Source organism: Nocardia sp. SYP-A9097 (assembly GCF_009649815.1).
GTDB lineage: Bacteria > Actinomycetota > Actinomycetes > Mycobacteriales > Mycobacteriaceae > Nocardia.
This window is the reverse complement of the sequence record NZ_WJIC01000004.1, coordinates 115,343-509,459: the sequence shown is the minus strand read 5'-3', so window position 1 is coordinate 509,459 and position 394,117 is coordinate 115,343. Positions and strand designations below refer to the sequence as shown.

Below are 394,117 nucleotides of genomic sequence, written 5' to 3'. Positions count from 1 at the left end.
CGACGACGTCTCGGGTTTCGTTGTCCTGCCCCGCCGTTGGGTGGTCGAACGCACATTCTCCTGGATCAGTCGACGCCGACGCTGCGTCCGTGACTACGAACGCCTGCCCGACCACCACGAAGCCATGGTCACCTGGTCGATGATCATGCTGATGTCCCGCCGCCTCGCCCGCCAACGGAAATGATCAGTTGGCGGACAGGCACTGAGTTCTCCGGCATGCGGCGTCGGCCCGCCCGATAGGCTGGTCCGATGATCAAGGCAGTGGTGTTCGATGTGGGCGAGACGCTGATCGATGAGACCCGGATCTGGAGCCGATGGGCGGACCGGCTGGGCATTCCGCGCTTCGCGCTACTCGGGGCGATCGGCGGAATGGCAGCGACCGGGAGGCCGTTGACCGACGCTTTCGAACTGCTGCTGCCCGGGGTCGACCTGGACAAGGAGCAGGTCAGCTGGGCCATGGACGAGCCGGAAAGCCTGCGCAACAATTTCGACGCCAACGATCTGTATCCCGATGTGCGGCGCGCGCTCGGCCTGCTGCGTGAGCGCGGGCTGACCGTGATCATCGCGGGTAATCAACCGCCACAGGCCAAATCGGCGCTGGAGAAGATGAATCTGCCCGTGGACGGGATCTACACCTCCGCGGAATGGGATCTGGAGAAGCCGGATCCGAAGTTCTTCCACAAGTGCGCCGAGGTGGCGGGCGTCGAGGTTCGCGAGGTCTGCTACGTGGGCGATCGCGTCGACAATGATGTGCTGCCCGCGAACGGGGTGGGCATGATTCCGGTGCTGATTCGCCGCGGGCCGTGGGGATACCTGCATTCGGAGCTGCCGCAGACCTCGTACAGCGTGGTAATCAACAGCCTCGACGAGCTCGCGGAACTGCTTGCGCCCGCCTGAGTTTCGGCGCTGACGAGGGTTGCCCGCCGGGTCTCGCAATCCGGCCCGGGCAGCGCTCCAGCCATTTACATGACATATCAACTCAAAGGCCGATTCCCGCCAGCCAGGGACCGTTGATTCTCGTTTACTAGACATGTCAACGAAAAAGGTTCAACCGCAAGGGGAATGGTCATGATGGGTACACGCTTCGCTTCCAAGGTCGTTCTGATCACCGGCGCCACCTCGGGAGTCGGCGCCGCGGTAGCCCGCCGAATCGCCGCGGAGGGTGGCGCGGTGGTGCTCGGCGCACGCGGCAAGGAAGCTGGCGACCGCATCGCCGAGGAGATCCGCACCGCCGGTGGCCGTGCCCTGTTCGTACCCACCGACGTCACCGTCGAGGCGGACGTGGCGCGCCTGACCGATGCGGCCGTCAGCGAATTCGGCCGCCTGGACGGCGCTTTCAACAATGCGGGCGCGATCAATGCCTTCGGCCCCGTACAGGACATCGACGACGCGGGCTGGCGCGCCGACCTGGAACTCAACCTCACCGCCGTCTATTACGGCCTGCGCCACCAGGTTCCGGCGCTGGCGGCCTCCGGCGGCGGCGCGATCCTGAACAACGCCTCCCAACTCGGCGTGGTCGGCATGGCCTCGGTCGCCCCGTACGTGGCCGCCAAGCACGGCGTCATCGGCCTCACCCGGGCCGTGGCGCTGGAGAACGCCGACCAAGGCATCCGAGTCAACGCCCTGGTCTCCGGCGCGGTGGACACCCCCGCCTACCGCAACTCCATGGGTGCCACCCCCGAAGGCGAAGCCATGGTCGCCGCCCTGCACCCCATCGGCCGCATCGCCCGCCCCGAGGAGATCGCAGCCTTCTGCGCCCACCTCCTCAGCGACGAAGCCAGCTTCATCACCGGCGCCGCCCTCACCGCCGACGGCGGCTTCACCGCCCGCTGACCCACCCGAAACCCGTTGCACCTCCACCCATGTGGATCCCGGCCAAACCCATGCCGGGATGACGAACGGGCATCCCGAAAATGACGGGTGGGGGCTTCTCGGGGAATGCCGCCGTCGGGTCCCGTTGATCTTGGTGAGAGGCGACCTAGCCCACCACCGCGCCTGGGCACTTGCAGCGCGGGGGGTGGGCCGGTCGCGTGCGACGTCGAAGTGGAGTGTTCGAGGGGGATCACTCCGGTCGCGTCGCCGTCTTTTGTTGGGGGACTTGGCCACTGGGGATGGTGACCGCTATCGATCAGGTCGCCGCGGATGCCACCGTGCTCGGCAGAATCGTTGCGCTCGACTGTGGTTAGTGATGGCCACCGCCACCACCTCCGCCGCCTCCGGCACCACCGCCGCTGTGGCCGCCGCCACCACCCGCACCGCCACCACCGGCAGCTCCTCCGCCACCAGCACCTCCCCCACTACTGGCACCTGCGCCACCACCGGCTGCGCCACCGCCACCCGCGCCTGCACCGCCAGCGGCTCCTCCGCCGCCGCGGGTTGAGCCACCGGGTGAGCCGCCGCCTTGGCTGCCGCCGCCTGCCATGGCGCCGCCGGAAGTTGTTCCGCCGCCGGAGGTTCCACCGGCTCCACTGCCACCCGCTCCGGTGGTGCCGCCACCGCCTGCGCCGCCACCTCCGGCAGTGGTTCCACCGCCGCCGGCACCTGCCCCACCGGTTCCGCCGCCACCAGCCGTGCCACCACCTCCGATGTCGGCGCCTGCGCTACCACCGGAAGTCGTTCCGCCACCGGAAGTTCCACCGCCGCCGGGAGCGTCACCGCCGGGGCTTCCACTCGTGGTTGTTCCGCCACCGCCCGTGGTGCCACCGCCGGAAGTTGTTCCGCCACCGCCTGTTTCGCCGCTTGTAGTGGAGCTGCCAGGGGAGGTTTCACCGCCGGAGGCGGTGGTCGAACCACCCGGAGTGGTCGAGCCGGGGGCAGAACCACCCGCGCTCTCGCTGGGGGCGGTTCCACCGGCAGTCGTGGCGCCACCCGCCGTCGTTCCACCGGTGGTCGTTCCACCCGAAGTTGTTCCGCCCGTTGTGGTTCCGCCAGTAGTCGTGCCAGAAGTACTCGCGGGGTCACCGGTCGTCGAGCCCGGGATCGCAGGGGATCCGGGGGTAGCCGAGGAACCTGGGATGGCCGGGGAACCTGGGATGGCTGGCGATCCGGGAGTGGTTGCGCCGGGGGCGGTTCCGGGAGAGGTGGCGGGTACTCCAGGGAGGGTGCCGGGCAGGCTGATGGTGGGGACCTGGCCGAGGTATTGGGGGGAGGTCAGGGATCGAGCGGCGAGGAAGGGGAGGGGGTTGGTGAATTGGGCGGGGTTTGCGTAGGTGGGACGGGTTGCGGTGCCGCGGGTTTCGCAGTGGGTGCCGGGGCGGGTGTCGACCGGGCGGCCGCCGACCCAGGAGGGGGTGACCGTGGTCGCGGCGGGGCCGTAGCTGTCGATGGCGGCGGCGGTGGTCACCAGGTGGAGGCGGGCGTTGCTGCCGGGGGCGGCGGTGGCGTCCTCCAGGAGCAGGACGTCGGCTCCGAGCGTTCCGGAGTCGGTGGGGGCGGGCGCGGCCTGTAGACCGGCGGTGCCCGCGACGGGGCCGCCGAGCATGGTCGCGGCGGACATGGCGAGAGCGGAAGCCACTGCGGCGCCGGAGAATACGGCCGCGCGCGGGGCGTAGCGGCCGATGGCGGAGCCGGTGTCGGCAGAGCGGAAGGCCGCCAGGGCCGCGCCGACCGCCACGGTGTGCGCCGGATCGGTCGACATGATGACGGGCCGGCCGAGATCGCCGAGCACCCGCGCCACTTCGATGGGTCGTGCCGCGCCGCCGATCAGCAGGACACGGTCGATGTCGTCCATGGTGAGCCCGGTGTTGTTCACACACGAGCGCACCACCCGTAGTGAATTGCGAATATGCCAGCTGCGCAAGCGATTCGTGTCCGCGGCGGGCACCACGGCCGAGACCGGCTGGTGTTCCCCGGGCGCGATACTGCGCGCGTACCGGGCGAGCAGTGCGCCGAGTGGCCGCCCGCCGTATTCGATGGAGCGTTCGGCCACCCCGAGAATGCCGCGCTCCTCGCGGTCGGCCTCGGTGCGCACCACTGCCACATCGAGGCAGTTGCCGCCCAGGTCGTAGACGAGAGTTATTCCGGCACTGGAGATTCCGTACTCCGCGTCCAGCCATTCCACGGCCGCGACGGGCTCCGGCATGAGCGCCACATCGGCGGCCCCGGACCAGTCCAGCGCGCGCCGCAGCCGGGTCACATGCTTCTCGGTGTAGTTGGCCGGATACGTGGCGACGGCGGGCGCTTCGGGCGCGTTGGCTTCGATGAGCCCGTTCACCACGGCGGCCACCAGATCGGCCGGCGACCAGATGCGCCCGTTGATGACCACCGGGTCGGGATCGGTGGTCAGATCCGCGAAATCGCTGACCACCGGAGCGAATTGGGGTATGCCGCCGATGCGCGGTCCGCCCGCGCTGTCGAAGGTTACGGCCGTCCGGCGAACCCGCACGGCGGGCCGGGTCCGTTCACCGGCCGCGGTCGCCCATACGGAGTTCACTGTGCCGATGCTCATGCCAAAGCCAACAGTCATTTGCTATCCCGTCAACGCACCGTGACCACGGCCTCACAGGCGTATCAACCATGTGGACGCGGTCGTTTTCCAAACAGCGGGTTCAGGTTAGCTGGCGCATGCCGAATGTGAATATCGAATCCGGAGAAAAGATTTCGCGTCCAGTAGCGAAGTTGGCGAACCTACTGGTCAGGCACGTATGTCTTCAAGATCGAATCGAACTGGAAGAGAAGAGAGTTGGGGGATGACCACTTTGTGGCAACAGCTCAGCGAACGTCTTATTCATACCAACCGGTAGGCAACTAGTGTCCGGAAAAGAAAACCGCAGCGTCAGTTTGTGCGCGCGGATTGCCGATCACTGGTCGGTTGCTGTCCCCGAGTTCCCCACTCGCGCAGGCTTACCGACCGCGATTCGAAGCGAATACTTCTCTACTACCCACCATGTCGTCCTGGGCAAACACAGCATTACAACTCACACAACACAATCCGTACACAAACGGACCGCCGCACACGACACGGTCATATGAGGCGGTCCGAAGTACGGCGAACTAACGACTGTGTACCAGCAGCGGCAGCCGGCGCCGCATCGGCCGGTCCACCGCGCCACCACGAATGGCATGCGGCTGACGCACACCGACCAGTTGGTCCAATTCCCCTGCGCCCCGCCCCGGTTCGACCAGTCGCCCGGCATTGAAATCATCCACCAACTGCCGCACCGTCTCCTGCGCACAGGACTTGTTGGTACCGATGAACCCGGTCGGCCCGCGCTTGATCCAGCCGGTCACATACGCCCCGGGCACAACCGCCCCGCCGGCACTCTCCAGCACGCGCCCGTGGAGATTCGGGATCACTCCCCCGCGCTCGTCGAAAGGCATACCGGCCAACGGAACTCCGCGATAGCCCACCGAAGTGAGTACCAGCCCCGTCGCCAAAACCGCTGTGTCCGTGGTGGACTCGGCCCGCACCACCCCATCGGCCCCCGAGACGAGCTCATTGCGCACCACCTCGACACCGGTGACCCGGTCCACACCCTCGAAAGCCGTTGGCGCAGACAAATATCGGAAGATGATTCGCTTGCGCCCGCCCACCGGCCGATCGGCCAGCCCGCGCAGCAGCTTCAACTTCTGTTCCACCTGCTGCGACATGCTCGCATCGGTCTCGGGAATCTCACCCTCGACCACAATGTCCACATCGGCCCCGAGCAGTCCCACGAATTCCGGCACGGTGAAGGCGGATTCGGCGGGCCCGCGCCGCCCGAGCACGACCACCTCTTCGATCTTGCTGCGGCGCAAGGCCGCCAGCGCCCGCGGTGCCACATCGGTACCGGCCAGCAGTTCCGGATCGGTGGTCAGAATGCGTGCCACATCCAGGGCCACATTGCCATTGCCGACAATGACGGCCCGCTGCTGCGAGAGATCGAAGTATCGACCGGCATGGTCGGGATGTCCGTTGTACCAGGCCACGAACTCGGTCGCGGAGACACTGCCCGGCAGCCCCTCCCCCGCGATACCGAGTTTGCGATCACTGGACGCGCCCACCGCGTAGATCACCGCATGATGATGCGCCAGCAGCTCGTCATGCGAAATGTGTTCCCCCACATTTACATTCAGGTACGACCCGAACCCGTGCTGCGCGGAGATCACATCGAACAGCCGACCGACCTGACGCGTCTTGGTGTGATCCGGCGCGACACCGAACCGCGCCAGCCCATACGGCGTGGCCAGCCGATCGAACACCGTCACCGCGACCCCGGGCTGGGTGAGCAGCTCATCGGCCGCGTACATGGCCGAGGGACCGGAGCCGACAATCGCCACCCGCAACGGCTCGCGCCCGGGCTTGACCTCCGCAGCCGGAATCGGCTTGGCCAGCAACGGCCGCGGCCGTTCCTGCCGGTAGAAGTCCGCATTGATCTCGATGAAGGGCAACTGCTCGGCGGTCAGCTTCTTCGTCGAGACAATGGCGTCCACGGGGCAGGCGGTCGCGCACGCACCGCAGTCCACGCACGCCTGTGGGTCGACGTACAGCATCTCCGCCGTCCGGAAATCCGGTTCGTCAGGCGTGGGATGAATACAGTTGACCGGGCAGGCGTAGACGCAAGACGCGTCGCTGCAACAGGATTGGGTGACTACGTACGGCACTGTACGTCCCTTGTCTCAGGCGGCTTTGCCGGAGCGGATCGGCTCCGAGCGGTAACGGGAGGCCGCGCCGGCGATGCCGAACATCTTCCAGACGCGCTTGGCGATGGGGTTCATCAGCCCGATCTCCTGCGCCAGCGCTCGCACGTCGACGAAGTAGTCGCTGAACGCCTGTTTGGAATCCTCGGCGCCATAGAACAGCTCCTTGCGTACCTTGGCCGGCACCTGGAACTCGTCGAAGAACGCCTTGGGCGGAGTCACGATGGAGCGGCCCAGAATGAACATGACGATCGGCATGGCGATGGACAGCACCAGCTTGCTCACCTGATTCTGTTCCGGTACATGGCGCTTGAGGAATTCGTGCGCGAACGAGATGTGCCGCGCCTCCTCGGCGACGTGAATCGCCATGACGCCACGCATGATCGGGTGCACTTCCTCGCCGGAGCGCAGCACCTGCTTCTGGATATGGTCGATCGGCTCCTCGCCGGCGAGCACGGCCATGAAGAACAGATTCGGGAACAACACCGCGATCGGCACCGCCACCTGACGGAACTGCCGCACGAACGGGCCCATACCGGGCACGTCGACGCCGATGCGATTCACCATCTCCTGGAACATCTGAGTGTGGTTCAGCTCTTCGGACATCTCATGCGTGCAGTACCGGAACTCCGGGTCACCATTGGCGAGACCGAAGGTGTGGTTCACCATGCCGCTGATCAGAATCGACTCGAACTGCAGGCCGACCTTGGCGACATTGGCCTGACGGTACTTGCCGACGGCGATCTTCTGCTCATCGCTGAGCGCGAGATACCAGGGGTGACGGCCGATCGGGTCCGCGGAGGCGGGCAGAATCCAGCGCTCGGGCTTGGTGTTCGCGTCGAAGTCCGGGTTCTCCCAGTCGATGTCCTCGAACGGATCGAAGCTGCGGTTGACCGAGCCCTCGGAGAGCAGCAGCAGTTTGTGCGCGTACTCGACAGCTTCGGCAACAACCGGGTCGTCGATGGGGGTCGTGGTCGGGGACATCATCGTCACCTCTCCAGTCGGTGATGTATGTGTATCCCATGGTTACACCAAACTGGAGCATCGTCAACAAGTGTTAGCAGGATGCTTGCACGAGTCGACCCCACCCGACCCATGATCGGGAGCAAACCCGCCGGTAACCGGCGTATCTACAGGGCAGCCACCCGGGTAACACGCCGGAACAGATCGGCTAGCACGTGATGGCGATGGCCGCCGGAATCCTGTGCCAGCACCGACTCCCTGGCCGCGATGGCGGCCCCGTCGGCGATCGTGCGCTCCGGATCCGGCGCGACCGTCACCGGCCGGGCCAGCTGTTTCGCCAGTACCTCGGCGACCTCGGGCGGGCGGGCCGCACCACCGACCACCAGCACGCGATCCACATCGGCCATGGTCACATCGGCAATGCGCAGGCAGCGGTAGACCAGCTTCAGTGACGCCCGAATATTTTCGGTGCGCAATTCACCGGTGTCGGTATCGGAGAACACCCGGGAGATGACCGGCGCGTCCGGAGTGCGCCGCAACCGCCCCGCGACCAAACCACCGAAGGCCCGACCACCGAAATCCGTTGAGTGCAACGGCAATCCGACAATCGGATTGGTCGGCGCGCCCGCACCCACCCGCACCAACGTCACATCCAGGCCGGAGCCGCCGAGGTCGTAGATCAATGCCAGCCCCGGCATGAGCGGACCGCGCTGCGCAGCCAGCCAGGCCGCCGCGGCCACCGGTTCGGGCAATAGGTCGACCTCGGCCAGCCCGATGCCATCCAATGCGGTGCGCAGGTCGGCCACCAGACTCGCGGAGTACCCGGCCGGGTGGGTCACCGTAATCCCGGTGTCCCCCTTGGCGTTCTGCCCGGCCGGAGCCTTCCCCAGCACCTCCTCGAGCACGCTGTCGGCCACGGTGGCAACCAGATCCGCGGCGGAGAGCGCTCGGTGACCGACCCGTGCGACCGGGGCCCCACGCTGGGTCAGATCGGCGAATTCGGTGATCACCCGGCCGTGCCGCGGAATGCGGCCGACCCGGGCGGTACCGGAACTGTCGAAGGTGAGGGTGGTGCGCCAGGTGGTCGGCGGCGACCCCTTACGCGCCGCGAAGGGCGAGCTGCCCCGGCGAGCCGAATGATCGGCAGCCGTCACGCACACCGTATTGACCGTGCCGATACTCAAGCCCACACCGAACGCCATCACATCACCCTCGATCGACGAGTCGTTTTCAGCCGTTCTGACCCGACCCGGAATTCATGCAACTCCTGCGCCGAATGCTTGCCAACCACCGGACACGAGGTTGTCCGCAACTGCACCTGTCCGGCGGTGGAACCGCGCCTGCCAGGGGAGCCGTGTGAGACACGCCCGAAATAGCTCGAGTTCGCGAAAAGTTTGCCCGACTTCAGCACTTCACGACATTCGGGGCAGAGCACACCGGTCGGGACGGAAGCGCACCACAGCGACGAAAAGCGCCCCTACTCCGGACAATTCGGAGTAAGGGCGCTCTCGGTGAAATGCTACTTCGCCGGTGCGGTCAAGAGATTCGCGCTGAGCACCGACACCAAGCTGTACGCCAGGTTGACCAGATCCGAGGCCACCCCGTTCTGACCCATGAGCATCTTGGCCAGCGGACCCATCACCTTGACGGCCGACTGCACCAGCGAGCTCATCGATTCGATATCCAGGAGCTCACCGTTCTTGGACTTGTCGCTGGTCAAGGGCGACTGGGCACCCGGATTCGTTTGCGCCCCAGGGTTGGTCCGCGTACCCGGTTTGGATTGCGTTCTTGCACCGGGGATCTGCGGCGCGGCCACCGGCGGCGGCTTCGGCGCGAGTGGAGCCGCGATATTCCGCACCCCACCGGGTAGCTCGCTCGCACCCGGAATCGTCGCGGGCAGCACCCGGCTGTCCGAGGCGGGCTGCGGCACCTCGGGGACGGCCGCGCCCGGCTGGGACTGACCCGGCTGCGTCACCTGCGGCCGCAGCAGGTCACTCAATTGCGGAATCAGCAACTCCGGCTTGAACTCCGGGCCCGGCTGTTCGGATTGGGCCGGAGCGGGCTGCGTCTTCGGATCGGTCGGCACACCACCCTGCGGCGGCGTCTTGGGATCCACAGTCGTCCCACCGTTCTGCGGCAGCGTCTGTGATTCCGGCGCGCCGCCCTGCGGCAGCGTGCCCGGCTGGGTACCGCCCGGCACCGCCTGTTGCGGTACGGGTGCTGCACCCTGCGGACCGGCGGCGGGTGCACCGCCCTGCGGTTCGGGAACACCGCCCGGCATCGCGCCCGGGGACTGCGCGCCACCCTGCGGTGCGGTCAAACTCGGACCGCCCTGCGGAACCGCTTGCGGGTCAGTGGTAGTCGAGGGCAGGGTCTGCGGTTCGTTCGCCGACGGTACCTGCAGCTGCGCGGGCTGCGCCGGGGGCGCGGCCGCGGGTCCGCCCGCCTGCTCGGCATTACTCGGCGGGACGGCGAGCCCGAGCAGGTACGACACCACACCGGTGGTGATGGTGACCGCGTGCCGCAGCTGGCCCTCCTGCGTCTCCAGCAGTGCGGCATCCTCGGTATTGGCGCCATTGCCCATTTCGAGGAAGACGTCCGGGACCTGTGTCAGGGCCGGTCCGGCGATATCCGCGCGCGGCTGTAGACCCTCGACCGCGCCGTTGTAGGCGGCGGCCGGGAATCCGGCCTGAATGTAGGCGTCGCGCATGGCTTTACTGGCGGCCAGACCGGCGACGGACTGCACCTCATTGGCCTTGGCGTCCGGAATCGGCAGCTGCGGCACGATGAGGTGGAACCCGCGAGCATCGGCGGGCGCACTGTCAGCGTGAATGCTGACGGCGATGTCAGCACCGGATTGGTTTGCGGCGCGGGCGCGTTCGTCGACGCAGCCGCCCCACCCGGTGTCGTCGGGGCGGCTCATGACCACGCGCGCGCCGAGACCCTCGAGGGAGGTGCGCACCAATTGCGCCACATCCCAGTTGATGGTGTGTTCGGGAATGCCGTGCAGGCTGGTCATGCCGGTGGTCTGGCATGCCTTGGTACCGCCGCGGCCGTCGTCGACCTGCTTGGCGACGTCCTGGCTGTGGTTGGGCCCCTGATGGCCCGGGTCCAGGAAGATGGTCTTCCCGGCGAGCCTTTGTGGCAGTTGGGGCAATTCGGGCGAAGCTAGGGCGGTAGCCGGGATGAGCCCGGCCACTGTCGAGAATGCCGCGGCCGTGACGGCGGTGAAGATACCGGCCTTGACCATGTTCGGCTTCATACGCGGCGGCGCACTCGGGACCGAGGCGCCCCTCCCTTCCCAGTAGTAACACCAAACCCAGCTGTTTACTTTTGCAACAGTAGTTACTGTCTGGCAAGCTTCTTAATCGAACCGTTACCAGTGGTCAGGGCAGTTGGACGCTTGAACTCGCTGCATATATGGCTATTCGGGCAAATATTTAGCCCGACACGACGGAATCGCCCTCGACATGCACCGCACGGGCATCCAGCGGACGCGGCGCGGGACCACCCGCGACAGACCCGTCGAGATTGAAATTACTGCCGTGACATGGGCATTTGATGAGGCCGCCGCTGACCTCACCCACCTTGCAGCCCAGATGCGTGCAGGTGGAGGAGAACCCGGCGAAGGATCCCGCGGTGGCCTGGGTAATGACGGTGTCGCCCTTGATGACACCACCGCCGACCGGCACCTCCGAGGTCTTGGCGAGCTCGGTCCCGCCGTCCTGCTTCTTGTCTTTCACACCATTCGTCGAGGCCGAAGCCTTCTCGGTATTGCCGTAGCTACTACAGGCGACGGCGGTCAGGGCGGTCGCGGCCACACCGGTGGCGGCGAGCGCGGTGCGCCGGTCCATCCGGAACGTACCGGGGGCCGGAATCTGTTCGGTCATGGTCACTCCTAGATCTGGGTGGGCGCGGGCTGTCGGCCACACCCTGTTGACGTTGCGGACGGGGTCGCGGGTTCACTCGGCGCGCTTGCGGATATCACGGGGCAAACCCCTGGGTTCGGAAGTACCAGACCGCCGAGGTGAACCAGAGCGCGACGAATCCGGTGAACAGCACACCACCCATGACAGGAATCAGCCAGCGGGGCAAGCCTTTTCGAGTGAGCAGCAGCATTTTCGCGACGAAGACGCCGTAGACCGCGCAGCCGAGCAGCGAATGCAGCAGCACCCGGCGGTCGGTGGCCTGGAAACCGAAGGCGTACAGGCAGTGCACGGCCACCGGAATGCTCACCAGCACCGCGAGCCGTCCCGACCACACATGCCAGCGCGCGGCCCAGCGCCCGGGACTGACCTTGGGCAGCACGCCGTACATGGCTAGCGCGCTCAGATCCTGGCCTACCGCGAGCAGCACCACGACGGTCGCCAGCCAGGCTTTGACCGCGCCCGGGCTGGAGAATCCGGCCAGGCTCACCGCGTAGCCGCGCGCGGGATGGGTGGAGCCGTAGACGCCGAGCAGCACCGAGACCGCCGCGCCCGCGAGCACGATCAGCGCGATGGTCAGCGTGGTGCGCCGGGGCGATACGTGAGGTGGGATCGCACCGCGGATCACGGTCTGGACGGAGTCCTGCGGGTCCGGGACATTACGGGGATCAGAAGTCGTTGTCATCGCCGTGCACCTTTCGAGCGTCGGGTGCGAGATTCGGTGCGGGAACGGTGGTTCCGTTCGGTTGCCGGCGGACGCCGGTGACCGATCCGTCGGGGCGGACGATCCAGCTGTCGCGGCCGCCGGCGGATTGGGCCAGGTAGATCCCGGCCGGGGCCCGCACCAGCGGCGCGGTGAAGTCCAGGACGTGTTCGCCGAGCGACAGTGTGCCGGTGAGCGAGTCACCCTTCAGGGTGGCCTGCAGTTCGGAGTCCTTGCCGGTCAAGGACATTCGGCCGGCGTCGGCGGCACCGCGCAACCAGGTTTCGACCGATGCGCCGTCGCAGGCGTAGGCGACGGCCTGTTTTCCGGTGACGGTGATGGAGAGGGTGATGGGGCGGGGCTGGGCGAGTATCACCGCGACGTAATCGGCCTGGGCGGGGAAGGTGACCGCCGCACCTGAGGAAGTGGGAGCGGTGGAGCCGGGGGCGACGGTGCTCGACGGTTGTGCCGCAATGGAACTGCTCGCAGCGGCGGGTTCGTCGGTGGGGTCGGTGGCGATATCGGTGATCAGCAGGCCGAGGCCGAGTGCGGCGGCGGCAGCGAGGGTGAGGAGGGGGCCCGCCCTTTTCATGACTGTTCTCCGGTCTCAGGCGCTGACGGGCAGTCGCCGCAGCGACCGCAGGGCGTAGTGCACGCGGGTTTTCACGGTGCCGACCGGAATGCCCAGGTCGGCGGCGACATCCTGATAGGCGCGATCGCGCAGGATGACCTGGACGACGGCATCGCGCTGCGGTCCGGGCAGGCGGGCCAGCAGTTCGGCGACCAGTAGGCCGTCGGCCAGTCCGTCGGCGAAATCCGGTCCGGCGCAACGACCTTCGGCGAGATCGCCGATCTCGTCCCAGTGTGCGTCTCCCGGGCGGGCGGCGCGGACCCGGGCGATATCGGTGAGGATATTGCGCTCGATGGTGAGCAGCCAGGTGCGTACGCTCCCCCGGCTCGGGTCATAGCTGGCGCAGGCTTTCCAGGCGCGCAGCAGTGTCTCCTGTACGGCGTGTTCGGCGAGGCCGGTATCTCCGAGTCGGCGCATGGCGCGCCAGTGCAGCAGGGCCTTGTCGGTGGTGAGGATGGCGGAGAGCCCGGTGTCGGTACAGAGTCGGGCGCATTGGGCGGCACAGGTGGGCGGACCGGGCGAGTCTTCGTCCGGGAGGGGGTGAAGTCGTCTCATGCCCTGAATATCGCGGGCAACGCCGAGAACAGAATCGGTGATTACTGCCTATTTCGGTGTTAACGGTTTTCGCCTGTGAGTTTCGAATCGAAACCGGTTTGTACGCAATCAATTACACGGAACGCCCAAATTGGACACTTGATCTCTGATAAATCTGCTGCGGGAGATTCGGGGATCTCCCAAACCGACCGGTTGCGAGGCCGTGCGGTTCATGAACTTTCAAGGGAGGAACACTGTGCGTGCAGGCGCGCTCATGATCGCGGGAGCCTTCGCTTCCGCACTGCTCACCGCCACCGCGGCCACCGCCGCCGCCGACCCGGCGACCGAAATCCCCGGCGACGGCCTATACCTGGTCAACGTGGATATAAAACCCGGCGCATACGTCTCCGACGGCACCCCCGACGACGCCACCGGCTGCTTCTGGCGCCGCCTCTGGCACGTCCAAACCGCCACCGACTACAACGACCCCAACTACTACATAATCGCCAGCGACTTCACCCGCCTGCACCCGGTCCGAATAGTCATCAAACCCACCGACGTAGCCTTCCGCGCCGACAGCTGCGGGGCTTGGCGCCTGGTCCCCGACACCCCCACCGGCTCCTTCGGCGGGTGAGGAGTCCCGCAAACCCGGCCGAACTCAGTACTCGCGGCGGTGCGGTACGAACTCCAGACTGAGCAGCGCCACCGCCGCGATGAGCACCTCGCGCCAGCGGATCAGTACGAAGCGCTTATCGGAGAACGAGTTGAACTTGCGCAGGAATCGGTAGAGCGATTCCAGGCGGATCAGCGGATCACCCGCTCGCACCGCCACATACGCCAGCTGACCGAGCCGGCTGCGCTGGTGATCGCCGAAGAGTTCCGGAAAAGCCGCGAAGGCCAACGAGATTCGGGTGACGCTGTGTGCCCGCGCGTACTCGACGAGGTCGACGATCATGCGTTCGTCGAGACCGTTGGGTGCGTCGTGCCGCCGCCATGGCACATCCAGGCTGAGCTCGCGGCCGTTGCCGGAGACGCCGTAGCGCTGGAATCCGGCGACCTGGCCGTTCTCGTCGCGGGCCAGCACCACCAGCATGCCCGGGTGCCGGCCGTCCAGGAGGTGGTCCAGGATCATGGAGAAACCGCGGGTCTGCCGCCCTTGTCCCCATTCGTCGACAATGCCGAGTAGGTCCTCGCGCTGCGGTTCGGTGAGCGCGACCTCGGGTAGCACCTCGGTGGTGACACCGAAATTGCGAGTGCGGCTGACCGCCTGCCGCAGATTCCGGAAGCGCCGGCCGACCAGGTCGAAGTCGTTCACCTCGACCACCACATCGCGCCCGATCGGCACCGGATGCAGGCCGCGATGCTCGAAGGCGCGCAACTGCCACAGCTGGGTGAGCTCCGGACTCGCGCCCAGTACCGCGATGCGCCAGCCGTGCGCACTGGTGAATTCGGAGAATTCCGAGACCAATTCGCCGAAGCGCTGCTTCTCGCCGATGGGATCGCCCGCGACCACGGCGACACCCAGCCGGGCCCGGTAGGCGATGGCGGCCGAGGAATCGGCATTGAAGAAGTAGCTCTTGGACGAGTGCAGCGCGAATGGCGCGACCGGATCCAATTGCGTGCGGCGCACCAACTCGGCCACCCGGGCCAGCTGTTCGGGCTGCGGTTTGCTGCCCAGCGGGGCCGTCAACACCAGTCCGCTGACCGAGAGGAACAGGAATCCCACGGTGGTGTGATCGGCGCGGTAGCTGAAGTTCGCCACCACCAGCACGATGGTGGCGCTGGTCAGATGCGGAAGCGTGATGGGGCGGCGCAGGTGCAGGCCGCGAGCCACGAAGAGCCCGGCGATGGAGACCGCGATGAACCAGCCGTGGTCCGTGCTGCCCTCGCGCGATGATCGTTCGGCCGCCCAGACCAGCACCAGACTGCCGAGTACCAACGCTCCCATGAGCGGCACCCGGGTGCCCGGTCCGGCCGTGAAAACGGTCTCGCGATACGCCGTCAGTCCGGTGGTCCGCACCGCCATATTCTCGTCACGCATGCTGCTCCTTCTGCTGCAGATGCGACTCGCTCACCAAGCGTATTCCCATGGTGATCCTCCCTCTGTCCCTACAAACACACTATGCGGGACATACGACAGGAGGCACTCGGTTATTCCGGCCAGCCTTTCCAGGCGGTCCCCAGGACGGGGTCCGTGATGCCTCCGGGGCAGGCCAGGGCGGGTGCGTCCCACCCAGCGAGACGCGAGCCCGCGGCGTAGGCGGAGTGCAGGAAATCCAGTGCCGCGCCGACCGGGTCGCCGCTGTGCCGGGCGGCGTCGTAGGAGTAGTAGGCGGCGTGCGCGGAACCCGAAGGCACCCAGCGGGCTTCGGGCGGCAGCAGTGGAAGTTCGGTCAGCCCTTCGGGTTCCGGGGCGGTGTAGGAGTAGAAGGTGGGTTCGGGCACCTTGTCGTCGCCGAACCAGAAGCCGGCGCTGATCTCCTCGCGCGAATACGATTCGCGGGTCACGGCATTGACGCTGGTGTCCATATCGACCTTGCGGTCGGAGAAGCGCTGCACGGCCAGATCGAAGGTGTGCCAGAAGAGCTGAACCGGGCTGATCTTGCCGGAGTAGCTGGCGCTGAACTCCTCGAGCACGCGGCCCACCTGACTGGTGACGTGGAAGGCGCGCAGGCCGTCGGCCGGGTCGTAGTGGTGGTGCTCCTCGTCGTGGGCGAAGGGCCGCCCGCTGTCGGGCAGGTCGTACGGGGTGGGGAACGGCAGCGTCACCTCGACGCCCAGGTCACGCAGGCCGCGCATGGTCTCGGCGTAGAAGCCGGCCACCGATTGATTGCCGAGCGGGATCTCCTCCTGGATGCCGCGATCGGTGGAGATGCGCAGGACGTGGTCGAAGAAGTCGAAGGCGCAGGTGAAGACGGGGCCGTCGGTGGCGGTGCCGAGCGGTACGGTGGTCCAGCCGCGCGCGGTGAGCCGATACGTCATATGCCACCAGTGGTTTCGGCGGATGCCCTTGGCGAGGGCGACCTTGCCGACGATCTGGATGTAGCGGTGCAGGGTTTCCTTGGTGGGCCGCCAGGCATCCAGTGGCAGGGCCGGAAGCACCTCGCCGAAATCGGCCGAAACGGTGCCGGTAACCGAGGAATCGCCCATGCCCCTGCCCACTTTCGTTCAAGACGGTCGCGTTTCAGATCGGCGCTGCGCCGCCAATCCTACACACCCGCAACCCACCTGCGAGTACAGCGAAACACGCAGTAGTGCAAGATCTTTCAAAGTATCCTGAACATTCCCCGCGCAACACCAGAGATAGTGCCGCAACCATGAACAGGGGTGAATCCGCATGAGCGACATCAGTACGGGCTACGCCGTCGTCGTCACCGCGGTCAGTGACCCGACACAGGTGGAGGGTCTGGAGTGGGAGCGGGCGGTGGAGTATCTGCCCAGCCTCGCATCGCATGCCATGCGGACCTGGGTCCGCGCGCAGGAATCCGCCACCGAGCCCAAGGGGGCCGCCATCAGGCACGGGGTGGTGATTCCGGGACCGCAGCGGCGGGTCGGCCCACGCCAGCCCTATCGGGAGGTGTGTGTACCGCCCGGGGAGTACCTGCTCTTCAGTGCGGCGGTACGACAAAGTCCACCGCAGGGTGTGGCCGCGCCGGGGACTCGGCCGGTGGGGACCGGACCGGCGGCCGGTGCGATGTCGGGTCGGCATTCGGTCAACTAGACGGTCCCTGATTTGCCTTGCCGGCCAAGCTGTTTCGGACAGCGAGCGGGGCCCTGCCGGACGTCGGACAGCGAGCGGGGCCCTGTCGGACGGTCGACGGCAGGGCCCCGCATCTCGTATCCGGAGCGCCAACGAGGGGTGACCAAGCGCTCCGAATTACGTTATGTGGACACCGATTACGGCGTCACGATATTGAAGGCCGGGTCCGGCTCGTCGAAGAGCGCGACCAGCTTGGCGAAGCTCTGCACATCACCCTCGAAGGTGATCGCACCGGACTTCATAGCGGCCTGCAGATCCTGGCCGGCGAGCAGCACACCGATCAGGGTCGCCCGGGTGAGATGGAAGGTGACATCGGCATCCGGGATGTTCTTGCTGTCGGGCCGTTCATAATGCACCAGTACGCCATTGCGCAGTTCCAGACGCCGGACGCGCTTCTCATCGGTGAAATGCCAATCGCTGATGGCGGTTTCGTGCCAGGCCTTGGGCCCGTCCAGGCGCAGTGAGATGGCGTCGAAGACCTGTTCCACGGTGAGCGCCGCCAGCATGGTGGGCGAGGTGGCCGAGGTCGGGGTGCCGACATTGCCATTGCGCAGCTCATACGCGCCCATCAGGAAGAAGTTGCGCCACGGCGCGTTCTCCGCACCGTAGCCCAGCTGCTCGAAGGTGCTGGCCTGCAACGCCTTCGCGGCCTCATTGGTCGGATCGGCGAAGACGACGTAGTTGACGACCTGGGCAACCCAGCGGTAGTCACCGGCGTCGTAGGCGACCTGGGCCTTCTTCAGGATCTCGGCCGCGCCGCCCATGAATTCCACATGGCGGGTGGCGTTCTCGACCGGCGGGTGCTCCCACAGGTGCGCCGGATTACCGTCGAACCAGCCCATGTAGCGCTGATAGATGGCCTTCACATTGTGGCTGACCGAACCGTAGTACCCGTGCGTGTGCCAGGCGGCGGCGATGTTCGGCGGCATTTCGATCGATTCGGCGATCTCGCTGCCGACATAACCCTGGTTGATCCGCCGCAGCGTCTGATCGTGCAGGTAGGCGTAGAGATCGCGCTGCAGCGACATGAATTCCACCGCCCGCTCGGTGCCCCAGGTCGGCCAGTGGTGCGAGGCGAACACCACATCGGATTCGCGGGCGAACAGGTTGATCGATTCGGTGATGTACTGCGACCACACATGCGGGTCGCGCACCAGCGCACCGCGCAGGGTGAGCAGGTTGTGCAGTGTGTGAGTCGTGTTCTCCGCCATGCAGAGTGCGCGATGGTCGGGGAAGTAGAAGTTCATCTCCGAGGGCGCCTCGGTGCCGGGGGTGATCTGGAAGATGATCCGCACCCCGTCGACGGTCTCTTCCTGACCGGTGTGGGTGATGTCCAGGGTCGGCGCGATCAGCGTGATGGTGCCGAGCGAATTGGTCTGTCCCAGACCGGATCCCACGGTGCCCTTGGGGCCGCGCGGCAGCACCGCACCGTACATGTAGGCGGCGCGACGCGACATGGCGGTGCCCGCGTACACGTTCTCCGCGACCGCGTGCTCCAGGAATCCGGCCGGGGCGATGACCGGCAGCTTCCCCGCGTCGACGTCCTCATTGGTGGTGACGCCGAGCGCGCCACCGAAGTGATCGACATGCGAGTGCGTGTAGATCAATCCGGTGACGGGCTTGTCACCGCGGTGGTCGCGGTACAGCTTCAGGCCCGCGGCCGCCGTCTCGGCCGAGACCAGCGGATCGATCACGATCACACCGGTCTTGCCCTCGACGATCGTCATCTGCGAAAGATCAAGGCCGCGAATCTGATAGATGCCCGCGGTGACCTCGTACAGACCCTGGCGCACATTCAACCCCGACTGCCGCCACAGACTCGGGTGCACCGAGGAGGGGCAGGAGCCTTGCAGGAATCCCCACGAGTCGGCGTCGAAGGCCACCTTCCCGTCGGCGGTCTTCACCACTCCGGGCTCGAGCGCGGCGATGAAGCCGCGATCGCAGTCCTCTTGATCGGTGGTGTCGCCGAACGGCATCTCCGTCAGCACCCTCTGGTTCTGCTTGACGATGATTTCGCTGGGTTCTGTCTGTGCGCTCACTGCCTGCCTCCTGATCCAGCCGGTAAACCGGCGCGGGGTGGAACTTGCTTGTTACGCAAAGGGTCTGGCGGGTATTACGGGGTGACGATGTTGAATCCCGGGTCGGGCTTGTCGATCACACCCTTGATCTGGACGAGGACGGCCGGGTTGCCGTCGATCTTGATGTCGCCCTTGGCGATGGCGTCCTTCATATCGCCGCCGCCCATCATGTTCTGGATGAACCCGCCGCGAGTGAGGGTGATGGTCGCGTCGGGAGCCGGGAGGCCGTCGTTCGGCCAGCGGTCGTAGTGCACGAGAACGCCATTGCGCAGTTCGGCGCGGTGCACCTTGTCCTGCTGATCGCTGAACTTCCAGTCGGTGACCACGTGGGTGTCCCACGCCTTGGGGCCGTTGACGTACAGCGAGATGGCGTCGAAGGCCTGGTCCACGGTGAGCGCGGCCAGCAGCCCCTTGGAGTTGGCGGCGCTGGGTGTACCGAAGGAGCCATTGCGCAGTTCGTACGCGCCCGAGAGGTAGAAGTTGCGCCAGGTGGCGTTCTCCGCGCCGTAGCCGAGCTGCTCGAAAGCGCTGGCCTCCAGGTCTTTCGCCTTCTTGTTGTTCGGGTCGGCGAAGATCACGTAGTTGGTGAGCTGCACGGCCCAGCGGTAGTCGGCGTCGTCGTACGCCTTCTTGGCCGTCTTGAGCACCGAGTTCGCGCCACCCATGGCATCGACGTGCCGCTTGGCGCTCTCGACCGGCGGATGCTCCCACAGGTGTGCCGGATTACCGTCGAACCAGCCCATGTAGCGCTGGTAGATGGCCTTCACATTGTGGCTCACCGAACCGTAGTAACCGTGTGTGTACCAGGCCTTTTCGATGGCCGGGGGCACCTGCATCTGCTCGGCGATCTCACTGCCGACGAAGCCCTGGTTCAGCATGCGCAGGGTCTGGTCGTTCAGGTAGCCGTACAGATCCCGTTGCGTGGAAAGGTATTCCACGATCTTGTCGGTGCCCCAGATCGGCCAGTGGTGCGAGGAGAAGACGATATCCGACTGGCGCGCATAGATATTGATGGACTCGGTGAGGTACTTGGACCACACATGCGGGTCGCGCACCAGCGCACCGCGCAGGGTGAGGATGTTGTGCAGGGTGTGCGTGGCGTTCTCGGCCATGCACAGAATGCGGCGGTCGGGGAAGTAGAAGTTCATCTCCGACGGGGCCTCGGTGCCCGGGGTCATCTGGAAGACCATGCGAACGCCGTCGATCACATGCTCCTCACCCGTCTTCATCACATTGATGGTCGGGTCGATGAGGCTGACGGTGCCGAGCGAATTGGTCTGGCCCAGGCCCGCGCCGATCTGCCCCTTCTCACCGCGCGGCAGTGCGGCGCCGTACATATAGGAGGCGCGCCGCGCCATGGCGGTGCCCGCGTAGATGTTCTCCGCGACCGCGTGCTCGAGGAAACCGGACGGTGCGACCACCGGGCACTTGCCGGCGGCGACGTCCTCGCGGGTGGTGACACCCAGCGAACCACCGAAGTGGTCGACGTGCGCGTGCGAGTAGATCAGGCCGGTGACGGGCTTGTTGCCGCGATGCGCGCGGTACAGCGCCAGGCCGGCGGCGGCGGTCTCATTGGAGATGAGCGGATCGATGACGATGACGCCGGTATCGCCCTCGATGAGCGTCATATTCGACAGGTCGAGGCCGCGGATCTGATAGAAGCCGGGCGCGATCTCGTACAGGCCCTGTTTGACGGTGAGCTGCGACTGCCGCCACAGGCTGGGGTTGGCCGAGGACGGGCAGGTGCCCTGTAGGAAACCGTAGGAATCGGTGTCCCACACCACCTTTCCCTTGTCGTCCTTGATGACACCCGGCTTCAAAGCCTCGATGAAACCGCGGTCGGCATCGGCGAAGTCGGTGGTGTCGGAGAACGGCATGGTCTCGGTGACCTTTTTGTTCGCCTTGGTGATGGCATCGCTCGGATCGGTCTGACTGGTGGGGACGTTGACGTCATCGGAGGTGCCGCAGGCGCTCAGCGCACCGCCGACGCCGACCGCGGCCAATGCCGCCGCACCGACGCCGAGCATGCCGCGCCGGGAAACCCGTGGTCCACCGTTCTCCTGATTGTCCGCGCCGTTTTTCGGGTTGCCATCGACCACGTCATCTCCTACTTTTTCCGATCGAGCGCACTGCAAGCCAGCCAAGAAGCTATTAGCTACACGTTCGCCAATTTCTTCATAACGATTCGTTCACGGCCCTGAGAACGCTTTCTTCAGTTGCTCGAACATTTGCCGTTTGGCTTCACTCTAACCACTATTGCAGTTATACTGCAATAGTGAGGGGCGGAATTCTCACCGACCCCACAACAACCGCCGGGAGACGCTGTGATCGGATGCAGAGATGAGTGACGGCACCGCGGCACCCCCCGAGCGCCCGAACGGAGAGCGCCGTCGTCGGCGCAATCCGGAGCAGACCCGCAAGGCGATCGTGGATGCCTTACTGGCGGCCATCAAAGAGGGCAGCTTCGTCCCGACGGCCAAGGACATCGCCGAGCGCGCGGGTATCTCCGAACGCAGTATCTTCGTGCACTTTCCCGGACGGGAGGATCTGCGGGTGGCCGCGGTCGACGCACAGTCCGAATTGGTGGAGTCCTTGGTCGCGACGACCGATCCGGGCCTGCCGCTGGAGCAGCGGATCGCCGCGGTGGTGAAGCAGAGCGAGACGGTCTTCGCCCACCAGCGCAATCCGCGCCTGCTGGGCCTGCTCGAATCGCAGTCCATCGCCGCGATCGATACGCGAATGCGGTTGACCGACAGCAAGATTCGCGCCGGATTGGCACGCATCTTCACCACCGAGCTGAACCGCTCGGGTGCCGAGGATCGTGAACTGCTGGACCTGATCGAGACAACCGTGGGCTGGGCGTACCGGCACCAACTGATGGACCGGCGCGGACTGTCCCAGCGCGCGGCCTCCCATGCTGTTACCCGGGCACTCCGAACACTGTTGTCCGGCAACACTTCCCGCAATACAGATGCCAAGGCCGCCGATCCCGCGGGGATCGGCGGATAGCGGACTCCGATTACATGGTGTGGCAGAACCGAGATTGATGATCGGGAAATTCATTGCCAGGAGATACCGCGAAATAGCAATGTTTCAGCGAACTACTTCCGGTCGAAGATGATGACCTGTCGCACGGCGCGGCCATCGGCGAGCAGGTCCATGGCCTCATTGATGTCGGCGAGTTCGATGCGGGCCGAGATGAGTTTCTCCACCGGGAGACGCCCCTCGCGCCACATCCGCTCGTAGCGCGGAATGTCCCGGGCGGGTACGGCCGAGCCCAGGTAGCTGCCGAGGGTGCGCGCCTCGGCGGTGAGGCTGAGCGGCGGCAGCGTCATGGTCGCGGCGGGTGCGGGCAGGCCGACGGTAATGGTTATACCACCCGGTTCCGTTGCAGCATAGGCACTTTCGAGTGCCGAGGGGTGGCCGGCGGATTCGATGACATATCGTGCTCGAACCCCGTTGTCGCGCAACTCATCCGGCGTATAGGTCGCGGTGGCACCCAGCTCGCGCGCCGCCGCGAGTTTCTCCGGCATCCGGTCCACGCCGATAACGTGTTCCACGCCAACGGCTTTGGCGGTCAGCAGCGTGGCCATACCGACGCCGCCGAGACCGACCACCATGACCGTGTCCAGCGGTCCGGGCCGGGCCACATTGAGCACAGCTCCCCCGCCGGTGAGCACCGCGCAGCCGAACAGCGCGGCGATCTCCGGTGGCACATCCGAGCCCACGGGTACCACCGAGGCCCGATCCACAATGGCGTGCGAGGCGAAGCCGGAGACGCCCAGGTGGTGCCGGACCCGGCTACCGCCGCGCGACAGATGTCCCGAATGATGCAGCAGCTCACCGGCGTTATTGGTGGCCGATCCCGCCGAGCAGGGCAGTTGCCCGTCGCGCGCGCAGGCGTCGCACTCCTCGCAGCGAGGCAGGAAGGACATGACGACCCGCTGTCCCGGGACCAGGTCCGCGACCCGCTCACCGGTCGAGACGACCGTGCCCGCCGCCTCGTGTCCCAGCAGCATGGGCAGCGGCCGGGGCCGATTACCGTCCACCACACTGAGATCCGAGTGGCAGACGCCCGCGGCCTCGATGGCGACCAGTACCTCGGTTGGCCCGGGATCGCCCAGTTCCAGCTCGCAGACGGTGATCGGTCGCGACCGCGCGTACGGTCGCGCGCGGCCGGTCTCCTCGAGCACAGCGCCGGTGATGCGCATCAGATTTCGACCATCTGGTACTCGCCGACGTACTCGCCCAGGCGGCGCAGGTGATCGCTGGAGTCGCCGAGCGTGTGCTCGATGGTGGTCAGGCGCGCGGTGTAGTGCCCGACCGGGTACTCCGCGGTCATGCCGATACCGCCGTGCAGCTGAATGGCTTCCTGCCCGATATGCCTGGCGGAGCGGCCGATTCGCAGTTTGGCGCGGGAGGCGACCACCGGATCGGTAATGCCGTCCGCCAGGGACATGGAGGCGTACATGCTCATACCGCGCGCCAGTTCGAGGGCGACGTACATATCGGCGGCGCGCTGGGTGAGGGCCTGGAAGGCGCGCAGCGGAACGCCGAACTGCTTGCGGGTCTCGAGGTATTCGGCGGTGAGTCGCAGCGACTCCTCCATGGCACCGACCGCCTCGGCGCAGAGCGCGGCCTGCGCTCCCGCGAGGGCGGCCTCGATCGCATTGCTCGCATCGACTACATTGCCGAGCGGTTCGGCGGTGGCTCCGTCGAATTCGATTGTCGCGCCGCGCAATCCGTCATGGGTGCGGTAGCTCGTGCGGCGCACGCCCGGATCGGCGGGATCGACCAGGAACAGGCCCTGCCCACCCTCGGCCAGGGCCACGCTGACGATCAGCAGATCGGCGCAATCACCGTGCGGCACCGGATATTTGACGCCGGTGAGTTGCCAGCCGTCACCGTGCGGCACGGCCTGGGTGGCGAGTTCGGTGGACGGCCAGCGCAGGCTGGGCTCGGCGTGTGCGAAGGCGAGCCGCAGCTCACCCTCGGCGACCTTGGGCAGCAAGCCTTTTCGCTGCGCGTCCGCGCCTACGGCGGCGATCAGCCCGCCCGGCAGCAGGGCGCAGTCCAGCAGCGGCTCCGGAGCGAGGCGGCGGCCGATCTCGGTGAGCACCAGCATGGCTTCCAGCGGCCCCGCGCCCATGCCGCCGTCTTCCTCGGCGAAGGTGAGGCCGAGCAGGCCGACCTCGGCGAAGGTCTGCCAGAGTTGCGGATCCCAGCCGAGTTCGGTGCCGATGACCTCGGTGCGGCGCTCGGGGGTGTAACGGCGGGCCAGGATATCGCGCACGGTATCGCGCAGCATGTCCTGTTCAGCGGTCAGATCGAAATCCATTTTGCTGCCTCACAATCCGAGGATCGTCGAGGCGATGATATTGCGCTGCACCTCGTTTGATCCTCCATAGATCGATGTCTTGCGGTAGTTCAGGTAGGTGGCGGTGCTGCGATGCGCCCAGTCGGGCGTATCACCCTCGCGCACAACCGAACCCGGTCCGGCGATATCGACCATGAGTTCGGTGACGGCCTGCTGCAGTTCGGTGCCGCGCAGTTTGAGAATCGAGGAGACCGGGTTCGGTTTACCGTCCGACGGACCCGAGGCGACCCGCAGCTGCACCAATTCCAGTGCCAGCAGCTCGTTTTCGAGTTCGGCCAGGCGGGTGGCGAAGAGCGGATCCTCCAGCATGGTGCGCTCGCCCAGCCGGGTGGCGCGGGCCTGCTCCTTGGCCAGCCACAGCCGCACCTTGGTCTGCCCGACCGAGGCGATGCCATTGCGTTCGTTGCCGAGCAGGAACTTGGCGTAGGTCCAGCCCTGATTCTCTTCGCCGACAAGGTTTTCCACGGGCACCCGGACGTTCTCCAGGAAGATCTCATTGACCTCGTGGCCGCCGTCGATGAGTTCGATGGGCCGCACCGTGACACCGGGGGTGTCCAGCGGGAACAGCAGCATGGAGATGCCGGCCTGCTTCTTGGGCGCGTCCGGATCGGTGCGCACCAGGCAGAAGATCCAGTCCGCGCACCGAGCCAGGGTGGTCCAGGTCTTCTGGCCGTTCACGATGTAGTGGTCGCCGTCGCGCACCGCGGTGGTGCGCAGCGAGGCCAGGTCGGAACCGGCTTCGGGCTCGGAAAAGCCCTGGCACCACCAGATTTCGAGACTCGCGGTGGGCGGCAGGAAGCGTTCCTTCAGCTGCTGCGAACTGAATTGGGCGATGACCGGCCCGATCATGTTCGCGTTGAAGGTGAGCGGCTCCGGCACCGATGCGAGCTGCATCTCGTCATGCCAGATATGCCGCTGGATCGGCGTCCAGTCCCGGCCGCCCCACTCGACCGGCCAGTTCGGCACCGCCAGCCCGTGATTGTTCAGGATGCGCTGGCTGGTGACGATGTCGTCCCTGCTCAACTCCTGTCCGTGCCGGGCCCGGTTCCGGATATCGGCCGGGATCTCGCTCCGGTAGAACGCGCGCAGTTCGTCACGAAAGGCGAGCTCGTCCTCGGTCAGCGCCAATTTCATGCGTTGGCCCTCCATTGTCTCGGTTAGCGTCGAATATGATACACAGACTATCTAATGTCTCAAATAAGCCCCGTAGACTCGGTGGCCACGAAAGGGGACCCATGCCCGAGCAGGATCACGCCCTCGGCGTCGGCGAACTCATCGCCCGCCGGCACCGCGAGGAAAGCGCACCCGGCGCACGCACCGACGGGCACCGGCTCGCGCTGGTCATCGAAGGTGGCTCCTCGCGCGGCGCCTTCTCGCACGGCATGGCCATGGCCATCGAGGAGCTCGGCGTGCTGCCCTGCTTCGATGCCGTATACGGGGCCTCGGCGGGCGCTTTGAACGGTGCGTGGCTGCTCTGCGGGCGGGCCGTGCACTCCGAACGTGCCTGGCATCCCGAGGTGATCAATCGGGTCATCTCACCGATGCGGGCGCTGCGCGGCGGACGCGTGGTGGATACCGAATACCTGGTGCACACCGTGTACGAGCGCATTGTGCCGATGGATTTTCCGGCGATTCTGGCCAATCCGGTCACCTTCCATCCGATCGCGACCGATGCCGATACCGGCGAAGCGGTCGATCTGCACTCCGGCCTGAGCGACAGCGCCTCCGTACAGGCCGCGCTGCGCGCCTCCACCTGTCTGCCGATCCTGGCCGGGCGGCCGGTGCGGATCGGCGGGCGCCGCTATGTCGATGCCGGACTCTCCGAATCGGTGCCGATTCGAACGGCCTTGGCGCAGGGCGCGACCCGGGTACTGGTGTTGCGTACCCGCCGGGAGGACGAAATCGTGCGCCCACCATCGACTTTGGAGAGCCGGGTGGTCTCGCGCTTCCTGGCCCGGCACGCGCCCGGCACCGTCGGTCCGTGGCGCACCCGGGTGCAACAGCATCACCGCGACGAGGCGGATTTCGCCACCGATCCGGCGATTCTGCAGATTCGCCCGCCGCACAGCGCGCCCGATATCGGCCGGGTGGATCGCGATCCCGCGGTGCTGCGCGAGGCGCTCGGCCTCGGCCGGGCGGTCACCGCGCGCACGCTCGCGGCGTATCTGACCCCTATGCTTTCCGCGTGACGCGCGCGGAGGGGACCAGGGCACCGGGCAGACCGGCGTCGGCCAGTCGGGACGATGTGCTCCGGGCCGCCATCGATATGTTCCTGGCGGGTAAGCGGCTGGATGTGCACGCCATTGCCGCACAGCTCGGGGTGGGCCGGGCCAGTATCTATCGCTGGTTCGGATCCCGGGACGGGCTGCTCGGCGCGGCCATTGCCCGGCAGTTGGAGCGCATGATCGGCTATGCCGATAAGCGCAGCCGGGCCAAGGGCGGTCAGCGGCTGAGCGAGATTCTGGATCGGACCGTACAGAGTCTGGTCGAGAATGATTCGCTGCGTACCTATTTCGACAATGAGTCGACCGCCGCCCTGCGGTTGATCACCCGCAGTGACGGAATCGTGCATCCGGCGGCGGTGGCAATTGTCGAGCGACTCATCGAGAGGGCGCAGACCCAGGGGTACGAACCGCCGATCGATCCGAACACCCTGGCGTACGCGCTGGTTCGGCTCTGGGAGGCGTTCCTCTACAACGATGCCGTGGCCGGATTCCGCGGCGATGTGGAACGCCTGCGCCAGGTGCAGACGGCGCTGCTACGCGCCTGAGACCCGCTCAGGAATCCGACGGCCGGAGCGGCGCCGTCCACGAGATGCGCCGGGCGGCAGGCAATGCGTTCATGACCGGATCAACTCGATCGAGACTCCGTGACCCAGGCCACTGCGGCGGACAACAGCGCGATCCGGCAATAATTCAGCGAATCGATAGCCGAACTCAGAACGGCAGTCGCAAGCGCTTGAGCGACAAGGCATTCAGCGCCACGATCACGCTGGACCCCGACATCGAGAGGGCGGCGATCTCCGGGCGCAGGGTGAAGCCGAAGGCGGGTTCGAAGACGCCCGCCGCGATCGGCAGCGCGATGGTGTTGTAACCGACTGCCCAGGTCAGGTTTTGGTGCATTTTGCGAAGGGTGCCGCGGCCGATGCGCAGGGCGGTGGGGACGTCCAGGGGGTCGGAACGCATGAGGACCAGGTCGGCGGTTTCGATGGCCACGTCGGTGCCCGCGCCGATGGCGATACCCAGGTCGGCCCGGGCCAGGGCGGGTGCGTCGTTGACGCCGTCGCCGACCATGGCGACTTTCTTTCCGGTGGACTGCAATTCGGCGATCTTGTCGGCCTTGTCGCCGGGCAGGACCTCGGCGATGACGGTGTCGATCCCCAATTCGGCGGCGATGCGCTGAGCCGTGGCCGCGTTGTCGCCGGTGAGCATGACTACTTCGATGCCCATATCGTGCAGGTCTTGTACTGCGCGAGCGGAGGTTTCGCGGGCCGCGTCGGCAATGCCGATGACCGCCGTCGCCTTACCGTCGACCGCGGCCAGGACCGCGGTCTGGCCTGCGCCGGCCACGCGGTCGCGGGCGGCGGCCAGGTCGCCGAGGTCGATGCCCTCGCGTTCGAGCAGGCGGCGATTGCCGACCACCACGCGGCGGCCGTTCACGGTGGCAATGGCACCGTGACCCGGGACGTTCTCGAAGTCTTGTGCCCGTTCACCATTCGCGCCGTGGCCAGCGGCGTAGTTCACGACCGCCTCCGCCAGGGGATGCTCGGATTCGCGTTCGACGGCGGCCAGCAGCGGGATGAGTTCGGCGGCGGTGATCACCCCGTCGGTGACGATTTCGGTGACCTCGGGCTCACCCTTCGTGAGGGTGCCGGTCTTATCCATGACGACGGTCTGAATACGCGCCGCGCTCTCCAATGCCATCGCATTCTTGAACAGCACACCGCGTTTCGCGCCGAGCCCGGTGCCGACCATGATGGCGGTGGGGGTGGCCAGGCCGAGGGCGTCGGGGCAGGTGATGACCACGACGGTAATCGCGAAGAGCATGGCCTTGGCGAAGGTGGCTCCGGCGAGCAGCCAGACCACCAAAGTCAGTGCGCCACCCATCAATGCGACCAGCACCAGCCAGAAGGCCGCGCGGTCGGCCAATTTCTGGCCGGGGGCCTTCGAATTCTGGGCTTCCTGAACGAGATTCACGATTTGTGCGAGAGCGGTATCCGCGCCGACCTTGGTGGCCTCGACGCGCAGCACGCCGTTCTTGTTCAGGGTCGCGCCGATGACGGCCGCACCGGGTTCCTTGTGCACCGGCAGGCTTTCGCCGGTGACCATGGATTCGTCGACTTCGCTCTCACCCTCGACAACCTGACCGTCGACGGCGATCTTCGCGCCCGGCCGCACCAGCAGCACATCGCCGACAATCACTTCGGCCGTGGGGATTTCGACCTCCCGACCGTCCCGGATGACCACGGCCCGCGGTGGTGCGAGGTCCAGCAGGGCGCGAATGGCGTCATTGGCCCCGCCGCGCGCCCGCATCTCGAACCAGTGCCCGAGCAGGACGAAGGTGGCGAGCATGGTCGACGCCTCGTAGAACACCTCGCCGCCGCCGCTGAGGGTGATGATCAGGGAGTACAGCCAGCCCGCGCCGATGCCGACGGCGACCAGCACCATCATGTCGAGGGTGCGGGCCCTGAGCGCGGCGACCGCGCCGGTGAAGAAGATGGTCGAGGAGTAGAAGATCACCGGCAGGCTCAGGATCAGCGCCCAGATGTCCTGGCGCAGACCGAGCGGGGTCGGCAGATCCAGGCCGAACATATCCTTCGCCATGGGCGACCAGAACATGACCAGGAGCGAGAAGACCAGCGCCACCAGAAAGCGATTGCGCATGTCACGGGCCATATCGTCCATGGACATGCCCGAGTGCCCGGCATGGCCGCCGTGGCCCATTGCCGCGTGATCCATGCCCGCGTGGTCCATGCTCCCGTGGTCGGCGTGATCCATTGCGGCATGTCCGGCGTTCATGGCCTCGTGCTCGGCATGATCCATCTCGCCGTGGGAGGCATGTCCCTGATCCATGGCCCGACCATATACCCTCAGGGGGTATCTCGCCAGCCCGGTGTGACCGGCGAGTCATCCCGCGGGCGGCCTATCGGATGCCGGGAGTCGCCGGATCGGTTCCGAAGCAGCCGACTATGTAGCAGCCCGGCGGCCAATCCGACACCGGCGGCGCGAGGGGTTTGTCGAGACAGGTCAGCAGCCCGCATCCCGGATAGGCCATCGGCCCCAGACCCAGCGCGGCGAGGGTGGCCGTCGGATTGGAGATCATCGGATCCGCCAGGCTGATATCCGGATGCTCCTCGTACGGACCCGGATCGGCCAGGACCGGATCACGGAACGCGAAGGTCAAGGCGCGCAACACATCATGCGGGAAGCTGACCGAACCACCGGGCACGGTCACACCGGTCCAGCTGACCAGCAGTCCCAGACTCGGCACAATCGTATTGTCCTGCCGCATCATTCCCGACATTTGTATGGCGTCGGCGGGCATGCCGGGGAAGATGGAACCGCAGTCGGGGCCGTTCACCACGAACAGGAAGCCGTAGCAGTCGTTGGCGGCGGTCGCGGTGGTGGCCCGGGTCAGATAATCGGCCGAGATCACCTGTGTGCCATGCCAATCCCCGTGATTCGCGATCAACAGGCCGAGTTTGGCGAAGTCGTCCGGCGGCAGCACCAGGTGCGCGTACCCGTAGGTGTTCTGACTGCGATCGCGCGCCCAATGATAGTCGGTGCGCTCGATTCCCAAGGGCGTGAACAGTTTCCGCTGCGCGAAGGCTTGGAAGTCCTCCATCACCGCCTGCTGCACCACATACACCAGCAGGTCCACCGCGCGCTGACTGTACTGCCACTGGGTGCCTTGCGGATGCACGATGGGCATGGCCAGGGCCTGCGCCACCACATTCGGGTCGAGTTGCACCAGCCCGGTGACACCCTCCGAGGCGACGGCCACCTGCATTCCGGAGGTCTCGGTGAGCAGGCTGCGCACGGTGATCGCCCGATGCGCCGAATCACCCAGTCCCGCGGGCAGATAGGCGTCAATCGCGCTGTCCAGGCGCAGCAGTCCCGCATCGACGGCCGCACCGGCCACCAGCGACACCACGCTCTTGGTGCTGCTCCACAGGTTCCACGCCATACCGCCCGCGCGCTTGTTATTGGGCCCGCCCGCGACCAGGCAGTTGTTCCGGAAGATCTGCACGGTGAACCGCGACGGGTCGGCCGCGAAGTCGACGGCGCGCTGTAGCGCCGCCGAATCCAGGCCCACCTCTTCCGGATTCGCGCTCTGCGGGGTGCGCCCGCTACTCACCTCACACTGCTGCTGTGCGGGGTCAGCCCGCACGGCGGGTTGCCCGACCAGCAGTAAACCCGCCGTAATCGCGGCAACCACACCGACTGTCACAATCCGAAACACACCATCCACCTCTCCCGAAGTCCCATCCCGCACATCGGCAGGACGGCTGGCCCGTTATCGATTCGTAACCCCCGACTTACTGGGGCGCTGATTCTCGGGGCGGGCGTGGTGTCCGCATTCGTCCCTCCTGTTGCGGACCCCGCACGCCATGCGATATGAACCTGACGACACGTGGCCCGGGGGCTCCGGTCGCATACGTTCGAACTTCGCTGAGCTGCAAAGGAATTACTCCCGCCATGACCGCACCGGTCGTCTTCACCAGCTCCTACTCCGACAATTCCAACGACAATGGTTTCCAGTGGGAGTTCCATTGCGATCGCTGTAATACCGCGTACCGGTCGCCGTTCGAGCAGAACTATCTCTCACGCGGGCGCGGTGTACTGCGGGTATTGCGAGATCTGTTCGGCGACTACTCCAAGACGATCCACAAGGTATCCAACGCGGCCGACGATTTCTCCAATACCTGGAGTGGCGGTGCGGCTTCGGCCACCAAGGACAAGGCGTTCACCAAGGCCGTCGACCTGGTGAAGGACGATTTCCGGCTCTGCGCGGGGTGCGGCTCCTGGGTTTGCGCCCGGATCTGCTGGAACGATCATGTCGGCCAGTGCACCCGCTGCTCCCCCATGGCCGCGCATCAACTGGCGCAGGCGCAGGCCGAGGCACGCGGCTCGCAGTTCCGCGATGCGGCCAACCAGCAGGACTGGACGCAAAACCAGGACATGTCGGTGCCGAGCCGCGTCACCTGCCCCACCTGCGCGGCGAATACCACCGGCGGCCGATTCTGCGGCTCCTGCGGCACCGCGCTGGACCTGCGTACCAACTGCACCGGCTGCGGCCATCAGATCCAGGCGGGCACCGCCTTCTGCTCCAATTGCGGTCGCGCGCAATAGGAGTCATACAGCAAAACGGAGCCCCTCTCGATTCTTCGAGAGGGGCTCCGCCGGTTATGGGCGCTGGGCCGGTTATGAGAGCGGGGATGTCAGCAGCCGAAGGAGCCGGTGCAGAACGGCATCGGCGGCAGCGGGGGCAAGTTGTTCCAGCGATCCGGGCGGTCGTGGCGATCCCAGTCGCCGCGATGGTCCCAGTCCCCATGGTGATCCCAGTCGCCATGATCCCAGTCATCGTGATGACCGGGGCGGCTGATATCGCTGGGAGCGGACACATTCGCGTCCGCGCCGGCCGGAATGGCCAGCGCGGCAAGGGGTACGGCGGCGAAAATACCGACCGCGGCGATTCGGGCTACTACTGCAGTGCGAGTCATCCACCTATCGAACGACTCATTCCTCACAGGTCCATCGGAGTCACCTGGCAAGCGGCTGGGAGTCCGGGCGGCGACGGCCTAGGCGCGGGCGTCGACGGTGGCGAAGGCGGACCAGACCAGGGGCGAGTGTTCGATATTGCCGGATTCGCGCCAGGCGGCGAGGCGGGCGCGTTGCCAATTGTTGAGGGCGGCAACAGGGTCGGGGTGTTCGTGGGCGGCGTCGATGGCGCAGACGGCGTCTTGGAGAGGGTGGCTGGTCGGGGGTGCGCCGCCCAGGCGTTGGAAGGCCAGGTCTGTGGGCAGGATCCAGCGGCCGGCGGTGACCAGTTCGGCTCCGCCGGTGAGCATTGCGGCTACCAGGCCGAGGGCCTCGCCGAAGCGGAGGTCGCCGCCGCTCTCGCAGGCGATGAGGGCTACTCGGCTGGGGATGGGCCAGAGTTGCGGGCCGGTGCGGGGGTTGTCGGAGAGGGTATAGGTGCCCAGGAGCAAGTCACGGGCGGAGAGGGGGCGATGATCGCGTTGGGCGGGGGCGAAGCCGAGGGTCTCGGCGGTGCAGGCCAAATGCATTGTGGCCGCCTCGCTCTGGCCGGAGTCGGGGGCCGCCGCAGTCACGTGTCCGATGTAGAGGAGCCGGGAGGCGCCCGCGCGTAGGGCTTCGCCCAGCCAGGCTCGGTCGACATCTGTGCGGCGGAAGGCGGTGAGCGGATCACTCACCTTGGGCACCAGCCGATCTCGCGTCACATACGCGGCGACCAGGGTGGCCAATGGTGCGGTCTCGTCCATTCGGCCGAGTACCGAACCGAGCGCCGAGTCCGCCCGGAACCCGGGAACGCGTGGGTCCAGCACGGCGACCACCGGCAAATCCCTTGTGTCCGTCCAGGATCGGCCGATGCGCGCGGGGGCGTGCACGATGCCCGGCGGGGCGAGCAGGCTCACCTCGGCGATATCCACCAGCCGCACATCGGTATCGGGGGCGATCAATTCCCAGGGAATCTGCGCCACCCGCGGCGAGGGCTGAATCCGAATGCGCGGCCGCACACCCTGTACGTGTAGCTCGTACAGCCGCACCGCAAGCTGATACGGCAGGAAGGTCGCCGACAGGTACTGCGCCAGTTTCTCTTCCGATTCGAGCGCTGCCAATTCGCCTGTGGTGAGCGCAGATTCGAGCCTGCCGACCGCACCGGCGGCGGGCAGCGCGGCCGCGAACCTGTGCACCGCCGCGGTTACCTGCGCCTCGGGGATTGCCCAAATTCCCGCTGCCCCACCGTCGTTCTCCCACCGCCAGGAGACGAACAGATCGCCGGCGTCTGCCATCCGCACGTAGACCGTGGGCTGCGCACCGGTCACCATGGCACCCCTCGGTGCTCGTAGTGGGTGAAATAACCGGTCATGCCCGCACCACGCGGCTATCGCGCAGGGCCCGGCCGTAGCGTTGTTCGGCGGCGGTTATCCAGACATCCAGGGCGATACGGCCATCCGGGGCGACGGCTACCCGCGGCGGGAGGGCGACGGGTAGTCCGGCGCGCGCGGCTACCGCTGCCAGGGCATTGCCGAGTTGCAACGCGTCGTTGAGCGGGCCCGGATTCGACGGCAGTGGTTCCAGCGGGTCCAAGGTGTCCAGAGGTAGGCGCGTGGGCTGCCCTGCCAGCCGGTCGATGTCGAGAGTTGTTCCAGCGCACGCTGTTTCGATCAGGTCGGCCAAGAGATCCACATCACCGGCGAGGTACGAGTAGCGAAATGCCAGGCGCATGGCCGGATCGGCCATGCGGCGGTTCCAGGTTTCGCGCTGTGCGCCATCGGGCAGTTCATAGCGGACCGCATCCAGGGCCAAGGCCGCCGGGACGGCCAGATCGACGGCCTGTGGGAGCAAGGCGGGGTTGGCCTCCAGCAGCGGCTCCACCAAACCGGCGTGCCAGTAGTCGACCTGGGCGCAAAGCAGACCGAGCCCGTGCTCTGCGTAAATCGTTCGAGCGGTGGCCAATTCGGCCTCACCCTCGGCGTAGCGCCCGGCATTGAATGCCACGGTGGCCAGGCGGGTGCGCACGTCGGCGGCGTCCACGATCACCCCGGATTCCTCGAAGCGTTCCAGGGCGCGCCGGTAATGCACCTCCGCCGCATAAGGCTGATCCCGGCGTTCGGCGATCAAACCCATGACCTTCCAGCCGATTCCGGCACGGTGAGAATGGCCGGAGGTCTCGAAGTAGTCCTGGGCGGTCGCCAGCAGTGGCTCCGCCTCATCGAATCGTCCTGCGCGAGTGAACATTACGGCAATATTCTGGCGGGTCTCGGCAATGCCGTCGCCATCGCCCGCGGCGGCGAAGGCGGCCAGGGCCTGTCCCGCGAAGTCCTCCGCCAGCTCCCAGCGCCCGGTCTCGAAGTGCGCGGCGGCCAGGTTCATGAGCGAGTGACCGACCTGTTCGGGTGCGAAACCGGTTGCGGCATCCAAGGATTCACTGGCGATCTCGATACTCCGCGCCCACTGCTGCCGATGCAGCGCCACCGCCGTCAACGAAACCAGGCAGGCGTACCGCAACTCCACCGGCGCACCATCGCCGGACAGCAATTCCCGCGCCTGCTCCAGCGCGTCCTGTGCCCCATCCAGATCCCCGAGCAGCTGCAGCGCCTGCGACAGATTGATGAGCGCCGCCGGTCGCATTCGCGGCGCATCGGTCCCCATCTGCGCCAATGCCTCCCGGTACCGCTCGGCCGCCAGCGCGTGATCCCCCAATTGGTCTGTCACCGCGGCGGCATTCACCATGGCGCACACCCGAATATCGCCGGCCTCGGTAAGCGCCGCGTCCTCGAAGATCCGCAGCGCCTCCCCCAACTCCCCGCGGGCCATGGCCTCGGCCCCGGCCCGCAGTACCGCCGATTCTCCCGGCGTCCCACCCCCGGTGGTGGCGACCACCTCAGAAGTCCGAATCGTCGGTGGCGGAGGCGATTTCGGCGAGCAGCGGGCTGTCCGCTCCCTCATCACCCAGCGGGGAAACGGCGCGGCGCAGGCGGGAAAGGGCGAATTCTCTAATCAGACGGCGCGATTCGGCCTCATCGCCGGTCGAGGTGATACCGAAGTCCGGCACGTAGATGTCCACCCGCGCGGTCGATCCGGTTGTCGTGAACGATGTTTCACCGACCCAAGCACCGTCGGCCGAGCGCAGTTCGGTCTCCCGCACCGCACCGCCGGTGGCTATGCGCGCCCAGGGCCGCAGGTGCGCGGGCAACCGGGCGGGCAGGCCCGGTGCCGCGACAGCGGCGACCGCGATGGTGGACACCCCGCCATCACGAACAACCTGCCAGGACACCGCTTTTTCGGAGGCGTCGACCAGCCCGGGCGGGCAGCGCCGCCAATCCCAGCCGACAACGCCACGACCCAGTATCAACCCGCCGACTGCCTCATCGCCTGCGGCGAGCGCGTAATCCGAAGCACGAGGACGACTTTCGAGTATCGCACCGACCGGAGGACCGATCGCGTCCGCGCCGTCGAGGAGCGCTTCGCACTGCTCGGTCAGCACCGCGATATCGCGGTTCAGCAACTGCTGATCGAGCGCGGCGATACCGTCGAGAGTCGAGCTAGGCCACCACCGAGAAGCCCAGTGCGCGTACGCGAGTCGCCACGCACTCGACGCGAGCGCGGGCAGCGCCGGTGCCGCGCCATGCCACTCCCCATCGACATCGGCGGCCTGCCGCGCGGAGCCGGGCAGGGTTGCCGACGTACCGGACGGCCCTTCGCCGAGGGCAAGGGCGATCCGTTCGCCGTAGATCGCCCACACCCACTCCTGCGCGAGCTCGACATCGTCGACAACCGCGGCCGGAATCGACGGTCCGGCAAGCACATTCCAGGTGAGGTGCCCGCCCGCGACCTCGAGGACCATGACATCCAAGCGCGGTGCGGCGTCCAGTACGGTTGCCGCCCCGGCGGGCGTGATTCCGCGCAACCCGTCGCCGAGCCGCCGAATGAGCACTCCGGTCTCCGTCATCCCGCCCTCGATTCCATCTCATCGAGTTCAGCCGCTACCGCGGTCGCCGCCAATACCTTCTTGACCCGCATCCGGTGATCCAGCATGACCGAACGCGCCACACCGTCGAGCAGGTCCCACAGCTCGTCCGCCGCGTACACCGGCAGCTCCCGCACATCGCGCCCGTGCACCCGTGGCCACAATCGCCGCAGGTACGGCCGCCACGGCACCCGCAGGTCGGCCGCGATAACCCCGAGCGGACCGCCGGCTTCGAGTGTTGTGGCCGGTTCGCTCGGCGCGAGAGCCCCTGCCATGTCGAGCGGTACGGTCGATTCGGCCCGCACCATCATCCGGCGTGCCTGTAGCACATACGCTTCGCGCTGCCAGCGATTGTTGATCACGCGCGCGGCGGCGGATACGGCATCCGCCTCGGGTGTGCGTGACCCGTGACCGTTGCCCGGGTGACCTGCCACCGCATCACCAATACCATTGTGCGCGTGGACTATCGGCCGCAACTGGATGGCGAGTAGCGCACCCGCCGCGGCGGCCACCCGCAATGATTCGTCCAGTAGCGCCCAGGGAGCGCAGGACCGGGCGATCTCGGCATCCACCAGCTCGGGAATCGGCGGCAGGTCGGCGCGTTCACTGGCGGCCTGCAGCACGGTGAAGACCCGTTCGTGAATTGTCCGGTCGAACGGCAATCCCAGGCCGGCCTTGGAGGCCGACTCGCCCACCCGCGGCGGCTGCGGCACAGTCCGCGCCGTCAATCCGAGCTGCTGCGCGGTAGGGAATTCGGGCATTCCGGTGGGCGGCGTTCCGGCATCATCGGCCGCGGCGAGCCAGAGTCGAATCCCGTGGTGCGTGCCGATCGACGCGGCCGTCAGATCGTCTATATCGATCTCGGGGCCGGATTCGCCGAGTCGGCCGGCGGCGCAGGCGTCGAGCAGGTCTCCGAGCGTGGCGGTGTGGTCGGCCGTGCTGGTGAGAGGCCGTCGCCGCCAGGCGGTTCCGATGAGTTCGGCCAGTTCGGCGGCGCGGTCCGGATCGGCCAGATACTCCTTCAGGGCCTGCGTGGTGCGGCCCGCGGTCAGATTGTGGATTTCCAGGAGTGCGTCCTCGGCCGCACCGCGATCACTGACAGCATCGGGCATTCCGGACATGGTCGCGAGTTCGAAACAGCGCTGGAAGTAGAGGTCCTGCGCGTTCCCGTCGGTGATGCGCAGTGCCCGCCGCACCTGTTTGAGCAGCGTGAACCAGGCGGCGGTGGCGCGCAGGACATCGGCGGCGGCATTGACGCGAGCGGTGAGCAGGACCGCGCCGTCGGCGGACAGGATCGAGCCGGCACAGAGCGGATGCTGCACCGGCCGGATGACCAGTGGGTCCAGGATCAGCTTCACGGTCCGGCGCAGTGGCCCGCCGTGTGGCCCGCTGAGGGCGTCGACCTCATCGAGGCGCCGCCAGACCTCATCCAGCACCATGGCCCGCGGTCGTCGCATTCGCCCAGGTTATCGGAGTTTGTCCGAAATTCGCGCGGCAAAAGTTGGGATCGGTAGGGCGCGGTGCGCTTTCTACGGTTCTCTCATCGGCCCCGAACGCGAGCCGAACCGAGAAGAACTGGGAAACACCATGAACAGCAAGTCGATTCGCCTGACCGCCGCCTTCGCCGCCACCGCGGCCGCCGCCCTGCTCGTCACCGGCTGCAGCGATAATTCCAGCTCCCCCGCCGCCAACTCCACCACCTCGGCGGCCGGTGCCCCGACCTCCGCCGCTACCCCGGCGGGCGGCAAGTCCGCGGCCTCGGTCGACGGTAAGGCCCTGGACGCCAAGTTCGAGACCACCTGTGTGAAGCAGGGCGGCACCCTGGCACTGGCCCTCACCGATACCGGCAATTCCACCTACGGCCAGCTCAGCGTGAGCGCGACGGTGACCGGCGACAATACCGTGCAGGCGGTCGGCATTGCCGGGTCCAAGGGTGGCGGCAATGGCATGCCCTACGCGGTCGGCTACGGCAACGGCGTCCCCGGCGGTTCCGCCAAGGTCGTCAAGAACGGCAATACCTACACCGTCACCGGTGAGGGCGTCGGCGCACCGGATCTGTCCAATCCGACTGCCGGAGTCAAGAACTCGAAGTTCGAGATCGTCTTCGCCTGCGCGAACATCGTCGGCTCCTAGTAGTTCTTCGCACGCGGCGCCCGGTCCCTCTCCCCGCTCATGCCGCGCCGGGCATGAGCGGGACCAATCCCCTTCGCTACAAACCTAATTCCGATTACGAGGACATCATGAAGAACCAGATCCGGACCGCCGCAGTCGCTTTCTCGATCCTGGCGATCGGCTACTACCTGTGGCACGGCCTCACCTCCGACGATATGTTCGCCTGGGTGGGCTGGGAGATGAGCCTGCCGATCATCGCCCTGACCGTTGTCCCGATCGCCTTCGCCTTCAGCGGCGACGGCATCATGTCGGCCCTGACCGGCAATAACAGCTCCGAATACCGCAATGCCCTGATGGGTCTGGGCACCGTGGAATCGGTGCGCAATACCGGTGTCTCGCTCAATGATCAGCCGCAGGTGCGGATCGACTTCCGGGTCGAGGGCGTGGATGGCAAGGTCTTCCCGTCCTACGCCAAGATGATCGTGCCACTGACCGAATTGGCGCTGTTGCGCACCGGTGTGGTGCTGCCGGTCCGCTACCTGCCCGGGCAGACCGACCGCGTCGAGGTGGATCTGTCCGGCGACTCCTCGGCCGCACAGAATGCCATGAACCAGGCCCTGATTCGCAAGGGCATCACCACCCAGGCCAAGCTGGATATCGCCCGCGATGGTATTTCGGCGCAGGCCGTGGTGAGCGCGCTGGCGGTGCCTGGCGAGATCCGCGACGGTTACCCACGGCTGGATCTGACGCTCATTGTCACCCGCCCCGACGGCAGCACCTTCGAGGCGCGGACGGAGAAGTTCCTCCCTCCTACCCAGGTCTCCCAGGTGCAGATCGGCCGCGTGGTCCGGGTGCACTATCTGCCGGGGCGCGAACAGGAATTGGTCATCGCGCTGGCGGTCAATACCGGACCCTGACTCTCGACCGAAACACCTGGCGCCGCAGGCTGACAAGCCCGCGGCGCTTTTGCTGTGCCGGCAATCTAGTGCACCTCGACGGGGACGACCTCGGTGCGCCCCGCCGCCCGTTCCGCGCGCCGGACCACCGTGAGCGCGGTGACCACGGCGACGAGGGCGAACCCGGCGGCGACCAGCGAGCCCCGGCGGAATCCGGCGGTGAGCGCCTCCGGATCCGGTATGGCGGCAACCGTGCCCGAGACCGCCAGTGCCACCGAGGCGACAATCGCGGTGCCGAGCGCTCCGCCCATTTCCCGTGCGGTCTCGACCATGCCGCCCGCCAGTCCGCTGACCGACTCCGGAATGCCGATGAACGCCGCCACCTGGACCGCCACCAGCGACAGTCCCACGCCGACGCCGAGGCCGAGGAAGCCGGGGAACAGGTCCTGCCAGTACTGGGCGTGCACCGGGACCCGGGCGAGCCACACCAATCCCGCTGCGGCACAAGCCTCTCCGAGCGCGAGCGTCCATCCCGCACCGACCTTGGCAAGGATCACCGGGGCCACGCCACCCGCCATCACCAGCGCCGTTCCGGCGATCGCGAGGTATGCCACGCCGGTGCGCAGCGGCGAGTACCCGAGCCCCTGTTGCATGAGCAGGGACGCCTCGAAAATGGTTGCGAAGAAGCTCGCGAAAACCATTGCGGCGGTGAGGTTCGCGGCATTGAGGGTGGGCCGCCGGAACATGCTCAGCGGCATCAGCGGTTCCGCCGCGCGATGTTCGATCAGTGCGAAAACGGCCAGCGCGCAAGCTCCGCCGATCAGGAATCCGAGGGTCGACGGTGCGGTCCAGCCGCGTTCCACGCTCTTGTTGATGCCGTAGACGATGGCCATGAGCCCGCCGGTCACGGTGACCGCACCGGCGATATCGGCCCGGCCGCGCTGGATGACCCCGTCCGCGGGAACGTATTTCGTGACCAGCGCCAGCAGCACGGCCACAATCGGCACATTGATGAAGAAGATCCATGCCCAGCCCGGCCCGGCGGTGAGCGCACCGCTGACCACGACCCCGACCGCCGCCGCACTGCCACCGGCCGCGCCGAACAGGCCCAGCGCCTTGGTGCGCGCCGCGCCCTCGGGGAAGGTCCACACCAGAATGGCCAGGGCGGCGGGCGCGGTGAAGGCCGCGCCGACCCCCTGCACGGCGCGTGAAAGCACCAGCTGCGCAAAGGAATCGGAGAGCCCGGCGGTGAGTGAGGCCAGTGCGAACAGGCCCAGGCCGAGCAGCAGCATGCGCCGTCGACCGAGCAGATCCGCGGCCCGGCCGCCGAGCAGTAGCAGCCCGCCGAGCATGAGCCCGTAGGTGATGACGACCCATTGCAGATCGCTCGGCGCGAGTCCGAGATCGGTTCGGATGGAGGGTAATGCGACATTCACGATCGCGATATCGAGGGTGACGATGAACTGGGCGCCGCACATGAGGGCGAGAATCGCGGCGGGCACCAGTCGCCGCGGCACCCGATCCGCTCTCGACGGTGCGATTGTTTGATTGACCATGCTCCGAACAACCGGTGCGGCCGCGAAAACTCGTCGCTAGCCGATCATTTCGAGCGGCAACCCGAAGTGCGGGAACAGTTCGGCCTGCAAGAACGTATGTATTTCCGCGATCCGCCCGTCGTGTACCTCGAGCACCTGGATGGCCGTGGCCAGATACCGGCCGCCGCGCTCCTGGTAGATGGCCACCGCCGGGCAGCCGTTCGCCTCGGTGCGCACCATGCGCTTGCGCAGGCAGCCCACATCGGAGACCCGCATCCAGGTCGCGAACCGTTCGCGGCCGCGCAGCCAGAAGGCGTGCGGCGGCATGGCGATCACCACATCGTGGTGCAGCAGCGCGACTATGCCGTCGATATCGAAGCGCTGGAAGGCCGAGACATAGTCCTGCAGTAGCGCGGTGTCGATCGGCTCGGCGGCCGGTGTCTCGGCGTGTGCCCGGGCCAGCACGGCCCGGGCCCGCCGCAGCGAGCTGTTGACCGCGTCGACACTGGTGTCCAGCAGTTCGGCCACCTCGGCGGCCTTCCAGCACAGCACATCTCGCAGAATCAATACCGCGCGCTGGCGGGGCTGCAGGTATTGCAGCGCGGCGATGAAGGCCAGCCGCACCGATTCGCTCGATACCGCCTCCTCGGACGGATCCGCCGCGACTCCGCTCGGAAATGGTTGCACCCAGGTCGATTCCGGTAGTGCGGGCCCGATATCCCCGTGTGGATCGCTCGCCGCCGTCAGATCCATCGGCAGGGCGCGCCGCTTGCGATCATTGAGGGCGTCGATGCACACATTGGTGGCAATGCGATACATCCACGGCCGCAACCCGTCCCGATCGCGTACCCGCCCCGAGGACCGCCAGGCCCGCACCATCGCCTCCTGCACCGCATCCTCGGCCTCGGTGAGCGAGCCGAGCATGCGGTAGCAGTAGGCGAGCAGCGGCCTGCGCAGCAGTTCCAGCTCCTGCTCCACCGTGACTGTGGCTGTGGCTGTGGCTGTCGAACCCATGCGGCACTCCTAGGACCGTCGAGTGGGTGCTCGCACAGAACACCCTCGACAACTAGGACTCCCCGGCCGCGCGAAAGTCGTCGCGGCTCGGGAATAGAATTCGGTTCAGCAGCCGAGTTGGCCCTGCGATCCGCAGTATGCCCTGGTCAGGGCAGCGTCGATGCCGAAGTCGATATGCGGCTTGGAGAGCCCGGAGTGGCCGATGAGCATCTGCGGTTCGCCGATATACAGCGTCGGGTGCCGAAGTAGCCGACGATCAGCTCAGTTCCCGGCCCGGCGATCGAATACCTGTGGCCGGGCAATCCGCAGGGCGGTGGCGATAGCGCCGAGCAGTACCGCGTCATCACCCAATTCGCTGGAGGCGACCTGCGGGCGCAGCGGGGTGGAGCGTTGCAGGGCGGCGCGCACCTCATCGAGGTAGAGGTCGGCGCTGTGGCCGAGTCCACCGCCCAGGGCGATCACGTCCGGATCCAGTACCGCGGTGACGGCGGCGACCACCAAAGCGACCCTTTCCCCTTCCTGCCGAACGACATTCGCGGCGATCGGATGCCCCGCCCGCGCCTGCTCGAAGACAAGTTTGGCGGTGAGCCTTCCGGTCATGCCTTGTGCGCGTGCGGCTTTGACTACCGCCTCGGCCGAGACCGCCTCCTCCAGCGCACCCCGGCGCGGCGCCTCCGTCTCGGGCGCGCCGAAAGTCGTCGGCAGGAAGCCGACCTCACCGGCCGCACCGTGCGCACCGGTGAAAAGCTCACCCTGCGAGACGATTCCGACGCCGAGCCCGGTACCGATCAGCACGTAGACGAAGAGGCGGCTGCCGCGCCCGGCACCGAAGACGTACTCCCCCAGGGCCGCCAGATTGGCATCATTGTGCACCGACAGTTCCGGTCCGCCCAGGCGTTCGCGAATGGTGTCGAGCAGTCCGGCCCGCCCCCAGCCGGGCAGGTTCACCGCGAAGTGCATGCGCCCGTCCTGCGGGTCGAAGACACCGGGACTGCCCAGCGCCGCGTGGATCACCTGATCGGCGGTGACCCCCGCGGTCTCGCACACCTGCTCGGCGGCCGACACGGCGATATCTGCGACGGCAATGGCGGTCCGCGCCTTATTGGCTATATCGGTGCGGGCCAGCACCTTTCCGGAGAGATCGGCGACTGCCGCGCGCAGGTTGGCGCGGCCGATATCGATGCCGAGCACGTATCCGGCGGTGGGGTCCGGCTCGTAGAGCACGGCGGTGCGCCCGCGCTCGGGCACCATCGTGCCCATCTCCCGGACCAGGCCGTTGCGCTGTAGCGCGGCAAGGGCACTGGACACGGTCGGCTTGGAAAGCCCGGTGTCCCTGGCGAGTTGGGCACGGCTCGCCGGGCCCGCATTGCGTAGCTGTTCGAGCAGTAACCACTCGTTATTGCTGCGCAGGCGTTGCCGATTCCAGGGGACTTCTTCCATCGCCTTCCGTTTCTCGCTCGTGTCGTCCGATCAACTCTAGGCAAACGAATCCTGACGACCTCTTGACGGCAATAGTAAAGGAACTTAACTTTACTAAACCACTCGCCCGCTCCGCTCCCACCGGAGGAAGCCCCATGTCCGGTCCCCGTCAACTCCCCCGAAGAATCGGCCTGTTCCAGGCCACCGCCATCAACATGAGTCAGATGGTCGGCATCGGCCCCTTCGTCACGATTCCGCTCATGGTCGCCGCGTTCGGCGGCCCGCACGCCGTCATCGGCTTCATCGCGGGCGCGGTCCTCGCCCTCGTCGACGGCCTCATCTGGGCCGAACTCGGTGCCGCCATGCCCGGCGCGGGCGGCACCTACGTCTATCTGAAGCAGGCTTTCCAGTACCGCAGCGGACGGCTCATGCCATTCCTGTTCGTCTGGACCGCAATGCTTTTCATCCCGCTCATCATGTCCACCGGGGTGCAGGGGCTGGTGCAGTACCTGACCTATCTGTGGCCGTCCATGAGCAATACCCAGGGCGATATCGTCGGCGTCGCGGTGGTGGCGCTGGTGATCGCGCTGCTGTGGCGGCGGGTGGACAGCATCGGCAAGATCACCGTCGTCATGTGGGCGGTCATGATCATCTCGGTGGCCGCGGTCATCCTGGCTTCCTTCACGCACTTCCACGCGAGCATGGCCTTCGACTGGCCCGATAACGCAATCGACTTGGGCAGCAACACCTTCTGGCTGGGCTTCGCCTCCGGTCTGACCATCGGCATCTACGACTATCTCGGATACAACACCTCCGCGTACCTCGGTGCCGAACTGAAGAATCCGGGCCGGGTGCTGCCGCGCTCGATCATCTTCGCCATCCTCGGCGTCATGTGCATCTATCTGCTCATGCAGATCGGCGTACTGGGCGTGACCAATTGGAAGGACATGCTCGATCCGGACAATGTGGCATCCCGCTCGGTGGCCTCCGCCGTATTGGAGACGACCATGGGTAAGGGTGCGGCGCAGGTCGTCACCGGGCTCATCCTGATCACCGCGTTCGCCTCGGTCTTCACCGGACTGCTCGGCGGCTCCCGGGTACCGTTCGACGCCGCGCACGACCGGGTGTTCTTCAAGTCGTTCGGCCGGCTGCATCCCAAGCATCAGTTCCCGGTGCTGGGACTGATCGCCATGGGCGTGGTCACCGCGGGCGGATTCCTGCTCGCCCGGCATATCGGCACCTCGGCCACGCATCCGCCACTGACAGTGCTGATTTCGCTACTCACCACCGTCATGGTGATCGTGCAGGCCCTCGCGCAGATCGCCGCCGTGATCGTATTGCGCAGGCGGCAACCGGATCTCGTGCGCCCGTACAGGATGTTCCTGTATCCGCTACCCGCGGTGGTGGCCGCGGTCGGCTGGCTGGCCATCTACGGCTATGCCGATAAATCGAATCCGGGTGTGCATCCCATCGAATGGTCGCTCGCATGGGTCGGGCTGGGCGTCATCGCCTTCCTGATCTGGGCGCGCGCCGAGGGCGTATGGCCGTTCGGTCCCAAGGAGATTCAGGAGGAGTACCTGCATCCCGAACCCGCCGACACCGTCGCCGACTGACTCGCCCCGCCGGGCCGCCACCTGCGCGGCGGCCCGGCCCGAACGCACCGAGGATTCCGAATGCCGCACGCAGCCAGCGAATTCGCCGTCATGGGCGTCGATTTCGGCGGTACCAAAACCGATATCGCGCTCGCTGATTCGCACGGCACGATATTGCTGCGCGAACGCCTGGACACCCGGACGGACCTCGGACCCGACCACATCCTGGGCCGCACCGCCGAAACCGTCCGACGACTCGAACAGGCCGCGCGTGAGGGGCATGGTCTGCCCGTCACCGGATGGGCGGCGGTATGTCCCGGGATTATCCGGGCCGACGGCATCCAGTTGACTCCCAATCTGCCCGGTTGGGAGACACTGGCGCTGTCGGCCCGGCTCGCAAGCGAATTCGGCGTACCCGAGGTGCGGGTCGGCAATGACGTGCGGGCCGCGGCACTGGCCGAACTGCGGTTCGGCGCGCTGCGCGGTATCGATACCGGGATATATGTCAGCCTCGGAACCGGGATCGCCGCCGCGCTGATTGTCGGCGGGCAGGTGATTGCGGGAGCGCATCAGGCCGCCGGGGAGATCGGGTATATGAATCCCGGCGGCGCTCCGGTCGGCGCGGTCGCCGCCGGGCACGCCCCGCTGGAGGAGTTGGTGGCCGGGCGCGGGCTCGGACAGCGCGCCTCGGCCCTGCTCGGCGAGCCCGTGACCAGTGCCGAACTCTTCCGCCGCAATGATCCGCGGGCACAAGAGTTCGTGCGGCACAGCCTGGAAACCCTCGCCATGGCGCTGGCCAATCTCGCGGTATTCGTCGACCCCGCGCGCATTGTGATCGGCGGCGGAATGATGGCCGCCGCCGATGTCATCCTCCCGGCGCTCACCGAAATGGTCACCTCGGCCACCGCCTTCCCACCCGAATTCCGTGCCGCGCATTTTCTCGAGGACGCCTCCCTGCACGGCGCGGTAGCCCTGGCACTGAACACCGAAACCACCACTCCCCCAAACTGATTGACCACCTCTGGAGGACCCCGATGAACCCCACCCGGCTCGGCCGCCTGATGGAAGCCGAGATGCGCGATCAGCCGCGAGTGCTCGCCGCGCTCGCGGATCGCTTCAACTCGATCGGCAATGCCGTTGCCGCGCTTTTCGATTCGGGTGCGCCGGTCGGTGTCGCCTTCCTGGCGCGCGGCTCCTCCGATAATGCCGCGCTGCTGGGTCGATACGCGGTCGAGTTGCAGACCGGGCTGCCCACCTGCCTGGTCGCGCCGAGTGTGGCCACGGTCTACGGCCGTGAGCCCGCCGGATTCGGGGGCTGGCTGCTGATCGCGCTGTCCCAGTCCGGGCGCACGCCGGAGATCGTCGATCTGACCCGGCGCTATGTCGCGGCGGGAGCGAAAGTCGTAGCGGTGACCAATGATCCGGACTCCGCCCTCGCACGGACCGCGCACTACACCGTTGCGCTGGAGGCCGGACCCGAGCGCGCGGTGCCCGCCACCAAGACGGTCACCGGTCAGATGCTGGCGGTCCTCGCCATCGCCTCGGGCCTGGGCCCCGGCGGTGTGACCCAGCGTGCGGCCGCCGAATTGCCCGCGGCCGCAGCCGATCTGCTCGCCGATACCGAAGCCGTGGACCGCGCCGCCGCACTCTTGGCCACCGTCGACCGGCTGGCCGTGGTCGGCCGTAGCGCCTGCTATCCGGCCGCGCTGGAGACCGCGCTCAAACTGCAGGAGACCACCGGCGTCATGGCGCACGGCTTCTCCAGCGCAGATTTCCGGCACGGGCCGATCGCGGTCACCGGTCCCGGCACACCCGCGGTTTTGCTGGCGGGTTCGGGTCCCGCCGATACCGACACCCTCGAACTGCGCGCACCACTCACCGCCCGCTACGCGCCGATTGTGCTGGCGGGCACCGCGATCGAAGCCTCGATCGGCTGGCCCGCGCTGGGTCATCTGGGCGAGTGCGTGCTGGCCACCATTCGGGGCCAGCAACTCGCACTCGCCGTCTCACGAGAATTGGGAATAGACGCCGATCACCCCTCGGGATTGGCGAAAGTCACCCTGACTCATTGAGGGCTACGCGAGGTCGATATTTCCCGAGCAGTTCACCGGCGGGACCGGGATCAAACCGGTGTTGACCACCGAAAGATCAATGCGCACATTGCCCGAACCCGTCGGCAGGTTCATGAAGTAGACGGTGCTGCCGCTGCCGAACATCGAGGACATCGGCGAGAAACCGGTCACCGAGCCGCTCGCTCCCGTCGCGGTATTGGTCCAGGTGAGCGTCGGGGTGGTGCCGTAACCGCCCCAGATGCTCGCGCCGGTGTGCACGGTGAAGGAGGCGACGCCGGGCGGCAGACCGTACTGCGACATGATCACCTGGGCGCTGTACGGCACATCGACGACGTTAGGGCTGAGCCCGATACAGCTCATATTGACCAGCGCAGAATCCGCTGCCGAGGCGGTCCCCGCGCCCAGCGACACCATTCCCGCCAATGCGGCGACACCCACCGAGACCACCGACTTCCTGGAAACCGACATACCTACCCCTTCTCGCTTGCTGCCCCGACCGCCGCACCCCAGCCTAGAAGTCGAACAACCTCAGCACTATTCGACACATGCCCCTATTTTCATGGCCCATCAGCACACTGTCAGTGGACTGTCAGCGCGCCCGGCCACCGTGGGAACCACGCCGAACAAGGCACCGAATCCCACAAAGGAGCACTCCGATGAGCACCATCACCCTCAGCAAGGCAGACACCCGCACCCTGCAGACCGCCGCCTACGGTGTGGTCACTCTGCTGGCCGCCGCCGATCCGGGCATGATCTCCTCCACCCGGATCAGCACCTCCGCCGCCAATGCGCTGCGCACCGCCACCGGTTTGGTCGGCCACGCTCTCAATGACAAGCCCAAGCCGAATCTGAAGGCCGCCACACTGGCAGGGGTTGCCGATCTGGTCTTCCCCGCGCTCACCGAATCCATCCGGTTGCTCACCGAGAAGTCGCCGACCGAGGCCGAGAATTTCCGCCGCACCATTGCCACCGCCATTGCCACAGCGGCGCAGACCCGGGGTGGCCGGCCCCATCCGACCACCGCCGAACTCATCCGCAAGATCAACTCCGCGCTGGCGAGCTGAACCCGGAAGCACTGGTTGCCCGGAGGTAACAGACCGATCTGTACCCATGATTTCGCGGGTAGTCGGGCGGGCTGATACCGACGGGCAGGCAGGGCGATGACGTTCATCGATGGGGTTTCGAACGCGGTGTATCAGTATCTGATCGGCGCGTCGGGAAATGTGGTTGTCGGGTGGTTGCTGTCCGCGATCGGGAGGTAGGCCCGGCGGGAGCAACCGACATCACAGGTGGGCAATGGCCGGGATGTTCGTGCGCTGGGCTATGGTTGTAGCCGTTGAGTAGCGCGATCTTGCATACTCTTCTCCGTCGTGGATGTCTTTTCTTCGCGTCGGCCACGCAGCGAGGTCAGCAAGTGCGGACAAACAAACAGTCCGGCACGCCCCTGCGATTCACCCCGATGCTCGAAAGGCACCAGGAACCTTTATGACTTCTTCTTCAACGAGCCCCACCGCGTCTTTCGCCGACTTCGGCGTGCGCGCCGCACTGGTCGACGCCCTCGCGGCGGAGGGCATTCTCGCGCCCATGCCCATTCAGGCCGCCACGCTGACCGATGTGATCGCCGGACGCGATGTGCTCGCTCGCGGGCGGACCGGTAGCGGTAAGACGCTCGCCTTCTCCGTTCCCATGGTCGAGCGGCTGGCCGCCGGCGGCGGCACCCGTAAGCCGGGGCAGCCGATCGGTTTGATTCTCGCGCCGACCCGTGAGCTCGCCACCCAGATCGCGGTTGCGCTGGAGCCCATGGTGAAAGCGTGCGGATTGCGCGTGACCACCGTTTTCGGTGGCGTGCCGCAGAATCGGCAGGCCAAGGCGCTCAAGGCCGGTGTCGATATTGTCGTCGCGTGCCCCGGGCGGCTCGAGGATTTGATGAAACAGCGTCTGGTGGCGCTGGATTCGGTGCGGATCACCGTGCTGGACGAAGCCGACCATATGGCGGATCTGGGCTTCCTGCCCGGCGTGACGCGCATTCTCGCGGCCACCCCCGCCGATGGGCAGCGGCTGCTGTTCTCCGCGACCCTGGACAACGGCGTGGACAAACTGGTGAAGCGGTTCATGCGGAATCCGTTGTCGCACAGCGTGGACGAGGCGCATTCGCCGGTTCCGGATATGACCCACCATGTGTTCGAGGTCAATGGCGCGGACGCCAAGCGCGATCTCGTCAACACCCTGGCCTCGGGCGAGGGTCGCCGAATCCTCTTCATGCGCACCAAGCATCACGCGCGCCGCCTCGCCAAGCAGCTGACGGCCGCGGGCATTCCCGCCACCGATCTGCACGGCAACCTCTCGCAGGCGGCCCGCGACCGCAACCTGGCCGCCTTCGCCGAGGGCACCGCCCGCGTCCTGGTCGCCACCGATGTGGCCGCACGCGGCGTGCACGTGGACGATGTCGAACTCGTCGTCCATGTCGACCCGCCCGCCGAACACAAGGCGTACCTGCACCGTTCGGGCCGTACCGCCCGCGCCGGCAGCTCCGGCGACGTGGTCACGGTCGTGCTCCCCGAGCAGCGCAAGGATGTCGCCTTCCTGCTCCGCAAGGCCGGCATCGACACCAAACCACAACAGGTGACGGCCAATTCGGCTCCGGTCACCACCCTGGTCGGCCCCATCGCGCCACTGGTGACCCCGCGCGCCGACGCCCCCCGCATCGACGACCGCGACGATCAGCCCGCCCGCCGTGGCGGCGCCCGTCGCGGCAGCCAGTCCCGCATGGCCAAGGCCCGCGCCGGCGGCAATGACCGTGGCGCAGGAGAATACGGCTCACGCGGCAACGGCGGCACCCGCGACTCCGCCCGCGGCGACGGCAGCTCACGCCGAAATGGCAGCCCCCGCAACGGTTCCGCCGAAAGCCGCTCCGACTCCACCCGTGGCACGGGCGCTCCCCGCACCCGCGGCACCGGCGCCCCCACCACCCGTGGCACCGGTGCCCATGGTGCCGACCGCCGCGCCACCGCCGGCCCGGCCCCCCGCACCGGCAGCACCGCCCGCCGTACGGCAACTCCCGACCGCGCCCCCGCAACCGGCAACGGCCGCCCCGCCCGCACCGAGGATCGCGCGACAGCCGCGAATGGAGCCCCGGCCCGCCGCCGCGCCTCCCGCCCCCAGGCATCCGCCACCCGCGACCAGTCCGGCCGCCACTGACCCTCAGCAAAACAATCCAATACGAGCCCGGCCCGCCTCACTTTCAGAGGCGGGCCGGGCTCGTTCCACACACATGCCGACCCGAAAGCGCTGCGCGGCCGCTCAATCGAGCGGTGTGTCCTCGTTCCCGGGGACTGGGAGTAGGTGTCGAAGCCGATGGCGTAGGAGCTGTCGGCGGGGTTCGACCATCACGTTGAAGGCATGGCCGACGATCATGCCCAAATGATTCTCCAGGCTGCATTCCGCAGGTGAACGCATCCGGCGACCTGCGTGTCCGCCGAACGCACCATAATGCCGATGACCGGACCCCGGACCGGCCGATCCGGTCAACCCAGCTCTTGCTGCGAAAAGTCGGCAAAGTCGTCGACCCACCCTCGCAACTCGTCCTCCAGTTTCGATGGCGAGTACAGGACTCCTATGCCTACTCCGCTCATCGACTCCTCGGCAACGAGCATGGAAGTGCTGCCGGTCAGTGGAATGATCGTGTTCCGGTGGATTGCGGTGAACCACAGGAATTTTCCCCTCCATGACACCTCCTGCCCCGGAGTGACTACCGCCAAGGTAGACCTCAAGGCCGCGCCAGACGATGTCCATCGGAACGGCGTTCCTGCCGAGATCGGCCCATCGACCGACATCTTGGTGATCGATTTACGCACGTCCGGCCAGCGAGGCAAGTCCGCCAGTACTCGAAAAACAGTCGCCGAGTCCGCGTTCACGGCCGTCTCGACGCGTACACGCACTCAGGTATCGGGATCTACTCGACCCTGCAACAAATATCCCTGTGCATCAGCAGATGTGAGCATTACTCTCCTTTGTGAGCACTGGTCTCACTTCGGAGAATATCCGCAGGTCTATTGAACCGCAAGATCGGCAGGAGAGAGCACAGACCGCGCTACCCCCGACGCGGGCATGCAACGAAATCCACTGGGCTGCTGCCTATCACGACTTCGACAGAGCGTGATGGCGTATCAGCTCGGCGATGAGGGCACCCGCCACTGCGGTCCAACCTTTGGCGCCGCCGAACGCACGCTATTGCCGCATAGCGCGCTGCGCAGTTCGGACAGCGCCGCACGGCGAAAGATCAACCGGCCGTTCGGTTCTGAGCACATACGCAGGCCACCCGGTCGGCCGGGCGACGTGTTACGCCGAGTCCGCGCCGACGCGGTCCCGTAGATGCTCAGGGGACATGAACTGCCATCCCACCGACATCCCGTGCCTAACCGGCACTCACCGCACCTAACCGGCTAACAACACTCTGACGTCAGCAGATGGCACGACTGCATGATGCTCCACCCATCACCTGATGAATGGACACCCGTGAACACACCCACCCGCGTCGAGCCGTTCCCCACCCCACAGCCCAGTTACCTGTCGGCCGCAGACGCGCCGAAGAAGCAGAAGAAATGGGTGTGGCTGGTCGGCGCCCCCGTACTGGCTCTCGCCCTGGCGGCACCCGGAGGGAACGGCGCTGCGGCCGCGGCCGAAGTCGCTCAGCCGGATATCGCGGCGCCCGTATCGACACTCGTGGTCGAATTCTCCCCGGCCAAGCAGGACATCACCTCCAGCCAGCGCAACGCCATCCGGTCTGCCCAGCAGTACCTCGACTACTCTGCCTTCTCCCGCAGCGGTCTGATTCACCAGCTCGAGTACGAAGACTTCTCCACCGCAGACGCTACGTTCGCAGTGGACAGCCTGAATGTGGACTGGAACGAGCAGGCGGCAAAGAGCGCCAAGCAGTACCTCGAGTACACCTCGTTCTCTCGGTCCGGACTGATCGATCAGCTGGTGTACGACGGCTTTACGCGCGCCCAGGCCGAGTACGGGGCCAATGCCTCCTACTGACAATCTCTTTCGGCAGTAGACCCTGTTGGCGAGAAGCGAGCACTGCGGCGCGCGGCCGGTCGTAGTGCTCGCGTGGGCGCGGCGCGTGGGGTTTTCATCACCACCAAAGCGTTCACGTCGGGTGCCCGGGCTAAACCGGTCTGGCTTCAGTCAGCGGGAGTGAGCGATAATGCCGCTTACGGGGCGGCTCGGATCGGCCGAGCCGCAGGCCAGCCGAACGCACCCGCATGCCGAATACAGTGCATACGAGGACATCTACTCGATGTGCCAGCCGCTTCTTATGGGTGTATTCGGGGGGATGTCGGGTGTGCGAAGGCAGAGAAACTCGCCAACGGCGACTGGGCGAGAACTCCGTTGCCTGCCAGGCTGTCCCGGTAGAGGTCACGCGATGGTGGTAGATCGCCAACAGCGTTCGCGTTCGACCGGTGATCCCTGGAACCCACCATCGTGTTCCGAACACCGACCGCCGGGTAGGTCCTTGCTTGCAGGGCTGTGACCTTCGGATTCCTCTCGAGCCTGTCCGAAGACCGCTCTGCGAGGGGAGAATTCGTAGGGAGGACCCGAGCGGCCGGATGTAGGGGGGAGCCATGCGGTTCAGATATCACACCGGATCGTCGCCGGCAGGGCGTGAGTGAGGTGACCGCGTTCCTGCAGCAGTTACCTGCGCTGGTCGGGGTGCTGCTCGGTGCCGCTGCGACCTATCTGTCGACCTCGGCAGCCGAGCGGGCGCGGTGGCGCCGAGCCCAAGCGATCCGCTGGGACGAGAAGAGGCTGACTGCCTACACCGAGTACGCCTACGCCGTGAAAAAGGTAATCGGTATCTCGGTCCGCATTGCCGCACACCAGGGAATACACCCCGATAGCAACAAACTCCCACTCGACGAGGGTGTCGACGCCCTCGCCGCCGCGGAGCACGAGAGAACGATGAGATGGGAATCCGTCCTGATGCTCGCGAGCGAGGATGCGATCACCGCCGCGCGGGCATGGCATGAAAGCGCCTACAGTCTGCAGTTGATCGCGGTCGGCCGAATCACCGGCGCGGCGTGGCCAGAAGCCGTCGAGGCGACCAGCCAAGCCCGCCGCAAGTACTACGAGGTAGTACGCAAAGACATCGGCCTCGCCATCCGGGGTTCTTCGCAAAGCTATGAATGGCAACTGGCCAGGTTCATCCAGATCGCCCGTGAGCCAGATACGCCTGTCCCACCGCCTGCGCCAAACCCCGAACTGCCGCCCCCCGCACCCGCGCCAGCGCCGTCGTAAGGGGATAGTTGCCGGTGGACATCTTCTGGGATCTGTCCATCCCCGACGCCCTCGACCACCTCATCGATGGTCGGGCTGACGCTGCGGGCGAATGGGCGGGCTGTGCGTACAACACGGCCCTCCAGATCATCATCGCCTGCAACAGTTCCGAACCCGAAGAGGTCGGGTGCTTCCGCAATCCCATTGCCTACTTCAGCGAGTTGGACGACGAGCTGGGACGTTGCGGTGTGCCCCCCGAACTACGGCCCTTCCAGTACCTCTTCGCTGGGCCACCCGCCGAGATTCCGGATTCGGTACGACAATGTGGTGGTCGACAACGGGCCGATTCCGCCGTGGCCCTTCGGCGGCACGGGCTCATCGTTCTGAACGCGGAATAGCGGGTTCAGTTGGGGGTGAAGGTATCTGCAAGGCCGGTCAGGACCGGGCGGTCGCGTCCTCGAACACGGCGGCGCCGGAGAAGATCGCGCGCTCGAACCGGACGGCACCAGAGAATCGGGCAGCGCTGAAGTCGATGTCTTCGAGGTGTGTCTCCGGCAACGCCGGGATACAGCGCCAGATGCTGCCACTCGAGCACGTCTTCTCCCGCCGCGCCGACTTCCTCACGTCCGGCACCTTGGGACACCTGCAGAGCACCAACAACTGGTACCGGATCGGCCAGGAATGGTTCTTCCATCGCCCAGCGTGCACAGAGATCGGCCGCGAGATCGCCCGCTGGCGGGCCGGGCGCTGAAACCTACCTCGCCACAACGCCTTCGGCGGCCATTGCCTCTGCGGCGGCACGTTCCCCCGACCGCACCGCACCGTCGATCCAGCCGCACATGATCGCCGAGCTCTCACTCCCGGCCCAGTGGATCCGCCCGCACGGGGTGCGTAGCGCGTGACCGAACTCGGTGAGCACACCCGGTGGCGCATGACTGATCATTCCACCGCCGGAGTAGCGCTCGACCGTCCAGTTCTGCTCGTGGTAGCTGACCGGGGACGAGGCCTTCGCCCCGAACCGGTCGACCAGTTCGTTGATCACCACAGCTTTACGTTCCGCCGGATCGAGTAGCCCAAGCTTGCGAGCCGCGGGACCTTCGGTGATCACGCACATGATGCCAGGAGTGCCGGTGTCCGTGCAGGCGTCGATGGTCAGAGTGGCCGGGCTGCCGGGCGCGGCCGACTGTCCACACAGGCCGTCAGCGCGCCAGAACGCGGTGTCGTAGACGACCGAGATCTTGTAGACGGCACCACTGGGCATGCGCCGGTGCAGGAAGGCGCGGTCGACGGGAAGCATTGGCTCGTAGGCGATTTGCGTGGCGACGGCCAACGGCACGGCGACGATCGCGTGCCGAGCGCGGACGGTGAGCCGCTCGGAGTGGACGCTGACGCCGTCCTCGTCCTGCGCAATGAGGTCCACCGGTCTCGAAAGATGCAGCGCGTCACCGAGTTCGGCGGCCATCGGCCCATAGATCGCACCCATACCGCCGTGCACCCTGGCGTCCTGGGCGCCGTCCTTGTTGGAGATGACGAACACCGGCCCGCCGCCCGAGCCCATCTGGTGCAGCGCCCACAACAACGACACCTCCGAGGCGGCCGAGGTGTAAATGCCGGCGAACGCCATGTCGAGCATCTCGCGCGCCTGATGGGAGTGAATATTTCGACTCAGCCACTCCCCCAGGGAGATTCGATCCCACTCGCTGGCCTTCTTGGCCTCCCACGGAGCGTCGAACGGGATCGACTTGCACATCTGCCCGACCTCGAACAGGCCAGCTCCGAGGTTGGCGATCGCCCACGGGCTCATCGCCCAGGGAATGGTGCCGGAGTAACGGTGCTTCTTGCCGTCGACGATCATCATCGCGTCGCCGTCGACATACTCCTTGTATTCGGTCACGCTGAATTCAGCCATCAGGGCCTTGATACGGTCCTGCCCGGGGCCGACCCACGCGCCGCCGCGATCGATCCAGGTCCCGTCGGGCAGGAACTCGGTGAAGGTGCGACCTCCGACCCGGTCACGCGCCTCCAGCAGAGCGACCGAGCGGCCGGCCTGCTTCAGCCGCAGCGCGGCGGTCAATCCCGCGAAACCCGCGCCCACGATACAAAAATCGACATCGGCTGCCATGAGTCGCCCCTTCGTCCGGAAGTTCCGCACTCGCACCACGTGTCGCCGCCATTACGTGAGGTGACTGGGCCAGCTCGTCACCGCAGGGTCTGGCATAGCCAAAGTACGCCGCGCGCCAGTCTCAGTATCGGGATTCGCAGGAAATCTACGCATGTGAGGACGTGCCCCGCGTGTTCGAAGCCGGTCGCGCCGGGTGACCCGACCTTGCAGGAGGAAACACGATGAGACATCGAGGTGTGCGGCGTGACGGGGTGGGCGAGCACGTCGTTCACGCATCGACGTGGAAGGAAGCCGATGCCCTCCTCGGCCAGGCAATGGGAACGGGAACCGCGGCATTCATCTATCAGCTCTCCGAACTGGTGGACATGGTCGAGCACGTTCACGTCGGTGAAGCTTCAAGTGGCCGGTTGGGTGGGAGTAGGGGTCTCGATTGCCGAACGCTGGGATGTGCGTTTGGGACCGGCAGAGTCGAGACACCTACCCATCATCTCCGGGCGAACCCCCAGCACTCGGCGACGACGACCACTGTAGACGGGGAAAGACGGCGCAACAGTGACCTTTTGTGCCAGAAACCCGGGTTTTGGCAACCTCTCAGTGAATCTCTACCCGGGCTGGCTCGCGCCGGATGTCGGTCGGCGAACAAGCCCAGGCAGGTGAACTCCCGTGCCGGTCTTGCACCGGTGATGGGGTGGCGGGGCCGGGTGGATCGGGAGTCTGGGCGATCCACCCGGCGGGGTGAGGCGAAACGGTCGCGGCGGAGTAACCGAACCTGAGCGCCGCCGTGTGTCCCCGATCAGCTCACCCTTCGCCGGACCGTACTGGCCGCCGAGGTCCGAGCAGGTCGATTCCTCGCCTGCTGACACGAATCGAGAGTGCTGTCGGCACAGAAAGTCATAGATAGCTGTGAAGAAGCTGCCCCGTGGGCGAGGGCAGGGTGCAGAATGCCGGGCAACGCCAGTCCAGACCCGCGGCAGCACTTCCGAGAGGGGACAGAAGTGAGCGGCACGATCGAAGCGACAGCTGGTCACCGGCTGCTCGAAGAGGTTCTCACTCGCTACGACAGCATCGACGCCTTCTGCACCCGCCTGCACGTTGCGCTGGATGCACCCACCGATGTACTTCCCGCCCTACCGAACTCGACGGTCGGGCGGAATCGGCTTCGATAGCCAGGACCGAACAGGCGTGCTTGGTAGACGTTCGGAAAACGATGGCTGACGACGTCCTCGGGCGTCGTGGTCCTCGATGGTGCAGATGTCGAAGCAGCTGTTGTGGTGCGGGTCAGATCCGTCGGTGCTCTCGCAGGGTTCGGATGGCGGCCAGGGTGGTCAGGCCGCGCCATTCCACGGTCTGGCCGGCAAAGTAGTGCAGGAAGTCGAAGTCCCAGCCGCCGTCGTCGAGTTGTTCGTGTTCGAGTCGCTGCAGTTCGGCGGTAATCGTGGAGTCGTCGAACAGGGCCCGGCTCGGGCGAGCTGCTGACATTTCGGAAGGCCTGTACCAGGTTGCCCAGGTCCTCGGAGCGGACAACCTGGCCGCACCACATGCGGATACATCAACTTCACGAGCAGGCGAACGCCCACTTCTGCCACCGACCGGAACCGGCCAGCGCGATACTCCGAAAGATCAATGGGCTGAGCACCGCTCGGCCACCGGCAAGTGCACGATAATGGCGCCCCTTCAGTCAAGACGACGATGTGCGTGCGGAGTTAGGCTGTTTGGTGGGTCCGGGATGTGGCTTGTCCGAAGGATCGGTGTTCGGGTTGAATCCGGTCGCGCTGGAGTGTGTAGTCGTTCCCGATTGCCCTCCCGGGCCTGCCAATTCATGTCTGTCCTGATCAGCGAGCATGCATGTGAAGACGGCATTCGATAGCCGCCGCTTCAAGGCCCGCAACGCTTCCTTCGAGGTCTTGCCCGCGAGTCGTTTGCGGTCGTAGTAGGCGCGACCGGTGGTGCGGCGACGCAACTGGACCACGGCCATGATGTGCAGCACCCGATTGATCTTGCGGTTGCCCGAGCGGGAAAGGCGGTGCCGCTGCTGGTCACCGGAAGAGGCATCCAATGGTGCGGTGCCGTTCCAGGACGCGAACCGGTCCCGGGTCGCGAAGCGATGAATATTACCAATATCAGCCAAAAGCCTTGCCGCGCTGGAGGGCCCGATCCCGTTGAGATCCATCAACGTCGAGCCGCGGTCGGCGATCAGCCCCCGCAATTCCTTGTCGGAGGCCTTGATCTTTCCGTCGATGACCTCGAGCTCGTCGACCTGCTCACTCACCAGACGTTTCTGGACTCGTTCGACTGGCCCGTCGGCGGTGATCGAAGTCAGCAGGGTGCGGGCTTGGGTGGCGGAGTGAGGTACTCCCCTGTCCACCATTCGGGGGGAACCTCAGACACCATTCGAGGGTTCGCCGCCTGGTGTGGAATAACTACCAGCCTGTAACCCGCGCCAAAGGTCAGTACGGATCGTCGTCGAGAACGACCGGCGGCCCGACCGGTCGGCCCTCTTTAATGTCCTCGACCAGGTCCATTACGCCACCGACTACTTGCTCGACTGGCTGGCCGCACTGGTACTGCACTGCCTCGGAGTCGAGGACGGCCAAAATAAGAGCCACCTCGTCGAGGGTTGGTGGTGGGTCGAGGGTGGAGCTCACCGCCCCGTAGACATCCGCGACGCCGAGCTCGACCGAACCCCCCGCCGCCGCTCGGGAGTTGGCGGTGCTGCACCAGGCTCGACGAGAGCCCGTAAAAGCGGAGCGCTTCAGCGAAATCGACTGTATGCGAGCCTGTCTCGTGCATGACATCGACTGCTGGGTCGCGTCGCGGTTGCCGATCGCCCATGGCGGGGCGCGGCGGCATACAGAGTCGGTCGGTGTCGTGATCGATCGCCTCGCCCGCTTCTGGGTACTGGCACACGCCACCCTGAAACCAGGCACAGACCCGAGTGCGAAATGCACCACGCCTGGAAGCGATTGGCCGAACTGGCGGAAGGCTATGACGACCTGGCCCTCGAGGTATCCATCGGCGCCCGCCGACTACCGGATATGGGCTCCCCCAACGATTCCGAGGAATGACCGAGTCCGAAAGCGAAGGTGTTGAAGATGATCGGTGAAGGAATGTTCTTCCTGCTCGGCATCGCCACCGGCGGCACCGGCCTGTGGCTGGCGACGGTGGCGGCAACCGTCAGAAGCACGCGTCCCGAGACATATGGCAACGGCTGGACCGTGGAGTCGATCCGGTCTCGGATCGAGCAGGAGCGGACTGGCGACAGCAAGGTTCTGTCCAATTCTCCTCTCGTACCGCGTCATTCGGGAGGCTCGCGCCATACTGAGTAGGCACGCGTGCACGCACGAAGGGGGATGGCGTGATCAGCGTTCTCGTTGCCGCCGTCGGAGTTCTCGGTACCGCACTCGGTTCCGCGCTGACCGCGTTCATCGCCGCTAGAGCGGATGCACGTCGGCACGCTGCGTTGGAACGGCAGCAGATCCGTCAGGAAATCGCGCAGGGGAATGATCAAGTCCGCGAAGTGCGGCTCGAGCATCTTCGGTGGCGCCGGGAACGCCGCCAGCACGCTTATCTCGAACTGCTCGAGGCTTTGAGCGCCGCGGACCGGGCGAATCAGCACTACTTTCGCGGGCTACAGGGTGCCACCGGGCCGACACAGGTTGACGAAGCTCGCCTGGCCGAGATTCGACAGCTGTTCAAGAACGCCGAACAGGTCTTCTACAAGGTGGTGCTTGAAGGACCACCTGATGTTGCGGAGGCGGCGCAGAGGCTGATTGATCACTGCGGTTCCTTGATCGGCGAGGTCCGAGAATTCGCGGGGGCGCAAGCGGAGATGGTCGTCGACTTGGTCGATCGTAGTGACGCGGTCGAGATGGCGGGCCGGTCCTTCATGGCCACGCAACGCGAGTTCCTCAGCACCGCCAGTAGCGCACTCGATGAGATTGCCGACGTGTCCTGAACATCAGAAGTCCGTAGGCGCCGACCCTTTGCACCGCTAGCGGCGGAGGGGTCCGGTGGGGAGGGTGGCGTCGAGGCCCAAGTAGGGGATTAGGGCGTGGGCGAGGGTGGGGAGGGGCATGCTTTGGAGGGTTATTTCGCCTGGGCCGGTTAGGGCTATGAGGAAGAAGCCGTCGGCGCCGAAGAGTTTGTTGCGGATGCCGGGGACCGTGGTGATCTTGAATTTCACGGATTGGTCGAACATGCCTACGTGGTCGGGGTGGACGAGCATGGTTTCGCCGGGGGCGAGGGTGTAGCGGGTGAGTTCGCCGGAGAGTTCGATCCAGGCTCGGCCTTCGCCTTCGAGGCATTGCAGGCGGAAGCCCTCGCCGCCGAACAGGCCGCTGCGGACCGATTGTTGTAGCGCCACACTGACTGTCACGCCGGGGATGCTGGCGAGCCAGCCGTGCCGGTGCACGTAGACGCGGCGTTTGGGGCCGATATCGACGGGGATGATGTGGCCGGGGACCTTGGTGGCGAAGGCGACCAGGCCGGTTCCGGTGGTGGCCTGGTAGCGGGTCATGAACAGGCTCGCGCCGCCCGCGACCCGTTTGAGTGCGTTCATGATGCCGCCGCCGACCGCGCTGGTGGTCTGGGACATGGCGATATTCGTTGTCATCCAGGACAATTCGCCGTGCGGAGTGATTACCGACTCCCCCGGGTCGAGTTGTATCTCGAGCACCGGCATGACGCTGCCCCTGATATCTGCCCGCATACCCGCTCCCGGTTCCGACGCATCCGCCAGCTTACGGCGGTGCGGTTCGCCGCGCCGCTGCTCGCGCGATCGCCGGGCGCGGGCGGATTCGGCGTCGTACAGTGGCGATGGTCGTCTACGGAAGGCGGGAATCGTGCAACCGAATCCACCGTTGGAACCGACCGCGAGTGAACGGCTCTCGCATGCGGGGCGCATCTTCACCTCGGACCTGTCCGTCAATGAGTTCGCGCTATTACATGGCGCGGGGTTCGAGCCCATCGATCTGGTGATGGGGGTGTCGGTCTATCACGTCGGGTTCCAGTTCACCGGAATTCGCCAGCAGATGGAGCTCACGGTTTTGACCGAGGCAACCTATCGGGCCAGGTGGAATGCCATGACCCGAATGCAGGCCGAGGCGGACGCACTGCATGCCGATGGGGTGGTCGGGGTGCGGCTGGAGTGGCGGCATCTGGGGGCCGAGGCCAGCCATCTGGAGTTCATCGCCGTGGGTACCGCGGTGCGATATACCCAGGAGCCGGGGAGGTTTCGCAGGCCGAACGGGCAGGCGTTCACCAGTCATCTGTCCGGACAGGACATGGTGACGCTGATGCGTTCGGGGTTCGCGCCGGTGGCGTTCGTCATGGGAAATTGCGTATTCCATGTGGCCGTACAGGGTTTCATGCAGTCGCTGCGCCAGCTCGGCAACAACGTCGAGATGCCGCAGTGGACGCAGGGCAATTATCAGGCCCGCGAATTGGCCATGTCGCGGATGCAGGCCGAGGCCGAGCGCGATGGCGGTATCGGGGTGACCGGGGTGGAGTTCCAGATCCAGAACTATGCCTGGGGTCATCACACGGTCGAGTTCTATGCGGCGGGAACGGCCTTGCGCCGCACCGGAACCGGCGAGACCATCACCCCGCAGTTCGTGCTGCCGATGGGCGACTGACCGATGACCTTCGATTCGGACCGTGCGGCCCAGGTGATCGCCGCCGCGCTGCACGGTCCCGGCGGGGTCGGGCTGGTGTTCAATGTGTTCGGCTCGGTACCGGGTGCGGTGCGCACCCCGGCCAAGAGCGGCCTGTTCCGCTCCGAACCCGAACGGCTGCAACTGGGTTCGTGGCGCTACGAGGTGACCGGTGATCAGCGTATCCGGGCCGCGCACGTGGTGAACGGCATCGTGCTGGCCGAGGAGGTGCTGACCGCCGCCGCGGTGGGTCCGCATGTGGCGCGAGCGCTCTCGGATCTGGTGGAGGGTTTCGGCACACCTGCGCTCCCACAGATCGCCGCCGCGCTGGAGGTCTTGGAAACTGTGGGCTGAGCGGCTCCGAACTGGGAGTATTAGGGGGTGAAGCGCGACGTCTCCACCCATCTCGACGTCCAGATCCATGCCGATACCGAACTCGAATTCCAGATTGCCGTGGCCCGGCAGCCGGGCATCGAACTGAGCGAATCATTGACCTTCGAGCTGAACGGCTGGAACCAGATCGCCCGGGAGGTCCCGGGGCCACACGGCGCGCGCATTCACGTATTACGCTGTGGCGCGGGCAATTTGCAGGCGCATTACAGTGCCACCGTGATCGGCGCGGCGCTCGCCGATCCGCCGTCGGAGTACGATCTCTCGCTCTACTCCCGCCCGAGCCGCTTCGCCGAATCCGATCGGCTACTCGCCTTCGCGGCCACCGAATTCGGTTGCGGCATAGACAATCCAGACGCTCCCGCACGAATAGCCGACTGGGTGGGCCGCCGCATCCGCTACACCCCCGGCAGCAGCACCCCCAGCGACGGCGCGGTGGAGACGCTACTGTCCGGTGCCGGCGTCTGCCGCGACTTCGCGCACCTCACCGTGGCCCTACTGCGCGCGATAGGCGTCCCCGCCCGCGTCGCCTCGGCCTACGCACCGGGCATTGTCCCGATGGACTTCCATTCCGTCCCAGAGGCTTACGTGCGGGGAGCCTGGCAGGTATTCGACCCCACCCGCCTGGCCCCCCGCTCCGCCCTGGCCCGAATAGCCACCGGCCGCGACGCCTCCGATATCGCCTTCCTCGGTAATCACGGCGGCGATATCAGCATCAACGGCTTATGGGTCAATGCCTTCATCGATGGCCCCCTCCCCTTCGACGACTTCGATCACCCACTCACCTTGGCGTGAACGCCCGCACCCCGGGTGATGCCGAGGGCGACGATCACCGCACTCACCGCGAGCAGTACGCATTCAACAATGTCCCGGCGCTGGAATCGCTCGACCCGCAGCAGCGCCGGGACCTCTACGCCCTACTGCGACAGGCGATCGCGGGCCGTTAGGTCACGCACTGCCGGGGTGCCCGGGGTACTCCGCGCCGGCCGCCCGCTCGCGAGTGGGACCGCCGCACCAGATCCTGCCCCCTTCGCAGGATCTGGTGCGCTATTCGAGGATGACTCAGGGCGGGGTGGAGATCACCTCAAAGAGGAACGGAGCGGGTGGAAAATGACTGGTGGGTGGGGTGTTTCGCGGTCTGAAAGGAGTTTCCGGACCGGAAAGATTCGGGGGGTCGACGGCCGGTGAGTGGAGGCGGGGGCACGCGGTAATCTTTCGCGCATGGTGGCGGGTTCGGTGGCTGACGGGAGCGACGGGGGTTCGACGCGAACGGTGTTCGCGGCACGATTGGCCGATTTGTGGACGGCGGCCGGTGATCCGACGCTGCGGCGGGTGGCCACGGCCGCGGAGGCCCGGATGCGGGCGGCCACCGGACAGGGGAATGGCGCGCGAATCTCGGTGCAGCGCATCAGCGATTGGCGGGCGGGGCGCAATCTGCCCGCGCGGTTCGAGACATTTCAGCCGGTGCTGCTGACACTGCTGGCGCTGGCAGGCAATCCGGTCCCGGCGGAGTTGGCGGATCGCCGGGCCTGGCGGCGAGTGTGGAAGGCGGCCAAGGAGACCGCACCGGATATGCCGACCGCCAAAGGCGCTCGCGGCGGAAGTCGAACGGACAGCACCGATTCCGGCCCGCGACCGCGCATTACCAATGCCCTGCGCCGCGATATCGACACCTTCATCGGCCGCGAGGGCGAATTGCGGCGCATCCTGGACTCCGCCGAACCGGGCCGGGTGCTCACCGTGCACACGGTGGACGGTATGCCGGGCGTCGGCAAGACCACGCTGGTCACCCGTGCGGCACACCTGCTGGCCGAGAAGTTCCCGGACGGCCGGTATTTCGTCGAATTGAACACCCATACCGCGGGCCAGTCCCCCGCCGAGCCCGCCGATGTGCTGGCCCGGCTGCTCACCGATCTGGGCATCGATGCCCGCCATCTACCGGAGAATCTCACCGGTCGGCGTGATCTGTGGCGGGATCGGCTGGCGGACAAGCGGATTCTGCTGATCCTCGACGATGCCGGGACGCATGAACAGATCGAACCGCTATTGCCCGGTGTGCCAGGCTGTTTGACGCTCATCACCAGCCGCCGCCGGCTCATCGCGCTGGACGGCGCGGTGCCGCTGTCATTGGATGTCCTGGAGCCGGCCGCGGCCGCCGACCTGTTCCGCCGTCTCGCGTATCGCACCACGATCACCGAAACCGATTGCGCCGCAATAGCGGAGATCGTGCGACTGTGCGGCTTTCTGCCGCTGGCGATCGTGCTGCTGGCGGGTCGCCTGGCACACCACCCCACCTGGTCGATCACCGATCTGGCCCGCGAGTTCGGCACCGCCCACGACCGGCTCGACGAACTGGATACCGGGCAGCACGCGGTCCGCGCCGCCTTCACCACCTCGTACTCCGCACTGCCACAGGACCGGCAGCGACTCTTCCGTCGCCTGGGCCTGCACCCCGGCCCCGATTTCGATGTATACGCGGCAGCCGCGCTCGCCGATATTCCGTTGCCCGCCGCCCGGCGCGGCCTGGACGCGCTGTACACCGATCACCTGATCGACGAAATCGCGCCGGGCCGCTACAGATTTCACGATCTCATACGTGAATATGCCTGCGGGGTAGTCGAAGACGAGACCGCGCAGGATCGCACCCGGGCCCTGGACCGGCTGCTCGACTACTACCAGCGAACCGCGAATGCCGCGGCCTTCCCCGGCCCGAGCACGCCGCCGGAGGCGAACGACCCTGTCGCGCAGTCCTTTCCGGACTACGCGGCCGCCCTGGCCTGGACCCGCCGCGAACGCGCGAATCTGCTCGCCGGTCTGGACCATGCCGGTGCGAACAACCACCTCGCCCGGGTGGTGGCCATGACCGATGCCCTCACCTGCGAGATGCGGCTGATCGGCGCGGCGGCTCCGGCGGTGGCCATTGTGCAGCGCGCGGCCATCGCACCGGACACCATCGATGATCGGCACGCCGGCGCCTTCGCATTCAAGGACCTCGGCGCGACCTGGTATTTCCACGAGGACTACGTCCACGCGGCGGCGATCGTGCAGCGTGTACTGGAGTTCACCGCCGAGACCGCCGCGGCCGAAACCCGTGCTGCCGCTTGGCGAACCCTGGGCCGGGTCCGATATCTGGCCGGGGAGTACGCGCTGTCGAGCGCGGCCCTGGAACAGGCGCGACAGCTCTACAGCGCCGCCGGACGGGTGCGCGAGGAGGCCAGCGTGCTCGGCACCCTGGGCTGGGTCGCACATCTCACCGGCGACTACGCGGGGGCGCTCGCGCTGCTGCGGGAGTGTCTGGCGCGCTACGACAATCTCGGTTCGCATTTCGGCCGGGCCGCCACCCTCGTCAAACTCGGCTGGGTCAACTATCTGCTCGACGACGAGGCCACCGCCACCGAGCAATTGCTCATGGCGCAGCACATCTTCCGGACCGGCAACGCGCACGCCGGTACCGCCGCCGCGCTGGAGCCGCTGGCGTGGATCCGCGTCATCTCCGGCGATACCCGGGGTTCGATGGATCTCCTCGAACAGGCCCTGCACTGCCACCGGCAGATCGGCAGCCTCTCCGGTGCGGCATTCGTTCTCAATAACCTCGGCTTCGGTATGAACGACCTCGGCGAGCACGACGCCGCCATCGGCTATCTGCGGGAGTCGCTCGAGCTCTACCGGACCATCGGCAATCGAGCGGGGGAAGCCTCGGTCTTCAATAATCTCGGTCTGACCCGGCATGCCATGGGCGAGTTGGCGGCGGCGAACGAGGCGCTGCGGCAAGCGCTCACGATCAACACTGAGATCGGCAATCTGCGCGGCGCGGCCGAAGCCCGGGAGCGATTGCGGGCGCTGGGCCTGGATACGCGCGCCGTGGCCTCCACCTGATACCGACCGATCCGCATTCCGCTACGGAAGCGGGTTATGCCGGTAATGACCGATCCAATGAGTAAATCGCGGCCGGTGGCGCCCGATACGGGCCCTTTCTCGTCAGTCCCCGCACCGAATCCTTCGAACCATGGGACATTTTCGTCGTAGAGGACGAGACGAGCGCCAGACTGCTGTGGGGTCCGGCCGGTCGCCGCGAACACGCGCTGCGGCCGGGCGAATTCGCGGCCGTACTGGGCGAGTTCCCGCAGGCAGTGGCATGGGAGGACCGGTAATGACTGGATCGAAGCCCATATCAACCTCGCGGCTGGCCCGCGGCTCCAAACTCGGCGCGGTGGTGGCCGTGCAGGCGGTACGCAAACGCCGCACCAAACTCTCCATGATCGGCAGATCCGCCGAGGTGCGCGCCGCGATGGCCGATGCGTCGGTGTTGCGGCTGGCCGAGCAGTTGGTGCTGGTACTGGGCGAAATGAAAGGCCTGGCAATGAAACTCGGGCAGCTGCTGTCGCTGCTCGATCTGGAGTTGGTGCCGCCGCGATATCGCGAGACCTTCCAGCGCCGCCTGGCCGTACTCTTCGATCACGCGCCGACGGTCGAGTTCGCGGCCATGCGCGGGGTGATCGAGGAGGATTTCGGCAAACCCCTGCGGGAGCTGTTCGCCGAATTCGAGCCGGAGCCGATCGCCGCCGCCTCCATCGGACAGGTCTATCGCGCAAGGCTTTTCGACGGTACCGAGGTCGCGGTGAAGGTGCAGTACCCGGGCATCGATCTGGCGGTGCGCGCGGATCTGCGGAATCTGGGCATGCTGCGGATCATGATGCAGCAGGTGGCGCTGCCCGGTTTCACCGTCGGTGTACTGGATGAACTGCGTGCCAATTTCGAGAAGGAGCTCGACTACGACGTCGAGGCGCGCACCCAGCGGCATGTGGCGAATATGTACGCCGATCACCCGTTCATCACTGTGCCGCAGGCGTTTCCGGAGCACAGCAGCCGCCGGGTACTGGTGACCGAGTACTCGCCCGGAATCGATTTCGAGGCCATGCGCGCACTGCCCGAGGCCGAGCGCGATCGTATCGGCGAGATCGTCTACCGGTTCTATGTGGGCTCACTGTTCGAGCTGGCCGAGTTCTGCGGTGATCCGCATCCGGGCAATCTGCTGCTGCGCCCGGATGGCCGGGTGGTGTTCCTGGACTTCGGGCTCTACAAGCGAATGCAGCACGAGCAGATAGCTTTCGAGGCCGTCTGCCTGCGCGCGACCGCCGAGGATCGCGATGACGAGCTGTACCGGCTGATGGTCGAGCGCGGTGTCATCGACGAGCACTCCAGCGTCACCCCGCAGGAGTGCTACAACTATGTGCTCTCCGCCGCGGAGTGGTCACTGGTGGACGAGGAGCTGCCGCTCACCCCGGAGCTCGCCTCGGCCGCCTTCCTGCACGCGGTCGACCCGCGTATCGCCGAATTCGACGGTATGCGCAGGCAGAATCTGCCGCCGGAGCATCTGTTCTCGCGCCGCGTCGACTTCTGGACCTGCGCCACCCTGGGTCATTTGCGCGCCACCGCGAATTGGCATCGCATTGCCCGCGAATGGCTGTACGACGAGGAACCGACGACGGATCTCGGTCGGCTGCACCAGGATTGGCGGCGGCGCCACGGTCTCGACAATGCGGCGCGGAAAGTACAGTCCAGCTGTGACGACGATCACTCCGTTAACAATGCGGGCGTCGTAGAGGATTTCACTGCGAATCATTCGCCCGGAGTTCCGGGCGTCGCGCACTGAGATGGCAAATCTTCTGGGAGGCAGAGCGTGCGATCGATAACTCAAACTTCGGGTAAAGCGGTTCAAAAAAGTCGCATATTCACGACCGTGGGGGCGGTAGTGCTCATAAGCACGTCGGCATTGCTCATGACGGCATGCAATGACAAGGAGACCAAGGCCGGGCCGACCAGCTCGCAGCTCGCCCAGCCCATGGGTACCGGACAGCCCGGCAGCACGCCCGGCGGCAGCACCACCAATGGGCAGGCCACCGTGCGTACCGTCGGAAAGACCGGCTGGTACGAGGGATTCGACATCACCGTGGACAAGGCGACCGTCATTCCGGACGAATTCGGCGGCGCGAAGGTACGCGTGGACATCACCTACAAGAACACCACCACCGATAACAAGACCCTCAGCACCGTGCCGACACTGCTGGTGAGCGGGCAGATCGACGACGGGGCGGGCTTCGACAATCCGGCCGTACCCGGAAAGGGCTCGGCCACCGGCAATGTCACCACCACCGTGCAGAAGCTCTCCGATGCCCAGCATCTGCTGGACACCCTGACGGTGGTCTACGGTACGGCCGCGGAGAACCAGACCGTCATTCCGCTGCGGGCCGATGCCAAGGTGGAGAGCACCGCACCCAAGGCGCTGACCATCTCGGGCACCCTGGTGCAGGATCAGACCACCATTCAAATCACCGGTGGCACACTGACTCCCAGTTACACCACGGGTGAACACGGCAAAATGGATCTCGCCCTGCATATCAAGATCATTGGCGGATCCGGTATATCCGACGGCGGATCCAATATCTTCTACGAATACTTCAGTGTGAAAACACCGGACGGCCAGAACCTGCCCGCCGATAATCGCGGACCCATCAACGAGTTGCTGGAGCGCAATCAAACCATCGACAATGCCAAGACTTTCGCCATTTTCGTGGTGCCGTCACCGGGCACCGGCACCTATGTGGTTACCTACGACGCCAAGAAGGGCGAGGGGGACGCACCGACGTTCTCCTTCACTGTGAACTGACGCCGGACCGAAAACAGCGCCGCTCGAATATTCACGGGTGGCGCTGTTTTCGGTACTCTGTGCGCAGATTCTGGGGAGGAACGATGAGGATCGTCTCGATCTGCGCGGGCGCCATGGTCACTGGTGCACTGCTGGGGCTGACCGGCGGGCCCGCGAATGCCGATCAGGGAGAGGATCATCCGGGCTCGTGCTTGGTGGTGCAGAACCGGACGGGTGCGGCGCTCACCGTCAGCCTCAACTATCCGGAGGTGTCGGGGACGTGGAATTACGAGCCGGACGAGACGCCGACGGTGCTGGCCGATGAGGCGAACGCGGTCATCACCTCGCCGAGCGGGGTGTGGGATGCGCACCTGGACCACGGCGTAGGAACCGATTGGGTGTACGACGGGGAACAGAATACGAGCCAGGGCTGCAATGGATCCTGGGTACTCACCGTGAACCCCTGACTCGGCAGGCGGCGAGCCACGGGCAATCGGTAGCCTCGTGTCGGAAAAGTGTTCGGCGCGGGCCCAGGTCCGCGTCGAGAGTGTGGATCAGCAGGGACGCCGGCGGCTGTGAGCCGGTGGATGGGGGACGATTCCGATTACGGCACAGGGCATTTCGCGATGGCGGGCGTTCGCGCACCCGGACAGCGCTCGACTCGGGCGCATCCGGCTGATCGCGCTGATCGCCGGGGTGCTGGGCATTCTGCTGGCGGTGCTGACACCGCTGCTACCGGTGCGTCAGGACAGAGCGAGCCTGGATTGGCCGCAGCCACAGTCGATTCAGCTGACCGCGCCGCTGGTGGATTACGCTCCGCTCGGCCTCGACGTGAGCATCCCGTGCACCGCGCTGCGCGACCTGGCGACCGGCACCGTCCTCGCCACGGTCCCGGTGAAATCCCAGGGCGCGACCACCAAGGGCCTGATCGCGCGCATCGAGGACAAGAACGGTTCCGGCCGCACCCTCTCGGTCCTGCTCCGCGATATCCCCCTCCTCACCGTCCCCATGAGCGAGATCTCGGCGGCCGCACCCACATTCGCCCCCAACTCGGCAACCAGCGCGGGTAGCGGCATGCCGCCGGGCACCGGACCTCCAGGTGGCCCGCAACCCGGAGGCACCAACCCGCCACCCGGCAGCACTCCACCGCCGGGGAGCACGCCTCCCCCGGGCGCGACGCCACCTCCCGGCAGCACGCCACCGCCTGGCGCGACTCCCCCGCCTGGCAGCACACCTCCCCCCGGCGCAACTCCCCCGCCGGGCAGCACGCCACCGCCCGGCGCAACCCCTCCGCCCGGCAGTACGCCACCGCCCGGCGCGACACCACCGCCGGGCAGTACGCCACCGCCGGGCGCGATTCCGCCACCCGGTAGCACTCCGCCTGCCGGTGCCACTCCTCCGGCGGGCACCACACCCGCGGCAGGGGCGAATCCCTCAGCGGGCAGCGCTGTTCCAGGCGGAGCCGCCGCTCCCGGCGGTACCACCGGGCCGGGTGGGGCCACTCCTCCGGCGGGCGGCAATCCTCCTCCCGGTGGCACGACCACGCCGCCGAGTACGAGCGGTGATCCCGGGGCCGATTCCGCGCTCGGGAATGGGGCCGGGCCGGCGGCTGATCCGGGTCCGGCAACTGCACCGAATTGTGCTGCGCTGGTGGTGCATTCGACTTCCGGGGCGACGACGGCCGAGTTGACCGGGTTGAGTCGGAAGGATGGGACGCCGTACAAGACCTCGGTCGAGAAGGATGTGCGACCGCAGATTGTCGGCGTTTACACCGATTTGGATCGGGCGCGGGTGACCGATGCTCGGTTGCACGCGGATATCGATTCGCGGTTCTCGTCCAGTCCCAGTGCGCTGAAGCTCGCGGCGATTGTCGGGGCCGTACTGGCCACGGTCATCGCGCTGATCTGCCTGCATCTGATCGATACCGTCGACGGGCGTAGGGCGCGCCGATTCCTGCCCGCGCATTGGTGGCGGTTCGGCCGCGCCGATGGTGTCGTACTCGGCACGCTGGCGCTGTGGCATGTGATCGGGGCCAACACCTCCGACGACGGCTACATCCTCACCATGGCCCGGGTGTCCAAGCATGCCGGGTACACGGCCAACTACTACCGCTGGTTCCAGGTGGCCGAGGCACCGTTCGGCTGGCCGTACGAGATCCTCGCGCAAATGACGCGGGTCAGCGAGGCCGGCCTCTGGATGCGACTGCCGTCGCTACTGGCAGGCATCCTGTGCTGGCTGGTGATCAGCCGGGAAGTACTGCCGCGCCTGGGTTCTCGCGTGCGCGCGAACTCCGCTGCCCGCTGGACCGCCGGACTGGTCTTCCTGGCCATCTGGCTCCCCTTCAACAATGGCCTGCGCCCCGAACCCCTCATCGCCCTCGGCGCACTCCTGACCTGGTGCTCCATCGAGCGCGCCATTGCCACCCGCCGACTCCTGCCCGCCGCGGTGGCCGCCCTCATCGCCGCCTTCTCCCTGGCGGCCGGCCCGAGCGGCCTGATCTGCCTGGCAGCCTTGATCGCCGGCTCCCGATCGGTGATTCGCACCGTAATCAGCCGAGCCCGAACCGATTCCGGTCGTGACCTGAGCATCGGAACCGGTTCGGGCACGCCCGGCCGCCCGGGTTCCGGCCTGCCCACCCCTGGCACCAATTCAGGCAGCGACCCTCGTGCCGAATCGGCCCGCAGCCCAATCACCCTCCCCCACAATGCTTCCGGTAGCCGCCTGCTGCGATATGGCGCGCTGCTGGCTCCGATTGTGGCGGCGGGCGTGCTGGTGCTGGTCGTCGTATTCGCCGATCAGACAGTGGCTTCGGTTTTGGAGGCCACTCGGGTGCGGACCCTGGTGGGACCGAATCTGACCTGGGTGGATGAGCCGACGCGGTGGGAATCGCTGTTGTCGCTGACGCCGGATGGTTCGCTGGCTCGGCGCTTCGGCGTACTGGGAATGCTGTTGTGCCTGGGCGTGTGCGTGCTGGTGGCGCGCGGGCGCGGCGGACGGATTCCGGAGACGGCGCGCGGGCCGGTAGCTCGGGTGCTGGGCATTGTGGTCATGGCTCTGCTGCTGATGATGTTCACGCCGACCAAGTGGACGCATCACTTCGGCGTGTATGCGGGGCTGGCGGCCGCGCTGGCCGCGATCACCACGGTCGCGTTGAGCGGCAATAGGATTCGAGCGCCCTACCAGCGGTCACTGTTCGGCGCGGCCGTGCTGTTCCTGCTGGCTGTCACATTCACCGGGTCGAATGGCTGGTGGTACGTCTCCGGATACGGGGTTTCGTGGCCGGACCGGGCGCCGGTACTCGGCGGGCTGAACATTGCCACCATCTTCCTGGCGCTGACTGCGCTGTGTCTGGCGATGGCTGGCCTCCAGTACTTCCGCGAGCCGACCGGCAGTCCTTCTCCCGCAGGACGTTTCGATCGAATCAGGCCGCTGACCATCGCGGCCGCCGCACTGGTGCTGTTCGAGGTGGCCACCATGGCGCAGGCGGCGTACGCCCAGTACCCGGCGTATTCGGTGGCGCTGTCGAACCTGCGCACGCTCGCGGGCAAGGACTGCGCCATGGCGGATGACGTTCTGGTGGAGACGGATACACCGGGTTCGCTGCTGCAGCCGTACACCGGCAAGACCGCCGATGGGCTGGCCGCCGACAATACCGGTTTCACCGCCAATGGTGTCGGCGATCTTATGCCCGATGCCGGACCGGGCGGTAAATCCGGTCCGCCGTCGGGCAGCGGTCCACCCTCGGGCAGCGGTCCGTCCGGTGGACCCGGCGGCGGCCCCGGTGGTCCGGGTGGCCCGCCCGGCGCCCCCGGCGGTACGAGCACCGAGACCGGAATCAATGGCAGCACAGTCGCTTTGCCCTTCGGTCTGGATACCGCCCGCACGCCGGTCCTCGGTAGCTACTCCCGCGGTGATAAGCAGCCTGCCCACCTGACCACGCAGTGGTATCGCATGGATCTGACTGCCGTACAGCAGGATTCCGCATACCGGGTGCTGGTGCTGACGGTCGCCGGCCGCATTGCCGCCACCGACGACAAGGGCAACGGCGTCGAAGACGCGCAGCTGCGAGTGGAGTTCGCGCATCGCGCCGATGACGGCACCGTACAGCCCCTGGGTGATCTGGTGCCGCCGAGTGTCGGTGGCGCACCCATGTGGCGGAATCTGCCGATCGCACTGGATCGAATTCCGTTGCAGACCAATGCGATTCGCCTGGTCGCCAAGGTCGACGCGCTCACCGACAAGCAGTGGCTGGCGGTCACTCCGCCGCGACTGCCCCGCCTGGCCGCGCTGGATTCGGTGGTCGGTCATTCGGAGCCCGTGCTGACGGATTTCCATGTGGGACTTGCCTTCCCCTGCCAGCATCCGCTCGATCACAAGGACGGTGTGGCGGAGCTGCCGGGTTGGCGCATTCTGCCGGACAAACTCAATTCGCAGGTCTCCAGCTCGTGGGAGGACGATACCGGCGGTGGCCCGCTGGGCTGGATCAACCTGCTGCTGCAGCCCCGCACCGTCCCGGCGTATCTCGACCATGATTGGACCCGGGACTGGGGCGAGCTTCAGCGCTTCCAGTTCGCCGCCAATGCCCGTGCGCCACAGGCGGATATCGGAGTGCGGGTCGAAAACCGCTGGGGCTGGGTGAACGACGACCCGATCAAGGTCGAGTAGCGACAACAAAAAGATCCGCCGTGGTCCGAATCCCGGACCGCGGCGGATCTTTTCGTATGTTATCGCCTACTTCTGCGGCGGCTGCCCGCCTCCGGGCGGACCATCACCCGGCGGCTGCTGGCCACCGGGAGGCTGCTGCCCCGCGGGCAGCGGCTTACCGATGTGCTGCGCGATATCGGGCAGTATGCGGTTGGCCACCTGTTCCCAGTTGCCCCAGTTGTGCACCCCGATACTCGGGAAGTCATAGGTGACATTGTCATAACCCAGTGCCTGCAGGCGGGACTGGAACGCCTTGGAATTGGCCAGCGCGATCCCTTCCAGCGGCATGCCCTGGATGATGGCGTCCACAGAGGACAGATCCTGTTGTGCCGGAATGGCACTGCCCGCCGCGATGTACAGGCGCGTGTTGTTGGCGATCAGCGTCGGCGCGAAGTTGTAGGCGTCGAGCCGCTCCCACTCCGGGCTGCCCGCCGCCGCCAGGGAATCGATATTGTAGCCACCGGCGGCGATCATGGCCAGCCGCAAGGCTTCTCGCATACCCGGTGCGGATGAGTGCAGGTATCCCGACAGCGATCCGGCGTACACGAACTGGTCCGGATGGTAGGCCGCCAGCACCACCGCGGCGCTACCGCCACTGGAGAGCCCGAACACGCCATTGCGACTGTCGCTGAACCCCAAGCGATCTCGCAGTGCGTTGCGCAGGTTCTGCGTGATGAAGGTTTCCCATTTGTAGGTATTGGATTTACCCGAGGTCTCGTCCCAGCCGGCGACGGCCGAACCGGAATCGCGCCCCGGCAGCATGGAGGCGTCGGGATTGACGCCGAAGAAGCTGCTCGGCTCGTTCCAATCCGCGTAGAAACTGGATTCGCCACCGACCGGCGTCACCACATTGATGTTGAACTTGGCGAGCGCGGCCGGAATGCCGGTGTGCAGCTCCCACCCGTTCATATCGTTCTGCGCCCGTTCACCGTCGAGCAGATAGACCACCCGATCGGTATTCCCGTCCGCCGCCCGGAAGATCCGCGACTTGATCGCTCCCATGGGCGAATCGACCATGAAGTCGAATCCGGACGAGTCGTAATCCGCCACAGCGGGTCCAGCCGCAACCACCGACGCCCCGAACGGAACAAGTACGACCGCGACAGCTCCGACCACAGTCCGCCTGGCCCACCCACCCCGGGATCTGTGTCGGCGCTCCTGCGCCCGTCGCACAGCCACGCCACGCATATCCTGTTATGCCCTTCCGTTGTGCGGCCCGACAAGGCCGCTCCCCACACCGACCCGCCTCGCACCACACGGGCGCGGCCGATCTCGCCGAGCAGCATAACGCGCCATCCACCCCCCGTCCCCTCCGAATTCCAACTCGGACAGGCGATCACAGGGACCTAGCGGCGGCATCTGCCCGAGAAGCGAACTACCTCAGGTCCCGGTGATCATCGGTCCAATGGTGAATGGGGCGCTGCGGCCCCGGGCGTCGAGGCGGCCGTCACCCCAGCTGGCGCTGCCGTAGCCGTCGACCTCGATGGCGTACTCCCCCGCCGAGAGCGTTTCGGGTAGTCGCACCGAAGCCCGAGGATGGCCGTCGACCAGCTCGACATAGCTCCGATCCGCCCCGGAACCCAACGCCACCAGGAAGATTCGCGCATATTCGAGGTTCATATGCGCCGCCGACGCACTCGCGGGCGCCCAGCTGATGCCGAGTTCACCTGTCGTCTCCCCGAATTCGACGGTGACCCGCAGCCTCGCCTCCCCTTCGAGCCCCGCGCGGTAACTCACGACATCCTCCTCGACCACCCCGGCCGTGCGCGCCCCAACCGGCGCAACCTCGACCAGGCATTCCTTTCACCCCAGGCTGGCACGAAGACCTCGGCTGGGCAATGCGGGTTCCGGTCGGTTCGGTGGGACGGTATGTGTCATAGGGTCCCGTTAGTCTCGGGCGTATGGGGCTGGCAGTGGCGACACATGTATTCGCCGACGCGTTGAATGATGATGGCGAGTACGCCGATGAGCTGCGGGAGCACTTGCGGGCGATCAATGAGTTGCTTGCCGCGGAGGGGCTGCCGCCGCATGATGAGGCGACCGCGCGTGGTCCGGTGACGGCGCGGAATCAGCTGGGTGGGGTGCCGTACAGCTTTGTGCACTATCTGCGGCGGGCGTACGCCCATGCTCGCGAGCAGCCGGGCCAGGCGCTGACACCCGTTGCGGCGGGCGAGGATCCGACCGATGACCCGGTGGTGGATCGGCTCACCTACATGTTCGAATCGCATCTGCTCTGCCATTCGGACTGCGAAGGCTATTACGTACCAATAGATTTCGACGAGGTCCTGTATCCGGACGAGGCGCTCGGCATTCCGGGCGGCATGGTCGGATCGAGCGCCGTGCTGTTGCGCGAACTCGTCTATGTCGCACCGTATCTCGGCATCACCCTCACCGAGGGCGAGCTATCCGATGCCGAGATCGCCGCGATCCATGCGGGCGATGACGAGCATCCGCTCTATCGTGAGCGTGAGACCTGGCTGGTGCTTTTCGAGGAGGCTCGCGTCTCGATGGCGAACAAAACGCTCATCACCTTCTGCTGAGCCCCTGTTAGGCTGCGGGCATGTCCATCAGTGTCCGTCTCGCTCCCGGTTGCCGCCCGCGCGGCTGCCGTGCGCCGGCGCGACGGGTGCTGGGGCGACGGGTTCGGTATGTGATCGGATCCGAACCCGGGCAGGTCAATGGGATGCGATGGCTTTGCGCGTCGCGCGCCGGGCGGGGTGTCTGAAGGAGCGGCTGCTCCCCGGCCCTGCCGTCTCCGCATCGAGGGTGTTCTCGGCTCGGCTGTGAGTCGTGGGCCTCGGCGCGCGGTTACGCGTACTCGTGACCCAATCCCATGACCGGGCATGCCCCAGGAGCAGATCATGATCAGTAAGTTCTTCATACCCGACCCCAAGGGTCGAATCCCCAGCGCCGCAGGGTATTTCGGCGATTTCGGCGGCAAATTCGTTCCGGAGGCGCTGGTCGCCGCCGTCGACGAGGTGGCCGCGGAGTACGAGAAGGCCAAGGTGGACCCCGATTTCATCGCGGAGTTCGATGGTCTGCTGGCCGACTACGCCGGTCGCCCGACCGCGCTCACCGAGGTGCCGCGATTCGCCGCGCACGCCGGTGGTGCGCGGGTATTCCTCAAGCGTGAGGATTTGAACCACACCGGCTCGCACAAGATCAATAATGTGCTGGGGCAGGCGCTGCTCACCAGGCGGATGGGCAAGCGCCGGGTGATCGCCGAGACCGGTGCGGGTTCGCACGGGGTGGCGACCGCGACCGCCTGCGCACTGTTCGGGCTCGAATGCACCGTCTATATGGGCGAGGTCGATACCAGGCGGCAGGCGCTCAATGTGGCTCGCATGGAAATGCTTGGGGCGGAGGTCATTCCGGTGCGGTCCGGATCGCGCACGCTCAAGGACGCCATCAATGAGACGTTCCGGGACTGGGTCGCCAATGCCGAGACCACGCACTACATTTTCGGCACGGTAGCCGGACCGCATCCGTTCCCCGCCATGATCCGCGATTTCCAGCGGGTCATCGGTGCCGAGGCCAGACGCCAAATACTCAGGCGCGCAGGGCGTTTACCCGATGCGGCGGTGGCCTGTGTCGGCGGCGGCTCGAATGCGATCGGGCTGTTCCATCCGTTCCTGGACGATGCGGCGGTGCGCCTGATCGGTTGTGAGGCAGCCGGACACGGTGTCGAAACCGGTGCGCACGCGGCATCGCTGACGGCGGGTGCGCCCGGCATCCTGCACGGTTCGCGCTCATTCGTACTGCAGGACGATGAGGGTCAGATCACCGAACCCTGTTCCATCTCAGCTGGTCTGGACTATCCGGGTGTCGGACCGGAGCACGCCCACCTACACGATATCGGCCGCGGCGAATACCGTCCGATCACCGATGACGCTGCCATGCAAGCATTTCGGCTGTTGTCCGCCACCGAGGGCATTATTCCGGCCATCGAGAGCGCACACGCATTGGCCGGGGCCCTCGAGGTCGGTCACGAGCTCGGCCCGGACGGACTGATCCTGGTCAGTCTCTCCGGTCGCGGCGACAAGGATATGGACACCGCCACCGGATACTTCGCCCAGCGGGAGGGTTCGAAGTGAACGCGCAACTGCTGACCGACACCCTCGCCAAGGCCGCCAGCGAGAACCGGGCCGCGCTCCTGGGGTATATGCCCGCCGGTTTTCCGACCGTCGACGGCGGTATCGCCGCGATGAACACGATCCTGGACGCCGGGGCCGATGTGATCGAAATCGGTCTGCCGCACAGTGATCCGGTGCTGGACGGCCCCGTCATCCAAACCGCCGACGATATCGCCCTGCGCGGCGGCATCCGGATCAAGGATGTCCTGCGCACGGTGCGCGAGGTGTACCGGGCCAGCGGGAAACCGGTGCTGGTGATGAGCTACTGGAATCCGATCCAGCGCTACGGTATCGAGCGATTCACCACCAAATTGGCCGAGGCGGGCGGTGCGGGCTGCATCTTGCCCGATCTGCCGGTGCAGGAATCGGCGGTATGGCGTGCGCATGCCGATAAGCGCGTTCTGGCAACGGTTTTCGTGGTCGCACCCAGTAGTACCAATCAGCGACTTGCCGAAATCACCACCGCAGCATCGGGATTCGTCTACGCCTCCGCCGTGATGGGCGTCACCGGCACCGGGCAATCCGCCGGCGCCGCGGCCGATACCCTGGTGCACCGCGTCAAGGCCACCACCGATCTCCCGGTCTGTGTCGGCATAGGCATCTCCACCCCCGCCCAGGCCGCCACGGTCGCGGCCTTCGCGGACGGTGTGATTGTCGGCTCGGCCCTGGTCAAGGCCATCCTCGATGCACCCGACCGGGACGCCGGGCTCGCGGCCGTCCGCGAACTGACCGCCGCACTCGCGGAGGCCGTTCGCGGGCGCTGACACTCACGTCGTCGCGGGCCGGGCAGGCCATTCCCGGCCCGCGACGCACCCGAGCCGGTGTTCGCCGTCAGCGAATGCAGGTGGTGCCCGCGGACAGCGTCCCCAGTACGCATTCGGGATGCTGCACCGACCCGAGCCCGTCACCGACGTACGGGTAGATCGCGGTCAGAAACCCGTAAACGGTATCCACGACCAGTCCCACTCCCAAGCCAGTCCATACCGACAAGATATTGGGGTCCATGTCGGCCCAGCGTAGTCCCGGCTTCGAGGGGCGCGGCGCGGCGAGTTCTGGTTGTATCCCGGCTATGGCATTGCATATGAGCGCGGACGGGGATTGGCACATCGGTGACGACCCCCTCGATCTGGATCCGTTCCTGCGTGAGATCGGCGCGGAGGGTTACTCGATCCACGAGGTCAGACACTCCGTCTGCGACCACTGCGAAGCCACCGTCTTCGGCGTCTCCGGCGACCCCGGCGCCGGCACCATCCGCCGCGAATGCCGCTCCTGCGCCACCACCCACTTCATCGCCGGCTGCGGCGCCGACTGGTCCGATTCCCACGCCGAACCCATGGTCTGCGACTGCGGCACCACAGACTTCAACATCGCCGTCGGCTACTCCATGTACTCCGAAGGCACCGGCATCCGCGCCCTCTCAACAGCCGAACGCTGCCTCTCCTGCGGCCGCATCGAATCCTTCACCGGCTGGATGGTCCGAGGCGGCGAACTCCACCTCCTCGACCAAGCGTGACGGCTGAGCCGCATAGACGGCTCCGATCATGAGGACCTCCGGAATACCACCGGACAGTCCTCATGGTCCATTCAGAATTGGGGTGGACGGGGCGGTGGGTGGGTTGGTAGCGTGCTGTTCGCCGTGATTCGACGTGAGGAGGTGGGACCCTTGAATGCTGTATCCATGTGGGTGCTCCCGCTCTGTTCACGGTTGAGCGATTGACGTAGGTGTCGCTGGGAGTGCCTGGAACGCAGGGCAATTCCGAGAGGCATCATCATGAAGTTTATTTCCGAGGCATCTGAGAATGGTGTCGTCGAACGCGGTTTCACCATGGGTGAGATCACCGGCGCGCTTTGGTCGCCGGAGGCGAATTCGGTTGGGGCACCGCTGATTTTGAGTGGGCATACCGGCGGATTGCATAAGAAGGCGCCGGGGCTGGTGGCCAATGCTCAGTATCTGGTATCCAATTGCGGGTATACCGTTGCCGCCATTGACGCACCGGGACATGGGGATCGGCCGCGCGATGCGGTGGATGAGGCGGCGCGGGCGGCTTTTCAGCGGGCGCATGCGATGCAGGAGCCGATGGGACCGCTCATTACCGAGTACAACTCCGCGCTGGCCGAGCGGGCGGTGCCGGAATGGCAGGCCACCATCGACGCACTACAGGAGCTGCCCGAAATCGGGGCCGACGCACCGATCGGATTCGCCGGGGTGACACTCGGATCCGCGATCGGATTGATGCTGACTGCGGTCGAGCCCCGCATCACCGCAGCGTCTTTCGGCCCGGTATTCGCCTACGACGCGCTGTTGGAGGCGGCGGGAAAGATAACCATCCCGGCCGAATTCATTATCGCCTGGGATGACGACGGGATCGACCGGCAGCCCGAACTGGCATTGTTCGACGCCTGCGCGTCCCTGGACAAGTCGATGCACGCCTTCCCGGGCAGGCACAACCGAATGCGCGGCTTCGAACCGAGCGACCGCGCCCGGTTCTTCGCCCGCCATCTCGGCTCGGCCGCGGTGACACCAGCCTGATGTGAGCGCTGAGCGGGTGCCGGTCCACCACCGGCACCCGCTCACCCGATTGTCTTGTCCGCCAACGCCCGCCCTACGCTGCGACAGACCGTTTCCAACCGAGCAAAGGATTCGCATGGTGATCGTCGCAGGCCACATCATGGTGGACCCGCAGCAGCGGGATTCCTACCTCGCGGATTGCGTGGAAGTGGTGGAACACGCGCGCGATGCGTCTTGTCTGGACTTCTCGCTCGCCGCGGATCTGGTCGATCCCGCTCGCATCAATATCTTCGAGCGGTGGAAGTCGCGGGCCGCGGTCGAGGCATTCCGGGGCAGCGGCCCCTCCGAGGCGCAGAATGCGCAGATCCGCGCGGCATCGGTTGCCGAGTACGACATCTCGGATGTGCGGTCGCTCAGCTGAACCCGAAGCCGCGACATCGGTGATCCGAGCCCTCACTTTGAGGGGATTGCAAGCGAAAGTGTCGCTGAGATAACGGAATAGGTATGTTATGGGCTACGGTCGGCGTGTTTCGCGAGTGCGCTCGACCCCGGTGTAGCCGACAGGATTGACGAAACCCCATATGGCCGTGATGTTTCTCTGGATAACTGTTTCTCTACTAGTGGTCGCCGTGGCGGCGGCCGGCTATGCGGCAGTGCGCGTCCGCGCGGAGCGGGCGCGCGCCGATCAACTGGCCGCGCAGGTGCGCGGCTGGGAGCAATTGCTCGAACAGCTTGTGCGCAAGACGCTTCCGTCGGTCACCGAATCGATTCGGCGACCGGGCATGCCGATCACCGGCACCGAAAGCCCTCCGGGACTGGAGCAGTCGAATATCGCTCCGCTGGTCTGGCAGACCGTCGAATACTTCGCCGAGGATTTGCGCCTGCTCTGGGCCGAAGCCTCGGAGCAGGGCAAACGCGAGGTCGAGGCGCAGGCCCGGCAGGCAATCGCCAAGGCGGAGCAGGCCGTTCGCGATGAGGCGCAGGCCGCGCGCGATCACGCGCAGGGCGCGTCCCGCGATGTGACCGGCGCGGCCGTGCGCTCGTTCGGCACCTCGGTGGTCAGCCTCGGCGCGGACGTCGGCAAGGTGGTCAGCTCCGCACTGCGCGAGCATCGCGATGACGCGGTCTACGAGACGCTGATCCGCATCGATCACAGTGTGCAGCAGATGATCCGGCAGGCGCAATCGTATGTGATCGTCAGCGGTGGTCTGCCCGGCCGGCGCTGGCCACAGCAGTCGGTGACCGATGTGGTCGGCGGCGCGGTCGGCCGCGTCCGCGACTATCTGCGGGTCCGCACCACCCAGGCCGACCGCGTGGTGGTCAGCCGTGTGGTGGAGCCGCTGGTGCATACCGTCGCGACCCTGCTGGACAACGCGTTGCGGTACTCGCCCCCGACTTCGTTCGTGGACATCAGCTTTCAGGAAGGCCACCACGGCGTGACCATCCTGATCGACGATGCCGGGGTGCGCATGAACCCCGAGCAGCTGGAGGATGCCCGCCAGGTGCTCGCCGGTGAACGCGCGGTCGACATTCTCGAACTCGGTCCCGCGCCGAAGATCGGTTTTCCGTCCATCGCGGCGCTGGTGCGCCGCTACGGATTCAGCGTGTACGTGGACGGCCCGAACGCCTACGGCGGCGTGCGTGCCATGGTCTTCATCCCCGAATCCCTTCTGGTCGCACCGCAGGACGTGCCGGAGCTGCCCGCCGTGGCAGCGACCGTCGTCACCCCGGTGCGGGAGCACACCGTGGAAGAAGAAGAAATCATCGCCGCAGCCTTGACCGCGAGCGGACTCACCAAACGGCGGCGGCGCACCGTGGTGCAACCCAGTGGCCCGACCTCCGCACCCATGCCCGCACTGCAGGCGGCACCCAGCCCGCCGCAGGCGCTCGAACCGGCGCCCGCGCCGACGCTCCAACTCGCTCGACCCGATATCGCGGTGGCGTGGTACAGCGGTTCGGTCGCCGGCCGTACCGCCGCAGCCGAAGCCGACCAGACCGAAGGGAAGATCTCGTGAACACACCGATTGCGGCTGACCCGCACGCCGCTCCCGCCGATAGCACCAACCGACTAGGTTGGATGCTCGCCGATCTAGATATCCCGGGGGTCCGGTTCGCGGTGCTGCTCTCCGAAGACGGCCTGCGAATCGCGCACTCGGGCAATATCTCCAAGGACAATTCCGAACGTTTTGCCGCCGCGGCCTCCGGCCTGCGCTCGCTCGGCAAGGCGCTCGGTGAATTCTGTGGTGGCCCGCAGGATCGCGTGCGCCAGAACGTCACCGAATACGACGGCGGGATGATCTTCATTACCGCCGCCGGCGAGGGCGCTGTCATCGGCGTGTCCACCACCCCGGAGGTCGATGTGGCGCTGGTCGCGCATCGGCTCAACGAGCTGGCCGCGCGGGTCGGGCACGAGCTCGGCGCCATACCGCGCGGTGGCGCCCGGCCGTGACCGGACCGCGGCGGGATCCCGATCTGGTCCGGGCCTACGTGCGCACGGGTGGGCGTTCGCGTCCCACCCGGCAACTGGACCTGGTCACCGTGATCGTCGCCGCCGAACTCGCACTGCAAGGCGGCTCGCCGGATGCGCGCAGAATCTGCGCGCTCTGCCGAGACGCCTTGTCGCTGGCCGAGATCGCCGCACACCTCGACCTACCACCCTCGGTGGTGAAGATCGTCGTCGCCGACCTACTCGACAGCGGTCACCTGATAACCCGGACGCCCGTACACACCCTGCCGGACGTCAGTTTGCTGGAAGAGGTTCTGAATGGGCTCCGTGCCCTTGCGGTCTGAGTCGACGCCCCCCGGCGTCGACTATCTGGCCCCCACCGTCGTCAAGTCGGTAAAGCTTTTGGTGGCAGGCAATTTCGGCGTCGGTAAGACCACGTTCGTCGGCAGCGTCTCGGAGATCAAACCGCTACGCACCGAGGAGACGATCACCGAAGCCAGTATCGGCGTGGACGATATGGCCGGACTCGGCAGTAAGACGACCACCACGGTCGCCATGGATTTCGGCCGTATCACCTTGAATCCCCAACTGGCGCTTTATCTTTTCGGTACACCCGGACAGCAGCGGTTCGTCCCGCTGTGGGAGGAACTGGCCCTGGGCGCACTCGGCGCGCTGGTACTGGTGGACACCCGGCGCATCGAACAATCCGATGAGGTGCTGGCCGTGCTCGAACAGCGCGGCGTGCCATATTCGGTGGCGGTCAACGAATTCGAGGGTGCCAAGCGCTATCCGCTCGACGAGATCCGCGATGCGCTGGACCTCGCCGAAGGCACCCCGCTGACCGCACTGGACGCACGCGATCGGCGTACGTGCGTGCAGTCGCTCATCACGCTCGTCGAATACCTGTTCCAATCTCGCCAGGAGTCACGGATTTGACCACATCGACCGGTCCCTATGTCCTAGTCGACGGAGCGCAATTCCCGTTGTACACACAGGAATTCGCCTCCGACCCGCACGGGCACTACCGCGAGATGCGCCGCCGCTACGGTTCGCTGGTGCCGGTGCAGATGGCCCCGGGCATACCCGCCACCCTGGTGATCGGCTATCACGACGCCGTGCGGATTCTCAATGATCCCGAGCATTTCCCGGCCGATCCGCGCATCTGGCAGCAGAATGTTCCGGCCGACTGCCCGGTGAAGCCGATGATGGAGTGGTATCCGAATGTGCTGCGCAATGCCGGTGATGCGCATCGGCGGTACCGGCAGGCCAATGTGCACGCGGTCGACGGCGTGGATCTACATGGGCTGCACGCGATTGTCGAGCGCGAAGCGACGCCGCTGATCAATACGTTCTGCGAGAGCGGATCCGCGGAGCTGATCAGTCAGTACGCGTTCCCGCTGGTTTTCGCCGGACTCAATGACATGCTCGGCTGCCCGCCGGAGATCGGCCAGCGGGTCGCGGCGGGTATGGCGGCACTATTCGACTCCGTGGACGAAAACGCCGAACTGGGCATGCAATTGCTCAGTGGCGCACTGCTGGAGCTGATCGAGCTCAAGAAGCGCGAGCCCGGCGACGATATGGTGACCCGGCTGCTGCAGCACGGTGCCGGACTCGACGACACCGAGATGCTGGCGAACATCATCAGCCTCTACGGCGCGGGTCTGGAACCACAGCAGAATCTGATCATCAATACCCTGCGGCTGATTCTCACCGACGATCGCTTCGCCGGTGATGTGCTCGGCGGAAGTCTCTCCACCCGTGACGCTTTGGACGAGGTGCTCTTCAACGACCCGCCCATGGCGAACTTCGCCATCTCCTATCCGCGCCAGCCCATGCTCATCGGCGAGACCTGGCTGCCCGCGCATCAACCGGTCGTGATCTCGCTGGCGGGCTGCAATAACGATCCCGCGATCGGCGGCGGCGAGCGCATCGGCAATCGCTCGCATCTGGCCTGGAGTCTGGGACCGCATGCGTGCCCGGCGAAGTCGGTGGCGACGCTGGTGGCGCAGGAGGCGATCGACCAGCTACTGGACGCGCTGCCCGAGCTACGTCTCGCGGTGCCGGTGGATGAATTATCTTGGCGGGCAGGACCGTTCCACCGCGCGCTGGCGGCGCTGCCGGTGGTCTTCCCCGCGAGTCCGCCGTTGAATGTGAAGTAGGAGAGCTGTTTTGACGATCGAACCCCTGGCGCTGGACCTCACCGGTGTCGACATTCAAGGCGAGAACGCCCGCATCCGTGCCCGTGGACCGGTGACCCTGGTCGAGTTGATGGGCGTACCCGCCTGGTCGGTCACCGATGCCGATGTGTTGAAGCGACTGCTGGCCGATCCACGCGTGTCGAAGGATCCGGTACAGCACTGGTCTGCCTTCGGAAATGGTGAGATCACCCCCGAGTGGCCGCTGTTCCCGTGGGTCGCGGTGGCCAATATGTTCACCGCCTACGGGGCCGATCACCGCCGCCTGCGCAAGCTGGTCTCGCCCGCGTTCACGCATCGCCGCACCATGGCGTTGCGGCCGCGGATCGAGGAGATCGTGGCGAACCTGCTCGACGGGCTGGCCGCCGCGCCCGCGGGTGAAATCGTCGATCTGCGTGAGAGTTTCGCGTATCCCGTGCCGATCCAGGTGCTCACCGAACTCATGGGTGTGCCCGAGGATCGCGAACCCGCGCTGCGTATTTGCGTGGCCCGGTTCTTCGATACCGAGATCACGCCCGAGGCCGCCGGGGCCAACTACGTCGAAATGTTCGGTCTCGTCGAGGAACTCGTCGCGTTCAAGCGCGACAACCCGGGTGACGACATGACAAGTGTGCTCATCTCGACCCGCGACGAGGACGGCGAGCGGCTCACCGAGAAGGAAATGGTCGACACGTTGATGCTCGTCATCAACGCCGGGCACGAGACGACCGTAAACCTTTTGGACCAGGCCATTTTCGCGCTTCTCACCCATCCCGAACAGCTGGCCGCCGTCCGCGCGGGCGAGGTCACCTGGGAAGATGTCATCGAGGAGACGCTGCGCTTCGAGGCCCCCGTGGCCCATCTACCGCTGCGCTACGCGGTGGAGGACATCGAGATCGACGGCATCCGAATCCCCAAGGGCGACGCCATTCTCGCCTCCTACGCCGCCGCCGGTCGCGACCCGAAGGTGCACGGCGACACCGCCGAATCCTTCGACATCACCCGGGTGAACAAGGATCACGTCGCATTCGGCCACGGCGTGCACCACTGCATCGGCGCACCCCTGGCCCGCCTGGAAGCGAGCATCGCCCTCCCGGCGCTGTTCAACCGCTTCCCGGACCTGCGTTTCGCCACCGACCCGGCCGATATCGCCCCGGTGATCGGCTTCATCTCCAACGGCCACCGCGAACTCCCGGTCCGCCTCACCGCCGAGTAGCCCGCGCGTCGGCACAGCTGATTCACGCGATCCCGATCAGCGGGATCATCTTCATCAGCTGTGCCGGTCGCCGACGCCTCGCCGCCTACCGGGCTAAGTTGTAGCGAACAAGGGTGACCGTGATCGACTCCGACACCGGGGAGTGGCATGCGAGCGCGAATTGTTTTCCCGATATTGGCGGCCGTGGTCGTCGCGGCATGCGGAACATCCACCGATACGGCCGAGGTGAAGCCGGCCGGGACGCTGGTCTCACAACGGCCGCTGGGTGCGCTCGAGCCCGCCTTGTCGGCGGCCGCGTCGTCGGCGACCTATATCCGATATCAGTCGACCTCACCGGCGGGTAAGCCGATCGAGGTGTCGGGTGCGGTATTCGTGCCCAAGGGTGTGGCTCCGGCCGGGGGCTGGCCGGTGGTTGCCTTCGCACACGGCACCTCCGGTGTTGTAAGTGCCTGTGCGCCAACCAATTCACCGACGTTGTTCGGATCGGCTCCGGCGGTGGAGCAGCTGCTGGCGGGCCAGCGCGCGGTGGTGATGACCAATTATCAGGGGCTCGACGGTCCGGGCGCGGCTCCGTATGCGGACTCGCAGTCGTCGGGGTATGACGTGCTGAACTCGGTGCGGGCCGCGCACGCCACCGGGCTGGCGCTGGGTGCGGAAACGGTGCTCGTCGGCGCGTCCCAGGGTGGGCGGGCGGCGGAGTCCGCCTCTGAAACCGCGAAATCCTATGCGCCGGAACTGAATATCCGCGGCGTACTACTACTGTCCCCGGCGCTGAAGATCGAATTCACCGAACCCGTTCGCACCGGCGGCCTCAATGTTCCCGAGCAGTATCTGATCCTGCCGTATCTCGTCGAGGCCGTCCGCTACCACGATCCCGGATACAGCTACGACCGCGTCCTGCACGGTGATCTGCTCACCGCCGCACCACATTTGGAGTCGAAGTGCAGCGGCGAGCTGACCGCCGACGACATCTCGCTCGGCTTGGCGGCCACCCCCGCCGAGGTCCGGTTCGTCGATGATGCTGCCGCCCAACCCTTCTCCGATCTCCAGTCCCGGACCAATCTGCCGAAGTCCGCTACTGCCCTGCCCACCTACATAGTTCGTGGCGATGCCGACAAACTGGTGAGTACCGCCTGGTCCACCGCGGCGATCACCGAAATGTGCGCACTCGGTACCCCGGTTCACGATCTCGTGGTTCCCGGTGGCCACGGTGCCCCGGCCGAGGTGGCCGGGCAATGGCTGAACTGGGTCGGCGATATATTCGCCGGCGCATCCTTCGAATCAACCTGTCCGCGGTGACGATGCCGCCTCAGTGGCCGACGACAACCAGTACGAATTGCTGGGTCGTATTGTTCTGCGCCGGACGACTCACCACGCCGTAATCCTTCTCGACAATCTCATGCGCGTCGACATACCGATTACTGGAAACCTGTTGCATGGCGTACTTCCCGCCACCGATGGATTGAATGCGCCACTGCTGCGTCGGGTTGTTCTGAACGGGCCGAGTCACCAGGTGGTAGTCCAGCGATTCGATCTCATGCGCGTCCAAGTAGCGATGGCTGCTGACCTGCTCCACCGTCCCCGTCCCGGTCCCGCTGTCATCCCAGTGAATCCGCCACTGCTGACTGACATCTCCCTGCTTCGGCCGGGTGACAACGTTGTAATCGTGCGTCCCGTCATTCCACGCATCGAGATACCGGCCACTGGAAACCTGCTGAATCGTGACGACATCATCCGGCTGCGCGGCATTCGCGGTCGCGGGCGAAATCACGACGCCGACAGCCGTCAGCGTCCCGAAAAGAATGCCTGCTTTCGCGCGGCTGATGAAGTGTGTCAATTCAGAGTCTCTCTGTTCGAAGTGGTCGTATCCCTGTCCGAACCAATGTTCGAGCAAAAGCGACCGCCTCGGAACGCACCCTGAGGAGTCCAATCCACCTCGGGGGGTGTGGAAATCGCCCCCGAGAGTGGCCGGAATCAGGCGAGTCGCCAGCGGGTGGCACCGTGCGGTTCGGTGAGCGCCACCCCGACCGCCGCGTGAATCGTGAATCGGTACAGATACCAGGGCCCAGGTCCCGCACTCTGCGCGCTGTACGGAGCATTGACTACATCCCCGGAACGCTCTGCGGGCCAACCGCCTTCGCGATAGACAGCGGTCACGCACCGGTGGCGTCAGGTGCTGACTACCGCCTGAGCCATGATGGCCGATCCCATCCAGCGCCGGAGGTAGGCGCGGAGTTCGTCGGGGGTGCGGGGCGGGTTGCCCGGGGAGACGAAGAAGGATTGCATTGTGCGAAGCATGTATTCGACGACGTCGTGCAGGGCGGCGTCGTCGTAGCCGTAGCTGGCCCAGTCGACGTCGAAACGCTTGATCATGGTCATGCCGAAAGCTTGGGCCTCGGCGGAGGTGATGCCATTGGGGTCGGCGGCGGAGTAGGTGGCGGTGAGCAGGATCCCGAGGTGGGGGGTGCTGTCGATGCCGGTGAGGGTGAAGACCACCGCTTCGGTCGTGGCTTCGACCGGATCCCGCAGTCCGCGAACCACTTCGGTGAGTCGATCCAGGAAGCCGTCCACCGAGGCGATCGCGGAGGCGCGCATGAGGGCGTCGGCGCTGGGGAAGTAGCGGTACACGGTCTGGCGGATGACGCCGAGTGACTCCGCCACGTCGGCGATGCTGATTTCCGAGCCGGTACGGCCGATGAGTTCGACCGCCGCGGCGACGATTCGCCGAGACGCCTCTTCATCGCTGTCCGGTGGACTGCCGCCCCACCCGCGCCTTCTCGCCACAAAACCCGACGTTAGCACGGTGTCGCGCGCCCGTTGCCAGGATTCTTACGCAAACATACACACGAACACTCCGATGTATGTTTGTATGGTTGCTATGACGGATCTGATTGTGCGGAAGATGAATTTCGCCTTCGAGGACTACGACGTGCCCTTCCTCTGGAACGAGGAGAATCCGGCCTTCTCGAGCATGGCTAATGCCGTGTCGTTCCTGGCCATCGGTTTCGAAAAGATGATCGTGAAGATGATCCTGCAGACGAAATCGCTGATCACCGATGCCGCCGTCGCCGAGGAGGCGGACGCGTTCATGCGGCAGGAGGGGCAGCATTCGACCGCGCACCGGCAGCATGTGCGCGGGCTCATCCGGAGCTATCCGGGGCTGCAGCAGACTCTCGACGAGGTGATCGGCGAGTTCGACCGGCTCACCGCCGAGACGCCGCTGAACTACCGGCTCGCGTACACCGCGGACCTGGAGGCGACCTTCACCTCGGTGTTCAAGCTGATGCTCGACAACGAGGCCACGCTGTTCCAGCCCGGCGACGATCGCGTTGCCTCACTGTTCATTTGGCACTTCGTCGAGGAGGTCGAGCATCGCAGCTCGGCGCTGATCATCTTCGATTCCGTTGTGGGCAGCGATCTTTACCGCATGCGGATGGCGCCGTCCATCTTCCGGCATGTGCTCAAGGTGGTCAGGATCGCCTGCGCGGGCTTCAATGAGCATGTGCCACTGGAGGATCGGAAGGTCGACGCGCTCGCCATGTTCGGCAGCTACCGCAATAAGCAGCATCTGCGACGGTTGCTGCCGCGGCTACAGCCGCAGAACAGCGGGCCGATGCTGCGCGCCTTCGACGATCTGCCGCTCGGCGAACAGCTGATCGCGTTGAAGGGGATCATTCGCAGTCAGCTGCCCAAGCACAATCCCGCGACCGAGACCTTGCCCGCGCTGGCCGATGTCTGGTTCCGCCGCTATGAGGCCGGGTACGACGTATCGCACTGGTACACAGCCGATTCCGTCGGATCGGAAGCCAAGCAATGACCGAACACTGCTCCCCCACCTTCGATCAGCTCGCGCATTCCCTCGGTTTCTCCTGCGAGGAGGCGGGCGGGCCGGTCGAGTTCCGCAACCCGTTCGGCCTGGAGAACTGGACCCTGCCGATCCTGGAAACCACCATCATCCTCGGGTCGATCTTGGCATTGGTGCTGGCGGTAATCCGCTTGCGCCGCAATGGCGATCCCACCAACCTGGTGCTCTGGTTCGGCGCGACCGCCTACCTGTTCATTATCGAACCGCCGCTGTACTTCCCCGCGGCCTTCGGCATCCAAGACCATGTCGACACCATGTTCGCCCACAACGTCTTCACCGTCGACTTCCTGTGGGGCCGCCTTCCCCTCTACATCGTCGCCATCTACCCCTTCATGGCTACGGTCGCCTACGAAATCGTCCGCATGCTGGGCGTTTTCCGCCGTCACGGCGCCTTCCTGGGCGCGGTCTGCGTGGGCTTCGTGCACCACGCCTTCTACGAGATCTTCGACCACCTGGGCCCCCAGCTCCGCTGGTGGGAGTGGTCCACCACCAACTCCCTCAACCTGCCCATGTTCGACTCGGTCCCGCTCCCCAGCGTGGTCGTCTTCGCCGCCCTCTGGCCCATGTCGCTGGCCTTCTGCGTCTACTGGTTCGTGGGCCGCAAGGTCGACGCCGGTGAGCACTTCACCGGTCTCCGATTGCTGTGGCGCACAGTGGTAATCGGGCTCCTGGCGTCCCTGGGCACCTTCATCCTCCCGCTGCCGGCAACCGTCTTCGGCGCGGGCAGCGATACGGTCCGGGGCATCCTCTACGCCGCCGAACTAATCCTCCTGACGGTAGTAGCCATTCCCGTCCTCTACCGCCAATGGCAACACCTACGCCACTCCCCCGAATCCCCGCACTACACAAACACTTTCATCCGCTGGTACAGCACCCTCTACCTGGCCGTCTTCGCCCTGCTCTGGGCCACCGCCCTCCCCGACTTCCGCAACGCCACCAACGGCCTGACACCGAACGGCGACCCGATAGGCAATCCCTGGTACACCGTCGCCTGCTTCGCAATCGCAATCCTCTGTGTAGCAGCAACATTCACCACATCCCCGCACAAATCACCCGCCGGTGCCGACAACCAGGTCGAGCCAAGCCAACAATCAGCCTGACCCGGCGCTCAGAGATGGAAGGTGGTGGTCGTGATGGCGTGTAGCGACCACCACAGCAGGGGAACAGGAATCGCGACGGTGAGCAGGGCGACCAGGACTATCGCGCGCGCGTAATACCGGGCGACCAGATGGTACAGCATCGCCTCCAGGAACAGCACGAACACGCTGATCGCGACGACTCCGGTGGCGGCCCACACCGCGGCCGGTTGATAGGTGAACCGGGCCACGGTCCAGCCGAATAGCAATAGCACCGGCAGCGCGAGAATCAGCCAGAAGAAGGCGCTCACCAGCAAGTTCACCGCTTGCAGGGCGGGATCGAACTCGCCCGACCCATCCACCAGTTCCGCCGCCAGCGTCCGGATTCGAGACAGTTGCACGATCGCATGACCGGCACCGGCCAGCGCGGCGGCGAACAACAACGTGCGGTATCCGGTCGTGACATCACCGGATGAATCGAGCGACGAACACCAGAACCACACCGCGGGAAACCACCCGGCAGCGACCGTCAACGCCAGCCCGAGCATGACTTCCGGTCTGGCGCCGAGCCTTTCGCGCATATACCCGGCGGGCAGCGCACGGCGCGTGTGACGGAACAACCGGCTGAGCGAGAACAGCACCGCGATACCGATCAACGGTGTCAGCGCCAGCCAGTGCGCGGGCTCCAGGAATGTCGAGACGAACGCGAGCAGCACACTCGACGACCACACGACGAAGGGCGGGCGAGTGGCGGCCGACCACATGCCGTCGGCCTGCGCGATCCGCGGATCCACCTGCGCGGCACTCGATGCCCGAACCGCTGCTCCGGCATAGTCTTCCGGATCCCAATCCGGTTCCCACTCCCCCTCCGGCTCGGTCCACTCGCCGGCATACGCGGAGCCCGGACACAGCACCGGACTGTCGTCGGCGTGGTAGTCGTACTCGGGATCCAGCATGCCGTAGTCCCGCATACCCGACATTCGCGCCGTGATCGCGAGCCCATGCCAGTGCTCATAGCAGAACGGGTTCGGGCATTCCGGATATGTCGGATCGTCGAAGTCGTATCCGGTCATGGGTTCGCCGTCGCGCATACTCTCCTCGACGAGCGTGTCGATCTCATCGAGTACGCGCAGTACCGGATCGGGGCGCGGCGCACCGGCATCCTCGGCGCGCCGCCCGATCGGGCGCGACCACAGATCATCCCCCTGAGCATTCACGTGCCGATAGTAGGTCGCGACACCGACGCCCGAAACCCGATAGTGCCGTGAATCAACGACCCGGGTCATCGTCTCGCTGAGGCGAACCCGCCGATCGGAGACGGTTCCTCAGTCGGAGTCCGTATGAGGTCACCTCTGTTCGATGATCAAATAGCTCGATCGGCCTCGAGATTGGCGATCGCCTGCCGAACCGCGCTGCTCAGCGCGTCCCGGCGGGTGTCCGAAAAGCCTTCGGTGGCAATATCATTCACCTCGCGCGCGGCCGATTGCAGCGCATCGCGCAACTCCCGGGCACGGTCGGTGAGATGAATCAGCGCCCGCCGTCCGTCCGCCGGATCGGGGGTGCGCTCGATCAGCCCGTCCCGCTCCATGCGCTTGAGCGTGTGCGCCATGGTCGATTGGTCGATGCGGACCCGCTCGCAGAGTTCGTTCTGCGTGAGCCCCTCCTGCTCGTACAGCGCGAGCAGCTGCGCGAATTGCCCCGGCACCACTCCGTGCTCGGCGATTCGGTCACGCAGCGCCTGTTCCATGAGCCGGGCGAGATGGTTGATCCCGTATCCCAGTGAGGAACTCCGGTTCAAGGTCGCGCGCGGTTTCATCACGCCAGATTACATTGCAAGCCATGTACCTACCAGTTCACTCCGAAAGCCGGGGCGGGAATTCGCTTTGCGGGCCGGATGACCGGGTGTTAGCGTTCCCCCCGGTCGGACCGACTGGTTCGATTGGAACGGTCTCGGGGGGTTCCCATGTTCAATTGGTATGTCGGTCTGCTCGCGCTCAGTGGCGTCATCATGCTCGCCCTGGCGGTGGTGAAGAACGGGCAGAGCAGCCCATCACGTCTACTCAATGCCCTCTTCGGTGCGGCATTCCTCGGCTACGCCGGGTATCTGGCATTCCTGTTCGACGGCGGCTCATACCTGGTCTTCTTTCAGGCGTTCATCGTCCCGGTCATAATGGTGGTCAACTTCTTCCGCAATCGCACGCCCGCGCCGAAGCTGACCGATACCCAGAAGGCCTGGCGCGAATACCAGCAGTCGCAACAGCAGCCCTAGCCGGTCTCCGCTGTCGACTGCATGGGGAAACCGTGGCGGCGGGCGGCGACTATCACCAGCAGGGTGGGGGCCAGCAGGATCACCGCGAGTACCGGCATCACCGTGAAGGTCACCTGCCATCCGACCGCGTCACCCAGTAGCGTCCCGAGCGGAATACCCGGCGAGAGCGCCAGCGGTATACCCGCCATGACGAAGGCAATCGCCTTGCCCTGCAATGACTCTGATGCCGGACGCCGAGCGTACCCGGCCAGTAGCGCCCAGACCACGCCCGCCGCGATGCCCGGTGCCGAGGGCGTAGGCGGTCACCAGTTGGCCGGTCGCGGATTCTCCGACATGAAGATCGGCGCTCATTCCGGGCAATACGCCGACCGGCAGCGCCTCGGTGAGGACCGTAATGAAGGCCGCCGTGGTCAGGGCCGCCAACGACGGAATCGGTAGTCGCGGCGCGTCTTTCGACGTGATCTCGGGGCGGTTGAGCTCGATTCGATTCGCCATGACCGCATCGTCGAACCTTGACATCAGGGCGAAGGTCAAGTCTCGGGGATTTAGAGCCTTGACGGTGCAGGGTGATCCCATTCACACTACCAATCGGTAACCGGACGCTTCTGTCCGGTATCCGGGCATCGGCACACTGAATCGTGCCGCCCTGGGGAGGGGAAATATGAGACAGCGGTCCGGCAAGCGAAATCATTCGAAACGAGTACGCGCGATCACGCCCATGGTGTCGGCGGTCGCGGTGCTGTCATTGGCATTCACCGCGGCCCCCGCACCGAAGGCGCAGGCGGCGTGGGATTCGTTCTACGACTACCACGGCAGCACGTCGCTCTCCGATATCGAACCCGGAACCGTCCTTGCCACCAGGACTCTGGCGTATCACCTGGCCGGTTTCAGCATGCCGATCACGGCGGTGCAACTGCTGTTCCGGACCACCGACGCCCTATACCGACCCGCCGCCGGAGTCACCTCGATCCTGCTCCCCCCCGGCGGTGGCGACACCACCAAAGCTGTTGCCTACCAATCGTTCTACGATTCGCTCAGCCCGGAGCACAGCCCGTCGCGGTCGATCGCCGGTGATACCAGCCTCGGCAGCATGGTGCTCACCTCGGAGACCACGGAGATCGCGCAGATCATCGCGCGCGGCTACGCGGTCATCATCGCCGATACCGAAGGCCAGCAGGCGGATTTCGCGGCCGGACCCGAATACGGCATGACCACCCTCGACTCGATCCGGGCGGCAACCCACTCCGCCGAGACGGACCTGAACCCCGACACTCGAATCGGACTTATCGGATACTCCGGCGGCGCGATCGCCACCAACTGGGCCGCCGCGCTCGCACCCGAGTACGCGCCCGAGGTCAATGCGAATATCGTGGGCGCGACCGAGGGCGGTGTACTGGTCGATCCGGGCCACAACCTGCGCTACATCAGCGGCAGCGTCGGCTGGTCGGGCGTGGCGGTTATGGCGATCATCGGTATAGCCCGGTCGTACGAGATCGATTTCACGCCGTATCTGAGCGATTACGGAATTCAGCTCCGCGACACGCTGGCGCATCAGTCGATCGCCAGTGTGCTGTACATGTATCCGGGCCTGACCTGGCAGCAGCTGGTCAAGCCGGAGTACGCCGACCCCAATAGCGTTGCGCCGTTTGTCGCTACGGTCGACAAGATCAATCTCGGGTCCGCACCCACCCCGACCATCCCCATGTATATCGCGCAGGGCGCCAACGGCACTCTCGAAGGCACCGACGGCGGCAATCCGACCGTCGGCCCCGGCGATGGCGTCATGCTGGCCGGCGATGTCCGCTCCCTCGCCCGCCAATACTGCGAAACCGGTAACCCCGCAGTCGAATACCACCAGTACGACACGCTCAGCCATGTCCCGACCCTCGCCATGTGGACTATGGGAGCGGCGGCCTGGCTGGATGCCCGCTTCGCCGGAATCCCCGCCGGTTCGAGTTGCGGCGCGATCGCACCCGGAAACTCGCTCGCCCCGGATCTCTGATCCGATCAGGCAGCTACTTCGCGCGGGCGAAGCGGCGCATGATCGGCACATCCACCCAGTGGTACAGCGCAGCGGCGACGGCGGTCGCGACAACCAGGCTGAGCAGTGCGAACCCGGCCCAGCCGACAATCCCGAATTCCCTGCCGCCGATGAGGTTTCGGGTGATCAACACCATCACCGGGAATTGGATCAGGTAGAAGGCGAAGGAGATATTGCCCAGCCACACCATGCGCGGATGCGCGTTGAGGCCGCGAATCCCGCGCAGATCCCGTGCCGCCATGGTGGCCACCACCGCCGTCATCGGTGCGAGCAGCAGCACCGACATCTTGTAGTTCACCGGCACCACCCACGTCGCCGCGTACGCGACGGCCAGCGTCAGCAAGGGAAACGTGAGACTCGTAGTGCGCCAACGCCCTTCGAGTACCATGCGGGCCGCCAGCACGCCGAGGAAGAACTCCGGCAGCCGCGAGGCCGGGAAGGTGTAGCTGAGCCAATACGAGGGCGACACCGGGATATCGGGCTGCGCGAACCACGCCGGTGAGGCGTGCAGCTCGAAATACGGTGAGGTATCGCCCGGAACCAGCCGCGGCGCAAAGGCATTCGCAACGCCCTTCGGGCCGTCCACCCACAGGAAGTACGCCGTGTGCAGCGCGACGATCCCGAGCATCAGCAGCCCCATCGACAACAGCAACCGTTCCGTCGGTATCCGCCGGATCAGAGGCAACACCAGCGGAAAGCTCAGGTAGAACAGAACTTCCGCCGCCAACGACCACGCCGGTACATTCAACCCGCCCACGGTGGTCCACTTCGGCACCCAGGTGTGCACCAGCAATAGATTCGGCACCCACACCACCATCCGCGACAGCGGCACGCTCGCCACCACGATGAACGCGGCGGCCGCCAGCAGATGCGTCGGATAGATCTTCAGTACCCGCCGGCGATAGAACGCACGCACCGACATCCCCGGCCGGAACGACCAGTAGATGATGAAGCCGGACAGCACGAAGAAGAACGTGACGCCCGCGGCCCCCAACTGCATCGGCACCCATTCGTGGATATGCCGGAACAGCTCCGACTTCTGAAACGGGTACACCGGCAGAAACACCAACGCGTGCAATACGAATACCGCGAACGCCGCCCACCACCGTGCCCCGGTCAGCGACGGCAGTGCGGGCCGCTCTCGCAGCGCCCGCTCCACGGAGTACGCCCGCGTGTCCGGCGCGACGGCGCCGGGCTCATCGCGCGGCGCGGAGAGGACCTCGGGCGGGCGGGTCATCGTGCGTACTGTTCGTGCAGCGCATTCGCGACCACGGCGTCACCCTCGGGAGACGGGTGGAACGGCAGGCCACCGAAATTGATGATCGGATCGAACGCGCCGTTCACCCACGGTTGCGGCGAGCACTGCCCATGCCCGGCGGTCAGCGCGCGGGCGTCGAGGAAGTCCAGCTTCAACTGCGCGGCGGCTTCGCGCTCCGCCTGGTCGATCCTGTTGAAGTATTCGACGACGGTGCGGCCCTGCGGCTGCGTGAACGGCACGAGGCCGAAGAAGTCGAGGCACACGGCGTCCTGGTCCGCTCCGAACAGCTCCGGGTACCCGACCAGCACGATGCGCGCATTGGGTGCGTAGTACCGGATGTAGGCCACCACATTGCGAATGCGGCCGGCATACGCGGCGCCGGACACCGTGCGAGGATCGGGCATGCGACCCTGGTCCACGGCGTCGGACCCACAGCCGGCGGCGAGATCGAAAACGCACTGTTGCACTGCGTTCCAAAGGGATTGGTCGGAGCCGCCCCAGTAGTCGTTCAGCCCGAACTGCAGCGTCACGAGTTCGGTGCGCGGCCCGAACGCGCCGGCCTTGTCGGCGTCACGCGCTTCGATGCCCAGCGTGTACCCCGCGCCGCTGTCGATCGACGCTCCCACACAGGACTGGTCCGCCACCTGATCGGACCCTTGCAGGCCCATCAGCTTGCTCAATTGCGCGGGCCACGCCGTCAGGCCCCGCAAGCACTTCTGTTCCTTGGACAGCGGGTCGAAACCGTTCGCGGTAAACGAATCGCCCAGGACCACCAGCCTTTTGCCCTCGGGAGCGGCTTCCGCGCTCACCCCCGCAGCCTTTGTCATGACGGCCGCGACCGCGACCACCGCGGCGAACAACCACCGTCCACTGTTTCCCGACACGTGAATTCTCCGGCTTTCTCAGTAGCCCGCGCGAGGTTCGAAGCCGGGCGCGTCCAATGTCGGCGGCGCCGGCTTCTGCTGCTGGGTTTGCGGCGCGGGCTTGGGCGCGACCGGCTGTGCCGCAGGAGCTTCCGAGGTGGCCTCGGATTGCGGCGCGGGCAGTGCCGGAGCGCTCGGCGCGGGCGCGTCCGTGCTGGTCGCCGGGGCCGCCGCGCTGCTCGCCGGGGCTGCGGTGGTGCTCGGCGGGGCCACGACCGCACTGGTCGGTGACCCGCCGTCCGCCTTATCGCTCCCGCACGCCGCCACCCCGCCGATCAATACGACTGCTCCGGCTACGGTTGCGGCGAAGCGCACGGCGAATACACCTGGGGAACGAAACTTCATTGAATCCTCGAATCGCGAACTGAAGTGTGAAAATTTCACTTCAGCGGGAGTGTACAAGAGACCCCCCTCGCACCGACCCCGGATTCGGCAAGACGGAAATTCCGTGGGCAACCGGGGAGGCGATCAGCCGAAGGATCCGGTGCTGGGCTTGGGAGTTGGGCTCGGCTCGGTCGGCTGATCGGCGACGGTCACCACCTTGGTGGTCGACGAGCCGGCGACGCCGCTGCGGCCGGAGAAGGTCGCGCCGATGGTGTACGAGCCCGCCGCACCCGGGGTCCACACGATCGTGGCCTTGCCGTTCGCGGCGACGGGGATATCACCGAGAACGTTGTCGCCCGCCTTGAATTGGATGGTGCCGCCCGCTGCCGCCGGTGCCACGGTCGCCTCCAAGGTGACGGCCTTGCCGGTCTGCGCACCGGCCACATCGGTGAGCACGGTGGTCGACAAGGCATCGCTGGACACCGTAATGGCCGGGCCCTTGTCCTGGTAGGTGCCGTCGCCGAGCGAGCCACCGTAGTGCATGGAGGTCGGCAGCGGAGTGTCGCGGGCACAGTTGACGCCCACCTTGTACTGCACCTCGAAGGTCTGCGACTTCGGCGAAATATTCGGGTACACAGGGTATTTGGTGATGCCGAACGAAGCGCGCACCCAATCCGAGGACGAGGTGTCGAGCTCAACCTGGTCACCACCCATCTTCGCCGACCCAGCGACCGGGGTCAGACAAGCCGGATGCAGATCCTTGACCGAGTAGATGTACTCCACCGGAATGCCGGTCCGCTCGAATGTCGTTGTGACAGTGACAGTGTCACCAACAATCGGATTGACGTTCGAAACCGTCCGAGTGAACTTACTGTTCCCATCACTCCACGTGATCGACCCCGGCGCCGCCGAAGCCGTACCCGGCATCGCCGCAACCGCAAACCCCGCCGCCACCGCGAACGCGGCCACCGACCCGGCCACCCGCTGCATACTTCTGTCCACCATCGTCGCTCCCACATACATCGGGCGTCCCTCGACATCGTCATCGAGGCGCTCGCACCCAAGTTGCAGAGCAGTAGACCACGCCCGAACCCCTAGCGGGCCAGATTCAGAAATGAACCCAAGTCAGATTGCGAACTCGACGGTTTACACGCTCGCCATAGTCACACTATGGCAGCTATAGTCTTGCTATGGCAGATCCGGTTCACAAGACAACCATCCAAACCAGCGCCACGACCCGCGACAAACTCAAAGCCCGCACCCCCGACGGGCTCACCATCGAAGACACCATCGTCAAGCTGATGAACGCCGACGATGCCCGCCGCGCTCGCCGGCAAATCCTGCTCGATCAGCGCTTCCGCGACGCGGCCACGAACACCGCTTCGGTCGCCCGCGCCAACCGCATGGCCGACACCCTCGCCGAGCTCGCCGCCGGAGACGAGGCCGCCCACCAGTGACCATCTACGTCCTCGACGACACGGTGTTGCGGGCATTCGGGGAAGGAAGCGACGATGCCGCCAACCTGATAGCCAGTCTCGATGCCCGCAGCATCCGCATGGCCATCCCCCAGATTGTGTTGATCAGGGCGGAAGCCGGGCTCTCCGACGAACAGTGCGAATACATCAACGCCGTCGTCGAACGTGTCGATCACATACTCCTCGACGACCTCACAGAGCTCGATCACCTGTCCGCCATCGCACACGTCGCCGCGTGGATCGGGCAGCCCGAGGACTCCGCCGCCGCGCATGCCCTCGCCCTGGCCCGCCGCCTCGACTGCCCGATACTCACCATGAACGCCACGCGCTGGGAACACGCCCGAGCCGCAATCCCCTGGCAGGTGCGCATCGTCGAATTCCGGCAGGACTAACCTTCGCGACATGTGAACCCATTTGCTGCACAACATGTTTCAAATGCTCGGCCGCACCGCCATCCGAACAACACAGACCTCAAAGGGTTTGCCGGGGTGACCGAGGGGCACACTTGCCGCGCCACCGAGACGACCTATGCCGCCTCGGGTTCGAAGGTGACCGGCCCGCGTTCGTCGTCGTAGTGCAGCAGCTGGCCCTGGAAGTCCAACGGGTCCGGCAATCTTCACGGAAGGGTGATCCCCGGCCGAGCGGTCGGTGACGTGCCGCCAGCGCAATTGCGTTGGTAGGAAGGGGAATACGGCCGGGCGAAGGCACCGCGAGGTGGGGTCGTGGCGGGGCGGTCGTTGCCGGGTGGGGTGGGGCGGGTGGGGAAGTTTGCTTTACCTGGGGGTTTGGGGGTGGGGCGGTGGTTGTCGGTGGGGTCGCATACCTTGGGCGCATCGTGATCGATCGGGAGGGAGAACGATGGGCTCGGAATCGGGTGCCACGCTGGAGGAACCGGCTTGGGAGAGTGGGGCTGTGGTGCGGGTTTTGCCTGCTGTCGCGGCGCGGAAGTTGAATAAGGTGCCGTTCGTGGAGATGGCTGAAGGGCGGCTGCAGGGGGTGGTGTCCAGTGGTTCCGATATCTCGCGGGTTTATGTCGCGTCGGTGACTGCGGGGACTCATGGGTTGAGCTGTAGTACCAATAACAATCGGCCTTGCGGGGGGTTGAATCAGGGGTGGGGGACCTGCAAGCATCTGGATTCGCTTATCGAGGAAGCTGTGTTGCAGTACGGGCAGGATCGGGTGGCTCGGTTTCTGCGGGTCGAGGTGCCTGAGGGGTCGCGAATTGTGCACTGCCTCACGGGGACTCGGGATCCGGCTCCTGCGGCTGCGGTGTTCAGCCGGTTTCTGCGGCATTTGACCTACCTTGAGCTGCCGGGTAGCGCGATGCCGATTCCGGAGCTGCACTGGTTTCCGGCGGGGGTGGATCACTGATGCGGGCTGTACAACTGGCCGCGCTGGCGGATGCGCCGACCGGCATCACGGCGGCACTGGATGCGGTGCAAGGCTTCGATAACGCGCTGGTCAATGGGTTTGCCCGGGTTTCCGAACCGCAGAGCGCGGCATTGGCGGGGCTGGCCGGAGCGGTGGCGGGATCGCCACTGGCCGAGGCGGTATCGGCCGCGGTGTCGAAGGTGAGCACGGGAGCCATCGGTACGGAGGAACTGTCGGCGCTGGCCGCCGCGCGTGCCGCACTACTGGGGTCGGTGCATGACGCACTGGTCGAACAGGCCGATACGGCGTTGGGCCGCAATCGATTCGAGTGGACTGCCACGCCGGATACGACCGCTTCGAGCCCGCTCGCGGCGGGGCCGCGCGCCTGGCTGGGCGAACTCGCCATCGCCGGATGGCGCGGCGTGGACCACGATCTGGTGGCGGCTGCCGATAAGACAGTCGAGGCGCTGCTGGCCGAACCCGCGCTACGGCGGCTGGCGATGCTGCTGGACGGCTTCACCGCCGAACTGAGCGCTTGCGCGCCGATCGCGAGCATGGACCGGGTGCCCGCACGCCGGTGGGCCGACCTGTGGACGCGTGCTCTGCTGCTGTCCTGGCGCGGCACGGAATCAGCTGCGCGCGAATCGGTTTCGGGTCGGCTGCTCCCGCTGGGCGTGGACGTGCACGAGCACGGCACCGCGGTGCAGGTGCAGGTGTACGGCGTGCTGGAGATCGCCGGCGCACCGGCCCGTCAGGTGCGGGTGTCGGTGGTGGCGGCCAAGGTGGATACCGTTGTGGGACCGGCGATTTGGCAGCTGCTGGGTGCGCATCGACAGTTGCTCACCGCGCTGGCCGAGCATCGCGCGCTGGAGCTCACCGATATGCCGCTGACCGCGACCGGTGATCTGCTGTGGGATGACGATCGGGCGAAGGCCGGGGAGGCCGCCGATCCGTTCGTCACCGCCAATGTGCAACTACCGCAGGCACATCCCCCGGCCGTCGCACCGCTGGATCGCGATCCAGTGCATATCGCCGTACCGGTTCTGTTCGAGGGGTACCGGTTCCGCGACGGTGCACTGGAATTGGGCGAAGCCCGGATCCGGGTGGAAATGGACGCGCTGCCGTCCGCCGGTCCGCTCACTCCGGTCGGGGTGCGGGGTTCCAGCACCATGATCGGATTGCTGCGCTGGGATGCGAGCGGCTGGTCGGTGCGACCGCTGGCCGTGCAGCGCAAGGTCAAGACCGCGCTCACCGCCTTCCACAACGGTGATTGGGCGCTCGGCCCGACCGATCCGAAAGTCGCCAAGGCACAAGCCAAGTCGGGCGATGCCGTGGCGGTATTGCGCGAACGCGCGGGAAAGCTGCTGCGCAAATGACGAATCACGAGACACGACGACAGATCCTGTACTGGCGGCTGCTGGCCGGTGTCTTCACCGGGGATCAGCAGCCGACGCTGGAGCAGGCGAGCGCGGGCATTGTCGACGATCTGGGGTTGCCCCTGGCGGTGCTCGATCCGGGCATCTCCATAGACAATGTGGTGCAACGGTATCCGGCCATGCAGGCGGAGTTCGACAGCCTCGACTTCTCCGAGACCGAGCACGCCACGGCTGGAGACGCCCAGGCCGAGGGCACTGCGGCCAACAACACCGAGGACTCGGTAGCCGAGACCGCGGAGATCGAGGCCGCGGCCGAGGCACCCCAGACCATCGGCGCGGCCGATGTGCGCACCGCCGCACTGGTTTCCAAGCTGCTGCTGAACGTCTTCGCCACCGGCTCCGGCCAAGTCAGCGCCACTCAACTGGCAGGCTGGCAGTCCGATGCCAATTGGCTGCGCCGCTGCCTCGGCGAAGAGGCCGGTGCCGTGCAGGGCGTACTCACCGGTCTCGAAGGCGAACTGGTGTCCCGTATGCGCCTGCGCGAAGTCCTCGCAGATCCGCATCTGGCCGCTCAGCTCACCCCGAGCATGTCGCTCATCGAACAACTGTTGCGCGATAAGCACAATCTCTCCGGCGTGGCCCTGGCCAATGCCAAACGCCTCATCCGCCGCTACATCGACGAGGTCGCCGAGGTGCTGCGCACCCAGGTGCAGCAGACCAGCGTCGGCACCGTCGACCGCTCGGTCCCACCCAAACGCATTCTGCGCAATCTGGATGTGGACCGGACCATTTGGAAGAACCTGCCCAACTGGAATCCCCAGGACGAGCGACTGTATGTCGACCGGCTCTACTACCGCCAGACCGCCAAGCGCACCGTTCCGGCCCGCATGATCGTGGTGGTTGACCAGTCCGGTTCCATGGTCGACTCCATGGTGAACTGCACCATTCTGGCGTCGATCTTCGCGGGCCTGCCCAAGGTGGATGTGCATCTTATCGCCTACGACACCCGCGCCCTGGATCTCACCCCGTGGGTGCACGACCCGTTCGAGGTGCTGCTGCGCACCAATCTCGGTGGCGGTAATGACGGCCCGATCGCCATGGCCATGGCGCAACCCAAGATCACCGACCCGAAAAACACGGTGCTGGTGTGGATTTCGGACTTCTACGAGTTCGACCGCTCGCAACCGCTGTTCGAGGCCATGGAAGCCGTACACCGCTCCGGGGTGAAGCTCATCCCGGTCGGCTCGGTGAACAGCTCCGGCCATCAGAGCGTCAACCCGTGGTTCCGTGAGCGGTTCAAAGCCCTTGGCACCCCGGTGATTTCCGGGAAGATCCAGAAACTCGTGCACGAACTCAAGAACTTTCTCGATTAGGAGACCTGCCATGACCGAAGTTTTGCGCGCCCCCGCCGAGGTCAAGTACGCCGAGGAACTCGATTGGCTGGAGTCCATCGACGACGGCCCCAAGCCGTACACGTGGCGGCTGAGCCCGAAGATGGTGCGGCTGTTCATCTTCGGCTCCGAACGCGCCGACGGACTGGACCGCGAAGTAGCCCAGAAGTGGTTCGGTGACCGCAGTTTCGTCGAGCGCAGCATTGTCACGCTGGCCTCGGACCGGGGTCTGCTGCTCATCGGCGATCCGGGTACCGGCAAGAGCTGGCTGGCCGAACTGCTGGCCGCGGCCATCAGCCGCAATTCCACGCTGGTGGTGCAGGGCACCGCCGGCACGACCGAGGACCACATCAAGTACTCGTGGAATATCTCCATGGTCATCGCCAAGGGCCAGTCGCGCGAGTCGATGATCCCGTCGCCGATCATGACCGCCATGGAGCAGGGCGTTATCGGCCGCTTCGAGGAGCTCACCCGCTCCACCAGCGATGTGCAGGACGCGCTGATCTCCATTCTCTCGGAGAAGTACGTCTCGATTCCGGAACTCGATGACGACAATGTGGTGTTCGCGCAGCCCGGCTTCTCCATTATCGCCACCGCCAACAGCCGCGACCGGGGTGTGAACGACCTGTCCTCGGCGCTCAAGCGGCGCTTCAACTTCGTGCGAATCCCGGTGGTGTCCAACAAGAAGAGCGAGGCGGAGATCGTGCGCTTCCGCACCGCGGAACTGCTGCGGCGGCACTCCCTCGAACTGGAACTGCCGCCCACGCTGCTGGACATCCTGCTGGAGAGCTTCGCGGACCTGCGCGCCGCCGCGGCCGCCGCCACCAGCGATGACGACAAACTGGAGTCGGCGCTGTCCACCGCCGAGCAGATCGGCGTACTCGAGGACGCCATCCTGCACAGTCAGTTCTTCGGTGAGAAGGAACTGCGCGCGGAGACCCTCGCGAGTTCGCTGGTCGGATCCCTGGCCCGGCGCACGCCCGAGGATCTGGCCATTCTCAACAAGTACCTGCACGGTGTGGTCGAGCCGCGCACCAAGGACAAGAAGGGCGCAGCCCCGTGGGGCGAGTTCCTGGAGGGCGGCCGGGCCGCGATCGCGAGGCTTTCGTGACCGTCTCCGAAACCCGGCCCGCGCCGAATACCTTTGCCGCACTGCGAGATCAGCTGTCGGACGCGGCCGTCGCGTTCGCCGGCGCGCCCGGCGCGGCGGGCGACATCCTGGCGGGCATTGTCGACGATGTCGACCGGGCGCTCTCGGAGCGGCTGGAGATCTTCCCGGTCTGCCACCACTCCCCCGCGTCCGGCCTGGCGATGGTGCGGCGGCTGCGCGAAAAGCAGCCCGGCGTCATCTATATGGAACTGTGCGAAGATATGCGGCCGCTGCTCGACGAGCTGCGCAACTGCCGGTTACCGGTGGCACTACAGGCTTTCGCCACCGATACCGAGGGTTTCCCGGCCGAATGGGCACCGCTGTCGGTGGTCGCGCCGATCACCGAATCCTCGGCCGAGTATCAGGCCATCGCCTACGCGCTCGATACGCCGGGCGTCGAACTGGTGCTGGTGGATCGCTCCACCGATCATGTCTTCCAATGGGCTCCCGAGGCCGAGGAAGCACCGTCGGAGACACCGTCCGACGGCGAGCAGCCCGAGGACGACGGGCTGCACGGCGGGGCGATAGGTCTCGAAATCGGTGATCTGCGACCACGTTTCGCCGAATTGGAAGAACACCTGCTGCACCACGGCAAGGTCCGGCATTGGTCGGAGTGGTGGGATCAGTACGTAGAACAGCCCCTCGCGGACGCCGACTACGACACCTACCGACAGGTCATGGTGATGATCGGCAGCCTGTTCCGGCGACTGCGCCGCGGCAGCACCGCCGAGGACGAGAATCGCGAACGCTACATGTGGACCCGTATGCGGGAACACCTGTCCGCCAACGATATCGACCCCGCGCGAGCGCTGTACGTGTGTGGCGCGGCCCATGCGGCCAGCCCGGTCGAACAGTTCGGATTGGCATCGGACGCACCGTTCGAGATCTCGCCGCGCTCGGCGACCACGTGGCACTACGGGCTGATTCCGTCCAGCCACACCGCGATCGAGGCGCAGTTCGGACTGGCCGGTGGCGCGGTATCGATCGCGGCGGCCACCTGGGCCAAGGGCTTGCGGCGCAGCAAATTACAGCCGTTCGAGCTGGAAGGCCAGCCGGGGGCGAAGAAGCGCACCAAGAAGCTGGCACTGCTCCCGGCGGAGCCGGAAGCCGAAGTGGCGGACCAGCTTTCGGGCTTCCTGTCCCGGCCGCCGGTACTGGACCCACTCGATGAGGCCGAGCTCCTGGAATGGTCGGTGGATATCGTCCGGCTGGCCCGGCGCAACGGCTACCTGGCCAGCACCGCCGATGCCATCGCCATCTTCGAGACCTCGATCCTGTTGGCGGGCTTGCGAAATCGTGCCCGGCCGACACCGTACGACTTCCAGGATGCGGCCGTCACCTGTATCGAGAAGGACCGGGTGCCGGGGCGTCGCGATGTGCGGCGGCTCTGCGAAATCCTGCTCGGTGGCGACCGTATCGGCCAGGTCGGCTATGCGGCGCTGCCGCCCTTGGCCCGCGATGTGCTCGACCGGTTGGAACCGCTGGGACTGGATCTGTCCAAGCGGACCCTGCAGCGCGCGCTACTGGACCTGAAGTCGAATCCGGACCTGCGGCCGTGCTCGGATCTGTTGTGGCTGCTGCGCAGGCTGCTGCCGCAGGATGCGTTGCGCCCCATCATGGGCTCACGCGGACTGGGCGAGACCTCGATCCAGGAGAGCTGGGATATCGGGCTCGGCAAGCATCAGCGGTCGCTGGTCGAACTCGGCTACGAGGGCGTATCGGTGGAGCAGGTGCTGGAACAGCGCCTGCGACGCGCGGTCACCGCACCCGACGCGACAGCGGCCGTGGCGCTGGGCGCGGTCGAGGACGCGCTGGTGTATCTCGGATCGATCCGGCTCGCAAGCGAACTCGGCAATCGCGCGGTCGAACTCCTCGCCACCGAACGCACGGTCGACGACGCGCCCGTCGTGCTGCGCCAGATCCGGTTGCTGCTCAACTACTTCCGCTCCACCGAAGACGGTCTACCCGCCTGGTGCGAACGATTCGTGACAGCCGGCTACGCGCACTACTGCACCCTGCTACCCACCGCCTTCACCGCCGAAGAAACCGGACCGGCGCAGGTGGCGGCCATGCTCGGCTTCCTGTTCGGAATGGAGAACCTGGCACTCTCGCTGGGCTGCGATCACACCCAGCTGGAATTGGCTGTGCTGCAATCACATCCGGAGTCCCCCGCCAAGGTGGCCCTCCTCTGGGCGGCACGTTTCCAGCTCGGCATGCTGACCATGGCCGAGCTCCGCGACCGGTGCGACGCCATGCTCGCCAATCCGCTTGTGCTGCCCACAGTTCCACAGTACGTGAGCGGTTTCGTACAGGCCATCGACCCGGCCCCCGCCTTGAAACCCTTTGTGGTGGAATTGCTGTCGAAAGCCTTCGGCACTCTCCCGGACGCGGTCCTACTCCCCTGGCTCCCGAAACTGATCACCACCCTCAAGGATCAGGCAGGCGACCTCATCCCCGGACTGGTCCGGGAAGCCGGCCGCACCTTCCCCGGCGCCCTACCCGCCGTAGACGCCTTCATACCCCCCTGGTCAATCGAATTCACCACGCCCGCAACACCGGTGGCAGCCGCACCCCGCGGACCGGCCACCGAACTACTGGCAGCCCACGCCGCCACCTGCGACGCACTGGCCGGACTCCTCGGTATCGAAGGCGGCTGGCAAGAGGCCGGACCAACCGGAAACCGCGAGGTAACCGATTTGCTCGACCGGTTCCCCGCCACCGCCGCCGCACTGGCAGCACAGTTCGGGATGTCAGCGGCGCGCAGCTGACCCCGCGGTCGTTCAGCGCAAACGTCAACCGCGACTTCAGGTCAGGACCGGCAATCCGCCGGGCCCGGCCTGAAGGCGGCTCGCCGGGATCGGCAGTCCAGCGGCAGTGCGGCGGGAATGTGTGGATGGCTCCGACGTGGCAGGTCCAGTGCCAGGCGGCCACGCTCCTGAAGTATTGCCAGCACCTTCGCCAGGTGGTCGACGCCGTTCAGTTGCGAAGCCGCCCAGAGCGCGAGATCGAGAAACGCGTCGGTGCTCTCCATCGAGTAGCGGCGCGAGTACGTCCTCGGCATATTTCGCGCATACCACCATCGCCGGCATGCCTCCCTCGTACTTCGGACGAGGACGGTCTGCAGTAGGCGCTCGGAATCCAGGACCGGGCCCCACCATTGTTCATATGCGTTCATGCCGTCGTCGCTCGGCGACAGTGGGCCCAGCCCGCTCATCTCGAAGAACAGGATGTGCGCGACATCGTCCCAGGGCGTGACGAAGCGGCCGGCCGATTCGAAATCGATATCCACCACGCACCGCGCGATTTCCGCACGAATCTCATCGGTGTCCAGCCGGATGAGACGACACCCCAGTTCGGCGGCCGACTCGTCGGTGACCCATATTCGATTCTTCAGATGCGCGTCCCGGAATGCCACCGTGCAACTCGATTCCAGCAGCTCACCCAACCGCCGGAAGTCGGCGACCGCATCGGCGAGCGAGGCGGCGGGGATCCCACCGTCCGCGAGGCACCGCAGGGCCATATCGCCCTGTTCCCCATAGGGATAGCTGACCTTCGGGAAATCCACGCGGACGGAGTCGGCGACGGATCGAAACTCCGACAGGCTCTGAATCGAGTCGTAAACGATTTCACCGAGAATCCCGCACGCCGCTACCGTCGAGCCATCGTGCTGTCCGATCCGATTCAGCGTGCAGGCCAGTTCGAACAGTGAGATGCCATGAACAGCCTCCATCGACACCGGGGCGGCGTGGGATACGAGCATCGAAAGGTCCGAGCCCACCGCGTCGGTCCAGCCGACCGGGCGGAAATGCCGCGTATGTTTCCGGATGCCATGTGCGGCAACGACCCACGCCATCTCCGATGCGTTCTCCCGCGCACCCGAGCACCACTTCTCGAAGGTCCGGTGCACCCCTCCCGCGGCTGGCTTACTACCGTGCACCTCGTCGATGACCTCCAGGACGGCGTTGCCCTTATAGAGGCTCGGCCATTGTGGCAGGCTGTCCGGTTCAACCGGAGAGGTCAGCCACGAGGTGTTCCCGTCCGCCTCTATCAGTCGCCAGAGTCCGGCGAACATACCCAGCACCGGGCCATGGTCATCCGGTGTCAAAAGTACCGATTTCGAGAAGTCGTTCGCGATCGCCATGGGCTCGGCGGCGGCGTCCAGTACCAGCACGGCATCGGCGCCGATCAGCACGAACTCCGCGAGCATCTCGAACCGATGCAGGCCCACCGACAGCCGATTCGCGGCCTGCGGGAAATGCTCTCGAACTTGCGCGACCGAGCGCAGAATTGATCGCCGCAGAATCCACGCATGCCACGATTCACCGCCGGTCGTATCGATCCACCGCAGGAAGGAGGGCCCGTCCGGGTCCGGGTAAACCACGCTCACCGCCGGGATCCTCGAATCCGACAGGCATTCGCGCACCAGATCCGAGGCCGCCGGAACCATCGTGCCGACACAAACAATCCTGACCGGAGACCTTCGCCTCGACGCCAACAGCCGAATCTCGTCGAAACGATGGTGCGAATCCCCGTTGTCAAACATATTGATCCGAACTCGAGTTCGGCACCGCCGAACGATTCTATACCGACTGGTTGCCTGGAACAGCTGACGTTCTCTCCGCCCCCAGAGTTCCCTGCCTCGCGATCATCGAAAGATGGCTCAGCATACCGGCTTTGGAGTGAGCAGAACTATCGTAACTCAGTTCATTCCACGGAGCAGCCGGTTACGAGGTACCAATCCAAACGAAAGTTGCTGCTGCCCAAGGTCATCCGCTATCCGCGACGAAGCTCGACGATAGCGCGAACGAATGCCTCAGTGCTGTCCAGACTTTCGATGGCATAGTCGGCACCCGCGTCCAGAAGTGTCTGGACACTACTGGTCCCACTCGCGACGGCAATGGTCTTGGCACCACCGAGTAGCCCCGCTTCGACATCTTTCGGCGTATCCCCGACGATTATCGTGGAATCCGCGTCGAACGCCCTGCGGTACTTGCCACCGGCCCGCTGCCGCGCCAAATCCACCAGCTCCCACCGCGCTTTCCCGTCGGAACCATAGGCGCCCACCGACAGATCCAGCCAGCCGTCGAGTCCGAATGTGGCGAGCTTGATCGCCGCGTTCCGCCGCACGTTACCGGTCAGCACCGATTGGAAGATCGAGGGAATCTCGGCCAGGGTGCGCAGTGCGCTCTCGGCGCCGGGGAGCGCGCTGCCGCGGCGTGCGAGCTCGATCTGCATTTGCGTCAGCGAGTCCACCAAGACTTGTTCGATATCGGTGGGCAGCCACGAACGGTCCGCACCGATAGCGTTCCCACGAAATAGCTCGTTCATGATCTCGAACTCGGTTCGGCCGGCGGTATCGGCCACGACGGTGGAGGCAATTCCCGTCAAAGACTCGAAGGCCAGCGAATACATCTCCCGGCTCACTCCGGCGGTGGTGAGAAGCGTCCTATCGATATCCCAGAGCAGAAGCGTATCGGGAATGCCTGCCAGCTGCCTGATTTGCGGCGCTTGAACCTGTTTCACAACCCTCACTCCTTCGCGTCGATTGTACCGCTGTCCGAAAGATGAAGCAGGCGAAGAGATCTGAATTCAGCGTACTGTGCGGACCCACATCTGCAAAAATCACCGCGAGGGATCATTCAGGGGCTGCACATCCCGCCACAGCCGATCCGCGCGCTCGAAGAAGAAATCCAGCCATTCCTTGCCGGTCCCCTCCTCCAGCGCGATGGACGGACGATCACTCGGGTCGGTCTTGTACGGGTAGAAGTAGACGATCGCCGACCGTTCGCTCCCCCGCTTCACAAACATCCCCGCCATTGTCGGAATTACGCGGTATGCACGAATTTCCAGGCGCTGGTTCTCGCGAGCCGACAATAGCCCTCGAACGGACCGCATGGTGGACATGAATACATTGAAGTCGGCCACGAGGCGTTCGGCGGTATGCGTTGTCGATGCCGCGGTGGACTGAGCCAGTTCGGCCACCCGCAGGTCCATGACCGCAATTCGAACGCGGCAGCCGGATCGGACAAGATTCGCCAATCGCTCAGGACCCTCTGTCAGGGAACCCGCTTTGGTCAAACCCACGATATAGACGTCGGAAGCATTTCGAGCGAAGGAATCGAATGACCAAACATCCGAAAACTTTCGCAATACCGCCGGCCGGGTCAACTGCTCGCTGATTTCGTGAAGCTCACGGCGTATGTCCGCGAAAACCAGCAGCCGGTCCGAAACATAGCCGAGCAGCAGTACCGCGAGCATACCGAGTACGGCGCTCAACTGATCCTTCTCCGACAGCGAACCGACGGCGGACAGAACTGTGAGAGCGATGCCGCCCAAAATCGCCGACAGAGCAAGTAGAAGGATAATTACCGATGAAGTCTTGCGCAAAACCCTACACCTTGATCATTCGATATAGTGGGCCACAGCGAAGCGACCCGAGAACCGCCAGTCCGGGACGGAGGATTCCAACTCGGAGACCGTTTCGGGTGGTAGACCAGCACAAATATCGGACTTCATGGTCCGCAGGATCAAAAGGCTGGTGTGCAGATCGGGCAACAACGCCGCCAGCGGGTAGGTCGCCGGCGCGATCCGGTCGGCCAGCAGGCGGCGGTAGTTCAAATCACCTTTCACGATGGTGATTTCGTGACCGCCGATATGCTCGGCGAGATCCTCGGGCAGCTGACAATAATGCAGCGGCGATTGGAAGAACCAATGCGTGACAACCCGCAATCGGCCGTCCCGGACGAAGGTCCGCAGTACCGATAACCTTTCGTCGACACTGATCATGGCGGACAATGTCGTCTCGAAGTCGTTGGCGGTCGCATCGGAAATGAAGTACGGTCGCTGCTTCAAATACACGGTAACGGTCGACGTATCCCCCGCACGGAGTATGGCCGCGGCGAGGATCAGATCTGCCAGTAGCTCCGCTCCGGCATTATCCGCCACAATTCCGACCGATGCGGACTCTGCCAGTTTGACACAAGCCATATCCAGATCATCCACCAGCAATGAGCCGGAATTCAATTCGGCATCACCTGCCTCGCGATAATTCGCGTGCGCCGCGTCGGCCAAGTTTCCCCACAGCGAGGCCAGTAGGTTACCCCGCATGGAGAGATGTTGCGAAGCGCCGAAGTCGGTTCTCCCGATGACCGCAAACAGCTCGCGGGCCTTCCAGGACAGAAATGGGTCACGGTCGTAATTGCACGACAAATAGTCGAAGTAGCCGAACGCATCGAGCAGCAGATAGTAGAACAGTGACTCACCGACATAGCTCGGCAGATTGAACCAGGAATTTCCCACCGAACTCAGCGCATCCCGCCACGCATAGGCCGGGACCATGGCCTGTGTCGAGGAGGGCTTCGGAATCGGGCTATCCAAGAGGAAACTATCCCGCAGGTTAGCCAAACTGTCGCTTGCTTGATCGTTACGATCCAGCAACTCGAGGATGCTGTCGACCACCTGAGGAAACACACGCCGCATCATGCCGTTGGCAAAGACATGGCTGGGAGCAGTCGACAACGTCTCGAATTCAGCTGCGTCCATCACCCACCGCCAGAAGATCAGAAACTAGACAACTGGCCACTTGTTATTCCCCCTGAAGTTGTCCTCGCCCAACCCGAACACCACTGGAGTTCTGATGGTACAGCCGCCATCCACATACGGGATACAGCCGAACGTCCAGTTCCGCGTAAAGTTGACCAACATGTAAAGAAACCAAGAAGCATGTTTTCAATACATTCAAGGGGCCGCCGGGCCCGGCTGTCCGCCGGGCCCGATCGATTGTCAGCGAGTGGGGCGGGTGGTGGCTCGGGGGTCGTGCCACTGGCCGAGGTCGAAGTACAGGGTGGTCATGTGGTCCCACATGATCGACCAAGGTTGTTTCGGGCCTTTGCATTTCCAGACGGCGACCATGCGGTCGATGCCGGGGATGCCCATGGGATCGTCGAGGGTTGTTACGCGTTCCACCTCGGTGAAGCGGGATCGGAGGTCGGGCTCGGCGGTGTCCAGGCCGACGTAGATCGCCGTGGTCGCGGAATCCGGTGGGGGACCGAAGAATCCGAAGCCGCGGCTGGGGCTGTAGGTGGCCGGTAGGTTGTAGCGGCCGCCGAACTCCTCGACGGCGCCTGCCTGCCAATAGCCTTGGGCGAGGATGACCGTGTGCGTCTTCTGCTCGGGCGTCAGCGTTTCGTAACCGGTGTCGACGGCCGCGACCATATCGGTCCAATTGGTGGTTCCGAAGAACGCCGTCCGGCGGCCGAGGTCGATGGCGTTGTGGGTGGGGGTGCGCCAGCTCGGGGGCAGCGGCACGACGGTGAGCGAACCGATGAACGTCACCATCGTGGCCACGACGAGCGGGATCATCGCCAGGTTCATCCACCGTTTCCGGTCGTACGCCATCACGCCGATGGCACCGAAGGCGAACATGGCGGGGAAGAAACCCGTTGGGTAGTAAGGCCTTCCGTGCGTGAAGATGACGAAGGCGGTCATGATCACCATTGCGACCGCGATGAAGCGATACGGGCGCAACGACTCCAGTTTGAACACACCCCAGAATCCGAAGCCGATCAGCACCGAGCCCAGGAATCCGGCCAAACCGAGCCACTGCGGCAGGAAGCCGATCGGGCCGTAGCCGGTGGCGTCCTGCTCCGCGCCGATGATCTGGCCCATGGCCAACTGTGGCCAATTGTTTTGCGACTGCCAGTAGAGAATCGGGATCAGCGACGAGGCCAGGATGCCGGTCGAGACCCACAGTGCGGGGCGGCGCAGTATCTCCCGGGGGCCGCACACGATGACCGCCAGGCCCAGGCACGCCCAGACCAGCGGGACCATCCACTTCACCTGCATGTCAAGGGCCGCAACCAATCCCGCGATGACGAGCAGCCAGTCCTGCCGGGTACGAACCCAGCGGATGAACAGCCAGGTGATCACGGCCGTGAGGGTGGCGTCGAAAGAGAACGTGCTCAACGCGACCTGGGTCACGATCAGATAGGACGTCGCGTAGGTGCCCGCGGCGATTAGCTGGATGCGGCGGCCGGCCCCTAGTTCGTAGGCGATCAGCGCCGCCACCACGATCGCGCCCACGCACATCAGGACGGCCGGAAACCGTAGTGCCGTAACCGATCCCGGTGCGAGCAGGTCCGCGATGCGGGCGAACAGCGGCACCACCACGCCCTGATCGGCGTAGGTGTAGTCGAGTCGCCTTCCGGCGGAAAGGAAATAGAGTTCGTCGCCGAAGAATTCGTAGCGGCCCGCCGTGACCGTCAGCACGAAGGCGACGATCGAACTGATCAGTGCGACCCCGCGAAAAGCGAACGGCGGGTGAATATTCGGAATATCTTCCAGCTCGGTACGAGCCGAAATTACCGCTGTCATGAACTGCCCCTGGTACTTTCAGACAGACGCAACAACGCCACTCTCCCGTTGTGGCGTCACATCTGCTCGCTGTTAAAACGATTCCTCCCCGGCAGCGAACTTTGATGAGCGCGCGGGCACTCGCGGTCCTGCTCGGTTTATTCAATTTTCAGAAACGTTAGTACTTATCACTAGGGTCCGCAAACGCGGCATAGCGATAGCCGTTCGCTTTGAATCGGTCACGTATGCCTCGGATGCAGTCGGGGCCGGCACCACAGACGCGGTACCGGCCCCGACTGGAATCTTTTGTGAAGTACCGACTTCGGTGGAGCTAAGGGGATTCGAACCCCTGACCCCCTCACTGCCAGTGAGGTGCGCTACCAGCTGCGCCATAGCCCCGTTGCCCCGGTTGCCCTGGGCGACGGACCGAAGTTACCCAGTGTGAGGGGTGAACTGCAAATCGGCTGGGAGGTGCGCAGCGCGCGTAGACTCGGCGGGGATTCGAGGTTGTCCTAGGTGAGCCGAGGGAGTGCGGTTCACCGGGCTTGGAGGGATCGCACGCGGTTGAGGCTGATCAATGGCCGTTATGAGCTACGGGAACTCGTCGGCAGAGGGGGCATGGCCGAGGTCTGGGACGCATGGGATCGCAGGCTGCGTCGCAGGGTTGCGGTCAAGGTGCTCGACTCGGGGAGCCTGTTGCCACTGGAGCAGGACGAGCGGATGCAACAGCAGCGGTTCGAGCGCGAGGCACACATCGCCGCGCAGATGAACTGCGTGAATATTGTGATGGTTCACGATTCGGGGGTTTTCGTCGAAAACCAGCGCAGATATCCGTTTTTGGTAATGGAGTTCATTGCGGGTGAGAATCTGCGACAGCATCTGCGGTACCGGGAGAATTGGGGGCTTGCGAGTCTGCTGCGAATACTGATCAATACGCTCGACGGACTCGTGTACGCGCATTCCAAGCGAGTGGTGCACCGGGATATCAAGCCCGAGAACATCATGATCTGCCGGGACGGCACCGCGAAGCTCGCCGACTTCGGTATCGCCATCGAGTTACGCGAGAACATCCAGCGACTCACCCATGAGCAACGTGCCCTCGGCACCCAGCAGTATTCGGCCCCGGAGTACCTGCATCACGGGCAGATCACGCATTTGAGCGATGTGTACTCGTTCGCGGTGGTCTGCGCCGAGGTGCTCGGCCACGCCTACGGGCCCGCCGGGATTCCGGATGACATCAAAGTCGTACTGGAGCAGTCACTTTCACCGGACCCCACGCAGCGACATCGATCCGCGGCCGAGTTCCAGCAATACTTCCGCGAAGCGGTCGAACGATCCCTGCGAACCAGCCCCAGTCCGATGCCCGCCGCACCCGACCACCCCGGGCCCACCCGGACCTCGGTGCTCACCCCCGGCGCGCTGCGCGAACCGGAGCCCGAACCCCCTGACCCACTGGCCTATTCATCCACCTGGAGCTTCCTGTCGGCCCCGATCGTGGCCTCCCGGCAGCGACTCCTGGCCGGATTGGCCACGAACGACTACCGTTTCGTCGCCGCCCTGCTGGCCGCCACCGCGACCGCCGGAATCCTGCTGGGCGGCTTGGCCTTCACGCTACTTACCTGGGTGGTCGTCGAGATCGGAAAGCTGTTCTGAAGGTGATGCGGTGAGATATCGGCAAACAGGCATGGCATGGCAGCGCTACCTCTATCCGGGATCGCGTGCCTCACACTGGCTTCGGCTCGGCGTCCGGGTGGGCGTGGCATTCTTCGTGCTGACCATCGCGATCCTCACCTTCGCGGTGCTGTCATGAGGTGCCCCACGTGAGAACCGTCTGCCTCAACTGCCTCACCGAGTTCCGCTACGACCGCGAACGCAATCGCTGGTACACGGTGATCCGGCAGCGCAACGGCGGCTTCGCCAAACAGATCGAGACCTACTTCGACAAGCTGAACCTGCGCTGCCCCAAGGGATGTGAACTCGACCCGGTCACGCTCGACCATCCCACCAAGGTGATCGGATTCGTCGGGGAATCGGCCTCGTCCAAGAGCCACCTGATCGTGTCGATGATCCATTCGATGATGAACGATCCGCGATTGGCGAGTCAGTTCTCCTTCATCGTCTCCCCCAAATCCGCGAGTCTCTGGACGGCGCTGGAGGCCCGGCTGCTCGATCGCCGCGCCCTGGACGCCACCGGCCCGCGCCGCATGGCCATGGACCAGACCCAGCGCACCGACGGACTTGCCATGAACGCCCAGCGGCAGTCCCAGGGCCATACCTGGGCCGGGCTGGAACAGCGCAGACCCATTCTGGTGACGGCATATTCGGTACAGACCGCGAGCGCGGTCAACCTGGCGTTCATCGATGTGGCGGGTGAGGATATCGCCGACGGCGCGGTGGCGGCGCGGGTGAGCCCGCATCTCGCGGTGGCCGACTTCCTCTGGTTCGTGGTGCCGTCCACGCTGAACAAGCAGTACCTGGCGCTCATGCGCGAACAGGCCGATCCGGACGATCAGGAGAGCCTGAACAATATCGTCGAACACTCGCAGACCGTCGGGCGCACCACGCTCATGATCGATCAGATCGCGAAACTGTGGCGCGCGGCCAACAGCTATCCGATCCAGCTGCCGATCGAACCACCGCGACTGCATGTGTCGACCATTGTCGCCAAGACCGACCTGCTCTCGCTCATCGATCTGCCCGAGGCGAATATCGTTGCCCCGCCCGCGAATTGGGCAGACAGCCCGGTGAGCGGCAATGGATCCGGCAATGCCTACGATCCACCGCGCATCCTGGAACGCTGCGAGATCACCAGAAATCTGGTGCGGCAGCTGTTCCCGGCGGTGGACTCGGCGCTGTCCATCCACTTTCCGTGGAACATGTATTTTCCGGTGTCGGCGGTAGGCTGCGGCAAGCGCGGCAATGGCACGTATCCGGTGTTCAAGCCATACGGCGCGGCCGACCCGGTGGTGTACATGCTGGAGATGATCGAGGAGCTACGGGCCTACCGATGACAGGATTTCCGCAGCTGGTGTGTGGCTGGGCGCTGGTGAATCTCGAATCCTCCGGCGCCGGAGTGGGTGTGGTGGCGCGGTCCGGGAATTGGCCCGCGACACTGGGATTCACGGTGCGCGAACTCGGTTCGCTGGTGAGTCTGCCCGAGGGCGTGGAGCCGGTCGGCTTCGCGCTGGAGTTCACCGTGACCCGCGGGCTGGCCGTGGCCGGCTTGAAGACGCCCTCGCAGGTGCGGCCGGGCACCTGTGTCACGCATTTGATCGCGGGCGATCGCGCGCGGCTGGATGGGTCGACGGCCCTGCGGCTCTTCGGATCCGGCGGATTTCTCACCACCTTGAACGGGTCGGTCTCGCCCACCGACAGCTGGTCCGCCGCCGAACCCGGCTCCGGGGGATGCGAATTCGGTGCGGCGGCGCAGGCGGCCCTGAGACAGCCGTGGCTGCCGGTGCTCATCGGTGCGGCGCTCGCGCATCTCGCCGGGCAGGGGCCGACGATCGCGCTCCAGGTTTCCGAGGCCCACGAGGCGGTGGACATGCTGACCGCGCTGTACGGCATGATCCCGCGAAATGTGCTGCGCGAGTTGACATTCTCCACCACGACTTCGCCGCTGGCCGAGATGCCGTCGATCACCACGGCGATCGGGCACGCCGCTCCCCCGGACCGGCTCGTCATCACCCACGACAGTGTCATCGACAATCTCTCCGATACCTACCAGCGCCTGGGCCGGGAGATCGTCGAACACCGCCGGGCCGGAATCGCGCCGCCCGCAATACTGCTGTCCGTCAGCGATATTCGGCAGTGGTGCTATCAACAGCAGCTGCGCATGCTGGAGCCCGCGCTCCTGGATGACGCGCAAATGGCGCAGGTGCTGACCGACCCCACCCTGCCGCCGGATTGGTTCACCGATGCCGCGGTGGCCCGCCGCGCCATTCACCTCGCGCTCGAAAGCCCCGAAGTCACAGCGGCTTTGGCGAATCTCCAGGTGCACGACGAGGTCCGCGCGGTCTTCGAACGGACACTCATCGAATGCGTCATGTCCGACCGTGATCGCACTCGCGCCACCCGGGTCGCCCAGCAGCTTGGTGTCGATCTCAGCGAAGCCGTGGTCGCCTCCGCCTTCCGGCGGCTGGACAACGGCAGTCTCACCGCGAGCGATGCGAAAACCGTTTGGCCGCAACTACAGCGGGACTGGACCACCGGCGATACCGGGCAGCGCGATCTCGTCATCGAACAACTGCAACGGCATCGGGCACTGCGCGAGTTCACCATCGGCTCATCGGACCGCTACCTGGTGTACGAGACGGTGCGCGCCGAGATCGGCGATCCGGCGGTACACACCGGCAGCAGCGAGCTGTTGCGCACCGCCATGTACGACCAGTTGCCGATCGTCGCACAGCTCATGGTGAATATCTCCTGCACCAGTCGCGACCGGTACGTCCTGGAGCAGATCATGGCCTGCGCGCCACCGGACCGGCTGCCCACACTGGTCGCCGAATGCACGCGCTATCCGGCCGTGGACGCCTTCGAACTCATGAAGGCGGTCACCATAGTTCGCGCCGAACCGGCGGAGCTGGTGCAGGCGCTGCGACCCGGGTGGACCGTGCTGCGCCGGGCCGTCGGACTGCCGCAGTCCATCGAGAATCTCATGGTGCTCGATGCCGAGGCGGTCCATCCGCCAGCGCAATCGGGCCGATCCCGCCTGCGCCAGAACATGTTCGGGCGCAATCGCAATCGCGGCGACTGGGCCAGGGCGGAGGTCGCCGCGCTACTGCGCGCGGCCGCCGACGACCCGACGGTCATCCAGGAACACTACGAAATGCTGCGCGCGGCAATAGATTCCGATATCGAGTTCGTCGCCGGCCGGATGGCCGAACGCTCCACCGATACCGGCGGTGCGGCGGTCCTGAAACAGATCATGCTGTGTGCCGCCCACGAGCGCGTCCCCGCCCTGCTGACCGCCTGCGCCCAGCAGCAGGATATCGACCCCTATGTCCTGCTGCGCGCCGTCGGCGATCTGGATCTGGACTCCGCCGCGCTGGCGGACCTCCTCGAGGGTGGCTGGCCGCATCTGCGTACCCGCCTGGACCTGCCCCGGCGGATCGCCACCCTGCTCACCCTCGATGCGGCGGCGGCGCTGCCCGCCCGACTCAAACCGCTGACGCCACCAAAAAAGCAGCGCCGCAACAGCTTCTGGCGCTGACCCGCCCTCGACGCGGGTCAGCAGCCCAGGCAGCCCGGCGGAACGATCTCGCACCACCAGGGTTTCGGCGGCGGAATGGGGTCATTCGGGCTGCCCGCGCCCGAAACCACCCAATCCCCTTGCACACTCACCTCGCGGCCATCCAGCGAGCGAGTGGCCGGACCGGCCGCGACGGAACCGTCGAGACTGAACTTGCTGCCGTGACAGGGACAGTTGATGGTGCCACCGGAGATATCGTTCACCGCGCAACCGAGATGGGTGCAGACCACCGAGAGACCGACGAAGCTACCCGAACTCGGCTGTGTCACAACGGTATTACCGATTATCACGCCTGATCCGACCGGAATGTCCGAGGTTCGGGCGAGCGCATTGTCCGGGGCGCCGGCCTCCGTGATCGGCGGAGCCTGCTCGGGAATAGGCGCCTGCTCCTCGGAGGCCGGGGCGACCGGAACGGCCGGAGCCGGACCGGCCACCAGCATCCCGTCCTGCACACTCACCGCACGGCCGGCCAAGGGCCTGGTCGCCGGACCCGCGACCACCGAACCGTCCAGCGCGAAACGACTGCCGTGGCACGGGCAGTTGATGGTCCCGCCGGAGAGCGAGTTCACCGCACAACCCAGATGCGTGCAGACCGAGGAGAATGCCAGGAAGCTCCCCGCGCTGGGCTGGGTGACAACGGTATCGCCGAGAATCACGCCCGACCCGATGGGAATCTCCGAGACCCGGGCGAGCACGGTGCCATTGATCGGCGCGGGACCGGGTTCCGGCGGCGGCGGTTCGGTGGTGGATGGCGGCGCGGTGGTCGACGGCACGGCAGCGGTCGAAGTCGGCGGGGACAGCATCGAAGTGGTCGCGGGGCTCGAACTTCGCTGCCCGCTGGTACAGGCGGTGGCGACCAGCACCACGCTCGCCCCCACCACGATTTCACGACGTCTGATCGGATCTGCGGCCATGGCGACCTCGGTTCACTCGGCACGCGCTCTCGAGTCTTCACGACCCAGCACCCGAATCGGTTCAGCCCCGTCGTCATCCCAATACGGCAGGACCCGTCACTCCGGGCGTGTGCGGCCTCGGCGGGGGCGGCGGCGCGGGGCGTCTGCCAGCAGCGGTGCGATCGGGCCGGTGTACCCGGTGGCGATCAATTCGACTGTGGCCAGGAACTTTTCGGCGAAGCGCTCGGCGGTTTCGGGGTCGAAGAGTGCGGTCGGATAGAGGAATGGGCCGTCGATTCCGGTGGGTGCGCCGGTGTGGTCGTAATGCTCGGTGAGGCCGAATTCCAGATCGTGTTTGGCGCGCACGATACCGGTCGGCACCTCGCTCACCTCGAGCCCGCCGGCGCCGGGCGCTCCGGGTGGCGCGGCGTCATCGCGTTGCAGGATGAGGGTGGCCTGGAAGAGCGGATGGTTCGGATCCTGCGGCAGCGCGCGCAGTAGCCGCGGATTGGAGGTGTCCGGATTCGCGAAGGCGGCCAAGGCCGCCCGGCGCACCTGGTCGAGCAGTTCGGGCATATCGGCGGCGCGGTCCAGGCGAATCCGCATGAGCACATCATCGGCGAGATTGCCGACAATATCGGCGAGCAGCGGATCCTCACGACCGGAGACCGCGGTCGCGACGGTCACATCGGCGGATTTGGCGAAGGCCGATACCGCGACCGCGAAGGCGGTCTGCAGCAGCATGAACACACTCGATCCGCCCTGCCGGGCGCGGATCAGCAGCGTGCGATGGATATCGGCGTCCAGATGCACCCGCACCATGGCGCCGGCGGCATCGCGATGTCCGGAACATGTTCTTTCATAAGGCAGTTCGAGCGGGATAGGCCGTCCGACCAGGTTGTTCGCCCAGTACCGCAGCTGGGTGCTGGCCCGGCTGCCCGGGTCCTCGTACGCACCCAGATACTCGTGCTTCCACAGCGTGTAGTCGATGTAGTCGACCGGCAGCGGCTGCCAGGCCGGGGCCTGCCGGGCCACCCGCGCCAGATAGGCGGTGACCAGATCGCGCATGAGCGGGCCGAGCGACTGACCGTCGAGGGAAATGTGGTGAACGACCAAGGCCAGCACCACATCCCGCGCACCCAGCCGATACACCCGGGCGCGAATCGGCACCTCGGTACCGAGATCGAAAGCGCGACTACCGAATTCGGCGATCCGTTCGGTGAGCTCGCCGGCGAAGCTGTCCACCACCCGCACATCGATCCGCGCCACATCGGCGTCCATGACCACCTGGACCGGACCGGTCGCGGTCGCCGGATAGCAGGTGCGCAGCGGTGCGTGCCGCCGCATGACATCGTCGATGGCCATCACCAAAGCGGTGATATTTACCGCCTTGCCACGAATACGAAACGCGCGAGCAACATTCCAGTCAGCGGAGTATCCGGCCGCCGCGGCATGCCACATGCGCTCCTGCGCGGGTGCCAACGGAATTTTCGGTGCGCGTGGCATCCGCCGCAAAGGCGTCGGGTCTGTCACAATTCGCAGGAGTTCGGTGACGTCAGCGGGTTTTCGACGCTCCACCGGGCTCGTCCAGGCAGCAACCGGCAGAGACATAGTCGCCGTCCTCTCAGCTGCCGCTGATGCCACATCACCGCCGCCCAAAAATCCGGCAGCGCTGCGGGACGACAGTCCGGCTACGGTAGCAAAGGCACGGCAATTCAGGAGGGTCGTAAAAGAGACACCGACCACTACTTGACGTTTACGCAAGCCCCGGAAGATCCGGGGCCCGCGTAAGAGCTGTCAGCGCTTGGTCACCGTCGTCGGCAGGCTGGCGAAGCCGCGGTTGTTGGAGGAGTGGATACGGCGCAGGCCGACCGGATCGATCTCGTAATCGGAGATGGCGGCGGCGATCTCGGACAGAGCCGTACGGAGTTCCAGCAGACCGAGATTGGAGCCGAGGCAGTGGTGGCGGCCGCTGCCGAAGACCAGCGATGCGCTGGTGTCCCGGTCGAGATAGAACGAATCCGGGTCGGAGAAGACCTCCGGATCACGATTGGCCGCACCGGTGAGCAGCAGCACGCGCGCACCCGCCGGAATGGTGACACCGTGCAACTCGACGGCCTCGGTGGTGGTGCGCAGATTGGTCTGGGTGGACGGATCCCAGCGCATGGACTCGTCGATCCAGTCCTCGATACGGCCGTCCAGCGCGAGACGCCGCTGGTCCGGATGCAGCCAGCCCGCATGCCAGATATTGCCGAAGCTCAGCATGGCGGTTTCGATACCCGCGCCGACCAGCAGAATCAGAACGCCGACAATCTCTTCCGGGGTGAGCCGGTCGTCTCCGTCGGCGGCGTCGAGCAGGCCGGAGAGCAGATCGTCCCGCCGCTCCTTACCGCGCTCGATGGTGAGTTCGGTGTAGTACCCGACGAGTGCGCCGATGGCCTGCATGGCCGCGGGCCGCAGATCGGTGGACTCCTCCTCGGTGTACATGATCTCCATGCCGAGTTTTCGGATCATCTCCCGATCCGCCTCGGGCACACCGACCAGTTCGGAGATCACATCGGTCGGGAACGGCCCCGCGAAATCGGTCATGAGATCGAAGCTGCCGCGTTCCAGCAGCGGCTCGAGTACTCCGCGCGCGATCTCACGTAGTCGTGGCGCGAGCGCCTGCACCCGATGCGCGGTGAACGCCTTGGTCACCAATCCGCGCAGCCGGGTGTGCTTGGGCGGATCCATGGCCACGAAGGAGAAGAACCGTTCGGCCTGCGGACCCCAGAAGGCGGGCTCCATGCGGATGCCGTTCACGCTCGAGAAACGTTCCGAGCCCCGGAGTGCGGCCAGCACATCGGCGTGCCTGGACAGCGCCCAGAAGTCGTCGGTCTCATTGCGATAGACGGGAGCCTCGGCACGCAGCCTGGCATAGTGGGGATACGGATCGGAATGAACTTCGAAGTCGTATGGGCTGTAGCGCGACATGATCAAACACTAATCGAATTGGATTGGGAGCGTTGTGAACTCGGAATCGGCAGCGGAACGGATCGACACCTCCAAACCGCATCCGGCTCGGCGCTACGACTACTGGCTGGGCGGTAAGGACAACTTCCAGGCCGACCGGGAATCGGCGGACGCGGTGGCCGAGGCGTTTCCCACGGTTCGCCTGGCCGCGGTGGAGAACCGGAACTTTCTGCGCCGGGTGACGCGATATCTGGCCGCGGAGGCCGGTATCCGCCAGTTCCTCGATATCGGCGCGGGCCTGCCGACCGCGGGCAATGTGCACGAGATCGCACAGGGCATCGCGCCGCAGTCACGGATCGTCTATGTCGACAATGATCCGATCGTGCTGGTGCACGCGCGCACGCTGTTGAACTCCGCGCCCGAGGGCACGACCGCGTATATCGATGCGGATCTGCGCGATCCGGAGCGCATCCTCGCGCATCCGGATCTGCGCGCCACCCTGAATATGAACCAACCGGTCGCGCTCATGCTGGTCGCCATCATGCACTTCTTCACCGATGACACCCGGCCGTACGAACTGGTCCGTACGCTCTGCGACGCACTGCCACCGGGCAGTCACCTGGTCATGTCCCACGCCACCAATGACTATCTGGAGGACGAGGACCTGGCCAGGACGACCGAGGCCAATCGGCGCAGCGGAGTGCCCTTCCAACTCCGCTCCAGCGCCGAGTTCGCGAAATTCTTCAACGGATTCGACATGGTGGCACCGGGCATCACCTCGGTAACCGACTGGCGGCCCGACGTGTACCGGCCGCAACCCCGCGCCGAGGCCATCTCCATGCTCGGCGGGGTCGCCTACATCTCGTGAGACAACTCGCGAATCAGAGCCTGCCGGTGTCCTTCAAAACCCGGCGGGCCTGTGCGAAGAGCATGCCGACATTCACGGTTTTGCGGCAGACCACCACGATCACCACATCGTCGCGACTCTCGGTGCGAATGAAAAGGTGTGTCAGGTTATCGCTATTGACCAGAATCTCCTGGAAATAGTGGCGCTCCAAGCGAATTCCGCGCCGCTCCTTCCAAATATCCTCGATCATCACCACATTGCGGCCCTGGAACAGATCCAGGGTGGCGGCGGCGAGCAGATCCAGGACCTCCTGCGGATGATTGTCGACGGTCTCCACCGCGAGCAGCATTCCGGTGGTCATATCGATCGCGCCGGCGGCCAGGCACTCCGGGACTTCGGCGCGCAGCACTTTGACCAGAATTCCGATTCGGTCCGACAGGCTGTTGGGTCCGGCCGGGTTAGTCGCAGTATTCATTGCGTCCTTTCTGATGTCCGCACGGCGGCGGTTCGTTGTAATGCACGGGTGGCCGGTTGCGGTGGGCGCGGCGGCAGCGTGTCATTGATGCCGCTGGCACCCCGGCGACGGCGCGGCAGTAGCGATCTGGTGCCGCCACGCGCGGGTTCGGTCATGGGCAGTTGCACACGCTCCAGCGGGGCGATACCGAGCAGATCGCCGTCGAGCATGCGCACCACCTCGACGGTCACCGCGTACAGACTGCGGCTGAGCAGCATGGCGATATCGCGGCAACTGTGCCTGCCGTTCACCCACAGCAGGATCTCCTGCCATTGCGCGCCGTTATGCCGAGCGTCCTCGGGACTACCGAGCAGTGCGCGGCCGGTTTCGGTGAGCACCAGGTGATTTCGATGCGGTGAGACCCGGCCGTGCGCGAGCGCGTTCAGCCGGCGTTCGGTCTCCTCCAGCAACCAGAGGGTGTCGATGCCGGGCAGCGATTGCCTACCGTCCGGGTCCGTGGGCGGGGCCTGCCAGGCGCAGCTCCCGACCCAACCGGCGGTAATGGCGAAGACGCCGTCTAGCGCGGCCATCTGGGCGACCAGACGCAGATCCGCGGTGCCGGTGGAGACGCGCCCTGGTCGCGAAAGCAGTTGCCGCACACCGGGTGCGCCCGGGGAATCCACGGTAATGATCCGCCCGTCACGGAAATGCAGATCGCCGCCGGGCTCACCGGTGATACGCAGTATTCCGCTATGGGCGCGGGCGGCCGCATTCGCCGATTCGTGCACCAATTCCCGGGCGGACTCCCGGCCGAGCACCGGTAGACGACCGGACTCGGCGAGAGGACCCGTGGTCATGCTCGAACTCCTGGAAATGGTTATGCACGAATAGCGAAAAACGCACGCCTGGTTTGTATTTCGGCGCTTCTGGAGTCGAGCGAGTGCGCCGCGTGCTGGATATCCTGACAGCCCAGCAGTTTTGGAGCAACGGAATTCGGTGAATCAGGGACCAAAGTCCCATGGTTACGCGTCAAGCGGGCTGTGCACGCATGTTACAAATGTCCGGAATTTGCCGAAATGGCATGCACAGCAACAAATACCGGACGGTCGAATTCGACCGTCCGGTATTTGTTTTCTCGATTAGAACTCAGTGATCGCGCTCGACCACACAGTCCGCCAACTCCAATAGATCCCGCGCGCCCCGATACCCCGAGATACACGATTTCGCGGCCCGCACCCGGCGGATGGATTCGGCCTGCGCCCACCGCCTGCCGCCCGCCCGCGCGATAAGCTCCGCCGCCCGCTGCGCCGCCGGAGCATCCAGGGGCTCCTCCGAGCGGTACAGATCGGCGAACTCCCGGCCCGCCGCGGTACCCGACTCCAGCGCCACCACCACCGGCAGACTTCGCTTGTGCCGCATGAGGTCATTGCCGACCGGCTTACCGGTGCGTGCCGGATCACCCCAGATACCCATCAGATCGTCCACCAATTGGAAGGCGATACCCAGTTCGCGGCCGAAGCCGTCCATGGCCTCCACCACCTCCGGGCGGGCACCGGCGCACAGCGCGCCCATGGCACATGCGCAGCCGATCAGCGCACCGGTCTTGTGCTGTAGCGTCGCGAGGCATTCGTCCAGTGTCACTTCGGTTTTCGACTCGGCGGCGCAATCGCGCTGCTGACCGAGGCAGAGTTCGATGACCGCCTCCTCCAGCCGGGCGATCCCGGATAGGCCCGCGATCGGGGCGGCGGCGAGGGTCCAGATGGCGAGGCCGTGCATGGCGTCACCGGCGAGCACCGCATCGTCGATGCCGAAGACCCGCCAGACGGTCGGGCGGCCGCGGCGCAGTTCGTCACCGTCCATCACATCGTCGTGCAGCAGGGTGAAGTTGTGCACCAATTCCACTGCGGCAGCGGCATGTACGGCCAACTCCGGCGATCGGTCGGAGTCACCGCGCCGGGCCGCGGCGCGGGCGGCGGCGAGGACCAGGGCGGGTCGCAGGCCCTTGCCCGAGGATTCGCCGACGGTCGGGGTGCCGGCGGCATCCCACCAACCGAGGTGGTAGCCGACCACCAGCCGTAATTCGGCGGGGAGGGTGTCGACCGCGGCGCGCAGCAGCGGTCCGGTCAATTGCTGAGCGCGCGAAAGGATTCCGTTCGCATCGCCGCCTTCCACCCATGGCAGTGCGGTGCCGTATGCGGGATCTGCCGCTGCCGACGAACTCATGGCCACCTCCATTGACGCTGGGACTCGCAGTCGCCGAGTCGATCTCGTGGATACCGAGCCGGATTACCGGCTCGCAGTCGGCGTAGTAGAAGCGCGGGCGCGGCGCGGCGCACGGCAGGACAGCGTCCAGGGCTGCATCGACGGGCCCCTCTCGCTGGGCGAAGTACGAATTCGCTGACAGAATGGGAAATGACCTTGCGTCAGAACCTTTACCGCGACAACGTGATCCGATTCACAGCCAATGATAAAGGCCCATTGGCCTTTAGCCAACACCTCGCAATCACCGCCGACCGACCGGTATGGGTAGGGACTCCCACGCGGGAGCGCACCGGGATAGCCTGGGCCGGGCGCGGCGCGTACCGCGAACCCGCCACGGCGAAGTCGCAGCGCTCGCCCGACCCCAACCGACAGGAGCCCCGTTCATGCCCGATTCCGCACTCGACCGCGCCGAGATTCTGCGGCGCGTGGCCGCTCGGGGAGCGATTCGCGTGATCGTGGCCGGGGGTGGAACGGGTGGGCACACCTACCCGGCCGTCTCGGCCGTGCGAGCACTGCGCGACCTCGTAGCCGAGGCCGGGGCCACCGCGGAGGTGCTGTGGGTTGGCGTACCGAACAGCTTGGAACAACGCGTATCCGGTGAAAACGACATTTCGTTCACGGGGATCAAAGCGGGAAAGCTTCGCCGCGATCGCAATCCGCTGAAGATGCTCAATGCGGCCAATGCCAAGGACGCGGCGCGCATACCGCTGAGCGTGCTCTCCGCACAGGGCGTCGTGCGGCGCTTCCGGCCGGACGCGGTGCTGTGCACCGGCGGGTACGTCTGCGCCCCCATCGGAATGGCGGCCGCGCTGCGGCGGCGACCACTGGTGATCCACGAACAGACCACTGGTATCGGCAAGGCGAACCAGCTGCTGGCCCGCGCCGCCGACCGGATCGCATTGAGCTCGGCCGCCTCGGTGGAACTGCTGCCCGCCAAGGTGCGCGCCCGAGCGGTGGTGACCGGCAACCCGATTCGCCCCGCACTCACCACCGGTGACGCGAAAGCCGCTGCGCCCGCACTGAATTGGACCGGCTACTCCCCCGAACTGCCGACCGTTTACATCACCGGCGGCGCCCAGGGCGCGGTCCAGATCAACGATCTCATCGCCGAACTACTCCCCGAACTCCTCACCGTCGCCAATGTGATCCACCAGTGCGGCAAACTCTCCTACGATCAGGTGCGCGAACGCGCGGCGACCCTCCCCGCCGATCTGCGCGACCGCTACCTGGTCCGCGACTTCCTCGGCCCCGAACTCCCCGATGTCCTCGCCCTCGCCGATGTGGTCGTATCCCGTTCCGGCGCAGGCACTCTCGCCGAGCTGACCACCCTCGGTAAGCCCTCCGTCCTCATCCCCTACCCCCACTCGGTGGGCGGCGAACAAATCCGCAACGCCCGCATGCTCGCCGATGCCAACGCCGCCCGAGCCCTCGTCGGCGCGGACGCCACGGCCCCCAACCTCCGCACCGCCCTGTTCTCCCTACTCAGCGACCCCGCCTCGCGCACAACGGTTTCCGACGCCGCCCGCGCCATGGGCCACCCCGACGCCGCCGAACAACTGGCATTGAACGTCCTGGACCTCGCCACCCGCTGAGGCTCGGTCAGCCGCCGATTACCGGGCAGGTGCCGGTGACGGTGGCGAGGCGGGTGCCGTCGGCGTCGCGATTGCCGGCTTCGGCGATGGCGACCGCCGGCGCACCATGCGCGGTTCCGATCCCGCGGCCGCGCACGCTGGTCGACTCCGGCGTCCTGGATATGCGCGACTATCGCGGCGCGCACACCCACCGGGAGTACCGGCTCACCGCCGCGAGCCGCGAACCAGCAGCCGGTACCGACAGCACTCATGCGGTGGGGCGACAAACACCTCGCCGATCCCGCCGGGCCACGCCTGGCAGTCGTGCACGCCGACCGCGGGCTCATCGCCACTCCGACCGGTCGTCAAGCGGAGTAGCGAAGTCGCGTTTCGCGCAAATGCGGCGGCGCACAATACCTTCCGGCACTGTTACGCCCGAGTGACGTTCACAACCGACCGATCGCCCCGAAAAACAGGTACTGTCGAAGAGGTCAGCAAGTTCTCGGCTATTCCAAGAGTTTGGAGATGCCATGCACGTCCAGGTCTTCGCCGACAAGCACATAGGCGGCAGCGCGGCACTCATCGAGCAGGCGCAGGACACCATCGAATCCATCCTCGACCGCTACGCGGACAATCTGACCCGCGTCGAAGCCCACATCACCGATGTGAACGGCCATAAAGGCGGCTTGGGAGACAAACAATGTAACCTCGAGGCCCGCCCCAAGGGCCAACCTCCGGTAGCAGTGCGCCATCGCGCCACCACCGTCGAAGAGGCTTACATCGGCGCCGCCGAAAGCATGGCCCACCTCCTGGACAGCCGCTTCGGCCGCCTGCACCACACCAAGGGCAGCGAAACCATCCGCCATATGGCAGCTCACTGAAATCCACTGTGTAACCGGGTGATTCGCATTGCGGATCACCCGGCGCCGCATTCAGGGCAGCAGGCCCAAGCGGCGGGCCCGGACCACGGCTTCGTGGCGGGTGTGGGCTCCCAGTTTGGTCATCGCGCTGCGCAGGTAGCTTTTCACCGTTTCGGCGCGGAGTGACAAGCGTTGCGCGGCTTCGGAATTCGTGCAGCCCAGGGCGATTTGGGAGAGTACGTCGAGTTCGCGAGGCGCGAGAGTGATCGGCTGGTCGGGGTCGACTACACCGGAGACCAGGCGGGCCAGACGGTCGGTGACGGAGCGTAATCTATTGCGGGCCAAGGTATCCGACACCGTCGGCGTGATGCCGCGCAGTTCCGCGTGCAGCTCTCGAAGTTCTTCGGTGATGATCGAGTCGGCGCTGGAGATCGCGGGCGTCGTATCGCGGGCCAGGGCCAGGCGTACGCGCTGGTCCACCTCATCGCGAATGGTGAGCTCCACACTCAGCCGCCGCCCGGCCTGCACCATGGCATCGGCGACCCGATCCCCGATCGGCCCGGACTCGCGATTGGCCACATACAGCACCGCGCGCGGCTGCCCGTCCACCACGACCGGCACCGCCACCACCGCACGCAATCCCTCGCCGAGCACCGGCCCGTCGTAATGATGGGTAATGGTCGAGGCCGATCGATAATCCGCCACCGAGCGCGGCTTACCGGTCGAGACCGCGCTACCACCCAATCCGGAACTGGGCGCGACCGCCAGCCCGCGCATACCGTTGGTCCTGGTACCGACGAACTCGGTCAGCACCAGGGTGCCCGCGTGCACCGTTCCGCCGAACACCACCGGCGCCTTGGACAGCGCCGCGATCCGCCGTAGCTCGGACCGCAGCGCATCGCCGTCGTCGGGGCGCAGCAGCCGGTCGGTGGGCGGAGTCATCTGTTACCCCCATTCGGGGCTAGTCGGGGCGGTGGTGTGACGTGGATCCTACCGAAGTGAGCATGAGCATGGACCGGCTCCGTCCGGTGAGCTATACCCAGGGCGCCTGGAGCACGCCGCTCCTGGGGGACACCATCGGCGCCAATCTGGATCGCACCGCGGCCAGGTTCGCCGATCGCGAGGCATTGATCGACTACACCACCGGCATCCGCTGGACCTACCGCGAGTTCCTGGCGGAGGTGGACGCGCTGGCCCTGGGTCTGCTCGCGGCCGGACTCGGCAAGGGTGACCGGGTGGGCATCTGGGCACCCAACTGCCCGCAGTGGACGCTGACCCAGTACGCCACCGCCAAGATCGGCGCGATCCTGGTGAACATCAATCCGGCCTATCGCACGCATGAGCTGCGATATGTGCTGGGGCAGGCCGGAATTCACACACTCATCGCCGCGCCGTCGTTCAAGACCTCGGATTACGCGGCCATGATCGCGCAGGCCCGACCGGAGTGCCCGGAGCTGGAACAGGTGGTGCTGCTGGACAGTCCGGAGTGGGAACGGCTCTTCGAGACCGGGCGCGCCGGCGATCCGGAGCAGCTCGCGCTGGCGCAGGCCGGACTGGCGGCGGACGATCCGATCAATATCCAATACACTTCGGGCACAACGGGTTTCCCCAAGGGAGCCACGCTCAGCCATCACAATATCCTGAACAACGGCTACTTCGTGGGCGAGCTCTGCGGGTACACCGAACAGGATCGCATTTGCATCCCCGTCCCGTTCTACCACTGCTTCGGCATGGTCATGGGGAATCTGGCCGCCACCAGTCACGGCGCGGCCATGATCATTCCCGGACCCGCGTTCGAACCCCGCACCACCCTGGAAGCCGTTGCGGCGGAACGCTGCACCTCGCTCTATGGGGTACCGACCATGTTCATCGCCGAGCTCGCCGATCCGGAGTTCGACACCTTCGACCTGTCCAGCCTGCGCACCGGCATCATGGCCGGATCGCCCTGTCCGGTCGAGGTGATGAAGCAGGTCATCGGCCGGATGGGCATGCGCGAGGTGAGCATCTGCTACGGCATGACCGAGACGTCCCCGGTCTCCACCCAGACCCGCGCGAACGACAGCCTGGCACAGCGCACCGCCACAGTCGGGCAGGCGGGCCCGCATATCGAGATCAAGATCGTCGACCCGGTGACGGGGCTGACCATGCCGCGCGGACTGCCCGGCGAGCTGTGCACGCGCGGCTACTCGGTCATGCTCGGCTACTGGAACGATCCCGAAAAGACCGCCGCCGCCATCGATTCCGCGCGCTGGATGCACACCGGCGACCTGGCCGTCATGGATGAGGACGGCTATGTCGCCATTACCGGCCGCATCAAGGACATGGTGATCCGGGGCGGCGAGAACATCTACCCGCGCGAGATCGAGGAGTTCCTCTACAGCCATCCCGACATCCTCGACGCCCAGGTGATCGGCGTCCCCGACACCAAGTACGGCGAGGAGTTGATGGCGTGGATTCGTATGCGCGAGAACACGACTCCGCTCACCGCGGAGGCCCTGCGCGAGTACTGCACCGGCCAGCTCGCGCACTACAAGATCCCCCGCTACGTGCACATCGTGGACGAGTTCCCGATGACCGTCACCGGCAAGATCCGCAAGATCGAGATGCGTGAGATGGCCGTGCGGCTACTCACCGGTTCCGAAGAGGAGAACGCATGACCACCGCCGCCCAGAGCGCCAATACCAAGGCGTACCGCGCGGCGCGGGACCTGTTGGTCACGCACGCCACCGATTACGACGCCGCGGTCGCGAACTTCGAATGGCCGCGCCTGACAGGCACATTCAACTGGGCCATCGACTGGTTCGATGTCATCGCGCGCGGTAACGACCGCCCGGCGCTGTGGATCGTCGAGGAAGGCGGCGCGGAGCAGCGCATCACCTTCGACGAGATGGCCACGCGCTCGGATCAGGTGGCGACCTGGCTGGCAAGTCTCGGTGTCGGCAAGGGCGATCGGGTCATGCTCATGCTCGGCAATCAGGCCGAGCTGTGGGAGGCCATGCTGGCCGTGGCCAAGCTCGGCGCGGTGATCATGCCGACCACCGCGGCACTGGGACCGGAGGACCTCACCGACCGGATCGTCAGGGGCGGTGCGGGTTTCGTCATCGCCAATGCCGGCGAGACCGGCAAGTTCGACGAGGTGCCCGGCGACTACATCCGAATCACGGTGGGCGACAAGGTCACCCCGGGCTGGCGCTCCTACGCCGAGGCCGCCATGACCATGTCGGCGGGCCCGTTCACCGCCGTCACCACGGTCGAGGATCCGCTGCTGGTGTACTTCACCTCCGGCACCACCAGTAAGCCGAAAATGGTGCAGCACTCCCAGATCAGTTATCCGGTAGGGCATCTCTCCACCATGTACTGGATCGGGGTACGCCCGGGCGATGTACATCTGGCCATCAGCGCGCCCGGCTGGGCCAAGCACGCGTGGAGCTGTTTCTTCACGCCGTGGCTGGCCGAGGCGACCGTATTCGTCTACAACTACACACGTTTCGACGCTGCGGCCCTGCTCGCCCAATTGCGGCGCGCGGACGTCAACACCTTCTGTGCCCCACCGACGGTGTGGCGCATGCTGATTCAGGCCGACCTCGGTGAGCGGCCGGCCGGTCTGCGCGAAATCCTCGGTGCCGGTGAGCCTCTCAACCCCGATGTGATCGCACAGGTGGAGAAGGCGTGGGGGCTGACGATTCGTGACGGCTTCGGACAGACCGAGACCACCCTGCAGGTGGGCAATACACCAGGCCAGCCGGTCAAGCCCGGATCCATGGGCCGACCGGCTCCGGGAGTGCCTGTCATACTCGTCGATCCCATCACCGGAGAACTCGCTGATGAGGGCGAACTCTGCCTTGACCTGGGATACACTCCCGTCAACCTGATGACCGGATACCTGGGCGATCCGGAACGCAATGCCGCTGTCATGGCGGGGGGCTTCTACCACTCCGGTGATGTCGCCTCACGCGACGACGACGGATACATCACCTATATCGGCCGCACCGACGACGTCTTCAAGTCCTCCGACTACAAGGTGTCGCCGTTCGAGCTGGAGAGCGTCCTCATCGAGCACCCAGCCGTGGTCGAGGCGGCGGTCGTCCCGCAACCGGATGACACCCGTCTCTCGGTCCCCAAGGCGTACGTTTCGCTGGCCGCCGGCTGGGAACCCGATCTCGAAACCGCCCGTGCCATCCTGGAATACGCCCGCGACCACCTCGCGCCCTATCTGCGAGTGCGCCGCGTGGAGTTCGCCGAACTACCGAAGACCATCTCCGGCAAGATCCGCCGCGTCGACCTGCGCCGCCGAGAAGAGCAGGCGCACGCCGCGGGCGAACAGATCCCCACCGAGTACCGATACGAGGAAGTTTTCACCGAACGGCAGCCGTAGTCCCTTACACCGCAGCTCATTCCGACGACCGATTGGAGCCTTGCGTGCCCCACAGTGTGGAGACCGCCACCGCGTACGTCATCGCCGCCCTGGAGGACAAGGGCACCGCGACGCGCGACGACTTCGACGTATCCGGCATCGTCAGTGCGACGCACCGCCTCGCCGAGACGTGGGATTTCCGTTCGGTGGATCGCGGGAGGTTCTGGAGTATCGTGGCGACCTTCCTGAAGTCATGAGCTGAAAGACATTTCGATCCGGGATCGCCCGGCGTACTCGTCGAGTGGGTCGGGCGATCCCGTTTCCCGGTTCGGGATCGAGCTGTTTTCGTATCGTCACGAACGATTCGGAGGGCAGCGCAATGATCAATTCGCATGCGCCGGAGGGGCGAAGCGGGAGGTTCGCGCGGGCGTACACTGGGATTCTGCCCTCCCGTGCGGCGCTGCTCTCGCCGAGCAACGCTGCCGCTCGGCAACCGTGGCAGCCACTCAATGGAGAGGGCGCGTGATGACGACGGTTCTCGGGCAGTTCGCTCACCTCACGCCCCTGCCGCCCGCGCTCCGGGCGTGCCCGACCACCGGCTGAAAACCCCAGTCGGGCAAGCGCATGCCGCCGTTCCAGGACCGCAATGACGCGGGCCGGCAGTTGGCCGGGCTGCTCGCGGCATTTCGCGGTCACGATGTGGTGGTGCTCGCCCCGCCGGGCGGCGGAGTGCGGGTCGCCGCCGAACTCGCCACCACCCTGCATATCGCGCTGGACGTAATCCTGGTGCGCCCCTTGACCGTTGCCCGCCGCCCGGACCTGGTGTACGGATTACTCGGCGAGGACGAGACGCTGCTCATCGATACCACCGCGGTGGCCGACGGCGCGCTCTGCGAATCCGAGCGTGCCGAGACCGAGCAGCGGCAATCGGAAATCCTGCGGCGCAGTGCGTTCAGCTATCGCGGCGATCGCAAACGGGTGGACCTGCGCGATCGTACGGTGGTCATCACCGATGACTGCCTGACCGATGCCACCGTGCTGCGGCACAGTTGCCGAATGGCGCGGGTGCACGGCGCGATTCGCATTGCCGTCGCGGTTCCGGTCGCGGCCCGGTCCGCGCTCGGCAACCTCTCCCCCTATGCCGACAAGATCGTCTGCCCGCACCCCACCGCGCAACCCCCGGATGCCGACCGCTGGTATCCACCCGGCGGACCGACCGCGAGCGCCGATATCGCCGCCCTGCTGGGCGGCAATCACTCCTGCGATTGGTCCAATGGCTTCGCCGGCCCGGACAGGCGCACCACCCCGGCATCGAGATCGAGTTCCATGCGCGGCCGGTGCTCCTGACCGTCGCTGTCCTCGCTGCCCTCGTCGGCCAGCTTCTTACCCGGGAACAATTCGCCGATGACACCCACGGCCTCCACGATAGCCCGCACCGTGATGCGGGCTCCGGATCAGTCTTCGCGGTGTAGCGCCCGCATGAGCTGATCCTCGGTGATCGGCGGCACCGGCAGTGGATGGGCCGCGGTGGCGCGCAGGCCGTCGAAGACGAAAGCGAGATGCCTGCGCCAGGCATCGGGGGCCAAAGTGCCGGTGGCTTCGACGATTCGGGTGTGCGCCCAGGTGATGAAGGCGATGTCCTCCAGCACCCAGTCCGAGCGCAGCGCTCCGGCTTGCTGTGCGCGCGTGATGATTTCGCGCATCTTGGCGTGACCGTCGTCGCGGGCGCGGGCGATCGCGGCGCTGGGGGCGGCGCGGACGGCGAGTTCATTGAGCAGGCGATCGGCCGCCTGGAGTTCGCAGACCTGCTCCACCAGATAGGTGAACGCCTGCCACGGATCCTCGATCAGCAAGGCGCGCTCGGCAATTCGGCCGCCGGCTTCGATGCGGTCCTCCACCGCGGCGGCAATGAGGTCGTCGCGAGTGGGGAAACGGTTGTAGAGGGTGCCGATGGCGACGCCCGCGCGGGCGGCGACCTCCTTGAGCGGTGCGTCCAGGCCGCGTTCGGCGAAGACCTCACGGGCCGCGGTCACCAGCGCATCGCGATTGCGGCGTGCGTCGAGGCGGAGCGGCTTGTTCGAGGACATGCGCCGATCCTACAAATCCGGGACCCGAAATATGTTGAGCGTGGGTTCAACTTACGCTAACGTCGTCCGAGTAACTTGAACCTATACTCAACTTAGCGAGGATGAACATGAGCAAAACCATCGCGATCTTCGGATTCGGACCCGGACTCGGTATGGGAACCGCGCGGCGATTCGGGCGGGAGGGGTTCCGGGTGGCGGTCGTCGGCCGCAAACCGGAGAAGGCGGAGCAGCACGTGGCGGATCTGAAAGCGGACGGCGTCGAGGCCGTCGCGTTTCCGGCCGATGTCACCGACGCGGGCCAGTTGGATGCTTGCGTCGCCGCGATCCGCGAGACGCTCGGCGAGATCGATGTGGCCATGCACGGTGCGGCCGGGGAGATGACCGATCGCATTCCGAGCACCCTCGACATGGATGTGCCGGGACTGCGCGTGCCCATGGCGCTCAAACTGCACTCGCCCATCCTCATGACCCGCGCGCTGGTCCCCGCCATGATCGCGCGTGGCGACGGCGCGTTGCTGTTCTCCTCCGGCTCCTCACCGCACGTGACCCACCCGTACCTGTCGAATTTCGGAGTGGCACTTGCGGCTCAGCGCGGATACATCCATCAGATAGCGGCCGAACTACAGGGCACCGGGGTCTACGCGGGCGTACTGAATATCGGCGTCCTCATCGGCAACAGCCGGGCCGAGGAGATCGTGAACACCCGGCCGGAGTTGGTGCCGGCCGGTATCGAAATCGCCCGCATGACCAATGACGAACTCGGCGAACACTATTGGCGCATGTACACCGAACGCGACAGCATCGAGGTCGAAGTCGGGTTCTGAGCCGTCGCGAGCGGCATTCGGCCCGCGTTGCCGACTGGATGAAGACCATCTCAGTCACACAGACGAATTCGGGCCCGGCGAATTACGCCGGGTCCGAACCGTTTTCCGATGCCGAGGGTCAGACTGCGACCGCGACCCGCTCCACCGATGCGGAATCCGTTGCGGCACTTGGCCGCCGCAAGACGGTGCAGCTGATGAGCAACGCGACGGCCAGCACTCCGGTCGCGACCGTGAAGGCGAGACGGTAACCATCGGTCAGAGCCGCGGCCTCCGTGGCCCCGGCGGTGAGCCGGTCACCGGTACGGGAAGCGGCCAGAGTGGAGAGCACCGCGATACCGAACGCCATACCCACCTGCTGGGTGGTGTTGAACAAACCGGAGGCGAGACCGGCGTCGTCGGCGCGGGCGGCGGACATACCCAGATTGGTCAGCGCGGGCAGCACCAGGCCACCACCGGCGATCAGCACCATCATGGGGAGCAGATCGGGGATGTAGGCGGCGTGCACCGGAAGCCTTGTCAGCCAGGCCATTCCGGCCAGCAGCAGCATCAGACCGGTGATCAGTACGGCGCGCTCACCGAAGCGGGTGATCAGCCGGGCCGAGACGAACAGGGACACTCCGCCGATGGCGACGGCGGCGGGCAGCATGGCCAGGCCGGTCTGCAATGCGCTGTAGCCGAGCACCTTCTGCATGTACAGGGCGACGATGATCTGGAAGGCGAACATGGCCGAGAGAGTCAGCATCTGCACGACATTCGCGCCGGAGACATTGCGGGAGCGGAAGATTCGCAGCGGCAGCAGTGGAGTCGCGGCGGTCGCCTGGCGAATTACGAAGGCGGCCAGCAGGATCAGCGAGAGGGCGCCCAGGCCGAGGGTGTGCGCCGACAGCCAGCTGTACTCCTCGATCTTCACCACGGTGTAGATGCCCAGCATGAGGCCCGCGGTCACCAAAAGCGCCCCGAGCGCATCGGCCCCGGCGGCCAGGCCCAGACCGCGATCCGAAGGCAACGCCTTGACGGCCAGGGCGACCGTCACCACGCCGATCGGCACATTGATGAGGAAGATCCAGTGCCAGTTCAGCGCATCGGTGAGCACCCCACCCAGCACCTGGCCGATGGATGCCCCCGCCGCACCGGTGAAGCTGAAAATGCCGATGGCCCTTGCCCGTTCGGCCTTCTCGGTGAACATGGTGACCAGGATGCCGAGCACCACCGCCGAGGCGATCGCACTGCCCACACCCTGCAGGAAGCGAGCGGCGACCAGTACGGCCGGGGTGGTCGCGGCGCCGGCCAGCAGGGAGGCGGCGGTGAAGACGATATTGCCGGTCAGGAACATCTTCTTGCGGCCGATCAGGTCGCCGAACCGCCCGGCCAGCAACAGCAGGCCGCCGAAGGCGATCAGATAAGCGTTGACGGTCCAGCTCAATCCGGCGGGCGTGAAGCCGAGGTCCCGCTGAATCGCGGGCATGGCGACCGTCACGATGCTGCCATCGAGGATGGTCATCAGCGTCGCGGCGGAAAGCACCGCGAGGGCAAGATTTTTGGACGCTGTCATGATCTTCTCCTGTTCGAACCGACAAGAGAGACCGTACTAGATAGTTCCGTTGCAGACAATCTCTAACGGACTAATCCTTCGAGAGCCGCCGATCACTGCCGGGCACGGCGCGCCGAAGAAGCCTCCGCCGTCGCCGAAAGATGGCCTTCCACCAGGTGATTCAGCGCCTTCAGCAGCGCGTCGCGCTCGCCCTTGGGCAATGACTCCAGGGCATCGCGATGCACGCCGTCCACGATCTTCTGACTGCGGGCAGCCAGCTTGGCACCCGCCGGAGTGACCGCGATAATGCGCGCACGCCGATCGGTACTCGACGGCCGGCGCTCCGCCAGCCCCGCCTTCTCCAGGGCGTCGACGGTCACCACCATCGTGGTCTTGTCCATATCCCCGAGCTCGGCGAGCTGCACCTGGGTGCGCTCCTGCTCCAGCGCATGCACGAGCACGCAGTGCATACGAGCCGTCAGCCCGATCTCCGCGAGCGCCGCGGACATCTGCGTCCGCAGCACATGGCTGGTGCGATCCAGCAGGAACGACAGGTCACGTTCGGTACGCACGGGCGCGAGAGCGGTCATACCGCACATCATAGTTTTGTTGCGGATAATCTGCATCCATCCGCATTCGGCGGGCTACGGCAGGGTCGCGGCCAGCTCCGGGGCATCGGCCCGGCGCAGGCGACGACTGATCAGCCAGCCGAACGCCGCGGCGAACGGGGACATGAACACCGCGTACAAGGCCGCCGGAACAGCGATTTCGGTGCTGTCCAGAATGCTGATCGCAATGGTGATGGCAATCGCACTGTTATGGATACCGATCTCCATCGAACAGGCCACGGCCTGCCGATCGGCGACACCGAGGACACGGGGAACCCAATAGCCGACCGTCAGACTGATGGCGCACAGCAGCGCGGCCGCCGCGGCGATACCCGGCAGATCACCGCTCAGGCCCGACCGATCCGAGGCCACCGCACCCAGCACCACGAACACCAGAATCAGCGCGGACGCGATCCGCACCGGCTTATCCATCCGGTCGGCGAACGCGGGCCGCAGCGCGCGCACCGTCATACCGATCGCCACCGGAATCAATACCATCGCGAATACCTGCACGGCCTTACCGAACTGCACCCCCAGCGAACCCGGCCCGTCATCGGGGCCGAAGTGTGCGATCGCCGCATTGGTGATCACCGGAACCGTCACCACCGAAATGATCGAATTGACCGCCGTCAGTGACACATTGAGCGCGACGTCGCCACCGAAGAGATGACTGAACAGATTGGCCGTCGCCCCACCCGGCGCGGCCGCCAACAGCATCAGCCCGATCGCGGCGAGCGGAGCCAGCTGGAACAAATTCACCAATCCGAATGCCACCAGCGGCAAAACCAGCATCTGACACGCCAGTGCGATGAGCACCACCTTCGGCTGCCGCGCCACCCGGGTGAAGTCCGCCGGAGTAAGCGCAAGCCCCAACCCGAACATGATCACACCGAGCGCGATCGGCAGAGCCACCGCGACGAACCCAGAATTCATGCGCCCCTACATCTTTCACCGCGCCGATCATCGGGTCCGAACGGCTACCGCCTCCGACCCTAGCGCCGCGACGAGAGTATTTCGGCCACAACGCCACCGCCTGCCGGTCCCCGATCTTCTTACGCGGTAACGGATCGGGGATGCTCGGCGGCACGCTTTCGTGCATCCACCCTGGCGATCATGCGGTGGCCGAGGTTGTGGCACGGCTTCTCGATCAGGCGATAGGTCACCGCCGCGGTCACCACCGCACCGATCACCCATGAGAAAAAGGTAAGCCAGAGTGCGGGAATGCCTGCGACAGAGGTGGTCCAACGGGGCAAGCCGTCGAGCACGAGGGCATGAACCACGTAGAGCGAGTAGCTGATTCGACCCAGGAACAGCAGCGGGCGCGGGAAGGAACGGCGGCGCAGCAACAACGCCCCCGCGAACACCAGGTAGGCGGGAATGATGGTGCTGGGCTGCTTCACCCAGGTGACCCAGACTCCCGACGTCGCGTCCAGGACGGGTTCGACGAAGGTACAGATCCCGAAGATCACACATATGGCGAACCCGAACACCGCCCAGCCGCGCCACGCGGCGACCTCGCCCGACGTGATCCGATAGAGCACCGTGCCGACGAACATGGTCGCGAAATAACCGAAGGTCAATACCGACGGCCCGGGCTGGTTGAGAACCAATGGGACGGTAATGAATGCGATCAGGATCGCGGCGAGGGCCAAGCGCCGGTCCGCTGCCAAGTACACGAACACCGCCGCGACCACGACCGTCACGACCGCGACAATCGAACGCGTGCCGACGTTTGCCGCGCCGCCGGTGATCAGCGCGGCCGGCAGTAACGCCCCCGGAGCGATCAGACCGACCGCGAGAACCGCCAGCGGTACCGATCGACGGTTCAGCCCGGCGATCAACAGCAGCGACAGCAACAGATAGAACGTCAGCTCGTAGGAGAGCGACCAGGAGGCACCGATTATCTGAATGTCCCAGCTGCCGATGAAGAACTGCATCATGGTGAGGTTCGCCATGAAGCTGCGCACGGGGTCGGCCAGAAAACCGCCCGGCAACATGTACCGGTGTATCGAGTGCAGAATCACCGCCCCGACCAGGCAGGCCCAGAACAACGGGAACAGCCGGAAGAACCGGCCCACCCAGAACGCGCCCAGCGACCGCCCGCGCTCCAGCGATGCGGGGATGATGAAACCACTGACGAGGAAAAAGACGAAGACCCCGAACTCTCCGAGCCCGAAGTGCGCCTGCGAGAACCGGAAATACGCCGGCCAGAGCCGCTCCGACGAATGTTGAACCACGACCGCCAAGGCCGCCAAGCCTCGAAGCGCATCGAGAAATTCGAACCGGCCGCCCCGCCCGCCTACCACTCGTTCAACCGGCGTAACCGGAGCCGCCACAGGATCTTCTACGGTCATGACAGAACGCCGCTGGGAAACTCGAACATATTCATCAAACAAACCTCGAACGACGCGCAACTGAGACCAAGAGCATGCAGTCAAGCACACGGACCCCGGTCGTCGCAGTTCGAGGTGCGACCGAACAGCGCGAAGTTCCTCCGGTGCAGCGCTTTTGGAATTTCATCACCGGCGGTGGGTGATCGATTGTGGGCCCCGCGGCGATGCGCCGGGTCACCGCAATGCTGTGGAGCGTGTCGTCCATCGAGGACGCGGAAGGATATGAAACGCAAAAGGCCGGATCCGAAATTGCTTCGGATCCGGCCCTTTGTCGAAGTGGAGCTAAGGGGATTCGAACCCCTGACCCCCTCACTGCCAGTGAGGTGCGCTACCAGCTGCGCCATAGCCCCGTATTCAGTTTTGCTCACGGGGCGTGCCCCGCTTGCCTGAACGAAGTTACACGACGCGTATCGGACAAACCAAATCGCCTGCGTAAAGAGTGGCGGAGGCGATCTTCCGGGGGTAGTATCGAACACATGTTCGATAGCGGAGAGGCGGAGGCGATGGGCGATGCGGAGCTGATCGATGCACTGCGACGAGCACATGGGGCAGCGGCATTCGCGCAGGCGGCGGAGATCACGGCCATTCGGGAGGTGTATCGCCGGCATCGCGCCGGGAATGCCGAACCCGGGCCGGGTGGGGTTCGCGCGGGCGAGTTCGCCGCGGCAGAGGTCGCGGTCGCGGTGCACACCTCCGAGACGGTGGCCGCGGCCCTCATCGATATCGGGCTCGCACTCGACTCACTACCGCAGACCAGAAAGGCATTCGCGGCGGGGCGGATAGACCTCTCCCGGGTGCAGGTGATCGCCGAGGCCATGCGCGGACTCTCACGTGAGATACGAGAAGCCTTGGAGCCCAAGCTCATCGACGCCGCCACCCGCACCGATCCGGGCCGGCTGCGGCAGACCGCGCGACGCTGGATCATTCGCCTCGACACCGACGGGGAACAACGCCGCCGCGAGGAACGCGAGACCGACCGCGATGTGCGCATCCGCGCCGTGGCCGACGGCATGGCCGTCTTCGACGGCCTACTCCCCGCCGCCGGCGCGCAAACCCTGGCGATGCGGCTACGCGAAATGAGCCTGCAGGTCTGCGAAGACGACCCGCGCACCATGCCGCAACGCCGCGCCGACGCCCTGGTCGCCCTGGCCGACGGCACCGGCCGCCTCCGCTGCGGCTGCACCCGGGGCAAATACTGCCCCCAGGCAGGAGCCCCCGCCGCGCCCCGCCGCCCCCTCATCCAGGTGGGCATGTCCGCCGAAACCCTCCTCGGCCTCCGCGACGACCCGGCCTTCCTGTCCGGCTACGGCCCCGTCGACGCCGCCCTGGCCCGCACCCTCGCCGAACACGCCCGCTTCCAGGTCATCCCCGAATACTTCGCCCCCGCCGAGGAACCCGCCCCCACGGACCCGGCCACACCTACCCGATCCGCGGCGGAGGAACGATCCCGAGCTGCCCATCCCGCAGGCTCGAAACGCGATCCCGCACCGAAACCCATTGCTCCCCAGCCATTCCCGGAAGAACCCGACCGGCCCGCCCCGCCGACCGCCCGCCGCGGGCCGATCGCTCCCCGGGCACCCTGGGAACGCGTCCCGGGCGTCCCCGGAGGCCAGGCCCACCCGTCGGAACCCGAGCCGCTCCACATAGTCGGGCAGCAGCCGAGCCCCGCCGAACCCGAGGTATTGCGACCTGCCGTGTCGAAGGCGGATCAGGCAATGCCGGCGGAGTCGGAAACGATTGCACAGCAGAAGGATTCGACTGTGCCGGCAGCACTTCGAGCGGCCGCGCACCTGGCGGAGGCAACAACCCCCGACGCCCTGCGAGCCGCGGCACGGCGGGCGGAGGCGACAACTCCCGAAGTATCGCGGATGCAGGCACGGCGGGCGGCGGGCACCGGAGCACCGGGGGCGCATCCGGCGGGCTCCAAGCTTTCCCCCGCATCCGCCAAACCCGATGTGCCACACCTGTTCTCATCGGCACCACCACGCGAAATTCGAGCCTTCGACGCACTATGCCGCTTCCCCGGCTGCACCATGCCCGCCGCCGAAACCTTGGTGGCACAATTCGATCCGCTGCGATCGCGGCGCGCCCCGCAGAACAGTGCGGCCCCCCGAGCAGTCCTGTGCTCACGCCATCACCGTCTCAAAACCCTCGCCGACAGCGGCAAACAACCCTGGCGCGTCTACCTCGCCGACACCGACCGCATGCGCTGGATCGACCCCACCGGTGAATCACACGAAACCATCCGAGAAGGCGCGCGCTACCTCTTCCCCGATACCGACATAGACGCCCCCACCCGCGCAACACCGCACCTACTCCGAGCCCCCGAAGAGCCACTGAATCCCCCACTCCCCCCGCGCCCCTTCACCGCGGACATCGCCTACCCGGTGGACACCCACGTCCTACTCCACCCCCAACTAGCCCGCACCACCCCCGAAAACGACATCCCCACCATCCCTTCCCGCCCCGCACCCCGGTGAACCCCTCGCGTCCCAGCCCTGCCCGCCCCTGACCACGGAACCGTACTGCCAGTTCGGTTCCCTGCCCGGGGCGCGGCTCTCCTGGTGGCTCGATGGGCCGCGCCCCACCAATTCCCCCCACCCCCACAACCAAGGAGCCGCGGCTGGCGCGCGACTCCCGCCCGGGGTGCGGCCGACCCGGTGTCCCCCGACAGGCCGCACCCCACCTAAACCTGTTGGGCAGCAACCGAAATGGTGCCGAATGCCAGAAGGACAAGAGATACAAGAACAAAAGACTCAAAGACAAAAGACGCCAGGACAAGAAGAGCAAAGAACAAGACCAAAAGAAACAAGACGAGAAAAAACAGGACAAAAACCCCACCACGACCTGGACGTGCGATCACCGGGAACCCACCGTGGCCACCCACGGCGTGTCGCCCCGGTCAGTTCCCGGTGATCAATCGTCCAACCCCGCGAGGGTCTGGTTTGGCGTCTTTAGTCTTTGGTCTTTTGGCTCGAGAAAGTAACCACGGCCAATCTTCCCGTCGAGAACGGGACGATCCGGGCGTAGTCCGGTAGCTCGAGTCGGGTACGGCAGGCGACGTGCCCAGCGATGCCTGCTTTGCCACGGAAATCGCATGCGCAAAATGCAACCGTCGCCGCATTGGGCGGCCCCGAACCGCGATCCGTTCCCAGGGCATACCCGTGATGCCCCAACCGATGTGCCGAGTGTGCACTCTGGGTGGTGTTTTGTCTTTTTCCCCGCCACAGCTGCACACTCGCTCGCCATACCTGCACACTCGGCGAGCACCCTGCCGACCGGTAGGTGAATCCCGGCGCGCCACTGCCGGTTTCGTCCGCTTCCGAGGCAGTGGGGGTTACTTGGCGGCGGACAGGACCCAGTCTTCTTTGTTGACGTCGATTTTGTGGCCGTCGAGGAAGACGGAGGGGGTGGCTACTCGGTCTCCGGACGCGGAGGTGAGCGCCTTCATGGCGGATTCGGCGTGATTGCGGGCCGAGTCGAGGCGGTCGCCGGTGGTGATGCATTTCAGGGCGTCGGCGGAGGCGCCGGACTCCTTGGCGATGGCGGCCAAGTCCTGGTTGTTGTGGTCGGAGCCGCCTTCGGAGGGCTGCTTGGTGGTGAAGAGCAGGGTGTGGAATTTGGCGTAGGCGGGGCCGTCACCGGCCTGGGCTACGCATTCGTTGGCTGCTACCGCGCGGGTGGAGTAGTCCTTGGAGCCGGACTTGGAGTCCAGGAAATTGACGAGGCGGTAGCGGACCGAGAGTTTGCCCTCGTCGACCTGCTGGGGGATCTCCTGGCCGTAGAGCTTCTCCAGCTGGCCGCAGGCCGGGCAGAGCGGATCTTCGTAGATGTCAATGGTTTTGGTGACATCGGGCTTGCCCAGGACGATTGCGCCGTCGGAATCCATGGCGACCGAGACCGCCGGATTGTGGGCGGAGCCGTAGCCGTCATTGCGGATCGAATCGCTGCCGCCCGTATTCCATTGGGAGAAGGCAAAGATGATCAACGCGACCACCACCACGGCCACCGCGCCGAGGGCGTAGGTGGTTTTGCTCGATACCGGCCGCGGCGTGTGTTTCGAAGACGGTGCGCTCACCCGGAACACTCTGCACCACACCCTGCACGGGCGGCCAGGCGACCCTGCCCGGGAGTCTCAAATGGGCCGAGAAGATACCGGCCCCGACCCGGGCGGCGCCGGTTATGCCCCCGTCGGCACCGCAGTCTCCGTGCGGCGCAAGGTTTCCGGAACCACCAGCCACACCGCCGACGCGGACGCCAGGATCACGCCGGTCACACCCAGCGCCACTCCGTAGGAGACCTGATCGGCGAGCATGCCGATCAGGTACGGCCCCAGGAAGGTGCCGAGGTCCGCGGACATCTGATAGCCCGCGAGCACCGGCCCGCCCCGTACCCCCGGTCCGACGATATCGGCGACCGCGGCCTGCAGGGCGGGCGAGAACATTCCGGAGCCGATGCCCGCGATACACGACGCGACCAACAGCCACGGGAAGGTCGAGGCCAGTCCCAGCCCGGTGGTGCCGACCGCGCAGATCAGGGTTCCGGCGATCAGGAACGGCTTGCGCCCCAGGCGATCCGACCAGCGTCCGGAGAGGAACAGCACCGCCGCATTACCGGCCGCGAAGACCGTCAGCGCGACACCGGCCAGACCGGCGTCCTTCTTCAACACCTCGACCACGATCAATGGCACCAGCGCCATGCGTACCCCGAAAACGGCGGCACCATTACCGAAGTTCGCCCACAGCGCCGCGCGATACGCGGGCCGCGCCAGTCCCTCCCGAAATGTCATGACCGCCGTGCCATTTGCGGCCTCCGGCACCGCGAGGGGTGAATCCCGCAGCGCCACATACACGATCGAACTCGCGATGAGCAGTGCGATGCAGTAGATGATGAACGGCGCGCGCAACCCCAGGAACGACAGCGCCCCACCGACGAGCGGCCCGCTGATCGATCCGATCAGGAAGCTGGTCGAGTACACTCCGGACACCCGCCCGCGCTCCAGCGGCGGCGAAATCCGAATCACCAGCGCCAGCGACGACACCGTGAACATGGTCGATCCGATACCGCCGAGCGACCGCAGAACCAGCAGCTGCCAATAACTCTGGGCGAACGCGCACGCACCCGTGGAGATGGCGACGATGATCAGCCCGGTCAGATAGACCGGCCGCTCCCCCAGCTTCTGCACCAGCCGCCCGCCGAGCGGCGCGAAGACCAGGCGCATCAGCGCGAACGCACTGACGATGAACGAGGCCGCCGCCACGCCCACCCCGAAACTCCGGGCGAACTGTGGCAAAGCGGGTGCGACCAAACCGAATCCGATGGCAATGGTGAACGCGGCCCCCACCAGCACCCAGATCTCCACTGGCAGAGCCTTGAGCCGCGGGGAGGAGGAGGCGTTATTCACCGGATAGAGCCTGCCCCACCATCTCTTCCGCGGCCGCCTGCACCAGTGCCAGGTGCTCGGGGCCTTGGAACGATTCCGCGTAGATCTTGTACTTGTCCTCGGTGCCGGACGGCCGGGCGGCGAACCAGGCGTTCTCGGTGGTGACCTTCACCCCACCCAGCGCCGCGCCATTACCCCGGGCACGAGTCTGGATACCCGTGATCGGTTCCCCGGCGATCTCTTTCGCGGTGATCATGTCCGGCGTCAACGCCGCCAGCTTGGCTTTCTGTTCCACGGTGGCATTGGCGTCGACCCGGTTGTAAGCCGGACTGCCGTAGCGCTTCTCGAGTTCGGTGTATCGGGTGGACGGACTCTGCCCGGTGACGGCGGTGATCTCCGCGGCCAGCAGAGCGAGCAGGATGCCGTCCTTGTCGGTGGTCCAGACGGTGCCGTCCATGCGCAGGAAGGACGCGCCCGCGCTCTCCTCGCCGCCGAAAGCCAGACTGCCGCTGAACAATCCGGGCACGAACCATTTGAACCCGACCGGAACCTCGTACACATCGCGGCCCAGTACACCGACCACGCGGTCGATCATGGACGATGTCACGACCGTCTTGCCGATCTTGGTGAGTGCGTCCCAGCCCATCCGATTCGCGATCAGATATTCGATCGACACCGCCAGGAAATGATTCGGATTCATCAGGCCCGCATCGGGAGTCACAATGCCGTGCCGGTCGGCATCGGCGTCATTACCCGTGGAAATGTCGTAATCGTCGCGAATCGCGACCAGCGAGGCCATGGCGTAGCGCGAGGACGGATCCATCCGGATCTTGCCGTCGCTGTCGAGTGTCATGAAGCGCCAGGTCGGATCGACGAACGGATTCACCACCTCGAGTTCGAGGTCGTACCGCTGCCCGATCTCCTCCCAGTAGTCGACACTCGCACCGCCCATCGGGTCCGCGCCCAGCCGAATCCCCGCGCCCCGAATGGCATCCAGGTTCAGCGCATTGGGTAGGTCGCCGATATACCGGTCGAGATAGTCATAGCGTTCGACCTTGGTGGCAATCGCATGCGAGAGCGAGGTGCGCCGGACATCGGCGAGCCCACCGCGCAGCAGCTCATTGGCGCGCGCGGCAATCGCATCGGTGGCAACGGTATCGGCCGGACCGCCGTGTGGCGGATTGTATTTGAACCCGCCGTCCCGCGGCGGATTATGCGAGGGCGTCACCACAATGCCATCGGCCTGATGCCGGGTACCCCCGCGATTGTGCCGCAGCACCGCATGGCTCAAAGCCGGTGTGGGCGTATATCTGTCACGCGAATCGATAATGGCGGTGACGTCATTGGCGGCGAGCACCTCGAGCGCGGTGGTCCAGGCGGGCTCGGACAGCGCGTGCGTATCGCGGGCCAGATACACCGGTCCGGTGATGCCGCGGGTGGCCCGATACTCCACGATGGCCTGGGTGATGGCGAGGATGTGCGACTCGTTGAACGCGTTGTCCAGACTCGACCCGCGATGCCCGGAGGTACCGAAGGACACCAGCTGCGCCGGATCCGCCGGATCAGGAATCCGGCTGTAGTAGGCCGTCACCAAGTGCGCGATGTCCTCGAGGTCCGTGGCGCGCGCCGGTCGCCCGGCACGGTCGTGCGCCATGCTCGCACCTCCCTTCCGTATCGCCTGTGCCCGGCTGGTCATCAGGATCACGGGGACACCGTCACGACGTTCGCCATCGCATAGCTGTCAGCGCCCTCCTCAGTCCATCGAACCGCTGTCCGGCCGAACCTACTGAATGTGGCCGGCACGAATGTGCCCAGTGGAACGACACTAGCGAATCGATGTACCGCCGCGCGATCCAACGGTTGCCGGCCCGATCGCACCTCACTCATCGCTGCCCCCAAATCGTCGCCTTGCCGCCACTTCGCTCCCCCGAGTTCGCAGGGCGCGGAAGATGTCCGGCCCGATTCGAGCAAGTCTACGAACTTTCGCCGCTCGGCGGTGCGAGCCACCACCCTCCTCTCCAGTTTGCTAAACCATTGCCCTCCGGCGTGTTGCTGATCCTTAACTTGACCCGGGAACTGCGAGGATAGTGCGGCTTGCCCGGCGTTGTCCCATCGGCCTCGAGGAGAGCCAAGTTGGCGGTGCGGCAGTTGATCAGAAGCATGCTGGTCCGGAGCTGCGGCATCGCCGCGGTGGCGATCGCCGTAATGGCGAGCGCACCGGCGGCCCATGCCGGGGCGGTGTACCCGATTCCCGAAGGTGACGGGTTCTACTACGCCCCAGGAAATCTCGGCGACTCCGCACCCGGAGACGTGCTGCGCTCTCGTCTGGTCCCCTCCCCGTGGCCCGGTGCGACGGTGTGGCAGTTGCTGTTCCACTCCACGAATTCGCAGGGTGGTCTCATTGCCGCCATGACGACGCTGATCCTGCCCGGCGGCCCAGGTCCGCGGCCGCTGGTCTCCTATCAGCCTTTCGTGAATTCCCTTGGTATGCAATGTGCTCCGTCGCACGCACTGTTCGACGGCGGACTCGAGGAGTCCGCGGCGCTGAACCTGCTGCTGGCCCGCGGCTGGGCGATCGCGGTCCCCGACCATCTGGGCCCGACCAGTGCGTATGGTGCGGCCCGGCTGGGCGGCCAGATCACCCTCGACGGCGTCCGCGCGGTGGAACGCTTCGCCCCTGCGGGACTGGGGAATTCGCCGGTCGGACTGGTCGGATACTTCGGCGGCGCGATGGCCACCGGATTCGCCGGAGCGCTGGCCGCCGAGTACGCGCCCGAGCTGAATATCGTCGGCGTCGCAGAGGGCGGCGTCCCGGTGAATCCGGGCAAGATCGCCATCCAGGTCGGCAATGTGCCGCATCCACTGTTCGGGCTCGGCTTCGCGGTCGCCATCGGCATGGAACGCGAATACCCCGGCGAACTCCCGCTCGACAACGCCTTGACCCCCGCGGGCTTCGCGCTGCGCGACCGGATGGCGAATTCCTGTGTGGACGACATCATTTCGGCCGGATCCGGCCATACCATCGGCGAGGTTTTCCACCCGGGCATGGAGAACGATCCGGCGCTCATCAATACCTTCCACGCCAACGCCCTGGAGATCTTCCCCGGCGTCCCCCATGCCCCGATGTACGAGTGGCACGGCGCCAATGATCAGGTGCCCCTGGATCTCGCACTCGCAACAGCGGGTCGCTACTGCGCCGCCAGCACCCCGGTCCTGTTCGACATCATTCCCGGCACGGATCACGCCACGGCAATCCTGCCCGGCGCCATCAACGCCTACGGCTATCTCGCCGACCGTTTCGCCGGTCTCCCCGCACCGTCCAACTGCCGCTAGGGATTTCGTCCTCGACACATCGAAAAGCAGCCCCGCTCACAACGTTGTGAGCGGGGCTGCTTTTCGATTCGCGACTGCGAATCTCAGTGCGCCAGAACGGGTTCACCCTCCGACGGCACCGGGACATTGTTCGGCATGATGATGCCGGTGACCACCGCGCCGACCACGAAGATCGCGGCGGCCCACCAGAAGGTGGTGGTGTAGCTCTGCACCGCGGCCTCAGCCAGCACCGCCGGTGACGGCGCGGCACCCGAAACATGGTCGGTGACATAGTCTCCGAACGCGGTGGCGGCGAGCGTGCTCAGCAGCGCGGTGCCGATCGAGCCACCGACCTGCTGGCTCGTGTTCACCATGGCCGAGGCCACGCCGGCATCATCGTGGTGCACGCCGGAGGTCGCGCCGATGAAGGCGGTCGACATGGCGGTACCGAGGCCGAGACCCATCAGGATGAGGCTGGGCAGGATGTGGCTGGCGTACGCGGTGTCCACACCGATCCGGGTCAGCAGCGCCATACCCAGTGCGGCGACCAGGAATCCGCTCACGACCGTCACCTTCGGACCGACCTTGGGTACCAGCAGCGCCGGCACCGTGGTCGAGGAGGCGACCATGCCCGCCACCATCGGCAGGAAGGCCACACCGGTGATGATCGGCGAGTACCCCAGCGACTGCTGCATGTAGTAGGTCAGGAACAGGAACATGGCGAACATGCCGATACCGATGGCGAAGACCGTCATATAGGACGCGCCACGAGTGCGATCCAGGATGACGCGCAGCGGCAGCAGCGGATGCTCGACCCGCTGTTCCAGCGCCACGAACACACCCAGCAGCAGCACGCCGCCAATGAGGAAGCCCAGGGTCGCCGAGTTGGTCCAGCCGTCGGATTCGGCCTTGGAGAAGCCGTAGACGATGGCGAAGAGCGCGGCCGTCACGGTCAGCGTGCCGGGCAGGTCCAGCTTGGGCCGCACAGTCGCGGTGTGCTTGGCCAGCAACATGATCGCGCCGACCAAGGCGATGGCAGCGAAGACCAGGTTCACGTACATGACCCAGCGCCACGAGGCCCATTCGGTGAGCGCGCCACCGAGCAGCAGGCCGAGCGCGCCGCCCGCGCCGGCGATGGCACCGAAGATGCCGAACGCCTTGGCACGTTCCTTGGGTTCGGTGAAGGTCACGGTGAGCAGTGACAGTGCGGCGGGTGCCAGTAGTGCGCCGAAGACGCCCTGGGCCACGCGAGCGCCGACCAGTACCTCGAAGCTGGGCGCGGCACCGCCGGCGGCCGAGGCGGCCGCGAAGCCGATCAGGCCGATGATGAAAGTGGTGCGGCGGCCGAACAGGTCGGAGAGTCGTCCGCCGAGCAGCAGTAGGCTGCCGAAGGCGAGGGCGTATCCGGTGACCACCCATTGCCGGTCACCATTGGAGAAGCCGAGGTCGAGCTGGGCTTCGGGCAGTGCGATATTCACGACGGTCGCATCGAGTACGACCATCAGCTGGGCCACGCCGAGTACGGCGAGCACCCACCAGCGCATGGCATGTGAGCCGCGGCGACCGTCTGCGGTCGTCGGCGCGGCTACTGCCTTCTCTTTCTCGAGAGCTGTCGTCATGGTGGTTTTCCTCGTCCCCTAGGATTACCGGAGAAGCCATCTCCGTTTACTGAGTCAAGCTACCATCTAAACGGAGCTATCCCCTCCGGATAATCCCGGACCCTGTTAGGATTGGGCTGTGAATCACGTCACCACCGCGCCCCCACCGCGTCGCCTCCGGGCAGATGCGGCGCGTAATCAGCAGCGCATTATTGCCGCCGCGCGCGAACTCTTCGCCGATCGTGGCCTCGAGGTCACCCTCGACGATGTGGCCGAACGCGCCGGCGTCGGCGTCGGAACCGTCTATCGCCGGTTCGCGAACAAGCAGGAGCTCATTCTCGAGGTCTTCGACGCCATGGTCACCGAACTGGCCGCGGCGGTCGAGCTCGCGCTGCACCATCCGGATCCCTGGCAGGGCCTGGTGGAGTTGTTCGATTACTCCTGCCGGCACATGGCGCTCAACCGTGGTTTCGGTGAGGTCGTACTGGAGATGCACGACAGTATGGACCGTTTCACCTGTATGAAGGAGCGGGTGCGCCCGGGTATGCAGGCCGTCATTCGCCGCGCCAAGGAATCCGGTGCGCTGCAGCCCGATATCGAGGCGGGCGACTTCTTCGCCATGGTGAATATGGTCGACGCGGTCGCGGGCTTCGCGCGGCCGGTGAATACCGAAGTGTGGCAACGGTATATGACGCTTTTGCTCAATGGCGTGCGCGGTGACGGCGTTCCGCGGATGATCTCGGCCCTGCCTCCGCTCACCGATGACGAGGTGGAACGGGCCAAGGAAGCCATGTGCATGGGACGCAAACGGTAGCGCGTCTCACACTCTCGGTTTAAAGTTGGTCGCATGACCAACTCTTGGGCGAACTGGGCCGGGGATCAGAGCTGCACTCCGGCGGTTATCGCCGACCCGAACACGCCCGAGGAACTCGCCGCAGTGCTGGCCCGCGCCGAGATCGCCGGGCAGACGGTGCGCGTCGCCGGATCGGGACACTCCTTCACTGAGACCGTGCTCACCGACGGCGCACTGGTGCGCCTGAACAAGCTCGACAAGATCCTCTCGGTGGATCGCGCGCAGGGCCTGGTGCGCGCAGAGGCGGGCATTACCCTCAATGCCGCCAGCACTGCGCTGCACCCGCTCGGTTTGGCCTTCCCGAACCTCGGCGATATCGACGTGCAGTCCATCGCGGGCGCGACCGCCACCGGCACCCACGGCACCGGGGCCAAACTGCAGAACCTCTCGGCCGCACTGCAATCGGTGGAGCTCATGCTCGCCGACGGCAGCCGGGTCGAGCTCAATGAACAGACCGATCCGGATGGCTGGCGCGCCGCGCGGGTGAATGTGGGCGCGCTCGGCGTGGTCACCGCGGTCACCCTGCAGATGGTGCCGTCATTCGTGCTCGAAGGCGTCGAGCGGCCCGTGCCGGTCGAGGACGTGCTCGCCGATCTGGATACCTATGTCGACGGCAACGAGCACTTCGAGTTCTACATGTTCGCGCACTCGCCGCTGGCCATGACCAAGGCCAATAACACCGTCGACCTGCCCGAGCAGCCGCGCGGTAGGGCCATGGACTGGTTCTCCGACATCCTGGTCACCAACTACACCTTCGACGCGCTGTGCAAACTCACCCGCGCGTGGCCCAGCCTGATTCCGTATGTGCAGCGCGCCGCCGCCTACGCGGGCAGCTACCGGCGACAGGTGGAGCGCTCGTACAGGGTGTTCGCCAGCCCGCGCCTGTTCCGCTTCACCGAGATGGAGTACGCGATTCCGCGCGCGCACTCCATCGACGCGATTCGCGAAATCAAGGATGTGGCAAAGCATTTCAATACGTCCATGCCGATCGAGGTGCGCTGGGTCGCGCCCGATGACGCGTTCCTGTCCCCCGCCGGTGGCCGCGAGACCTGCTATATCGCCGTGCACCAGTACACGGGCATGGATTACGAGCCGTACTTCCGCGCCTGTGAACGGGTGTTCGATCGCTACAACGGCCGCCCGCACTGGGGTAAGCGGCATTTCCAGACCGCCGAGACGCTGAGCGAGCGCTACCCGGACTGGGATAAGTTCGCCGAGGTGCGTAAGCGCCTGGACCCGCAGGGGCGATTCACCAATGCCTATATCGAGCGGGTGCTGGGTCCGATCGGCTGAAATAGCACTATGATCGGTTGCTGAAAGATCGCTGCTTTTTGCAGAGCTGCTCGTCGGACTGTCCTGGATGCGCGCCCGGCCCCGGGCGCGACCATACGCGAGGAGGTTTCGATGTCTTCTTTCGACGACAACGTCAATGACGCGACCGACAAGGCCAAGGACGCCGCACAGGATGCCACAGGTAAGGCCGAGGACGCCGCCAAGGACGCGGCCGACAAGGCCGAGGGCATGGCGGAACATCTGGAAGACCGCCTCAAGCACGCGACCGAGGACGTCAAGGAGAAGGTCGGCGGATTCGTCGACAAAATGAAGGAACGACTCGGCGGCGGCGCGAAGTAGGGCAGCCGAATATGCCGACGAATGACGATATCGGCGACAACGCCGAGAAACTGGCCGACGATAAAGGCGGCAGCGCCGGGGAACTCGCCGACAAGGCCCAGGCGGCCGCCGGACAACTCGCCGAACGCGCGAGCGGCGCGGCCGCCGAGCTCGCGGACCGAGCCAGTAGTGCCGCCGCCGACCTCGCCGATATGGCGAAGGCATTCGCCGACAAGCTCAATACCGATGATATGCAGGGCACCCTCGAACAGGTGCGTGCCAATCTAGAACATGCCGCCCAGGATGTGATGGCCGCGGTCAACGAGATCGTCGAGGCCGTGAAGAACAAGGTCGGAAAGTAGTACCCGCAACCCCGATACCGAGCCGTCCCGCTCGGTATCGGGGTTGCGTCGCAATGGAGTTCAGCCAACTCGACAGAGGACATCCGCTGTGAGCGCACCGAGCGAAGCCTCCTCCGATCCCGCACCGGTTCATCATCGAGTGGCGGTCGCGCCCAGGGTGTTCTGGCCATCGGCCATTGTGGTGACGGCATTCACCGTGTACGCCATCGTCTTTCGCGATCTCGCCGCCCGGCAGGCGAAAGCATTGCAGGACAATGTGATCGGCAGTTTCGGCTGGTATTACATCGTCATTGTGACACTGTTCGTGGTGTTCGCCATCTGGCTCGGACTGGGCCGCTTCGGCGATATCCACCTCGGCGAGGACGGCGAGAAGGCCGAATACTCCATGGGCGCTTGGCTTTCCATGCTGTTCGCGGCGGGCATGGGTATCGGCCTGGTTTTCTGGGGTGTGGCCGAACCGCTGTTCCACTACGACGATCCGCGGCCGGGTGTAGGGTCCACCAACGCGCAGCGCGCCGATGCCGCCATGGTTCAGACATTTCTACATTGGGGAATTCACCCATGGGCAATCTATGTGGTGGTGGGACTGGCCATCGCGTACTCGATTCATCGCAAGGGACGCCCGGTATCGATTCGCTGGTCGCTGGAATCGCTTATGGGCGACCGTATTCGGGGCTGGCGCGGTGATGTCATCGATGTGGTCGCGGTGATCGGCACCGTCTTCGGTGTGGCAACCTCGCTGGGGCTGGGCATTCTGCAGATCTCGGCCGGATTGAATTTCCAAGGCTGGCTGCATGAACCGGGTAAGGGCCTGCAGGTGGTGCTGATCATCGGGGTCACCGCACTGGCCACCATTTCGGTGATGACCGGGGTGGACAAGGGCATCAAACTGCTGTCGCAGGCGAATATGGGCGCGGCCGGAATGCTGCTGCTGTATGTGCTGATCGCCGGGCCGACGCTGTTCATTGTCAATGATCTGATTCAGAATATCGGCTCGTATATCCAGCAGTTGCCGAAGATCAGCCTGTATACCGGTGCGACGGAAGGTCCGACGGGCACCGCGTGGACGATGCAGTGGACCGTCTTCTATTGGGGCTGGTGGATCTCCTGGGCCCCGTTCGTCGGCGTCTTCATCGCCAGGATTTCGCGCGGCCGCACCGTACGAGAGTTCGTCGCCGGGGTACTGCTGGTGCCGACCCTGCTGACCTTCGTCTGGTTCGCGGTCTTCGGCGGTGCGGGCCTGCATCGCGAAATGTTCGGTGGCGGTGGACTTATCGGCCCGGACGGACCCGATCGTGACAGTGCGCTGTTCGCCGTGCTGAACACCCTGCCGGGCGGCAGCCTCACCGCGGGCCTGGCGATTCTGGTGATCGTGCTGTTCTTCGTCACCTCGGCGGACTCCGGTGCGCTGGTGGTGAACATGCTCTCCTCGGGCGGAAACCCGGAGCCGCCCAAATGGAGTCGCGCCTTCTGGACCTGCATGCAGGGTGCGGTCGCGATCGCGCTGCTGGTGGCCAGCGGTACCGGCACCGCAGCCCTCACCACCCTGCAGACCGTCGCGATTCTGATCGCCCTGCCGTTCAGCGTCGTCATGCTGGCCATGTGCTGGGCGCTGGTCCGCACCTTCAAGGCCGAACGCGGCTGATCGGATCACAATCCGGCCGTGAGTGTGACGGGTGTCGATGGGGGTATGCCGTGTTCAAAACATGGCGCACCCTGCCCTTAGACTTCGACGCAGAAGATTACGAATTCATCTCGGATTGGATATTCCTGCGTCATGCTCAAGGGTTTCAAAGACTTCCTGATGAGGGGCAATGTCATCGACCTCGCGGTCGCGGTGGTCATGGGTACCGCCTTCACCGCGATCGTCACCTCGATCACCAAGGGGCTGATCGAGCCGCTACTGGCGACCCTCGGCGGCAATAGCGAATTCGGTCTGGGATTCCAGATTCTGGGTAGCAAGCCGTCGACGTTCGTGGCCCTGGGCCCGATCATCAGCGCCTGCATCAACTTCGTGACGGTGGCCGCCGTCCTGTACTTCGTGCTGATTCTGCCGATGAATCACCTCAAGGCCCGGCTGTCCAAGCCGACCGCGGTCAAGGCCGATCCGACCGAGTTGGAGCTGCTGACCGAGATCCGTGACCTGCTCGCCAAGCAGCGCGCCGATCAGGGCGACTCACTGAACAAGTAGGTCGTCGCCCGCTTCGACAGGCTTGTGCGACACGCCGAGTCGGTACAGTCCGCGCAGGTCGTAGGTGTGAGTGGCGATCGCGCCCAGCAGAATTCCGAGGGTGAGTCCGAGGACGGTCATCCACAGCCCGGTGCCCAGCCCGGCCGCGAGATGCCCGTCGAAGAACAGCAGGGACCGCACCGCCAGGTAGATCTGATGCATGGGTTCGAAATTCGCCAGGAAGCCGATGTAGCGCGGCGTCGCCTCGATGGGAATGCTGCCCGAGGAGGACGGCAGGCCGAGCACCACGAACACGATCATATTGATGAGCAGACCCGCGGTGCCGAAGGCGGCGAGCACCGAAAGACCGGTCACCGCAACGGCGGTAATGGCGAGCGCACCGTAGAGGAACAGCGGCAGCGGGTGCTCGATCGGCATATCCAAGATCTTGGCGATAGCAAGGAACACGCCCGAGGCGATGGGCGCGGTCACCGCCGCCATGGCCCACTTCACCAGCAGCGTGCGCCAGCGCGAGATGGCGACCGGCGCGATATGCCGGTACCAGGGCCCGTATTCGGCGGGCACATAGCCGAGCACATTGTCGACCATGGCGTGAATGATCATGGCCCCGCTGAAGCCCACGAACAGCAGGATGAGCGTGTAGAAGAAGGCCGACAGTCCCTGGCCGGTGCCCTCGGGCAGCGGGCGGAACGGGCTCACCACCACATCGATGGGCTTGGCCAGTTGCAATCGCGCGGCACCGCTCAGCTCGGTCGGCGCGGCCCCCGGCGCGGGGGCGAGCTTGGTTTTGACCTGCGCGGTGAGCTGGGTGCCGACGGTCGTATTGACCTGTGCCATGGCCCGATCCGAGATGCGCTGCACGATCGAGGCGGCGTAGGTGCTGGCGCGCGGATTGGTGTGCACGGTGATCACCGGCCGCTCCACATCGCCGGGCACCACCGAGGCGGCGGCCAGAATGCTGAGCCGCTTGGTGAAGTCGCTGGGAATGACGATCTCGCCGTAGACCTTGCCGTCGGCGAGCTCGCGCTGTGCCTCGCTGATGCCGATCACGTGCAGGTCGATCTTGTCGGCGGGGATCTGCTCGGTCAGCGCATCGGTGATCTGGTCGCCGATATTGACGGGCTTGCCGTCGAGGATGTCGCCATCGTCCTGATTGACCAGGGCAATGGGGAAATCGTGCAGGTTCTTCTCCGGATCGGAGGTGTACCCGAGGTACATGGTGCCCAGCAGTGCGGCCAGGAGCGTGATCACGAAGATCGGCGCGATCCAGCCGCGCAGCGGAACGCCGGGCTTGCTCGCGCCCGAAACCTCCGAGGGCGCGGGATCTTTCGGCACTGGCTCACTCCATTCGATGCGGACACGATGAAAGTCTTCCGCAAATGTAGGCACCGACAACAAAGTAGTCAATGACAACATCCCGGAGTGTGTCCGATATCCTGCAGTCACCATGTCCGTCACCAGTTCGCGCTCCTATCACCACGGCGATCTCCGAGCCGAACTCCTGCGCCGCGCCGAGGCCCTGCTGCGCCGCACCGGAGTCGATGGGCTGTCATTGCGGCAGCTCGCCCGCGATACCGGCGTCAGTCACGCCGCGCCGAGCCGGCACTTCCGGGATAAGCAGGCACTACTGGACGCGCTCGCGGTGGCCGGCTTCGAGCGGCTGGGCGCCTCGTTCGAAAAGGCCGCGGCCACAGGCACATTGCTGGAGCGCATCACCGCGGTGGCACGGGCCTATCTGCAATTCGCCATCGACAATCACGCGCTGCTGGCGGTCATGTTCGCGCGCAAGCAGCAGCAGACCCCGGACATGGTGGCGGCCGTCGCACAGGCGCTGGCCATGCCGGTGGCCATGATCAGGGACGGGCAGCAGCGGGGTGAGGTGGTCGCGGGCGATCCGCGGCGAATCTGCCTGTCGGCCATGGCCGCATTGCAGGGACTGGCCACCTTCGTGGGTTCGGGTTTCATTGCCGCCGATGATGCGGACAGCCTGTTTGAAGAGACCGTGACCCACATGTTGGACGGTTTGCGTCCTCGCCGCTGAATTCCGGGCACCGCACCGTTACCTTTGGTGCGGACAATCGCATGGCGACAACCGAGGGCTGGCAGTGACAATCGAGGACGGGCTGTGACCATCGCGGGCAGGCAGTACGGCGGGCGCGCCGTCACCGAGCGCAAGGCGGAGCGGCGACAGCGGTTTCTCGACGCCGCCATCCACATCTTCGGCGAGCGTGGCTACGCCAACTGTTCCCTCGCCGATGTCTGTGCCGCCGCCGCACTCTCCAAGCGGCAGTTCTACGAGGAGTTCGCCACCCGCGAGGATGTACTGGTCGCCGCCTACGACCAGATCCAGGACGAGGCCGCCGCGGCGCTGGCGAGCGCGCTCGCCGGGCTCGGCCCCGATCCCGATCCGATCGAAACCGTCACCCTGGTGCTGTCCGCCTTTCTGAGCTCGGTCGGTTCGGACCCGCATCGGGCCAAGGTCGCCTTCGTGGAGGTGGTCGGTGTCAGCCAGGCCATGGAGGAACACCGCCGCGCCCGCCGGCACACCTGGATCGATGTCATTCGCAAGGCCCTGGAACCACTCGCCGGACCGGGTGCGCGCATTCGCGGCAACCCGGAGATGGCGGGCAGCGCACTGATCGGCGCGATCAACGGCCTGACCCACGAGTGGCTGCTGTCGAACCCGCACCCACCCGTCAGCGACCTGGTGAACATGCTTGTGCCAGTAGCGGTTTCGCTCATCATCCGAGACTGAACAAACCCTGCCGCCCGAGCCGCCATGCCCACCCCTCACATCAGCTGGCGCATGAAGTAGGTGTATTCGAGGGCGTTGGTGTGGGCCTTCTCGTCGTTATTGGCTCCGGCACCGTGCCCACCCTGGGTGGCCTCGTAGAAGAAGTACGGGTCACCCCGCGCCGATAGTCGGGCGGCGAATTTGCGCGCGTGCTGTGGGCCGACCCGGTCGTCCTTGGAGGTGGTCCAGACGAATGGCTCCGGATACTTCACGCCCGACTTCAAATGCGCGTAGGGCGAGATGGATTCGAGGAAGGCCCGTTCGTCCGGCACCGCCATGGACCCGTACTCGCCCACCCAGGACGCGCCCGCCGCGATCTGCTCGTACCGCTCCATATCCAGCAGCGGCACCTGAATATCCACCGCGCTCCACAGCTCCGGATGCTGGGTGAACTCCACACCCATGAGCAGTCCACCATTGGAGCCGCCCTGTATCCCGAGATGCCGTGGTGTGGTGATGCCGCGTGCGATGAGATCATCCGCCACGGCGGTGAAGTCGTCGAAAGCCTTCTGCCGCTTGGTCTTCAATGCCGCGTCATGCCAGGCCGGCCCGTACTCGCCACCGCCGCGAATATTGGCGATGACATAGGCCCCGCCCTTCTCCAGCCAGGATTTACCCAGCAGCCCGTTGTAACCGGGTGTGGAGGAGGACCCGAATCCGCCGTACGCGTACACGATGGTCGGCGTAGTGCCGTCGTACTTCATATCGGCCGCGTGCACGATGAAGTACGGCACCTTGGTGCCGTCCGCTGACGCGGTCTTCAACTGCTCCACCACGAAGCGCGACGAATCGAACCGCGCCGGTGCGGATTTCACCGGAACCAGACGGCCATCGGCGGCATTCAGACTCCACAGCGTGGACGGCGTGAGCGGTGAGGTGACCGAGAGATACGCGTTCTCACCACGCGAATCCGCGTCCACCGCATAGACGGTCGCATTGTCCGGCAGTGGCACCGGCGCGCCCGTCCAGGTGCCGTCGGGCTGTGGGGTGTAGACGGTGGCGCGGCCCTTCACGTCATAAAGCGAGGTCACCACTGCATGACCTCGGGTGGTCATGACCGATTGGAACGCCTCCTGCGGACCGGGGACGTACACCACCGTGGCGTGCGGATTATCCGGATGTTTCGCCAGGTCATCGGCGTCGAGTGAGATGAGCGAACCGGATTGGAAGGTGGCGCCGCCCACGGTCCAGTCGTCGCGCAGCGCGACCAGCACCCGATTGCCGATCATGCCTTCCAGCTCGGATTTCGGTGGCAGCGCCAACCGCACCGGCTTACCGTCGACGATCAGATTGAACTGGGCTTCGAAGAAGGAGGGGCGGCGCACCACCATGCTCACCCGGTGACCATTGTCGCTGTCCAGCACCATCGGTGCGGTGCCGAGCCCATCGGCCGGATCGCCGCGCAGCACCTCGGTGGCCTCTTGCAGGGGTTGCCCGCGATGCCAGGTCTTGACGATGTACGGATAACCCGAGGCGGTCTTTTCCCCCGGCAGCCATTCCCGCGATACCAGCAGCGTGTCGTCGTCCGCCCAGGAGACGTACTGCTTACCGCGTTCGAGGTCGAACCCGCCGGGCACGAATTGCCCGGTGCCACGGTCGAATTCGCGCACGGTGACCGCGTCCTCACCACCCTCGGAGAGGTTCACCAGACAGCGGGTACCGCGGTCGGGGGCACAGTTCATGCCCTCCCACACCCAGTTCCGGCCCTCGGCGGCGGCCAGTGCGTCGAGGTCGAGCACGGTCTTCCACTGTGGTTGCGGTGCTTCGTAATCGGCGATGCCGGTCTCGCGCCAGATGCCGCGCTTATGCTCGCCGTCCTGCCAGAAATTGCCGATCGCGCCATCGCGGAACTCCGGCACGGGCAGCCGGTCCGGCGCGTTGGCGAGCGTGGTGGCCTGCGCGAGATTGTCCGCGTAGTGCGGATCCTTCTCCAGAACTCCCAGGGTTTTGGCATTCTCGTCCGCGACCCAGGACTGCACGCGCGGACTGTCCAACTCCTCCAGCCATCGGAATTGATCACCCGATGCGCCGGACCCGCCACACCCCACCACGACTATGGCGACTGCCGCGATTATCGCAACGCGCCAACCGAATCCGATTCCCACACGAGCCATGAATCCCCCGTTTCATGATCATGCCTTCGCCCCGGGCGAAGCGCCGACCTGCAGATTACCCTGCCGGACCGACACATTCACGGGTGAGATCGGCGCAGCGGGATCGGTCCCGAATCTGTCGGTGTGATGCGGCATGATCGCCGGGTATGACGATGACCGGCGATCAACTGCGACGGCTCGAGGCCGCCATGGTGGATGGCAGGCGCTGGCGGGCGTCCGCGCATCGCGCCGTGATCATCGATCATCCGGAGCTGGGAAAGTTGGCGCGACGACTGGTGTGGGCGAGCTTCGCCGCCGACGGCACGGTGATCGAATCATTCCGGCTCGATCAGGATGGTGTGCCGGTCGATGCGCGGGACGAGGCATTGGAGCTACCCGACGACGCGCTCATCGGCGTGGCGCATCCGGTGCAGCTGGGCCAGGCCCTCGATCGCTGGCACGCAGTGTTCGCCAATTCCGAACTGTCGCAACCGTTCGAGCAGTTGGAGCGCGCGGTATACCGATTCACTCCGGCGGAGGCGGCCTCGAATGAATTGCCGCGCTTCGTGGATCGCGAGGTGCCCACGCGCAGGCTGTACGGGCTGCGACAGCACGGCTGGGAGCTGGGCTATGACGCGCTGTATCGCAGCTTCGGGCTGAAGCAGCGGGTCGTTGTCGAGCTCGATCCCGGTATTCATGGCGGCTACAGCTATGAGGCCGAGCAGCAGGTGATTGTCGCGGTGCGCTGCGAAGGCGGCGATTTCGGCGGGCTCGACGCCCTCGCCGCCTCCGAACTACTACGTCAGCTGGAGCGATTGGCGGCGTGAGCTCCGGCGCGGCGGCCGAAGAACGAGCCCGCGCCGAGTTGGGTGCCGCTGGCATAACCCTTGCCGTCCTGCGCCAGGGTCGATGCGGTGGCACCGGCCGCGTACAGACCGGGAATGGGTGATCCGTTGTCGCGCAGCACTTCTCCGTCCACGGAGGTGCACAGGCCGCCGAGGGTGAAGCCCGCGTAGAACGCCTTGCCCAGGGTCAGGTCGAACGCACCCCAGGGACCTTTGTCCTGCGGGGCCAGCCAGTCGGGGTACTTGTGGAAGTCGGGATCCTCGCCGCGCGCGGCATGCTCGTTGTACCGGTCGAGGGTGGATCGCAGTGCCTGGTAAGGAATTCCGAGCGCCTCGGCCATCTCCTCGACGGTCTCCCAGCCGTCGATGAAGGGGGCGAGCGGGAACATCGGCCGATCCATATGTTCGGAGTCGACGATCAAATACGCTGCCGCGCCAGGCTGTTCGAGCACGAAGGCGGAGGTACGCGCATGGTAGGAGTCCTCGGCGACGAAGCGCTCACCCTGCTGGTTCACAATGATTCCGGTGAGCAGGGTCGCCGGCGGGTATACGGGCGCGGTAACGAACGCCTGGTTCATATTCCGGGTCGCGCCACCGGCCGCCGTGCCGAGCCGCAGACCGGTGCCGTCGTCATAGGTGGTCCCCAGGACGAACGGTTTCTCGGCCAGCCAAGGCACGTGCTCGGCGACCATTTCGGTATTCATGACGAAGCCACCGGTGGCGAGCACGACCGAATTCGCTTTCACCGCACCGGTCTCGCCGGGCCTGCGCCAGCGCACGCCTACGATGCCGCCGTCGGGATCGGCGACCAGATCGGTCACCCCGGTCTCGTACCAGACCTCGACGCCCAGCGCCACGGCCCGCTTGACCAGCAGTTCGATCACGAGCGCCGCGCCCTGGGTGTCCCCCGGGACCGGCACCTTGTGCCCGCGCGGTGCGGGCACGGCCTGGTCACGGTACGGCCAGACCTTCTCGTTACCGGTGTACATCAGCCCTTCGGTACCGGGCTGGATGACCGCCTTCTCGGGGTAGTAGCTGCGCTCGAATTGGAAGCCGAGCCCTTCGAGCCAGTCGAAGTGCGCGATGCTGCCGTCGCAGTAGGCGCGAATCTTGTCCGGCTCCGGATCGCGTGCGACGGAGAGCAGGTACTTGTACATTTCCTCGGCCGAATCCTGTTGCCCCGTGGCCTTTTGCACCGCCGTGCCGCCACCGAGGTAGAAGTGCCCGCCTGCCAGCGCGGTGGTGCCACCGGCCACGGCGGCGCGCTCCAGGATCAGTACGCGCGCGCCCCGGGCGGCCGCCTCGACCGCAGTGCAGCCGCCCGCGATGCCGAATCCGGCGACCACCACATCGAATTCGCCGGTCCACTCGGTAACCGACTCCACCGCAACGACTTCCGGTGCTTTCGTGCTCACAGCGCACCCTTCTTGATCTGTTCGAAGAACTTCCGCATATTCGGGCCGACCTCGGCGAGTTCGATGTATGGCACGCCGGCCGCGGCCCCGTCGAGGTAGGCGAAGCGCATCTGCCCGCCCATATTTCCCTGCTGTACGACGTCGACGCCCTGTACGGCAGCGTCTTTCAGGGTGGCGTCGAAGTCGTCGGGCTCCAGGCAGAGGTGATGCAGGCCGGGGCCGCCGCGCGCCAGAAATTCGGTGTAGATGGAGTCGCCGCGTACCGGCTGGATCAGCTCCAATTGCATATCACCGTTGTAGGAGAGCGAGATGTGCGCGGTGAAGTCCGCGGGCTCACCCCGGTAGGTGCAGGTGTCCGGTCCGAAGTGGATGTCCGGCATGCGGGTCCACCGCTGCGCGCCCAGCGTGGCGCCCAGGAACTGTTCACTCTGCGCCACATCGGTGACGACCCACGCGATCTGGGTTATCGATCCTGTCGACAGCATTGTCGTATTCACTCCTCCGTGCCGCTTCTCGCGAGCGTAACCCGTATCGGCGATGGTGACCCGGGCAAAACGGAAGGCCCGGTCGGTAGGACCGGGCCTTCCGAGCAGCGCCGAATTATGTGGCGGCAGCAGGTTGTGCGGCGGCGGATTGTGCCATGACCTGCCGCATCCGCTTGACGGTGCGGGCAGTGATCACCATGAGCGAGCCGATGGTGGCGACCATGAGCACGCTGGACAGCCACGCCATGGTGCTGATCGGCAACTGGTAGGCGAGCACCACGCGCACCGCGGCTTCACCGAAAAGCCCCGCGCCCCACAGGATCGCCATACTCCGGTGGGTGCGCCGCACGGAAGCATCGGTCCGATAGGACTTCTCGACCTCGGCGAGCCGCTCCGGAGCCCCGGCCAGCGCCTTGCGAATCGCGGCGTAGGTGAGCGGTTTGCGCAGTACCGCGCTGATCAGGAAGGCGAGCCCGATACCGGCGGTGCCGACCGAGTCCCGCACGATCATGATGCGCGGATCCCCGCTGATCACCGCGCCGATCAGGCCGATGACGAAGCCGACGAGCACGATCGCGGCAATGGGATCGAGTCTGCGCGCCCGGATGGCCGGGATCAGCACGGTCACCGCCGAGGCCACCGCACCGGCCAGCAATGCGACGAAATCGGAGTACCCCAGCCAATGCAGGCCGAAGTAGGCGGCCATCGGAATCGCGATATCGCGGGCGACGGACAGGAGCATGCGCCGCATTCCCGGACGCCGGCCCGGCTCCGGAGCGATGGTCCCGGTGGTTTCGATGGCGGTCATAGCGGCTGCTCCCCTGGTTCGATTCGACTGTGCGCTACCGGAAATGACGCTACGGAGCCAACGGTCCGATCGAATCTGCCAACCATCACGACCCGGGCATGACTACTGTCATGCCCCGGCCGGACGCGGACGCTACGCGTGCGCGGATTCGGCCTCGTGAATATGGCCGATGAGGCTGGTCAGGGCCTTGGGCAGGCGTGGGCTGCCGGTGGCAAGCAGGTCCAGGCCGCTCTCGTGGATGGCATGTGTCATAGCCTGGTAGCTGTTCAGGCCACGGCGGGTGGGGAATACCAGCACGCGGCGGCGGTCGGTGTCGTCGACCCGGCGGTGGACCAGATTGTCGGAGATCATCGCGTCGATCAGCCGGGTCAGGCTGGCCCCCGTCAGCAGGGTGGCCTCGGCGAGCTGTGACATGGAGCGACCTTCACCGGCGGCGACCGCGTTCAGCACATGCCAGCGGCCCACGGAGTTCTCGCCGATACAGGCCGCTATCGCGCGATCCAATTCCTGGGCTGCCAGGCGCACCAGTCGAGCCAACTCCGCCAGCGCGGCCGGGGCAGTGCTATTGTCCACCACAGCACTATATACAACGCCGTATGGTAAAGATTCAAATGGAAATATACGGTGGAGATTTCCATGGGCCACTTCAATTCTCGCGATAGCCGTGCGACGGTGGATATCGCGCTGGTCATTCCACTGAGCGGTCCCGCGGGTATGTTCGGGCCGTCCTCGGAGGCATGCGCCACCCTCGCGGTCGAGGACATCAATGCCATGGGCGGCATTCTGGATCGCCCGGTTCGCCTGCACCCCATCGATTCCGGTGCGCCGCTGGCGCAATTGGCCTCGCAGATCGGGCGATTGGTCGATCGCGGTGAGATCGACGGTGTGGTCGGCTGGCATCTCTCCAATGCGCGCAAGGTCATCACCCCGCGCACCGCGGGCCGAGTTCCCTACGTGTACACCACTTTCTACGAGGGTGGTGAGGATTCCGACGGCGTCTACATGGTCGGTGAGACACCCGATCAGCAGCTGTTCCCCGCACTGCGCTGGATGCGCGCGGAGTTCGGTATCCGACGCTGGTGCGTGATCGGCAACGACTACGTGTGGCCGCGTGAAACGTCCCGCGCCACAAGGGAGTTCACCGCCGGAACCGATATCGAGATTGTCGGCGAGAGCTATGTTCCGCTGGGCAGCCGTCGTTTCACTCGCGCGCTGGAGCTCATCCGGCACTCCCCCGCGCAGGGTGTGCTGCTGTTCATGGTCGGCTCGGATTGCGCGGCCTTCAATCGCGCCTTCGCCCGCGCCGGTCTCGACGACGGTCGGCTACGCCTGTCCATGATGATCGGCGAGGACGTGTTGTATGCGGGCGGCCCGGACAGTACGCGCGGATTGCATACCGCCTCAGGCTATTTCGAGAGTGTGATCAGTCCGGAGGGGATGGACTTCGGCAGCCGGTACGTGCGGCGCTTCGGCAGCTACGCTCCGGCGCTGAACAATATCGGCGAATCCTGTTATGAGGGCATGCTTTTGTTCGCCTCGCTGGCGGAGGCGGCTCGTAGCCTGGACCCGCATCTCATCGAAAGGCATGCGGCGCAGGTCAGTTATGACGGGCCCAGGGGTGAGGTGCGGGTGCGTGGCGCGCATACAACGCAGCCCGTCTTCCTTGCCGATGCCGATGTCCTGGAATTCAGTGTGCTGGCGGAGCTCGACGGTTGACGAGTGTGCACTCATGGCGGCGAACCCGGCAAATCGCCGCCATGAGTGCACGTTCGCCGGTCAGCTCACGGGCTGAACCAGCCCGAGCCGCGCGGCGTCCGTGGTGTCCGCGTAGGTTGCGGACTGGCACTGCTCATGGCAGTTCCTGGTGAGAGTGCAGGTGAGCGATGAGATAGGCCCACCGTGGAAGGGGCAGTCGTGCACCATATCCGGGAGTTCGTAGCGCTTGCCGTCGACCACATCCAGTAGCGTCTGGCCCGCCCAGAGCGGTTCCTTCTCGATCTCCTCGCGCAGCGGATTCGGCCGCGCCAGATAGTATTTGCCACCCGTGGCCAGGGCGATCACCGGTGTCAGCACCAGCGAGATGGCCAGCGCGAGGTATGGCGACCACGCCTCGAGGAAGTCACCGAAGGCCCCGAAGTAGGCAACGATCGAGACCGCCGAACCGGCCAGCATGGAGCCGAAGCCGACCGGATTGATCGGGTACAGGTACGCCCGCTTGAACTCGATATACGGCGGGCTGATCTTCAGAATCCCCTTGTTGATCACCAGATCTGCCACGATCGCACCCACCCAGGCGATGGCCACATTGGAGTAGAACCCGAGGATGGTGTTCAGCACCGAGAACATGTTCGAGAGCATGAGGGTGAGCGCGATGGCGATGTGCAGCACCAGCCAAACCACTCGGCCGGGATGGACGTGCAGGACCCGGCTGAAGAAGTTGGACCAGGACAGCGAGCCCGAATACGCGTTGGTCACATTGATTTTGATCTGCGACAGCAGCACCATGACGGTCGCGATGGTGAGTGCGGCGGCGTGATTGTGGATCATGGAACCGTAACTGCCCAGGAACATTTCGATGGGTTCGGTGGCGCGGGCGAAGCCGACCTGTCCGGCCACGTAGAACGCCAGGAACGCGCCGCACAGCTGTTTGGCCGCACCGAGAATCACCCAGCCGGGTCCGGCCGCGAGGACGGCGGCCCACCAGCGCAGGGGTGGCGTCTCGGACTTCTCCGGCATGAAGCGCAGGTAGTCGACCTGTTCGCCGATCTGCGCGATGAGCGAAAGTGCCACACCCGCACCGGCTCCCACCGCTATCGCGCTGATGCGTTCGCTACCGCCATTGCCGGACCAGGACAGGAAACCGGTGAAGCCGTCCGGATCGCTGACGGCGATCATGACCAGGGGCGCGGCGAACAGGATGAGCCAGAGCGGCTGCGTCCACACCTGGAATTTCGCCAGCGCCGACATGCCGTACAGCACAAGGGGAATGATGATCAGTGAGCCGATCAGATAGCCCAGGGGCAGTGGTAGATGGAAGGTGAGCTTCATGGCCTGCGCCATGATGGCGCCCTCCAGGGCGAAGAAGATGAAGCAGAAGCTGGCGTAGATGAGGCTGGTCAGGGTGGAGCCGAAGTAGCCGAAACCCGCTCCGCGCGTGAGCAAGTCCATATCCAGGTTGTATTTGGCGGCGTAGTAGGCGATGGGGATGCCGGTCAGGAAGATGGTCACGGCGGCGACCAGGATGGCGACCACCGCGCTGGCCGCACCGTGTGTCACCGCGATGGACGCGCCGATCGAGTAGTCGGCCAGATACGCGATACCGCCGAGGGCGGCGATGGAGCAGGCCATCGGGCTCCAGCGGCGAAAGGACTTGGGCGCGTAGCGCAGTGAGTAGTCCTCGATATTGTCCTTGGCCGCCCAGTTCTGGAAGCGGGCCCATCGGGTCTGCGGTGGGGAATCGGCCTGTCCGGCCGGAGCGGTGGTGCTCATCGGGTCTCCTAGCTGAATCGCCGCGGCTGGGGCTGGCGGGTCGCGGCGAAACAAGACGCTAGGTGCATTATTTTCAGATGGCGATAACCCAAATGAAAATTAACCGGCGCGATACGCGCAGCTTTCGTCGTAATACGAAGTTCACCCTGCGGTTTCGCTGCGGAGACACGAACGGCTTTGTATCGTCTCCGTACGGAATAGGTTCGTTTGAAACTAAATGAGGTAAGTGAGCGTGCCCCTCTATCAGTTCCACTGTCGCGACTGCGGCAGCTTCGATCGCAGCTTCACCATGGCGGCGGTGCCCGATACAACCGGCTGCCCGGAGTGTGCGGGCAGTAGTCGGCGCCAGGTGGGCGGTGGCGCGTTCGTGCGCCCCGGATCGGCCACCACCCGGCTCATCGATGCCACCCGGCGCACCGCGAGCGAGCCCGCCGTGGTGGGTGCGCCGGCCGGTCGGTCGAACGCACCGGTCACCCGGAATCCCTTGCACCGCAAGCTTCCCCGTCCCTGATACCGAAGGAGGGCTGTCATGCCCGAGTTGTTGTTCCCCCTGGATTCCCGCAAGAAGTTCACCGAGCAGCAGTTCGTGGGACACAACCGGTGGCATCCGGATATTCCCGCGCCGGTGACGGTCAAGCCCGGCGACGAGTTCCGGGTGCATGTGCGTGAGTGGTTCGACGGCGCGATCCACAATGACGACTCCGCCGAGGACGTGCTGAACGCACCGCTGAGCACCGTGCATTGTCTTTCCGGACCGTTCGCGGTCGAGGGCGCTCAACCCGGTGACCTGCTGATTGTCGACATTCTCGATATCGGCCCCATCCCACAGGAGGATTCGGGTCCGCTCGCCGGTCAGGGCTGGGGCTATACCGGCATCTTCGCGACCGACAATGGCGGCGGTTTCCTCACCGAGCATTTCCCGGACGCGTACAAGGCGATCTGGGATTTCAGCGGCCACACCGCATCGTCCCGGCATGTGCCCGGGGTGAAGTTCACCGGCATCATGCATCCCGGGCTGATGGGCACCGCGCCGTCGGCGGCGCTGCTGTCCAAGTGGAATGCCCGCGAAGGCGCGCTGATCGCCACCGATCCGCTGCGCGTCCCGCCGCTGGCGCTGCCGCCGGAGCCGCGAGACGCCATTCTCGGCTCGCTGTCCGGTAGCGAATTCGACCGTGCCGCAGCCGAAGCCGCGCGTACCGCGCCCCCGCGTGAGAACGGCGGCAACCAGGACATCAAGAACCTGACCCGCGGCAGCCGCGTCTTCTACCCCGTCTTCGTGGACGGCGCGAAGCTCTCGGTCGGCGATCTGCACTTCTCCCAGGGCGACGGCGAGATCACCTTCTGCGGCGCGATCGAAATGGGCGGCTTCATCGACCTGCGCGTAGACCTGATCAAGAACGGCATGGAGCTCTACGGCGTCAGCGAGAACGCCATCTTCATGCCCGGCAACGAAGGCCCCAATTACACCGAATACCTGGCCTTCTCAGGCACCTCGGTCACCCTGTCCGGCGAACAGCGCTACCTCGACTCCCAACTCTCCTTCGAACGAGCCTGCCTGCACGCCATCGACTACCTCACCAAATTCGGCTACAGCCCCGAACAGGCATACCTCCTGCTCGGCGCAGCCCCCATCGAGGGCCGCTTCTCCGGCGTAGTCGATATCCCGAATTCCTGTGCCACCGTCTACATCCCCACCGCCATCTTCGATTTCCCCATAGCCCCCACCGCCTCCGGCCCCGCCCGCATCGATCCAGGCATGGGAGCCCCCCGCGCCACCCGATGAAGTCTCCTGGAAGACAGCGGATCCCGCGCGTCTACCGGCTGCCACGTCGCTTCTGGTAGACGCTCTTCAGACCCGCTCCCGCACGCTTTCCCGCGGACGCGACCACCCGCTGCGCCTGCTGCCCCGAATCCGAGGCGATCGCTTCGCGAGCAGCACGCGCGGTGCGGTGACCGACATTCCGGCCGATCTCACGCGCCTGCACAATCCGTTCGGAGTCTCGAATCTGTTGCAGCTGAACGGTATCCATGATGACCGGGAGTTGCATCTGCTCCTTGGCCGCGTCCCAGGTCTTGCGATAAAGCTCGGTACCCACGACCGCCGTGCCGGCGAAACGGTCGACCAGGGAACGGTGGCTCGCGCCGAGTAGCGCAAAGGCGTTCGCCGCCAACAGCACGAGCGCGGTCAGCCAGAGCAAGAAGGACAGGAAGAAACTACCGGCCAGCAACGCGATACACGCGAAGGAGTAGATTCCGACATCGGTCATCGTGCCGGCGAATGCTCGCCGCGCCGCCTGCCACCGGCCGAGGTGGTCCCGCTCACCACGCACCGACCGCACCCGCAGATCCAGCAGCATCTTGCCGAAAGTTCGTCCCTTCCAAGCCAATCCGACGAATTGATAGGCGAAGGTCGCCACGATCAGCGCGCCGAATGCCTCGATGATCAGGACCAGTACGCCGTGAACGACGTCCAATCCGAAGGTCTTTCCCGCGCCGCCCCAATCCCCGTTCGATTGGAGCACATCCCACACGCCGGTCCCGGTCAGTTCGGCCCAGCCGGACAGGTAGTCGGTGATCCGATAATGGGTCACCACCCCCAATAGCACCGCGAAGGTGGTGATCAGCGCGAAGTCGACTGCCCACGCAGCCACTCTCCGCCCCGTCGGAACCGTCTCGCCGGACGCCAGGTTCCCGGCCATGCGCACTCACCTCAACCGAATCGACGCGCCCCGACTGCCGGATGTGCACCGGCAATTCCCGCGCCCTGCAATTGTTCTGCTGACATTCCGTGCGGCGCAGTCGACCGATCAAATGACAGTTGGTGCCCCGGTTGTCACCGAATCCCGGATACTTGGCCGGCTACAGCGGTCGATTCGAGTGAGACACCCTTCGAGGGAGGTGACTACGTCTACCAAACCGTGATCGCCGCCCGACCGCACCGATTCTCGCCAGCGCGCCGACATTCGGGTACCGTCCGAATGACCTATACAACGAGTTGCATACGAGGTGGCGATGAACTCCTTCCGTAATGCCGTCGAAGCCCGCGACAGCCAGGCCCTCGAGGACCTGCTCGCCGACGATGTCGTCTTCATCAGCCCGGTCGCGTACAAGCCGTATCCGGGCAAGGCGATCACCGCGGCCATCCTGCGCGGCGTGATGCGGGTCTTCGAGGAATTCCGATACGTCCGCGAGATCGCCGACGGGCCCGAACACGCACTGCTGTTCGAGGCCACGGTGGATGGAAAACAGCTCAGCGGCTGCGATTTCCTGAAGTTCGACACGGACGGCAAGATCACCGAACTCATGGTGATGGTCCGCCCGCTGTCGGGGGCCAATGCGCTCGCCGCGGCCATGGGTGCGCAGTTCGAGCAGATTCAGCGCGAGGCGACCGAGCAGATCGCGCGCGAGGCGATCGGCTGAGCATGCACGAAAAGTAGTGCGCGCGTTGGGATCACCCCCAAATCAGGCCCGGCGCTCGGGGATCTGCTCGAGCGCCCAGCGCGCCCACTCCTGATTCATGGCGGCGAAGCGTTCGCCCCACTCCATCGCCATGCGGCCGTACACGGACAGGTCGCTGTCATCCCAGTCGACGGCCTCGCCGAGGGTCCGCAGATGCTGCGCGACCTTCGTGTACTCCTCGTCGACCGCGCCCAGGTAAGCGCGCGCCTGCACCCGGCTGGCCAGGCCGAGGAAGAAGACCCGCAACAGCATTTCATTGCGCGGCACGCGTTTCGGCATGGTCTCGGTGAGCCAGTGTTGCAGCTGCGCCAGGCCGTCGTCGGTAATGCTGTACTCCTTGCGCCCGCGCGCGCCCTCATCGGAGACCTTGATGAGTTCGGCATCGGCGAGCTTGGTGAGTTCGGTGTAGATCTGACTCTGCGTGGCGGGCCAGACCTGGCCGAGCGAGATCTTGAACCGTCCCAGCAGGTCATAGCCACTGGACGGCTCTTGGGCCACCAGGCCCAGAAGTGCGTACCGAAGACTCATGAGCATCATCGTACATTCCACTATTGACAGGTCGAACCCAGAGGTTCTAACTTCGACATGTCACAATTGGAATGTCAGACCGAGGAGCTTTCGAAGATGTCCTACTTGCGCACCTTCGCCCCCTGGATCGTCTACGCGGTGATCCCCTCCGAATACTGGAAGTGGGCCGCGCTCATCGCCTTCGGTATCTCGGCCGCCACCGTCGTACGGCAGACCCGCGCGGGGCAGGCCCTCGACGCCCAGATCATCGATATCGGCTCCGGAGTGTTCTTCGCGGCGCTGACCATCCTGGCCTTCGTGGACCCGGATACCGCGCTGCGCCCCTACTCGCCCGCGCTCTCCTCGGGAGTGCTGGCGTTGATCGCGGGAGTCTCACTGGCACTGCGCAATCCGTTCACCCTGCCGATCGCCAAGCAGAGCACTCCGCGCGAACTCTGGGACCATCCCGGCTTCATTCGCACCAGCTATGTCATCACCTCGGTGTGGACCGCGAGCTTCGCCATCGGCTGTGTGGCGCTCACCCTGCTGGCGCACATGTCCGGACCGCGCACCATCGCACAGATCGCCGCCTTCGTGATTCCGGTGGTCTTCACCATCCGCTATGTGGCCTATGTCCAGGCCAAGGCACAGAAGGCTGATCTGGCATGAACATGACGCCGCCGCACCTGACCGGTAACTACGCTCCCGTCACCGAAGAGCTGACCGCACAGGAACTTTCGGTCACCGGACAGGTTCCGCCCGAACTCTCCGGCTGGTATCTGCGCAATGGGCCCAATCCGCATGACGCGGCGTCCGGGCACTGGTTTCTCGGTGACGGAATGGTGCACGGTGTCCGGCTGGAGCACGGGCGCGCCGTCGCCTACCGCAATCGGTGGGTGCGCACCCGCACCTTCACCGACGGCGCGCGCGGATACAGCGAGGACGGGACCCGGGATTTGACCGCGGGCGTTGCCAATACGCATGTGATCCGGCATGCCGGGCGGACCCTGGCACTGGTCGAGGCGTCGTACCCGTACGAATTGACTCCCGAACTCGATACCGTCGGACCCTACGATTTCGACGGCGCGCTACACACCGCCATGACCGCGCATCCCAAAACCTGCCCGCGCACAGGCGAATTGCACTTCTTCGGCTATGCGGTGGTGAGCGAGCCGTACCTCACCTATCACCGGGCCGATGCCAGCGGGAAGCTGTTGCTGAGCCGGCCGATCGAGGTACCCGCCGCGACCATGCACCACGACTTCGCCTTGACCGGCGAGCATGTCATATTCATGGATCTGCCTGTGGTTTTCGATCTGGAGACCGCCACGGCCGGTGGCAGTATGCCGTTCCGGTGGCGCGACGACTATCAGGCCCGCCTCGGTGTACTGCGTCGCGACGACCCGTACGGCGCCATCGCCTGGTTCCCGATCGACCCCTGCTATGTCTTCCACACCCTCAACGCCTTCGACGAACCCGGGCGGGTGGTGCTGTACGCCATGCGCTACCCCGAACTGTGGCGCGCCGGCTCGGGCTCCTTCACCGATGCGACGCTGTGGCGCTGGACCCTCGACCTCAGCACCGGGGCGGTCCGTGAGGACCAAATCGATGACCGCCCAGCCGAATTCCCGCGCGTCGACGACCGGCTCATCGGCCTCGACGCGCGCTTCGGGCACGCCACGGTCTCGGCTCGATCCCGGCTGACCGGTGACGGCGGGGCGCTGGTGCGCTACGACCTGCACACCGGTGCTCGCACCGCGCACGAATTCGGGACCGGCCGGGTTCCCGCCGAGGCCGTCTTCGCGCCCGCCGACGAAAACCCCAGCGGCAGGGGGTATCTCATGACCTATGTCTACGACCATGCCACCGATCGCAGCGATCTGGTGATCCTCGACGCCGAGGATCTCTCAGCCGAGCCGATCGCGAATATCCATCTGCCGCAGCGTGTTCCGTACGGCTTCCACGGCAGCTGGCTCCCCGACCTCTGAGGGTGCGGGTTACGCGCTGCCGCTGAAGATCCCGCCCTTACAGGTAAGACCCGATTCCCCGCTCAAACTGATGGCCGAACCGGAGGTCACGCACTTTTGCGGACCACCGTCGACGGACCCCGTCGCAATACCCGTCGGAGACAACGCGGAACCGGTCTCCAAACCATCGGCCACCAGTTCCGTGCGGGTCGCTCCGCCGCCCGCCGCCGCGAAAAACACGCTCACCACCGCAACACCCTCGGCGAGCAATAGTCCGGCACGGGACACCGACATGAAGTTCTCCTGTTCACGCACGCCGACTGATCATCCGCGTGCGCGAACTGTACCCGAGCCCGCCGCTTCACCGTCCGGCTCCGAGCTGTGAATTCCCTTCGAACACCGGGTCGCCGCGATGATTCGATCCACCCGTCCCGCGCCTGGGTCGCGAACTCTGGAATATCTCTCAGCCCGCTGCACCGGCCTGCCCTCCACCGACCGAGTCGGCATCGATACCACGAATCTGCCTGCGGCCGTCGATTATTCACCGATGCCAAGCCTGATTCCCAGACCCGGCGTGCGGTCAGGAATCGCGGCGGGCTCGGGCTCGGCGTTTGCCCTCGTGCATGGCTTGGACGCGGGCGACGGGGATGGTGTGGCCCTCCGCGATGAGGTCTGTGGGGAGGGTTTGTACGGCGGGCATGTGCTCGGCCCACGGGTCGCGGTCGGCGAGTTCCTTTGTGGCGGTGCGGATTGTGAAGTCGCGGGGGTGGATCTGAGGTAGGTCGGCCCAAGCGATCGGGAAGGACACCGTGGTTCCGAGCCGGATGCGCGGGCTGTAGGCGGCGACCACCGTGGCACCGCCCGCACGGGTGGAGTCGAGAAATACTTTGCCGCCCCGGTCTTCTCGAATGAAGGCGGTGGTGGCCAGGGCCGGGTCGAGGCGTTCGGCGCGGGCGGCGATGGCTCGTGTCGCGGCGGCGGCATCCTCGATATCCACGCCCTGCACGGGGACGAAGATGTGAACGCCCTTGGCACCACTGGTTTTCACCGCGCCCGCGAGTCCATCATCGGCCAGGGCTCGCCGAACCAATTCGGCCGCACCCACCACCTGCGAGAAGGGCTGCTCCGGAGCGGGGTCGATATCGAGCACGAGATGTGTTGGCCCACCGGAATAATCGGCCAGATTCGCCGCGAGCAAAAGCGTCACATGGTATTCGACCGCCCGCTGGTTCCCGAACCACAACAGTGTCCGCACATCATCGCAAATCGCATACGACACTTCACGTTTCGAGCTCCCCGCCCACATGGTCGCCCGCTGCACCCACTCCGGCGTGTACTTCGGCAAATTCTTCTGCATGAACGGCTCCTGCCCCGGCCGCACCCGCATCACCGACAACGGCCGCCCCCGCAACCCCCGAACGAGCCGCTCCCCCACCGCCTCGAGGTAATCGATCAACTCCCCTTTGGTCGCGTCCGCCCCGTCGAACAGCGCACTGTCCAAACTGCTGAACTTCAACCCATCCCGAACCCCATCGCCCATCAGCCCACCCTGCGCCCACCGCCACCCCGCGTCAAGCACCTCGACCGCGAGGGTGCACCCATGGCGGCGAAAGCCGGGGAATGCCGCCGTGGGTGCACACTCGCGAGGATTACATGGGTGGGAGAGCCTCGCCCTGCACCAACTCGATGTCGAGTTCGACTTGGATGGTGGCGCCTACCGCGGCGATCCCGGCGCGGATCACCGCGTTGTAGTCGATGGCGAAATCCTCTCGGTGCAGGAGGGTTTCGGCGTGGAAGGCCATGCGGTTGCCGCCCCAGGAGTCGGGGCCGTGGCCGCCGTAGGTGACGGCCAGGTCCACGGGGCGGGCGTGGCCGTGCAGGGCCAGTTCGCCCGGCATCACCCAGGTGTCGCCGCCGGTGCGGCGGAAACCGTTGCCGGCGAAGGTGATCAGGGGGAAGTGTTCTACGTCCAGGAAGTCGGCGGAGCGAAGGTGGTCGTCGCGCATGGTCACACCGGTGTCGACGGCGGCGGCCTTGATTTCGGCGTATCCCGTTGACTTCTCGAAGGTTCCGGCGATCTCCAGGCGACCGCCGACCTCGGCGAATCGCGCTCTGATACCCGCTATGCCGAGATGGCGGGCGGTGACCAGGACAGTCGAATGGGCTGGATCGATCGTCCACGGCCCCGGCGGCGGCATGGTCACCGCTCCCGCCTCGGCTTGCAGGCGGATCTCGCCGAGCTGGCCACCGCCCGTCGCCGAGATGCGGGCGAGCTGCGCCACCGGCTGATGGCCGGGTGCTGTGATGACCGCGGTGTGCGTGCCCGGCGGCAGCGGTTCGGTGGCCGCCATCCCGTTGAGATCGGTGGTCGCGCGGGCCAGCTGCCGTCCGGTCAGGTCGGTGACGGTCAGGATGGCACCCGGCACCGGCCAGCCCGCCGAACCGCGAATCCGGGCGGTGAGACCACTCATGACAGCTCCGTCGACCATTCGGCGGGGTCACCCGACTGCTCGGCGTCGTCGTAGCCGAGGTGCATATCGTGATCGCTCTCGCCACCGGAAAGCTGCACCTGGCTGGTGACCGGCGGATAGCCGCGGGCGATAACGGTGTAGCCGCCTTCATCGAGATCGGTGACCGTGTAACGACCGTTCTCATCGGTGCGAGCGGTGCCGATCGGAGTGCCGTGCTGGTCGAGCACCGTGATCGAGGCGTCCGGCACCGCGCGGCCGTCCGCCCACACCTTGCCGGTCAGCTTGGCCATCGGGGTGAGCTCGAGGTCGAAACTCAGCAGGCCACTGTCGGGCACCACCACCGCGGTCGCGGTCGGGCGCATCTGCGCCGCCGCCGCGACCAGCGTGTACGCCCCGGCCACCACACCGTGGCAGAGGTAGCCGCCGTCGGTCCCGGTGACGGCCGCCCCGACCACTTCACCGCGCGGATCGGTGAGCGTAATGCTCGCTCCCGCAAGCGGTTCGCCGCGACCGGTGATGCGGACCGTGCCGGACAGCTCGCCCGCGCCCTGCAGGATGAGGTCCCGCTGCTGCGGCTGACTGTCGACGGTGACATTCACCGCGGTCGGCAGATGCCCGGCCGCCGATACGATCAGCACATAGCTGCCACGCGCGGGCGGATCGATGCGGTATCCACCGTCGCCGTCACCGCTGGTACGCGAAACCTGGTGTCCGCTTTGATCGATCAGCGTCACCGCGGCATCGGGGATGGGACGTCCGTCCTCACGCTGCACCCGCCCACCGATGGAGCGCGCCGCACCGGCCGCGCTGACCACGGGCAGCGTGGTGGTCGTCGCCATCGCGCCGACCGATGCTGCGACCAGCCCATTGGTGTGTCCGTTGCTTTCAGCCGTATGCCGTTCCGCCAGTACGGGTTCCGGCTGGGAGATGACTGCGGCAGCGCCCTCCCACACCTGGTCTTCCGCCCACTCCGCCTCGGCCGCCGGCACCGGATCGCCGGTCTCGGACGGGGCGGGCGCGGCGGCCTCCTGCAGGGGAATCTCCTTCATGAACAGCAACACGATGCAGGCCAGCAGCGCCACCCCGGCCGCCACCCAGAACACGCCGTGCATGGCATTGGTGAAGCCGATCAGGATGGGATCGCGCACCTGCGCCGGAAGTGCCGCGATACCAGCGGTATTGGACTGCACACTGTCGAGTTTGGAGGTGTCGAAGCCGGGCGGCAGATGTCCGCCGAATGCGTCGACGATCTTGTTCGGCAGCAGGTTGAACAGAATGGTCAGGAAGACCGCCACCCCGAGCGTGCCGCCGACCTGCCGGAAGAACGTCGCCGACGCGGTCGACACACCCATATCCGAACGCGGACCGGCATTTTGGACCGCGATGATCAGCGTCTGCATACAGCCGCCGAGCCCGAGCCCGATAATGCCGCTGTACAGCAGCGGCTGCCACAGCGAACTGTCGAAGTGCACGGTCGCGTACAGCGCGGCACCGCAGGTGATGATGAACGTACCCATCACCGGCAGAATCTTGTATCGCCCGGTGCGTTTGGTGACCTGCCCGGAGATGAGCGATCCGGTCATGATGCCCGCCACCAGCGGCAGCATCATCAGTCCGGCCTTGGTCGGTGAGAACCCGCGCACCACTTGCAGATACAGCGGCACCATCGAAATCGCGCCGAACATGGCGATACCGACAATGAACCCGCCGATAATGCAGACGGTGAAGGTCGAATTCCTGAACAGCCGCAACGGAATCAGCGCCGCGTCCTGCATCAGGTACTCGACGCCCAGGAACAGCACCAGCCCGACCGCGCCGATCACGTAGCACAGGATCGCCCGGCCCGAATCCCAGCCCCAGCCGCGCCCCTGTTCGGCGACGATCAGCAGCGGCACCACGCAAATGGAAAGTGCCACAGCGCCACCCCAGTCGACGCGCAACTGCCGCCGTTCCTGCGGCAGATTCAGCACCTTCGCGACGACAACCAGTGCGATCACGCCGACCGGCACGTTCACCAGGAACACCCAGCGCCAGCCCTCGATCCCCCAGAGCTGATCGAAGCCGGAGAACCAGCCGCCCAGCACCGGCCCGAGCACGGTGGCCATACCGAAGACCATCATGAAATAGCCCTGGTACCTGGACCTTTCACGCGGCGGGACGATATCGCCGACAATGGTCATGGCCAGCGACATCAGCCCGCCCGCGCCCAAACCCTGGAAGGCGCGGAACCCGGCCAGCTGATACATCGAGGTGGCGAAAGTACATGCCGCCGAGCCGATGACGAATATCGCGATCGCGGTGAGGAAGAACTGCTTCCGCCCGTAGATATCGGCCAGCTTGCCGTACAGCGGAGTGCTGATGGTGGCCGTGATCAGGTAAGCCGTTGTGGCCCAAGCCTGTTGATCGAAGCCGTGCAGGCTGTTGGCGATCTTGACGATCGCCACGCTCACAATGTTCTGGTCGAGGGCGGCCAGGAATATGCCCAGCAGCAGACCGGAGAGAATGGTGAGGATCTGGCGATGTGACAGTTGCGGCGGTGCATCCGCCTGCACTTGCGGCGACGCCTCGATTGTCGCACTGGTCATAGTCCGGGACCTATTTCGATTCGGTTGGCGCGGTGGTTTTTTCGATGTCGTGTACGAGTCGCTCGAGCAGGCCGATCAGGGTAGAACGATCGTGCTCCGGCCAGTCGGCCAGCAGTCCGGCCAGGAACAGATTGCGCAGCCGGCGGTTTTCGGCGAAGACTCGTTCACCCTCCGCGGTGGCGGTCAGCACGCAGGCGCGGCCGTCGATGGGATCGGCGCCACGGGCGACCAGACCATGTGCCACCAGGGTTCTGGTCTGACGGCTGATGGTGGAGATCTCCGCGTGCAAGAGCTCGGCGAGCTTGCCGGTGCGCTGTGGCCCGTCGTGCACGAGGCAGAAGAGCACAGCGTAGGCGAGCTGTTCCAGCCCGTCCGGGCCGTTCTTGACCACCCGATGCTTCACCCGGCCGACCGCCCGCAGGAGGCGGACCAGCAGGGAACCGAGTCGGTCCGCGGGATCCGGTTCGGTTGTGGCACTGGGATCACGGGCAACGACGGCCATGATCGAGTCCTTTATGATGATGCCTATTTACTTAGCTACTACAACTACTTGCTGCGGCCAACTATACACACGACAGGCATCGGTTTGAAGGGCCTGACGCCGACTCGCCAAGGACGCGCGCACAACCCCCTTCGTCGTGCGCGCATCCTTGCCCGAGTCGGTGCGGGTGATCAGGGACGCAGGCGCACAGGCAGATTGGTGAGACCGCGAATGACGAAACTCTTGCGCCACTCGGTCTCGGCCCCCGGCGCGAGCTCGAAATCCGGATAGCGATCCAGCAACCGGGCCAGGCCGATCACGCCACCCATACGCGCCAGCGGCGCACCGACACAGCGGTGGATGCCATGGCCGAAGGCGAGGTGCTGATTATCGGTCCGGTCGATATCGATGGTGTCCGGTTCGGCGAATCGACCGGCATCCCGGCCGGTCGCAGCCACCGAGATGATGATGAGCTCACCTGCGGGAATATCGATGCCGCCCAACGTGACCGGGGCCGTCGTATAGCGGAAGGTCGTCTCGGTCGTCGGCGAGCGATACCGCAGTACCTCTTCGATGAAATCGCCGATACGGCTGGGGTCCTCGCGCAGCGCCGCACGAGAGTTGTTGTCGGCCAGCAGTGTTGCCACCGCGTTCCCGATCAGATGAGCCGTGGTCTCGAATCCGGCTACCAGCAGCATGAACACCATGCTGAGCAGCTCGCGCTGGGTGAGCCGGTCCTCGTCCGCACCGACGGCGATCAGCTCGGAGAGCATATCCGCCTCGGGCGCTTGGGTTTTCGCCTGAATCAGGCGGCCGAGATATCCGACGAACTCCTGCACCGCCGCCATCCGCACAGCATTGGGATGATCGCTCGAGATGAGCATGGTCGACCAGGTGCGGAAATTGTCGCGGTCCTGCTCGGGCACGCCGAGCAGTTCACAGATCGAGGTCATGGACAGCGGAATCGCATAGCTTTCCAGCAGATCCAGGTCCCCGGTCGCGGGCTCGGCCAGCAGTGCGTCGGCGATCTCGGTAATGCGCGGCTCCAGCGCCTTGATCGCCCGGGTCGCGAACGCCCGATTGACCACGGCCCGCAGCCGGGTGTGCTCCGGCGGGTCATAGAACACCAGCATGTCCGCGAACATGCTGTTGGCCAGGTGATTTCCGCCGCCATTCGACGCCAGCGCCGTGCGCGCGCCCGGCGACTTGAGCACCTTGCTGATGGTGGGATCCATGAAGGTCTCTTTGGCCGCGTCGTAATCGGTGACCAGCCAGCCGGTGCTGCCATCGGGGAATCGGACGCGATTCACCGGGCCGCGCGCACGCAACCGGTCGTACGAGGCATTCGGGTCCTGATAGAAGTCATCCGCCAGCACGAACGGCTCGGTTGCCAATTCGCCCGCGGCGGACGCCGTTTCCAAACCCATGGTCGAGAACAGTAGCGGGGAGTACCCACTCTCGCTCGGCCGCAAACCACCCCCGTCAGAGTATGCAATGCCAGTGCATACGATGGGGGCGGCGGCCGCGATCGGGCCGCGCGATCGAATCGGAACAGGACGTCTCGAACACGATGGGTGATCCCGAAAACTCAACGCTGGGGCAATACCTCACCTTCCTGCGCCAGCGCGAAGAGCAGCGGCGACACCGCACCGGGGCACTCCCCCGCACCAAGAAGCTGAGCCGCGAACGGGCCGCCGGTGACGCGCACATCACCGCCAGCTACCTGACCAAGGTCGAACGCGATGAGGTCGGCCAGGTCTCGGTCGAAATCCTGCGCCTGCTCACCGACACCTATCACGCCAGCGACGACGAATGGCGTTATCTCTGCGACCTGGCCGGGCACGCCGCGCCCTATCCCGCACTGCCCGGGCTGAACGAGACCCTCGATATGCCGCCCATGACGGAGTTCGAAAACGCGCTGTCCTCCTTCATGCGCACCGAAATGGACGAATCCACCAGCGATCTGGTGTCCTTCTACACCCCGCAACGCCGGTTGATCGCCGCCAATGCCGCCTACTTCGAGACGTTTCCGACACACCGGCCCGGCATGTACATGCTGGAGTGGTCATTCACCGACGAGGCCAAAACCGTCATGCTCAACTGGGACGACCAGGTCGATCAGGGCGTCGCCTGGCACCGCGGCATCATCGGCCGCTACGGCCACACCAACTGGGCCCAGGAATCACACCGCAGGCTCTGGCAATTCGACGACTTCCGAAAGAAATGGGAGGCGCACGAGGTGAGCTACGCCCGCCCCCTCGTCTCCCAAGCCCTGCTCGCGGTACGCGGCGGCCGCTACACCATGATCATGGAGAACTGGCTCCTGCAATACGGCCTCCCGATCATGCGCTCCCGCAGCCGCCTCCAGCCCATCCCGAACTGACTGCGACTCAGGCACTCTCGGGCCGCCTTTGCGGAACCCCGAAGAGCGCCAACGTGATCTGATACAGCAGGGGCGCGCACTCGGCGAGCGTCCCGGGATCTCGAGTATCGAGGCAGTCGCGAATACGATCGTCGATCGCCCCGATAAGGGCGTCGAAGACCTCGTCGGGAACCTCCACCGGAGTATCGCCGACCGCGCGCCCGAGCCGAAAGACCGCGCACATACGTTGCGCCAGAATCGATTTCGTCTCGGCTGCTGAGCGGCGGCCCGCACAGCCGGACACTCCAGGCGTAGCGCTCCGGCGCATTCACTGTTCTCAGCCCGACTCGACGTGCAGTCGTTCGAATTCGGCAACTCCCTGGACAGCCATCGACTTGCCATATGTCGTCAGCGACATATGCGATCGTCACGTGGGTGAACTGTTCTCCGTAGAGATCGAGGTCATCGAACTGGTGAACCGCTTCGACTTCGCTGGAACTGATCGACTGGGCGAGTAAACAACCCTGGTCCGACGGCAAAATCGGCAGGTCGGGCATCTCGTATTCGGGGATCAACCAGTTCAAGACGGCCGAACAGACGCCGCCCGCGCTGAAGGCGATCTTCCCCGTCGAGGGCAGCATCGACACCCTCACCGACGCGGCCTTCCCCGGCGGCGGGCTGGGCATGTTCGCGCCGTCCAGCTCGCGCTCGTTCTCCGAGCTTCCGCTGCCGCCGGAGCAGAAGAAACTCATCATGGGCAATGCGTATCACTTCAATCCCGGTTCGGGACTGGGCAATCCGGGGCAACCACGGCCGTCTCCGTCAATGATGTTGCCCCGGACGGCCAATCGACGGTCCTCGCCAGCGGCCAGCTCGCTGCCTCCCTGCACGCCGTCGACGACGACCGCAGCCAGCAGGACGCGAACGGCGACTACACCCACACCGTCTACAAACTCCTGCTCGCCGACCGCCAACCCCTGGTCCCCGGCCAACCCACCACACTGGATGTGGCCATCAACCCGGTGGACGCCGTCCTACAACCAGGCCATCGCCTGCGCGTGAACGTCTTCGCCGGCAACTTCTCCAAGGGCATCCTGGTCACACCCCTGCTCTTCGACGGCGGCATCCGCAATGCCGCTGCCCCACAACACCTACAACTGGACCCGAACGAGCCGAGCTTCATCAACCTGACCCTGAACCGACCCGTGGAATGACCGCCTAGCGCGGTGGTTCCACTCGGACCAATCCGGATTGGAAGGCTATTACGACGAGTTGGGCGCGGTTTTGGACGCCCAACTTGGACATGGCGCGTTGGACGTGGGTGCGGACGGTGAGGGGGCTGACGTACATTTTCTCGGCGATTTCCTCGTTGGAGAGGCCCTCGGCGACCATGGCTACCACTTCGCGTTCGCGGGCGGTGAGGACTTCCAGGGATTCGGCTGCGCTGATGCGGCTTTCGGGGCGGGAGAGGTAGCGGGCGATGAGGGTGCGGGTGGCGGTGGGTGAGAGGAGGGCGTCGCCCGCGGCTACCGCGCGGATGGAGCGCAGGAGTTCTTCCGGGCCTACGTCTTTGCCGAGGAAGCCGCTGGCTCCGGCGCGCAGGGCCTGTGCCACATACTCATCCAGTTCGAAGGTGGTGAGGATCAGGACTCGCGTGTCGCGCAGGGCGGGGTCGGCGCAGATCTCCTGGGTGGCGGTGAGGCCGTCGACACCGGGCATGCGGATATCCATGACGACCACATCGGGTTTGGTGGATTGCGCCAAATCGACTGCCTCGCGGCCATTTCCGGCGATACCGACCACCTCCATATCCTCGGCCGAATCGATCAGCAGGCGGAAGGTGCCGGCCAGTAGGGCTTGATCGTCGGCCAGCAGTACCCGGATGGTCATGGCATCTTGTCCTCTGGGTCAGGGGTTTTCGGCGGTTCGAGGGGGAGTTCGGTGGTGACTTCGAAGCCGCCGTCCGGTCTGCGCCCGGCGCGCAGGTGACCGCCGACGGAGACGGCGCGCTCGTTCATACCGATGAGACCGTAGCCCTGGCTCTCCGAATCCTGTTCGCCACGAAGATCTTCCAAGATTTCGCCGCCCTCATCGGCGACGCTGATCGTCAGCAGCAACCGCGAGTAGACCAGGCGCACCGTCGCCGCCGCGGTGCCCGCGTGTTTGGTGACATTGGTGAGCGCCTCCTGAATGATCCGGTATGCCGTCAGATCCGCACCCGGGGAGAGCGGGCGCGGCACCCCGGTGATCGACAGCGACAGGGTGAGCCCGGTGCGCTCGAAAGAGGTGAGCAGTTCCGATAATTGGGCCAGGCCCGGGGTCGGCTCCAGCGGGGCATCCGAATCATCCTCACGCAGCAGTCCCACGGTCGCCTTGAGCTCCCGCAGCGCGGCCGAGGTGGTGCCCGCCAACTGGTCGAGCATCTCCTGCGCCTGATCGGGTTGACTGCGCAAAAGATATGCGGCAGTGGAGGCTTGGGCGTGCGCCAGCGCCATATGGTGCGCGACGATATCGTGCAGTTCGCGCGCGATCCGCAGCCGCTCCTCACCGACGCGCTGGCGGGCCTCCTCCTCGCGAGTGCGTTCGGCCAATTCGGCGCGCGCGTGCAAGGCCGTCAGATAGTTACGCCTGCTGCGCCCAGCCTCGGCGAACGCGCCGGCCACCATCACCCCGGCGATCAAAGTGATACGGCCACCGGTCAATACCGGATTGAAATGCTGGATGAGCGAGGCGATCAACAGCGCCGCACCCGCCACCAGCGGTGCGACCTTGGCCGTGCGCAGATCCGCCGACCAGTAACCGAGCGAATACATCGCGACGAATGCCGCGCCCCCGGTGAACAGCGAGATCTCGAAACCCAGCGCGCCGATCACGATCGCACAGACCGTCGTCACCACCAGCACCCCGCGCGGCGACACCCGCCGGAACAGCAACGCCAGCGAAGCAGTCGCGGACAGCAGGAATACCGACAGCGACGCCGGCCGCACCACGACCGGCCCCTCACCATTGCCGTGATCGGTCAACCGGCTCGCATAGGTGGCCAGCGCGCACAACAGAATCGCCACGACCACATCGACGGCGCGACTGTGCCTACGTGGCCACTGCGACCATTCGGCGGTCATCTGCGCTCCTTCTCGTCATTGAGAACCCTAATCGGCCGGTCCCGAACCGACCGGTAGGCCGCCCACCCGGGACGGCCTACCGGTTCTTATTCATTCAGGCCCGAGCGGATTCGAGCTCGCGCTCGGGTTCCACCGTTTCGATGCGATTGAGGCTCTCACCCTCCACATCCACATTCGGCAGAATCTTCGCCAGCCACTGCGGCAGCCACCACGCCTTGTCGCCGAGCAGTGCGAGCACCGCCGGGACCAGCGTCATCCGCACGATGAAGGCGTCGAAGAACACCGCCGCGCCCAGGCCGAGACCCATCATCTTGATCATCGGCTCACCACCTCCGATGAAGCCGGAGAACACCGCGATCATGATGGCCGCCGCGGCCACCACCACCCGCCCGCTGTGCCGGAAGCCGGTGACAATCGCGTCTTCGGCACTCTCACCATGTGCGTACGCCTCACGCATGCGAGTGACGAGGAAGACCTCGTAATCCATGGCGAGCCCGAACACCACGCCGATCAGGAAGATCGGCATCATGCTCATGACCGGTCCGGTCTGATGCACGCCGATCAGCTCGGCCAGCCAACCCCATTGGAATACCACGACAATCACACCGAAGGCCGCACCCACCGAGAGCAGGAAGCCCAGCGCAGCCTTGATCGGCACCGCGATGGAACGGAATACCACCATCAGCAACAGGATCGCCAGTCCGACCACCACCGCGAGATACGGCAGCAGCGCGTCCGACATCTTCTGCGAGACATCGATATTCATCGCGGTCGCACCGGTGACCAGCATGGTCACACCGGTCGCCGACTTCAGATCGGCTGCCTCACCGCGCAATTCGTTTACAAGATCCTTGGTCTCGGTGGACGAGGGACCGGTGGCGGGCACCACGTTCAGCATGGCGGCATCACCGGCCTGATTGAACATGGCGGGCGAGACCGAGACGACACCCTTTGTCCCGGCGAGGATTCGGCTCGCCTCCTCCACCGCGGCCTTGGGATCGCCGACACCCTTGACATCCACCGCGACGGTGAGCGGACCATTGAATCCGGGACCGAATCCGGCGGCGAGAGCATCGTAGGCGCGACGCTGCGTGGTCGAGGTCGGCTGTGCCTCATCACCGGGCATACCGAGTTCGAGACTCGTCATGGGCAGGGCGAGCGCGCCCATACCGACCAGGCCGATCAACAGCACCGCCACCGGACGACGCACGACGAACTGCGCCCAGCGCGTACCCATACCGGGCTTCTCGTCCTTAATCGGGTTGGGCGCGAACGCGTTTCCATCCACCTGCGCCTTGCGGAACGCCTTCGGCATGACCGCGCGCTGGAAGAATCCGAGCAGGGCGGGCAGCAGTGTCAGCGCGATCGTGACAGCGACGGCGACGGTTCCCGCTGCGGCCAAACCCATCTTGGTGAGCGCCGGAATCCCGACCACGGCCAGTCCGGCCAATGCGATCACGACGGTGAGGCCCGCGAAAACCACTGCGGAACCGGCGGTTCCGACGGCCCGGCCCGCCGCCTCGTCGGCGCTGAAGCCCTCGGCGCGTTCGGTCCGGTACCGAGAGACAATGAACAGCGCGTAGTCGATACCCACCGCGAGCCCCAGCATCATGGCGAGAGTCGTTGTGGTGGTAGACATTCCGATCGCCACAATAGCGGCGATACCGACCCCGACGCCGATCAGCGCGGTGAGCAGCGGCAGCCCCGCCGCCGCGAACGCCCCGAAGGTGATCATCAATACGATTGCCGCGATGGCGATACCGATGGCCTCGGTCGCCCCGCCCATCTCCGGCTTGGCCATCAGCGCGGATCCGCCGACCTCCACCGTCACACCCGAGGCTTTACCCTGATCGATCGCATCGGTCAGCGCCGTCTTGGACGCATCGGTCAGATTATCGGGGGTCACGCCGTAACTCACGGTGGCGTAGGCGGTGGTCCCGCTCTTACTCACCGCGCCGGTCTGGAATGGATCGAGCACGCCCTTCACCTGCGTGCCGCCCGCAACCTCCGACACGATCTTCTCGACCGTCGCCTTGTTCGCCTCCGAGCCGATCTGCTGCCCATCGGGTGCTACGAAAACGATACGGGCCTGCGCCCCATCGGATTTCGCCCCCGGGAACCGCTCCGCCAGCAGATCGAACGCCTGCTGGGACTCGGTCCCCGGAATCGAGAAGGTATCCGGGGGCGCACTCGGCGCACTGGCCGCCCCGACCACCAGTGCGGCCATAACGCCCAGCCAGAGCAGAACGACGAGCCGCCGCTTCTCGAACGCGAACCGACCCACCCGGTACAGGAATTTCGCCATGCGCCAATGCTCGTTCCACGGCCCTGTAGTCGGCATCGTACAGGTGGAGGCCGTTCCGCCTACTGCATCCGCAGTACGCGGACGCCGCCAATACTCGATTCGCAGGCATCGGCGTGACCCCTGCCACGCGGACCGGCGCAAACACCTCGAATGGGGCTGCCGACGGCCGGAGATGGCAGGCTAGGTCCATGGCCGATGAACAGGAAGCCTCGAGTGAACAGCTCGAGGGCGAAGTGAACGAGTCGCCGACCGAGGCGACCAAGCGAAAGTTCCGGGAAGCGCTCGAACGCAAGAACGGCCACGCCTCCGCAGGCGGAGCCGCCCAGAACAACGCGAAGATCCACGGCACCCACGCCCAGGCGGGCGGTAAGCGCACCTTCCGCCGCAGGGCCGGAGGCTAGGCGAATCGAACGGCGACGGCCCCCGATCACCCCGGTGATCAGGGGCCGCGCATTCATGAGTGCGGTGAAGGTCTCCCTGACCAGGAACGGAACCGTGCTAGTTTCATCGGATGGGTTTCGGTGCCCGGTGGCACCGTTCATCAGCGAAATTCGCTTGGAAGCGTTCTCTCGCACCCCGTACGTTTCGTAACGAGGAGAGAGCTCTGTGCCTACCGTTTCCTGGATCGAGAACCACGCCGAGATCACCGCCCGCCGACATTCGGAGAACGGGGCGGCAGCACCCGCGCGCATCGTCGTGGCCGACGATCAGATGAAAGCCGATACCGCCTATCGGCACTGCTGCGAGGGAACCGCGCTGCTGTGGCGCGGCGACTACCACAATGCCCGGCAGTTACTGGCCGCCATCGAGCGCCGACTGGACCGAAAAACGCCTGCGCCGGTTGCCGACAAGGCCGGATTGTTCCGGCAACAGCGTGGGATTCGCGGGCACCGCGCCCGCATTCTGGGTCGCGTACTGGTGGTCCTCGAGGAGGACTACACGCTCGACCTGCGCCGGGCTCCCGATATCCGGCAGGCGTGCCAGGAGGCATACGGCCCGTCGACGGGAACCACGGTGGTTGCGCTGACCGAACTGCTCGGCGTCATCGGGGCCCGGCAGTGGCGGGAGCGGGGTGTGCCGATCTCCTACCTCGACGCTCGCATTCATCCGCACTACGGGGTGTTCTCGCCGGTCCGCGGCGAATACGTGGACCTGGTCGCGAAAGCTCCACTGCCCCAGCGCATTCGCACCGCCTTCGACCTGGGCACCGGGACCGGGGTACTGGCCGCGGTGCTGGCCCGGCGCGGTGTCGAGCGGATCGTGGCGACCGATGCCAGTCCCCGCGCCCTGGAATGCGCCCGCGCGACCGCTCGCGAGCTGAAGCTGTCCGATCGAATCCAGGTGATCGGGCCGGCGCTCTATCCGCCGGGCCGCGCCGACCTGATCGTCTGCAATCCGCCCTGGCTGCCCGCTCGCCCCACCTCCGACCTGGAACGTGGCGTCTACGATCCGGACAGCGCCATGTTGCGCGAGTTCCTCACCGCCCTGCCCGAACATCTCGAACCGGGCGGCGAAGGATGGCTGATCGTGTCCGATCTCGCCGAGCTGCTCGAATTGCGTACGCGTGCAGACCTTCTCGCGCTCATCGAGGCGGCCGGATTGCGCGTCGTCGACAGACTCGACACCGTGCCGCGGCATCGACGGGCCACCGCGACGAACGATCCCCTGCACGCCGCTCGCGCCGCGGAAGTCACCTCATTGTGGAGATTGACTGTCCGGCAGTGAATCTCACCCCGAATCGGGTGGGCGCACACCCGCGCGCAAGTTCGGACATATCGTACTAATCGGACGAAAGCTGTTGATTCACAGCATATTCGGAGGGTTCTCACGCCGATCCGATGCTCGAATCACACCCGCCCCATGCGAAACTCCTTCGCGATGCTCACCTACTTCGAAGCGGCAGTCATCGGCGCGGTGCAGGGGGTCACCGAACTCTTCCCCGTCTCCAGCCTCGGGCATTCGGTGCTGGTCGCCGCCTGGCTCGGCGGGCCCTGGCGGGAACTGCCTCTTGCAGGCGAATCATCCACCGGCACACCGTATCTGGCATTCATCGTGGCATTGCACGTGGCGACGGCGATCGCACTGCTCTGGCACTACCGACGCGACTGGTACGCCATCACAACGGGTTTCGCGGTCACACTGCGCACCCGGCGGGTCGACACCGTGCCGCAGCGGATGGCCTGGCTCATCGTGATCGGCAGCATCCCCGTCGGCATTCTCGGACCGATCCTGCAACACCCGCTGCACGAACTGTTCTCCGCTCCCCTGGCCGCGGCGGTATTTCTCACCTTGAACGGCGTGGTCCTGGTCATGGGTGAGGCGCTGCGCCGGCGCAATGAGCCGACCCTCGCCGAGTACGGCCGCCGCTTCGCCCGCCGGGAAACCCGCCGCGCCGCCTTCAGCACGGCCGAACTCCCACGCCTGCAAGCGGATCGGCCACTGGCCGCCCTCACCACCGCCGACGCGCTCGGTATCGGACTGGTCCAGGCCGGAGCCCTGCTGACCGGGTTCAGCCGCGACGGACTCGCCATGGTCGGCGGATTGTGGCGCGGCCTCGAACACGAGCACGCCGCCAAATTCGCGTTCCTGCTCGCCACCCCCGCCATCCTCGGCGCGGGGCTGCTGGATCTGCACGATCTCACCGGCTCCGACTCCGGCAGCACCGGACCCATTCTGCTCGGCGCGCTGGTCTCGGGCCTGTCCTCGCTGCTGGCCGTCCGATATCTTGAGCGCCACTTCCGAACCCGCACACTGCTGGTCTTCGCGCTCTACTGCCTGATCGCCGGAACCCTCTCCATACTGCGTTTCAGTTGACCGATGAGTTCGGCAGGTTCACCGGGTCTATACCTACAGCCCGCAATCTGACGTCCAGGAGGACTCATGAGCAATCAGGCACTGCCGCCCGTCGTCGACACCGATACCTGGCAGCGTGAACTCGACGCGCTGCGCGTGCGCGAGAAGGCCGCCACCCGCGAACTCGACGCCATCGCCGCACAGCGCCGCCGACTGCCGATGGTCGAAATGCCCGACTACACCCTCGAAGGCGAGGAGGGAACGGTCCGGCTGGCCGATATCTTCCGCGACCGGCCGCAATTGATCGTCTACAGCCACATGTGGTTTCCGGGTGAAGAGTGGCAGTGTCCCGGCTGCACCGGATTGACCTCGCAGTACACCCGATTGGAGTTCCTGAACAACTATGACGCCAGGTTCGTCATAGTCACCCAGGGGCCGATCGACGAGGCACTCGCCTACAAACGCCGGGTCGGCAACAAAATGGACTGGTACTCCACCGCGAACAGCCCCTTCGGCGCCGATATCGGCGCACCTCCCGGCGGTGGCTTCGGGCTCAATGTGTTCCTTCGCAACGGCGACACCGTGTACCGCACCTGGCACACCAACGGCCGCGGCACCGAACAGATCAGCAATTTCTTCGGCCTGATCGACCTACTACCCTACGGCCGCCAGGAGGAATGGCAGGACTCCCCCGACGGCTGGCCCAAGTCCCCGACCTACAGCCGCTGGGGCAGCTCGAAGGACATCGCCGCCGCATACGGTGCCCAGGAGGCGTGAATCCACCTCTGCGACAATAGCGCTCGGTGTATAGCGATGATTCGGTCGAATACTCGACGCGGGCAGTGGAGTACGTTGCCGCGCGGTCCCAGGGAAGCCCCTTGGACCGCGCGGTGCCGGCGACGGTGAACTTCCATCCCGACTGGCCCGCATCCCGGATATCGGGGCACGCAGGGTGTTTCGCTCACTGTGGACGGCAGAGTCGATCCCCGACTGCTGGGCGCGGCCGCACAGTCATACGAATACGATCCCCAATCGCTCGAGAAAGTCTGGCACTACCCGGCCCGGTTCGGAGCCAACGCGCACCTTCGCGAGCCGGCCGATCGCGACCAGGGGCAGACTGGGGGAGGAAACGGGTGTGGCGGTCCTGAGGGAGAATACGGACGTGAGCGCAATCAGGAATAAGTTCAGAGATCGGTTCGGGCTACCGGCGGTCGTGACGCAGGCGGGTGCCACGGCACCTGTTACCTGGTAATTCGATGTCGGACCAAGAATTACCGGAGACCGGCGGGAACACGTTCGACGCGGTGGAACGGTTACGCCGGAAACTGGAAGCTTTGAAAGCCGCCGAAACCACCTCCCCCGAAGCGGGCCCCGGCAATTCGAAACTCATCCGACTACCCCGCCGCCCGCGGCGCATGACGGACCAGCCCAGCGCGCACCCTCACCAACCCTGGCGTTCGGAAGGCACCCACCTCCACGACCCCGAACCAACCAGACCCGTACTCCGATCAGAACTACAGCGCGAAACCGGCTGGTGGCCCCTCGACCCCAGCCAAACCCCACCCCCCGCACCGGGCGACAACCCGCGCGACCCCGAACATGACAGCACCGTCATCGACCTGGCCGCCCTGCGCAGAAAACGAGCCGGCGACGACGCCCCGGCCGCAAGCATCAAGCGCATGGCCAAACCCCGCAGAATCAGCCCCGCCACCGAACCCAACACCGACGGTGGTCAGAACGGTTACCCCGATTCTCAGCGGCCGGACGGATCGCAGACATAATCTCGCGTGACAGCGCATCTCGATAGTGAGTCCTCTCACAGCGGTTTTTCCGTCTGCGGGATGCCGGGTTAACAGTCGGTCATCGGAATGCCATCGGGGCGTCATCGAAGGATCGAAGGGCAAGGCGCACAATAGTTTCCGCACCCGGCGCCGGATTGAGGTCCTACCCGCATTCTGGACCCGGCGCCGCGTTTTCGATGCGAACCCGTCCCCCACGATCGCGTCGGTCACGGGATGCCGCGCGCCTTCGTCGCCGGGTGCACTCCAACCGCAGCCCGGAGGTGCCCCCATGTTCGAATCATGTTGTTCCCCATACGAATCCGCTCATCTGCTGCGGTCGCGGTATGGGCTACCCGTGGAGCTATTCGCCGATCGGTTATACCTGACCACCGGGCAGGAACTGGAGGCGATCGTCGTGCCCACCGGCCTGAGTGAACGCGTTCGGGCACGGCTCGGCTATCTCGCGCAGCCCACACCCGCCGTTGTCGACCCGCGCAATCGCCGCTGGACGTTCCTCACTACGCCGCCGGCGCCGTATCACGATGTGCCCCAGCCACTTCAGCGCCGCCTGGAATGTCAGGGCGTCTCCCTCTCCCAGCCCGGCACCCGCGTCATGCTGCCTCGGTCGGATGACTCCATCGGCTGGCGCTGGGCCTGTGAACCCGCACCGGGCCAACTACGACTACCGCAGCGCGGGCTGGTTCTCGGCGCCATCCGCCTGTCGATACTCGAAGGTATGGACAATGTTCCGGCATGAGCACGTGGCGACGGATTCGCGACTGCCCGATTGGCATGAACTGCTCGCCACGTTCGGCGGCCACCGCGGCGAACAACCCGGCGATCATCCACTACTCCGCTCGGCCCGCACCCTGGCCGAGCTCCACCACGACCGCCTCGACCAGCCCGCCCGCGCCGCCGAGATCGACTGCCGCAGAAGCGAACTGATCGCCACCATCGACGGCTGGATGAACACCCAACCCCGCCGCTCGTATTGCGCCCACCGAATACCACCTATCGCACTCGGCGGCGTCGTCGACCGCATGGCCGCCTGCCACGCCCACGCCGACCACCTGTTGCACTCCAGCACCGACATCTCCGAGGAACGCGTACATATCGCCTGGCATCGCCTGGCCGCCCTCGCCGACGACTGGTCCGACCTGGTCGCCGGAGTCCCACCCAGCGAGCGATTACACACCAGCCGCGACCCCGGCCGATGCCGATGTACTCGGTGACACACGCCCGGAGGAACCCCTGCGCGACCGCACGCGCGGATAGCCCATAGCTATGAGTCGGTTACCAGCGTAGATTCCCTGGTGCACACAGCTCGGGCCGTCTTCCGCGAAGGGTTCGCCATGATGAGTGTGTCGACTCGATGTCGAGTAGGTGCCGTGCTGGCGCTCACCTTCGCCATCTATGCGTGTGGGTCGGACCGCAGTACAAGCTCGCAGGGGTCCGGAACCCAGTCCCCCGAAGCCGCCCGAATTGTCGACATCGTTCATGCCAAGATGGCCGAACTCGACCTCAGCGCAGCGGTTTTCGGGGTTTGGCGGGGCAAAGAAGAGGTTGTCGTCGGCGCGGCGGGGGGCTCACCCCTGGGCGTGCCGGCGAGCACCGACATGCGGCTACGAGTCGGTCAGCCGATGGAGCCGATGCTGTCCACCGTGCTCTGGCACCTGGATGGAACCGGTGCGCTGCGCCTGGACGCGCCGATTTCCCGCTGGCTGCCGGACTTCCCGCGCGCCGATCGGATCACCCCGCGAATGCTCGCAAACAGCACCTCGGGAATCTCCGACTATGTCACCGACCCCGAATTCCTGAAACGCTTCGGCGACAACCCATTCCATACCTGGACCGCCCAGGAACTCTTCGACCTGGCCAATGCCCGGCCACCGCTGTTCGACCCCGGAACCAGCTTCGCCTACGCCCACAGCGACCTGGTCGTACTCGGCGAGGTCATGCAGCGGGCCACCGGTAAACCACTCGGCGACCTGATCGCCCAGTACGTCCTGAATCCGCTCGGCATGAGCCGGACTCACGTCGTGCTCACCGCTCAGATCGAAGCGCCGATTCTGCACGGGTACACCGACGAGCGGAAAATCTTCGAGGACGCCACCTTCTGGAACCCGACGGCCTTCCTGCACAGCGGCAATATGAACTCCACCGTCACCGACGTCGGCCGCTGGGTCCGCGCCCTCGGTAAGGGAGAACTGCTCTCCGACAAGCAATTCCAGCAGATGATGGGGCCCTCCACCGCCGGCCTCGGACCCCTCACGGCTCAGAAATACTTCGCCTTCGGCGTCCCGCACATGGGCGATTGGCTCTTCATGAATCCGTCGTACGGCGGATACAACGGCGTGGCCTTCTATGACAGCAAAACCTCGACCACGGTTGTCGTCTACGGCACCCTCGGCCCCACCGCCGACGCCGATAAGGACAACGCCATCCCTATCGGCGCCGCGATCGCCACCCTGCTGGTCCCGGACCGACCCCCGCCGCTCCCCTGACCCGATCCCTAGGCCCGCTGTTCCTGCGACTGGATTGCCGACTCCACGCTCGGCTGCAGTGGAATGACGGTGGCGCGTTCCCCATCGTCGGTACACAGCCGAAACAGCAGCAGGAAGAGCCAGTCGATAAGGAACGGCACCGCGAGGATCAGCACCGCAGGCAGCGCGATCAGCAGAAACTGAAGCCATTCGCGTCCCCCGGCGCCGGCCATGCGGCCGCCGAACCGTACAGCGGCCCACATCATCCAACGCTGAGGTCTCGAGACCCCGCACTCGCGCAGTACCCGTCGGAAGATACCGTCGGCGTCCGACCGGCCGACCGGTTCGTACTCGCACAGATAGTCGTGCAGGATCGCCGCACGGGTGTAGGTGCCGTAGCGCGGGATCAACCAGATCAAAGGTCTTGGCACCGAGGCGAAATCGGTGACGAACCCCACCGGCACGGTGAAGACGTGAGTGGCGGCGCGATAGGTGAGCGGAACCCGCATTCGCCAGCTGACCGCGTCGACTTCCTCGACGACCACAGCATATTCACCAAGAAAGGGCATCAGGAGACCTCCTGATTCAACGCGTCGACGTCGCGCGGGAACTCCTCGCCGATGTTGTCGCCGCCGTGCGGGCAGAACGTACCGGGCAGCATGAGAACGTCGATCATGACCGGACCCCGCTGTCCACGGCGACGATGCCGCAGGCGGCGGCGAACTCATCGGGTGACAGACCATCGGCGCTGTTCATGTCGCAGGAACCGAACGGTGCACAACCCTCGGGAAGCCCACCGCCCCAACCCTGTCCATCGGTGTACTGGTGCGCGACCTGACCCGGCAGCCGCGGATCCCGGCCGTACCCCGCGGCGATCACGCGCAGTCCATCGGGCCGGGTCGGCCACATGGTCGCGAAGTCACCGGCATTGGCGTAACCGATGACGCGGCGCGGATCCCCCAACCAGTCGGCGACGGCCCAGTAGGCGCGGTTGACACCCTCGGACTGGTCGCCGGATGGATTTCCACCCCGTTCGACATCGACCATCACGCTCATGCGCGGATGCGGACCGCCCGCCTCGGTGACCATGTCGATGCAGGTCTGCACTGTTTCTTGCCAGTTGGGACGCCAGTAGAAGTAGACGATGAAGCACGCCAGGCGCCCGGAATCCGCAGCGGCCGTGGCCCATTGGTAGTTGTGCGCGAACTGACTGTCGCGATAGGTGCCGTCGTTGCTGCGAAACGACAGGACTTGATACGGATAGTCGTCGTCGACGGATGCCTGAAAAGCGGACACGTCAGCGAAAAGGGTGTCGGTCATTGGTCTTCCCCCCGGTGGATACTGCCGGCGGCCTTGATCGCCGCCGATCCTAAGGTAGAAAATCCAATGCCTGATCCGCACCGGAATTTACGTCGAAATCACGTAAAAGGTGAGGTCACAACGGCTTTCCGAGTTTTCCGGTCCGGCGGGCGGTGACCAGATACAGCACCACCAGCAGCACGCTGAGCCAGACGTAGGCATTGCCATAGACGTGTTGCCAAGGCGTCCACGATGTTTCGTGGTTGTCGCCGCCCGGCACCCAATTCTGCGGGCCGTACACGAAGATCGCGGCGGTGAGCACGGTGACCACGTACCAGCCCACCGCACCACGCCAGGGCAGCCGAGTCGCGTAACCGACCATCGCGAGCAGCGCCGGGGCGATCCACACCCAGTGATGCGACCACGAGATCGGAGAGACCAGCAGGGTGAAGACGGCATTGATCGCCAACGCCAGCGGCGGGAAGTCCACGGCCTGCCGCATTGCGGCTACCACCAGCGCCAGCACCATCGCGCCGAGCACCAGCCACAGGACGGTGAACAGTGGCTTGTGAATCTCGAACCGCGCCAGTACAGCTTGAATCGACTGATTGGTATGAAAGGCCGAACCGCTCAAACCGGAGACATTGCCGAGCCCGCCGAACCAGTACTCCATCGACGATTTGGGCAGCACCGGGAAGGCCAGCAGCGTCGCGGCCGTACCGGTGATCGCGGCGGTGGCGGCAGCCCGATAGTCGCGACGAATCAGGAAATAGAGCACGAACGCGGCCGGGGTCAACTTCACCGCGGCGGCGATACCGACCAGCATGCCGCGCTTCCACTTCGGCTTCTCCGTCAGGCAGTCGGCCACCACCAGCGCCATCAGCAACAGATTGACCTGACCGAAATCCAGGGTCGAGCGGACCGGTTCCAGCAGCAGCGCCAACGGTGTCGCGCAAGCGGTCGCGAACAGCGCCAGCAGACGCCGGTCCTCGCCCGCCCAGATCCGGCGAGCGACCACATACAGCGAGAGCGCCAGCGCCGCGACCGAGGTCACGAAGAATCCGAACGCGGCCGCGGTCCACGGCAGCAACGCGAACGGCGACAGGATCAGCGCGGCGAACGGCGGATAGATGAACGGCAGCCCGATCCCGATGGTGGTCTGTGGCAACTGGCCGTACAGGTCGCCGCCGTCGCGCAGCGTATCGATCCCGATCCGATACACCTGCAGATCGATGAACCCGCCGGTAATCCGGGTGAACGGCCAGATGGGTCGCGTCAGACACAGTGCGGTGAAGGCCGCGAGCAACGGCGGAACCAGCCACATCGCCCGGCCGAAACGGCGGTCCAGCGGCTTCGGCATCTCGACAGCGGTGGAACTACTCATCTGCGGCGACGATACCGGTATCCGCGGCGGCAATCGACCCGCGGGCCGTCTCGAGCCGGCCCGCGCCCACCGAACCGGTCAACTGGGCGATGACGCCGGTGCCAGGCCCAAGTCGTGCACGACCTTCGTGAGAGCCTGGATCGGCTCGTTCAGTAGCGCGTCACATGCTCGGGGAACGCGTGCACGATCTCACCCGCGCCAACGAGGACGACCAGCCGCGCAGCTGCTGCTTGATCACAGCTGTTTCGTACCAGGTCAGTGGACCAGGACAGCAATGCCAACTCTTCAGCGGGTGAGGCGACCATGCTGAACGAGGGCCCAGCCGAGCACCGCGAGCGCACCGGTATTGGCCAGCGCCCGCACGATATTCCAGGTCAGCCAAGGCATCTCGAAATCCTTCCGCAACCCCGCGTAGTCGACCACACCCTGCGCGTCGGTAGCGGTGGCCAACTGGTCGTTCAACGGCACATTGAACCCGGACGTGACGATCAGACTCACCAGATTCAACGCCACCGCCACCCCAACCCAAATCAGCACCGGCCGCAGATCCGACCGTAGATGCAGCAGCGCCGCAAGAATCGAAAAGGCAACCGACCCAAGGAAACTCAGCATGAAAACCGGATTGACGATCACCACATTGATCTTGTTCATCACCTCGACATACGTCTTGTCATCGAACTTCCCCAACCCGATCATGACCGAGCACGCGTACGCGTAGAACACGCCCGCCAACAACCCGGTCGTAACCATCGCGACAATCAGCGAAACCACCGCGGACACCTGCGACCCCGTCGCTACTGCGTTCTTCAATGTTGTTCCTTCCGAACCGAATACCGAGTTCAAGAAGTAGCAACCGCGGGTCAACCGGAACAACGCCCGATCCCTCGAGGTTCATGTAGCCACGCTCAACGATCACCCGAAGCCCCTACGAGAGCCACGTTCCAGGGCCATCTGAATCCTTCACCAAGCTCCCCGAGATGCCAGAACACCGATGCGGCAGACCAACCGACCTCGCCAAGCACTCGACAGCGAGTGCAGCGGGATTGACTGACGGACTGAAAAGTCCTGGCGCATCAAGCCTTTCGAGCGATGTAGTAGCTATTGAGGATGTCGGCGGCGACGTGCTCGATATCGACGAAGGCGAATCCGGCTTCATGGAGCATGCGGGTTGCGACCTGCTCGCCCCACATGGTCCCGAGTCCATCGCCGTCGAGCGCCAAAGACACTGTCATGCAATGCATTGTGGAGATGGCGTACATGCCCGTCGCGAGGGGATGCTCCAAATTTTCTTCCAGATTGCTGGAGGCACGGACATCCACCATCAGAAATGTGCCGTCGTCCTTCAATGCCTCGGCAATGCCGCGCAGGACCTGCGCCGGGTGCGCCTGATCGTGGATGGTGTCGAATGCGGTGATCAGGTCGAATTGGTGGGACATACCCAGATTCGTGACATCGCGAACCTCGAACCGGGTATTGGTCACCCCCATCGCCTCGGCCTCCGCGCGACCCGCCGCGATACCTTCCTCGGAGAAGTCGTAGCCGATGAATCGACTGTTCGGAAACTCCCGGCCGAGCAAGTTGAGAGCATGCCCGCTACCGCAGCCGACATCCGCGACTTCCATTCCCGCCCTTAGCCGTTCGGGCAGACCAGGGACCAGGGCTATGGTGACGTCGATGAGCGCGACATCGTGAATCCCGGCGCTTTCCTCTGCCATGAGCTGCTGGAATCGACCGTACTTCGAGTATGGCACCCCGCCACCGTTTCGAAAACAGTCGACAATCTCGGGTTCGACACTGGCGGCCAGCGGAATGTACTGCGCGAACGCCGCGATATTCTCCGGACCTGCTGCCCTGGTCACGGCCGCGGCATGCTCGGGAGGCAAGGCGAATGTACGTGCGCCGGGGTCGTAGTCGACAATCCTGCCGACGGTGAGCGCGGACAACCACTCACGGACATAGCGCTCATTCAGCTTCGCGGCGTGAGCAATATCCTCGCTGGTAGCGGGAGGCAATGAACTCATCACGTCGAACAATCCGGTCTGATGACCGATACTGACCATCAGGGTCAGAAATCCGTCATTGATGACCTCGAGCATCCGATTGCCGAAAGCCTCTGCCCGCGCAGCGAATTCCGCATCCGCGGGCTCAGTCGTATTCATGGTTTGTGTACCATCCGACATGACATCTCGATTCCCGATGAATTCGGTCTACCGCTTGGCGTAATCGGCGACACCCTGCCAGTCGATCATCACACAGGCTTCGTCCCCCACAACCCACGCGTCATGCCCCGGCGGCACAACCATGAAATCCCCTGGCACATATTCCTGTTGCCCACCGTCATCCATGGCCACCACCATGTGACCCGACACGCAGTAACCCATATGCGCCGCCTGACAACTATCGGTCTGAGCGATCGGCTTCACATGCTCCGACCACCGCCACCCAGGCTCGAACACCGCCCGCCCCACCGGCCCAGCCTCCAGATTGACCAGATCAAGCCGGCCCTTCCCTTGTTCGAAGGGTCGAGTCTCCTCAGGCGAATCAAAAGTCTTACGCACCAAACCGGACATGACAGCTCTCCTCTGAATCGCATTGCGACAGCAGGCAATAGCCGGAACCCCAAGCCCCGAAGACACTCTCCATCTGCGCCATAACCACCGCCGCTGTTCGCGGTCTCAAAAGACACCCACCCCACCCGCGGTGATGTCGACTATCCGCCACACCCAAACGATCGTGATGTGATGTGCACCACATGCTATTCCCCTGCGATCCCCTCCACAAGGCAACCCCAAGGCAAACGACGAAGGCCCGGTCCTGATGGACCGGGCCTTCTTGGTGGACGTTTGGAGATTAGGGTTCAGGCAATCCAGCTTTCGCCATATCACGCGGGTCCCTCCGGCACCCCGTCCCCGACCGCTGGGCCCGGTCACCGGATTCTCTGGCATGCTCTTGTCCCGTTAGCCTTTCGGCATCAGGTCAGCCATTCGACCCAAGAACCTCCCTCCAAGTCCCTCCCGGCTGCACCAGGAATACAACAGAGCGCCTCGCGGCGCACATCGTGCGTTCGACCACCCAGCAGTGGAGGCCGAGGCGGTCACCGGACTCGATGCCCTTGCGGGCGATACGGACGCCGATGCCGCGGTCGGCGCCGCCCGGACCGCCGTGCACCACCAGCACGGGCCGACCGTTGGGATTCCCACTGGTTCCCAGTAGATCCGGTTGCCGTCACCGACGTCGAGCAGCCCCGACGTGTAAGGCGCGATCTCGCGAAACGGCTGCCGCACACCGGAAGAAGGCATAGCGAAAGCAGTACTAGCGTCGGATCGCAGACCGCGTCTGCTACCCGGCCGCGCGGACAAGCGCCGAAGAACGCACTCAAATGCCGCTGATCGCGCTGACCGAACCGGCCAGCGTGGAGCGGCCGGACGCCGTAACCGGCTGCGGCGCACGGACGTCCGCTACTGCCGAGTACAAGGCACCCTGGTCTCCGATCGTGCGGACGTCGGGCTTGCGCTGTCCGCACCGAATCGATGGGCGTTATCGGCCTCAATCGTGGCTGATGATGACCTTTCCGAAGCCGCCCCCGGCGGCGATGTAGTTCAGTGCATCGGGAACCTGAGCGAAGGTGAACACGCGATCGATCACCGGGCTGAGCCGGTGGTATGTGAGCACCTGCGTGAGGGCCTCGAAATGCGCCCGGCTGCCGGTGGCGATCGGCCGCAACACCGCTCCGGTGTTGAACAGCAGTTCCGGATCGATCGGCTCGGCACCCGCGTCGCCGGAGAGCCAGTAGCCAATTACCGCGATCTCGGCCCCGAGAGCTGCCGCCCGGATCGACTTCCACAACGGCCCCGCACTGTCGATGACCCGATCCGCACCGGCGCCTCCGGTCGCCTCCCGCACCACGGTGTACCAGTCGGGTGTCCGGCGGTAGTCGACGACCTCGTCGACGCCTAGCTTGCGCAGCCGCTCCGCCTTCGCCTCGCTGGATGTCGTCGCGATCACCCGCGCTCCGGCCGCGACGGCCAACTGCACCGTGAACAGCGATACCGCCCCCGAGCCCAGCGTCAGGACCGTCTGGCCCGGACGCAGCGGCGCACCTGCGGTCAGCGCATGCCACGCGGTCACCGCGGCCAGCGGCAGCGCAGCAGCTTCCTGATAAGACAGGTAGTCGGGAATTCGAACCAGCCCCTGCTCGTCGAGCACCGCGTACTCGGTGAGCACACCGTCGACCATGGTGCCCAACTGCGCGGCCGCATCGAGCCGGAACGGCCCATCGACCCAGCGTGGAAACACCGTTGCGGCCACCCGATCCCCGATCGCGAACCGAGTGACATCTGCGCCGACCGCAACCACCTCGCCGACACCCTCGCATCCGGGAACGACGCCCGGTGCGATCGGCAACGGATAATTGTTCGCCAGCACCAGCAGGTCCCGGTAGCCCAGCGCGTTCGCGTGTATCCGCACCAACACCTGCCCCCGCTCAGGACTGAGCACCGTACGCCGCTGCAACGTCAACCCGTCCAGCCCGCGCCCAGGTTCGAGCCGGTAACTGCGCATCGACTCTGAATTCACTGTCCTGTTCCTTTCGACAATCGACCAGGACCACCCTGCGCCGCATCGCGGATACCGACAATTCCCCGCAGGATATGGACGGCGAACCGCCAGTTCGTGGCGGTTTCCTCACGAACATGGAGCCGAATAGCGGCCGAACCGGCTGGTTCGATCGGTGATCGGTGACGTTGCTTATCGGTGGATGTCAGCGTCACATCGGTGCCGCCGATGTTCGTATCAGCGAATTTTGACGTCGTGATCTTGGTTGTGGTCCGAGGATTCGTGTGCTTCATTCCGAACCTTCCGTGACACTTGGCGCGCGCATGTGGGGCCTTCGCGACCACACAGCCGGCAGGGCCGCCAGAAGTAGCCCGCGCTCTTACCGATGTGGCCCGGGCGCACCCGCGCGTCCGGGCCACCCACCCCCGCACAGGGCTGTCGCCCTGGTTGTGGACCTCAGGCGGGTTCCGCCGCCGACACTCAGTCGGTGGCCAAAGGGAGATCGCCGGTGGTCTTGCTGTAGCCGAGGGCCTCGACGATCCGGCCGTCTCGGACGCGCATGAGATTGACGCCCTCGACCCAGTCGTTCTCGCCCGCGCCGAAGCGGTACTGCCAGCGGATGGTCGCGCGGTCGTCGGCGATGATCACTTCCTGCGGCTGGAACTGGGTGGCGGTGTCCTCGACCAGGGTCTTCCAGAACAACAGGCAGGCATCCCGGCCCTCGACCCGCTCACCGACCGGTGCGGGCTGAACCGACTCCATGACGCAGTCGTCGTCGACGATATCGTCGAGCATCTCGGGTTCGCGATCGATGAAGGCGCGGTTGAACCGGTCCACGACCTCGGTGGTGGTACGCATGTCGAACTCCTCGGGTAGGGAGAGATGGGTGCCATGCGATCCTGCTGCCACTAGAAGCCGGTGGGAAACAGTCTTTTCGGGTTCCAGGTACAAACAGGATTTGGAACGCCAGGTCATCGGTTCACCTCCACGGCCGCGCGTATCGCGCGGACCAACAGTGTTATCAGTGGTTGCGGCGCCTGTATGGTCCAGACCACGGCCGCCTCGATGGGTGGCGCGTCGGCAATGCGGACAACACGATTGTTGGCGTCGGCGTTGCGGCGGCCCAGGGATTCGGGTGCGAGCCAGATCCCTTGCCTGCGGGCGGCGATGATCGGACCGTCGGCGGTGTCGGCGACGGTGGCCTCCGGTAGTTCGGGACCGGGGCGCAGGGCGGCGGCCCAATACCGTTCGGCCGCGGCGGACATGAAGATGCCCGGCAGTACCAGGGGGGCGGAGGTCAATTCGGCCAGCAGTACCCGGTCCCGATCGGCGAAATCCTCGTCGCGGGCGAATACCGCCACCCAGCCGTCGGAGCCGATCACGGTGTAGCGCAGCCCGCTTGCCTCGATCGGCAGCCACATCAGGGCCGCGTCCGCGCGGCCCGTTTCGAGTTCGCACAGGGTCTCCGCCATGGACCGCACGCTGACCAGCACCACCCGCAGGGTCGGATCCGCGGCTTCCAGCTCGTTGGCGACCCGGATCACGAAGGGGGCGGTCGACTGCGGGCAGAACACCACCCGCAGCCGGTTGATCGATTGTCCTGCGGCGTGGTTCACCCGCTCGGACAGCCCCGCCAGGCCGGTCAGCATGGCGCCCGCGCCCTCGGCGAAGATCTCACCGGCCGCAGTGAGCCGCACTCCGCGCGAATCCCGGACCAGCAGAACCGCGCCGAGCACCCGCTCCAGCTGCTTGATCTGCGCGGAGAGGGTCTGCTGGGTGAGGTGCAGCCGGGCTGCCGCGCGGGTGATGTTGCCTTCCTGCGCTACCGTGTGGAAGGACTCGAGCTGCCGGATGTTCAACTCCGGCAAGGTGGATCGGGGCCAGCGGTCGGATCGCCATACGTCCCGGTCCACCGCATCGGAACTCGCCATGGAGTCAGGCTTCCGTGATGCTCGCGGCGCCGGCGCCGCGGGTCGACCAGACTGCGAGGGCGGCAAGCACGCTCGATGTCGCGCCGAACCAGAGCACCGCCGACAGGGCGACGTTGTCGGTGATGAGCCCGCCGAAGAGTGCGCCCAGTGCGATAGCGAGGTTGAACATGGCGGTGTTCAGTGCGGTGGCCGCCTCCATGGACTCCGGCTGGGCACGCAGGATCCAGGTCTGTACGCCGACCGGGATGCCGCCGAAGGCCAGGCCCCACACCAGCAGCAGGCCCAGCGCGATCACCGAGGTGCCGCCCACCAGGGCGACGAGGACCAGCGCAGTCGCCAGCACGGCACTGATGGTGATGAGCGCCGCACGGACATCGCGAGAGGCCATGGTGCCGGTGAGGAAGTTGCCGATGATCCCGGCGATACCGAAGATCAGCAGAGCCGGACCGACCGCCGACTTGTCCAGCCCGGCCAGGTTCTGCAGGATCGGGCTCACGAAGGTGAAGGCCGCGAAATGCCCGCTCACCAGGAGGAAGGTGACGAGCACGCCAGCCCGCACCACCGGATTGCGGAATTGCTGACCGAGGGTGCGCAGGTGCACGGCCTGCGTCGCGGGCAGGTGCGGCAGCAGGGCGAGCAGCGCCACGACCACCACCAGCCCGAGGCCGCCGAGTACCCCGAATGCGATGCGCCAGTCGGTCGATTCGCCGATGAGCGTGCCCGCCGGGATGCCGAGGACATTGGCTGCGGTGGCGCCGCCGAAGGCTATGGCGGTGGCCTGGGGCACGAACTTCTCCGGCACCATGCGCACCGCGATTCCCGCGGCCAGTGCCCAGAATCCGCCGATGGCGATGCCGACCAGAAACCGGGAGGCCAGCAGCAACGCGAAATTGGGGGCGAAGGCCGAGAGGAGATCGGCGCCGACCATGAGGGTGATCAGGCCCAGCAGCACGACCCGGCGGTCCATCCTGCCGATGGCCACCGGCAGGATGGGCGCGGCCACCGATGCCACCAGGCCGGGCACGGTCACCATCAGTCCGGCGGTCCCCTCGGACACTCCGAGTGCGCTGCTCACCGAGGGGAGCAGGCCCACCGGCAGCTGTTCGGACGTCACCACGGCGAATGTGCCCATGGCCACAGCCGCGACGCCGAACCAGCGCCGCAGCGGCACCTGTTCGGCCACGAATTCCGGTGCCGCAGAGCCGGACACGGTCGTCATAGAAAACTCCTCGCTCGGGATCGGGACCTTCCGGTCACCAGGATCGGGCTCGCGGCCGCAGTGGCTCACCGGGCCCCAGTCCTAGAATGAGTGGCCGGCGACCGCCGAACAACGAGCAAGAAAGCAATGCCGCCTTAACCGCGGGGTTAACGAGACAGGGACTGCGTGGAGTTACGCGACATCGAGATCTTCTTGACGCTGGCCGAGGAGCTACATTTCGGGCGGACCGCCGAACGGCTCAATGTCACCCCGGCACGTATCACGCAGGCGATCAAGAAGCAGGAGCGGCAGATCGGCGCGCTACTGTTCGAGCGGACCAACCGCGTGGTACGGCTGACCGAGGTCGGCCGGCAGTTGCGCGACGACCTGCGTCCGCTCTACCAGGGCCTGGAGCAGAGCGTGCGGCGTGCGAAGCTGACCGCCAGCGGGCAGACGACGCAGCTGCGGGTCGCCCTGATGCCCTTCAACTACGAAGGGCTGCACAAGTATTGGGAAGAATTCCGCCGTCGGCACCCGCAATGGGGGCTGCGACTCTACCGGCTCGCGTTTACCGACCCGTTCAGTACGCTGCGAACCGGCCAGTACGATGCCCTCGTGATCTGGGGGCCGGTCGACGAGGACTTGACCATGGGGCCCGTGCTGTTTCGCGATTCCCGGGTGCTCTCGATCAGCAAGGACCACCCCCTGGCCGACCGGTCCGAGGTGTCGATCGAGGACTTCGCCGACTACCCGCACACCATGCCGCCGAACGCACAGCGCGACTGGGAGGAGACCTACCTCCCGTTCTTCACCCCGAGCGGCCGACCGATCACCCGCAGCCAGCCCGTGACCAACCCCGATGACCTGATCGATCGGATCGGCAACGGCGATATCGTTCACGCCTTCCCGGCCCACGTGCTCTACCACTGGGGCGTGACACACGTCCGCTGGATTCCCGTCACCGATATGCCGCCGCTGTCCTACGCGCTGGTGTGGCGCACCGAGAGCGAGCCGGTACGCGCACTCGCGCAGGTGATCAACGATCTGAGTAACGCTCCATAGTCTACGAATCGTGCGGCTGCCGGCAGCGGAAGGGCAAGCCCGTCAGGCGGTATGGCGGGTTCGTTCCCTTGGCGCGATCCGATCAGCGGTAGGAACCGGTGGTCAGGTCCGATATGACGTCGGGGCCCTTGGGCTCCCAGTTCAGCTGGTCGATCCCGGCCTGACCGGTGACGGTCTGGCTGAGAGCCAGGGCGTCGGCGAAGGTCGCGCCCAGTTCGGCTCGGGCCTGGTCGAGGGGCCAGACTTTGGTCTCACCGCAGACACCGGCCGCCCGCCCGGCGGCCGCGGCCAGTTCGGCGACCGAAACGGCGGGCTGGCTGATGCCATGCCAGACCGCACCCGCCGGGGCCGCGTCGACGACCTTGGCGAAAAGGTCTGCCAGGTCGTCTATGTGGACCATGGGCCACACGACCGAGCGGTCGGCGACGACCGTGGGAGCCTCATGCTTGCGGGCCAGATCGACCAGGAGAGCAGGAATTCCGCCGCCGCGGCCGTGGACGATGCCGGGGCGGATGACGGCCGCGCGGACATCGGTGTCGGCGAGCGCGAGGACCTGGCGTTCGATATCGGGGCGGTACCCGACGATGGGAATCGGGTTCGTGGGCGTGGTTTCGTCGGCGTCGTCGGTCGCGCCGAGCACCCATACTCCACTGGTGTAGACGAACGGCTTGCCGGTGCCGCGTAGCGGATCGGTGAGCGCGGTGACCGCGGCCGCGTCGACGGCCACATCCCCGCTGGGGGTGGCCAGGTTGATGACAGCGTCGATGTCGGAGGTGACCGCAGCGGTCAGCGACGCGGGGTCGGCGAGATCTCCCGTGCGGATCTCGTACGCACTCGTGCCGGTGCCGGTGCCGGTGCCGGTGCCGGGACGCTCGAGTGCCACGATCTCATGCCCGAGGGCCGAGAGGTGTTCGGCGACAGCGGAACCCACATAGCCGCGTGCGCCGATGAGTAGTACTCGCATGAAGAATCTCCTCCTGGTTGGACCAACCGCTCAGGACTACCCAACGGAGCCATAACGGTACCCCGGTATGGTATCACGCCGACCACGTCGATGTCAGCGATCCGGGACTGCGGCGGCGATCTAGGCGGCGAAAACACGGACCAGGTCGGTCTCGCCATCCACCGGTGGCCCGCTGACGCGGGGTCTCAGGCCGGGACGTCGGTCAGACGGCGCAGGGCGAACGGCTCGGCGAGGATCTCGTCGAGGACCTGGGCGACGTGCGTGAAGTGCGGCAGCGAGAAGTGATGGTCCAGAGCCGCCCTGCTGACCCACTCCTCGACGATGATCATGCGGTCGGGGCGGCTGGAGTCGGCGAACGGCTGGTAAGCGAGGCAGCCCTCCTCCGCAAGGGATGGCGCGATCATCGCGTCCAGCTCGTCGCGCAGACGCTGTTCCTGGCCCGGCTTGGCGACGAAGCCGGCAATGATGGTGAGCGTGTTCGACATGGTGATGACTCCGGATCTGGTGCAATCGATGGGTGTTGTTCGTGGCGAACGATGTTCATCCTGCGTACCCGCGCCGGATCCGCCCAGAGCTCCGCTCGACCGCAGGCCCGTCCCGCCTGGGTCTGGCAGGACCAGGCAGAACCGCACAGCCCTGGCCCACACTGGAGGCATGGATCGTGCACAGCAGCTCAGCGAGTTTCTCAAGACCCGACGCGCCCGCCTGCTGCCCGAAGACCTCGGCGCGGGCAGCTTCGGGGGCCGGCGGCAGGTGCCGGGCCTGCGTCGTGAGGAACTAGCCCTGCTGGCAGGGGTGAGTGTCGACTACTACACCCGCCTGGAGCAGGGCCGCGCTCGAAATGTCTCCCCCGACATCCTGGACGCTGTCGCCGGGGCACTGCGCCTCGACGCCGACGAGCGTACCCACCTGCACAACCTCGCCAAGCCTCCCAGCGCCCGCAAGCGCCCGGCCCGCCCGCAAAACGTCGGTCCCGAGATGAGCCAGGCGCTCCAGGCCCTCACCACGGTCCCCGCCTACATCATCGGACGCCGACTCGACATCCTGGCCTGGAACGACCTCGCCCGGACCCTGATCGCCGACTTCTCCGCCCTGCCTGTGGCCGAGCGGAACATGGCCCGGCTGGTCTTCCTCGATGACGCCACCCGGGATCTCTATCCCGACTGGGAGACCAAGGCCCGCGACACCGTCTCCAATCTTCGCCTGGATGCCGGCCGTCACCCAGCCGACCCCCGGCTGGCCACCCTGGTCGGCGAACTCTCCCTGGGCAGTGCCGACTTCCGGCGACTGTGGGCCGACCACAACGTCCGCGGAAAGACCCGTGGGCGTAAACGGTTCAACCACCCGCAGCTCGGCGAACTCGCCCTCGACTACGTCGCCATGCGGGCCCCCGACGACCCCGACATGACGATGATGATCTACAGCGCACCGCCTGGATCCGAGGCGGTCACCACCCTGCAGCTCTTGGCTGGCCTCACCACACCACCCGTTCCCGAAACGGCGAACGCCCCAGCGGAGAGCGCCCTCTGACCTGAACCGCAACACGCTGCGAAGAGCGCGGCCGGGATGTCCCTGCCGCGCCTTCCTTCCGATACACCCGACCGAGATGGCCGCCGCGGTCCCGTATCGCTGACATCGGCGTGGCCGGATCAGGCACCCGACCACGCCGCACAGGTTGAAATCGAGCTCAGTCCGAGGCGATGGGGGTCGTTTGGGCCAGACCGATTTTCCAGCCGTTCGCCGTTCGTATGGTCACGTAGGTCAGAGCGCCAGTGCTGGATGGAGCCGTCTCCGCGCCTGGGCGTCGGTCGTAGACCGTCTTGATGCAGCTGACGAGGACGGCGTCGCTGGTGAGCGCCCGGATGTCGACGATCTCGACGCTGGTGCGGATCTGCCCGAGTCCATTGCCGAGTGCCGTGCTCAGCGCAGCTTCGAAGGCCTCGCGCCCGAGAAGCCTGCGACCGTAGAAGTTCACGATTGCTGTTTCATCGGTGTGCAGGTCGGGAAGTACGGCGGAGTCGGACTGAGAACGGTCGGCGAGACTCACCAGGTCGCGAATGGCGCGCTCGTCCTCGGCCGAAATCGTAGCGCTGTCATCGGCAGCTGCGTGTTTCGAGATGTTGATCGAAGTCATGAGAAGCAGTGTTAGACCTCGAGAATATTTGATGTCAATACCGAGTGCGGTATCGCAAGCCGGACGGCAAACAGACCGACAAGCGTGGGTTCGTACGCAAATTCGATGCCGAAAGGTTTGCGAACACGGTCGAGGTCAAGAAGATGACCGGCGATTACATCGCGCCGTCGATGGGACGCCTCACGGTCGGCGAGCTGGGTCCGAAGTGGCTGGCCCGGCAGGTCCACATCAAGCCTTCATGGGCCGAGCGCATCGACTCGATCTGGCGCGTTCACGTCGAACCAGAATGGGGCGCAAGGCAACTCGCATCCATCGACAGACCGTCAGTCCGAGACTGGGTCGCGGGCATCAAGCGCGCGCCGTCGACCGTCGCAGACATTCACACCGTGCTGTCGATGATTCTCGATGAGGCCGTGGAGGAGAAGCGGATACCGGCGAATCCCGCTGCGGGCATACAGCTCCCCCGGCGCCAACTGGTCGAGCACAACTACCTCACGCACGACCAGGTGGCCGCGCTCACCGCGGAGTCGAAGTGGCCGGAGATCGTGATGCTGCTGGCCTACTCGGGAATGCGCTGGGGTGAGATGGCGGCGCTTCGCCCGCGTGACGTCGACCTTGAGCGCAGACGTATTCGGATCCTGCGGTCGGCGTCCAAGGTGAATTCGCGCAGCGTGATCGGATCGCCGAAGACGTGGGAGATTCGGACTGTGGCGATACCAGGTGAAGTCGCCGAAATGCTGCGGCCGGCCGTCAGTGCCCAGCGCGATCGGAACGGACTGTTGTGGTCGCGTCCGGATGGCGAGCCGATCCGGCCACCGACGACAACACATTGGTTCGGTGGCGCGGTGCGTCGATGCATCAAGGCGTCCGTGCCAAGCGATGATGACGGCAATCCGACCGGCCCGGCGACCTTCCCACGTGTGAGCGCGCACCAACTCAGGCACACCGCAGCGTCGCTCATGATCGCCAGCGGCGCGCACGTGAAGACGGTTCAGCGCCAGCTCGGGCACAAGACAGCGACGATGACGCTCGATAACTACGGGCACCTTTTCGAGGACGACCTCGACAATGTGGCCGACCGCATGGGCGATGGATTTCGCGCTGCTGCCGCAAGGTGTGGGCAAAATGTGGGCACACCACCGAAACTCCGCCTCGTCGGAGCATGAGAAAGGCCCCCCACCTGCTAAGCAAGTGAAGGGCCTTTGGTGGAGCTGCCGGGAATCGAACCCGGGTCCTCCGCCGCATTTTCAGGGCTTCTCCGTGTGCAGTTCGCTATGTCTCTACTTGGATCTCTCGGTCTCGCGAACAAGCTGAGATGACGATCCCAGTCGCTGTTTGATGTTCCGTGACTGCTCCGCGACCGAGCAGTACGGTAAGCCCTCTAGCTGATGCCAGTGACCGGGTCGAGGGCGAACCCGGGCTGACAGACACGCTCTACTGCTTAGGCAGCGAGAGCGTAGTCGCGCTGATTGGAATCGGCGCTTATAGGGTTGCAGCGACGCTTATACAGTGGTCTCCTGCCTGCACTGACACGCTTCCCCTGAATCAACGTACGCAGTCGAAACCGTTCAGCCCCGTCTGTGTTCACCGATTCGAGTGAACTGCCCGGCTCGCACCGGGCGATTCATACTAACACCGCTCAAACAGCGGATCATCCCATTATCCGCGCGTCACGCGGGGTGTTCGCCGAGCGCGAACTCGCGGTCAGCGCATGCCCTTGATGCGGCGGCCGATTTCGCGGGTGACCTCACGTTCGGCATCGCGCTTGGCCAGGTCCTGGCGCTTGTCGTAGTCCTGCTTACCTCGGGCCAGGGCGAGCTCGACCTTGACCTTGCCGTCCGAGAAGTACATGGACAGCGGGACCAGCGTGAGGCTGGTCTCCTTCGTCTTGCCGACCAGCTTGTCGATCTCGCGGCGGTGTAGCAGCAGCTTGCGTGTGCGGCGCGGCGCGTGATTGGTCCAGGTGCCGTGCGAGAACTCGGGCACGTGCAGGCCGCGCAGCCAGACCTCGCCGTCATCGATGGTGGCGTAGGCGTCGACCAGGGACGCCTTGCTCTCGCGCAGGCTCTTCACCTCGGTGCCGACGAGTGCGATACCCGCCTCGTAGGTGTCGATAATCGCGTAGTTGTGCCGCGCTTTGCGGTTGCTGGCGATTACCTTGCGACCCTTCTCCTTCATGCTCCCTCTATCGTCGCGTCGCCCGGCGCGGAAACGTGTTCCGCGCCGAGCTGTGTCCCGGGCTCCCGTGAGGGACCCGGTCGAATCCGCCTGTTGTGTACGCGACCCAGAGTAATTGCCCCGGGCGAGCGAATATTCCGGAAGCTCGCGAATCGCGGCCGAAGACGCCTTCCATGAAGGCGACGTCGACGACGTACTCGCGGAGTGCGGCGGCCATGGTGGGCCGCAGGCGCGAGATGCCGGCGCTCGCAGAGGCAAAGCGGCGCTTCAGGCCCCGGCCGTCGCGTCGAGGACGACCTTGGTGCCCGGGGTGGCGGCGAGCTGCAGGGTGCGCAGGCGCAGCAGGACCGGGTTCTCGTCGAGCAGCTTGGCGGTATTGGCCAGCGAACGCAGGGCCGCGGCTTCGGCGCGCGCTCGCTCCAGCTCGGCGCGGCCGCGCTCGCGGGCCAGGACCGTTTCGAGGGCGGCCTTGCGCAGCTCACCCGGGAGCATGAGGTCCTTGGCGCGCAAGGCGGACACCTCGATGCCCAGGCGTGCGACTGCGCTGGCCACGCTCTCGGTGCTGCCGGAGAGCAGGGTGCGGTCGGCGACGAGCTCGTCGAGGGTGTGCGCGGCGATCAGATCGCGCGCGGCCTCCTGCACCGCGCCATAGAGCACCGGCTCGGCGAACTGTGCGCCGGTGGTGAAGGCCACCGGATCGGTGACCACCCAGTCGACGGCGTAGCTCACGCGGACCGAGAGCCCATCGCGAGTCAGCAGCTCCTGGCCGGTGACCTGCAGCAGGCGCGGGCGCATATCGACCGAGACCAGGGTGCAGCGGTCGGCGTCGTACTTGTGACGGCCCGGCTCCAGGACCTTGTCCAGGGTGCCGTCGCGGAACAGCAGGGTGCGCTGCCAATCCATCACGGTGGCATAGGTATTCGTGAACAGCTTCTTCTTCGTCATCTCAATCTCCTTGCCTCACATGGCAATCGGCTACGACCGGATACGCCCTGCCGGGCCACGACGACGCGGCGGGAGCCTCCCCCACCCGAAGGCGGAGAGCTCGCAGAGCCGCGCTGCCGTATATGACCGGGCAGGGCGCATCTCGTTAAGGAGTCGAACCTCGACAGGTCGAAGACCTGCGTCACCAGAAAGTTGACCGCATCCGATACGGGGAACGCGGGCCGGAGATTCCGGTGCGCCCCTGACTTGCGGCCGAGATCAAAGGTAGCGAGCGTATGCCGTTTCGGGCCAACGATTTATTGGCTGCCGGCCCGGAAATGCGAAAGGCCCCCGGCCAAAATGGCTGGGGGCCTTTCGAAGTAGTCCCGACGGGATTTGAACCCGCGCTACCGCCTTGAGAGGGCGGCGTCCTAGGCCGCTAGACGACGGGACCAGGATGCTCGCTGCGCTCCGACCAAGGTCGAACCGCGGCAGCTCCGAAAGCTTATCGTGCCCACGCCCAGCCACCAAATCCGCTGCCAGCGGCCCTGCGACGAGTCCGACGTGCATGTAATGACGCAGGCAAACCGCGAGTTGCCGCCTGCGTCACTGCATGCACATCGATTCGAGAGTGATGTAGCGGACATTCCACCCGGGGCCTTCGTAGCAGACTCGGACGAATCGGCCACTGTCCCAGCGGGTTCAGGAGGGATGCAAGACAAACGAGGCAGTGCTGGTGACGTCGCCTGCCGTACCCGGCTTTCGCTCCCCCAATTGGGCGCGAATTCTCGCGACCCAGCCTGGCTGGATGGCCGGGGTTACGTTCAGAACCAAGACCCAAGAGACAAAACGAATAAAGACACCACCCCAAGACGCCCAGACGAGAAGAACCAACACGCACGAGGCCTGGACGTGCGATCAAGGGGTACTCAGGACGGGGAAACGGACACAATCGCTGCACCAGTACCCCCTGATCGCTTGTCCAGTGAGATTTGGGCGTCGAGCAGGAACTGGTGTTCGCGACACGCCGGGGTGTTGGTGCGTGAGGTCCTAGTGAGCGTTCGTCCAGGCCGTTGGGAGCCGGTCGGCGTTCAAGGGGGTGGCGTTCTAGCCGAAGTCGGGTGGGAGTTCGTCGAAGTCGGGGGGAATGTCGTCGGGCCAGGGGACGTCGTCGTAGGGCGACGCGGGGGTGGGGACCGGACGGGAGTTGGACCGGGTTGCGGGGCGCGCGGATTCGCGGGCGGGGGTGCTTGTGGGGCGCGTGCCCGATTGGGGTGCGGTACTCGTTTGGTTGGTGGCGCGAGCGGGCTTTGGCTGCGAGCTCGCCGCGGGGAATCGACTGGCGGAGTTCGGTGCAGGGGCTGCGGTGCTGTTGCCTGCCTGCGCCGGCGTAACGATGGACTCGGCGCTGTTGCCTGCCGAAGCCGACCTGCCAATGGACTCGGCGGGGCCGCCCGCCGGAGCCGGCACGGCGGCGAATTCAGCGGTACTGCCTGCTGATCGGGTTGCCGCGGTTCTGTCTGGGGTGGCGGGCGCTTCGGAGGCGGCAACGCCTGCGATTACCTCTAGGACACCCTCGCCGTATTTGGCGCGCTTGTTTTCGCCTATGCCGGAGATGGTGCCGAGGTCGGCGAGGGAGGCTGGTTTGCGGGCGGCTATTTCGCGGAGGGTGGCGTCGTGGAAGACGACGTAGGCGGGGACGCCGGTTTCCTTGGCGGTGGCGGCGCGCCAGGCGCGGAGGCGTTCGAAGAGGTCGTTGTCGCCGGGGGCGAGGTCTACGGCGAGGCGGGATGCCTTGGTGGACTTGGGGGTTCGGGCGGCTTTGGCGCGTTCGGGTTCGCGGCGCAGTTTGACTTGGCGGCCGTCGAAGAGCACCTCATTGGAGGAGTCGGTGAGGGTGAGGACGCCGTAGTCGCCGTGCACCGCGAGCAGGCCCTGGGCCAGAAGTTGGCGGACCACGCCGCGCCATTCGATATCGCGGAGTTCGGTGCCGATTCCGAAGACCTTGAGTTCGTGGTGGGCGTGCTGTTCCACCTTGGGATTGCGCTTGCCGATGAGAATGTCGACGATATGCCCCGCGCCGAAGCTTTGTCCGCGTTCACGTTTCAGCCGCAGGATGGTGGAGAGCACCTTCTGGGCGGGCACGGTGCCATCCCAGGATTCGGGTGCGTTGATGCAGGTGTCGCAATTGCCGCACGCTTTCCCGGGCTGGCCGAAATAGGCGAGCAGCTGGGTGCGACGGCATTGGACGGTCTCGCAGAGCGCGAGCATGGCGTCCAGATGCAGTTGCAGCTGCCGACGATGCGCGGCGTCACCATCCGAGGAGTCGATCATTTTGCGTTGCTGCACAACATCACTCAGGCCGTAGACCATCCACGCGGTGGAGGATTGGCCGTCCCGCCCGGCACGGCCGGTCTCCTGGTAGTAGCCCTCAACCGATTTCGGCAGGTCCAGGTGCGCGACGAAACGCACATCGGGTTTGTCGATGCCCATGCCGAAGGCGATGGTGGCGACTACGACCAGGCCGTCCTCACGCAGGAACCGCGCCTGGTTCGTCGAGCGGATCCGATTGTCCAGACCCGCGTGATACGGCACGGCGGCCACACCATTCGCGCTCAGGAAGGCGGCGGTCTTCTCCACCGAATTACGCGAGAGGCAGTACACAATGCCGGCATCCCCGGCATGCTCGGCCTGAATGAATGCCAGTAGCTGTTGCTCGGGCCGGTTCTTGCCCTCGATGCGGTACTGGATATTCGGCCGATCGAAGCTGGCCACGAAGTGTTTGGCCTCGGTGAGATCGAGCCGTTCGGCGATCTCCTTACGCGTGGCCGCCGTCGCCGTGGCCGTCAGCGCGATACGCGGCACATCCGGCCAGCGCTGATGCAGCATGGACAGCGCCAGATAGTCCGGCCGGAAGTCGTGACCCCACTGCGAAACACAGTGCGCCTCGTCGATGGCGAAGAGTGCGATCTTCCCGCGATCGAGCAACTGTGCGGTGGACTCCAGCCGCAATCGCTCCGGCGCGAGATAGAGCAGGTCCAACTCCCCCGCCACGAACGCCGCCTCGACGGCCCGCCGCTCATCGGGGAACTGCGTGGAATTGAGGAATCCGGCACGCACCCCGACCGCGTTCAGCGCATCGACCTGATCCTGCATGAGTGCGATGAGCGGTGACACCACCACGCCCACGCCGGGCCGCACCAGCGCCGGAATCTGATAACAGAGCGATTTACCGCCACCGGTGGGCATGAGCACCAGTGCGTCCCCACCGGAGATGACCTGCTCGACAATCTCGCGCTGCGGCCCGCGGAAACTGTCGTAGCCGAATGTCTTTCGCAGAACCTGGTGCGCCGCAGCGCTTCCCGCGTCCACGGTGGGGGCGTTGCCTGCGCTGGTCTCGACCTCCGGTGCACTCACGTCGGCAATCCTACGGACCCTGCCCGACACTCGTTCCGCCTTCTCCGCAGCAAAGCCAACTTCGCACCCCCACCCGTCCGGTTCGCGAGTTATGCGAAAGACGGGCAGGGGTGAGCGATTTCACTCGCGTACGTAATACCGCAGCGCCGCGTAGGCCGCCAAGGCCGCGAATCCGATACCGATCGGCGTGACGATCAATGCCACCGTGGCGATATCGTCGCCGGTGATCCGCGGCAGCACCTGATCATTGAACAGACTGCCCAGCGCCCGATTGATCACCAGCGGTTGTGCGATGAACAGCCCACCGATGGCCAGCGCCGAACCGATAGCCGCCGCCAGCACCGCCTCCAACAGGAATGGCAGCTGCGTATACCAGCGCGTGGCACCGACCAGTCGCATGATCCCGACCTCGGTCTTGCGCGCCAGGGCCGCGACCTGAACCATATTGGCGATCAACAGCAATGCCGCGAGTGCCTGCAACGCCGCCAATCCGAATGCCGCATTGCGAAGTCCCACAAAGAAACTCACCAACCGGTCGACGATGTCCATGTCATTGAGCACCGTCATCACCCCCGGCCGTTTGGCGAAATCGTCATAGATGGACCGGTACTCGGCCACATCGCCCAACTTCACCCGGAACGATGCGGGCAGCCCATCCTTGCTCACCTCGTCGGCGAGCCCCGGCTGATCCTTGAAGGTGGTCTCCTTGACCTCCTTCACCGCGTCCGCGCTGTTGACGAACTGCACGCTCGCCACATCAGCGTGCTTCTTCAGATCGGACATGAGTGCTTTGCACGGATCCTGAGTGCAGTCCGGATCCGTGCGCGAGACGTCGTCATCCAAATACAGTCGGATCTCGACCCTTTGGACGTAGTAGTCCTGAATCTTGTCCGCCATGCGGACCGCGAGCAGACCGCCGCCGAGCATGGTCAGCGAGACCGCGGTGGTCAGGATCATGGCGATGGTCATGGTGATATTGCGGCGCAGGCCGGTGAAAACCTCACCGAAAAGGAATCCGAGGCGCATTACCGGCCCACCCCGTAGACGCCCATCTCCTCATCGCGGACCAGGCGGCCGCGATCGAGTTCGACCACTCTTCGCCGCATGGCGTCGACGATGGTGTTGTCGTGGGTGGCCATCACCACCGTCGTCCCGGTGCGATTGATGCGCTCCAGCAGCATCATGATGTCGGCGCTTGTTTCGGGGTCGAGGTTGCCGGTGGGCTCATCGGCGAGCAGCACCAGCGGCCGGTTCACGAACGCGCGAGCCAGGGCGACGCGCTGCTGTTCACCGCCGGAGAGCTCGCTCGGCAGCCGATCGGCCTTGCCGGAGAGTCCGACCATATCGAGCGCTTCGGGCACCGCACGATGGATGAAGGTGCGCGATTTGCCGATCACCTCCAGCGCGAAGGCGACATTCTGTTCCACCGATTTCTGTTGCAGCAGCCGGAAATCCTGGAATACGCAGCCGATGCGCTGCCGCAGTTTGGGTACTTTGCGAGCCGGTAGCTTGTCCACCCGGAAATCCGCGACCCACACCTCACCGGTGGTCGGCTTCTCATCCTTGAGGAGCAGTCGCATGAAGGTCGACTTGCCGGAACCCGAGGGCCCGATGACGAAGACGAATTCGCCTTTTCCTATGTCGACCGAGACGTTGTCCAGGGCGGGCCGCGTCGAGGTCTTGTAGGACTTGGTGACGTTCGCCAGGGTTATCACGGGAGCCCAGTCTAGCGAGACGTGACCGTTACCCGGCCACGCCGCGCAGACACGCCGTTAGCGGGCAGGTGGCTCAGTTGGGCCAGACAGGGGGTTGCTGAGGACCGAACTCACAAAGGTCGGATACTCCGGCTTACTGGTTGTTTCGGGTTTCACGAACAGGTACAGCACGAACGTGGCGACCCAGACCGTCATCAGGATTGCCGTGGACTTACGTGTTTTCACTCAAACCCTCCCGGCGTAGTGCCGCGGCGACTCGCACCCGCAGCTCACGCCCGACTTCGAACTGTTTGCCCGGCAGTGTCCGGGCCACCATCTTGATATTCATCTGGTCGACTGTGAGATCTTCGACACCCATGACCGATGGTTCGTCGAGCAGTAGCGTTTTCAGTTTGCGATCGGCGAACGCTTTCGCGCCCACCTCGCGCAGAATCTCGTTCACTTTGTTGATATCGGCGGTGGCGGGCACGGGCACGTCGATCGCCGCGCGTGCCCAATCCTTCGACAGATTGGCAACTTTCACGATCTGACCGTTCGGCACCGTGATCACTTCGCCGTTCACGCTGCGCAATGTGGTGACGCGCAAGGTGACGTCTTCGACCGTACCCTCGGCGTCGACCGAGGATCCGGTGACTGCGATGCGCACGACATCGCCGAAGCCGTACTGCCTTTCGGTGATCAGGAAGAATCCGGCCAGCAGATCCTGCACGATGCGTTGCGCACCGAAACCTATTGCCGCACCGAGCACCGCGGCCGGCGCCACCAGACCGGTGAGCTGAAATCCCAAGCGCTGCAAGACTTCCAGAGCCACCAGGAAATACACGATGGACAGCACGACCCAGGTTATGACCTGCGCCAACGCATGTCGGTGTTTGGCCGCCTCGGTCCGCACCAGCGAATCGCTGCTGCGGAACGAGGCGTCGATATTACGAGTGATCCGATCACGCACGAAAGTCGCTGCGCGCGAGAACAACATCGCGCCGACGATCAGCAGTACGATCTCGAGTCCGCTGGACCTGAACCAGTTTCCGAAGTCGGCTCCGGTGCCGGCGGCGAGAATCGAAGCTGTGCTCATTTTGCCTCCGCTTCGCTCCGGCGGTTCGCGGCCCTCGTGACCCCGCCTCTTCCCTCCTCCGCTCCTCCGCTTCGCTCCCCCGCTCCGTCAGTCCAGAGTCGGGGCGGGCCGCGAAACAGAGTGGGCCTACGCCGAGGTCTGCTGCTCCCGCATCCGCCAGCGGATTCCGGATTCGATGAAACCATCGATCTCACCGTCGAGGACGGCCGAGGGATTGTTGACCTCGTAGTTGGTCCGGAGATCCTTCACCATCTGGTACGGGTGCAGAACGTAGGAGCGCATCTGGTTACCCCAGGACGCGCCCTCATTGGTCTTGAGCGCGTCCATCTGGGCGCGCTCCTCCTGCCGCTTGCGCTCCAGCAGTTTGGCCTGCAGCACGCGCATGGCCGAAATCTTGTTCTGCAGCTGGGATTTCTCGTTCTGACAGGTGACGACGATGCCGGTCGGAATGTGCGTCAGGCGCACCGCCGAGTCGGTGGTGTTGACCGACTGGCCACCGGGGCCCGAGGAGCGGTACACATCGACGCGGACCTCACCCTCCGGGATCTCGATGTGGTCGGTGGTCTCCACCACGGGCAGCACCTCGACCTCGGCGAAGGAGGTCTGGCGGCGGCCCTGATTGTCGAACGGGCTGATGCGCACCAGGCGGTGCGTGCCCATCTCCACCGAGAGGGTGCCGTACGCGTACGGCGACTTCACGGCGAAGGTCGCGGACTTGATGCCCGCCTCTTCGGCATAGGAGGTGTCGTAGATTTCGACGCTGTACTTGTGTCGTTCGGCCCAGCGCACGTACATGCGCATGAGCATCTGCGCCCAGTCGGCGGCGTCCACGCCACCCGCGCCGGAGCGAATATTGACCAGCGCCTCACGCTTGTCGTATTCGCCGGCGAGCAGCGTTCGGACCTCGAGGGCCTCCACATCGCCGTGCAGGTTGGCGCGTTCGGAGTCGGCGTCGGCGAGGGCGGAGGCGCGGGCCTCACCCTCCTCGTCCTCGGCCAATTCGTACAGCACCGGCAGGTCTTCGAGCCGCGAGCGCAGCTCCCGGACTCGCCGCAGTTCACTCTGTGCGTGGGACAGCTCGCTGGTCACGGCCTGGGCGTGGTCCTGGTCGTTCCAGAGTTCCGGGTCCGCGGCCTGCTGTTCCAATTCGTCGATGCGCCGGACCAGCTCGTCGATATCGAGCACCGACTCGATGGTCTTCAGAGTCGAGTCGAGTTCGGCAAGGTCAGCGGAGACGTCAGGATGCACGGTGCTCAAGGCTACCGCCCCTTTCAAGGTCGATGAAACAAAGGGAGACCAGCCGCGTGCGCCGCGGCCGGGTGGGCGGTCGATACCGCCGGAGAAGTTCGGGGATTGGCGCGGCGGTCACGAACACGCGCGAGCGCACCGCGCCCCGATCAAGTCGGCGCGGCGTGGCGGAGTCCTTGGGGCACGGCCATCGGAGTCATCCGCCCGGGCGGAAGGGCCATCCGAGCGAGAAAATCGCGAAGGCGCCTCCGGGCGAGGGCCGAGGCGGTTATCGGACGCGCGGGAATATCAACGGCATGCGGTGGCTGTGCTTCGACGAGTGCGAACCTGCGCGGTTCGCGAGTCCTTCAACCAGCCACGGCGCGGAGACTGCCGGGTGTGCGGCCGATCAGGGTGTCGAGGGCGGCGGCGGTCAGCTCGTCGGCGGGGAGGTAGATCATGATGTATTGATCATCGTCGGCCGAGAGCGAGAGGGTTTCGTAGGCCAGGCGGAGCATGCCCGCTTCGGGGTGTTCGAGGCGGCCGACGCCATTGTGGTCGGGCAGGCCCGGAATGGATTCCATGCGGCGGGTGAACTCCTCGCCGACGGTGATGGTGAGTTCGTCGATGAGCGCGCCGACCTCGGGATCGGAGCGACCCGGACCCTGTTTGAGGGTGGCGACCACCTTGTCCGCCTTATGTTCCCAGTCCGGATAGGCGGTGCGGGCGCGCGGATCGGTGAGGACGTAGCGGGCGTAACTGCCGGGCCATCCGGCATCGAGCAGGCCGATGGGTTCCATCAGCCGCCGGTAGCCGGTGGTGCTGGCGAGCAGTTCGCTGAGCCGGTTCATCACGACCGCCGGTGCGGGCTCGAGCTGTTCGAGAATTGCCTGGATGGCCGGGCGCACGGCCCGATTCGGCCCCGCGCCGCCGAGGCAGCTGAAGCCGGGATCGGAGGCTTTGCCGAGCTGATGCAGGTGGACCCGCTGATTCCTGGTCATCTGGAGTGCGTCGGCGATCGAGGACAGTACGGCGACAGACGGATTCCGGTCGCGCCCCTGCTCCAATCTGATCAGGTATTCGACGCTGACGCCCGCGAGTGTGGCGAGCTCCGCGCGGCGCAGACCGGGGGTACGCCGACGCGCGCCGCTGGGCAACCCCACCTCGGCAGGCGTGGTCGCCTCCCTGCGGGTGCGCAGGAACAGCCCCAGCTCGTTGTCGCTCACTTCTCGAAGGTACCAAGCTTCGCGAGCCCGAGACTGTCCCTGCCACTACCACTCTCAGCGTGGTCTCCCTATTCGATCTCGCGGGCAGCAGAGTCGTTCTCAGCGGTCGACCGGCCGCCAGCGCATCTCGAAGGAGACCACAATGAGCAGCACGCCCCTACGGCTCGCGGTGATCATCGGCAGCGTCCGGGAGGGCCGTTTCGGTCCGGTGGTCGCGAATTGGTTCACCGAGCAGGCTCGCCGCCATGGCGGTTTCGAGGTCGACCTGATCGATCTGGCCGAGGCCGAGCTGCCGCACGAGTTGCCCGCGGTGCCGTTGGTGATGGAACCGAATCCGGTGCGTCCGGCGGGCATGCTCGATCTGACCGCACGGTTGGCGGCGGCCGATGCCATGGTGATCGTGACCCCGGATATCAATCGCAGCTATCCGGCCTCGCTCAAGACGGCCGTCGACTGGCATCTGGCCGAGTGGGATCGCAAAACCGTCGGTTTCGTCGGATACAGCGGTAAGAGCGGCGGGTTGCTCGCCGTCGAACATCTGCGACAGGTGTTCAGCGAGCTCAACGCGCATACGGTCAAGGATTTCGTGTCGTTCCCGCGCTACTTCCTGCTCTTCGATCAGCAGGGGCAACTGCTGGATCCGACCGAACCGGAGCAGACCGCGGCGCGCATGCTGGATCAAATCCATTGGTGGGCAAGCGCTCTTACCGCTGCCCGGGAACTCCCCGCCGCCGTCTGAAACGCGAAGGTCGCGGCCGATGCGCGGGGTTCACCCGGGGCCGCTAACGTTTCCCGGGTGACCGCTTACTCCAGTGATCTCGAACTCGCCCTGCGGCTGGCCGACGCGGCCGACGCCATTACCCGTGATCGGTTCGGCGCGCTCGATCTGAAGATCGACGCGAAGCCGGATCTGACCCCGGTGTCGGACGCCGACCTGGCCGTGGAGCGAATGGTGCGTGAGGTACTCGGCTCCGAGCGCCCGGCGGATCTGGTGCTCGGTGAGGAATTCGGCGGGGATGCCGAGTTCTCCGGTCGTCAGTGGGTGATCGATCCGATCGACGGGACCAAGAATTTCGTGCGCGGGGTGCCGGTCTGGGCCTCGCTCATCTCGCTGCTCGAGGATGGTGTGCCGGTGGTGGGCGTGGTGAGCGCCCCCGCGCTGTCGCGGCGCTGGTGGGCGGCCGCGGGTGCGGGTGCGTGGACGAGTTTCGAGGGGTCCGAGCCCAAGGCCATCTCGGTGTCGGCGGTGGCCGAGCTGGGTGCGGCGAGCCTGGCCATCTCCTCGCTCTCGGGCTGGCGGGCGATCGGGCGGCGGGCCAAGTTGATCGCGCTCAGCGATGAGGTGTGGCGGACCCGCGGCTATGGCGATTTCTTCGGTTACACGCTGCTGGCGGAGGGTGCGGTGGATATCGTCACCGAACCCGAACTGTCGCTGTGGGATATGGCGGCGCTGGATATTCTGATCCGTGAGGCGGGCGGCACCTTCACCTCCCTCGACGGCAATCCGGGACCGCACGGCGGTAGTGCCGTGGCGACGAATTCCCATCTGCAGGACCAGGTGCTGGCCGCACTGGCCGCCTGAGATCTCCCGAACACACGAACGCCCCCGCCTGCTGGGCGGGGGCGTTCGTGTTCGTTCGTCGAGATCTAGGCGGAACCGCCCGTACCGCCACCACCCGGGGTGCCGATGAGCACCCCCCACGAGGCCGCTGAGCAGACTGGTAACCACAGAGACGAGTCCTGACAACATAACCAATCCTCCTTTCGTCTCATCGAAAAACGTAGTGAGGCTTGACAGTTGGCGTGACCGGAACGAAATAACCGCATAGCGTACCCGCTTATGCCGAACTCGCCACGCAGTGAATCACTATGCACGCAACCGTTTTTAACGCGTTTATTGCGCAATCCTATTGGGTAAGAACACTACCCGATGCGTGCACATCGGAATACCTGTCGTATCAAGGAATTCGGAGCGGCACGGTTGCCGGATGGCCGGCAATCCGCGGCGATCAGGCGGCGGGAGCGCCGCCACCCTTGGACGAGCCGGTGCTCAGTCCGGCGAGCAGGTCGACCAGCGCCTTCACCAGCGGGGAGCAGGTCGGATTGGTATTCGAGGTGCAGCCGATCTCACTCGATCCGGCCGAACCGGAGGTCGCGACCGGCGCGGCGCTGATGGACGCCGCCGCGGCGGAACCGAATTGCAGAGGCAGCAGGAGGGCACCCGCCACGGCGAATCCGGCAATTGAACGCTTCATCAATGTCCCTATCTGTTCGATCGTGTCCCGACGGAACTGGACGGTAGTGAAACGTAAACCTTTCCTAAAGACCCGAATTCCTTGGTGATGTGACAACTATCCGAGAAGGCACAGGGTAGGCCAGGTTTCGGCCCAGGGCAGCCGGAGCGCACGGCATACGTAAAGGGTCCTGCCCTGTTCGTCATTGTCGATGCCGAGACCGTTGTCGATGCGCCCGACCTGCTCGGCATCGGCGCACAGGCGGGTTATGCGACCCGGATTCAGGCCGACCGCGAGCACCGGACGACCATCCGCCGGTGGACCCCACCACCAGTAGGCGTTGTGCGGGCTGTGCGGAGTGGGGAGTCCATGGGCACCGCCGAACCGTTCGATGGCTGCGGCCTCGCCGTAGTTGGCGGTGAGGATCTCGGCATCGGGTGCGAAACGGGTACGGGCGTCGGCGATCTGACGCACGAAGGCGGGCCAGCCGATGGTCTCGCCCGCGTCGTAGTTGATCGCGAGTATCGGGGAATCACGCAGGGCCGTGACCGGGCGGCACCAGGAGTGGGCCCATCAGACCGAATTGCAGGAGTACGAAGGCGATCGGGGAGTTCGAGGTGCCCGAGGATCCGCCCGCGATGGATCGGCTCAGTTCCCACTGCGGCCAGCCGTTGCGGGCCTGCCAGTACAGGTAGGGCAGTACGAGTAGCCCGGTGAGCAGCACCGCGAGCGGAAAGTATCTGGTGGCGAAAACTTTTCGCGGGCCGATCAGGGTCAGCGAAAACGCCAGCACGACCAGCGGGATCGTCAGCAGCGCCTTGTTCTGCAGGCCGAGCCCGGCCAGCAGGCCGATGGGCAGCCACCAGCGCGGCTCGGAATCCGTTCGCAATAGCCGCAATACCAGCAGGGTGATACCGGACCAGATGGCCAGGTCGAAAATCGTTGTCCCGAACAGATGTCCGGCCCCCATGACCACTGCGGCCGAGGCGACCGCGGTGGCGGCGAGTGTCCGTGCCACCGCTCCCCCACCGAGTTCGCGGGCCATCCAGCCCGCGCACAGGACCACGGCCACCGCCGCGAGAATCGCTGGAATACGCAGCAGCACCAGCGATTCCGGGTCGATCGCGGCATCCCCCGCGCGATCAGCGGAACCAGCGGTGGTTGATCGGCGTATCCCCAGTCCAGCCGCCGCCCCGCGGCCAGGAAGTACATCTCGTCACGGTGATATCCGTACCGATTCGCGCAGCCCAGCAAGGCTGCCGCGAAAATGCCCGCCACCCAGTACATTCGGTCAGCCTGTCAAAATTCGGTGAACGCCGGGTGTGTTTCACCTGTCCCCCGTGCGAGCCCGACGCGGGGCTGCGGTCCCCTACGCCGGGAGGTGGTGCTGTCAGCCCGCGGAGGCGGTGCCGCCGGTGGGCGCGGCCGAGCCGGTGGTGGACGGTCCCGCGATGGGACTGTAGCCCGATCCGGAGTTGCCCGAACCGGTATTGATCTGGCCCGAGCCGGTGCCCGCGGCGCTGGAGCCGCCATTGCCGATCTGGACCGAGCCGAATCCGGCCGCGGAGCCGGAGTCGCCACCGCCGCCGTTACCGGAGCCGGTGTTGATACCGCCCTCGGTGACGGTGCCGATGTCCTGCAGCGGGATGCCTTCGGCGGATGCGCTCGGAGCGGCGGCGATGAAGAGTGCGATCGCAATCGCGCCGGTGGTACCTACCAGCGTTTTCATTTAGGGAGACCTCCATTTGGGGTGCAATGGTGCGCCGACACCGTAGCCCACCGTCAACCCATATGAAGGGTGTTTGTTTCACTATTTGCCATGGCGTATTGGAGACTTGCGAAACCATCGCGCTGACCAGCCGATTCGACAACCCTCGACGTCAGTTCTTACTCTGAAGTAAGATAGTCTTACTCTGGAGTAAGATTGCTGGGCAGGATCACCCTCCACACTCAAGAAAACTGGTGATTATGAGCACTCGAGACACCGCAAAGACGCGACGTCCGGATACTTCCGCAGTTGGTCTGAACCCGGTCAAGCGCGACTGGATGGGCGCGGCCATGCGGGTCATGACGACCATCACGGGGTCCGAACTCGCGGAGAAGTACAACCTGCGCAAGCCCATCGAACGGTTGACCTACGAGGGCACCAAGACCGGCTTCCGCTCGCTGGGCGCGGCGACCCGCGCGTTCGAGAAGGTCTCCGGCGGTGGCGGCGCGCCGAAGCGGCTGCCCGCCAACGAGTCCCGTAAGAAGGACTACTTCGACCTGACCCCGACCGACGAGCAGCAGATGATCGTCGAGACGGTCCGCGAGTTCGCCGCCGAGATCCTGCGTCCGGCCGCCTACGACGCCGACAATGCCGCCAAGGCTCCGCGCGATCTGCTGGAGCGCGCCGCCGAGCTCGGCATCACTCTGATCAATGTGCCCGAGGAGTTCGAGGGCGCGGCCGCCGAGCGTGGCGCGGTCACCAATTCCCTTGTGGCCGAGGCGCTCGCGCACGGCGATATGGGTTTGGCGCTGCCGCTGCTCGCGCCGAGCGGTGTGGCCGTGGCGCTGTCCCAGTGGGGCACCGACGCGCAGCAGAAGACCTACCTGGGTGCGTTCGCCGGGGAGAATGTGCCGCAGGCGTCGGTTGTCATTTCCGAGCCGCAGGCGCTGTTCGATCCGTTCGCGCTGAAGACCAAGGCCACCCGCTCGCCCAGCGGTTACCGTTTGAACGGTGTGAAGAGCCTGGTTCCGGCCGCCGGTGATGCCGAATTGTTCATTGTGGCAGCCGAACTCGACGGTCGTCCGGCGTTCTTCATTGTGGAGTCGGACACGCAGGGTGTGGTCGTGGAGGCCGATCCGTCGATGGGTCTGCGTGCCGCTGGTCTGGGTCGACTGATCCTGGACAATGTCGCGGTCTCCACCAACGCCCTGCTGGGTGATGCCGAAACCGCCCAGCGCACCGAGGATTACGCGGATGCGGTGCGGCTGGCTCGGCTGGGCTGGTCGTCGCTGGCGGTCGGTACCGGTCAGGCCGTGCTGGATTACGTGATTCCGTATGTGAAGGAGCGGGAGGCGTTCGGCGAGCCGATCGCGCACCGGCAGGCGGTGGCCTTCATGGTCGCCAATATGGCCATCGAGCTCGACGGTCTGCGGCTCGTGACGCTGCGAGGTGCGTCGCGCGCGGAGCAGGGCCTGTCGTTCGCTCGCGAGGCCGGTCTGGCTCGCAAGCTGGCCACCGACAAAGGCATGCAGATCGGCCTGGATGGTGTGCAGTTGCTCGGCGGTCACGGCTTCACCAAGGAGCATCCGGTGGAGCGCTGGTACCGCGATCTGCGCGCCATCGGTGTTGCCGAAGGCATCGTCCTCATCTGACCCGACTTCTCAACGGAGAGACCACCAATGATCAATCTCGAACTCCCCAGGAAGCTGCGGGCCAGCGCCAACCAGGCCCACCAGGTTGCCGCGGAAATCTTCCGTCCGGCTTCGCGCAAGTACGACCTCGCCGAGCACGAGTACCCGGTCGAGCTGGACACGATGGCCGCCATGATCGAGGGCCTGTCGGATTCGGGCACGCAGGATGTCTCGGGCGCGACCGGCGGCCGTAAGGCCAAGGGCGGCGACGCCAAGCCGGACGCGCACGCCACCGAGCTGCGCGGAAACACCAACGGCGGCAATATGTCCGCGCTGATGAACGCCCTGGAGACCTGCTGGGGCGATGCCGGTCTGATGCTGTCGATCCCGTACCAGGGCCTGGGCAATGCCGCGATCGCCGCGGTCGCCACCGATGAGCAGCTGGAGCGGTTCGGCAAGGTGTGGGCCGCCATGGCCATCACCGAGCCGTCCTTCGGTTCGGACTCGGCGGCGGTCTCCACCACCGCGACCCTCGACGGTGACGAGTGGGTGCTGAACGGCACCAAGATCTTCGTGACCGCCGGTTCGCGCGCCACCCATATCGTGGTGTGGGCGACGGTGGACAAGTCGCTGGGTCGTGCGGCCATCAAGTCCTTCGTGGTGCCGCGTGATGCCAAGGGTCTGACCGTATCCCGCCTCGAGCACAAGCTGGGCATCAAGGCCTCCGATACCGCGGAGATCCGTTTCGAGGATTGCCGCATCCCGAAGGACAACATCCTCGGTTCGCCGGAAGTCAATGTGGAGAAGGGTTTCGCGGGCGTCATGCAGACGTTCGACAACACCCGTCCCCTGGTTGCCGCCATGGCCGTCGGCGTCGGTCGCGCCGCTCTCGAAGAGCTCCGCAAGGTCCTCTCCGAGGCCGGTATCGAGATCGACTACGACAAGCCCGCCAACAACCAGTCCGCCGCCGCGGCCGAATTCCTGCGCATGGAAGCGGATTTCGAATCCGCCTACCTGCTGTCGCTGCGCGCGGCCTGGATGGCCGACAACAAGAAGCCCAACTCCCTCGAGGCTTCCATGTCCAAGGCCAAGGCCGGCCGCATGGGCACCGACGTCACCCTCAAGGCCGTCGAACTCGCGGGGGCGACCGGCTACTCCCAGCGCACCCTGCTGGAGAAGTGGGGCCGCGACTCGAAGATTCTCGATATCTTCGAGGGCACCCAGCAGATCCAGCAGCTCATCGTGGCTCGCCGCATCCTGAACCTGGGTAGCGACAAGCTGAAGTAGCCTGCGGCACAACGGAAAACCGGTGTGACTTTCCCTCCAGGAGTCACACCGGTTTTTTCGTGTCCGCGGGACGGGTCAGAACTGACCGGCGATGAAGCCGGTGAACAGGACCAGGAAGCCGCCCACTTCGCCGATGATGAGGGCGATCATGGAGATCTTGGTGCCGAGTTTGCCGGTCTGGCCGTGGAATTGGTTGGTGGTGTCCCGCAGGAGGCCGTGGACTATGTAGGCGGCTATGGCGGCCAGGAAGAAGATCAGGACGACTATGTCGGCGGTCAGGTTGACAGCGGTGGGCCAGGAGCTGAGTTCGGTGAAGACGGCCAGCAGCAGGGTGGCGAAGGAGTAGAGCAGGGTGGCGCGGTGGGCGATGTCCACGTAGATGTGCGCGGTGGCGTCGGGCGAGGCGCTGATCTGCTGAAACTTCCAAACGCCGAGAATCAGGGCGAGGATGAACAGGAGACCGGCCGCGACCAGGGTGATTCGGGTGTCTATGCCCAATTCTGTTGTGGCCGTTGCCGCATCGGTTTCGAACATGACTCTCCTCGGTGCCCTGATGACGCAGAGGGGGAACGATAGCGCGGGCGAAGTCGCACCTGCTTCGCGAAACCATGATCGAACCTAAACGCGCTGAGCACGGGGCGATTCGGCCGATGAGGTTCAGCCCATCGCGGTGCGGTAAATCCTTGAGGAATTCTTTACCAAGCGATGGGATGAGATGCGTTATGACGCAACAGCAATCGTCCGCTCTCGATATCGAGGCCATGCCTCGGGGGTGGACCGGGAGCGTCGAGGCTGGACCGATTCTTGCAGACCGATCGACTCGAGTTCACGGACAGGTACGCCGTGTCCGATGTGGTCAAGCAGCGGGTGGTGGATGCGCTGGACCGGATCGGGAATCGGTTCGGGGTGTTCGAGTCCAATGCCCGATTGGCGCTGGAATTGGTGGCGGGGGTGGAGAATCCACGGATTCTGGAGCTCGGGGCGGGGCATGGGCGGTTGTCGGCGCGAATTCTGGAGCTGCGCCCGGATGTACGGGTGACCGCCACCGACCTCGATCCTGCATCGGTGGCCGTGATGGCGGCGGGGCCACTGGGCGCGGACCCGAGGGCCACCGTGCGGGTGACGGATGGGACCGCGATCGAAGATCCGGACGGTAGTTATGACCTGGTGGTGTGGGCGGCCGGTTTTCACCATCTGCCGCCGGGCGTCGCGGCACGGGCGATCGCCGATGCCACCCGGGTGGGGCGCAGATTCCTTGTGGTGGACGGCATTCGGCCGTCCGGGCCCGCATTGCTCGCCCGGATCATGCTGTTTCCGCTGATGATGCTCTTGATCGGCGTCCTCGCCCGGCTCCCGCTGGCGACCATCCCGCCGACCCTGCACGACGGACTCATCACCCGCCTTCGCCTCTACAGCGTGTCGGCGGTCGAGATGCTCGCGGCAGCGGCCGGATCGAATATCTCGGTCGAGTTCAGGATCGAAGGCAGCCCCGAGCGCGATCATCCGGTCATCTTCACCAGATCCTGAGCACCGACAAGATGGATTGTCTTGACAAATTAATTTGTCGGTAGCAGGCTGGAACGCGTGTTGGATGTCGCCGTCATCGAGGAACCCGCCGCGGCCGAGGCGTCGCTGGACCCCATTCGGTCGCGGATTCTCGCCGCGCTGAGTGAACCCGGTTCGGCCGCCATGTTGGCCGGTCGACTGGGTTTGCCCAGGCAGAAGGTGAATTACCACCTTAAGGAGTTGGAGCGGCACGGGCTGGTCGAGCTGACGGTGGAGCGGCGCAAGGGCAGTGTCACCGAGCGCGTCTACCAGGCCACGGCCGCCTCCTATGTGATCTCGCCGAGCGCTTTGGGTGCGGTCAGCCCGGACCCCGCGCGGGCGCCGGATCAACTGTCGGCACGCTGGCTGCTGGCCCTGGGGTCACGGCTGGTGCAGGAGGTGGGGGCGCTGTTGACCGGCGCCCAGCGCGCCCAGCGACGGGTGGCCACTTTCGGTATCGATGCCGAGGTGCGGTTCGCCTCGGCGAGCGATCGGGCGGCGTTCACGCAGGAGCTGGCGCAGGCGGTGACGACACTGGTCGGGCGGTACCACGATGAATCCGCGCCGGGCGGTCGAAACCATCGGGTGATCTTCGGCCTGCACCAGATTCCCACCCCGCGATCCGCCTCGACGGCGAACGCGCAGGACCCCGAAGCCGAAGCCGGACAGGAGAACTGAGATGCCGCATCCATTCGAGATCGAAGTGGAGACCAGCCTCGCGGCGACTCCCGATCAGGTGTGGGAGGCGATCGCCACCGGACCCGGAGTCGACTCCTGGTTCATGGGGCGCAATGAGATCGAACCCCGCGAGGGCGGTATCGCGGCCATGGACACCGGCGGTCAGCGCGAGGAGGCGGTGATCACCGCTTACGAACCGGGCAAACGCCTGGCCACGCGCACCGCCACCAACGAGCAGGGCCGGTTCATGGCCTTCGAGTATTTGATCGAGGGCCGCGAGGGCGGCAGTACCGTACTGCGCGTCGTGCACAGCGGCATGCTCGGCGACGACTGGCAGGACGAGTACGACGCGCTGCGCCGCGGTTGGCCCTTCCATCTGCACACGCTGGGCGAGTATCTGACGCACTTCGCGGGCCGCACCGGAACCCCGGTGTTCGCAGTGGCTTTCGGACAGTCGGCCCCGGAGGTCTGGGCGGCGATCACCGGTGCGCTGTCGCTGACCGCACCCGTCGTCCGGGGTGCTCGCGCGCATGCGGAGCCCGCCGAGCTGCCCCCGCTTGAGGGTGAGGTGGTGTGGGCCGATGACGAACGCCTCGCGGTGCGTACCGCCGATGGGCTCTACACCTTCCATCACGGCCCCACCGGTATGGCGATCATGTTCCATCACCTGTTCGGCCCGAATACCGTTGGCGCGGAGTCCGCATGGCAGCGGTGGCTCAGCGCACTCGTCGCCTGACAATCTAAAACCCCTAACCGATAAGGAGATTCCCATGCGCACCTTGATCAGCACCGCTTTCGTCTCGCTCGACGGCGTGGTGGAGGGCCCGGGCGGCGAGCCCGGCTACCGCAACTCCGGCTGGACCTTCAAGGACATCGAATTCGACCCCGCCGCCTTCGAGATCAAAGGCCGCGAACAACAGGAGGCCGGCGCGATGCTGCTGGGCCGCACCAGCTATCAGGCATTCAGCCCGGTGTGGCCGGAGATGGCGGAGTTCGCCGAGTACAAGGTGATGCCGAAGTACGTCGTCTCCACCACCCTCACCGAGAGCGACCTGGTCACCAACTGGGGTGAGACCACCATCCTGCGCTCTCTCGACGATGTCGCCGCGCTGAAGCAGACCGAGGGCGGCCCGATCATCGTGCACGGCAGCGCCTCCCTGAACCGAAGCCTCTCGGACGCGGGCCTCATCGACCGCTACCACCTGCTCGTCTTCCCGCTCCTGCTCGGCGCGGGCAAGCGCCTGTTCAGCACCACGGACAAGGACACCCAGAAGCTGAAGCTGGTGGAGTCCGAGTCCTACTCGAACGGCTTGCAGAAGAACGTCTTCGACGTCATCCACTAGGGCAGTTGCCCTCCGGGGCCGACAAGGTGTTCGCGGCGTTCACTTCTTCGGATGCGGGCGTGGGCGGAGGGATGGGTGCGGGTGAAGCCGCCGCCGTATTCCACCGACGAACCGATGAGGTAGTCGCGCAGTGCGGGACCGTAGCCGAGGTCGGTGGCGACCTGGTCCGCGAGGTATTCGCCGCGCCAGCTCAGCCACGCCCGCGGAAAGGGTTGCAGGAAACAGAGTGTGGCCAGGACAAGGGCGGGGTGGATGGCGATGGCCGGGAGCATGAGCGCGACGAAGGCCGCGAACAGCACCGGGGCAGTGATCAGCAGTAGTACGACACGAAGGACCGACCACCTGTCCTTGTCCGCGAGCAGATAGAGCACGTTGATGGCCGGGAGGTCGAATATGGCGGATACCGGTGTGGTGCAGAGCGCTTCGATATTCCGCACGATCGCACCACCGATCAGTTCATGCCCGAGTTCGTGTGCGACGAGCGCCCGCAATTGCGGCGGAGGCAACTGATTCACCGCCGAAATCGACACCGCGACAAGGCGATGCGGTCCTGCGCTCGCTGACTTGTGTGGCGATTTCTTCAGCAATAGCCGCAACCAGGACTCGGGCAGACCCGCCGCCAGCATGACATCCTTCCTGGCCTCGACGAGCAGTGCGTAGGGGTCATCCCGTCCCGGTGGATACCGCACCTTGTCCGGCCACTCCCGCGCGTTGCGCCGCCAGGTCTCCTCATCCGGATTGATCCAATTGACTATTCGCGCGCAAATCCAAGCCAGACACCGTATTACGACGAGGACCAGGACCGCCCAGAGCCCCACCCAGAGTGCGAGGCTCCGCAGTAGCACGACGGTGGCCACGGCCCACGGCACCGCGATGAGCAGCCGCGCCAGCGGGAGAAGCTTCGCTTCGATGCGTGCGCGTCCGGTGAATCGATACGCGGGTATGTCCGGGGCATCCGTGGACATGATGAGAACTCCCTTACGCCGCGGAGGGGCTCAAGGTCGGTTCGTATCGCGACACATTCACGATACGAACCGGTCGGCCGTGACAGTAGCCCCCGCTTGTGCGGTCAGGAGAAATCGGCGAGGTGGTCCGCGACCCACTGGGCGTAGGTGCGGGGTGCGTGTCCGGTGAGGTCTTCGACGAGCGAATTCACCTGTGCCGGTTTGCCTACCGTGGCGGCCATCAGATCGAAGAGGGCATTTGTGAAGGCGGGGTCCATGAACTGCGCCAGCTGTGCGCGCACGGGTGCGTCGTCCAACTCCTCGAAGGTCAGCGGCCGTCCCAGGGTCGCACCGAGAATCTCGACCTGCTCTGTCTGCGTGAGGGATTGGGGGCCGGTGAGGTCGTAGACCCGGCCGCCGTGCCCGCCGGGCAGGACAGCCGCGACGACATCGGCGACATCGTTCTCGTGGACTACCGATGCGGCAGCCTGCCCGTACGCGGCGCGGATCACCTCTCCCCCGGCCAGTTGCATGGCGAAGGACAGTGAGTTGATCGCCGGGAAGAGCAGACGCAGGAAGGTCCATTCGATTCCGGACGCCTCGATGGCACGCTCCACATCCCGGTGGTACTGGGCGATCACGTCGGGCTGCGCCTGCGCCCCGTCGACCACCGCGCCCGAGGAGAGGAACACGATGCGGCGCACACCCGCGCGGCGAGCCGCGGAAAGCAGTGGTGCGGCGTCCATTCCGTAGGGCAGCACCAGGAAGATCGCTTCGACGCCGGCGAGCGCGCTGCCGAGGGAATCGGCGTCGGTGAGATCCCCCGGCACCACCCGCGCTCCGGCGGGCAGGTCGGCCGATTCCGGGCGGCGGGTCAGCGCCCGGACCGGTTGCCCGGCAGCGAGCAGCGCATCCACGGCCTGACGACCGAAGTGGGCGGTGGCACCGATAACCAAGAACATGTGACTTCCCTTCGTACCCGGTGGCGTGGGATCGGCCGCGCTTCACCACCATAACAGAACGGAATGTTCCATTCCAATTCAGCGGACAAGTCTCGCCGACCCCGGAAATCCGGTGCGGGCGACTGGGCCGCACACCGGCCTGCCGGACTGCCGCATCCTCATTCTCACCGCGCTTGCGAATCCGGGTCACCTCAAGCGCGCCATGGAAATTGGCGTATCCGGCTTCATCCTCAAGGACACGCCCCGCCGGGAACTTCTGGATGCGGTCCGTACCGTCGCCGCCGGAGGCCGGGTACTCGATCCGGAGCTGGCGTTCACCGCCCTGCGCACACCCGACTGCCCGCTCACCGACCGCGAAATCGACGTACTGCGCTGCTTCGCCGCCGGTGCGGACCCCCGTGAGATCGCGATCCAACTCAGTCTCACCTACGGAACGGTTCGCAACTACCTGGCCTCGTCGGTGGCAAAACTCCAGGCCCGCAATCGAGTCGACGCCATCCGCATCGCAACGGCCTCGGGCTGGCTGTAATCCACTCCCACCCCCGCCATACCGTACCCGTGCAGGGCCGCGCGGGCCGCCCGGGGAACAGCGACTTTCAGCTAACACGGCGGACATAATTCGAGGCGCTGGGCTTCACACGGGGTGCCGACAATCGACAGATGTTGACCCCTGGGCCTACCGTCGCGGAGATTCTGGCATCGCACGAAAGTGGTAGCGGGTCGCCGATTCACACCGCCGCGCGGGTGGCGGATGCCATTGCGGCGCGGGGACAGGACGGGACGTGGATTACGGCGGGGGCGCGGGCGGAGCTGCTGGCGGCGGCCGCGGCGATCGAGCGGCGGCCGGGGGCGCGGACGCTGCCGCTGTACGGGGTGCCGTTCGGGGTGAAGGACAGTATCGATGTGGCGGGGTGGCCGACGACGCTGGCATGTCCCGACTTCGCCTATACCGCAACGGAAACCGCGCCCGCGGTGCAGCGGCTGCTGGATGCGGGGGCGCTGTTCGTGGGGAAGACGAATCTGGATCAGTTCGCCACGGGGTTGAACGGGACGCGGACGCCGTATCCGATTCCGCGGAGTGTGTTCGGCGGGGATTTGATCTCGGGCGGGTCCAGTTCCGGGTCGGCGCGGGCGGTGGCGCTGGGTGAGGTGCCGTTCTGTGTGGCCACTGATACCGCGGGTTCGGGGCGAGTTCCGGCCGCGCTCAACGGGATTGTGGGATGGAAGCCGTCGCGGGGGCTGATCGGCACGGTGGGATTGGTTCCGGCGTGTAAGTCGCTGGATTGCCTCACCCTCATGGCGACCACGGTCGAGGATCTGGATCGGGTCTTCGAGGTGATCGCCGGCCCGGATCCGGGCGATCCGTGGAGTCGTGAACGTGGGGCCCGGTTCGACGGCAACAGGATTCGCCTCGGACTGCCCGCGGCCTCCGAGTTGGAGTTCTTCGGTGACGAGGTATTCCGTTCCGCACATCTGGGTCTGCGCGAACGCCTGCCCGGCCTCGGATTCGACTGTGTGACAACCACCCTGCGGCCGTTCCTGGACGCGGGTGAACTGCTGTACCAGGGCCCGTGGGTGGCCGAACGCCTGGTGGAGTTCGAGGATTTCCTCACCGCGCGACCCGAGTCGATCCTGCCGGTGATTCGCGAAATCCTCACCGGTGGAAGTCGATTCACCGCCGTCGACGTCTTCCGCGCGCAGCAGCGGCTACAAGAGCTCAAGGCCGTGGTGGCCCGGATGTGGCGCGATGTCGATGTCATGGTGGTCCCGACCATCGGCACCACCTTCACGGTGCCGCAGGTGCTGGCCGATCCCATCGCCACCAATACCGTGCTCGGCCACTACACCCACTTCGGGAATCTGCTGGATCTCACCGCGATTGCCGTACCGCTGGGCACCACCCCGGACGGTCGTCCGTTCTCGGCCATGGTCTTCGGACCCGCGCTGAGCGATGACACCGTTCTGGCGGCGGCCGCCCGCCTCCTCGACGAGCCGCGCCCGCTGGTGGCGCATTCGGAAGTCCGGCTCGAACAGAGAGAACGAAGATGACGGCAGTTCAATACATTCCGGCGCAACCCGGCGAATTCTCCTTCGAGCCGAGCACCCTGGCACTGCTCGTCATCGATATGCAGCGGGACTTCCTCCTACCCGGCGGGTTCGGTGAGAGCCTGGGCAATGATGTGGGATTGCTGCGCACCGTGATCGAACCGCTCGCGGGGCTCATCGCCGCGGCGCGGGCGGCCGGGATCACGGTGATACACACCCGGGAGGGTCATCTCCCGGATCTGTCCGACTGTCCTCCGGCGAAACTGCTGCGGGGCAGCCCTTCTCAGCGTATCGGTGATCCGGGGGCGTTCGGCCGGATTCTGGTGCGCGGTGAATACGGGCACGACATCATCGACGAACTCGCGCCGCTGGACGGCGAGGTGGTGATCGACAAACCCGGCAAGGGCGCGTTCTACGCCACCGAACTCTCGGATGTACTGGCGCGCAAGGGAATCAGCTCCCTGCTCGTCACCGGCGTCACCACCGAGGTGTGCGTGCACACCACCGTCCGCGAGGCCAATGACCGCGGCTTCGAATGCCTGGTCGTCTCCGACTGCGTCGGTTCGTATTTCCCGGAATTCCAGCGGGTCGGGCTGGAGATGATCGCCGCACAGGGCGGCATCTTCGGCTGGGTGGCCGATTCGGCCGCCGTCATCGGCGCTCTCACCGCCACCGTCTCCACCCCGGCTCAGTGAACAGGAACCACCATGTCCGTCGATACCAAACTCCCTGACGAAACCGGTTCCGCCGCACCCCTTTCCCTGCCCTGGTGGACGCGCGGGGATACCAATGCCTTCTTCGGGCTCGCGTTCAATATTCTCGTCAACGTCCTGACCCTGACCACGCTCTCCATCGTGGTGGTGAAGATTCCGAGCGCGGATGTGCTCGGCACCGTGCTGCCCGCGCTCGGAATCGCACTGGTGCTGGGGAATCTGTACTACATGGTGCTCGCGCGCCGCCTGGCCCGGCGCGAGGGCCGCGATACGGTGACCGCGCTGCCGTACGGGCCGAGTGTGCCGCATATGTTCATCGTGGTCTTCGTGGTCATGCTGCCGATCTATCTGAAGACCAATGATCCGATGCGGGCGTGGGCCGCCGGCCTGGCGTGGGCGTTCATGATCGGCGTGATCGTCATGATCGGGGCGTTCGTCGGACCGTTCATTCGCAAGATCACACCGCGCGCGGCCATGCTCGGCACCCTGGCGGGTATCTCCATCACCTTCATCGCCATGCGCCCGGCCGCGCAGATGTGGGAGGCGGCCTGGATCGGATTGCCGGTGCTGGCCATCATTCTGATCGGGTTCTTCACCAATGTCCGGCTGCCGGGCAATATTCCGATCGGATTGGTGGCACTGCTGGTCGGTACGGCCATCGGCTGGATCGGCGGGTATATGTCGGTGCCGGATGTGTCGGCGGCGGCGCACGATATCGCGCTCGGGCTACCGGATCTGCGGCTGCATCTGCTCTTCGACGGGCTCAGCCATCTGGCACCGCTGCTCGCCACCGCGATTCCGCTGGGCGTCTACAACTTCACCGAAGCCATGAGCAATGTGGAGAGCGCGGCCGCCGCGGGCGATAACTACAACCTGCGCAGTGTGCTGCTGGCCGACGGGTTCGGGGCGATTATCGGCTCGGGCTTCGGGTCGCCGTTCCCGCCCGCCGTGTACATCGGGCACCCTGGATGGAAGGACGCGGGCGGGCGCACGGGGTACTCGCTCGCCAGCGGCGCGGTCATCGGATTGATGTGTCTGCTCGGGCTTTTCGGGGTGCTCGCCACCATTCTGCCGATTCCGGCGATCGTGCCGATCCTGCTGTACATCGGATTGCTGATCGGCGCGCAAGCCTTCCAGGCGGTGCCGAAGCTGCATGCGGTCGCCGTGGTGGCGGCGCTGCTGCCGAATCTCGCGGAGTGGGGTGTCGGGCAGATCGACAATGCGCTGAGTGCGGCCGGAACCTCGGCGGACAAGGTGGGAATGGATGCGCTCGGACAGGCCGGGGTGGTCTATGACGGGCTGAAGACGCTCGGGGCCGGTGCGGTACTGGCCGGTCTGGTACTCGGCACCATGGTGACCTTCATTCTCGAAAAGCGTTTCCGCGCAGCGGCTATCGCCTCGGCGGTCGGTGCGGCGCTGGCCTGGATCGGGCTCATTCACGCGAGTGAGGTCGGCTGGGCCGCAGCGCCACAGGTCGCGCTGGGCTATCTGTTCTTCGGCGTGGTGTGCGCGGCCTGCTCCTTCCTGCCCGGCACCGCACCCGCGCCGGAGGCCAACACGCCCGAGGCCGCCGACACGATCGCAGGGGAATCCATGTAGCGCGAAAGCCCGGGCGCGAGGCACACTCGGTGGCGTGAAACTGAGGTCGGTTCGGGGAGGGCTCCGGTGAGCACACTTGCCCGAGGAGAGAATCGCGCCGCGCCCGGGCAGCGTTTGACGGTCACGGTGACCAGCTCGGCCGCACTCGATGTATCGGCACTGCTCCTGGGAGCCGATGGACGAGTGCGGTCCGATGCGGACTTCGTATTCTTCAATCAGCCTGCGGGACCGGGGGTTACGTACCGGCACGGACGCGGCGGCGGGGACATGGTCGACGTGGTCACCGGTGCGCTACCCGCGAATGTGGACAAGGTGGTGGTCACCGCCAGTCTCGACGGCAGCGGGCCCGCCACCTTCGCGGCGGTGGGCACGCTGACCGCGACCATCGGATCCGATTCAGGGTCCTTGACCTTCCCCATGTCCGGGCTCAGCACCGAGACCGCCGTGGTGTGCGTGGAGATCTACCGGCGGGGTGACGCGTGGAAGGTGCGTGCGGTCGGCCAGGGCTACGACAACGGCCTGGCCGGAATCGCCGAAGCCTTCGGCGTGAATATCGACGACGAACCCGCGCCCGCCCCCGGCTCGGCAGCGGTCGCGACCCCGCCGGGGCAGTACCCGGCCGCCCCGCCTCCTCCCCCGCCTGGCCAATACAGTCCTCCGCCGGGGCAATTCGCGCCGCCAGGGCAGCCTGCGCCTGGGCAATACAGTCCGCCTCCTCCGCCGGGGTCGTATCCGCCCGCCCCGCAACCTCATTCACCCGCGCCGGCTTACTCCGCGCCGGTCGCACCCGCATTTTCGCAAGGAGCCCAGGCCATGCAGAGTGAACTGTTCGATGCCCGCCATGCCGAGGTCAATGGCATCGGCATTCAGAAGCAGGGCGGCAAGATGATCAAGGTCGCCGTCAATGGGGAGGTCATGGCGCGGGCCGGGTCGATGGTCGCCTATCAGGGCGAGCTGCAGTTCAAGGCACTCGGCTCGGGCGGGATCGGACGGGCGATCCAGCAGCGACTGACCGGTGAGGGCGTTCCGCTCATGAAGGTCACCGGGCGCGGTGATCTGTTCCTGGCCAATGGCGCGGCCGATGTGCACACCGTCGATCTGGACGGCTCCGACGGCCTCACCATCAATGGCGCGAATGTGCTGGCCTTCGACCCGACACTGACCTACAACATCAAAATGGTCCAGGGCGCGGCCGGTTTCGCCAGCAATGCCGGACTCTTCAACTGTGTCTTCACCGGTCGCGGCCGGATCGCCATCACCACGCACGGCTCCCCCGTGGTCCTGAATGTCGACCAGCCCACCTACGCCGACCCGCAGGCCGCCGTGGCCTGGTCCTCCAGCCTGCAGACCGGTATCAAACGCAATGACTCGTTCGGCTTCTCCCGGCTCATCGGCCGCAGTACCGGCGAGGGCATGACGCTGTCCTTCTCCGGTCGCGGTTTCGTCATCGTCCAGCCCTCCGAACTTCCGCCCGGCGGTCTCATCGGCGGTACCGGCGGCGGCCAGGAGGCAGGTCAGAGCGGCGGCCTGCTGGGTGGCATCCTCGGCTGATGTCGGTGCCCCGGCTTAGGATCGGGGCATGAAGGTGCTCGGTGCTTGCCCGCTGGACTGCCCGGATGCTTGTTCCTGGGTGGTCGACGTCGAGGATGGCGTCGCGGTCGGGTTGCGCGGGAACAAGGCGCATCCGATCACGCGGGGTGCGCTGTGCGTCAAGGTGAATCGGTACCTGGAGCAGTTGAAATCCGATGAGCGGATCACCCATCCGATGCGCCGGGTAGGCAAGAAGGGTGAGGGGCGGTTCGAGCGGATCAGCTGGGATGCGGCGCTCGACGAGATCTCGGGGCGGCTGTCGGAGATTGTCGCCGAGTACGGCGGGGAGGCGATCTGGCCGTTCCACGGGACCGGGAGCCTCGGGTATATCCAAGGGCTGGAGGGGTTTTCCGGGCGGCGGTTCTTCAATTCGCTGGGGGCCTCACTACACGATCCGACGATCTGCTCGATCGCGGGGACGCTCGGGGTGAAGTACACGCTGGGCACCTCGGGAGGCATGGATCCGGAGGATTTCGTCAAGTCCGAGTTGATCCTGCTGTGGGGTACCAATCCGCTGAGCTCTGGGCATCACGGCTGGAAGTTCATTCAGGACAGCGGCGCGTACACGGTCGCCATCGATCCGGTGCGGTCGCGGACCGCGGAACGCTGCGATGAGCATCTCGCACCGCTCCCGGGGACCGATGCCGCGCTCGCGCTGGGGCTCATGCATGTGATCGTGTCGATGGGCGCGCAGGATGCGGAGTTCATTGCCTCGCACACCGTGGGCTGGGACGAATTCCGCACGCGTATAGCCGAATTCACGCCGGAGCGGGTCGCGCAGATCACCGGATTGCCGGTCGAGCGGATTGTGGCGCTGGGCGAGCGCATCGCACGGACCCGGCCCACCGCCATTCGCGCCTCGCAGGGCATGCAGCGGCACGCGGGCGGCGGGATGGCGCTGCGGGCGCTGGCCTGCCTGCCCGGCGTCACCGGCGATTGGGCGATTCCCGGTGGCGGACTGCACTATTCGACCAGCGGGCACTTCGATCTCAATGGTGCCGGGCTGGCCCGCTACGACCTGCTACCGCATCCGGTGCGCACGCTGTCCATGACCCGGGTCGGCGAGGGCCTCCTGGGTGTGGATGGGCCGCCGGTCAAGGCGTTGTTCGTGATCGCCGCCAATCCGGTCGGGTCGAATCCGGAGCAGGGCAAGGTGATTCGGGGCCTGGCGCGCGAGGATCTGTTCACCGTTGTACTGGAACACTTTCCGACCGATACCGTCGATTACGCCGATATCGTGCTGCCCGCCACCATGCAGCCGGAGCACCTCGATGTACTGGCCGCCTACGGGAATCTATATCTGGTCTGGAATGAACCGGCGGTGACCGCGCCGGGCGAATGTCTGCCCACCACAGAGACTTTCCGGCGTTTGGCACAGCGTATGGGGCTCACCGAGCCCGCGCTGTACGACTCGGATGAGGAGTTGGCCGCGCAACTGCTGAAGGGTCATGATGTGGAGCGGCTGCGCACCGAGGGGTTCCTGAAGGTGGCGGCGCGGCCGGTGCCCACCGATAAGCTGCAGTTCGTTTCGGCCCGAGCGGAAATGGCGGGCCACGACCCGCTTCCGTCCTATACCCCACCCGCCGATCCGGGCGATGGACTGGTGCTCATCTCTGCCGCCTCGCACTACTTCCTGAACACCATCTTCGGGAACAATGCCGAATTGCGCCGCCGCGCAGGCGATCCCACGGTCACACTGCATCCGGACGATGCGGCGGCGCGGGGCATCGCCGACGGCGCTCCGATCACCGTGGCCAATGATCGCGGTTCGTTCGACGCGGTCGCCGAGGTCTCCGACCGGGTCCGCACCGGGGTCGCCGCCACCACGAAGGGCCGCTGGGCCAAATTGTCCGGCGGATCGACGGTGAATGCCACTGTCGCCGAACGCGATTCGGACTTCGGTGGCGGTGCGGTCTTTCACGACAACCGGGTGCGGATCACGCCCCGTGTACACCCGGAAAGCCATGACACGGAGGCGGCCGAAATCGGCTAGTGCCGGTCACCGGCGCGCCCCGCACCTTCGTCGATCACGGATTCCGGCTGGAGTACCAGCATGGCGGCGAGTAGTTGATCCCAGGTGGTGGCCGGAAGTTCGTGGCCGATGCCGTTCAGCGGGAGCAGGTCGGCGCCGGGGATCTCGCGAGCCATGGCCCGTCCGTTGCCGTATGGAAAGAACGGGTCATCGGTACCGTGGACGACCAGGGTCGGCGCGGTGATCTCGCCCAGACGCTCGCGCCAGCGGTCGCCCGCCTCGGCAAATGCCAGGTTGCGCATGCTGGAGGCCATATTGGTGGTGCGGTCGACCATTCGGGCCGTCTGCTGCCGTGCCTGCTGTTCGTCGAATCCGTGTGTGCCCGCGCGTATCCGGTCCAGTTCGACGCCGTAGTCGATCACCGCCGCCCGGTCGGACCAGTCCGGAGTGGATGCCTTGGTGAAGAACTCCATGACCCGGTCCGAGTGGTCGGGCAGATCCGAGTCCGCCGGGCCCGGGGAGGTCGGACGGGTGCTGATGAGAGTCAGAGCCGAAACCCGGTCGGGGTGGTCGAGGGCGGCGAGCTGACAGATCCATCCGGCCACGGAGAAGCCCACCAGGTGAGCTCGCGGAAGTTCGAAGACATCCATCAGTCCGATGATGTCCGAGACCAGGTCACGCAGGCGGTAGCCGGGAGAGCCGGGCGCATAAGCGGTCGACCGGCCGGTGTCGCGGATGTCGTAGCGCAGGACGAACCGGCCGGCGCCGGCCAGCCGGTCGCAGAACCGGTCCTCCCAGAACAGTCTCGATGTGCACGGCAGCAGCACCGGCGGCTGCCGCCGGTCGCCGAAGGTGGTCACACACAGGTCGGCGTCACCGACGGTGACCAGGTGCTCGGGCGATCGTTGCGTATCAAGCGGCATGGCGACTCCTCTACGGTTGCATCTCGCAAGAGGAGACCACTTCCACGGCGGTAACTCATCGGTCCCGGGTGTCCTTTCATGACCGGCGACGCCGCCGCCCACCATGATCACGAACTCCGGCCGGAGTACTAGGAGAACTGGATATTGACCTTGGCGCCCGGCGGAATCCGCCGGACCTGGTCGTGGATCTGGCCGAGAATATTCAGGCTCACCGACATATCGGTGACCTCCACATTCTCGACCTCCAATTCGCCGCCGAGCACCAGTGGGTGCGAGAAGTCGTAGATCTCGCCGGGACCGGGCAGCAGCCCGCCCGCCTCCAGCGCGAGGGCGAGCTCGGCGATCAGGTACTTCTCCTGTCCCGCACCGGTATTCAGCTCGGCTTCGAGCTCATCCAGGCTGTCCCACTCCCGGGTCAGCTCACCTTCGATGGTATCCAGCCACCACACTCCGTCATTCGCGCCGAGGAACACATCTCCGAAGACGGAGGTGAACAAGGGGGTCTTACCGTCGAGGCCGATCCACGCCCATGAGCTCAAAGCGTCATTGAATTGCTCGGGTGTGAACCATTTGATTAGTTCCACACGGGCACAATACATCTCGCTTCGATGGGCCGATGACGGCGAACTTCGGGCCGAAGCCTGTCGGTGGGTGCTGTCATGCTGGATGAAGTGTCCGGATCACGGGAAAGGGCTGGCGCATGATGATTCGCGTGCTCTTGTGTGAGCGGGAGCCATTGGTCCGGGTGGGGTTGCGGGCCGTGGTGAGCGCCGAGCCGGGGATGGCGGTGGTCGGGGAGTTCAGCGATGGACCCACCGCCGCCTCCGCCATGGCCGAGCTGGAGCCGAATGTGATTGTGGCGGACACCTTGGCGCTCACCGGGGCGGCGGGGTGTGCTTCGGGCGAGTTGGTGGATGCCTCGCTATCGGCCGGGGTTCCGGTATTGGTGCTGGCGGATCGGGGCTGTCTGGACGGAGCGGCCGCGGCATTGCGTGCCGGGGCGCGCGGGTTTCTGCTCAAGGATGATCCGCCCACCCAGATCACCTATGGGATAAGGGAAGTCGCGGCGGGGAACGCCCTGCTGTCGCCGACGGTGACGGCCAGATTGCTGTCGGATCTGACGCCCGCCGAGCGGCCGGGGCCGGTGCGTTCGGAGGTGGATCTGCGGTCGGTGCTCACCGCGCGCGAAGTGCAGGTACTGAGCCTGCTGGCCGGTGGGATGACGGTCGGCGGGATCGCGCGGCGGCTGGTGGTGGCGGAGGTGACGGTGCGATCCCATATTCACCACATGCTGCGGAAGTTGGAGCTGGACAGGGCGTTTCAGGCGGTGGCGCTGGCGCATGCGAGCGGGCTGCTCAACAGTCGTTGAGGGCAAAGTTCCACTATTGACCGACGACGCGGAGCGGGCGCGTCTATAGCGTGGAAAGTCAAGGGAGCGTGCGGTATTCGCACAGCTCGGACGGCACACGACAGGGGTCGACATGGCGGAGGACGCAGGCGGCGCGCGGCCCGATCAGCGCATCGCGGATCGACACGAGGACGCGGACCGGAGCCGCGTGATCGCCCATCAGCGGACCGTGGCGGAGCTGGCGGCGCGGCACGCGGCACTGCCGGCGGATCAGCCGGTGCGGCTGGCCAAGCGCACGTCCAATCTGTATCGGCCGCGGCGCCGGCATCGCGGGGCGGCGCTCGAGGTGCCCGGGTTGGACGGGGTGCTGAGCGTCGATCCGGTGGCGCGCACCGCCGAGGTGCAGGGCATGGCCACCTACGAGACCATTGCCGATGCCACCCTGGCGCACGGCATGCTGCCGTCGGTTGTGTTGGACTGCAAGACCATTACCATCGGCGGCGGGGTGGCGGGCACCGGGGCCGAGTCGTCTTCTTTCCGGGCGGGACTGCCGCACGACAGCATTCTCGAAATGGACGTGCTCACCGGTGACGGGCGGGTACTCACCGCCACCCGCGACAACGAGCACGCCGATCTGTTCCACGGAATGGCACACTCCTACGGCTGTCTCGGCTACGCGGTGCGGTTGCGGGTCGAGTTGGAACCGGCGAAACCCTATGTGCGGCTGCGACATGTGCGCCTGAACTCGGCCCGGGAGTGGGTGGCGGCGCTGCGGCGCGTGGATGCCGAGCGGCAGTTCGAGGGGCAGCCGGTCGATTTCGTGGACGGGGTCTACTTCGACTCCGGCGCACTGTATCTGGTGCTCGCGAACTTCACCGACGCGCCGCCGTACGTCTCGGACTACACCCGCGGTTCGGTCTACTACCGCTCCATCCGATCCAGGTCGGAGGATTTCCTCTCCACCCGGGATTACCTGTGGCGCTGGGATACCGACCTGTACTGGACCTCCAAACTGTTCGGCCTGGAGAATCCGATACTGCGCCGCGTGTGGCCGCGCCGGTATCGCGATGCCGCGACCCAGCGGCGGCTACAGATGTGGTTCCGATCCGGTGGCGTGACAGATCGGGTACGCGCGGCGCTCGGCCGGCCGGTGGAGTGGGTGCTACAGGATGCCGATCTGCCGGTCGAGACGGTGCCGGAGTTCCTGGAGTTCTTCCGGCGCGAGGTGGGTATCAGCCCGGTCTGGTTGTGCCCCATGCGGTTACGCGAACCGGCGCTGCTGTATCCGATCGAACCGCGGCAGCTGTATGTGAGCGTCGGATTCTGGTGGCCGGTACCGCTGCGCCCCGGCCAGGCCCCCGATCACCACAATCGGCTGATCGAGCGCAAGATCACCGAATTGGGCGGGCACAAGCCGCTGTACTCCACCGCGCACTACTCCGAGGCGGAGTTCTGGGCGCAGTACGGCGGTGACGCCTATCGAAAGTTGAAGGCCGCCTACGACTCCGGTGATCGACTACCCGATCTCTACGACAAGTGTGTGCGGGGGCGGTGAACGATATGCGCAGCTCCGATACTGCACCTGGCCCGCGCCTGCCCATCGGTGTCCGCCGCTATCGCGCCGATGCCGCCGCGATCATGCGCGCACTACACCATGAGTACGGCGATATCGCCCGCTTCCGGGTCGGCCCGCAACTCATGCATCAGATCACCGGTCCAGCCCTGATTCCACAGGTGCTGCACGACAAGACGGGAGCCTATCGCCGCGGCAAGGTGTACGGCGGCTTCGAACTCTTCTTCGGCAAGGGGTCACTGACGACCGACGGCGACCAGTGGCGCACCCTGCGCTCGGCGGGCCAGCCCTTCTTCCGCGCCGGATATCTACGCCCCAATGTGCCGACCATCGCCGCGGTGGTGCAGGACATGTTCCAACGCTGGGAAGACGTTGGAGCACAGGGCGAATCGGTCGATATGGTGCCGGAGATGATGCGGCTGGCCTTCGAGGTGGTCACCCGGGTGCTGTGCGGTATCGATATGAGCGATCGAGCCACGGAGGTGGTACCCACCATTCGAGATGTATTGGCCGCCATGTTCCCCGGCAGTCCGGAGCAGCTCATCCCGGCCTGGGTACCCGGCCCGGTCCGGCGGCGACTACGTGCCACCCAGGCGGTGCTGGACGGAGTGGGGAACTCGCTGATCGCGGCGCATCTGGAGGGCGGCCTACCCCCGGATCGCTTGGTAGGCGCGCTTTTCGACGCCATCGACCCGGCCACCGGGGCCCCGTTGACCCGGCGGCAGATCATCGACGAATTGAAGACCTATCTGCTGGCCGGGCATGAGACCACCGGATGCGGTCTGGCTTGGACGCTCTACGAACTGGCCGCACATCCGGCGGTCGCGGAGCGCCTGGCCGCCGACCTGGACCAGGTACTCGACGGCCGCGCGCCCGAAGCGGCGGATCTGCCTCGCCTGCCCTATCTCTCGCAGGTGGTCGACGAGGCGCTGCGCCTGCACCCACCTATTCCGATGTTCCCGCGCGATACCACCCGTGAGATCGAGGTGGGCGGCTATCGGATTCCCACCGCCACCACGATCTTCATCAGTTCGCACACCGTCCACCACGACCCCCGGCACTGGCCCGAGCCGGATACCTTCGATCCCGATCGTTTCGCACCGAACCGTCCGAAACCCCTGCCCTACACCTATTTTCCCTTCGGTGGCGGTGCCCGCCGCTGTATCGGCGCACCCCTGGCCGAACTGGAGATCCAGGTCGCGGTGGCGATGATCGTGCAGCGCTACCGTCTCACCCCGCGGTCCGGCCATGCGGTACAGGAGCATTCACTCATCTCGCTGCGCCCGCGCTTCGGTCTGCCGATGACGATTACCAGGCGACGAGCCCGAGCCGATCGATGAAGGTTCCGGTCGGCCCGTCCGCGCCGAGCACCCTCCGGATTCCAAGCCATAACCAGACCCTCCCTGATATCATTGATATCAGGAGGTGAGCGCGATGACAGATATCTTGATTCGGGATGTGCCCGAGCCAGCTCTCGAAGAGATCGATCGACGAGCCCGGGAATTGGGCGTCTCGCGAAACGAGCTCCTTCGACGGTGGCTCAGCAAGGATTTTCGTCCTGCGGTACCAATCACAGCCGGGGATCTCAGCCGTCTCGGTGAGCTGGCGCAGGATCTGAACAATCCCGAAGTGATGGGCCGAGCATGGTCGTGAGCGGCCGTCCCTGGCTGATCGACAAGTCCGCTCTCGTGCGCCTCGGGCAGTCACCCGATGCCGCCGAGTGGGCAATGCGGATCGAGCGGGGTCTGATCCGGATCTCGACGGTCACTTTGCTGGAGACCGGCTACTCCGCGAGGTCCGCGTCGGACCTCGCGGAACTTTTCGACCTTCCGCCGCTTGCACAGATGCCGGTTGAATACATGGCGCCAGCGGCGGAAGCTCGAGCGGTCGAGGTACTTCGGGAACTCGCAGATCGTGGGCAACATCGCGCACCATCGATTCCCGATCTGCTGATCGCAGCGATCGCCGAGAGCGCCAAACTTGTTGTTCTACACGCTGACAAAGACTTCGACCTCATCGCGGAGGTCACCGGTCAACCGACAGAACGGCTCCGTTTCGACTCGCACTGACCAGGCCACCGCGCGGTGCGGTCTGAGAGGTGGGGCCGTCTTGCGACCTTTCCGGATGGTCCGTTCGGAGCGTGGATCAGGCGGCGGCGAAGCGGAGTGCCAGTTGAGTGCGGCTGGCACAGGAGGTGGCGGCCAGGGCCCGGGTCAGGTGTTTCTTGACGGTGTCCACGCCGATGAAGAGGCGTTCGGCTATCTGACGGTTGGTCAGGCCCTGTGCGGCGAGGTCGGCGACTTCCCATTCGCGCGGGGTGAGCTGCCAATTCGACAGGGCGGCACGGCGATCCCGGTCGCGGTCCAGTTGGTCGACGACCAGCGGGGCCAGGTGGCGGCGCAGGGCGTGCAGGACAGCCAGGTCGCGGTCGGGGACGCGGGGTGCGTCCACCACGGCCATGCCGATGAACAGGACGCCGGCGGGTCCACCGTCGACCACCATGGCCGCCTTGTCGTTGATTCCATTGGGGCGCAAGAACTCCGAGAGGAACGGTGCGTCGGGGGCGATCTCGGCGAGGCCGACGACACCTCGCCCGGAGATCAGCTCGGCGGCCCAGGTTTCGCGCAGTGGGTCGGCGCCGGCCCAGCGCGCGGCGTATTCGGCCAGGAATTCGGGGGTGTAGCCGCCCTGGACTCCGCAGCCCTCGCGGATGGCGTCGGCGAGCGTATCACCGTGCAGCACGGCCACTCCGGTGAAGCCGAACCAGCTTTGCAGGGCGCGTACCAGGCGTTCGCGGAATTCGGGCAGGTCGGCGGCGCGATCGACGGATTCCAGGACGCCGATGAGGCGACGGTGATCCTCCGCCGAGAGCGTCTCACCCTGCGGCAGCGGCCGGGGATTACGCGAGGGATTGCTCAGTGCGCCTGTCACACATCCATATTCCACCTTCGGGCCATACCGGACCACGCGGCGCTCGGGCATTGTTTTGCACAGCATCCGGGCGACCGCCCGGGTCACAGCGAAGAAGGATCGACCATGAGTGCAGAGCACGTCGCGCGCCGCTGGCTGATCACCGGAGCCAACAGCGGCTTCGGTGCGGCATTCACCGAAGCGGTGCTGGCCGCGGGCGATGAGGTGATCGCCGCGGTGCGACGCCCCGAGTCCATGGCGGAAGTCGTTGCCGCGCACCCGGATCGGGTGCAGGTGGTGGCACTGGATGTGCGTGACGCGGCCGCCGCCGAACGCGCGGTGAAGGAGGCGGGGCGCATCGATGTACTGGTCAACAATGCCGGGTACGGGATTGTCGGGGCCATCGAGGAGACCACCGAGGACGATCTGCGCGATGCCATGGAGGTCATGTTCCACGGCCCGCTGCGCCTGACCCAACTGGTGCTGCCGCAGCTGCGGGAACGCCGCGGCGGTGCGATCGTGCAGGTCAGCAGCATGGGCGGGTTCATGTCGTTCGCGGGCGTGGGTATCTACAGTGCGGCCAAGGGCGCATTGGAATTGGCGAGTGAGGCCCTGGCCGCGGAGGTCGCGCCGCTCGGAATCCAGGTGTTGATCGTCGAACCCGGCGCGTTCCGGACCAGTTTCGCCAAGCCCGCCGCATTGCGGATCAGCGGTGCGATCGCGGACTATGCCGAGACGGTCGGCGCGATCCGAGAGGGTCTGCCCGCCTCCGATCAGCAGCAGGAGGGTGATCCGGCCAAGGCGGCCGCCGCGGTCATAGCGACTGTGGGTCAAGCGAATCCGCCGCTGCGCCTGGCACTGGGCCCGGACGCGGTGGAGGCGATTCGCGGCAAACTCGCGGCCGTCGCGGCGGATCTGGATGCGACCGCTCATCTCGGTTCGACCACCGGCCTATGAGAAAACGTCGGCCCGCCGGAGTTGCTCCGGCGGGCCGACGTGCGTCTCGGGCGCGATGCACCGCGTACGAGCTAGGCGGCGCTCCCGCTGGCCGCGGACATCATGATGGTGAAGATATTGGCGACGACTGCGAGCAGTTCCATGGAGTACCTCATCAAGCTGGAGAGTGGGACACCGCAGCTTCATCGACTCCGGTGTACGGCGGGTGTCCGGGGGATGAAAAGCCACAGTCGTTCTGCACACACGCGGCAAATGCCCGATGTGACCGAATTTGTGTAACGCGCATCACACACCGCTGCTACCGTGACGCTACCCGCCACGCGCGAGGTGGTGGGCCGCACACTCTCTCGGAGGTGGTCGAGTTGGCCTCGGTTCTACATTCGGCGCAGCAGCGAATCACACACGGCGCCGAGGCGCTTCGAGGTTTGAAGACCTTGCGGGACAAGGGAATCACCGATCCACGCCAGCCGATCGAGACGCTGCGCACCATACGTGAGTCGCAGATCTTCGGCCCGCCCGCGACCGCGCTGCGACATGCCGCGCGGGTCTGGCCGGATCGCGCCGGACTCGCCGACGAACGCGGTGAGCTGACCTATCGGGAACTGGATGAGCAGTCGAACGCGGTGGCGCGCGGACTGCAACGCCTGGGCGTCACCCCGGGCACCGTGATCGGCCTGCTCGCCCGCGATCATCGCGGATTGATTCTCGCCATGGTGGCGGCGGGCAAACTCGGCGCTCGGGTGGCGCTGATGAATACCGGCTTCGCCAAACCGCAGTTCGCACAGGTCTGCGAGCGCGAGAACGTGAAGGTGGTGCTGCACGACAGCGAATTCCTCGGCCTGCTCGACGCGTTACCCGCGGAGCTGCCCCGAGTGCTCACCTGGCTCGATGACGACACCGAAATACCGTCCGGCACAGCCACTCTCGACACCTTGATCGCGACGAACGCGAAGGCCCCACTCCCCGCGCCCAAGAAACCGGGCGGGGTGGTCATCCTCACCAGCGGCACCACCGGTCTACCCAAGGGCGCGCCGCGCGACAAGGCCTCACCCCTGGCCACCGTGCAGATGATCGACCGCATCGACTTCCCTGCGCAGGGCACCATGGTCATCGTCTCGCCGATCTTCCACAGCACGGGGCTGGCCACCTGGTTGGTGGGCACGGGCCTGGGCAACAAGGTGGTGATGGCGCGCCGCTTCGACGCCGAGCGGACGCTGGCGCTGATCGCCGAGCATCGCGCCGACATGCTGATAGCGGTGCCGACCATGCTGCATCGAATGGTGGAGCTGGACAAGGAGATTCGCGATAAGTACGACATCTCGACGCTGCGCGGGATTGTGATCGCGGGCTCCGCGCTGTCGCCGGAGCTGTCCATCCGCTCCGCCGAAGTGTTCGGGCCGGTGCTCTACAACCTGTACGGCTCCACCGAATGCGCCATCGCGACCGTGGCACGGCCGGAGGATCTGGCCATCGCGCCGGGCACCGCCGGGCGCTCCCCCACCACCTGCGAGGTGGTGCTCTTCGACGATGACGGCCGGCGTATCCGGGCCGAGAATGTCACCGGCCGCATCTTCATTCGCTCCGGTGCGCCGTTCAAGGGCTATACCGACGGACGGCACAAGCAGATCATCGACGGCTATATGTCCAGCGGCGATGTCGGCCATTTCGATGATCGCGGACTGCTTTTCGTGGATGGCCGCGATGACGACATGATCGTCTCGGGCGGTGAGAACGTCTTCCCGCAGGAGGTGGAGAACCTACTGCTGGAGCGACCCGATGTTTTCGACGCGGCGGTGGTCGGCGTGGACGATGTCGAATTCGGTAAGCGGCTGCGGGCTTTCATCGTTCCCGAACCCGGGCAGACCCCGGATCCGGCGGAGATCAAGGCGTATATCAAGGGCAATCTCGCTCGCTACAAGGTTCCCCGGGACGTGTTCTTCCTGGACGAACTCCCCCGCAATGCCACCGGAAAGCTTTTGCGACGCGTGCTCGTCGAGTACGAGGAGCCCGCGCATTCCTGACCGCGGACGCTGTCGTCCCGGCCACCACCTGGGCGGCTTATCTGCTACCGGCAGTATCAGAGACCTCGGCCACATTCGGGCCGTGTGTGCTTGCTAGGGTTAGCACTGCACTGGATCTCGAGGTTGCGGTCCGACAGCCGACTCGTCCGGCAGGGGGATCGCGGAAGGTTGTACCCATGTCTTTAGCCCTTCCGTCGGCAGGCACGGTTATTCGCAAGGCCGGTGATGTGGCGCTGAGCGTCAATGTCATGGTGCGCGGGGGTCTGTTCAATCCACTGCGCCCGGATCAGGCGGTGCGGTCGGCGGTCAATGTGCTCAAGTTCGGACCCTTCGCGGGCGCGGTCGTGCACGCCGCCAAAACCAATCCGAGGTCGGCGGCCATTGTCGACGAGCGCGGTGAGCTGACCTTCGAACAGCTGGACAAGCAGTCCAGCGCCTTCGCCCGCGGACTGTCCGCGCAGGGCCTGAACCCCGGCGATGTGATCGGCGTACTGGCTCGCGATCATCGCGGCATGGTGCTCACGCTGGTCGCGGCGGGCAAGCTCGGCCTGCGCGCGGTACTGATGAATACCGGCTTCGCCAAACCGCAGTTCGCCGATGTGGCGGCGCGCGAGAAGGTCAAGGCGGTGCTGCACGACAGCGAGTTCTTCGATCTGATGAGCGCCATCCCGGAGGATATTCCGCGCATCCTGACCTGGGTGGATGAGAAGGACAACGCGGATCCGGCGATTCCGACCATCGAGTCGGTCGCGGCCGGGAACTCCACCGTGGCGCTGGCTCCGCCTGCGAGGCCGGGCGGCATGGTCATTCTGACCAGCGGTACCACCGGCACCCCGAAGGGCGCGCCCCGCGATAAGGTCAGCCCCTTCATTACCGCGCAGTTCCTGGATCGAATTCCCATGCCGCGCAACAGCACCGTGGTGATGGCCGCGCCGATCTTCCACGCCACCGGGCTGTCGCAGTTCACCATCTCCATCGCCCTGGGTAACCGAGTTGTGTTCCAGCAGCGGCGATTCGACCCGGAGACGACCCTCGCAAACATCCAGAAATACCGGGCGCAGGGCCTGACCGTGGTACCGACCATGCTGCAGCGCATTCTCGATCTGCCGCCGGAGATCCTGGCCAAGTACCGGCCTTCGGAGACGCTGCGCGTGCTCTTCGCCGCCGGTTCGGCCATCCCGCCGGACGTGGTCACCCGCACCCTGGACTACTTCGGCGATTCGCTCTACAACGTGTACGGCTCCACCGAGTGCGCGGTCATGACCGTGGCCAACCCGGCCGAGCTGCGCAAGGAACCGACCACCGCGGGTAAGGCTCCCGTCGGCATTCGTATCGCGCTGTACGACGAGAACCGCAAGCGGATCAGTGCGCCGAATGTGACCGGCACGATCTTCATCGAGAACGGGCACTCGTTCAAGCAGTACACCGACGGGCGCACCAAGGAGTTCGTGGACGGGCTCATGTCCAGCGGCGATGTCGGGCACTTCGACACCGACGGACTGCTCTTCATCGACGGACGCGATGACGACATGATCATCTCCGGCGGCGAGAACGTCTTCCCGCAGGAGGTGGAGAACCTGCTCTCCAACCGCCCCGATGTGCTCGAGGCCGCCGTGGTCGGTGTCGAGGACCGCGACTTCGGCACGCGCCTGCGCGCCATTGTCGTTCCGGGTCCGGACTCCAAGCGCGATGTCCAGGAGATCAAGGATTACGTGAAGGAGAACCTGGCGCGCTACAAGGTGCCGCGCGAGGTCATCTTCCTCGACGAGCTGCCGCGTAATGCCACCGGCAAGCTGCTCCGCAAGCCACTCATCGAAATGAGTGTTCCCACCGAGTAATTCCGGATGATGGCGAGAGTGCCGGGCCGGAAAATCGGCTGCGCATTCTCCGCTATCATCAGCCCGTGAGTTTCGAGTCCGGCCGGTCGACGGCGTATAACCGCAGCGATGCCGCGGTATTGCGTGGTGGGTCGGCCGGTTCGCTGTCCGGGGCGCTGGCGGTGGCCGCGCACGGCTGGACCTCCGGGGCCGCGCCATTGGAATCGGGTGCGCTGACATTGCTGGTTGCCGCCTCGGCGGCGGTGGGTGCGCTGGTGGCCGGGGTCGGTGCGCTGCGCACCACCTGGTTCGGGCTCGTGGTCGCGCTGATCGGCGGGCAGTTGCTCGGGCACTTCAGCATGATGTGGGGATCGCCGGGGAGCAGCGGGCAGCACCATCATCAGCATGCGTCGATGTGGAGTCCGGCCATGCTGGCCGCGCACGTCACCGCCGCCTGTGTGACCGCGGTGCTGATTCTCGGCGCGGAGGCCGCCTATCGGGTTGCCGGTACGGTGCTGGCTTGGGCGCTGCCGGTACCTATTTCGCTGCCGGTGCTCACCGGACCGCCGCAACTGCCGATCGCGCATCGCGATCGGGTCGTGCTGCGTGTGCTCGCGGCCGATGCCTTCCGGACCCGCGGTCCACCTGCTCTCGTTCGAGTCTGAATTCTCCTTTCCTCGAACATCAGAAAGACCGCTCGTGACTATCACAGAGAGCGGTGCCGTCGATACGGCACCGCCTATTTCGCCTACCCCGAAATCGGAATCTCCCCCATCCGGGGAATCGACAAAACGCGGTGCGGGCAATGCCTTTCAGGCATTGATGCTGCGACTGCATTTCTATGCCGGCGTATTCGTCGCGCCATTCATTCTCATCGCGGCCGTGACCGGTGCGCTCTATGCGATGTCGCCCACGCTGGAGTCCATTACCGATCGTGGTCTGCTGCACACCGATTCGACCGGACCGGTCAAGCCGCTGTCCGAACAGGTCGCCGCGGGCACCATGGCGGAGCCGAACCTGTCGTTGGTCGCGGTCGCACCGGCGCAGAACGCCGGTGACACCACCCGGATCATCTTCGGGGATCCGACGCTCGGCGCGTCCGAACGGCGGGCTGTATTCATCGATCCGGTCACCGCGAAGCCGTTGGGCGACAGTGTCGTCTACGGCAGTTCGGGTGCGCTGCCGACGCGCACCTGGATCGACACGTTGCACAAGGATCTGCACCTGGGCGACTTCGGCCGCTACTACAGCGAGATCGCCGCGTCCTGGCTGTGGCTGATCGCGCTGGCCGGGCTGGTGCTGTGGTTCCGCCGGGTGCGGGCGCGCCGCGAGAAGCGGTCGGCGGGCTGGCTGCTGCGGCCGGATCGTTCGCGGCCTCGGGCTCGCACGCTGAATTGGCATGCGGTCGTGGGTGTCTGGATTCTGCCGGTACTGCTGCTGTTGTCGGCGACCGGTATGACCTGGTCCAAGTACGCCGGTGAGAATGTCACCAAACTGCGCCAGGAACTGAGCTGGACCACACCCGCGGTGACGGCCAAGCTGCCCGGATCGACCGGTCCGGCCAAGCCCGCCGGCGGCGAGCACGACGGCCACGGCACCAGCGCGCCGAGCGCCGCACCCGCCGCGAACAAGGCCGCACTGGTCGACACCGTGTATGCGGTGGCACGCGCCAACGGCCTGGAAGGACCGCTGGAGATCAGTGTTCCGGCCAAGGACGGCACCGCGTTCGTTGCCAAGGAGCTGCGCCGTCCCGGCGTGCTGACGCTGGATTCCATCGCGGTGAACGGCAGTACCGGCGTGGTCACCGATACCCTGCGGTACTCGGATTGGCCGCTGGCCGCGAAGCTTACCAACTGGGGCATCCAATTCCATATGGGGATGATGTTCGGGCTGCTGAATCAGCTGCTGCTGCTTGCCATCATGATCGGCCTGCTCACCGTTGTGGTGCGCGGCTACCTCATGTGGTGGCGACGGCGGCCGACCAAGGAGGCGGGCATGGTGGCGCTGGGCAGAGCTCCACGACGCGGCGCGCTCCGGCAGACGCCGATCACCGTGCTGGTTCCGTTCCTCGCGGTCGCCGCGGTGGTCGGCTGGTTCGCGCCGATGATCGGCATTCCACTGCTCGGATTCCTGCTGCTGGATGTGCTGTCGGGCTTGGTATCCCGCCGCCGCGCCACCGCCTGATACCCGAATACCGCTGCGCGGCACGGCCATCGGGCCGTGCCGCAGGTACCCCATGTCTACACGCCCTCTCGGCGGTCGGGATCGGCATTCTTCGTGCAGCACCTGACCTGCACTGACACAAGGACTTTCATCTCATGAAGCTCAACACGTTCATCGCCTCCACCGTTATCGCTTCGAGCGCGCTCGGCATCTGCGCCGGGAACGCACAGGCCGAGGCGCAGGACACCGCGATCGACTACACCGCGACGACCGGTGAAACGAACACCATCATCCGCACCGACGCGGGTTCGATGGTCGTCGAGAACGGTGTGTTCAAGGTGAAGGCCGCCAATGGCGTCACCGTCGCGGGCACCGAATTGTCCTTCCGCGTAGACGAATTCGTCTTCCCCATCGCCGCGGAGATCAACGATCACGTCGCGACTCTGACGCCACAGCTCGACCTGGCACACGCCGCATATCAGCCGGTGGCACTCCCCTTCGAGCAGTCGGCGCCGTGGAAGTCCGAATACGAACGCGAGCAGGCCGCCTGGAGCCGCATGACCAGCACGCTCAGCATGGGCGCATCGGTCGGCACCCTGGTCGGCGGCCTCGGCGGAGCGGCCCTGGGTTGCGTCGTCGGTGGCATCACCATGGCCACCGCGACTGCGCCGCTGGCCACCATGTTCGGCGCCGGCCCGCTCGCCGGATGCCTCATGGGCGCCGCCGCGGTCGGCTTCCTCGGCACCATCGCCGGCCAGGTCTTCGTTACAGCTCCGGTCGCGATTCTCGCTGCGGCGCAGTACTTCACGACCATCAACCAGCCGTTCAACGCACCGGCGAAGTAAACCGGCAGGCATTTGAAACAGGTCCGAAGCGGGCGATCGCTATGATCGTCCGCTTCGGCGGTATTCCTCAGGGATTAAAGGTATTTCATGTCGGTCTGGTCCTGAATGATCTTTCCGGCGATACGGAGGTCACCTCGCGAGTCGAGTATCGCGATGATCTTCTTGACATTGCCGATGTAGGTGGTGAAGAAGATTTTGTCGGCCTCCTGGGACGTGCTGTAGTTGGTGTTCACCGAGAATTCGATGCTCACCGGGGAGCTGATCAGCACATCTTTCTTCGGGGTATTGGGGTAAACCTGGTTGTCCCGCAACCGGACTCGGCCATGGGTGTCCCCTTCGTTCCAGTCGCTGGCCAGGCCAAGATCTACATCCGGCATGATGAATCCTTTCGTCCTCGAGAACCTGATTCCTCGAGCTGAAACGGCGAACGCCGATTCTTCGCATCGAATCAGCCGAACCCCCCTGCGGGTCGGCCGAATTTCGTTGCGCCGCAATGAAGTTTACGCTGTACGGGGTGACGCACAGCGCCGTCGATGTGACATGCAGTGCCGCCTATCCGAACAGTTGCCAATGAATCGACCAGGGCACAAAAGCGAGACCGGTCAGTATTAGTAGCGTGAGCTGAATCCGTTGCCCACCAACAACTTGCGATCTATTTCGCCACCAGAAGACCGCCAGTCCGACAATCGCGATCAGCACTGCCACGGCGGACGCCTTCCAGATCAGCCACGGTAGTGGCTGGCCGAATATGACTGTGCCCAAGGATATTTGCGTACCGGTCGCAAGTACCCAGATCACATAACCGACAGTCCCGAGCACGGTCACCAGCCCCAGCGCGGACAGGGCGCGGACGGACCGGCGGATCGGCCGGGGCAATCCGGAGGGGTCGCGCCGCAACAGCATTCGCGCGACAGCGGACAGCAGGGGCAGCGCAAAGCCGAGCAATAGTGCTGCGAGAGCGGCATATTCGTAGCCTGGACGACCGATCGGCTGCACGCTCGCCACAGCAGGGTGCGGCGGCTGCGCGGCACTGGAGGGCGGCGGCTGACCGGCGGCGACCAGGTGGATCCAGGCGGTGATCACATCGGCGTAGCCGGGCACGAACTCACCGAGCGGCCTGCCTTCGAAAATGTCACCACCGACCTTGTCGAACCCATCGGTACTGCGATGCCCATTGTGACCCGCCCCCGGAACGAAACCCGTAGTGACAGAGGTGTTTCCAGCCCGTCCCAGCTCCCGCTGAAACACATCGGCACTCTCGGCCGCGGGCACCTTCACATCATGTTCGCCCCACAGCGCGAGCACCGGCACCCGGACCTGGTCCAGCATCGGCACCGGATCGAAATCCGCCTCGGGAAAGACGCCGGTTCCGCCGATGACCTGCGTCCCCGGCCCCGCCACCGCATCGGGCAGCGAGCCCGAAACCCCCTGATGCGCCAGCTGATTACGCAAATACCAGGTCTGTGTACGCAGCGGTGTACGACCGGACCCACCAATCGTCACCACATACGCGATATCCCGAGACCGAGCAGCAGCGAGCGGCGCGACCCACCCACCTTCACTGAACCCCCACAACCCGACAGCCGAGGAATCCACATCGGCCCGCTGCCGCAACACGGTCACCGCGGCAATAGCGTCGTCCGCGAGCACCGAGAAATCCCGATGCCTGGTGGAGTAACCCACCGTACGTTTGTCATAAACCAGGGTGATGATCCCCGCCGCCGCGAAAGCCCTTGCCTCCGCGAGATATTCATCCCGCGGCCCCGGCCCCGACCCATGCACCAGCACAATCCCCGGATGCCTCCGGGAATCGGCAGGCCCATAAACCGTCCCGTGCAGCGTCACCCCATGACTCTCGAACGACACCTCCGACAGCCCCGTATCCGTCTGCGCCGGTTGCGCATTCGCCACCGACGCACCCGCACCCACACCCCCGGCCGCCACCCCGAGGATCAGTACCCAGCCCGCAAGCCCACGCCGAAATCTGCCCATACCCGCAAGCTATCGGCCGATCCCTCAACCGCCATCACCCTGCGGTACTACAGCGGAACTATTCGATGTCGTCGTCGGCGGCGGCGAGTTGGGGGACGGGGCGGAGGCGGACCCAGGCGAAGAAGATGAGGCCTACTACGGTCATTCCTATTCCGGCCCATAGGTTTACGTTGATGCCGCCGGTTTTGGCGCGTTGGAAATCGGTATTGTAGGCGAGGCTTACGACTATGAGGATTACGCCGTAGCAGGCGAGGAGACCGCCGACTATGGTGCGGATGTCGAACAGCATTTGGGGCCTTTCCTATCCGACGAAAATGTTGAGGAGGATGACCATGACGAATGCGATGCCGGCCAGCAGGTTGGGGCGCTGGTACCAGGGCAGGGTGGCGGCGTCCGCGTCGGTGCGCATGGCCTTGGGGGTTTCGGAGTAGACCAGGCCGACCAGTTCGGCGGCCGGTTTGGGTTGCGACATATGGGTGACGATCACGCTGATGACGATGTCGACCACGAAGGCGATGCCCGCGGCCACGAAACTCGTTCCCTGACCGGATAATTCGAAGACGTGGGCCTTGCTCAGCAGGAAGACGAAGATGGCGGCGGCGGTGCCGCACACCAGGCCCACCCAGCCCGCGGCGGGTGTCATGCGCTTCCAGAACATGCCCAGGATGAAGGTCGCGAACAGGGGCGCGTTGAAGAAGCTGAAGAGGGTCTGCAGGTAGTCCATCATGTTGGAGAAGTTGCCCGCGATGAACGCGGTGCCAACCGCGCCGAGCGTCGCGCCCACGGTGGCGAGGCGGCCCACCGAGAGGTAGTAGTGGTCGGGGCGGTCGCGCTTGACGTACTGCTGCCACAGGTCGTAACTGAAAACCGTATTGAAGGCAGACACATTCGCGGCCATCCCCGCCATGAACGCCGCCAGCAACCCGGCCAGCCCGATGCCGAGCAGGCCGTTGGGCAGCACATCCTTCATCAGATACAGCAGCGCCTGGTTGTAGGTGACATCGCCTTTGTAATCCGGGTCGGCCGCCACCCGGGATTTGAAGTCGGCGATCTGCGGCACCAGAACCGCGCTGATCATGCCCGGAATGACAACGATGAAGGGGATGAACATCTTCGGATACGCGCCGATGATCGGGGTGCGCTGCGCCGCCGAAATGGAGTGCGTGGCCAGAGCCCGCTGCACCTCGACGAAGTTGGTGGTCCAGTAGCCGAATGAGAGTACGAAGCCCAGACCGAAGATGATCCCGATGACCGAGGCGATGTTGTCGGTGAACCCGGTGAGCCCATTTCCGGGCCAGGCCTGCAACTGCTCCGCCCCACCGGAACCCTCGATCACCTTGTCGCGCAGCCCATCCCAGCCGCCGACCTTGTGCAGGCCGACAATGGTGAGTGGTAGCAGCGCCGCCACAATGACGAAGAACTGCAGCACTTCGTTGTAGATCGCCGCCGACAACCCGCCCAGGGTGATGTACGAGAGCACGATCGCCGCGGCCGCCAGCACCGATACCCAGAGCGGCCAGCCCAGCAGCACATTCACAATGCTGCCGAGCAGGTACAGGTTCACCCCGGCGATGAGCACCTGGGCGATGGCGAAGCTGAGCGCGTTCACCAGGTGCGCGCCGGGACCGAAACGGCGCAGCATGAATTCGGGCACGCTGCGCACCTTGGAGCCGTAATAGAACGGCATCATGACAATGCCCAGGAAGAGCATGGCCGGGACCGCGCCGATCCAGAAGTAGTGCATGGTCGGTATGCCGTATTCGGCACCGTTCGCCGACATGCCCATGATCTCGACCGCGCCCAGATTGGCGGAGATGAAGGCCAGTCCGGTCACCCAGGCGGGTAGTGACCGCCCGGACAGGAAGAAGTCGATACTCGTCGAAACCCGCTGCCGCGCCACCCAGCCGATCCCGAGCACGAAGACGAAATAGATCGCGACCATCACGTAGTCGATGGGGTCGGCATCGAGTCGCAGCTGCGCCGACGCCACCGCGGTGACGGCGGGCAGACTGGCGGCGAACGACATACGGCTCTCCTGTCGAGAAGATCACGAGATGACGCGGGCACGACTGTAGCGCGCAATACTAGCGGGGTGTTCGCTGGCGCCCGGTAGGCGCGACCCGACAGTTATGCGTTTTCGCTAATCACCAGTTCCAGTGCGGTACTTCGCGCAGCGGATGGAGTTGCTCGTCGGTTTCCGCATGCGAGTTCTGCTGTGCGACCTGCGCACCGAACTCGATATGCTCGCGCACCGCCGCGCGGAATTTCTCATCCTCGGGCATGCCCGCCTCGTCCAGGGACTCCAGATACACCTCGACGAAGCGCTGCCGCTGTGCATCGGTGATCTTCAGGCCGCGATGCTGGTCGATGAGGTGGGCGAATCCCAGTTCGCGGCTGAAACGTCCTGGGCCACCGAAGGATTCGGCGGTGAACCAGGTCAGATGGTCGACATGGGTGGGTCTGCGTTCCGGGAAGACCGCACTCAGCACGGGATCCGCCAGTGCCTTGTCGTAGAAGATCTGTTCCAGGCGGTGCAGGGCCTCGTCGCCGCCGGCGAATTCGTACAGACTCTCCATAGCTCGCTCGTTCCTGGTGTGCGAGTTTTTGCTGTCCGACCTCAGGCTAATCCCGGACCGCCGCGAGCGGGCGCTAATCGATACGGTGCGCCCCCGCCGCCGGGGTCACCTCGAAGCTGCGTGGGGTATCGAATCGCCTGCGCGCGAATGCATCTCGCACCGTGAATACCACGTTCGCGGCCCGTTCGGTATCGACCAGTGCGATGACACTGCCGCCGAACCCGCCGCCGACCATGCGCGCTCCGTAGGCCCCGGCCACCAGTGCGGCGGCGGCCGCGGTGTCCAGCCGCGGCGCGGAGACCTCGAAATCATCACGTAGTGAGGCGTGCCCGGCGGTCAGCACCGGGCCGATCTCGCGCGGATCACCACCGCGGCGCAATCTTTCGGCAACTGTCAATACCCGGGAATTCTCGGACACCACATGCCGGGCGCGGCGGCGCAACACCGGATCGGCGAGCCGCTCCACCTCGCTCGCGGTCGCATCGCGCAGGAAGGGCACGCCGAGTTCATCGGCGGCAGTGGCACATTCGGCACGGCGCTGGGCGTACTTCCCGTCCACCAGCCGATGCGGACTGCCGGTGTCGAAGACCAGCAGGCTCAGTCCGAAACGCTGCAGATCGAAGGGGATCTGCTCGTGTGTCCGGGCGCGCACATCCAGGAAGAGCAGATGTCCGGCGGTGCAGAGCATGGCCGCGGATTGATCCAGAATGCCGGTGGGCACACCCACGTAGACGTTCTCCGCGGTGCGCGCGATATCGATGATCTCGGCGGCGGAGACGCTGGGCGCGAACAGATCCCGCAGTGCGATGGCCACCGCGCAGGACAGCGCCGCCGAGGAGGACAGGCCCGCGCCGATGGGCACATCGCCGTCCAATTCGAGTTCGGCACCGCGCACCTCGTGGCCGCGGCGCTCGAATTCACGAATCACGCCGAGCGGGTAGTGCGCCCAGGTGGGCAGCTCGGACCAGCCCGCGGCGGCCAGCGCGCTCATGGCGATCTCGACCTCATCGCAGGGCGCCTGCGCCGACCGCAGCCGCACCACCCCGTCCGGGCGCACGGCCGCGGTACAGGTCATGCCCATCGGCAGCGCCATGGGCAGGACCAGGCCGTCGTTGTAATCGGTGTGTTCACCGATGAGATTGACCCGCCCGGGGGCACGCCAGCGTCCGGCCTTGGATATCGCGGCGGGTTCGGCCACCTCAGCTCCTGTCCCGGGAGTCGCGCAGGAAGTCGGGTTCGATCAGCAGGGAGCATAGCGAGTCATGCGCATCGCGAACCTGCGGGTTCATCGGACTCCCGTACACGATGCGACATTTCGTGCCATGATCGACTCGGTTGCCCAGATCTCGATGGCAGCGCCTCTCCCCCGTGGATACTGCCGCCTTCGGCTGGGACCTATGCTCGTACAGCAACACTCGGTTCGTGATCGCCGTGTTCGGGGCCAGTGGATCCGGTCGTGATCCGCGGTGACACAGGCGATTACAGACCGATCAGCACGGTCACATGCACTGAGGACGGAGCGGACGAGGGGGGCTGGTGGGAACAGACGAACAACCGACCGGTCGGCCTGGTCGCCGGTTACGAGTCTGCTGGCGTTCACTGCTGTTCGGTTGTGGGGTACTGATTCTGGCGTTGCCCCTGGTGGTCGACAACCGCCAAATGGCACTGGTCACGCTGTACATATCGGTCGGCATCGCGCTGGTGATGATCGGCGCCGGCGTACACCGCTTCCGGCCACGCTTCCCGCTGCCCTGGTATCTGCTCTCGGCCTCGGCCGTGCAGTTCACCATCGGCACCACGCTGCGCGAGGTCACCGACTGGCACCGGCATCCCTTCGACGATCTGTTCACGCTCAGCGGATACTGCTGTATCGGCGCGGCCGCCGTGCTCTGGCTGCGGCCGCGACAGAACAGCACCGACCACGATCTAATGCTGGATTCCGGACTGATCGGTCTCGGTGCGGCGCTGGTGTCCTGGACATTTCTGATCTCGCCGATCCTGCATCGCGCGACCGGATTCAATCTCACCACCATCACCGCGGTCACCTATCCGGTGGTGGACGCGCTGCTGCTCACCGTGGTAGCGCATTCGCTGGTCACCTCCGCGCGCTCGGAAACCTCACTGCGCCTGGTGTATCTGGCCATGCTGGTCATTCTGGCGGGCGATCTGGGCTACAACCTGGAGACGGCCGGATCGGCCGATCTGGGCCGCCAGATCCTGCTCATGCCACTGCAATTGGCATACACGCTGATCGGCGCGGCGGCACTGCACCCGACCATGGTGGTGCTCGGCGGGCCGCGCGATATCCACGCGCACCGGTCCCGGCAGCGCGCCAGCATTATCGCCATTGTGATGATCGTGGCGGCACTGGTGCCCGTGGTGGGCTCCACGCTGGATCTCATAGACCGCGTGGTGGTTTCGTCCTTGTTCGCCCTCCTACTCGGCGGCGTGCTGCTACGCAGCGAACGCGCCATCGAACGCAGCGCCCGTAGCGAACGGCGCGCGCAGTACCAGGCGGACCACGATATGCTCACCGGCCTCCTGAACCGCGCCGCCCTGCTACGGGCGCTGCATCGTAATCGGGACCGGTGGGGTGATCAGCCGCTCGCATTGCTCTTCATCGACCTCGACGGCTTCAAACGGGTCAATGACAATTGGGGGCATGCGGTCGGTGATGAGCTGATCGCCAATGCGGCAGCACGCATTCGGCGCATTATTCGCCGCGATGACGCCGCCGCGCGTTATGGCGGTGACGAATTCGTGGTGCTCGCCCCGCTGGGTCGGCAGCCGGCGCTGTTGCTGGCCGAACGACTATTGGCCACACTCGGTGAACCATTCGAACTCAGCGCCGCCGAGGTGCGGATCGCGGCCAGTATCGGAATCGCCTGCAGTGGCCCGCGTGGGGCCGATACCACGGTGTATGAGCTTCTGCGCGAAGCGGATTCGGCTATGTACCATGCCAAGGAATATTCGCTGGGGTACGTTTTCCATGCCGATCTCAGGCATGGCCACCCGGATTCCGGTCCGCTTACGTGGCACCGGGAGTCCGCAGTCTGACAGCGTGATGGGATTCCGGCCGGGCAATGTTCCCAATGCTCCGGATCCGGAATCCCCTGTGGCGGAACGCTAACCGGCCAGCTCGTTGAGGAGTCGGCGGGCGTTCTCCAGTTCGGCCTGTAGCTGCTCGACCTTGGCACGCTGTGTCAGTCGCACCGCCTCGAGCACACCGTCGACCACCTCGGCGACCTCGGGATGCAGAATCTTGGCGGCCTGTGAGACGGCGGAGCCGGGTACGGACAGACCCTTGATGGTGCGCTTCTTGCCATTTACGACGTCCATGGTCCATTCGCCGTCGGCGGTGCCGCTGAGCGTCACCACGACCTCGGGATCCTTGGGCTTCTTGGCGGCGGCGGCATTACGCGCGGGGCGCGCGGCCGACGCACCCGCGGCAGGTTTGGCGGCGGCCTTGGCGGCCTCCGACGGCGCCGCCGGCGCGGTGGAATCGGTAGCTGGTTGTGCCGGATCAGGTTTCGGGGCAGGCGGCGTGCTTGGAGCGGTCGGCGGAGTTGCGGCAATGGTCGCGGGCGACGGCATCGTCACGGTGGAGTCCTTCCTGGTTGCCGTTTTCTGTTTCGCACCGGCGGCGGGCTGCTGCCGGGCCGGTTTGGTCAGGGTCACCTCGGTGGGGCCGAACGAAAGCACATCTTTGGAACCGGTCGGCTTGACCTGCAGGAAATCACCCTCGGACGGATCACCGAGTGAGATCACCTTGCCGGAACGACCTTCCGGTACTCCGACCGCTGCCGCCGTGAACCACACACTCGGCGGACGGCCGGCATCGATCTGCTCGGCAATCTGCCGAATCTCGGTCTCCGACAAGGGCTGTGGCTTGGTGCTACGGGACGACATGGGACTCTCCGGGCGGACGGTTGGACATCAGCGTGCACAGAGCATGCCCCATGGCACCGACAAATCCACATCCGGAGAATTCGCACCGCCACCGACGCACTGGTCAGTGAACTTCTGGCAATTCCGACTCGTGCGGCCCACCGAGCATGGCCGGCGGTCCGATCGTAGGCGCACAGCACCCGACACGCGCAACTTTCCGAGCCCGGCACCGCGGCATATGTGCGGCACGACACTGTTTCACAGTGCGGCGCGGTTTCCGGTGCGGCTCAGAGCTGTTCGACGCCGCGCAGTACGCAGCGCACACTCTGCGGCCGGGTGACCGGATCGAGCAGCGTCTCGGTGGTGAAGTCCTGGGTCGCGCCCGGCGCCACGGTGACCTCGGTACTGGTGCGCTCCAGCACGGTGGATTCCGCCGTCAGGAAACTGATCACCACGAGGTACCGATGCTCCACCTGATCCCGATTGCTCACCACCGCGGTGGCCTGCCAGCCCGCCGGGGTGCCACCGCAACCGGTGACGAACGCACTGCGCTGCATCTCCGCGGTGCTGTGTGTCAATTCGGACTTGTCGGAGCCCTCGACTCCCGCCGTCGGCGTGCCCGCCCGGGCACAACCTGCCAGCACAGCCGCGCATCCACCAAGAACACCGACGAGCCTCAGGTAGGGGGCGATCATGAATCTCCCTTTCCACCGCGCACTTCCGTGCAAAAGTCCCAGCCACCCCCGCAACGCCGTTGCCGCTAGTTAGCCGCGCGCAAGATTACCGCAGCTGACCCGCGTGTCGTTCCATGATGTCAGGCGTGTCGTCTTCGGTTCCGGTCCGTTGATAGCGACGGGCCAGTACCGAACACACAATGAGCTGGAACCGGTGATAGATGATCACCGGAATGATCACCACACCCGCCGGCGGTCCGCTGAAGAGGATCGCCGACAACGGGAGGCCGATGGTGAGACTCTTCTGCGCACCGCAGAACACCATGACCATACGGTCGGCGCGCTCGAAACGCAGTGCCCGCGAAAGCAGCTGGGTCATGGTTAATTGGGGCCGGTCGGTGGCCCAACAGCGCGATCCGGACGCCGCCGCCACACAGGTCCGCGTGGCCGGTGCCGCCGGAGTGCTTGCGGCGGTGACCTTCTCGGGCTGCGCTCCGGTGGATACGCTGTACGGCCGCGCTTGGGACGACACGCACGTGCCACCGAGCCCGGTCTGTCCGGGATCGCTGCTGACTCCCGACCGGATCGCCGCCACCCTGCGCGCCATCGGGCCAGGCCCCGTACTGCGGGGGCTCGAGGTGTCCGCACCCCGCGGGGCCGATGTCCGCACCCGGCTGGCCATGGTGGCTCGATCGCTCGCGGTGCTGCGCTCAGCTGCTCGCGCCCAGCACCTCGAGCACCCGGCGGGCCTGGTAGTCCGCGCCCAGTTGATTCGGGTGGAAGGGCACCGCCAGGCCGACCGGGTTGCCGGAGAACGGGACCAGTCCTTCGACCCAGCGGGTACCGACCGGCTGGCACGCGTCGTGGCCCGAGCTACCGGTGTAGGTGTCCACGAAGTCGACGCGGGTCCGGGCCGCGACCCGGGCGATCATGCTGTGCAGTTCGAAGAGCTTGCTGCCCAACCACATCGCGTCGGGATCGGAGATGGGGATGGCGGGGAAGCAGCCGCCGGTGCGGCTGACGCCCTCGAAATAGTCGAGCAGCATGATGCGGGCGTGTGGGGCGCGCTCACGAATACCGGCGATGGTGGCGGTCACGCGTGGTTCGGCGCGCGCGATGTTCTCCGACATCTGATCCAGGCCGTTGACGACCAGCTTGTCCAGACACGGGGTCGCGGTCGGATCGGCGGTGACGCAGGTGCTCACGGTGGCGGCCAATTCGGCGTCATTGCCGCCGATCTCGAGGGTGACCAGGTCGGTGGTGGCGGTCAGGCTGTCGAACTGCGGCGGGTTGGTGCCGATCGGGGTGGACTGCGGGGCGGTCATATTCGCGGTGACCGCGCCGCCGCAGGTGGCGTCCCGGAAGACCGGCGCGGACAGCGCCGACGCGATCTGCTTGGCGTAGTTGTGTGCGCTCTGCACACAATTCACAGGTGCGAAGGCGGTGGTGACCTGGCTCAGTGTGGCATCGGCTGCCCATGAATCACCCAGCGCCACATACTCGTTGACCGTGGGGGCGGCCTGCGCTGTCCCCACCGGGAGCGCCGCCGCGATGGCGGCGATCGTCACGAAGGCATGTGTGATCTTCAAGTGGCTCTCCTGTGAACCTTCACCTCGACGGTGAACTGGACTGGCGTTCAGAACCTAGCAGCGCCGGTCGGCTACAACCAGCCCGCGTCGGTGGCCAGGCGCACCGCGTCGATCCGATTGCGGGCCTGCAGTTTGGTGACCGCGGCCGCCAGGTAGTTCCGCACCCTGCCGTAGGAAAGGTGCAGGCGACCGGCGATCTCCTTGGGGTCGGCGCCCGCCGCGCAGTGCCGCAGCACCTCGATCTCGCGTTCGGTCAGCGGATTGCCCGGACCGCGCAGGGTGGCCGAGGCCAGACCCGAATCGAGCACCTGCCCGCCCGCCGCCACCGTGCGGACCGCCGCCAGCAACTCGGTTCGCGGACTGTGTTTGAGCACAAATCCGCCGACGCCGATCTGCATGGCGCGGCGCAGATTGCCGGGATTGGCGAGCGCGGTGAGGATCAATATCCGGCATGACGGAAAGCGTTCGCGCAGTTCGGCGGCGGCGGCCAGCCCGTCCTTGCCCGGTAGGTCGATATCGACGATGGCGAGGTCGGCCCGCTCGGCAATGGCGGTGGCCGCGATGGCCACACCGTCGTCCAGGGTGGCCACCACCTCGATATCGTCCCGAGCGAACTCGCTCCTAACAGTATTCGAAACCACGGAAGTGTGTTCCTAGGCCGCGATTGACTTCGCCGGTGGCGAAGCAGCGGTACTGCGACCGCGTGGGGTGGGACGCTCCCGCAACCGGGTCGGGTCGTACCGCCACCGGGCGGCGAATTCCCGATCCAACTGCGCAAGTACCCGATCCCTGGACCACGACAGCCAGCCACCCTGAACCCCGGAACGTCCGAGGATATTGCGGGCGGCGTTGATGTCGGCCAGGAGCTTCTTGCCGCAGAACCGGCACCGAAACCGCTTCTGCGAGGTCCGGTTCCGCGCATCGACATAGATACATCCGGAGCAGGCGCGGGAGGTGTGCGCGGGATTGGTCTCGGTCACGGTGATCCCAGCGGTTTCAGTCAGCGATGCCAGTTTCGCAGTGACCGCCACCCGACCCGCTCGCGACACGATCCGGTGCAACCGCTTACTCAATCCGCCGCAACGGAAATCGAGCTTCTCGACCACGATTTCCCGAATGTCTTGTGCGGCGAGTTGGTTCAGCAGGCGACCGACCTCGTTACGCACGTATGCGCGGATACGCGCGGTGAAAGCCCGAAACCTTTTCGACTCCGACGGTTTGATGCCTTGCGCTGCAGTGCGGCCGCCAACGCGATCACCTCACCATCACGTTCAGCCAACCAGCTGTACAGGTGCCGCCCGAGGATCTGGCCGGTGCTGGTAGTGAACATACTCACCACACCCCAATCCAGACCGGTCGAAGCACCGGTCTCGCGAACCTGAGCCGCCGCTGATTTCTTCACCAACGCAAACGACACCGCGCCGTTCTCGGTCACAGTGACTTGGCAGAAATTGCGAACCAGTCCGGGGCGGTCGCGAAATAGTCGTAGCCGTGCAACGGGATTCTTACCGGACAGCCTGGGGCGAGGGTCGAGACACGGACCCAATAGTCGGCATGAGCGCTGGTGGCGACCTCGACCGTCGCGATCGGGCCGTCCATCGCCATCGTCCGTACCCGGCTCAGGTTCGGAAACGGGTGAGTCCACAACCATCTCCCGATCAACTCCCGACACAGGCGCAATGCCTCGGGCTCGGCCTCGACGCCGGATTTCGCGTCGAGGATCAGCCGCTCACACCACCACCCTTGACGAAGGTTGATGCGGTACAACACAACCCGAAGATCACCGTCGATGTCTAGACCGCGAATCAGGTCCCGCACCCCGACCACTGCGGCGGCCCGCCAGCCTTCCAGAGCCGCGTTGGCCTGGTTAACTACCGATTTCCATTGCCGCGCCGACAAATACGACGGCAACCCCTTCGCGACCGGACCGCCTAACCAGCCTAGGGTCAGCTCCCCTGCCCGCAACCGCCGCACCTGCAGGTGCTGGATATGTACCAGGCCTCGCTGCCACCACGGCAGCACATCGGCCACGGCCGCGAGCTTGCTCGAGTTCGCCGTTGCCGGAAGCTGGTACGTGCGCATCATGCTGCGCTCCACCTCCGCTCGCGTCATCGTCGATAGTTTGCATGCTTCCCGCAGCGCACTCACAACCGGTGAGCTCACCCAGAGGCGACCATCGACAGAACACTAACTCGGCAATCGAAAACACGTTCGATATCGGTCGAGTGTGCCCGGAATCGCCCGAATCAGCATGGAACGCGGTGTGCCGCACCGAAAGCAATAATCACTACCACCGACAGCCACCACCAACCACAGCACCGCGACCCGTGTCGAAATCAGCTGTCGGCAGCGAAACAACAAGTTGCACCTGGTGATTCGCAATGATGGCGTCCCGGCGGATCGCATTCCCGGCCAGGGATTGCGCAATATGCGCGCCCGTGTGGTCGATGCGGGCGGCTCCTTCGACGCACAGGTGGTGGAGCACGAATTCCGGCTCACGGCAGCGGTTCCCATCACCGAGTATGCAAAATGCACGGCTCCCGCCGTGGAAAGCGCATCCGCTATCGATGGCTCGCGCACTACCTCGGAGTCCGGCCCGATGTGAGGCTATTCGTTGTCACCAGGACAGCGAAGCCCGTCGAGAGGACCCATCCGCCTATGCCGGTTGTCCGGATCCATATCTACCGCGTCGAGCCCGAGCAGATGTGCGAACTACTACGCCAGCGCGCCGTACTAATCGACGAAATACGCAGCACCACAGCCGGTTTGACGGAGACCCGACTCGCCCGCCTGGAAGGCGGCAGCTACGCCGACACCTGGCGATGGGAGTCCGCCGAGCAGATGCTGGCCGCCTTCGGCAGCTCCCGCGGCTGGCCGCTACGGGGCGACACCACCGCCCTCACCGCGGAGATCATCGCACACACCGGCGAAATCATCGACGAGCGCTAACCCACCAGACTTCGAAAACAAGGACACCACAATGCATATCGCCTACATCATCGTCACCATCGCAGCCGCAGCCTGGGTCGGCTACAGCGCCTACTCCCTCCTCACCCGCGCAACCTTCGTCACCGACCCCCTGGTCCAATATGGCGTCCCCGAATCCTGGTGGACCATGCTCGGCCTCCTGAAAGCCGCAGGCGCACTGGGCATGATCGCCGGCATCTTCTTCCTCCCCCTCGGCATAGCCGCCTCCACCGGCGTAATCCTCTACTTCCTTGGCGCAGTAATCACCAACATCCGCGCCAAGTCCTACAAAACCGTCCCCTTCCCCCTGCTCTACCTGATCCCCACCGCAGTAGCCATCGGTCTGGGAATCGCAGCAGCCTGAGCCGCTTCCCCCGAAACCCCCGGAGCCTCCGGGGGTTTCACGCATCTTCCGCTAGAACTCACCGCTCATGATCCCGGCCAGGAATGCGTCCCAAGCACCCTGTGGGAAGACGAGCGCGGGTCCACTCGGATTCTTGGAGTCGCGAACGCCAACCCGGCCGGACTCGAGATGAGCGACTTCGACGCATTCTCCCTGCGCCTGGCTGTAGGTGCTCTTGAACCACGTCACGCCGCATAGTTCGTTACCCACGGTCGTACTCCTTCGCTACTCGAGTCACCAGGATCTGACTGGCCCCGGCGTCGAGACTTGCTTGCTTCATCCTGTGGTAGGCCCGATCGTACAAGCTCACGTCATCGGGCTTTCTGAGGTAGATCCCGCCGACCACGTTCTCCAAGAAGATGGTGCGAGGTTCAATCGGATTCCCCTCCGCAGTCCTTCCGAAGTCGAGAATTACGAACGGCGGCATGCTGACTCCGCCGGGGAAACCTGCTTCGAACGGCAGGACTTGCAGAGTGATATTGGGATGAAGAGCGGTCATTTCGGTGAGGTGCCGCAGCTGCGCTGCCATGATGTCGGCGCCGCCAACTCGGTGGTGCAACGCGGCCTGGCTGATGACCACATCCATCATCACCGGCTTCGGACGGGTGAGGATCGCCTTGCGATGTGTCTTCACCTCCACGATTCGTTCCAACTTCTCAGGCCCCGCGTCCGGCAGGGACTCCTGCGCGAGAGCTAGGACGTAACTTGGTGTTTGAAGAAGGCCGGGGATCAGGTTCGGCTGGTGTGAGTAGATGGATTCGGCAGCGGTTTCCTGAGCCACGTACACATCGAAATCCTCAGGGATGTCGCCCCCATACGCGTGCCACCACCAATCCTTCTGTGCGGCTTGCATTGCCAGCCCGACAGCGCCGTCGATGAGATCCTCGGGAACACCGTAAAGTTCGCAGATCGCTCTGACATCACGGGGATTCGGCTTCGCCTTCATCCCCTTCTCCAGACGATGCAGGGCGGTCTGACTCATCCCGGGCAGCTTTCCCGCCGCCTTCTCCAAGCTGTAGCCCGCATCGTCACGCCAGTCCCGTAGGCGTCGGCCAAGTTGATGAAGGGGCAACGTCTGACCCACACTCGGCATCGTACTTTCCTTCCATTTCGGAAGAGCATTTCCTTCCATTCCGGAACGATGCTCGCATACAAAACGGGAGGTCTCCTGGGGTTTCGGAAGATCCGATCCGGATCTTCCGATTCAGAAGGGCTCCAGGCCATTCGGGGTGCACGCTCGGAATCTCAATCGCATCGACTTGGGAGGTTGTGATGACAACCGGGGATATTCCAGCCAAGCTGTTCCTCCACGACGTAGACCCTGGCGATATGGACGCTGCCACAGCGGATATCGCACGCGAGCTGCATCGAGACTGCGTCCGCCCGGACTGCAGAACGAAAGAGCGTCTACACCTGATGGCGGTGGCCGCAGTGATGCCCCGAGCCCGTCATGCCACCGCCTGACTCCGCGCCGAGGCCGCAGGCTGTCACGCGGCGCCGGAATACCACCGGGCGGACGTTCATTATATCAACGATGGTGCGGGACAGTGGATTCACGTGTCTATGGGATGGCGGAGAGGTGTGGCCGTACCTCGCCGAGTTGTCGGCTCCGGGCTCCGCGAACGCCGGGGTCGAATGGTGTGGGCCGGGTGCATATCGGGAGCGGCCCGATTTTCCCCGCGGCGTAGTGCGTTTCACCGCACAGGCCCGGCCTGAGGATGTGCTCGGCGATCCTCAGGTTGCCGGGTTCGAGGCGTTGCTGAGAGAGGTAGCGGCGGCGATGCAGGTCGATCCGCTGTCGCTTCCGTTCGCGAACTACGTCGACGAGCCACCGCATCCGTAGGCAGCCACATCCAATCACCGTACGCGGCACCGGAATCGACGCGGCCGCGTTCTCAGCCCACCATCACATCGTCCGCATGGTCGGCGGCCCCGCAGATCATGCCAGCGGAGTAAATCGGGACCTTGTTGCTCACCAACACCGCACCGACCAAGCACCGATGGCGGAGACATCTCGAAGTTCGCCACCGCTTTTACCCGGCCGATGTCGTTTCACTTGCGCGAGAAGGGAGTTCACGCGGCCTGAGCAGTCACAAACCCCACCATGACGGCAAATACGCTGCCTTACCTATGATCTTTGACCGCTCAGGCCAGTTTCGCCAGCGGCCCACACGATATTCGGCCGAAGCGTGCGTCCAGCCAGCGTCGGATACCGCACGGCCCGTTGATCTTCCGAGGTGCCCACTGGCGGGTTTGGTCAGCGCGGGATGCGGCAATGTAGTGCGTTTGCGGATGGTCGGGTGCGGTCACTCGGTTGAAGCGAAGCGATAGACACGGGACTCGCGCGCCCGGAATTCCAGGCGCTCGTACAGGCGATTGGCCGCCGTCCTGGATGCTCGCGAGGTCAGATCCAACGTGCGCGCGCCGGCGGCCGTGGCTCGGGTCTTGGCTTCCTCGATCAGCGTCGCCGCGATGCCCTGGCCACGAGCCGCCTCGTCGACCACCACGTCTTCAACCCGTGCTCGAAGGCCCGACGGGATGGGGAACATCACCAAGCTCAATGTCCCGACGATCTTTCCACTGCTACGCGCGAGCAGGACGGTAGTGGATTCCGTAGAGGCCAACTGCGCCAAAGCTTCTCGATCCAATCGCTGGGCGGTTTGCGACAACTGCGGCAGCAGCCGCTCGAAAGCCTCCACGATCTCGTCGTCGACCTCAGTCAGAATCTCCACGGTGACAGCCACCTCGGCACTGTACTTGCTCGCCCAGGACGACCGCCCTCTTCGAGTCGCGCACTATGCGGCAGGAGCGGACATTCAGTCGTCTGTGAACAGGCGGGCGCGTGCGGCTGTCAGTGTCAGCGCCGCGGCCGTGTCGGCGGCGTTGTCGTCGACCGGCTCGCCGGTGATCAGGACGCGGAAATAGATCGGTGCCACAAGCGTTTTGATCATCTCTGCGGGATTCGTGCCGTCGGGAATCTCTCCGCGGGCGATCGCGCGCGTCACGACCGGCAGAGTGTGGCGAATCCGGTCGCGGAAGACGTGCCGAGCGGACAGCGGTGGCGCCGGCAGGCCCGCGGCGGTGGAAACCATTACTGCCAGCACCGCTCTGCCTGAGGCGCTGTTGACCCACGCGACGAGGCTGCGCGCGAGTGCGCGCAGGTCTTCGCCGACCGAACCGGTGTCGGGGACGGGGATTTCGGTGGCGATGCTGTCGGCCAGCGCCTCGGCGATCAGGGTCTCGCGATCAGGCCATCGCCGGTAGACGGTGGTTTTGTGCACTCCGGTGCGCTGGGCGACGTTTTCGATCGTGAACGCGGCGTAGCCCCGTTCGCTCAGCTCGTCGATGGTCGCGGCGAGTACGGCGGTACGGACCTTGGGCCCACGACCCAAGGGCGCAGACGGACTCATTGCAACTCCTAGTTGCGATATCGGCGACGGGTGGGCATGCTGACAATATCGCAACTCGGTGTTGCGATAGGAGTGGAGTGTCGATGCTGTCGAAATTCGTTCGGGGAGCAGCGTTGTTGTTCCCTGGATTGCTCGCCGGTGCGTTCGGGTACGGCGCGGTGAACGTGCTGTACGCGTTTCGTGAAGTGCCCCTTGATGTTCGGTTCACCTTCCACATCGCGCTGATGCGGGTCAACGGGCCGGTTATGCAGTCACTGATGGGTCTGGCGGTGCTGAGCACACTGCTGTTCGCGATGCTATCGCCGCGTCGACAACGCTGGGTCGCCGCGAGCGCCGCGGTGCTGGTGATCGCCTCGTTCGTGGTGACCCGCTGGGGGAACGTGCCGATCAATCAGCAGATCAAGCGCTGGCGGGCAGACGCGTTGCCCGCTGATTACACCGACATCCTGCGCCGCTGGGAATTGTTCCATTTCACCCGAACCGGTTGCGCCCTGATCGCATTCGCCCTGGTGATCACCGCTGCCATCGGTTCCACAACCGCCGACAGCCACCGAACGAGTGCCCGCGTCCCCGCTTCCCCGGCTCCGGGGCGCCGATGACTCGCGCACGGGCCATGCCGGTCACCGGACGAACCCTGGGAATCATCGCCGACGGCGCAGTCAAAGTGCTGCTCGCGGGCGCGTACACCCTCGGAGCCCGACGACTGGGTCATCAGCTCGGGGTAGAGCCCTGGCTGTTGATCGCCTGCGGGCTCTCACTTTTCCTCGGCGGCGGCTTCGAACTCGGATACCTCCGCAGCCGACCGGTGAGCACCTACCTGCGCCTGATGGTGGCCTACGACACCGGCTGGATCGCGGTGACGGCGGCAGCCCTGCTGCTCGCAGAACAAGCCAACCCCGCGGCCGGCGAGCTGTGGATCGGCTACCAGACGGCCGCACCCCTCGCCTTCGCCGCACTGCTGACCTGGATCAAGCCGGGCCACCCGACGCACCGATAGCCGTCCACAACTCCCCAACAATGCACGATATTCGGCAGTAGCGTGCGTTCGGCCAGGGCCAGATGACCGGGGCCCGTTGATCTTCCGCAGCGGCGCTCTGGCCATTCCGAACAGCGCGGTACGCGGCATGAGCGGATGTGCAAGTGCCTTTTCACGATGCGTGGGTGAAGGCTCCATCGACCAATATCGGCACAGCCTTGCTGGTTTCGATTTCGGTCGCGATGGCGACATCATCGCTGAATCCGATCGCAGCAAGTTCTCGACCGGACGCGCAATTGTGGATCAACGCACGGACGTCATCGATACCGTCGTAGCTGGCCTTAGCGACCGATGCCTCCGGAGACAGTGGACCGGTGGCACGTTCGGCGAGCGCGGCAATGACCGCGGCGGCACCGAGCCAGTCCTCGACCGCGGGCCGTATAGCACCACTGCCGGGCCAGTGTTCACCGGCAGCGATTACCGCAACGGGTTTCCGCTCGGTTCCCCAGCCCTGTCCAGCAATCCAGTCGGCGACCGCCGAGGCGTTACGAAGGCACGCCGCGATCACCGGAATTCCAGTCACAGCGGCGGAAATCGCGGATCCGTTCGGTGAGGACAGCACCAGGCGCGCGGGAGCGGTCGCGCGGCGCAGTGCGGCGGGAGACAGCGACCAAGGCTGCTGTTGCGAGACAGCCGTGCGACCGACTGCTAACTCCGCGTCCTGCTCGGCGGCGAATTCCGCAGCGTTGCCATCGCGCCACCGATACGGCAAGACCCGGGTCCCGGCGTCGACCGCGACCGAAACCGCTGTCGTGAACGACAATACGTCCACCACCACGACAGCTGCGCTCTGCGGACCGAGCGCCTGTGCGCCCGCCAATCCCCAATCGAATCGGATACCCGATCCCAATTGCCTTGACCAATCCGGAAACTCGGACATCCTCGATCCCTTCCCCACGCCCTGACACAAAACTCGATCAGCAGGTCAGTGTGTCAAAGATCAGACAGGTGCGCTGAACGACATTGAGTCGGCTGGACCTGCTCGTCGGCAATAGCGTGCACTGCGGCGGCCGTATGGCACTCTGCCCGTTGATCTTCCGTTGCCTGCGCTGGCCGGTTCGGTCAGCGACGTATGCGGGAGTGTAGGACGTTTGACGGCGCCGGACGATGTCGAGTCTGGGTGGAGGTTCTCGCTCGGTCAGGTGAGGAGATCGCCGATGCCGTACCGGGGGCGATTCGACAAACCCGGATCGTTGGTCAGGCTTCCGGTGTGCGGGATGACCTGGTGCCGTCGAGGAAGAGGGAGGTGATGGTGGCACCTGCCCGCTCTGCGCCGATGGTTGCCGTCAAATCGATGCCTGCCCGCAGCAGTGCGCCGGATAGCGTCACCAGTACGTCGACCGACAGATCGTCGCGGAGTACCCCGGTATCAATACCTCGTTGAAGCAGGTCGCGGATCGGCTTGGTGACGCGGCGATCCATCTCCTCCGAGTTCAGGCATGCGTCATCCGCGCCTCGGATCAACGCCACGTACTTGCCATTTCCAATGAAGGCCCTGCTGACCCGCGCGAGCGCTTCGGGGACCGGAACAGAGTCCAGATCGGCTTCGATGAGTCTCGAGCTGAGGTCTTCGAGTACGGCGTCGCCCATCGCGGCGACCAATACGTCGCGGCTGGGGAAGTACCGATACAGGGTCGCCCGACCGATATCGGCTGCGCTCGCGATGTCGAGGAATCGATCGTTCTTTAGAGGGATGCGAGGGAGGAAGGCAGTGACATTGCAGGGGTGGCCACCTCGGATCTTCTTGATCGTCGCGTAGACGTTCGGATCGTCTGGGAACTTGCTTACGGTGACGATCGGACCAGTCATGACGTTGAACTCTCGCTGCTTCGATCGCTTCAGGATCCGGACCGTTTCGGTCAGCTTCTCCGCGGCCGCCGCAGGAATGCTGACTGACTTCGCAATGCGGGCAGGCGTAGGTTGCGACGACGCCTACCGCACATAGCAGCCCCACTATGTGCGGTAACTCGAATGGCGACCAGGCGTTTTGACCGGCTGGCGGTGGGTCGACTCGGAAAGCTATGCGCGGTACCGACCACATCGAGGTTGGTCGGGGCAGCAAACGCCAGGTCGATTCGCGCTACCGCCGAATCACCCCACAGGGCTTCGAGCGCGTCGCTGATCTCGTTGTCGGACACCGACGCTAGACGAGTAAGTCCGAACCCTGGTCAGTGGTCGTAGGCGATCTACAACCAGATCGCGGCGGCCATCGCCAGCACCCGCTGGGCGCCGCGGATCGCGACGCCCTGAAAGCTGCGTCCACCGTGGTTTTCCAGGTCGAGCTGGCCTTTCAACGTGTCGTTGACCGACTCGATCAGCTGCCGCACCTTCTTCAACAGCGGCTCACCGAACCGCATTTTCTCATGCTCGCGTGACGGGTGCAGCATCGTGATCCCGTACTCACCGATCAGCGTTTCGAACTCCCGGCCCGCGAAGCCCTCGTCGCAGACCAGCAAGATCCCGTCGTGCTCGGCAACGACGCCGGCCTCGACCTCGAGCATGGCCGAAAGGACCTCGCGCTCACCGATTTTCGGGTCGGCGAGAGCCCACAGGATCGGCATGCCGGTCGGAGTACACACCAGATACAGCTTCAACCCCCAGTAGAAGCGCGAATGCGAGGCGCAGTAACCGTATCCGGCCCACCCGGCCAGGTCCGAGCGCTTCACCGTCGGCCGCGACATCCCGCACGGCACCGGGGTGGAGTCGACGATCCAGCAGTCGTGGAGCCAGAAATCGCTGGAACAGGCCAACATTCGGATGATCCGCTTGACCAGACCGAGCGCGTTGCGCGGCGGTGACAGCGCCCCGTCGTAACTGACCCGGTCCGAACGCACCGTATGCAGTGAGCTGTCGCCGCGCCTGGGGTCCTCGCAGATGACGCGAATGCGCTTGGTGTCCGGGCGAATCAAGCCGACCGTCAGATCCACCACGCCCGACTGAGATTGTCGTGAGGTCGGGGAATGAATTGGCGATGAACTTCGCGCCAAGACCTGTTCAGGCACTTTTTTTGATACGTTTTGGACATAATGGACCACGCCATAAGTCGTCGCGCCATGCTCGGATTGGCCACAGCCGCCGGGCTCTCCTTGGCCGCGTGCAGCCGGGATTCCGGGTCTTCCACCACGCCGACATTATCGAACACCGATGTGGTCGCTATCGCCGCCGACGCATATGTTTTCGGATATCCGCTCGTATTGCTGCAAGCCATCGCGGATGCCAGTGGTCCCGTCAACCGGTTCCTGCACAGCGAAACCCTGGTCTCGGCTGCGAATCGCCTCCTGCCCAAGGGCAGCGTGGACACGCTCTACTCGCTGGCGTGGCTGGACCTGGCCACCGAGCCCATGGTGCTGCAGGTGCCCCCGATGGATCCCGGCCGCTACTGGGTGCTTCAGGTGCTGGACGCCTGGACCAATACCCTGCACGACCCCAGCAGCTCGCATTCGGGTACCGGCCACGCCGAACCGCCCTTCACCTATCTGATCAGCGGTCCGAAGTGGTCGGGTACGGTACCCGCCGGTCTCACTCATCTGCCGATGCCCACGCAGGCCGCGGCGTTGTTCAGCCGCATCGAGATCAACGGTCCCGCGGATCTGCCTGCCGTGCACGCCATTCAGGAGCGTATGCGGCTGGCCCCGCTGCACACCTGGCTGGCCGATCCGGCCGCGCCCACACCGGGGTTGCCGCTCACCTCCGCGACTCTCAGCAACACGCCCACGGTGGATGTGATAGCCCTCGATGCCCGCAGATTCTTCGACCGGCTCTGCGAGCTCATGGCGATCGACGCGCCTGCCGCAGCGGACGCGCCGGCCATGAAGCGCTTCGCCACTATCGGGATCAAGCCCGGCGGCAACGTGGATTCGCTGCGCCTGACGGATTTGGATACCGCTGCTGCGGCGGCCCGCAAGGCCATGCGCTCCTATGTCGACCCGGCCGAGCGCACCGTGAACGGCTGGCACTTCTACGGCAACTTGGGGTTCTTCGGCACAAATTATCGGCTTCGGGCGACTGCCGCCTTGAAAGGCTTGGGTACGAATCTGCCTCGAGATGTGCTGTATCCGACCTACGAGGGGATCGCCGACGACAATGGCACGCCGCGCCGATTCCGCCTCCGATTCGAGCCGGGCGGGCTACCGCCGGTCAATGCCTTCTGGTCGCTGACGGCCTATGACGCCGACCATTTTCTGGTGGATAACCCCGCTGACATCTTTGTTGTCGGCCATCCCATCCCGCCCGTGCACGGCCCGGACGGCTCGGTGGAGATCGCGGTGCAGAACGCGAACCCCGGATCGGCAGTGCCACCGGGCAATTGGCTGCCGATTCCGGTCTCCGGTGCCTTCAGCCTGACAATGCGGCTCTACGCGCCAAAGCCCGAGGCCGCCGATGGTCGCTGGCAACCACCGGAGCTGAAACCGATGTCCTGACTGTTCGGCCGGAGTGTTCTCTGCCAGATGTGAGTGCACTGACGCCGTTCATCGTGGGTTCCGGAGCCGATTCACCGAAGAACTGGCGAACCATCACAACCAGAGCTGAACCAACGAGCACCGCTCGCCCGGCCGGGAGCTGTCGTGTCGCACACCGGCCCAGCCGCGGCCGAAATTCTCAGCGGCGGGGCCGCAGCGCCGCTCGACGAGTGAATGCCTACCACCGGATTTCCGCCGGATGAGCCGCTACCCCCTACTACATCCATACGGGCGGGCACCCGAATCATCGTGGGAGCCAAGGCGATCAGCTGATCAAAACGTTCTGCAGGATTGGTCAGCTCGCGCCGGGATCGTATGGGCTGCTGTACGTACACGACGATGAAGATCCCGTCCACGCAACCGAATTCCGCGTGAATGACTGCTCCCGACGAGCCTCGAGTGCCCCGGCCGTTACATCCAATCGGCGGATGCCGCAACGGAATCGACGCGGTCACGTTCGTAGCCGAGCATCACATCGTGCGCCACCTCGCCGTCGACAACCGTGACTCGGCTGAAGGCTGGGGGGTAGCCGCGGGCCATTACTGTGTAGCGGCCGTCTGCCAGGTCGGGGACTATGTAGTGGCCGGTGTCGTCGGTGCGGGTTACCGCTATCAGGTCGCCTGCTTCGTCCAGGACGGTTATTTGGGCGTCGGGGACTGCCTGGCCGGCGTCGGTGCTGGCTGAGCCTGCGAGGACTGCGCGAGGGAGGAGTTCTATGTCTTGGCGGAGCATTCCGGTTTCGGGGACTGTGAGAGTTGTTGCGGTGGGGCGCATGTGGTCGGCTACGGCTACCAGGGTGTAGGTGCCGGGTAGGACGCCTCGGCAGATGTAAGTGCCGTCGGAGGTTGTTGTGGTGGAGGCGATTACGTCGCCGTGGGGGTCGGTGAGGGTGATGGTTACGTCGGGGAGGGGGGTTGATCGGCCTGCGGAGCGGACTGTGCCGGATACCTCGCCGGAGCCGATCAGTGCGATATCGAGTTGGTGGGGGCGGCGGGCGACCGTAATGGTTACGGCCGCAGGCTGATAGGCGTGTGCGGAGACTATGAGTACGTAGCTGCCGGCACGGGGTGCGCCGATTGTGTAGGAGCCGTCGGGATCGCCTAGGGCGCGGGAAACCTGGTGTCCGCGTTGGTTGATCAGGGTCAGGACTGCGTCGGGGATCGGATTGCCGTCTTCGCGGTGTACGCAGCCGGCTATGGCGATTCCGGTGGGCTCCACGATTCGGAGCTTCTCCTCGGGCTCCGGATCGGAGTCGAAGTCGGGATCGGAGCCGGAGTCCCGGTCGAGGTCGGAATCGGAGCCGTGCTCGGAGCCGAGGTCGGAATCGGAGCCGAGGTCGAGGTCGAGGTCGGAGTCGTGCTCGCCGACCACCTCGTCAGCGACCACCGCCACCGGACTCTCTTGTAGCGGAATCTCTTTCATGAACATGAGCACCAACGCGGCCAGCACCGCCACCGCCGCGGCGACGTAGAACACTACGGCCATGGAGTCGGTGAAGCCGACCAGGATCGGCACCCGCAACTCGTCCGGCAGCGCGGCTATTCCGGTGGTATTGCTCTGGATTCGGCCCAGCTGCCCGGCGTCGAAGCCGGGCGGGAGTTCACCGCCGAAGGCGTGCAGGATCCGTTTGGGCAGCAGGTTGAACAGGATGGTCAGGAAGATGGCCACGCCGAGCGTGCCGCCCATCTGGCGGAAGAACGTGGCCGACGCGGTCGAGACGCCCATATCCGCACGCGGACCGGCGTTTTGAGCCGCGATGACGAGTGTCTGCATACAGCCGCCGAGGCCGAAGCCGATGATGCCGCAGCACACCAGCGGCTGCCACAGCGCGGTGTCGTAGTGCACGCGGGCGAAAAGCACCGAGCCCAGCGCGATTATCAGGGAACCCAGGATCGGGAGCGCCTTGTAGCGGCCGGTGAACTTAGTGACCAGTCCGGCCAGTTGCGCGCCGATCATGATGCCGACCACCAATGGCAGCATGAACAATCCTGCGCGGGTCGGCGAATAACCGCGCACGACTTGGAAATACAGCGGTACCAGGACGATCGCGCCGAACATGGCTACGCCCACAATGAATCCGCCGATGATGGCAAGACTGAAGGTGCCACTTCGGAAAAGCCGCAAGGGAATCAGCGCGGCATCCTTCATCAGGAATTCGACGATCAGGAAGAGCACGAACCCGCCGGCGGCAATGGCGTAGCAGAGCAGCGCGCGATCCGAACGCCAGCCCCAGTCCCGGCCCTGCTGGGCGATGATGAGCAGCGGTACGGTGGCGGCGGTGAGAGTTATCGCGCCCAGCCAGTCGGTGCGAATGCGCTGACGCGGGAACGGCACGTCGAGGACCCGGGCCACGACCAGCATGGCGAGCACGCCGACGGGGACATTGACCAGGAACACCCAGCGCCAGCCCTCCAGGCCGAGCAGGTGATCGGCATTGGAGAAGAAGCCGCCCAGCACGGGGCCGAGCACCGTGGCGATACCGAAGACCATCATGAAATAGCCCTGGTAGCGCACCCTTTCACGCGGCGGTACGATATCGCCGATAATCGTGAAGGCCAGCGACATGAGCCCGCCCGCGCCAACACCTTGCAGCGCACGGAATCCCGCGAGCTGGTACATGGTGGTGGCGAAGGTACACGCCACAGAGCCGATGACGAATACCCCGATGGCTATGAGGTAGCAGGGTTTTCGGCCGTAGATGTCGGCGAGCTTGCCGTACAGCGGGGTGCTGATAGTCGCGGTGATGAGGTACGCGGTGGTGGCCCACGCCTGCTGATCGAACCCGTGCAGGCTGTTGGCGATGCGCACGATCGCCACGCTGACAATGTTCTGATCCAGGGCAGCGAGAAACACGCCCAATAGCAGACCGGACAAAATGGTCATAATCTGCCGGTGCGACAGTGCCTGTCTCTCACCGGAATCCGAAGCCGCCGGGATAACCCGCGGCTTGGTGATGGTATTCGTCATGTTTGGGGCCCTTGTCGGATTTCGGGTGTCCGTAAAAGGTGCGGTGCTACTCGAAAAGACCTCGCCATGAAGCAATTCGGGCAGCGTACCCCTACCGATCCGGCCCCTGACCGGACACCCCCGCTATGAGGCGGTTACCCCTCCACTTGTGCGTACAGCGGAATCCCGCTGTGGAAGAAGCGAATGAGCTGGCCGATCCGCACCGAGTGATCCACGCAGTGCCCGAAGTGATGCGCCATCATGGCGATATCGATGGCCATGGCCGAACCGTGCGGCCAACCCGAGTCGGCGGCGGCCTCGGCGGCCTGCACCCGCAATCGGTCCAGCCGCTCATCGCGGTGCACCAGCACCTGATCGCGCGGCGGGCTCTGTGCGGCAATGACTCTCACCACGATGTCCACCAGATCGCTTACCGCCGTGGAGATCTCCGCCAGCATCTCGGCGATCGGCTGCACCGCAACCGGCTTCGGATAGCGGCGCACCACCACATCGGCGACCCGGCTCAGCGCTCCGGCAATGCCGAGTAGATCGTCGGCTATCTGCATGGCGGTCACCACGTGGCGCAGGTCGCGCGCCACCGGAGCCTCCAGGGCCAGCAGTAGGACCGACCGGTCCTCGCACTTGGCGTGCTCGATCTGCACCTGCTCCTCGAGCGCGAAGACCTCGTAGGCGGCGGTGAGATCGCTACCTATCAGCGCCACCGAGGCACGCTCGGCCGACTCATGAGTCAACCGAGCCATATTCGCCAGCTCATCGGTCAACGCCATGAGCTCGATGGAGAATTTCGTCCGCACTCGCATATCTTGTCCGCCCGCCCACACAACTGCACAATATCGCGGCAAAAGCATTCCGCCCGAATGCGTCTCGGCCATGTCATCAGAAAATAACCAACCGACCAGTCGTATTCATCAGCTGGGCACCGGTGCGTCGGACCCCGAAATGCCTACCGGGTGGCAGACACTGAGACGTGGCCGACCAATCACCGTCCATCCGAACCCCGCCCCCGGAGAGCCGCATGCCCGCCTGGCTCCCCCGCGCCATGGTGCTCGCCTTCGCCTTCCTCGGCCTGTTCGAGCTGGTCAACTGGGCTGCTCACGAGCTGATCGGCATCGCCGTCATGATGACGGTGGCCTTCTTCATCTCCCTCGCCATGGAGCCCGCCGTCGATGCCATGGCCGGGCGCGGCATCAATCGCGGCCTCGCCACGGCGGCGATATTCATCATCGTTTTCGCATGCACCATCGGATTCCTGGTGACGCTCGGCATACTCATGGTGCAGACCGTCGGCAATGTTCTCGACGAATTACCGCGCGTACTGGACGAATTGGTGTCCTGGGTCAATCACACTTTTCACCAGGATTTCACCGTGCATCAACTCCGGGACCGGCTCTTCAAGGACTCCGATGTCCTCAACGCCTATGCCGAGCACGCCGCGAACAATGTGTGGGGACTGTCGAATACGGTGCTCGGCGGGTTCGCGAAGGTGATCACCATCGCGCTCTTCAGCGTGTACATGACCGCGGACGGACCCAAGCTGCGGCGCTCGGTCTGCGCACTGCTGCCGCCCGCCAAACAGGGTGCGGTACTGCATGCCTGGGACCTGGCCATCGACAAGACCGGCGGCTACCTCTACTCGCGCGCGTTGCTCGCGGTCATCTCCGCGGTCATCCACGGCGCGTTCCTGTGGCTGCTCGGAATGCCGAACGCCTTCGCCCTGGGCATCTGGTTCGGCGTCATCGCCTCGTTCGTGCCGACCATCGGCACCTATATCGCCGGGATTCTGCCGGTGTTGGTGGCGCTCACCATCAAACCCGTCGACGCGGTCTGGGTGATCGCGTTCGTGGTGATCTACCAGTGGATTCAGGATTATGTGCTGCAGCCGCGCATCACCGCCCGCACGGTCGATGTGAATCCGGCGGTGGCGCTGCTCTCGGTCATCGTCGGCGGCGCGCTGCTGGGCGCGGTGGGGGCGCTGCTGGCCATCCCCGCGACCGCCACCCTGCAGGCGTTCCTGAGCGAATACGTCAAGCGCTACGACGTCACCGAGGACCCGCGCATCGAACGCCGCGGCCGAATGTCCAAGGCGCACCGGCAAGTACCGGCGAGCCCGGACAAAACACCCCCGCCCTCGGACTCATAATGCAGCCATGGAACTGCTGACCGGCTTCGGGCTCGCGACCGCGGCGGGACTCAACGCCTATATCCCGCTACTGGCGCTGGGCCTGCTCTCGCGGTTCACCGATCTGGTGACCCTGCCGCAGGGCTGGGCCTGGCTGGGCAACGGCTGGGTGATGGCGATCGTCGCGGCACTGCTCGTGGTCGAGGTCGTCGCCGACAAGATTCCGGCGTTAGACAGTGCCAACGACATCGTCCAGACCTTCGTGCGGCCGACGGCGGGCGGCATCGTATTCGGTTCCGGCACAGCGGCGCAGACCTCCGCCGTGGCCGATCCCGGCGCGTTCGCACAGTCCGGCCAGTGGGTACCGGTCGTCATCGGAGTGATTACCGCACTTACGGTTTCGCTCACCAAGTCGACGGTGCGACCGGTCGCCAATGTCGCCACCGCGGGCGTGGCCGCGCCGGTGCTCTCCACGCTCGAGGACATCGCCAGCATCGCATTGGTCTTTCTGGCGATCCTGGTCCCGGTGCTGGCGGTGGTGGCCGTGCTGGCCCTGGTGTGGGCGGCGGTGCGGTTGGTGCGCCGACGACGCCGCAAGACCACCGCCTAGGCGGGCGCGGGCTCGCGGGTCTCCTGACGCGAACGCGCGGTGCCCAGAATCGAACCGAGGATGACCAGTGGGAAGCCGATGGCCATACCGGCGGTCAGCGGTTCACCCAGCATGGTGACGCCGATGAGCAGCGCCACCGCCGGATTGATGTACGTGATGACGGTGGCGCGGGCCGGGCCGACCTCACCGATGAGAGCGAAGAAGACCACGAAGGCCAGTGCCGTGCACAGCAGCCCCAGACCCACCACCGACCAGGTGGCATCGGCCGGGAAGTGGGAAGGCATGCGCCACAGCGCGAATGGCAGGTAGATGACTGCGGCGAAGACCAGTGAGGCCGTCACCACGCCGATCGGGGGTAGCTCGGTGAGCTTGCGGTCGATGATGATCGGACCGAAGGCGTAGCCGACCGCGCTCACCGCGATGGCCGCCAGCGCACCCAGATCCGAGACATCGATATCGAGACCGACCAGGGCGGCGACACCGGCGAAGCCGATCATCAGACCGGTAATGCGGCGGGCATCGAGGCGCTCATGGCCGAGTCTGGTCACCACGACCACGGCGATCAGCGGTACGGCCGCGATCAACAGACCGACCGTGGAGCTGGTCAGGGTGGTCTCGGCCTTACCGATCAACAGCCAGGGACCGGTGATCTCCACAACCGTGTAGACCAGCACCCATTTCCACTGCCGCAGCACCGGTAGGAAAACCTTGGTGTACAGCGCAATCGGCAGGAGCACGAGCGCTCCGAGCGCGGTACGCCCGAAGGCCACCACCACCGGATCGAAGTCGCCGACCGCGACCCGGATCATGGCGTATGGTACGCCCCAGATCACGCCCATCGCGAGGAACAGCACCCAACCGCGCTTACTCATCGCTCACCCGCCCTGTACCGCATACCGCCACGCCCTGTCAGTCGAACCACTCCGGGTCGCCGCCCGCGATGAACTCCGCGAGCACCGTCCGCTCCCGGAAAGCCTCCTGGAGCAATAGACCCAACCGCCGCAGGGCCTCCGCATCTTCCCCATATGCGACAAAAGTTCCGGCCTCCGGGTCCAGGCCGAATTTCCCGTCCAGTTCGGGCGCGCGCAATGCCAGCGCCGACCGGGCGACACCGGTCCAGCCATAGCCACCGCCCTCATAGCCGGCCGCGGCGAAGACCTCCTCGAGCTCGACCATGTGACTGTCCGAGAGCATGAGGCAGTAGTTGCCCGGCTTGTGGTCGTACTCGAAGAACACCAGCGGGGCGAAGGTCTCGCGATCGGTCATAGCCGCGAACCTAGCGTGCGACACCGACAATTCGGTGCGCCGCGGGACACCGCGGGCGAAATAGAGTCCGTGTATGTCGACTTCCGAGCAGGCGGACAGTGTCGATGCGGGGCGGGCCGCGCGCAAACTGGTGACGCGCACGGCGCTCGGACAGTGGCAGCCGGGGCCCGACCGGGCCGATCCGGTCGGTATTCTGGAGCAGCAGGCCACCACCCGGGTACCGGAGCTGGTGCGAATCCGGTACGCGCGCATGGCCACCGGGCAGTTCCCGTTCTATCGCGGCGCGCCCGCGATCATGGCGGCCGATCTCGCCGCCGGGCCCGAAACCGGGCTCACCGTGCAGCTCTGCGGTGACGCGCATCTGTCCAATTTCGGGCTGTTCGCCTCACCCGAACGCGCACTCGTCTTCGACCTCAACGACTTCGACGAAACCCTGCCCGGGCCGTTCGAATGGGATGTGAAGCGACTCGCCGCCAGCGTCGCGGTCGCCGCCCGCGCCAATGGCTTCGACGATATCGCGGCCGGCGCGTCGGCCCGCGCGTCGGCGACCGCGTACCGGGAAGCCATGGCGCAGTTGGCAACTCTCGGCGAAACCGAGGTCTGGTACGAAATGGTGAACGCCCAAGAGGTCGCCGCCGTACTGCGCCCCCAGGAAGGCAAAACCGTGGAGAAGGCGATCAACAAGGCCAAGTCCCGCACCAGCCTGCAAGCCCTGGACAAACTCACCGAACCCGGACCGGACGGCACCCCACGCATCAAACCCGATCCCCCGCTGGTGCTGCCGATCTCGGAAATCGAAGAGGCGGACCTGGATTCGGTACTCGCGGACTACCGAGCCAGCCTGCCCGAGGAGCGCCGGGTGCTGCTGGACCGCTATCAACTGCGCGATCTGGCCATGAAGGTGGTCGGCGTCGGCAGCGTGGGCACCCGCTGCTTCATCGCCCTGCTCACGGGGCGCGCCACCGGCGATCCGCTGTTCCTGCAGGTAAAGCAGGCCGAGACCTCGGTGCTCGCGAATCACCTGCGCGCCAGTGCATTCCGGCATCAGGGGCATCGAGTGGTACATGGTCAGCGGCTCACCCAGGCGGCCGGTGACATTTTCCTGGGCTGGGCCACCGGTCCCGATGGGCACTTCTACTACTGGCGGCAGCTGCGAGATATGAAGGGCACCATCACCATCGACGATATGAGCCCGCAGCAGTTGAGCCAGTACGCCAACCTGTGCGGGCGCACCCTGGCGCGCGGTCATGCCCGCTCCGGGGATCGCGTCGCCATCGCCGCCTACCTGGGCGAGAGCGACGTATTCGACCGCGCCATAGCCGATTTCGCACTCGCCTACGCCGACCAGACCGCCACCGATTACGCCGCCTTGCTGACGGCCATCGACCTGGGGCGGATCGACGCCGCCACCTGATGGGGCCTGGTCGGATTGCCTACCGACCGGCAGGGGGGTTGCCGAGTGTGCAGGTATGGCGGGGAAAAGGACAAAACACCGCCCAGAGTGCACACTCGGCGAACAGGTTCGGGCATCACGGGTATGCCCTGGGATCGGATCGCGGTTCGGGGCCGCCCAATGCGGCGACGGTTGCATTTTGTGCCTGCGATTTCCGTGGCAAAGCAGGTATCGCTGGGCGCGTCGCCTGCCGTACCCGGCTCGAGCTACCGGACTATGCCCGGATCGTCCCGTTCTGGACGGGAAGACTGGCCATGGTTGCCTTATCGAGCCCAAAGACCAAAGACAAAGACACCAAAACAGACCCGCGCGGGGTTGGACGATTGATCACCGGGAACTGACCGGGGCGACACGCCGCGAGTGGCCACGGTGAGTTCCCGGTGATCGTTTGACCAGTCGGGGGTGGGGTCAGACTGGGAGGGCCGTGAGGGCGGCGTCGGACATTAGGTGTTTGGCGTAGAGGCGGTGGATTTCGAGCATGACGTAGCGCGGGCCGGGGACGTCGCGATCCGCGAGGGTGATCAGGTGGGCCGCTAGGAGTTCGTTCAGCGCGGCGGCGGGATCGGGCAGGCCGGTGAGAGCGACGGTGCCGAAGGGCTCTCGGGGGGCCAGGGTGGTGCCGAGATGGTGCAGGACTCGGACGGCGGCGGGGCTGAGACGGGCGACCATCATCGCCAGACCATTGCGGATATCCGATGCGCCATAGGCGAATTCGTGTAATCTGCGCTGCTCCTCGGACATGCGGCCGAGCTGCTGGGTAATGGTCCAGTGCGGACGGGCGGCCAGCCGGGAGCCCACCGCGTGCAGAGCGAGCGGGATACCGGAGCAGCAGCGCACGAGCGCGGTGGTCGCCCACTCCTCGGCGCGGACGCGCTCCTCGCCGAGGAGGGCGCAGAGCACCTCCATACTCTCGGACATGGTCAGCTCACGCAGTACGGTCGTGCGAATCCCGTTGTTGTCCAGGGCAATACGAGCGTTGATCAGGACCGCACTGCGGGGGCCGACCGCGAGCAGCGGGGCCAGCTGGGCCGGTGAGGCGGCATCGTCGAGCAGCACCAGCACGCGCCGGTCGGCGAGCTCGGCCCGGTAGCGGGCCGCCCGTCCGGCGCAGTCGCGGGGCAGCGCGGCGGCGGGTACCCCGAGCGCCACCAGCAGGTGGCCGAGCACCGTGTACGACTCGGCGGGCACAGGCGCGGAACCACCGAGTTCCACCCGGAGCACCCCGTCCGGGAATCGGTCGGACAACCCTTCCGCGACTCGCATTGCCAAGGCGGACTTGCCGATTCCCGGACTTCCGGTGATCAGCACCGCACCGGATTCCTCGGTCAGCGCCCGCCGGATGCGCTCGATATCTGCCACTCGACCGCGGAAGCCACCCGGCTCCACGCCGCCCGCGGCCTCTCGCACCCGGTCCGGCAAGCCAGGCACCCGGTCCGGCGCACCCGGCATCGGGTCCGGCTCGGGTGCCGGCCGCACCGAAATCGGTTCCGCCGCAGGTATTTCGGTTGTGGCCGCGCCGTTCAGCAGCTGGGCGTGCAGCTCACGCAGTCGCGGGCCGGGGTCGACGCCGAGTTCGGTGGCGAGGGTGCGGCGCAGCCGGTCGTAGTGCGCGAGCGCCTCCGCCTCCCGATTGTCCAGACGGTAGGCGCACAGCAATCGCTCGTGCAGGTCCTCGGCCAGCGGATGCTCCAGCAGCGCCTCGCGCAGATCAGCCGCCACCAGCTTCGGATTGCCGCGCCGCAGTTCGGCATCCGCCCATTCGGCGATCGCCTCGTGCCGGAGTTGGCCCAGGCTGTCCCGAAAACGCCGCACCCAGTCGCTGTCCAGCCCGGCAAGCGGCTCACCGCGCCACAGGGCCAGTGCCCGGCTCAATGTCTCGGCGCGGCCGGGATCATCGGGCGCCATGGCCCGCGCCCGCCCGACCAGATCCCGGAACACGGAGAGATCGATACTGCCCGGCGATGCCTCGATCCGATAGCTTCCATGCAATCGACGAATCTCCGGCAACTCACCGGTATTCGCGGTGGCGGTCCGCAGAATACGGCGCAGCCTGGTCATATACGTGTACACCGAATTCCGGATGGTCTCCGGCGGCGCGTCCCACACCCGGGCCACCAGCGTCTCGGTCGAGATGGACTGGTCCGGATCGGCCAGCAATGCGGCGACGATCCCCCGCTGTTTCGACGGCCCCAAATCAACCGTCCGCCCGTCCACCACCAACTCCACGGAGCCCAGCAACCTGAATTCGATCATATCCTCCGCCATGACCACGCAAGCCAATGGTGACCTGCAAAAACTAACAGCCCCAATACTATTGGGCCACACCGAAGGCGTCCCACACCCTCCCGGACGGACCTCGAGGAAATCGAAATCGCCAGCACAGACCGCGCGGGCAGGCCGGTCAGAATCCCAGTTTCGACCGCCATTTCTGCGCCTGCGCGAAGGCGCGCTCGGCGGCACTGCCGCAGGTGGGCATGATGCCCAACTGCTGGAGCATTTCAGCGAGGTCCCAGATCGACCGGCAGCGGCAGATGAGGCCGGATCGGAACTGCCAGATGTCCAGGACAAGCAGGTCGACGGTCTTTCCGGTCGCGGCGAATCCCGGCGGCTCGATCAACCCCAGATGCGTCCCGGTCATTCGCCAGGGCACCACGGCAATGTTCGAGTTACCGGTGATCGCCGGCGGAAAGGGAGTGCTGTAGGAGATATCCGGAAAGGTCCCGATGGTGTCTGCAATCTCGGTGCCGAAGCGGCTGCCACGCCGCGCCCACGGTATGCGCGGCAGCCACCAGTTCGCCCTGCCCATCACCTTCACCAGAGCGGGAACCAGCAGCATCCGCACGACGGTGGCGTCGACAATGATCGCCAGCGACATACCGAGGCCGGTCACCCGGAGCAGGCTCACATCCGAGAACGCGACCGCGCCGGTGACGATGGTGAGCAGCAGCGCGGCCGCGGTGATAATCCGCCCGGTCCGCGAAACACCAACCCGCACAGCCTCTTCGATGGTGGCGCCTTGCAGATGCGCCTCCATCATCCGCGACATGAGGAATACCTCGTAGTCGGTGGAGAGCCCGAATACCGCGCCGATGACCACGACCAGCGCCGGAAACGGCAGCGGAGCGGCCACCGTGCCGAGGTATCCCGCACCATGACCGTCCTGGATGACCCAGATCAACACCCCGATCGTGGCGCCGAGGCTGATCATCGCCATGGCAACAGCCTTGAACGGCAAGACGATCGAGCGGAATGCCGCGAACATCACCAGTAGCGTGGCGCCCAGCATCACCGAGAGCATGATCGGGAAACTGCGCAGCACCGCCGCATCGCTGTCCGTGCTGATCGCGTTCTGACCGCCGACCAGCACGGTGATGTCGGGCGGTGCCGGGAGTTGCCGCAATGCCGCCACCGTGTCCCCCACCTCCGAGGTGAAGTCCGGAGTCGACAGCACCACGTGCAAGAGCACCAGATCGCCGCCCGCCGCCTGGCTCAGCACCAATCGGACGCCAGCACACTGTTGCGCCGCGGCCATCACCCGGCTTACCGCCTGTGGTGTCGGTGCGACTCCCCCCGATCCGCGGACGATCAGCGTCACTCCGTCTGTCGCATTGGGGAATTCGGTGGTGAGTGTGGACTGCGCGATACGGACCGCACTGTGCTCGGGGAGGCCGTTGATATCGATACCGGCGGGCCGGATACCGAGTAGCGGAGTGCTCAACAGCAGCAGGATGCCGCCCGCCAGCACGGCGATCAGCACGGGACGCCGCAGGACGCGGCCCGCCATCCGATCCCAGAACCGTGCGCCCCGTTCCTCACTGCGCTGTACGGCGCCGCGCCGCCAGGGCAATGCGTTGACTCGCTCACCGAGCAGGGCCAGCACGGCCGGGACCGCGGTGAGCGACAGTAGTGCCGCGATATCCACCGCGGCCATGGCGCCGAAGCCGAGCGATCGCAGCATGGATATGGGCGCGGCTATGGCGCCGGAGAACGCGCAGGTCATCAGCAGTGCCGAGAAGGCGATCGAGCGTCCCGCGGTCCGGATGGTGTGCTGTGCCGCGTCGACCGGGGTGCGCCCGCGGCCGAGTTCCTCACGGAACCGGCCGACGGTGAGCAGGCCGTAGTCGATCGCCAGCCCCAGACCGAGCACCATCGCGACATTGAGTGCGAACGCGCTGACGTCGGTGACCGTCGAGATCAGCCGCAGCGCGCCCAGCGAACCGAAGATGGTCAGCCCGCCGACGATCACCGGAAAACTCGCCGCGACCAGCCCACCCAGAATGAACAGCAGCAGGATCAGCGTCACCGGGAACGCCACCGTCTCGGCCAGCGCGACATCGTGTACCGACTCGGTGTTGTAGTCGTCGGTGAGCGCGCTGAAACCGGTGAACTGCGTCGGGATTCCCGGCACCGTCAACTCCGGCACGAGTCGCTGATAGGCCCGCAACTGCTCGGCATCATCGCCTTCGAGGGTGAGCACCGCGAGCGCCTTGGACCCGCCGGTCGAGATCATCGCCGACTTTCGGATCGGATCCTTTGTCGTCCAATAGGATTCGATCGGCTTGGCGAGCGCCGCCGCGGGCACTCGGTCGAATCGCTCGACGACCCGGGCCCGAATATCCTCGAGCGTGCTGCCGGGCGGTGCGGAGTAGATCACCACCACATCCGGTGTCTGGCGGCCGATATTCGCCCGGATCAGCTCGTCCGCCCGCGCGGATTGACTACCGGGGTCGATCTGGCCCGCGAGATTCAATCGGTCCAGCACCCCCAGGCCCCAGCAGCCGGCACACACCACGACCAGTAGCTCGGTCGCGAGTGTCAGCCACGGTCGTGCGGTGGTCATGCGGGCCCATAGCGTCATACTTCATCCGCCTATCGCGTGAACCACCCGGGCCAGCGCCTCGACGCCGGCCGCCAATTGGTCGGTGGTGTGCTCGCTGGTGGCGAAGAACCGCAGCCGCTCCTCGCCGTCCGGAACCGCGGGCGCCATGATCGCGCTGACGTTGACGCCCTCTTCGATCAACTTGGCCGAGGCCAGTGGCGCGCGTCCGCCGCCGCCGAGTAGTACCGGCACGATGGGTGTGCCCTGGGCGACCCCGGTGTCGAACCCGTTGTCCGTCACCAGTTTCCACAGGGTTTTCCCGTTTTCGATGCTCCGCGCGACTTCAGCGATTCGACGTCCATGCCGCCTTCGCTTCCTCCGTATTGTCGAGCTGTGCCGCCAATTTGGCCCCGATGCCGGACAGGCCGAGTCCGAGGCCACGAGCCATTTCCATCGGGGAGAGTTCGATTCCGACCATCTTGCTGGTGCGGGCCGCGAACTCGACGGCCATCAGAGAATCCATGCCGAGCTCCAGCAGCGGGGTCTGCACATCCACCGCGTCCGCTCCGACACCGAGGACCACCGCCATGACTTCGGCGAGCTTCGCCGTCACCGCCGCGGAGCGCTGATCGGGTGGCAAGGCCAGCAGTTCGGCCCGCAATGCGGCGGCCTCATCCTGATCGGCGCTCGAGCCGGTGGCGAAGTCGGCGAACCGCGCGCTGTGCCGGACCGCGTAGGTGGTCGCGGCCGCTTTCGCCCAGTCCATGTCGAGCACGGCGGCATGCGCGATCGGCAGCCGCAGGCATTCGGCGAGATACGCTGTGGCAGTGTCCATATCGATGGGGCGCAGCCCGACCATGGCCAGGTATCTGATGGTCTCCTCGTTCGCCTCGGCCATACCGCCACCGGCCATCGAACCCCAGTCGACACAGAGCGCCGCCTCGCCACGCGCGTGTCGAGTGTGCGCCAGCGACTGCAGCGCCGCATTCGCCGCGGCATAGGTGACCTGTGGGAATCCTCCGAGCAGCGCGCTGATCGAGGACCAGAGGACAAAATGGTCGAGTTCGATTCCGGCCGTTCGCACCGCGCGATCGAGATTGATCGCCCCGTCGATCTTCGGCGCGAGAACACTCGCGACGGTCTCCGCGGTAATCCGGTCGATCGGCGAATTGTCCACGACCCCGGCGGCGTGGAAGACCCCGCGCAGGGGATGCCCCGTGGTCTTGGTGTGCTCCACGACGGCCGAAACCGCGGCGTAGTCCGATATGTCGAGTCGTGCCTCGACCATTTCGATCCCGGCTGCCGCGAATTCCTGTAACTGCTGTACCGCCGCCGCGTCGGCCGCACCATTGCGGCCTGCCAGAATCAGGTGCCGCGCGCCCGCGCGCACCAGCCATCGGGCGGTGGCCAGACCGAAAGATCCGAACCCACCGGAAATCAGATACGTTGCGTCCGAATGTATCTCGGCCCGGCGGGCGAGCGGCCGCGCCAGCGGAGCCGGTTCGTCCAGATCGAGCACAATGCGGCCGATTCCCTTGGGCCGCACAATGGCCTCGAAGGCCGCCACCACCTCGTTCATCGAGTACATCTGATAGGCCAGGTGGCGGTAGACGCCGGACTCGAACTTCGCGATCAGGCCGGTGGTCTTGGCCCGGATGGCCTCCGGCCGGAACTTCATCATGCGATCCAGATCCAGCGCGGTGAATGTCAGGTTGTGATCGAACGGCCGCAGCTCGATCACCCCGCCGCTGTAGATATCGATCTTCCCGATCTCGATGATACGACCGAATTCCGCTGCGGCCCTGAGGTTCTGACGCAGTATCTCGCCTGGAGCACTGTTCAGCACGACATCGGCGCCGCGACCATCGGTGATCCGCATGACGTCGTCGACGAAATTCGTGGACCGGGAGTCGATCGCGTGATCGGCGCCGGCGGCCAGCACATGCGCCCGCCGCTCCGGACTCCCCGCGGTGGCGATCACCGTCGCCCCGGCATGCCGGGCGACCTGAATCGCGGCGAGACCGACACCACCGGCGCCGCCGTGAATCAGCACCGTATCGCGGGCGGTGAGCCGCGCGGCGTCGACGAGTGCGAGCTCCGCGGTCAGGAACGGCACGATGGAACTGCACGCACCGGGCGCCCAGGAATCGGAAACCGCTGTGGCGCAGCCGCGGTCGATGATGAGGTAGCGGCGCACCATATCGGGCGCGGATACGATCACCGAGTCTCCGACGGCCAGGTCCGTCACGTCCGCACCGATTCGCACCACGGTGCCCGCACCTTCCAGGCCGAGTTCGCGGCCGAAGAAGGTGTCCTGCATATCCTTTTCGCTCAGCACGCCGAGCACCTTGAACGCATCCTTGGGGTTGAGTCCGACGGCCCGCATCCGCACCTCGATCTGGCGCGCCGCCGGATCGACCCGATCGTTCTCCCGCCAGGCCAGATCCTGCAGGAGGCGAGTGCTCGGCATTTCCAGTCGGAACGAGAGCTCCGGATTCGTCACGACGCCCACCCGCTGCCACGGCTCGAGGTGGTCCGCGAGGTTCTTGCGGACCCGAAGCCCCCAGCGCGAACCCATACGCAGGCAGATCTCGTCCGCCCGGGCGCCGCCATCCGCTATTTCGGCGACGAGTTCGGCTACGGTGGTTCCGGGTTCGGTGTCGATCAACCGCCAGCCCGCGGTCCACTGCTCATTCAGTAGCGATCGCCGCGCTCCGACGAGCGCCGCGTGCGCGATATTCGCCGTGGCATCGCTGCCGGGGAGGCAGAACGCGTACTCGGTGACGATGGTGGCGTTGATATCGGCCGGCTGGATCGCATCGGCGGCCGAAGCGTCGTCGTGGCCGTCGTTCAGCACCTCGGCGATGGCGGCGGCGATACCGACCACGACGGCCACATTGTCCGCGGGGCCGAATCCCGTTCCGGCGGTGATGATCACATCGACTGCCCGCGAGCCGTTGGCGGCGATGCCCGCGCGCAAGGCCGCGGTGAGGTCGTTCTCCGGACCGCTATTCCCCGGATCGGCGATTCGGTGAATCGTTGCGCTGGAATAACTTTCGGCAATCGATTCGGCGCGCGGCGAAGCGGTCTCCCCCAGCGCGAGAACCAGGCCGAACCGCTCGGGCCGCTCGGTGTCCGGCGTACCGGGCGAAGTGTCCTCGTACAGTTCCCAGGCGGGCTCGTAGAACACCTGGCCCAGCCGCTGCAGCGCCGACTGGGGTGGCGATACCGGCCGGAACTCCACACCTCGCATGGCGAGGATCTGCGCACCGTCGGCGTCGACAATATCGACGTCTGCCTGTAGCGGACTACTACCGGTACGACGAACCAGCACGGTCGCCGCATCGGGAATCGGCCGGAACCGCCGCACCGCCAGCACTCCCGCGGGCACTATCGCCCCCTCCGCGAGAGTGGCGGATCCCTGCGCGAGCGCCGCGACGCACTGCAGGGCGACGTCGATCACGGCCGGATGCACCAGGTGTGTGGCGTCTTTCGCGATTGTCGTATCGATCGACGCGACCACGGTATCCGCGGTTACCTCGGCCTCGACCATGCCACGGAAGCTGGGCCCGTAGTGCAATCCGTGCGCGGCGAGCGCGGGATACATATCCTCGCCCCGGATGGTCACGCTGTCCGACGCCTCGGGCAGTTCGATCCGCGCCGCCCGGATCGGCCCCTCCACCAGTCGCCCGGTCGCGTTGACCGTCCAATTCGAGCCCGTGGCGGGCCGTGAGGCGATGGTGAACCGTTTGGTCGTCTCCTCGACGGTGAGCCGCAGCAGCGGTACATCGTGCGGATCTATCACGAGCGGCGTGACGAATCGAACGTCTTCCAGCGCCAGGTCCGCACGTCCGGCGCGGATGGCCGCGGCACTCAGCGCGGCATCGAGATAGGCCGCTCCGGGCAGCACGACAAGGTTCTCCACCACATGGTCCGGCAGCCAGGGCAGCGTGGAGACCGCCAGTGCCGCAGTCCATTCCGCCTTCGCTGATTCGGTGCGCTGCCCGAGCATCGGATAGCGGGTGTCCAGCGCCATGCGCTCGCGCACGACACTCTCCGGTTCGGTCCAGACCCTGGTCTTCTGCCACGGGTAGGCGGGCAGGGCGACGTGCGCCGTCACCGGCGAGCCGCCCGGCATCGCGGTGGTGTCGAGCGCGCCGGCGGCATAGAGCCCGGCGATGGTGCGCCGCAGGCTCACGACGTCGCCCTCTTTGCGGCTGAGCGTGCCGATGGATGTGCCCGCCTGCTCGGCGCGCACCAGGATCTCCCGAATATTGCCGCTCAGTACGGGATTCGGGCCCACCTCCACGAACACCCGATGGCCGGCGGCGACCACATTGGCGATGGTGTCGGCGAAGCGCACCGGCTCACGCACATTGCGGCACCAGTATTCGGCGTCCCACTCGGCACCTGAGACCTGCTTGCCGTGCACCGTCGAGTACAGCGGAAGCTGCGGTGACCGCGGCGCGAGCTGCGCGAGCGCGATCCGGAGCTCATCCAGAATCGGATCCATCAGAGCGCTGTGATACGCCACCGCGACATTCAGTATCCGGGCGAATACTCCTTGTTCCGAAAGCTTTTCGTGCATCCGATCGACCGCATCCCGCGCTCCGGCCAGCGTCACCCCGGTGACGCTGTTCACGGCCGCGACCCACAGCTGGTCGCCCTCGGGCACCGCTGCGATCGCGTCCTGTTCGGACAGTCCGACCGCGATCATCGCCCCCTGCGTCGTCCCCTGCAATCGCGACCGGTGATAGCTGACCAGCAGCGCGTCGTGCAGGCTCAGCATTCCGGAGAGGTAGGCGGCGCTCACCTCACCGACACTGTGCCCGATCAGGGCGGTGGGCCGCACGCCCAGCGCCGCCAGCTCCGCGACCAGTGCGACCTGCAACAGGAAGTTCGCCGGCTGCGCGACTTCGGTCTCGGTGGCTCGCGAATCCTCCTCCGGGCGAAGCATTTCCGTGAGGATCGACCATCCGGCGATCGCGCTGAACTCCGCGTCGACCTCCCGCGCGACCCGCGCGAATTCGCCTTCGGCCGTTAACAGTTCACGCCCCATGGCCCACCACTGCGGGCCCATACCGCTCATCACGAAGACCGGCCGTGCGGCCGCGCCGACCAGCGCCCGGACCGGGCGGGTGCCCTCGCCCGAAGCGAATTCCTGGAGTTTGGCCCGCAATTCGGCGGGATCCTCGAATTCGAATGCGGCGCGGTGCGAGTGATGTGCACGCCGCGTCCATGCCGCGGCCACGATCGAATCGATATCGGTGACACCGTCGAGCGCCGCCGCGAACCGCCCCGCGAGGGCGCGCACCGCCTCCGGACTGCGCGCCGACAGCGGCAATATCGCAGGGCTGCATCCGGTGCGCGCGGCCGCGGGCGGTGGCGGTGACTGCAGGATCGCGTGGGCATTGGTCCCGCCGTACCCGAAACTGTTCACCGCGACAACGACATTGCCGGTCGCGTCCAGTGGGCGTGGCTCGGTCGGAATGGTGATATTCAACTCGGCGAAGGGAATCTCCGGGTTCGGCCGCTCCAGCCAACCCTGCGGTGCAATCGTCCGATGATGCACGGTGAGGGCGGCCTTGATGACGCCCGCGATACCCGCGGCCGCCTCCAGATGCCCGATCGAAGCCTTGACCGATCCGACGGAAAGGGGTTCCCGCCTGCCCGCGACGGCGCCGTAAACCTTTCCCAGGGCGGACATTTCGAGTGGATCGCCGACCGGCGTACCGGTGCCGTGCGCCTCCACGTAGACCACATCGGCGGCAATCTCGGTCAGCGCTTGGGCAATTGGTGCGGCCACCCCACGCCGGATCACCCGGCCGACGCCACGCGCGATGGCATTCTCGGCCGCGACCCGGAGCAACTCGTCCGCGGGTGTGCTGCCGTGCACGAGATACGCGTCGCGACCCAGGACACTGTCCGCGGTGCGCACTTCGCTATCGGGCAGGCTGCCATACGCGCAGACCAGCACGAGAGACACGGCGGCGGCGGCCGCGATATCCGCCGCCTCCGAAGCCGCCGAATCCGAGAGAGGCGACCCGTCGACAGCCGCGATCACCGGGCCTGGCCGAGGGACGAAATACCCTCGGCTGTAAGCGTTTCGGTGAGTCGTTGCGGTCATGTACCCATGGTCCGGGAGAACGCCGTATCGGCACGACGACCGGGTGACCGACTGCGCTGTCCACCGAACGATGGACACGCTCCTCAGCCGTCGAGCAGACCGCGCGCCATGGCCGAGGTCACCGCAGCCGTCCGATCCGAGACATCGAGCTTGTTGAACACCCGCAGCAGATGAGTTTTGACGGTCGCCTCGCTGATATGCAGTTCGCGCCCGATATCGGCGTTCGTCAGCCCGCGCGCCACCAATCCCAGCACCTCGACCTCACGAGCCGAGAGATTCGGCCGCGCGGGCCGGCGGAGCTGGTGCATCAGACGCTGCGCGACCGCGGGCGCCAAAACGGTCTCACCTCGGAATGCCGCCCGGACCGCCGCCGCCAGCTCGGGGTGCGAGGCATCTTTCAGCAGGTAACCGGCCGCGCCGGCCTCCACCGCGCGCAGAATATCGGTATCGGTCTCATACGTGGTGACCACCAGAATTCGCGACTCCGGCCGGGCAGCGAGAATGCGTTCGATCGCCGTGACGCCGTCGATGCCGGGCAGCCGCAAATCCATCAGCACCACATCGGGTTTCAGCGCGGCGGCCATGGTCACCGCCTCCAAGCCGGAAGCGGCCGCCCCGATGACCGACAGATCCACCTGTGCCTCGAGAATGCTGCGCAGACCTTCGCGGACCACGGGGTGGTCGTCGACCAGCATTACGGTGATCATCGTGGAATCACCACCTGCACGGTTGTCCCGTGACCGGGACGGCTCGTCACCGACAGGGTGCCGCCGATCAGCTCGACCCGATCACGCATGCCGCGTAGCCCGAATCCGGTGGGCATCGCCGCGATGGTGAATCCGATTCCGTTGTCCGCCAACGATAACCGGACACCGGACGGTGTCGCTGCGAGCATCACATCCACCTGCGATGCCGCGGCGTGCTTGCGCACATTCGCCAGCGCCTCCTGGGCCACCCGCAACAAGGCCACCTCCGCCGCCGTACCCAGCACCGGCAGCATCGGGTCGGCGTGGACGGTCACGCTGATTTCGGTCTGCGCTCTCAGCCGCTCCGCCAACCGGGACAGCGCATCGGAGAGAGAATTCGAGGTGAGCGCGGCGGGAGTCAATTCCACGACCATCGTTCGCGCCTCGGCGAGGTTTTCCCGCGCGGTTTCCTCGATGAGCCCCAGATGCCGGCGGGCCGCGGCCGGATCGGTATCGACCTCCAGGTCAATCGCCTGCACGAGCGCCACAATGCTGGTGAATCCCTGTGCGAGGGTGTCGTGAATCTCCTGTGCCAGTCTGGCTCGTTCGGATGCCTGTCCCGCCACCCGCGAGAGCCGGGCGGATTCGGCTCGACTCTCCTCGAGCTCGGCAAGCAGCGCCGTCTGCTGCTCGCCATACTCGACGGCCACCCTGATCGCGGCGCCGATGATCGGGCTGAACGCCAATCCGATCACCGAGATGACCACGGCCAGTGGCACATCCGTGCCGTGCACCCCTTCGGTGAGCAGAGCCATCAGAGTGGGAAGCAGGCTGATCGCGGTGCCCGCCACCAGGCCGGACCGCAGCGGCAAAGCCAGGTAGGCGAGGGAGTACAGCACCGGCAACGCGGCGACCGCGGCGGCGGCGAACGACAGCGCGACCGCGAAGAGCACCATTGCGACGAGCACGAAGGTGACTGTGCGCCAGCTCAATCGACGCCAGCGGTATACCTCATTGGGCCCACCGAGATGAGCGCGAACCGAGACCAGGGTCCACACCACGATGCCCGCCAGCGCAGCGGTGGCGCCGAATCGGTTCGCCGGGAATTGATGGGAAAGAAGGAAAATCGCCCCACCGGTCGCGCTACAGCCGACGATCACGAACGCTGCCCACAAGCGATACCAGAGGTTCGAGCGCAGCACCGACGGGGTCACCGGATCAATCGCCTGCGGCGGGTCCATCGGGCCGATGATACCCGCGAACATCAACCCGCAGCCTCGATCACCCCGGCCGCACGCGCCTTCATCAGCGCATCGATTCGCCCTTCGGCCCCGAGCTTGCCGCAGATATTCGTCAGATGCCGCTTCACTGTGGAACGGCTGATATAGAGCTCCGTGGCGATTTCGGAATTGCTCAGCGCCGAAGCGAGCAGCCGGAGGACTTCCCGCTCGCGCGGTGAGAGCACCTGCGCGGAGTACCCGGCGAGACTACCGGTCACCGCTTCGATGGTCGTGCGAGACACCGACAGGAAGACCGCACCACCCACAGCCGCACTGTGGATCGCCGCGAACAAGTGGCTCGAATCCGCGCCCTTCAAGACATAACCCACGGCGCCGATCTCGAGCAGTCTGCCTACCAGGAACGGGTCGTCGTCCATGGTGAGAATGACGATCGCGGTGATCGGGCTGAGCTCTCGAATCGAGAGGAGGGTCTCCTCGACACCGTCGGGCAGATCGCTCTCCAGCAGCATCACCTGCGGCTGTTGTTCGCGGGCAATGGAAATCGCCTCCGCACCTGTTGCACCGTCGGCGACGACTGCTATTTCGGGATCGGTGCGCAATAGTTCTACGACCGCGTCCCGGATGAGCCGATGACCGTCGATGACGGCCAGCGTGATCGTTTGCTTGTCATCCATCGCTATCGGCGGCCGGGATCGAGTCGCGATATCCCCGATAACCCGCAACGCTTCCGATAGGTCGTGCAAAGATCCAGGATCCGTCATGGGCCCCTCCAGGCTTTGACGGCGTCCCGTACCAGGTGCCGCGCCTGGAACCGTAACAGATCACAACTCGAGGAAAACTGAATTATGTTGTGTCGCAAACTATTCCGAAATCCACCGTGCGGGCGGATATCGCGGGCCGGGGTCGGCGGCGCACAGCGTGCCCGACCGGCAGCGGCGCGCGCTGCGCATTGGGCCACCACCGGCCGGGCAGCGCGCGGGATCCGCTGTCGGGTAGGGACTTCTAGGTGTGGGCGGCTCCGTCGATGCGGATCTCGGTGCCGCTGATGAACCGGCCGTCATCGGAGACGAGCATGGCGATGACGCCGGCGACATTCTCCGGTCCGGCCAATTCCTCCGGATTGTCCTGCGGGACAATGGCGATCAGGCGGCTGAAGAGGGACCAGTCGGAGTCCTGCGGGAGGTAGCCGGGGGTGGCGGCGGTGATACCGGACTTGATACCGCCGGGGACGACGCTGACCGCGCGCAGGCCCTGCTTGCCGTACTCCAGGGCGAGGACGTGGGTCAGGGATTGGACTCCGCCCTTGCTCGCCGAGTACGCCGCCATGTACGGGTGCGCGAAGTTGGCGGAGGTGGAGCTGAAGTTCACGATGGTGCTGCTGGAGTTGGCCAGCAGTGCGGGCAGCGCCTCGCGGATCACCAGGAAGGTGCCGGTGAGGTTGACATTGATGATCTGATTCCACAGATCCAGCGAGGTCTCGTGGGTGTGCGCCGCGCGCAGGATGCCCGCCGCGTTGACCAGCGCGTCCAGTCCACCGAGGGATTCGATGGCGCTCTTCACACCCGCGATCACATCGGCCTCCTGGCCGATATTCATTTCCAGCGTGGTCAGCCGGGTGTCGGTGCCCGCCTCGGTGGCGTGCTTGCGGGTCAGCTGCAGACCCTCGGCATTCACATCCGCGCCGACGACGACCGCGCCTTCGGACAGGAGGCGCAGCACGGTGGCCTGGCCGATGCCGGATCCGGCGCCGGTTACCAAGATGCGGCGCTTTTCGAGACGGTTCATGGATGTTCTCCTGATCAGTGGGACCGTTTCTGACACGATATGCCATTAATGGCACGACACGCCATTAAATGTTTCCTGAGTCGGTAGAGTGCGGCTGTGACCAGCGAGCGAAATCGTGCCACCCCGACCCCGGGTCGTCCCGCGCTCAGCGAGACCCGGCGCGCGGCGACCCGGCGCGAAGTAGCCATGGTTGCCGCACATCTCTTCGCCGAAAATGGTTACACTGCAACAACAGTCGACGATATTGCCGCCGCCGCGGGCATGGGACTGCGCACCTTCTACCGCTACTTCCCCGGTAAAGAGGATGTCGTAGCGCCCCTACTGGCCATCGGAGCCCAGGCGTGGGCGGATGAACTCGCCGCCTGCCCGCCCGCAATTCCGCTGCGCGAGGCCATCGGACGCTCCTATCGCACGGCCACCGCGACCGCCCTCGCCGAGGAGGGTATCGCCGAATCCCTGCTGCGCCCGCTGTTGCGCGCCGCCACCGAACTCCCGGCGCTGCGCGCGACCTGGCTGCGCGTGCAACAGGACTGCGAAGCCCAGCTCATTCCGATTATCGCCGCCCGCACCGGCAGGTCCCCCGACGATCTCGATGTCGCGATCGCGGCAGCCATGGCGAATACCGCCGTGCGCCTTGCCGTCGAGCTCTGGGCCGAGGGCGCGGTTCCCGGGTCCGCCGCGGATGCGGTCGACAGCTGCCTGACCCGCCTGGCCGGGCAGACCCTGCTGTAAAGGCCCCCTGCTAGCACAATATGTGCAGCGCCACACCGGAATTCGATATGGAGTGTGCGCCAGCACACTGCCGCGGCCCGGATTGTGTGAGACCGTCTAGTGGCGCACAAGGCTCGGGAGCCACGACGGGGTGGGTTGGCCAGATCCCCGAACATCTTTGTGTATGAACATGATTCGACGCTCTGTCGCACAAGGTAGTGCCGAGCGGATCCCTGCCCGCACGCGCTGCGACCACCGTGCGGTGATACTCATGCATCGAGTGGAAAACGTTCGAGGTATTCAATGAATTTTACCGATTCCCTTTTGACGGATTACGTCGAGAACTACGTTCCGCCAACCATCTTCCGCCTCTCCCGCCCCGCCGATGTGACAGCGCTGGAGGCGCTCGAGCACTCCGGCGTGATCACCGCGCGGCACGACATGCTCACCCTGCAGCTGGAGAATCTGGCCAAGATTCGCACGCCCGAACGCGGGCGCCTCGGTGACCGTGACGATGTCTTCGAGGCGCTGGTCGCGGGCCGTCCCCGGACCGAGATCGGCGCGTGGGTGTTCTATCCGTGGTCGGGCAAGCTGGTGCACATTCTCGACGAACCCGAATTCGTAGAGGTCCGCACCGCCGCCAACCGCAATAAGATCACCACCGCCGAGCAGCTCACGCTGGCGGGCAAGACCGTGGGCATTCTCGGTCTGTCGGTGGGCAATGCGGTGGCGCTGACCATTGCCGCCGAACGCAGCGCGGGCGGGCTCAAACTCGCCGACTTCGACGAGATGGATCTGTCCAATCTGAATCGCCTGCGCGCCGGCATCGCCGACCTCGGCGTCAACAAGGCCGCGCTGGCCGCTCGCCAAATCGCCGAAATGGACCCGTATCTGGAGGTCGAGGTCTTCAACGACGGTATCGACGACCTGAATATCGACGACTTCTTCGACGCCGGCTGCAAGGTCGATCTGCTGGTCGAGGAGTGTGATATGCCGTGGATCAAGATCCTCTCGCGCGAGCACGCCCGTCAACGCGGCATTCCGGTGCTCATGGAAGCCAGCGATCGCGGCATGCTCGATATCGAGCGCTTCGACCTGGAGCCCGAGCGCCCGCTACTGCACGGCCTGGTCGGTGATCTCTCCACCGAGGAGCTCGAAACCATGGACCGCGACGGGCAATTGGCGGCCATGGCCACGATTGTCGGGGTCGACGGTCTCTCCGATCGCACGTCGGTCTCGGTGGTCGAAATGGATTCGACACTCACCACTTGGCCGCAGCTGGCCTCGGAGGTCAATCACGGCGGCGCGGTGGTGGCCACGGTGGCCCGCGCGATTCTGCTCGGGCACGACGTGCCGTCGAGCCGCCGGCACGTGGAGTTGCCGTTCGGCACAGCCCAGACGCCGTACGAGAAGCGCACGCCCGCAACGGTTTCCGAGCCGGAAGCCGCGGTCGAGCAGTTGCCCGGCGATCTCCGCGAGATCCTCGAATTGGCCATGCTCTCGCCGTCCGGCGGCAATACCCAGCAGTGGCAGTTCGTGGTGCGCAGCCGCGTCATCGATGTCGTACACCTGCCCGAGCGCTCGCGTACCCATCAGCTGTTCGAGGGCCGCGAGACCGTGCGCCGGGTGGTGCTGGGCACGGTCACCGAGAGCATTGTGGTCGCCGCCCGGGCCCGCGGGCTCACGGCCGAGGTCGAGTACGACCCCGAAGGTGACGACTCGCTGGTCTACACCCGGATCACGGTGGGCGAGAACGGACCCGCGGCCACCGCAGCGGAGATCGCGCTCGGCGCGGCACTGAGCAGCCGCTACAGCGAACGCACCCGGGAGGCAGGCCGCCCGCTCACCGATGCCGAGATGAGCGCACTGCACCTGGCCGTCGAGCCGTACTCGGCGCGGCTGTGGCTCAGCGGCGACGACCTGGTCAAGTATGTCTACGGGGAGGGCACCGCGATCGGTAACCGATTGCGCACCATAGTCGCGGGACTGCACACCGAGACCTTCGACGAGTTCTACTTCCGCTCCGATGAACCCGACCGCAAAGACGGTGTGCCACTGGAGAATCTGGGCATTCTGCTGCCGGAGCGCATCGCCCTGCGCATTCTGAGCCGCCCCGCGGTCGCCAAATTCCTGCACGAGCGCGGGGAGGGTATGGGACTGCTGGAGTACACCCGCACCTGGGCGGCCGGCGCCTCCGCCGTGGGCGCGGTCACCGCGGCCGGTCACAGCCGCCGCGATTTCGTCGAGGCCGGTCGCGCGGTACAGCGAATGTGGTTGGCGGCCACCGCACTCGGGGTCGGCGTACATCCCACCACCTCGCTCATGTTCGAGGCCGAAATGCTGGACCTGCCCGAGGGTGAGGTGTTCAGCGCGCTGGAGCGGGCCGAGATCGATATGCAGATGGCGGAATTCCGCAAGGTACTGGTCACCGATACCGACGCGCCACTGGCCATTGTCTTCCGCGCGGTCGCCGGGGCGGCCACAGCGGATCTGGTGCGCACGCCGCGCCGGCCACTGGCACTGCACCTCGATATCCGCACGGCGACAAGCGAATAGGGGGCGGAATCATGTCGACACCATCGGAATCAACCCCAGTGGTATGCCGCCGCGCCACCCCCGCCGACGCCGCAGGCATCGCCGAACTGTACGACCGGGTATACGGCGGCCACTACCCCATTACCGAGTGCACCGATCCGGCGCTGATCGGCACGATCCTCACCGAGCGCGACTACTCCTGGTTCCTGGCGGTGGCCGACGATATCGTCGTGGGATCCAGTGTGGCCGTTCCTGATTCGTCCAATGGCAGCTGTGAGATCGGGCGGGCGGCGGTGCGGCCGGAGTATGCCGGACACGGCAGTTTCGCCATGCTGTTCGATGCCACGGTCGCCGATGCCGTCGCACGCCCGGAGAACGAGTTGCTCTACGGCTTCGCCCGCAGCGACCGCGCCCGGTACCTGTTCGAGCGGATCGAATACCCGATCCACTGGACCGGCACCGACGGCGGTATGCACCGGGTCGGCGACGCCCGGGAGGAGCATCTGATCGGCGTCACCTTCAACCCGAAACATCCGCCGGTCCGCATCCTGCCGCCGAATCCTCCTGTGCGCGTGGGCAGTCTGGTCGACACCGAACTGCGCGCCATGATCGGGCGCACCGCGACGGGGCCGTATCCGGCACAGCTCACGGCCCGCCGCACCACCGACTATCTGCACGAATCCGCACACGGCCGGGTCGCCTATTCACTCTTCGAACCCAGTCGCGCGGCGGTCGTCGGCGAGCTCGACGCGCACACCCCGGCCGATGTGCGGCGTCTGCTCTGGGAGGTGGTGGACCAAGCCCCGGCGCGCGTCGAGCACCTCACCGTGTATGTGGTCGCCGATAAGCAGGCGGTGATCGCCGAACTGTGCGCACCGGACGTGGCGGGCCGCGCCTTCACCGCCTGCGCCTACCTGCCGGGCTGGCATCGCGGGGACGGGGCGCGTTACGACTGCGTCATGCTCACCCTGCGCCTGGACGGCCGCACTCCGCTGCGGCTCGGCTTCAACGAGCGCGTCGAGGCGCTGCACACCAGTCTCACCGTGCCCAGCCCACTCTCCCTCCGCTGAAAGGACATTCGAGGATGACACTCGACGGTACCTGGACCCTGTCCATCGAATCGCAGCTCGGTAAGCAGCTCGCGATCGTCGAATTCGCCACCGCCCCTGACGGTTCGGTCAGTGGCAATGCCAAGCATCCGAAATCCGGTGAGCTGGCGCCACTTTCGAAGGTTCAGGTCTCGGGCAATTCGCTGATCTGGCATCAGTCGATCCGGAATCCCATGCGGCTCAATCTGATCTTCAACACCACGGTCGAGGGCGATGAGCTCTCCGGCACCGTGAAGGCGCGCATCGTCCCCGGTACCGGCACCGTCACCGGGCGGCGCACGCCCGCCGCGGTCCGGTCCTGAACTCCCACACCGCGAAAGGGTCACCGTGCGGAAAATCGCCGAGTCGGCGGTGAAACATCGACGGCGGATCATCGCCGTCTGGTTGCTGGTATTGATCGCCGGCGGCGCGCTGGCGACCTTCACCACCGGCCGTTTGACCGTCGACTTCTCCCTGCCGGGGCAGCCCGGCGACACCGCCTCACACGCGGTGATCTCGACCTTCGGCACGGCGGGACAGAACAGTTCACCGCTCATTGTCGCCGTCACCCTGCCACCCGGGCAGCGCGTGGAAGACCATGCGGCACAACTGAAACCGGCGTTCGAGGTGCTGGCCACGGTGCGCATGTACGACCAGCCGGTGCAGGTGTTCGACGCCTACAACACCGTCGACGGCACGGACCGGACGACCTTCGCCACCGCCGACGGACGCACCGCCATGGCGTACGTGTTCTATCCGATCACCCGCACCCCCACACCGACCTCGCCCGCCGATATGGTGGGCGCGGCGATTACACCGCTGCTGCCGGTCGGCGCGACCCTCGGTATGACCGGCACCGATGCGCTCGCCGCCAGTCAGGGCAGCGGTATCGGACTGGGGGTGATCCTGGAGTTGCTCATCGCGGGCGGCGGCGCACTTCTGGTGCTGGCCTTCGTCTTCGGATCGCGACTGGCGGTGCTGCCGTTGATCGTGGCCTCGGTCAGTATCCCCGGGGCGCTGTTGCTGCTGCTGCCGTTGACGTACATCAGCGACTACTCGTTCATCGTCCAATACCTCATCTCACTGGTCGGGCTCGGGCTCGGCATCGACTATTCGCTACTGGTGGTCACCCGCTGGCGGGAGGAGCGCGGGCGCGGACTCGACAATGACGCCGCGATCGTCACCGCATTGCGGACCGCCGGAACCGCGGTGGTGCACAGCGGTGTCACGGTGGCGATCGGACTGCTGTCGCTGGTGGTGCTGCCGGTGCCGTTCATGCGCAGTATCGGTATTGCGGGGGCGCTCATTCCGCTGGTGACCGTGCTCGCCACGCTCACACTCACACCCGCGATTCTGAGCGTGGCCGGACCGCGACTGGATCCTCGCGGCGGGCGCCGGACGGCAGAGGGGACCGCCTGGACCCGTTGGACCGCCTTCGTGGTGCGCCGCCGGTGGATTGCCGCGGGGGTCGCGCTGGCCGTGCTCGGGCTGTTGACAGTGCCGTTCACGACCGCGAATATCGGCTTCTCCGCGGCGGATTCGCTCGCACAGCGCGGGCCCGCCTACGACACGTACACCGCGTTGAAGGACCAGGGGGTACCGGCCGGCACGCTGTCCCCGATCGAGATCCTCACTCGCAGTGACAAAGCCCGTGCGGTGGCCGCCGAACTGTCGGGGATCGACGGCGTCAAGCATGTGGTGGTCGCGGCGGATACCGACAGCCATCTGCATCGGCCGCTCTCGGGTGACGGTCCGACCGTGACCATGGTGCTGGCGATTCCGCAGGACCAGACCGTCAATCAGCGGACCGTGGCCGTGGTCGACCGGGTGCGCGACAAGACCGAACATTTGGACGGCGTCATCGGCGTCACCGGCGTCGGTACCGCGCAGACCGACTTCCAGCACGCGGTGTACGACAACTTCCCACTGGTCCTGCTGGTGCTGTCGCTACTGACCTATCTGCTGCTGGTGCGGGCCTTCCGCTCGCTGCTGCTACCGCTCAAAGCCGTTGTGATGAACCTGCTTTCACTGGCGGCGGCGATCGGGGCGATGGTGTTCTTCTGGCAGGACGGGGTCGGCTCCGAACTCATCTACGGGATTTCCGCCACCCATGCGGTCGCGGTGTGGATTCCGCCGCTGGTCTTCGCCTTCCTGTTCGGGCTGTCGATGGATTACGAGGTATTCATCCTGGCTCGCGTCCAGGAGGAGTACCGGGTCTCGGGGTCCACCGATCAAGCCGTCATCGCGGGCATGAGCCGGGTCGGACGACTGGTCACCAGTGCCGCGCTGATTCTGTTCCTGTCGTTCGCGGCTCTGTCCACCGGTCCGGGCACCGACCAGAAGGTGCTGGCGGTCGGCCTCGGATTGGGAATCCTGTTGGACGCCACCGTAATCCGGTCACTGCTGCTTCCGGCGACCATATCGCTCATGGGCCGCTGGAACTGGTATCTACCGAAATCCATTGAGCGCCTGCTGATGCTGCCACCACTCCCGGCGGCGGAGGTGCGCCAGGACGACGAACTCAATCCAGTTCCCGAAGCTTCGCTGTGAGGAAGTCGCGCTCAATGGCGTTGCCGGTGAGCAGGATTGCCTCCTGGTACGCCGTTCGGGCCTGGTCGGTGCGACCGAGTTCGGCGAGGAAGTGGGCGCGCGAGGCCGCGAGATAGCTGTAACCCGCCAATTGGGGCTCGCCGGCCAGTTCGTCGAGCGCGGCCAAACCGGTGGCGGCACCGTCTGCGAAGCCAAGCGCTACCGCACGATTGAGTGCCACCACCGGGGAGGGCCACAGCTGGATCAGGACCGTGTACAGGCCGACGATCTCGCGCCAGTCGGTGCGGTCATAGCTCGGTGCCTCGCTGTGCACCGCGGCTATGGCGGCCTCCAGGGCGTACCGGCCCGGACCCTTGCGCAATGCGGCCTGGACCAGGGCTATGCTGTCACCGATTTGCGTACTGTTCCAACGGCTTCGGTCTTGTTCGGAGATTCGGACCAGCTGCCCGTTCTCGTCGGTACGGGCTTCGCGGCGGGCATCGGTCAGCAGGATCAAGGCCAGCAAACCGGTCACATCGGGGTGATCGGGAAAGAGTCCGTGCAGCATTCGGGCGAGATCGAGGGCGCGTTCGGTGAGATCGCGGCGGGCCAGTTCGGTGCTGTAGGGGGCGGTGTGTCCGGTGGTGAACAGCAGGTGCACGACATTGAGCACCGCCTCGATCCGTTCCGGTAGCTCGGCGGGGCCGGGCACGCGGTAGGGGATGCGGGCGGCGGCAATCTTCTTCTTGGCCCTGGTGATTCGGGCCGCCATGGTCGATTCGGAGACCAGGAACGCGTGTGCGACCTCGGTGGTGCTCAGGCCGCACAGCAATCGAAGGGTCAGGGCTACCTGCGCCTCGATCGCGAGAGCCGGGTGGCAGCAGGTGCAGATGAGCCGCAGCAGATCGTCGCGGATCACTCCATCGACCCGCTCGACGGCGATATCGGCGATGTCGTCATCGATATCGTCCGAAACCAACAGTGGCAGTGCCCTTTTCAGTACCGACTGGGACCGCAGCAGATTCAGCGCACGGTTCCGGGCGACCGTGGTCAGCCACGCACCCGGCTTGGCGGGAACACCATTCGCGGCCCAGTCGGTCAGGGCATTGGCATACGCGTCCTGCACACACTCCTCGGCTTGATCGAGATCGCGGGTGACGCGCACCGTCGCGGCGAGCACCAGGGCCCACTCGCGGCGATGCGCGTCGGCTATGGCCTGTTCAGGAGAGAACACGCACCGGCCGAATCTCGATGCCGCCGTGTTCCATCGGAATCTGTTGTGCGACAGCCATTGCCGCGTCCAGATCGGCGGCCTCGATCATATAGAAGCCGACCAGCTGCTCCTTGGTCTCGATGAACGGGCCATCGCTGACGAAGAACCCGCCGCCGTTGTTCGGCCGGATACCGGTCGCGGTATGACTGGGTTCGAGTGCGACCCCGTCCACCAGCGCGGCCTTATTGGCCGCGATGAACCGCTCGTGGTCGGAGGCCAAACTCTCACCCGCATAGGTATCACCGAGTGCTTGTTCGTCCTGATAGATGAGTGCCAGATACTGCGCCATAGCCTCGTCCTTCCTACCCGGCATTGGCCGGGCTGTTGTGGTAGGCCGCGAGCAGCCATTTCTCGTCCCGCTTCTCCAGCACCCAGGTCGCGTTGTAAACCCGGTCGGCGGGCACCTCGGTCTCACCGGCGAACAGGACGCCGGTCCGGCTCACCACGACGGCGGCGTCCCGGCCCAGGAATCGGATGCTCCCGATCTCATCATCGGTCGTCGACCCTTTCAGGTACGACGCGAACCCCTCGGCCATATTCGCCCGGACCTCCTCCTTGGATCGCCGATAGGTACCCGGCTGGATCGCGGTCGCGTCCTCGATGTAATCGGCGACGAAAGCATCGGCGTCACTGGCCTCCCACGCCTGATAGATCCCCGTCAGGACTGCCCGGATAGCGGCTTCGTCCTTCGATCGGGTGTCACTCATGGCCCGTACTCCTTCGCATTGTCCGGCCCGCCGATCGGGCCATTCAACAACACGACACTCGGCGAGCGCCGAAATCGACAGTGCCGCGAAAATCGCCTCGCCAACCCGCGAATCCGGGTGGGTAGCCGCCTTGATCAGCGGTCCCCGAAGAAGATCTCTACAGATCGGTCATGGGCAAGTGCCAGCGGGGTCGCTCAGGCCAATCGCCGTCGCCGCCAGAGAGGTCGCCACGAAAAGAGGACCACCGAACGCGAACGTCGATCGCTGGAAATGTTCACCTGCTGCCCGGCACGAACCCACTCGAGAATGCCGGCGAGCAGTAGTAGCGGGGTCAGGATTTGAACCTGCGACCTCTGGGTTATGAGCCGACGGGCAGCGGACGGGAGCGACAACTTCGTCGGCATCGCCTATCGACTCAAACGAGGCTGCGCACGTCCCACAGCAATACGCCGTCCGCCTGCTGGGCGGGAAAGCCCAGTAGTTGATCCATGGTGCGGCGCAAGGCATCACTGTTGCGGGTGGGGGGTAGCACCACTACATCGGCGTGCCAGTAGCGCAGGTCCGCGATGGCCTGATCGCGGGTGGCCTGGTCGATGGCCGGGACCGTGTTGAACATCCGAACCAGTGTGAGTTGGTTCGCGGTGGGCCGGGCTTCGGCACCGTAGTGGGCGGCCTTGTCCGCGCCGGCCGGACCGACGAAGTAGCCGCCCACGAGCGGGAAGGTGAAGTCGGCGTCGAGCTGCCAGCGCAGGGCGATGGCGTCCACCGGGGTGGAGGGCGGCACGATCACCACGGAACCGTCCGAGACGTACTGCCGCACAGTGCCATCGGCGAAGAACGCGGGTGTCGGGGTGCGTTCCACCACCGGCAGGATGGTCGGTGCGATGGGTAGCAGTGCGAAGGCCAGTGCACCGAACCAGGCCACGGGCTGCCACTTGGTTGTGGAGGTACGCCAGTGGTCTATCGCCCGCTGGGTGCCCAGGGCCATGATTACCGCGAGGGCCGGAATGGCCGCCATGGCGAACCGTGATTCGATGATCCCGTTCAGTGGCGGGATGCTTCCGAATATCAGCCACGGCATGGGCACCATGGTGAATGTGCCGCCGACGAACAGCACGATGCCCATCGACAGCGTCATGAACACCATGATGGTGGTGAAGGCGGCCCGCACTATGCGCTCACGCCATAGGAAGAACGTGGTCACGGCGAGGAGCAGCAGTAGCGGCCAACCGAAGTAGGAGTTGTGCTCGGTTGGATTGATACTCACGTCCGGGCCGAACGAGAACATGCTGCCGGCTGATTGCGACGAGAACTGGAACGGCGCCAGCAAGTCATTGCCCACGCGGCCGCGACCGACGAATCGATACGACTGCGGTCCGAAGAACTGCCACCACAGCGGAATCGTGATGAGCGCCAGCGTAATCAGCGCCGCGAGCAATACGGGCCGCGCGATCGCACGCAGCGTGAGCAGGATGGCGCGCCGGGTGCGCAGGTAGGTCAGGGCGAAGACCGCGAAGGCCAGTGCGAAGATCAGCAGCGGCTCTTCACCCAGCGTGATCTGCATGGCGACCAGCAGACCCAGCACGATGGAGTCGCGCGGCGCTGTGCCCGCCTCCGGAGCGTCGATCGCGTGCCGTGCCATCTTGATGACCCGCATTGCGATGAACGGAAGCAGCACCAGCATAACGAAATTCGGGTGGCCATTGGTGTGGGAGATCATGGCGGGTGCGAACCCGCAGAACAAACCACCAAGGGCCGCAGCGAATTTGGAGGTCACCAGCTCGCGCGAGAACACCCGGTACCAGGCGAACGCGGTGCCGGACAAGCCCAGGGTGAGCGCCAGAACGAAGGTGACGGACGGCCCGAACAGCAGGGTGACGGGCGTAAACGGTACGCCGAACCCGTACATGAGGGTATTGGACGTCAGGTTCACGCCGTCGGGGTAGTTCTGCAGCGTGGTGCTGAACAGACCCTCGAAGTGGGTGATCTTGTGCGCGGTGAGGGCGAAGAACCACTCGTACAGAGTTTGATCCTGATCGCTCTTGATCAGGTACCCGCTGCGGGGGTGCAGCCACAGCCTGGAGAGTACGAAAACCGCCAGTGACAGATAGCCGGCGGCAACGATGAGATCGGTGCGCGCCGAGCGGATTCGCTCCGCTGGCGATCGGGGCCGACTCCGCTGGGAATGAACTTCGTCCAGTGTGTCCCGGTCTGGAACCCCTACCTCCGATCGGGCCTTTTCGGTCCGCTCGGTTACCCACCCCAGTGCCACGCAAACTCCCCTAATCGTCACAATCACGAGCAGCCGTTCACGGTACCCGGGCTCGACCGAGATCGCGCTGCCAACTGACTGTTTGGAGAATGCCCTGAAAACCGAGTAGCGGGGACAGGATTTGAACCTGCGACCTCTGGGTTATCAGCCAACGGGCAACAGTCTTGAGCGTGTCATCACTTGACTCCTTCGTACCCGGCTTCGACCAACCATTCACGCGATGTGGCCCATGCACGGTCCGGATGCTGCGGCTGATGATCATCGGCGGAGATCGACCGCGGCACCCGAGAGCCGCCTATGCTCGCACTATGACGCGTGACGCTCGGGATTCGGGTGTTTCGCTGGCAGCGTTGCTCGCCGCGTTCTCGTTCGCGATGGATCTCGGCCTCGGCCAGCCGATGGCCCACGTATTGCGATCATGGCGACTCGCCTCACGACTCGGCGAGCGAGTCGGGCTGAGCGATGACGAACGCTCCGACCTCTACTACACGGCCGTGCTGGCATGGGCCGGTTGCGTGGCCGACGCACCCGAGGTGGCCGCGTGGTTCGGCGACGACATCGCCTTCCGCGCCGACAGTTACCGGACAGACCTGCGCGGAGTCGGCGGGGCGGTGTTCTTCCTCGCGCACGCCGGATCCTCGGGGCCTTTCGCTCAGCGCGTGCGCAAGACGGTGACGATCGCGGCGAAGGGCGGTCGCGATATCGAGCGCGGGCTGATGGCGCACTGCCTCACCACCTCGACGATGGCCGACCGGCTCGGGCTGGACCCGGTGGTGGGCGACTCGCTGCGGCAGTTCTTCGCGCGATGGGACGGCAAGGGGGTGCCGGGCGGGCTCGGTGGGGAGCGAATCGGGTTGGGGATGCGGCTGTTTCATCTCGCCGACGTTGTGGAGGTGCTACATCGCACCGCCGGGATCGATGCCGCGATCGATGTCGCACGTTCACGGCGGGGGACGCAGTTCGACCCGGCCATGGTGGACGCCTTCTGCGCCTCGGCCCACGACCTGCTGGCGGACGGAGACACCGATCCCGACTATGGAGAACTCATAGCCGCCGATCCCGCGCTGCGGCGCAATCTCACCGGCCCGGAACTGGATACGGCGCTGGAGGTCATCGCCGATTTCACCGATCTGCGCTCGCCCTATCGGGCCGGGCACTCGCGCGGGGTGGCCGATCTCGCCGCTCGCGCCGCGACGGTCGCGGGACTGGCCGAACCCGACGTCGTCCTACTGCGCCGTGCGGCTCTTCTCCATGAGATCGGGATGCACGGCGTTCCAGCGACCATTCTGGACAAGCCGGGAGGGCTGGGCGTGACCGAGCTCGAGCGGCTCCGGATGAATTCCTACTACACCGAGCGGGTCCTCGCGCGCCCTCCTGCGCTCGCACGCATCGGCGCTGTCGCGGCGCTGACCTTCGAACGCCTCGACGGCTCGGGCACACATCGTGGTTTGACCGGTCCGTCGATCCCGATGACGGCACGGCTGCTGGCGGCGGCCGATACCTATCGGGCCATGTCCGAGCCACGACCGTATCGGGATGCCTTGCCGCCCAAGCGCATTCTCGCCGAGATGCGGGGTGAGGTGCGTGGCGGACGCCTGGATGCGGGGGCGGTCGACGCGGTCCTCGACGCGGCCGGGCAACCACGGCATCGGCGTCGCTCCGGTCCGGACGGTCTGACGCCGCGTGAGCTCGAGGTGTTGGTACTGATCGCGCGCGGAGCCTCAACTCGCCATGTCGCGCACTCCCTGGGCATCACCCCGAAAACCGCCGGTACCCATATCGAACGCATCTACGCCAAAACCGGATCCTCGACACGATCGACCGCCACCCTCTACGCGGTGCAGCACGGACTCCTCGACACCCTGGCCGTCGATTCGTAGGGAGAACACCTGACGACAAGTGGATTCCGCGCGCCTAGCGTGCATTTCACGATCCATTTCGTCGCCCCGCGACAGTGTTCGAAACGAGGTTCCGCGATGTCCAAAGCCGTGATCAGCCTGACCACCGGTCTGGAGGACCCGGAGAAGGTCACTGTCGCATTCCTGGTGGCCGTCGGTGCCGCCGAGACCGGACGCGAGACTCTGATGTTCCTGACGAAGGAAGCCGTCCGGCTCGCGCTCGCGGACACCGCGGTCGGCGTCGCCTGCGAGGGCTGCCCTTCGCTCCCGGAACTGTGCAAGCGCTACGAGGCGGCCGGCGGACGCTACTTCGTCTGTCCGATCTGCTTCAACGCCAAGCAACTCGACAGCGGTGCGCTCGTCGGCAATGCCGAACTGCAGGGCACCATCCCGATGTGGCAGTGGATCGGCGATGACCCGGCCACGACCTTCAGCTACTGATTCGCGCACTGCGCCGGAGGTAACGACCATGCTCGACCTGGCATCCCGGTTGACCGACCTGCCCGAACGCTGCGGCCACGCGCCCTGGCCCGGCCACGAATACGTCAAGGGCTGGGGCGTTTTCGGTCTCCCCTTCGACAGCGGCCACGTCCTCGCCCTGCGGGTCTTCCCCGAAAACGACTTCGGCCCATACAAAACCGTCTGGCATCGCGACCCTGACGGTCGCTGGTCGATCTTCGTCGACGGCGACCGGCTCGAGACCGCCTGCCCGCGCTACTACGGCTCCGCCTGTGCCTATACCGGTTTCGCCACGATCGGTGTGGAATGGAGCGGACCGGTCGCGCTGCGGATCACGATCGACGAGCCTGCCCTCGACTGGACGCTGACCGCGTACGAGACGCCGGCGCTGCGCATGCTCAATGCTGCCGGGCGACACATGCCTCTTGCCTCGTGGCGGTCTTCTTCGCTCGTACGTGGCCGGGAAATGATCGCCGCTGCAATGGGTTTGGGCCGTTTGCGGATGACCGGTGTCATGCCCAGCGGCCACACCGGAATCCTCATGCCCCAGCAGATGTTCCTGGTCACGCAGTCGACGGCCATACTCGGCGGTCACGACCTCGGGGAGCCCACACGCCTGAAAGCGAACCCACTCATCGGCGGCGTTGCCCTACCCGCCCGGGGCGTGCTGGCCATCGGTCAAGCGATGTGGCAGACCCTCGGATCAGTCGAAAGCGCCTCGTGCCCTGACACTCCCGCCCCCGATCCTCCCCCGCGATAGTCGGGCGCCTCTCACGAGCACAAATGCCTCGGCTGTCCCGCCACCGGCCTGGACCGGATTCCCGGCGAAGCGATCGACTCCTTCGCTGGTGTCGGCTACTTCCTGGATCTGGCAGAGGTTGACGCCCCAGCGATCACAGTTCCATCCGTTCCACCTCGTCCACTGAATATCATCAGGTAGCAAGGTATTTCGGGACGTTTCAGGCGCTGATCGATACGGGCGATTCGGCGTGATGCCAAAGCCGCTGCCACAAGTCTCGACAAAGACCGAGGGCGGTCCTGAACCTACTGGTCAGGACCGCCCTCGTTGCTGGCCGACGCGACGACCCTCAACCGGCTCATCCGCCGCACCACCGGGCAGGTTCCGGGAGCATTCCGATCAGACTGAACGAGCCCGAATGAGAAGGGTGGATGTTCGAATCCTTCCGGGCACACCGGTTTTCGATGAAGCGTGGCGTCGGTGAGCCCGCTCAGTAGGTTCTGAGCCCTCCACTTTTGGCGTTCAGCATGGTTTCGTGCGCCAGTCGCTCATTGGCGCGGAACACCAGGACCCTGTCCCCGGTATCCCACGTCACGGACTGCATCACCTGCCGGTCTTTCAGGAAGACGTAGTACCCGAAAGATGCCGGATCCGAACCGCTCCGGGGCGGTAGACCCTTCCAGCAGGTGCCCGGTGGGGTATCCGCCATCTTGTTCAGCCAGTTGTCGTCCATTGCCGAGGAGACGTCGATCACCGTGTCCCAGTCATCGGACCAACCGGCTGCACGAGTTACCTCACCAAAACTGATGGGCTGCTCCCTGTGCCCAGCGGTTTCGAACTCCGCGGACAGCGCCTTGCTCGAGCCGAGCGGCTCCGGCTTGCTGTCGAGGTGGATTTCGGATTGACATATTTTCGCGGCAGGCTTGTCATGTTTGGCGGCGCATCCGGCCAGCAGTGGAGCAATCAGGATGCCGACAACGATCGTGGCTGGTTTCACTTGCCTCGCACTCACTTTCCCTTACCCGGAAGTGGGATAGCCTCCCCTGGATCGGTGAGGGCCTCAGTAAGTTGCGAGTCCTCCGCCCTTGGCGTTCAGCATGGTTTCGTGAGTCAGCCGATCGCGGGGACGGAGCAGCACGGGCATATTCCCGGTGTACCACCTCACGGACTGCACCACCTGCTGGTCTTTGAGGAAGACGTAGTACCCGAAAGGTGCCGGATTATCGGAATTGATACGGGCCGGTAGCCCCTTCCAGCAGGTGCCCGCTGGGGTTTGTGCGGTCTGGTTCATCCAGTCGTCGTTGTAGGCTTCGGCGGCCTCGATCATCGTGTCCCAGTCATCGGACCAACCTGCCGCGTGAGTGACTTCGCCGAGGCTGACGGGTTGATGCCCTCGACCGGCGGTTTCGAGCTCCGTCGTCAGCGCCTTGCTCGAGCCGAGCGGCTCCGGCTCCTGGCTGAGGTGGATTTCGGATTGACAGGTTTTCGCGGCGGGCTTTGCCGGTTTGGCGGCGCATCCGGCCAGCAGTGGAACGATCAGGATGCCGACAACGATCGTGGCTGGTTTCACTTGCCTCGCACTCACTTTCCCTTGGCCGGAAGTGGGATATCCACTTGCTCGGGACTCGTCGTATCGGTCCAGGGCACGTTATTGCTGAAGGCGATCTGGGCGGGAGCGTTGTCCCCGTTGGGACTGTGGATGACGACGGTGTCTCCCTTGTCGACCGCGGCGATGACCGCTGTTTTCAGGTCGTCCTTCGATGCGTTCATGTTCGCCAGACCGATCTGGCGGCCCACATCATTGTTCTTGAGGTCCATCGCCTCTCGCTGCGGACCGTTTCCGCCGACGCCCTCATGAGCGGTGGCGTACTGCTTCGCCCAATCTGCACCGAACTCCTGGGTCATACGTGCGTTCCAGTAGGTATGCCGGGCCGCGTCCCCGTGACCGTCGTCCGACGATTTCGGATTCACCGCGGTGTACTTGTTGTTCGCCCCGAACTCTTCCGCCTCATCCTTGATGTCGTTGAACTTCATGTAGTTCATCGGATTGCCGCCGTAGAGCGGGTTGCAGAGCTCATCCATCGCGGCCTTTTCCTCGACCGTCATCTCTACCGGCTGCATGTCGGGCTTATACATTCTGATCAGGTTCAGCAGGGTCGAGTCGGGCCAAACAATGATCTCGGACTTCGTCGTATCCACCTGATAGCTCAGGAGAATATCCCTGAGCGCGGCGTCCTCCGGAATACCGGCCAGCACCAGCTTGACAGCATCGGGCACGTGCTCGAGTTGCGTGGCCAGGTCGCGCGCGCCGATCTTGTCGGTGGCCTGCACATCCCAGTACGCCTGCTTGAGATTCGCACCCAAGCGGAGGCATTCGGCGGACTTCCAGGCGGCGGAAAGCGGGTTGCCCGAATGCTTTTCGATGGTCTCCCAGTTCGAGTCGTATGACTTCACGTCACCGTTATCGTCGTCGTAGAAGAGGTTCCACTCCGAATCTTTGACGTCGTCGACAGCCGACTGCAAACTCTTGATATCCGATTGCAGTGCGGTAGTCGTGGTGTCGATCTGCTTATGGATGGCATCGAGGACGTCACCGGTGGTGACCGCCTCGTTCTTCAACTTGGCCGACATGGTGCGGGCGGCACTACCTGCGGCGTCGCCGAAGTAGGAGTCCGAACCCTGAATCGCCTTGTCCGCGTTGATGGATTCGGCCTCGAGGGTGATACCGGCGTTCATCGCGTCCGCGCCGGCGAAGCGTGCCGAATCGAGCTTCCACCCGAGCACCGTGGAGATGGTGATCTTGTCACCGCTCACTTGATGCCCTTGAATCCAGTCGCATTCGCCTCATCCATCCCATCGGCTGTGCCAGCCGCGTTATCGGTGAGATTCGCGAACTGGTCAAGCCTGCCTTGATTGAGCGTCACCACCCGATCCATCGCCTTGAGTACCAGCCCAACGTTTTTCGCGAAGGCGGAGAACGGCATCGCGCCGAGAGCGGCGTCACGGTTGTGCTCGCCGATCGGGCTCAGTTTGCCGATCGCACCGGCATGGGTACGTGTATCGGTCGCGAGCGCGCGCAACTTATCGGGATCGAAGGCAACCATGTCTACAGTCCCCCCAACAGCTTTCGCTTCATGCATCCCCCAGGATTGGCCATAGTGCCGCTAGATAGTAGCGGTCGGTATGTACTGCGAACAATCGGACGCTCGGTGTCGGTACAGTGTCGAGCAGTCGGGGGGAGACATCCCGGCATGGACGATCCGGATGAATGGGTGGGGAGCACGTGGACCAGCGTCGCGCGCGGGCCGAGAAGATCGATGAGGCCATCGGGGTGGTACGAGCCCAGGCTCGCGCCGCGGACCGAAGCATGGCGATCGAGGTGGATGCCTACGGGCAGATCACCCAGATCAAGCTGGCGCCGCACGCCGCCGCCGAGGGGACCCAGCAGCTCGAGCGGACCATCATCGAGCAGTACCGGGCGGCGCGCGCCGATGCGGAAACGCAGGCACACAAGGTGTACGAACAGTTCCTTCGAAACGAGAAGAAGGACGCTGCACCGGCAACGCCGCAACCCGAATGGGCCGATCCAGACGATGCGCAGCCGGTCAGGCTCTGGGCCAACACGCGGTAATGAACCGAGCCTCGGAACCCGCGGCCATGACGGTCGGCATCTACGACGCCGTCGGGATCGGCCACCAGAACCAACGGCCGAGCAGCGCGGCGAGGGTAGGGATGACTCGCCATACCAGCAGGTCCAACGTCATGTAACGGTCGGTATCAGCCTGCTGCTCGACACCCTCGTGGTCCGTCGGTCATGCAATATCCACGTCATGCTCCACCGTGCCCCCACCGACGCGGTCGCCTGGAAATATATGGTGGACAACCCCGCTGAGAAGGCCGAGCCCCCGCGCTTGCCGAGATATGTGGAATCCGCTGGCCCTCACTCGATCTCGACACCGGAGCGCTGTCAGTCGACCAAGGCCGCGTTGTCGCGGCAGGCCACGCCCAGGATTCTCAGGTCAAGTCCGACGACTCCGCCCGCATGATCGCCCTCGACACCGCCACCGTGACCGCCCTCGAGCAATGGAAGGCGGTCCAGGACGCCGAACGCCCCTTGCTACAAGAAGACCGGGCTGGTCTTCACGTGGGAGGACGGCAGCGCCGTACACCCGGACACGGTCCGAGAATGCTTCAAACGCCTGGCCGTCCGCGCCGCCAGCTACATGCTGGGACGCCGCAACACCCCCGCGACGGCACCGCCACCCATGACACTGAGTTTGGCTAACGGTGCCAAACGTGATGCCAAACCAACGCGAAAAAGGCCCGGAACCTTTAGGTTCCGGGCCGTTCTGCCTAGTAGCGGGGACAGGATTTGAACCTGCGACCTCTGGGTTATGAGCCCAGCGAGCTACCGAGCTGCTCCACCCCGCGTCGGTGTGAAATGAACAGTACACGGGCGGGTGGGATACACCAAAACGGGTGGTGGGAGGCTGTTGGTGGGTAGCTGGAAACTCGTCAGCTATCGGGACCGAACCTGGGGGGATCACCTCGAAGACACAGGAGAGACCGATGAGCCGCAGGACACTTGCCGCCGCACTCGCGATCAGTGCCGGGGCAGTACTCTTCACCGTTCCGAGTACCGCTTCCGCGAACGGCTACATCAACTGTGACGTGGATCAGCACTCGCTCACGTTGCGTGGGGAGGAGCCGGAGGTGTTCGATGCCATCAATAGGCTGCGGGCCGACAACGGGGTCGGGGCCGTGACGCATACCGAGGTGTTGTCGCGGCCGTCGGCGTGGACGAGCAATGACAGCGCGGAGCGCGGGTATGTGCCCAGCGATCATCTGGACTCGCTCGGCCGGAATATCGGGCTGCGGTTCCGCGAGTGCGGGGTTCCGGCGATCGCACAGATCGCCGAAATCAATTACGGGGGAACCAATATCACGCCCGCGGATGCCATGGAGTTCTGGGCGAACTCGCCTGCGCATCGGGCGATCATGTTGGACGGCAGGCTGACTCGGGTCGGGGTGTCGGTGGTCGATCTCGACAATCACCAGTATTGGACGGTCGCCTTCGCTTCGGTGGCGTGAGGGCGGGGCGGGCCTTCAACGAGGCTGCCGTCTCGTCCTGCGTAATTGGCGCTGCCGCACCCGAACCGAGGCCGTGTGCGGCGGCGTCCGCCGTAGGCTCGTCGATATGCGAATCGCAATCATCGGAGGACACGGACAGATCGCGCTTGGACTCACCGCGCTGCTCACCGAGCGCGGAAACGCTGTCCTGAGCGTCATTCGGAATCCGAACCACGCCGGGGACGTCGAGAAAGTGGGCGGGCAGCCGATCGTTCTCGACCTCGAACGCCAGGGAGCGGATGAACTCGTCACGGCGCTGAGCGGCGTCGACGCGGTGGTATTCGCCGCCGGAGCCGGGCCGGGCAGTGGACCGGAGCGGAAGTACACCGTCGACCGGGATGCCTCGATCCTGCTGGCCGATGCCGCCGAAAAGGCCGGCGTGCGGCGGTTCGTACAGATCTCGACCATGGGCGCGGGCAAACCCGCCGCCGGTGGCGATGAGTCGTGGGTCGCCTATATCGATGCGAAGACGCAGGCGGAGAACGACCTTCGGCAGCGGGACCTGGAGTGGACCATTCTGCGCCCGGGCAGCCTCACCAACGGGCCCGCAACAGGTCGGGTGCGACTCACGGAAAGTGTTCCCGCAGGGAGCATTCCGCGTCTCGACGTAGCAGCCGTCCTCGCCGAACTACTGATCACCGGTGCCGCGACGGGTCGCGTACTGGAGTTGATCAGCGGAGAGACCTCGACCGAGCAAGCGGTCGCGGACCTCTGATGGTCATGCGATCACCAGGAACTCACGTTGCGGGTTCAGCGCTTGGGTTCAAGGGTTCGATGCAACAGGGTTGTCTGGGTTCGACAGTAGTTGGTCGAGTACTTGTGCGGGGGTGCGCCCGGAGCATTCATCGAGGGGGTACTCATGGCTCTCTCGTACGGCGTATTCGTGACATGAGTACCCCTCGATGAAATGCCCTGCCGGTCGGTAGGCGACGGGGGACCTACCAACCGGCGATTTCGGGGAGGGACAGGGTCAGACGTGGGCGGGGCTGGAGGCTCGGTAGACCTCGGCGCCTTCCACGTAGGTGGCCAGTACCTTGGTTTCCAGGATGCGATCGGGGTCGGTGAAGGGGTCCCGGTCGAGGGTGATCAGGTCGGCGTATTTGCCTACCTCGATGGTTCCGGTATCGGATTCCAGGTGGTTCACGCGGGCGGTGCCGAGCGTGTAGGCGGTGAAAGCCGTTGTGACGTCCAGGCATTGGGCGGGGAAGAAGACGTCGTAGGGCTCATCGGGGATGGAGCGATTGACCGCTACGTGCAGGCCCAGCAGGGGGTCCGCGCTGCTGACCGGCCAGTCGCTGCCTGCAGCCAGGGACGCACCGGTGCGGTGCAGGTCGCCGAACGGGTATTGCCATTCGGCGCGCTCGGCACCCAGGAACGGAATGGTCAACTCGTTCATGGCGGGCTCGTAGGCCGCCCACAGGGGTTGCATATTGGCGGTGATGCCGAGGGCGGCGAAGCGCGGGACATCGTCGGGGTGGACCACCTGCAGGTGGGCGATGTGGTGCCGGTTGTCGTTGGCGCCGTTCACTTCTCGTGCCTGGGCGAAGGCATCCAGGGCTTCGCGGGCGGCGCGATCGCCGACGGCGTGGATATGAACCTGGAAGCCTTCGGCGTCGAGTCCGGTGACATGGTCACGCAGCGCGACGGGATCGACGAAGCTGAGGCCGTGATTACCGGTGCCGCAACCGCAGCCGTCCAGATAGGACGAAGTCATTGCGGCGGTGAAGTTTTCGGCGACACCGTCCTGCATGATCTTGACGCTGGTGGTGCGGAAGCGACCCGTGGCCCGGCGGCGAGCGACCAGCTCGGGAATCTGCTCCGCGCCACGCTCACGATCCCACCAGAGTGCGCCGACCACGCGGCCGGTGAGAGTGCCTGCGTCAGCGGCGGATTCATACGCCTGCTGCACCTCGGGACTGACCATGGCGTCCTGCCAGGCCGTGACACCGACCGAATGCAACCGCTCCTGGCCCGCGTGCAGACCGCGCAGCAGGTCGGCGGAGCTGGGTTCGGGCATGCGACCGCTCACCAGATTCGACGCCCCCTCGTGCAGGGTGCCCTGCGGGAAGCCGTCCGGTTCGCGTTCGATGCGGCCGTCCTGCGGGTCTGGGGTGTCGGCGTCGAGACCGCACACCTCGAGCGCCTTGGTATTGACCCAGGCCCCGTGACCATCCTGATTGATCAGGTGAATCGGACGATCGGGGACGATCGCGTCCAGCAGCCCGCGCGCGGGGGTGCCGCCGGGGAACCAGTCCATGGACCAGCCGCCGCCCCCGATCCACTCCTCGTCCGGATTGGCGCCGGCGTAGGCCGCGATCAATTCCAGGGCATGGTCCGCATCGCGCGCCTCATGCAGATCACAGCGAATCATGGTGAGCCCGGCCAATACCGGATGCACATGCGAGTCCTGGAACCCGGGCAGCAGTGCCCGGCCCGCGAGATCGACGACCTCGGTGGACTCACCTATGTGCGGTGCGATGTCGGCGTCCGCGCCGACCGCGATAATTCGGCCGTCGCGCACCGCGACCGCCTGCGCGATACCGTTCGTCATCGTACGGACCACACCATTGACAAAAGCCAAATCGGCAAACATGTTGTTCCTCATAGTGATTCGGGACGGAACGACCACGGGCGCACCCGTTCGATCGCCGCACCGATATGGAAGACGGTGGCATCGTCATAACTGCTACCGACAATCTGCACCCCGGTCGGCACGCCATTGGAAGCGCGACCCGACGGGACGTTCAACACCGGGCACCGGCTCGCGATATTGAAAACGGGCGTCAGGGCGTGCTCCAGGTAGTGGTCGAGCTCGACGCCGTTCACCACCAGCTTGGTGTCGATATAGTCCTCCCCCGCCAGCAGCGCGGGCGTACCCATGGTCGGGCAGATCAGGGCGTCGTAGCGATCCAGCAGCGCACCGATCGGCGCGTAGATGCGCCCCTCCAACTCCAGACCCTCCAGGAAATCCCCCGGCTCGATGGCGGATTCCCGCGCGAATTCCAGCGCGTACGGCGTCAGCAGTTCACCGTATTCGGCCGCGACCTGTGCGACCGCCGGCCCGAAAATGCCGCCGAAGTGGATGGTCGCGGCTCGCATCACCTCGGCACTCTTCAGACCGACCTCGACCTCCTCGACCACCGCACCGGCCGCGCGCAACGCCTCGGCGACGGCGAGCGTATTGGCCGTGATTTCCGGATCGATCACCCAGTCACCGAGATTCAGCGCGACGGCGATGCGCATCCCGGCGATATCTCCGAGCTCGTTCGGGATGTACACGGCCGGGCGCAGCGAGACCACATCACCGGGATGGGGGCCGACGATAACGTTCTGCAGCAGTGCGCAATCCGCGACGGTGCGCGCCATCGGACCGTCATGGCAGTAGTGATCGAGGTTCATCGGCGGCAGCGCGGGCACGCGACCGTACGGCGGTTTGTAGCCGACGGTCCCGGTCGTCGAGGCGGGCAGCCGGATGGAGCCGCCGATATCGGAACCCGTTGCGAGCGTGGCGGTTCCGGATGCGAGTGCCGCAGCGCTACCGCCCGATGAGCCGCCGGGCGAGTAGTCCAGATTCCACGGATTGCGGGTGATGCCCCAGATCTTCGAGTGTGTGAAAGCGGCACAGCAGAATTCGGGAGTCGTGGTGCGGGCGTGCACGATTCCACCCGCCGCCAGCACTCGCTCCACCACGGGATGCGTGATATCGGACAGTTCATCCGCGCCGGCCAGCGAACCCTCGCAACTGCGACGGCCCGCGATCGGCTGCTCCTCCTTGGCCGCGACGGCCAGCCCCTCGAGCGGGCGCGGTGAACCGCCGGGCAGGTAGGCACTCTCGGCCGCCTTCGCTTGCGCGAGGGCGTCCTCGAAGGTCTGCTCCGCATGCGAATTGACCTGCGGTTCCACCTTTTCCGCGCGTGCGATGACAGCGGTCATCAACTCCACCGGGGACAGGTCCCGGCTGTGGAACAGGCGCAGCGCCTCGGTGGCGGGCAGGTATGCGAGATCGTCGGTCATGCTTTCTCCAAAGCTCTTCTGTCGGCTGCGATTCGAGCGGTATCCCAGCCGCGGCGGGGTACCGAATCCAGCAGCAGCCGGGTGTAGGGGTGTTGTGGTTCGGCGAGAACCTGTGCGGTCGAACCGGATTCGACGATCTCGCCGTGGTAGAGCACGATCACGTTCTCGGCGACATGCCGGACCAGCGCCAGATCGTGGCTCACGAATACATAGGCGATGCCCAGGCTTTCGCGGAGTTCCCGCAGCAGGTGCAGGATCTGCGCCTGGATGGAGACATCGAGCGCGGCGGTGGCCTCGTCCAGCACCAGCACCTTCGGTTCGGTGGCCAGCGCCCGGGCCAGGGCGACGCGCTGACGCTGACCGCCGGAGAGCGCACGTGGTAGGGCGGCGGCTTCCCGCTGCCCCAGTCCGACCTGCTCCAGCAGTTCGTCACGGCGTGAATGCCGTTGTGCGGCAGTCATATCGAAGTGCAGCCGGAGCGACTCCTCCACGCAGGCCCCGACGGTGATCCGCGGATCCAGTGACAGGTACGGATCCTGGAATACCAACTGCACCTGCCGGGCCCGCGCCAGTCGCGCCGCCCGGCCCCGGGACGCGGCAGTGCGATCGACGCCTTCGACCAGAATCCGACCGGAATCCGGATACTCCAGCCCGACGAGCATGCGCGCGGTGGTGGTCTTCCCGGACCCGGACTCGCCGACAATCGCAAGCGAGCCACCGGATTCCAGCGTGAACGACACATCACGCACGGCGACGTGATCGCCGAAACTCTTACACAGCCCTTCGGCCGCGAGCACGCTACCCATGGACCAGCTCCTCGGCCTTCAAACAGGCGACATCGATGGCGTGAGAATCGTGCTGCCCCAACCGCAACAGCACCGGATCCTCCTGTGTGCACCGCTCCCCGGCATGCGTGCAGCGCGCTGCGAAGGCACAGCCGGTGCGGGCCTCGGCCAGGGACAGCGGCCTGCCCGGTACGCCGCGCGGTGCGGCATCGGACTCCAATTGCGGTGTGGCGGCCAGTAGCCCGGCCGTGTACGGATGCCGTGGTGCCTCGAAAAGCCCGTCCACGGACTGTGATTCGACAATCCGGCCCGCGTACATGACATAGATCCGGTCGCAGATGGCGGCGGCCAGCTCCAGGTCGTGGGTGACGAAGAGCATGCCCATCCCCCGCTCGGCCTGTAGGCCGGTCAGGATGGAGATCACCTCGGCCTGCGTGGTGACATCCAGGGCGGTGGTCGACTCGTCGGCCAGCAGCAGCCGCGATCCACCACTCAGCGCACCGGCGATCATGACGCGCTGCAGCATGCCGCCGGAGAACTCGTGCGGATACTTGCGCAGCGCACCGTGCGGATCGCGAATACCCACCGCTTCCAGGAGTTCTTCGGCCTTGGTGAGTGCCACCCGCTGGGATACACCGCCGGCCCGCAGCGCCTCGGTGAGGAAGTCGCCGATCCGCCGCAGCGGATTGATGGAGGCGCGCGGATCCTGGAAGATCATCGCCGCCTCCTGCCGACGCAGTTGACGCAGCCGGGATTTCGACATTTTCAGGACGTTGTCGCCGCCGACCAGCACCTCTCCGGTGGCCTGCGCACCATTGGGCAGCAGGCCGAGTACGGACCGGCAGGTCACCGACTTACCGGACCCGGATTCGCCGACCAGTCCGACCGTCTCGCCCGCCTCGACGGTGAGTGAAACCCCGTCCAGAATCGGGCGAGCCGCGCGGCCCGCCGCCAACTTCACTGATAGATCACGAATTTCGAGCATTACCGCTCCCGCTTCGCCAGATGGTCGGCGAAACCCTCGCCGACGGTGCTGAACGCGACAACCGCGATCACAATGAGCACGCCGGGAGCGAGTGCGGGCAGGAGCGCACCCCGCTGCAGCGCCGCCGAACCCTCATTGATCATCGCGCCCCAGTCCGGCGTCGGCGGTTGCACACCGAAGCCGAGGTAGGACAGTGCGGCCAGATCCATCAGCGCGTAGCCGAAATTGATTGCCGCCTGGGCCAATACGAGCGCGGCGATATTCGGGATGAGATGCCGCAGGCTGATCATCCAGCCCGACCAGCCCTGCACCTGATACGCCTGGATGTAGGGCCTTGCCTTCTCCTGCAATGCCACGCCGCGTGTCAGTCGCCCGACGTACGGCACATACGCCACGCTCATGGCGATCACCGGCGCGGTGCCACCGGCCCCGAAGATCGCGACCAGCAGAATCGCCAGCAGCAGCCCGGGGAAGGAGAACACCATATCCATGGCGCGCGAGAGCACCGCGTCCACGACCCCGCCGTTCCAAGCGGCGATCACGCCGATCAGCATGCCGAGCACCGTGGAGAAGACCACTACGACCAGCGGGCCGAGCAGGCCGGTGCGCGCACCGACGATCAAGCGCGACAACACATCCCGGCCGGATTGATCGGTACCGAGCGGATGCGCGGAGCTCGATCCGGACAGGGTCGCCGACAGGTCGACGGCATTGGGGTCATGCGGTGCTATCCACGGTGCGAACAGCGCCGTCAGCACCAGTAGGCCCAGCACAACCAGCGCCGCGATCAGCGTGGCATTACCGCCGCCGAGCCGGATACGCGGCATTGCCCAGCGTCGTTGTAACAGCATCGGTTTATCCAAAGTTGTCATGCCGCACCGACTTTCACTCGTGCCAGGCGCGGATCGATAATCGGCAGCAGCACATCCACCAGCAGATTGACGATCACGAAGGCCGCCACGACGAGCAGACAGACCGCCTGCACCACCGGGAAGTCCTTCACCGCAACCGAACTCACCAGCAACTGGCCGATACCGGAGACACCGAACGCGGTCTCCACGATCGAGGTGCTCACCAGCAGTCCGGCCACCACCGTGCCGGTGACCGTGGTGATGGGGCCGAGGGCATTGCGCAGCACATGCTTTCGGATAACGCTCGCCTCGGGCACACCCCGGGACCGCGCCACCTCCACATGCTCACGCCCCAGCTCCGCCAGCATCGACGCCCGCGTCACCCGCGCCAGCAGACCGACGAAGGTGAACGCCAAGGCGATCGCGGGCAGGGTGAGATGGCTGATCCGCCCGCCCAATCCGGCCCCGCTACCGTCGCCGAAGGCGGGCAGCCAGCCGAGCTGGACCGAGAATACCGACACCAGGATTACCGCCGCCACGAAAGCCGGTGTGGCGGTGGCGATCGCGGTGATGGTCATGACGGCCCGGTCGACCGCGCCCGGCCGCAATGCGGCCAGAGCGCCGAAGACCAAGCCCACCAGCACAATCAGCAGGGTCGCGTACCCGACCAGCCACGCGGTGGTGGCCATTCGGGAGGTCAGCAGATCGCTCACGTCCTGGCGGAACTGCACCGATCGGCCGAAATCGCCGCGGCACACGCCGCCGATCCAATCGAAGTACCGCACGATGAACGGATCATCGAGGTGGTACTGGGCGCGAATCGAGGCCACCGCCTCCGGCGTCGCCGGATGGCCGTGCATCAGGAAGGTCACCGGATCACCCGGAGCCAGGTAGAGCGAGGCGAATACCGCGAACGAGGCGGCGAACAGCGTCGCCACCAAGCCCGCGATCCGTTTGGCGACAATCATGACGCGGAGCCGAGTTGCGCAGCCCACGGGTACTGCAGTTGCGCGATGGACGTGGTCGCGCCGGTCAGCTTCTTGCTCAGGAACATATTGTTGGGCGCCTCGTACAGCGGAATCCAGGCGAGGTCGTTGACCGCGATCTGCTGCAGCTTCGACGTCACGGCGCAGCGCGCGGCCGGATCGGCCGTGGCCCCGGCCTGGTCAACCAGCTTGTCGTAATCCGGATTGGAGTAGCTGCCGTAGTTGAGCGCGTTTCCGGTCTGCAACATGCCGTAAATCTCGAGCGGATCCGGGGTCGAGTCGTACCAGAAGGTCGTCATCAGATCGATTCCGGCGCGGGCGGAGGCATCACCGAACAGCGCGGTGTAGGCGTCCGGCGCGATCGGCTGCAACTGCACATCCAGACCGATATCGTGGCCCGCCGACTGGACGGCATTGGCGATGACACCGAGCTCGGGCGACATGGTGCTGGTCGCCATCACCACCTTCTTACCGGTGGCTCCGGCCTGTTCGATCAGTGCCTTGGCACCGGCCACATCGCGGGTGAACTCCGGCAGTTGCGCGTAGTAGTCCTTGGCGGCATCGGGTGCCAGACCCCACGCGCCGATCGCGGCAGGGGCCTTGGCAGGAGTGCCGTAACCGCCGACCGCCGCCGAGATGATGCCCGAACGGTCAAGGGCCATCGACAGCGCCTTGCGAACCCGTGCGTCACCCAGCGTGCCCTGCAGATTGGTGGGGATCAGGCTCACCGCGGTGGTGCTCGGGCCGAAGAACAGGGTGCCGTTCGAAGCGGTCTTCAGTTTGTCGAAACCCGTCGAGGGCAGCAGATATCCGCCGTCCACCTCGGACGACAGCATGGCGTTCACCCGCGCGGCCGGATCCTGGATGAAGACCATCTTCATGTTGGCGGTCTTCGGGGCCAGCGCGGAATCCCAATACCCGTCGAACTTCTTCAGGTTGATCGACTGGCCCTTCTGCCAGCCTGCCAGCGTGTACGGGCCGGTGCAGTTGACGCCGCCGTCCGGGGTGCCGTAGTTGGCGCCCGCCTTGGTCAGGAACGCGGCGCTCTCGATGGTGCCGGCCGAGGTGCCCATCTCCTGGTTGAACAGCTGATCGGGCTTGCGCAGGTGGACCGTGACCTCCATCGGGCCGGTCTTGTCGATCGATGCGACGTTCTGGTAGGCCGCGACCCAGTAGGACCCCACCGCCGGGTCCATATGCCGACGCAGGCTGGCGACCACATCGTCGGCGGTCAGCGCGGTGCCGTCGTGGAATTTCACGCCCGGGCGGATCGTGTACACCCAGCGCAGCGGATCCGGCGAGGTCGCGGCGGTCGCGAGGCCGGGTTCGACCTTCATGTCCGGGGTGATGCGGTTCAGCTGGTCACAGACATTGGACAGCACGGTATTCGGCGGGTAGTCGAAGGCGTACGCGTAGTCGAGCGACTGCGGTTCGGCGTAGAGAGACCAGGTCGCGGAGTCGACCGGGCCCTTGGCGGCGGGGGTTCCCGCGGTGATCTGGAAGGGCAGGCCGCCGCCTCCGCTGGACGTGGTGGCACCGCCACAGGCCGTGGCTGCGAAGGCCACGAACGCCATGACGGCGGCGCTCGCGATTTTTACCGAAGGGACGGGACGCATCGGGACACCTCTTGCTGATGTGATCCAGATCATTCGATCTGCATTGCTGGTGGTGGGCAGTCAAGATGAAGGAACGTTCCTGCACAAGTGCTTTGAAGAAACGTTTCTGCGGAGGAAACAAAGGGTTTACAACGCGACACAGTTCGGCTATGCCATGATCGGGCTATGAGCAGGCCCGATCCCCGCGTCCGACTGGTGGATGTCGCCCGTGCCGCCGGCGTTTCCAAAACCACCGTCTCGGACGCACTCAACGGCTCGGGGCGATTACCCGACGCCACCCGCGACCATGTGCGGGAGACCGCGCGACTGATGGGCTACCGCCCCAACGCCACCGCGCGGCTGCTGCGCGCGGGGCATACCCGGCTACTCGGTCTGGCCGCGCGCGAATACGTGGAGACCTCGTGGGTCTACACCGATATGGCTTACTTCTCGCAACTGGTCACCGCAAGCACCCGCACCGCGCTGGCGCACGGCTACGGCGTGGTGCTACTCCCCACCACCTCCCCCGGCGACCACTGGGTGAATATGCCCCTTGACGGGGTCTGCGTGGTGGATCCGGTGGATGGCGATCCCATGGTGGCCGACTTCCTCTCCGCCGGCGTGCCGGTGGTCAGTGACCGCCGCGCTCTCGCCAACCTGGCCGGCCCACTGAGCCGCTGGGTCGACTTCGATTACGGCGCCGCTACGCGCACCGTGCTGGACCATTTGAAATCCCAAGGCGCACAACGCATCGTGCTGGTCTCGGCGCGATCCACCGCCAGCTACAACGCCGAATCCGAACACGCCTACCGGGATTGGTGCACCGAGCACCATCTGGACCCGATGGTCACCATGGTCACCATCCCCGGCCCCGACGGCGTGCGCCTGCCCGTCGACGAGGCCCTCGCAATGCACCCGGATGCGATCTTCACCCTCGCCGAGGTGAGCCCCTTGATGCTGCTGGACGCGGTCCGCCGCGCGGGCCGCACCGCACCGGACGACCTGCTCCTGGTCTGCACCAGCGAGGACCCCTCCGCCGCCTACACCGATCCCCCGCTCTCCACCCTCAGCTATCTGCCGAAGGAGACCTCCGAAGCCTCCGTGGATTTGCTCATCGACATTATCGAGGGCCGAAAAGGCGTGCCCGGCAAGCTATTCGACGCCCACCTCGAGGTCCGTGCCTCCTCCTTCCGGAGTGCTGCGCGCGTTGACCTGCTCACCTAGATAGCGCAGCACCACCGCGGCCACCGCCACCACCGGAACCGACAGGAACGCGCCGACGATTCCGTACAGCGCGCTGCCGACGGTAATGGCCAGCAACACCACCACGGCGTGCAGTTGCATGCTGCGGCTCTGCAGAATCGGTTGCAGCACATTGCCTTCCAGCTGCTGCACCACCACGATGATGGCCAGCACGATGAGCGCGCTGGTCAGACCCTTGGTCACCAGGGCCACCAGGACGGCCAGCGCGCCGGCGACGAACGCGCCGACGATCGGGACGAAACCGCCGAGGAAGGTCAGCACGGTCAGTACGGCGGCCAGCGGAATGCGCAGGATCACCAGGCCGCCACCGATCAGCACCGCGTCGATGAGACTCACCAGGGCTTGAGTGCGAATGAATCCGCCGAGCGTGGCCCACACCCGGTTCAGCACCTCTTCCACATGCCGGCCGCTGCTTCTACCCAGCTGCGAATGCAGCCAGGGCAGCAATCGCGGCCCGTCCTTGACGAAGAAGAACGTCAGCATGAGCACCAGAAACAGCGTGACAATCGCCGAAGTCGCCGAACTCACCCCGGCGAATACTCCCGAAGCGATCCGCTCGGCACTGGACTGCACCTTCCCCACAATCGCGTCCACCGCCGAATTCAATTGCTCATCACCGATATTCAACGGCGGCCCATGCAACCAATCCCGGACCTTATGCACCCCCTCGGTGGCCCGATCCGCCAACTCCGGCGCCTGATCCACCACCGACGGCACGATCAACGCGATCACCCCGACCAACAGCGCGAGCAACCCCACCGTCGTAATGGAAGCCGCAGCCGCAGCAGGGAACCCGCGCGCAACCAGCCACCGGGTCGGCGGCCACAACACCGTCGACACCACCAGCGCCAACAACACCGGCAGCACCGCCACCCACAATTTCCCGAGCACCAGCCCGAGCACCCAAACGCCCGCGGCAATCGCGACCAAACACAACGACCACTTGGCAAGCCAGATCAGTCCCCGCCCGATAACCACACCCCGGTCGGCAGCACCCGAATCCTTCGCACCGGCAGGCGCGGTCAATTCATCCGGCCCCGAAGGCACCCCGTCATCGATCACTGGCTCGCTCACGCCGCCCAGTCTGGCATGACAATCCAGGTGATCCAGGCACCTACGCTGCCATCACCGCATGTCGACGCGGGTCTATCGCGTTTCGCGACCTGGGACGGGGCAGGCGTCCACGGCTTCGGCTACGACTTGGGGTTCGGGGGAAGGGGTGGGGCGGGCTCCTTGGTCGTAGGTTTCGCCGGTGATGATTTCCGTGGTGCTCAGGATGTCGAGTTCGGTGGAGGCGAAAACTCTTCCGCGGCTCAGGAATCGGTAGCCCTCCGGGGATTCGAGGCTGAAACCTGAACCGCGGCCCGGGACTACGTCCAGGACGAGTTGGGTGTGTTGCCAGGCGGTGAATTGGGGGCCGGAGATCCATACCGGCGCAATATCTTCCGAGGGTGCGGGGGTTGTGGGGTGCTCGCCGGTGCGCAGGCGCAGGTCCAGGAGGCCGAGAAGGACATCTCGGTCGCCTATGACGAATTCGCCTGCGGGGTAACACATGGGGGCGGAGCCGTCGCAGCAGCCGCCGGATTGGTGGAGCATGAGGGGGCCGTGCGTGGCGCGGAGGCGACGGAGGAGATCCATCGCCGCCGCGGTGGCACGGACCCGCCGAGGGGCGGGGGCGGGCATCAGAAGAAGCCTTGAGCCTTGCCCGCGTAGCTGACCAGGAGGTTCTTGGTCTGCTGGTAGTGGTCGAGCATCATGCGGTGGTTCTCACGGCCGATACCGGACTGCTTGTAACCGCCGAAGGCCGCGTGCGCCGGGTACTGGTGGTAGGTGTTGGTCCAGACCCGGCCCGCCTGGATATCGCGTCCGGCGCGATAGGCGACCGAGCCGTCGCGGGACCAGACGCCCGCGCCGAGCCCGTACAGGGTGTCGTTGGCGAGCTTGACGGCATCGTCGTAGTCGGCGAAGGAGGTCACCGACACCACGGGACCGAAGATCTCCTCCTGGAAGATGCGCATGGAGTTGCTGCCCGTGAAGATGGTCGGCTGCACGTAGTAGCCGCCGGAGAGGTCACCGCCGAGCTCCGCGCGTTCGCCGCCGGTGAGCAGGGTCGCACCCTCACCCTTGCCGATCTCGATGTAGGACAGGATCTTCTCCAGCTGATCATTGCTGGCCTGCGCGCCGATCATGGTCTCGGAATCGAGCGGATCCCCTTGCCGCACAGCCTTTGTCCGCACCACGGCGGCGCTGAGGAAATCATCGTAGATATCGGCCTGGATGAGCGCGCGCGACGGACAGGTGCAGACCTCGCCCTGATTGAGCGCGAACATGGTGAAGCCTTCCAGGGCGCTGTCCTGGAAATCGTCATTGGCGGCCAGCACATCCGAGAAGAAGATGTTCGGGCTCTTGCCGCCGAGTTCGAGGGTGACCGGGATCAGATTCTGCGAGGCGTACTGCATTATCAAACGGCCCGTGGTGGTTTCACCGGTGAAGGCGATCTTCTTGATGCGCGGACTGGAGGCCAGCGGCTTGCCCGCCTCGACACCGAAACCGTTGACGATATTGACCACGCCGGGCGGCAGCAGATCGCCGATGATGCTCATCAGGAACAGGATTGACGCCGGAGTCTGCTCGGCGGGCTTGAGTACCACCGCGTTTCCGGCGGCGAGCGCGGGTGCGAGCTTCCAGATGGCCATCAGGATCGGGAAATTCCACGGAATGATCTGTCCCACAACGCCGAGCGGCTCATAAAAGTGGTAGGCGACGGTATTGCTGTCGATCTCCGAGAGCGAACCCTCTTGTGCGCGAATGGCTCCCGCGAAGTAGCGCAGGTGGTCGACGGCGAGCGGGATATCCGCGGCCATGGTCTCGCGGATCGGCTTGCCGTTGTCCCAGGTTTCGGCGAGCGCGATGGCCGGGAGGTTCTCCTCGATGCGGTCGGCGATCTTATTGAGAATGACCGCGCGTTCGGCCGGAGACGTCTTGCCCCACGCGGGTGCGGCGGCGTGCGCGGCATCGAGGGCGAGCTCGATATCCTCGGCGGTGCCGCGGGCGATCTCGCAGAAGGTCTGTCCCGTAACGGGTGTCGGGTTTTCGAAGTACTGCCCCTTGACGGGTGCGACCCATTCGCCGCCGATCCAGTTGTCGTAGCGGGACTGGAAGGACATGGCCGCATCGGGGGTGCCGGGGCGGGCGAAGACAGTCATCGAATACTCCTCGATCTGCTGACGGTTTCTGGCCAGGTGTGATCCGGAACACTACGAGGATAGTTGTTGCAGCACCGTTGCAAGAAGTCGGTCAGATGCCCAGTTTGCGGTCCAGTAGCGATAATTGGGCTTCCACCTGGGCATACATCGAAGAATTGCGGTCCAGCGAACCGAGATACGCGCTCCACGCGGCGAGATCGTCGCGGCCGTCGACCGAACTGGTCCAGCGCGCGAGCAGACGACCATCACCAGCAACGAGCAGGGCCGCCCGCAACCGGCCGTGCAATTCGGCGCGCAGCTCGACAATGCCCGGCGCGAGCGAGCGCGGCAGGATCGGCCCGGGATACGCGCACAGTGCCGCCGCCGCATCACCGCGGGCGAGCGCGCGCCGCACCTGCGTGACATCGGTCTCCAGATCCATCAGCAGGCGATACGGGCGGGAGCCGAAACCGTTCGCACCCACCAGCTTTCGGACCCGAGATAATTCCGCGCGCACCGTCACCGGATCGAGTTCGGATTCATCGAGGAGCATGGCCAGATGGTCCGCGCTCAAACCCTCCGGATGTTCGGCCAGCAGTAGCAGAATCTCGGAGTGCCGCTGCGACAGGCGAATTCGCTCACCATCGCGGATCAGTACCGGCCGCTCCGGCCCGAGCACCTGCAAACGCGCTGTCTCCGAATCGTTCCGCGGATGCGCACCGAGCAGTCCGAGGCGCAGCTCCGACTCCACCGCCAGCACCGTCGCGCGAATCAGCGACAGCACCTCGGGCCCGGCCACGCGCGGTCCACCGGTGATATCGATGGCGCCAATGGTCTTGCCGCTCAATGGATCATGCACCGGCGCGGCGGTACAGCTGAACTCGTGCACGGCCCGGCTGAAATGCTCGGCGCCGAAGATCTGCACCGAGTGGTCGAGGGCCAGCGCGGTCCCCGGCGCATTGGTGCCGACCCGTTCCTCACTCCAATCCGACCCCTCCACGAAATTCATCCCCACGGCGCGATCCTTGACCTTGGGATCGCCCTCCACCCACAGCAGTCGACCGCGCGCGTCACTGATCGCGACCAGCAATCCGGCCTCGGCCGCATCCTCCACCAGGAGTTTGCGCACCACCGGTCGAATCGAGGCGGTCGGATGCGCGGCCCGATAGCGCTGTAGTTCCAGGCCCTCGAGGTCGACGGCCCCGCCGAAACCGTCCGGATCGACGCCGCTGCTGCGACTGCGCCGCCAGGAGTCCAGCACGACCGCCCGCACCGATCGGCCGTCCGGTCTGATCACCGGTAGTCGATCCACGCCCTCGAGAAATGACCTGTGCGCCAGCGAAACCCGCTCCGCCAGCCGTGCGACGTCATCGTCCGGCCGGACCGCAACCCATGGGCTGCCCTGCGCGACAGTGCTCAATCGGTGTCCTTACGTTCCCCCGACTACCACTGTAACGCCGCGTGACGGTCAGTCTGTTCGGTTCAGGATGCTGCCGAGTGGATCGATGACGAGCTGGGATTCGGTGGCATGCACCGTCACCTCATAGACCTGCTGCCCGTTCAGGTGCCGGCTCATGAAGGCCGCGAGTTCGGCTTTCTCCGGGAGCCAGGGTTCGGCCGAGCGGAGATCCAGGGCTCCCTCGAGACCGCGCGGGTTGTTGTCGAGTCCGGCGGCGCGTGGCAGCAGTCGCAGCCCATCGGTGGTGTACAGCTGAACCGGGTAGGCGCGGCCCGTCGGGGAGACGAGTTCGACGTCGTGTTTGGTTTGCGCCCAATCGAAGTGCTCGACGCGCAGGGTCCAGTCGGCGGGGAGTCCACCCCGATAGGTGAGTGGGCTTTCCGGAGCCAGGTTCGCGCGCGATTGGTCGCGGGCGGAGTTCCCGGTCAGCACCGGTTGTGCGAGCGGCTCATCGGTGGCGGAGAACTGCCAGACCTGGTCGGCCAAACCCTTGTGCCAGTAGCCGGTCCGGCCGTCCCTGCGGCCTTCGACTCGTAGTTCGCGGTCCTCGACGGCCGGGCCGGTGTCCTGGATTGACAGTCGAGAGGTGATCTCGCCGGGGATCTTCGGCTGCTTGCGCCAATCCTCGGCGGGTAGTGAGACCGCCGCGTACTGCGAGTCGAAACGTTCCACCAGCTGATTGGGCGCTTGCGCGGCCGGGCCCTGCGGCTGCCAGGTGTAGCGCTCGGGGATGTGGTTCGAGCCCGCCAGGTCCAGATCGTATTTGCGGGTGTACATATCGCCGTAGCGGTTCATCACGACCGTCACCGAGCCCGAGACCGAGAGTGATTCGGAGATGAAACGGCCTTGTTCGGGGCCACCGATCTCATAGCTGAGGTCCGCGGGTAGCCAAGGGTCCTGGTAGGTGATCCGCGAGCCGTCGCCGGTGAGGCTGACGATCTCGACCAATCCGGCGGTCAGCGGGTGCGTATTGCCCTGCGCGTCAACGAAACTCGATGATGTGCGGTGGCTCAGCGCCCACTTGCTGGAGGACACCTGATCGGAGCCGCCATCGGGAATCGTGAAGCCCGGCCATAGCCAGATCGGCCCGCCGTATGAGCGCGTCCAATTCCACAGCATCGGACCGGAGAGCAGATTGTCCATCGAGTAGATCCAGCCCTTCCGGTCGATCGCCACCAGCATATTGGCGTTCACCGAGGTAGCCACGATGCCGCCGTCCAGACAGCCGGGCGTTACGACCTTGCGCCACACCGCATTCGAGTTCCGTGGCCGGGCGTACAGCGACCCGCGCCGCAGCACCACCTCGACGAAGTCATTGAATCCCTTTGTGTTGTCCCGGAATTCGATGCTCGGCGGGAACTCCAGGTCCGCCGGCGCCGTAGCCAGATCGTCGAACTCCGAGACTCCGCGCACGCTCGGTAGCGGCAGAAACAGCCCGGGCAGCGGCGGAATGAGTTGCGGCGACCCGATAGCGGGCACACACCCCAGCGGCTGCGAACCCGGTTCCGCCGCGGCGCTCTGCGCGCCCGTCACCAGGCACGAGGCCACCATCAACACCAACGATCCACGCACACCACAGCCGACATCCGCAGCACCCTACAACCCTCGCGTCCGGTAGTTCGGACATCCACCCGGCGCGACGAAGCGGTAGAGTTCGAGAGATTTTGCGGTGCGAGGGGCCGAATGGTGCGTGCGGGCGAGGAATTCGCGGGATATTTGATCGAGCGACGACTCGGTGAGGGCGGGATGGGGCAGGTGTATCTGGCCCGGCATCCCCGCCTGCCGCGACTGGTCGCGGTGAAAGTGCTGGCCCGGGAGTTGGCGGCCGAGCCGCAGACCCGCGCCCGGTTCGAGCGGGAGGCCGAACTCGTTGCCCGGCTGGATCATCCGAATATCGTGACCGTGCACGATCGCGGCGTCGAGGACGATCGGCTGTGGATCGCCATGCAGTATGTCGACGGTGGTGATGCGGCGGCGCTGGATCCGCGCACGCTCGGGCCCGGCGATGTGGTGCAGATTGTGGCCGAGACCGCGAAGGCCCTGGACTACGCCCATTCGATGGGCGTGATTCACCGCGATGTGAAACCCGCCAATATTCTGCTCACCCGCGCCACACCGGGGCATGAGCGTCGAATCCTGTTGACGGACTTCGGTATCGGGCGCCTCCGTGACGATTCCGCGCAGTTGACGCGCACCGGGACACTCGCGGCGACACTCGCCTATGCCTCGCCCGAACAGCTGTCGGGCGATCCGCTGGATCAGCGTTCGGATCAGTATTCGTTGGCGTGCACGTTCTTTCGGCTGCTGACCGGTTCGACTCCCTATCAGGCGGCGACCGCGGCGGGGGTGATCGCGGGGCATCTGCAGCATCCGGTGCCCAGGGTGACCGATCGCCGGCCGGACCTGCCCGCCGACCTGGATGAGGTGTTCGCGCGCGGTCTAGCCAAGCGGCCCGAGCAGCGGTACGACTCGTGCCGTGACTTCTCCGATGCTGCGGCGCAGGCACTTTCGGCTGTCGACGACACCGTCCGGCTGCTGCTGCCCGCAGGTGTGTCGACCGATCCGGTGCGGCGCGTCACCGGCGCGACTCGGCCGCCGAGCGATCCGGCGGCATCGACCGAGCTGATGAACGCTCCATCGGCCGGGGTAATAAATGGCGGGGATGCCGCAGGACCCGCGACGATGCTGCTGACCGCTCGCGCTGAGGCCACGCCAGCGGATATGCCGCTGCCCCAGGCTGATTCGGTGACACCGGCCCGTCCCCGGCGACGCCGCTGGATCACCGCCGGGGCGGGTGGACTGGTCGTCGCCATCGCGGCGGCCGTCGGAATCTTCTGGGCGGCACACGATTCCGGATGGTCGGATACGGAGCACCTTCCCGTGAACGGGGGCCCCGCTCCCGCTGCCATCTATCCCGGAGTAGTGCCGCTCGCTCGAATCGACAAGGACGGCAAGCGAATCCCCTTCCCCGCCTCGGTACTGGATCCCGCGAACGACGGCAGGCTGTACTGCAAACCGGTATCGATCGCGGCGGCCCTGCCGCTCTCGGGCCTGAGCGCCGACCTGGGCCACACCGTGCTCGGCAGCGTACGACTGGCCGTCTCCCAATTCGTGCAGGGCGGGAACAATGCCTGCCCGGTAACCCTGCGGGAGTTCGACACGGCGAGCGATCAGGCGACCGCGGCGCAGGTCGCGCAACGCATCGCGGCGGACGACTCCATTGTCGCGGTGATCGGCCCCACCTTCTCCGGCGAGGTGATAGCGGCGGGCCCCACCCTCGACGACGCCGGTCTACCGTTCCTGACCCCCGGTGCAACGAATCCCGTACTGGCGCAATCAGGTTGGTCGGGCTTCTTCCGCGGTCTGGCCAACGACAACCTCCAAGGTCCGGCCCTGGGCCGGTATCTCACGAACACCGCGGGCTACTCGCACGTCTGCGTGGTCCGCGACAATGGCGGCGGCTACGAAAGCACCCTCGCAGACGCGGTCACCGCGAGCCTCGGCACCGCCACCGCGTGCGAGGTCCGCATCGATCCGGAGGGTGACCTGAGCCAAGCGGTATCCACCATCACCGCGGCCCACCCCGACGCGGTCTACTACTCCGGCTACACCAAATCCGCCGCACCCCTCATGACAAAGCTCCGAACCGCCGGTGTCACGGCGGCTTTCGTCCTGAGCGACGGCAGCTACGACCCGAACCTCCGCACCGCCGCAGGCGCCGCCGCCCCCGGCACCCTCGTCGCCTGCCCCTGCGGCCCTGCCACCGACCGCTTCATCACCGACTACCGCACCGCCACCGGCCAACCCCCCACCGCCCACGCCGCCGAAGCCTACGACCTCACCGCAATAGTCCTGCGCGGCATAGTCTCCGGCCACACCACCCGCCCAGCACTACGCACCTACCTGCACACCTACCACGGCGACGGCATAGCCCACACCTACGCCTGGACCCCCACCGGCGAACCAACCACCCCCACCCTCTGGCTCTACCGCCTCTCCTGACCCGCCGCAGACACCTGGACAAACGATCACCGGGACCTGAGAGGGCGGGGTGATCAAGTCGATCTTCTCGGGTGTGACGTGGGGCACACGGCGGTATGCTGGGTGGATGCCACATAATCCAGGCTGGGTCAGGCGGAATAGCTTTGCCGCCTGGTTCGGGTATACGTCGATACTTGTCTCGTTCGGCACCTGCGCGATGGCTTTGGCCGCCGCCGCGAGTGGAAATGTCGGTTGGGCACTGGTCGCTGGGGGCGCTTGTGTCGCTACCGCGATCAGTAGTTTGACCATTTTCACGTCCACGGTGCATACCGACCACGTCAAGCACCACACGACGCCTCGGCTGCTCATGGATTGCTGGGAGGAGAGTCCCGACTTCGCACAGGAGCGCGGGGCACCGCCGGCGATCGAACCTACACGGCTGTAATAGATCGGCACGCGGTCTAAGCGCTACAGAACGTAACGGATACCATCGCGGCGTGGCCAAGCTCAAGGTTTCCGTAGACGTTCCGATCGCGCCCGACCAGGCATGGAAGCACGCTTCCGATCTGCCCGAACTCGACAAATGGCTGACCCTGCACGAGGGGTGGCGGGGACCCGTTCCCGAGGACCTCACCCCGGGCACCCGGCTCATCGGCGTGGCCACCGTCAAAGGTTTCCGCAATCGCGTCACCTGGACGGTGAAGACCGCCGAACCCCCGAACCGCCTGGTGCTGCACGGCTCCGGCATCGGCGGCACCAAATTCGGGATCGAACTCCGCGTCGCTCCGAGCACCACCGGCTCCAAGGTCACCGCCGATTTCGAACTCGGCGGGGCACCCCTGTTCGGCCCCATCGGCTCGGCCGTGGCTCGCGCCCTGCGCGGCGATGTCGAACGCTCCCTCGACCGCTTTGTACAGCTCTACGGCTGAAGTTCGATCAAAAGCATTCGGGTCGGCGGGGTTTCACCGTGCGGCTGATTGGTATGCCGAGCGGGTGAGTGGGGTGCCGGATGCGCCGGTGCGGGATGACACGATCTCGGCGAGGATCGACAGGGCGATGTCCTGTGGCGATCTGGCGCCGAGGTCGAGTCCGATGGGGGAATGCAGGCGAGCGATTTGCCTGGGAGTGGCGCCGGCGGCGCGGAGGCGGCGCAGGCGGTCGTGGTGGGTGGTGAGACTGCCCATGGCTCCGATGTATCCGGCGGGGGTGTCGAAGGCCGCCATAAGGGCGGGGACGTCGACCTTCGTGTCATGGGTCAGCACGCAGACGGCGGTGGCGGCATCGAGCCGAGTCTCGGACAGATAGTGGTGCGGCCAGGTGCGAACCACCTCGTGGGCGTCGGGAAAGCGCTGGGGAGTGGCGAAAACGGGGCGCGGATCGCAGACGGTGACATGCATACCGAGGCAGCGACCCAACCGCGACAGGGCTGCCGCGTGGGCGGTGGCGCCGATTATGACGAGTTTGGGTGCGGGAGTGAGGGAACGGACGAACAGGCGGGCCGGGGTCGCGCCGGGAAGGGTGCGAGTGCCGGTCACGCCGACCGACAGCATGGTGTCCACGACACGGGCGACGGCCCCTTCGAACGGCGGGAGGGCGTCGGGGGGCGGACTGTCGGGAGTGCGGATCAGTTGTGCGGCAGCGGATTCCGGGTGGCCGGGGAGGGCCGTTGCCCAGGCCACCGCGCGGTCCTGTGCGGCCTTGCGGAGCAGGAGGTCGTAGTCCGGGAAGGTATCGCGGTCGATGCGCTGGACCAGAACCGTCACGGTGCCACCGCAGGTCAGGCCGACCGCGAAGCCTTCGGCGTCGGTGTAGCCGAAGGTCTCCAGCCGCGGAATCCCGGAATCACGTATCTCACAGGCGGATTCGTACACCGCGCCCTCGACGCAGCCACCCGAGACGCTGCCCAGCGCGCTGCCGTCGGGACCGACCGCCATGGTCGACCCCACCGGCATGGGCGCGCTACCGAGCGTGTCGACAACGGTGGCGAGGGCGAAAGCCTTTCCCGCGGTGAACCATTCGAGGGTTATCGGGTCGGCATCGGGGCTGATCAGGGCGCTCATACGAGCCTCACGCGCTCTTGCGGAAGGCGCGGCTGATGAGCCAGCCCTCGAACACCCCGAACAGGAAGGCTGCACCGTATCCGGCGCGGCGGCGCACATCCGGCGGCAGCAGGCTCATGACATCCAAGCCCTGATCGCTCGGCGCGGGCCCGGCGGCGACGCCAACCGAAGCGGACGCCACCCCGACCGGAGCCGAGGCCGCGACGGCACCAACCGGCCGCACGACAGCGGAATCCGCTCCCCCACCGCCCAATTGGGCCGCGAGATTCACCGCGAACTGATCCATGATCTTGTTCGACACCGCAACGATCGCTCCCTTACCGAAGGCGACGATCTTCCCGCTGAGCACCAGATCGGTATCCACCCGCAGAATCGAACCCTCCGGCGTCGGATCCACCGCCAGGGTGATGTGAGCCTGCGCGTCACCACTGCCGTGGGCATCGGCCGCGCGACCGGACATGATCAGCCGCCGCTCGACCGGATCGACGGTGAGGAATTCGACCGTCCCGCTGTAGGCGGCGCGAATCGGCCCTACCTTCACCGTGATTCCGCCACGATAGGCGTCACCGTCGCGACCGAGCAGCGCCGCGCCGGGCACACAGGTCACCACCCGCTCGACATCATTGATGAGCGCGAACACCTCATCGGGTGCGGCGGGGATACGAACGGTGTTCTCCAGCTTCACGATTGAGCCTTTCCACAGGTGCCGCTGCGCGCGGCGGCGCACGCGGCGATGCTGTCGACAATGGTTTGATAGCCGGTGCACCGGCAGTAGTTGGCGGCGACCGTCTCCCGGATGCGTTCGCGATCCGGCTCCGGTTCGGCGGCCAGTAGCGCCTCACCGAGCATGAGGAACCCGGGAGTGCAGAAACCGCACTGCAATCCGTGATTCTCGGCGAAGGCGGTCTGCAGATCCGACAGCCCGCCGTCCGGATCGGCGAGCGACTCGACGGTCCGAATCCGCTTGCCCTCGGCCTGCGCCGCGAACATCAGGCAGGCGCGGACGGGTTGATCGTCCACCAGTACGGTGCACGCCCCGCACACGCCGTGCTCGCAGCCGACATGGGTGCCGGTGAGCCGCAGATCATGGCGCAGCGCATCCACCAGGGTGCGGCGCGGCTCCACGATCAGCTCGTAATCGGTTCCGTTGACGGTCAATTCGATGAGCAGCCGGTCGGTCATCGCGCGTTCTCCTTCCGCGGGGCCGCGAGCGCGGCGGCCACCGTGTACAGGTGAATAGGGGTGTCGTCGAGTTCCACGCCGGTGGGTCGCAGTGCGTCGTTGACGGCATTCAGCACGGCCGCGGGCGCACCGATGGTGCCGCCCTCTCCGACACCCTTGGCTCCGGTCTCGGTGAACAGGCAAGGGGTTTCGAGGTGGGCGATGCCGATATCGGGTATCTCGCAGGCGGTCGGTACCCGGTAGTCGATGAAGCTGGCCACCAGCGGCTGACCGGCCGCGTCATAGGTGACCTCCTCGAACAGCGCGCCCGCGATACCCTGCGCGATCCCGCCGCGGCATTGTCCCTCCACCACTTGGGGATTGATGGCGACCCCGCAATCCTCGACGCAGAAGTACCGCAGAATGCGGACGTGCCCGGTGCCGGGCTCCAGCTCGACCACCACACCGTGGGTGGCATTGGCGAAGGTGCCGTCGCCGTCGGTATCGAAGGCGGCGGTGGCGGACAAGCCCGGTTCGACGCCCTTGGGCAGCCGATGTGCTTGCAGGTAAGCGATATTCGCGATCTGCGCGTAGGTCACCCCGGTGCCGGGATCGTCGATGCGCTCGACCCGCCCGTCACCGAGTCGCACATTCTCGCGATCGGTTTCGAGCAGGTGCGCCCCGAGGTCGAGCAGCTTCTCGCCGAGTTTGACCGCCGCCAGCGAGACCGCACTACCACCGATGGTGATGGATCGGCTGGCGAAACTGCCGTAGCCGTAGAGGATTCGGTCGGTATCACCCTGCACGATCTTGATCCGGGCAATGTCGATACCGAGCCGTTCGGCCACGATCTGCGCCATGGTCGTCTCGTGGCTCTGCCCGTGCGACATGGTGCCGGTGGTGACGACGACCGTCCCGGAGACATCCATCCGGATCTCGGAGATATCGAATCCGGGCACCACCGCCATCTTGCGCGCCGCGAAGGCCGCCGAACCGTATCCGGTGCGTTCGCTGAAGCAGGAGAAGCCGATTCCGATCCAGCGGCCTTCCGCACGCGCGGTGTCACGCAGGTCGAACCAGCCCTCGTCGCGCAGCGTCGACTCGCACAGATTGAGCGATTCCAGATAGGAGCCCGGATCGTAGGTGATGTTGTTGACGCCTCGATACGGGAACGCCGTAATGAGATTGCGCCGGCGCACCTCTACCGCGTCGAGCCCGAGTTCCCTTGCGGCGCGCTCCATGACGCGCTCCATCACCATGACGTACTGCGGGCGGCTGACTCCGCGATACGGCGCGGTGGGCGCCTTGTTCGAGGTAATGGCCCGCCCGCGCACCCGATACTCCGGAACCCGGTACACACCGGGCATTTCCGCCGACGCCATGAGCGGTTCGATACCGGCGGTGAACGGGTAGCAGGAGTACGCGCCCATATCGCAGACCACATCGGCGTCCAACGCGAGAATGCGGCCGTCGGCGTCGAAAGCCGCACGCACGTCATAGGACTGCTCACGGGACAGGAATGACGCGGTGAGCGCCTCGCGCCGGTCCTCGATCCACTTGACCGGCCGGCGCAAACGCAGAGCGGCTGCGGCGACGGCGATCTCCTCGCGGCCCACCACGCATTTGATGCCGAAGCCGCCGCCCATATCCGGCACGATCACCCGGACCTGGCGTTCATCGATACCGAGGCACGCTGCGGCCACAGTCCGCACCTGATGCGGCACTTGGGTGCAGGTGTGGATGACCAGCTGTTCGTCACGGTCGTCCCAATAGGCCAGTGCGCCACGGGTTTCCAGTGGCAGGGCATTCTGGCGTCCGGTCTTGGTGCGTACCCGCACCACGGTCGCGGCCGTCGCGAAGGCGTCGTCCACGCCCTCGGTGTCGAACATCGAGACATCGACCAGGGTGTTGTGCGCCGCCGCCGCGTGGACCAGGGGCGCGCCGGGAGCAAGCGCCTGTTCGATTCCGGTAATGGCTGTGCCCGGGCGGTATTCGACGCGAATCCGCTCCAGCGCATCCTCGGCGAGATAGGCGTCCTCGGCCACCACCAAGGCCAGCGGCTCCCCCGCGAAACGCACCACATCGCTTGCCAGTATGGGCATTTCGGTGGGAACGAACTCGTGCGGTGGCCGCTCCAGTTCGGCGGTGATACCGGTGAGGTTCAAGTCGGCGGCGGCGAATACCCCTCGTACTCCGGAAGTTTCACGTGCACCGTCGAGGTCGAGCAAAGTCACCGTCCCCGCCGCGGCCGTGGACCGCAGGAATGCCGCGTGCAGCATGCCGGGTACGGCGATGTCGTCGAGGTAGCGGCCGGTGCCGGTGAGCAGTCGCGGATCCTCCCGGCGGCGGACGGATTGCCCGATCCAGGAGCCGCCGTGCAGGGCGTGCGCGGGGGCCGGAAGTGCGGTCATCGTGTCTCCTTCACAGCGGCGGTGAGCGCGCGCGGCACCAGCGTGCGCACCAGACCACGCAGGTACTCCGCGCCGCCGGGGGCGTCGTTGTCGAATTCGAGTGCGGCGACGGCGCTTTCGGCACATTCGCGCGCCAGCTCCGGGGTCATCGGCGATCCCGCCGTCAGCACCGCTTCGGCGGCGGGCACCCGCACCGGCACCGGGCCGAGACCGGCCACGACAAGCCTGCCGCCGGTCACCGCGGCATCGGCCATATCCAGGTCGGCAGCGACCGCGAGCACCGCGAAATCCCCATGCCGCTGGGCATATTCGGTGACGGCCGCATGCGATGCCGCATGCGGGAACTCCAGCTCGACAATCAGTTCATCGGGTTCCAGCGCGGTGGTGTAGAAGCCGAAGAAGAACTCGGCGGCCGGGATGGCGCGCCTGCCACGCACCGACTCGGCAACGATGTTCGCATCGAGAAGTATTGCCAGCAGGCACCATTCGGCGGTGGCGTCGGCGTGCGCGATACTGCCGCCGACGGTGCCGCGGGTGCGGATCGGCAGATGACCGATCCACGGCATGGTGTCACGCAGAATCCCGAAACCGCCGGAAAGCGCTGTACCGGAATCAATCTCGACCTGGTGGTGCGTGGTGAGCGCACCGATACGCAGCCGATCCTGATCGCGTTCCAGATACCGCAGCCCGGTGAGGCCGCCGATGTCGACCAGGTACGCGGGCCGCGCGAGCCGGAAGTTCATCATGGCGACCAGGGATTGCCCGCCCGCGATCAACTTCGCGTCCTCGCCGAGCTCGGTCAGCAGCGCCGCGGCGTCGGCGACCGAATGCGCTCGATGGTAGGTGAACGGGGCGGACTTCATGAATCTCCTATCCCTGCACCGGATTCGGCAGCACTGCCGGTCCGGCGGATACGGTCTCGTCGAGTTCACGGCCCTTGGTCTCGGGTGCGCCGACGCTCATCCACAGCACGGCGGCGGTGACCGCGACGCCCACAATGGCGAAGGTGGCCGGCAGTCCGAAGGTGGGCCACAGCACGGTGCCGAAGATGAGCGGGCCGAAGCCGGTGGTCACCCGGCTGGCCGCGGACGCCCAGCCGAAACCGCTGGCGCGCAGGCTGGTCGGGTACAGCTCGGACACGTAGGCGTAGAGCACGGGAATGGTGAGCTGGATGAGGAACCCGAACACCGCCAGCCAGAACAGCGCCGCGCCCTTGGTATCCAGCAGTACGGCGAAGAGCACCAGGGTGATACCGGCGGCCGGACCCGAGAGTCCGATAACCCATTTGCGCCCGTACTTTTCGCACAGCCACGCCGACAACAGCACACCCAGGATGCCGACGCCGGTCATGAGCGTTGTTCCGGCGAAGGCCGCGTAATCGCCGTAGCCCTGCTTACGCAGGATGGACGGCATCCAGGTGAGCGCGGCGTAGTACAGCAGCATGATGGTCATGAACAGCGCCCACGCGGTCGCGGTAATGCGCGGAGCGTAACTCCACACCGCCTTCAGCTGCACGAAAGCCGCAGTGGCGGAGAGCTTCTCGGTCTGCTGCTGGGCGACGATCACATACTCTTCCGCCGGTGCGCCGGTACGAGCCACCAGATCGTCGATGACAACGCGGGCCTCGGTCTCCTTGCCGACCCGCGCCAGGAACATCGGGGATTCCGGCACCCCGCGGCGCACCCAGAACAGCAGTAGCGCGGGCAGCACCATGAAGACCAGCATCCAGCGCCACCGCTCATCGGCGTGAATCGGCACCAGCAGCGTCGCGACCAGACCGCAGATGGTGCCGCCGATCGGCCACCAGACATCCATGGCGGCCAGAATTCGGCCGCGATTCTTGGCGGGCGAGAATTCGCTGACAATCGCGTAATCCACCGGGATACAACCGCCCAGACCGAATCCGGCGAGCGCGCGTAGCACCAGGAAGATGCCGAAGCTCGGTGCGAACGCGCCGAGCACCGAGAACACCGCGAAGATCAGCATGGTGAGGCTGAATGCCTTCTTGCGACCCAGCCGATCCGCCACCGTGCCCCATACCACCGAACCGAACGCCATACCGATGAGGTTGGCAGTGGCGACGAGCCCCTTACCGCCGGCATCGAGGTGCCAGAATCCGCCGACCAGCGGGGTGAGATAGCCGTTGAGGACGACATCCCAGGCATCGAACATGTAGCCGAGGCCGCCGATAATGAAGATCCGGCCCTGTACGGACCATTTCCACGGTAAGGATTGGACGATCTGTTCGCCGGTTTTCATGGCGAGTCTCCGAATCAGGAAAGAAATTGGTGAAGGTACGCCGGAGAATCGGCGCTGGCTTCGGGCGACGAAGGGCCTATTTGGCGAACGAGTAGTCGAAGCGTTCGTTATCGGGATCGGTGAGTGGGGTTCCGCTCCACAGCCAGTCGTAGGAGACGATGGATTCACCGGTGAAATCACGGAGCTTGCGGTCCCGTTCGACTTGTTCGGGACCGTCGGGCAGGTGATAGAGGCTCATATTCGCGAGCGAGGCGTCCTGCACCATGCCCGCGTGCTTACTGCGGCGGGCCGCGTAGCGGACCAGCGCGTCCTCGATGCGGGCGCGGGTGACACCGCCGAGCTCCTCCGCCAGAACCGCGGCATCCTCCATAGCCTGGGACGCACCCTGCGCCTGATACGGCAGCATGGCGTGGCAGGCATCGCCGAGCAGCGCCACATGGCCGTCGACCCAAATCGGGTCGCGGGTGCGGTAATACAGCGATTGCAGCAGCACATCGTCATTGGCCTTGGACAGCATGGCCGCGACGCGATCGTCCCAGTCCAGGTACTCCGCGGCGAGCTGCCGAGCGGTGGCGGTGGTGGGACCGCCGGTGCGGATCGCCTCGGTGCCGGGCACCAAGGCCACCACGTTCAGGTATTCGCCGCCGCGAATCAGGTAGTGCACCAAATGCTTTTCGGGCCCGTACCAAATGGTGGACTGATAGCGGTCGAACAGGAAGCGCGTCGCCGGATCCTTGGCGATGCGTTCGCCGGGAATCAGTGCGCGGTAAGCCATATCGCCGGAGTAGACGAGATTCTCGGTGAATCCGGTCGCCTCGCGGACCCGCGAATGCACGCCGTCCGCGCCGACCACCACATCGGCTTCATGGCGCACGCCCGCCGCGGTGACCACGACCGGTCGAGCCGGATCGGTCCGGTCGACATCGACGACGCGACTGTCGGTGTGAATGGTGACCAGCGGCCCCGGCTGGGCCGGGTCCAGGCACGCATTCAGCAGTACCCCATGCAGATCCGCGCGATGGTAGTGCCAGTAGGGAGCGCCGTAAGTGTCTTTGCAGCGCTGCCCCAGCGCGGTCAACGCGATGACCGAACCGTCCTGCCAGCGCCGCCGCACCTGGTCGAGGGGTTCGGTGCGAATAGCCGTCAACTGCTCGCGCAGTCCCATACCCATGAGAATGCGGCTGGCATTGGGTGCGGTCTGAATACCCGCGCCGACCTCACCCAGTGTGGGGGCGGCTTCCAGCACGGTGACTCGAAGTCCACGGCGACGCAGCGCCAGCGCCGCGGTCAGCCCGCCCAGACCGCCGCCGACGATCAGGACTTCGAAGGATTGGCTCGGTGCCATGATGGGAATCTCCTTCTCGCGCTGGACTATTGCTCGACGAGGGTGCCGTCGGACACCACCGCGACACCGTCGACGGTGATGGTGCAGCCGCGCTGCGCGATGTCCAGGTGGGCGTAGGAGTCGCGCCCCAGCACCGGATGCGGTCCGGTGGACCAGAGGAAGTTGCCGGCGAAGGCGCGGGCGTCCATGCCCATGATTTCGTCCTTGCCGTACATGGCGGTGGCGAACCAGTCGGCGGTCTTCATCAGGCCCCAGCCCATATGCGAGAGGTAGCGCGCCCACTTGTCATGCGAATCGGTGAAGAACTGATCCAGCATGCGCGCGTCCGCGCCTCCGCTGACATCGGTGATCTGCCCGCCGCTGACCTGCAGGGTGGTGCGCCCGCGCACGTACTCCTTGAAGGGCAGCAGAATATCGCCCTCCTCCAACACGATTCGGCCTTCGGACTGCTGCGGCCAGCACAGCACCATGGTGGAGGGCCAGTGGTCCCAGCGGCCCTTGTCATCGGCGAAACCGACCTGGAACTCCGGCTGCGAGCCGGTCAGTTCGACGGTGAGATCCGTTCCGGCAGGGGAGGTTACGTGCATGGTCTGGGCGGCGCGCAGGGTCTGCACGGCGGCCAGCACCCGGTCCTTGTCGCCCTCGGTGGGCAGATTGCGGATGAGCACCTCGGGGGCATCGCAGATGAAGATGATGCGGGTGCCGGTGGCCAGGATCTCCTGCTGGACGGGGGCGTGGATGAAGCCCTCGCGGGTCAGGTCGACCACGAGATCGGCTGACTTGAGCATGTTCTGGGCGACTTCGTCGGCGAGCACGGAGGTGAGTCCGGGGCCCGCACCGGTGTGCGTACTCGGCATCGGCGCGGGACTACCGCCCGCCGCGGTGACCGAGAGGGTGTGCGCGCCGAGCGAGCGGGCGGCGGCGAAGGCGGCGGCCACATAGTCGCCGCGGCTGCCCGGCTCCGACAGCACCACCACATGCTCGCCGGGCTGGAGTTTGCACAGTTCCAGCTGGCGGGTGAAGGCGGACAGCAGATCGGCGGATCTGAGATCGAACATCGTTTCACTCCAAGGGAATTGCGAATCGGCTACTACAACGCCGGATGGGAAATTGGTTGTGCAATCGGTTGCACAAGAACGTAAGTGTCAGTTGCCTCGGTGTCGAGGCGGCGGCGGGATATTCACAGGGACGTAACTCGTTCCAGCCGTTCGAGATCCGCCAGATACGGCACCTCGAGCCGGGCGCGTGCGACCGCGTCCCGCTCGATCCGGACCAGGGCCCGGCCGGGCAGCTCATCGAGTTCGGCGAGACGGCGTCCGGTGGGATCGGCGATCGTGCTGTGCCCGGCGAACCGGACACCGGCTGCGTTCTCACCGCAGAGTCCGGCGGCGGCCACAATGCAGCCGTTCTCCACCGCCCGTGCCCGCGCCAGCAATCGCCAGATATGCAGGCGCGCATGACCGAAGGCAGCCGGGACCGCGATAAGTTCCGCACCCGCGCGGGCCAGTTCACGCACGGTTTCGGGGAATCCGGCTTCGTAGCAGACAACTACGCCGAGCAAGCCCACCGGAGTCGGCACCAGTAGGCCGCTGCGCGCGGCGGGCTCGAAGCGGTCGTGCTCATCGCCCCAGAGATATCGCTTGCCGCCCAGGTGAATTCCGCCGTCCGGCGTGGTTACCAGGGAGGCGTCGCGCAGGTCGCCGTTGGCGTCGAGGTGCGGAATCGCGGTAGCCAGTGTGACCGTGTGCTTTCGGGCCAGTCGGCGCAGTGCGTCGATGGTCGGCTCGGCGGTGTGCCCGGCCAGCGCGACGTAGTCGAAGTCCAGGTTGTAACCGGTGATGGCGAATTCGGGGATGACCACCAGGTCCGCACCCAGTGCCGCCAGCATGGCGACCTCCGCTTCGACGGCCGCGAGGGCTTCCCGCCAATCGTGCGGTTGCGCCGCGGTCTGCAGCACGGCCACACCGATGGGCGCACTCACCGCGGCTCCCACCCGGTCGACTCCTGATGCGCGCCGGGGGTGGTCGTCGAGTAGTACGGACCGGCCAATCGGCTCAGCCAGCGCCCGCCGGAGAGATCGGCGTGCAGCCGATCGTCCACCGCGCCGAAGCGGGTGGTCGCGGCCACGACCGTGCCGAAAACGACTGTGTCGGTGCCGATCTCCACCAGGTCGGCGAGGCGGCACTCCAGCGAGATGAGCGATTCGGCGACCGACGGCGGTGCGACCACACGCGAGGGCAGGGCGGTGACCTGCGCGAGTTCGAATTCGTCGATATGCGGCTCCACGGTCGCGAAGCTGGCCGTCACCGCCGCGGCATTGGCCACCGAGGGGATGTTCACCACGAACTCGCCGGTCGCGCGAATATTCACCAGGGTGTCCTTGGGACGGCCCGGGAATCCGATGCGCTCGCCGATGGAGAGCATGAGCGTGGGCGGTTTACGCGAGGCGACATTGAAGAAGCTGAACGGCGCGAGATTGCGCACGCCGTCGCTGTCGAGGGTGGCGACCCAGGCGATGGGTCGCGGTTGCACCGCCGCCGAGAGCAGTGTGTACACCTGCGTGTCGTCGAGTTCATCGATCGACCAGGCATAACTGTCCTCGGCGGGGGCCAGAGCTGACGCATCCAAAATCCAAGCCTCCCAGGCTGTTCGAGTTCGGAAGCACCATGTGCAAAGGCTTGTGCAACCGATTGCACGAGAGCTTAAGGGGTGGGCGGTGTCCACGTCCACGGAATCGCGGAATCTTTAACCGCGGGGCAACATGAGCCCCTCCCGCAGCCCTGCGCGTGCGGTGTCGACGGGGCTGTCGAGCTCGCGCGGCGGGCCGTATCCATCCGCGGTGCCGTCGGTTACGCGCACCTCGTCCTCCCACGGGAGCCGGTAGCGGCCCGCGACCAGGTCCCGCATAAAGGTGTACGGGCAGTCCCCGAGCCCGCCGCGCACCGCGGTGTAGCCGCGATGGCCCAGCTGATAGATGTTGTTCTCCACGCCCCAGGTGCGCCGCGCGGCGTCGGCGCGGGCCGGTTCGATCGATACGGTGAGCACCCGCCCCGGCGTACTGTCACCCTCGGCCAGCACGGTGCCCTCGAAATCGCAGACCATGGCCTCACCCATGGAGCCGATCGAATTACCGTCCTCCCCGGCCAGGGCCACCGAGGCGGTGAAGGCCAGGTTCTGGAAGGCATTGGCCTGATTGGTGATCCGCCACGACTGCCGCAGCGGGAACTTGTACCCGGCGGTGCGCAGCAAAACGTTCGCACCGAGGTACGCGGCCTCCCGCGCGACCTCGGGAAACATGCCGTCGTGGCAGATGATCAAGGCCAGGGTGGAGCCGCCCGGCCCCGCGCACACCGCGACCCCCTGATCGCCCGGTTCCCACGGCTCCTTCGGCACCCACGGATGCAGTTTGCGCTGGTAGAGCACGATCTCCCCGACATCGTTCACGATGATGCCCGAATTGAACGGTGCCCCTGCCGGATTACGCTCCATAATGCTGAAGCAACCCCAGCGCCCGGCATCCGCGCAGGCCGCGCGCAGGCGCTCGACCTCGGGTCCGTCCATATCCAGCATGAGATCGTCGCGCGCCCACGCGTCCTTGCGCAGCCCGTGGAAACCGTACTCGGGAAAGACCAGCAGCTGCGCGCTCGGGAAGGCCGCGCCGATCCGGCGTATCGTCCCGCACACCTCGTCGACGACGAGATCGATATCGGCGCGCGAGCGCACCAGGGGAATTCGCTGCTGGACCAGGGCGAGAGTCAGGGCGTTCTCGGGTGGGTTCAGTCCGCTGAGACCGGTCATCTGGGTGATCCTCGCTACGCTCGGTGCACACTGTGCGCAATCGGTTGCACTGACGGTACATTGAACGGGCGCGAGCCGCAGGGCCGCCGGGTGACACGGTGCGAGCGGCCAGGAACGACCATCTGCGTCGGTGAGATTGGGGAAATATGCGCGAGCGAAGTCCGGCTGCCACGACGAACCGCGCGACGGTCACCCTCAAAACGGTGGCCAAGGCCGCAGGTGTGCACACCTCCACGGTGTCCCGTGCGCTGCGCCGCGTCGCCCACGACGGTGACGCCGCCAGCCCCAGCGATATCGAACTCGCCGAACTGGCCCAGGCCATGGGTTATGTCCCGAATCCCAATGCCGCCAGCCTCACCACCCGCCGATCCATGGCCTTCGGTGTGCTGGTGCCGCGCCTCACCGACAATGTCCTCGCCACCGTCTACGACGCACTCGAGGAGACCGCGAACCGCGCCGGCTACGCCACCTTCGTCTCCAATACCCACGACGATCCGGAGGAACAGCGCCGACTGGTGGCCCTGCTGCGCGGGCGCGCGGTGGACGGCCTCATCATCGGCGACGCCCGACTGGACAACGACAATATCGCCCGCATCCACGAGAAGGGCGCGAATGTGATCCTGGTGAGCCGCCGCTCCCCCGGCGCGCTCTCCGTCACCATCGACGACACCGCGGGCGGGCGTATCGCCGGTGAACACCTGGTTGCCCTGGGACACAAGCGAATCGGCGTCATCGCCGGCCCGCTGTATGCCAGCACCGCCGCCGACCGTCTCGAAGGCTTCCGTTCGGCACTGGCCGCGGGCGGGGTGGTCCTGCGCCACGACCGCATCTGCGCGATCGGTTTCGACGTTGCCGCCGGTCGCCAAGGCGCCCAACGCCTCCTCGACTCCCCCGAACCCCCCACCGCCATCTTCGCCATGAACGACGACAGCGCCCTCGGTGTTCTCGGCGTCCTGCGTGAACGCGGCCTCACCCCCGGCCGCGACATCTCGGTGCTCGGCTACAACGACATCCCCATCAGCCGCGAACTCACCATCCCCCTCAGCACCGTCGGCTGCCCCGTCCGCGAAATGGGCGCCCGCGCAGCCGAAACCATGCTCGCCCTGGTCCACCGTCTCCCGGTTTCGTCGGTGGCACTGCAACCGACCCTGGTCCCGCGCGCCACCACCGCCCCGCCCCCGGCCTGACCGTTCAGCTCCGCGACGGCGACTCGGCGGCCACCAGGGCGTGGGCCATGTGGAGATAGCGCTCGGTGATCTCGTCGATGGTGAGCGGTCCAGTGGGAGCGAACCAGTGGCAGACGCCATTGATCAGATCCATCAGCGCCATTGTGATCAGTTCCGCGGCAACGGGTTCGGAGCCTCGGATGGCGGCGACGACATCGCGGACGGATCGCTGGTAGGTCGTTTGGAGCAGGATGATCGTCGCCAGTTGATCGGGTGACAGAGCGGTGCGATTGCCTCGGATCGTCAGTAATTCGGTGCGGCGTTCATTGCTGATCAACAGGTGGAGTTCGATCGCGGCGTCGAGGCGGTCCCGGGGTGAGCGGGTCGCGTCGTTCAGGATCGGCAGCAGTGCCGCGTTGAACTCGGTCATGAAGTGGCGGGAGATCGCGAACAGTACTTCCTGCTTATTGCGGTAGTGGTGGTACATCGTCGAGGAGGAGATACCCGCCGCCTCGGCGATATCGCGGATGGCGGTCATACCGTAGCCGCGGTGGTGAAAGAGTTGTGCCGCTTCGACTCTGATCCGATCGGCTATGTCCACGCCGTCGTCGAGTCCGAGATTCCTCGCCACCGCCACCCTCCTCCGACATCATGTGTTCCGTACCGGCAATCCACCGGGCACCACGATCTCACGTTTGAGAATCTTGCCCGTCGCTCCCTTCGGCAGCGCCTCGACGAAGTGCACGTGCCGCGGGTACTTGTAGGCGGCTACCCGAGCTTTGGCGAAGTCGATCAACTGCGCGGCCGTGGTGGTGGCACCGGGCTTCAATGCCACTACGGCACAGACCTCTTCACCGAGTCTGGCATCGGGCAGGCCGATGACCGCGACCTCGGCGACGGCCTCGTGCTCGTAGAGCACCTCCTCGATCTCCCGGGGGTAGACGTTGTAGCCGCCGCGAATGACCAGGTCCTTCTTGCGATCGACGATGTAGTAGTAGCCGTCGGCATCGCGGCGCGCCAGATCGCCGGTGCGGAACCAGCCGTCCGGGATCGCCGCGGTGGTCGCGGCGGGATTTCGCCAGTACCCCTTCATGACATTGTGGCCGCGAATCACGATCTCGCCCACCGCATCATCGGCCACCTCGACACCGGCGTCATCGAGCAGTCGCAGTTCGACCCCGCGCACCGGCAGCCCGATCGATCCCGGTTTACGTTCCCGGTCCGGCGGATTGAACGCGGCCACCGGGCTGGTCTCGGACAGGCCGTACCCTTCGAGCACGGTGCAGCCGAACGCGGCTTCGAACCCGCGCATCACCTCCACCGGCATCGACGCCCCGCCGGAGACGCACACTCGCAGGCTCGACACGTCGAAATCGGTCGCACCGGGATGATGCAGTAGCGCCGAGTACATGGTGGGGACGCCTTCGAATACCGTGACCCGGTCCCGCGCCAAGACCTCGAGCACCGTCCCGGCTTCGAAACGCGCCACCAGGGCAAGCAGCGCACCGACTTTCATCGCGGCATTCAATGCGAAGGTCTGGCCGAAGACATGGAACAGCGGCAGGATTCCCAGCACCACATCCCGCGAAGTCAGGTGCAGCAGGGTCGAGACCACGACATCACAGTTGGCCGCGAGGTTGGCGTGCGTCAGCTCCGCACCCTTGGGTTTCCCGGTGGTGCCGGAGGTGTAGAGGATGACGGCGGTGTCCGAGGCCGCGCGCTCCTCGTACCCTGGCATCGGCTCGAATTCCGCCAGGAGAGCGTCGAATTCGTCGACGTCGACAGGGATCGGCTCGGTACCGGCAGCGGCCGCGCTGCCCGATGCGGCTCGCGCCACCTCCGACCAGGCGAACAGCAGCTTCGCACCGGAATCGACCAGATGGTAGGTCAATTCGCGCTCGGTGAGCAGCGGATTGAGCGGTACCACAATGCCGCCCGCGCGCAGCACGCCGTAGTAGCAGATCGCGAACTCGGGGATGTTCGGCAGGCAGATGCCGACCACGTCGCCCGGTACGAGGCCCCGGTCCCGGAGCAGTCCGGCGACGCGCGCGGTGGCAGCCTCGACCGTCGCGTAGTCCAATGTCCGATCGCCGATCCGAAGTGCCGGAGCCGCAGGGGAATTCGCGGCGGACGCCGCGAGATTGAGGGCCAGATTCGACATGGTGTGCTCCCGTGACATGCGTCGAGGACCCGGCCTCGCACAGCGGGTGGATCGACTCCGCGCACCGCCGATCCCAACGAGAACAGCGGTGCGCGAAGACGTTTGAGAGAAAGGATCAGGCGACCGGGATGATGCTCGAACCGAGTCGCCAGATGGTGTCCAGCAGATCCTGCCGGGCCGGTAGTACCTCGCGGCTCATGGCCTCGGCCATGAGCTCACGGAACGCACCGAGGAACGCGGCCGAGACCAGTCGCGCGTCGACCGCCGGATCGACCTCGCCGGTGCGCTGCGCGTGCACGACATTCTTTGCGGCCATATCGATTTGAGTGGCGAGCCGCTCGGCATCGGCCTGCGCCGCGGAGGTTTCCCGTAACCGCCGGCCGACAATGATCCGGGCGAGCGGGTCGTCGCAGAGAAAATCGATCTCTCGGGAAAGCCGCTCGCGTTCACGCTCCGCCCAGCCCGGTTCCGAAGGTGCCGCGACGGCGAAAACGGCCTCGTCATAGGAGTCGTAGAAGCCGTGCACGACCGCCGCGACCAGACCGTCCTTCGCACCGAAGTAGCGGTACAGCAGTCCGGGCGAGGCCGCGGCGCGTGCCGCGACCTTCGCAACCTCCAGTGCCCCATCGGTATCCAGCAGTTCCGCGCGCGCGGCATCGATGAGCCGCTGGCGGGTTGCCCCGCCGCGAGCCGTCAGCACGGAACGAGTGGACTTCTCAGACGGTGATGACATTGTTCGGGTTCGGCTGCTCTTCCTTGGGTGCGGTGCTGTAGTCGCCGAACGGCGTATCGCGCAGGGTGGTGACCGCGCCGACACCCTGGGTCTCGGCGATCTTGATGAATTCCAGTGCCTCGGGGGTGTTTCGCATCAGGCCGTCCAGGATCGGGCCGAGCATCTGGGTGCTGGCCAGACCCATGTTCTCGTATGCCTGATTGACGATCAGCTTCATCGCGGACAGCTGGGAGACCGGGATGCTCACGAGCTGTTCGGCCCACCGCGCCACCTCGGCCTCGAGGTCCTCGAAAGGCACTGCCTTATTGATGAGTCCGATCTCCGCCGCCTCCACGCCCGACACGGGTTTGCCGGTGAGAGCATACTCTTTGGCCTTGGTGAGCCCGAGACGGTAGATCCACATACCGGACAGATGGCAGCCCCACATGCGGGCGTACGGGGTGCCGATACGGGCGTCCTCGGAGGCGATGACGATATCCGCGCCGAGCGCCATTTCGCTGCCGCCGCCGATGCACCAGCCGTGAATCATGGCGATGACCGGCTTGGAGCTGCGCCAGATACTCATGAACTTCTGAGTCGGGGACTCCGAGGGCGTGGTCGCCATGACGAAGTCCTTGCCCGCGTCCCACTTGCCGTCGGTGGCCAGCTGGTCGTCCCAGTGCTTGAATCCGCCGCTGAAATCGTATCCGGCGCAGAAGGATCGACCGGCCCCGCGCACCACGACCACCTTGACCTGAGGGTCCCGGTTGGCCTGGGTCATCGCGTCCTGCAGTTCATCGGGCATGGGCGGGACGATCGTGTTCAGTCGTTCCGGCCGGTTGAACGTGATCGTGGCTACGTGACCTGCGACGGAGTAGATCAGGGTCTGGTACATCTTCCACCTTCCAGTGCTAAAGTGAATTCACTTTAGCTTTTTCGACGCATCGCTGTCTACCCCATTGACGAACCGGAGTGACGTGGGTAACTTGAGGCATATTCCGATCGGTCGATCGTTTGATCGACCGAAATCCATTGCCCCTGAACGTCTTTCATATATATGACGCGCACAGAGAGGCGGTATACCGCCATGCAGCCAGCACCGACCCAGCCCCTCACCACCCCGGGTCCCGGCACCAAGGTCATCGTCACCGGAGCCGCGGGCGGGATCGGCGCGGCCATGATCGCGGCCCTGGCCGGACTCGGCTGTCAGGTCGCCGGAATCGACCGGCCCGGCACCGTACTGCCCGACGCGCTCGCCGCGGTCCCACTCTTCGAAGCCGATCTCGCCGACGAGAACGCGGCCGCCACGGCGGTCTCGAATGCCGTGACCCACCTAGGCGGACTGGACTGCCTGATCGGCGCGGCCGCCAATGTCGCCTCGGTACACCGCGCGAAAACCTTCGCCCCCGGCATCTTCCGCCAGGACATCGAGTCGAATCTGCTGTCGCAGTTCTGGACCGCGCAGGCCGCGTATGCCGCACTGGCCGAGAGCAACCGCGCCAACCTGGTGTTGTTCTCCTCGGTCGGCGCGCTCGACGGGCTACCGGGACAGGTGTCCTACGCGACCGCCAAAGCCGGCGTGATCGGCATGGTCCGCACCCTGGCCGCCGAGTGGGCCGAGGCCGGTATCCGCGTCAACGCGGTCGTCCCGGGCCTGGTCGCCACCCCCAAGGTGCTCGCCCTGCCCGAATCCACCCAGACCCGAATCCTGCGGAATGTCGCGATGAAGCGGCTGGTCGAGGTCGATGAGATCGTCGCCTCGGTGCTGTTCCTGATGTCGCGTGGCGCCGGTGCGATCACCGGCCAAGCGCTTCGGGTGGACGGCGGCGCGGGCATCAATACCGAGGGCCTCTACCACCGATGAACGACCGAAACCCTTGTATGCCAACGATATACGGGGAGGTGGATCCGGCGTTCGACGCTGTGACGGCGGAGTTCGAACGCAACTTCGCCGAGCGCGGTGAGGTCGGCGCGTCGGTGTGCGTCATCCTCGACGGCAGACCGGTCGTCGATCTGTGGGGCGGTGTCGCCGATCCCGCGACCGGCCGGGCCTGGGAGCGGGACACGGTCGGCGTCGTCTTCTCCTGTACCAAAGCCGCTGTCGCACTCTGCATTCACCTGCTCAGCCGATCCGGCGAGATCGATCCGAATATGCCGGTGAGCCGGGTATGGCCGGAATTCGCCGCGAATGGCAAGGGCGACATCACCATTGGGATGCTGCTCGATCATTCGGCGGGAATCCCGGTGCTGAGTGCGCCGATCGGACCGAAGGCACTGCAGGACTGGGATTTCATGACCGGTCGAATCGCCGAACAGACACCGTTCTGGCGGCCCGGCACCCGGCACGGGTACCACCCGGTCACCTTCGGCCACACACTGGGTGAAGTCGTTCGCCGCGTCACCGGAGTCTCCATCGGCAGCTTCTTCGCCACGGAGATCGCCGAACCCATGGGCCTGGACTTCTGGATCGGACTGCCCGAGCAGATCGAGCCGCGTATCGCTCCGATCATCACCGCGGCCCCCGGTCCCACCACGCCGTTCCTCGAAGCCGCTCTGCACCAACGGGGTTCGATCCCCAATCTGTTCGTCTTCAACTCCGGGGACTTCGCCCGCACCGGTGTCAACACCCGCGCCGGACGCGCCGCGGAGATACCGGGCGCGAACGGAGTCACCAACGCACGCGGGCTCGCACGGCTCTACGCCGGCGCGCTACAGGACCCGGACCTGATACCGGGCGAACGCTTCCCGACCTCGCCCGGTTTCGACGAAACACTGCACATGTCAACCCGATTCGACCGCGGATTCATGCGGGCGATGGACAACCACGCCGCACTCGGTGACGGCCACAGCATGCGTGTGGGCGCCCACGCCTACGGCCATTGCGGATCCGGCGGATCGATCGGATTCGCGGACCCCGCACCACGATTGAGCGTCGGCTACACCATGAACAAACTGGGGCACGGCACGCTGCTCAACGAGCGCGGCCAAGCCCTCGTCGACGCCGTCTACCGCTCACTCGGCCTTTCGGCCCCGCCGATTCGGCATCAACTCGAACAGGACCATCAATGACCTCCGCCAAACCCGCCGCCGATGCCACGCGAACGGATGTGCTCATCCTCGGCGCCGGATTCTCCGGACTCGCGGCGGCGGCCATGCTCTCGCGCGCGGGCCGCCTCGACTACGTGATCCTCGAACAGGGGAACGATGTGGGCGGAACCTGGCGGGAGAACACCTATCCCGGGTGCGCCTGCGATATCCCGTCCCCGCTGTACTCCTACTCGTTCCGGCAGAACCCGGACTGGCGATACCTCTTCGCCGGACAGCCGGAGATTCTCCGGTATCTGCGCGATACCGGCCGAGAACTGGGGATCACCGAACATATTCGCTTCAACACCACGGTGATCAGCGCCGATTGGGATGAGAACGATCGGCTGTGGGCGGTTCGCACGGCGGACGGCGCGATGTGGCAGGCGCGATTCCTGGTGTCCGCCATGGGAGTTCTGCATCATGCTGCGAATCCGAAGCTGCCGGGTATCGAGAATTTCCAGGGCTCGGTATTCCACTCCGCGAACTGGGATCACTCCTGCGATCTCACCGATAAGCGAGTCGCCGTGGTCGGAACCGGTGCCAGCGCAATCCAATTCGTGCCCGCCATCGTGGATCGCACCGCGCAGCTCTCGGTGTTCCAGCGAACCGCGCCGTGGATCGTGCCCAAATTCAATCGGGCGTTCACCGAGGACGAGCGGAAGCAGATGCGCCGCAATCCATTCAAACGCTGGAGACGGCGCGCCCGGCTGTTCTGGATCCATGAGCAGCGCGCGGCGGGATTCGTCTCCGATACCTCGCAGATGGGTCCGACCAAGGCGCTGGCCACAGCACATCTGGCCAAACAGGTTCGCGATCCGGAACTTCGGGCCAAGCTCACCCCCGACTACGAGATCGGCTGCAAACGGCTGCTCATCTCCAGCGAGTACTACCCGGCACTGACCAAGCCGCACGTCGATCTCGTCACCGCGGGCATCGCGGAAGTGCGCGCGAACTCGGTAATCGCCACGGACGGTAGCGAATACGACGCCGACGTGATCATCTTCGGCACCGGATTCGACGCCCAGAACAGTCTGACCCGGGTGCCGATTCGCGGACGCGACGGCGTACCGCTCGGCGCGCAGTGGGCATCCGGACCCGAGGCGTACCTGGGTACCACGGTCTCCGGATTCCCGAATCTGTTCCTGCTGTGCGGCCCGAATACCGGGCTGGGACACAACTCTCAGGTCTTCATGATCGAAGCGCAGGCCCGGTATATGGCCAGGTGCATTCGGTACGCGGGCCGCCGGGGCGTGCTCGAGGTCAAACAGGGCGCGCAGGTTCGATTCAACGAATTCCTGCAGGGCCGGCTCTCCTCGACCGTCTGGCAGGCCGGCGGCTGCCGCAGCTGGTACCAGGATCCCACCACCGGCCGGAACACGCTGCTGTGGCCTCGATCCACGGTGTCGTACTGGCTCCGCACCCGCTTCGTCCAGCGCACGGACTATCTCCGCAACGCCTGAAAGGCCGCACCATGTCCACGATTCCACTGCTGCTGCACCGCAACGCCGAACAGTTCGGCGAGCTGCCCGCACTGTCCTTCGACGGAAACACCCTCTCCTGGAACGAAACTCGGTCGCGGATCGCGCAGGTGGCGTTCGGGCTCGCACGCCTGGGCGTACGCAAGGGCGGGCGGGTGGCGATCATGATGTCCAGCCGCCCCGAGCACTGGCTCGTCGATCAGGCCGTCGTCCACCTCGGCGCGCTCCCGACCACCGTGTACGGCACCATGCCCGCCAACCAGATCGCCTATCTGGCCGGGCACAGCCACGCCACCGTCGCGGTGCTCGAAGGCCAGGCCGAGATCGACCGCTGGGCACCGGTTCTCGACCAGTTGACCGAGCTCGAACACATTCTCGTGCTCGATCCCGAGGCCCGGCTCGACGACGAACGCGTAGTCCGCTGGTCAGACGTGATCACCGGTGAGACGGATCTCGACGCGTTCGAAGCCGGGTGGCGGACCATCTCGGCGGACGATCCCATCACGCTGATCTATACCTCCGGTACCACCGGCGTGCCCAAGGGCGTGCTGCTCACGCACCGCAATGTGATCGCCAATGCCGAGGCCCGCGATGCGGCGGCGCCGACCCCCGACCACTTCCGCAGCGTCTGCTACCTGCCGCTGGCGCATATCGCCGAACGTATGGTGTCGGTCTATATGGCCATTCACAAGGCCGGTCATGTGACGTTCTGCCCGGACCCGAGTGTACTTGTGGGACAACTCATCCAGACCCGGCCGACCAGCTTCTTCGGGGTCCCGCGCATCTGGGAGAAGCTCGCGGCCGCACTGCGCGCCCGACCGGGTTCATCGCTCGCGGATGTGGGCCTGGACCAGGTCACCTGGGCCTGTAGCGCCGCCGCTCCTCTCCCCCTGGATGTGCAGGAGTTCTTCCGCGCCAACGGTATTGCCATTCTCGAGGCGTGGGGTATGACCGAGACCACCGGTGTCGCGACGGCCACCGGGGCGGACGACTTCCAGCTCGGATCGGTGGGAATGCCCATCCCCGGCAATGAGATTCAGCTCCTCGAGGACGGTGAAGTACTGGTCCGCGGACCCATTGTGGCCGCCGGATACCTCGAATCGGACGGCTCCGTCACCCCCGTCACCGACAGCGAAGGCTGGATGCACACCGGCGATGTCGGCCGAATCGACAACGGCCACCTCTACATCATCGACCGCAAGAAGGACCTCATCATCACCGCGGGCGGCAAGAACATCGCCCCCGTCGCCATCGAAGCCCTACTCACCCAGCACGATCTGATCGGCCAGGCCCTGGCCTTCGGCGACCGCCGCCCCTACCTCGTCGCCCTGCTGGTACTCGACCCCGACGCCGTAACCGCCTGGGCGGCAACGCATAACATCGACTGTGAGTCCCCCGCCGAGCTCGCCACCCACCCCGCGCTACTCGCCGAACTGAACGACGCCGTGGCCGCGGCGAACCAGCACCTGGCCCGCGTCGAACAGGTCAAACGCTTCACGGTCCTCACCACCGAATGGACGCCGGAGACCGGCGAACTCACGGCCAGCTTGAAGATCAAGCGGCGCAGCATCCAGGACAAGTACAACCCCGAGATCGACGCCCTGTACACATGAGCCGCTTCGGACTGGCCGCAGCCGTGCGCCACACCGAGCCCGCAGTTGTCCAAGCTGCGGACCGGTGGACGCCCGGAGGTCAGCTCAGCAGTTTGCTCTTCAGTGCGGCGATCTCGTTATCGGTGAGGCCCAGGCCCTTGTGCACGTAGTTGTCGAAGCTGCCGTACTTCGAGGTCACGAGGTTGAACGAGGTATCGAGTTCTTCCTGCGTCACGCCGCGCATGGCGTCGCCCTCCGGTACACCGAGTCGGGCATTACTGAGCAGGAAGTCCTGATTCACCGAGGCGCGATCGACGCCGAGAATGGTCAGCAGCACGGCGCTGGTCCAGCCGGTGCGGTCCTTGCCCGAGGTGCAGTGGTATAGCACCGCGCCATTGGCCGTGATGATGTCTCGCAATACGGTCGCGAAAGCCTGGTTCGCATTGGAACTATTGATGAACACCTCATACGCGGCCTCGGGTCCCATCGGCAGGTCCTTGCCGAATACGTCCCGCACATTGTCGACCGCTCCGGTGGGCACCCGGTCCGCCTGGAAGGCGCGCTCCAGTCCGGTGCGCAGATCATCGATGACCCGCACATCGGCGGCCTGCAGTTTGGCCAGGTCCGCAGTGGTGAGGCTGTGCAAGTTGTTGCTGCGGAACACCATTCCGGTGCGCACGTGGTGACCATCGGTGGTCTGGTAACCGCCGACATCGCGGGCGTTGGACGCGCCTTCGAGATTCATCGAATCGGCGGGCGCGGCGGACGCGGCGGTACCCGAGGCGACGGTGGCGATCAGGGCTAGAACGCTAATGACAATGGGGCGCAATTTCATTCCCTGAACGATATCCACGGATATTAACATTGCACATCGATCGAGTGAACGATTCACATTCGCGCAAAGGCGAATCCGGTGCGCGTGATGGATATCACTGCCGCGGATAAAAGTCCCCGAACCGCCCCGTGACACCAGCACAGAAATAACAGTAAGCATTGTTGCGGCGCGACAAGACAATACGTATCCGGGCACATAAATTGACCCATTCGTTCGTCGATAAATCCGATTTCCGTCGCGCCCGCCATCGTCGCCGCCACGCAGGCCGCACACGCCGATCCCGCGGTTGCGCAGTCGGCTCGCTTCACCGCGGTCAACACCGGGAGTGGCGCTGCGACAATGACTTTGACCGCCGGCAAGTTCACCTTGAACGCCGTCACCGGTCAGGTCCAGGTGCTCGATGAGACCGGCCGCGTACTCGAAGCGCTCGCACCCACCGCGACCGTCGACGGTGCGGAGCGAAACCTGAAGCTGGCCATCGGATCCGGCGGCTCCACCCTGACCGCCACCCTCGACGGCGGGATCACCCCGGGAGCCCACTTCGTAGCGCCGGTGAGCAAGGAACTGGAGCAGGTCGTAATCGACTGACAGCAAGTCGAAGCCAACGCGAACGGCCCGGAATCTGTTTGTTCCTGGCCATTTTCGTAGTAGCGGAGACAGGATTCGAACCTGCGACCTTTCGATTCAAGCGGGGTCGGCGGCGCCGGACGGAGTCGCGGGGAGTGCGCTCGTGACTACCTGCTGTTTGAGCAGCAGGCGGCGGGAGACGTAGTAGGAGGGGACCACGACGAAGGCCGTCGGTTCATCCGGGTCGCACACGCCCCACGGTTCCTGGGTCTCCGGGTCGAGCGAGGTTCCCGGCTCGCAGGTGAAGTCCCAGCGATGGTCATGTCCGAGATCGGTTGCCGCCTGGCGTATTTCGGCTGCCCGCTGCAGAATGTCGTATTCGAGTTGCGCGGTGTCGACCGCTTCGGCTCGGAAGATCTCCTCGACGGCGGCTCGATCGATCTCGCGGTTCTTGAAAAGTGCTGCCGCACAGCGACTTATCAGATGGGCGCGGTCGGTGGACGAGGTGCCGGGAGGCAGGATTCGCTGCACGGCGCGGCGCAGGTCCTGTTCGACGAACGAGCGCAGCTGGTGTGAGATCTCGTAGTGGCCCAGGTGATCCGTGGTGGTGGTATCGGATTGTCCGGACTCGTGCCGGTTGGCCAGAATGGCGGTGAACCTGCCATTCAACTCGGCGAACTCGGCGAACAGCTGCGCGATATCGCGGGACATGCTCGGCAGTGCCTGCCGATGCAGGCGATCGCAGTAGCCGGACACTTGTCGTAACTGATCCTCGAGCATTTCGAGTCGGTTCGGGGCAGGTCTCGAATCGGCGCGGTGGTCGCGTTCAGTCATTTGCGCTCCGCTTCCGCATCGTTCGGGTCGTCGCCGCGCTGCCCAGGCGTTCCAGATCGGTCGAGTGATCGGTAACGAAATCGACGGTGACGCGGACGTCCTGCTCGGATTTCAGGTCCCTGGCCCGCACCGAGATCTCGGTACCGCCGAAGGTCATGATCACCTCCGAGGTGCGGTCGGGCGTCGGAAGCGACAACGAATCGGTCGCGTCGACGGTCAGGTAGCCAACCTGGCTACAACCGCTGTCGGTCACATATCGGGGTTCCGGGTCCATCGACGTGAAGATCTTGATGCCGATCGCGGTTTGACCGTCCTGCAACGGCAGATAGGTTCGCCTGACCTCGTGACCCGACGCGATAATCTCGCCCGCCGGGACGAAGGCATCGAATCTGTTGTTGGATTTCGCGACATTCGCGTAGTCGAACGTCCGGTATTCCTCTGGATCGCGGCCTTCTTCGAATTTCATGGCCACCGAGACGCCGTAAGTGAATCGGGAACGACGCCCGACAATCGCGGTCGAAGGCGCCAGCGCGTAGTGCACAGCTCCGATCAGCACCGCCCACGCGGGCTTCGACGGAATCACGAGCGTCGCCCGGGATCCGATGCGCTGCCGCAGCTGGTTCTGCAGATGGCGAGACTGCGCGAAGCCGCCCACCAGCAGAATCCGGCCCACTCCCGCGTCTCCGATGCGCGCGAGCTGGTCGTCGACAAGATCGAGGATCGGCTCCACCGTGCGGTCGAACAGGCCGATGGCTTCCACCGGATCGAGGATGATCTCATCGTCGATCCCGTTCTGCGCGCGCCCCAGTTTGTCGCGTGCGACGGAGTCCAGGTTGCGGTACAGGCGATTGCTCAACGGAACGACCAGGGCGTGGCCCGCCGTCGGATCGAAGCTGAGTTTTGCCCGCTCCCAGGAGTCGAGGAGATCGGCGAACGCGCCCCGGTCCGCGTCGTAGGCGGCGTCGAGCGAGGCCCTGCCGAGCCGCCGAACCATGGCCTCGCTGATGAAATCCAGGTCCAGATACGTCGATCCGTGGCCGCCGCCGGAGGTGTATCCGATCTCGGTCAAGCCCAAGTCGGTGACCTCGTACGCGGTGATGTCGACGGTGCCGCCACCGGCGTCGACGACCATGAACCGGTCCCCCGCCGCATCGGTACCGGGCAGCCCGGCATCGTGGCGGCAGTAGAGCGCCGCGACTTCGGGTTCGACCGCCAGTAGCAACTGGTCTCCGGGTATGCCGGCCCGCTCCGCGCACTGACGCATGATCTGGCGTTCCCGGTCCCGCCAGATCGCGGGAACCGTTAGGCACCAGAGGATTTCGCCCTCGTTGACCCCGCTGCGAGCGACAATGTCCCGCACCGCGAACTGGAAGAAAAGCTGCAGATAAGTAGTGACCAGATACGAGCTCATATCGCTACGGCGCGCCACCGAGGTACCCGGCACATCCGGATCAGGATCCTGCAACAGATCCATCTTGAACTGGTCTACATACTCGAAAGCCCCTGTACGAGAATCGGTATGGAACCGCCGCCGCGCCTGATGCCCCCACTCCACCGGCGCCCCATCGGGCCCCAGCAGCAGTGCCGTGCGATTCTTGATATAGCTACTGGGCTGTCCCGCCCATTCATCGAAGAAATGAATACTCCGCTGCCGCGGCTCCCGATCCCGCTCGGACGTGAACGCCCACGCATACCCCGTCCCATGTGTTCCGAAATCGATCGCCGCAACGATCCGATGCTCCACCGTCAGCCCCCCGTATCTTTCAGTGAGCCATGATATTCCGACTTCACGCGCTCCGCACGAACATCCGAACAAGCCGCTGCAGTTGACGCGCGCCGGTTCCAGACGGTCCCCTTTGCGCTGCCGTCGACTGATGTGGGAACGAAACCCAGTGCGCGGCAAGCTATTCCGGCGATATCCTGGAGGCCGGGGAGTTCGTCGAGTATCGCCGGGTTGGTCGGCTCGTTGACGCCCATGTCTACCGCGACGGTTGTCACGATTGTCAGGATCATGTAGGCATGTGCGAGTTTGGCGAGGGTTACCACGCCGAGGGTCACGGACGGGCTCGGGGCGTGTTTTCGGCATCGGTCCTCGTCGATGAGTTCGGAAAGGGTCGTACCCGCCCCGAGCCTCGAGGCATGTCGCTGCTCAGGAACGAATGAATGCGAGCAGGTCGGCGTTGATGGTTGCCGCCTCGGTGGTCGGCATACCGTGGGGGAAACCCGGATAGGTTTTCAGTGTGCTGTTGGGCAGCAGTTCGGCCGAGCGGATACCGGTGTTTTCGATCGGTACGACCTGGTCATCCTCCCCGTGCAGGACGAGGGTGGGGATCGTGATCTTGGTGAGCTCCTCGGTGAAGTCGGTCTGGGAGAACGCGACGACACCGTCGTAGTGTGCCTTGACTCCACCTGTCATGCCCTGCCGCCACCAGTTGGCGATCACTCCTTCGGAGGGTTCTGCGCCGGGCCGGTTGTAGCCGTAGAACGGTCCTTCGGCGAACGAGCGGAAGAAGTCCGACCGGCGGGTGGCGACCTGTTCCTGGATGCCGTCGAACACCGACTTGTCCAAGCCGCCCGGATTGTCGGCAGTCTTCACCATGATCGGCGGCACCGAACTGATCAGCACGGCTTTGGCCGCCCGATCCTGTCCATGCCGCGTGAGGTAACGCACGACCTCCCCGCCACCGGTGGAATGACCGACATGAACCGCGTCCGACAGATCGAGATGGGTGACGACGGCGGCCAGGTCATCGGCGTAATGGTCCATATCGTGGCCTTCGGCAACTTGAGCGGAACGACCATGGCCGCGCCGGTCGTGAGCAACCACCCGGAAACCGTGGGAGAGGAAGAACATCAGCTGCGCATCCCAGTCGTCCGAGGACAGGGGCCAGCCGTGACTGAAGACGATGGGCTGTCCGGTACCCCAGTCCTTGTAGTAGATGTCGACGCCGTCCGGCGTTGTGATGACGGGCATGTGGGACTCCTTGTAATCGGGTACTCGATGCGCCGATCGAGGGCCTCGCTGAGACAATGGGAACGGGTTGGACCACAAAAGCTTCCGAACGATTGGTCCGGATCAGTGTGTGCGATCTCGGTAGCCATGCGCCCCACCTTTTGCGCCACGAATACCGCATTTTCCGCCATGGACTCATGCGGTCGGACGAAGCGTTGGAGGAATCCGAGGATGGACTCGGCAACCTCTTGCCAGCAGCCGTCGATTGTGAAGGCGCGGCCGCGGTTGCGAATCTCGGTGTCCACCTTGGCTTCCGGCCACGGGTTGAGGTCGAAGGCTGCATTCGGCAATATGGTGCGTTCGGGTGGCCCCGGATCGGCAGTCCCAGTTGATCTTCCAGGTCCTGGGCTGACCGGTTCGGTCAGCGCAGTCCGCGGCATAGCGATGTTCATGAACGATGAAATGTCCTGCGGGGTGTGCCTGCCGCATACTGAGCAGTCATGCGCGTAATGGGTGCGAGCAGTGAAGCAGAGATGGTTGCTTGCTTCTTGCTCGGTGAATTGTCCAGCGAGAGGTTCGGCGACGCCATCCGGTCGGGGCTGGTGGCAGATGGCTTGCCCGAGAGCCTGCTCACTCATCCCGACCTGGGCGACGCTGAAGCGAACGCAGCACGCCGTGCTCTGCTCGCAGCAACACGCGGGTACGGCGAAAACCGCGACCTGTTCGAGGGTTTTCCTGCCGACGTCGCGTGGACGTGGGCGGAGATTACCGCGGCGGAGATAGCGACCGTGCGCTACGTGGACTACTCGTACTGGGTGGAGCTGTCGGGGGGCAGTCGGCTGCCGACCGATGCGGCCAGGCGCATCAGGGCAGGCAAACACGCGTTCGACGTACCCAATGAGCCGTTCGTGACGACAGCGCGCGCCATTGCGGCAAGCGGGCGGTTCCCGCCGTTGATCCTTGTGGGTGTCAGACATGATGAACTGGTGTGCCTGGAAGGCCATCTGCGTCTGACCGCTTACGCCCTGGCCGGCTTCGCTGCTGGTGTCGAGTGCTTGGTGGGCACTGCCCCGGATATGGCACGGTGGGCGCGATGACTGACGCACCGGCTGTCCAGGCCGCCACGAAGAGGTAGCCCATCGGTGCTCGACAACCGCGACCGACCAACCTCGACGCCCGGAAATCGGTGCGGTTTCAGGCGGTCACCGCAACCGACCCGTAAGCGGCATTTCAGTGCGTTCGGCAGTGGGGCCTTGGAGGCGGGGAGGGTGTGACATATTGATGCGATCATTGCGCAGGAGGGAGCCCGATGGAGAGCCCGATCGAGGTGGTGCGCAGGTTCTGCGCGGCGTGGTCCGATGACGCCGGGGTCAGCGAGCTCGCAGCATTCCTCACAGACGACGCTGTCTACCACAACATCCCGATGGCACCTGTCACCGGCAGGGAAGCGATCGCCGAAAACATCGCTGCGTTCATCCGCCCTGGCCCGCCGGGCATCATGGGCATCGATTTCCGCATCATCAACATCGCAGCCGATGGTCCGGTCGTGATGACCGAGCGGGTGGACGTCTTCACGCTCCCCGATAGGTCCTTCGAGCTCCAGGTCATGGGGACCTTCGAGGTCAGGGACGGCAGGATCAGCGCCTGGCGGGACTATTTCGACTTGAACCAGTTCACCAACCGGATGGGATGAATCCGGTCGGCAACACTCTGAAATCGGCTGGTAGCGTGCGCTCGGCCGGCCTCGGATGGCCACCACCGGTTGATCTTCCGCCGTGCCGCGCTGGCCGGTTCCATCAGCGCGACATGCGGCAATAGCGTGCGTTGCCCGTCGCGACAGTCAGAAGCGAGTCGGTAGTCCGGGCATCCCGCGACCGAACTTGACCACGTACTACGGCATGGCACGACTCACGATCGCACCCTCCACGGCCAAGTCTCCGAGTTCGGCGTCCAAGGGTGATCGTGGTCTTGCCTGGGCGAGTGTGTATTTCGGTGGTCCCTAGACCCGGCCCGGCTCGGATCTGGGCCATTCAGGTTCTGCGCGAGATGACCATGATGTATTCGCAGGGAGCGTTCGTTCGGTTGGCGAAGCCGTGGTCCGCGTCGGCCTGGAAGAACAGGGAGTCGCCTGTGTTCAGGGTCTCGCTGATTCCGCCGATCGCGACGGTGAGGGTGCCTTCGAGTACCACGAGTTGCTTCTCCGTACCCGACGGATAGGCGGGCAGCAGCCCGAGAGAGACCTGTGCGGGGAGGTAGTGGACGACCACCTCGCCTCCTCCCGCGCCTGGGGCCGCCGACACCATGTGCCGCTCGAACCCGGTTTCCGGGTCGCGGAAAACAGGGCGTTCGTTCTTGCGCATGACAACGGCCACACCGGACGCTGCAGCAGCCGCCCCACCGATCAGGTCCGAGAGCGACGCGTCGAGCGCGTGGGCGATCTTGGAAGCGACGCCTATCGTCGGGCTCTTCTCTCCGCGTTCGACCTTGGACAGCATCGCCCGGCTGACCGACGACTGGATGGACAGCTGCTCCAGCGTCAGGCCCGCCTCCTCGCGGCGTCGCCGCACGTTGGCGCCGAACGCGCCGGCCAGGTCGTCACCGTGCTGCGGTTCGCCCGCGTTTTCGTCTTGCTCGACCACCGTGCTCCTCGATCGATGGGTACCTCGCCGCCCAGAGTGTAGCTTTCTTCTAAAGAAGATATAGTCTTCCATCGGAGACACGCGATTCGCGCCCGACACGACGGAGGTTCCATGCGTTTGATCTCGAGCGGCCAGCACCATGCCAGGTTCGAATTCGGCGATCTGCAGGTGATCTCGTTGCGAGACGGGTATATCGACATGCCGCCCACACGGCTCCGCGACGAGCATGGGTGCGCACTCGATGAGCTACCGGCCGCCGTGCCGCTGGCCGGCGACAACTTACGGCTGTCGGTCAACGCCTTCTACGTCACCGACGGCACGCGGTCGGTTCTCATCGACACCGGCGCGTCCAACGCCTGGCACGACCCCACCATGGGATTGATCTACGACGCGCTCGACGAAGCGGGAATCGACCGCGCGCATGTCACCGATGTGGCCATCACCCACAGGCACGAAGACCACGTGAGCGGCCTGATCGCGCCGGACGGTTCGGAGGCGTTCACCGAACTCGAGCGCGTGTGGATCGGCGCGGGCGACACCTCGGTGTTCACGGGGCGGCTCGAGCCGATCCGCGACCGGGTAGTACCCGTGTCGGAGCAGGTCGCGATCAACGACTGGATCACCGCGATCCCGACACCGGGCCACACACCAGGTCACACCGTCTACGACGTCAGGAGCGGCATCAGCCACCTTCTCGTCTGGGGCGACACCGTTCACGTTCCCACGCTCCAATTCGATCAGCCGAACGTGTCCTGGGAGTTCGACGGCAACCAGCCTCAGGCCCGCGCCGCGCGAGTGGCCCTCCTCGAACAACTGACCCAACCACACCACTTCGTAGCCGGCGCCCACCTCGACTCACCCGGCATCGCTCGCGTAACCCCCTCCGGCGATGGTTATACGCTGGCGTACCTCGCACGACCGATCGGCTGATCGAGCCGCCGATCGCCATATGCCCTGACCCGCAACCGAATTCCGCCATCCAGCTACGGCTCCGTTCAGGAAGACCCTCGATCGGCGAGCTCGCCCGAAGATCAACTAGCTCAAGTCGATCGCGCCATCGCCGACTAATTCGGGCACGAATCCCAATGCACGGCAGGCCATTCCGGCGATTTCCTGGAGGCCCGGGACGTCGACGCCATCGCGGGCGCGCAGGGACATGCCCTGGATGACGGCGCCGACGAATTCGGCGGCGGTGAGTGGGTCTACGTCGGGGGGGATGCGGGCGGCAGCTTTGTCGGCGGCCAGGCGGTCGGTCAGGAGGGCGATATTGGCGTTGCGCATATCGCGGAGGCGGTCGGCTACGTGCTGGTTGCCGGCGGCGACGCCGACGGCTGCGCTGATGATCAGGCAGCCGCCGGGACAGTCGGTGTCGGCGTAGGCGTCGGCGGCGTCGTAGAGCATGCGGCGGATTAGGGCGGGGGTGTGCGGCACTTCGTCGAAGGCGCGCTGGATGAAGTTGCCGCGGGTGGCGTTGTAGTGCGCGACGGCGGCGAAGAAGACCTCTTCCTTGCCGCCGAAGGCCGCGTAGAGGCTGGGTGGGTTGATGCCCATGGCCCGGGTGAGCATCGCGACCGAGGTGGCCTCGTAGCCGCGCCGCCAGAACAGCAGCATTGCCGCGTCCAGCGCCGCATCGGTGTCGAACTTGCGTCCCTGACCGCGCACTCCCGCCATCGGCCACTCCCTTCTTCCGCGCCCATCTCGGTGATGGACGTCACTCGCCTCTACGCAAATTTACTCCTGTAGCGATCGCTAAATGAATGTTACCGTCGCCGAGGAGGAATCGGCGTGGGATTCGCCTGGGGCTGCGCCGCTGTGGAGTGCACGCTCGAATGGAAGCGGAGTCGACCGATGGTCGCTGAAACACCTGAAACCCGAACAACTTCCGTCACCGCGCCGGCGATCGACCGGAATGCCACCATCCTGTGGATGCTGTTGGCCGTCTTCGGCGTCGGCACCGTCGAGTATCTGGTAGCCGGTGTGCTGCAAGACATCTCGGGCGATGTCGATGTCTCCGTGGCCACCGGCGGATTGCTGATCACCGTGTACGCGGTGACGGTGATGATCGGCGGACCGCTGCTCACCATCGCGACGGTCCGGGTGCCGCGCACTCCGCTCATCGCCGCTGCCATGACGGTGTTCATCGCGGGCAATATCGGCACGGCACTGGCCCCGAACTTCGCCACGCTGGTGGTGTTCCGGATCATTACCGCACTGCCGCACGCCACCTTCTTCGCACTGTGCCTGGTGCTGGCGACCTCGCTGGGGGAGCCGGAGTTCCAGGGCCGGGCCATTGCGCGGGTATCCCTCGGACTCAATCTGGCTACCGTGCTGGGCGTTCCGCTGGGCACCCTGATCGGCACCGAACTGGGCTGGCGGTGGGAATTCGCGCTGGTGGCGCTGTTCCAGACTGCGGTCACGATCGGTTTGATCACCGTAACCCGCCGTGTCCCTTCGCATTCCGGCGGCAGCATCACCTCCGAGCTGTCGGTGTTCACCAAAGCACCGGTGCTGTGGGCGCTCGGGCTCACCGCGCTGAGCCAGGCCGCACTGTTCGTGGTGTTCACCTACATCACGCCGTTGCTGCACGACCATGCCGGATTCTCCACCGGCACAGTCACTGTGCTGCTGTTCGTGTTCGGCCTCGGGTCGGTGGCGGGCAATCAGCTCGGCGGTTACTTCGCCGACAAATCCATCGACCGGACCCTGTATTTCGCCTTGGGCGCTCGCGGTGGCACTCGGCCTGCTGGCGCTGCTGGGTGAGTATCGATGGTTCACCGCGCCATGGATGTTCGTGCTCGGCGCGGCCGGATTCTCCATTATTCCGCCGCTGGCCGCCAAGCTGATCAGCGCCGCCGGCGCCGCCCCGCATTTGGCTGCCACGGTCAATATCGCCGGATTCCAGCTGGCGAACGCGGCCGGAGCATGGATCGGTTCGGTGCTGCTCGCACGAGGGGCGGCCCTGTCGGCCTTGCCGATCGCCGGGGCCGTGCTCGGGCTCGCCGCACTGATCCTGCTCACGGTCAGCGCCCGGCGACGGAGCGATGGATGATGCGGGCCGCGGATCAGTCGTCCCGCCGATCAGGTTCGCGCACCAGCAGCGCGACCGCGACACCGACCGCGACACCGAGCAGTGTGTCGACGGCACGGTCTCGCAGCAGGATCCGCGGATCGTCGGGGGCCGCGAGCTCGGTCATCGACATGATCAGCGGCGTGAAAAACCCAAGGGCGACAGCGTAATAGCGGGCCATGAACAGCTCGGTCGGATAGAGCAGCGCGATGATCACGATGGCCAGCACCGTGGAGCTCGGACCGGGCAGCAGCAGCGGAGCGGTGACCGCCAGACCGGCGAAGGTACCCAGCACCCGGTGGACCCCGCGCCGGATCCGCCCGCGCGAATCCGCGGCGGCCAGCGGCACCGCGGCCCCCGCCATCGCCCAATTCGCGTGCCCGATACCCAGCAGCAGCCCGATAACGCCGGACACCGCGATCGCCAGCGCGTACCGGGCGGCGTGCACGGCAGACGCCCTGCCGGACCGTTGCGGCGTTGCCGGCGCCGAAGCGGCCGGGCCCTCGCGCCGCTCGCGTCGAGTCGCCTCGAAATATCCGACCCCGACACACAATGCCGACACCGCCACACACACCGCGAACGCCAGCAGCGGCTGGGTCTGATTGCCCGCGACCCTGGCGATCGCACCGAACGCGAAGATCCCGAAGAACGGTCCCTCGGGACGCAGCGCGAGTCTGTCGGTAATCGGTGAGAGCCCTGCGGCGAAGAGCGCGACGCAAACCACCAGCAGCCACACGGGGGCGTGATACTCCGCCAGCGCAATGCCCAGCCCTACACCGCTGATCAACAGCGCGGCCGCCTCGAGCTGATGGGCCAGTCGCTCGCGCGGTGCTTCGGCGAACCCGTACATGCCGGTGAACGATCCGAATACCGCGTAGATGAGCAGGTCGGTGCGGCCGAAAACGAGCAGCACCGCGCCGGGGATCGCCAGCCCGGCGAACACCCTGGCGGCGGGCAGATGATCGATGCCGGTAATGCTCCGGTGGATCAGTTCATGCGCCCGATATCGCAGGCTGGGCAAAAAGGGTCCTCCGATAGTCGTTCGCGGGTGGGAAACGGCGGCGCCCAGGCAAATGGCCAGCGTGCCCGACGCGGAGTTGACCCGTCAAACCGGCGGCAACCAGCGCAACACCGGTTCGGAAATGCCTCCGTTGTGAAAGCATTTATCCCGATGGCATTGATCAATCGATAACCGACACCGGATTCATCGAAGGGAATTGTCATGAACGCTGCGCCGGGCGAAGATTTCGATCCCGACAACGGTCCGAGCCACGACGCCGACCTCGCCGCCGCACCGAAATTCCATCCGTATCACCATCCGGCCGCGGGCTGGGGCGCGGCGAAGTCGGTTGCCAATTTCATGGTGGTCAAGGAACGCGCACCGCTGATCGGTGCCCGCGCGATTCTGAAGATGAACCACGAGAACAACGGCTTCGACTGCCCGGGATGCGCCTGGCCCGACTCGATCAAGGGCATTCACCTCGATATCTGCGAGAACGGCATCAAGCACGTCACATGGGAGATGACCCACCGCCGGTGCACGCCGGAGTTCTTCGCCCAGCACACGGTGAGCGAACTTGCCAGGTGGAGCGAGTTCGATCTGGAGAACCAGGGCCGGCTGACCGAGCCGATGAGCTACGACCCCGCCTCCGACAAATATGCCCCGATCAGCTGGAAGGACGCGTTCGAACTCGCCGGCCGGACTCTGCGCGAGCTCGACGACCCGAATCAGGCGGCCTATTACACCTCCGGCCGGCTCGGCAACGAGGCCACGTTCCTCTATCAGCTGATGGCCCGTGAGCTGGGCACCAATAACCTGCCCGACTGTTCCAACATGTGTCACGAGGCCAGTGGCCGCGCACTGGAGGCGTCGCTCGGGACCGGCAAGGGCACCTGCGATCTGGAGGACTGGGAGGCCACCGACGCGCTGTTCATCATGGGCGTCAACGCCGCCTCCAACGCGCCCCGCATGCTGACGGCACTGGCCGAGGCGCACCGGCGCGGCGCGCAGATCGTGCATATCAACCCGCTGGTCGAGGCGGGCGCGACCAAAACGATCATTCCGCACGAGTTCGTGGATATGGCCCTGTTCCATGCCACCAAAACCAGCACGCTGAATCTGCAGCCGCGTATCGGCGGCGATCTCGCCCTGATCCGCGGTATCGCGAAGGCGGTGCTCGAGGAGTCCGAGACCGACCCCAAGGCGCTCGACCGGGAGTTCATCGAACGGCACACGGTGGGGTTCGACGCGTACCGGGCCAAGGTCGAGGCGACCCCGTGGCCGGAACTCGAGCGGCAGTCCGCGGTCTCGGAGGCCGATATCCGCAAGGCCGCGCGTATCTACTGCGATGCGAACCGCAGCATCATCAGCTGGTGCCTGGGCGTCACCCAGCACGAGCATGGTGTCGACACGATCCGGGAGATCGTGAATCTTCTTCTGCTGCGCGGCAATCTGGGTCGCGAGGGGGCAGGTCCGTCGCCGGTGCGCGGGCACAGCAATGTGCAGGGCAATCGGACCTGCGGTATCAATCACCGTCCGCAGCAACAGTTTCTGGACCGGCTGGCGCAGGTTTGCGGGATCGATCCGCCGCGCGCGAACGGGATGGACACGGTCGCGACGATCGAGGCGATGCAGGCGGGCAAGATCAAGGTATTCGTCGGCATGGGCGGCAATTTCGCGCTCGCCGCACCCGATACCGCCTATACCTTCGAAGCACTCCGCAAGTGCGACATGACAATTCAGGTCAGCACGAAACTCAATCGCGCTCATCTCGTGCACGGCAAGCGGGCGTTGATCCTGCCGTGTCTGGGCCGCACCGAGAAGGATCTCCAGATCTATGGAATCCAGGAGACCTCGGTCGAGGATTCGATGGCGATGGTGCATCTGTCGAAGGGCATGAAGAAGCCCGCGTCGCCGCACCTGCGCTCCGAGCCCGCGATCATCGCCGGAATCGCGCAGGCGGCATTGCCGAACAGCCCGACTCCGTGGCAGCAGTACGTCGACGATTACGACCGGATCCGCGACACGATGTCGAAGGTGCTCGAGGGTTTCGAGGACTTCAACCGCCGCGTGCGCCTGCCGCTGGGCTTCCGAATCCGGCAGCCCGCAAGGGAATTGGTGTTCCTCACACCGTCGGGGAGCGCCGAATTCGCCGCACCGGATCTGCCCGACATGACCCCGGAACCCGGGAAGCTGACGCTGGCCACCATGCGCTCACACGACCAGTGGAACACCACGATCTACTCCGACAACGACCGCTATCGCGGCGTGCAGAATCTGCGTCAGCTGGTCTTCATGAACTCTCACGACATGCGCGATCGCGGGCTGAAAGAGTTCGACGAGGTCGACATCACCAGCTTCGCGCGCGACGGAAGCACCCGTTCCCTGCAGCGGTACAAGGTGATCCCTTACGACATTCCCAAGGGCTGCGCGGCCGGGTACATGCCGGAGATGAACGTGCTCTGCGCGATCGGGGATTACAGCACCCAGAGCGATCAGCCGATCATGAAGAACCTGAAGGTCACCATCGAACGCTCGATCTGACCGCTCCGGCGAGTGCATTCGAAAAACGGCTCGGAACCTGTTGGTTCCGAGCCGTTTTCGTAGTAGCGGGGACCCGCTACTCGTCGGTCAGCAAGGAAGTCGGCAAGAGCTGACGGCGGTACCGACCAGTCGAGCAGCCAGCGCAGGGTTGAAATACCTTGGTATGCAATGGATTACCTCACTTCGGTGAGGCTCTCTTTGCTGGCGGTATGCCGTGAACGTCCGTTACCGTTCGAGAAATGAGTACCGATCTCACCGCCGCAGCCCCGGACGGCGCCCTCCGTACCGGCGAGCACGCCGACGAACCACACAAGTCGGGTACTTCGGCACGCCTGAACTGGTTGCGGGCCGCGGTGCTCGGTGCGAACGACGGCATCGTGTCCGTCGCGGGCATTGTGGTCGGTGTGGCCGCCGCGACCACCAGCCGGGGACCGATCGTGACCGCGGGTGTCGCGGGCCTGGTGGCCGGTGCGGTGTCGATGGCGCTCGGCGAGTACGTATCGGTCAGCACACAGCGCGACAGCGAACGGGCGCTACTGGACACCGAACGCCGGGAGCTGCTGGAGCAGCCCGAGGCGGAACTGGACGAGCTCACCGAGATCTATCGGGGCAAGGGCCTCTCCTTCGAGACCGCACGGCGGGTTGCCGAGGAACTCACCGCGCATGACGCCTTCGCCGCCCATGCCGAGGCGGAACTGGGGATCGACCCGGACGAACTCACCAACCCGTGGCATGCCGCGCTCTCATCGGCGGTGTCGTTCACCCTCGGCGCGCTCCTACCGCTGCTGGCAATAGTGTTGCCCGGCCCCGCTTTCCGAGTGCCGATCACGTTCGCCGCCGTGGTGCTGGCGCTCGCGGCCACCGGCGCCCTCGGCGCCCGCCTCGGCGGCGCGGAACCGGTGAAGGCCACCGCCCGCGTGGCGCTGGGCGGCGCGCTGGCAATGGCCTTCACCTACGCGGTGGGCCACCTGGTCGGAATTTCTGTCTGACGGCCGGTCGTGTGCCGGTCGGAGACGGACACCGCGGGATCGAAAGTCACCTTCAAATGGTTCCGCGGCAGCGCCGTCGACCTCGGCTACCAGCTGGAGAACTTCGTGACCAAGAGTTTCGGCGGCTTCTACTGGCATGATCCCCGCGATCCCGGCTCGTGCGGCGCCTCCGCCGCCTATTCGGGCACCGTCACCTGGTGGGTCCGCCGGCGCGGCAGCACCGCACAGTCCGAAACCTGCTCCGCGGCCTGGCAACTGATCTTCGACACCGTCGAACTCGACGGCTGACATCGAATTCCGAAGCCCAGATTCCGCGGCGGCTTCGTCGTATGGTCCGCCCGCAGCATCTCATGACGAGATGCTGCCAAATCCGGTGCCGAGAACCTTGATAAAGATAGAGGGCGGTCCTGAAACCAATAGGCCAGGACCGCCCTCATTAGTAGCGGGGACAGGATTTGAACCTGCGACCTCTGGGTTATGAGCCAACGAGGACCCGTCCCGTGCGCGTCTCTGGGTCCCGTGGGATCCCGTTTTCGCTGGTCATCGGGAGGTCATCCGTTCGTGTCGTCCCACCCGTCTTGCTGGATTCCGCCGTGTTCGGTTGCCAAATCCGTTGCCAATTTCGGCGGATTCGGGGGCGTCCAACTACGCGAAGTCGAACTTAAGTTGGCCTTCCTCGTCGTCGTCAGTCCCGTCCGCTCCCCCGCGTTCAGGTTCATCGGCATCGTTATTCCCCGGGATAGTCGTACGGCAGCGCATACTGATCGGCCAACTGCGCGACGTGCAGGGCAAGCGGTAGCCCGAGTTGGTCTCGGTAGTCATCAACGGATCGCTGTTGGTGCAGATACATCGCCCAGTGCTCAGCGCTGTCGCGGTCATCGAAGCCGATCATGGTGAATTCCAGCAGGGTCGGGTTCCACGCGTTGTCGGCGGGCGCGTTCGCGGAGCTTCGCGGGTGGGGTCGAAATCCTGACTCAGTATCAATATTGGGTCGTACTCGCGTGGAGGGCTGCCGTGGCGTGCACGTGACCTGCCAACGGTCAGGACGAGATCGCGACGGCGGTGTGCTCGGTGCGCGGGTCGTCGATGGCATCGAGCAGGTAGGTCGCCAAGTCGGTGCGCGAGGTGCGCGGACCGACCTGCGCGGTGGCCCCCAACGAGATTCGCGGATTCCCGGTGGCGGGGTCGTCGGTCAGCCGGGTGGGGCGGACGGGGGTCCAGCGCAGATCGCTGTCCGCCAACAGTCGCTCCATCGTTGCCATGTCGGCATAGGTGTGGCGCATGATCCGATGCAGCGCGGCGGCGAATACCTTGGTCACCGTCCCGGCGGCGGCCGGAACAGCCAGTCCCGCAGAGGAAATGACCAGCAGCCGTCCGCCGGACCCCATAGCGGAAATGATTTCGGTGGTCCCCGCGGAGTAGACGGTGGTGGGTCCGCGCCCGACAGCGCCGAGCGCGGAGATCACCGCATCCTGCTCGCCGAGCCGACCGGCGAGCGAGCCCGGCGCGGTCGGATCGGCGACGATCTCGGTCAATCCCGGTGCGGGAGCGAAACTCCCGGCCGACCGCACGATCGCGGTGACACGGTGTCCCCGGGCCAGGGCGCGGTCGATGATCACCCGGCCGGTGCGCCCGGTGGCGCCGACCACGGCGATCGCGGCCATCAGCGCACTGCCGGTCGAGTGGCGGGCTGGAACTTGAAGGACACGGCCTCCATGAAGGGCTTGTGCTGGGTCTTCTGCACGGCCGCGATGCGCCACTGTCCATCGGTATCCCGAACAACGGTGTAGGTGGCGAGCTTGCCGAGCTTCTTGGGCTCACCCTTCGAGGATTCGCCGCGAGTCACCACGATCGCGGTATCGCTTCCGTAGCAACGGATTTCCAGGATTTCGACGGTGAGGCGGGTGCCCTTGAGGAAGGTGTCGAACAGCGCCTGGTGCGCCTGCCCGATTTCCGTGCCGCCGTGGTAGACGGTGCCGACATAGGTCACGTCGGTGGCGTCGGCGGTGAAGCAGGCTCCGTAGGCGGCCCCGTCGCCCCGATTCCAGGCGTCCTGGGTCAGCTCGATCAGGGCACGGATGGCGGTGGTGTCGATGGCGTTCATGATGGGGTCCTTCGGATTCGTTGGTGCGGAGTGAATTTCGGTTCAGGCAAGGATGGATAGTGCTGCGCGCCGGGGCAGCAGCCGTAGTGCGGTGGTGAACATTCGATTCGCGGGGCTGGTGAGTACAACCGGACCGGCGCTGTCGGAGAGGGCTTTCCGGGCGCTGTCCACCACCTGCTGTGGTGACTGGACCAGCCAGGTCGGTACATCGGTGGCGGTCTGCGATGCGGTCGCGGTGACGCCCGGGCACAGGGCCATGACGTGGACACCTCGCGATCGCTGTTCGTGCCACAGCGTTTCGGAGAATGCGGTGACGAAAGCCTTGGAGGCGCTGTAGACACTGGTACCCGGTTTCGGGGTATGTCCGAGGGTGGAGGACACATTCACCAGCGCACTGCCGGGCGCGGCATTGCCGAGGAAGGCATGTGCCAGCGCAACGACCGCTCGGCAGTTCAGATCCAGTGTGGTGAGCGCTGATTCGAGCGGCTGCTCGGCGAAATCGCCGTGCGAGGCCGTTCCGGCATTGTTCACCAGGAGGCTGAAGCCGCCACCCCGGAGCAGGTCCGTGGTCGCCCGCAACCCTTCGTCCGTAACCAGATCAGCGACGAGATGGCCGTGCCCCTCGCCGAGTTCGGCCATCAGCGTCTCAAGCGCTTCGACTCCACGGGCCACAGCGGTGACCGAATATCCTTCCGCCGCAAGCGATACCGCGAAAGCACGACCGATGCCCGCACTCGCCCCGGTGACCAGCGCTCTCATCGCTCAGCCTGCGGCTTGGTGGCCGGATCGAACAGGAACGAGATCCGCTCCATGACCGGCTGACGCTGAGTGTTGTGGAAGCTCGCGATCCGCCACTGACCGTCGGATTCGCGCACCAGCGTGTAGGTCTGGGTCTTGGACAGCTCGGACGGGCGCTTGTCGTCGTAGCGGTCGCCGCGGGTGGTGACGATGGCGACGTTGCCGCCGTAGAAGCGGGCGTCGAGGAAGGAGTCGGCGAGCTTGGTGCCCTTCAGGAATCCGCTGAACAGTGCGCGGTGCGCCTCGGTGAGATCGGCGCGGCCCTGGTAGTGGGTGCCGAGAAAGGTGGTGTACGTGGCGTTCTCAGTGAAGGTCGCACCGTAGGCGTCGGCGTCGTTGCGGTCCCAGGCCGCGGTCATCTGTGCGATCGTCCCGCACACCGCTTGCAGATCGGCGGCGCTGCCGCCGTCGGGGGTGATGGTCGCGCACTCGGCGACTCCCGCATTGCGGACATCCGACGTCTGACTCAGCCACGTGTAACCACCGGCGGCAGTGAGACCGAGGGCCAGGGTGGTCACGCCCAGCGCCCGAACGATGGTCCGGCGGCGTGACTTGTGAGTGGTGACGGTTTCGGCATCTGTGGCGGTCACAGTCATGAGGGAAAGCCCTTTCGTGCCATCTTCTGCGTAGAAGATGTATCTTCCTTTAAGATTTCTCTTCGTTAAGGAAGAGATTACGAGAGAGGGTTGCGCCTTGTCAACAGCTGATCATCAAAGCGATCCGAGCGAGGTCTTCCGCCGCTACCTGAGTTCGGTTGTGCTACATGCCCAAGCGGGCGCGAAGGCCGTCGATCTGGGCGCGACCGATCTGTACGCGCTGAACATCCTCGGACTCAGCGGGGCCATGACTCCGGGCGAACTCGGTGCGCGCACGGGCCTGACCACCGGTCCCACCACCCGGCTCATCGATCGCCTCGAACAGGCGGGATACGTGCGTCGCGCCGCCGATCCGGGTGATCGCCGCAAAGTGATCGTGGAACCCATCGGCGAGCCCGCTGACCTCGACAAAGTACCGGCTCCGGCACGTCGTCGGATCGGCGCGATCATCGGCGGCTATACCCCCGAACAGCGCGAGCTACTGTTCGACTACTTCACCCGCGCGGCCGAGGCGTTCCAGGAATCGGTCGATGAAATCGCCGAACACGACCGCAACCCCAACTGACAGCTCGCGCCGCCGAGTACCGGTGGGTTCGCCACCCAAGTTCCGCACCTGCCCGACTGGACACAACAAGAGGGGCCGACTCAGCTCCGGCTCCGTACTGCGTCGCTACGAACTCCCGGCCGACGGGATCACCGCGCGAGTGAAAATGCCTGACTCGCAACGGTTCGGATAACTACTCGAACGAACAAACCTACGGGCCGATGACCTGTTTGGGCGGACACCACGAACAGCGCGGGACACCACAACACGGATGACACTTAGTTTGGCTAACGTTGCCAAATCCGTTGCCATTCCAACGAAAAACGGCCCCGGAACCAATGGTTCCGGGGCCTTTTCCCCTGGTAACGCGTAGTAGCGGGGACAGGATTTGAACCTGCGACCTCTGGGTTATGAGCCCAGCGAGCTACCGAGCTGCTCCACCCCGCGTCGGGTGAACATGACGTTACCCCGGGGTGGGGCGAAACTCCAAAACGGGTGGGGTGGGTGGGTGTAGGGGGTGGGCGTCTACTACCAGGGTGGTGGTGTTGTCGGTGCCGTCGGCGGCCAGGGCGGCTTCGACGAGGGCCTCGGCGGTGCTGCCTGCCGAATCGCCTTCGGCCAGTATGGATTTGATGGCCATCATGTCGAGTTTTTTGCCTACGCCGTCGCTGCACAGGAGTAGTCGGCCGGTGCTCGAACCGGTGGATGCCTGGCCGATGGCGGCCGGGTCTACCGTGCGGGCGGAAGTTGTTACCAGGTGGGCCATTCCAGGCATCGGGGCGTGGCCGCGGGAGTGGAAGTATTCGGCCACAGTGTGATCGGTGGTGATGCGGTGTAGTACTCGGCCGTTCCAGCGGTAGGCGCGGCAGTCGCCGACCCAGGCGATATCGCAGGGGGCGTCGGGCCATCCGCCTGCGGGGAGGACCGCGACTACGAGCACACTGTCGGCTGCTGCCTCCGGCAGTTCGCGTAGCAACTCCTGTTGTGCGGCAAGGATTCCGGCGCGGGCACCGTGTACGACTGCTACTCGGGAGGCCGTGCGGGCGACCAGTCGGGCGGCGCGCGCCGCGGCGAGGTGATCACCCACGCCGTCCGCTACCACGAAGGCGGTGCGCCCCAATCGTGCGTCGGTGAAGGTGGCGACCGCGTCGGCGTTGATGGTGCGCCGTCCGACGCGGCTGACCGCCGATCCGGCCACCCGGCCCAGCCACACCTCGTGCGCGGGCTCCACGGGGTCACCGGTGCCGATCTCGATGGCCTGGGTGTGCATGGCCCCTCCTGGGACTCGGTCTCATGGGGTGCTGCGGACCAGCACTCCCCCATTCAACGGCCGAAACCCGTGCGGTGCTCCCAATTTTGTCTGTGCGATTGCTGTGGAATCCGGCAAAAGCCGAGATCAGACCGTTATCCGAGATCAGTCTGGGCGACTACGAAGATCCGCCGGAACGGCAGCCAGGTGGTGCCGTCGGGCTGCTGCGGATACGCCTCGCGGAGCACGGGAGCCAGTTGCGCGCGGAAGTCCGACCAGTCGGAATCGTCGAGTACATCGCGCACCGGGGTCAGGGCGGTGCCGGTGACCCACTCCAGCACAGGATCGGGTCCGCTCAACCGCTGTAGATAGGTGGTCTCCCAGGCGTCGACCGCACAGCCTGCCGTGGTCAGCAATTGGGCATAGCCCGCCGGATCGAGTACCGCGCGCGGTTCCAGCAACTCGGCCAGGGCGAGCGGCTCCCGCCAGCGCTCCGATCCGGCGAGCGTGCGGATCGCCCGATGCGAAGGTGCGTCGAAGTTTCCGGGCACCTGGAATGCCAGCCATGCGCCTGCGGGCAACTCCCGCGCCCAGGCCGTCAGCAACTCCCGATGTTCGGGCACCCACTGCAGTACCGCATTGGTCACCACCACGTCGGTGTCCGGGCTCGGCCGCCAGTCCCGCACATCCAGCAGCCGGGCGTCGATCCCTCGGGAACGCGCGGCCGCCACCATCTCGGGTGAGGAGTCCGAGGCTTCCAGCGCCGCATCCGGCCACCGATCCCCCAGCGTGCGCGTCAGATTCCCGGGTCCGCACCCCAAATCGACCACCCGGCGCGGTTTCTCGGCGCCCACCCGCTGCACCAGATCGAAGTACGGCCGGGCCCGATGATCGTCGAAGGCCAGGTACTGCCGCGGATCCCACATGGCTGCTCCATTCCTGGTTGTCAACCGTGCCGATGAATTTCCCGCCATCATAGAATTGCCGGACACGTTCGCTGCCACAATGATTTTCGCCTCGATGAGTCCGGGGACGAGATGAACCGTGCCTGCTCGCCGCAGCGATAGCCAAGAACGGCGGCTACGGCGTGCAGGTGCTCGACACCGAGTGCCAGAGCTGATACGAGACCCGGGCGGGATCACATGATCTCAGGGTGACCCACCGGTCTCAGTGTGGGCTCCCCTACCTTCTGGGCTCACCGGTAAATAAGTAGCGGCTTGGGGCTCTGGCACGGTGGGGATCGTGGGAGTACAGATGGGTTGTGGATCGGCTGGCGGCGAAGTTGGCCAATGATACTTCCGCATCCGGACGAGCTGCTCCAGCAGGCACAGAGCCCCCGACAATGGCGAATCCGCCGCGATCCAACGAAAACGGCCCCGGAACCAGTGGTTCCGGGGCCGTTCTTTCGTAGTAGCGGGGACAGGATTTGAACCTGCGACCTCTGGGTTATGAGCCAACGGGTTGCCGTCCCGAACGCTCTATCGTGTACCGCCACGTGTCATCGGCGCAGGTCAGCGCAACCGATAGCGTCCACGATGTCCATGCGATCCCACACTGACCCGTGGGTCCCGCCCTGTCGTGATGCCAAATTTGATGCCAATTTCCCTGGCGTGACTAGGGATTCGTCACTGGCTGGAGGTCATCCATCCCATAGCGAGCAACAGAGGGTGCTGCTTCGGCATCGGCATCGCGACGCCGAATTCCACACCCCTACCCGGGGGTTCAATCATTGCGGATCGGCGCCGTGGGACAACATGGCACCGCAGGAATTCGGGTCACATCAGAACACCCGCGCGCCCTCATGGGTACCGGCAGTGGTGCGCCTACGGCCCGTTGGCATCGTTGTCCACCCACCGTCAGTCACCGCAACCAGTCAGAACGCTTCCAGCACCTGCGTGAACCGCTCGGCCGGTCATGCCTCGTGCCAACCCGAGGTCGACATCTGCGGAAAGCAGCAATCGAGGTCGTACCAAGCCTGCGTCGGTTCGAACCCCACCGGGGGCACGTACTCCATCTACGCCACTCACGCCCGGTCGATAACCGGGCGTTTTTGCTGTCGGCGGATCAGATCCGTCGGAGTGAAGTGCGCGATGTGCGGCGCAGCCATACCCAGGTCCCGGCGAGTGCTGCCAAGAGTGCGGGTTTGTTCAGAATGAGTGCGAGCGTGCCGAGAAGTACGACATTGTCGGCGAGGTAGACCGGTCCCATGATCAGCACATGTGCGGCGCAGAAGATCATCCACGCCGTCGTGACGCGGCGGTGCAGGGTGATGCGAGTCGCTGGGTCGGCTGGGGTCGCGGGTTCGAATCGGATGCGCTGGCAGATCGGCAAGGTCAGCGGCGTCGAGGTGAGCAGGCTGATTCCGAATCCGATCGTCAAGCCGGAGTACAGGATCAGTGGCGGCAGGAAGAAGTCGCGGCCTTCGCCGGTGACGGCCGCCATGGCCGAGAACACCAGAACCAGCAAGGTGGAGGCGGCCACCACCTTGGATCGGTCACCGTGCCGGATGCGCAGCAGGGCGATCATCGCGGCCGTCGCGATCGCGGCGGCGATGCCGGTCGCAATGCCGCGCAGTTGGAATCCGATGATGTAGCCGAGGATTGGGGCGGCGCCGTCGATCAGATGGCGGGCGCCTCCGAGGTCACGGAGCTTCGCCCGAAGCTCGGGGACTCCGGAAGGCGTTGTCGTGGTGGGAGGTTCGTGTGGAGGGGGAATAGTCACGGTGTCAGCGCCTTTGTCCGCGATCAGGACTGGTTGTCCAGTGTGGGCGGCGGGGTTTCCCCGGGAGTGCCCAGGACCGCAGCGGCAGCCGGACCACCGAAGCGGTCGACCAACGCCGCCTGATCGGCCTTGGCGCGTTGGTCGACAGCGTCTGGATCCACCAGTGAACGCAGTTCACTGGTCAGGTCCTCGAGCACATCGAGATGGTCGGGATGCCAAGCCAGGTCCCGAGTTTGGTCGGGATCGTTCGCGACGTCGTAGAGCTCCGGGGCAAACCCGACGTAGTAATGCAGTGCGAAGTCGCCCTTGCGGATCAAGAACGCGCCGCTGGTAGCGCCCATGGCGTGGTATTCGCTGAATACCACCCGCTCGGGATCGGTAGCGGCGCTGGCTAATTCGAGCAGCGAACGTCCCGGTCGCCGTTCCGGGGCGGCATCGGCGACACCGGCGGCATCGAGGATGGTGGGATACAGGTCAATGAGACTGGCGGGGGTCTGACATATCGCGCCCTCCGGGACGCCCGGTCCTGCCAGGAGCAGGGGAATACCGGAAGATTCGGTGTACATCAACGACTTTCCCCACAGCCCGCGACTGCCGACCATGTCACCGTGGTCGCTGGTGTAGATGACCAGGGTGTTGTCGGCCTGCCCACTGGCTTCCAGGGCGTCCAGGATCCGTCCGAGGTTGAAGTCGAGGTAGCTGACCAGTCCGTAATAGGCTGCGGCAGCCCGCCGACGCTCTTCCTCGGTGTTGGCGTTGTCGAGCCCCGGCAGTACCCCGGCGAACGTCTCCACCCAGGGGTGCCGCACGTGACCGTGATCGGGACGCTGTGTGGGAGGGGGCATCTGGTCCGGGTCGTACATATCGAAGAACTGTGGTGGCGCGAGATAGGGAAAGTGCGGGGCCAGCAGTCCGGCATAGAGCACCCAGGGCTCGCGCTGATTCTCGGCATCGGTAAGCCATTGGCAGGTGCGGTCGGTGACCGCCGCGTCGTAGCGGGTGTAGTCGGACTCCGCGCCGCCGGAAATGCTCACCATGAGCGGTGCGTTATCGCGGCGTGGCAGGGGATCACGCACCGATCCCCACACCTGTCCGATGCCGTCCTTGAGATGCATGGGCAGGTGCTGGGTATCGAAGCCGGTTGGGTCCGAAGCATTGCGGTAGTGCAGTTTTCCAATGGATTCGACCCTGCGTCCGGCCCGCTGCAGCTGGTGTCCCCAGCTTTCGACCGCTCCGTCGTACCCCATGGCGTTGTCCCAGTATCCGGCTGGTGGGGATAGAGCCCGGTGGCGAAGGACGCGCGTGAGGGCACACAGATCGGGCTCGGGCAGTAGGCCGAGTCGAAGCGGGTGCCGCGCGCGGCGAGCGCGTCCATATTCGGGGTGCGCACGGTGGTATTGCCCGCCGCGCCAAGAATCTTCGGGTTGTGCTGGTCGGACACGATGACCAGTACGTTCATCGGTTGTTCGGTCACAGGGAAATCCCTTTCTGGTGCACGGACCCGGAGAGCGGGGCCGGGTGAGATCGGTCAGCGGGCGACGCGGAATCCGGTATTGCCGCTCGTGGAATCGGGGGAGTTGTGGATACGGGCGGCCACGCGGTAGCGGTTGCAGTAGCTGTCGTGGCAGAGATAGGATCCGCCGCGCAGCACCCGGGTATCACCGTCGGCGGGACCGCGCGGATCGATGACGAGGTCGCGGTTGTGGTCGGTGCGCCAATGGTCCGCGCACCATTCCCAGACATTGCCGACCGCGTTGTAGAGGCCGAAGGCATTGGGGGAGAAGGCGTTTACCGGCGCGGTGGTGCGATAGCCGTCGACAGCGGTGTTGTGGGCGGGGAAGCGCCCACGAAAGATATTGCAGCGGAACTTATCTGCGGCAAGTTCATCACCCCAGGGATAGCGAGACTGATCGAGTCCACCGCGCGCGGCGAATTCCCACTCGGCCTCGCTCGGCAGTCGAGTGCCCGACCAGGCGCAGAACGCCCGCGCGTCGTTCCACGACACGTGCACCACGGGATGCTTCCCGCGTCCGGTCAGGTCGCTGCCCGGTCCCTCCGGCGTGCGCCAGGTCGTGCCGGGGACCGCACACCACCACGGGGTGGCGTCCGGGCGGCGGACATCACGTCGCAGTGCCGCGGGCAGTACCCCGGCGAAGACATAGGACCAGCCGAAACGTTCAGCGTCGCCGCGATATCCGGTGGCGGCCACGAACTCGGCGTACGAATCGTTGGTGACGGTGTGCGCGGCGATCTCGAACCGCGACACGCGCACCGGTCGCGCGGGACCCTCCCCGTCGGCACGGTAGCTGTCGAAAGCCTCACTGCCCATGCGGAATTCACCGCCGGACAGCGGGATCAGATGCCGACCGGGGTACTTGTCGGCCGGAGAGTAATTCGAGGTGGCCGTGGTGCTGTGGTTCGAATCCGGCGCACGATCCTCGCGCCTGGGTGAGCAGCAACTCATAGGACAAATCCGGTCGTGATGACGGCAGAACAGATCGCGACGGTAGTCGCGACGGTCGCGATCAACCCGGCTACGGCCCGTGGGTGTCGTTTGCGCAGAACATGATTGCGGTATTGGCACGCCACGGCGACGAACGTCAGTATCAGGGCCGAGGCGGTCGTGGTGAGTGCGGCCGCGGCGGTGGTCGACGCGGCGTGCGCAAGCACCGCGACAGCGACCACTGCCGAAAGCGCGGTGCGCCGCCACGCCAAGGCGGTGCGTTCTACCGCGAGACCGGCGTCGGGTCCCCATGCTGCCGGGGCGGTCATGAGACGAGCACCGCGACACCGGCGGCCAGCGCTACCCCGGTGACGCCAATCGTGAGTGCTGGCACCAGTGCCGAGGCGGGTAGGTGCGCGCCCCGCCGCATTGCCGCTTCGACCCGGCGCCACTGCTGATAGGCCCGCGTGGCGATCACGACCGCGAGCCCCGCGCAGGCCGCGGCGATGGTGCGGCGGAAGCCCGAGGTGGAGAACTGCTCGGCGAGCGTTTGGGCGGCTACCCCGCCCGCGAGCAATCCCAGCGCGGTGCGGATCCATGCCAGGAAGGTGCGTTCATTGGCCAGGCTGAACCGATAGTCCAGCGGTGCATTGGTGGTCCGCGCATCTGACGACGGCGTCGTGGTGGCGGTGTGCGCACCGGCCGGTGGGCGATGGTCGATCTCCTGGCTTCGCACGTATCGGTCCTCGTTGATCGGGATCCAGCAAACTTCTTCTGTAGACATGATGCACATAAATAGACATGGTGTCCAGATACGCTCGGCTCGGTTACGGCGGTGAGCCACGTCGCAAGGACGGTTGACGAGTGGGGGGCGTCACAACTACAGTCCCGACGCGTTAGTCAGTACTGGTCTAAAGCGCCAGTTATGGACACGGTGTCGATCAGCGTATTTCTGTGTCGGCTGACCGCTTCGCGCCTCGGGCATGGCCCAGATGCCCTCGTAGAGAACGGAACCAAGAAGAATGAAGATCAGGACAGTCGTTGCCACCGCAGTGCTCGGGGCGGGGGTCATCACCGCCTCGACAGGTATTGTGCACGCGGACCCGGCCCTTGCGACGACCTCGGCGGTGAACTACACCGCTGCCCAGCACGGCGACTCCGCCGTGATCACCACCGACGCCGGATCGATCGCGGTCGACCGGGACACCTTGGTCGTGAAGGCGGCAGACGGTCAGCTCCTGGCGAGCCTGCCGCTCTCATTTCACCTCGACGACAAGATCTTTCCCATCGCGGCGGTCGTTGACGGCCGCACCGCGACCCTGACCCCGATCCTGGATCCGGCGCGCGCCACGCCAGCGGCGCCGATCGCCACCATGCGGGAGGTCACCGCGCGCACCCGCGACGAACGCGATAAGGAGGCCTTCACCAAGATGGATGGGCAGGTTCGCTTCTCGGTCATGATGGGCGCCATTGTCGGTGGTGTCTTGGCGGCCGGGGTGGGCTGTGTCATCGGCGGCGTGGTCGCCGCCCCGAGCGCGGTACTCACCGCGATCTTCGGTCCACTGGCCGGATGCGTGGCCGGGGCCCTGGTCACCGCACCGATCGGTGCGATCGGCGGCACCCTGTTCATCGCCGCGCCGGTCGCCCTGGCCTCGGCCGTGCAGTACTTCACCGCCATCACCGCGCCCATGCCGGCGGCCTCCCCGGAAACCCGCTGAGCGCACGGTGTAGTCGATCCGGTTCTCCCGCAATCTCTTTGGCGAGAGCGCTGGATCGACTCAGCCGCGTACCGGGAGCTCGTCGTCGAAGCCCGATGCCCAATACCGGCCGCGCAGCGACAGATTCACCAATTCGCCGGTGATCTGCTCGGGCGTCAAGGTGCTGCCCGACTCCAGCCACCAGGTCAGGGTGGCGACCAGTTCGCCGACCCAGGCCCGGGCCAGTATGTCGGCATCGACCCGCAGGGTCACGCCCTGAGCGGCGGCGCGTTCGGTGAAGATCCGTGCCGCCGCGCTCGCGCGGTCCTCGGTGAATCGACGCAGGGCTCGGCCGTCACCCTCGCCGCGCAGCACTACGCGATAGGCCTCACGCTCATGCGCGGCGAGACGGAAGAGTTCGAGCACCGGTTTGCCGGTGAACGCCTTCACCGAATCGGCCATCAAAGGCTGTAGGCGGAGGTGCATTTCGTCGATCAATTCCGAGACGACACTGTCCAACAGCGCGTCCTTATCGGCGAAGTGCGTATAGAAGGTGGCGCGGCCCAAGTCGGCTCGTTCGGTGATCTCCTCGACCCGCACCGCGGAGTAGCCGCGTTCCAGGATCAGTGCCACGAACGCCTCGCGCAGCAGTCGCCGGGTGCGACGGCTGCGGCGATCCTCCGATGCCATGAATCCCCTTCCGAAACGATTGTGGACATCGTATCGGAAGTGGACGTGGTGATTCTAAATCGACAGGGCGTCTAGATCGTCGTCGGCCCGGAGTGGGCAGGGCGAAATATTCGTGCCATTTCGGTGTTCACGGCCTCGCGCAGATCGGATTCGGCGACGTCCTCGATGCCTGCCGCGGCGCGCAGGAATGGCTCGAACAATCGCCAGCCCAACTGGAGGGCAACGGCATTGGCGAGAGCGGTCCTGGCTGTGACATCGTCGTCGTGCAGGGTGAGCGCGTGTTCGAGCAGGCCCTGCATTCCGGCGAATTGCTTCTGGAGTTGCCCTACGGGGAACCCGTCGAGGATGGCGCGAGCGAGCACGCGCCACTGGCGTTCGAATCCTGCGTCGAGCTGCTCGAGCGAGGCTCCCGAATTCTGCAGGGTCGCCATTTCCATCCCGAGATGATCGAGCACGGCCCCGATCAGTTGGTCCTTGGTGCCGAAGTATCGGAAGACCAACCCGTGGTTCACCCCCGCCTGCGCGGCAATGTGGCGCACCGTCGTCGCGGCCGGGCCCCGCTGCGCGAAAAGGTCTGCGGCACTGGCCAGGACGGCGGCGACCACTGCGTCCTTGCCTGTCGGCGTCGCGTCAGGCAACTCCACACCACCGCGCACTTGATGTAGTCATATGACTAACGTAGCGTACGCGCCGACAATGTAGTCAATTGACTAACCAATCCGTTCGATTCTCGAACAAGGAGTCCTCACGTGCGATCACCCCACACCCGAAAGATCTCGCAGATCGCGGCGACCGCCGCGCTGGCAGCGGCCGCACTGACCGGTGGTGCCGGGCACGCCGCCGCGGATTCCAATACCGGTGATCGGTCGACGCAGTACTACCTCGCGCTCGGAGACTCGCTAGCGGCAGGCTTCCAAACCCTGCCCGGCAGCCACAATTACGACCACTATCTGGTCGGGCGCGGGTACGCGCAAGACATCGCCCGCACCCTGGGAACCGAGGCTCAGTCACGCGACCAAGGGTTCGAATTCACCAACCTCGGCTGCCCCGGAGAGTCCACCCGCACAATGCTCGAGGGCGGCTGCGGATTCGAACACCCTTACACCGACCCGCAATTGGTGGAAGCCGAGGCATTTCTGCGCGCTCATCACGACGACAATGTCATCGTCACCCTCGATATCGGTGCCAACGACGTCGATCGATGCGCACTCGGTGGCCGCTTCGACGTCGCGTGCGTGCTCACCGGCATCAAGGCGATGGGCCCGAACCTCAACATCATTCTCGACAGGTTGCAGACGGTCGCCGGACCGCACACCCGGATCGTCGGCATGAACCTCTACAACCCGTTCCTCGCGAAATACCTCGAACCCGGTGGCCAGGTCCTGGCGGCGATCACCATGCCCCTGACCGGAATGGTCAACTCCAGCATCGGGGACGCCTTCGCACGCCACGCGATCCCCCTCGCCGACGTCTCGGCCGTGTTCGCCACCAACGCCCTCACCCCGATGGTCCCCTACGGCGATCAGCAGGTGCCACTCAACGTGTCCCGAGTAATGGAGTGGACCAATATGTCCCGCAACGACATTCACGCCAACGACACCGGCTACCAAGTCATCGCCGACACTTTTCTGCCGCTCCTGCGGTGACCCAGGGTCCCGTTGTGGGAGTCGCATGAACGAAGTCGGCACCGAATCTCATCTAGTTATGGCTAACTCTTGGCAAATTGATCATGTCGCGACCGAGGCAGTAGTCATGGGTTCTTCAGCGCTTCGACGAAAGGTTCGGATTCGGGCCGTTCTCGCGGCGGCCCTGCTGCTGTCACGTGCGGCCGCCTGTGGGTCCTCGGAGCGAACCGAGAACGCGGATCCGCGACCGGCCAACGAGACCCATACGAGGCACCGGGAAACAGCACAATGGGCAGACTCGTCTGCCGTCGGACGGGGCCCTCGCAATGAGTGAATCCAACCACCGGGTCCTGCGCTACCCCGACCGAATCCCCGACGGCTACCTGCGCACCATCCTGCACCGCGACTACGGCAAGGTCGTCGAAGTGAAGGGCAAGATCCCCACCCGCCCCACCACCTACAACCACGACCCGGTCATGGGTACCGGCCAGCTCCGCTACATGCCCTTCTGCATGAACGAATCCCCTTACACCACAAGGGTGATGAACTGCGTCTACGACGAACAAGTCCCCGCCGACGCCGAAGGCAACTACATCATCATCAGCCGCGCCGAAGACAGGCGGCACGGGATTACCACGGCGCCCGCTGGTAAGCCCGCCGAACTACCGCCAAATCGGCGGAAATCCGCAGCTCACGGCGGGTTCGCGTTGTTGTCGATGCTGTACGTGCCGCCCCGGCGAAACGAACCCACACCGTGACAGATCATTGGGGACTCGCTCCGAAGCCGAGGCGATTCAGCCTAGGTAGCGGGCTTCGACAGGGAGTGGGACGCCGAAGGCCGCAGCAGTGCCCGTAGATCAGTCGCAGCACCATTGACCACGCCGACCTTACGGGACAGCGGGGGAAGCCGCCCAGACCCGAAAAATCATGGACGTCAACGAAACTCAACCTGGCCAACCGTCTAGGACCAATGGGCTGGTAACCCAGCGATCGCAGTCCCACCCGTTCCGCTGCGTTCCGCTCGATATCAGCTGGTAGCGATACATTTCACCGGCCCAAGGGCGACCATCGACACAGCCGAATCGGGATGATGCCAAATCCGTTGCCACGAACCTCGATAAAGGTTGAGGGCGGTCCTGAAACCAACTGGTCAGGACCGCCCTCGTAAGTAGCGGGGACAGGATTTGAACCGCGACCTCTGGGTTATGAGCCAACGAGGCACCGTCCCGCATCTGCGATCACATGCCACAGCATCCCGTTAGTGCAGGTCGACGGAATTTCTGACGTCCCCGATGTCCGCCCAGCCCCACCGCGTCTGATGGTTCCCATGCTGTCGTGATGCCAAATTCGATGCCAGATCCTGGCGTTGACCCAGCGATCCACAGCGACGACAGCGTCTCCGACTTCGCGAATCCGCACTGGAAACGACCACTGCGACAAGGGGATCCGCTGTCGCCACCGTTCGTGGCTGTACAGCCCAGCCACACCGCACAGAACCCGCGTCACGTCCCTGTACCCCTGCTGGTCACGAGTTCATCACCACCGTGGAGCTCAGGGCGGAGTGATCGTGGCGTTCGGCTTGGCGCGAATTTGTCGTAGTGGCCTCCTAGATTGTTGCGCGAGTGGGACGCAATATTTTTGGGAGAGAGCATGACTCACGCGATGCCCATCGATTTCGATGAGGATGTCTGGCAGGTGCCCGCGGATTGGCCCGTTGCGCGCGGCCGGGCGTGCGGACCGGTGACGCCGCTGGATCCCGAGTTGGCGGCGAGGTGGGCCGCGTACTGCTCGGAGTCGGCGGCCTGGCTCGCGGCACAGGTGGACGAGCGGCACTCCGAGATTCGTCAGGCAT

The 394,117-nt window shown here is 65.6% G+C and carries 379 protein-coding genes, 5 tRNA genes, 1 other RNA gene and 9 pseudogenes (1 of these 394 only partly in view); 175 read left to right on the top strand and 219 right to left on the bottom strand.

From position 1 onward, the window contains the following. The 3 genes from GFY24_RS12485 to GFY24_RS12475 form a co-directional block, all read left to right on the top strand. Positions 1 to 184 (top strand): transposase (locus GFY24_RS12485; protein WP_153805141.1); only part of this gene is annotated, 184 nt, incomplete at its 5' end. Between the two features lie 65 nt (positions 185 to 249). Beyond that, positions 250 to 897, top strand: a complete 648-nt coding sequence (locus GFY24_RS12480; RefSeq protein WP_153805140.1) for an HAD family hydrolase — start codon at positions 250 to 252, stop codon at positions 895 to 897. A 171-nt stretch (positions 898 to 1,068) separates the two neighbouring features. Further along, positions 1,069 to 1,833, top strand: a complete 765-nt coding sequence (locus GFY24_RS12475) for an SDR family NAD(P)-dependent oxidoreductase (protein WP_228566202.1) — start codon at positions 1,069 to 1,071, stop codon at positions 1,831 to 1,833. A 349-nt stretch (positions 1,834 to 2,182) separates the two neighbouring features. Here GFY24_RS12475 and GFY24_RS43200 read toward each other — a convergent pair whose 3' ends face one another. From GFY24_RS43200 to GFY24_RS12430, 9 genes are all read right to left on the bottom strand, one after another. Next, positions 2,183 to 4,447, bottom strand: a complete 2,265-nt coding sequence (locus GFY24_RS43200; RefSeq protein WP_304621377.1) for an Hsp70 family protein — start codon at positions 4,445 to 4,447, stop codon at positions 2,183 to 2,185. Positions 4,448 to 4,992: 545 nt separating this feature from the next. Further along, a complete protein-coding gene (locus GFY24_RS12465; protein ID WP_309230764.1) occupies positions 4,993 to 6,582 on the bottom strand; it encodes an FAD-dependent oxidoreductase in 1,590 nt (529 codons plus the stop codon). A gap of 15 nt (positions 6,583 to 6,597) precedes the next feature. Further along, positions 6,598 to 7,605, bottom strand: a complete 1,008-nt coding sequence (locus GFY24_RS12460; RefSeq protein ID WP_153805137.1) for a diiron oxygenase — start codon at positions 7,603 to 7,605, stop codon at positions 6,598 to 6,600. A gap of 143 nt (positions 7,606 to 7,748) precedes the next feature. Beyond that, positions 7,749 to 8,783, bottom strand: coding sequence for an Hsp70 family protein (locus GFY24_RS12455; RefSeq protein WP_153805136.1), 1,035 nt, complete (start codon positions 8,781 to 8,783; stop codon positions 7,749 to 7,751). 317 nt (positions 8,784 to 9,100) lie between these two features. Next, positions 9,101 to 10,831 carry an N-acetylmuramoyl-L-alanine amidase gene (locus GFY24_RS43680; RefSeq protein WP_375336028.1) on the bottom strand — a complete coding sequence of 577 codons (1,731 nt, stop codon included), beginning with the start codon at positions 10,829 to 10,831 and terminating at the stop codon, positions 9,101 to 9,103. Positions 10,832 to 11,021: 190 nt separating this feature from the next. After that, a complete protein-coding gene (locus GFY24_RS12445; RefSeq protein WP_153805134.1) occupies positions 11,022 to 11,471 on the bottom strand; it encodes a Rieske (2Fe-2S) protein in 450 nt (149 codons plus the stop codon). Between the two features lie 94 nt (positions 11,472 to 11,565). Further along, entirely contained in the window at positions 11,566 to 12,192 is a 627-nt protein-coding gene (locus GFY24_RS12440) for a DUF6529 family protein (protein ID WP_228566201.1), read from the bottom strand. After that, complete coding sequence (locus tag GFY24_RS12435) at positions 12,176 to 12,802, bottom strand: hypothetical protein (protein WP_153805133.1); 627 nt, start codon at positions 12,800 to 12,802, stop codon at positions 12,176 to 12,178. Before GFY24_RS12435 ends, GFY24_RS12440 begins: the two co-directional genes overlap by 17 nt. A 15-nt stretch (positions 12,803 to 12,817) precedes the next feature. Further along, positions 12,818 to 13,396: a sigma-70 family RNA polymerase sigma factor gene (locus tag GFY24_RS12430; protein WP_153805132.1), complete on the bottom strand. Its 579-nt coding sequence runs from the start codon at positions 13,394 to 13,396 to the stop codon at positions 12,818 to 12,820. Positions 13,397 to 13,631: 235 nt separating this feature from the next. Between GFY24_RS12430 and GFY24_RS12425 the strand changes: the two genes are divergently transcribed. After that, positions 13,632 to 14,009, top strand: a complete 378-nt coding sequence (locus GFY24_RS12425; RefSeq protein ID WP_309230763.1) for a hypothetical protein — start codon at positions 13,632 to 13,634, stop codon at positions 14,007 to 14,009. Positions 14,010 to 14,033: 24 nt separating this feature from the next. Here the strand turns inward: GFY24_RS12425 and GFY24_RS12420 are convergent, their stop codons facing one another. Together GFY24_RS12420 and GFY24_RS12415 are read right to left on the bottom strand one after the other, a co-directional pair. Next, positions 14,034 to 15,416 carry a bifunctional lysylphosphatidylglycerol flippase/synthetase MprF gene (locus GFY24_RS12420; protein WP_153805131.1) on the bottom strand — a complete coding sequence of 461 codons (1,383 nt, stop codon included), beginning with the start codon at positions 15,414 to 15,416 and terminating at the stop codon, positions 14,034 to 14,036. A gap of 110 nt (positions 15,417 to 15,526) precedes the next feature. Next, entirely contained in the window at positions 15,527 to 16,525 is a 999-nt protein-coding gene (locus tag GFY24_RS12415) for a DUF5996 family protein (RefSeq protein WP_153805130.1), read from the bottom strand. Between the two features lie 187 nt (positions 16,526 to 16,712). On the opposite strand from GFY24_RS12415, the gene GFY24_RS12410 reads away from it, so the two are divergent. Then, positions 16,713 to 17,096, top strand: coding sequence for a hypothetical protein (locus GFY24_RS12410; protein ID WP_153805129.1), 384 nt, complete (start codon positions 16,713 to 16,715; stop codon positions 17,094 to 17,096). Between the two features lie 176 nt (positions 17,097 to 17,272). Here GFY24_RS12410 and GFY24_RS12405 read toward each other — a convergent pair whose 3' ends face one another. Continuing rightward, positions 17,273 to 19,174 carry an alkyl sulfatase dimerization domain-containing protein gene (locus tag GFY24_RS12405; protein ID WP_309230762.1) on the bottom strand — a complete coding sequence of 634 codons (1,902 nt, stop codon included), beginning with the start codon at positions 19,172 to 19,174 and terminating at the stop codon, positions 17,273 to 17,275. Positions 19,175 to 19,248: 74 nt separating this feature from the next. Beyond that, positions 19,249 to 21,090, bottom strand: coding sequence for an alkyl/aryl-sulfatase (locus GFY24_RS12400; protein ID WP_228566250.1), 1,842 nt, complete (start codon positions 21,088 to 21,090; stop codon positions 19,249 to 19,251). Positions 21,091 to 21,553: 463 nt separating this feature from the next. Between GFY24_RS12400 and GFY24_RS12395 the strand changes: the two genes are divergently transcribed. Further along, entirely contained in the window at positions 21,554 to 22,222 is a 669-nt protein-coding gene (locus tag GFY24_RS12395) for a TetR/AcrR family transcriptional regulator (protein ID WP_153805128.1), read from the top strand. Between the two features lie 92 nt (positions 22,223 to 22,314). Here the strand turns inward: GFY24_RS12395 and GFY24_RS12390 are convergent, their stop codons facing one another. The 3 genes from GFY24_RS12390 to GFY24_RS12380 are packed head-to-tail and all read right to left on the bottom strand — an operon-like array spanning position 22,315 to position 25,724. Beyond that, a complete protein-coding gene (locus tag GFY24_RS12390) occupies positions 22,315 to 23,424 on the bottom strand; it encodes an alcohol dehydrogenase catalytic domain-containing protein (RefSeq protein WP_153805127.1) in 1,110 nt (369 codons plus the stop codon). Further along, complete coding sequence (locus GFY24_RS12385) at positions 23,424 to 24,551, bottom strand: acyl-CoA dehydrogenase family protein (RefSeq protein WP_153805126.1); 1,128 nt, start codon at positions 24,549 to 24,551, stop codon at positions 23,424 to 23,426. Before GFY24_RS12385 ends, GFY24_RS12390 begins: the two co-directional genes overlap by 1 nt. A 9-nt stretch (positions 24,552 to 24,560) precedes the next feature. Then, positions 24,561 to 25,724 (bottom strand): acyl-CoA dehydrogenase family protein, encoded by a 1,164-nt coding sequence (locus GFY24_RS12380; protein ID WP_153805125.1) that lies wholly within the window; start codon positions 25,722 to 25,724, stop codon positions 24,561 to 24,563. 101 nt (positions 25,725 to 25,825) lie between these two features. Here GFY24_RS12380 and GFY24_RS12375 point away from each other — a divergent pair, with 101 nt between their 5' ends. After that, complete coding sequence (locus GFY24_RS12375; RefSeq protein ID WP_153805124.1) at positions 25,826 to 26,779, top strand: patatin family protein; 954 nt, start codon at positions 25,826 to 25,828, stop codon at positions 26,777 to 26,779. Continuing rightward, the gene (locus GFY24_RS12370) at positions 26,776 to 27,360 is read left to right on the top strand and encodes a QsdR family transcriptional regulator (RefSeq protein ID WP_309230761.1); all 585 of its coding nucleotides are present in this window, start codon (positions 26,776 to 26,778) and stop codon (positions 27,358 to 27,360) included. Before GFY24_RS12375 ends, GFY24_RS12370 begins: the two co-directional genes overlap by 4 nt. A 166-nt stretch (positions 27,361 to 27,526) precedes the next feature. On the opposite strand, the gene GFY24_RS12365 is transcribed toward GFY24_RS12370, so the two are convergent. Both GFY24_RS12365 and GFY24_RS12360 read right to left on the bottom strand, forming a co-directional pair. After that, positions 27,527 to 29,662 (bottom strand): cation-translocating P-type ATPase, encoded by a 2,136-nt coding sequence (locus GFY24_RS12365; protein ID WP_153805123.1) that lies wholly within the window; start codon positions 29,660 to 29,662, stop codon positions 27,527 to 27,529. Between the two features lie 70 nt (positions 29,663 to 29,732). Continuing rightward, positions 29,733 to 31,052, bottom strand: a complete 1,320-nt coding sequence (locus tag GFY24_RS12360) for a serine hydrolase (protein WP_309230760.1) — start codon at positions 31,050 to 31,052, stop codon at positions 29,733 to 29,735. Between the two features lie 236 nt (positions 31,053 to 31,288). On the opposite strand from GFY24_RS12360, the gene GFY24_RS12355 reads away from it, so the two are divergent. Next, a complete protein-coding gene (locus GFY24_RS12355) occupies positions 31,289 to 31,942 on the top strand; it encodes a zinc ribbon domain-containing protein (RefSeq protein WP_194852835.1) in 654 nt (217 codons plus the stop codon). An 89-nt stretch (positions 31,943 to 32,031) separates the two neighbouring features. Here the strand turns inward: GFY24_RS12355 and GFY24_RS12350 are convergent, their stop codons facing one another. From GFY24_RS12350 to GFY24_RS12330, 5 genes are all read right to left on the bottom strand, one after another. Continuing rightward, positions 32,032 to 32,313 carry a hypothetical protein gene (locus tag GFY24_RS12350; RefSeq protein ID WP_153805121.1) on the bottom strand — a complete coding sequence of 94 codons (282 nt, stop codon included), beginning with the start codon at positions 32,311 to 32,313 and terminating at the stop codon, positions 32,032 to 32,034. 78 nt (positions 32,314 to 32,391) lie between these two features. Continuing rightward, positions 32,392 to 33,663, bottom strand: coding sequence for a hypothetical protein (locus GFY24_RS12345; RefSeq protein WP_153805120.1), 1,272 nt, complete (start codon positions 33,661 to 33,663; stop codon positions 32,392 to 32,394). 37 nt (positions 33,664 to 33,700) lie between these two features. Continuing rightward, positions 33,701 to 35,155, bottom strand: coding sequence for a tetratricopeptide repeat protein (locus GFY24_RS12340; RefSeq protein WP_228566248.1), 1,455 nt, complete (start codon positions 35,153 to 35,155; stop codon positions 33,701 to 33,703). A 67-nt stretch (positions 35,156 to 35,222) separates the two neighbouring features. Next, the gene (locus tag GFY24_RS12335) at positions 35,223 to 36,290 is read right to left on the bottom strand and encodes a hypothetical protein (protein ID WP_153805118.1); all 1,068 of its coding nucleotides are present in this window, start codon (positions 36,288 to 36,290) and stop codon (positions 35,223 to 35,225) included. Beyond that, a complete protein-coding gene (locus GFY24_RS12330; protein ID WP_153805206.1) occupies positions 36,287 to 37,747 on the bottom strand; it encodes a hypothetical protein in 1,461 nt (486 codons plus the stop codon). The genes GFY24_RS12335 and GFY24_RS12330 overlap by 4 nt, the downstream gene beginning before the upstream one ends. Before the next feature lie 148 nt (positions 37,748 to 37,895). Between GFY24_RS12330 and GFY24_RS12325 the strand changes: the two genes are divergently transcribed. Both GFY24_RS12325 and GFY24_RS12320 read left to right on the top strand, forming a co-directional pair. Next, positions 37,896 to 38,441, top strand: a complete 546-nt coding sequence (locus GFY24_RS12325) for a lipoprotein LpqH (protein ID WP_153805117.1) — start codon at positions 37,896 to 37,898, stop codon at positions 38,439 to 38,441. A gap of 107 nt (positions 38,442 to 38,548) precedes the next feature. Beyond that, positions 38,549 to 39,337 (top strand): hypothetical protein, encoded by a 789-nt coding sequence (locus tag GFY24_RS12320; protein WP_153805116.1) that lies wholly within the window; start codon positions 38,549 to 38,551, stop codon positions 39,335 to 39,337. Between the two features lie 65 nt (positions 39,338 to 39,402). Here GFY24_RS12320 and GFY24_RS12315 read toward each other — a convergent pair whose 3' ends face one another. From GFY24_RS12315 to GFY24_RS12305, 3 genes are all read right to left on the bottom strand, one after another. After that, positions 39,403 to 40,872, bottom strand: a complete 1,470-nt coding sequence (locus tag GFY24_RS12315) for an MFS transporter (protein WP_153805115.1) — start codon at positions 40,870 to 40,872, stop codon at positions 39,403 to 39,405. Between the two features lie 36 nt (positions 40,873 to 40,908). Further along, complete coding sequence (locus tag GFY24_RS12310) at positions 40,909 to 41,865, bottom strand: RNA polymerase subunit sigma-70 (protein ID WP_153805114.1); 957 nt, start codon at positions 41,863 to 41,865, stop codon at positions 40,909 to 40,911. Positions 41,866 to 42,126: 261 nt separating this feature from the next. Next, positions 42,127 to 43,305, bottom strand: coding sequence for an ROK family protein (locus GFY24_RS12305; protein ID WP_153805113.1), 1,179 nt, complete (start codon positions 43,303 to 43,305; stop codon positions 42,127 to 42,129). A 134-nt stretch (positions 43,306 to 43,439) separates the two neighbouring features. Between GFY24_RS12305 and GFY24_RS12300 the strand changes: the two genes are divergently transcribed. From GFY24_RS12300 to GFY24_RS12290, 3 genes are read left to right on the top strand one after another with little or no spacing between them, the layout of a single operon-like run. After that, complete coding sequence (locus tag GFY24_RS12300) at positions 43,440 to 44,897, top strand: APC family permease (RefSeq protein WP_153805112.1); 1,458 nt, start codon at positions 43,440 to 43,442, stop codon at positions 44,895 to 44,897. A 60-nt stretch (positions 44,898 to 44,957) separates the two neighbouring features. Continuing rightward, a complete protein-coding gene (locus tag GFY24_RS12295; protein ID WP_153805111.1) occupies positions 44,958 to 45,887 on the top strand; it encodes an ROK family protein in 930 nt (309 codons plus the stop codon). 23 nt (positions 45,888 to 45,910) lie between these two features. Continuing rightward, positions 45,911 to 46,948, top strand: a complete 1,038-nt coding sequence (locus tag GFY24_RS12290; protein WP_153805110.1) for an SIS domain-containing protein — start codon at positions 45,911 to 45,913, stop codon at positions 46,946 to 46,948. Between the two features lie 3 nt (positions 46,949 to 46,951). Here the strand turns inward: GFY24_RS12290 and GFY24_RS12285 are convergent, their stop codons facing one another. Next, positions 46,952 to 47,416, bottom strand: a complete 465-nt coding sequence (locus tag GFY24_RS12285; RefSeq protein ID WP_153805109.1) for a hypothetical protein — start codon at positions 47,414 to 47,416, stop codon at positions 46,952 to 46,954. Between the two features lie 188 nt (positions 47,417 to 47,604). Between GFY24_RS12285 and GFY24_RS12280 the strand changes: the two genes are divergently transcribed. Both GFY24_RS12280 and GFY24_RS12275 read left to right on the top strand, forming a co-directional pair. Continuing rightward, positions 47,605 to 48,012 (top strand): hypothetical protein, encoded by a 408-nt coding sequence (locus GFY24_RS12280; RefSeq protein WP_153805108.1) that lies wholly within the window; start codon positions 47,605 to 47,607, stop codon positions 48,010 to 48,012. Positions 48,013 to 48,433: 421 nt separating this feature from the next. After that, positions 48,434 to 50,146, top strand: a complete 1,713-nt coding sequence (locus GFY24_RS12275) for a DEAD/DEAH box helicase (RefSeq protein ID WP_153805107.1) — start codon at positions 48,434 to 48,436, stop codon at positions 50,144 to 50,146. A gap of 326 nt (positions 50,147 to 50,472) precedes the next feature. Here GFY24_RS12275 and GFY24_RS12270 read toward each other — a convergent pair whose 3' ends face one another. Further along, positions 50,473 to 50,886 carry an SRPBCC family protein gene (locus GFY24_RS12270; protein ID WP_153805106.1) on the bottom strand — a complete coding sequence of 138 codons (414 nt, stop codon included), beginning with the start codon at positions 50,884 to 50,886 and terminating at the stop codon, positions 50,473 to 50,475. Between the two features lie 577 nt (positions 50,887 to 51,463). Here GFY24_RS12270 and GFY24_RS12265 point away from each other — a divergent pair. The 3 genes from GFY24_RS12265 (at position 51,464) to GFY24_RS12255 (ending at position 53,625) form a co-directional block, all read left to right on the top strand. After that, positions 51,464 to 51,988, top strand: a complete 525-nt coding sequence (locus GFY24_RS12265; protein ID WP_309230758.1) for an Ltp family lipoprotein — start codon at positions 51,464 to 51,466, stop codon at positions 51,986 to 51,988. A 636-nt stretch (positions 51,989 to 52,624) separates the two neighbouring features. Beyond that, entirely contained in the window at positions 52,625 to 53,248 is a 624-nt protein-coding gene (locus GFY24_RS12260; RefSeq protein ID WP_194852834.1) for a hypothetical protein, read from the top strand. Positions 53,249 to 53,262: 14 nt separating this feature from the next. After that, positions 53,263 to 53,625: a hypothetical protein gene (locus GFY24_RS12255; protein WP_153805105.1), complete on the top strand. Its 363-nt coding sequence runs from the start codon at positions 53,263 to 53,265 to the stop codon at positions 53,623 to 53,625. Between the two features lie 37 nt (positions 53,626 to 53,662). Here GFY24_RS12255 and GFY24_RS43675 read toward each other — a convergent pair whose 3' ends face one another. Beyond that, entirely contained in the window at positions 53,663 to 53,851 is a 189-nt protein-coding gene (locus GFY24_RS43675) for a pentapeptide repeat-containing protein (RefSeq protein ID WP_375336027.1), read from the bottom strand. Here GFY24_RS43675 and GFY24_RS12250 point away from each other — a divergent pair. After that, a pseudogene (locus tag GFY24_RS12250) lies at positions 53,787 to 53,978 on the top strand (AarF/ABC1/UbiB kinase family protein); the annotation flags it as partial. The gene GFY24_RS43675 and the pseudogene GFY24_RS12250 overlap by 65 nt on opposite strands. 3 nt (positions 53,979 to 53,981) lie before the next feature. Here the strand turns inward: GFY24_RS12250 and GFY24_RS12245 are convergent. Beyond that, on the bottom strand, positions 53,982 to 55,349 hold the full coding sequence (locus tag GFY24_RS12245) for an FAD-dependent oxidoreductase (RefSeq protein ID WP_153805104.1): 1,368 nt from the start codon (positions 55,347 to 55,349) through the stop codon (positions 53,982 to 53,984). A 995-nt stretch (positions 55,350 to 56,344) separates the two neighbouring features. On the opposite strand from GFY24_RS12245, the gene GFY24_RS12240 reads away from it, so the two are divergent. Further along, entirely contained in the window at positions 56,345 to 56,515 is a 171-nt protein-coding gene (locus GFY24_RS12240) for a hypothetical protein (protein WP_153805103.1), read from the top strand. A 112-nt stretch (positions 56,516 to 56,627) separates the two neighbouring features. On the opposite strand, the gene GFY24_RS12235 is transcribed toward GFY24_RS12240, so the two are convergent. From GFY24_RS12235 to GFY24_RS41085, 3 genes are all read right to left on the bottom strand, one after another. Continuing rightward, entirely contained in the window at positions 56,628 to 56,828 is a 201-nt protein-coding gene (locus GFY24_RS12235; protein WP_153805102.1) for a hypothetical protein, read from the bottom strand. Between the two features lie 199 nt (positions 56,829 to 57,027). Then, entirely contained in the window at positions 57,028 to 57,717 is a 690-nt protein-coding gene (locus tag GFY24_RS12230) for a transposase (RefSeq protein ID WP_153805101.1), read from the bottom strand. Between the two features lie 79 nt (positions 57,718 to 57,796). Beyond that, on the bottom strand, positions 57,797 to 58,144 hold the full coding sequence (locus tag GFY24_RS41085) for a hypothetical protein (RefSeq protein WP_194852842.1): 348 nt from the start codon (positions 58,142 to 58,144) through the stop codon (positions 57,797 to 57,799). Here GFY24_RS41085 and GFY24_RS43670 point away from each other — a divergent pair. From GFY24_RS43670 to GFY24_RS12210, 4 genes and pseudogenes are all read left to right on the top strand, one after another. After that, positions 58,119 to 58,190: pseudogene (locus GFY24_RS43670) on the top strand (hypothetical protein); the annotation flags it as partial. The gene GFY24_RS41085 and the pseudogene GFY24_RS43670 overlap by 26 nt on opposite strands. 101 nt (positions 58,191 to 58,291) lie before the next feature. Continuing rightward, a complete protein-coding gene (locus tag GFY24_RS42920) occupies positions 58,292 to 58,414 on the top strand; it encodes a hypothetical protein (RefSeq protein WP_255458636.1) in 123 nt (40 codons plus the stop codon). 27 nt (positions 58,415 to 58,441) lie between these two features. Beyond that, positions 58,442 to 58,675 (top strand): hypothetical protein, encoded by a 234-nt coding sequence (locus tag GFY24_RS12215; protein ID WP_153805098.1) that lies wholly within the window; start codon positions 58,442 to 58,444, stop codon positions 58,673 to 58,675. A gap of 134 nt (positions 58,676 to 58,809) precedes the next feature. Further along, the gene (locus GFY24_RS12210; RefSeq protein ID WP_228566200.1) at positions 58,810 to 59,304 is read left to right on the top strand and encodes a hypothetical protein; all 495 of its coding nucleotides are present in this window, start codon (positions 58,810 to 58,812) and stop codon (positions 59,302 to 59,304) included. Positions 59,305 to 59,340: 36 nt separating this feature from the next. Here GFY24_RS12210 and GFY24_RS12205 read toward each other — a convergent pair whose 3' ends face one another. Next, entirely contained in the window at positions 59,341 to 60,057 is a 717-nt protein-coding gene (locus GFY24_RS12205; protein ID WP_153805097.1) for an AIM24 family protein, read from the bottom strand. 133 nt (positions 60,058 to 60,190) lie between these two features. On the opposite strand from GFY24_RS12205, the gene GFY24_RS12200 reads away from it, so the two are divergent. The 9 genes from GFY24_RS12200 (at position 60,191) to GFY24_RS12160 (ending at position 72,701) form a co-directional block, all read left to right on the top strand. Further along, the gene (locus tag GFY24_RS12200) at positions 60,191 to 60,982 is read left to right on the top strand and encodes a heavy metal-binding domain-containing protein (RefSeq protein ID WP_309230757.1); all 792 of its coding nucleotides are present in this window, start codon (positions 60,191 to 60,193) and stop codon (positions 60,980 to 60,982) included. 3 nt (positions 60,983 to 60,985) lie between these two features. After that, on the top strand, positions 60,986 to 61,354 hold the full coding sequence (locus tag GFY24_RS12195) for a DUF5073 family protein (protein WP_153805096.1): 369 nt from the start codon (positions 60,986 to 60,988) through the stop codon (positions 61,352 to 61,354). Between the two features lie 27 nt (positions 61,355 to 61,381). Further along, entirely contained in the window at positions 61,382 to 62,185 is an 804-nt protein-coding gene (locus GFY24_RS12190) for a transglutaminase family protein (protein WP_309230756.1), read from the top strand. Further along, positions 62,182 to 62,337: a hypothetical protein gene (locus tag GFY24_RS12185; protein ID WP_153805095.1), complete on the top strand. Its 156-nt coding sequence runs from the start codon at positions 62,182 to 62,184 to the stop codon at positions 62,335 to 62,337. Before GFY24_RS12190 ends, GFY24_RS12185 begins: the two co-directional genes overlap by 4 nt. Before the next feature lie 289 nt (positions 62,338 to 62,626). Further along, positions 62,627 to 65,266 carry a tetratricopeptide repeat protein gene (locus GFY24_RS12180; protein ID WP_194852832.1) on the top strand — a complete coding sequence of 880 codons (2,640 nt, stop codon included), beginning with the start codon at positions 62,627 to 62,629 and terminating at the stop codon, positions 65,264 to 65,266. Between the two features lie 274 nt (positions 65,267 to 65,540). Further along, entirely contained in the window at positions 65,541 to 67,043 is a 1,503-nt protein-coding gene (locus GFY24_RS12175; protein ID WP_153805093.1) for an AarF/ABC1/UbiB kinase family protein, read from the top strand. Positions 67,044 to 67,169: 126 nt separating this feature from the next. Beyond that, positions 67,170 to 68,057 carry a hypothetical protein gene (locus GFY24_RS12170; RefSeq protein WP_153805092.1) on the top strand — a complete coding sequence of 296 codons (888 nt, stop codon included), beginning with the start codon at positions 67,170 to 67,172 and terminating at the stop codon, positions 68,055 to 68,057. An 83-nt stretch (positions 68,058 to 68,140) separates the two neighbouring features. After that, the gene (locus GFY24_RS12165) at positions 68,141 to 68,503 is read left to right on the top strand and encodes a hypothetical protein (RefSeq protein ID WP_153805091.1); all 363 of its coding nucleotides are present in this window, start codon (positions 68,141 to 68,143) and stop codon (positions 68,501 to 68,503) included. A gap of 229 nt (positions 68,504 to 68,732) precedes the next feature. Continuing rightward, positions 68,733 to 72,701: an arabinosyltransferase domain-containing protein gene (locus GFY24_RS12160; protein WP_153805090.1), complete on the top strand. Its 3,969-nt coding sequence runs from the start codon at positions 68,733 to 68,735 to the stop codon at positions 72,699 to 72,701. A 66-nt stretch (positions 72,702 to 72,767) separates the two neighbouring features. On the opposite strand, the gene GFY24_RS12155 is transcribed toward GFY24_RS12160, so the two are convergent. Beyond that, positions 72,768 to 73,928 carry an alpha/beta hydrolase family protein gene (locus tag GFY24_RS12155; protein WP_153805089.1) on the bottom strand — a complete coding sequence of 387 codons (1,161 nt, stop codon included), beginning with the start codon at positions 73,926 to 73,928 and terminating at the stop codon, positions 72,768 to 72,770. 192 nt (positions 73,929 to 74,120) lie between these two features. After that, positions 74,121 to 74,477 (bottom strand): hypothetical protein, encoded by a 357-nt coding sequence (locus tag GFY24_RS12150; protein ID WP_153805088.1) that lies wholly within the window; start codon positions 74,475 to 74,477, stop codon positions 74,121 to 74,123. A 164-nt stretch (positions 74,478 to 74,641) separates the two neighbouring features. Between GFY24_RS12150 and GFY24_RS12145 the strand changes: the two genes are divergently transcribed. The 4 genes from GFY24_RS12145 (at position 74,642) to trpA (ending at position 77,637) form a co-directional block, all read left to right on the top strand. Further along, on the top strand, positions 74,642 to 75,280 hold the full coding sequence (locus tag GFY24_RS12145; RefSeq protein WP_153805087.1) for a hypothetical protein: 639 nt from the start codon (positions 74,642 to 74,644) through the stop codon (positions 75,278 to 75,280). A gap of 20 nt (positions 75,281 to 75,300) precedes the next feature. Further along, positions 75,301 to 75,465, top strand: a complete 165-nt coding sequence (trpM, locus tag GFY24_RS43665; protein ID WP_375336026.1) for a tryptophan biosynthesis modulator TrpM — start codon at positions 75,301 to 75,303, stop codon at positions 75,463 to 75,465. A 136-nt stretch (positions 75,466 to 75,601) separates the two neighbouring features. Next, entirely contained in the window at positions 75,602 to 76,834 is a 1,233-nt protein-coding gene (gene trpB / locus GFY24_RS12140) for a tryptophan synthase subunit beta (protein WP_153805086.1), read from the top strand. Beyond that, the gene (gene trpA, locus GFY24_RS12135; RefSeq protein WP_309230754.1) at positions 76,831 to 77,637 is read left to right on the top strand and encodes a tryptophan synthase subunit alpha; all 807 of its coding nucleotides are present in this window, start codon (positions 76,831 to 76,833) and stop codon (positions 77,635 to 77,637) included. The genes trpB and trpA overlap by 4 nt, the downstream gene beginning before the upstream one ends. 67 nt (positions 77,638 to 77,704) lie before the next feature. Here trpA and GFY24_RS12130 read toward each other — a convergent pair whose 3' ends face one another. Continuing rightward, positions 77,705 to 77,878: a hypothetical protein gene (locus tag GFY24_RS12130; RefSeq protein ID WP_153805085.1), complete on the bottom strand. Its 174-nt coding sequence runs from the start codon at positions 77,876 to 77,878 to the stop codon at positions 77,705 to 77,707. Between the two features lie 64 nt (positions 77,879 to 77,942). Between GFY24_RS12130 and GFY24_RS12125 the strand changes: the two genes are divergently transcribed. The 10 genes from GFY24_RS12125 (at position 77,943) to GFY24_RS12080 (ending at position 86,517) form a co-directional block, all read left to right on the top strand. Continuing rightward, positions 77,943 to 78,386: a hypothetical protein gene (locus GFY24_RS12125; protein ID WP_153805084.1), complete on the top strand. Its 444-nt coding sequence runs from the start codon at positions 77,943 to 77,945 to the stop codon at positions 78,384 to 78,386. 258 nt (positions 78,387 to 78,644) lie between these two features. Then, positions 78,645 to 79,403, top strand: a complete 759-nt coding sequence (locus GFY24_RS12120) for an alpha/beta hydrolase (RefSeq protein WP_153805083.1) — start codon at positions 78,645 to 78,647, stop codon at positions 79,401 to 79,403. 115 nt (positions 79,404 to 79,518) lie between these two features. Beyond that, positions 79,519 to 79,803 (top strand): putative quinol monooxygenase, encoded by a 285-nt coding sequence (locus tag GFY24_RS12115; RefSeq protein WP_153805082.1) that lies wholly within the window; start codon positions 79,519 to 79,521, stop codon positions 79,801 to 79,803. A 199-nt stretch (positions 79,804 to 80,002) separates the two neighbouring features. Continuing rightward, the gene (locus GFY24_RS12110) at positions 80,003 to 81,397 is read left to right on the top strand and encodes a sensor histidine kinase (RefSeq protein ID WP_309230753.1); all 1,395 of its coding nucleotides are present in this window, start codon (positions 80,003 to 80,005) and stop codon (positions 81,395 to 81,397) included. Between the two features lie 62 nt (positions 81,398 to 81,459). Further along, entirely contained in the window at positions 81,460 to 81,831 is a 372-nt protein-coding gene (locus tag GFY24_RS12105) for a roadblock/LC7 domain-containing protein (RefSeq protein ID WP_153805201.1), read from the top strand. After that, complete coding sequence (locus GFY24_RS12100) at positions 81,828 to 82,172, top strand: DUF742 domain-containing protein (protein ID WP_309230752.1); 345 nt, start codon at positions 81,828 to 81,830, stop codon at positions 82,170 to 82,172. Before GFY24_RS12105 ends, GFY24_RS12100 begins: the two co-directional genes overlap by 4 nt. Continuing rightward, complete coding sequence (locus tag GFY24_RS12095) at positions 82,147 to 82,764, top strand: ATP/GTP-binding protein (RefSeq protein WP_153805080.1); 618 nt, start codon at positions 82,147 to 82,149, stop codon at positions 82,762 to 82,764. The genes GFY24_RS12100 and GFY24_RS12095 overlap by 26 nt, the downstream gene beginning before the upstream one ends. After that, positions 82,761 to 83,987, top strand: coding sequence for a cytochrome P450 (locus GFY24_RS12090; RefSeq protein WP_153805079.1), 1,227 nt, complete (start codon positions 82,761 to 82,763; stop codon positions 83,985 to 83,987). Before GFY24_RS12095 ends, GFY24_RS12090 begins: the two co-directional genes overlap by 4 nt. Before the next feature lie 10 nt (positions 83,988 to 83,997). Continuing rightward, a complete protein-coding gene (locus GFY24_RS12085; protein ID WP_153805078.1) occupies positions 83,998 to 85,218 on the top strand; it encodes a cytochrome P450 in 1,221 nt (406 codons plus the stop codon). A 147-nt stretch (positions 85,219 to 85,365) separates the two neighbouring features. Next, complete coding sequence (locus GFY24_RS12080; protein ID WP_153805077.1) at positions 85,366 to 86,517, top strand: lipase family protein; 1,152 nt, start codon at positions 85,366 to 85,368, stop codon at positions 86,515 to 86,517. A gap of 10 nt (positions 86,518 to 86,527) precedes the next feature. Here the strand turns inward: GFY24_RS12080 and GFY24_RS41080 are convergent, their stop codons facing one another. The 3 genes and pseudogenes from GFY24_RS41080 to GFY24_RS12070 all read right to left on the bottom strand — a co-directional run bounded on the left by GFY24_RS41080 (position 86,528) and on the right by GFY24_RS12070 (position 88,002). Further along, complete coding sequence (locus GFY24_RS41080) at positions 86,528 to 87,055, bottom strand: RICIN domain-containing protein (protein ID WP_194852830.1); 528 nt, start codon at positions 87,053 to 87,055, stop codon at positions 86,528 to 86,530. A gap of 137 nt (positions 87,056 to 87,192) precedes the next feature. Next, a pseudogene (locus GFY24_RS41850) lies at positions 87,193 to 87,375 on the bottom strand (pyridoxamine 5'-phosphate oxidase family protein); the annotation flags it as partial. 12 nt (positions 87,376 to 87,387) lie between these two features. Continuing rightward, positions 87,388 to 88,002, bottom strand: a complete 615-nt coding sequence (locus GFY24_RS12070; RefSeq protein WP_309230751.1) for a TetR/AcrR family transcriptional regulator — start codon at positions 88,000 to 88,002, stop codon at positions 87,388 to 87,390. Between the two features lie 94 nt (positions 88,003 to 88,096). On the opposite strand from GFY24_RS12070, the gene GFY24_RS12065 reads away from it, so the two are divergent. Continuing rightward, positions 88,097 to 89,035, top strand: a complete 939-nt coding sequence (locus GFY24_RS12065; RefSeq protein ID WP_153805075.1) for a metal-dependent hydrolase — start codon at positions 88,097 to 88,099, stop codon at positions 89,033 to 89,035. After that, positions 89,032 to 90,183, top strand: coding sequence for a hypothetical protein (locus tag GFY24_RS12060; protein WP_153805074.1), 1,152 nt, complete (start codon positions 89,032 to 89,034; stop codon positions 90,181 to 90,183). Before GFY24_RS12065 ends, GFY24_RS12060 begins: the two co-directional genes overlap by 4 nt. Before the next feature lie 8 nt (positions 90,184 to 90,191). Here GFY24_RS12060 and GFY24_RS12055 read toward each other — a convergent pair whose 3' ends face one another. Next, on the bottom strand, positions 90,192 to 91,376 hold the full coding sequence (locus GFY24_RS12055; protein ID WP_153805073.1) for a hypothetical protein: 1,185 nt from the start codon (positions 91,374 to 91,376) through the stop codon (positions 90,192 to 90,194). Positions 91,377 to 91,522: 146 nt separating this feature from the next. Continuing rightward, positions 91,523 to 91,975: a MarR family winged helix-turn-helix transcriptional regulator gene (locus GFY24_RS12050; protein WP_153805072.1), complete on the bottom strand. Its 453-nt coding sequence runs from the start codon at positions 91,973 to 91,975 to the stop codon at positions 91,523 to 91,525. Positions 91,976 to 92,122: 147 nt separating this feature from the next. Here GFY24_RS12050 and GFY24_RS12045 point away from each other — a divergent pair, with 147 nt between their 5' ends. Then, positions 92,123 to 92,428 (top strand): hypothetical protein, encoded by a 306-nt coding sequence (locus GFY24_RS12045; RefSeq protein WP_153805071.1) that lies wholly within the window; start codon positions 92,123 to 92,125, stop codon positions 92,426 to 92,428. Here the strand turns inward: GFY24_RS12045 and GFY24_RS41845 are convergent. After that, positions 92,425 to 92,694, bottom strand: a complete 270-nt coding sequence (locus GFY24_RS41845) for a hypothetical protein (RefSeq protein WP_309230750.1) — start codon at positions 92,692 to 92,694, stop codon at positions 92,425 to 92,427. The two genes, GFY24_RS12045 and GFY24_RS41845, sit on opposite strands and share 4 nt — an antisense overlap. Between GFY24_RS41845 and GFY24_RS41840 the strand changes: the two genes are divergently transcribed. Next, positions 92,615 to 92,866 carry a hypothetical protein gene (locus GFY24_RS41840; protein WP_228566252.1) on the top strand — a complete coding sequence of 84 codons (252 nt, stop codon included), beginning with the start codon at positions 92,615 to 92,617 and terminating at the stop codon, positions 92,864 to 92,866. The genes GFY24_RS41845 and GFY24_RS41840 overlap by 80 nt on opposite strands. A 223-nt stretch (positions 92,867 to 93,089) precedes the next feature. Then, entirely contained in the window at positions 93,090 to 94,430 is a 1,341-nt protein-coding gene (locus GFY24_RS12035; RefSeq protein ID WP_228566199.1) for a lipase family protein, read from the top strand. 13 nt (positions 94,431 to 94,443) lie between these two features. Here the strand turns inward: GFY24_RS12035 and GFY24_RS12030 are convergent, their stop codons facing one another. From GFY24_RS12030 to GFY24_RS12015, 4 genes are all read right to left on the bottom strand, one after another. Continuing rightward, entirely contained in the window at positions 94,444 to 95,706 is a 1,263-nt protein-coding gene (locus GFY24_RS12030; protein ID WP_153805070.1) for an acyltransferase, read from the bottom strand. Next, a complete protein-coding gene (locus GFY24_RS12025; protein WP_153805069.1) occupies positions 95,703 to 96,611 on the bottom strand; it encodes an SGNH/GDSL hydrolase family protein in 909 nt (302 codons plus the stop codon). Before GFY24_RS12025 ends, GFY24_RS12030 begins: the two co-directional genes overlap by 4 nt. An 18-nt stretch (positions 96,612 to 96,629) precedes the next feature. Further along, the gene (locus GFY24_RS12020; protein WP_153805068.1) at positions 96,630 to 96,995 is read right to left on the bottom strand and encodes a hypothetical protein; all 366 of its coding nucleotides are present in this window, start codon (positions 96,993 to 96,995) and stop codon (positions 96,630 to 96,632) included. 123 nt (positions 96,996 to 97,118) lie between these two features. Next, entirely contained in the window at positions 97,119 to 97,979 is an 861-nt protein-coding gene (locus GFY24_RS12015) for an Ig-like domain-containing protein (protein ID WP_153805067.1), read from the bottom strand. A 185-nt stretch (positions 97,980 to 98,164) separates the two neighbouring features. Between GFY24_RS12015 and GFY24_RS12010 the strand changes: the two genes are divergently transcribed. The 6 genes from GFY24_RS12010 to GFY24_RS11985 all read left to right on the top strand — a co-directional run bounded on the left by GFY24_RS12010 (position 98,165) and on the right by GFY24_RS11985 (position 106,505). After that, positions 98,165 to 98,431: a hypothetical protein gene (locus GFY24_RS12010; protein WP_153805066.1), complete on the top strand. Its 267-nt coding sequence runs from the start codon at positions 98,165 to 98,167 to the stop codon at positions 98,429 to 98,431. Next, positions 98,428 to 98,841, top strand: a complete 414-nt coding sequence (locus tag GFY24_RS12005) for a hypothetical protein (protein ID WP_153805065.1) — start codon at positions 98,428 to 98,430, stop codon at positions 98,839 to 98,841. The genes GFY24_RS12010 and GFY24_RS12005 overlap by 4 nt, the downstream gene beginning before the upstream one ends. A gap of 978 nt (positions 98,842 to 99,819) precedes the next feature. Further along, positions 99,820 to 101,196, top strand: a complete 1,377-nt coding sequence (locus GFY24_RS12000) for a hypothetical protein (protein WP_153805064.1) — start codon at positions 99,820 to 99,822, stop codon at positions 101,194 to 101,196. After that, positions 101,193 to 102,569 (top strand): VWA domain-containing protein, encoded by a 1,377-nt coding sequence (locus GFY24_RS11995; RefSeq protein ID WP_153805063.1) that lies wholly within the window; start codon positions 101,193 to 101,195, stop codon positions 102,567 to 102,569. The genes GFY24_RS12000 and GFY24_RS11995 overlap by 4 nt, the downstream gene beginning before the upstream one ends. 10 nt (positions 102,570 to 102,579) lie before the next feature. Beyond that, the gene (locus GFY24_RS11990) at positions 102,580 to 103,698 is read left to right on the top strand and encodes an AAA family ATPase (protein ID WP_153805062.1); all 1,119 of its coding nucleotides are present in this window, start codon (positions 102,580 to 102,582) and stop codon (positions 103,696 to 103,698) included. Next, positions 103,695 to 106,505 carry a DUF5682 family protein gene (locus GFY24_RS11985; protein ID WP_309230749.1) on the top strand — a complete coding sequence of 937 codons (2,811 nt, stop codon included), beginning with the start codon at positions 103,695 to 103,697 and terminating at the stop codon, positions 106,503 to 106,505. The genes GFY24_RS11990 and GFY24_RS11985 overlap by 4 nt, the downstream gene beginning before the upstream one ends. Positions 106,506 to 106,546: 41 nt before the next feature. Here the strand turns inward: GFY24_RS11985 and GFY24_RS11980 are convergent, their stop codons facing one another. From GFY24_RS11980 to GFY24_RS11955, 6 genes are all read right to left on the bottom strand, one after another. Then, positions 106,547 to 108,124 carry a hypothetical protein gene (locus GFY24_RS11980; protein WP_153805061.1) on the bottom strand — a complete coding sequence of 526 codons (1,578 nt, stop codon included), beginning with the start codon at positions 108,122 to 108,124 and terminating at the stop codon, positions 106,547 to 106,549. 386 nt (positions 108,125 to 108,510) lie between these two features. Then, complete coding sequence (locus GFY24_RS11975) at positions 108,511 to 109,260, bottom strand: HAD hydrolase-like protein (protein ID WP_153805060.1); 750 nt, start codon at positions 109,258 to 109,260, stop codon at positions 108,511 to 108,513. A 99-nt stretch (positions 109,261 to 109,359) separates the two neighbouring features. Then, the gene (locus GFY24_RS11970) at positions 109,360 to 110,013 is read right to left on the bottom strand and encodes a hypothetical protein (protein ID WP_153805059.1); all 654 of its coding nucleotides are present in this window, start codon (positions 110,011 to 110,013) and stop codon (positions 109,360 to 109,362) included. A 126-nt stretch (positions 110,014 to 110,139) separates the two neighbouring features. Continuing rightward, positions 110,140 to 111,279, bottom strand: coding sequence for an ARMT1-like domain-containing protein (locus tag GFY24_RS11965; protein WP_153805058.1), 1,140 nt, complete (start codon positions 111,277 to 111,279; stop codon positions 110,140 to 110,142). A gap of 240 nt (positions 111,280 to 111,519) precedes the next feature. Next, the gene (locus GFY24_RS11960) at positions 111,520 to 113,109 is read right to left on the bottom strand and encodes a glycosyltransferase family 39 protein (protein WP_153805057.1); all 1,590 of its coding nucleotides are present in this window, start codon (positions 113,107 to 113,109) and stop codon (positions 111,520 to 111,522) included. 305 nt (positions 113,110 to 113,414) lie between these two features. Further along, a tRNA-Ala gene (locus GFY24_RS11955) sits at positions 113,415 to 113,487 on the bottom strand. 165 nt (positions 113,488 to 113,652) lie between these two features. Here GFY24_RS11955 and GFY24_RS11950 point away from each other — a divergent pair. Genes GFY24_RS11950 through GFY24_RS11935 form a run of 4 tightly spaced genes read left to right on the top strand, consistent with a single transcriptional unit; the run spans position 113,653 to position 118,300 of the window. Continuing rightward, positions 113,653 to 114,741 (top strand): serine/threonine-protein kinase, encoded by a 1,089-nt coding sequence (locus GFY24_RS11950; RefSeq protein WP_153805056.1) that lies wholly within the window; start codon positions 113,653 to 113,655, stop codon positions 114,739 to 114,741. Positions 114,742 to 114,751: 10 nt separating this feature from the next. Further along, entirely contained in the window at positions 114,752 to 114,898 is a 147-nt protein-coding gene (locus tag GFY24_RS11945; RefSeq protein WP_153805055.1) for a hypothetical protein, read from the top strand. 10 nt (positions 114,899 to 114,908) lie between these two features. Next, entirely contained in the window at positions 114,909 to 116,099 is a 1,191-nt protein-coding gene (locus tag GFY24_RS11940; RefSeq protein WP_153805054.1) for a hypothetical protein, read from the top strand. After that, entirely contained in the window at positions 116,096 to 118,300 is a 2,205-nt protein-coding gene (locus tag GFY24_RS11935; RefSeq protein ID WP_153805053.1) for a hypothetical protein, read from the top strand. Before GFY24_RS11940 ends, GFY24_RS11935 begins: the two co-directional genes overlap by 4 nt. 17 nt (positions 118,301 to 118,317) lie before the next feature. Here GFY24_RS11935 and GFY24_RS11930 read toward each other — a convergent pair whose 3' ends face one another. The 3 genes from GFY24_RS11930 to GFY24_RS11920 form a co-directional block, all read right to left on the bottom strand. Next, positions 118,318 to 119,253, bottom strand: coding sequence for a ubiquinol-cytochrome c reductase iron-sulfur subunit (locus tag GFY24_RS11930; RefSeq protein WP_153805052.1), 936 nt, complete (start codon positions 119,251 to 119,253; stop codon positions 118,318 to 118,320). A gap of 96 nt (positions 119,254 to 119,349) precedes the next feature. After that, positions 119,350 to 120,843 (bottom strand): condensation domain-containing protein, encoded by a 1,494-nt coding sequence (locus GFY24_RS11925; protein WP_153805051.1) that lies wholly within the window; start codon positions 120,841 to 120,843, stop codon positions 119,350 to 119,352. 186 nt (positions 120,844 to 121,029) lie between these two features. After that, positions 121,030 to 122,205, bottom strand: a complete 1,176-nt coding sequence (locus GFY24_RS11920; protein WP_153805050.1) for a cytochrome P450 — start codon at positions 122,203 to 122,205, stop codon at positions 121,030 to 121,032. Between the two features lie 34 nt (positions 122,206 to 122,239). Between GFY24_RS11920 and GFY24_RS11915 the strand changes: the two genes are divergently transcribed. Then, complete coding sequence (locus GFY24_RS11915) at positions 122,240 to 123,052, top strand: SAM-dependent methyltransferase (protein ID WP_309230748.1); 813 nt, start codon at positions 122,240 to 122,242, stop codon at positions 123,050 to 123,052. 13 nt (positions 123,053 to 123,065) lie between these two features. Here GFY24_RS11915 and GFY24_RS11910 read toward each other — a convergent pair whose 3' ends face one another. The 3 genes from GFY24_RS11910 to GFY24_RS11900 all read right to left on the bottom strand — a co-directional run bounded on the left by GFY24_RS11910 (position 123,066) and on the right by GFY24_RS11900 (position 125,708). Then, positions 123,066 to 123,506: a hypothetical protein gene (locus tag GFY24_RS11910; RefSeq protein WP_153805049.1), complete on the bottom strand. Its 441-nt coding sequence runs from the start codon at positions 123,504 to 123,506 to the stop codon at positions 123,066 to 123,068. After that, complete coding sequence (locus tag GFY24_RS11905) at positions 123,503 to 124,342, bottom strand: hypothetical protein (RefSeq protein ID WP_153805048.1); 840 nt, start codon at positions 124,340 to 124,342, stop codon at positions 123,503 to 123,505. The genes GFY24_RS11910 and GFY24_RS11905 overlap by 4 nt, the downstream gene beginning before the upstream one ends. 289 nt (positions 124,343 to 124,631) lie before the next feature. Further along, positions 124,632 to 125,708, bottom strand: a complete 1,077-nt coding sequence (locus GFY24_RS11900) for a polyprenyl synthetase family protein (protein ID WP_304621373.1) — start codon at positions 125,706 to 125,708, stop codon at positions 124,632 to 124,634. Here GFY24_RS11900 and GFY24_RS11895 point away from each other — a divergent pair. Continuing rightward, a complete protein-coding gene (locus tag GFY24_RS11895; protein ID WP_153805046.1) occupies positions 125,707 to 125,886 on the top strand; it encodes a hypothetical protein in 180 nt (59 codons plus the stop codon). The genes GFY24_RS11900 and GFY24_RS11895 overlap by 2 nt on opposite strands. 244 nt (positions 125,887 to 126,130) lie before the next feature. Further along, positions 126,131 to 127,339: a glycosyltransferase gene (locus tag GFY24_RS11890; RefSeq protein ID WP_153805045.1), complete on the top strand. Its 1,209-nt coding sequence runs from the start codon at positions 126,131 to 126,133 to the stop codon at positions 127,337 to 127,339. Between the two features lie 7 nt (positions 127,340 to 127,346). On the opposite strand, the gene GFY24_RS42915 is transcribed toward GFY24_RS11890, so the two are convergent. Continuing rightward, a complete protein-coding gene (locus GFY24_RS42915) occupies positions 127,347 to 127,475 on the bottom strand; it encodes a hypothetical protein (RefSeq protein WP_255458632.1) in 129 nt (42 codons plus the stop codon). Between the two features lie 373 nt (positions 127,476 to 127,848). Here GFY24_RS42915 and GFY24_RS11885 point away from each other — a divergent pair, with 373 nt between their 5' ends. Beyond that, complete coding sequence (locus GFY24_RS11885) at positions 127,849 to 128,199, top strand: ribosomal subunit interface protein (RefSeq protein WP_153805044.1); 351 nt, start codon at positions 127,849 to 127,851, stop codon at positions 128,197 to 128,199. Positions 128,200 to 128,250: 51 nt separating this feature from the next. Here GFY24_RS11885 and GFY24_RS11880 read toward each other — a convergent pair whose 3' ends face one another. After that, the gene (locus tag GFY24_RS11880; RefSeq protein WP_153805043.1) at positions 128,251 to 129,120 is read right to left on the bottom strand and encodes a LuxR C-terminal-related transcriptional regulator; all 870 of its coding nucleotides are present in this window, start codon (positions 129,118 to 129,120) and stop codon (positions 128,251 to 128,253) included. Positions 129,121 to 129,182: 62 nt separating this feature from the next. On the opposite strand from GFY24_RS11880, the gene GFY24_RS11875 reads away from it, so the two are divergent. From GFY24_RS11875 to GFY24_RS11860, 4 genes are all read left to right on the top strand, one after another. Next, positions 129,183 to 130,835: an AMP-binding protein gene (locus GFY24_RS11875; RefSeq protein WP_153805042.1), complete on the top strand. Its 1,653-nt coding sequence runs from the start codon at positions 129,183 to 129,185 to the stop codon at positions 130,833 to 130,835. Beyond that, a complete protein-coding gene (locus GFY24_RS11870; RefSeq protein WP_153805041.1) occupies positions 130,832 to 132,553 on the top strand; it encodes an AMP-binding protein in 1,722 nt (573 codons plus the stop codon). Before GFY24_RS11875 ends, GFY24_RS11870 begins: the two co-directional genes overlap by 4 nt. Before the next feature lie 44 nt (positions 132,554 to 132,597). Beyond that, positions 132,598 to 132,789 (top strand): hypothetical protein, encoded by a 192-nt coding sequence (locus tag GFY24_RS11865; RefSeq protein WP_228566251.1) that lies wholly within the window; start codon positions 132,598 to 132,600, stop codon positions 132,787 to 132,789. A gap of 367 nt (positions 132,790 to 133,156) precedes the next feature. Next, positions 133,157 to 133,879, top strand: a complete 723-nt coding sequence (locus tag GFY24_RS11860) for a phosphoribosyltransferase (RefSeq protein WP_153805039.1) — start codon at positions 133,157 to 133,159, stop codon at positions 133,877 to 133,879. A gap of 107 nt (positions 133,880 to 133,986) precedes the next feature. Here GFY24_RS11860 and GFY24_RS11855 read toward each other — a convergent pair whose 3' ends face one another. Beyond that, on the bottom strand, positions 133,987 to 134,619 hold the full coding sequence (locus GFY24_RS11855; RefSeq protein WP_153805038.1) for a TetR/AcrR family transcriptional regulator: 633 nt from the start codon (positions 134,617 to 134,619) through the stop codon (positions 133,987 to 133,989). 107 nt (positions 134,620 to 134,726) lie between these two features. On the opposite strand from GFY24_RS11855, the gene GFY24_RS11850 reads away from it, so the two are divergent. After that, the gene (locus tag GFY24_RS11850; RefSeq protein WP_194852829.1) at positions 134,727 to 135,443 is read left to right on the top strand and encodes an SDR family oxidoreductase; all 717 of its coding nucleotides are present in this window, start codon (positions 134,727 to 134,729) and stop codon (positions 135,441 to 135,443) included. A gap of 118 nt (positions 135,444 to 135,561) precedes the next feature. Here GFY24_RS11850 and GFY24_RS11845 read toward each other — a convergent pair whose 3' ends face one another. The 5 genes from GFY24_RS11845 to GFY24_RS11825 all read right to left on the bottom strand — a co-directional run bounded on the left by GFY24_RS11845 (position 135,562) and on the right by GFY24_RS11825 (position 140,325). Next, positions 135,562 to 136,995, bottom strand: a complete 1,434-nt coding sequence (locus GFY24_RS11845; protein WP_153805036.1) for an MFS transporter — start codon at positions 136,993 to 136,995, stop codon at positions 135,562 to 135,564. A gap of 92 nt (positions 136,996 to 137,087) precedes the next feature. Next, the gene (locus tag GFY24_RS11840; protein ID WP_153805035.1) at positions 137,088 to 137,564 is read right to left on the bottom strand and encodes a MarR family winged helix-turn-helix transcriptional regulator; all 477 of its coding nucleotides are present in this window, start codon (positions 137,562 to 137,564) and stop codon (positions 137,088 to 137,090) included. A 54-nt stretch (positions 137,565 to 137,618) separates the two neighbouring features. Next, positions 137,619 to 138,515 carry a bile acid:sodium symporter family protein gene (locus GFY24_RS11835; protein ID WP_153805034.1) on the bottom strand — a complete coding sequence of 299 codons (897 nt, stop codon included), beginning with the start codon at positions 138,513 to 138,515 and terminating at the stop codon, positions 137,619 to 137,621. 119 nt (positions 138,516 to 138,634) lie between these two features. Continuing rightward, positions 138,635 to 139,996, bottom strand: a complete 1,362-nt coding sequence (locus GFY24_RS11830) for an acyltransferase (RefSeq protein WP_153805033.1) — start codon at positions 139,994 to 139,996, stop codon at positions 138,635 to 138,637. 256 nt (positions 139,997 to 140,252) lie between these two features. Continuing rightward, positions 140,253 to 140,325 (bottom strand) — tRNA-Ala (locus GFY24_RS11825). Positions 140,326 to 140,451: 126 nt separating this feature from the next. Between GFY24_RS11825 and GFY24_RS11820 the strand changes: the two genes are divergently transcribed. Beyond that, complete coding sequence (locus GFY24_RS11820) at positions 140,452 to 142,455, top strand: DUF222 domain-containing protein (protein ID WP_153805032.1); 2,004 nt, start codon at positions 140,452 to 140,454, stop codon at positions 142,453 to 142,455. Between the two features lie 857 nt (positions 142,456 to 143,312). Here the strand turns inward: GFY24_RS11820 and GFY24_RS11815 are convergent. The 3 genes from GFY24_RS11815 to pgm all read right to left on the bottom strand — a co-directional run bounded on the left by GFY24_RS11815 (position 143,313) and on the right by pgm (position 147,012). Next, entirely contained in the window at positions 143,313 to 144,053 is a 741-nt protein-coding gene (locus GFY24_RS11815) for a thioredoxin domain-containing protein (protein WP_309230747.1), read from the bottom strand. A 102-nt stretch (positions 144,054 to 144,155) separates the two neighbouring features. Next, entirely contained in the window at positions 144,156 to 145,379 is a 1,224-nt protein-coding gene (locus tag GFY24_RS11810) for an MFS transporter (RefSeq protein ID WP_309230746.1), read from the bottom strand. Next, entirely contained in the window at positions 145,372 to 147,012 is a 1,641-nt protein-coding gene (gene pgm, locus GFY24_RS11805; RefSeq protein ID WP_153805031.1) for a phosphoglucomutase (alpha-D-glucose-1,6-bisphosphate-dependent), read from the bottom strand. The genes GFY24_RS11810 and pgm overlap by 8 nt, the downstream gene beginning before the upstream one ends. Positions 147,013 to 147,509: 497 nt before the next feature. Here pgm and GFY24_RS11800 point away from each other — a divergent pair, with 497 nt between their 5' ends. Then, entirely contained in the window at positions 147,510 to 148,691 is a 1,182-nt protein-coding gene (locus tag GFY24_RS11800; protein WP_375336034.1) for a lipase family protein, read from the top strand. A gap of 83 nt (positions 148,692 to 148,774) precedes the next feature. Here GFY24_RS11800 and GFY24_RS11795 read toward each other — a convergent pair whose 3' ends face one another. Then, positions 148,775 to 150,289 carry an MFS transporter gene (locus GFY24_RS11795; protein WP_153805030.1) on the bottom strand — a complete coding sequence of 505 codons (1,515 nt, stop codon included), beginning with the start codon at positions 150,287 to 150,289 and terminating at the stop codon, positions 148,775 to 148,777. Between the two features lie 118 nt (positions 150,290 to 150,407). Here GFY24_RS11795 and GFY24_RS11790 point away from each other — a divergent pair, with 118 nt between their 5' ends. The 6 genes from GFY24_RS11790 (at position 150,408) to mscL (ending at position 155,285) form a co-directional block, all read left to right on the top strand. Then, positions 150,408 to 151,082: a helix-turn-helix domain-containing protein gene (locus GFY24_RS11790; protein ID WP_309230745.1), complete on the top strand. Its 675-nt coding sequence runs from the start codon at positions 150,408 to 150,410 to the stop codon at positions 151,080 to 151,082. A 33-nt stretch (positions 151,083 to 151,115) separates the two neighbouring features. After that, positions 151,116 to 152,414, top strand: coding sequence for a D-arabinono-1,4-lactone oxidase (locus GFY24_RS11785; protein ID WP_153805029.1), 1,299 nt, complete (start codon positions 151,116 to 151,118; stop codon positions 152,412 to 152,414). 111 nt (positions 152,415 to 152,525) lie between these two features. Then, on the top strand, positions 152,526 to 152,753 hold the full coding sequence (locus tag GFY24_RS11780) for a CsbD family protein (RefSeq protein WP_153805028.1): 228 nt from the start codon (positions 152,526 to 152,528) through the stop codon (positions 152,751 to 152,753). A gap of 11 nt (positions 152,754 to 152,764) precedes the next feature. After that, positions 152,765 to 153,094, top strand: a complete 330-nt coding sequence (locus GFY24_RS11775; protein ID WP_153805027.1) for a hypothetical protein — start codon at positions 152,765 to 152,767, stop codon at positions 153,092 to 153,094. Between the two features lie 88 nt (positions 153,095 to 153,182). Beyond that, positions 153,183 to 154,739, top strand: coding sequence for a BCCT family transporter (locus tag GFY24_RS11770; RefSeq protein ID WP_309230744.1), 1,557 nt, complete (start codon positions 153,183 to 153,185; stop codon positions 154,737 to 154,739). 132 nt (positions 154,740 to 154,871) lie between these two features. Continuing rightward, positions 154,872 to 155,285, top strand: a complete 414-nt coding sequence (gene mscL, locus GFY24_RS11765; RefSeq protein WP_153805025.1) for a large conductance mechanosensitive channel protein MscL — start codon at positions 154,872 to 154,874, stop codon at positions 155,283 to 155,285. On the opposite strand, the gene GFY24_RS11760 is transcribed toward mscL, so the two are convergent. Further along, entirely contained in the window at positions 155,271 to 156,620 is a 1,350-nt protein-coding gene (locus GFY24_RS11760; RefSeq protein WP_309230743.1) for an ABC transporter permease, read from the bottom strand. The two genes, mscL and GFY24_RS11760, sit on opposite strands and share 15 nt — an antisense overlap. A gap of 112 nt (positions 156,621 to 156,732) precedes the next feature. Here GFY24_RS11760 and GFY24_RS11755 point away from each other — a divergent pair, with 112 nt between their 5' ends. Together GFY24_RS11755 and GFY24_RS11750 are read left to right on the top strand one after the other, a co-directional pair. Then, a complete protein-coding gene (locus GFY24_RS11755; RefSeq protein ID WP_153805023.1) occupies positions 156,733 to 157,326 on the top strand; it encodes a TetR/AcrR family transcriptional regulator in 594 nt (197 codons plus the stop codon). Between the two features lie 84 nt (positions 157,327 to 157,410). Further along, positions 157,411 to 158,040: a TetR/AcrR family transcriptional regulator gene (locus tag GFY24_RS11750; protein WP_309230742.1), complete on the top strand. Its 630-nt coding sequence runs from the start codon at positions 157,411 to 157,413 to the stop codon at positions 158,038 to 158,040. Between the two features lie 35 nt (positions 158,041 to 158,075). On the opposite strand, the gene GFY24_RS11745 is transcribed toward GFY24_RS11750, so the two are convergent. Then, on the bottom strand, positions 158,076 to 160,193 hold the full coding sequence (locus GFY24_RS11745) for a prolyl oligopeptidase family protein (RefSeq protein ID WP_153805021.1): 2,118 nt from the start codon (positions 160,191 to 160,193) through the stop codon (positions 158,076 to 158,078). Between the two features lie 146 nt (positions 160,194 to 160,339). Here GFY24_RS11745 and GFY24_RS11740 point away from each other — a divergent pair, with 146 nt between their 5' ends. Continuing rightward, complete coding sequence (locus tag GFY24_RS11740; RefSeq protein ID WP_153805020.1) at positions 160,340 to 160,999, top strand: DUF4132 domain-containing protein; 660 nt, start codon at positions 160,340 to 160,342, stop codon at positions 160,997 to 160,999. Here GFY24_RS11740 and GFY24_RS11735 read toward each other — a convergent pair. The 4 genes from GFY24_RS11735 to GFY24_RS11720 form a co-directional block, all read right to left on the bottom strand. After that, positions 160,975 to 162,432 (bottom strand): FAD-binding protein, encoded by a 1,458-nt coding sequence (locus tag GFY24_RS11735; protein ID WP_309230741.1) that lies wholly within the window; start codon positions 162,430 to 162,432, stop codon positions 160,975 to 160,977. The two genes, GFY24_RS11740 and GFY24_RS11735, sit on opposite strands and share 25 nt — an antisense overlap. Continuing rightward, positions 162,429 to 162,917: a VOC family protein gene (locus tag GFY24_RS11730; protein ID WP_153805019.1), complete on the bottom strand. Its 489-nt coding sequence runs from the start codon at positions 162,915 to 162,917 to the stop codon at positions 162,429 to 162,431. Before GFY24_RS11730 ends, GFY24_RS11735 begins: the two co-directional genes overlap by 4 nt. Positions 162,918 to 163,032: 115 nt before the next feature. Then, positions 163,033 to 163,725: a VC0807 family protein gene (locus GFY24_RS11725; protein WP_153805018.1), complete on the bottom strand. Its 693-nt coding sequence runs from the start codon at positions 163,723 to 163,725 to the stop codon at positions 163,033 to 163,035. Positions 163,726 to 163,857: 132 nt separating this feature from the next. Next, positions 163,858 to 164,298, bottom strand: coding sequence for a MarR family winged helix-turn-helix transcriptional regulator (locus GFY24_RS11720; protein ID WP_309230740.1), 441 nt, complete (start codon positions 164,296 to 164,298; stop codon positions 163,858 to 163,860). Positions 164,299 to 164,349: 51 nt separating this feature from the next. Between GFY24_RS11720 and GFY24_RS11715 the strand changes: the two genes are divergently transcribed. Further along, a complete protein-coding gene (locus GFY24_RS11715; RefSeq protein WP_309230739.1) occupies positions 164,350 to 165,441 on the top strand; it encodes a substrate-binding domain-containing protein in 1,092 nt (363 codons plus the stop codon). 60 nt (positions 165,442 to 165,501) lie between these two features. Here GFY24_RS11715 and GFY24_RS11710 read toward each other — a convergent pair whose 3' ends face one another. Further along, positions 165,502 to 167,214 carry a cytosine permease gene (locus GFY24_RS11710; protein WP_153805017.1) on the bottom strand — a complete coding sequence of 571 codons (1,713 nt, stop codon included), beginning with the start codon at positions 167,212 to 167,214 and terminating at the stop codon, positions 165,502 to 165,504. A 289-nt stretch (positions 167,215 to 167,503) separates the two neighbouring features. On the opposite strand from GFY24_RS11710, the gene GFY24_RS11705 reads away from it, so the two are divergent. After that, entirely contained in the window at positions 167,504 to 167,725 is a 222-nt protein-coding gene (locus GFY24_RS11705; protein ID WP_255458645.1) for a zinc ribbon domain-containing protein, read from the top strand. Between the two features lie 18 nt (positions 167,726 to 167,743). After that, positions 167,744 to 168,997 (top strand): formamidase, encoded by a 1,254-nt coding sequence (gene fmdA, locus GFY24_RS11700; protein WP_153805016.1) that lies wholly within the window; start codon positions 167,744 to 167,746, stop codon positions 168,995 to 168,997. Between the two features lie 31 nt (positions 168,998 to 169,028). Here the strand turns inward: fmdA and GFY24_RS11695 are convergent, their stop codons facing one another. After that, positions 169,029 to 169,913, bottom strand: coding sequence for an RDD family protein (locus GFY24_RS11695; RefSeq protein ID WP_153805015.1), 885 nt, complete (start codon positions 169,911 to 169,913; stop codon positions 169,029 to 169,031). Between the two features lie 313 nt (positions 169,914 to 170,226). On the opposite strand from GFY24_RS11695, the gene GFY24_RS11690 reads away from it, so the two are divergent. Continuing rightward, a complete protein-coding gene (locus GFY24_RS11690; RefSeq protein WP_153805014.1) occupies positions 170,227 to 170,634 on the top strand; it encodes a nuclear transport factor 2 family protein in 408 nt (135 codons plus the stop codon). Positions 170,635 to 170,676: 42 nt separating this feature from the next. Here the strand turns inward: GFY24_RS11690 and GFY24_RS11685 are convergent, their stop codons facing one another. Beyond that, positions 170,677 to 171,201: a PadR family transcriptional regulator gene (locus GFY24_RS11685; protein WP_153805013.1), complete on the bottom strand. Its 525-nt coding sequence runs from the start codon at positions 171,199 to 171,201 to the stop codon at positions 170,677 to 170,679. A gap of 96 nt (positions 171,202 to 171,297) precedes the next feature. Here GFY24_RS11685 and GFY24_RS11680 point away from each other — a divergent pair, with 96 nt between their 5' ends. Both GFY24_RS11680 and GFY24_RS11675 read left to right on the top strand, forming a co-directional pair. Further along, positions 171,298 to 171,849 carry a hypothetical protein gene (locus GFY24_RS11680; protein ID WP_153805012.1) on the top strand — a complete coding sequence of 184 codons (552 nt, stop codon included), beginning with the start codon at positions 171,298 to 171,300 and terminating at the stop codon, positions 171,847 to 171,849. Beyond that, the gene (locus tag GFY24_RS11675; RefSeq protein ID WP_228566197.1) at positions 171,846 to 173,168 is read left to right on the top strand and encodes a carotenoid oxygenase family protein; all 1,323 of its coding nucleotides are present in this window, start codon (positions 171,846 to 171,848) and stop codon (positions 173,166 to 173,168) included. The genes GFY24_RS11680 and GFY24_RS11675 overlap by 4 nt, the downstream gene beginning before the upstream one ends. 9 nt (positions 173,169 to 173,177) lie before the next feature. Here the strand turns inward: GFY24_RS11675 and GFY24_RS11670 are convergent, their stop codons facing one another. The 6 genes from GFY24_RS11670 to GFY24_RS11645 all read right to left on the bottom strand — a co-directional run bounded on the left by GFY24_RS11670 (position 173,178) and on the right by GFY24_RS11645 (position 180,111). Then, positions 173,178 to 173,462 (bottom strand): hypothetical protein, encoded by a 285-nt coding sequence (locus GFY24_RS11670; RefSeq protein WP_153805011.1) that lies wholly within the window; start codon positions 173,460 to 173,462, stop codon positions 173,178 to 173,180. Between the two features lie 265 nt (positions 173,463 to 173,727). Further along, on the bottom strand, positions 173,728 to 174,687 hold the full coding sequence (locus tag GFY24_RS11665; protein ID WP_153805010.1) for a DNA polymerase domain-containing protein: 960 nt from the start codon (positions 174,685 to 174,687) through the stop codon (positions 173,728 to 173,730). 109 nt (positions 174,688 to 174,796) lie between these two features. Next, complete coding sequence (locus GFY24_RS11660; RefSeq protein WP_153805009.1) at positions 174,797 to 175,618, bottom strand: YceI family protein; 822 nt, start codon at positions 175,616 to 175,618, stop codon at positions 174,797 to 174,799. Continuing rightward, positions 175,615 to 178,203: an MFS transporter gene (locus tag GFY24_RS11655; protein WP_153805008.1), complete on the bottom strand. Its 2,589-nt coding sequence runs from the start codon at positions 178,201 to 178,203 to the stop codon at positions 175,615 to 175,617. The genes GFY24_RS11660 and GFY24_RS11655 overlap by 4 nt, the downstream gene beginning before the upstream one ends. 10 nt (positions 178,204 to 178,213) lie before the next feature. Then, a complete protein-coding gene (locus GFY24_RS11650; protein ID WP_153805007.1) occupies positions 178,214 to 178,705 on the bottom strand; it encodes a MarR family winged helix-turn-helix transcriptional regulator in 492 nt (163 codons plus the stop codon). Positions 178,706 to 178,875: 170 nt separating this feature from the next. After that, positions 178,876 to 180,111, bottom strand: coding sequence for a cytochrome P450 (locus GFY24_RS11645; RefSeq protein WP_153805006.1), 1,236 nt, complete (start codon positions 180,109 to 180,111; stop codon positions 178,876 to 178,878). A gap of 143 nt (positions 180,112 to 180,254) precedes the next feature. On the opposite strand from GFY24_RS11645, the gene GFY24_RS11640 reads away from it, so the two are divergent. Then, on the top strand, positions 180,255 to 181,067 hold the full coding sequence (locus tag GFY24_RS11640) for a helix-turn-helix domain-containing protein (RefSeq protein WP_194852828.1): 813 nt from the start codon (positions 180,255 to 180,257) through the stop codon (positions 181,065 to 181,067). Between the two features lie 7 nt (positions 181,068 to 181,074). Here GFY24_RS11640 and GFY24_RS11635 read toward each other — a convergent pair whose 3' ends face one another. Then, a complete protein-coding gene (locus tag GFY24_RS11635) occupies positions 181,075 to 181,290 on the bottom strand; it encodes a hypothetical protein (protein WP_153805004.1) in 216 nt (71 codons plus the stop codon). 248 nt (positions 181,291 to 181,538) lie between these two features. Between GFY24_RS11635 and GFY24_RS43660 the strand changes: the two are divergent. Both GFY24_RS43660 and GFY24_RS43655 read left to right on the top strand, forming a co-directional pair. Then, positions 181,539 to 181,664: pseudogene (locus GFY24_RS43660) on the top strand (CocE/NonD family hydrolase); the annotation flags it as partial. 239 nt (positions 181,665 to 181,903) lie between these two features. After that, a pseudogene (locus GFY24_RS43655) lies at positions 181,904 to 182,260 on the top strand (CocE/NonD family hydrolase C-terminal non-catalytic domain-containing protein); the annotation flags it as partial. A gap of 4 nt (positions 182,261 to 182,264) precedes the next feature. Here GFY24_RS43655 and GFY24_RS11625 read toward each other — a convergent pair. From GFY24_RS11625 to GFY24_RS11615, 3 genes are all read right to left on the bottom strand, one after another. Next, entirely contained in the window at positions 182,265 to 182,936 is a 672-nt protein-coding gene (locus GFY24_RS11625) for a response regulator transcription factor (RefSeq protein ID WP_153805002.1), read from the bottom strand. Further along, on the bottom strand, positions 182,933 to 184,168 hold the full coding sequence (locus tag GFY24_RS11620) for a sensor histidine kinase (RefSeq protein WP_153805001.1): 1,236 nt from the start codon (positions 184,166 to 184,168) through the stop codon (positions 182,933 to 182,935). Before GFY24_RS11620 ends, GFY24_RS11625 begins: the two co-directional genes overlap by 4 nt. A gap of 94 nt (positions 184,169 to 184,262) precedes the next feature. Continuing rightward, the gene (locus GFY24_RS11615; RefSeq protein ID WP_153805000.1) at positions 184,263 to 186,473 is read right to left on the bottom strand and encodes an MMPL family transporter; all 2,211 of its coding nucleotides are present in this window, start codon (positions 186,471 to 186,473) and stop codon (positions 184,263 to 184,265) included. Between the two features lie 188 nt (positions 186,474 to 186,661). On the opposite strand from GFY24_RS11615, the gene GFY24_RS11610 reads away from it, so the two are divergent. The 8 genes from GFY24_RS11610 to GFY24_RS11575 all read left to right on the top strand — a co-directional run bounded on the left by GFY24_RS11610 (position 186,662) and on the right by GFY24_RS11575 (position 193,551). Continuing rightward, positions 186,662 to 186,874, top strand: a complete 213-nt coding sequence (locus GFY24_RS11610) for a DUF5302 domain-containing protein (RefSeq protein ID WP_153804999.1) — start codon at positions 186,662 to 186,664, stop codon at positions 186,872 to 186,874. A gap of 205 nt (positions 186,875 to 187,079) precedes the next feature. Continuing rightward, on the top strand, positions 187,080 to 188,198 hold the full coding sequence (locus GFY24_RS11605) for a class I SAM-dependent methyltransferase (protein WP_309230738.1): 1,119 nt from the start codon (positions 187,080 to 187,082) through the stop codon (positions 188,196 to 188,198). Positions 188,199 to 188,333: 135 nt separating this feature from the next. Beyond that, a complete protein-coding gene (locus GFY24_RS11600) occupies positions 188,334 to 189,287 on the top strand; it encodes an undecaprenyl-diphosphate phosphatase (protein WP_228566196.1) in 954 nt (317 codons plus the stop codon). Positions 189,288 to 189,353: 66 nt separating this feature from the next. Then, positions 189,354 to 190,043 carry a DUF899 family protein gene (locus GFY24_RS11595; protein ID WP_153804998.1) on the top strand — a complete coding sequence of 230 codons (690 nt, stop codon included), beginning with the start codon at positions 189,354 to 189,356 and terminating at the stop codon, positions 190,041 to 190,043. A 479-nt stretch (positions 190,044 to 190,522) separates the two neighbouring features. Continuing rightward, positions 190,523 to 191,047 (top strand): hypothetical protein, encoded by a 525-nt coding sequence (locus GFY24_RS11590; RefSeq protein WP_153804997.1) that lies wholly within the window; start codon positions 190,523 to 190,525, stop codon positions 191,045 to 191,047. A gap of 289 nt (positions 191,048 to 191,336) precedes the next feature. Continuing rightward, positions 191,337 to 191,804, top strand: a complete 468-nt coding sequence (locus GFY24_RS11585) for a hypothetical protein (RefSeq protein WP_194852827.1) — start codon at positions 191,337 to 191,339, stop codon at positions 191,802 to 191,804. Further along, complete coding sequence (locus GFY24_RS11580) at positions 191,791 to 192,279, top strand: DUF4254 domain-containing protein (protein WP_153804995.1); 489 nt, start codon at positions 191,791 to 191,793, stop codon at positions 192,277 to 192,279. Before GFY24_RS11585 ends, GFY24_RS11580 begins: the two co-directional genes overlap by 14 nt. Before the next feature lie 123 nt (positions 192,280 to 192,402). Next, the gene (locus GFY24_RS11575; protein WP_153805189.1) at positions 192,403 to 193,551 is read left to right on the top strand and encodes a serine hydrolase; all 1,149 of its coding nucleotides are present in this window, start codon (positions 192,403 to 192,405) and stop codon (positions 193,549 to 193,551) included. Between the two features lie 8 nt (positions 193,552 to 193,559). Here GFY24_RS11575 and GFY24_RS11570 read toward each other — a convergent pair whose 3' ends face one another. The 13 genes and pseudogenes from GFY24_RS11570 to GFY24_RS11510 form a co-directional block, all read right to left on the bottom strand. Then, positions 193,560 to 194,099, bottom strand: a complete 540-nt coding sequence (locus GFY24_RS11570) for a DUF1353 domain-containing protein (RefSeq protein ID WP_153804994.1) — start codon at positions 194,097 to 194,099, stop codon at positions 193,560 to 193,562. Between the two features lie 103 nt (positions 194,100 to 194,202). Continuing rightward, positions 194,203 to 194,850, bottom strand: a complete 648-nt coding sequence (locus GFY24_RS11565) for a hypothetical protein (protein WP_153804993.1) — start codon at positions 194,848 to 194,850, stop codon at positions 194,203 to 194,205. 115 nt (positions 194,851 to 194,965) lie between these two features. Next, positions 194,966 to 196,213 (bottom strand): glycosyltransferase 87 family protein, encoded by a 1,248-nt coding sequence (locus GFY24_RS11560; protein WP_228566195.1) that lies wholly within the window; start codon positions 196,211 to 196,213, stop codon positions 194,966 to 194,968. Positions 196,214 to 196,498: 285 nt separating this feature from the next. Further along, entirely contained in the window at positions 196,499 to 197,023 is a 525-nt protein-coding gene (locus GFY24_RS11555; RefSeq protein WP_228566194.1) for a DUF1772 domain-containing protein, read from the bottom strand. 263 nt (positions 197,024 to 197,286) lie between these two features. Next, positions 197,287 to 198,372, bottom strand: a complete 1,086-nt coding sequence (locus tag GFY24_RS11550; protein WP_153804992.1) for a class I SAM-dependent methyltransferase — start codon at positions 198,370 to 198,372, stop codon at positions 197,287 to 197,289. A 48-nt stretch (positions 198,373 to 198,420) separates the two neighbouring features. Next, positions 198,421 to 198,783: a cupin domain-containing protein gene (locus GFY24_RS11545; RefSeq protein ID WP_153804991.1), complete on the bottom strand. Its 363-nt coding sequence runs from the start codon at positions 198,781 to 198,783 to the stop codon at positions 198,421 to 198,423. 406 nt (positions 198,784 to 199,189) lie between these two features. Beyond that, a pseudogene (locus GFY24_RS41835) lies at positions 199,190 to 199,354 on the bottom strand (IS5/IS1182 family transposase); the annotation flags it as partial. 6 nt (positions 199,355 to 199,360) lie between these two features. After that, positions 199,361 to 199,512 (bottom strand): annotated as a pseudogene (locus tag GFY24_RS41830) (prolyl aminopeptidase); the annotation flags it as partial. A gap of 247 nt (positions 199,513 to 199,759) precedes the next feature. Further along, positions 199,760 to 200,788, bottom strand: coding sequence for an NAD(P)-dependent alcohol dehydrogenase (locus GFY24_RS11530; protein WP_309230737.1), 1,029 nt, complete (start codon positions 200,786 to 200,788; stop codon positions 199,760 to 199,762). After that, on the bottom strand, positions 200,785 to 201,060 hold the full coding sequence (locus GFY24_RS11525) for a hypothetical protein (protein ID WP_153804990.1): 276 nt from the start codon (positions 201,058 to 201,060) through the stop codon (positions 200,785 to 200,787). Before GFY24_RS11525 ends, GFY24_RS11530 begins: the two co-directional genes overlap by 4 nt. A 187-nt stretch (positions 201,061 to 201,247) precedes the next feature. Then, complete coding sequence (locus GFY24_RS11520) at positions 201,248 to 201,625, bottom strand: nuclear transport factor 2 family protein (RefSeq protein ID WP_153804989.1); 378 nt, start codon at positions 201,623 to 201,625, stop codon at positions 201,248 to 201,250. Positions 201,626 to 201,738: 113 nt separating this feature from the next. Continuing rightward, positions 201,739 to 202,698, bottom strand: coding sequence for a LysR family transcriptional regulator (locus GFY24_RS11515; RefSeq protein ID WP_153804988.1), 960 nt, complete (start codon positions 202,696 to 202,698; stop codon positions 201,739 to 201,741). A 4-nt stretch (positions 202,699 to 202,702) separates the two neighbouring features. Beyond that, positions 202,703 to 203,917: an MFS transporter gene (locus GFY24_RS11510; RefSeq protein WP_153804987.1), complete on the bottom strand. Its 1,215-nt coding sequence runs from the start codon at positions 203,915 to 203,917 to the stop codon at positions 202,703 to 202,705. A 165-nt stretch (positions 203,918 to 204,082) separates the two neighbouring features. Between GFY24_RS11510 and GFY24_RS11505 the strand changes: the two genes are divergently transcribed. Then, the gene (locus tag GFY24_RS11505; RefSeq protein ID WP_309230736.1) at positions 204,083 to 204,958 is read left to right on the top strand and encodes a LysR family transcriptional regulator; all 876 of its coding nucleotides are present in this window, start codon (positions 204,083 to 204,085) and stop codon (positions 204,956 to 204,958) included. An 82-nt stretch (positions 204,959 to 205,040) separates the two neighbouring features. Here the strand turns inward: GFY24_RS11505 and GFY24_RS11500 are convergent, their stop codons facing one another. Then, positions 205,041 to 205,922: an NAD-dependent epimerase/dehydratase family protein gene (locus GFY24_RS11500; protein ID WP_153804985.1), complete on the bottom strand. Its 882-nt coding sequence runs from the start codon at positions 205,920 to 205,922 to the stop codon at positions 205,041 to 205,043. Between the two features lie 185 nt (positions 205,923 to 206,107). Then, positions 206,108 to 206,407, bottom strand: a complete 300-nt coding sequence (locus GFY24_RS11495; RefSeq protein ID WP_153804984.1) for a putative quinol monooxygenase — start codon at positions 206,405 to 206,407, stop codon at positions 206,108 to 206,110. A gap of 169 nt (positions 206,408 to 206,576) precedes the next feature. On the opposite strand from GFY24_RS11495, the gene GFY24_RS11490 reads away from it, so the two are divergent. Beyond that, positions 206,577 to 207,452, top strand: coding sequence for a helix-turn-helix domain-containing protein (locus tag GFY24_RS11490; protein WP_153804983.1), 876 nt, complete (start codon positions 206,577 to 206,579; stop codon positions 207,450 to 207,452). A 157-nt stretch (positions 207,453 to 207,609) separates the two neighbouring features. On the opposite strand, the gene GFY24_RS11485 is transcribed toward GFY24_RS11490, so the two are convergent. Then, on the bottom strand, positions 207,610 to 208,056 hold the full coding sequence (locus tag GFY24_RS11485; protein WP_153804982.1) for an SgcJ/EcaC family oxidoreductase: 447 nt from the start codon (positions 208,054 to 208,056) through the stop codon (positions 207,610 to 207,612). A 44-nt stretch (positions 208,057 to 208,100) separates the two neighbouring features. Between GFY24_RS11485 and GFY24_RS43315 the strand changes: the two genes are divergently transcribed. Next, positions 208,101 to 209,222, top strand: coding sequence for a site-specific integrase (locus GFY24_RS43315; RefSeq protein ID WP_309230735.1), 1,122 nt, complete (start codon positions 208,101 to 208,103; stop codon positions 209,220 to 209,222). Between the two features lie 37 nt (positions 209,223 to 209,259). Here the strand turns inward: GFY24_RS43315 and ssrA are convergent. The 10 genes from ssrA to GFY24_RS11430 all read right to left on the bottom strand — a co-directional run bounded on the left by ssrA (position 209,260) and on the right by GFY24_RS11430 (position 219,818). Beyond that, positions 209,260 to 209,632, bottom strand: a transfer-messenger RNA (tmRNA) gene (gene ssrA / locus GFY24_RS11475). A 128-nt stretch (positions 209,633 to 209,760) separates the two neighbouring features. After that, on the bottom strand, positions 209,761 to 210,234 hold the full coding sequence (gene smpB, locus GFY24_RS11470; protein WP_153804981.1) for an SsrA-binding protein SmpB: 474 nt from the start codon (positions 210,232 to 210,234) through the stop codon (positions 209,761 to 209,763). Positions 210,235 to 210,501: 267 nt separating this feature from the next. Beyond that, positions 210,502 to 211,179 carry a slipin family protein gene (locus GFY24_RS11465; RefSeq protein WP_153804980.1) on the bottom strand — a complete coding sequence of 226 codons (678 nt, stop codon included), beginning with the start codon at positions 211,177 to 211,179 and terminating at the stop codon, positions 210,502 to 210,504. 360 nt (positions 211,180 to 211,539) lie between these two features. Next, positions 211,540 to 211,612: transfer RNA gene (locus tag GFY24_RS11460), tRNA-Glu, on the bottom strand. Between the two features lie 653 nt (positions 211,613 to 212,265). Continuing rightward, on the bottom strand, positions 212,266 to 214,530 hold the full coding sequence (recQ, locus tag GFY24_RS11455) for a DNA helicase RecQ (protein WP_375336033.1): 2,265 nt from the start codon (positions 214,528 to 214,530) through the stop codon (positions 212,266 to 212,268). 165 nt (positions 214,531 to 214,695) lie between these two features. Next, on the bottom strand, positions 214,696 to 215,601 hold the full coding sequence (gene ftsX / locus GFY24_RS11450; RefSeq protein ID WP_153804978.1) for a permease-like cell division protein FtsX: 906 nt from the start codon (positions 215,599 to 215,601) through the stop codon (positions 214,696 to 214,698). Beyond that, positions 215,601 to 216,290 carry a cell division ATP-binding protein FtsE gene (ftsE, locus tag GFY24_RS11445; protein ID WP_309230734.1) on the bottom strand — a complete coding sequence of 230 codons (690 nt, stop codon included), beginning with the start codon at positions 216,288 to 216,290 and terminating at the stop codon, positions 215,601 to 215,603. The genes ftsX and ftsE overlap by 1 nt, the downstream gene beginning before the upstream one ends. A 211-nt stretch (positions 216,291 to 216,501) precedes the next feature. After that, entirely contained in the window at positions 216,502 to 217,365 is an 864-nt protein-coding gene (locus GFY24_RS11440) for a mechanosensitive ion channel family protein (protein ID WP_153804977.1), read from the bottom strand. Positions 217,366 to 217,491: 126 nt separating this feature from the next. After that, on the bottom strand, positions 217,492 to 218,613 hold the full coding sequence (gene prfB / locus GFY24_RS11435; protein ID WP_309230766.1) for a peptide chain release factor 2: 1,122 nt from the start codon (positions 218,611 to 218,613) through the stop codon (positions 217,492 to 217,494). 347 nt (positions 218,614 to 218,960) lie between these two features. Beyond that, positions 218,961 to 219,818 carry a helix-turn-helix transcriptional regulator gene (locus GFY24_RS11430; RefSeq protein WP_309230733.1) on the bottom strand — a complete coding sequence of 286 codons (858 nt, stop codon included), beginning with the start codon at positions 219,816 to 219,818 and terminating at the stop codon, positions 218,961 to 218,963. 142 nt (positions 219,819 to 219,960) lie between these two features. Here GFY24_RS11430 and GFY24_RS11425 point away from each other — a divergent pair, with 142 nt between their 5' ends. Then, entirely contained in the window at positions 219,961 to 220,557 is a 597-nt protein-coding gene (locus tag GFY24_RS11425) for an NADPH-dependent FMN reductase (RefSeq protein WP_153804975.1), read from the top strand. A 57-nt stretch (positions 220,558 to 220,614) separates the two neighbouring features. Then, positions 220,615 to 221,400: a histidinol-phosphatase gene (hisN, locus tag GFY24_RS11420; protein ID WP_309230732.1), complete on the top strand. Its 786-nt coding sequence runs from the start codon at positions 220,615 to 220,617 to the stop codon at positions 221,398 to 221,400. Between the two features lie 427 nt (positions 221,401 to 221,827). Here hisN and GFY24_RS11415 read toward each other — a convergent pair whose 3' ends face one another. From GFY24_RS11415 to GFY24_RS11405, 4 genes are all read right to left on the bottom strand, one after another. Further along, a complete protein-coding gene (locus GFY24_RS11415) occupies positions 221,828 to 222,073 on the bottom strand; it encodes a hypothetical protein (protein ID WP_153804974.1) in 246 nt (81 codons plus the stop codon). Between the two features lie 96 nt (positions 222,074 to 222,169). Next, the gene (locus GFY24_RS41825; protein ID WP_228566193.1) at positions 222,170 to 222,526 is read right to left on the bottom strand and encodes a hypothetical protein; all 357 of its coding nucleotides are present in this window, start codon (positions 222,524 to 222,526) and stop codon (positions 222,170 to 222,172) included. A 58-nt stretch (positions 222,527 to 222,584) separates the two neighbouring features. After that, positions 222,585 to 223,157 (bottom strand): glycosyltransferase family 39 protein, encoded by a 573-nt coding sequence (locus GFY24_RS41820; RefSeq protein WP_309230731.1) that lies wholly within the window; start codon positions 223,155 to 223,157, stop codon positions 222,585 to 222,587. Positions 223,158 to 223,442: 285 nt separating this feature from the next. After that, positions 223,443 to 223,781 carry a hypothetical protein gene (locus tag GFY24_RS11405; protein WP_153804973.1) on the bottom strand — a complete coding sequence of 113 codons (339 nt, stop codon included), beginning with the start codon at positions 223,779 to 223,781 and terminating at the stop codon, positions 223,443 to 223,445. A gap of 233 nt (positions 223,782 to 224,014) precedes the next feature. On the opposite strand from GFY24_RS11405, the gene GFY24_RS11400 reads away from it, so the two are divergent. Both GFY24_RS11400 and GFY24_RS11395 read left to right on the top strand, forming a co-directional pair. Continuing rightward, positions 224,015 to 225,412 (top strand): acyl-CoA dehydrogenase family protein, encoded by a 1,398-nt coding sequence (locus tag GFY24_RS11400; RefSeq protein WP_375336025.1) that lies wholly within the window; start codon positions 224,015 to 224,017, stop codon positions 225,410 to 225,412. Between the two features lie 27 nt (positions 225,413 to 225,439). Then, positions 225,440 to 226,678 (top strand): acyl-CoA dehydrogenase family protein, encoded by a 1,239-nt coding sequence (locus GFY24_RS11395; protein ID WP_153804971.1) that lies wholly within the window; start codon positions 225,440 to 225,442, stop codon positions 226,676 to 226,678. 75 nt (positions 226,679 to 226,753) lie between these two features. Here GFY24_RS11395 and GFY24_RS11390 read toward each other — a convergent pair whose 3' ends face one another. Continuing rightward, positions 226,754 to 227,212: a hypothetical protein gene (locus GFY24_RS11390; protein WP_153804970.1), complete on the bottom strand. Its 459-nt coding sequence runs from the start codon at positions 227,210 to 227,212 to the stop codon at positions 226,754 to 226,756. A 216-nt stretch (positions 227,213 to 227,428) separates the two neighbouring features. On the opposite strand from GFY24_RS11390, the gene GFY24_RS11385 reads away from it, so the two are divergent. From GFY24_RS11385 to GFY24_RS11370, 4 genes are read left to right on the top strand one after another with little or no spacing between them, the layout of a single operon-like run. Continuing rightward, positions 227,429 to 228,205: a class I SAM-dependent methyltransferase gene (locus GFY24_RS11385; protein ID WP_375336032.1), complete on the top strand. Its 777-nt coding sequence runs from the start codon at positions 227,429 to 227,431 to the stop codon at positions 228,203 to 228,205. 57 nt (positions 228,206 to 228,262) lie between these two features. Then, a complete protein-coding gene (locus GFY24_RS11380) occupies positions 228,263 to 228,901 on the top strand; it encodes a helix-turn-helix domain-containing protein (protein WP_309230729.1) in 639 nt (212 codons plus the stop codon). A 1-nt stretch (position 228,902) separates the two neighbouring features. Continuing rightward, positions 228,903 to 229,637, top strand: coding sequence for an SRPBCC domain-containing protein (locus GFY24_RS11375; protein WP_153804968.1), 735 nt, complete (start codon positions 228,903 to 228,905; stop codon positions 229,635 to 229,637). A gap of 34 nt (positions 229,638 to 229,671) precedes the next feature. Beyond that, complete coding sequence (locus tag GFY24_RS11370) at positions 229,672 to 230,244, top strand: dihydrofolate reductase family protein (protein WP_153804967.1); 573 nt, start codon at positions 229,672 to 229,674, stop codon at positions 230,242 to 230,244. On the opposite strand, the gene GFY24_RS11365 is transcribed toward GFY24_RS11370, so the two are convergent. Further along, positions 230,241 to 231,209: a M48 family metalloprotease gene (locus GFY24_RS11365; RefSeq protein ID WP_153804966.1), complete on the bottom strand. Its 969-nt coding sequence runs from the start codon at positions 231,207 to 231,209 to the stop codon at positions 230,241 to 230,243. The two genes, GFY24_RS11370 and GFY24_RS11365, sit on opposite strands and share 4 nt — an antisense overlap. 104 nt (positions 231,210 to 231,313) lie before the next feature. Then, the gene (locus GFY24_RS11360) at positions 231,314 to 232,150 is read right to left on the bottom strand and encodes an NAD(P)H-binding protein (protein WP_153804965.1); all 837 of its coding nucleotides are present in this window, start codon (positions 232,148 to 232,150) and stop codon (positions 231,314 to 231,316) included. Positions 232,151 to 232,262: 112 nt separating this feature from the next. On the opposite strand from GFY24_RS11360, the gene GFY24_RS11355 reads away from it, so the two are divergent. The 6 genes from GFY24_RS11355 (at position 232,263) to GFY24_RS11330 (ending at position 240,091) form a co-directional block, all read left to right on the top strand. Then, the gene (locus tag GFY24_RS11355; protein WP_309230728.1) at positions 232,263 to 232,679 is read left to right on the top strand and encodes a response regulator transcription factor; all 417 of its coding nucleotides are present in this window, start codon (positions 232,263 to 232,265) and stop codon (positions 232,677 to 232,679) included. Between the two features lie 131 nt (positions 232,680 to 232,810). Next, a complete protein-coding gene (locus GFY24_RS11350) occupies positions 232,811 to 234,199 on the top strand; it encodes an allophanate hydrolase (protein ID WP_153804964.1) in 1,389 nt (462 codons plus the stop codon). Next, positions 234,196 to 234,891: a cysteine hydrolase family protein gene (locus GFY24_RS11345; protein WP_153804963.1), complete on the top strand. Its 696-nt coding sequence runs from the start codon at positions 234,196 to 234,198 to the stop codon at positions 234,889 to 234,891. The genes GFY24_RS11350 and GFY24_RS11345 overlap by 4 nt, the downstream gene beginning before the upstream one ends. Before the next feature lie 12 nt (positions 234,892 to 234,903). Continuing rightward, positions 234,904 to 236,508 (top strand): regulator, encoded by a 1,605-nt coding sequence (locus GFY24_RS11340; RefSeq protein ID WP_153804962.1) that lies wholly within the window; start codon positions 234,904 to 234,906, stop codon positions 236,506 to 236,508. Positions 236,509 to 236,574: 66 nt separating this feature from the next. Beyond that, positions 236,575 to 238,059, top strand: a complete 1,485-nt coding sequence (locus tag GFY24_RS11335; protein ID WP_309230727.1) for an AIM24 family protein — start codon at positions 236,575 to 236,577, stop codon at positions 238,057 to 238,059. A gap of 28 nt (positions 238,060 to 238,087) precedes the next feature. After that, on the top strand, positions 238,088 to 240,091 hold the full coding sequence (locus GFY24_RS11330; protein ID WP_153804961.1) for a molybdopterin-dependent oxidoreductase: 2,004 nt from the start codon (positions 238,088 to 238,090) through the stop codon (positions 240,089 to 240,091). Here the strand turns inward: GFY24_RS11330 and GFY24_RS11325 are convergent. Both GFY24_RS11325 and GFY24_RS11320 read right to left on the bottom strand, forming a co-directional pair. Then, on the bottom strand, positions 240,088 to 240,993 hold the full coding sequence (locus GFY24_RS11325) for an alpha/beta fold hydrolase (protein ID WP_153804960.1): 906 nt from the start codon (positions 240,991 to 240,993) through the stop codon (positions 240,088 to 240,090). The two genes, GFY24_RS11330 and GFY24_RS11325, sit on opposite strands and share 4 nt — an antisense overlap. Positions 240,994 to 241,121: 128 nt before the next feature. Beyond that, on the bottom strand, positions 241,122 to 241,577 hold the full coding sequence (locus GFY24_RS11320) for a T6SS immunity protein Tdi1 domain-containing protein (protein WP_194852826.1): 456 nt from the start codon (positions 241,575 to 241,577) through the stop codon (positions 241,122 to 241,124). A gap of 116 nt (positions 241,578 to 241,693) precedes the next feature. Between GFY24_RS11320 and GFY24_RS11315 the strand changes: the two genes are divergently transcribed. The 5 genes from GFY24_RS11315 to GFY24_RS11295 all read left to right on the top strand — a co-directional run bounded on the left by GFY24_RS11315 (position 241,694) and on the right by GFY24_RS11295 (position 245,983). Then, entirely contained in the window at positions 241,694 to 242,362 is a 669-nt protein-coding gene (locus tag GFY24_RS11315; RefSeq protein ID WP_153804958.1) for a response regulator transcription factor, read from the top strand. Between the two features lie 112 nt (positions 242,363 to 242,474). Continuing rightward, positions 242,475 to 243,896, top strand: coding sequence for an FAD-binding oxidoreductase (locus GFY24_RS11310; protein WP_153804957.1), 1,422 nt, complete (start codon positions 242,475 to 242,477; stop codon positions 243,894 to 243,896). 5 nt (positions 243,897 to 243,901) lie between these two features. Continuing rightward, positions 243,902 to 245,254, top strand: a complete 1,353-nt coding sequence (locus GFY24_RS11305) for a cytochrome P450 (RefSeq protein WP_153804956.1) — start codon at positions 243,902 to 243,904, stop codon at positions 245,252 to 245,254. Positions 245,255 to 245,348: 94 nt separating this feature from the next. Next, the gene (locus tag GFY24_RS43650) at positions 245,349 to 245,567 is read left to right on the top strand and encodes a ribbon-helix-helix protein, CopG family (RefSeq protein ID WP_153804955.1); all 219 of its coding nucleotides are present in this window, start codon (positions 245,349 to 245,351) and stop codon (positions 245,565 to 245,567) included. After that, positions 245,558 to 245,983: a PIN domain nuclease gene (locus GFY24_RS11295; RefSeq protein WP_153804954.1), complete on the top strand. Its 426-nt coding sequence runs from the start codon at positions 245,558 to 245,560 to the stop codon at positions 245,981 to 245,983. Before GFY24_RS43650 ends, GFY24_RS11295 begins: the two co-directional genes overlap by 10 nt. Positions 245,984 to 246,059: 76 nt before the next feature. Here GFY24_RS11295 and GFY24_RS11290 read toward each other — a convergent pair whose 3' ends face one another. After that, on the bottom strand, positions 246,060 to 246,845 hold the full coding sequence (locus GFY24_RS11290) for a helix-turn-helix transcriptional regulator (protein WP_309230726.1): 786 nt from the start codon (positions 246,843 to 246,845) through the stop codon (positions 246,060 to 246,062). Between the two features lie 105 nt (positions 246,846 to 246,950). Between GFY24_RS11290 and GFY24_RS11285 the strand changes: the two genes are divergently transcribed. From GFY24_RS11285 to GFY24_RS11260, 6 genes are all read left to right on the top strand, one after another. Beyond that, positions 246,951 to 247,781 carry an SDR family NAD(P)-dependent oxidoreductase gene (locus GFY24_RS11285; RefSeq protein WP_153804953.1) on the top strand — a complete coding sequence of 277 codons (831 nt, stop codon included), beginning with the start codon at positions 246,951 to 246,953 and terminating at the stop codon, positions 247,779 to 247,781. Between the two features lie 362 nt (positions 247,782 to 248,143). Beyond that, positions 248,144 to 249,802, top strand: coding sequence for an acyl-CoA synthetase (locus GFY24_RS11280; RefSeq protein WP_153804952.1), 1,659 nt, complete (start codon positions 248,144 to 248,146; stop codon positions 249,800 to 249,802). Between the two features lie 176 nt (positions 249,803 to 249,978). Next, a complete protein-coding gene (locus tag GFY24_RS11275) occupies positions 249,979 to 251,640 on the top strand; it encodes an acyl-CoA synthetase (protein ID WP_153804951.1) in 1,662 nt (553 codons plus the stop codon). A 65-nt stretch (positions 251,641 to 251,705) separates the two neighbouring features. Then, positions 251,706 to 252,284 carry a hypothetical protein gene (locus tag GFY24_RS11270; protein ID WP_309230725.1) on the top strand — a complete coding sequence of 193 codons (579 nt, stop codon included), beginning with the start codon at positions 251,706 to 251,708 and terminating at the stop codon, positions 252,282 to 252,284. A gap of 157 nt (positions 252,285 to 252,441) precedes the next feature. After that, the gene (locus GFY24_RS11265) at positions 252,442 to 253,803 is read left to right on the top strand and encodes a PepSY-associated TM helix domain-containing protein (RefSeq protein WP_228566231.1); all 1,362 of its coding nucleotides are present in this window, start codon (positions 252,442 to 252,444) and stop codon (positions 253,801 to 253,803) included. 134 nt (positions 253,804 to 253,937) lie between these two features. Then, the gene (locus GFY24_RS11260) at positions 253,938 to 254,627 is read left to right on the top strand and encodes a hypothetical protein (protein WP_153804948.1); all 690 of its coding nucleotides are present in this window, start codon (positions 253,938 to 253,940) and stop codon (positions 254,625 to 254,627) included. Positions 254,628 to 254,701: 74 nt separating this feature from the next. On the opposite strand, the gene GFY24_RS11255 is transcribed toward GFY24_RS11260, so the two are convergent. The 6 genes from GFY24_RS11255 to galK form a co-directional block, all read right to left on the bottom strand. Continuing rightward, positions 254,702 to 255,004: a DUF6342 family protein gene (locus GFY24_RS11255; RefSeq protein ID WP_153804947.1), complete on the bottom strand. Its 303-nt coding sequence runs from the start codon at positions 255,002 to 255,004 to the stop codon at positions 254,702 to 254,704. 175 nt (positions 255,005 to 255,179) lie between these two features. Continuing rightward, positions 255,180 to 256,619, bottom strand: a complete 1,440-nt coding sequence (locus tag GFY24_RS11250) for a S9 family peptidase (protein ID WP_153804946.1) — start codon at positions 256,617 to 256,619, stop codon at positions 255,180 to 255,182. Between the two features lie 58 nt (positions 256,620 to 256,677). Next, the gene (locus tag GFY24_RS11245; protein ID WP_153804945.1) at positions 256,678 to 256,908 is read right to left on the bottom strand and encodes a hypothetical protein; all 231 of its coding nucleotides are present in this window, start codon (positions 256,906 to 256,908) and stop codon (positions 256,678 to 256,680) included. Positions 256,909 to 256,920: 12 nt separating this feature from the next. Continuing rightward, the gene (locus GFY24_RS11240; RefSeq protein ID WP_153804944.1) at positions 256,921 to 258,645 is read right to left on the bottom strand and encodes a sodium:solute symporter family protein; all 1,725 of its coding nucleotides are present in this window, start codon (positions 258,643 to 258,645) and stop codon (positions 256,921 to 256,923) included. A 118-nt stretch (positions 258,646 to 258,763) separates the two neighbouring features. After that, on the bottom strand, positions 258,764 to 259,195 hold the full coding sequence (locus GFY24_RS11235) for a group II truncated hemoglobin (RefSeq protein WP_153804943.1): 432 nt from the start codon (positions 259,193 to 259,195) through the stop codon (positions 258,764 to 258,766). Positions 259,196 to 259,268: 73 nt separating this feature from the next. Beyond that, positions 259,269 to 260,393: a galactokinase gene (gene galK, locus GFY24_RS11230; RefSeq protein ID WP_309230723.1), complete on the bottom strand. Its 1,125-nt coding sequence runs from the start codon at positions 260,391 to 260,393 to the stop codon at positions 259,269 to 259,271. A gap of 338 nt (positions 260,394 to 260,731) precedes the next feature. Here galK and GFY24_RS11225 point away from each other — a divergent pair, with 338 nt between their 5' ends. Further along, the gene (locus GFY24_RS11225) at positions 260,732 to 262,252 is read left to right on the top strand and encodes a GGDEF domain-containing protein (RefSeq protein WP_309230722.1); all 1,521 of its coding nucleotides are present in this window, start codon (positions 260,732 to 260,734) and stop codon (positions 262,250 to 262,252) included. A 69-nt stretch (positions 262,253 to 262,321) separates the two neighbouring features. Here GFY24_RS11225 and GFY24_RS11220 read toward each other — a convergent pair whose 3' ends face one another. From GFY24_RS11220 to GFY24_RS43645, 3 genes are all read right to left on the bottom strand, one after another. Beyond that, the gene (locus GFY24_RS11220) at positions 262,322 to 263,104 is read right to left on the bottom strand and encodes a DUF6319 family protein (protein WP_153804942.1); all 783 of its coding nucleotides are present in this window, start codon (positions 263,102 to 263,104) and stop codon (positions 262,322 to 262,324) included. 266 nt (positions 263,105 to 263,370) lie between these two features. Further along, complete coding sequence (locus tag GFY24_RS11215; RefSeq protein ID WP_153804941.1) at positions 263,371 to 263,778, bottom strand: hypothetical protein; 408 nt, start codon at positions 263,776 to 263,778, stop codon at positions 263,371 to 263,373. Positions 263,779 to 263,863: 85 nt separating this feature from the next. Beyond that, positions 263,864 to 264,136 carry a bile acid:sodium symporter gene (locus GFY24_RS43645; RefSeq protein WP_228566230.1) on the bottom strand — a complete coding sequence of 91 codons (273 nt, stop codon included), beginning with the start codon at positions 264,134 to 264,136 and terminating at the stop codon, positions 263,864 to 263,866. Here GFY24_RS43645 and GFY24_RS43640 point away from each other — a divergent pair. Further along, a pseudogene (locus GFY24_RS43640) lies at positions 264,048 to 264,380 on the top strand (DUF4862 family protein); the annotation flags it as partial. The gene GFY24_RS43645 and the pseudogene GFY24_RS43640 overlap by 89 nt on opposite strands. A gap of 87 nt (positions 264,381 to 264,467) precedes the next feature. On the opposite strand, the gene GFY24_RS41070 reads toward GFY24_RS43640, so the two are convergent. From GFY24_RS41070 to GFY24_RS11190, 5 genes are all read right to left on the bottom strand, one after another. Then, positions 264,468 to 265,346, bottom strand: a complete 879-nt coding sequence (locus GFY24_RS41070; protein ID WP_194852824.1) for an SGNH/GDSL hydrolase family protein — start codon at positions 265,344 to 265,346, stop codon at positions 264,468 to 264,470. Between the two features lie 71 nt (positions 265,347 to 265,417). Then, entirely contained in the window at positions 265,418 to 265,987 is a 570-nt protein-coding gene (locus GFY24_RS43305; RefSeq protein WP_309230720.1) for a response regulator transcription factor, read from the bottom strand. 12 nt (positions 265,988 to 265,999) lie between these two features. Further along, positions 266,000 to 266,512 carry a zinc ribbon domain-containing protein gene (locus GFY24_RS11200; RefSeq protein WP_153804939.1) on the bottom strand — a complete coding sequence of 171 codons (513 nt, stop codon included), beginning with the start codon at positions 266,510 to 266,512 and terminating at the stop codon, positions 266,000 to 266,002. Next, positions 266,485 to 266,781: a hypothetical protein gene (locus tag GFY24_RS11195; RefSeq protein ID WP_153804938.1), complete on the bottom strand. Its 297-nt coding sequence runs from the start codon at positions 266,779 to 266,781 to the stop codon at positions 266,485 to 266,487. The genes GFY24_RS11200 and GFY24_RS11195 overlap by 28 nt, the downstream gene beginning before the upstream one ends. Continuing rightward, positions 266,778 to 267,494 (bottom strand): hypothetical protein, encoded by a 717-nt coding sequence (locus GFY24_RS11190; protein ID WP_153804937.1) that lies wholly within the window; start codon positions 267,492 to 267,494, stop codon positions 266,778 to 266,780. Before GFY24_RS11190 ends, GFY24_RS11195 begins: the two co-directional genes overlap by 4 nt. 223 nt (positions 267,495 to 267,717) lie before the next feature. Between GFY24_RS11190 and GFY24_RS11185 the strand changes: the two genes are divergently transcribed. Genes GFY24_RS11185 through GFY24_RS11175 form a run of 3 tightly spaced genes read left to right on the top strand, consistent with a single transcriptional unit; the run spans position 267,718 to position 268,677 of the window. After that, positions 267,718 to 267,951, top strand: coding sequence for a hypothetical protein (locus tag GFY24_RS11185; RefSeq protein ID WP_153804936.1), 234 nt, complete (start codon positions 267,718 to 267,720; stop codon positions 267,949 to 267,951). A 53-nt stretch (positions 267,952 to 268,004) separates the two neighbouring features. Further along, positions 268,005 to 268,295: a hypothetical protein gene (locus GFY24_RS11180; protein WP_153804935.1), complete on the top strand. Its 291-nt coding sequence runs from the start codon at positions 268,005 to 268,007 to the stop codon at positions 268,293 to 268,295. 31 nt (positions 268,296 to 268,326) lie between these two features. Continuing rightward, the gene (locus tag GFY24_RS11175) at positions 268,327 to 268,677 is read left to right on the top strand and encodes a DoxX family protein (RefSeq protein ID WP_153804934.1); all 351 of its coding nucleotides are present in this window, start codon (positions 268,327 to 268,329) and stop codon (positions 268,675 to 268,677) included. A gap of 51 nt (positions 268,678 to 268,728) precedes the next feature. Here the strand turns inward: GFY24_RS11175 and GFY24_RS11170 are convergent, their stop codons facing one another. Together GFY24_RS11170 and GFY24_RS11165 are read right to left on the bottom strand one after the other, a co-directional pair. Further along, positions 268,729 to 268,926, bottom strand: a complete 198-nt coding sequence (locus GFY24_RS11170) for a DUF397 domain-containing protein (protein ID WP_309230719.1) — start codon at positions 268,924 to 268,926, stop codon at positions 268,729 to 268,731. After that, the gene (locus GFY24_RS11165) at positions 268,919 to 269,800 is read right to left on the bottom strand and encodes a helix-turn-helix transcriptional regulator (RefSeq protein ID WP_194852823.1); all 882 of its coding nucleotides are present in this window, start codon (positions 269,798 to 269,800) and stop codon (positions 268,919 to 268,921) included. The genes GFY24_RS11170 and GFY24_RS11165 overlap by 8 nt, the downstream gene beginning before the upstream one ends. A 450-nt stretch (positions 269,801 to 270,250) precedes the next feature. Between GFY24_RS11165 and GFY24_RS11160 the strand changes: the two genes are divergently transcribed. Beyond that, positions 270,251 to 270,559: a hypothetical protein gene (locus GFY24_RS11160; protein WP_153804932.1), complete on the top strand. Its 309-nt coding sequence runs from the start codon at positions 270,251 to 270,253 to the stop codon at positions 270,557 to 270,559. Positions 270,560 to 271,022: 463 nt separating this feature from the next. Here GFY24_RS11160 and GFY24_RS11155 read toward each other — a convergent pair whose 3' ends face one another. Further along, the gene (locus GFY24_RS11155; RefSeq protein WP_309230718.1) at positions 271,023 to 271,460 is read right to left on the bottom strand and encodes a GNAT family N-acetyltransferase; all 438 of its coding nucleotides are present in this window, start codon (positions 271,458 to 271,460) and stop codon (positions 271,023 to 271,025) included. Between the two features lie 72 nt (positions 271,461 to 271,532). After that, positions 271,533 to 272,126: a TetR/AcrR family transcriptional regulator gene (locus GFY24_RS11150; protein ID WP_153804931.1), complete on the bottom strand. Its 594-nt coding sequence runs from the start codon at positions 272,124 to 272,126 to the stop codon at positions 271,533 to 271,535. A gap of 83 nt (positions 272,127 to 272,209) precedes the next feature. On the opposite strand from GFY24_RS11150, the gene GFY24_RS11145 reads away from it, so the two are divergent. Next, positions 272,210 to 272,725 (top strand): DUF1772 domain-containing protein, encoded by a 516-nt coding sequence (locus GFY24_RS11145; protein WP_153804930.1) that lies wholly within the window; start codon positions 272,210 to 272,212, stop codon positions 272,723 to 272,725. After that, the gene (locus GFY24_RS11140; protein ID WP_153804929.1) at positions 272,722 to 273,123 is read left to right on the top strand and encodes a hypothetical protein; all 402 of its coding nucleotides are present in this window, start codon (positions 272,722 to 272,724) and stop codon (positions 273,121 to 273,123) included. The genes GFY24_RS11145 and GFY24_RS11140 overlap by 4 nt, the downstream gene beginning before the upstream one ends. A gap of 151 nt (positions 273,124 to 273,274) precedes the next feature. On the opposite strand, the gene GFY24_RS11135 is transcribed toward GFY24_RS11140, so the two are convergent. The 3 genes from GFY24_RS11135 to GFY24_RS43635 form a co-directional block, all read right to left on the bottom strand. Further along, positions 273,275 to 274,042 (bottom strand): 2-phosphosulfolactate phosphatase, encoded by a 768-nt coding sequence (locus GFY24_RS11135; RefSeq protein ID WP_153804928.1) that lies wholly within the window; start codon positions 274,040 to 274,042, stop codon positions 273,275 to 273,277. Positions 274,043 to 274,359: 317 nt separating this feature from the next. Further along, complete coding sequence (locus GFY24_RS11130) at positions 274,360 to 274,971, bottom strand: TetR/AcrR family transcriptional regulator (protein ID WP_153804927.1); 612 nt, start codon at positions 274,969 to 274,971, stop codon at positions 274,360 to 274,362. 377 nt (positions 274,972 to 275,348) lie between these two features. Then, positions 275,349 to 276,197 carry a transposase gene (locus tag GFY24_RS43635; RefSeq protein ID WP_375336024.1) on the bottom strand — a complete coding sequence of 283 codons (849 nt, stop codon included), beginning with the start codon at positions 276,195 to 276,197 and terminating at the stop codon, positions 275,349 to 275,351. Here GFY24_RS43635 and GFY24_RS11120 point away from each other — a divergent pair. Both GFY24_RS11120 and GFY24_RS43195 read left to right on the top strand, forming a co-directional pair. Beyond that, positions 276,189 to 277,583, top strand: coding sequence for a DUF1254 domain-containing protein (locus tag GFY24_RS11120; protein WP_228566191.1), 1,395 nt, complete (start codon positions 276,189 to 276,191; stop codon positions 277,581 to 277,583). The two genes, GFY24_RS43635 and GFY24_RS11120, sit on opposite strands and share 9 nt — an antisense overlap. A gap of 260 nt (positions 277,584 to 277,843) precedes the next feature. Beyond that, positions 277,844 to 278,128, top strand: a complete 285-nt coding sequence (locus tag GFY24_RS43195) for an Imm7 family immunity protein (RefSeq protein WP_309230765.1) — start codon at positions 277,844 to 277,846, stop codon at positions 278,126 to 278,128. On the opposite strand, the gene GFY24_RS11110 is transcribed toward GFY24_RS43195, so the two are convergent. Continuing rightward, positions 278,034 to 280,589: an MFS transporter gene (locus GFY24_RS11110; RefSeq protein ID WP_153804926.1), complete on the bottom strand. Its 2,556-nt coding sequence runs from the start codon at positions 280,587 to 280,589 to the stop codon at positions 278,034 to 278,036. The two genes, GFY24_RS43195 and GFY24_RS11110, sit on opposite strands and share 95 nt — an antisense overlap. 134 nt (positions 280,590 to 280,723) lie before the next feature. After that, a complete protein-coding gene (locus GFY24_RS11105) occupies positions 280,724 to 281,383 on the bottom strand; it encodes a phosphate uptake regulator PhoU (protein WP_194852822.1) in 660 nt (219 codons plus the stop codon). A gap of 221 nt (positions 281,384 to 281,604) precedes the next feature. Here GFY24_RS11105 and GFY24_RS11100 point away from each other — a divergent pair, with 221 nt between their 5' ends. Further along, a complete protein-coding gene (locus GFY24_RS11100) occupies positions 281,605 to 282,729 on the top strand; it encodes an AI-2E family transporter (RefSeq protein ID WP_228566190.1) in 1,125 nt (374 codons plus the stop codon). Positions 282,730 to 282,736: 7 nt separating this feature from the next. Continuing rightward, positions 282,737 to 283,318: a DUF4126 domain-containing protein gene (locus GFY24_RS11095; protein WP_153804924.1), complete on the top strand. Its 582-nt coding sequence runs from the start codon at positions 282,737 to 282,739 to the stop codon at positions 283,316 to 283,318. On the opposite strand, the gene GFY24_RS11090 is transcribed toward GFY24_RS11095, so the two are convergent. Together GFY24_RS11090 and GFY24_RS11085 are read right to left on the bottom strand one after the other, a co-directional pair. Next, complete coding sequence (locus GFY24_RS11090) at positions 283,315 to 284,190, bottom strand: DMT family transporter (protein WP_153804923.1); 876 nt, start codon at positions 284,188 to 284,190, stop codon at positions 283,315 to 283,317. The genes GFY24_RS11095 and GFY24_RS11090 overlap by 4 nt on opposite strands. A 37-nt stretch (positions 284,191 to 284,227) precedes the next feature. Beyond that, positions 284,228 to 284,584, bottom strand: a complete 357-nt coding sequence (locus tag GFY24_RS11085) for an Imm51 family immunity protein (RefSeq protein WP_153804922.1) — start codon at positions 284,582 to 284,584, stop codon at positions 284,228 to 284,230. Between the two features lie 73 nt (positions 284,585 to 284,657). Between GFY24_RS11085 and GFY24_RS11080 the strand changes: the two genes are divergently transcribed. After that, positions 284,658 to 285,998 carry a DUF2252 domain-containing protein gene (locus GFY24_RS11080; RefSeq protein WP_153804921.1) on the top strand — a complete coding sequence of 447 codons (1,341 nt, stop codon included), beginning with the start codon at positions 284,658 to 284,660 and terminating at the stop codon, positions 285,996 to 285,998. Between the two features lie 447 nt (positions 285,999 to 286,445). Here the strand turns inward: GFY24_RS11080 and GFY24_RS11075 are convergent, their stop codons facing one another. The 8 genes from GFY24_RS11075 to GFY24_RS11040 all read right to left on the bottom strand — a co-directional run bounded on the left by GFY24_RS11075 (position 286,446) and on the right by GFY24_RS11040 (position 300,695). Continuing rightward, positions 286,446 to 288,290 (bottom strand): BTAD domain-containing putative transcriptional regulator, encoded by a 1,845-nt coding sequence (locus GFY24_RS11075; RefSeq protein ID WP_194852821.1) that lies wholly within the window; start codon positions 288,288 to 288,290, stop codon positions 286,446 to 286,448. A 148-nt stretch (positions 288,291 to 288,438) separates the two neighbouring features. Continuing rightward, positions 288,439 to 290,895 carry an MMPL family transporter gene (locus GFY24_RS11070; protein ID WP_153804919.1) on the bottom strand — a complete coding sequence of 819 codons (2,457 nt, stop codon included), beginning with the start codon at positions 290,893 to 290,895 and terminating at the stop codon, positions 288,439 to 288,441. Positions 290,896 to 290,898: 3 nt separating this feature from the next. After that, positions 290,899 to 291,156, bottom strand: a complete 258-nt coding sequence (locus GFY24_RS11065; RefSeq protein WP_153804918.1) for a hypothetical protein — start codon at positions 291,154 to 291,156, stop codon at positions 290,899 to 290,901. A gap of 43 nt (positions 291,157 to 291,199) precedes the next feature. Then, positions 291,200 to 296,983: an SDR family NAD(P)-dependent oxidoreductase gene (locus tag GFY24_RS11060; RefSeq protein ID WP_153804917.1), complete on the bottom strand. Its 5,784-nt coding sequence runs from the start codon at positions 296,981 to 296,983 to the stop codon at positions 291,200 to 291,202. Between the two features lie 83 nt (positions 296,984 to 297,066). Beyond that, complete coding sequence (locus GFY24_RS11055) at positions 297,067 to 297,690, bottom strand: response regulator transcription factor (protein WP_153804916.1); 624 nt, start codon at positions 297,688 to 297,690, stop codon at positions 297,067 to 297,069. Beyond that, entirely contained in the window at positions 297,687 to 298,910 is a 1,224-nt protein-coding gene (locus GFY24_RS11050; protein ID WP_228566189.1) for a sensor histidine kinase, read from the bottom strand. The genes GFY24_RS11055 and GFY24_RS11050 overlap by 4 nt, the downstream gene beginning before the upstream one ends. A 23-nt stretch (positions 298,911 to 298,933) precedes the next feature. Continuing rightward, complete coding sequence (locus GFY24_RS11045) at positions 298,934 to 299,671, bottom strand: response regulator transcription factor (protein WP_153804915.1); 738 nt, start codon at positions 299,669 to 299,671, stop codon at positions 298,934 to 298,936. A gap of 241 nt (positions 299,672 to 299,912) precedes the next feature. After that, a complete protein-coding gene (locus GFY24_RS11040) occupies positions 299,913 to 300,695 on the bottom strand; it encodes an SDR family NAD(P)-dependent oxidoreductase (protein ID WP_153804914.1) in 783 nt (260 codons plus the stop codon). A gap of 96 nt (positions 300,696 to 300,791) precedes the next feature. Between GFY24_RS11040 and GFY24_RS11035 the strand changes: the two genes are divergently transcribed. The 5 genes from GFY24_RS11035 to GFY24_RS11015 all read left to right on the top strand — a co-directional run bounded on the left by GFY24_RS11035 (position 300,792) and on the right by GFY24_RS11015 (position 307,579). Beyond that, positions 300,792 to 301,427 carry a TetR family transcriptional regulator gene (locus GFY24_RS11035; protein ID WP_309230717.1) on the top strand — a complete coding sequence of 212 codons (636 nt, stop codon included), beginning with the start codon at positions 300,792 to 300,794 and terminating at the stop codon, positions 301,425 to 301,427. 282 nt (positions 301,428 to 301,709) lie between these two features. Further along, positions 301,710 to 303,962, top strand: a complete 2,253-nt coding sequence (locus GFY24_RS11030; RefSeq protein WP_153804913.1) for an Rv1355c family protein — start codon at positions 301,710 to 301,712, stop codon at positions 303,960 to 303,962. 11 nt (positions 303,963 to 303,973) lie between these two features. Continuing rightward, the gene (locus GFY24_RS11025) at positions 303,974 to 305,011 is read left to right on the top strand and encodes a hypothetical protein (RefSeq protein WP_153804912.1); all 1,038 of its coding nucleotides are present in this window, start codon (positions 303,974 to 303,976) and stop codon (positions 305,009 to 305,011) included. Between the two features lie 14 nt (positions 305,012 to 305,025). Further along, positions 305,026 to 305,352, top strand: a complete 327-nt coding sequence (locus tag GFY24_RS11020; RefSeq protein WP_153804911.1) for a hypothetical protein — start codon at positions 305,026 to 305,028, stop codon at positions 305,350 to 305,352. Positions 305,353 to 305,377: 25 nt separating this feature from the next. Then, entirely contained in the window at positions 305,378 to 307,579 is a 2,202-nt protein-coding gene (locus GFY24_RS11015) for an MMPL family transporter (RefSeq protein ID WP_153804910.1), read from the top strand. Here the strand turns inward: GFY24_RS11015 and GFY24_RS11010 are convergent. The 4 genes from GFY24_RS11010 to GFY24_RS10995 all read right to left on the bottom strand — a co-directional run bounded on the left by GFY24_RS11010 (position 307,551) and on the right by GFY24_RS10995 (position 311,810). Continuing rightward, positions 307,551 to 308,792 carry a sigma-70 family RNA polymerase sigma factor gene (locus GFY24_RS11010; protein ID WP_309230716.1) on the bottom strand — a complete coding sequence of 414 codons (1,242 nt, stop codon included), beginning with the start codon at positions 308,790 to 308,792 and terminating at the stop codon, positions 307,551 to 307,553. The genes GFY24_RS11015 and GFY24_RS11010 overlap by 29 nt on opposite strands. Next, positions 308,779 to 309,120 carry a YciI family protein gene (locus GFY24_RS11005; RefSeq protein ID WP_153804908.1) on the bottom strand — a complete coding sequence of 114 codons (342 nt, stop codon included), beginning with the start codon at positions 309,118 to 309,120 and terminating at the stop codon, positions 308,779 to 308,781. Before GFY24_RS11005 ends, GFY24_RS11010 begins: the two co-directional genes overlap by 14 nt. 13 nt (positions 309,121 to 309,133) lie before the next feature. After that, positions 309,134 to 309,538 (bottom strand): SgcJ/EcaC family oxidoreductase, encoded by a 405-nt coding sequence (locus GFY24_RS11000; RefSeq protein WP_153804907.1) that lies wholly within the window; start codon positions 309,536 to 309,538, stop codon positions 309,134 to 309,136. A 415-nt stretch (positions 309,539 to 309,953) separates the two neighbouring features. Further along, positions 309,954 to 311,810 carry a glycosyl transferase gene (locus GFY24_RS10995; protein WP_309230715.1) on the bottom strand — a complete coding sequence of 619 codons (1,857 nt, stop codon included), beginning with the start codon at positions 311,808 to 311,810 and terminating at the stop codon, positions 309,954 to 309,956. A gap of 308 nt (positions 311,811 to 312,118) precedes the next feature. On the opposite strand from GFY24_RS10995, the gene GFY24_RS10990 reads away from it, so the two are divergent. From GFY24_RS10990 to GFY24_RS10980, 3 genes are all read left to right on the top strand, one after another. Further along, on the top strand, positions 312,119 to 313,690 hold the full coding sequence (locus GFY24_RS10990; RefSeq protein ID WP_153804905.1) for an HD domain-containing phosphohydrolase: 1,572 nt from the start codon (positions 312,119 to 312,121) through the stop codon (positions 313,688 to 313,690). Positions 313,691 to 313,786: 96 nt separating this feature from the next. Next, positions 313,787 to 314,149 carry a peroxiredoxin gene (locus GFY24_RS10985; RefSeq protein ID WP_153804904.1) on the top strand — a complete coding sequence of 121 codons (363 nt, stop codon included), beginning with the start codon at positions 313,787 to 313,789 and terminating at the stop codon, positions 314,147 to 314,149. A 28-nt stretch (positions 314,150 to 314,177) separates the two neighbouring features. Beyond that, on the top strand, positions 314,178 to 314,927 hold the full coding sequence (locus GFY24_RS10980) for a hypothetical protein (protein ID WP_194852820.1): 750 nt from the start codon (positions 314,178 to 314,180) through the stop codon (positions 314,925 to 314,927). Between the two features lie 469 nt (positions 314,928 to 315,396). Here the strand turns inward: GFY24_RS10980 and GFY24_RS10975 are convergent, their stop codons facing one another. The 4 genes from GFY24_RS10975 to GFY24_RS10960 form a co-directional block, all read right to left on the bottom strand. Then, complete coding sequence (locus GFY24_RS10975) at positions 315,397 to 315,903, bottom strand: hypothetical protein (protein ID WP_153804903.1); 507 nt, start codon at positions 315,901 to 315,903, stop codon at positions 315,397 to 315,399. A gap of 63 nt (positions 315,904 to 315,966) precedes the next feature. After that, positions 315,967 to 316,476 (bottom strand): hypothetical protein, encoded by a 510-nt coding sequence (locus GFY24_RS10970; RefSeq protein WP_153804902.1) that lies wholly within the window; start codon positions 316,474 to 316,476, stop codon positions 315,967 to 315,969. Between the two features lie 11 nt (positions 316,477 to 316,487). Further along, positions 316,488 to 317,720, bottom strand: coding sequence for a DUF6973 domain-containing protein (locus tag GFY24_RS10965; RefSeq protein ID WP_153804901.1), 1,233 nt, complete (start codon positions 317,718 to 317,720; stop codon positions 316,488 to 316,490). Continuing rightward, a complete protein-coding gene (locus tag GFY24_RS10960; RefSeq protein WP_153804900.1) occupies positions 317,717 to 318,010 on the bottom strand; it encodes a hypothetical protein in 294 nt (97 codons plus the stop codon). Before GFY24_RS10960 ends, GFY24_RS10965 begins: the two co-directional genes overlap by 4 nt. A gap of 179 nt (positions 318,011 to 318,189) precedes the next feature. Here GFY24_RS10960 and GFY24_RS10955 point away from each other — a divergent pair, with 179 nt between their 5' ends. Then, positions 318,190 to 318,537, top strand: a complete 348-nt coding sequence (locus GFY24_RS10955; protein ID WP_194852819.1) for a YbaB/EbfC family nucleoid-associated protein — start codon at positions 318,190 to 318,192, stop codon at positions 318,535 to 318,537. 726 nt (positions 318,538 to 319,263) lie between these two features. On the opposite strand, the gene GFY24_RS10950 is transcribed toward GFY24_RS10955, so the two are convergent. Beyond that, positions 319,264 to 319,337 (bottom strand) — tRNA-Met (locus tag GFY24_RS10950). Between the two features lie 138 nt (positions 319,338 to 319,475). On the opposite strand from GFY24_RS10950, the gene GFY24_RS10945 reads away from it, so the two are divergent. Both GFY24_RS10945 and GFY24_RS10940 read left to right on the top strand, forming a co-directional pair. Continuing rightward, positions 319,476 to 319,997: a CAP domain-containing protein gene (locus GFY24_RS10945; RefSeq protein ID WP_153804898.1), complete on the top strand. Its 522-nt coding sequence runs from the start codon at positions 319,476 to 319,478 to the stop codon at positions 319,995 to 319,997. A 106-nt stretch (positions 319,998 to 320,103) separates the two neighbouring features. Then, on the top strand, positions 320,104 to 320,751 hold the full coding sequence (locus GFY24_RS10940) for an SDR family oxidoreductase (protein ID WP_153804897.1): 648 nt from the start codon (positions 320,104 to 320,106) through the stop codon (positions 320,749 to 320,751). 255 nt (positions 320,752 to 321,006) lie between these two features. Here the strand turns inward: GFY24_RS10940 and GFY24_RS10935 are convergent, their stop codons facing one another. The 7 genes from GFY24_RS10935 to GFY24_RS10905 are packed head-to-tail and all read right to left on the bottom strand — an operon-like array spanning position 321,007 to position 329,222. Further along, complete coding sequence (locus GFY24_RS10935) at positions 321,007 to 322,587, bottom strand: amidohydrolase (protein ID WP_228566188.1); 1,581 nt, start codon at positions 322,585 to 322,587, stop codon at positions 321,007 to 321,009. Between the two features lie 50 nt (positions 322,588 to 322,637). Continuing rightward, positions 322,638 to 324,050: an amidase gene (locus GFY24_RS10930; RefSeq protein WP_153804895.1), complete on the bottom strand. Its 1,413-nt coding sequence runs from the start codon at positions 324,048 to 324,050 to the stop codon at positions 322,638 to 322,640. After that, positions 324,047 to 324,856, bottom strand: a complete 810-nt coding sequence (locus GFY24_RS10925; RefSeq protein WP_153804894.1) for an ABC transporter ATP-binding protein — start codon at positions 324,854 to 324,856, stop codon at positions 324,047 to 324,049. Before GFY24_RS10925 ends, GFY24_RS10930 begins: the two co-directional genes overlap by 4 nt. Then, positions 324,849 to 325,820: an ABC transporter ATP-binding protein gene (locus tag GFY24_RS10920; RefSeq protein WP_153804893.1), complete on the bottom strand. Its 972-nt coding sequence runs from the start codon at positions 325,818 to 325,820 to the stop codon at positions 324,849 to 324,851. The genes GFY24_RS10925 and GFY24_RS10920 overlap by 8 nt, the downstream gene beginning before the upstream one ends. Then, positions 325,820 to 326,671: an ABC transporter permease gene (locus tag GFY24_RS10915; protein WP_228566187.1), complete on the bottom strand. Its 852-nt coding sequence runs from the start codon at positions 326,669 to 326,671 to the stop codon at positions 325,820 to 325,822. Before GFY24_RS10915 ends, GFY24_RS10920 begins: the two co-directional genes overlap by 1 nt. A gap of 17 nt (positions 326,672 to 326,688) precedes the next feature. Next, positions 326,689 to 327,639, bottom strand: a complete 951-nt coding sequence (locus GFY24_RS10910) for an ABC transporter permease (RefSeq protein ID WP_153804891.1) — start codon at positions 327,637 to 327,639, stop codon at positions 326,689 to 326,691. After that, a complete protein-coding gene (locus tag GFY24_RS10905) occupies positions 327,636 to 329,222 on the bottom strand; it encodes an ABC transporter substrate-binding protein (protein WP_309230714.1) in 1,587 nt (528 codons plus the stop codon). The genes GFY24_RS10910 and GFY24_RS10905 overlap by 4 nt, the downstream gene beginning before the upstream one ends. Before the next feature lie 7 nt (positions 329,223 to 329,229). Here GFY24_RS10905 and GFY24_RS41065 point away from each other — a divergent pair, with 7 nt between their 5' ends. Together GFY24_RS41065 and GFY24_RS10900 are read left to right on the top strand one after the other, a co-directional pair. Continuing rightward, entirely contained in the window at positions 329,230 to 329,442 is a 213-nt protein-coding gene (locus GFY24_RS41065) for a hypothetical protein (RefSeq protein WP_194852841.1), read from the top strand. Then, positions 329,439 to 330,476 carry a LacI family DNA-binding transcriptional regulator gene (locus GFY24_RS10900; protein WP_153804889.1) on the top strand — a complete coding sequence of 346 codons (1,038 nt, stop codon included), beginning with the start codon at positions 329,439 to 329,441 and terminating at the stop codon, positions 330,474 to 330,476. Before GFY24_RS41065 ends, GFY24_RS10900 begins: the two co-directional genes overlap by 4 nt. Here GFY24_RS10900 and GFY24_RS10895 read toward each other — a convergent pair. The 5 genes from GFY24_RS10895 to GFY24_RS10875 all read right to left on the bottom strand — a co-directional run bounded on the left by GFY24_RS10895 (position 330,405) and on the right by GFY24_RS10875 (position 336,710). Then, positions 330,405 to 331,541 carry an AI-2E family transporter gene (locus tag GFY24_RS10895; RefSeq protein WP_153805173.1) on the bottom strand — a complete coding sequence of 379 codons (1,137 nt, stop codon included), beginning with the start codon at positions 331,539 to 331,541 and terminating at the stop codon, positions 330,405 to 330,407. The genes GFY24_RS10900 and GFY24_RS10895 overlap by 72 nt on opposite strands. A 120-nt stretch (positions 331,542 to 331,661) precedes the next feature. Then, complete coding sequence (locus tag GFY24_RS10890) at positions 331,662 to 332,201, bottom strand: DUF779 domain-containing protein (protein ID WP_153804888.1); 540 nt, start codon at positions 332,199 to 332,201, stop codon at positions 331,662 to 331,664. Next, a complete protein-coding gene (gene adh, locus GFY24_RS10885; RefSeq protein ID WP_153804887.1) occupies positions 332,198 to 333,721 on the bottom strand; it encodes an aldehyde dehydrogenase in 1,524 nt (507 codons plus the stop codon). Before adh ends, GFY24_RS10890 begins: the two co-directional genes overlap by 4 nt. 91 nt (positions 333,722 to 333,812) lie before the next feature. Next, positions 333,813 to 335,120 (bottom strand): transcriptional regulator, encoded by a 1,308-nt coding sequence (locus GFY24_RS10880; RefSeq protein WP_153804886.1) that lies wholly within the window; start codon positions 335,118 to 335,120, stop codon positions 333,813 to 333,815. A 48-nt stretch (positions 335,121 to 335,168) separates the two neighbouring features. Next, positions 335,169 to 336,710 carry a hypothetical protein gene (locus GFY24_RS10875; RefSeq protein ID WP_153804885.1) on the bottom strand — a complete coding sequence of 514 codons (1,542 nt, stop codon included), beginning with the start codon at positions 336,708 to 336,710 and terminating at the stop codon, positions 335,169 to 335,171. A gap of 132 nt (positions 336,711 to 336,842) precedes the next feature. Between GFY24_RS10875 and GFY24_RS10870 the strand changes: the two genes are divergently transcribed. Together GFY24_RS10870 and GFY24_RS10865 are read left to right on the top strand one after the other, a co-directional pair. After that, positions 336,843 to 339,161, top strand: coding sequence for a bifunctional serine/threonine-protein kinase/ABC transporter substrate-binding protein (locus tag GFY24_RS10870; protein WP_153804884.1), 2,319 nt, complete (start codon positions 336,843 to 336,845; stop codon positions 339,159 to 339,161). 476 nt (positions 339,162 to 339,637) lie between these two features. Beyond that, positions 339,638 to 340,069 carry an SRPBCC family protein gene (locus tag GFY24_RS10865; RefSeq protein WP_309230713.1) on the top strand — a complete coding sequence of 144 codons (432 nt, stop codon included), beginning with the start codon at positions 339,638 to 339,640 and terminating at the stop codon, positions 340,067 to 340,069. Positions 340,070 to 340,102: 33 nt separating this feature from the next. On the opposite strand, the gene GFY24_RS10860 is transcribed toward GFY24_RS10865, so the two are convergent. The 11 genes from GFY24_RS10860 to GFY24_RS10810 form a co-directional block, all read right to left on the bottom strand. Beyond that, positions 340,103 to 341,200 carry an XdhC family protein gene (locus GFY24_RS10860; protein ID WP_153804883.1) on the bottom strand — a complete coding sequence of 366 codons (1,098 nt, stop codon included), beginning with the start codon at positions 341,198 to 341,200 and terminating at the stop codon, positions 340,103 to 340,105. A gap of 7 nt (positions 341,201 to 341,207) precedes the next feature. After that, positions 341,208 to 341,885, bottom strand: a complete 678-nt coding sequence (locus GFY24_RS10855) for an SRPBCC family protein (protein ID WP_309230712.1) — start codon at positions 341,883 to 341,885, stop codon at positions 341,208 to 341,210. Beyond that, a complete protein-coding gene (locus GFY24_RS10850; protein ID WP_153804882.1) occupies positions 341,882 to 342,382 on the bottom strand; it encodes a (2Fe-2S)-binding protein in 501 nt (166 codons plus the stop codon). The genes GFY24_RS10855 and GFY24_RS10850 overlap by 4 nt, the downstream gene beginning before the upstream one ends. Next, positions 342,379 to 344,772, bottom strand: a complete 2,394-nt coding sequence (locus GFY24_RS10845; protein WP_153804881.1) for a xanthine dehydrogenase family protein molybdopterin-binding subunit — start codon at positions 344,770 to 344,772, stop codon at positions 342,379 to 342,381. The genes GFY24_RS10850 and GFY24_RS10845 overlap by 4 nt, the downstream gene beginning before the upstream one ends. Continuing rightward, positions 344,769 to 345,635 carry a xanthine dehydrogenase family protein subunit M gene (locus GFY24_RS10840; protein ID WP_153804880.1) on the bottom strand — a complete coding sequence of 289 codons (867 nt, stop codon included), beginning with the start codon at positions 345,633 to 345,635 and terminating at the stop codon, positions 344,769 to 344,771. The genes GFY24_RS10845 and GFY24_RS10840 overlap by 4 nt, the downstream gene beginning before the upstream one ends. Before the next feature lie 7 nt (positions 345,636 to 345,642). Beyond that, on the bottom strand, positions 345,643 to 347,031 hold the full coding sequence (locus GFY24_RS10835; protein ID WP_153804879.1) for an MFS transporter: 1,389 nt from the start codon (positions 347,029 to 347,031) through the stop codon (positions 345,643 to 345,645). 76 nt (positions 347,032 to 347,107) lie between these two features. Next, positions 347,108 to 348,376 carry an FAD-dependent oxidoreductase gene (locus tag GFY24_RS10830; RefSeq protein ID WP_153804878.1) on the bottom strand — a complete coding sequence of 423 codons (1,269 nt, stop codon included), beginning with the start codon at positions 348,374 to 348,376 and terminating at the stop codon, positions 347,108 to 347,110. Positions 348,377 to 348,402: 26 nt separating this feature from the next. Further along, positions 348,403 to 349,434 carry a hypothetical protein gene (locus GFY24_RS10825; protein WP_153804877.1) on the bottom strand — a complete coding sequence of 344 codons (1,032 nt, stop codon included), beginning with the start codon at positions 349,432 to 349,434 and terminating at the stop codon, positions 348,403 to 348,405. A 122-nt stretch (positions 349,435 to 349,556) separates the two neighbouring features. Beyond that, positions 349,557 to 350,357: a carbon-nitrogen hydrolase family protein gene (locus GFY24_RS10820; protein ID WP_194852818.1), complete on the bottom strand. Its 801-nt coding sequence runs from the start codon at positions 350,355 to 350,357 to the stop codon at positions 349,557 to 349,559. Next, the gene (locus tag GFY24_RS10815; protein ID WP_153804875.1) at positions 350,354 to 351,004 is read right to left on the bottom strand and encodes a flavin reductase family protein; all 651 of its coding nucleotides are present in this window, start codon (positions 351,002 to 351,004) and stop codon (positions 350,354 to 350,356) included. Before GFY24_RS10815 ends, GFY24_RS10820 begins: the two co-directional genes overlap by 4 nt. A 117-nt stretch (positions 351,005 to 351,121) precedes the next feature. Further along, a complete protein-coding gene (locus GFY24_RS10810; protein ID WP_153804874.1) occupies positions 351,122 to 352,174 on the bottom strand; it encodes a formamidase in 1,053 nt (350 codons plus the stop codon). Positions 352,175 to 352,320: 146 nt separating this feature from the next. Here GFY24_RS10810 and GFY24_RS10805 point away from each other — a divergent pair, with 146 nt between their 5' ends. Next, on the top strand, positions 352,321 to 353,361 hold the full coding sequence (locus tag GFY24_RS10805; RefSeq protein WP_153804873.1) for a LacI family DNA-binding transcriptional regulator: 1,041 nt from the start codon (positions 352,321 to 352,323) through the stop codon (positions 353,359 to 353,361). Positions 353,362 to 353,365: 4 nt separating this feature from the next. Here GFY24_RS10805 and GFY24_RS10800 read toward each other — a convergent pair whose 3' ends face one another. The 4 genes from GFY24_RS10800 to GFY24_RS10785 all read right to left on the bottom strand — a co-directional run bounded on the left by GFY24_RS10800 (position 353,366) and on the right by GFY24_RS10785 (position 357,108). Then, positions 353,366 to 353,971 carry a TetR/AcrR family transcriptional regulator gene (locus GFY24_RS10800; RefSeq protein ID WP_153804872.1) on the bottom strand — a complete coding sequence of 202 codons (606 nt, stop codon included), beginning with the start codon at positions 353,969 to 353,971 and terminating at the stop codon, positions 353,366 to 353,368. A gap of 18 nt (positions 353,972 to 353,989) precedes the next feature. Further along, positions 353,990 to 355,501, bottom strand: coding sequence for a long-chain fatty acid--CoA ligase (locus tag GFY24_RS10795; RefSeq protein WP_153804871.1), 1,512 nt, complete (start codon positions 355,499 to 355,501; stop codon positions 353,990 to 353,992). Between the two features lie 115 nt (positions 355,502 to 355,616). Beyond that, a complete protein-coding gene (locus GFY24_RS10790; RefSeq protein ID WP_194852817.1) occupies positions 355,617 to 356,201 on the bottom strand; it encodes a TetR/AcrR family transcriptional regulator in 585 nt (194 codons plus the stop codon). A 16-nt stretch (positions 356,202 to 356,217) separates the two neighbouring features. Then, positions 356,218 to 357,108, bottom strand: a complete 891-nt coding sequence (locus tag GFY24_RS10785) for a crotonase/enoyl-CoA hydratase family protein (protein WP_153804869.1) — start codon at positions 357,106 to 357,108, stop codon at positions 356,218 to 356,220. 192 nt (positions 357,109 to 357,300) lie between these two features. Here GFY24_RS10785 and GFY24_RS10780 point away from each other — a divergent pair, with 192 nt between their 5' ends. The 4 genes from GFY24_RS10780 to GFY24_RS10765 are packed head-to-tail and all read left to right on the top strand — an operon-like array spanning position 357,301 to position 362,391. Further along, positions 357,301 to 358,077 carry an SDR family NAD(P)-dependent oxidoreductase gene (locus GFY24_RS10780; protein ID WP_153804868.1) on the top strand — a complete coding sequence of 259 codons (777 nt, stop codon included), beginning with the start codon at positions 357,301 to 357,303 and terminating at the stop codon, positions 358,075 to 358,077. A 17-nt stretch (positions 358,078 to 358,094) separates the two neighbouring features. Continuing rightward, complete coding sequence (locus GFY24_RS10775; RefSeq protein WP_228566186.1) at positions 358,095 to 359,282, top strand: serine hydrolase domain-containing protein; 1,188 nt, start codon at positions 358,095 to 358,097, stop codon at positions 359,280 to 359,282. Beyond that, the gene (locus tag GFY24_RS10770; protein ID WP_153804866.1) at positions 359,279 to 360,760 is read left to right on the top strand and encodes an NAD(P)/FAD-dependent oxidoreductase; all 1,482 of its coding nucleotides are present in this window, start codon (positions 359,279 to 359,281) and stop codon (positions 360,758 to 360,760) included. Before GFY24_RS10775 ends, GFY24_RS10770 begins: the two co-directional genes overlap by 4 nt. A gap of 11 nt (positions 360,761 to 360,771) precedes the next feature. Continuing rightward, positions 360,772 to 362,391: a long-chain fatty acid--CoA ligase gene (locus GFY24_RS10765; RefSeq protein ID WP_153804865.1), complete on the top strand. Its 1,620-nt coding sequence runs from the start codon at positions 360,772 to 360,774 to the stop codon at positions 362,389 to 362,391. A gap of 79 nt (positions 362,392 to 362,470) precedes the next feature. On the opposite strand, the gene GFY24_RS10760 is transcribed toward GFY24_RS10765, so the two are convergent. Further along, a complete protein-coding gene (locus tag GFY24_RS10760) occupies positions 362,471 to 363,205 on the bottom strand; it encodes a tyrosine-protein phosphatase (protein ID WP_228566185.1) in 735 nt (244 codons plus the stop codon). A 339-nt stretch (positions 363,206 to 363,544) separates the two neighbouring features. Between GFY24_RS10760 and GFY24_RS10755 the strand changes: the two genes are divergently transcribed. Beyond that, positions 363,545 to 363,793 (top strand): hypothetical protein, encoded by a 249-nt coding sequence (locus GFY24_RS10755; RefSeq protein ID WP_153804863.1) that lies wholly within the window; start codon positions 363,545 to 363,547, stop codon positions 363,791 to 363,793. A 96-nt stretch (positions 363,794 to 363,889) separates the two neighbouring features. Here GFY24_RS10755 and GFY24_RS10750 read toward each other — a convergent pair whose 3' ends face one another. From GFY24_RS10750 to GFY24_RS10735, 4 genes are all read right to left on the bottom strand, one after another. Continuing rightward, the gene (locus GFY24_RS10750) at positions 363,890 to 364,606 is read right to left on the bottom strand and encodes a hypothetical protein (protein ID WP_153804862.1); all 717 of its coding nucleotides are present in this window, start codon (positions 364,604 to 364,606) and stop codon (positions 363,890 to 363,892) included. Then, positions 364,599 to 366,350, bottom strand: coding sequence for an Hsp70 family protein (locus tag GFY24_RS10745; protein ID WP_153804861.1), 1,752 nt, complete (start codon positions 366,348 to 366,350; stop codon positions 364,599 to 364,601). The genes GFY24_RS10750 and GFY24_RS10745 overlap by 8 nt, the downstream gene beginning before the upstream one ends. Positions 366,351 to 366,352: 2 nt before the next feature. Next, the gene (locus tag GFY24_RS41060; protein ID WP_194852816.1) at positions 366,353 to 366,664 is read right to left on the bottom strand and encodes a hypothetical protein; all 312 of its coding nucleotides are present in this window, start codon (positions 366,662 to 366,664) and stop codon (positions 366,353 to 366,355) included. A gap of 91 nt (positions 366,665 to 366,755) precedes the next feature. After that, positions 366,756 to 367,580 (bottom strand): alpha/beta fold hydrolase, encoded by an 825-nt coding sequence (locus GFY24_RS10735; protein WP_153804860.1) that lies wholly within the window; start codon positions 367,578 to 367,580, stop codon positions 366,756 to 366,758. A 479-nt stretch (positions 367,581 to 368,059) separates the two neighbouring features. Here GFY24_RS10735 and GFY24_RS10730 point away from each other — a divergent pair, with 479 nt between their 5' ends. Both GFY24_RS10730 and GFY24_RS10725 read left to right on the top strand, forming a co-directional pair. Continuing rightward, positions 368,060 to 368,656, top strand: coding sequence for a hypothetical protein (locus GFY24_RS10730; protein ID WP_153804859.1), 597 nt, complete (start codon positions 368,060 to 368,062; stop codon positions 368,654 to 368,656). A 212-nt stretch (positions 368,657 to 368,868) separates the two neighbouring features. Further along, positions 368,869 to 369,252: a limonene-1,2-epoxide hydrolase family protein gene (locus GFY24_RS10725; RefSeq protein WP_153804858.1), complete on the top strand. Its 384-nt coding sequence runs from the start codon at positions 368,869 to 368,871 to the stop codon at positions 369,250 to 369,252. A gap of 337 nt (positions 369,253 to 369,589) precedes the next feature. Here GFY24_RS10725 and GFY24_RS10720 read toward each other — a convergent pair whose 3' ends face one another. Then, positions 369,590 to 370,198 (bottom strand): XRE family transcriptional regulator, encoded by a 609-nt coding sequence (locus GFY24_RS10720; RefSeq protein ID WP_309230711.1) that lies wholly within the window; start codon positions 370,196 to 370,198, stop codon positions 369,590 to 369,592. Between the two features lie 111 nt (positions 370,199 to 370,309). Here GFY24_RS10720 and GFY24_RS10715 point away from each other — a divergent pair, with 111 nt between their 5' ends. Next, a complete protein-coding gene (locus GFY24_RS10715) occupies positions 370,310 to 371,128 on the top strand; it encodes an MBL fold metallo-hydrolase (RefSeq protein ID WP_153804856.1) in 819 nt (272 codons plus the stop codon). A 105-nt stretch (positions 371,129 to 371,233) separates the two neighbouring features. Here the strand turns inward: GFY24_RS10715 and GFY24_RS10710 are convergent, their stop codons facing one another. Beyond that, the gene (locus GFY24_RS10710) at positions 371,234 to 371,869 is read right to left on the bottom strand and encodes a TetR/AcrR family transcriptional regulator (RefSeq protein ID WP_153804855.1); all 636 of its coding nucleotides are present in this window, start codon (positions 371,867 to 371,869) and stop codon (positions 371,234 to 371,236) included. 177 nt (positions 371,870 to 372,046) lie between these two features. Between GFY24_RS10710 and GFY24_RS10705 the strand changes: the two genes are divergently transcribed. Together GFY24_RS10705 and GFY24_RS41810 are read left to right on the top strand one after the other, a co-directional pair. Beyond that, a complete protein-coding gene (locus GFY24_RS10705) occupies positions 372,047 to 372,958 on the top strand; it encodes an MFS transporter (protein WP_228566184.1) in 912 nt (303 codons plus the stop codon). Then, positions 372,927 to 373,247, top strand: coding sequence for a hypothetical protein (locus tag GFY24_RS41810; RefSeq protein ID WP_228566183.1), 321 nt, complete (start codon positions 372,927 to 372,929; stop codon positions 373,245 to 373,247). The genes GFY24_RS10705 and GFY24_RS41810 overlap by 32 nt, the downstream gene beginning before the upstream one ends. A gap of 13 nt (positions 373,248 to 373,260) precedes the next feature. Here GFY24_RS41810 and GFY24_RS10700 read toward each other — a convergent pair whose 3' ends face one another. Further along, on the bottom strand, positions 373,261 to 374,286 hold the full coding sequence (locus GFY24_RS10700; RefSeq protein ID WP_228566182.1) for an FUSC family protein: 1,026 nt from the start codon (positions 374,284 to 374,286) through the stop codon (positions 373,261 to 373,263). A 201-nt stretch (positions 374,287 to 374,487) separates the two neighbouring features. Between GFY24_RS10700 and GFY24_RS10695 the strand changes: the two genes are divergently transcribed. From GFY24_RS10695 to GFY24_RS10685, 3 genes are all read left to right on the top strand, one after another. Then, complete coding sequence (locus GFY24_RS10695; protein ID WP_153804854.1) at positions 374,488 to 376,809, top strand: FdhF/YdeP family oxidoreductase; 2,322 nt, start codon at positions 374,488 to 374,490, stop codon at positions 376,807 to 376,809. A 239-nt stretch (positions 376,810 to 377,048) separates the two neighbouring features. Further along, the gene (locus GFY24_RS10690) at positions 377,049 to 377,798 is read left to right on the top strand and encodes a VIT family protein (protein ID WP_153804853.1); all 750 of its coding nucleotides are present in this window, start codon (positions 377,049 to 377,051) and stop codon (positions 377,796 to 377,798) included. Positions 377,799 to 377,807: 9 nt separating this feature from the next. After that, the gene (locus GFY24_RS10685) at positions 377,808 to 378,086 is read left to right on the top strand and encodes a DUF3558 domain-containing protein (RefSeq protein WP_153804852.1); all 279 of its coding nucleotides are present in this window, start codon (positions 377,808 to 377,810) and stop codon (positions 378,084 to 378,086) included. A gap of 439 nt (positions 378,087 to 378,525) precedes the next feature. Here the strand turns inward: GFY24_RS10685 and GFY24_RS10680 are convergent, their stop codons facing one another. Genes GFY24_RS10680 through GFY24_RS10660 form a run of 5 tightly spaced genes read right to left on the bottom strand, consistent with a single transcriptional unit; the run spans position 378,526 to position 381,290 of the window. Next, a complete protein-coding gene (locus GFY24_RS10680) occupies positions 378,526 to 378,891 on the bottom strand; it encodes an RNaseH domain-containing protein (protein ID WP_153804851.1) in 366 nt (121 codons plus the stop codon). Further along, entirely contained in the window at positions 378,839 to 379,462 is a 624-nt protein-coding gene (locus GFY24_RS10675; RefSeq protein ID WP_153804850.1) for an NAD(P)-dependent oxidoreductase, read from the bottom strand. Before GFY24_RS10675 ends, GFY24_RS10680 begins: the two co-directional genes overlap by 53 nt. After that, the gene (locus GFY24_RS10670; protein ID WP_153804849.1) at positions 379,462 to 379,902 is read right to left on the bottom strand and encodes an SgcJ/EcaC family oxidoreductase; all 441 of its coding nucleotides are present in this window, start codon (positions 379,900 to 379,902) and stop codon (positions 379,462 to 379,464) included. Before GFY24_RS10670 ends, GFY24_RS10675 begins: the two co-directional genes overlap by 1 nt. 42 nt (positions 379,903 to 379,944) lie before the next feature. Beyond that, positions 379,945 to 380,661 (bottom strand): SDR family oxidoreductase, encoded by a 717-nt coding sequence (locus tag GFY24_RS10665; RefSeq protein ID WP_153804848.1) that lies wholly within the window; start codon positions 380,659 to 380,661, stop codon positions 379,945 to 379,947. Then, entirely contained in the window at positions 380,658 to 381,290 is a 633-nt protein-coding gene (locus tag GFY24_RS10660) for an SgcJ/EcaC family oxidoreductase (RefSeq protein ID WP_309230710.1), read from the bottom strand. Before GFY24_RS10660 ends, GFY24_RS10665 begins: the two co-directional genes overlap by 4 nt. A gap of 103 nt (positions 381,291 to 381,393) precedes the next feature. On the opposite strand from GFY24_RS10660, the gene GFY24_RS10655 reads away from it, so the two are divergent. Next, the gene (locus GFY24_RS10655) at positions 381,394 to 381,861 is read left to right on the top strand and encodes a MarR family winged helix-turn-helix transcriptional regulator (RefSeq protein ID WP_228566181.1); all 468 of its coding nucleotides are present in this window, start codon (positions 381,394 to 381,396) and stop codon (positions 381,859 to 381,861) included. 352 nt (positions 381,862 to 382,213) lie between these two features. Here GFY24_RS10655 and GFY24_RS10650 read toward each other — a convergent pair. From GFY24_RS10650 to GFY24_RS10615, 9 genes and pseudogenes are all read right to left on the bottom strand, one after another. Next, positions 382,214 to 382,287: transfer RNA gene (locus tag GFY24_RS10650), tRNA-Met, on the bottom strand. A 16-nt stretch (positions 382,288 to 382,303) separates the two neighbouring features. Continuing rightward, complete coding sequence (locus GFY24_RS10645; protein ID WP_153804845.1) at positions 382,304 to 383,110, bottom strand: PP2C family serine/threonine-protein phosphatase; 807 nt, start codon at positions 383,108 to 383,110, stop codon at positions 382,304 to 382,306. A gap of 134 nt (positions 383,111 to 383,244) precedes the next feature. After that, entirely contained in the window at positions 383,245 to 384,015 is a 771-nt protein-coding gene (locus GFY24_RS10640; RefSeq protein ID WP_153804844.1) for a trans-aconitate 2-methyltransferase, read from the bottom strand. Positions 384,016 to 385,153: 1,138 nt separating this feature from the next. After that, entirely contained in the window at positions 385,154 to 385,810 is a 657-nt protein-coding gene (locus GFY24_RS10635) for a DUF3159 domain-containing protein (RefSeq protein ID WP_194852815.1), read from the bottom strand. 23 nt (positions 385,811 to 385,833) lie between these two features. Further along, on the bottom strand, positions 385,834 to 387,057 hold the full coding sequence (locus GFY24_RS10630) for a sulfatase-like hydrolase/transferase (RefSeq protein WP_255458629.1): 1,224 nt from the start codon (positions 387,055 to 387,057) through the stop codon (positions 385,834 to 385,836). 56 nt (positions 387,058 to 387,113) lie between these two features. Beyond that, positions 387,114 to 387,269: pseudogene (locus GFY24_RS42890) on the bottom strand (sulfatase-like hydrolase/transferase); the annotation flags it as partial. Between the two features lie 69 nt (positions 387,270 to 387,338). Then, positions 387,339 to 388,274 (bottom strand): formylglycine-generating enzyme family protein, encoded by a 936-nt coding sequence (locus tag GFY24_RS10625; RefSeq protein WP_153804842.1) that lies wholly within the window; start codon positions 388,272 to 388,274, stop codon positions 387,339 to 387,341. Continuing rightward, on the bottom strand, positions 388,271 to 388,582 hold the full coding sequence (locus tag GFY24_RS41055) for a DUF202 domain-containing protein (RefSeq protein ID WP_194852814.1): 312 nt from the start codon (positions 388,580 to 388,582) through the stop codon (positions 388,271 to 388,273). The genes GFY24_RS10625 and GFY24_RS41055 overlap by 4 nt, the downstream gene beginning before the upstream one ends. Further along, a complete protein-coding gene (locus GFY24_RS10615; RefSeq protein ID WP_309230709.1) occupies positions 388,579 to 388,989 on the bottom strand; it encodes a DUF202 domain-containing protein in 411 nt (136 codons plus the stop codon). Before GFY24_RS10615 ends, GFY24_RS41055 begins: the two co-directional genes overlap by 4 nt. 286 nt (positions 388,990 to 389,275) lie before the next feature. On the opposite strand from GFY24_RS10615, the gene GFY24_RS10610 reads away from it, so the two are divergent. Continuing rightward, positions 389,276 to 389,971: a hypothetical protein gene (locus GFY24_RS10610; RefSeq protein WP_153804840.1), complete on the top strand. Its 696-nt coding sequence runs from the start codon at positions 389,276 to 389,278 to the stop codon at positions 389,969 to 389,971. 60 nt (positions 389,972 to 390,031) lie between these two features. Here the strand turns inward: GFY24_RS10610 and GFY24_RS10605 are convergent, their stop codons facing one another. Together GFY24_RS10605 and GFY24_RS10600 are read right to left on the bottom strand one after the other, a co-directional pair. After that, complete coding sequence (locus tag GFY24_RS10605; RefSeq protein WP_153804839.1) at positions 390,032 to 390,640, bottom strand: TetR/AcrR family transcriptional regulator; 609 nt, start codon at positions 390,638 to 390,640, stop codon at positions 390,032 to 390,034. A gap of 71 nt (positions 390,641 to 390,711) precedes the next feature. After that, positions 390,712 to 391,278, bottom strand: coding sequence for a TetR/AcrR family transcriptional regulator (locus tag GFY24_RS10600; protein WP_153804838.1), 567 nt, complete (start codon positions 391,276 to 391,278; stop codon positions 390,712 to 390,714). Positions 391,279 to 391,389: 111 nt separating this feature from the next. Here GFY24_RS10600 and GFY24_RS10595 point away from each other — a divergent pair, with 111 nt between their 5' ends. The 3 genes from GFY24_RS10595 to GFY24_RS10585 all read left to right on the top strand — a co-directional run. Next, entirely contained in the window at positions 391,390 to 392,286 is an 897-nt protein-coding gene (locus GFY24_RS10595; protein WP_153804837.1) for an SGNH/GDSL hydrolase family protein, read from the top strand. Positions 392,287 to 392,591: 305 nt separating this feature from the next. Next, positions 392,592 to 393,023: a hypothetical protein gene (locus tag GFY24_RS10590; protein ID WP_153804836.1), complete on the top strand. Its 432-nt coding sequence runs from the start codon at positions 392,592 to 392,594 to the stop codon at positions 393,021 to 393,023. A gap of 892 nt (positions 393,024 to 393,915) precedes the next feature. Then, positions 393,916 to 394,117, top strand: the start of a protein-coding gene (locus GFY24_RS10585) for a DUF4132 domain-containing protein (RefSeq protein ID WP_153804835.1). It continues 2,900 nt past the right edge of the window; 202 of the gene's 3,102 nt are visible here — the first part of the coding sequence; it begins with the start codon at positions 393,916 to 393,918; the stop codon falls past the right edge of the window.

Coding starts and splice junctions, on each gene's coding strand:
- GFY24_RS12275 (WP_153805107.1), top strand. CDS start 48,434: ATGACTTCTTCTTCAACGAGCCCCACCGCGTCTTTCGCCGACTTCGGC.
- GFY24_RS11100 (WP_228566190.1), top strand. CDS start 281,605: ATGCCCGCCTGGCTCCCCCGCGCCATGGTGCTCGCCTTCGCCTTCCTC.
- GFY24_RS11685 (WP_153805013.1), bottom strand. CDS start 171,201: ATGAGTCTTCGGTACGCACTTCTGGGCCTGGTGGCCCAAGAGCCGTCC.
- GFY24_RS10710 (WP_153804855.1), bottom strand. CDS start 371,869: ATGGCGGGAGTGCGCGGTCAGGGACGCAAGTTCGACACCGATGCGGCG.
- GFY24_RS11835 (WP_153805034.1), bottom strand. CDS start 138,515: ATGAATTCTGGGTTCGTCGCGGTGGCTCTGCCGATCGCGCTCGGTGTG.
- GFY24_RS11990 (WP_153805062.1), top strand. CDS start 102,580: ATGACCGAAGTTTTGCGCGCCCCCGCCGAGGTCAAGTACGCCGAGGAA.
- mscL (WP_153805025.1), top strand. CDS start 154,872: ATGCTCAAGGGTTTCAAAGACTTCCTGATGAGGGGCAATGTCATCGAC.
- GFY24_RS12330 (WP_153805206.1), bottom strand. CDS start 37,747: ATGGTGCTGGATGAGGTCTGGCGGCGCCTCGATGAGGTCGACGCCCTC.
- GFY24_RS11110 (WP_153804926.1), bottom strand. CDS start 280,589: ATGACGAATACCATCACCAAGCCGCGGGTTATCCCGGCGGCTTCGGAT.
- GFY24_RS11710 (WP_153805017.1), bottom strand. CDS start 167,214: ATGAGCACCACCGCTCCGGCCGGACAGGCCGATTCCCCACCGCAGACC.
- GFY24_RS11255 (WP_153804947.1), bottom strand. CDS start 255,004: ATGCCGGATGTAGATCTTGGCCTGGCCAGCGACTGGAACGAAGGGGAC.
- GFY24_RS11960 (WP_153805057.1), bottom strand. CDS start 113,109: ATGACAGCGGTAATTTCGGCTCGTACCGAGCTGGAAGATATTCCGAAT.
- GFY24_RS10715 (WP_153804856.1), top strand. CDS start 370,310: ATGCGTTTGATCTCGAGCGGCCAGCACCATGCCAGGTTCGAATTCGGC.
- GFY24_RS11215 (WP_153804941.1), bottom strand. CDS start 263,778: ATGATCGCCCCCTACCTGAGGCTCGTCGGTGTTCTTGGTGGATGCGCG.
- GFY24_RS10805 (WP_153804873.1), top strand. CDS start 352,321: ATGCGCGAGCGAAGTCCGGCTGCCACGACGAACCGCGCGACGGTCACC.
- GFY24_RS10765 (WP_153804865.1), top strand. CDS start 360,772: ATGTCCACGATTCCACTGCTGCTGCACCGCAACGCCGAACAGTTCGGC.
- GFY24_RS10900 (WP_153804889.1), top strand. CDS start 329,439: ATGAGCAGGCCCGATCCCCGCGTCCGACTGGTGGATGTCGCCCGTGCC.
- GFY24_RS11895 (WP_153805046.1), top strand. CDS start 125,707: ATGGCCACCTCCATTGACGCTGGGACTCGCAGTCGCCGAGTCGATCTC.
- GFY24_RS12355 (WP_194852835.1), top strand. CDS start 31,289: ATGACCGCACCGGTCGTCTTCACCAGCTCCTACTCCGACAATTCCAAC.
- GFY24_RS12375 (WP_153805124.1), top strand. CDS start 25,826: ATGCCCGAGCAGGATCACGCCCTCGGCGTCGGCGAACTCATCGCCCGC.
- GFY24_RS11590 (WP_153804997.1), top strand. CDS start 190,523: ATGTCGGACCAAGAATTACCGGAGACCGGCGGGAACACGTTCGACGCG.
- GFY24_RS10940 (WP_153804897.1), top strand. CDS start 320,104: ATGCGAATCGCAATCATCGGAGGACACGGACAGATCGCGCTTGGACTC.
- GFY24_RS11520 (WP_153804989.1), bottom strand. CDS start 201,625: ATGCGTACCACCACCGAGGTCGTGGACCGGTTCAACCGCGCCTTCATC.
- GFY24_RS11220 (WP_153804942.1), bottom strand. CDS start 263,104: ATGTCGTCCCGTAGCACCAAGCCACAGCCCTTGTCGGAGACCGAGATT.
- GFY24_RS11725 (WP_153805018.1), bottom strand. CDS start 163,725: ATGACCGCCATCGAAACCACCGGGACCATCGCTCCGGAGCCGGGCCGG.
- GFY24_RS10980 (WP_194852820.1), top strand. CDS start 314,178: ATGCTCGACCTGGCATCCCGGTTGACCGACCTGCCCGAACGCTGCGGC.
- GFY24_RS10830 (WP_153804878.1), bottom strand. CDS start 348,376: ATGGCACCGAGCCAATCCTTCGAAGTCCTGATCGTCGGCGGCGGTCTG.
- GFY24_RS11080 (WP_153804921.1), top strand. CDS start 284,658: ATGTCGACTTCCGAGCAGGCGGACAGTGTCGATGCGGGGCGGGCCGCG.
- GFY24_RS11405 (WP_153804973.1), bottom strand. CDS start 223,781: ATGAAAACGCTGGTAGGTACCACCGGCGCGATTGCGATCGCACTCTTC.
- GFY24_RS11365 (WP_153804966.1), bottom strand. CDS start 231,209: ATGTCCACGGATGCCCCGGACATACCCGCGTATCGATTCACCGGACGC.
- GFY24_RS11610 (WP_153804999.1), top strand. CDS start 186,662: ATGGCCGATGAACAGGAAGCCTCGAGTGAACAGCTCGAGGGCGAAGTG.
- GFY24_RS11965 (WP_153805058.1), bottom strand. CDS start 111,279: ATGGACGCAGCTGAATTCGAGACGTTGTCGACTGCTCCCAGCCATGTC.
- GFY24_RS12310 (WP_153805114.1), bottom strand. CDS start 41,865: ATGGGTTCGACAGCCACAGCCACAGCCACAGTCACGGTGGAGCAGGAG.
- GFY24_RS12380 (WP_153805125.1), bottom strand. CDS start 25,724: ATGAAATTGGCGCTGACCGAGGACGAGCTCGCCTTTCGTGACGAACTG.
- GFY24_RS11500 (WP_153804985.1), bottom strand. CDS start 205,922: ATGCGAGTACTACTCATCGGCGCACGCGGCTATGTGGGTTCCGCTGTC.
- GFY24_RS11690 (WP_153805014.1), top strand. CDS start 170,227: ATGAACTCCTTCCGTAATGCCGTCGAAGCCCGCGACAGCCAGGCCCTC.
- GFY24_RS12300 (WP_153805112.1), top strand. CDS start 43,440: ATGTCCGGTCCCCGTCAACTCCCCCGAAGAATCGGCCTGTTCCAGGCC.
- GFY24_RS12030 (WP_153805070.1), bottom strand. CDS start 95,706: ATGACCCGCCCGCCCGAGGTCCTCTCCGCGCCGCGCGATGAGCCCGGC.
- GFY24_RS11485 (WP_153804982.1), bottom strand. CDS start 208,056: ATGACTTCGATCAACATCTCGAAACACGCAGCTGCCGATGACAGCGCT.
- GFY24_RS12155 (WP_153805089.1), bottom strand. CDS start 73,928: ATGCGTGGCGTGGCTGTGCGACGGGCGCAGGAGCGCCGACACAGATCC.
- GFY24_RS12235 (WP_153805102.1), bottom strand. CDS start 56,828: ATGTCAGCAGCTCGCCCGAGCCGGGCCCTGTTCGACGACTCCACGATT.
- GFY24_RS12385 (WP_153805126.1), bottom strand. CDS start 24,551: ATGGATTTCGATCTGACCGCTGAACAGGACATGCTGCGCGATACCGTG.
- GFY24_RS11740 (WP_153805020.1), top strand. CDS start 160,340: ATGACGATGACCGGCGATCAACTGCGACGGCTCGAGGCCGCCATGGTG.
- GFY24_RS10725 (WP_153804858.1), top strand. CDS start 368,869: ATGGAGAGCCCGATCGAGGTGGTGCGCAGGTTCTGCGCGGCGTGGTCC.
- GFY24_RS11570 (WP_153804994.1), bottom strand. CDS start 194,099: ATGCCCTTTCTTGGTGAATATGCTGTGGTCGTCGAGGAAGTCGACGCG.
- GFY24_RS12430 (WP_153805132.1), bottom strand. CDS start 13,396: ATGAGACGACTTCACCCCCTCCCGGACGAAGACTCGCCCGGTCCGCCC.
- GFY24_RS10610 (WP_153804840.1), top strand. CDS start 389,276: ATGAAGATCAGGACAGTCGTTGCCACCGCAGTGCTCGGGGCGGGGGTC.
- GFY24_RS11295 (WP_153804954.1), top strand. CDS start 245,558: ATGGTCGTGAGCGGCCGTCCCTGGCTGATCGACAAGTCCGCTCTCGTG.
- GFY24_RS11900 (WP_304621373.1), bottom strand. CDS start 125,708: ATGAGTTCGTCGGCAGCGGCAGATCCCGCATACGGCACCGCACTGCCA.
- GFY24_RS11130 (WP_153804927.1), bottom strand. CDS start 274,971: ATGACTGGTCCGATCGTCACCGTAAGCAAGTTCCCAGACGATCCGAAC.
- fmdA (WP_153805016.1), top strand. CDS start 167,744: ATGCCCGAGTTGTTGTTCCCCCTGGATTCCCGCAAGAAGTTCACCGAG.
- GFY24_RS12125 (WP_153805084.1), top strand. CDS start 77,943: ATGGCATTGCATATGAGCGCGGACGGGGATTGGCACATCGGTGACGAC.
- GFY24_RS11680 (WP_153805012.1), top strand. CDS start 171,298: ATGTCCTACTTGCGCACCTTCGCCCCCTGGATCGTCTACGCGGTGATC.
- GFY24_RS41840 (WP_228566252.1), top strand. CDS start 92,615: ATGACGAAGGCAATCGCCTTGCCCTGCAATGACTCTGATGCCGGACGC.
- GFY24_RS12015 (WP_153805067.1), bottom strand. CDS start 97,979: ATGGTGGACAGAAGTATGCAGCGGGTGGCCGGGTCGGTGGCCGCGTTC.
- GFY24_RS43645 (WP_228566230.1), bottom strand. CDS start 264,136: ATGACCCAGCTGCTTTCGCGGGCACTGCGTTTCGAGCGCGCCGACCGT.
- GFY24_RS11730 (WP_153805019.1), bottom strand. CDS start 162,917: ATGCTGTCGACAGGATCGATAACCCAGATCGCGTGGGTCGTCACCGAT.
- GFY24_RS11265 (WP_228566231.1), top strand. CDS start 252,442: ATGCTGCGACTGCATTTCTATGCCGGCGTATTCGTCGCGCCATTCATT.
- GFY24_RS11415 (WP_153804974.1), bottom strand. CDS start 222,073: ATGAAGCGTTCAATTGCCGGATTCGCCGTGGCGGGTGCCCTCCTGCTG.
- GFY24_RS11145 (WP_153804930.1), top strand. CDS start 272,210: ATGCTGTCGAAATTCGTTCGGGGAGCAGCGTTGTTGTTCCCTGGATTG.
- GFY24_RS11350 (WP_153804964.1), top strand. CDS start 232,811: ATGTTGACCCCTGGGCCTACCGTCGCGGAGATTCTGGCATCGCACGAA.
- GFY24_RS10640 (WP_153804844.1), bottom strand. CDS start 384,015: ATGTGGGATCCGCGGCAGTACCTGGCCTTCGACGATCATCGGGCCCGG.
- GFY24_RS42920 (WP_255458636.1), top strand. CDS start 58,292: ATGCACCACGCCTGGAAGCGATTGGCCGAACTGGCGGAAGGCTATGAC.
- GFY24_RS12195 (WP_153805096.1), top strand. CDS start 60,986: ATGACCTTCGATTCGGACCGTGCGGCCCAGGTGATCGCCGCCGCGCTG.
- GFY24_RS10625 (WP_153804842.1), bottom strand. CDS start 388,274: ATGAGTTGCTGCTCACCCAGGCGCGAGGATCGTGCGCCGGATTCGAAC.
- GFY24_RS10780 (WP_153804868.1), top strand. CDS start 357,301: ATGCAGCCAGCACCGACCCAGCCCCTCACCACCCCGGGTCCCGGCACC.
- GFY24_RS12050 (WP_153805072.1), bottom strand. CDS start 91,975: ATGAAACCGCGCGCGACCTTGAACCGGAGTTCCTCACTGGGATACGGG.
- GFY24_RS11370 (WP_153804967.1), top strand. CDS start 229,672: ATGCGCACCTTGATCAGCACCGCTTTCGTCTCGCTCGACGGCGTGGTG.
- GFY24_RS12230 (WP_153805101.1), bottom strand. CDS start 57,717: ATGGTGGACAGGGGAGTACCTCACTCCGCCACCCAAGCCCGCACCCTG.
- GFY24_RS12105 (WP_153805201.1), top strand. CDS start 81,460: ATGCTCGCCGATCTAGATATCCCGGGGGTCCGGTTCGCGGTGCTGCTC.
- GFY24_RS11850 (WP_194852829.1), top strand. CDS start 134,727: ATGAGCAAAACCATCGCGATCTTCGGATTCGGACCCGGACTCGGTATG.
- GFY24_RS12305 (WP_153805113.1), bottom strand. CDS start 43,305: ATGGAAGAAGTCCCCTGGAATCGGCAACGCCTGCGCAGCAATAACGAG.
- GFY24_RS11755 (WP_153805023.1), top strand. CDS start 156,733: ATGTCCGTCACCAGTTCGCGCTCCTATCACCACGGCGATCTCCGAGCC.
- GFY24_RS12475 (WP_228566202.1), top strand. CDS start 1,069: ATGATGGGTACACGCTTCGCTTCCAAGGTCGTTCTGATCACCGGCGCC.
- GFY24_RS11000 (WP_153804907.1), bottom strand. CDS start 309,538: ATGAGTGACACCCGATCGAAGGACGAAGCCGCTATCCGGGCAGTCCTG.
- GFY24_RS10750 (WP_153804862.1), bottom strand. CDS start 364,606: ATGACTGAACGCGACCACCGCGCCGATTCGAGACCTGCCCCGAACCGA.
- GFY24_RS10680 (WP_153804851.1), bottom strand. CDS start 378,891: ATGCCATCGACGACCCGCGCACCGAGCACACCGCCGTCGCGATCTCGT.
- GFY24_RS12410 (WP_153805129.1), top strand. CDS start 16,713: ATGAGCGACATCAGTACGGGCTACGCCGTCGTCGTCACCGCGGTCAGT.
- GFY24_RS11525 (WP_153804990.1), bottom strand. CDS start 201,060: ATGAAGCACACGAATCCTCGGACCACAACCAAGATCACGACGTCAAAA.
- GFY24_RS11550 (WP_153804992.1), bottom strand. CDS start 198,372: ATGAATACGACTGAGCCCGCGGATGCGGAATTCGCTGCGCGGGCAGAG.
- GFY24_RS10785 (WP_153804869.1), bottom strand. CDS start 357,108: ATGTACCAGACCCTGATCTACTCCGTCGCAGGTCACGTAGCCACGATC.
- GFY24_RS10945 (WP_153804898.1), top strand. CDS start 319,476: ATGAGCCGCAGGACACTTGCCGCCGCACTCGCGATCAGTGCCGGGGCA.
- GFY24_RS12295 (WP_153805111.1), top strand. CDS start 44,958: ATGCCGCACGCAGCCAGCGAATTCGCCGTCATGGGCGTCGATTTCGGC.
- GFY24_RS11625 (WP_153805002.1), bottom strand. CDS start 182,936: ATGACCATCCGGGTACTGCTGGCCGACGATCAAGCCCTACTGGCCGGC.
- GFY24_RS11055 (WP_153804916.1), bottom strand. CDS start 297,690: ATGATCACCGTAATGCTGGTCGACGACCACCCCGTGGTCCGCGAAGGT.
- GFY24_RS10605 (WP_153804839.1), bottom strand. CDS start 390,640: ATGGCATCGGAGGATCGCCGCAGCCGTCGCACCCGGCGACTGCTGCGC.
- GFY24_RS11260 (WP_153804948.1), top strand. CDS start 253,938: ATGAAGCTCAACACGTTCATCGCCTCCACCGTTATCGCTTCGAGCGCG.
- GFY24_RS11095 (WP_153804924.1), top strand. CDS start 282,737: ATGGAACTGCTGACCGGCTTCGGGCTCGCGACCGCGGCGGGACTCAAC.
- GFY24_RS11175 (WP_153804934.1), top strand. CDS start 268,327: ATGCATATCGCCTACATCATCGTCACCATCGCAGCCGCAGCCTGGGTC.
- GFY24_RS12320 (WP_153805116.1), top strand. CDS start 38,549: ATGAAGAACCAGATCCGGACCGCCGCAGTCGCTTTCTCGATCCTGGCG.
- GFY24_RS11795 (WP_153805030.1), bottom strand. CDS start 150,289: ATGACGACAGCTCTCGAGAAAGAGAAGGCAGTAGCCGCGCCGACGACC.
- GFY24_RS11150 (WP_153804931.1), bottom strand. CDS start 272,126: ATGAGTCCGTCTGCGCCCTTGGGTCGTGGGCCCAAGGTCCGTACCGCC.
- GFY24_RS11905 (WP_153805048.1), bottom strand. CDS start 124,342: ATGACCACGGGTCCTCTCGCCGAGTCCGGTCGTCTACCGGTGCTCGGC.
- GFY24_RS11340 (WP_153804962.1), top strand. CDS start 234,904: ATGTCCGTCGATACCAAACTCCCTGACGAAACCGGTTCCGCCGCACCC.
- GFY24_RS11025 (WP_153804912.1), top strand. CDS start 303,974: ATGTCGACACCATCGGAATCAACCCCAGTGGTATGCCGCCGCGCCACC.
- GFY24_RS10870 (WP_153804884.1), top strand. CDS start 336,843: ATGGTGCGTGCGGGCGAGGAATTCGCGGGATATTTGATCGAGCGACGA.
- GFY24_RS10670 (WP_153804849.1), bottom strand. CDS start 379,902: ATGAACGCCATCGACACCACCGCCATCCGTGCCCTGATCGAGCTGACC.
- GFY24_RS11330 (WP_153804961.1), top strand. CDS start 238,088: ATGAAGGTGCTCGGTGCTTGCCCGCTGGACTGCCCGGATGCTTGTTCC.
- GFY24_RS12170 (WP_153805092.1), top strand. CDS start 67,170: ATGACGGCATGCAATGACAAGGAGACCAAGGCCGGGCCGACCAGCTCG.
- GFY24_RS11040 (WP_153804914.1), bottom strand. CDS start 300,695: ATGAACCGTCTCGAAAAGCGCCGCATCTTGGTAACCGGCGCCGGATCC.
- GFY24_RS41055 (WP_194852814.1), bottom strand. CDS start 388,582: ATGACCGCCCCGGCAGCATGGGGACCCGACGCCGGTCTCGCGGTAGAA.
- GFY24_RS12285 (WP_153805109.1), bottom strand. CDS start 47,416: ATGTCGGTTTCCAGGAAGTCGGTGGTCTCGGTGGGTGTCGCCGCATTG.
- GFY24_RS11490 (WP_153804983.1), top strand. CDS start 206,577: ATGGATCGTGCACAGCAGCTCAGCGAGTTTCTCAAGACCCGACGCGCC.
- GFY24_RS43650 (WP_153804955.1), top strand. CDS start 245,349: ATGACAGATATCTTGATTCGGGATGTGCCCGAGCCAGCTCTCGAAGAG.
- GFY24_RS11345 (WP_153804963.1), top strand. CDS start 234,196: ATGACGGCAGTTCAATACATTCCGGCGCAACCCGGCGAATTCTCCTTC.
- GFY24_RS12460 (WP_153805137.1), bottom strand. CDS start 7,605: ATGATGTCCCCGACCACGACCCCCATCGACGACCCGGTTGTTGCCGAA.
- smpB (WP_153804981.1), bottom strand. CDS start 210,234: ATGAAGGAGAAGGGTCGCAAGGTAATCGCCAGCAACCGCAAAGCGCGG.
- GFY24_RS11635 (WP_153805004.1), bottom strand. CDS start 181,290: ATGTGCGCGGTCTTTCGGCTCGGGCGCGCGGTCGGCGATACTCCGGTG.
- GFY24_RS12480 (WP_153805140.1), top strand. CDS start 250: ATGATCAAGGCAGTGGTGTTCGATGTGGGCGAGACGCTGATCGATGAG.
- GFY24_RS41065 (WP_194852841.1), top strand. CDS start 329,230: ATGACGGCGGCGCTCGCGATTTTTACCGAAGGGACGGGACGCATCGGG.
- GFY24_RS11860 (WP_153805039.1), top strand. CDS start 133,157: ATGCCGCCGTTCCAGGACCGCAATGACGCGGGCCGGCAGTTGGCCGGG.
- GFY24_RS11840 (WP_153805035.1), bottom strand. CDS start 137,564: ATGACCGCTCTCGCGCCCGTGCGTACCGAACGTGACCTGTCGTTCCTG.
- GFY24_RS10645 (WP_153804845.1), bottom strand. CDS start 383,110: ATGCACACCCAGGCCATCGAGATCGGCACCGGTGACCCCGTGGAGCCC.
- GFY24_RS12020 (WP_153805068.1), bottom strand. CDS start 96,995: ATGAAGTTTCGTTCCCCAGGTGTATTCGCCGTGCGCTTCGCCGCAACC.
- GFY24_RS10860 (WP_153804883.1), bottom strand. CDS start 341,200: ATGAGCGCCCTGATCAGCCCCGATGCCGACCCGATAACCCTCGAATGG.
- GFY24_RS12415 (WP_153805130.1), bottom strand. CDS start 16,525: ATGGGCGATTCCTCGGTTACCGGCACCGTTTCGGCCGATTTCGGCGAG.
- GFY24_RS11595 (WP_153804998.1), top strand. CDS start 189,354: ATGAGCAATCAGGCACTGCCGCCCGTCGTCGACACCGATACCTGGCAG.
- GFY24_RS12120 (WP_153805083.1), top strand. CDS start 78,645: ATGAAGTTTATTTCCGAGGCATCTGAGAATGGTGTCGTCGAACGCGGT.
- GFY24_RS12035 (WP_228566199.1), top strand. CDS start 93,090: ATGAGACAGCGGTCCGGCAAGCGAAATCATTCGAAACGAGTACGCGCG.
- GFY24_RS12440 (WP_228566201.1), bottom strand. CDS start 12,192: ATGACAACGACTTCTGATCCCCGTAATGTCCCGGACCCGCAGGACTCC.
- GFY24_RS12045 (WP_153805071.1), top strand. CDS start 92,123: ATGTTCAATTGGTATGTCGGTCTGCTCGCGCTCAGTGGCGTCATCATG.
- GFY24_RS11425 (WP_153804975.1), top strand. CDS start 219,961: ATGAGCAGCACGCCCCTACGGCTCGCGGTGATCATCGGCAGCGTCCGG.
- GFY24_RS12130 (WP_153805085.1), bottom strand. CDS start 77,878: ATGGACCCCAATATCTTGTCGGTATGGACTGGCTTGGGAGTGGGACTG.
- GFY24_RS11880 (WP_153805043.1), bottom strand. CDS start 129,120: ATGACTCCGCCCACCGACCGGCTGCTGCGCCCCGACGACGGCGATGCG.
- ftsX (WP_153804978.1), bottom strand. CDS start 215,601: ATGCGCCTCGGATTCCTTTTCGGTGAGGTTTTCACCGGCCTGCGCCGC.
- GFY24_RS11870 (WP_153805041.1), top strand. CDS start 130,832: ATGACCACCGCCGCCCAGAGCGCCAATACCAAGGCGTACCGCGCGGCG.
- GFY24_RS10730 (WP_153804859.1), top strand. CDS start 368,060: ATGCGCGTAATGGGTGCGAGCAGTGAAGCAGAGATGGTTGCTTGCTTC.
- GFY24_RS11875 (WP_153805042.1), top strand. CDS start 129,183: ATGAGCATGGACCGGCTCCGTCCGGTGAGCTATACCCAGGGCGCCTGG.
- GFY24_RS12420 (WP_153805131.1), bottom strand. CDS start 15,416: ATGCGTGACGAGAATATGGCGGTGCGGACCACCGGACTGACGGCGTAT.
- GFY24_RS12340 (WP_228566248.1), bottom strand. CDS start 35,155: ATGGCCCGCGGGGAGTTGGGGGAGGCGCTGCGGATCTTCGAGGACGCG.
- GFY24_RS11560 (WP_228566195.1), bottom strand. CDS start 196,213: ATGAGTAGTTCCACCGCTGTCGAGATGCCGAAGCCGCTGGACCGCCGT.
- GFY24_RS12335 (WP_153805118.1), bottom strand. CDS start 36,290: ATGACGGAGACCGGAGTGCTCATTCGGCGGCTCGGCGACGGGTTGCGC.
- GFY24_RS10935 (WP_228566188.1), bottom strand. CDS start 322,587: ATGACGAACGGTATCGCGCAGGCGGTCGCGGTGCGCGACGGCCGAATT.
- GFY24_RS12095 (WP_153805080.1), top strand. CDS start 82,147: ATGGGCTCCGTGCCCTTGCGGTCTGAGTCGACGCCCCCCGGCGTCGAC.
- GFY24_RS10920 (WP_153804893.1), bottom strand. CDS start 325,820: ATGCTCGAAATTCGTGATCTATCAGTGAAGTTGGCGGCGGGCCGCGCG.
- GFY24_RS10840 (WP_153804880.1), bottom strand. CDS start 345,635: ATGAAGTCCGCCCCGTTCACCTACCATCGAGCGCATTCGGTCGCCGAC.
- GFY24_RS11180 (WP_153804935.1), top strand. CDS start 268,005: ATGCCGGTTGTCCGGATCCATATCTACCGCGTCGAGCCCGAGCAGATG.
- GFY24_RS11855 (WP_153805038.1), bottom strand. CDS start 134,619: ATGTCCTCGAACAAGCCGCTCCGCCTCGACGCACGCCGCAATCGCGAT.
- GFY24_RS11585 (WP_194852827.1), top strand. CDS start 191,337: ATGTTCGAATCATGTTGTTCCCCATACGAATCCGCTCATCTGCTGCGG.
- trpB (WP_153805086.1), top strand. CDS start 75,602: ATGATCAGTAAGTTCTTCATACCCGACCCCAAGGGTCGAATCCCCAGC.
- GFY24_RS11075 (WP_194852821.1), bottom strand. CDS start 288,290: ATGATCGAATTCAGGTTGCTGGGCTCCGTGGAGTTGGTGGTGGACGGG.
- adh (WP_153804887.1), bottom strand. CDS start 333,721: ATGACTGTCTTCGCCCGCCCCGGCACCCCCGATGCGGCCATGTCCTTC.
- GFY24_RS12245 (WP_153805104.1), bottom strand. CDS start 55,349: ATGGCAGCCGATGTCGATTTTTGTATCGTGGGCGCGGGTTTCGCGGGA.
- GFY24_RS10930 (WP_153804895.1), bottom strand. CDS start 324,050: ATGACCGACGATCTCGCATACCTGCCCGCCACCGAGGCGCTGCGCCTG.
- GFY24_RS12400 (WP_228566250.1), bottom strand. CDS start 21,090: ATGCCGTTCTCCGACACCACCGACTTCGCCGATGCCGACCGCGGTTTC.
- GFY24_RS11820 (WP_153805032.1), top strand. CDS start 140,452: ATGTTCGATAGCGGAGAGGCGGAGGCGATGGGCGATGCGGAGCTGATC.
- GFY24_RS11665 (WP_153805010.1), bottom strand. CDS start 174,687: ATGGGCGATGGGGTTCGGGATGGGTTGAAGTTCAGCAGTTTGGACAGT.
- GFY24_RS12395 (WP_153805128.1), top strand. CDS start 21,554: ATGAGTGACGGCACCGCGGCACCCCCCGAGCGCCCGAACGGAGAGCGC.
- GFY24_RS12455 (WP_153805136.1), bottom strand. CDS start 8,783: ATGGCGTTCGGTGTGGGCTTGAGTATCGGCACGGTCAATACGGTGTGC.
- GFY24_RS11545 (WP_153804991.1), bottom strand. CDS start 198,783: ATGTCCGGTTTGGTGCGTAAGACTTTTGATTCGCCTGAGGAGACTCGA.
- GFY24_RS11925 (WP_153805051.1), bottom strand. CDS start 120,843: ATGTCTCTGCCGGTTGCTGCCTGGACGAGCCCGGTGGAGCGTCGAAAA.
- GFY24_RS10775 (WP_228566186.1), top strand. CDS start 358,095: ATGCCAACGATATACGGGGAGGTGGATCCGGCGTTCGACGCTGTGACG.
- GFY24_RS11745 (WP_153805021.1), bottom strand. CDS start 160,193: ATGGCTCGTGTGGGAATCGGATTCGGTTGGCGCGTTGCGATAATCGCG.
- GFY24_RS11645 (WP_153805006.1), bottom strand. CDS start 180,111: ATGGGTTTGGAAACGGCGTCCGCCGCGGGCGAATTGGCAACCGAGCCG.
- GFY24_RS11160 (WP_153804932.1), top strand. CDS start 270,251: ATGGTGCGGGACAGTGGATTCACGTGTCTATGGGATGGCGGAGAGGTG.
- GFY24_RS11120 (WP_228566191.1), top strand. CDS start 276,189: ATGGACCACGCCATAAGTCGTCGCGCCATGCTCGGATTGGCCACAGCC.
- GFY24_RS11240 (WP_153804944.1), bottom strand. CDS start 258,645: ATGTCGTTCGCCGCCAGTCTGCCCGCCGTCACCGCGGTGGCGTCGGCG.
- GFY24_RS12065 (WP_153805075.1), top strand. CDS start 88,097: ATGACGGATCTGATTGTGCGGAAGATGAATTTCGCCTTCGAGGACTAC.
- GFY24_RS11390 (WP_153804970.1), bottom strand. CDS start 227,212: ATGTTCGAAACCGATGCGGCAACGGCCACAACAGAATTGGGCATAGAC.
- GFY24_RS12365 (WP_153805123.1), bottom strand. CDS start 29,662: ATGGATCAGGGACATGCCTCCCACGGCGAGATGGATCATGCCGAGCAC.
- GFY24_RS11305 (WP_153804956.1), top strand. CDS start 243,902: ATGCGCAGCTCCGATACTGCACCTGGCCCGCGCCTGCCCATCGGTGTC.
- GFY24_RS11995 (WP_153805063.1), top strand. CDS start 101,193: ATGACGAATCACGAGACACGACGACAGATCCTGTACTGGCGGCTGCTG.
- GFY24_RS11135 (WP_153804928.1), bottom strand. CDS start 274,042: ATGTCCGAGTTTCCGGATTGGTCAAGGCAATTGGGATCGGGTATCCGA.
- GFY24_RS11440 (WP_153804977.1), bottom strand. CDS start 217,365: ATGAGCACAGCTTCGATTCTCGCCGCCGGCACCGGAGCCGACTTCGGA.
- GFY24_RS10735 (WP_153804860.1), bottom strand. CDS start 367,580: ATGCCCGTCATCACAACGCCGGACGGCGTCGACATCTACTACAAGGAC.
- GFY24_RS10690 (WP_153804853.1), top strand. CDS start 377,049: ATGAGTACCGATCTCACCGCCGCAGCCCCGGACGGCGCCCTCCGTACC.
- GFY24_RS12115 (WP_153805082.1), top strand. CDS start 79,519: ATGGTGATCGTCGCAGGCCACATCATGGTGGACCCGCAGCAGCGGGAT.
- GFY24_RS11785 (WP_153805029.1), top strand. CDS start 151,116: ATGACCAACTCTTGGGCGAACTGGGCCGGGGATCAGAGCTGCACTCCG.
- GFY24_RS12165 (WP_153805091.1), top strand. CDS start 68,141: ATGAGGATCGTCTCGATCTGCGCGGGCGCCATGGTCACTGGTGCACTG.
- GFY24_RS11495 (WP_153804984.1), bottom strand. CDS start 206,407: ATGTCGAACACGCTCACCATCATTGCCGGCTTCGTCGCCAAGCCGGGC.
- GFY24_RS12175 (WP_153805093.1), top strand. CDS start 65,541: ATGACTGGATCGAAGCCCATATCAACCTCGCGGCTGGCCCGCGGCTCC.
- GFY24_RS11285 (WP_153804953.1), top strand. CDS start 246,951: ATGAGTGCAGAGCACGTCGCGCGCCGCTGGCTGATCACCGGAGCCAAC.
- GFY24_RS11705 (WP_255458645.1), top strand. CDS start 167,504: ATGGCGGCGGTGCCCGATACAACCGGCTGCCCGGAGTGTGCGGGCAGT.
- GFY24_RS11910 (WP_153805049.1), bottom strand. CDS start 123,506: ATGAATACTGCGACTAACCCGGCCGGACCCAACAGCCTGTCGGACCGA.
- GFY24_RS11360 (WP_153804965.1), bottom strand. CDS start 232,150: ATGTTCTTGGTTATCGGTGCCACCGCCCACTTCGGTCGTCAGGCCGTG.
- GFY24_RS10850 (WP_153804882.1), bottom strand. CDS start 342,382: ATGACCGACCGGCTGCTCATCGAATTGACCGTCAACGGAACCGATTAC.
- GFY24_RS10825 (WP_153804877.1), bottom strand. CDS start 349,434: ATGTTCGATCTCAGATCCGCCGATCTGCTGTCCGCCTTCACCCGCCAG.
- GFY24_RS12290 (WP_153805110.1), top strand. CDS start 45,911: ATGAACCCCACCCGGCTCGGCCGCCTGATGGAAGCCGAGATGCGCGAT.
- GFY24_RS10705 (WP_228566184.1), top strand. CDS start 372,047: ATGGTCGCTGAAACACCTGAAACCCGAACAACTTCCGTCACCGCGCCG.
- GFY24_RS11930 (WP_153805052.1), bottom strand. CDS start 119,253: ATGGCCGCAGATCCGATCAGACGTCGTGAAATCGTGGTGGGGGCGAGC.
- GFY24_RS11050 (WP_228566189.1), bottom strand. CDS start 298,910: ATGGACCCGCCGCAGGCGATTGATCCGGTGACCCCGTCGGTGCTGCGC.
- GFY24_RS41085 (WP_194852842.1), bottom strand. CDS start 58,144: ATGTCATGCACGAGACAGGCTCGCATACAGTCGATTTCGCTGAAGCGC.
- GFY24_RS10695 (WP_153804854.1), top strand. CDS start 374,488: ATGAACGCTGCGCCGGGCGAAGATTTCGATCCCGACAACGGTCCGAGC.
- GFY24_RS11675 (WP_228566197.1), top strand. CDS start 171,846: ATGAACATGACGCCGCCGCACCTGACCGGTAACTACGCTCCCGTCACC.
- GFY24_RS11575 (WP_153805189.1), top strand. CDS start 192,403: ATGAGTGTGTCGACTCGATGTCGAGTAGGTGCCGTGCTGGCGCTCACC.
- GFY24_RS11695 (WP_153805015.1), bottom strand. CDS start 169,913: ATGGCCGGGAACCTGGCGTCCGGCGAGACGGTTCCGACGGGGCGGAGA.
- GFY24_RS10915 (WP_228566187.1), bottom strand. CDS start 326,671: ATGCTGTTACAACGACGCTGGGCAATGCCGCGTATCCGGCTCGGCGGC.
- GFY24_RS11580 (WP_153804995.1), top strand. CDS start 191,791: ATGTTCCGGCATGAGCACGTGGCGACGGATTCGCGACTGCCCGATTGG.
- GFY24_RS10665 (WP_153804848.1), bottom strand. CDS start 380,661: ATGAGAGCGCTGGTCACCGGGGCGAGTGCGGGCATCGGTCGTGCTTTC.
- GFY24_RS10760 (WP_228566185.1), bottom strand. CDS start 363,205: ATGAAATTGCGCCCCATTGTCATTAGCGTTCTAGCCCTGATCGCCACC.
- GFY24_RS11275 (WP_153804951.1), top strand. CDS start 249,979: ATGTCTTTAGCCCTTCCGTCGGCAGGCACGGTTATTCGCAAGGCCGGT.
- GFY24_RS11565 (WP_153804993.1), bottom strand. CDS start 194,850: ATGACCGACACCCTTTTCGCTGACGTGTCCGCTTTTCAGGCATCCGTC.
- GFY24_RS10960 (WP_153804900.1), bottom strand. CDS start 318,010: ATGGTTGCCTTCGATCCCGATAAGTTGCGCGCGCTCGCGACCGATACA.
- GFY24_RS11060 (WP_153804917.1), bottom strand. CDS start 296,983: ATGACCGCAACGACTCACCGAAACGCTTACAGCCGAGGGTATTTCGTC.
- GFY24_RS12345 (WP_153805120.1), bottom strand. CDS start 33,663: ATGGTGACCGGTGCGCAGCCCACGGTCTACGTGCGGATGGCAGACGCC.
- GFY24_RS12060 (WP_153805074.1), top strand. CDS start 89,032: ATGACCGAACACTGCTCCCCCACCTTCGATCAGCTCGCGCATTCCCTC.
- GFY24_RS10630 (WP_255458629.1), bottom strand. CDS start 387,057: ATGGGGTACGACGGAGCGGTCGAAAGCTGGGGACACCAGCTGCAGCGG.
- GFY24_RS12445 (WP_153805134.1), bottom strand. CDS start 11,471: ATGACCGAACAGATTCCGGCCCCCGGTACGTTCCGGATGGACCGGCGC.
- GFY24_RS10810 (WP_153804874.1), bottom strand. CDS start 352,174: ATGACCGGTCTCAGCGGACTGAACCCACCCGAGAACGCCCTGACTCTC.
- GFY24_RS12325 (WP_153805117.1), top strand. CDS start 37,896: ATGAACAGCAAGTCGATTCGCCTGACCGCCGCCTTCGCCGCCACCGCG.
- GFY24_RS12350 (WP_153805121.1), bottom strand. CDS start 32,313: ATGACTCGCACTGCAGTAGTAGCCCGAATCGCCGCGGTCGGTATTTTC.
- GFY24_RS10845 (WP_153804881.1), bottom strand. CDS start 344,772: ATGACCGCACTTCCGGCCCCCGCGCACGCCCTGCACGGCGGCTCCTGG.
- GFY24_RS11890 (WP_153805045.1), top strand. CDS start 126,131: ATGCCCGATTCCGCACTCGACCGCGCCGAGATTCTGCGGCGCGTGGCC.
- GFY24_RS10755 (WP_153804863.1), top strand. CDS start 363,545: ATGACTTTGACCGCCGGCAAGTTCACCTTGAACGCCGTCACCGGTCAG.
- GFY24_RS11315 (WP_153804958.1), top strand. CDS start 241,694: ATGATGATTCGCGTGCTCTTGTGTGAGCGGGAGCCATTGGTCCGGGTG.
- GFY24_RS10770 (WP_153804866.1), top strand. CDS start 359,279: ATGACCTCCGCCAAACCCGCCGCCGATGCCACGCGAACGGATGTGCTC.
- GFY24_RS10925 (WP_153804894.1), bottom strand. CDS start 324,856: ATGGGTAGCGTGCTCGCGGCCGAAGGGCTGTGTAAGAGTTTCGGCGAT.
- GFY24_RS12010 (WP_153805066.1), top strand. CDS start 98,165: ATGGCAGATCCGGTTCACAAGACAACCATCCAAACCAGCGCCACGACC.
- GFY24_RS11775 (WP_153805027.1), top strand. CDS start 152,765: ATGCCGACGAATGACGATATCGGCGACAACGCCGAGAAACTGGCCGAC.
- GFY24_RS11465 (WP_153804980.1), bottom strand. CDS start 211,179: ATGACGAAGAAGAAGCTGTTCACGAATACCTATGCCACCGTGATGGAT.
- GFY24_RS12390 (WP_153805127.1), bottom strand. CDS start 23,424: ATGCGCATCACCGGCGCTGTGCTCGAGGAGACCGGCCGCGCGCGACCG.
- GFY24_RS12205 (WP_153805097.1), bottom strand. CDS start 60,057: ATGCGGGCAGATATCAGGGGCAGCGTCATGCCGGTGCTCGAGATACAA.
- GFY24_RS11935 (WP_153805053.1), top strand. CDS start 116,096: ATGACAGGATTTCCGCAGCTGGTGTGTGGCTGGGCGCTGGTGAATCTC.
- GFY24_RS11620 (WP_153805001.1), bottom strand. CDS start 184,168: ATGACCGCCGAATGGTCGCAGTGGCCACGTAGGCACAGTCGCGCCGTC.
- GFY24_RS11780 (WP_153805028.1), top strand. CDS start 152,526: ATGTCTTCTTTCGACGACAACGTCAATGACGCGACCGACAAGGCCAAG.
- GFY24_RS10795 (WP_153804871.1), bottom strand. CDS start 355,501: ATGTCGAATCTGGCCCTCAATCTCGCGGCGTCCGCCGCGAATTCCCCT.
- GFY24_RS11005 (WP_153804908.1), bottom strand. CDS start 309,120: ATGGCGCAGTATCTGGCACTCATCTATCAGGACGAACAAGCACTCGGT.
- GFY24_RS10875 (WP_153804885.1), bottom strand. CDS start 336,710: ATGGTGGCCTCGTGCCTGGTGACGGGCGCGCAGAGCGCCGCGGCGGAA.
- GFY24_RS10910 (WP_153804891.1), bottom strand. CDS start 327,639: ATGATTGTCGCCAAACGGATCGCGGGCTTGGTGGCGACGCTGTTCGCC.
- GFY24_RS11640 (WP_194852828.1), top strand. CDS start 180,255: ATGGGTGATCCCGAAAACTCAACGCTGGGGCAATACCTCACCTTCCTG.
- GFY24_RS11235 (WP_153804943.1), bottom strand. CDS start 259,195: ATGGAGAGTCTGTACGAATTCGCCGGCGGCGACGAGGCCCTGCACCGC.
- GFY24_RS11885 (WP_153805044.1), top strand. CDS start 127,849: ATGCACGTCCAGGTCTTCGCCGACAAGCACATAGGCGGCAGCGCGGCA.
- GFY24_RS10675 (WP_153804850.1), bottom strand. CDS start 379,462: ATGGCCGCGATCGCCGTGGTCGGCGCCACCGGGCGCACCGGCCGGGTG.
- GFY24_RS11070 (WP_153804919.1), bottom strand. CDS start 290,895: ATGACGCTATGGGCCCGCATGACCACCGCACGACCGTGGCTGACACTC.
- GFY24_RS11510 (WP_153804987.1), bottom strand. CDS start 203,917: ATGACGACCGTGTCCGGCTCTGCGGCACCGGAATTCGTGGCCGAACAG.
- GFY24_RS12080 (WP_153805077.1), top strand. CDS start 85,366: ATGCGAGCGCGAATTGTTTTCCCGATATTGGCGGCCGTGGTCGTCGCG.
- GFY24_RS11515 (WP_153804988.1), bottom strand. CDS start 202,698: ATGGCGAGTTCCGATGCGGTGGACCGGGACGTATGGCGATCCGACCGC.
- GFY24_RS12145 (WP_153805087.1), top strand. CDS start 74,642: ATGGGGCTGGCAGTGGCGACACATGTATTCGCCGACGCGTTGAATGAT.
- GFY24_RS43200 (WP_304621377.1), bottom strand. CDS start 4,447: ATGAGCATCGGCACAGTGAACTCCGTATGGGCGACCGCGGCCGGTGAA.
- pgm (WP_153805031.1), bottom strand. CDS start 147,012: ATGGCGCACGACCGTGCCGGGCGACCGGCGCGCGCCACGGACCTCGAG.
- GFY24_RS12215 (WP_153805098.1), top strand. CDS start 58,442: ATGATCGGTGAAGGAATGTTCTTCCTGCTCGGCATCGCCACCGGCGGC.
- GFY24_RS11650 (WP_153805007.1), bottom strand. CDS start 178,705: ATGGCCGTCGTTGCCCGTGATCCCAGTGCCACAACCGAACCGGATCCC.
- GFY24_RS10590 (WP_153804836.1), top strand. CDS start 392,592: ATGAGTGAATCCAACCACCGGGTCCTGCGCTACCCCGACCGAATCCCC.
- GFY24_RS43680 (WP_375336028.1), bottom strand. CDS start 10,831: ATGGTCAAGGCCGGTATCTTCACCGCCGTCACGGCCGCGGCATTCTCG.
- GFY24_RS10985 (WP_153804904.1), top strand. CDS start 313,787: ATGTCCAAAGCCGTGATCAGCCTGACCACCGGTCTGGAGGACCCGGAG.
- GFY24_RS11250 (WP_153804946.1), bottom strand. CDS start 256,619: ATGGGCAGATTTCGGCGTGGGCTTGCGGGCTGGGTACTGATCCTCGGG.
- GFY24_RS12315 (WP_153805115.1), bottom strand. CDS start 40,872: ATGGTCAATCAAACAATCGCACCGTCGAGAGCGGATCGGGTGCCGCGG.
- GFY24_RS11600 (WP_228566196.1), top strand. CDS start 188,334: ATGCGAAACTCCTTCGCGATGCTCACCTACTTCGAAGCGGCAGTCATC.
- GFY24_RS11615 (WP_153805000.1), bottom strand. CDS start 186,473: ATGGCGAAATTCCTGTACCGGGTGGGTCGGTTCGCGTTCGAGAAGCGG.
- GFY24_RS11395 (WP_153804971.1), top strand. CDS start 225,440: ATGATCAATCTCGAACTCCCCAGGAAGCTGCGGGCCAGCGCCAACCAG.
- GFY24_RS12280 (WP_153805108.1), top strand. CDS start 47,605: ATGAGCACCATCACCCTCAGCAAGGCAGACACCCGCACCCTGCAGACC.
- GFY24_RS11245 (WP_153804945.1), bottom strand. CDS start 256,908: ATGCTGTTCGACATCCGCACCATAGTCGGCGGTCTCCTCGCCTGCTAC.
- GFY24_RS11920 (WP_153805050.1), bottom strand. CDS start 122,205: ATGTCGCGCTACAGCCCATACGACTTCGAAGTTCATTCCGATCCGTAT.
- trpM (WP_375336026.1), top strand. CDS start 75,301: ATGTCCATCAGTGTCCGTCTCGCTCCCGGTTGCCGCCCGCGCGGCTGC.
- GFY24_RS11090 (WP_153804923.1), bottom strand. CDS start 284,190: ATGAGTAAGCGCGGTTGGGTGCTGTTCCTCGCGATGGGCGTGATCTGG.
- GFY24_RS10990 (WP_153804905.1), top strand. CDS start 312,119: ATGACGCGTGACGCTCGGGATTCGGGTGTTTCGCTGGCAGCGTTGCTC.
- GFY24_RS11085 (WP_153804922.1), bottom strand. CDS start 284,584: ATGACCGATCGCGAGACCTTCGCCCCGCTGGTGTTCTTCGAGTACGAC.
- GFY24_RS11655 (WP_153805008.1), bottom strand. CDS start 178,203: ATGACCAGTGCGACAATCGAGGCGTCGCCGCAAGTGCAGGCGGATGCA.
- GFY24_RS12000 (WP_153805064.1), top strand. CDS start 99,820: ATGCGGGCTGTACAACTGGCCGCGCTGGCGGATGCGCCGACCGGCATC.
- GFY24_RS11030 (WP_153804913.1), top strand. CDS start 301,710: ATGAATTTTACCGATTCCCTTTTGACGGATTACGTCGAGAACTACGTT.
- GFY24_RS11325 (WP_153804960.1), bottom strand. CDS start 240,993: ATGCCGCTTGATACGCAACGATCGCCCGAGCACCTGGTCACCGTCGGT.
- GFY24_RS11045 (WP_153804915.1), bottom strand. CDS start 299,671: ATGACGGATCCTGGATCTTTGCACGACCTATCGGAAGCGTTGCGGGTT.
- GFY24_RS11660 (WP_153805009.1), bottom strand. CDS start 175,618: ATGAGTGGTCTCACCGCCCGGATTCGCGGTTCGGCGGGCTGGCCGGTG.
- GFY24_RS11310 (WP_153804957.1), top strand. CDS start 242,475: ATGGCGGAGGACGCAGGCGGCGCGCGGCCCGATCAGCGCATCGCGGAT.
- GFY24_RS11845 (WP_153805036.1), bottom strand. CDS start 136,995: ATGACAGCGTCCAAAAATCTTGCCCTCGCGGTGCTTTCCGCCGCGACG.
- GFY24_RS10835 (WP_153804879.1), bottom strand. CDS start 347,031: ATGAAAACCGGCGAACAGATCGTCCAATCCTTACCGTGGAAATGGTCC.
- GFY24_RS12435 (WP_153805133.1), bottom strand. CDS start 12,802: ATGAAAAGGGCGGGCCCCCTCCTCACCCTCGCTGCCGCCGCCGCACTC.
- GFY24_RS11020 (WP_153804911.1), top strand. CDS start 305,026: ATGACACTCGACGGTACCTGGACCCTGTCCATCGAATCGCAGCTCGGT.
- GFY24_RS11375 (WP_153804968.1), top strand. CDS start 228,903: ATGCCGCATCCATTCGAGATCGAAGTGGAGACCAGCCTCGCGGCGACT.
- GFY24_RS11140 (WP_153804929.1), top strand. CDS start 272,722: ATGACTCGCGCACGGGCCATGCCGGTCACCGGACGAACCCTGGGAATC.